Source organism: uncultured Jatrophihabitans sp. (genome assembly GCF_964251945.1).
Taxonomy (GTDB): Bacteria; Actinomycetota; Actinomycetes; order Mycobacteriales; family Jatrophihabitantaceae; genus Jatrophihabitans.
On record NZ_CAXULP010000002.1, the window covers coordinates 57,672 to 519,044 of the forward strand.

At 71.4% G+C, this 461,373-nt stretch carries 409 protein-coding genes, 3 tRNA genes, 5 pseudogenes and 1 riboswitch (2 of these 418 running past the window's edge); of the genes and pseudogenes, 176 read left to right on the forward strand and 241 right to left on the reverse strand.

Translation table 11 applies throughout. The annotated features are described in order from the left end of the window. On the forward strand, positions 1-752 hold the 3' portion of the coding sequence (locus ACFFBG_RS05260; RefSeq protein WP_375476376.1) for an SDR family NAD(P)-dependent oxidoreductase. 10 nt of this gene lie to the left of the window's left edge; the window shows 752 of its 762 coding nt (coding positions 11-762); its start codon lies off the left edge, out of view; its stop codon occupies positions 750-752. Positions 753-784: 32 nt separating this feature from the next. On the opposite strand, the gene ACFFBG_RS05265 is transcribed toward ACFFBG_RS05260, so the two are convergent. Next, complete coding sequence (locus tag ACFFBG_RS05265; protein ID WP_375476378.1) at positions 785-1,849, reverse strand: enoyl-CoA hydratase/isomerase family protein; 1,065 nt, start codon at positions 1,847-1,849, stop codon at positions 785-787. Between ACFFBG_RS05265 and ACFFBG_RS05270 the strand changes: the two genes are divergently transcribed. Continuing rightward, a complete protein-coding gene (locus ACFFBG_RS05270) occupies positions 1,775-2,929 on the forward strand; it encodes an acyl-CoA dehydrogenase family protein (protein ID WP_375476380.1) in 1,155 nt (384 codons plus the stop codon). The genes ACFFBG_RS05265 and ACFFBG_RS05270 overlap by 75 nt on opposite strands. Next, positions 2,926-3,939 (forward strand): phosphotransferase family protein, encoded by a 1,014-nt coding sequence (locus tag ACFFBG_RS05275; protein ID WP_375476382.1) that lies wholly within the window; start codon positions 2,926-2,928, stop codon positions 3,937-3,939. The genes ACFFBG_RS05270 and ACFFBG_RS05275 overlap by 4 nt, the downstream gene beginning before the upstream one ends. A 12-nt stretch (positions 3,940-3,951) precedes the next feature. On the opposite strand, the gene ACFFBG_RS05280 is transcribed toward ACFFBG_RS05275, so the two are convergent. From ACFFBG_RS05280 to ACFFBG_RS05305, 6 genes are all read right to left on the reverse strand, one after another. Then, positions 3,952-4,809, reverse strand: a complete 858-nt coding sequence (locus tag ACFFBG_RS05280; RefSeq protein WP_375476384.1) for an SMP-30/gluconolactonase/LRE family protein — start codon at positions 4,807-4,809, stop codon at positions 3,952-3,954. Between the two features lie 7 nt (positions 4,810-4,816). Then, positions 4,817-6,049 carry an acetyl-CoA hydrolase/transferase family protein gene (locus tag ACFFBG_RS05285; RefSeq protein ID WP_375476386.1) on the reverse strand — a complete coding sequence of 411 codons (1,233 nt, stop codon included), beginning with the start codon at positions 6,047-6,049 and terminating at the stop codon, positions 4,817-4,819. Between the two features lie 12 nt (positions 6,050-6,061). Then, positions 6,062-7,585: an AMP-binding protein gene (locus ACFFBG_RS05290; protein ID WP_375476388.1), complete on the reverse strand. Its 1,524-nt coding sequence runs from the start codon at positions 7,583-7,585 to the stop codon at positions 6,062-6,064. A gap of 59 nt (positions 7,586-7,644) precedes the next feature. Beyond that, a complete protein-coding gene (locus ACFFBG_RS05295) occupies positions 7,645-8,721 on the reverse strand; it encodes an LLM class flavin-dependent oxidoreductase (protein ID WP_375476390.1) in 1,077 nt (358 codons plus the stop codon). A 92-nt stretch (positions 8,722-8,813) separates the two neighbouring features. Continuing rightward, positions 8,814-9,704, reverse strand: coding sequence for an LLM class F420-dependent oxidoreductase (locus tag ACFFBG_RS05300; RefSeq protein WP_375476392.1), 891 nt, complete (start codon positions 9,702-9,704; stop codon positions 8,814-8,816). Positions 9,705-10,064: 360 nt separating this feature from the next. Continuing rightward, positions 10,065-10,352: a hypothetical protein gene (locus ACFFBG_RS05305; protein ID WP_375476394.1), complete on the reverse strand. Its 288-nt coding sequence runs from the start codon at positions 10,350-10,352 to the stop codon at positions 10,065-10,067. Here ACFFBG_RS05305 and ACFFBG_RS05310 point away from each other — a divergent pair. Continuing rightward, positions 10,324-10,731 carry a type II toxin-antitoxin system VapC family toxin gene (locus ACFFBG_RS05310; RefSeq protein WP_375476396.1) on the forward strand — a complete coding sequence of 136 codons (408 nt, stop codon included), beginning with the start codon at positions 10,324-10,326 and terminating at the stop codon, positions 10,729-10,731. The genes ACFFBG_RS05305 and ACFFBG_RS05310 overlap by 29 nt on opposite strands. 47 nt (positions 10,732-10,778) lie before the next feature. On the opposite strand, the gene mftF is transcribed toward ACFFBG_RS05310, so the two are convergent. The 6 genes from mftF to mftA are packed head-to-tail and all read right to left on the reverse strand — an operon-like array spanning position 10,779 to position 16,083. Continuing rightward, positions 10,779-12,293 carry a mycofactocin biosynthesis glycosyltransferase MftF gene (mftF, locus tag ACFFBG_RS05315; protein WP_375476398.1) on the reverse strand — a complete coding sequence of 505 codons (1,515 nt, stop codon included), beginning with the start codon at positions 12,291-12,293 and terminating at the stop codon, positions 10,779-10,781. After that, complete coding sequence (gene mftE / locus ACFFBG_RS05320; protein ID WP_375476400.1) at positions 12,290-13,072, reverse strand: mycofactocin biosynthesis peptidyl-dipeptidase MftE; 783 nt, start codon at positions 13,070-13,072, stop codon at positions 12,290-12,292. Before mftE ends, mftF begins: the two co-directional genes overlap by 4 nt. A gap of 17 nt (positions 13,073-13,089) precedes the next feature. Then, on the reverse strand, positions 13,090-14,394 hold the full coding sequence (mftD, locus tag ACFFBG_RS05325; RefSeq protein ID WP_375476402.1) for a pre-mycofactocin synthase MftD: 1,305 nt from the start codon (positions 14,392-14,394) through the stop codon (positions 13,090-13,092). Next, a complete protein-coding gene (gene mftC, locus ACFFBG_RS05330) occupies positions 14,394-15,650 on the reverse strand; it encodes a mycofactocin radical SAM maturase (protein WP_375476404.1) in 1,257 nt (418 codons plus the stop codon). The genes mftD and mftC overlap by 1 nt, the downstream gene beginning before the upstream one ends. Continuing rightward, on the reverse strand, positions 15,647-15,964 hold the full coding sequence (gene mftB / locus ACFFBG_RS05335; protein ID WP_375476406.1) for a mycofactocin biosynthesis chaperone MftB: 318 nt from the start codon (positions 15,962-15,964) through the stop codon (positions 15,647-15,649). The genes mftC and mftB overlap by 4 nt, the downstream gene beginning before the upstream one ends. Then, entirely contained in the window at positions 15,949-16,083 is a 135-nt protein-coding gene (mftA, locus tag ACFFBG_RS05340; RefSeq protein WP_375476408.1) for a mycofactocin precursor MftA, read from the reverse strand. Before mftA ends, mftB begins: the two co-directional genes overlap by 16 nt. A 144-nt stretch (positions 16,084-16,227) precedes the next feature. Between mftA and mftR the strand changes: the two genes are divergently transcribed. After that, on the forward strand, positions 16,228-16,851 hold the full coding sequence (mftR, locus tag ACFFBG_RS05345) for a mycofactocin system transcriptional regulator (RefSeq protein ID WP_375476410.1): 624 nt from the start codon (positions 16,228-16,230) through the stop codon (positions 16,849-16,851). Positions 16,852-16,891: 40 nt separating this feature from the next. On the opposite strand, the gene icmF is transcribed toward mftR, so the two are convergent. Continuing rightward, a complete protein-coding gene (gene icmF / locus ACFFBG_RS05350) occupies positions 16,892-20,158 on the reverse strand; it encodes a fused isobutyryl-CoA mutase/GTPase IcmF (protein ID WP_375476412.1) in 3,267 nt (1,088 codons plus the stop codon). Between the two features lie 92 nt (positions 20,159-20,250). On the opposite strand from icmF, the gene ACFFBG_RS05355 reads away from it, so the two are divergent. Both ACFFBG_RS05355 and ACFFBG_RS05360 read left to right on the forward strand, forming a co-directional pair. Continuing rightward, the gene (locus tag ACFFBG_RS05355; RefSeq protein WP_375477210.1) at positions 20,251-21,000 is read left to right on the forward strand and encodes a helical backbone metal receptor; all 750 of its coding nucleotides are present in this window, start codon (positions 20,251-20,253) and stop codon (positions 20,998-21,000) included. Positions 21,001-21,095: 95 nt separating this feature from the next. After that, on the forward strand, positions 21,096-21,524 hold the full coding sequence (locus ACFFBG_RS05360; protein ID WP_375476414.1) for a GNAT family N-acetyltransferase: 429 nt from the start codon (positions 21,096-21,098) through the stop codon (positions 21,522-21,524). A gap of 104 nt (positions 21,525-21,628) precedes the next feature. Here ACFFBG_RS05360 and ACFFBG_RS05365 read toward each other — a convergent pair whose 3' ends face one another. The 4 genes from ACFFBG_RS05365 to ACFFBG_RS05380 all read right to left on the reverse strand — a co-directional run bounded on the left by ACFFBG_RS05365 (position 21,629) and on the right by ACFFBG_RS05380 (position 26,578). Further along, positions 21,629-23,455, reverse strand: coding sequence for a response regulator (locus ACFFBG_RS05365; RefSeq protein WP_375476416.1), 1,827 nt, complete (start codon positions 23,453-23,455; stop codon positions 21,629-21,631). A 111-nt stretch (positions 23,456-23,566) separates the two neighbouring features. Next, positions 23,567-24,520 carry an LLM class F420-dependent oxidoreductase gene (locus ACFFBG_RS05370; RefSeq protein WP_375476418.1) on the reverse strand — a complete coding sequence of 318 codons (954 nt, stop codon included), beginning with the start codon at positions 24,518-24,520 and terminating at the stop codon, positions 23,567-23,569. Positions 24,521-24,644: 124 nt separating this feature from the next. Then, on the reverse strand, positions 24,645-26,201 hold the full coding sequence (locus ACFFBG_RS05375) for a TROVE domain-containing protein (RefSeq protein WP_375476420.1): 1,557 nt from the start codon (positions 26,199-26,201) through the stop codon (positions 24,645-24,647). Positions 26,202-26,516: 315 nt separating this feature from the next. Then, positions 26,517-26,578 (reverse strand) — tRNA-Ser (locus tag ACFFBG_RS05380). A gap of 326 nt (positions 26,579-26,904) precedes the next feature. Between ACFFBG_RS05380 and ACFFBG_RS05385 the strand changes: the two genes are divergently transcribed. Further along, positions 26,905-29,418: a DEAD/DEAH box helicase gene (locus ACFFBG_RS05385; protein ID WP_375476422.1), complete on the forward strand. Its 2,514-nt coding sequence runs from the start codon at positions 26,905-26,907 to the stop codon at positions 29,416-29,418. A gap of 300 nt (positions 29,419-29,718) precedes the next feature. On the opposite strand, the gene ACFFBG_RS05390 is transcribed toward ACFFBG_RS05385, so the two are convergent. From ACFFBG_RS05390 to ACFFBG_RS05445, 12 genes are all read right to left on the reverse strand, one after another. After that, positions 29,719-30,516 carry a class I SAM-dependent methyltransferase gene (locus ACFFBG_RS05390; protein ID WP_375476424.1) on the reverse strand — a complete coding sequence of 266 codons (798 nt, stop codon included), beginning with the start codon at positions 30,514-30,516 and terminating at the stop codon, positions 29,719-29,721. Then, on the reverse strand, positions 30,513-32,180 hold the full coding sequence (locus ACFFBG_RS05395) for a methyltransferase domain-containing protein (RefSeq protein WP_375476426.1): 1,668 nt from the start codon (positions 32,178-32,180) through the stop codon (positions 30,513-30,515). Before ACFFBG_RS05395 ends, ACFFBG_RS05390 begins: the two co-directional genes overlap by 4 nt. A 10-nt stretch (positions 32,181-32,190) precedes the next feature. Next, a complete protein-coding gene (locus ACFFBG_RS05400) occupies positions 32,191-32,742 on the reverse strand; it encodes an NADPH-dependent FMN reductase (RefSeq protein ID WP_375476428.1) in 552 nt (183 codons plus the stop codon). Between the two features lie 49 nt (positions 32,743-32,791). Beyond that, complete coding sequence (locus ACFFBG_RS05405) at positions 32,792-33,922, reverse strand: LLM class flavin-dependent oxidoreductase (RefSeq protein ID WP_375476430.1); 1,131 nt, start codon at positions 33,920-33,922, stop codon at positions 32,792-32,794. After that, entirely contained in the window at positions 33,919-35,028 is a 1,110-nt protein-coding gene (locus ACFFBG_RS05410) for an LLM class flavin-dependent oxidoreductase (RefSeq protein WP_375476432.1), read from the reverse strand. Before ACFFBG_RS05410 ends, ACFFBG_RS05405 begins: the two co-directional genes overlap by 4 nt. Next, complete coding sequence (locus tag ACFFBG_RS05415; RefSeq protein WP_375476434.1) at positions 35,025-36,428, reverse strand: NtaA/DmoA family FMN-dependent monooxygenase; 1,404 nt, start codon at positions 36,426-36,428, stop codon at positions 35,025-35,027. Before ACFFBG_RS05415 ends, ACFFBG_RS05410 begins: the two co-directional genes overlap by 4 nt. Positions 36,429-36,712: 284 nt before the next feature. After that, a complete protein-coding gene (locus ACFFBG_RS05420) occupies positions 36,713-37,990 on the reverse strand; it encodes a hypothetical protein (protein WP_375476436.1) in 1,278 nt (425 codons plus the stop codon). A gap of 49 nt (positions 37,991-38,039) precedes the next feature. Next, complete coding sequence (locus tag ACFFBG_RS05425) at positions 38,040-39,344, reverse strand: M20/M25/M40 family metallo-hydrolase (protein WP_375476438.1); 1,305 nt, start codon at positions 39,342-39,344, stop codon at positions 38,040-38,042. A 32-nt stretch (positions 39,345-39,376) separates the two neighbouring features. Next, positions 39,377-40,105, reverse strand: coding sequence for a GNAT family N-acetyltransferase (locus ACFFBG_RS05430; protein ID WP_375476440.1), 729 nt, complete (start codon positions 40,103-40,105; stop codon positions 39,377-39,379). 57 nt (positions 40,106-40,162) lie between these two features. After that, on the reverse strand, positions 40,163-41,548 hold the full coding sequence (locus tag ACFFBG_RS05435; protein WP_375476442.1) for an aminotransferase class V-fold PLP-dependent enzyme: 1,386 nt from the start codon (positions 41,546-41,548) through the stop codon (positions 40,163-40,165). 36 nt (positions 41,549-41,584) lie between these two features. Continuing rightward, positions 41,585-41,698: riboswitch (SAM riboswitch) on the reverse strand. A 13-nt stretch (positions 41,699-41,711) separates the two neighbouring features. Then, entirely contained in the window at positions 41,712-43,034 is a 1,323-nt protein-coding gene (locus ACFFBG_RS05440) for an LLM class flavin-dependent oxidoreductase (RefSeq protein ID WP_375476444.1), read from the reverse strand. Continuing rightward, positions 43,028-44,023, reverse strand: coding sequence for an LLM class flavin-dependent oxidoreductase (locus tag ACFFBG_RS05445; protein ID WP_375476446.1), 996 nt, complete (start codon positions 44,021-44,023; stop codon positions 43,028-43,030). Before ACFFBG_RS05445 ends, ACFFBG_RS05440 begins: the two co-directional genes overlap by 7 nt. Before the next feature lie 36 nt (positions 44,024-44,059). Here ACFFBG_RS05445 and ACFFBG_RS05450 point away from each other — a divergent pair, with 36 nt between their 5' ends. Continuing rightward, a complete protein-coding gene (locus tag ACFFBG_RS05450) occupies positions 44,060-44,731 on the forward strand; it encodes a nitroreductase family protein (protein ID WP_375476448.1) in 672 nt (223 codons plus the stop codon). Positions 44,732-44,745: 14 nt separating this feature from the next. On the opposite strand, the gene ACFFBG_RS05455 is transcribed toward ACFFBG_RS05450, so the two are convergent. From ACFFBG_RS05455 to ACFFBG_RS05510, 12 genes are all read right to left on the reverse strand, one after another. Next, positions 44,746-45,249: a ubiquinol-cytochrome c reductase iron-sulfur subunit gene (locus ACFFBG_RS05455; protein ID WP_375476449.1), complete on the reverse strand. Its 504-nt coding sequence runs from the start codon at positions 45,247-45,249 to the stop codon at positions 44,746-44,748. Continuing rightward, positions 45,246-46,649: a PLP-dependent cysteine synthase family protein gene (locus ACFFBG_RS05460; protein WP_375476451.1), complete on the reverse strand. Its 1,404-nt coding sequence runs from the start codon at positions 46,647-46,649 to the stop codon at positions 45,246-45,248. The genes ACFFBG_RS05455 and ACFFBG_RS05460 overlap by 4 nt, the downstream gene beginning before the upstream one ends. A gap of 44 nt (positions 46,650-46,693) precedes the next feature. After that, positions 46,694-48,403: a copper resistance CopC/CopD family protein gene (locus tag ACFFBG_RS05465; protein ID WP_375476453.1), complete on the reverse strand. Its 1,710-nt coding sequence runs from the start codon at positions 48,401-48,403 to the stop codon at positions 46,694-46,696. Further along, positions 48,400-49,110 carry a YcnI family protein gene (locus ACFFBG_RS05470; RefSeq protein ID WP_375476455.1) on the reverse strand — a complete coding sequence of 237 codons (711 nt, stop codon included), beginning with the start codon at positions 49,108-49,110 and terminating at the stop codon, positions 48,400-48,402. Before ACFFBG_RS05470 ends, ACFFBG_RS05465 begins: the two co-directional genes overlap by 4 nt. A gap of 32 nt (positions 49,111-49,142) precedes the next feature. Then, the gene (locus tag ACFFBG_RS05475) at positions 49,143-49,937 is read right to left on the reverse strand and encodes an ABC transporter ATP-binding protein (protein ID WP_375476457.1); all 795 of its coding nucleotides are present in this window, start codon (positions 49,935-49,937) and stop codon (positions 49,143-49,145) included. After that, entirely contained in the window at positions 49,931-51,040 is a 1,110-nt protein-coding gene (locus tag ACFFBG_RS05480; protein WP_375476459.1) for an ABC transporter permease, read from the reverse strand. Before ACFFBG_RS05480 ends, ACFFBG_RS05475 begins: the two co-directional genes overlap by 7 nt. A gap of 7 nt (positions 51,041-51,047) precedes the next feature. Then, positions 51,048-52,202: an ABC transporter substrate-binding protein gene (locus ACFFBG_RS05485; RefSeq protein ID WP_375476461.1), complete on the reverse strand. Its 1,155-nt coding sequence runs from the start codon at positions 52,200-52,202 to the stop codon at positions 51,048-51,050. A 164-nt stretch (positions 52,203-52,366) separates the two neighbouring features. Beyond that, complete coding sequence (locus ACFFBG_RS05490; protein WP_375476463.1) at positions 52,367-53,095, reverse strand: GNAT family N-acetyltransferase; 729 nt, start codon at positions 53,093-53,095, stop codon at positions 52,367-52,369. 3 nt (positions 53,096-53,098) lie between these two features. Continuing rightward, positions 53,099-53,743, reverse strand: coding sequence for a serine O-acetyltransferase (gene cysE, locus ACFFBG_RS05495; RefSeq protein ID WP_375476465.1), 645 nt, complete (start codon positions 53,741-53,743; stop codon positions 53,099-53,101). Further along, positions 53,743-54,708 carry a PLP-dependent cysteine synthase family protein gene (locus ACFFBG_RS05500; RefSeq protein ID WP_375476467.1) on the reverse strand — a complete coding sequence of 322 codons (966 nt, stop codon included), beginning with the start codon at positions 54,706-54,708 and terminating at the stop codon, positions 53,743-53,745. The genes cysE and ACFFBG_RS05500 overlap by 1 nt, the downstream gene beginning before the upstream one ends. A 137-nt stretch (positions 54,709-54,845) precedes the next feature. After that, complete coding sequence (locus ACFFBG_RS05505) at positions 54,846-54,968, reverse strand: putative leader peptide (protein ID WP_375476469.1); 123 nt, start codon at positions 54,966-54,968, stop codon at positions 54,846-54,848. 229 nt (positions 54,969-55,197) lie between these two features. Further along, on the reverse strand, positions 55,198-56,412 hold the full coding sequence (locus ACFFBG_RS05510; RefSeq protein WP_375476471.1) for an LLM class flavin-dependent oxidoreductase: 1,215 nt from the start codon (positions 56,410-56,412) through the stop codon (positions 55,198-55,200). Between the two features lie 168 nt (positions 56,413-56,580). On the opposite strand from ACFFBG_RS05510, the gene ACFFBG_RS05515 reads away from it, so the two are divergent. Continuing rightward, entirely contained in the window at positions 56,581-57,750 is a 1,170-nt protein-coding gene (locus ACFFBG_RS05515) for an LLM class flavin-dependent oxidoreductase (protein WP_375476473.1), read from the forward strand. A 24-nt stretch (positions 57,751-57,774) separates the two neighbouring features. Here the strand turns inward: ACFFBG_RS05515 and ACFFBG_RS05520 are convergent, their stop codons facing one another. From ACFFBG_RS05520 to ACFFBG_RS05530, 3 genes are all read right to left on the reverse strand, one after another. Next, entirely contained in the window at positions 57,775-58,449 is a 675-nt protein-coding gene (locus ACFFBG_RS05520; protein ID WP_375476475.1) for a 4a-hydroxytetrahydrobiopterin dehydratase, read from the reverse strand. Positions 58,450-58,798: 349 nt separating this feature from the next. Then, the gene (locus ACFFBG_RS05525) at positions 58,799-59,194 is read right to left on the reverse strand and encodes a PIN domain nuclease (RefSeq protein ID WP_375476477.1); all 396 of its coding nucleotides are present in this window, start codon (positions 59,192-59,194) and stop codon (positions 58,799-58,801) included. Continuing rightward, a complete protein-coding gene (locus ACFFBG_RS05530; protein WP_375476478.1) occupies positions 59,191-59,448 on the reverse strand; it encodes a CopG family transcriptional regulator in 258 nt (85 codons plus the stop codon). The genes ACFFBG_RS05525 and ACFFBG_RS05530 overlap by 4 nt, the downstream gene beginning before the upstream one ends. Positions 59,449-59,577: 129 nt before the next feature. On the opposite strand from ACFFBG_RS05530, the pseudogene ACFFBG_RS05535 reads away from it, so the two are divergent. Together ACFFBG_RS05535 and mftG are read left to right on the forward strand one after the other, a co-directional pair. After that, positions 59,578-60,009, forward strand: a pseudogene (locus ACFFBG_RS05535) (DUF664 domain-containing protein); the annotation flags it as partial. Between the two features lie 159 nt (positions 60,010-60,168). Then, complete coding sequence (gene mftG / locus ACFFBG_RS05540) at positions 60,169-61,689, forward strand: mycofactocin system GMC family oxidoreductase MftG (protein WP_375476480.1); 1,521 nt, start codon at positions 60,169-60,171, stop codon at positions 61,687-61,689. 115 nt (positions 61,690-61,804) lie between these two features. On the opposite strand, the gene ACFFBG_RS05545 is transcribed toward mftG, so the two are convergent. Continuing rightward, positions 61,805-62,011: a hypothetical protein gene (locus ACFFBG_RS05545; RefSeq protein WP_375476482.1), complete on the reverse strand. Its 207-nt coding sequence runs from the start codon at positions 62,009-62,011 to the stop codon at positions 61,805-61,807. 236 nt (positions 62,012-62,247) lie between these two features. Here ACFFBG_RS05545 and ACFFBG_RS05550 point away from each other — a divergent pair, with 236 nt between their 5' ends. Together ACFFBG_RS05550 and ACFFBG_RS05555 are read left to right on the forward strand one after the other, a co-directional pair. Beyond that, positions 62,248-62,514, forward strand: coding sequence for a type II toxin-antitoxin system Phd/YefM family antitoxin (locus ACFFBG_RS05550; protein ID WP_375476484.1), 267 nt, complete (start codon positions 62,248-62,250; stop codon positions 62,512-62,514). After that, positions 62,511-62,909: a type II toxin-antitoxin system VapC family toxin gene (locus tag ACFFBG_RS05555; protein ID WP_375476486.1), complete on the forward strand. Its 399-nt coding sequence runs from the start codon at positions 62,511-62,513 to the stop codon at positions 62,907-62,909. The genes ACFFBG_RS05550 and ACFFBG_RS05555 overlap by 4 nt, the downstream gene beginning before the upstream one ends. A 19-nt stretch (positions 62,910-62,928) precedes the next feature. On the opposite strand, the gene ACFFBG_RS05560 is transcribed toward ACFFBG_RS05555, so the two are convergent. Next, on the reverse strand, positions 62,929-63,309 hold the full coding sequence (locus tag ACFFBG_RS05560) for a PIN domain-containing protein (protein WP_375476488.1): 381 nt from the start codon (positions 63,307-63,309) through the stop codon (positions 62,929-62,931). Next, entirely contained in the window at positions 63,306-63,557 is a 252-nt protein-coding gene (locus ACFFBG_RS05565) for a type II toxin-antitoxin system prevent-host-death family antitoxin (protein WP_375476490.1), read from the reverse strand. Before ACFFBG_RS05565 ends, ACFFBG_RS05560 begins: the two co-directional genes overlap by 4 nt. 132 nt (positions 63,558-63,689) lie before the next feature. On the opposite strand from ACFFBG_RS05565, the gene ACFFBG_RS05570 reads away from it, so the two are divergent. Both ACFFBG_RS05570 and ACFFBG_RS05575 read left to right on the forward strand, forming a co-directional pair. Then, positions 63,690-64,718 (forward strand): hypothetical protein, encoded by a 1,029-nt coding sequence (locus ACFFBG_RS05570; RefSeq protein WP_375476492.1) that lies wholly within the window; start codon positions 63,690-63,692, stop codon positions 64,716-64,718. Beyond that, entirely contained in the window at positions 64,708-66,030 is a 1,323-nt protein-coding gene (locus ACFFBG_RS05575; RefSeq protein ID WP_375476494.1) for a phosphotransferase family protein, read from the forward strand. Before ACFFBG_RS05570 ends, ACFFBG_RS05575 begins: the two co-directional genes overlap by 11 nt. A 97-nt stretch (positions 66,031-66,127) precedes the next feature. On the opposite strand, the gene ACFFBG_RS05580 is transcribed toward ACFFBG_RS05575, so the two are convergent. The 4 genes from ACFFBG_RS05580 to ACFFBG_RS05595 all read right to left on the reverse strand — a co-directional run bounded on the left by ACFFBG_RS05580 (position 66,128) and on the right by ACFFBG_RS05595 (position 70,221). After that, positions 66,128-66,886, reverse strand: a complete 759-nt coding sequence (locus ACFFBG_RS05580; RefSeq protein ID WP_375476496.1) for an SDR family NAD(P)-dependent oxidoreductase — start codon at positions 66,884-66,886, stop codon at positions 66,128-66,130. A 3-nt stretch (positions 66,887-66,889) separates the two neighbouring features. Further along, positions 66,890-68,068: a thiolase family protein gene (locus tag ACFFBG_RS05585; protein ID WP_375476498.1), complete on the reverse strand. Its 1,179-nt coding sequence runs from the start codon at positions 68,066-68,068 to the stop codon at positions 66,890-66,892. Between the two features lie 48 nt (positions 68,069-68,116). Further along, a complete protein-coding gene (locus tag ACFFBG_RS05590) occupies positions 68,117-69,358 on the reverse strand; it encodes a CaiB/BaiF CoA transferase family protein (protein ID WP_375476500.1) in 1,242 nt (413 codons plus the stop codon). 83 nt (positions 69,359-69,441) lie between these two features. Continuing rightward, the gene (locus tag ACFFBG_RS05595; protein ID WP_375476502.1) at positions 69,442-70,221 is read right to left on the reverse strand and encodes a TetR/AcrR family transcriptional regulator; all 780 of its coding nucleotides are present in this window, start codon (positions 70,219-70,221) and stop codon (positions 69,442-69,444) included. A 119-nt stretch (positions 70,222-70,340) separates the two neighbouring features. Here ACFFBG_RS05595 and ACFFBG_RS05600 point away from each other — a divergent pair, with 119 nt between their 5' ends. Further along, positions 70,341-71,876 (forward strand): AMP-binding protein, encoded by a 1,536-nt coding sequence (locus ACFFBG_RS05600; protein ID WP_375476504.1) that lies wholly within the window; start codon positions 70,341-70,343, stop codon positions 71,874-71,876. Further along, complete coding sequence (locus tag ACFFBG_RS05605; RefSeq protein ID WP_375476506.1) at positions 71,873-72,727, forward strand: alpha/beta fold hydrolase; 855 nt, start codon at positions 71,873-71,875, stop codon at positions 72,725-72,727. Before ACFFBG_RS05600 ends, ACFFBG_RS05605 begins: the two co-directional genes overlap by 4 nt. Positions 72,728-72,776: 49 nt before the next feature. Here the strand turns inward: ACFFBG_RS05605 and ACFFBG_RS05610 are convergent, their stop codons facing one another. Genes ACFFBG_RS05610 through ACFFBG_RS05620 form a run of 3 tightly spaced genes read right to left on the reverse strand, consistent with a single transcriptional unit; the run spans position 72,777 to position 75,783 of the window. Next, positions 72,777-73,439, reverse strand: coding sequence for an NAD(P)-dependent oxidoreductase (locus tag ACFFBG_RS05610; RefSeq protein WP_375476508.1), 663 nt, complete (start codon positions 73,437-73,439; stop codon positions 72,777-72,779). Beyond that, complete coding sequence (locus tag ACFFBG_RS05615; RefSeq protein ID WP_375476510.1) at positions 73,436-74,638, reverse strand: acyl-CoA dehydrogenase family protein; 1,203 nt, start codon at positions 74,636-74,638, stop codon at positions 73,436-73,438. The genes ACFFBG_RS05610 and ACFFBG_RS05615 overlap by 4 nt, the downstream gene beginning before the upstream one ends. Further along, the gene (locus ACFFBG_RS05620; RefSeq protein ID WP_375476512.1) at positions 74,635-75,783 is read right to left on the reverse strand and encodes an acyl-CoA dehydrogenase family protein; all 1,149 of its coding nucleotides are present in this window, start codon (positions 75,781-75,783) and stop codon (positions 74,635-74,637) included. The genes ACFFBG_RS05615 and ACFFBG_RS05620 overlap by 4 nt, the downstream gene beginning before the upstream one ends. A gap of 82 nt (positions 75,784-75,865) precedes the next feature. On the opposite strand from ACFFBG_RS05620, the gene ACFFBG_RS05625 reads away from it, so the two are divergent. Both ACFFBG_RS05625 and ACFFBG_RS05630 read left to right on the forward strand, forming a co-directional pair. Then, positions 75,866-76,639: an SDR family NAD(P)-dependent oxidoreductase gene (locus ACFFBG_RS05625; RefSeq protein ID WP_375476514.1), complete on the forward strand. Its 774-nt coding sequence runs from the start codon at positions 75,866-75,868 to the stop codon at positions 76,637-76,639. Then, positions 76,636-78,975 (forward strand): pyruvate dehydrogenase, encoded by a 2,340-nt coding sequence (locus ACFFBG_RS05630; RefSeq protein ID WP_375476516.1) that lies wholly within the window; start codon positions 76,636-76,638, stop codon positions 78,973-78,975. Before ACFFBG_RS05625 ends, ACFFBG_RS05630 begins: the two co-directional genes overlap by 4 nt. 38 nt (positions 78,976-79,013) lie before the next feature. Here ACFFBG_RS05630 and ACFFBG_RS05635 read toward each other — a convergent pair whose 3' ends face one another. The 4 genes from ACFFBG_RS05635 to ACFFBG_RS05650 are packed head-to-tail and all read right to left on the reverse strand — an operon-like array spanning position 79,014 to position 82,955. Next, positions 79,014-79,202 (reverse strand): ferredoxin, encoded by a 189-nt coding sequence (locus tag ACFFBG_RS05635; RefSeq protein ID WP_375476518.1) that lies wholly within the window; start codon positions 79,200-79,202, stop codon positions 79,014-79,016. Next, a complete protein-coding gene (locus ACFFBG_RS05640) occupies positions 79,199-80,050 on the reverse strand; it encodes an SDR family NAD(P)-dependent oxidoreductase (protein ID WP_375476520.1) in 852 nt (283 codons plus the stop codon). Before ACFFBG_RS05640 ends, ACFFBG_RS05635 begins: the two co-directional genes overlap by 4 nt. Continuing rightward, positions 80,047-81,597, reverse strand: a complete 1,551-nt coding sequence (locus ACFFBG_RS05645) for an AMP-binding protein (protein ID WP_375476521.1) — start codon at positions 81,595-81,597, stop codon at positions 80,047-80,049. Before ACFFBG_RS05645 ends, ACFFBG_RS05640 begins: the two co-directional genes overlap by 4 nt. Continuing rightward, positions 81,594-82,955, reverse strand: a complete 1,362-nt coding sequence (locus ACFFBG_RS05650) for a cytochrome P450 (protein ID WP_375476523.1) — start codon at positions 82,953-82,955, stop codon at positions 81,594-81,596. The genes ACFFBG_RS05645 and ACFFBG_RS05650 overlap by 4 nt, the downstream gene beginning before the upstream one ends. 134 nt (positions 82,956-83,089) lie before the next feature. On the opposite strand from ACFFBG_RS05650, the gene ACFFBG_RS05655 reads away from it, so the two are divergent. Both ACFFBG_RS05655 and ACFFBG_RS05660 read left to right on the forward strand, forming a co-directional pair. Next, positions 83,090-83,587, forward strand: coding sequence for a nuclear transport factor 2 family protein (locus tag ACFFBG_RS05655; protein ID WP_375476525.1), 498 nt, complete (start codon positions 83,090-83,092; stop codon positions 83,585-83,587). Next, positions 83,572-84,738 carry a CaiB/BaiF CoA transferase family protein gene (locus ACFFBG_RS05660; RefSeq protein WP_375476527.1) on the forward strand — a complete coding sequence of 389 codons (1,167 nt, stop codon included), beginning with the start codon at positions 83,572-83,574 and terminating at the stop codon, positions 84,736-84,738. Before ACFFBG_RS05655 ends, ACFFBG_RS05660 begins: the two co-directional genes overlap by 16 nt. Positions 84,739-84,793: 55 nt before the next feature. Here ACFFBG_RS05660 and ACFFBG_RS05665 read toward each other — a convergent pair whose 3' ends face one another. After that, on the reverse strand, positions 84,794-86,731 hold the full coding sequence (locus ACFFBG_RS05665) for an FAD-dependent oxidoreductase (RefSeq protein ID WP_375476529.1): 1,938 nt from the start codon (positions 86,729-86,731) through the stop codon (positions 84,794-84,796). Continuing rightward, complete coding sequence (locus ACFFBG_RS05670; protein WP_375476531.1) at positions 86,728-87,630, reverse strand: TIGR03620 family F420-dependent LLM class oxidoreductase; 903 nt, start codon at positions 87,628-87,630, stop codon at positions 86,728-86,730. Before ACFFBG_RS05670 ends, ACFFBG_RS05665 begins: the two co-directional genes overlap by 4 nt. A gap of 82 nt (positions 87,631-87,712) precedes the next feature. Between ACFFBG_RS05670 and ACFFBG_RS05675 the strand changes: the two genes are divergently transcribed. Next, positions 87,713-89,113: an aldehyde dehydrogenase family protein gene (locus ACFFBG_RS05675; RefSeq protein WP_375476533.1), complete on the forward strand. Its 1,401-nt coding sequence runs from the start codon at positions 87,713-87,715 to the stop codon at positions 89,111-89,113. 3 nt (positions 89,114-89,116) lie between these two features. Then, the gene (locus tag ACFFBG_RS05680; RefSeq protein WP_375476535.1) at positions 89,117-89,575 is read left to right on the forward strand and encodes an SRPBCC family protein; all 459 of its coding nucleotides are present in this window, start codon (positions 89,117-89,119) and stop codon (positions 89,573-89,575) included. Here the strand turns inward: ACFFBG_RS05680 and ACFFBG_RS05685 are convergent. The 8 genes from ACFFBG_RS05685 to ACFFBG_RS05720 form a co-directional block, all read right to left on the reverse strand. Continuing rightward, positions 89,549-90,727, reverse strand: coding sequence for a cytochrome P450 (locus ACFFBG_RS05685; protein WP_375476537.1), 1,179 nt, complete (start codon positions 90,725-90,727; stop codon positions 89,549-89,551). The genes ACFFBG_RS05680 and ACFFBG_RS05685 overlap by 27 nt on opposite strands. Beyond that, positions 90,727-91,941 carry a cytochrome P450 gene (locus ACFFBG_RS05690; protein ID WP_375476539.1) on the reverse strand — a complete coding sequence of 405 codons (1,215 nt, stop codon included), beginning with the start codon at positions 91,939-91,941 and terminating at the stop codon, positions 90,727-90,729. The genes ACFFBG_RS05685 and ACFFBG_RS05690 overlap by 1 nt, the downstream gene beginning before the upstream one ends. A 47-nt stretch (positions 91,942-91,988) precedes the next feature. Then, positions 91,989-93,101 (reverse strand): NDMA-dependent alcohol dehydrogenase, encoded by a 1,113-nt coding sequence (locus ACFFBG_RS05695; RefSeq protein ID WP_375476541.1) that lies wholly within the window; start codon positions 93,099-93,101, stop codon positions 91,989-91,991. 74 nt (positions 93,102-93,175) lie between these two features. Next, a complete protein-coding gene (locus ACFFBG_RS05700) occupies positions 93,176-93,766 on the reverse strand; it encodes a nuclear transport factor 2 family protein (RefSeq protein WP_375476543.1) in 591 nt (196 codons plus the stop codon). After that, positions 93,763-94,863: a TIGR03617 family F420-dependent LLM class oxidoreductase gene (locus ACFFBG_RS05705; protein WP_375476545.1), complete on the reverse strand. Its 1,101-nt coding sequence runs from the start codon at positions 94,861-94,863 to the stop codon at positions 93,763-93,765. The genes ACFFBG_RS05700 and ACFFBG_RS05705 overlap by 4 nt, the downstream gene beginning before the upstream one ends. Next, positions 94,863-96,893 carry an FAD-dependent oxidoreductase gene (locus ACFFBG_RS05710; RefSeq protein WP_375476547.1) on the reverse strand — a complete coding sequence of 677 codons (2,031 nt, stop codon included), beginning with the start codon at positions 96,891-96,893 and terminating at the stop codon, positions 94,863-94,865. The genes ACFFBG_RS05705 and ACFFBG_RS05710 overlap by 1 nt, the downstream gene beginning before the upstream one ends. Further along, positions 96,890-97,633, reverse strand: coding sequence for an enoyl-CoA hydratase-related protein (locus ACFFBG_RS05715; protein WP_375476549.1), 744 nt, complete (start codon positions 97,631-97,633; stop codon positions 96,890-96,892). Before ACFFBG_RS05715 ends, ACFFBG_RS05710 begins: the two co-directional genes overlap by 4 nt. A 55-nt stretch (positions 97,634-97,688) precedes the next feature. Further along, positions 97,689-99,269, reverse strand: a complete 1,581-nt coding sequence (locus tag ACFFBG_RS05720) for a phosphotransferase (RefSeq protein ID WP_375476551.1) — start codon at positions 99,267-99,269, stop codon at positions 97,689-97,691. A 112-nt stretch (positions 99,270-99,381) separates the two neighbouring features. On the opposite strand from ACFFBG_RS05720, the gene ACFFBG_RS05725 reads away from it, so the two are divergent. After that, positions 99,382-100,554: an NAD(P)/FAD-dependent oxidoreductase gene (locus tag ACFFBG_RS05725; protein ID WP_375476553.1), complete on the forward strand. Its 1,173-nt coding sequence runs from the start codon at positions 99,382-99,384 to the stop codon at positions 100,552-100,554. 7 nt (positions 100,555-100,561) lie between these two features. On the opposite strand, the gene ACFFBG_RS05730 is transcribed toward ACFFBG_RS05725, so the two are convergent. After that, on the reverse strand, positions 100,562-101,206 hold the full coding sequence (locus ACFFBG_RS05730) for a 3,4-dihydroxy-2-butanone-4-phosphate synthase (protein ID WP_375476555.1): 645 nt from the start codon (positions 101,204-101,206) through the stop codon (positions 100,562-100,564). Positions 101,207-101,366: 160 nt separating this feature from the next. Here ACFFBG_RS05730 and ACFFBG_RS05735 point away from each other — a divergent pair, with 160 nt between their 5' ends. The 3 genes from ACFFBG_RS05735 (at position 101,367) to ACFFBG_RS05745 (ending at position 105,557) form a co-directional block, all read left to right on the forward strand. Beyond that, entirely contained in the window at positions 101,367-104,057 is a 2,691-nt protein-coding gene (locus ACFFBG_RS05735) for an ATP-binding cassette domain-containing protein (RefSeq protein ID WP_375476557.1), read from the forward strand. After that, positions 104,041-104,862, forward strand: a complete 822-nt coding sequence (locus ACFFBG_RS05740) for an ABC transporter ATP-binding protein (RefSeq protein WP_375476559.1) — start codon at positions 104,041-104,043, stop codon at positions 104,860-104,862. The genes ACFFBG_RS05735 and ACFFBG_RS05740 overlap by 17 nt, the downstream gene beginning before the upstream one ends. 83 nt (positions 104,863-104,945) lie before the next feature. Then, the gene (locus ACFFBG_RS05745) at positions 104,946-105,557 is read left to right on the forward strand and encodes a VOC family protein (protein WP_375476561.1); all 612 of its coding nucleotides are present in this window, start codon (positions 104,946-104,948) and stop codon (positions 105,555-105,557) included. A gap of 140 nt (positions 105,558-105,697) precedes the next feature. Here ACFFBG_RS05745 and ACFFBG_RS05750 read toward each other — a convergent pair whose 3' ends face one another. After that, a complete protein-coding gene (locus ACFFBG_RS05750) occupies positions 105,698-106,732 on the reverse strand; it encodes an LLM class flavin-dependent oxidoreductase (RefSeq protein ID WP_375476563.1) in 1,035 nt (344 codons plus the stop codon). 123 nt (positions 106,733-106,855) lie between these two features. Between ACFFBG_RS05750 and ACFFBG_RS05755 the strand changes: the two genes are divergently transcribed. Together ACFFBG_RS05755 and ACFFBG_RS05760 are read left to right on the forward strand one after the other, a co-directional pair. Further along, on the forward strand, positions 106,856-107,632 hold the full coding sequence (locus tag ACFFBG_RS05755) for an enoyl-CoA hydratase-related protein (protein ID WP_375476565.1): 777 nt from the start codon (positions 106,856-106,858) through the stop codon (positions 107,630-107,632). A 37-nt stretch (positions 107,633-107,669) separates the two neighbouring features. Beyond that, a complete protein-coding gene (locus ACFFBG_RS05760) occupies positions 107,670-108,842 on the forward strand; it encodes an alpha/beta hydrolase family protein (RefSeq protein WP_375476567.1) in 1,173 nt (390 codons plus the stop codon). Positions 108,843-109,013: 171 nt separating this feature from the next. On the opposite strand, the gene ACFFBG_RS05765 is transcribed toward ACFFBG_RS05760, so the two are convergent. After that, on the reverse strand, positions 109,014-110,291 hold the full coding sequence (locus ACFFBG_RS05765) for an ABC transporter substrate-binding protein (RefSeq protein ID WP_375476569.1): 1,278 nt from the start codon (positions 110,289-110,291) through the stop codon (positions 109,014-109,016). 212 nt (positions 110,292-110,503) lie between these two features. On the opposite strand from ACFFBG_RS05765, the gene ACFFBG_RS05770 reads away from it, so the two are divergent. The 6 genes from ACFFBG_RS05770 (at position 110,504) to ACFFBG_RS05795 (ending at position 114,699) form a co-directional block, all read left to right on the forward strand. After that, complete coding sequence (locus ACFFBG_RS05770) at positions 110,504-111,259, forward strand: hypothetical protein (protein WP_375476571.1); 756 nt, start codon at positions 110,504-110,506, stop codon at positions 111,257-111,259. A gap of 1 nt (position 111,260) precedes the next feature. After that, positions 111,261-111,884: a cytochrome c oxidase subunit 3 gene (locus tag ACFFBG_RS05775; RefSeq protein WP_375476573.1), complete on the forward strand. Its 624-nt coding sequence runs from the start codon at positions 111,261-111,263 to the stop codon at positions 111,882-111,884. After that, positions 111,881-112,186 carry a cytochrome C oxidase subunit IV family protein gene (locus ACFFBG_RS05780; protein ID WP_375476575.1) on the forward strand — a complete coding sequence of 102 codons (306 nt, stop codon included), beginning with the start codon at positions 111,881-111,883 and terminating at the stop codon, positions 112,184-112,186. The genes ACFFBG_RS05775 and ACFFBG_RS05780 overlap by 4 nt, the downstream gene beginning before the upstream one ends. Before the next feature lie 226 nt (positions 112,187-112,412). After that, positions 112,413-113,132 carry a GAF and ANTAR domain-containing protein gene (locus ACFFBG_RS05785; RefSeq protein ID WP_375476577.1) on the forward strand — a complete coding sequence of 240 codons (720 nt, stop codon included), beginning with the start codon at positions 112,413-112,415 and terminating at the stop codon, positions 113,130-113,132. Positions 113,133-113,182: 50 nt separating this feature from the next. Next, entirely contained in the window at positions 113,183-113,968 is a 786-nt protein-coding gene (locus ACFFBG_RS05790) for a GAF domain-containing protein (RefSeq protein ID WP_375476579.1), read from the forward strand. Beyond that, entirely contained in the window at positions 113,965-114,699 is a 735-nt protein-coding gene (locus tag ACFFBG_RS05795; protein ID WP_375476581.1) for an ANTAR domain-containing protein, read from the forward strand. Before ACFFBG_RS05790 ends, ACFFBG_RS05795 begins: the two co-directional genes overlap by 4 nt. 55 nt (positions 114,700-114,754) lie before the next feature. Here ACFFBG_RS05795 and ACFFBG_RS05800 read toward each other — a convergent pair whose 3' ends face one another. Then, positions 114,755-117,019: an EAL domain-containing protein gene (locus tag ACFFBG_RS05800; protein ID WP_375476583.1), complete on the reverse strand. Its 2,265-nt coding sequence runs from the start codon at positions 117,017-117,019 to the stop codon at positions 114,755-114,757. Positions 117,020-117,113: 94 nt separating this feature from the next. Here ACFFBG_RS05800 and ACFFBG_RS05805 point away from each other — a divergent pair, with 94 nt between their 5' ends. Next, entirely contained in the window at positions 117,114-118,259 is a 1,146-nt protein-coding gene (locus ACFFBG_RS05805; RefSeq protein ID WP_375476585.1) for a cytochrome P450, read from the forward strand. 19 nt (positions 118,260-118,278) lie between these two features. Here ACFFBG_RS05805 and ACFFBG_RS05810 read toward each other — a convergent pair whose 3' ends face one another. Continuing rightward, positions 118,279-118,587, reverse strand: coding sequence for a hypothetical protein (locus ACFFBG_RS05810; protein WP_375476587.1), 309 nt, complete (start codon positions 118,585-118,587; stop codon positions 118,279-118,281). Positions 118,588-118,920: 333 nt separating this feature from the next. On the opposite strand from ACFFBG_RS05810, the gene ACFFBG_RS05815 reads away from it, so the two are divergent. The 7 genes from ACFFBG_RS05815 to ACFFBG_RS05845 all read left to right on the forward strand — a co-directional run bounded on the left by ACFFBG_RS05815 (position 118,921) and on the right by ACFFBG_RS05845 (position 124,999). Beyond that, a complete protein-coding gene (locus ACFFBG_RS05815; RefSeq protein ID WP_375476589.1) occupies positions 118,921-120,453 on the forward strand; it encodes an endonuclease/exonuclease/phosphatase family protein in 1,533 nt (510 codons plus the stop codon). 83 nt (positions 120,454-120,536) lie between these two features. Next, on the forward strand, positions 120,537-121,457 hold the full coding sequence (rfbA, locus tag ACFFBG_RS05820) for a glucose-1-phosphate thymidylyltransferase RfbA (protein WP_375476591.1): 921 nt from the start codon (positions 120,537-120,539) through the stop codon (positions 121,455-121,457). Next, entirely contained in the window at positions 121,454-122,014 is a 561-nt protein-coding gene (locus tag ACFFBG_RS05825; protein WP_375476593.1) for a dTDP-4-dehydrorhamnose 3,5-epimerase family protein, read from the forward strand. The genes rfbA and ACFFBG_RS05825 overlap by 4 nt, the downstream gene beginning before the upstream one ends. After that, a complete protein-coding gene (rfbB, locus tag ACFFBG_RS05830) occupies positions 122,014-123,009 on the forward strand; it encodes a dTDP-glucose 4,6-dehydratase (RefSeq protein ID WP_375476595.1) in 996 nt (331 codons plus the stop codon). The genes ACFFBG_RS05825 and rfbB overlap by 1 nt, the downstream gene beginning before the upstream one ends. After that, the gene (gene rfbD / locus ACFFBG_RS05835) at positions 123,006-123,881 is read left to right on the forward strand and encodes a dTDP-4-dehydrorhamnose reductase (RefSeq protein WP_375476597.1); all 876 of its coding nucleotides are present in this window, start codon (positions 123,006-123,008) and stop codon (positions 123,879-123,881) included. The genes rfbB and rfbD overlap by 4 nt, the downstream gene beginning before the upstream one ends. A gap of 85 nt (positions 123,882-123,966) precedes the next feature. After that, on the forward strand, positions 123,967-124,476 hold the full coding sequence (locus tag ACFFBG_RS05840; protein WP_375476599.1) for a hypothetical protein: 510 nt from the start codon (positions 123,967-123,969) through the stop codon (positions 124,474-124,476). 157 nt (positions 124,477-124,633) lie between these two features. Further along, on the forward strand, positions 124,634-124,999 hold the full coding sequence (locus ACFFBG_RS05845) for a hypothetical protein (protein WP_375476600.1): 366 nt from the start codon (positions 124,634-124,636) through the stop codon (positions 124,997-124,999). Between the two features lie 122 nt (positions 125,000-125,121). On the opposite strand, the gene ACFFBG_RS05850 is transcribed toward ACFFBG_RS05845, so the two are convergent. The 6 genes from ACFFBG_RS05850 to ACFFBG_RS05875 form a co-directional block, all read right to left on the reverse strand. After that, complete coding sequence (locus tag ACFFBG_RS05850) at positions 125,122-126,459, reverse strand: DUF222 domain-containing protein (RefSeq protein WP_375476602.1); 1,338 nt, start codon at positions 126,457-126,459, stop codon at positions 125,122-125,124. A gap of 297 nt (positions 126,460-126,756) precedes the next feature. Next, positions 126,757-128,664 (reverse strand): glycosyltransferase, encoded by a 1,908-nt coding sequence (locus ACFFBG_RS05855; RefSeq protein ID WP_375476604.1) that lies wholly within the window; start codon positions 128,662-128,664, stop codon positions 126,757-126,759. A 110-nt stretch (positions 128,665-128,774) separates the two neighbouring features. Continuing rightward, a complete protein-coding gene (locus ACFFBG_RS05860) occupies positions 128,775-129,506 on the reverse strand; it encodes a class I SAM-dependent methyltransferase (RefSeq protein WP_375476606.1) in 732 nt (243 codons plus the stop codon). A 78-nt stretch (positions 129,507-129,584) separates the two neighbouring features. Continuing rightward, complete coding sequence (locus tag ACFFBG_RS05865; protein ID WP_375476608.1) at positions 129,585-131,579, reverse strand: glycosyltransferase family 2 protein; 1,995 nt, start codon at positions 131,577-131,579, stop codon at positions 129,585-129,587. Between the two features lies 1 nt (position 131,580). Next, the gene (locus ACFFBG_RS05870) at positions 131,581-133,434 is read right to left on the reverse strand and encodes a CDP-glycerol glycerophosphotransferase family protein (RefSeq protein ID WP_375476610.1); all 1,854 of its coding nucleotides are present in this window, start codon (positions 133,432-133,434) and stop codon (positions 131,581-131,583) included. Then, the gene (locus ACFFBG_RS05875; RefSeq protein ID WP_375476612.1) at positions 133,431-134,885 is read right to left on the reverse strand and encodes an SDR family NAD(P)-dependent oxidoreductase; all 1,455 of its coding nucleotides are present in this window, start codon (positions 134,883-134,885) and stop codon (positions 133,431-133,433) included. Before ACFFBG_RS05875 ends, ACFFBG_RS05870 begins: the two co-directional genes overlap by 4 nt. A gap of 319 nt (positions 134,886-135,204) precedes the next feature. On the opposite strand from ACFFBG_RS05875, the gene ACFFBG_RS05880 reads away from it, so the two are divergent. Beyond that, positions 135,205-137,148 carry a hypothetical protein gene (locus ACFFBG_RS05880; RefSeq protein ID WP_375476614.1) on the forward strand — a complete coding sequence of 648 codons (1,944 nt, stop codon included), beginning with the start codon at positions 135,205-135,207 and terminating at the stop codon, positions 137,146-137,148. Positions 137,149-137,178: 30 nt separating this feature from the next. Here ACFFBG_RS05880 and ACFFBG_RS05885 read toward each other — a convergent pair whose 3' ends face one another. Continuing rightward, positions 137,179-137,625, reverse strand: coding sequence for an SRPBCC family protein (locus ACFFBG_RS05885; RefSeq protein WP_375476616.1), 447 nt, complete (start codon positions 137,623-137,625; stop codon positions 137,179-137,181). Between the two features lie 54 nt (positions 137,626-137,679). Then, positions 137,680-138,408, reverse strand: a complete 729-nt coding sequence (locus ACFFBG_RS05890; RefSeq protein WP_375476618.1) for an alpha/beta hydrolase — start codon at positions 138,406-138,408, stop codon at positions 137,680-137,682. A 237-nt stretch (positions 138,409-138,645) separates the two neighbouring features. Here ACFFBG_RS05890 and ACFFBG_RS05895 point away from each other — a divergent pair, with 237 nt between their 5' ends. Then, positions 138,646-140,331 (forward strand): PQQ-binding-like beta-propeller repeat protein, encoded by a 1,686-nt coding sequence (locus ACFFBG_RS05895; protein WP_375476620.1) that lies wholly within the window; start codon positions 138,646-138,648, stop codon positions 140,329-140,331. A gap of 19 nt (positions 140,332-140,350) precedes the next feature. On the opposite strand, the gene ACFFBG_RS05900 is transcribed toward ACFFBG_RS05895, so the two are convergent. Then, the gene (locus ACFFBG_RS05900) at positions 140,351-140,926 is read right to left on the reverse strand and encodes a hypothetical protein (RefSeq protein ID WP_375476622.1); all 576 of its coding nucleotides are present in this window, start codon (positions 140,924-140,926) and stop codon (positions 140,351-140,353) included. A 210-nt stretch (positions 140,927-141,136) separates the two neighbouring features. Here ACFFBG_RS05900 and ACFFBG_RS05905 point away from each other — a divergent pair, with 210 nt between their 5' ends. Next, positions 141,137-142,057, forward strand: coding sequence for an alpha/beta fold hydrolase (locus tag ACFFBG_RS05905; protein ID WP_375476624.1), 921 nt, complete (start codon positions 141,137-141,139; stop codon positions 142,055-142,057). On the opposite strand, the gene ACFFBG_RS05910 is transcribed toward ACFFBG_RS05905, so the two are convergent. Then, positions 142,020-143,078, reverse strand: a complete 1,059-nt coding sequence (locus tag ACFFBG_RS05910) for a homocysteine S-methyltransferase family protein (RefSeq protein WP_375476626.1) — start codon at positions 143,076-143,078, stop codon at positions 142,020-142,022. The two genes, ACFFBG_RS05905 and ACFFBG_RS05910, sit on opposite strands and share 38 nt — an antisense overlap. Continuing rightward, on the reverse strand, positions 143,075-144,310 hold the full coding sequence (locus ACFFBG_RS05915) for an NAD(P)/FAD-dependent oxidoreductase (protein ID WP_375476628.1): 1,236 nt from the start codon (positions 144,308-144,310) through the stop codon (positions 143,075-143,077). The genes ACFFBG_RS05910 and ACFFBG_RS05915 overlap by 4 nt, the downstream gene beginning before the upstream one ends. 95 nt (positions 144,311-144,405) lie before the next feature. On the opposite strand from ACFFBG_RS05915, the gene ACFFBG_RS05920 reads away from it, so the two are divergent. From ACFFBG_RS05920 to ACFFBG_RS05945, 6 genes are all read left to right on the forward strand, one after another. Beyond that, positions 144,406-145,446 carry a LacI family DNA-binding transcriptional regulator gene (locus tag ACFFBG_RS05920; protein ID WP_375476630.1) on the forward strand — a complete coding sequence of 347 codons (1,041 nt, stop codon included), beginning with the start codon at positions 144,406-144,408 and terminating at the stop codon, positions 145,444-145,446. A gap of 84 nt (positions 145,447-145,530) precedes the next feature. Then, positions 145,531-146,577 carry an NAD(P)-dependent alcohol dehydrogenase gene (locus ACFFBG_RS05925; RefSeq protein WP_375476632.1) on the forward strand — a complete coding sequence of 349 codons (1,047 nt, stop codon included), beginning with the start codon at positions 145,531-145,533 and terminating at the stop codon, positions 146,575-146,577. Positions 146,578-146,580: 3 nt separating this feature from the next. Further along, entirely contained in the window at positions 146,581-147,990 is a 1,410-nt protein-coding gene (locus ACFFBG_RS05930) for an NAD(P)/FAD-dependent oxidoreductase (protein WP_375476634.1), read from the forward strand. Continuing rightward, entirely contained in the window at positions 147,987-148,460 is a 474-nt protein-coding gene (locus ACFFBG_RS05935) for an SRPBCC family protein (protein WP_375476636.1), read from the forward strand. The genes ACFFBG_RS05930 and ACFFBG_RS05935 overlap by 4 nt, the downstream gene beginning before the upstream one ends. Positions 148,461-148,468: 8 nt before the next feature. Next, positions 148,469-149,188, forward strand: coding sequence for an HAD family hydrolase (locus ACFFBG_RS05940; protein ID WP_375476638.1), 720 nt, complete (start codon positions 148,469-148,471; stop codon positions 149,186-149,188). Positions 149,189-149,218: 30 nt separating this feature from the next. Then, positions 149,219-151,594, forward strand: coding sequence for a glycoside hydrolase family 65 protein (locus ACFFBG_RS05945; RefSeq protein ID WP_375476640.1), 2,376 nt, complete (start codon positions 149,219-149,221; stop codon positions 151,592-151,594). A gap of 24 nt (positions 151,595-151,618) precedes the next feature. Here ACFFBG_RS05945 and ACFFBG_RS05950 read toward each other — a convergent pair whose 3' ends face one another. Beyond that, positions 151,619-152,149 (reverse strand): TetR/AcrR family transcriptional regulator, encoded by a 531-nt coding sequence (locus tag ACFFBG_RS05950; RefSeq protein ID WP_375476642.1) that lies wholly within the window; start codon positions 152,147-152,149, stop codon positions 151,619-151,621. 285 nt (positions 152,150-152,434) lie between these two features. After that, positions 152,435-152,785, reverse strand: a complete 351-nt coding sequence (locus ACFFBG_RS05955) for an Lsr2 family protein (RefSeq protein WP_375476644.1) — start codon at positions 152,783-152,785, stop codon at positions 152,435-152,437. A gap of 188 nt (positions 152,786-152,973) precedes the next feature. Here ACFFBG_RS05955 and ACFFBG_RS05960 point away from each other — a divergent pair, with 188 nt between their 5' ends. Both ACFFBG_RS05960 and ACFFBG_RS05965 read left to right on the forward strand, forming a co-directional pair. Further along, entirely contained in the window at positions 152,974-153,963 is a 990-nt protein-coding gene (locus tag ACFFBG_RS05960) for an ABC transporter ATP-binding protein (protein ID WP_375476646.1), read from the forward strand. After that, positions 153,960-154,478: pseudogene (locus ACFFBG_RS05965) on the forward strand (ABC transporter permease); the annotation flags it as partial. The gene ACFFBG_RS05960 and the pseudogene ACFFBG_RS05965, both read left to right, overlap by 4 nt. A gap of 299 nt (positions 154,479-154,777) precedes the next feature. Here the strand turns inward: ACFFBG_RS05965 and ACFFBG_RS05970 are convergent. Next, positions 154,778-156,715, reverse strand: coding sequence for a putative nucleotidyltransferase substrate binding domain-containing protein (locus ACFFBG_RS05970; protein WP_375476648.1), 1,938 nt, complete (start codon positions 156,713-156,715; stop codon positions 154,778-154,780). Positions 156,716-156,832: 117 nt separating this feature from the next. On the opposite strand from ACFFBG_RS05970, the gene ACFFBG_RS05975 reads away from it, so the two are divergent. Beyond that, positions 156,833-158,410 carry an amino acid permease gene (locus ACFFBG_RS05975; RefSeq protein ID WP_375476650.1) on the forward strand — a complete coding sequence of 526 codons (1,578 nt, stop codon included), beginning with the start codon at positions 156,833-156,835 and terminating at the stop codon, positions 158,408-158,410. Here the strand turns inward: ACFFBG_RS05975 and ACFFBG_RS05980 are convergent. Further along, positions 158,400-159,275, reverse strand: coding sequence for a metallophosphoesterase (locus tag ACFFBG_RS05980; protein WP_375476652.1), 876 nt, complete (start codon positions 159,273-159,275; stop codon positions 158,400-158,402). The genes ACFFBG_RS05975 and ACFFBG_RS05980 overlap by 11 nt on opposite strands. Before the next feature lie 212 nt (positions 159,276-159,487). Here ACFFBG_RS05980 and ACFFBG_RS05985 point away from each other — a divergent pair, with 212 nt between their 5' ends. The 3 genes from ACFFBG_RS05985 (at position 159,488) to ACFFBG_RS05995 (ending at position 164,674) form a co-directional block, all read left to right on the forward strand. Next, positions 159,488-163,327, forward strand: coding sequence for a multifunctional oxoglutarate decarboxylase/oxoglutarate dehydrogenase thiamine pyrophosphate-binding subunit/dihydrolipoyllysine-residue succinyltransferase subunit (locus ACFFBG_RS05985; protein ID WP_375476654.1), 3,840 nt, complete (start codon positions 159,488-159,490; stop codon positions 163,325-163,327). A gap of 115 nt (positions 163,328-163,442) precedes the next feature. After that, the gene (locus ACFFBG_RS05990) at positions 163,443-164,432 is read left to right on the forward strand and encodes a Gfo/Idh/MocA family protein (RefSeq protein ID WP_375476656.1); all 990 of its coding nucleotides are present in this window, start codon (positions 163,443-163,445) and stop codon (positions 164,430-164,432) included. A gap of 68 nt (positions 164,433-164,500) precedes the next feature. Next, entirely contained in the window at positions 164,501-164,674 is a 174-nt protein-coding gene (locus ACFFBG_RS05995; RefSeq protein ID WP_375476658.1) for a DUF6104 family protein, read from the forward strand. 92 nt (positions 164,675-164,766) lie between these two features. Here ACFFBG_RS05995 and ACFFBG_RS06000 read toward each other — a convergent pair whose 3' ends face one another. From ACFFBG_RS06000 to ACFFBG_RS06010, 3 genes are all read right to left on the reverse strand, one after another. Beyond that, complete coding sequence (locus ACFFBG_RS06000) at positions 164,767-165,765, reverse strand: SMP-30/gluconolactonase/LRE family protein (RefSeq protein WP_375476660.1); 999 nt, start codon at positions 165,763-165,765, stop codon at positions 164,767-164,769. Next, complete coding sequence (locus ACFFBG_RS06005) at positions 165,762-166,982, reverse strand: NADP-dependent malic enzyme (protein WP_375476662.1); 1,221 nt, start codon at positions 166,980-166,982, stop codon at positions 165,762-165,764. Before ACFFBG_RS06005 ends, ACFFBG_RS06000 begins: the two co-directional genes overlap by 4 nt. 112 nt (positions 166,983-167,094) lie before the next feature. After that, on the reverse strand, positions 167,095-167,409 hold the full coding sequence (locus ACFFBG_RS06010; RefSeq protein ID WP_375476664.1) for a S24 family peptidase: 315 nt from the start codon (positions 167,407-167,409) through the stop codon (positions 167,095-167,097). Between the two features lie 101 nt (positions 167,410-167,510). Between ACFFBG_RS06010 and sodN the strand changes: the two genes are divergently transcribed. Genes sodN through ACFFBG_RS06030 form a run of 4 tightly spaced genes read left to right on the forward strand, consistent with a single transcriptional unit; the run spans position 167,511 to position 169,778 of the window. Continuing rightward, a complete protein-coding gene (gene sodN, locus ACFFBG_RS06015) occupies positions 167,511-167,906 on the forward strand; it encodes a superoxide dismutase, Ni (protein WP_375476666.1) in 396 nt (131 codons plus the stop codon). A 12-nt stretch (positions 167,907-167,918) separates the two neighbouring features. Then, positions 167,919-168,563 carry a histidine phosphatase family protein gene (locus ACFFBG_RS06020; RefSeq protein WP_375476668.1) on the forward strand — a complete coding sequence of 215 codons (645 nt, stop codon included), beginning with the start codon at positions 167,919-167,921 and terminating at the stop codon, positions 168,561-168,563. Between the two features lie 7 nt (positions 168,564-168,570). Beyond that, positions 168,571-168,975, forward strand: a complete 405-nt coding sequence (locus ACFFBG_RS06025; RefSeq protein ID WP_375476670.1) for an ATP-binding protein — start codon at positions 168,571-168,573, stop codon at positions 168,973-168,975. After that, positions 168,972-169,778 carry a SigB/SigF/SigG family RNA polymerase sigma factor gene (locus ACFFBG_RS06030; RefSeq protein WP_375476672.1) on the forward strand — a complete coding sequence of 269 codons (807 nt, stop codon included), beginning with the start codon at positions 168,972-168,974 and terminating at the stop codon, positions 169,776-169,778. The genes ACFFBG_RS06025 and ACFFBG_RS06030 overlap by 4 nt, the downstream gene beginning before the upstream one ends. 24 nt (positions 169,779-169,802) lie before the next feature. Here ACFFBG_RS06030 and ACFFBG_RS06035 read toward each other — a convergent pair whose 3' ends face one another. After that, a complete protein-coding gene (locus ACFFBG_RS06035; RefSeq protein WP_375476673.1) occupies positions 169,803-170,216 on the reverse strand; it encodes a hypothetical protein in 414 nt (137 codons plus the stop codon). A 76-nt stretch (positions 170,217-170,292) separates the two neighbouring features. On the opposite strand from ACFFBG_RS06035, the gene ACFFBG_RS06040 reads away from it, so the two are divergent. After that, positions 170,293-171,231, forward strand: coding sequence for a diacylglycerol/lipid kinase family protein (locus ACFFBG_RS06040; protein WP_375476675.1), 939 nt, complete (start codon positions 170,293-170,295; stop codon positions 171,229-171,231). 230 nt (positions 171,232-171,461) lie between these two features. Then, on the forward strand, positions 171,462-171,713 hold the full coding sequence (locus tag ACFFBG_RS06045; RefSeq protein ID WP_375476677.1) for a WhiB family transcriptional regulator: 252 nt from the start codon (positions 171,462-171,464) through the stop codon (positions 171,711-171,713). A 96-nt stretch (positions 171,714-171,809) separates the two neighbouring features. Here ACFFBG_RS06045 and ACFFBG_RS06050 read toward each other — a convergent pair whose 3' ends face one another. Then, complete coding sequence (locus tag ACFFBG_RS06050; RefSeq protein ID WP_375476679.1) at positions 171,810-173,327, reverse strand: sensor histidine kinase; 1,518 nt, start codon at positions 173,325-173,327, stop codon at positions 171,810-171,812. A 68-nt stretch (positions 173,328-173,395) separates the two neighbouring features. Between ACFFBG_RS06050 and ACFFBG_RS06055 the strand changes: the two genes are divergently transcribed. Both ACFFBG_RS06055 and ACFFBG_RS06060 read left to right on the forward strand, forming a co-directional pair. Beyond that, positions 173,396-173,860, forward strand: a complete 465-nt coding sequence (locus tag ACFFBG_RS06055; RefSeq protein ID WP_375476681.1) for a tRNA (cytidine(34)-2'-O)-methyltransferase — start codon at positions 173,396-173,398, stop codon at positions 173,858-173,860. 67 nt (positions 173,861-173,927) lie between these two features. Beyond that, positions 173,928-174,827: a D-alanyl-D-alanine carboxypeptidase family protein gene (locus ACFFBG_RS06060; protein ID WP_375476683.1), complete on the forward strand. Its 900-nt coding sequence runs from the start codon at positions 173,928-173,930 to the stop codon at positions 174,825-174,827. Positions 174,828-174,854: 27 nt separating this feature from the next. Here the strand turns inward: ACFFBG_RS06060 and rsrA are convergent, their stop codons facing one another. Beyond that, complete coding sequence (rsrA, locus tag ACFFBG_RS06065; RefSeq protein ID WP_375476685.1) at positions 174,855-175,145, reverse strand: mycothiol system anti-sigma-R factor; 291 nt, start codon at positions 175,143-175,145, stop codon at positions 174,855-174,857. After that, positions 175,142-175,861 carry a sigma-70 family RNA polymerase sigma factor gene (locus ACFFBG_RS06070; RefSeq protein ID WP_375476687.1) on the reverse strand — a complete coding sequence of 240 codons (720 nt, stop codon included), beginning with the start codon at positions 175,859-175,861 and terminating at the stop codon, positions 175,142-175,144. Before ACFFBG_RS06070 ends, rsrA begins: the two co-directional genes overlap by 4 nt. Positions 175,862-175,955: 94 nt before the next feature. On the opposite strand from ACFFBG_RS06070, the gene ybaK reads away from it, so the two are divergent. Then, positions 175,956-176,432 (forward strand): Cys-tRNA(Pro) deacylase, encoded by a 477-nt coding sequence (gene ybaK / locus ACFFBG_RS06075; protein ID WP_375476689.1) that lies wholly within the window; start codon positions 175,956-175,958, stop codon positions 176,430-176,432. A 120-nt stretch (positions 176,433-176,552) separates the two neighbouring features. On the opposite strand, the gene ACFFBG_RS06080 is transcribed toward ybaK, so the two are convergent. Next, entirely contained in the window at positions 176,553-178,292 is a 1,740-nt protein-coding gene (locus ACFFBG_RS06080; protein ID WP_375476691.1) for an AMP-binding protein, read from the reverse strand. Between the two features lie 21 nt (positions 178,293-178,313). After that, positions 178,314-179,582, reverse strand: coding sequence for a nucleoside/nucleotide kinase family protein (locus ACFFBG_RS06085; RefSeq protein ID WP_375476693.1), 1,269 nt, complete (start codon positions 179,580-179,582; stop codon positions 178,314-178,316). 77 nt (positions 179,583-179,659) lie between these two features. On the opposite strand from ACFFBG_RS06085, the gene ACFFBG_RS06090 reads away from it, so the two are divergent. The 4 genes from ACFFBG_RS06090 to ACFFBG_RS06105 are packed head-to-tail and all read left to right on the forward strand — an operon-like array spanning position 179,660 to position 183,621. Next, complete coding sequence (locus ACFFBG_RS06090; RefSeq protein ID WP_375476695.1) at positions 179,660-180,433, forward strand: SOS response-associated peptidase; 774 nt, start codon at positions 179,660-179,662, stop codon at positions 180,431-180,433. A gap of 39 nt (positions 180,434-180,472) precedes the next feature. Next, positions 180,473-181,741: a 3-phosphoshikimate 1-carboxyvinyltransferase gene (aroA, locus tag ACFFBG_RS06095; protein ID WP_375476697.1), complete on the forward strand. Its 1,269-nt coding sequence runs from the start codon at positions 180,473-180,475 to the stop codon at positions 181,739-181,741. 12 nt (positions 181,742-181,753) lie between these two features. Beyond that, positions 181,754-182,743, forward strand: a complete 990-nt coding sequence (rsgA, locus tag ACFFBG_RS06100; RefSeq protein WP_375476699.1) for a ribosome small subunit-dependent GTPase A — start codon at positions 181,754-181,756, stop codon at positions 182,741-182,743. 26 nt (positions 182,744-182,769) lie between these two features. Continuing rightward, complete coding sequence (locus ACFFBG_RS06105; protein ID WP_375476701.1) at positions 182,770-183,621, forward strand: MOSC domain-containing protein; 852 nt, start codon at positions 182,770-182,772, stop codon at positions 183,619-183,621. Positions 183,622-183,662: 41 nt separating this feature from the next. Here ACFFBG_RS06105 and ACFFBG_RS06110 read toward each other — a convergent pair whose 3' ends face one another. Beyond that, positions 183,663-184,781, reverse strand: a complete 1,119-nt coding sequence (locus tag ACFFBG_RS06110; RefSeq protein ID WP_375477212.1) for an aminotransferase class I/II-fold pyridoxal phosphate-dependent enzyme — start codon at positions 184,779-184,781, stop codon at positions 183,663-183,665. Positions 184,782-184,846: 65 nt separating this feature from the next. Between ACFFBG_RS06110 and hisN the strand changes: the two genes are divergently transcribed. Then, entirely contained in the window at positions 184,847-185,635 is a 789-nt protein-coding gene (gene hisN / locus ACFFBG_RS06115; RefSeq protein ID WP_375476703.1) for a histidinol-phosphatase, read from the forward strand. Between the two features lie 9 nt (positions 185,636-185,644). Here the strand turns inward: hisN and ACFFBG_RS06120 are convergent, their stop codons facing one another. Then, positions 185,645-186,172, reverse strand: coding sequence for a YbaK/EbsC family protein (locus tag ACFFBG_RS06120; RefSeq protein WP_375476705.1), 528 nt, complete (start codon positions 186,170-186,172; stop codon positions 185,645-185,647). Between the two features lie 24 nt (positions 186,173-186,196). Between ACFFBG_RS06120 and ACFFBG_RS06125 the strand changes: the two genes are divergently transcribed. Both ACFFBG_RS06125 and ACFFBG_RS06130 read left to right on the forward strand, forming a co-directional pair. Further along, entirely contained in the window at positions 186,197-186,628 is a 432-nt protein-coding gene (locus ACFFBG_RS06125) for a CoA-binding protein (protein ID WP_375476707.1), read from the forward strand. 33 nt (positions 186,629-186,661) lie between these two features. Next, the gene (locus tag ACFFBG_RS06130; RefSeq protein ID WP_375476709.1) at positions 186,662-187,072 is read left to right on the forward strand and encodes a PPOX class F420-dependent oxidoreductase; all 411 of its coding nucleotides are present in this window, start codon (positions 186,662-186,664) and stop codon (positions 187,070-187,072) included. Positions 187,073-187,115: 43 nt separating this feature from the next. Here the strand turns inward: ACFFBG_RS06130 and ACFFBG_RS06135 are convergent, their stop codons facing one another. The 5 genes from ACFFBG_RS06135 to modA form a co-directional block, all read right to left on the reverse strand. Beyond that, positions 187,116-187,334 carry a hypothetical protein gene (locus tag ACFFBG_RS06135; RefSeq protein WP_375476711.1) on the reverse strand — a complete coding sequence of 73 codons (219 nt, stop codon included), beginning with the start codon at positions 187,332-187,334 and terminating at the stop codon, positions 187,116-187,118. Positions 187,335-187,430: 96 nt separating this feature from the next. Continuing rightward, positions 187,431-187,673 (reverse strand): MoaD/ThiS family protein, encoded by a 243-nt coding sequence (locus tag ACFFBG_RS06140; protein ID WP_375476713.1) that lies wholly within the window; start codon positions 187,671-187,673, stop codon positions 187,431-187,433. A 4-nt stretch (positions 187,674-187,677) separates the two neighbouring features. Then, a complete protein-coding gene (locus ACFFBG_RS06145; protein ID WP_375476715.1) occupies positions 187,678-188,793 on the reverse strand; it encodes a sulfate/molybdate ABC transporter ATP-binding protein in 1,116 nt (371 codons plus the stop codon). Further along, the gene (gene modB / locus ACFFBG_RS06150) at positions 188,790-189,647 is read right to left on the reverse strand and encodes a molybdate ABC transporter permease subunit (RefSeq protein WP_375476717.1); all 858 of its coding nucleotides are present in this window, start codon (positions 189,645-189,647) and stop codon (positions 188,790-188,792) included. Before modB ends, ACFFBG_RS06145 begins: the two co-directional genes overlap by 4 nt. After that, entirely contained in the window at positions 189,644-190,462 is an 819-nt protein-coding gene (gene modA, locus ACFFBG_RS06155; protein ID WP_375476719.1) for a molybdate ABC transporter substrate-binding protein, read from the reverse strand. The genes modB and modA overlap by 4 nt, the downstream gene beginning before the upstream one ends. A 190-nt stretch (positions 190,463-190,652) precedes the next feature. On the opposite strand from modA, the gene ACFFBG_RS06160 reads away from it, so the two are divergent. The 4 genes from ACFFBG_RS06160 (at position 190,653) to ACFFBG_RS06175 (ending at position 200,415) form a co-directional block, all read left to right on the forward strand. Further along, positions 190,653-190,726: transfer RNA gene (locus ACFFBG_RS06160), tRNA-Met, on the forward strand. Positions 190,727-191,159: 433 nt separating this feature from the next. Beyond that, entirely contained in the window at positions 191,160-191,651 is a 492-nt protein-coding gene (locus ACFFBG_RS06165; RefSeq protein WP_375476721.1) for a hypothetical protein, read from the forward strand. Positions 191,652-191,884: 233 nt separating this feature from the next. Next, a complete protein-coding gene (locus tag ACFFBG_RS06170; RefSeq protein WP_375476723.1) occupies positions 191,885-200,215 on the forward strand; it encodes a hypothetical protein in 8,331 nt (2,776 codons plus the stop codon). Between the two features lie 26 nt (positions 200,216-200,241). After that, positions 200,242-200,415, forward strand: coding sequence for a hypothetical protein (locus ACFFBG_RS06175; protein ID WP_375476725.1), 174 nt, complete (start codon positions 200,242-200,244; stop codon positions 200,413-200,415). Between the two features lie 53 nt (positions 200,416-200,468). On the opposite strand, the gene ACFFBG_RS06180 is transcribed toward ACFFBG_RS06175, so the two are convergent. Next, positions 200,469-203,633, reverse strand: a complete 3,165-nt coding sequence (locus ACFFBG_RS06180; protein ID WP_375476727.1) for a BTAD domain-containing putative transcriptional regulator — start codon at positions 203,631-203,633, stop codon at positions 200,469-200,471. Positions 203,634-203,839: 206 nt separating this feature from the next. Here ACFFBG_RS06180 and ACFFBG_RS06185 point away from each other — a divergent pair, with 206 nt between their 5' ends. From ACFFBG_RS06185 to ACFFBG_RS06195, 3 genes are read left to right on the forward strand one after another with little or no spacing between them, the layout of a single operon-like run. Continuing rightward, complete coding sequence (locus tag ACFFBG_RS06185; protein ID WP_375476729.1) at positions 203,840-204,385, forward strand: hypothetical protein; 546 nt, start codon at positions 203,840-203,842, stop codon at positions 204,383-204,385. Between the two features lie 56 nt (positions 204,386-204,441). Next, entirely contained in the window at positions 204,442-205,956 is a 1,515-nt protein-coding gene (gene glpK, locus ACFFBG_RS06190) for a glycerol kinase GlpK (protein WP_375476731.1), read from the forward strand. Positions 205,957-206,004: 48 nt separating this feature from the next. Next, positions 206,005-207,693, forward strand: a complete 1,689-nt coding sequence (locus ACFFBG_RS06195; RefSeq protein ID WP_375476733.1) for a glycerol-3-phosphate dehydrogenase/oxidase — start codon at positions 206,005-206,007, stop codon at positions 207,691-207,693. Between the two features lie 61 nt (positions 207,694-207,754). Here ACFFBG_RS06195 and ACFFBG_RS06200 read toward each other — a convergent pair whose 3' ends face one another. Then, a complete protein-coding gene (locus tag ACFFBG_RS06200) occupies positions 207,755-208,552 on the reverse strand; it encodes a hypothetical protein (protein WP_375476735.1) in 798 nt (265 codons plus the stop codon). A gap of 217 nt (positions 208,553-208,769) precedes the next feature. Further along, positions 208,770-211,721: a UPF0182 family protein gene (locus ACFFBG_RS06205; RefSeq protein WP_375477214.1), complete on the reverse strand. Its 2,952-nt coding sequence runs from the start codon at positions 211,719-211,721 to the stop codon at positions 208,770-208,772. A gap of 105 nt (positions 211,722-211,826) precedes the next feature. Here ACFFBG_RS06205 and ACFFBG_RS06210 point away from each other — a divergent pair, with 105 nt between their 5' ends. Then, a complete protein-coding gene (locus tag ACFFBG_RS06210; RefSeq protein WP_375476737.1) occupies positions 211,827-212,366 on the forward strand; it encodes a PPA1309 family protein in 540 nt (179 codons plus the stop codon). A gap of 21 nt (positions 212,367-212,387) precedes the next feature. Here ACFFBG_RS06210 and ACFFBG_RS06215 read toward each other — a convergent pair whose 3' ends face one another. Both ACFFBG_RS06215 and ACFFBG_RS06220 read right to left on the reverse strand, forming a co-directional pair. Then, complete coding sequence (locus ACFFBG_RS06215) at positions 212,388-213,494, reverse strand: PDZ domain-containing protein (RefSeq protein ID WP_375476739.1); 1,107 nt, start codon at positions 213,492-213,494, stop codon at positions 212,388-212,390. 75 nt (positions 213,495-213,569) lie between these two features. Further along, positions 213,570-213,761: a hypothetical protein gene (locus ACFFBG_RS06220; protein WP_375476741.1), complete on the reverse strand. Its 192-nt coding sequence runs from the start codon at positions 213,759-213,761 to the stop codon at positions 213,570-213,572. A gap of 104 nt (positions 213,762-213,865) precedes the next feature. Here ACFFBG_RS06220 and ACFFBG_RS06225 point away from each other — a divergent pair, with 104 nt between their 5' ends. Continuing rightward, complete coding sequence (locus tag ACFFBG_RS06225) at positions 213,866-215,185, forward strand: zinc-dependent metalloprotease (RefSeq protein ID WP_375476743.1); 1,320 nt, start codon at positions 213,866-213,868, stop codon at positions 215,183-215,185. A gap of 3 nt (positions 215,186-215,188) precedes the next feature. Here the strand turns inward: ACFFBG_RS06225 and ACFFBG_RS06230 are convergent, their stop codons facing one another. Further along, positions 215,189-215,824 carry a M48 family metallopeptidase gene (locus tag ACFFBG_RS06230; protein WP_375476745.1) on the reverse strand — a complete coding sequence of 212 codons (636 nt, stop codon included), beginning with the start codon at positions 215,822-215,824 and terminating at the stop codon, positions 215,189-215,191. A 216-nt stretch (positions 215,825-216,040) separates the two neighbouring features. On the opposite strand from ACFFBG_RS06230, the gene ACFFBG_RS06235 reads away from it, so the two are divergent. The 4 genes from ACFFBG_RS06235 to ACFFBG_RS06250 all read left to right on the forward strand — a co-directional run bounded on the left by ACFFBG_RS06235 (position 216,041) and on the right by ACFFBG_RS06250 (position 220,336). Continuing rightward, entirely contained in the window at positions 216,041-217,306 is a 1,266-nt protein-coding gene (locus ACFFBG_RS06235; protein WP_375476747.1) for a TOMM precursor leader peptide-binding protein, read from the forward strand. Positions 217,307-217,344: 38 nt separating this feature from the next. Further along, positions 217,345-218,718, forward strand: coding sequence for an ABC1 kinase family protein (locus ACFFBG_RS06240; RefSeq protein ID WP_375476749.1), 1,374 nt, complete (start codon positions 217,345-217,347; stop codon positions 218,716-218,718). 61 nt (positions 218,719-218,779) lie between these two features. After that, positions 218,780-220,063, forward strand: a complete 1,284-nt coding sequence (locus ACFFBG_RS06245) for a hydroxyacid-oxoacid transhydrogenase (protein WP_375476751.1) — start codon at positions 218,780-218,782, stop codon at positions 220,061-220,063. 87 nt (positions 220,064-220,150) lie between these two features. Further along, positions 220,151-220,336, forward strand: coding sequence for a hypothetical protein (locus ACFFBG_RS06250; protein ID WP_375476753.1), 186 nt, complete (start codon positions 220,151-220,153; stop codon positions 220,334-220,336). A gap of 147 nt (positions 220,337-220,483) precedes the next feature. Here the strand turns inward: ACFFBG_RS06250 and ACFFBG_RS06255 are convergent, their stop codons facing one another. The 3 genes from ACFFBG_RS06255 to ACFFBG_RS06265 all read right to left on the reverse strand — a co-directional run bounded on the left by ACFFBG_RS06255 (position 220,484) and on the right by ACFFBG_RS06265 (position 221,544). Then, the gene (locus ACFFBG_RS06255) at positions 220,484-220,663 is read right to left on the reverse strand and encodes a hypothetical protein (protein ID WP_375476755.1); all 180 of its coding nucleotides are present in this window, start codon (positions 220,661-220,663) and stop codon (positions 220,484-220,486) included. 74 nt (positions 220,664-220,737) lie between these two features. Next, complete coding sequence (locus ACFFBG_RS06260) at positions 220,738-221,010, reverse strand: WhiB family transcriptional regulator (RefSeq protein ID WP_375477216.1); 273 nt, start codon at positions 221,008-221,010, stop codon at positions 220,738-220,740. 222 nt (positions 221,011-221,232) lie between these two features. Next, positions 221,233-221,544, reverse strand: a complete 312-nt coding sequence (locus ACFFBG_RS06265) for a hypothetical protein (RefSeq protein ID WP_375476757.1) — start codon at positions 221,542-221,544, stop codon at positions 221,233-221,235. A 194-nt stretch (positions 221,545-221,738) separates the two neighbouring features. Here ACFFBG_RS06265 and ACFFBG_RS06270 point away from each other — a divergent pair, with 194 nt between their 5' ends. Beyond that, positions 221,739-223,262, forward strand: coding sequence for an MFS transporter (locus ACFFBG_RS06270; protein ID WP_375476759.1), 1,524 nt, complete (start codon positions 221,739-221,741; stop codon positions 223,260-223,262). Here the strand turns inward: ACFFBG_RS06270 and ACFFBG_RS06275 are convergent. Continuing rightward, entirely contained in the window at positions 223,255-225,276 is a 2,022-nt protein-coding gene (locus tag ACFFBG_RS06275; protein ID WP_375477218.1) for an ATP-dependent helicase, read from the reverse strand. The two genes, ACFFBG_RS06270 and ACFFBG_RS06275, sit on opposite strands and share 8 nt — an antisense overlap. Positions 225,277-225,431: 155 nt before the next feature. On the opposite strand from ACFFBG_RS06275, the gene ACFFBG_RS06280 reads away from it, so the two are divergent. The 4 genes from ACFFBG_RS06280 to ACFFBG_RS06295 all read left to right on the forward strand — a co-directional run bounded on the left by ACFFBG_RS06280 (position 225,432) and on the right by ACFFBG_RS06295 (position 230,744). After that, positions 225,432-225,665: a mycoredoxin gene (locus tag ACFFBG_RS06280; protein WP_375476761.1), complete on the forward strand. Its 234-nt coding sequence runs from the start codon at positions 225,432-225,434 to the stop codon at positions 225,663-225,665. A gap of 145 nt (positions 225,666-225,810) precedes the next feature. Continuing rightward, positions 225,811-226,347: a uridine kinase gene (locus ACFFBG_RS06285; protein ID WP_375476763.1), complete on the forward strand. Its 537-nt coding sequence runs from the start codon at positions 225,811-225,813 to the stop codon at positions 226,345-226,347. A 132-nt stretch (positions 226,348-226,479) separates the two neighbouring features. After that, positions 226,480-226,908, forward strand: coding sequence for a MarR family winged helix-turn-helix transcriptional regulator (locus ACFFBG_RS06290; RefSeq protein ID WP_375476765.1), 429 nt, complete (start codon positions 226,480-226,482; stop codon positions 226,906-226,908). Continuing rightward, on the forward strand, positions 226,905-230,744 hold the full coding sequence (locus tag ACFFBG_RS06295; RefSeq protein ID WP_375476767.1) for an ABC transporter ATP-binding protein: 3,840 nt from the start codon (positions 226,905-226,907) through the stop codon (positions 230,742-230,744). The genes ACFFBG_RS06290 and ACFFBG_RS06295 overlap by 4 nt, the downstream gene beginning before the upstream one ends. A gap of 223 nt (positions 230,745-230,967) precedes the next feature. Here the strand turns inward: ACFFBG_RS06295 and ACFFBG_RS06300 are convergent, their stop codons facing one another. Beyond that, entirely contained in the window at positions 230,968-231,138 is a 171-nt protein-coding gene (locus ACFFBG_RS06300) for a histidine phosphatase family protein (RefSeq protein ID WP_375476769.1), read from the reverse strand. A 91-nt stretch (positions 231,139-231,229) separates the two neighbouring features. On the opposite strand from ACFFBG_RS06300, the gene ACFFBG_RS06305 reads away from it, so the two are divergent. Further along, positions 231,230-232,519, forward strand: coding sequence for a DUF222 domain-containing protein (locus ACFFBG_RS06305; RefSeq protein WP_375476771.1), 1,290 nt, complete (start codon positions 231,230-231,232; stop codon positions 232,517-232,519). Between the two features lie 65 nt (positions 232,520-232,584). Here ACFFBG_RS06305 and nudC read toward each other — a convergent pair whose 3' ends face one another. Genes nudC through ACFFBG_RS06325 form a run of 4 tightly spaced genes read right to left on the reverse strand, consistent with a single transcriptional unit; the run spans position 232,585 to position 237,640 of the window. Further along, a complete protein-coding gene (nudC, locus tag ACFFBG_RS06310; protein WP_375476773.1) occupies positions 232,585-233,577 on the reverse strand; it encodes an NAD(+) diphosphatase in 993 nt (330 codons plus the stop codon). Beyond that, positions 233,574-234,899 (reverse strand): M16 family metallopeptidase, encoded by a 1,326-nt coding sequence (locus ACFFBG_RS06315; RefSeq protein ID WP_375476775.1) that lies wholly within the window; start codon positions 234,897-234,899, stop codon positions 233,574-233,576. The genes nudC and ACFFBG_RS06315 overlap by 4 nt, the downstream gene beginning before the upstream one ends. Then, positions 234,896-236,203 carry a M16 family metallopeptidase gene (locus ACFFBG_RS06320; protein WP_375476777.1) on the reverse strand — a complete coding sequence of 436 codons (1,308 nt, stop codon included), beginning with the start codon at positions 236,201-236,203 and terminating at the stop codon, positions 234,896-234,898. The genes ACFFBG_RS06315 and ACFFBG_RS06320 overlap by 4 nt, the downstream gene beginning before the upstream one ends. A gap of 33 nt (positions 236,204-236,236) precedes the next feature. Beyond that, positions 236,237-237,640, reverse strand: a complete 1,404-nt coding sequence (locus tag ACFFBG_RS06325; protein WP_375476779.1) for a dipeptidase — start codon at positions 237,638-237,640, stop codon at positions 236,237-236,239. Positions 237,641-237,693: 53 nt separating this feature from the next. On the opposite strand from ACFFBG_RS06325, the gene ACFFBG_RS06330 reads away from it, so the two are divergent. After that, positions 237,694-238,875, forward strand: coding sequence for an FAD-dependent oxidoreductase (locus tag ACFFBG_RS06330; RefSeq protein ID WP_375476781.1), 1,182 nt, complete (start codon positions 237,694-237,696; stop codon positions 238,873-238,875). A 117-nt stretch (positions 238,876-238,992) separates the two neighbouring features. Here ACFFBG_RS06330 and ACFFBG_RS06335 read toward each other — a convergent pair whose 3' ends face one another. The 3 genes from ACFFBG_RS06335 to ACFFBG_RS06345 form a co-directional block, all read right to left on the reverse strand. Next, a complete protein-coding gene (locus tag ACFFBG_RS06335) occupies positions 238,993-239,523 on the reverse strand; it encodes a hypothetical protein (RefSeq protein ID WP_375476783.1) in 531 nt (176 codons plus the stop codon). Positions 239,524-239,652: 129 nt separating this feature from the next. Next, positions 239,653-242,931: a UvrD-helicase domain-containing protein gene (locus tag ACFFBG_RS06340; RefSeq protein ID WP_375476784.1), complete on the reverse strand. Its 3,279-nt coding sequence runs from the start codon at positions 242,929-242,931 to the stop codon at positions 239,653-239,655. A 44-nt stretch (positions 242,932-242,975) separates the two neighbouring features. Beyond that, positions 242,976-246,059 carry an ATP-dependent helicase gene (locus ACFFBG_RS06345; protein ID WP_375476786.1) on the reverse strand — a complete coding sequence of 1,028 codons (3,084 nt, stop codon included), beginning with the start codon at positions 246,057-246,059 and terminating at the stop codon, positions 242,976-242,978. A 107-nt stretch (positions 246,060-246,166) separates the two neighbouring features. Here ACFFBG_RS06345 and ACFFBG_RS06350 point away from each other — a divergent pair, with 107 nt between their 5' ends. Continuing rightward, positions 246,167-246,631: a hypothetical protein gene (locus ACFFBG_RS06350; RefSeq protein ID WP_375476788.1), complete on the forward strand. Its 465-nt coding sequence runs from the start codon at positions 246,167-246,169 to the stop codon at positions 246,629-246,631. Positions 246,632-246,692: 61 nt separating this feature from the next. Next, a complete protein-coding gene (locus ACFFBG_RS06355) occupies positions 246,693-247,415 on the forward strand; it encodes a DUF429 domain-containing protein (RefSeq protein WP_375476790.1) in 723 nt (240 codons plus the stop codon). A 12-nt stretch (positions 247,416-247,427) separates the two neighbouring features. On the opposite strand, the gene ACFFBG_RS06360 is transcribed toward ACFFBG_RS06355, so the two are convergent. The 6 genes from ACFFBG_RS06360 to ACFFBG_RS06385 form a co-directional block, all read right to left on the reverse strand. Next, positions 247,428-247,733 carry an MGMT family protein gene (locus tag ACFFBG_RS06360; protein WP_375476793.1) on the reverse strand — a complete coding sequence of 102 codons (306 nt, stop codon included), beginning with the start codon at positions 247,731-247,733 and terminating at the stop codon, positions 247,428-247,430. Positions 247,734-247,743: 10 nt separating this feature from the next. Beyond that, the gene (locus tag ACFFBG_RS06365; RefSeq protein ID WP_375476795.1) at positions 247,744-248,328 is read right to left on the reverse strand and encodes a TIGR03086 family metal-binding protein; all 585 of its coding nucleotides are present in this window, start codon (positions 248,326-248,328) and stop codon (positions 247,744-247,746) included. Between the two features lie 25 nt (positions 248,329-248,353). Next, entirely contained in the window at positions 248,354-249,514 is a 1,161-nt protein-coding gene (gene moeZ, locus ACFFBG_RS06370; protein WP_375476797.1) for an adenylyltransferase/sulfurtransferase MoeZ, read from the reverse strand. 87 nt (positions 249,515-249,601) lie between these two features. Continuing rightward, positions 249,602-250,570: a DUF3152 domain-containing protein gene (locus tag ACFFBG_RS06375; RefSeq protein ID WP_375476799.1), complete on the reverse strand. Its 969-nt coding sequence runs from the start codon at positions 250,568-250,570 to the stop codon at positions 249,602-249,604. Positions 250,571-250,736: 166 nt separating this feature from the next. Further along, on the reverse strand, positions 250,737-251,708 hold the full coding sequence (locus ACFFBG_RS06380) for an alpha/beta fold hydrolase (protein ID WP_375476801.1): 972 nt from the start codon (positions 251,706-251,708) through the stop codon (positions 250,737-250,739). Positions 251,709-251,750: 42 nt separating this feature from the next. Beyond that, entirely contained in the window at positions 251,751-252,827 is a 1,077-nt protein-coding gene (locus ACFFBG_RS06385; RefSeq protein WP_375476803.1) for a Ku protein, read from the reverse strand. Between the two features lie 77 nt (positions 252,828-252,904). Here ACFFBG_RS06385 and ligD (ACFFBG_RS06390) point away from each other — a divergent pair, with 77 nt between their 5' ends. The 4 genes from ligD (ACFFBG_RS06390) to ACFFBG_RS06405 all read left to right on the forward strand — a co-directional run bounded on the left by ligD (ACFFBG_RS06390) (position 252,905) and on the right by ACFFBG_RS06405 (position 255,799). Beyond that, positions 252,905-253,822, forward strand: coding sequence for a non-homologous end-joining DNA ligase (gene ligD, locus ACFFBG_RS06390; protein ID WP_375477220.1), 918 nt, complete (start codon positions 252,905-252,907; stop codon positions 253,820-253,822). 11 nt (positions 253,823-253,833) lie between these two features. Next, positions 253,834-254,778 (forward strand): non-homologous end-joining DNA ligase, encoded by a 945-nt coding sequence (gene ligD, locus ACFFBG_RS06395; protein WP_375476805.1) that lies wholly within the window; start codon positions 253,834-253,836, stop codon positions 254,776-254,778. 42 nt (positions 254,779-254,820) lie between these two features. Next, a complete protein-coding gene (locus tag ACFFBG_RS06400; protein WP_375476807.1) occupies positions 254,821-255,450 on the forward strand; it encodes a TetR/AcrR family transcriptional regulator in 630 nt (209 codons plus the stop codon). 121 nt (positions 255,451-255,571) lie between these two features. Continuing rightward, the gene (locus ACFFBG_RS06405; protein WP_375476809.1) at positions 255,572-255,799 is read left to right on the forward strand and encodes a DUF3107 domain-containing protein; all 228 of its coding nucleotides are present in this window, start codon (positions 255,572-255,574) and stop codon (positions 255,797-255,799) included. Positions 255,800-255,825: 26 nt separating this feature from the next. Here the strand turns inward: ACFFBG_RS06405 and ACFFBG_RS06410 are convergent, their stop codons facing one another. After that, entirely contained in the window at positions 255,826-256,470 is a 645-nt protein-coding gene (locus tag ACFFBG_RS06410) for a ferritin-like fold-containing protein (protein ID WP_375476811.1), read from the reverse strand. A 295-nt stretch (positions 256,471-256,765) separates the two neighbouring features. Here ACFFBG_RS06410 and ACFFBG_RS06415 point away from each other — a divergent pair, with 295 nt between their 5' ends. From ACFFBG_RS06415 to ACFFBG_RS06430, 4 genes are read left to right on the forward strand one after another with little or no spacing between them, the layout of a single operon-like run. Beyond that, positions 256,766-258,529, forward strand: coding sequence for a DEAD/DEAH box helicase (locus ACFFBG_RS06415; RefSeq protein ID WP_375477222.1), 1,764 nt, complete (start codon positions 256,766-256,768; stop codon positions 258,527-258,529). A 59-nt stretch (positions 258,530-258,588) separates the two neighbouring features. After that, the gene (locus tag ACFFBG_RS06420; protein ID WP_375476813.1) at positions 258,589-259,860 is read left to right on the forward strand and encodes a PQQ-binding-like beta-propeller repeat protein; all 1,272 of its coding nucleotides are present in this window, start codon (positions 258,589-258,591) and stop codon (positions 259,858-259,860) included. Positions 259,861-259,867: 7 nt separating this feature from the next. Next, a complete protein-coding gene (locus ACFFBG_RS06425) occupies positions 259,868-260,686 on the forward strand; it encodes an alpha/beta fold hydrolase (protein ID WP_375476815.1) in 819 nt (272 codons plus the stop codon). 18 nt (positions 260,687-260,704) lie between these two features. Further along, complete coding sequence (locus ACFFBG_RS06430) at positions 260,705-261,490, forward strand: oxygenase MpaB family protein (RefSeq protein ID WP_375476817.1); 786 nt, start codon at positions 260,705-260,707, stop codon at positions 261,488-261,490. A 12-nt stretch (positions 261,491-261,502) separates the two neighbouring features. Here ACFFBG_RS06430 and ACFFBG_RS06435 read toward each other — a convergent pair whose 3' ends face one another. From ACFFBG_RS06435 to ACFFBG_RS06450, 4 genes are all read right to left on the reverse strand, one after another. Next, a complete protein-coding gene (locus tag ACFFBG_RS06435; RefSeq protein ID WP_375477224.1) occupies positions 261,503-262,348 on the reverse strand; it encodes a RecB family exonuclease in 846 nt (281 codons plus the stop codon). A gap of 130 nt (positions 262,349-262,478) precedes the next feature. Further along, positions 262,479-263,330 (reverse strand): PHP domain-containing protein, encoded by an 852-nt coding sequence (locus ACFFBG_RS06440; protein ID WP_375476819.1) that lies wholly within the window; start codon positions 263,328-263,330, stop codon positions 262,479-262,481. Positions 263,331-263,341: 11 nt separating this feature from the next. Beyond that, positions 263,342-264,103: a PH domain-containing protein gene (locus ACFFBG_RS06445; protein ID WP_375476821.1), complete on the reverse strand. Its 762-nt coding sequence runs from the start codon at positions 264,101-264,103 to the stop codon at positions 263,342-263,344. Further along, complete coding sequence (locus ACFFBG_RS06450) at positions 264,084-264,239, reverse strand: hypothetical protein (RefSeq protein WP_375476823.1); 156 nt, start codon at positions 264,237-264,239, stop codon at positions 264,084-264,086. The genes ACFFBG_RS06445 and ACFFBG_RS06450 overlap by 20 nt, the downstream gene beginning before the upstream one ends. Before the next feature lie 124 nt (positions 264,240-264,363). Here ACFFBG_RS06450 and ACFFBG_RS06455 point away from each other — a divergent pair, with 124 nt between their 5' ends. Beyond that, positions 264,364-264,771, forward strand: a complete 408-nt coding sequence (locus ACFFBG_RS06455) for an NUDIX hydrolase (RefSeq protein WP_375476825.1) — start codon at positions 264,364-264,366, stop codon at positions 264,769-264,771. Between the two features lie 57 nt (positions 264,772-264,828). Here the strand turns inward: ACFFBG_RS06455 and ACFFBG_RS06460 are convergent. From ACFFBG_RS06460 to ACFFBG_RS06470, 3 genes and pseudogenes are all read right to left on the reverse strand, one after another. After that, positions 264,829-265,338, reverse strand: a pseudogene (locus tag ACFFBG_RS06460) (MaoC family dehydratase); the annotation flags it as partial. 124 nt (positions 265,339-265,462) lie between these two features. Continuing rightward, a complete protein-coding gene (locus ACFFBG_RS06465; RefSeq protein ID WP_375476827.1) occupies positions 265,463-266,032 on the reverse strand; it encodes a suppressor of fused domain protein in 570 nt (189 codons plus the stop codon). A 43-nt stretch (positions 266,033-266,075) separates the two neighbouring features. Further along, the gene (locus ACFFBG_RS06470; RefSeq protein ID WP_375476829.1) at positions 266,076-266,366 is read right to left on the reverse strand and encodes a WXG100 family type VII secretion target; all 291 of its coding nucleotides are present in this window, start codon (positions 266,364-266,366) and stop codon (positions 266,076-266,078) included. Positions 266,367-266,548: 182 nt separating this feature from the next. Between ACFFBG_RS06470 and ACFFBG_RS06475 the strand changes: the two genes are divergently transcribed. Continuing rightward, positions 266,549-270,733 (forward strand): FtsK/SpoIIIE domain-containing protein, encoded by a 4,185-nt coding sequence (locus tag ACFFBG_RS06475; protein WP_375476831.1) that lies wholly within the window; start codon positions 266,549-266,551, stop codon positions 270,731-270,733. 83 nt (positions 270,734-270,816) lie between these two features. On the opposite strand, the gene pruA is transcribed toward ACFFBG_RS06475, so the two are convergent. The 5 genes from pruA to ACFFBG_RS06500 form a co-directional block, all read right to left on the reverse strand. Further along, complete coding sequence (pruA, locus tag ACFFBG_RS06480) at positions 270,817-272,454, reverse strand: L-glutamate gamma-semialdehyde dehydrogenase (protein WP_375476833.1); 1,638 nt, start codon at positions 272,452-272,454, stop codon at positions 270,817-270,819. Positions 272,455-272,527: 73 nt separating this feature from the next. Beyond that, positions 272,528-273,025: a DUF6912 family protein gene (locus ACFFBG_RS06485; RefSeq protein ID WP_375476835.1), complete on the reverse strand. Its 498-nt coding sequence runs from the start codon at positions 273,023-273,025 to the stop codon at positions 272,528-272,530. Beyond that, the gene (locus tag ACFFBG_RS06490; protein WP_375476837.1) at positions 273,022-274,602 is read right to left on the reverse strand and encodes a wax ester/triacylglycerol synthase family O-acyltransferase; all 1,581 of its coding nucleotides are present in this window, start codon (positions 274,600-274,602) and stop codon (positions 273,022-273,024) included. The genes ACFFBG_RS06485 and ACFFBG_RS06490 overlap by 4 nt, the downstream gene beginning before the upstream one ends. A gap of 141 nt (positions 274,603-274,743) precedes the next feature. Then, positions 274,744-276,090 carry a CpaE family protein gene (locus ACFFBG_RS06495; RefSeq protein WP_375476839.1) on the reverse strand — a complete coding sequence of 449 codons (1,347 nt, stop codon included), beginning with the start codon at positions 276,088-276,090 and terminating at the stop codon, positions 274,744-274,746. Beyond that, positions 276,087-276,842 (reverse strand): SAF domain-containing protein, encoded by a 756-nt coding sequence (locus ACFFBG_RS06500; RefSeq protein ID WP_375476841.1) that lies wholly within the window; start codon positions 276,840-276,842, stop codon positions 276,087-276,089. The genes ACFFBG_RS06495 and ACFFBG_RS06500 overlap by 4 nt, the downstream gene beginning before the upstream one ends. 132 nt (positions 276,843-276,974) lie before the next feature. Between ACFFBG_RS06500 and ACFFBG_RS06505 the strand changes: the two genes are divergently transcribed. Beyond that, positions 276,975-277,220, forward strand: a complete 246-nt coding sequence (locus ACFFBG_RS06505) for a helix-turn-helix domain-containing protein (RefSeq protein WP_375476843.1) — start codon at positions 276,975-276,977, stop codon at positions 277,218-277,220. Here ACFFBG_RS06505 and ACFFBG_RS06510 read toward each other — a convergent pair. Next, the gene (locus ACFFBG_RS06510) at positions 277,212-277,808 is read right to left on the reverse strand and encodes a hypothetical protein (protein ID WP_375476845.1); all 597 of its coding nucleotides are present in this window, start codon (positions 277,806-277,808) and stop codon (positions 277,212-277,214) included. The genes ACFFBG_RS06505 and ACFFBG_RS06510 overlap by 9 nt on opposite strands. Before the next feature lie 230 nt (positions 277,809-278,038). Here ACFFBG_RS06510 and ACFFBG_RS06515 point away from each other — a divergent pair, with 230 nt between their 5' ends. Further along, positions 278,039-278,929 (forward strand): LysM peptidoglycan-binding domain-containing protein, encoded by an 891-nt coding sequence (locus ACFFBG_RS06515; protein ID WP_375476847.1) that lies wholly within the window; start codon positions 278,039-278,041, stop codon positions 278,927-278,929. Positions 278,930-279,065: 136 nt separating this feature from the next. Next, positions 279,066-279,581, forward strand: coding sequence for an Rv3235 family protein (locus ACFFBG_RS06520; protein ID WP_375476849.1), 516 nt, complete (start codon positions 279,066-279,068; stop codon positions 279,579-279,581). 74 nt (positions 279,582-279,655) lie between these two features. Here the strand turns inward: ACFFBG_RS06520 and secA are convergent, their stop codons facing one another. After that, positions 279,656-282,556, reverse strand: coding sequence for a preprotein translocase subunit SecA (gene secA / locus ACFFBG_RS06525; protein WP_375476852.1), 2,901 nt, complete (start codon positions 282,554-282,556; stop codon positions 279,656-279,658). A gap of 90 nt (positions 282,557-282,646) precedes the next feature. Between secA and ACFFBG_RS06530 the strand changes: the two genes are divergently transcribed. After that, entirely contained in the window at positions 282,647-283,795 is a 1,149-nt protein-coding gene (locus tag ACFFBG_RS06530) for a GNAT family N-acetyltransferase (protein WP_375476854.1), read from the forward strand. Here the strand turns inward: ACFFBG_RS06530 and hpf are convergent. From hpf to ACFFBG_RS06570, 8 genes and pseudogenes are all read right to left on the reverse strand, one after another. Then, a complete protein-coding gene (gene hpf / locus ACFFBG_RS06535) occupies positions 283,771-284,442 on the reverse strand; it encodes a ribosome hibernation-promoting factor, HPF/YfiA family (RefSeq protein WP_375476856.1) in 672 nt (223 codons plus the stop codon). The two genes, ACFFBG_RS06530 and hpf, sit on opposite strands and share 25 nt — an antisense overlap. 103 nt (positions 284,443-284,545) lie before the next feature. After that, positions 284,546-285,295 (reverse strand): ComF family protein, encoded by a 750-nt coding sequence (locus tag ACFFBG_RS06540; protein WP_375476858.1) that lies wholly within the window; start codon positions 285,293-285,295, stop codon positions 284,546-284,548. A 113-nt stretch (positions 285,296-285,408) separates the two neighbouring features. Next, positions 285,409-287,169 carry an LpqB family beta-propeller domain-containing protein gene (locus ACFFBG_RS06545; RefSeq protein WP_375476860.1) on the reverse strand — a complete coding sequence of 587 codons (1,761 nt, stop codon included), beginning with the start codon at positions 287,167-287,169 and terminating at the stop codon, positions 285,409-285,411. Further along, positions 287,166-288,794, reverse strand: a complete 1,629-nt coding sequence (gene mtrB / locus ACFFBG_RS06550; protein WP_375476862.1) for an MtrAB system histidine kinase MtrB — start codon at positions 288,792-288,794, stop codon at positions 287,166-287,168. The genes ACFFBG_RS06545 and mtrB overlap by 4 nt, the downstream gene beginning before the upstream one ends. 67 nt (positions 288,795-288,861) lie before the next feature. Continuing rightward, entirely contained in the window at positions 288,862-289,551 is a 690-nt protein-coding gene (gene mtrA / locus ACFFBG_RS06555) for an MtrAB system response regulator MtrA (RefSeq protein WP_375476864.1), read from the reverse strand. Between the two features lie 72 nt (positions 289,552-289,623). Continuing rightward, positions 289,624-290,424 (reverse strand): class I SAM-dependent methyltransferase, encoded by an 801-nt coding sequence (locus ACFFBG_RS06560; protein WP_375476866.1) that lies wholly within the window; start codon positions 290,422-290,424, stop codon positions 289,624-289,626. A gap of 117 nt (positions 290,425-290,541) precedes the next feature. After that, positions 290,542-292,011 carry an adenosylhomocysteinase gene (ahcY, locus tag ACFFBG_RS06565; RefSeq protein ID WP_375477226.1) on the reverse strand — a complete coding sequence of 490 codons (1,470 nt, stop codon included), beginning with the start codon at positions 292,009-292,011 and terminating at the stop codon, positions 290,542-290,544. A 273-nt stretch (positions 292,012-292,284) separates the two neighbouring features. Then, positions 292,285-292,473, reverse strand: a pseudogene (locus ACFFBG_RS06570) (MerR family transcriptional regulator); the annotation flags it as partial. A gap of 115 nt (positions 292,474-292,588) precedes the next feature. On the opposite strand from ACFFBG_RS06570, the gene ACFFBG_RS06575 reads away from it, so the two are divergent. The 3 genes from ACFFBG_RS06575 (at position 292,589) to ACFFBG_RS06585 (ending at position 296,738) form a co-directional block, all read left to right on the forward strand. Then, entirely contained in the window at positions 292,589-294,655 is a 2,067-nt protein-coding gene (locus tag ACFFBG_RS06575) for a putative bifunctional diguanylate cyclase/phosphodiesterase (protein WP_375476868.1), read from the forward strand. 101 nt (positions 294,656-294,756) lie between these two features. After that, the gene (locus tag ACFFBG_RS06580; protein WP_375476870.1) at positions 294,757-295,272 is read left to right on the forward strand and encodes a SigE family RNA polymerase sigma factor; all 516 of its coding nucleotides are present in this window, start codon (positions 294,757-294,759) and stop codon (positions 295,270-295,272) included. Then, positions 295,269-296,738, forward strand: coding sequence for a serpin family protein (locus ACFFBG_RS06585; RefSeq protein ID WP_375476872.1), 1,470 nt, complete (start codon positions 295,269-295,271; stop codon positions 296,736-296,738). Before ACFFBG_RS06580 ends, ACFFBG_RS06585 begins: the two co-directional genes overlap by 4 nt. A gap of 9 nt (positions 296,739-296,747) precedes the next feature. On the opposite strand, the gene manA is transcribed toward ACFFBG_RS06585, so the two are convergent. The 6 genes from manA to ACFFBG_RS06615 form a co-directional block, all read right to left on the reverse strand. After that, complete coding sequence (manA, locus tag ACFFBG_RS06590) at positions 296,748-297,917, reverse strand: mannose-6-phosphate isomerase, class I (protein ID WP_375476874.1); 1,170 nt, start codon at positions 297,915-297,917, stop codon at positions 296,748-296,750. After that, a complete protein-coding gene (locus tag ACFFBG_RS06595; protein WP_375476876.1) occupies positions 297,914-298,828 on the reverse strand; it encodes a cation diffusion facilitator family transporter in 915 nt (304 codons plus the stop codon). The genes manA and ACFFBG_RS06595 overlap by 4 nt, the downstream gene beginning before the upstream one ends. A gap of 100 nt (positions 298,829-298,928) precedes the next feature. Then, the gene (locus tag ACFFBG_RS06600) at positions 298,929-300,077 is read right to left on the reverse strand and encodes a hypothetical protein (protein WP_375476878.1); all 1,149 of its coding nucleotides are present in this window, start codon (positions 300,075-300,077) and stop codon (positions 298,929-298,931) included. Then, positions 300,078-300,302 (reverse strand): Trm112 family protein, encoded by a 225-nt coding sequence (locus tag ACFFBG_RS06605; protein WP_375476880.1) that lies wholly within the window; start codon positions 300,300-300,302, stop codon positions 300,078-300,080. 56 nt (positions 300,303-300,358) lie between these two features. Continuing rightward, on the reverse strand, positions 300,359-301,726 hold the full coding sequence (locus ACFFBG_RS06610) for a phosphomannomutase/phosphoglucomutase (RefSeq protein WP_375476882.1): 1,368 nt from the start codon (positions 301,724-301,726) through the stop codon (positions 300,359-300,361). Between the two features lie 116 nt (positions 301,727-301,842). Next, entirely contained in the window at positions 301,843-302,202 is a 360-nt protein-coding gene (locus ACFFBG_RS06615) for a DUF3499 domain-containing protein (protein ID WP_375476884.1), read from the reverse strand. Positions 302,203-302,343: 141 nt separating this feature from the next. On the opposite strand from ACFFBG_RS06615, the gene ACFFBG_RS06620 reads away from it, so the two are divergent. From ACFFBG_RS06620 to ACFFBG_RS06630, 3 genes are all read left to right on the forward strand, one after another. Then, positions 302,344-302,601, forward strand: a complete 258-nt coding sequence (locus tag ACFFBG_RS06620; protein WP_375476886.1) for a hypothetical protein — start codon at positions 302,344-302,346, stop codon at positions 302,599-302,601. Then, positions 302,598-303,455, forward strand: a complete 858-nt coding sequence (locus ACFFBG_RS06625) for a hypothetical protein (protein ID WP_375476888.1) — start codon at positions 302,598-302,600, stop codon at positions 303,453-303,455. Before ACFFBG_RS06620 ends, ACFFBG_RS06625 begins: the two co-directional genes overlap by 4 nt. Positions 303,456-303,520: 65 nt before the next feature. Further along, complete coding sequence (locus ACFFBG_RS06630; protein ID WP_375476890.1) at positions 303,521-303,982, forward strand: metallopeptidase family protein; 462 nt, start codon at positions 303,521-303,523, stop codon at positions 303,980-303,982. Here ACFFBG_RS06630 and ACFFBG_RS06635 read toward each other — a convergent pair. Continuing rightward, a complete protein-coding gene (locus ACFFBG_RS06635) occupies positions 303,979-304,281 on the reverse strand; it encodes a WhiB family transcriptional regulator (protein ID WP_375476892.1) in 303 nt (100 codons plus the stop codon). The two genes, ACFFBG_RS06630 and ACFFBG_RS06635, sit on opposite strands and share 4 nt — an antisense overlap. A gap of 138 nt (positions 304,282-304,419) precedes the next feature. Further along, positions 304,420-305,337, reverse strand: coding sequence for a LysR family transcriptional regulator (locus ACFFBG_RS06640; RefSeq protein WP_375476894.1), 918 nt, complete (start codon positions 305,335-305,337; stop codon positions 304,420-304,422). Positions 305,338-305,392: 55 nt separating this feature from the next. Between ACFFBG_RS06640 and ACFFBG_RS06645 the strand changes: the two genes are divergently transcribed. Continuing rightward, positions 305,393-306,934: an aldehyde dehydrogenase family protein gene (locus tag ACFFBG_RS06645; protein ID WP_375476896.1), complete on the forward strand. Its 1,542-nt coding sequence runs from the start codon at positions 305,393-305,395 to the stop codon at positions 306,932-306,934. Positions 306,935-307,099: 165 nt separating this feature from the next. Here ACFFBG_RS06645 and ACFFBG_RS06650 read toward each other — a convergent pair whose 3' ends face one another. The 9 genes from ACFFBG_RS06650 to ACFFBG_RS06690 all read right to left on the reverse strand — a co-directional run bounded on the left by ACFFBG_RS06650 (position 307,100) and on the right by ACFFBG_RS06690 (position 317,271). After that, on the reverse strand, positions 307,100-307,273 hold the full coding sequence (locus ACFFBG_RS06650) for a CsbD family protein (RefSeq protein WP_375476898.1): 174 nt from the start codon (positions 307,271-307,273) through the stop codon (positions 307,100-307,102). Between the two features lie 88 nt (positions 307,274-307,361). Then, complete coding sequence (locus tag ACFFBG_RS06655; RefSeq protein ID WP_375476900.1) at positions 307,362-308,213, reverse strand: transglutaminase domain-containing protein; 852 nt, start codon at positions 308,211-308,213, stop codon at positions 307,362-307,364. Positions 308,214-308,226: 13 nt separating this feature from the next. Next, on the reverse strand, positions 308,227-309,156 hold the full coding sequence (locus tag ACFFBG_RS06660; RefSeq protein WP_375476902.1) for an alpha-E domain-containing protein: 930 nt from the start codon (positions 309,154-309,156) through the stop codon (positions 308,227-308,229). After that, the gene (locus ACFFBG_RS06665) at positions 309,156-310,724 is read right to left on the reverse strand and encodes a circularly permuted type 2 ATP-grasp protein (RefSeq protein ID WP_375476904.1); all 1,569 of its coding nucleotides are present in this window, start codon (positions 310,722-310,724) and stop codon (positions 309,156-309,158) included. Before ACFFBG_RS06665 ends, ACFFBG_RS06660 begins: the two co-directional genes overlap by 1 nt. A 35-nt stretch (positions 310,725-310,759) precedes the next feature. Then, on the reverse strand, positions 310,760-311,851 hold the full coding sequence (locus ACFFBG_RS06670) for an aminotransferase class I/II-fold pyridoxal phosphate-dependent enzyme (RefSeq protein ID WP_375476906.1): 1,092 nt from the start codon (positions 311,849-311,851) through the stop codon (positions 310,760-310,762). Continuing rightward, positions 311,848-314,769 (reverse strand): FAD-binding and (Fe-S)-binding domain-containing protein, encoded by a 2,922-nt coding sequence (locus ACFFBG_RS06675; protein ID WP_375476908.1) that lies wholly within the window; start codon positions 314,767-314,769, stop codon positions 311,848-311,850. The genes ACFFBG_RS06670 and ACFFBG_RS06675 overlap by 4 nt, the downstream gene beginning before the upstream one ends. Before the next feature lie 115 nt (positions 314,770-314,884). Continuing rightward, complete coding sequence (locus ACFFBG_RS06680; RefSeq protein WP_375476910.1) at positions 314,885-315,631, reverse strand: amino acid ABC transporter ATP-binding protein; 747 nt, start codon at positions 315,629-315,631, stop codon at positions 314,885-314,887. A 13-nt stretch (positions 315,632-315,644) separates the two neighbouring features. After that, positions 315,645-316,391: an amino acid ABC transporter permease gene (locus tag ACFFBG_RS06685; protein WP_375476913.1), complete on the reverse strand. Its 747-nt coding sequence runs from the start codon at positions 316,389-316,391 to the stop codon at positions 315,645-315,647. A 103-nt stretch (positions 316,392-316,494) separates the two neighbouring features. Beyond that, positions 316,495-317,271, reverse strand: a complete 777-nt coding sequence (locus ACFFBG_RS06690) for an ABC transporter substrate-binding protein (protein ID WP_375477228.1) — start codon at positions 317,269-317,271, stop codon at positions 316,495-316,497. Here ACFFBG_RS06690 and ACFFBG_RS06695 point away from each other — a divergent pair. Beyond that, the gene (locus tag ACFFBG_RS06695) at positions 317,198-317,425 is read left to right on the forward strand and encodes a hypothetical protein (RefSeq protein ID WP_375477250.1); all 228 of its coding nucleotides are present in this window, start codon (positions 317,198-317,200) and stop codon (positions 317,423-317,425) included. The two genes, ACFFBG_RS06690 and ACFFBG_RS06695, sit on opposite strands and share 74 nt — an antisense overlap. 171 nt (positions 317,426-317,596) lie before the next feature. On the opposite strand, the gene ACFFBG_RS06700 is transcribed toward ACFFBG_RS06695, so the two are convergent. Together ACFFBG_RS06700 and glgC are read right to left on the reverse strand one after the other, a co-directional pair. Next, a complete protein-coding gene (locus tag ACFFBG_RS06700; protein ID WP_375476915.1) occupies positions 317,597-318,766 on the reverse strand; it encodes an NAD(P)/FAD-dependent oxidoreductase in 1,170 nt (389 codons plus the stop codon). Positions 318,767-318,786: 20 nt separating this feature from the next. After that, positions 318,787-320,007 (reverse strand): glucose-1-phosphate adenylyltransferase, encoded by a 1,221-nt coding sequence (gene glgC / locus ACFFBG_RS06705; RefSeq protein ID WP_375476917.1) that lies wholly within the window; start codon positions 320,005-320,007, stop codon positions 318,787-318,789. 55 nt (positions 320,008-320,062) lie between these two features. On the opposite strand from glgC, the gene glgA reads away from it, so the two are divergent. Beyond that, positions 320,063-321,223 carry a glycogen synthase gene (glgA, locus tag ACFFBG_RS06710; protein WP_375476919.1) on the forward strand — a complete coding sequence of 387 codons (1,161 nt, stop codon included), beginning with the start codon at positions 320,063-320,065 and terminating at the stop codon, positions 321,221-321,223. A 149-nt stretch (positions 321,224-321,372) separates the two neighbouring features. Then, a complete protein-coding gene (locus ACFFBG_RS06715; RefSeq protein WP_375476921.1) occupies positions 321,373-322,050 on the forward strand; it encodes a GPP34 family phosphoprotein in 678 nt (225 codons plus the stop codon). 109 nt (positions 322,051-322,159) lie between these two features. Here the strand turns inward: ACFFBG_RS06715 and ACFFBG_RS06720 are convergent, their stop codons facing one another. The 3 genes from ACFFBG_RS06720 to ACFFBG_RS06730 form a co-directional block, all read right to left on the reverse strand. Beyond that, on the reverse strand, positions 322,160-322,789 hold the full coding sequence (locus tag ACFFBG_RS06720; protein ID WP_375476923.1) for a peptidyl-tRNA hydrolase: 630 nt from the start codon (positions 322,787-322,789) through the stop codon (positions 322,160-322,162). Positions 322,790-322,808: 19 nt separating this feature from the next. After that, positions 322,809-324,089, reverse strand: a complete 1,281-nt coding sequence (locus ACFFBG_RS06725; protein WP_375476925.1) for a M17 family metallopeptidase — start codon at positions 324,087-324,089, stop codon at positions 322,809-322,811. A 93-nt stretch (positions 324,090-324,182) separates the two neighbouring features. Next, positions 324,183-324,350: a DUF3117 domain-containing protein gene (locus ACFFBG_RS06730; protein ID WP_375476927.1), complete on the reverse strand. Its 168-nt coding sequence runs from the start codon at positions 324,348-324,350 to the stop codon at positions 324,183-324,185. 198 nt (positions 324,351-324,548) lie between these two features. Between ACFFBG_RS06730 and ACFFBG_RS06735 the strand changes: the two genes are divergently transcribed. Then, positions 324,549-325,337 (forward strand): enoyl-CoA hydratase-related protein, encoded by a 789-nt coding sequence (locus tag ACFFBG_RS06735; RefSeq protein WP_375476929.1) that lies wholly within the window; start codon positions 324,549-324,551, stop codon positions 325,335-325,337. Positions 325,338-325,417: 80 nt separating this feature from the next. On the opposite strand, the gene ACFFBG_RS06740 is transcribed toward ACFFBG_RS06735, so the two are convergent. The 3 genes from ACFFBG_RS06740 to ACFFBG_RS06750 form a co-directional block, all read right to left on the reverse strand. Beyond that, positions 325,418-325,972: a DNA-3-methyladenine glycosylase I gene (locus ACFFBG_RS06740; protein ID WP_375476931.1), complete on the reverse strand. Its 555-nt coding sequence runs from the start codon at positions 325,970-325,972 to the stop codon at positions 325,418-325,420. Further along, positions 325,959-326,387: a DivIVA domain-containing protein gene (locus ACFFBG_RS06745; protein WP_375476933.1), complete on the reverse strand. Its 429-nt coding sequence runs from the start codon at positions 326,385-326,387 to the stop codon at positions 325,959-325,961. The genes ACFFBG_RS06740 and ACFFBG_RS06745 overlap by 14 nt, the downstream gene beginning before the upstream one ends. Positions 326,388-326,454: 67 nt before the next feature. After that, complete coding sequence (locus ACFFBG_RS06750) at positions 326,455-326,871, reverse strand: PPOX class F420-dependent oxidoreductase (RefSeq protein WP_375477230.1); 417 nt, start codon at positions 326,869-326,871, stop codon at positions 326,455-326,457. Positions 326,872-326,925: 54 nt separating this feature from the next. On the opposite strand from ACFFBG_RS06750, the gene ACFFBG_RS06755 reads away from it, so the two are divergent. After that, a complete protein-coding gene (locus ACFFBG_RS06755; protein ID WP_375476935.1) occupies positions 326,926-327,651 on the forward strand; it encodes an enoyl-CoA hydratase/isomerase family protein in 726 nt (241 codons plus the stop codon). 5 nt (positions 327,652-327,656) lie between these two features. Here the strand turns inward: ACFFBG_RS06755 and ACFFBG_RS06760 are convergent, their stop codons facing one another. From ACFFBG_RS06760 to ACFFBG_RS06770, 3 genes are all read right to left on the reverse strand, one after another. After that, entirely contained in the window at positions 327,657-328,190 is a 534-nt protein-coding gene (locus ACFFBG_RS06760) for a TIGR00730 family Rossman fold protein (protein WP_375476937.1), read from the reverse strand. A 25-nt stretch (positions 328,191-328,215) separates the two neighbouring features. Then, positions 328,216-328,998 (reverse strand): TIGR00730 family Rossman fold protein, encoded by a 783-nt coding sequence (locus ACFFBG_RS06765; RefSeq protein ID WP_375476939.1) that lies wholly within the window; start codon positions 328,996-328,998, stop codon positions 328,216-328,218. A gap of 102 nt (positions 328,999-329,100) precedes the next feature. Further along, positions 329,101-329,442 carry an S-adenosylmethionine decarboxylase gene (locus tag ACFFBG_RS06770; RefSeq protein ID WP_375476941.1) on the reverse strand — a complete coding sequence of 114 codons (342 nt, stop codon included), beginning with the start codon at positions 329,440-329,442 and terminating at the stop codon, positions 329,101-329,103. Positions 329,443-329,711: 269 nt separating this feature from the next. Between ACFFBG_RS06770 and ACFFBG_RS06775 the strand changes: the two genes are divergently transcribed. After that, complete coding sequence (locus ACFFBG_RS06775; RefSeq protein WP_375476943.1) at positions 329,712-331,868, forward strand: putative bifunctional diguanylate cyclase/phosphodiesterase; 2,157 nt, start codon at positions 329,712-329,714, stop codon at positions 331,866-331,868. A 2-nt stretch (positions 331,869-331,870) separates the two neighbouring features. On the opposite strand, the gene ACFFBG_RS06780 is transcribed toward ACFFBG_RS06775, so the two are convergent. After that, the gene (locus tag ACFFBG_RS06780; protein WP_375476945.1) at positions 331,871-332,581 is read right to left on the reverse strand and encodes a hypothetical protein; all 711 of its coding nucleotides are present in this window, start codon (positions 332,579-332,581) and stop codon (positions 331,871-331,873) included. Between the two features lie 94 nt (positions 332,582-332,675). Next, positions 332,676-333,740 (reverse strand): succinyl-diaminopimelate desuccinylase, encoded by a 1,065-nt coding sequence (gene dapE, locus ACFFBG_RS06785; protein WP_375476947.1) that lies wholly within the window; start codon positions 333,738-333,740, stop codon positions 332,676-332,678. A gap of 49 nt (positions 333,741-333,789) precedes the next feature. Here dapE and dapD point away from each other — a divergent pair, with 49 nt between their 5' ends. Together dapD and ACFFBG_RS06795 are read left to right on the forward strand one after the other, a co-directional pair. After that, on the forward strand, positions 333,790-334,740 hold the full coding sequence (gene dapD / locus ACFFBG_RS06790) for a 2,3,4,5-tetrahydropyridine-2,6-dicarboxylate N-succinyltransferase (RefSeq protein WP_375476949.1): 951 nt from the start codon (positions 333,790-333,792) through the stop codon (positions 334,738-334,740). A gap of 44 nt (positions 334,741-334,784) precedes the next feature. Then, positions 334,785-335,603, forward strand: coding sequence for a hypothetical protein (locus ACFFBG_RS06795; RefSeq protein WP_375476951.1), 819 nt, complete (start codon positions 334,785-334,787; stop codon positions 335,601-335,603). Positions 335,604-335,621: 18 nt separating this feature from the next. Here ACFFBG_RS06795 and fdxA read toward each other — a convergent pair whose 3' ends face one another. Beyond that, positions 335,622-335,948: a ferredoxin gene (gene fdxA / locus ACFFBG_RS06800; protein ID WP_375476953.1), complete on the reverse strand. Its 327-nt coding sequence runs from the start codon at positions 335,946-335,948 to the stop codon at positions 335,622-335,624. A gap of 96 nt (positions 335,949-336,044) precedes the next feature. Between fdxA and ACFFBG_RS06805 the strand changes: the two genes are divergently transcribed. Then, entirely contained in the window at positions 336,045-337,049 is a 1,005-nt protein-coding gene (locus ACFFBG_RS06805) for a GNAT family N-acetyltransferase (protein WP_375476956.1), read from the forward strand. Here the strand turns inward: ACFFBG_RS06805 and ACFFBG_RS06810 are convergent. The 10 genes from ACFFBG_RS06810 to typA all read right to left on the reverse strand — a co-directional run bounded on the left by ACFFBG_RS06810 (position 337,016) and on the right by typA (position 348,880). After that, positions 337,016-337,471, reverse strand: a complete 456-nt coding sequence (locus tag ACFFBG_RS06810) for a hypothetical protein (protein WP_375476957.1) — start codon at positions 337,469-337,471, stop codon at positions 337,016-337,018. The genes ACFFBG_RS06805 and ACFFBG_RS06810 overlap by 34 nt on opposite strands. A 7-nt stretch (positions 337,472-337,478) precedes the next feature. Next, positions 337,479-338,369, reverse strand: coding sequence for an N-acetyl-1-D-myo-inositol-2-amino-2-deoxy-alpha-D-glucopyranoside deacetylase (gene mshB, locus ACFFBG_RS06815; protein ID WP_375476959.1), 891 nt, complete (start codon positions 338,367-338,369; stop codon positions 337,479-337,481). A gap of 32 nt (positions 338,370-338,401) precedes the next feature. Further along, positions 338,402-339,574 (reverse strand): ABC transporter ATP-binding protein, encoded by a 1,173-nt coding sequence (locus tag ACFFBG_RS06820; protein ID WP_375476961.1) that lies wholly within the window; start codon positions 339,572-339,574, stop codon positions 338,402-338,404. A 79-nt stretch (positions 339,575-339,653) separates the two neighbouring features. Further along, positions 339,654-340,739 (reverse strand): ABC transporter ATP-binding protein, encoded by a 1,086-nt coding sequence (locus tag ACFFBG_RS06825; RefSeq protein WP_375476964.1) that lies wholly within the window; start codon positions 340,737-340,739, stop codon positions 339,654-339,656. 10 nt (positions 340,740-340,749) lie between these two features. Beyond that, complete coding sequence (locus tag ACFFBG_RS06830; protein WP_375476966.1) at positions 340,750-341,772, reverse strand: ABC transporter permease; 1,023 nt, start codon at positions 341,770-341,772, stop codon at positions 340,750-340,752. A 120-nt stretch (positions 341,773-341,892) separates the two neighbouring features. Next, entirely contained in the window at positions 341,893-343,692 is a 1,800-nt protein-coding gene (locus ACFFBG_RS06835) for an ABC transporter substrate-binding protein (RefSeq protein WP_375476968.1), read from the reverse strand. A 68-nt stretch (positions 343,693-343,760) separates the two neighbouring features. Next, entirely contained in the window at positions 343,761-344,762 is a 1,002-nt protein-coding gene (locus ACFFBG_RS06840; RefSeq protein ID WP_375476970.1) for an ABC transporter permease, read from the reverse strand. A 291-nt stretch (positions 344,763-345,053) separates the two neighbouring features. Then, entirely contained in the window at positions 345,054-345,809 is a 756-nt protein-coding gene (locus ACFFBG_RS06845; RefSeq protein WP_375476972.1) for a nitrilase-related carbon-nitrogen hydrolase, read from the reverse strand. Beyond that, positions 345,806-346,972, reverse strand: coding sequence for a pyridoxal phosphate-dependent aminotransferase (locus ACFFBG_RS06850; RefSeq protein ID WP_375476974.1), 1,167 nt, complete (start codon positions 346,970-346,972; stop codon positions 345,806-345,808). Before ACFFBG_RS06850 ends, ACFFBG_RS06845 begins: the two co-directional genes overlap by 4 nt. 36 nt (positions 346,973-347,008) lie before the next feature. Continuing rightward, on the reverse strand, positions 347,009-348,880 hold the full coding sequence (typA, locus tag ACFFBG_RS06855; protein WP_375476976.1) for a translational GTPase TypA: 1,872 nt from the start codon (positions 348,878-348,880) through the stop codon (positions 347,009-347,011). Between the two features lie 300 nt (positions 348,881-349,180). On the opposite strand from typA, the gene ACFFBG_RS06860 reads away from it, so the two are divergent. After that, positions 349,181-351,499, forward strand: a complete 2,319-nt coding sequence (locus ACFFBG_RS06860; protein WP_375476978.1) for a LamG domain-containing protein — start codon at positions 349,181-349,183, stop codon at positions 351,497-351,499. Positions 351,500-351,613: 114 nt separating this feature from the next. Then, the gene (locus tag ACFFBG_RS06865) at positions 351,614-352,507 is read left to right on the forward strand and encodes a class I SAM-dependent methyltransferase (RefSeq protein WP_375476980.1); all 894 of its coding nucleotides are present in this window, start codon (positions 351,614-351,616) and stop codon (positions 352,505-352,507) included. Between the two features lie 41 nt (positions 352,508-352,548). On the opposite strand, the gene ACFFBG_RS06870 is transcribed toward ACFFBG_RS06865, so the two are convergent. Further along, a complete protein-coding gene (locus ACFFBG_RS06870; protein ID WP_375476982.1) occupies positions 352,549-352,896 on the reverse strand; it encodes a hypothetical protein in 348 nt (115 codons plus the stop codon). Between the two features lie 381 nt (positions 352,897-353,277). Between ACFFBG_RS06870 and ACFFBG_RS06875 the strand changes: the two genes are divergently transcribed. After that, complete coding sequence (locus tag ACFFBG_RS06875) at positions 353,278-354,651, forward strand: recombinase family protein (protein WP_375476984.1); 1,374 nt, start codon at positions 353,278-353,280, stop codon at positions 354,649-354,651. A gap of 45 nt (positions 354,652-354,696) precedes the next feature. Here ACFFBG_RS06875 and ACFFBG_RS06880 read toward each other — a convergent pair whose 3' ends face one another. Further along, complete coding sequence (locus ACFFBG_RS06880) at positions 354,697-355,374, reverse strand: recombinase family protein (RefSeq protein ID WP_375476986.1); 678 nt, start codon at positions 355,372-355,374, stop codon at positions 354,697-354,699. Positions 355,375-355,469: 95 nt separating this feature from the next. On the opposite strand from ACFFBG_RS06880, the gene ACFFBG_RS06885 reads away from it, so the two are divergent. From ACFFBG_RS06885 to ACFFBG_RS06920, 8 genes are all read left to right on the forward strand, one after another. Beyond that, entirely contained in the window at positions 355,470-355,760 is a 291-nt protein-coding gene (locus tag ACFFBG_RS06885; protein WP_375476988.1) for a hypothetical protein, read from the forward strand. Continuing rightward, the gene (locus ACFFBG_RS06890) at positions 355,757-356,020 is read left to right on the forward strand and encodes a hypothetical protein (protein ID WP_375476990.1); all 264 of its coding nucleotides are present in this window, start codon (positions 355,757-355,759) and stop codon (positions 356,018-356,020) included. Before ACFFBG_RS06885 ends, ACFFBG_RS06890 begins: the two co-directional genes overlap by 4 nt. After that, entirely contained in the window at positions 356,017-356,484 is a 468-nt protein-coding gene (locus ACFFBG_RS06895) for a hypothetical protein (protein ID WP_375476992.1), read from the forward strand. Before ACFFBG_RS06890 ends, ACFFBG_RS06895 begins: the two co-directional genes overlap by 4 nt. 13 nt (positions 356,485-356,497) lie before the next feature. Then, positions 356,498-356,833 carry a hypothetical protein gene (locus ACFFBG_RS06900; protein WP_375476994.1) on the forward strand — a complete coding sequence of 112 codons (336 nt, stop codon included), beginning with the start codon at positions 356,498-356,500 and terminating at the stop codon, positions 356,831-356,833. Beyond that, complete coding sequence (locus tag ACFFBG_RS06905) at positions 356,830-357,381, forward strand: hypothetical protein (RefSeq protein ID WP_375476996.1); 552 nt, start codon at positions 356,830-356,832, stop codon at positions 357,379-357,381. Before ACFFBG_RS06900 ends, ACFFBG_RS06905 begins: the two co-directional genes overlap by 4 nt. Then, positions 357,378-357,884, forward strand: coding sequence for a hypothetical protein (locus ACFFBG_RS06910; protein ID WP_375476998.1), 507 nt, complete (start codon positions 357,378-357,380; stop codon positions 357,882-357,884). The genes ACFFBG_RS06905 and ACFFBG_RS06910 overlap by 4 nt, the downstream gene beginning before the upstream one ends. A 5-nt stretch (positions 357,885-357,889) precedes the next feature. After that, entirely contained in the window at positions 357,890-358,360 is a 471-nt protein-coding gene (locus ACFFBG_RS06915; protein WP_375477000.1) for a hypothetical protein, read from the forward strand. A 317-nt stretch (positions 358,361-358,677) separates the two neighbouring features. Then, entirely contained in the window at positions 358,678-358,878 is a 201-nt protein-coding gene (locus tag ACFFBG_RS06920) for a hypothetical protein (RefSeq protein ID WP_375477002.1), read from the forward strand. Between the two features lie 176 nt (positions 358,879-359,054). Here the strand turns inward: ACFFBG_RS06920 and ychF are convergent, their stop codons facing one another. Further along, positions 359,055-360,134 (reverse strand): redox-regulated ATPase YchF, encoded by a 1,080-nt coding sequence (gene ychF / locus ACFFBG_RS06925; RefSeq protein WP_375477004.1) that lies wholly within the window; start codon positions 360,132-360,134, stop codon positions 359,055-359,057. 162 nt (positions 360,135-360,296) lie between these two features. Here ychF and ACFFBG_RS06930 point away from each other — a divergent pair, with 162 nt between their 5' ends. Both ACFFBG_RS06930 and ACFFBG_RS06935 read left to right on the forward strand, forming a co-directional pair. After that, positions 360,297-361,709: a DNA recombination protein RmuC gene (locus tag ACFFBG_RS06930; protein ID WP_375477006.1), complete on the forward strand. Its 1,413-nt coding sequence runs from the start codon at positions 360,297-360,299 to the stop codon at positions 361,707-361,709. 139 nt (positions 361,710-361,848) lie between these two features. Further along, entirely contained in the window at positions 361,849-362,604 is a 756-nt protein-coding gene (locus ACFFBG_RS06935) for a DUF6542 domain-containing protein (protein WP_375477008.1), read from the forward strand. Here the strand turns inward: ACFFBG_RS06935 and ACFFBG_RS06940 are convergent. Next, positions 362,591-363,577: a 4-hydroxy-3-methylbut-2-enyl diphosphate reductase gene (locus tag ACFFBG_RS06940; RefSeq protein ID WP_375477010.1), complete on the reverse strand. Its 987-nt coding sequence runs from the start codon at positions 363,575-363,577 to the stop codon at positions 362,591-362,593. The two genes, ACFFBG_RS06935 and ACFFBG_RS06940, sit on opposite strands and share 14 nt — an antisense overlap. Positions 363,578-363,620: 43 nt before the next feature. Between ACFFBG_RS06940 and ACFFBG_RS06945 the strand changes: the two genes are divergently transcribed. The 5 genes from ACFFBG_RS06945 (at position 363,621) to ACFFBG_RS06965 (ending at position 368,630) form a co-directional block, all read left to right on the forward strand. Next, on the forward strand, positions 363,621-364,322 hold the full coding sequence (locus tag ACFFBG_RS06945; RefSeq protein WP_375477012.1) for a hypothetical protein: 702 nt from the start codon (positions 363,621-363,623) through the stop codon (positions 364,320-364,322). Between the two features lie 3 nt (positions 364,323-364,325). Beyond that, entirely contained in the window at positions 364,326-365,519 is a 1,194-nt protein-coding gene (xseA, locus tag ACFFBG_RS06950; RefSeq protein WP_375477014.1) for an exodeoxyribonuclease VII large subunit, read from the forward strand. A 47-nt stretch (positions 365,520-365,566) separates the two neighbouring features. Next, entirely contained in the window at positions 365,567-365,779 is a 213-nt protein-coding gene (locus ACFFBG_RS06955) for an exodeoxyribonuclease VII small subunit (RefSeq protein ID WP_375477016.1), read from the forward strand. Positions 365,780-366,117: 338 nt separating this feature from the next. After that, positions 366,118-367,086: a class II fructose-bisphosphatase gene (gene glpX / locus ACFFBG_RS06960; protein ID WP_375477232.1), complete on the forward strand. Its 969-nt coding sequence runs from the start codon at positions 366,118-366,120 to the stop codon at positions 367,084-367,086. A 149-nt stretch (positions 367,087-367,235) separates the two neighbouring features. Further along, on the forward strand, positions 367,236-368,630 hold the full coding sequence (locus ACFFBG_RS06965; RefSeq protein ID WP_375477018.1) for a class II fumarate hydratase: 1,395 nt from the start codon (positions 367,236-367,238) through the stop codon (positions 368,628-368,630). A gap of 68 nt (positions 368,631-368,698) precedes the next feature. On the opposite strand, the gene ACFFBG_RS06970 is transcribed toward ACFFBG_RS06965, so the two are convergent. After that, positions 368,699-369,118, reverse strand: a complete 420-nt coding sequence (locus tag ACFFBG_RS06970; RefSeq protein WP_375477020.1) for a VOC family protein — start codon at positions 369,116-369,118, stop codon at positions 368,699-368,701. Between the two features lie 39 nt (positions 369,119-369,157). Here ACFFBG_RS06970 and ACFFBG_RS06975 point away from each other — a divergent pair, with 39 nt between their 5' ends. Continuing rightward, positions 369,158-369,571 carry a VOC family protein gene (locus tag ACFFBG_RS06975; RefSeq protein ID WP_375477022.1) on the forward strand — a complete coding sequence of 138 codons (414 nt, stop codon included), beginning with the start codon at positions 369,158-369,160 and terminating at the stop codon, positions 369,569-369,571. A 4-nt stretch (positions 369,572-369,575) separates the two neighbouring features. Here the strand turns inward: ACFFBG_RS06975 and dinB are convergent, their stop codons facing one another. The 4 genes from dinB to ACFFBG_RS06995 form a co-directional block, all read right to left on the reverse strand. Further along, complete coding sequence (dinB, locus tag ACFFBG_RS06980; RefSeq protein WP_375477024.1) at positions 369,576-370,760, reverse strand: DNA polymerase IV; 1,185 nt, start codon at positions 370,758-370,760, stop codon at positions 369,576-369,578. A gap of 61 nt (positions 370,761-370,821) precedes the next feature. Next, complete coding sequence (locus tag ACFFBG_RS06985; RefSeq protein ID WP_375477026.1) at positions 370,822-372,213, reverse strand: PhoH family protein; 1,392 nt, start codon at positions 372,211-372,213, stop codon at positions 370,822-370,824. Between the two features lie 238 nt (positions 372,214-372,451). Then, entirely contained in the window at positions 372,452-373,270 is an 819-nt protein-coding gene (locus ACFFBG_RS06990; RefSeq protein WP_375477029.1) for a sulfurtransferase, read from the reverse strand. Continuing rightward, complete coding sequence (locus ACFFBG_RS06995) at positions 373,267-374,034, reverse strand: isoprenyl transferase (protein WP_375477031.1); 768 nt, start codon at positions 374,032-374,034, stop codon at positions 373,267-373,269. The genes ACFFBG_RS06990 and ACFFBG_RS06995 overlap by 4 nt, the downstream gene beginning before the upstream one ends. Before the next feature lie 167 nt (positions 374,035-374,201). On the opposite strand from ACFFBG_RS06995, the gene ACFFBG_RS07000 reads away from it, so the two are divergent. Together ACFFBG_RS07000 and ACFFBG_RS07005 are read left to right on the forward strand one after the other, a co-directional pair. After that, positions 374,202-374,858 carry a hemolysin III family protein gene (locus ACFFBG_RS07000; protein WP_375477234.1) on the forward strand — a complete coding sequence of 219 codons (657 nt, stop codon included), beginning with the start codon at positions 374,202-374,204 and terminating at the stop codon, positions 374,856-374,858. Positions 374,859-374,945: 87 nt separating this feature from the next. Beyond that, positions 374,946-375,581, forward strand: coding sequence for a hypothetical protein (locus ACFFBG_RS07005; protein WP_375477033.1), 636 nt, complete (start codon positions 374,946-374,948; stop codon positions 375,579-375,581). A gap of 32 nt (positions 375,582-375,613) precedes the next feature. Here the strand turns inward: ACFFBG_RS07005 and ACFFBG_RS07010 are convergent, their stop codons facing one another. The 3 genes from ACFFBG_RS07010 to ACFFBG_RS07020 all read right to left on the reverse strand — a co-directional run bounded on the left by ACFFBG_RS07010 (position 375,614) and on the right by ACFFBG_RS07020 (position 382,490). After that, positions 375,614-377,617, reverse strand: a complete 2,004-nt coding sequence (locus ACFFBG_RS07010) for a thioredoxin domain-containing protein (protein ID WP_375477034.1) — start codon at positions 377,615-377,617, stop codon at positions 375,614-375,616. Between the two features lie 1,430 nt (positions 377,618-379,047). Next, a complete protein-coding gene (locus tag ACFFBG_RS07015; protein WP_375477036.1) occupies positions 379,048-381,834 on the reverse strand; it encodes a glycoside hydrolase family 30 beta sandwich domain-containing protein in 2,787 nt (928 codons plus the stop codon). Positions 381,835-382,031: 197 nt separating this feature from the next. Further along, the gene (locus ACFFBG_RS07020; protein ID WP_375477038.1) at positions 382,032-382,490 is read right to left on the reverse strand and encodes a hypothetical protein; all 459 of its coding nucleotides are present in this window, start codon (positions 382,488-382,490) and stop codon (positions 382,032-382,034) included. 267 nt (positions 382,491-382,757) lie between these two features. On the opposite strand from ACFFBG_RS07020, the gene ACFFBG_RS07025 reads away from it, so the two are divergent. Next, a complete protein-coding gene (locus tag ACFFBG_RS07025) occupies positions 382,758-383,537 on the forward strand; it encodes an ATP cone domain-containing protein (RefSeq protein WP_375477040.1) in 780 nt (259 codons plus the stop codon). 417 nt (positions 383,538-383,954) lie between these two features. On the opposite strand, the gene ACFFBG_RS07030 is transcribed toward ACFFBG_RS07025, so the two are convergent. The 9 genes and pseudogenes from ACFFBG_RS07030 to ACFFBG_RS07070 form a co-directional block, all read right to left on the reverse strand. Next, positions 383,955-384,227 carry a hypothetical protein gene (locus ACFFBG_RS07030; protein WP_375477043.1) on the reverse strand — a complete coding sequence of 91 codons (273 nt, stop codon included), beginning with the start codon at positions 384,225-384,227 and terminating at the stop codon, positions 383,955-383,957. Then, positions 384,224-384,730, reverse strand: a complete 507-nt coding sequence (locus tag ACFFBG_RS07035; protein ID WP_375477045.1) for a hypothetical protein — start codon at positions 384,728-384,730, stop codon at positions 384,224-384,226. Before ACFFBG_RS07035 ends, ACFFBG_RS07030 begins: the two co-directional genes overlap by 4 nt. 93 nt (positions 384,731-384,823) lie before the next feature. After that, positions 384,824-385,960: a DUF4062 domain-containing protein gene (locus ACFFBG_RS07040; RefSeq protein WP_375477046.1), complete on the reverse strand. Its 1,137-nt coding sequence runs from the start codon at positions 385,958-385,960 to the stop codon at positions 384,824-384,826. Positions 385,961-386,673: 713 nt separating this feature from the next. Further along, positions 386,674-386,841 (reverse strand): annotated as a pseudogene (locus tag ACFFBG_RS07045) (DUF255 domain-containing protein); the annotation flags it as partial. A 132-nt stretch (positions 386,842-386,973) separates the two neighbouring features. After that, entirely contained in the window at positions 386,974-387,378 is a 405-nt protein-coding gene (locus ACFFBG_RS07050) for a VOC family protein (protein WP_375477049.1), read from the reverse strand. Next, on the reverse strand, positions 387,375-388,784 hold the full coding sequence (locus ACFFBG_RS07055) for a lyase family protein (protein ID WP_375477051.1): 1,410 nt from the start codon (positions 388,782-388,784) through the stop codon (positions 387,375-387,377). Before ACFFBG_RS07055 ends, ACFFBG_RS07050 begins: the two co-directional genes overlap by 4 nt. An 11-nt stretch (positions 388,785-388,795) precedes the next feature. Continuing rightward, on the reverse strand, positions 388,796-390,286 hold the full coding sequence (locus ACFFBG_RS07060) for an NAD-dependent succinate-semialdehyde dehydrogenase (protein ID WP_375477053.1): 1,491 nt from the start codon (positions 390,284-390,286) through the stop codon (positions 388,796-388,798). Between the two features lie 54 nt (positions 390,287-390,340). Beyond that, positions 390,341-391,033 carry a type 1 glutamine amidotransferase domain-containing protein gene (locus ACFFBG_RS07065; RefSeq protein ID WP_375477055.1) on the reverse strand — a complete coding sequence of 231 codons (693 nt, stop codon included), beginning with the start codon at positions 391,031-391,033 and terminating at the stop codon, positions 390,341-390,343. Positions 391,034-391,078: 45 nt separating this feature from the next. Continuing rightward, positions 391,079-391,957, reverse strand: a complete 879-nt coding sequence (locus tag ACFFBG_RS07070) for an SDR family NAD(P)-dependent oxidoreductase (RefSeq protein WP_375477057.1) — start codon at positions 391,955-391,957, stop codon at positions 391,079-391,081. A 193-nt stretch (positions 391,958-392,150) separates the two neighbouring features. On the opposite strand from ACFFBG_RS07070, the gene ACFFBG_RS07075 reads away from it, so the two are divergent. The 3 genes from ACFFBG_RS07075 (at position 392,151) to ACFFBG_RS07085 (ending at position 397,325) form a co-directional block, all read left to right on the forward strand. Further along, positions 392,151-393,026, forward strand: coding sequence for a helix-turn-helix transcriptional regulator (locus ACFFBG_RS07075; protein WP_375477059.1), 876 nt, complete (start codon positions 392,151-392,153; stop codon positions 393,024-393,026). Positions 393,027-393,158: 132 nt separating this feature from the next. Continuing rightward, positions 393,159-396,065 carry a S8 family serine peptidase gene (locus ACFFBG_RS07080; RefSeq protein ID WP_375477061.1) on the forward strand — a complete coding sequence of 969 codons (2,907 nt, stop codon included), beginning with the start codon at positions 393,159-393,161 and terminating at the stop codon, positions 396,063-396,065. 63 nt (positions 396,066-396,128) lie between these two features. Then, positions 396,129-397,325, forward strand: coding sequence for a saccharopine dehydrogenase family protein (locus ACFFBG_RS07085; protein ID WP_375477064.1), 1,197 nt, complete (start codon positions 396,129-396,131; stop codon positions 397,323-397,325). Positions 397,326-397,342: 17 nt separating this feature from the next. Here the strand turns inward: ACFFBG_RS07085 and ACFFBG_RS07090 are convergent, their stop codons facing one another. Beyond that, the gene (locus ACFFBG_RS07090; RefSeq protein ID WP_375477066.1) at positions 397,343-398,581 is read right to left on the reverse strand and encodes a hypothetical protein; all 1,239 of its coding nucleotides are present in this window, start codon (positions 398,579-398,581) and stop codon (positions 397,343-397,345) included. 90 nt (positions 398,582-398,671) lie between these two features. On the opposite strand from ACFFBG_RS07090, the gene ACFFBG_RS07095 reads away from it, so the two are divergent. Together ACFFBG_RS07095 and arfB are read left to right on the forward strand one after the other, a co-directional pair. Next, positions 398,672-400,186 carry an aminopeptidase P family protein gene (locus ACFFBG_RS07095; protein ID WP_375477068.1) on the forward strand — a complete coding sequence of 505 codons (1,515 nt, stop codon included), beginning with the start codon at positions 398,672-398,674 and terminating at the stop codon, positions 400,184-400,186. Between the two features lie 60 nt (positions 400,187-400,246). Beyond that, a complete protein-coding gene (gene arfB / locus ACFFBG_RS07100) occupies positions 400,247-400,693 on the forward strand; it encodes an alternative ribosome rescue aminoacyl-tRNA hydrolase ArfB (protein ID WP_375477070.1) in 447 nt (148 codons plus the stop codon). A gap of 43 nt (positions 400,694-400,736) precedes the next feature. Here the strand turns inward: arfB and ACFFBG_RS07105 are convergent, their stop codons facing one another. The 4 genes from ACFFBG_RS07105 to mca all read right to left on the reverse strand — a co-directional run bounded on the left by ACFFBG_RS07105 (position 400,737) and on the right by mca (position 407,939). Continuing rightward, complete coding sequence (locus tag ACFFBG_RS07105; protein WP_375477072.1) at positions 400,737-401,876, reverse strand: DNA glycosylase AlkZ-like family protein; 1,140 nt, start codon at positions 401,874-401,876, stop codon at positions 400,737-400,739. A 207-nt stretch (positions 401,877-402,083) separates the two neighbouring features. After that, entirely contained in the window at positions 402,084-406,205 is a 4,122-nt protein-coding gene (locus ACFFBG_RS07110; RefSeq protein WP_375477074.1) for a beta strand repeat-containing protein, read from the reverse strand. 527 nt (positions 406,206-406,732) lie between these two features. Continuing rightward, positions 406,733-407,062, reverse strand: coding sequence for a hypothetical protein (locus ACFFBG_RS07115; RefSeq protein WP_375477076.1), 330 nt, complete (start codon positions 407,060-407,062; stop codon positions 406,733-406,735). Between the two features lie 7 nt (positions 407,063-407,069). Further along, entirely contained in the window at positions 407,070-407,939 is an 870-nt protein-coding gene (mca, locus tag ACFFBG_RS07120) for a mycothiol conjugate amidase Mca (RefSeq protein ID WP_375477236.1), read from the reverse strand. A 132-nt stretch (positions 407,940-408,071) separates the two neighbouring features. On the opposite strand from mca, the gene greA reads away from it, so the two are divergent. Both greA and ACFFBG_RS07130 read left to right on the forward strand, forming a co-directional pair. Beyond that, positions 408,072-408,569: a transcription elongation factor GreA gene (gene greA, locus ACFFBG_RS07125; RefSeq protein ID WP_375477078.1), complete on the forward strand. Its 498-nt coding sequence runs from the start codon at positions 408,072-408,074 to the stop codon at positions 408,567-408,569. Between the two features lie 67 nt (positions 408,570-408,636). Then, on the forward strand, positions 408,637-410,070 hold the full coding sequence (locus ACFFBG_RS07130) for a sigma 54-interacting transcriptional regulator (RefSeq protein WP_375477080.1): 1,434 nt from the start codon (positions 408,637-408,639) through the stop codon (positions 410,068-410,070). A gap of 101 nt (positions 410,071-410,171) precedes the next feature. On the opposite strand, the gene ACFFBG_RS07135 is transcribed toward ACFFBG_RS07130, so the two are convergent. After that, positions 410,172-410,855 (reverse strand): MOSC domain-containing protein, encoded by a 684-nt coding sequence (locus tag ACFFBG_RS07135; RefSeq protein WP_375477082.1) that lies wholly within the window; start codon positions 410,853-410,855, stop codon positions 410,172-410,174. Positions 410,856-411,105: 250 nt separating this feature from the next. Here ACFFBG_RS07135 and ACFFBG_RS07140 point away from each other — a divergent pair, with 250 nt between their 5' ends. The 5 genes from ACFFBG_RS07140 to ACFFBG_RS07160 all read left to right on the forward strand — a co-directional run bounded on the left by ACFFBG_RS07140 (position 411,106) and on the right by ACFFBG_RS07160 (position 415,426). Further along, positions 411,106-413,055, forward strand: coding sequence for a VWA domain-containing protein (locus ACFFBG_RS07140; RefSeq protein WP_375477084.1), 1,950 nt, complete (start codon positions 411,106-411,108; stop codon positions 413,053-413,055). A gap of 38 nt (positions 413,056-413,093) precedes the next feature. Then, entirely contained in the window at positions 413,094-413,459 is a 366-nt protein-coding gene (locus ACFFBG_RS07145) for an SET domain-containing protein-lysine N-methyltransferase (protein WP_375477086.1), read from the forward strand. Between the two features lie 10 nt (positions 413,460-413,469). Then, positions 413,470-413,979, forward strand: a complete 510-nt coding sequence (locus tag ACFFBG_RS07150) for a hypothetical protein (RefSeq protein WP_375477088.1) — start codon at positions 413,470-413,472, stop codon at positions 413,977-413,979. Between the two features lie 69 nt (positions 413,980-414,048). Next, a complete protein-coding gene (locus tag ACFFBG_RS07155; RefSeq protein ID WP_375477090.1) occupies positions 414,049-414,537 on the forward strand; it encodes a SigE family RNA polymerase sigma factor in 489 nt (162 codons plus the stop codon). A 61-nt stretch (positions 414,538-414,598) separates the two neighbouring features. Further along, positions 414,599-415,426 carry a hypothetical protein gene (locus ACFFBG_RS07160; protein ID WP_375477092.1) on the forward strand — a complete coding sequence of 276 codons (828 nt, stop codon included), beginning with the start codon at positions 414,599-414,601 and terminating at the stop codon, positions 415,424-415,426. Positions 415,427-415,505: 79 nt separating this feature from the next. Here ACFFBG_RS07160 and ACFFBG_RS07165 read toward each other — a convergent pair whose 3' ends face one another. Then, positions 415,506-418,070 (reverse strand): GNAT family N-acetyltransferase, encoded by a 2,565-nt coding sequence (locus ACFFBG_RS07165; RefSeq protein WP_375477094.1) that lies wholly within the window; start codon positions 418,068-418,070, stop codon positions 415,506-415,508. Then, on the reverse strand, positions 418,063-419,235 hold the full coding sequence (locus tag ACFFBG_RS07170) for an acetoin utilization protein AcuC (protein ID WP_375477095.1): 1,173 nt from the start codon (positions 419,233-419,235) through the stop codon (positions 418,063-418,065). The genes ACFFBG_RS07165 and ACFFBG_RS07170 overlap by 8 nt, the downstream gene beginning before the upstream one ends. Positions 419,236-419,272: 37 nt before the next feature. On the opposite strand from ACFFBG_RS07170, the gene ACFFBG_RS07175 reads away from it, so the two are divergent. Next, positions 419,273-419,854, forward strand: a complete 582-nt coding sequence (locus tag ACFFBG_RS07175) for a GNAT family N-acetyltransferase (protein WP_375477097.1) — start codon at positions 419,273-419,275, stop codon at positions 419,852-419,854. Here the strand turns inward: ACFFBG_RS07175 and ACFFBG_RS07180 are convergent. Together ACFFBG_RS07180 and ACFFBG_RS07185 are read right to left on the reverse strand one after the other, a co-directional pair. Next, positions 419,840-420,976 carry a cystathionine gamma-synthase gene (locus ACFFBG_RS07180; RefSeq protein ID WP_375477099.1) on the reverse strand — a complete coding sequence of 379 codons (1,137 nt, stop codon included), beginning with the start codon at positions 420,974-420,976 and terminating at the stop codon, positions 419,840-419,842. The two genes, ACFFBG_RS07175 and ACFFBG_RS07180, sit on opposite strands and share 15 nt — an antisense overlap. Before the next feature lie 32 nt (positions 420,977-421,008). Continuing rightward, entirely contained in the window at positions 421,009-422,370 is a 1,362-nt protein-coding gene (locus ACFFBG_RS07185) for a cystathionine beta-synthase (protein WP_375477101.1), read from the reverse strand. 76 nt (positions 422,371-422,446) lie between these two features. On the opposite strand from ACFFBG_RS07185, the gene ACFFBG_RS07190 reads away from it, so the two are divergent. Then, positions 422,447-423,493 carry an SGNH/GDSL hydrolase family protein gene (locus tag ACFFBG_RS07190; protein WP_375477103.1) on the forward strand — a complete coding sequence of 349 codons (1,047 nt, stop codon included), beginning with the start codon at positions 422,447-422,449 and terminating at the stop codon, positions 423,491-423,493. 95 nt (positions 423,494-423,588) lie between these two features. After that, on the forward strand, positions 423,589-424,809 hold the full coding sequence (locus ACFFBG_RS07195; RefSeq protein WP_375477105.1) for an acetyl-CoA C-acetyltransferase: 1,221 nt from the start codon (positions 423,589-423,591) through the stop codon (positions 424,807-424,809). A gap of 274 nt (positions 424,810-425,083) precedes the next feature. Here the strand turns inward: ACFFBG_RS07195 and ACFFBG_RS07200 are convergent, their stop codons facing one another. Further along, the gene (locus ACFFBG_RS07200; protein ID WP_375477107.1) at positions 425,084-425,866 is read right to left on the reverse strand and encodes a Bax inhibitor-1/YccA family protein; all 783 of its coding nucleotides are present in this window, start codon (positions 425,864-425,866) and stop codon (positions 425,084-425,086) included. 206 nt (positions 425,867-426,072) lie between these two features. On the opposite strand from ACFFBG_RS07200, the gene ACFFBG_RS07205 reads away from it, so the two are divergent. Together ACFFBG_RS07205 and ACFFBG_RS07210 are read left to right on the forward strand one after the other, a co-directional pair. Beyond that, complete coding sequence (locus ACFFBG_RS07205) at positions 426,073-427,380, forward strand: acyl-CoA dehydrogenase family protein (protein WP_375477109.1); 1,308 nt, start codon at positions 426,073-426,075, stop codon at positions 427,378-427,380. Positions 427,381-427,441: 61 nt separating this feature from the next. Beyond that, a complete protein-coding gene (locus tag ACFFBG_RS07210; protein WP_375477111.1) occupies positions 427,442-428,653 on the forward strand; it encodes an acyl-CoA dehydrogenase family protein in 1,212 nt (403 codons plus the stop codon). Between the two features lie 109 nt (positions 428,654-428,762). Here the strand turns inward: ACFFBG_RS07210 and lon are convergent, their stop codons facing one another. Further along, on the reverse strand, positions 428,763-431,105 hold the full coding sequence (gene lon, locus ACFFBG_RS07215; RefSeq protein WP_375477113.1) for an endopeptidase La: 2,343 nt from the start codon (positions 431,103-431,105) through the stop codon (positions 428,763-428,765). 115 nt (positions 431,106-431,220) lie between these two features. Here lon and ACFFBG_RS07220 point away from each other — a divergent pair, with 115 nt between their 5' ends. Next, entirely contained in the window at positions 431,221-431,961 is a 741-nt protein-coding gene (locus ACFFBG_RS07220; protein ID WP_375477238.1) for an AAA family ATPase, read from the forward strand. Positions 431,962-431,996: 35 nt separating this feature from the next. Here ACFFBG_RS07220 and ACFFBG_RS07225 read toward each other — a convergent pair whose 3' ends face one another. Together ACFFBG_RS07225 and ACFFBG_RS07230 are read right to left on the reverse strand one after the other, a co-directional pair. Beyond that, a complete protein-coding gene (locus ACFFBG_RS07225; protein WP_375477115.1) occupies positions 431,997-432,800 on the reverse strand; it encodes an LLM class flavin-dependent oxidoreductase in 804 nt (267 codons plus the stop codon). 25 nt (positions 432,801-432,825) lie between these two features. Then, a complete protein-coding gene (locus ACFFBG_RS07230; RefSeq protein ID WP_375477117.1) occupies positions 432,826-433,818 on the reverse strand; it encodes a pirin family protein in 993 nt (330 codons plus the stop codon). Between the two features lie 122 nt (positions 433,819-433,940). Here ACFFBG_RS07230 and ACFFBG_RS07235 point away from each other — a divergent pair, with 122 nt between their 5' ends. Continuing rightward, the gene (locus ACFFBG_RS07235; RefSeq protein WP_375477119.1) at positions 433,941-434,348 is read left to right on the forward strand and encodes a nitroreductase family deazaflavin-dependent oxidoreductase; all 408 of its coding nucleotides are present in this window, start codon (positions 433,941-433,943) and stop codon (positions 434,346-434,348) included. Positions 434,349-434,437: 89 nt separating this feature from the next. Here the strand turns inward: ACFFBG_RS07235 and ACFFBG_RS07240 are convergent. Further along, positions 434,438-434,510: transfer RNA gene (locus ACFFBG_RS07240), tRNA-Leu, on the reverse strand. A gap of 75 nt (positions 434,511-434,585) precedes the next feature. Here ACFFBG_RS07240 and ACFFBG_RS07245 point away from each other — a divergent pair. Next, positions 434,586-434,969 carry an acyl-CoA thioesterase gene (locus tag ACFFBG_RS07245; protein WP_375477121.1) on the forward strand — a complete coding sequence of 128 codons (384 nt, stop codon included), beginning with the start codon at positions 434,586-434,588 and terminating at the stop codon, positions 434,967-434,969. Here ACFFBG_RS07245 and ACFFBG_RS07250 read toward each other — a convergent pair. Then, a complete protein-coding gene (locus ACFFBG_RS07250; protein WP_375477240.1) occupies positions 434,963-435,802 on the reverse strand; it encodes a uracil-DNA glycosylase in 840 nt (279 codons plus the stop codon). The genes ACFFBG_RS07245 and ACFFBG_RS07250 overlap by 7 nt on opposite strands. 156 nt (positions 435,803-435,958) lie before the next feature. Here ACFFBG_RS07250 and ACFFBG_RS07255 point away from each other — a divergent pair, with 156 nt between their 5' ends. Continuing rightward, complete coding sequence (locus ACFFBG_RS07255) at positions 435,959-436,297, forward strand: DUF4235 domain-containing protein (protein WP_375477123.1); 339 nt, start codon at positions 435,959-435,961, stop codon at positions 436,295-436,297. Between the two features lie 45 nt (positions 436,298-436,342). On the opposite strand, the gene ACFFBG_RS07260 is transcribed toward ACFFBG_RS07255, so the two are convergent. The 6 genes from ACFFBG_RS07260 to ACFFBG_RS07285 form a co-directional block, all read right to left on the reverse strand. Beyond that, positions 436,343-437,302, reverse strand: coding sequence for an exopolyphosphatase (locus ACFFBG_RS07260; RefSeq protein ID WP_375477125.1), 960 nt, complete (start codon positions 437,300-437,302; stop codon positions 436,343-436,345). Continuing rightward, positions 437,299-437,859: a DUF501 domain-containing protein gene (locus tag ACFFBG_RS07265; protein WP_375477127.1), complete on the reverse strand. Its 561-nt coding sequence runs from the start codon at positions 437,857-437,859 to the stop codon at positions 437,299-437,301. The genes ACFFBG_RS07260 and ACFFBG_RS07265 overlap by 4 nt, the downstream gene beginning before the upstream one ends. A 34-nt stretch (positions 437,860-437,893) precedes the next feature. Next, positions 437,894-438,295 (reverse strand): septum formation initiator family protein, encoded by a 402-nt coding sequence (locus tag ACFFBG_RS07270; RefSeq protein WP_375477129.1) that lies wholly within the window; start codon positions 438,293-438,295, stop codon positions 437,894-437,896. Between the two features lie 2 nt (positions 438,296-438,297). Further along, positions 438,298-439,599, reverse strand: coding sequence for a phosphopyruvate hydratase (gene eno, locus ACFFBG_RS07275; RefSeq protein WP_375477131.1), 1,302 nt, complete (start codon positions 439,597-439,599; stop codon positions 438,298-438,300). A 105-nt stretch (positions 439,600-439,704) separates the two neighbouring features. Continuing rightward, entirely contained in the window at positions 439,705-441,009 is a 1,305-nt protein-coding gene (locus ACFFBG_RS07280) for a diguanylate cyclase (RefSeq protein ID WP_375477133.1), read from the reverse strand. An 894-nt stretch (positions 441,010-441,903) separates the two neighbouring features. Then, positions 441,904-443,202, reverse strand: coding sequence for an MFS transporter (locus ACFFBG_RS07285; RefSeq protein WP_375477135.1), 1,299 nt, complete (start codon positions 443,200-443,202; stop codon positions 441,904-441,906). A 202-nt stretch (positions 443,203-443,404) separates the two neighbouring features. Here ACFFBG_RS07285 and ACFFBG_RS07290 point away from each other — a divergent pair, with 202 nt between their 5' ends. After that, positions 443,405-444,634, forward strand: coding sequence for an EAL domain-containing protein (locus tag ACFFBG_RS07290; protein ID WP_375477137.1), 1,230 nt, complete (start codon positions 443,405-443,407; stop codon positions 444,632-444,634). A gap of 99 nt (positions 444,635-444,733) precedes the next feature. Here the strand turns inward: ACFFBG_RS07290 and ACFFBG_RS07295 are convergent, their stop codons facing one another. The 3 genes from ACFFBG_RS07295 to mfd are packed head-to-tail and all read right to left on the reverse strand — an operon-like array spanning position 444,734 to position 449,603. Next, positions 444,734-445,411, reverse strand: coding sequence for a MazG family protein (locus ACFFBG_RS07295; RefSeq protein WP_375477139.1), 678 nt, complete (start codon positions 445,409-445,411; stop codon positions 444,734-444,736). Between the two features lies 1 nt (position 445,412). After that, a complete protein-coding gene (locus ACFFBG_RS07300; protein ID WP_375477141.1) occupies positions 445,413-446,015 on the reverse strand; it encodes a hypothetical protein in 603 nt (200 codons plus the stop codon). A 42-nt stretch (positions 446,016-446,057) separates the two neighbouring features. Beyond that, the gene (mfd, locus tag ACFFBG_RS07305) at positions 446,058-449,603 is read right to left on the reverse strand and encodes a transcription-repair coupling factor (protein ID WP_375477143.1); all 3,546 of its coding nucleotides are present in this window, start codon (positions 449,601-449,603) and stop codon (positions 446,058-446,060) included. Between the two features lie 203 nt (positions 449,604-449,806). Between mfd and ACFFBG_RS07310 the strand changes: the two genes are divergently transcribed. Then, positions 449,807-450,931 (forward strand): glycosyltransferase family 4 protein, encoded by a 1,125-nt coding sequence (locus ACFFBG_RS07310; RefSeq protein WP_375477145.1) that lies wholly within the window; start codon positions 449,807-449,809, stop codon positions 450,929-450,931. 13 nt (positions 450,932-450,944) lie between these two features. Here ACFFBG_RS07310 and ACFFBG_RS07315 read toward each other — a convergent pair whose 3' ends face one another. Then, a complete protein-coding gene (locus tag ACFFBG_RS07315) occupies positions 450,945-451,952 on the reverse strand; it encodes a glycosyltransferase (protein WP_375477147.1) in 1,008 nt (335 codons plus the stop codon). A gap of 200 nt (positions 451,953-452,152) precedes the next feature. On the opposite strand from ACFFBG_RS07315, the gene ACFFBG_RS07320 reads away from it, so the two are divergent. From ACFFBG_RS07320 to ACFFBG_RS07335, 4 genes are all read left to right on the forward strand, one after another. Further along, complete coding sequence (locus ACFFBG_RS07320; RefSeq protein WP_375477149.1) at positions 452,153-453,454, forward strand: hypothetical protein; 1,302 nt, start codon at positions 452,153-452,155, stop codon at positions 453,452-453,454. Positions 453,455-453,627: 173 nt separating this feature from the next. Next, entirely contained in the window at positions 453,628-455,079 is a 1,452-nt protein-coding gene (locus tag ACFFBG_RS07325; RefSeq protein WP_375477151.1) for a P-loop NTPase, read from the forward strand. Between the two features lie 380 nt (positions 455,080-455,459). Further along, complete coding sequence (locus ACFFBG_RS07330) at positions 455,460-458,036, forward strand: right-handed parallel beta-helix repeat-containing protein (protein ID WP_375477153.1); 2,577 nt, start codon at positions 455,460-455,462, stop codon at positions 458,034-458,036. Positions 458,037-458,210: 174 nt separating this feature from the next. Continuing rightward, positions 458,211-458,648, forward strand: coding sequence for an adenylyltransferase/cytidyltransferase family protein (locus ACFFBG_RS07335; RefSeq protein ID WP_375477155.1), 438 nt, complete (start codon positions 458,211-458,213; stop codon positions 458,646-458,648). Positions 458,649-458,682: 34 nt separating this feature from the next. Here ACFFBG_RS07335 and ACFFBG_RS07340 read toward each other — a convergent pair whose 3' ends face one another. Then, positions 458,683-461,373: the 3' portion of a DUF4012 domain-containing protein gene (locus tag ACFFBG_RS07340; RefSeq protein ID WP_375477156.1), read on the reverse strand. 600 nt of this gene lie beyond the right edge of the window; the window shows 2,691 of its 3,291 coding nt (coding positions 601-3,291); its start codon lies beyond the right edge, outside the window — the gene reads right to left on this strand; its stop codon occupies positions 458,683-458,685.

Genomic DNA, 461,373 nt, shown 5'->3' on the forward strand with positions numbered 1-461,373 from the left:
TGCAGTTGTTCCGACTGGACGACAAAGTCGTCATCGTCACCGGCGCGACCTCGGGTCTAGGTGTCGGCTTCGCGGCCGCTGTCGCGGCGGTCGGCGGCACGGTGATGCTCGCCGGCCGTCGTGCCGACCGGCTCGACGAGGTGGCCGCGAAGCTGCGTACCGACGGCGCGACGGTGAGTCGCAGGCCCACCGACGTCGCAGACCCGCAGGCATGCCAGGATCTCGTCGACGCGACGCTCGCCGAGTTCGGTCGGGTCGACGGGCTGGTCAACAACGCCGGCGTCGGCGAGACGATGCCGGCGTCGCGGGCCACGCCCGCGCACGTGCGCGGCATCATCGACGTCAACCTCCTCGGTGTCTTCTGGATGGCGCAGGCCTGCGGCAAGGTGATGGGACCGGGCTCGGCGATCGTCAATGTCTCGAGCGTCCTAGGCATGATCGCCCCGCGGTTCCCGCAGGCGGCCTACGCCGCGAGCAAGGCCGGCGTCATCGGGCTCACTCGCGACCTCGCGCAGCAGTGGTCCGGCCGGAAGGGCATCCGCGTCAACGCGCTTTGTCCCGGCTATTTCCACAGTGAGATGACGGCGACCGGCGTCGAGGAGCTGGCGGCGAACGTGGTGCGCAACAGCATGCTGGCGCGATTCGGCACCCAGGCCGAACTCGACCCCGCGCTGCTCTACCTGCTGAGCCCGGCATCGGCCTACACCACGGGCACCACGCTCGTGGTCGACGGCGGCATGGCTGCGCTCTGACGATGACGACGGGGCAGGCTCGGCCGGCGCCATCAGCGGTTCGCGTACTGCGGCGGGCGCTTCTCCAGGAACGAACGCGCTGCCTCCTGTTGATCCTCGGTCATCGCCGAGAGCACCTGCTGACGGTTCTCGAACTCGATGGACGCGCGCAGCGACGGCATCTGCAGGCCGACCGCCATGCCCTGCTTGCTCAGCAGGGTCGAGAGCGGGGGGTGCTGCTTGATCTGCCCAGCAATGCCGAGGGCCCGTTCGATCAGCTGGTCGGCGGGCACGACATCGGTGACCAGCCCGATGCGCAGTGCTTCCGGTGCGTCGAACCTCCGCGCGGTGAGCATCAATTCGTGCGCACGACCGACTCCGACGATGCGCGGCAACAGCCACGACGCACCGAGGTCGCACGCGGTGAAGCCGGCACGCAGGAACGCTGCCGAGAACACCGCGCCCGCGGCCGCGATGCGGATGTCGCACGCCAACGTGTACGACAGTCCGGCGCCTGCGCACGGGCCGTTGATCGCGGCGACCACCGGTACCGGCAACTCGTGCAGGCGGACCAGCGAATCGGTGATCTGGGACTGCCGGGAGATCAGCCCGCGGGTGAGACCCTGCTCGGACAACCGCTCGTCGTCGCCGTACCCGGTCAGATCGAAGCCGGCACAGAACGCGCGGCCGGCGCCGGTGAGAATCACCGCACGCGTGTCGACGCGCCTGTCGACCTCGTCGAGCACCGCCAACAGGTCCTGCACCGCTTCGAGGTTCAGTGCATTCAGCGACGCAGGACGGGCGAAGGTGATCTGCAGGACGCCCTCACCCGGACTGCTCAACTCGACACCGGTCATTCGGGTCCACGTCCTTTCGCGGGTGCGAATTTCAGTCAACGCACTAGTTGACAACATCCCACATTCCACAAAAGCTGTCGATGGCCGAGCCGAACCCCCGGCCCCGGTGCGACGATCACGGAGGACGCGATGGACTTCGCCCTGAGCCCGCGCGCGCAGCAATTGCGCGACACGCTTGAAGCGTTCATGACCGAGCTGGTGTATCCGGCCGAGACGACCTACCGCGAGCAACTGCGCGCCGCCGACGATCCCCACGCGCACCCGCCCGTGCTCGAGGAACTCAAGGTGCAGGCCAAGGCGCGCGGCCTGTGGAACCTGTTCCTGCCGCACCGGACGCAATGGACCGAGGGGTTGTCCAACCTCGATTACGCGCCCCTGTGCGAGATCCTCGGCCGCTCGCTGATCGCGCCGGAGGCGCTCAACTGCTCCGCGCCGGACACCGGCAACATGGAGCTGCTCACCATGTTCGGCAGCGACGAGCACAAGAGGCAGTGGCTCAAGCCGCTGCTGGACGGCGAAATCCGCTCGGCCTTCTTGATGACCGAGCCCGCCGTTGCCAGCTCGGACGCGACGACCATCCAGACCAGCATCGAGCGTGACGGCGACGAGTGGGTGCTCAACGGCCGTAAGTGGTTCATCTCCGGCGCGGCCAACTCCCGCTGCGCCATCGGCATCGTGATGGGCAAGACCGACGTCGACGCCGCACCCCATCGGCAGCAGTCGATGGTGCTCGTCCCGATGGACCACCCGAACCTCCGGGTGATCCGCGACCTGACCGTCTTCGGCTACAACGACCGGGAAGGGCACTGCGAGGTGGTCCTTGACGACGTTCGCGTGCCGGCCGCCAATCTGCTCGGCGAGATCGGTGGCGGCTTCGCGATGTCGCAAGCCCGCCTGGGCCCGGGTCGCATCCATCACTGCATGCGTTCGATCGGAGCTGCCGAACGGGCACTCGAACTGTTGTGCGTGCGCGCCCTCGACCGGGTCGCGTTCGGCGGACCATTGGCCGACAAGGGCGTCGTGCAGGAGACGATTGCGAACTGCCGCGTCGAGATCGATCAGGCGCGGCTGCTCACCCTGCACGCCGCGTGGCTGATGGACGCAGTCGGCAACAAGCAGGCACGTGGAGCCATTTCGGCGATCAAGATCGCGGTGCCGTCAATGGCCGCGCGGGTGATCGACCGCGCCATGCAGGTGCACGGCGGCGCCGGGCTCTCCCAAGATTTTCCGCTCGCCGAGGCCTACGCGCTGCAGCGCTACCTGCGCCTGGCCGACGGACCCGACGAGGTGCACCGCGGGGTCGTCGCCAAACTCGAGCTGCGCAGGTACCGCGACCGATGAGCGCCGACCAGCTGCCGCCGTCGCTGGTGACCTGGCTGAGTGAGCGTCTCGGCGCCGCCGGACCATTCACCCTCACGCCGATCAGCGGCGGCCACTCGAACGAGACGGGTCTGCTCACCTCGCCCGATGGTCGATGGATCGTCAGACGTCCGCCGGCAATGGCCATCTCGGCCACTGCGAACAACCTCGCCCGCGAGCACCGCGTCATGTCGGCGCTGGCCCGCACCGCAGTTCCCGTTCCGCGGACACTGGCCTTCGCCGAGTCCGGCGAGGTCGACGCACGGTCGTGCCTGGTGATGTCGGTGGCCGAGGGCTATCCGCTTACCGACACCTGGCCCACCGATTGGCCGCAGAACGTGTCCATCGGCGATGCCGGTTTTGCGGCTGTCGGCGCGCTCGCCACCCTGCACGCTGTAGACGTCGATGCCGTCGGGCTCACCGACTTCGGCCGGCCGGGGAACTATCTCGAGCGGCAGGTGGCGCGCTGGCGCGGGCAGTACGAGCAGAACGCGGTCCGCAAGCTCCCGCGCTTCGAGGCGCTTGGCGCGTGGCTGGCCGCAAACCGCCCGGAGGAGTCTGCCGCGGCGATCCTGCACGGCGACTTCCACCTGGACAACTGCCTGATCGTTGCCGGCACACCACCGCGGGTGTCGGCGATCATCGATTGGGAACTCGCCACGATCGGCGATCCACTCGTCGACCTCGGGCTGCTCCTCGCCTTCTGGGGGCCTGATCGCGCGATGCCCGTCGCAATGCCGAAGGTGCAGGCGCTGACCCGGGCGCCGAAGGCCCCTAGCCGCCGCTCGCTGGCCGACCGCTACACCGAGCTCACCGGTCGCCCGACTGACGCCCTGGCCTGGTTCATGGTGCTGGCGCTGTTCAAGCTCGCCGCGATCGTGGAGGGCGCGTATGCGCGCGCGGTGCGCGGACTAGACGACGACCCGTGGGCGCGCTCGCTCGGCGAGGACGTCCCACGCCTGCTGGCGGACGCGGCACGGTTTGCCACCTGACCGGTCCGGCGCTCAGGCGGGCCGCACACGTGCATAGGGCGCGGGCAGACCGAGTGTGGGGGCAACGGTGCTGAACACCGTCCCGCCGTCCGGGTTGGGATGCGCGTCCATGTCGCCGGTGAGGACGTAGAGCACGTCGAGGTTGGCGCCGCCGAACGCAAGCGTGGTGGTCAGTGCGTGCGGCGAGGCGATCTCGGCCGTTCTGGCGCCTGCCGCGTCCCATCCAACGACGCACCCGGCACCGGCCATCGCCACCCACACCGATCCATCCGCCGCGACCGCGAGCCCGTCTGGCAGCGCGTCGTACTCAGAGGTGTCGACGAACAACTCGCGCGACGCGGCGATGTCCGCGGCTTTGTCGGCCAGTGCGAACTTCCAGACCAGCTTGCGTCCGGAGTCCACGGAGTACAGCAGCGCGTCCGACGGGTCGGCATGCACGCCGTTCGCGATCTGCAGGTCCTCCGTGAGCACCGAGACCGTCCCGTCGACGTCGATGAGATAGAAGCGCCCAGCGTCACGCACGTCCGTCCGCGGCATAGCGCCGCAGAAAAGGCGACCGCGGGCATCAGCGCCGAGATCGTTGAAAAACGACTCATCCTCCTTGGTCTCGAGCAGGGTCACCGTGCGATCGCCGTCCTTGATGCAGACGTTGCGGCCGCTGACGACGAATCCGCCGTCGGCGTGGGCGACGAGGCCGCCGACCGCCTTGCGATGCTCGATGATGGTCTCGGGCTCGGACGCGCCGGGCGCCAGGCGAAAAACGCCGCCCTTCGTCATGTCGGAGAACACCAGGCCGTGCTCGGGGTACCAGCGGGCAGCCTCAGTGAGACCGTAGCCGCCCGCGATCGCCTCGAGCTGGTGCGCTGCCACGGCCGACTCAGAACCCCAGCTCGGCGGCGGCCTTGCGCAGCGCCGCACGCTGCTCGGGCGCGGCGACGGCGATGATGCGGCCTGCCCGCTCGCCGGCCGACCGGCCACGCAGCTCGGCGGCACCGTGCTCGGTGACGACGACATCGACATCACTGCCGAGCGCGGTCACAGTCTCGACCTTTGCGACGATCCGCGAGCGGCCCGTCCGCGTGGCAGCGGGCAGCGCGACCACCGAACGTCCACCGCAGCCACGCACCGAAGCCCTCAAGAAGTCCACCCCGCCGCCGATCGCGCCGACGTACCGGCCACCGGCGGTCTCGCTGTTGACCCGGCCGAACAGGTCCACCTCGAGCGCGGAGTTCAGGCACAGGAAGTTCGACAACGCCCCGATCCGGCCGGGGTCGTGCGTGTGCTCGATCGCCATGATGCGCAGGTCGCCTGCCCGTGCGGCAAGGGCGACGCCGTGCGCGGAACCGAGGACCGAACCCGCGACCGACAATCCAGTGTCGATCTCCTTGGCCGCGTTGGTGATGACACCGTCCCGCATCATCTCCAGCATCGTGTCGCCGACCATCCCCGCATGCACCCCGAGGTCGCGACGCCCCTGCGCGGCCTCAAGCACGGCTTCGCCGAGCTTGCCGATGCCGACCTGCAGACATGTGCCGTCGCGGATGTAGCCGGCGACGAGGGCTGCGATAGCGCGGTCCGACTCGGCCGGCACGGCGCGGCGGTACTCCGGAAGTGGACGGTCGGTGCGGAGCGACCAGCCGACCCGGTCGATGTGCACCCGCGTGTCGCCGGCGATGACCGGAACATTGTCGTTGATCTCGGCGAGAACGACGCGGGCGCACGACAGCGCCGACCAGATGTAGTCGGACGTAACCCCGAGGCTGCAGTACCCGTCGGCGTCGGGCGGGCTGAGCAGGATCATCGCGACGTCGGTCCGCAGCGGCCCTTCGGTGAGCAGCCAGGGAAGGTGCGACATGTGGCAGGGCACAAGCTCCATCCGCCCGTCGCCGATCATGGCGCTGTTCGGCGGCATGCCGACCGACGTCACGAGACGCACGTTCGACGGCACCCTGGTGAACGCGTCGGTGACACTCATCCCGACGAACAACGTGACGTCCTCGAGCCTGCCTGCACCCCTCAGGAACTCCGCGACCAGGGCCGTGGGCTCGCCGAGCACCTGTTCGACGGCGATGACATCACCGGGCTCGACGTGGTCCAGCACATCAGACATTGGGCGCCGGCCTCAGCGCAGCAGCTTGCGGTTCACCTTGCCGGTGGGCGTCATAGGCAACTCGTCGACGAACTGCACCACGCGCGGCTTCTTGTAGGAGGCGAGCCGGTCGCCGACGTAGCGGGCGATGTCGTCCTCGCTCAAATCAGTGCCGGGCTTGCGCACGACGACGGCCTTGACGACCTCGCCCCACTGTTCGTCCGGAACTCCGACCACGACGACCTCGGCGATGTCGGTGTGGTCGGCGAGGCATCGCTCGATCTCGCTCGGGAAGATATTCTCTCCGCCGGAGATGATCATGCTCTTTATCCGGTCGATGATGTAGAAGAAGCCCTCTTCGTCCCAGGTCGCGCCGTCACCGGTGTGGATCCACCCGTCGCGCATCAGTTCGGCGGTCTCCTCCGGCTTGTTCCAATAGCGCAACATATTGTTCGGGCCGCGGTGGCACAGCTCGCCCATCGTCTGCCCGTCGCGCGGTACGGGCTTGCCAGAGTCCGGGTCGAGGACAGCCAGGGTCGAGAGCAAGGTCGAGTTGCCGCACGAGCGCAGCAACTCCGGCTTCTCGCCGCGGAATGCCCGACGGTGGGCCTCGGCGCCGAGGTAGGTGCCCGGACCGAACTCGGTCATCCCCCAGGCCTGCATCAGATCGGACCCGAACAGCTCGCTCGCCTTGCGGATCGTGTCTGCCCCCATGGGGGCCCCGCCGTACTCGACGATGCGCACGGTCGAGGGTGCGTCACCGCCGCGCTCCATCTCCGCGACCATTCGCGGCAGCATGGCCCCAATGGCCATGAAGCCGGTGACGTTCTCCTGCCGGATCAGCTCGAGCATCCCGTCGGTCTGGAAGTTTGAGACCACGACAGGACGTCCACGCAGCAGATAGGCGAAAGCCATGTAGCCGACGACGTGGAACAGCTGACCTAGCATCAGGTAGACGTCGTTCTCGGCCACGCGGGTGCCGGCCTGGTAGTCGATGGTGCATGCGCCGTAGCTGTATTGCGAGTGCACGGCGCTCTTGGGGATGCCACTCGTCCCGCCGGTGGAGATGGCGACGTAGGGGGCGAACAACAGCGAGGCAGGGTCCGGCAGTGTCGCCAGGATGTCGGCCGCGCGTGGTCGAATCCGATTCAACAGATCGTCGTACTCGGTGTCCTTGCCTGTCGCGCACTCGATCCAGGTGACATCGACGCGGGTGCGGATCTGATCGACCACCGAGGCGAAGTCGGACTCGTAGAACACGACCGACGGAGCGGCGTCGAGCAGCGCTTCCGCCACCTGGTCGGCACTGAAGCGCCAGTTCAGCGGAAACAGCAGAACCCCGGTCCGCGCACAGGCGAGGTAGAGCTCCACGAGCTCGATCGAGTTGCGCGACAGCGCCGCGACGCGGCCGCCCTGCTCGACACCGAGCACGTCGGACAGGGCGCCGGCCAGTAGGTTGACACGCTCGCTCAGTTGCCCGAAGGTCCGGGCAACCCCTGCGATCGGGTCGATCAACGCCGGCTGGGTCGAGTTCCGCGCGGCGAACATGTCGGGCATTCCCGCAATGTTGATCATTCAAGGCCCCTTGCACACGAGACGGACGCAGCGTCGCACGATCAGCTGAACGCCGGCAGAACTTCCTTTCCGAACAGGCGGATGGCGTCCATCGTGTGCTCGTGCGCCATGTCCTTGTACTGCACGAACAACAGCAACCGGTCGACGCCGATCTCCTGGTACTTCTTCGCCAGCTGGATGCAGCGCTCGGGGTCGCCCACGAGGATCATTTCCTTGCGCTCCAGATAGTCGTAGGTGAAGCGGTCGTAGTCCACCCCGACGAAACGCTCGTAGTAGTCGTAGGAGCTGCCTTCCTTCAGCTCCGGAATGAGCGAAGTCAGCAATTCGATCTGGTCGTGCTGGTAACGCATGACACCGGCCTCGGCCCGCTCGCGGGCCAGCTCGTTGGTGTCCGCGCAGTGCGCCATGACGAACACGGCGGTCTGGTCGTTGGCGTAGGCGCCGATCGGGTTGGCGGTCTTGATCCGCTCGCGGTACTTGGCGAGTCGGCTTGCCACCTCGTTGAAGTCGAGAGCCAGCGTGAACGACAGCAGGCCGAGGCCGAGGGCTCCGGCGAGCTCGTGGGATTCTGGGCTGGTACACGACATCCACAGCGGCGGGTGTGGCTGCTGCAGCGGCTTGGGCACCATCGTTCGCGGTGGCTGCTTGAAGTACTTGCCGTCGTGCTCGACGATCGGGTCCTGCCAAGCCTTGAGGATCAGCTCCAGCGACTCGTGCCACATCTCACGCGTCTCGGCCGGGTCGATGCCGAAGCCGCCCAACTCGGCCGCGGTCGCCGAGCGACCGGTGCCGAATTCCAGACGGCCCTGCGACAGCAGGTCTAGCGTCGCCGCCTGCTCCGCCGCGCGGATCGGGTGGTTGTAGGGATAAGGGAGCAGGCGCACGCCGTGCCCGATACGCATCCTCGTCGTGTTCGCAGCCGCCCAGGCGAGGAGGACCTCCGGCGCCGAGGCGTGCGAAAACGACTCCAGGAAGTGGTGCTCCACGGAAAACAGGGTGGTGAAGCCGACCTCCTCCGCGAGCTTGATCTGCTCGAACATCTGGAGGAAGTGCGTCGACTCGTCCTCCCGGGAGACTCCAAACGGCATCTGCCACTCATAGAGCAGTCCGAATTCCATGCACACTCCCGAGGTTTCAGATGTTGCGGACCCAAAGCCTGCACGGTCTCGGACGGCCTGTCAACTAGTGCGTTGATCAGTATGCGTGCAAGTCAACGATTGCGTTGACGCTGCATGAGGTCCGCAACCTGATCGAGCGCGGTCAGCACTTCGGTCGAGGCAGCGGAGGGCGCTTCGAACGCGACCTCGGTCGCTCCGGCTCGCTCGAACGCATCCACCTTTTCGCGGCTTGCCCCCATCCCCACGAAGGGGACGATCTGCAGGCTCGCTGAGTCGCGGCCGGCGTCTTCGCACTGCCGGCGAAGACGGGTGATCGAATCGGCCAGCCCGCGTCCACCCAACGGGATCCAGCCCTGCGCGTAGTCGACGACGTGCTCGAACACTGTCGGCGTGGCGGCGCCGCCGATCAGGACCGGCAGTGGCCGCTGGACCGGCTTGGGCCAGGACCATGAGGGTGCGAATCGCACGAACTCGCCGTCGAGTGAGGCGACGTCCCGTTCCCAGAGCTGCTGCATCGCGCGCACGTGTTCCCGCGTGCGCCGTCGCCGCGTCTTCGGGTCGACCGCATGGTCGGCGACTTCGGCCTCGTTCCAGCCGAACCCGACACCGACCGCGAGCCGGCCACCGCTCTGCTGGTCGATAGTCGCCAGCGCCTTGGCAGTGACGATCGGGTCACGCTGCGCCGGAAGCATGACTCCGGTGCCCACCCGGATGCGGTCGGTGACCGCAGCAGCCATCGCCAGTCCAACCAGTGGGTCGATCGTGCGCTTGTAACGCTCCGGCAACTCCCCGCCGAGCGGGTAGGCGTTGACCCGCTCGACAGGCATATGGGTGTGGTCAGGCAGCCACAGCCCGTCTAGCCCGCGTTCCTCCACCGCCTGAGCGAACTCGGCGACGGTGATTGACTGGTCGGTGGCGACCAGGGTGACGCTGAACCTCATTGCGCAACGCTTCTCATCGTCCGACCCGAACGCCAGCGTCAACGGCGAGCTTCGTGACAAGTCGGCCGATCGCGGGACTTCCAGACGCAAATTTCGATCTGTGGATCACCGGTCTGGCGGACTGATCCCGGCCGGCGCCATCGTGCAGTGGCGCGTGGAACTGGGCCAACGAGGCTGCGCAGCAATAGCCGACACTAAACCGGCCCTCCTACAACCTGCGCGCAGTCCGCGCTTCACCCATTCAGGTCATGCTAGAGGTGGCCCCGCAAGTGGTCAACGTGTTCGTTGATGCTACGCGTCCGACGCTTCGGCAGACGAGAGAGGGCGTTCGGGTAGTCGGACTACCGGATTGGCCGGAGGGTGTCGACACCGAGAGGCCGCGGGGCAGGCCGAGGCGAAGGTTCACGATGCCAAGGCCAAGCCATCGATGCCGTTGACGAGCCAACCGAGGCGTGCGGCCGGGCTTTGCCAGCTGATCGGCCAGTTCTCGATTGGTTCGAGCGGCACGCGCTCGACAGTTGAGGACGCCAACGCGATCACCCGGCCTGGCGTGCTCTGGCCGCCCTGATCGCCGACTTCACCACGCTCCACGACCGGCTGTAGAGCCTGCTCCACCTCATCGACGCCGACACCAACGCGGCGGTTGGCTAGAGTCCCCGCCATGGCCCGGTACGTGATCGACGCGACCACTCTTGTCCATCTGGTGGCAACCGACATTCATGTCGATTCCGGGCATCAACTCGTGGGGCCGAACTCCTTGCGTTCCCAGGCCTTGTCTCTGCTTCTCGGCGCTGTGCGCCGCGGTGAACTTTCCGAAGCTGAGGCGCTCGCGCAGCACGAGCGTCACACCGAGCTGAAGATCCGCCTGCTTGGTGATCGGGTGTCGCGTCGTACCGCATGGAACTTCGCGCTCGAGCACGGATGGGACACCCTCGACGAAGCGGAGTACCTGGCTCTGACCAAGCTGCAGGCGGACGCGTTGATCACGATCGATCCCGACCTGAAGCTGAAGGCCAAAGACGTCGTGCCGCTGGCCCAGCTCGATGCGCTCACCGCCGGGCACGCTTGAGCAACCCACGCAGAAGGTCCTCGACCTAGTCGACGGCGCCGTTCCCGTCACCAGCCCACGCCGACGACGCCCGTCCCGGGCTGCCCGGCCGGGACCGCGCAGTGTGCCGTGGCGCGCGCCGCCCGATGTCTCGAGGCGGGTTGCGGAAGCAGGGCGCGTGCGCTTCGGGCCTGCGCGGCGCCGGCCCAGAGTCCGGCGCCATAGGCGATGTCGTCGAGTCGACGAGCCGCGGCAAAGGCGGGCAGCGACATCGGCGGCCGCAGCCGGCGGTGCCGCACCAGCGCGTCAGCTGCGGCCGCGATCGCCGCGGCGCGCCTTACCCGAGTCGACCGAAACATGAGCGCGGCCGTAAGCGGCCACCAGTGCCGCAGCACCAGCGCCGAGCCCTGCGCGAGCGCGGCGCCGACACCGCGGCCGGTGAGCGACACGCCCAGCGCGACAGGGTGCTCCACCCGGCGCAACCTGCGGGCGGAACGCCCGACCGCGATCGCCAGGCAGCCGGCCGCCGGGACGAGCGCGCGCCGTCGCTGGGCTGCCAGGGCCAGCAGCACGCCGGCGGCCCACGGCGTCAAGACGGCCGGCGCGGCGCCGCCCGGATGCCGGCGGGCGAGCGCCGCGGCACTGGTCCCGTAGTCGAACTTGCGGCCGAGCCAACCGGCGAGCTGGACGCGATGCTCATGACGGACGCATGCCTGCGGCTCGTACCGCACCCGCCAGCCGCGCTCGGCCAGGCGCCAGACGAGGTCGACGTCCTCGCCGACGCGCAGCGCCTCGTCGAACCCGCCGTCGAGCGCGGCAGCCCGCGCGACGAGACATGCGCTCGACACCCAGCCGATCGGCGACTGTGGCCGCACCAAGCCGCGACGAGCGCCGAGATCGAGCGAGGAACACGCGCTCTCGTACCGGGAGATCCAGTTGGGCTGCGCGGAGTCGAGGCCGAGGACCCGCGGCGCCACGGCGGCGACCCGCGGATCGGCGAACACTCGCAGCAGCGACCGCGCGACGGCCGGATCGGCCACGACGTCGGAGTCGAGGAACGCGACGAACGGCGTGTCGACCACGGCCAGCCCGGCGTTACGCGCGGCCGCCGGACCCCGGTTGTCGGGCAGCGCCACGAGCCGGGCGCCGTGGGCGCGGACCACCCGCGAGACGTCGGCGGGCCGCTGCGACGCGTCGTCGACCACGACCACCGCGCTGGCCGATCCCAGCGCGGCCAGCAGCCGGTCGAGCTGCTGGCTGCGGTCGCGCACCGGAATCACGTAGGTCAGCCGGTCGGCGGCGACCTCGGGCAGGCTCGCCAGCACCGGGTGCGCGAGACCGGCCCCGACGAGACGGTCGGCGAGCGAGGCTGTCTGCGCGTCCATGACCCGGACGGCGCCGTGTCGGACGAGCTGGCGTGCCGCCCGGCTGAGGAAGAGCGCGCGCACGGGAGCGCCGCCGACCAGGCATCGGCCGCCGTCGATCACCCGCGTCGCGGGGTCCAGCGCCGCGACGAATCCGTCGGGCAGGCGGTGAGGGGCCGGCCCGGCCGTCGTCGCGCTGCGGTTCGGATCGGCGTTCACGACCTGACCGGCGGGCGCAGGCAGCCCCGCTCGTCGACGTCGGCCGCCGAGATCCGCGCCGCGACGTCGGCGACGACGTCGGCGAGCAAGCGGGCGCCCTCGGCCGCGGACGCCCCGCGCGGATCGCCGAGGACGCCGTTCGGCGACACGCCGCGCACTCCGCGCTGCAGGAGAGCAGGCATCAGCTCGGCAAGCGGCGTGGTCTCGCCTGGCTCGGCGAGCGCGGCCTGGACCTCCTGCGGCCGCAGGCACATCATCAGCGACGTCTCCGCGCGCCCGGCGTGCGCGTCGCCGCCGCGAACCGCGCACGGCGCCCACGCGACAGCGTGGCGCTCCGAACGCAACCGGGCCACGACGTCGACCAAGGTCGGCACGTTGCCGCCGTGCCCGTTCACCAGCACGATGCGCGCAGCCCAGTCCGCTGCCGAGCGGACGAGTTCGACGAGCAGCAGCGCGAGCGCATCGCGGCCGATGGAGATCGTGCCGGGAAAACCCGCGTGTTCACCGCTGGAGCCGAACGCGACGACGGGCGCCACCACCATCGGCGCGCCGAACCGTGTGGCCACGCGCTCGGCGACGGCCTGCGCTACAACGCTGTCGGTGGCCAGCGGCAGATGCGGGCCGTGCTGTTCCACCGAGCCGAGCGGGACCAGCAGCGTCGGTGCGACCGGAACGGCGCGCGACGTCGCTGCGCCGAGGTCGCCTGCGAAGGCGTCGGCTACGCCGGCGTGCGTCGGACCCCCGGCGCCGGAGCAGCTGCGACCTGCGGTGGCCGACACGTCAGCGGAACCTCGAATCAGCCGATCGGGTCCTTGACGCGCGGCGTCGTCACGCTCGTCGAGGGCGGCGGGGCCACGGCCGAGGACGCCACGGACGAGGACGCCACGGACGAGGACGCCACGGACGAGGACGCCACGGCCGAGGGCGCCACGCCAAGGGCGCGGGTGAAACCGTCCGGGATCACCAGATCGTCGGCGCACAGCTCGCGCGCAGCCGAGTGGCCGGTGCCCAGCACGGCGGAGTCCAGCCCGCCACGCAGGATGTCCAGCACGTTCTCGACGCCGGCCTGGCCGTTCGCCGCCAATCCCCACAGGTACGCGCGACCGATCAGCACGGCGCGCGCGCCGAGCGCGAGCGCCTTGGCGACATCGCCGCCACGCCGCACCCCGCCGTCGAGCACGACCTCGACCTGGTCGCCCACCGCTGCGGCGATCGCCGGCAACAGGCGAATCGTCGCGGGAGTGGTGTCGAGGTTGTTGCCGCCGTGGTTCGACACCGAGATGCCGTCGACGCCGGCATCCACCGCTCGCTTCGCGTCGTCGACCCGGCTCACGCCCTTCAGAAGGAACGGCCCGCCCCACTCCGCCCGCAGCCACTCGACGTCGGCCCAGGTGGGCGGCGGCGTCTGCATCCACTCGTAATAGGCGCCGAAGAACGTCGGCGCGTCGCCGCCAGGCGGCGCGAGATTCGGCGCGCGAAGGTCGGGGATGCTGTTCGTCTTGGCGAACTGCCACAGCCACCGCGGGTGGGGCAGCACGTTCGGCGCGAATCGCAGCATCGTCTTGAGGTCGACCTTCTCCGGGATCGCCGGGCTGCCCCAGTCGCGGCCGTTCGAGAACGACCAGTCCAGCGTGGCGATCAGCGCCTTCGCCCCGGCCGCCCGCGCGCGATCCAGCCGCTGGGCGATCGTGTCTCGGCTGCCGCTCCAGTACACCTGGAAGAACGTGTTCGGGTTGGCCGCCAGGACGTCCTCGACAGGCTTGCTCGCGAACGAGCTCAGCCCCATGATCGTGCCTCGGCTCGCCGCGGCTCGGGCGACCGCGACCTCGCCCTCGGGATGCACCGCCTGAACGCCGGTCGGCGAGATCACGATCGGGATCGACAGCGGGACGCCGAGCAGTGTCGTCGAGAGGTCGCGGTCGCCGTGATGGCCCGCGACGCGCGGCGCGAAGCCGAGCTCGGAGAACGCGCCGACGTTGTCGTCGATCGTCAGCCCGCGCTCGGAACCTGCGACCAGCGCTCCATACACGGTGCTCGGCAGCCGCTTCTTCGCCCGTCGCTGCGCTTCCGCGACCGTCTCGAACCATGCGTTCCTGGGCATCACGCGCGCTCGAATCCGGTGAGCGGGCCCTCGGCGCACGCGCCCACCGGCGGCGCGGCGAGGTCGGCGCGCCGCGTCAACGTGAGCGGCGTCGGCCTCGGCGCGCGCGCAACGCGATGGGAGTGGTCGAGCGATGGTTTCGGGGTGGCCGTGCCCTCCCCGCGCTGCGCCAGCAGCTGCTCGCCGTAGCCCTGGACGCATTCGGGGTCGGGCCCGTCCAGCGGCAGGCCGGTGAAGAACTTGGCCGCCATGCACCCGCCCTTGCAGCTGTCGTAGAACTGGCAGCCGGAGCATGCTCCGCCGGACTGCGGGCTGCGCAGCTCGGCGAACAGCGTCGACTCGCGCCATACCTTGGCGAATCCTCCGGCGTCCCGGACGCTGCCGGCGAGGAAATCGTCGTGAATCGCGAAGGGGCAGGCGTAGACGTCCCCGACCGGATCGATCAGGCACACCACGCGGCCCGCGCCGCACAGGTTGAGCCCGGGCAGCGCCGCGCCGTAGGCGGAAAGGTGGAAGAACGAATCGCCGGTCAGGACGTCGTCACCGTGGCCGACCAGCCAGTCGTATAGCTCGCGCTGTTGGCCGGCGAGCGGATGCAGGTCGTCCCACACATCGGCGCCCCGGCCCGACGGACGCAGCCGGGTCAATCGCAGCTGCGCGCCGTGCTCGTCGGCGAGCGCCTTGAACGCGTCCAGCTGGCCGATGTTGTGCCGGGTGCAGACGACCGACAGCTTGAAGCCGCGCATGCCCGCGTCGGACAGATTGCGCATGGCCCGCACCGCCGTGTCGTACGACCCGGCGCCGCGCAACGCGTCGTTGACCTCGGCGGTCGCGCCGTCGAGCGAGACCTGGACGTCGACATAGGAATTGGCGGCCAGCGCCTTGGCGACGTCCGGCGTGATTCGCACGCCGTTCGTCGAGAACTTCACGCCGACGTGGTGATCGGTGGCGTAGGCGAGCAGCTCCCAGAAATCTTGGCGCACCGTCGGCTCGCCGCCGCCGATGTTCACGTAGAAGACCTGCATCCGTTCGAGCTCGTCGATCACGGCCTTGGCCTCGGCGGTGCTGAGCTCACGAGGGTCGCGGCGGCCGGAGCTCGACAGGCAGTGCGCACACGACAGGTTGCAGGCGTAGGTGAGCTCCCAGGTGAGGCAGATCGGCGAGTCGAGGCCGTACTCGAACAGGTCGACGAGGCGCCCACCCGTCGGGCGCCGCGCCGGGTCGCGCAGCACGGTCCGGGTGTCGAGCGAGGTCATGTGAGCCTTTCGACGAGCATCGAGGAGTCCGCGAGCGTGCCGAGGGCGGCGCCGTAGAGCGGCAGCTGGGCTGCGCCGAGCCCGGCCGCGGCGCACGCGGCGCGCGCGCTGCCGTGCTCGGCGAGCGAGGTGACGACGCCGAGCAGCGCCCGGTCCTTGAGGAACGACAGCTTGCGCGTGCCGAAGTGGTAGAGCAGCGCGCCGAACGGCTCCGGGCGGACGGAGACCTGCGGGTGCAGGTCCCACGGGCGGTCCAGGTCGAATGCGGCGGCCGCCGAGCCGGCGGACACGGCGTCGCTCAGTAGACGCCGCACATGCCGTCTATCGACACCTCTTCGACCAGCGTTTCCGCGTCGACCAATTCGGCGCCGTCGTCGTCGACCTCGCCGGCGACGGTGGCGGACGTGTTGTCAGAGGGGGTGTGAACGGTCACGGGATTTGCCTTCCGGACGCGGGCCGCGCAGCTGACCTACGCTCGCCCCGAGGTGCCGAACTATATTGGCACCGAGTGCCGTATGGGAAGGGGGCGGAGCACACGACTGCGAACACTGCCCACGGCTCGGCCGCCGAGTCGCCCGTGAGCTCGGCCGCCGAGTCGTCCGCCACTGCGTCGCGAGCCGCGGGTCGAGCCCGCTCCACGACGCCGTCGCAGCTGAGCCACGTCGCCCTCGAGCTGTTCTTCGAGCACGGCTTCGCGGCCACCACCATCGACGACATCGCGGCGGCAGCCGGCATCGGCCGGCGGACGTTGTTCCGGTACTTCCCCTCGAAGAACGACCTGCCGTGGGGCGACTTCGACGCGTTGCTCGACACCATGCGCGCGACGCTGGCCGCCGCGCCGCGGTCGACGCCGGCGGCGCAGGCCGTGCGCGACGCCGTGCTGGACTTCAACCGGGTGCCCGAGGAAGAGCTGCCCTACCACCGTGCACGCATGCGTCTGCTGCTCGGCGAGCCGGCCCTGGTCGCGCATTCGACGCTGCGCTACCAGGCATGGCGCGAGGTGATCGCGGAGTTCGCCGCCACCCGACTGGGCGTGCCGACCGACAGCCTGCTCCCGCGGGCGATGAGCCGGATCTGCCTCGCCCTGTCGATCTCGGCCTACGAAGAGTGGCTGGCGCGCGACGACGCACGCCTCGACGGCCTGCTGAGCGAGGCGTTCGAACTGCTCGGCGGCCTGTTCGCCGACGACGCGCCCGATTGACGGCGACCCGGGGGTCGCAGCGCGTCCTCGTCTGCCATCGTCAGACGTTGCGGCGGTACTGGCCGCCGACTTCGAAGAACGCGTCGGTGATCTGGCCGAGCGAGCACACCCGAGCCGCGTCCATGAGCTCGGCGAAGACGTTCTCACCGGCCATGACCGCGTCCCGCAGGCGGGTCAGCGCGAGCTGCGCGTCGTCGCGATGCCGGTCCTGGAAGTCGGCGAGCCGACGCAGCTGCGACTGCTTCTCGTCCTCGGTTCCGCGGGCGAGCGCGAGATCGCCCACGCTGTCGTCGGACTCAGGCCCGCGAAAGGTGTTGACGCCGATGATCGGCAGGCTGCCGTCGTGTTTGCGGTGCTCATACAGCATGGACTCGTCCTGGATCTTGCCCCGCTGGTAGCCGGTCTCCATGGCGCCCAGCACGCCGCCGCGGGCGGTGATCCGGTCGAATTCGACCAGCACCGCTTCCTCGACGAGATCGGTCAGCTCGTCGACGATGTAGCTGCCCTGCAGCGGATTCTCGTTCATCGCCAGCCCCCACTCGCGGTTGATGATGAGCTGGATGGCCAGCGCGCGCCGGACCGACTCGGCCGACGGCGTGGTCACCGCCTCGTCGTAGGCGTTGGTGTGCAGGCTGTTGCAGTTGTCGTAGAGGGCGTTGAGCGCCTGCAGGGTCGTGCGGATGTCGTTGAACGACATCTCCTGCGCGTGCAGCGACCGTCCTGACGTCTGCACGTGGTACTTCAACTTCTGCGACCGCTCCTTGGCGCCGTAGCGGTCGCGCATGGCGACCGCCCAGATGCGACGAGCGACGCGGCCGAGCACGGTGTACTCGGCGTCCATGCCGTTGCTGAAGAAGAACGACAGGTTGGGCGCGAAGTCGTCGATGCCCATGCCGCGGGCGAGGTAGGACTCGACGTAGGTGAAACCGTTCGCGAGCGTGAACGCCAGCTGGCTGATCGGGTTCGCCCCGGCCTCGGCGATGTGGTAGCCGGAGATCGACACCGAGTAGAAGTTGCGGACCTGGTGGTCGATGAACCACTCGGCGATGTCGGCCATCATCCGCAACGAGAATTCGGTGGAGAAGATGCAGGTGTTCTGCCCCTGGTCCTCTTTCAGGATGTCGGCCTGCACGGTTCCGCGGACCGACGAGAGCACCCGGGCGCGGACCTCAGCAGCCTCCTCCGCGGTCGGCGGCCGACCCTCGCGCTCGGCGAAGACGTCCAGCTGCTGGTCGATCGCGGCGTTCAGGAAGAACGCCAGGATCGTGGGCGCCGGTCCGTTGATGGTCATGGAGACCGACGTGTTCGGCGCGCACAGGTCGAATCCGGCGTAGAGCGCCTTCATGTCCTCGAGCGTCGCGATGGACACGCCGGACGTGCCGACCTTCCCATAGATGTCAGGCCGCTCGCCGGGGTCGCGGCCGTAGAGCGTCACGGAGTCGAAGGCGGTCGACAGCCGGTTGGCCGGCTGCCCTTCGGAGAGCAGATGGAACCGTCGGTTGGTGCGAAAGGCGTCGCCCTCGCCGGCGAACATCCGCGCCGGGTCCTCGCCGTCGCGTTTGAACGGGAAAACGCCTGCGGTGAAGGGAAAGCGCCCCGGCAGGTTCTCCGCGCGCAGGAACCGGACGAGTTCGCCGGCGTCGGTCGTGCGCGGCAACGCGACCCGCGACACGGCGTTGCCGGACAGCGTGGTGCGCCGCAGCGGCGTGCGCACCTCGCGGTCGCCGACGTGGGCGACCTGCTCCTCGCCGGAGTAACTCTCGACGACGGCCGGCCACTCGCGCAACGCGGCGAGTGTCCACCGGTCCATCTGCTCCTCGGCCGCGGCCGCCGCGGCCGCCAACAGCCGGCGGGTCGTCGCCAACTCGCTCGCAGGGATGGCGTCCGACCCCTGAGCGGCGAGCGCTTCCTCGGCCAACCCCGGCAACGCCGAGCGGCGCGCCAACTCAACCTGCGTCTGCGTCGAGCGGTGGTAGTCGCGCACCGCGCCCGAGATCTCCGACAGGTACCGCACCCGCTCGGGCGGCAGCGCGGCGTGCGCGGTCGTCGAGGCGCGGCCGGCGACCGGCGCCAGCAACGGCTCCTGCACGGGCAGACCCTGCTGCGCCAGCTGATCACGTAGGTGCTGGTAGAGCGCGGTGACGCCGTCGTCGTTGAAGCTGGCGGCGGACGTGCCGAACACCGGCATGTCCTCCCACGACAGGCCGAACGCCGCTTTGTTGCGCACCAGCTGACGGGCGACGTCGCGCCGCGCGTCCTCGGACCCGCGACGCTCGAACTTGTTGATCGCCACGACGTCGGCGAAGTCGAGCATGTCGATCTTCTCCAACTGCGAGGCGGCGCCGAACTCGGCCGTCATCACATACAGCGACAGGTCGACGACATCGGTGACGGCCGAGTCGCCCTGGCCGATGCCCGGCGTCTCGACGATCACGAGGTCGTACCCCGCCGCCTTGCACGCGGCGATCATGGTCGGCAGGTAGGCCGGCACCTCGGCCGAGCTGCCGCGGGTGGCGAGCGAGCGGAAGTAGACGCGGTCGTCGGTCAGGCAGTTCATCCGGATCCGGTCGCCGAGCAGCGCTCCCCCGCCACGGCGGCGCGAAGGGTCGATCGCGAGCACGGCCGTGCGCAGCTTGTCGTGCTGATCCAGGCGCAGGCGGTGGATGAGCTCGTCCGTCAACGACGACTTGCCCGCGCCGCCGGTGCCGGTGATGCCCAGCACCACCGCGGACGACGCGGAAGCCTGCTCCACGAGCTGAGCTCGTGCCGCCGGGTCCAACCCGTCGGTCTCGACGGCGGTGAGCGTGCGCGCCAGTTCGGCGAGGTCGCCAGACGCGAGCGCGTCCTGATCGAGCTCCAGCGCCGGCCGGACGACGTCGCTTTCCCGAATGATGGTGTTGACCATGGCGGGCAGCCCGAGCCGCTGCCCGTCCTGCGGCGAGAACAGCCGCGCCACCCCAATGCCGTGCAGATAGTCGATCTCGCTCGGCACGATGGTGCCGCCGCCCCCGCCGTAGACGCGGATGTGGCCGGCGCCCCGCGAGGCGAGCGTGCGGACCAGATACTCGAAGAACTCGACGTGGCCGCCCTGATACGAGCTGATCGCGACCGCGTCGACGTCCTCCTGGATCGCCGCCAGCGCCACCTCGTCGACGGCCCGGTTGTGCCCGAGATGGATGACCTCCGCGCCCTGGGACTGCAGGATTCGGCGCATGATGTTGATCGCCGCGTCGTGCCCGTCGAACAACGCCGCGGCGGTCAGCACCCGGATCGGCCGCGAGGGCACATGCAGGGCGGCGTCAGGCACGTTGAACCTCCGGAAGAGATTTACTAGGACGTCCTACTATCTTGACGCACGCGTCGGGGAAGGAATAAACCGTGGTCCACGTGACTGACGACATGGGCGTCGAGATGGACCTCCCGGACGACGTGCGGCGCGTCGTCTCACTGGTGCCTTCGCTATCCGAGAGCATCGCGGTCAGTATCCCCGACCTGCTGGTCGGCGCGACCGACTGGTGCACCCACCCAGCCGACCTCGACGTCGCTCGCGTGCGCGGCACCAAGAACCCCGACCTCGACGCCATTCGCGAGCTGCGACCCGACCTCGTCGTGGCCAACAAGGAGGAGAACCGCGAGCTCGACGTCCGCCGGCTGCGCGCAGCAGGCGTCCTCGTCTGGGTCACCGACATCCAAAGCGTCGAGCAGGCGCTGCGCTCGCTGCGGCGCCTGTTCACCGAGGCGTTGCGTTCGGACGTCCCGGATTGGCTGGTCCAGGGCGATGCGGTGTGGGCCGCTCCGCCGCATTCCGCCCGGCTGCGTGTGGTCATTCCGATCTGGCGGGACCCGTGGATGGTCGTCGGCCCGCGCACGTTCACCGGCGACCTGGCGGCTCGACTTGGCCTCGAGAACGTCGTCGCCGACTCCCCCGAGCGCTACCCGCACACCACCGTAGAGGAGATCGTGTCCCTGCGGCCGGACGTGGTGCTGTTGCCCGACGAGCCCTATGTGTTCAGCCCCGAAGACGGCCCCGAGGCCTTCCCAGAACTGCGCTGCGCCCTGGTCGAGGGCCGCGCGCTGACCTGGTACGGGCCCTCCCTCGCGACCGCGGTCGACACCGTGCGCGCTGCGCTCGGGTTGGCTACCGGTTAGCGGGTCGTCAAAGTCTCTGCATGACCGTCGGTTTGGCACCGCCTGTTTCGCACCTGGGCTGACAAGCGCGCCATCCGCCTGGCACGCTGAGCGTCATGGCCGAGTACGAGGTGGACGCAGACCCGGAACGCATCGACTTGGACGTCGTGTGGTCCTACTTACACGACGAGGCGTACTGGGGTCGCGGGCGCAGCCGGGCCGACGTCGGGAAACAGGTCAAGGGCGCGTGGCGGGTCGTGGGCGCCTACACCGACGACGGCGCACAGGTCGGGTTTGCGCGAGCGGTGTCCGACGGCGTCGCGTTCGCCTATCTTGCCGACGTGTTTGTGTTGAAGAACCATCGCCGCAGCGGCCTCGGCCGGCGGATCGTGCACACGATGATCGACGACGGGCCCGGGGCCGACTTTCGGTGGCTGCTGCACACCGGCGACGCGACCTTCCTCTACGCGAGCTTCGGCTTCCGGCCGACGGACCGGACAGTGCTCGAGCGGCCTGCCGGTCGGCCCAGCCCCGTCGAGCCCTGAGCCGACGGCCGGGCGGACGGCCAGCACACCCTCATCGTATTTCTGCGACGGTCGGGAGCTGTGCCGCACCAGCCGCCTGGTGTTCTCCAGACCCCGGTGATCCGTTAGAGCTCCTGGCCGGCGAGGACGTCGTCGATCACCGCGGCAAGGTCCATCGAGTGTCCCTTTTCGACATAGCGCGCAGCGCCGGCGGCGAGGACCTTGGCGGCCATCGTGTCGCTGTCGAACCCGGACAAGGCGATGACCTGGACGCCCTCGACGGCCTCGCGGATCAGGGGCAGCGCTTCCAGGCCGTCCATCCTCGGCATGGCCAGATCGAGCAGCACGACGTGCGGCTGCAGGTCGGTCGCTCGCTGCACCGCCTCGAGACCGTCGGCCGCCTCGCCCACGACCTCGAAGTCAGGCGACAGCTCGAGCTGCATACGGAGCAGCTCGCGGATGTCGGCGTAGTCGTCCACGATCAGCAGCCGACACGGACCGGCGCTGCGTCGATGCTCGCGCTTGGGCGGCGACAAGTCAGGCCTCGGCACAGGCGCGCCGTCGAGCGTCGACGCAGCCGTGCGCATCAGGTCGCCGGGCCGCAGTTCCTTCCCGCCGAGCGGGGCGAGCCAGTCGTTCATGATCTTTCGGGCGGCGGACAGCGTGCGTTCAAGGTAGCTGGCCGACCCCTCGACGTCGCCCTGGTCCATCGAGTACATCGCCGCGGTGAGTCCCTGCACGACGTTGTCGTTGATCTCGAGAGCCTGCCGCCTGCGAGCTTCGGCCTCGCGCAGCGTGGCCGCGAGCGCCTCGTTGGCCAGCCGTGGCGTCGCGTCACGCAGAAAGACCGCGACCAGGCCTTCGTCCTCGACCTGGCCGAACGCCGACGTCATGACGTCCAACTGCAGGTCCCGGCCGTCGAGACCCGTAGCGCTCGTGTGGTCGTCAGGCGTGGGCCACGCCAGCAGCTCGGTGATGTCGTGGCCGACCACGTCGCCGCCGAGCAGCCGGGCGGCCCGCGTGTTGGTCTGGACGACACGGCCGCGTGAGTCGACGACCAGGATCGCATCGGGCGCCGATTCGACCAGTCCGCGGAACCGGTCGGCGAGATGTTCGCGCGCGCGCTCGGCGGCCACCGAGTCGGTGATGTCGATGCACGTTCCCCGCATGCGCACCGGGGTCCCAGTCTCGTCCTGGATGACCTGGCCGTTCGAGGACAGGTACCGGACTTCGCCATCCGGACGGACGATGCGCTCGATCATCTGGTACGGCTCGCCGCTGGCATAAGCCTGCTGGTGGACGCCGGTGATCCGTTCACGGTCGTCCGGGTGGATGAACGACAGGAACCGTTCGTAGCTCGCGTTGAACGACTGCGGCTCGTGCCCGTAGATCCGGTACAACTGGTCGGACCACTGGTTGACGTCCGTTGCGATATGCCAGTCGTAGTCGCCCATGTTCGCCAGCTGCTGCGCACTGTTGACGCGCGTCGTGAGGTCGGCCAACTGCTCGGCGCTCACCAGCCGCGCCAGGCCGCCATCGATCAGGTCGAGCGCGGTGTCGACGTGGCGAGCGTCGGGACTCGGCGCTGTGGCCCACGTCAGCACTATCGCCTGACCATCGCCCGGAAGCCGGCGAAGAGCGACTGTCGTGACGCCCGACGCCGTCCAAGCCGGGGGCACGGTCGCCCAGGTCAGCGCCCCGCGCACAGCAGTCGGAAGTTGCTCGCCGACCCCGGTCGGGTCGAGCGCATATCCCGCTGCTGCGGCGGTGTCGTAGGCGTCTGCCTTGCGGCGCACGACCAACACGCTGTCGGCCCCGCATACCGATCGGAGGATCGGCAGCGCCGTCTCGAACAGGCTGTCCTCGGCCGTCGCGGTCGAACAGATCCGGGCCAGCTCGACAAGCTGGTCCGCCGCGGATACGTCCACGATGCCGCCCTTCGATGCAGCCACCCGGAGCGCTGGTGAAGGTCATCTTAGGTGCACAGCTCCCGCTCGCCCGAGCGACGAACTGCCTTGTCCGGACGAACGTGCGCCATCGGGCCTCGACGCCGTCCGGCCGGATCAGCTGGTGAACAGCGGCGCGAGGGTCTCGCCAAGCAACGCGACGCGTCCTTCGATGTGCCCGTTGGGCGGGGCGTTGACGGTGACGCCGTCGATCCCCGTGTCGCGCAGCCGCGCGAACTTTTCGGCCACCTCGTCAGGGCTGCCGACGATCGCCGTGTCACGTCGACTCGCGCCCTGTGGCTGGCGGACCAGGTAAGCCTCGAATTCGGCGACTGCCTCTTCGTGCGTCGGCGCGATGCACGCGCTCGTCTGGTACGAGACGGTGATCTCGGACCGGTCGCGACCAAGGTCGGCGCAGTGGCCGGCGAGCGCCTCGAACTTGCGCGGGATCTCCGGCACGCCGCAGATCAGGTTGGACTCGTCGGCGTACTGCGCGACCAGCCGCAGCGTCTTGCGCTCGCCGCCGCCGCCGATCAGCACCGGGATGCGGCCGAGCGGAGCGGGGTGGTTCATCGCGTCATGCACCTGATACCACTTGCCCGACAGCGTGACCTGCTCGCCGCGCAGCATCGGCAGAATGATCTGCAGCGCCTCTTCGAGCTTCTCGAAGCGGTCGGTGAACGTGCCGAACTCGAAGCCGAGCGAGTGGTGCTCGAGTTCGAACCAGCCCGCGCCGATGCCGAGCTGGGCGCGCCCGCCGGACACGTGGTCAAGCGCGGTGACGGTCTTCGCCAGCAGGGTCGGGTGTCGGTAGGTGTTGCCCGTGACGAGTGAGGAGAGACGGATCCGAGACGTGTGCTGGGCCAGGGCGGACAGCAGCGTGTAGCACTCGATCATCTCCTGATCGGGTGTGCCGAGTCCGGCCAACTGATAGAAGTGGTCCATCAGCAACACCGTGTCGAAGCCGGACTCCTCTGCCTCGACCGCCTGCTGGCACACCGTGGCGAACAGCCGTTCCGGGGCGACTCCGGGATAGGTGAAGTTCGGGATCTGGTAGCCGAGACGCGTCACACGCACAAGCTACGCCGGAGAAGCGATCACGGCCGTCGGTGATCAAAGCGCAGTGGCGGGCGGGCTGCTCGGCACGCAGGCGCTGAGTGGTCCCGGCCACGCCGATGGTGGCCGGGACCAGCGCTCAGAACGGCCAATGGCCGTCCCGCCCCGCCTCGAGCAGCGGGATCATCGCGAACCCCGCGTCGGTGAGCCCGCCGAAGACGTGCCGCAGCGCGCCGCCGGACGGCCCGTGCCCGTGCCGGTAACCGGCGAGGTTCCAGGTGTAGACCGGAACGTCCGCCGGCGCCGCCCCGGTCGGGTCCGAGCCACGCCCGAACCAGGCCTGCTCGTCGGTGACGATCACGACCCGGTTGTGCCCGCGGTAGTGCCGGCGCACCGCCTCGGCGGTGTTCGTGCCGCCGAGGTTGCCGAACCGGTCGAGCACGCGCAGCACCGCCTCGCCCGGGCGGAACCGCACCGGCGCGCTGCCGGTGCCGAACTCGACGAGGTCCGCCGCGGCCGCGCGCACCGCCAGAGCGGCGCCGAACATCGCGGCGGCGTCCGCCCCGGTCAGCTGCGAGCGCTGCGACATCGGGGCGAACATCGAGCCGGACCGGTCGACGAGCACCAGCGTGCGCCCCGCCAGACGAGGCACGTTCGCCAGCGACGCGGACAGCGCCCGCTCCAGCGCCGCCGCCCAGCGCAGCGACGGCGCCGCCCGGTACGCCGACAGGAATCGCATCGGCAGCTGACGCGACGCGGCCACTTCGGCCGGATCCGCCAACCGCGCCGCGACCTGCTCGGCGACGTGGTCCGGCACGCCGGCGTCATCGAAGTTGCGCAGGTTGCGCAGCAGCGCCAGGTAGCCCATCGACGGGATCACCGCCTGCCACGCGGACGCGTCCAGCGGACCCTGCAGCCACCCGGCGAGCGATTCCCACGTCATGCCGGCCGCGGCCAGCCGATTCGGCTCGGCCAGCACCGCCCGCCGATCCGGCACCGGCAGCGCCATGAGCTCGGCGCGCGCCGAGACCATCGCCAGCTCTGCCGGCGCCCCCTCAACCCGACCGTGCCGACGGTCGAGGGCGTGCCGGAACAGCGCGCCCTGCCACGCCGCGACGGGGCTCGGGTGCGTCAGCTCGAGCACGTCGGCGAACCGCACCGACCGCTGCGGGGAGTCCCACTTCAGCAGCGACCGCTCGGTGTAGAGCCGCACCGCGGCGTCCGCGACACCGCGCTTGACCGGCTTCGGCACCGCCCGCCCCTTCGTCGCGAGCCAGTAGGCGAGCAGCTCACCGGGCTCGTCGGCGCGTTGCAGCGCCGAGGCGATCACCGCGCGGTTGCCGCCGGCGACACCAGCCGCCAGTCGCGCGGCGACGTACTCGACCGCCGCGACCAGCGACGCCGAACGCAGGTTCGCGCCGACGCGCAGCCAGCCGATCAGCCGAGCCGTCCACTCCGGCTCGGCCACCGCCAGCTCGCGCACCAGCGATGCGAATCGCGCGTCCCGATCCGCGGCGTTCTCATAGAACGCGTCCTCGCCGACCATGTTGGCGACCGCGAGCAGGAAGAGCTCGCTCTTCGCGTCGCGGGCGTACCCCGCTGCACCCTCGTACGTGCGCCCAGAAGCAGACGCCTCGGCGCGGATCGGGCTCCGCGCGCTAACGCGGGCCAGCCCCGTTCGGTTGAACTTGCTCATTGCTCCTCCTCTCGTTTCGGTTGACGTGCCGACCCCTGCCGCCCAAGAACCCTGCCGCCCGAGAACCACGGCGGCGACGGGGTTGCGGACTCGAACCGCTGGATCCCGAAGTAGCCGTCGCCTGCGCACCGGGCGGCGGGCAAGTCGAGGGGCCTGCCGAGGACTGGTGACGACGACGGCCTGAATTCAGTTGCGATGAAGTAGCCGTCGCCTGCGCACCGGCAGGACGTGTTGTGGTGGCGGGTGGGCCGAGATCAAAGTCGGCGAAAGGCACCGGGTGCGCTCTGCCAGCTGAGCTACGTCACGAACTTGCGTCCGCGACGGCCGGACTCGAACCGGCGACCTCATCCATCAGAAGGAAGTAACTCTCGCCTGCGCACCGGCCCACCACAATGGTGACCACTCGCCGGACTGAGCCGCAGGCTGCGCCTACGCTCTGGACCGCCCGAAGCCGAGCCCGGATTTAAGTCGTTGCAACTCGGCTTCGACGTCGAGCAGCGACCCGCGCGTGCAGCAATGCTGCCCGGCTCGTTGTCTGCTGCCCATGCTGCTCACCGTCCGGCTCATTCGACGATCACTGCTGTGACCGGAAGCGAACGGTACGCGGGCAGCGCAGTCGAGGCGATCCATTTATCGCCGCAGCCGAAGACAGCCGCCTCGCGACATCGTCCTCTCGCGAGGCGGTACGGCACAGTGGTCAGCGATGACCACTCTCGCGAATGCCTGGGCGGGAGCGTCGCCCGACGCCGACACGCTGTACTCGTCCTTCTCTCACTGGGTCGACGAGCAGGGCATCACGCTGTACCCGGCGCAGGACGAGGCGATCCTCGAGCTGGTCACCGGCACGAACGTCGTCCTCGCCACGCCGACCGGCTCCGGCAAATCCCTCGTCGCGATCGCCGCGCATTACTTCGCGACGGCGGCAGGCGTCCGCTCGGTCTACACGGCGCCGATCAAGGCGCTGGTCAGTGAGAAGTTCTTCGCCCTGTGCGCGATCTTCGGCGCGGACAACGTCGGCATGGTCACCGGCGACACGTCGGTCAACGGCGACGCGCCGATCCTGTGCTGCACCGCGGAGATCCTGGCGAACATCGCGCTGCGCACCGGCGCCGCGAGCGATCTCGGCGTCGTGGTCATGGACGAGTTCCACTTCTACGCCGACCCCGACCGGGGCTGGGCCTGGCAGGTGCCGCTGCTCGAACTGACAGGTGCGCAGTTCCTGCTGATGTCAGCGACGCTCGGCGACACCCGAGAGCTCGCCGCCGACCTCGCGCATCGCACCGGCCGGCCGACCGTCACCGTCGCCAGCGCGGAACGCCCGGTGCCGCTGCACTACTACTACACGCTCACCCCGCTGCACGAGACGATCACCGACTTGCTCGCCGGCGGCCAGGCGCCGATATACGTCGTCCATTTCACCCAAGCGGCGGCGCTCGAGCACGCGCAGTCGCTCACCAGCGTCAACGTCGCGTCGCGCGCCGAACGCGACGTCATCGCCGAGGCGATCGGCGCGTTCCGCTTTACCGCCGGCTTCGGCACGGTGCTGTCCCGGCTGGTGCGGCACGGCATCGGCGTGCACCACGCCGGCATGCTGCCGAAGTACCGGCGGCTCGTCGAACAGCTCGCGCAGGCCGGACTGCTGAAGGTCATCTGCGGCACCGACACCCTCGGCGTGGGCATCAACGTACCTATACGTACGGTTGTGTTCGCCGCGCTGAGCAAGTACGACGGCATGCGGCAGCGGCAATTGCAGGCGCGCGAGTTCCACCAGATCGCCGGACGCGCCGGCCGCGCCGGCTTCGACACGGCTGGGACGGTCGTCGTGCAGGCGCCGGACCACGAGGTCGAGAACGCCCGACTGCTGGCCCGGGCCGGCGACGACGAGAAGAAGAAGCGCCGCATCGTCCGCAAGAAGCCGCCCGAGGGTTTCGTGTCCTGGGGTCGGAACACCCTCGACCGGTTGCAGACTGCCGCGCCCGAGGCGCTGGTGCCGCAGTTCGCGTTGACGCCGGCGATGGTGCTCAACGTGATCGCCCGCCCCGGCGACGCGTTCACGGCGATGCGGAATCTGATCCTCAACAACCACAGCACGTTCGCCGCCAAGCGCGCGCAGGCTCGCGCCGCGATACGGGCCTATCGGGCGCTGCTCGCCGCCGGCGTGATCGAACGGCTCGACGTCCCCGACGCGACTGGGCGCGTGGTTCGGCTCACCGCCGACCTGCCGTTGAACTTCGCGCTGAACCAGCCGCTGTCGACGTTCGCGCTCGCCGCGCTCGACCTGCTCGACCGCGAATCTAACGCCTATGCGCTTGACGTCGTGTCGGTCTTCGAGGCGACCCTCGAGGACCCGCGGCAGATCCTGCGGGCGCAGCAGTTCCAGGCGCGGGGCGAGGCGGTCGCCGCGATGAAGGCCGACGGCGTCGAGTACGACGAGCGGATGGAGCTGCTCGACGACGTCACGCATCCGCGGCCGCTGGCCGACCTGCTCGGCGCCGCGTTCGCGATCTACCGGCAGAGCCATCCGTGGCTCTCGGAGGATCAGCTCGCCGCGAAGTCGGTCGTGCGCGACATGTGGGAGCGGGCGATGACGTTCACCGAGTACGTGTCGTTCTATGGTCTGGTCCGCAGCGAGGGGCTGGTGCTGCGCTACCTGTCCGACGCATACCGCGCGCTGCGGGCCTCCGTCCCCGACGCCGCCCGCACCGAGGCGCTCGACGACATCACCGAGTGGCTCGGCGCGCTCGTGCGGCAGGTCGACTCGAGCCTGCTGGACGAGTGGGAACAACTCACCGCCGGCGGCTCGACCGACGGCGTCGACTCCGCGACGAGCGTCGCGGCGCCGGCGTCGCTGACCGAGAACGTCCGCACGTTCACCGTGCTCGTCCGCAACTCGATGTTCCGGCGAGTGGAGCTCGCGGCCCTGCGCCGCTACGGCGACCTCGGCGACCTCGACGCGGCCGCCGGCTGGACCGCGGACCGCTGGCGGGAGGCGATCGAGGCCTACGACGCCGAGTACGACCGGCTGCCCGCCGACGCCGACGCACGCAACCCGGCGCTGCTGCATGTCGAGCGCACGCCGACCGAATGGCTGGTCCGGCAGGTCTTCGACGATCCCGAGCGCGACCACGACTGGGGCATCAGCGCGAGCATCGACCTCGCCGCCAGTGACGAGGCCGGCGAACCGGTCGTCGCCGTCACCGCCGTCGGCCCGCTGTAGTCGATTCGCGCGGGCGCCACGGCCAGACCTGACGCCGCGTGTCATTTTCGTGGCCTGGGCCCGCTGGTTGAGCAAGAAACCGCTGAAGTAGTCGGTGAGCGAGTCGACCACGGACGAGGTTCGCAGGCTGAGCTCCGCGACCGTCTCGCCGAGCTCGCGCGCACCCCGCTCGTCGAACGCATCGACGGCATCCTTTATCTCCAGCAGCGAGTCGTGGACGAGGCTGCCCATCTCGCGTTTCGGCCGCGCTCCGACCGTTGGGCACGGGTGGCGCAATCCTTCGGCGACGGCCTGACAAGCTCAGCGGCGGGCGATCACCCGGTAGAGGACGGGGTCTTCCGTGCCGTACGGCGACAGCCCGCTGCCTTCGTGTTCGAACAGGACGGTGAAGCCGTAGTCCGCCGCCAACGTCCGGCCGAACTCCGGGCCGTCCTGATACCGGCGGTAGTGCTGGTCGTAGGTCTTGGGACGGGTCTGGTCGGCGGTCGTCCGAAACTCCGCGGCGAAGTGGTCGCCGGGGCGGGCCAGCGCGGCGATCGCGGACATCAGCGTCGCCTGGACGGCCGCCGGGATCGAGTGCAGGAAGAAGCGCGCGTAGAACAACGCGGGCTCGTCCGGTCTCAGCGCCTCGGCCAGCACCGAACGCAGCTGGTCCGGGTCGCCGACGTCGCACTGGCGGAAGGCGACCGCGTCGCCCAGGCCCACCGTGGCGGCGTGCCGACTGGCGTGCGCGATGCCGACGTGCGACCGGTCGACGCCGACGACGGTGCGCCCGTCGCGGCCGAAGGCGAAGCTGTCCCGCCCGTCGCCGCAGCCCAGGTCGATCACGCGGCGGGGCAGGTCCGCGCGTTCGGACACCGCGGCCTGGAAGCTCGAACCGGGGGCGCGCGAATGGTGGGCGTAGTAGTTGGCCCAGTAGATCTCCTCCACCAGGCCGCTCGGCAGCTCGTCGAGCCCGTCGGCAGACAGCCGCACTCCGGCGCCGGCGGTCGTGGCGTCCGCGGCGCGGACTGACACGACGCCGTCCGAGACGCGCACGTCGAAGCCGCTGTTGATCAGCGCGAACGCGGTGTCGCGCAACTGCTCGGCGGCGCTCACGGGGCCACCGCCTCTGCCGCGCGGCGGGCGATGACCTGATGGGTTGCCTTCGAAGCGGGGAAGTCGGTGCTCTCGGCACGCAGCACGGTGAAGCCGCGCGCCGTCAACTCCCGCTCCAGCTCGGCGCCGTCGACAGGTCGGCGGTGCCGCAGGGGCGATTTTTCCGGCGCCGTCGTGCGCGAGGCGAACGCGATCATGTCGGCATCCGCGGCGAGGTCGAAGAGGGTGTCGAGCAGCGCGGCAGCGGTGTCGTCGTGCAGCGAGTCCAGCAGCTGCCGGCCGTAGAACAGCACCGCTTCGCCGCCGCCCCGGGCGGCCGTGATTTCGGCGCGCAGCGCGGCGGTGTCGTCGAAGTCCAGCACGCGAAAGCGAACCCCGCCGGCGCCAGGACGCGATTCGGCGCGCCGGATCGCGGTCGCCGCGGCATCGAGCCCGACGACGGCATGACCGGCCGCCGCGAACGCAACGCTGTCCCGACCGTCTCCGCAGCCGAGATCCAGCACCACGCGGGGCAGGCCCGGCTCCTGCAGGCACCACCGCGCGAACGGAGAGGTCTGCCCGAGCTCGGCACGGGCGTGCAGATCCGCCCAGTTGACCGCCGTGTTGAGCTTGGCGGGCACCCGAGCCGACGGCTCGCGCTTGGTGCGGTCGCGGGCCCAGCTGAACCCGGGGTCGGGGGTGCGCCAGCCGGGACCGTACATCGCCGCGACCATCACCTCGGGCTCGCTCGGCACCAGCGCCCGCGCCCCCGCGAAGTCGATCTCATGAGCTCCCGTCCAGTGCTCGCGCCGGTAGTCGGTGATCCCGGCGACGCCCCACGAGAAGCGCAGCACGCCCTCGTCGTCGAAGAACGTGTGGAACAGGTCGATGTGCGCGCCGTCGGCGGCCAGATCGTAGATGTGCAGGGTGACGACCCTGCACTCGACGCGGAATCCGCGCTCGACGAGCGCCAGGCCGATCTCGGCGAGCTCGCGGCCGGCGTCCGCGCCGGCGGGATGCTTGGAGATGTAGCCGGCGTCCAGATCCGTGTCGTGGCCGATGAAGCCGCCGTCGCGCACGGCGCCGAGCAGCGAGCCGTAGATGAGGAACGCGTCGTAGCCGGCGATGTCGTGCAGCGCCTCGCGCACCCGCGAGTACAGGCCGAGCACCCCCTGCTGCCACTCGACGTCGAGGTGCTTCGGCTTCTGCAGGATGCCGTCGGAGCTGAAGATCTCGCCCCGGGCGAGCCGACGGCGCAACTGCCAGGTGGGCAGGCGGCCGTGCTGGGCCGGCCGGTGGACCGTGCCGTCGCCGGCGAACGGCAGCGCCGCGCCGTCGTATCGCACGGTCAGCCGATCGGTGCGGCGGGCGAAGCGCAGCAGCGGCCTGATCTTGAACCGGAACTCGTGCGTTCCCGGTTCCCCGGTCGTCGGGATGAGCGGCAACCGAACGATCTCGGTGCTGTTCAGGTACACCGCGACCTCGCCCGCCGGCGCGCCCGGAGGCACCGTCACCGTGCCGACAAGCCGCGCGCCGTCGACGACCTCGGCGACGCCGAGCGGACTGGCCGGCAGCGGACGGCGCAAGGGGTCGAGGAGCCGCGACGTGGCGGTGGACGCGTCCCGCTGGGCACGCCTCACCACCCGCTGGGCGACCCGCACCACCCGCTGGGCGACCCTCACCACCGCGGGGCCATCATCTCCGACTGAGGTGCGACGTCAAAGTCGCACCTGCCAGGTCCCCAGCGGCGAGCAGGGCGGGCGGCAGCTGGGCGCGGGCCAGCTCCAGCCACGCGTCCAGCGCCGCGGAGTCGGCCCAGTCCGTCTCGGCCTCCGCGTCGAGCAGGAACAGCCCGCGGGTGGGGCTGCTGGCCCCGAGTTCGGCGAGCACCGGCTTGAGGAACGCCTCGGGCGCGAGCGAGTGGCGCCAATCGCCGCCCAACATCAGCGCGACGGCGGTGACCCGCGACAGCGAACCAGCCGCGAACCGGTCCAGGAACAGCTTCAACAAGCCGGTGTAGGTGGCCTTGTAGGTGGGGCTGGCGACGACCAGCAAGTCCACCGCCTGGACGTCGGCCACCGCCTGCGCCACGACGGGGTCTTTCCAGTCGAGCAGCGCGGGGCCGAAGTCGGCCAGGTCGATCGCGAGGTCGGGCGGGCTGCCGGTCAGCCGCTCGGCCACGCGCTCGGCGGCGCGGAAGGTCCGCGACAGCGGCTTCGGGTTGCCAACCAGGATCGCGACGGTCATGCCGTGCATCTTGCTCCGTGGCTTCCGGAGTGCTGCGGCGAGGTCGCGGTCATCGTCGAGCCCACTCGTCCGCCAGCAGCTGATAGGAGCGCACCCGGTCGGCGTGGTCATGCGTGATGGTGGTCACGAGCAGCTCGTCGGCTTCGGTGGCGTCGCGGAGTCGTTCGAGGTGATCGGCGACCTGGCGCGGGGAGCCGACGAATTGGGTCTCGACCCGGTCGGCCACGAGCGCCCGGTCGGCGTCGCTCCACACGTGCCGCCGGGCTTCGTCCGGCGTGGGGAACTGGATCGCGCCCGCGGCGCTGCGGATGCTGCGCACCCACAGCCCGTACCCGGTGGCCAACTCGCGCGCGGCCGCCTCGGTCTCGGCGACCACGACGTCGGCGGAGACGCTCAGGTGCGGGCGGTCCAGATCGGTCGAGGGCCGAAAGGCGGCGCGATAGCCCTGCGCGGCCTCGAGGACGGTCGCCGGGCTGACGTGATAGTTCGCCGCGAACCGGAGGCCGTTCTCGCCGGCGACCTCGGCGCTTTCGCCGCCGCTGCTGCCCAAGATCCAGATCTGCAGCTGCGCGCCCTCACCCGGCACGACATGCGCCTGCTCGCCGTCGGCCGAGCGGTACTCGCCGGCGATCAACGCGAGGACGTCGGCGACCTGCTCGGTGTAGTCCTGCGATTCGGCGCCGGGCAGCTGCAGCAACGTCTTCTGCATCGCGAATCGCGGCGACTTCAGCAGATGCGCGACGGAGAACCGCGGCGGGATGCGCAGCCCGTTCGCCGTCCGGCCGTCCACGACCGCGGACCCGCCGCCCACCAGCGCGGGCTCCTTCGGCTCCTTCGGCCGGCCGCCGGAGCGGCCCAGCCCGAGATCGAACCGGCCCGGGTGCATCGCGTCGAGCAGCCCGAACTCCTCCACCGTCGACAGCGCGGTGCGGTGGCCCATCTGCACCGCGCCGGAGCCGAGGCGGATCGTCGAAGTGGCGGCTGCGGTGAGCGCCAGCACCACCGCGGGCGAGGTGCCCGCGACGCCGGGATTGAGGTGGTGCTCGGCGAACCAGTAGCGGGCGTAGCCCAGCCGCTCGGTCTGCTGGGCGAGGTCGATGCTGTTGCGCAGCGCCTGCGACGCGCTCGAGCCCGACGAGATCGGGACCAGGTCCAGCACCGCCAACGGAGTACGACTCATGATCGGCTGTCCTTCTCGGTGGAGCTCGACACGGCGGCGTCGTCGTCGGCCAGCGGCGCCGGCCCCCACGCCCACGGCGGGTCGGGAATGTCGCGGCGCAACGTCGGGGCGATGTCGGACTGGAACAGCTCCAGACTGGCCCGGTGCTGGGCGGCCGACAGGCCGCTGGCGTCAGCGTGCAGATGCAGCACCGAATGGCCGAACTGCTCGTGGTAACGGTGCACCTTCTCGATCACCTGAGCGGGGCTGCCGATCAACGCCGAGCTGCGCTCCACGAAGTCCTCCAGGGTGGGGAAAACCGGTTCCAGGCCGAGCCGTCGCTGGAAGGCCAGGTGGCCGTCGAACACCGGCCGGTAGGCGTTGACGGCGTCCTGGGAGTTGCGCTCGGCGTAGTAACCGGCCGAGCCCGCGCCGACAACAGCCAGAGCCGGGTCGTGCCCGTAGTGGGCCCAACGTTCGCGGTAGTGACGGATCAGCTCGGCGTACGGCTCGATCGGGTTGGTGACGTTGGCCGAGAACAACGGGTCGCCGTAGCGGGCGGCGAGATCGACGGACTCCTTGCTGGTCGCCGAGCCGTGCCAGACCCGGATCGGACGCTGGTACGGCTGCGGCCACACCTCGGCGTCGAGCAGCGGCGGCCGGAACTTGGTGTCGTAGCTGATCTTGTTGTCGTTCCACAACTCCCGGAACACCTCATAGGACTCGGCGTTGCGGTCCCACTGATCGTCGGGGGTGACGTTGAACAACTCCCGCTGGGCGGTGCCGTTGCCCTTGCCGATGATCAGCTCGAGCCGGCCGCCGGCCAGATGGTCGAGCGTCGCATAGTCCTCGAAGGCGCGGACCGGGTCCAGCAGGCTCAACGTGGTGACGGCCGTGAACAGGCGGATCCGCGAGGTGAGCGCGGCGATGTGGCTGAGCACGACCGTCGGCGAGGAGGAGATGAACGGCCGCTCGTGCCGCTCGCCCACCCCGAACCCGTCGAAGCCCAGCTCCTCCGACAGCGTCGCGTTGTCGAGCACCTCCCGGAACCGCTCGTGGGTGGACTTCTGCCGGCCGGTCACCGGGTCCGGGGCGTGCACGATCAGCGTGATGGTCAGGAACCTCATGACGCCACCCGCACGCCCGTGGCGTCGGTCGCGGTGGAGTGCGCCGCGGGCGCCGGCAGCGGGTCGAGGCCCAGATGCTCACGCAAGGTCGAGCCCGCGTAGTCGGCGCGGAACACGCCTCGTTCCTGCAGGAGCGGCACGACCTGGTCGACGAACGGGGCCAGCCCGTCCGGGGTGATGTGCGGGACGAGGATGAAGCCGTCGCTGGCATCCTCCTGCACCAGGTGGTTGATCGACTCGGCCACCGTGGCTGGCGCGCCGATGAAGGACTGGCGGCCGGTGACCTGAGCGACCACCTCACGGGCCGAGAGACCTCCGGCCTCGGCCTTCGCCCGCCATTCGTTTGCCAACGCGACGGGGTCCTTGGCGAACATCCGGGCGCTCGCCCGGCCCTGAGAGATCAGCGTGTCGCTCACCACCGGGTCGAAGCCGGGCAGCGGCCCGTCGACGTCGAAGTCGGTCAGTTCGGTGTTCCAGAGCTGTTCGAGCAACTTGGTCGCCGTCTGCGGCGACACCTGTGCCAGGCGCACCTCGCGGGCCAGCTCGACGGCGTCCTCGTCGGTGTCGCCGAGCACGAAAGTGGCGGCCGGCAGGACGAGCAGCTGGTCCCGGGAGCGGCCGAACTTCGCCAGCCGGCCCTTGACGTCGGCGTAGAAGGCCTGACCCTCTACCAGGGTGGAATGCCGGGCGAAGATCGCGTCGGCGCTGGCGGCGGCGAAGTCGCGGCCTTCGTCGGAGTCGCCCGCCTGGAAGATGACCGGCCGGCCCTGCGGGCTGCGCGGGACGTTGAAGCTGCCGGCGATGTCGAAGAACGCGTCGTGGTGCTCGAACGACCCAGGTCGCGGGTCGGCGAGGAACTGCCCGGTGTCCTTGTCGGCGACGATCTCATCGCCGCGCCACGAGTCGAACAGCTCCCAGGTCGTGCGCAGGAACGTCCGGGCCCGCTCGTAGCGGTCGGCCTGGGCGAGGTAGCCGCCGCGGCGGAAGTTCTCGCCGGTGAACGCGTCCCAGCTCGTCACGACGTTCCAGGCGGCCCGTCCGGCAGACAGGTGATCGAGCGAGGCGAACTGGCGCGCCACCTCGTACGGCTCGTTGAACGTCGAGTTGATGGTGCCGGTCAGGCCGAGCTTGTCGGTGACGGCGGCCAGCGCGGCGAGCACCGTGAACGTGTCCGGCCGGCCGACCACGTCGAGGTCGTAGATCAGCCCGTTCTGCTCGCGCAGCCGCAGCCCCTCGGCCAGGAACAGGAAGTCGAACTTGCCGCGTTCGGCGGTCTGCGCGAAGCGCCGGAACGACTCGAACTCGATGTGGCTGCCCGCGGCCGGATCGCTCCACACGGTGGTGTTGTTGACGCCGGGAAAGTGCGCGGCGAGGTGGATCTGCTTGATCGGCTTGCTCATCGGTGATCGTCCTTAGTCCGGGCCGTGGGTCAGGCGGCGAGCTGGTACGGCGCCGAGGCCTGGAGCGTAGCCACGACCGGCGGCCGCCGCGGCGGCCGCGGCGTGATCGACGGGCCTTTCACCCAGCCTCGAGGGCCACGGACCCGTGGACGCGGCTCGAGGTTTCCGGCACGGCAGACATCGCTGTCGCTGACGCTCATAACTGGCCGAAGTTTAGCTTGCAATCTCATATCCTGTCCATGTCTATAGGCGCGGTCGACAAGCGCGGACCTCCGGTGCGCAGCTCAGTGCCACGTCGCCTGATGGTCGCGGTGCGTGGCGAGGTAGGCGCCGGGCGCGAAGTGGCGGTCGTAGAAGTCGGTGTCGATGTGCTGGGCTTGCAGGTAGTTGAGGATTTGGACGGTCGGCACGGTGCCGGGCAGCTTGCCGAAGGTGTCGTCGATGTAGCGGACCTGCTCGGTGAGCAGGCGACGGAAGCGCTCGTCGTAGGGGGCGGCCGAGCCGCGCACCCGCGGGGTGTCCTGCCACGGGCCGGACGTCGCGGGGTCGAACGGGCCGCCAGGGCCGAACTTGCGTTGGGCGAACTTCTCCACCGCGTCCGCGGCGTCGCGCACGTGCGGCCGCGACAAGGTCTCGAAGACGCCGGGCAGACCGGTGGGGTTCGGCAGCGGCCAGCGGTCGTCGGTCTGCACGTGGAAGCCCAGGCCGGGCACGTCTGCGTCACCAGAGGCGCCGAGGATCGACAGCCGGTCGATGCCGTCGAAGGTCCACCCGCCGAGACCGAGCGCGCCGAGCAGCAGGTGCCCGTTGTAGACACCGGTGATCAGCTCGGCGCTGGCTTCGGCCAGCGTGTACTGCTCGACGAAGGACAGCGGGAACGGCTCGCCGGCGTGCCGCAACGACGAGTCGTCGGCACCCGGAACCGGACGGTCGTTGACGTCGTCGTGGATGCCGTAGCCGTTCTGCAGGAAGAACGCCAGGTTGGCGATCAGGTGCTGGGCGAGGTCGGCGACCGGGATGACCAGCAGCGACCCGGGATGGTTCGCGATCCAGGTGTTGTGGCCCTCGAGGTACGGCTCCTCGCGCGGCAGCCAGATCCGGTCGTCCGAGAGCTTGCGGTAGCGGGAGACGGTGGCGCTCAGCCACGCGTCGATGTCGTCGGCCGCGCCGTCGTCGGGAGTCGCGTCGCGGCTGGACAGGAAGTAGGTGCCCGAGTCGTCGGTGAAGAAGAAGTCGGTGGTGTGAAACCCGGCGGCCGACGGGAAGGTCCGCCCGGCGGCCGTGCCCGGGTAGTTCGGCAGCGCCGGCGCGTAACCGGGGTGGTGGGAGATGCCGAAATGCCAGCCCGTCACGCCGGTCACGGTGGCCAGCACGAGCGCGCGCTCCAGTTCGCTGAGCGGCTGCGCCGGCTTGCTGCTGGTGTAGGCGAGCTCGCCGGTCGAGATGCGGCCGCCGACCGGGAAGCGCCGCGACCGGCGGCCGGTGATGGCCCCCAGAAGCGGGAAGCGCACCAGCTCCTCGATGGCCGCGCGCTCCTGATCGGTGATCGGCAGGCTGCTCATGCGCCCGCCTCCCGGTCTGTCGTCATCGTGACCTCCTCGTCGGCGACCATCAGCAGTCGAGAAGCAACCGGAATAACACCCGGACGCCGAACTCGAGAGCGGCCACGGGCACGCGTTCGTCGACGCCGTGGAACAGGGCGGTGAAATCCAGCTCGGGGGTCAGCCGCAGCGGGGCGAACCCGAAGTTGCGGATGCCCAGCCGGGCGAACGACTTCGCATCCGTGCCGGCCGAAAGCATGTAGGGCAGCAGTCGCGCGCCCGGGTCCTCGGCGGCGATCGCGGCCGTCATGGCATCGACCAGCGCGCCGTCGAAGGTGGTCTGCACCGGCGGCAGGCTGTCCCAGTCCATCTCGACGTCCGGCCCGAGGATCCGCGCGAGGTCGGCCTCGAACTGGGCCTCGCGGCCGGGCAGCATCCGCCCGTCGACACTGGCGGTGGCGGTGGACGGGACGACGTTCGCCTTGTAGCCGGCCTGAAACATGGTGACGTTCGCGGTGTCCCGCAGGGTCGCGCCGATCATGCGGGAGAGATTGCCGAGGCGGGCGACGGCCTCCTCGGGTCGGCGCTCGTCGAAGGGCACGCCGGTCAGCTCGCCGACGCCGTGCAGGAACTCGCGCACCGGAGCGCTGAGCACGAGCGGGAACTCGTGCTGTTCGAGGCGGGCGATCGCGAGCGCGAGCTTGGCGACCGGGTTGTCGGTGTGCAGCATCGAGCCGTGCCCGGCGGTGCCCTGCACCTTCAGCCGCAGCCACATGACGCCCTTCTCGGCCGTCTCGACCAGGTAGGCGCGCACGCCGTCGGCGAGCGTGACCGAGAAGCCGCCGACCTCGCTGATCGCCTCGGTGGCCCCGTCGAACAGTTCCGGGCGGTGGTCGACGAGCCAGCGGGCGCCGAGGAAGCCGCCGGCCTCCTCGTCCGAGACGAAGGCGAAGATGAGATCTCGAGCCGGGGTGATGCCGGCTCGCTTGAACGCTCGCGCCACGGCCAGCGTCATGGCGACCATGTGCTTCATGTCGACCGCGCCGCGGCCCCACACGTAGCCGTCGCGCACCTCGCCGGAGAACGGGTGCACCGTCCAGTCCGCGGCGTCGGCCGGGACGACATCGAGGTGACCGTGCACCAGCAGGGCGCCTCGTGCGGGGTCGGCGCCGGGCAGCCGGGCGACGACGTTGCCGCGGCCGGGCGCGCCCGACTCGACGTAGGACACCTCGTAACCGACGTCGGCGAGCTGCTCGGCGACGTACTCGGCGGCGACGCGCTCGCGGCCGGGCGCCTGTCGATCACCGGTGTTGGTCGTGTCGATGGCGATCAGCGCGCTGGCCAGGGCCACGACCTCGGCCACGGCTTTGTCCACGGCTCCGTCCACCGGCGTCCGTCCCGGCGACGTCATTCGGGCACCCGGGTGGCCGCGAAGGTGACCCGGCGGCGCAGTCTGAAGCCGAGCGACTCGTAGAGCCGGATCGCGTTCGTGTTGCTGGCGGCCGCGTGCATGAAGGGGGTCTCGCCGCGGGCCCGAATGCCGAGCGCGACGGCGAGCACGAGCCGGGTGGCCAGTCCGCGCCCGCGGTGCGCGACGTCGGTGCAGACGGCGCTGATCTCGGTCCAGCCAGGCGGGTGCAGGCGTTCGCCGGCCATCGCCACCAGCTCGCCGTGGTCGCGGATGCCGAGATAGGCGCCGAGCTCGATGGTGCGCGGATGGAAGGGGCCCGGCCTGGTGCGTTCGACCAGCGCGAGCATCTCGGGCACGTCGGCGGCGGTGAGGCGCACCGCCTCAGGGTCCGGGGCGACGGCCACCCCGTCGTCGACGAGTTGGACGCCGGGCAGGTCGAGCACGGTCTCCCACCCGGCCGGCGCCGGCGCCGTGACGCCCGCCAACGGCACGAGGCCGCCGGGGCCGGTCAGGGCGGCGATGTCGGCCCAGTCCTGCTCGGTGGGCGCCGCCGGCAAGGCGACGAACGGCGAGACGTCGGCCGGGTAGCGCAGCACGTTCCCGCGGCGCTCCGCCAGGTGCGCGTGCGGGCCGGTGAGCGCGGCGTACGCGGGGTTGTCCAGCGGGTGTGACGCCGACGACGCCGAGCTGCCGCCTCGTTCTTCGGTGTCGGATCCAGTCGTCATCGATCCTCGCTCAGCTCGACATCCGTCATCGGCCCGTTCAGCACTTGTCCATCTTGCCTACAGAGCTTGTGACAAGTGGCACGGCCCTGCCGTCGGCAGCGCCTCGGCGGCGGCCCACGCCGGCAGCGGACGAGGATCGGGCGTCGGCAGGTAGTCGCCCTCACGCGAGGCGTAGCTCCAGCGCGGCCCGGTCCGCCGCAGTGCCGTCAGCGCCGCGGTCAGCCGGTCGACGTCCTCGCGCCGGCTGCCCAGGCCGAGGCTCGCGCGCACCGCGGCGCCGGCCGGGTGCAGCCGGTCCAGCAGCGGGTGGGCGCAGAATCGGCCGTCGCGCACGCCGATGCCGTGCTCGGCCGACAGGTACTGGGCCACGAGTTCGGCTGGCACGTCGTCGACCACGAAGGTGACCACGCCGATGCGCTCCGCCTCGGGCCAGAGTCGCAGCGGCCGGACCCCGTCGACGCCCGCGAGCCCCTCGTCGAGGCGCGCGAGCAGCGCGCTTTCGTGGTCGGCCACGGCCTGCTCGGGCAGCTCGGCCACGGCGCGGCAGGCGGCGGCCAGCGCGACCGCGCCCACCACGTTGGGGGTCCCGGCCTCGTGCCGGGCCGGGCAGTCGGCCCAACTGGTCGCGTCCAGCCGCACCCGGCGCACCGCTCCCCCGCCGGCGAGGTACGGCGGCGCGACGTCGAGCCAGTCGCGCCGGCCCACGAGCACGCCGGCGCCGAACGGCGCGTAGAGCTTGTGGCCGGAGAACGCGAGATAGTCGATGCCGGTGGCGGCCACGTCGACCCGCCGATGCGGCACGAGCTGGGCCCCGTCGACCGCGATGCGGGCGCCGTGCCGATGGGCCACCTCGGCCAGTCGACGCAGCGGCAGGCACTCGCCGGTGACATTGGACGCGCCGGTGACGGCGAGCAGCGCGGCCGGTTCGCGGGCGAGCTCATCCTCGACGGCGGCGACGATGTCGGCCAGCTCGGACCGGGCGCTGACGATCCGGCCGCCGCGCGCCCGCCAGGGCAGCAGGTTGGCGTGGTGCTCGATGTCCAGATGGACCACCGGCCCCGGCGCGGCGGTCGCCAACAGGTTGAGCGCGTCGGTGGTGTTGCGAGTGACGATCACGACGTCGTCGGCACGCGCCCCGACGAAACGGGCGATCTCGGCCCGCGCGGCCTCGTAGGCGGCGGTGCTCACCGCGGACGCGTAGCCGGCCCCGCGGTGCACGCTGGAGTAGAGCGGCAGCAGCGCGCTGACCCGGTCGGCGACCGAGCGCAGCGCGGGCGCGCTCGCCGCGTAGTCGAGATTGACGTACCGCGCGTGGCCGCCGGTGACCAGCGGCGCCTGCAGATCGGCGCCGACGACGTCAGCGAGCGGACTCACGCCGACATCGGCGAGCGGGCTGGCGCCGACGTCGGTTCGCGGGTCGGCGGCGATGGAGAGAACGGTCATGACGGCTCCGGCGTGCTCGGGGACCCGAGCGACGCGGGTCCGCGCTTGCCCTGCCCGGATTCGGGTGGGCCGCGTCTTCACCCGGGGCACCCCACCGCGGAGGAGGGTTGCCGGCCAGCAAACCGGGGCTTGACGCTGGCGCTCGTGACGCGGCACGAGAATATCAGGCCGGCACGGCTCGATCGGTGCGATACGCCACCGGCGGACGCAGTCCCAGGTTCTGCCGCAGGGTGGCGCCGGGGTACTCATCCGGGTAGACGCCCCGCTCCTGCAGCGCCGGGACGAGCCGGTCGACGACCTCGTCGAACCCGGTCGGCACCGAGTTGGGCACCAGGTTCAGCCCGTCGATCGCGCCGGCGCGGACGTAATGGGCGAGTTCGTCGGCGACCGACGCCGGCGTGCCGACGAACTCGATGCCGCGGTTGAGGTGAGCCACCAGCTGCCGGATCGTGAACCCGCGCTCGGCGCTGAGCGTGCGCCACGCCGCCGCCGTGCGCAGCGGTTGATCACGGCTGTTCACCACGCCGTGCGTCTTGGTCTGCTCCGGGTCGACCGGGTCGAGGTCGGGCAACGGCCCGTCGACGTCGTACGCCGACAGGTCGCAGCCCCAGACGCTCTCGAGCACGGCGAGGACGCGCCGCGGCGTCCAGACGCGGCGGCCGAACCAGGCGGCCCTCTCCTCCGCCTCCGCCGCCGTGTCGCCGAGCGTGATCCGGGCGGCCGGGATGATTCGGATGTCATCGCGCGGCCGCCCGGCCGCCTCGACCCGGTCAGCGATGTCGTCGGCGAATGCCAGCGCGGCGTCGAAGTCGAGGTAGCGGGAGAAGATCGCCTCGGCGTGCCGCGCGGCGAAATCGCGCCCCTCGCCCGACTCGCCGGCCTGGAACAGCACGGGCTGGCCCTGCGCGCTGCGCCCGACCGACGGCCGCGCCCGCACGTCGTAGAACTCGCCGTGCGCGTCGACCGTTTCCTGCTCCCACAGGCGCTGCGCGATGCGCAGGTGCTCGAGCGCGTGCCGGTAACGCTGCGAGTGATCCAGGTACGCGCCGCGCCGGAAGTTCTCACCGGTCCACGCGTTGTCGGTGGTGACCACGTTCCAGCCGACCCGCCCGCGGCTCAACGCCTCGACGGTGGCGATGCGACGGGCCAGGTCCACCGGATCGCTGTAGGTGGTGTTCAGGGTCGCGACGAACCCGATGCGTTCGGTGACCGCCGCCAGATGGGCGAACAGCACGAGCTGATCGGGACGGCCGGTGACCGCGGTGTCGGTGATCTTGCCGAGATGTTCGCGCAACCGCTGGCTGTCGCCGAGGAAGATCGCGGTGAACAGTCCGCGCTCGGCCGCCTGCGCGAGCCGCACGAAGCCGTCGAACTCGTAGTAGGCCTCGGGCCGGTCCATGTCGTCCCACACGTAGTTCGGGCCGAACGGGAAGAAGCCGTTCAGGTGCAGCTGGGCATCGGGCCGGCGGTAGTCGATGGTCACCACCGGGCCTCCTCGCGCGGCTCGGCGAGATCGCGGTCGGTGGCGTAGCGGTTCGCGGGACGGGACAGGCCGAGCTGGTCGCGCAGCGTCTGTCCGGCTCGAGGCGGTGCGAGCAGCCCGTCGTCGACCAGCGCCGGGATGAGGGCGCCGAGATCGCGCAGCAGCTCGGTTGCCGCGTCGCGCTCGTCGCCCGGGTGCAGCAGAACCCCGTCGACGTGCCTGCTCGATCGACGCAGCAGCACGAGCAGGTCGGCGCCGGGAGCGGTGCGGATCTCGGCGAACACCCGGTGCGCGCCGGCGGTTCGCGCCTGATTGGCGGCGGTGGCCAGGTCGGCGGGGGTCGTGGCGTCGACGGGCGTGGTTGCGTCGACGAGGGTGACGTCGGCGCCGGTGAGCGTGTCGGCTGCGCGGGCCAGGACGACGACCTGGCCCTGCACCGGGCGCGGCATCAGGGCGGGCCCTCGGACGGCGAAGAACTCGTTGCGCACGTCCACGTAGTGCAGCCGGTCGCTGTCGAGGAATCGCCCGCTGGCGGAGTCGGCGATCAGCGCGCCGTCTTCCCAGGAGTCCCAGAGGCGGCGAGCGGCGTCGACGACGGCGTCGGCCTCGCGCACCGCCTGGTCGGCGGCGGGCGGCGACGCCGAGTAGGCGGCGGCCCGGGCCGGCGAGGCGTCCACCGTCACCACCCAGCCGGCGCGGCCGGAGCTGCCCCAGTCGAGGCTGGCGAACCGGTTCGACAGGTGGTACGGCTCGGCGTGCGTGGCGCTGGCGGTGGCGAGCAGGCCGATCTCGCGCGTGCGGGCGCTCGCGTACGACGCGGCCTCGATCGGGTCGAGCAGGACGGGCGTCGTCGAAACGCCGGGCGCGCCGAGGGGGTCGTCGAAGAGCACGAAGTTGAGCCCGCTGCGTTCGGCGGCCTGCACGTGAGCGGTGATCGCATCCGGGTCGGCGGCGGGCAGCGCCACCCCGAGCAGCAGTCGTGATCCGTCCATGTCTTCCTAGTTTGCCTGTAGGTATTGTCTGGCGCTATGCCGTTGCCGTCGACCGGACCGTCGGACCCCGACCGGTTGTCCGTCCTCGAGGCCCTGCATTCGACCCCGGCCCGGCGGTACCTGTCGGCGCGGCCGATTGCGGACGACGTGCTGTGGTCGATCCTCGACGCCGCCGTGCGCGGCCCGTCCGGCGGCAACCGCCAGGCGTGGGGCTGGGTCGTCGTCACCGACCCGACGGTCAAGGGCCGCATCGCGGCCTGGTACCGAGAGGGCTGGCAGCGCGCCTATGGCGTGCGGCGGGCGGAGCTGCAGAACGCGCCGGCCCGGGACGTCGGGCTCGGCGCAGCGGCGTATCGGGCCACCGAGCACCTGGCCGAGCATCTCCACGAGGCGCCCGTCTGGGTGATTCCGGTGCTGCGCGACGCCGCCGGCTCCACGGACCCTCGTCTCGGCGCCTCGATCTACGGCGCGGTGCAGCAATTGCAGCTGGCCGCCCGCGCGTACGGCATCGGCAGCACCCTGACCTCGTTCCACGTCAGCCACGAGGAGGCGGTGCGTGAGCTGCTCGGGCTGCCCGAGAGCGCGTTGACGATGGCGCTGATCCCGCTCGGCTACCCGGCCCGCGGGCGGTGGGCCCAGCCCAAGCGACAGCCGCTCGAGCAGGTCGTTCACTGGGACCGGTGGGACGCGCACCGCCCCCGCGACTGATCGCCGCGACCGGCTCACTCGCCCACCGAGCCGCCACCGGAGCTGCTGGTGTCGGCGCTGTCCTCGTGCGCGTGCAGCGTCAGGACCTCGCCGTGCACCGTGAACGGCCAGGCTCGCAGCGGCCGGGTCGCCGGGCCGGCGAGCACCCGGCCGGTGGCCGCGTCGAAGCGTGACCCGTGGCACGGGCAGTCCAATTCGACGCCCTTGCCGGGCGCCACCGTGCAGCCCTGGTGGGTGCAGATGGCGGTGTGCGCGGCGTACGTGGTGCTGGTCGGCCGAGCCACCGCGACCGGATAGATCACGTCCACGTGCACGACGATCGAGCCGCCCACCGGGATCGAACTGATCGGCACCGCCAGCGGCCCCTTGGCTGCCGCCGATCGCGTGCCGCCGTCGGCTGCCGCCGATTGCGTGCCGCTTGCGGGCTTCGTGCCCCCTGCGCCGCCGCCCCCGCCGCAGGCGGTGAGCAGGCCGCACGCGCAGGCCCCGACGAGCGCGCTGCGCCGGGTGACGCTCATCGCGCGACCTCCGCGGCCCCGGCGGCCGCCGGTTCGAGATTGACCGCGGCCCAGGTCAGCGTCGCGACCACCCGGCCGCCGTCGAGCACGAGGGCGACTTCGCCGTCGGCCGGGTCCCAACCGGTCACGGCGGGGTCGGCGAGCCCGATCCCGGTGCCGAGCCGCGGCCCCGCCGGCTGCACCGATCCGGCCACCGTCGCGGCGACGCGCAGCCGAGCCGGCGTCGTCCAGCCGACGACGTCGGAGGGGTGCGGCGCCAGGACACGGTGCTCGCGCCGATGCACCACAAGGACCACGACGTCGTCGCCGACGTCCTCGGCGGCCAGCCGCCGCACCGCGGCGGCGAGCGGCTCGTCCCGTTCGACCAACCGCGCCGCGGCCGCACGCTCGCCGACGGTGGGCGCGTCGAAATCCGTCGCCGACCCGGTGAACCCGGTGCTCACCAGCCATCTGTCGTTGAAGTAGGTCGACAGATACGTCCGGCCGGAGTCGGGCAGCAGCACGACCACCGTGTCGTCCTCGGTGAGGTCCGTCGCTGTCTCCAGGGCGGCCACGATCGCCACCCCGGACGACCCGCCGGCGAGGATCCCGTCGGTGCGGGCGAGCCGGCGAACCGCGTCGATCGCGCGCTGGTCGTCGACGGCGACGTAGTCGTCGATGACCTCGAGGTCGAGCGCCTTCGGCCATTCGTCCACGGTGGCCTCGGGATGCACGAAGTGACCGGCGCCCTCGATGTACTTCTGGCTGCCGTCGCCGCCGACGTAGGACGAGGTGATCGGGTCGGCGCCGATGACCCGCACGCGGCCGTCGCTGACCTCCTTGAGATAGCGCCCGGCGCCCGAGATCGTGCCGCCGGTGCCGACCGTGGCGACGAAGTGGGTGACCCGGCCGTCGGTGTCCTGCCAGATCTCGGGGCCGGTGCTCGTGTAGTGCGCCTCCGCGTTGCCCGGGTTGTCGTACTGCGAGGCCAGCCAGGCGCCTGGCGTCTCGGTCACGAAACGCTCGGCCTGCGAGCGCAAGCTGTCCGGGTGGTACTTGGGCACGAAGGTGTCGACCAGCCGTAGCTCGGTTCCGTACGCGGCGATTTGCGAGCGCTTCTCCTGCGCGATCATCGAGCTGGTGAAGATCACCGACCGGTACCCCAGATGCGCGGCGATCAGCGCGAACCCGATACCGGTGTTGCCGCTGGTCACCTCGACGACGGTGCCGCCGGGGCGCAGCGAACCGTCGGCCTCGGCCCGACGCAGCATCGACAGCGCGGCGCGGTCCTTCACGCTGCCACCGGGGTTCTGCCACTCCGGCTTGACGTAGACCCGCGGCCGCAGCCCCTCGGCGGCTCGGGTGAGGCGCACCAGCGGAGTGCCGCCGACCCAGTCGAGCACGGATTCGTACCTCGCCATGTGATCTCCTCGTCCGACCGGCGCTCGACGACCGCGCGCACCGCTCACAGAACCTGGTAGTCGAAGTCGTCGGCGTACTGCTCGGTCGGGCCGGTGACGACCGTGAGCGTGCCAGTCCAGGTGCCCGCGCCGGGCACGTTGACCGACGGGCTCACGAAGGTCACCGAGTCGGCCCGGCCCGCGTCGATCGCGCCGGGCAGGCGGTAGGGGAAGCTGACCGGCAGCGCCTGCACCGAACCACCCCGCTGCCCGATGTCGAGCTGGATCGACTGGGGCAGCGGCGCCGAATCGGCCGTGGCCGCCGCGGTGATCCGGAAGCTCTCCGGCCCGCGCCGCGCCGGCGCCACCCGGATCGTGACCTCGTACGGGCCGATCGCGGCGTGCATGACGCGCGCCGGCGCGTAGGCCGTTTCGGCCGGGACCACCGAGGACAACACGCCAGAGACGATCACGATCACCGCGCCGACGCCGGCCTCGGCCCGCACCCGGGTGCGCAGGCGGGCGGTCTGCCCGGGCTCGGCGCCGGCCGCGTCGCCGCGCGTGTCGGCCAACGCGAGCTGGCGCCGGATCCAGCGGTTGCCGAACAGGCCCAGCAGCAGCGCGCCTGCCACGAGCGCCACCTTGACGATCAGGATGAAGCCGTAGGTCGTGTCGACGAGGGCGCCGGGGTAGCGCACCTGGACCAGCGCCTGGAGCACTCCGCTGAGCACGAGCAGGGCGACGCTGACAGCGGCGTACCGCGACCACGACGGCAGGCGGCGCAGCCGGTGCTCGGGCACCCGTCGACGCAGGAACAGCCAGCCGAGCACGGCCAGGCCGCCGAGCCAGGCCACCACCGCCGACACGTGGACCAGCGTCGAGACGAAACGCCACCAGGCGCCGGTGCCGCCGTGGCCGTTGTGGACGACGCTGCCGAGCACCGCGAGGGCGAGCAGCGCGTCGAGGGTTCCCCAGGCTGCCAGCCGCCAGCCCCCGCGGGCGACGACGCGCAGCGGCGCCAGCGCCGCGAGCGCGACCACGAGCAGGCCGAGACGCACGAAGACCGCCGCGGAGTAGTCGGAGCCCGCGAAGGCGCGCAGGCCGCTCCAGGTGGCCCCGCCGGGCACGGCGGAGGCGTCCCAGAGGTACTGCGCCACGATCTGGGCGAGCGAGGCGAGGATCGCGAGCACGGCCCCGGCTCGGGCGACGCGCCACAGGGTGCGGCGCTCGCCGGCGTCGGCGCCCAGCACGAGCGCGGCCGGCACGAGGCCCAGCGCGATGATCAGGCCCAGGTAGAGCAGTCCCTTGACGAACCCCACGACGAGTTCCAGCCCGCTGCTCGGCTGCTTCGGGGCCGGCCCGGAGATCGCGATGGCCGGCACGCCGTAGCCGAACTGGAGCGACCCGCCCACCGGATGGGTGTCCGCGGAGATCACCGACCAGCTCGCGATGTAGGAGCCCTTCGGCAGGCCGACCCGGACGCCGATGACGAGCGTGCGCCGGCCGTCGACCAAGCGCACCGAGCCGTTGTCGACGCTCTTGCCGGCCGAGTCGATCACGCTGCCGGAGTGCGTCGCCGAGGGCAGCGTGACCGCCTCGTCGAAGGTCACCCGGATCTGGGTCGGCGCCGTCTTCACCTCGGCGCCGTTGGAGGGCGTGGTGGCGACGACGTACGCGTGCGCCGACGCGGGCGCTGCAGCGACGACCGACCAGGTCAACGCGACTAGGAAGACGCCGAGCGCGACGAGCCCCCGTCGCCCCGACGGCCCGCTCACACTCCCGCGTGCGTCAGGTCCGCACCGCTTCGGGGCGCCGGGGCCGGCCGGCGCCGGGATCGGCTGAAGGCCGCGCCGCCGACGGCGCCCGCGAGCAGCGCCAGCACGATGCCGGCCACGCCCAGCCCGATGGCCGTGCCGTCATCCGACTCGCCGGACGAGGTCGCCGCGGCGGCGGCCGGCGTGACGACGACGCTCGGCGCCGGGTGCTCGGGCTCGGCCGTGCCCTGCGCCTGCTGGACCCAGTTGACGTTCGTCCCGTCGGAGTAGTGCTGCTCGGCCGGCAGGTACAGCGTGCCGGTGGTCGGCAGGGGCCCGACCGACAGCGCGAACGTGCCGAACTGCTCCGGCTTGATTCCGCCGCTCGTCGCCGTCCAAACCACCTTGGTGACGGCCGAGGAAATGGTGTTGCCGTCGTCGTCCTTCAACGGCTTGGCCAGTTTGCTGGTGTATGTCTGCACCGCCCAACCGGGCGTCGCCTCGGTTTGCACCGAGGTGAACGGGTCACGGATCGGCAGATTGACGGTGAGCCCGATGGTGCTCGCCGTGTCGGACTCGGAGGGCACCTTGAAGGTCAGGGTGGCTTCGGCGCCCGGGGCCGTCGTGTTCGACGACACGGTCACGTGGGCGCTGGCCGGCCCGGCCAGCGCGAACGCGAGCGCGGCGGCCGAGAGCGCGACGACGATGGTCTTGATGATCTTTGGCATGAGGATGTTCCGATTTGTTGGGGATGAGATGGTCAGTGGACGTCTTCGAGCTCGTCGGGCGGCGTGGTGGCCTCCTCGTCGAGCAGGGCCAGGATCCGCGCACGCAGCTGGACGAACTCCGGCGACGACTGGTCGCGCGGGCGGGCGAGGCCGATCTCGACCACCTCGCGGATCCGCGCCGGACGCGGTGACAGCACAACCAGCCGATCTGCCAGGACGAGCGCCTCGGTGACATCGTGGGTGATGAGCACGGCGGTGAAGCCGCGCTCCTGCCACAGGCGCAACAGCTCCCCCTGCAGCACCCGACGGGTGAGGGAGTCGAGCTTGCCCAGCGGCTCGTCGAGCAGCAGCACCGGCGGGTCGTTCACCAGCGCCCGGGCGAGGGCGGCGCGCTGGGCCATGCCGCCGGACAGCTGGGCGGGCCACGCGTCGGCGAAGTCGGTCAGCCCGACCAGCTCCAGCGCCTCGTCGATGCGCTGCTTCGACCGGTTCGCCACGCCCCGCGCCTGCGGGCCGATCGCCACGTTGCCGCGCACGGTCCGCCACGGCAGCAGGGTCGGGTCCTGGAACACGAGCGAGCGGCTCGGGTCCGGCGACTTGACCACCTTGCCGTCGACCGACACCGACCCGAACAGCGGCTGGTCGAGCCCGGCGAGCAGCCGGATCAACGTCGACTTGCCCGAGCCGCTCGGCCCGACGAGCGCCACGAGCTCGCCCGGGGCGACCGAGAGCGACACGTTGTCGAGCACCGGCAGGTCGTCGCCGCCGCTGCGAAACGCCTGGGTCACGTTGCGGATCTCGATGGCCGCTCCGGCCGTCCTCACCATCGGGTCAGCTCCTTCTCCCAGCGCAACACCCAGGTGCGCAGCCGGAACAGCAGCGTCAGCAGCACTCCACACACGCCTACCAGCACGACGATGCCGGCGTACATCGCCGGGAAGTCGCCCCAACCCTTCTGCCAGTTCAGGTACCAGCCGAGGCCGGAGTTGACGCCGAAGTTCTCAGCCACCGTCAGGCTCACGAACGACGACCCGAGCGCCATGAACGCGCCGGTGAAGATGCTCGGCAGCGCGGCCGGCAGGCTGACCCGGAGCACGAGAAACCAGCTCTTCGCCCCGAGCGTCTGGGCGACGTCGAAGTACGAGCGCGGCACGCTCACGATGCCGGCGCGGGTCAGCACGGTGATCGGGAACCAGACGCTGACCGCGATGAGGAACACCGCGCCGGCGTACGTGCTCGGGAACAGCACGAAGATGATCGGCACCCAGGCCAGCGTCGGCACCGGGCCGAGGAACATCAGGATCGGGTGCACCCAGTAGTTCGCCGCCTGCCACCAACCGATGGCCAGCCCGGTCACCAATCCGGCCAGCAGGCCGACGGCGAAGCCGGCCGCGAGCAGCTGGAGTGAGTTGCCCAGGCTCTCGGCCAGGATCCCCTTGTAGGTCCAGAGCCGGCTGAAGATCTCCTGCGGCGCGGTGAAGTACGGCGTCTCGAGCACGTCGGTCTTGGCCGTCGAGATCTCCCAGAACAGCGCCCACACGCCCGCGCCCAGCAGCCACGCTGCGCCGTGCGACACGCGCCGGGCCGCCCGGGCGCCGACGCGCCCGGGCACGGCGGTCAGGCCCCAGAGCACCACCCAGATCGCGGCCACGACCACGCCGACGACCGCGGTGAAGGTGGTGGTGCTGCGAACGGCGGTGAGGTCGCGCAGCGGCAATCGGCTGCTGTCGCTCACCGTTTTGGTGATGACGGCGAAGGCGATCCAGCTCAGGATGCCGGCGCCGACGAGGATCGGGTCGACCCGCACTGGGTGGGTGACCTTGTTCAGGGCGGCGTGGATGCGTGCCGGCCCCTGAACGGTCGTCTCGCCGAACCGGGTCGTCCCGGCCTCGGTGGAGGCCGGGACGACGGGGGTGGTGGTGATCGTCATGCTGTTCCTAGAAGTTGAGACCGAGATTGACGAAGACCTCTGAGGCCAGCGCCTTGGGGTCGGTCTTCTTTGGCAGGAAGCCGGTGTTGATGAACTTCGCGATCCCTGGCTCCAGCACCTTTTGCAGGTTCTTGGGCGAGGGGTCGAAGGTGAGGGTCTTGAGCACCGGGAGGATGTTCTCCGGGGTGTCCGGGATGAACTTCTTCACCGACTCGAGCCGAGCGGTCGCCTCGAGATTCGCCCCCGCCCACCGCGAGCCCTCGGCCCACGCGGTCACCAACTTGGCCGCGGTCACCGGGTCCTGGCTCACGAAGGTGTCGTTCAGGGCCACCGCGCAGCACGGGTAGGACGCGTTGCGGCTGATGTTGCGGTTGTTGTCGATCTCCTTCGCCCAGCCGTCCTTGACGCCCTGGATGATCGGCAGGAAGCCGCCGGCCGTGGCGATGGCGTCGACCTTCTTGTCCTTGAGCGCCTTGGGCAGCAGGTCCTGCTCGATCACCACCCACTCGACCTGCTTGGCCGCCGGGCTGGAGTTGATGCCCGCGTCGAGCAGGTCGAGGGAGAAGAAGTTGGTCGCCGAGCCCTGCAGGTCGCTGACGCCGATCCGCTTGCCCTTGAGGGAGGCGACGGTGGGCACCGAGCCGTCGTTGCGCACGTAGAGGTCGAGGCAGCCGTGGTGCAGGCCGCCGGACAACTTCACCGGGGTGCCGTTGTAGATCGGGCCGAGGAAGTTGAAGAAGATGCCGTTGGTGGCGACGTACTTGCCCGAGCCGACCGCAGCGGTGACGTCCTCGTCGTTGCCAGTCTTTTTCAGCACGACATTGAGGCCCGCCTTCTTGAAGAAGCCCTTTTCGTAGGCCACGATCAGCGGCGCCTCGCACACGCCCGTGGGAGTGGTGATCGCGAGCTCGCGATCGGCCCACGACTTGGTGACCGTGAGGCCGGCGGCCTTGGTGCTGTCCTTGTCGTCGCTGCTGAGGAACGCCCAGCTGCCCAGCCCGGCCGCCGCGGCGACGCCAGCGCCGACGGCGCCGAGGGTCAGCAGGCGGCGGCGGGAGACGCCGGTGGTCGCGTCGAGGTCGACGTTGGCGTCGACCGGCGCGGGCTGGTTCGCCGGTGTCGCGCCGCTGTCGTGCGGCTCCGGCGGGATGTTGTTGCTCATGGCTCGTGCGTCCTGTCTGTGTCTTCTGTGGTGGCTGCCTCATGGGCAGATGCGGCCTGCTGCGCGCCGAATCGTAAAGAGCGCGGCGCTATTTATCTAGTATTTCTATCATCTCGATAGATATTGTGAGATTTAGCCTTTACCGTTCGCCGTCACCTCGCCGCTCAGGCCCCGGGCGCGAGCAACTGGGCGAACACCGTCTCGCGGCGGAGCCGAAAGCCGAGCTCGTCGTAGAGCCGGATGGCGTTGGTGTTCGTGGCCGCTGCGTGCAGGAACGCTTCCTCGCCGCGGTTGCGGATGTTGTGCACGACCGCCCGCACCAGCCGACTCGCCAGTCCCCGACCGCGGTACCCGACATCGGTGCACACCGCGCTGACCTCAGTCCAGCCCGGTGGGTGGACCCGCTCGCCGGCCATCGCGATCAGCCGGCCCCGATGACGGATGCCGAGATAGGTCCCCATCTGGATGGTGCGCGGGCGCCACGGCCCGGGCCGGGTGCGCTCGATCAGCTCGACGATCTGCGGCACGTCCGCGGGGCCCAGCACCGACGCTTCGTCGTCCGGCGCATCGTCGACCCCCTCTGCCGCCATCTGCACCGCGTGCCCGACCTTGACGACGATCCAGTCCGCGGGCGGCTCGACCGGCGCGCCGGTGAGCACCACCTCGGCGCCCGGGCCGGCGAGGCGGGCAAGATCGCGCCACGCCTGCTCGTCCCGTTCGTCGGACAGGGCGCTGTAGCGCGCGAACTCGGAACGGTAGCGGCGTGCCCTGCCGTGCACCTCGGCCAGCCGCTCGTGCGCCCCGCGCAGGGCGTGCCAGGCGGCGTTGTCGAGCACCGAGACGTCCGGACGGCCGGCGGGCGGCCCGGGCTCGATCGCAAGTGGTTGGTTCATGAGCTATGGCAATCTCGTCGGCCAGCGCAGGCCGTTCGGCTCGTCCCGAACGTGTATGGCGCCGGGGACGGGCAGGTGCGGCACGCCGATCCGCTGCGTCCGGTACGGCCCGCGCGGGTCGGCTGGGACCCCGGTGACGGTGGCCCCGGCCGCGATGTCTTTGGTGACCACCGAGTTCGCGCCGATGCGGGCGTCGTTCCCGATCGTCACCGGGCCGAGCACCTTCGCGCCGGCGCCGATCACCACCCGGTCGCCCACGGTCGGGTGCCGCTTGCCGGGACGCAGCGAGGTGCCGCCCAGCGTGACGCCGTGGTAGAGCAGCACGTCGTCGCCGACCACCGCCGTCTCGCCGATGACCACCCCCATCCCGTGGTCGATGAAGCACCGGCGGCCGATGACAGCCGCTGGATGGATCTCGATGCCGGTGCGGCGACGGGCGGCCTGCGACAACAGTCGCGCGGTCGTGCGCCGGCCCCGCTTCCAGAGCCAGCTCGCCCACCGGTGCTGCCACAGCGCATGGACGCCGGGATAGGACAGTGCGACCACCGCCACCGAGGTGGCGGCCGGGTCGCGCTGCAGCGCCGTCCGGACGTCCTCGCGGGCGAGTTCGAGCCAACCGGGGCGATCGAGCGGTTGCTCACCGCCCATCAGCCGACCGGTTCTTCGAAGATTCCCGCCGACAGGTAGCGCTCAGCCGAGTCGCAGATGATCGCCACGATCGTCTTGCCCTCGTTCTCCGGGCGGCGGGCCAGCTGCGTGGCGACGAAGATGTTCGCCCCGGCTGAAGTTCCCGCAAGCAGACCCTCCTCGCGCGCCAACGCCCGCGACGTCGCAAACGCGTCGGGCGTCTCCAGGGCGATGAACTCGTCGGCGATGGACTGGTCGAAGTTGTCGGGAATCTGCTGCGGCTCGGCTTCGGTGATCTTGTGCACCCCGTCGATCTCTTTGGGATAGGGGTTCTCCTCGGTCGGGACCGATCCGAGCCCGGGCTCCGCCACCACGACGCGCAGCTCAGGTTTGCGCTCTTTCAGGTAGCGACCCGCGCCGGACAAAGTGCCGCCGGTGCCGACGCCGCCCACCAGGATGTCCACGGCGCCGCTGGTCGCATTCCAGATCTCGGGGCCGGTCGTGTCGTAGTGGTAGCGCGGGTTCGCCGGATTGCCGAGCTGGTCGGTGAAGTAGGCCTCGGGGTGCTCCTTCTGAGCGCGTTCGCGCAGCAGCACCAGCGCGTCCGGGTCGAGGAAGAAGGTGTTCGGGACCTCGACGATCGTGGACCCGAAGGCGCGCAGCAGCGCGACCTTGTCCGGGCTGATGTTGTCGCCGGCGTAGAAGATCGACTCGTAGCCACGGGCCGCGGCGATCGCGGCGAGGGCGATACCGGTGTTGCCGCTGGTGAGGTCGACGATGGTGCCGCCGGGCGCGAGGGCGCCGCGCTCCTCGGCGTCTCGAATCATGGCCCAGGCGATGCGGTCCTTGACCGAGCCGACCGGGTTCTGAAGTTCCAACTTCGCGAGCAAGCGCGCGCCGAGGCGTCGGTTCGCCCCGTAACGGCGAAGCTCGAGAAGCGGGGTGTCGCCGATGAGCTCGGTCAGATCGGACACGAGGACTGACACAGGACTACTCCTTCAAGACGAGCGCGATGGGACTGGAAAAGGTGGACTGCAAGCGCCCGCCGCCCGAGCAGCGCTGGGCTACTCCCCGCGCTGCCTCAGCGTGGTCGGCGAATGCGGCGAGACCGCCGGAATCGTGACTAGGCGCGCGGGCGACAGAGCGCGCCGCTGACGCGCTGCAGGTCGATGTGCCGCCGGCACACGAGCGCGACCGTCGACGGGCGTCCCGAGGCGGCGATGACGCGGCTGATGTTCAACTGCACTTTCGCCCCCTTCAACCGACGGTCATCCGTCCGGGTTCGTCGTCGAGACCCTGACCAGCCGGGAGTCTAGGCGCCAAATCGGCATGGTGTCTATGCCTATAGTCGTACTAGGCAAAGATCACGCCAACCTGACGCGTCGGGTCAGGCCGAATGAAGTCGGTTGATCACGAGTGGTCCGCGCCAGCAGCTGGCTGCCCGGTCAGGCGGCCCGCCCGGTCCAGGCGGCTCGTCAGGCGGCGGCGTAGCGGTTGGCCGGCCGCGGCAGGCCGAGGACACCGCGCAGCGTGCCAGCGTCGCCGCCGGTGGGATATGCGGTGCGGAACAGCCCGCGGCGCTGCAGCTCGGGAACCAACGCACGGGTGATCTGGGCGAGGTCGTGCGGCAGGGCGCCCGGCCGGAGCCGGAAGCCGGTCAGCCCGGCCGCGTGCCAATCGGCCAGCAGATCGGCCAGCTGGGCCGGCGAACCGGTGAAGATCTCCGCGTCGCTGACGTAGGGCTCGCCGGCCGCCTCGTCCAGGCGCTCGCGTCGGCCGCGAGCTGCCTGCTCGTTCTCATCGAGAAAGACCACGAGGTCCCCGAACACATGCACGGTGTCTGCCGCACGGCCGGCGGCCTGCTGCTCGGCGCGGATCTGCGCCAGGATGTCAGCGGCCTGGGCGGCGTCGTGCGGCGTGATGAAGCCGACGTCCGCAGAGCGGCCGATGAGCCGGTATGGCACCGCGGCGTGGCCCAGGGCGCCCACGACCGGCTGGCCCTGCGGCGGTCGCGGCGTGATCGACGGGCCTTTGACGGAGAACCAGCGCCCGTCGAAGTCGATGTAGTGCAGCTTGTTTCGGTCGACGAACCGTCCGGTCGCGATGTCGCGGATCTCGGCGTCGTCCTCCCAGCTGTCCCACAGTCGACGAAGCACCTCGACGTAGTCCGCCGCCTCGTCGAAGTGGTCGACGATCCACTGCTGCGCCGCCGGGTCGTCGAGCCGCTCGAGGCTCAGTCGCGGCTGCTCGCGGCGGCCGAAATGGGCGGCGGCGTCCGTGCGGGCCGCGACCTGCACCCGGACGCCGGCGCGTCCGCCGCTGACGTAGTCGAGGGTGGCGATGGCCTTCGACAGGTGGAACGGCTCGGTGTGCGTGACGACCGCGGTCGGCAGGAACCCGATGTGCCGGGTGGTGGGCGCGACCCGCGCGGCGACGAGCACGGCGTCCAGCCGGCCGCGGACCCGGTCGGTGCGCTCATCGGGCTCGAATAGATCGTCGGACTGCAGGTTCAGGCCGTCCTCGATCGTGACGAAGTCCAGCAGGCCGCGCTCGGCCTCGTGGACGAGGTCAGTCCAATACGCGGCGGTGAACAGCTCGCTCGGACGTGCGTCGGGCTCGCGCCACGCGGCGGGGTGCCAGCCCGCCCCTTCCAATGCGACGGAGAGGTGCAGGGGGGTCGAGTCGGTCACGTAGAGCTCCGTGGTCGGGATGGTCCGACAGCTCGGAATGAAGTTCCGAACTATGTCGCTAGACAATACTGGGTAACGCAGACCCGATAGCGCAGACCCGATAGCGCAGACCCGGTAGCGCATGGCGCGGCGGCGCGAAGAGATTGACGGCGAAAGGATCGGTGGGGCGTGATCGCAGCGGGCCGGCCACGGTTCCACTGGTTCCTGCCGACCGGTGGTGACGGTCGAAGCCTGGCCTCGGGAGTGCACGGGTTGGGCATCGGCGGCGGCCCAGCCGGCGCAGGCGGCACGTCCGGGACAGGCAGCACGTCCGGGACAGGCAGCACCGCCGGGACAGCCGGGACAGGCGGCACCGCCGCGGCCCGACCCGCGTCGCTGGCCTACCTGACGCAGCTGGCTCAGGCCGCCGACTCGCTCGGCTACGACGCGGTGCTCACCCCGACCGGAGCGCATTGCGCAGACGCCTGGATCGTGACCGCAGCCCTGATCGCGGCGACGAAGCGGCTCAAGTTTCTAGTCGCCTTCCGGCCAGGGCTGGTCGCGCCGGCGCTCGCCGCGCACATGGCGGCGACCTTCCAGCAGCTGTCGGAGGGTCGATTGCTGCTCAACGTCGTCACCGGCAGCAGCGGCGCCGAACAGCGCGGCTACGGCGACCGCGCCGATCACGACGTCCGCTACGCCCGCGCCGAGGAGTTCCTGCAGGTCGTCCGGCAGTCCTGGACCGGCCAGCAATTCGATCACCACGGCACGTTCTACGACCTCGAGGGCGCGCAACTGCGCCAACCGCCCGCGCCGACGCCCGAGGTCTACCTGGGCGGCTCGTCCGACGCGGCGCTGCCGGTCGCCGCGCGGCAGGCCGACTGCTATCTGACGTGGGGTGAGCCGCCGGCGATGGTCGCGGACAAGATCGAACGGGTGAACGAGCTCGCCGCCGCCGAGGGTCGGCGCATGCGCTTCGGGCTGCGAGTGCACGTGCTCAGCCGCGACACCGAGGCGCGGGCATGGGCCGACGCCGAGCGGCTCATTGCCGGCCTCGACGACGCGGCCATCGCCGCCGGCCAGCGTCGCCTGCGCGCGCTGGAGTCGGTCGGCCAGCAGCGGATGAACACGCTGCACGGCGGATCTCGCGACGGGTTGGTCGTCGCCCCGAACCTGTGGGCGGGCATCGGGCTCGTGCGCGGTGGCGCCGGCACCGCGCTGGTCGGCAGCCATGACCAGGTCGCCGAGCGGATCGCCGACTACCAGGCCGTCGGCATCGAGGAATTCATCCTCTCCGGCTACCCGCACCTCGAAGAGGCGTACGCCTTCGCCGAGGGCGTGCGTCCCCTGCTGCGCTGAACGGGCCCGTCCGCCCGCCCTGGCTCACCGCCCGGCGGGTGTGCAGATGCAGGAGCGGTTGCCGTCGGCGTCCTCGACCACCCAGTACGACGGCGCCGTCGCGTCGCTGACCAGCCGTCCCCCGGCGTCGAGCACCGCCTGCAGCCGCCGCTCGGCATCGTCGTGCGGCACCCACACGTCGAAGTGCCAGCGCTGCTCGAACTGCTGCTCGGGAAGCGCCACATCCTCGTCGGTCTCCTGCGGGTTCTGCCACCAGACGGTCGGCACTTGCCCACTGGCGTCGACGGGTTCACCGCGGACGACTTCTGCGCCGAACAGGGCCGCGTAGAACGGCGCCAGATGTTCGCCCACGGCGGTGTCGAGTCCGAGTTCCAGCTGGGTCAGGCCCGCGACGTCGGCCTCGACCCCGAGTTCCGCGGCGTGGCCGCTGATCTGTTGTGCGAGTTCGACGTCCCGACTCGTGATGCCGTGCACGTCGTGGCTCGACAGCGTCACGATCACGTCGGTGTAGGTGAGCGTGACGTCGGGATGGTGGTTGGCGACCTCAGCGGCGGCGCCGATCTTGTTCACCAACGCCAACCCGGTGGCGAAGTCACCGGTGTGGAACCGGGCCTTGATCCGGCCGAGGATCTGTCGCCACTCGTCGATGCCGGCCTCGCGCACCTGCACCGCGGTCAGTGTCTGCTGCTGGTCGGTCATGACGCTCGATTCGGGACGGATACCGGCTGATGTGCGGCCATGGTAGAGCCGCTTCGGAACACATCGCCCCCGCCGTCGTTGAAGCAGGCCGACTGCTTGCCCAAGGGAGCTTCGCCTAGACCCTTACGACTCACCGAGCGACTGGCCGAGCGCGGGTTGGCCATCGCCGCATACGTCCTCTGCCTCCTCATCGGCATCGGCGGCGCCAACTCCTGACAGCGCTCGTGCTGCGCAAGGGCCGCGACCGCCGTGTCGCGCGGACCACCCGAACACTGCTGGTCGCCCTGCCGGTCGCGACGAGGGTCGATGTTGATCTCTGATTTCGACCACAAGGTGCGGGAAGGCCGACCTAGGAACGAATCAGCTGCAGGCTGGAATCGATGCGTGCGATGTCGTCGGGATCGCTGGTGACCACGGCGTGACGGCGCTCCCGGGCGCACATCGCGACGTGCACATCCACTATGTCGTCATGTCCGCTGGCCGCACACATCGATCCCACGGTGCGTGCCACGTTCAGCGTCATGATCGCGATGTCGACGTCGGATGACTTGACCAAGCGCGCGAGGCGGACTTGCCGCGGGCCGCGCCACGCCTGCGCGATGACGCCGATGGGAATGCAGATTGTCCCGCCGCGCCGCCGCACCTCGTCCAGCCGGGCGACCATCACGATCGCCTTGCTGGGCTGATCCAGTGCCAGCAGCGCGCCGGCGTCGAGCGTGAGTCCCGTGGTCGAAGCGGCGCTCACCCGAGCATCCGGGTACCTCGCCCTGGGTCGGTGCCAAGACCAGCCTCGTCCAATTCGGCCGAGACCCGTCGGCTCATCTCCGCAGGAACGGGGGTTTCAGCCCGCCAGGCTGCCAGAATTTCATCCAGGCTCTCTCGCTCCTCGTAGTCGGCGAGTGCCGTAGCCACATACGAGCTGACTTGTCCCTCGCCGCCCGCAGCCTGCTTGATCCTGTCGACCAGGTCGTCCGGAAGACTCACCGTGACGCGCTTCATACGATCATCATATCGCCGCGACGACGCTCAAGGATCGCGCGAACCTACTCGAACTCGTCGTCCTCGATCGCCCGACGGGGCCAGCGTTGATCCGCGGTGACCACATGCCCAAGACAGCAAAGACTTGCTCACCTCCTGGGCCTGGTCAAGCACATGGCAACCTGGGAAGCCAGGTACCTCGGCGAGATCTTCAACCGGCCGTTCCCCGAGCCTCCCACGGTGGCAAGACTCCGACGGCAGCGATCTGTGGGTGATCGAAGACGAGAGCCGCGAGCAGATCGTCAGCTTCTACCGTCGCGCCTGGGAGCATGCAGACGCCACGATCCCACCCGGCACGCCGGACATGCGGACATCCTGCGCGAACAGCTCGGCGGACACACCGGTGTCGTGGCCGGGCAGCACGAGCAGATCGACATCGCTGCCCGCGAGCTTCACGTCGCGAAGATCGAGGCGGCAGCACGAGCGGCGGCTCCGACCGGCGCTGACGTCAATTCTCGTGGCCCGCGGGCCGACGCACGCTGGTTGGCGGGCCGACGCACACTGATCGCGGCGCGACGCTGACCTACGCTCGCCCTGAGACGCCGACTGACATCGGCACCAAGTGCCGGCTGGAAAAGGGAGCGGGGCGCCACGACTGCGAACGCCGCCCCTGACTCGGCCGCCGGGTCGCGGGCCTCCGGGTCGCGGGCCGGGCTCGCGGCCGCGACCGACGGCTTCGACGTGATCGTCGTCGGCGCGGGCACGGCAGGCTGCGCGCTCGCCGCGCGGCTGAGCGAGGATGCGGACCGCCGGGTGCTGCTCGTCGAGGCGGGACCGGCGCCTGCTTCGTCCGCCGGGTTCGCGCCGGAGCTGCTCGACGCCAGCGGAGTGCGCGCCGCGGCGTCGAACAGCGGGTACACCTGGTCGTATCCGGCGCACCTGACAGACCGCCATCCGCACGTCATCACCAGAGGCCGGGTCCTCGGCGGGTCGTCGACGGTCAACGGCGGCTACTTCGTGCGCGCGACCCGCGCCGACTTCGCCGCCTGGTCCGCCGACGGCCGCGACGCGTGGAGCCACGACAGCGTGCTCCCGCTGCTGTGCGCGCTCGAGCACGACCTCGACTACGGCCGGACCGCGCTGCACGGCGACGCCGGCCCGATTCCGGTGCGCCGACCCACGCTCGACAGCCCGTCGGCGGCGGCCTTCGCGGCCGCCGCCGACGAGCTGGGCATCCCGACCGAGCCGGACAAGAACGGCGACGCCGCACGGCCCGGCTTCGGCCCGGTGCCGGTCAACGCGCTCGACGGGGTGCGCTGGAACACCGGGCTGGCCTACCTGCTTCCCGCGCTCGCCCGGCCCAACCTCGACGTGCTCGCGGACAGCGCAGCCCGACGAGTCGTCGTCGAGCGCGGCCGAGCCGTCGGCGTCGAGGTCGCGACCGGCGGCCGGGTCACCGTGTGGCGGGGCGCCGAGATTGTGCTCTGCGCCGGCGCGATCGGCTCGGCCCACCTGCTGCTGCTGTCCGGCGTCGGGCCCGCCGCGGACCTCACGCGCGTCGACGTGCCGGTCGTCCTCGACGCGCCGGGCGTCGGCGCCCGCTTCGACGACCACCCGCAGGTCGTCCTCGAGTGGTTGCCCAAAGCGCCGCAGGCGCCGCCACCCGGCCAGTGGCTGGCGGGCGCGGTCAACCTCGACGAGCTGCCCGGCGGCAGCCTCGAGATACTGCAGTCGAGCGCGCCGATGAGCACCGTCGTCACCGGCGTCGCCGCCCCGCCGCTCGCGCCGCTGCCGCTGCTCGTGTCCGTCCAGCAGCGGGCGCCGCGCGGCGTCGTCCGGCTCGTCTCGGCCGACGCGAGCACGCCGCCGGCAGTCGAGCATCACTACCTCGGCGACGGGCCTGCGCGCCAGGCTCTGCGCGCGGTGGTGCGCCTGGCCGCCGACCTGCTGCAGACCCGCGCCTGGTCGGCGGTCTCGGCCGGCGTGGTGAACCTCGACCGCGAGGTCGTTCGCGACGACGCCGCGCTCGACGCATGGATTCACGCGCGTCTGGGGACCTCAGCGCACACCTGCGGAACCGCGCCATTCGGCTACGCCGCGGACCCCGGCGCGGTGGTCGACCAACACGGGCGAGTGCACGGCGTCGACGCCCTGCGGGTCGCGGACACCTCGATCCTGCCCACCGCGCCGACCCGCGGCCCCGCGGCCACCGCGGTGCTCATCGGGGAACTGATCGCGGCCGCCATGCGGCGCGGGACCTGAGCGGCGAGAGCGGAATCAGCCGGCAACCGCCGGTCACTACGGTGCCAACCCGCCGCCGCTGCCGATCGGCGACCGGCGACCGGCGACGCCCGCGCCGACGGTCACCCTGATGCCGCTACCTGAACCGTTCCGCGGTGAGGTGTGGGACGTCGACTTCGGCGAGTTCGGGATGCATTTCGGCGGTCGTGACGAGCATCAACCCGCTCAACGCTCGGCTCGGCCACGTCGCGCTGATACCAGTGACGGGAACCCCGAGCAGCTCCGGGTTGGCGGGATCGCCAATGAGCGCGTCAACAACTGCCGATGACTCAATGACGATCACGAGGCTTCGCGCGTCGTGCGGATCTCGGCCACCGTCCCGGCGAGGGTCGGACCGCCGGCGCGGTTGCGCCGCAAGAGCCGCTCGACGATCTCTGCGTTCTGCTATGACACCTTGAGCCGGCGGGCGGGCCCCGCCACAGGCAATTGATCATGGCGATCGCAGTGCTGACAGCATGTCGACGTGTGTCCGCGACGTACGCCGGCGGTAAGTAGCATTCAAGGTGCTACTCTTGGTTTGTGGAACGAATCGGCGTTCGAGAGCTGCGGCAGCACGCCAGCCGATACCTGGATCGCGTCAGGGCGGGCGAGACAGTTGAGGTCACAGATCGCGGCCGACTGGTCGCGTTACTGGTCCCACCCGATCCAGCCCAAAGTGCGCGCGACCAGCTCATCGCGCAGGGGCGGCTCAAACCAGCGGCTGGTCCAATGGCCTTGCCGACCCGGACCCGCCCACGAGAGAACACGAGCGCCGTTCTCGATGAACTGCGCTCCGAAGACTCGTGAACTACTTCGATTCTTCCGCACTGCTCAAGCTTCTGTTCGAAGAACACGAGAGCGGGCAGCTCGCGCACTGGGTGGCCGAGCGGTCGACAATTCCCTCGGTCAGCAGCGAGCTGGTGAAGATCGAAGTGGTCCGGGCAGCGCGGCGCCTTGACCCGCAGGTCCTGCCAGCAGCTCGACGGCTGGTCGCCCAACTCGACCTGATCCCCATGGCGTCGGACCTGATCGAGTCGGCCGCGGACGTCGGCAGCGATCTTCTGCGCAGCTTGGACGCCATTCACCTCGCAAGTGCCCTGTCACTGGGATCGGCTCTCACGGCGTTCGTCGCCTACGACACACGACTTACCGCCGCCGCGCAGCACGCCAACCTACCCATCGCCCAGCCGGGAACAGGCTGACCCAGGGCGAAATTGAGCGTTACACCTGGACGATGTCGACGAGGTGTTCGATGCCGACGAAATCGGCGGCGTTGCGCGTATAGAGACGTGCAGCGTGGGCGTGGGCGGTCGCCGCGATCAGTAGATCCATGACGCGCGAGCGCGGTTGACGACCAGCTGTGACAACGGCGGCTGCCAGCTGTCCGTAGCTGGTCGCGACGGCGTCGTCGACCGGCAGCGCCATGAATCGCCGTTGGAACTCCGACAGCCGCCGCAGCCGCTCGGCGCGCACTGTGGCGTCGGTGGTGACGAGGACACCGAAGTGCAGCTCGGCCAGCGCGGCCGCGCTGATCGCGAGCTCACCCTCGAGGGGTGGGACGTCGTTTGCGATCAGCACGCTGGTATCGAGGATTGCCCTCACGGCCGCGGTGCCCACGGGTCGGCGACAGACCCGTCGATGAGGTCCCGGTCGTGGTCCCAGGTGGGATCAGGACGCCCGGTGAATGCGCTGGCGATGTCGCTCCAACTCTGCCAGCGCTTCTGAAACGCCGGGACCAGGCGCGCGGCCAACCGGCCGGACACGGTGATCTCGATTTCCTCGCCGCCCTCAACGCGTCGCACCAGCTCAGATGCGCACTGGCGCAGTTCGCGCAACCCCACGGTGCTCACCTTGCCAAGATAGCACCTGTGCTACTTCGCGTCTGGCGCTCGCAAAACGCGGTAGTCCCAGGCGTCAAGCTATTCTTCGCCTTGACTAACCTAACGACGTTTGATTAGGTGGCAGAGACTCCGGAGGAAACTGTGACGACACGCGACGTGCAAACCTTTCCCGCCTCAGACGAGGTGCCGCACGAGCCCGACGACCATCCGCTGTGGCAGGAGAGCGTGTTCCTCACCTGGGCCGATGTCGACCAGGGCGTGTACGGCTTCCACCGCATCGGCCAAGAGGTGCACGCCGACGACGGGCAGGGCGGCCAGGGCATGGTGACGTCCTGGAACGGCATCACGACTCGCGAGGGCCTGCGCTTCCGCCGCTACCTGTTCGATCCGATCCGCGTCGAGGACCGGCGCCCGAGCGGCTTCTCCGCCGGCCCGGACATCGCCTTCGAGCACGACGGCGAGCACACCACCTGGACGATCGAGGACCCCGACTGCTCGATGAGCCTGCGGGCTGCCGATTACACGCCGCGCTTCGACCTGTTCCGCGCCGGCGGCTCGGTGGCCGAGAACTTCGCCGCCGGCCACCTCGAGGTCGGCTCGGCGATCACCGGATCCGTGCGCATCGGCGACCGGCACATCGACGTGGACGGCCTGGCCTATCGCGACCACAGCTGGGGCAAACGCGACCGAAGCACGATGCTGAGCCACCGCTGGGTCGCCGGCACCGTGGGCCCCGAGCTCACCTTCAACGCGACCGCGTGGCACGGCACCGACGGATCGCTGCGCACGTACGGCATCGTCTGCCGCGAGGGCGAGATCTCCTACGCCACCGACGTCGACATCGTCGTGTACATGGAGATCGACGCGGTCAGCCACCGCGGCGGAGTCCTGCGGATGACGCTCGACGACGGCGACACCATCGAGATCGCCGCCCGGCACATCGACGGCTTCCTCACCAAGCACCACAACACCGGGTGCGTGGACGCGCTGTGCGACGTCGAGTGGCAGGGCCGTCGCGGGTTCTGCGACCTCGAGGTGTCGACCAACCCGCGCGCCGGCACCGCGCCGATCATGGGGCTCGTCCGGGCGACCGACCAGAACGGCCTGTCCCAGCGGCCGTGGGTGTACGACAAGGGCGATTCCGCGACGGGCGTGCCGCATGTCCGCTGACCCCGGGCCGCCGGCCGACGAGGTCTTCCACCAGACCCGATATCTCGACGTGGCGTTGCGCGCGTTGGACGAGATCTTCGCGTCCGCGGCGCCGGACGAGCGGCAGGCCCAGCGCTACCAGTCGGTGCGCCGCACCCTTGTCCGCTTCGCCGTCGACCGCGGCCCCGAGCCGGGTCGCGACGAGCTCGGCGTGACCTGGCCGCATCCGCCAGCGGCGCAGCTGTCGGACCCGGAGCTGGCGGCGGCCGCAGCCGACGAGGCGGCGCTGCTGGACGCGGCGATCGGTCGCGCCGACGCTCGGCTAGCCGCGCCCGTCGGCTCGAGCGGCGCGGCGACCAACGCCGCGCTCGACGCCCCGACGATCGAGAAGGCCTTGCGCCGGGCTGGTTTCCCTGACGCGCAAGTGCGCGCCGCGCAGCTCGTCTTCGGCGGCAGGTCGAAGGAGACCGTGCTGCTCGAGGCCGACGCGACCGGGCTGCCGCGCGAGCTGGTGCTGCGCCGGGATCTCGCGATGAGCTCGCTCGGCACGACGGTGACCGACGAGTACCCGCTGCTGCAGCTGCTGCATCACGCGGGCGTGCGGGTGCCGGAGCCCTACCTGCTGGTCGACGACCCGGAGCTGCTCGGCGCGCCGTTCCTGCTGCTCGAGCGCCGCACGGGCACAGCCGGCGGCGGCATCCTCGGCACGACGTCCACTCCGGCGCGGCTGCGCGCCACGGCCCGGGCGCTGGCGTCGGTGCACGGCGTGCCGGCAGAGGACGCCCGCGCCGCGATGGGCGGCGGCGCCGGCTCGAATGGCGACGGGCTGCGCCGCGAACTCGACGGCCTCTACGGCGAATGGCGCCGGCTCAACCGCGGCGACTCGCTGACCGTCGAGGCCGCGTTCCGCTGGCTGCGCGCGCACGTGCCCGACGACGCCGGCCGCCAGGTGCTGGTGCACGCCGACTTCAGCTTCCACAACCTGCTCTTCGACGGCGCCGAGCTCACCGCGATCCTCGACTGGGAGCTCGCGCACGTCGGCGACCCGGCCGAGGACTTCTGCTACCTGCGCTCGACCGCCGAGGCGACCGTCGGCTGGCCGGCCTTTCTGGCCGACTACCGCGACGCGGGCGGCGGCGACGTCCCGCTGCCGAGCGTCCGGTTCTTCGAGTTGCGCGCGACCGTCCGGCTGATCGTGCAGCTGCTGCGCAGCCGAGACCATTTCGAGCACGGCCGCATCGACGATCCGATCAAGGCCGACGGCTCGATGTACTGGCTGCCCCGGGTCGCGCAGCGGCTGGCACGCGAGGTCGCCGAGGCGCTCGCCGGCTGAGCGCAGTCGGCCCGCCGGCTGAGCGCAGTCGGCCGGCTGACCGGCAGCCGACCCGCCGGCGCGTCACCGAGCTGACCCGTTTGGCCGCCGCTTGCTGTCAGCGCGGCGCCATCCTGATGGCGCCGTCGATGCGGATGACCTCGCCGTTGAGCATGCCGTTGGCGACGATGTGCGCGACCAGCGCGGCGAACTCGGCCGGATCCCCCAGCCGTTTCGGGTGCGGGATCTGTCGGGCCAGCGAGTCCTGCGCCGCCTGCGGCAACGACGCGAGCAGCGGCGTGCCGAAGGCGCCGGGCGCGATCGTCACCACTCGGATCAGGTGGTCGGCGAGCTCGCGGGCGACCGGGAGCGTCATCCCGGCAATGCCCGCCTTGGACGCGCTGTAGGCCGCCTGGCCGACCTGGCCGTCGTATGCGGCGACCGAGGCCGTGTTGACGATCACGCCGCGGTCGCCGTCGACCGGCTCGTTAGCGCGCATCGCCTCGGCTGCCAGCCGAAGCACGTTGAAGGTGCCGACGAGGTTGACGGCGACGACGGCGCCGAACTGGTCCAGCGGGTGGACGCCCTGCTTGCCGAGCACCTTGCGCGGTGTGCCGACCCCGGCGCAATTCACCGCCACCCGCAGGGGCGCGAGCGAGGCGGCCGCCTCGACGGCGCGCTGGACATCCGCCTCGGCGGTCACGTCGCCGCCGCTGAAGGCCAGCTCGGCCGGCAGCGGCGAACGCGGCCCGCCCGCCGGCCCGGGCAGATCCAGCACAACGACCCGGGCGCCCTGCGCGGCCAGCCGGACGGCGGTTGCGAGTCCGAGGCCGGACGCGCCGCCCGCGACGACCGCGGCGGAGCCGCTGACGTCCATGCGCTAGAGCCGCTCGATGATCGTCGCGTTGGCCATGCCGCCGCCCTCGCACATGGTCTGCAGTCCGTAGCGGCCGCCGGTCGCCTCGAGCACTCCCAGCAGCGTGGTGAGCAATCGCGCGCCGGAAGCGCCCAGCGCGTGGCCGAGCGCGATGGCGCCCCCGCGCGGGTTCAGCCGCGCCGGATCGGCGGCGAGGTCGTTGAGCCAGGCGAGAGGCACCGGCGCGAACGCCTCGTTGACCTCGTAGGCGGCGATGTCGTCGATGGACAGCCCGGTGCGCTCGAGCGCCTTGCGGGTAGCCGGGATGATGCCGGTCAGCATGAGCACCGGGTCGTCGCCGGTGACGGCGAAGGAGTGGAAGCGGGCCCTGGGCGCGAGCCCGAACCGGGTCAGCGCCCGCTCGCTCATGATCAGCACCGCGGACGCGCCGTCGGTCAGCGGCGAGGAGTTCCCGGCGGTGATCGACCACTCGATCTCGGCGAACCGGTCGCCGGCCGGATCGCCGACGAAGGCGGGCGCGAGCCGGCCCAGGCCGTCCACCGTCGTCGTGGGCCGAATGGTCTCATCCGCGCGGTGCTCAGTGTCGCCGACCGGCACGGGCACGATCTCCGCGTCGAAGTCGCCGGCCGCCGCGGCGGCTGCGGCGCGCGCGTGCGACTGCGCGGCGAACGTGTCGAGCGCCTCGCGGTCCAGCTTCCAGCGTGCCGAGATGATCTCCGCCGAGATGCCCTGGGTGACGAGGCCGTCCGGATAGCGCGCGGCGAGCTTGGCGCCGTAGACGTCCTTGCCCTGCATCGCCGAGAACATCGGCGCGCGGCTCATCGACTCGACGCCGCAGGCGATCACGACGTCGTAGTAGCCGGCCAGCACGCCCTGCGCGGCGAACGCGGCCGCCTGCTGACTCGACCCGCACTGCCGGTCGACGGTGGTCGCCGGCACCGTCTCGGGGAACCCCGCGGCGAACACGGCGTTGCGGGCGATGTTGACCGACTGCTCGCCGGCCTGGGTGACGCAGCCGGCGATCACGTCGTCGATCGCGGCCGGGTCGATTCCGGTCCGCTGCACGAGGCTCTCGAGCACGGTCGCGAGCAGGTCGACCGGGTGCACGCCGCTGAGCGCGCCGCCGGGTTTGCCGCGGCCCGAGCCGGTGCGGACGGCGTCGACGATGAAGGCGTCAGGCATGTGCTGCTCCTCGAGGGGTGAGCCGGACGCGACGCGCCGGCGATCGGGTCAGGCGGCGCCTCGCGCGGCGGCGACGCTGTCGCCGGCGCCGGCGCCGGCACTGTCCGCAGTGTCGTCGGCGGCCCGCTCGCCGAGCAGTTCGGCATTGTGCTCGCCGAGCAGCGGCGCGCCGCGGCGCAGCGCGCCCGGGCTGTCGCTGAGCTTGGGCACGATGCCGGGCATCGGCAGCGTCTCGCCGTCGAGGGCCGGCTCAGGGACGTCGACGACCATCTCGCGGGCGGCGTAATGGGGGTCGTCGACGATGTCGCGGGCGGTGTAGATGCGCCCGGCCGGCACGCCGGCGTCGGCAAGTCGCGCCAGCAGCACGTCCGCGGAGAAGGCGGCGGTCCACTCGGCGATCTCGGCGTCCAGCCTCGCCTGGTGGCGGCCGCGGCCGAGATGCGTCGCGTAATCGGCGCCGGGGGCGATCCACTCGGGCCGGCCCGCGGCGCCGGCGAGCCGACCGAAGACCGAGTCCTGGTTGGCGCCGATGACGACCCAGTCGCCGTCCGCGGTCGGATACACGTTGGACGGCGCGACACCCGGCAACGTCGAGCCGGTCGGCTGCCGGACGGTGCCCAGCTTCACGTACTCGGCGACCGTCGACTCCATGTACATCCACATCGCCTCGTAGAGCGCCACATCGACGACCTGGCCGCGCCCCGTGCCACCGGGCCGGTCTCGTCGATACAGCGCGAGCAGCGCTCCGACGAACCCCTGCGTCCCGGCGAGCGCGTCGCCCAGCGACACCCCGACCCGCACCGGGGGGCGCCCTGGTTCGCCGGACAGCTGGCGAAACCCGCTCATCGCCTCGGCCACCGAGCCGAAGCCGGCGCGGTCGCGGTAGGGGCCGTCCTGGCCGAAGCCGGTGATCCGCACGAGAATCAGGCCGGGGTTGACCGCCGACAGCCGGGCCCAGCCGAGGTTCCACCGCTCGAGGGTGCCCGGCCGGAAGTTCTCGACGACGACGTCGGCGGTGCGGGCCAACTCGAGCGCGGCCCGCTGGCCCGCGGCGGTCCGCAGGTCGAGGGTGACCGACTTCTTGCCGCGCCCGATGATCGACCAGTAGAGGCCGACGCCTTTGTACAGCCCGCCCCACTCGCGCATCGGGTCGCCGGCCGGCGGCTCGACCTTGATCACCTCGGCGCCATGGTCGGCGAACAGGTGCCCGCAGAACGGGCCGCCGATGATGTGCCCTAGCTCGAGGACGCGCAGACCCGCCAGGCTGGCGGTCGGCGTGGATGTGGACACATCCGCGAACTTTAGCGAACAGTGTTTGGTTAGTCGACCGCCACGCGCTGTGTCGTGTCACGCACGACAGCTCGTCATGACGCTCAGGCCGAGCGTGCGACCTTGGCGCGACCGGCGGACCGCGGCGCGGCTTTCGCAGGCTTGGCCGGCTTGGCCGCTCTCGCCGCCGCACGCGGCTGGGCCTTCGCCGCCGCGCTCCGGCCGCTCGCCGCCGCGCTCCCGCCGCTCGCGGCACGCGGTTTCGCCGCGCGACGTGGCTTCTTCGCGGCGACCGCCGCGGCGACGGACTCGACGATGGCGACGCTGACGACGTCGTACATCTCATCGAAGGTCAGCGACTGCTGCGCCACCGCGCGGCTGAGCACCGAGGAGTCGTCGGCGCTTTCGACCGGCGTGTCATCGCCGCGGGTCTGGTGGATGGCCGCGCCGATCGCGAACGTCTCCAACGCGTCCAGCAGTGGAACGACCGCGCCGATCGGCACGCCTTCGTCGACAAGCCGGGCCGCGGAGGACTCCATCATCAGGTTGCCCATGCCCAGCTCGCTGCGCCGGACGATCACCGGCACGAGCTCGGGATGCTGGCGCACGGCCGCGGCCAGCAGGTGCGCGTTGCGCGGCAGCCACACGTGCCAGCTCTCGTCGGTGGTCTCGGGCGTGCGGACCTTGGCCAGCGCCAGCTCGGCCGCCTTCACGACGATCTCTTCCTTGTTCGCGAAGTGGTGGTAGAGCGACGCGCCGTTGACCCCGAGCCGGTCGGCCAGGCGGCGGATGCTGAGCGCGTCCAGCCCTTCGTCGTCGATGATCTCGAGCGCGGCCTCGACCGCTGTGCGCCGGGAGATCAGCGGAACTTTGGGACGCGCCATGTCGCAGCCTTCCACGGGGAACCGAACACCGATGGTAGCGAACGGTGTTTGCCCAACTAACCATATGGCGTTAGATTATTGCCGGAGATCGGGCTCGCAAACCTGGCGAAGGAGCGTCTGTGGGGGTAACCGTCGACTGGGTCGCGGCGAACAGCCGTCGCTATCCGCACGCGCCCGCGCTGGACGACGCGGACACCGGGCGCGCGCTCACCTGGGCGCAGCTCGAGGACGAGGTGGCCCGCACGGCGAGCACCCTGGTCGACCTCGATGTCGAGGCCGGCGACCGGATCGCGCTGCTCGCCGACAACGACATCCGCTTCTTCGTGCTGCAATTCGCCGCGATGCGCGTCCGCGCGGTGCTGGTCCCGTTGAACTGGCGGCTCAGCCAGTCCGAGCTCGAGATCACCGCCAAGGACTCCACGCCGGCGCTGGTGGTGCACGACGATCCCCACGCCGAACGCGCCGTCGCGCTGGCCGAGCATGTCGCTGCCCGCGCGCTCGGCTGGACGGCCGCCTACGACGGCGAGTACGACCAGCGCGTCGCCGCGGCGGCGGCCCTCGCCGACCCGGCGCTGCGCACGCTCGACGATCCGACCCACATTCTGTACACCTCGGGCACCACCGGGGTGCCGAAAGGCGCGCTGGTGACGGCGCAGACGCTGACCTGGCACCTGTTCAACATCGCCGACACCGACCAGGTGCGCGGGCCCGGCGACCGGCTGCTGCTGCCGCTTCCCCTGTTCCACGCCGGCGGCCTGAACACGCTGGCGAACCCGATCCTGGCCAAGGGCGGGCGGGTGTCGGTGACGACCCGCTTCGACCCCGCGCACTGCCTTCGGCTGCTCGCCGACGCCGAACTCGGGTACTCGCACTTCGGCGCGGTGCCGACGATGTACCAGATGATGAGCGACCTGCCCGCGTTCGCAACCGCGCGCTTCGACCACATCCGGCATCTGCAGGTCGCGGGCGGCATCGCCTCGCTGCAGCTGCTCGAGCTCTGGGCCGAGCACGGCGCGGAGTTGCAGGTCCACTACGGCGGCACCGAGATGGGTCCGGCGATCACCGCGATGCCGCGCGAACACGTCCGGGCCAAGTCCGGCTCGTGCGGGTACCCGGTGCCGTTGACCCGGGTCCGCCTCGTCGGCGCCGACGGCCGCGAGGCGGCCATCGGCGAAGTGGGCGAGGTGTGGATCCAGGGTCCGAGCGTCACACCCGGCTACCACGACAATCCCGCAGCCACCGAAGCGGCGTTCGCAGACGGCTGGTTCCGCACGGGCGACGCCGCGCGCGCCGACGAGGACGGCTTCCTCTACCTGGTGGACCGGCTGAAGGACATGTACAAGTCCGGCGGGGAGAACGTCTTCCCCGCCGAGGTCGAGCGGATGCTGCTCGAGCACCCGGCCATCGCGGAGGTCACGGTCGTCGGCGTTCCGGACGACAAGTGGGGCGAGACCGGCGTGGCGGTCGTCGTCGCCCGCCCCGGCGCCGCCGTCGGGCTGGCGGAGGTCACGGCGTTCTGCGAGGGGCGGCTCGCGCGCTACAAACTCCCGCGGCGGGTCGTGCAGGTCGCCGAGCTGCCGCGCAACGCGACCGGCAAGGTCGCCAAGGCAGACCTGCGCAGCCGATTGGTCGCCGGCGACCTGGACGGCGGGTGAGCGAACTCGCGGCCGCTCGCCAGCTGCGGTTCGCCGGCGCCGACGGCGGCACGCTGGTCGCCGACGCGGTCGGGCACGGCCCACCGGTCGTGCTGCTGCACGGCGGCGGCCAGACCCGGCGATCGTGGCGGCGCACGGCGGCCGAGCTGGCGGCCGCCGGCCACACCGCGGTGTCGGTCGACCTGCGCGGGCACGGGGACAGCGACTGGGCCGCCGACGGCCGCTACGGGGTAGACAACAACGTCCGCGACCTGCGCGCCGTGCTCGACCAGCTCGACCAGCGGCCCGCGCTCGTCGGCGCGTCGATGGGCGGGATCGCCGCTCTCATGCTGCTGGGCGGCGAGCCGGACGGCGGCCTCGCTCTCGCGTCAGCCCTCGTGTTGGTCGACGTCACGCCGCGTCTGGAGGAGAAGGGCCTGGAGCGCATCCGCGGCTTCATGCAGTCGGCGCCGGACGGCTTCGCCTCGATGGACGAGGCCGCGGACGCGGTGGCGTCCTACTTGCCCGGCCGGCCCCGGCCGCGCACCACGCAGGGGTTGGCGCACAACCTGCGGCGGCAGGCGGACGGTCGTTGGCACTGGCACTGGGACCCGCGGCTGCTCGAGCAGCTGCCCGACAACGACGAGGCGCGGCATCGGATGCTCGTCGCGCACGCGCGGCAGGTGCGGGCGCCGACGCTGCTCGTGCACGGCGGGCGCAGCGACGTCGTGAGCGCGGCGGGCGTGCGCGAGCTGCGCGAGCTGATGCCACACGCGGTGGTGGCCGAGATCGGCGACGCCAGGCACATGGTCGCCGGCGATGACAACGACGCGTTCACCGCGCAGATCGTCGACTTCCTCGCCTCGCGCTGACGCCTGAACTCACTCGGGGACTGCGGCCTGGACGGCCGGCGCAGGGAGGTCAGTAGCCGACCGCGAACCGGCGGCGCAGATGCGCGGCGGACTCGACCTCGTCGGCGACGGCCACGGCGAGATCCGCGGCCGAGATCGTCGACCGGCCCTCGCCGTCGACGACCAACAGATCGTCCGCGACCCGGTACCGGCCGGTGCGTGGGCCGTCCGGCACGATCACCGCTGGCGGCGACACCACGGTCCACGCCAGCTCGGCCGGCGCGTGATCGCGCAGTTCGTGCAACGCCGCGCGGAAGCCCCGGGACTCCGCGGCGGCCACAGCGGGAAAGTCCGGGCTGTCGACGAAGTCGGTCCCGTCGTCGAGCAGCAGGCTGCCGGCGCCACCGAGGCTGATCCAGCGCACCCCGGCCTGCTCCGCGGCCGCGGCCAGCGCGCGGGTCAGCGCGACCGGCGAGCGGTCGCGCTGCTGCTCGTCGCGCAGCGCGACCGAGCTGACGAGCACGGTGCGGCCGAGCAGCGCCGCGACGACCGCCTCGACGGCGAACGCATCGCCGGCGACGACCGCGGCCGCGGGGTGCTCGGCACGGATCGCCGCGGGGTCGCGGACGAAGGACAAGACGTCGTGGCCGCGCCGGAGCAGCTCGGCCAGCACGTGCCGGCCGAGGCGGCCGCTGGCGCCCACGAGCAGCACCCGTTGAGCCGCCGCCGTCACGACTTGGGCGCCTTCGCCCAGGGCACGTCCTTGTCCACGCGCGGCTCCGGCGGCAACCCCAACACCCGCTCGCCGAGCACGTTGCGCAGGATCTCCGAGGTGCCGCCCTCGATCGAGTTCGCGAGCGAGCGCAGATAGTCATAGCGCAGGTCGCCGCTGCCGCCGTGCACCGCGGCGTGCTCCGGGCGCGTCTCGGCGTAGCCGTCGAACAGCAGCGCGGCCGGGCCGAGGAACTCCGTCGTCAGGTCGTACACGGCCTTGTTCAGCTCCGCCATCTGCACCTTGGCGATCGACCCCTCGGGTCCCGGTGTTCCCCGCCGCGCCGCCTGCACCGCGCGCTGATTGGTGAGGCGGGCCGCCTCGGATCGCGTCCAGAGCCGCATCAGCCGGTCGAGGTCGCCCGGATCCAGCCGGCCGGCGTCGGCGGCCGCGCGGTAGGCCGCCACCGCCTGCCCGATCGGCCCGGCGCCGCGCTCGGCGGCGCGGCCGCCCAGCGACACGCGCTCGTTCATCAAGGTCGTGGTCGCGACCCGCCAGCCCGCGCCGAGCTCGCCGAGGATGGCGTCGTCGGGCACGAACACGTCGTCGAGGTAGACCTCGTTGAACTCGGCCTCGCCGGTGAGCTGGCGCAACGGGCGCACCTCGACTCCCGGCGAGCCCATGTCGAGGACGAAGTAGGTGAGGCCGCGGTGCTTCGGCTGGTCGGGGTCGGTGCGGGCGAGCAGCAGACCCCAGCGGGCGACGTGCGCCAGCGTCGTCCACACCTTCTGGCCGGTCACCGCCCAGCCGCCCTCGACGCGCACGGCGCGGGTGGACAGGCCGGCGAGGTCGGACCCGGCGCCGGGCTCGGAGAACAGCTGGCACCAGATGTCCGCGCCGGTGAACAGCGGGCGCAGCAGCAGGTCTTTCTGCGGCTCGCTGCCGTACGCGTGGACGGTCGGCGCAGCCATGCCGAGGCCGATGACGTTGCGCGCGGTCCAGTCCGGGCAGCCCGCGTCGGCGAAAACCTGCTCGACGACGGGCTGGGCCGCCGGCGACAGGTTGCGCCCGCCGCGGCCTTCGTCGAAGTGGACGAACGCGAGCCCGGCGTCGAAGCGCAGGCCGCGCAGCTCGGCGTCCGGGGTGGTGGCGACCGGATGCCGCGCAAGCAGCTCGCGCGCCGCCGCGACGGCGGCGGTCTCTGTCGACACGGCGGTCATCGGCCGCCGCCGGCGATGCCGAGCAGCTCGGCGGCCCGCCGGCGGTGCTCGATCGGCCGGCCCAGCAACAGCTGCGAGGACTTCGCCCGCTTGAGGTAGAGGTGCGCGCTGTGCTCCCAGGTGAACCCGACGCCGCCGTGGATTTGGATGTTCGCCGTAGCGGCCGCGAGCGCGACGTCGCCGACGAAGCCGGCCGTCAACGCGGCCTCGAGCGGCGCGCGGGAGGGATCGTCCTCGATCGCGGACAGGGCGTTGCGCACGAGCGACCGCGCGAGCTCGAGGTCGACGAGCATGTCCGCGCACCGGTGCTTGACGGCCTGAAAGCTGCCGATGCGCCGGCCGAACTGCACCCGCTCGCGCGCGTAGTCCACGGCGTCGGCCAGCACCCGCGACGCGCCGCCGAGCTGTTCTGCGGCGAGCAGGACGGTCGCGATGTGCAACGCGGTGTCGAGCTCGCCGGCCACCCCGCGGGCCGCTCCCCCGGCGGCTCCGTCCGCCGCTCCGTCCGCTGCTCCGTCCGTCACGACGTCCACGGCGCACGAGTCGAACGAGATCGCGCTCAGCCGGCGGGTGGCGTCCAGCGCGGACAGCGCCTCGATGTGGACGCCGTCGCCGTTCGCGGGCACGGCGCAGAGCGCGACCGCCCCCTTGTCGTCGCGCGCCGCGACGAGCAGCAGCTGCGCCTCCGACCCGTCGACGACCACGTCCGCAATGCCGGTGAGCCGGCCGTCGCGAAGGCGCAACGCGGTCTGCGACGGACGGGCGCCGGTCCAGGCGAGGGCGACCCGCAGCCCGTCGTCGGCGATGCGGGTCAGCACCGCACCGGCGGCCGAGCCGCCCACCGCGGCGAGCGCGGGGGTCGCCAGGCCGAGCGTGCCGAAGAACGGCGCGCACACCAGCGCGCGGCCCAGCTCCTCGAACACCATGCCGAGCAGCGGCAGGCCGGCGCCGGGGCCGGCCGAGCACGCGGCGACGACCATCGACTGCAGGCCGAGCTCCGCGGTGGCGCGGCGCCACAGCTCGTCGTCCGAGCCGGCCGGCGTCTCGAGGAGCTGGCGCAGCCGGGCCTCGGACGCCGCCTTCCCGAGGAACGCGCGCAGGTGGGCGCGCAGCTCCTCGAGATCTCCGTCGTCGGTGCCGCTCACGATCGGTCCCCTCGCCTCGGCTGTGTGTGTCGACGGCCTCGCATGGGTCGACCCGAAGAACCATATGGTGTTTGATTTAGGGATGGAAGAGCACAGCGCGGATCTTGAGCAACGGATCGCCGTCGTCACAGGCGCGAGCCGGGGAATCGGCGCGGCGATCGCCGAGCGGCTCGCCACGGACGGCTGCCACGTCGTGCTCTGCGCGCGCAGCAAGGACGTCCTCGACGACGCGGCCGCTCGGCTGCGGGAGCGCGGGCTGGCGGCGAGCGCGTTGGCCTGCGACCTCGCCGACCGCGAGTCGGTGCTCGGCCTGGTGCGGTCCGTCCGCGACCGTTTCGGCCGGGTCGACGTGCTGGTGAACAACGCCGGCGTGCTGCCGAAGGCGGAGCTCGCGGTGCAGGTGACGCCGGAGGCGTGGGACGCCGTGCTCGACGTCAACCTCACCGCGCCGTTCCTCCTCGCCGCCGGCCTGCGCCCGCTCATGCCGGCCGGCTCGGTGGTGGTGACCGTGACCAGCACCGCCGCCTACTACCCGTCGAAGGGCCTGGTCGCCTACAACGTCAGCAAGGCCGCGCTGGTGATGCTCACCCGGGTGCTGGCGCTCGAGTGGGCGCGCGACGGCATCCGGGTCGTCGGCATCGCACCAGGCAAGATCGACACCGAGATGATGGCGCCGATCTCGGCGTGGGCCGCCAGTCGCGGCATGGCGCTGAACCCGCAGAACCGAATGGGCGAGGCCGACGAGGTCGGCGCGCTCGTCTCCTTCGTCGTGAGCGACTCGGCGCGCTACCTCACCGGGGTCACGGTGCCGCTCGACGGCGGCGAGCTGCTCGCGTACGGCGGAGGCGGCGGATGACCACGGCCGGCGGCGGCGTGGCGCACGGCACGCCGGCGACGACGTTGCGCGAGATCGAGCGGCGGGTTCTCTGGCTCGCGGCGCGCATGGTCGACGCGGCCAACCACGACCGGCCCAACGCCGACGGCGTGAAGGTGGGCGGCCACCAGGCGTCGTCGGCGTCGATGGTCTCGATCATGACCACCCTCTGGTTCGAGCATCTGCGCGGCGGCGACCGGGTCAGCGTCAAGCCGCACGCCTCGCCGGTGCTGCACGCGATCAACTACCTGCTCGGCGGGCTGCCGCGCGACTACCTCGTCCGGTTGCGCGAGTTCGGCGGTTTGCAGGCCTACCCGTCGCGGACGAAGGACCCGGACCGCGTCGACTTCTCCACCGGCTCGGTCGGGCTCGGCGCGACGGCGCCGCTGTTCGCCGCGGCGACCCGGCGCTACGTCGACGCGCATTTCGGCCCGCGGCCGGACTCGCGCTTCGTCGCGCTGCTCGGCGACGCCGAGCTGGACGAGGGCAACATCTGGGAGGCGCTGCTCGACCCGGCGGCGGCCGGGCTCGGCAACGTCATGTGGGTCGTCGACCTGAACCGGCAGAGCCTCGACCGCGTGGTGCCCGGCATGAAGGTCAGCGCGCTGGCCTCGGCGTTCGGCGACGCCGGTTGGCACGTCGTGACGGCGAAGTACGGCGCCACGCTGCGCAGCTACTTCAACCGCCCAGGTGGCGACGAGCTGCGCGAGTGGATCGACGCGATGCCCAACCACGAGTACCAGGCGCTGTTCGGCACGAGCCCCGGCGAGCTGCGCACGCTGGTCGAGAAACAGGGCACCGCCGTCGAGGGGGTGGTGGCGGACGTGCCCGACGACCAGCTCATCCACGTCCTGGGCGACCTCGGCGGCCACGACCACGAGTCGCTGCTGCGCAGCTACCGCGCGGCCGACGCGGTGACCGATCGGCCGTCGGTCGTGTTCGCCTACACCGTCAAGGGCTTCGGGCTGCCGATCGCCGGCGACCCGCTGAACCACTCGGCGCTGCTCACCCCGGCGCAGATCGACGAGCTGCGCGCGCGGCTGGCGGCCCCCGAGGACGAGTGGGCGGCCTTCGCGCCGGAGTCGCCCGCGGGCCTCGCATGCGCCGAAGTGGCCGAACGGCTGCACGTCGCTCCCGTCGCGCCGAGGCCGGTCGCCGCGGTGCCGGCGGACACCGGCGGCGCCCCCCGCGCCGGTCAGCGGCTGTCCACCCAGGAGGCCTTCGGCCGCACGCTCACCGCACTCGCGCGGACGCCGGCCGGCCAGCGCATCGTGACCGTGTCGCCAGACGTGTCGGTGTCGACGAATCTCGGCGGCTGGATCAACAAGGTGGGCGTCTTCACGCCGCACGAGCTGCCCGACCCGGCGGCCGAAGGCGGCACGCTGCGCTGGCACCAGTCGCCGGCCGGCCGGCACATCGAGCTGGGCATCAGCGAGATGAACTTCTTCTCCTACCTCGCCCAGCTCGGCCTCGCCGATCAGCTGTCCGGGGAGCTGCTGCTGCCGATCGGCACTGTCTACGACCCATTCGTCTGCCGCGGCCTCGACGCGTTCGTCTACGGCGCCTACACCGGCGCGCGCTTCGTCGTCGCCGGCACGCCGAGCGGCGTGTCGCTGGCCGCGGAGGGCGGCGCGCACCAGTCGGCGATCACCGCCTCGATCGGGCTCGAGCTGCCCAACGTCGTGCTCGCCGAACCCGCCTACGCCACCGCGCTCGACTGGCTGTTGTGCGACGCGCTCGGCGCCATCGCAGCCCGCGACCCGGACGCCGAGTCGCTTTATCTTCGGCTCTCGACCCGTCCCCTCGACCAGGCGCCGTTCGCCGCCGCGCTCGAGCGCTGCGGCGCGCGGCGGCTGCGCGCCGATGTGCTCGCCGGCGGGTACCGGTTGGTCGACCCGCCGCCCGGCTCGGCGCCGCGCGTGCAGCTGGTCGGCGCCGGCGCGGTGCTGGACGGGCTGGTCGAGGCGGCCGCGCAGCTGTCTGCAGAAGGCGTCGACGCGCTCGTGGTCGACGTGACATCGCTCGACCTGCTCTACCGCGGTTGGGCGGCCGCCCGCCGCCGGCCGCTCGGCGACCTTCGGCTGCCGGCCGGCCGCGCGCACGTGCACGCGTTGCTCGAACGCGGGACGCCGATCGTCACCGTGCACGACGCGGCGTCGCACGCGATGGCCTGGCTGGGCTCGGTGCACGGCGCCACCGTGGTGCCGCTCGGCGTCGACGCGTTCGGCCAGTCGGGCAGTGTGCGCGACCTGCACCGGCACTTCGAGCTGGACGCCGACGCGATCGTCAACGCCGCGCTGGTCGCCCTCGCTCCCTGACGTCCCGCGGCGGACTGGGAACGGACTTCAGCCGTGCCTCAGCCGTAGCTGATGGCCTGCTCCGGGCAGCTGCCGACGGCCTTGCGCGCGTCGTCGGCGAACTCCGGCCCGGGCTCGGCGATCAGCACCACGCCGTTCCCGTCGTCGTCGACGTCGAACAGCTCCATGGAGACCAGCACGCAGCGGCCGTGGCCCTGGCAGCGCTCGGGATCGATGGACAGCTTCATCGGGACTCCTCGATGACGACGGGCGGGACGGCGGGCGGGGCGACGGGCGCAGCAACGGGCGGGGAGAGAGCGGGCACGTAGGCGGACAGCCCGCCGTCGACGACGAGCGTCTGCGCGGTCACGAACGACGACTCGTCGGACGCGAGATACAGGACGGCCGCGGCGACGTCCTCGACGACGCCGAGCCGCGGGATCAGGTGCGCCGCCTCGAGGCGCGCGACGTACTCCGCGCCGGCCGTCTCCCGAAGTCCCGGCGTGCCGATGATGCCCGGCGCGATCGCGTTGCAGCGGACGCCGTGGCTGCCGTAACCGGTCGCGACGACGCGGACGAGTTGCTCGAGGCCGCCCTTGGCGGTCGAGTAGGCGGTGCGCAGCGACGTGCCCACGCGACCCTTGATCGACGAGGTCACGACGATCGAGCCGCCGCCCGCCGCGAGCATGCCGGGCAGCACGGCCCGGCAGCCGAGCACGTTGCCGCGCAGCACCACGGCGAGCACGGTGTCCCACACGCCGAGGTCGAGGCCGAGCACGTCGAGGTCGCGGCTCATCAGCGCACCTGACGTCGGCCCGGCGTTGCCGTGCAGCACGGTGACCGGGCCGAAGGCCGCAGCGCCGGCCGCCACCACCTCGGCCCAGGCGGACTCGTCGGTGACGTCGAGCCGGTGGGCCTTCGCCGCTCCGCCGGCGGCGACGATCGACGCCGCGACGGAGTCTGCGCCCGGGCCGTCCAGGTCCGTGACGAGCACCGCGGCGCCGGCCTCGGCGAGCGCGCGGGCCGAGGCCGCGCCGATGCCCGACGCGGCGCCGGTCACCAGCGCCACCTTCCCGTCTAGTCGGCCGACGGTCATGACGATCTCCTCGAGTAGAGCTCCGTGAGCCGGGTCCGCGACACCTTGCCGGTGACGTTGTGCGCGAGCTCGTCGACGACGACCATCGCCGCGGGCAGCTTGTAGCGGGCCACCCGGCCGGCGCCGAACGCCCGCAGCGCCTCCAGCGTCGGAGCGCGGCCCGGCGCCGGCACCACCACGGCCAGCCCGACCTCGCCCCAGGTGTCGTCCGGGACGCCGATCACGGCGATCTCCGCGACGTCGGGGCATCCCTGCAAAGCCGCCTCGACCTCGGCGGGGTGGACGTTCTCGCCGCCCGACTTGTACATCTGCGTGCAGCGACCGGCGTAGTAGTAGAACCCGTCGTCGTCACGCCACCCGACGTCGCCGGTGTGGAACCAGCCGTCGTCGTCGCGGCTTTCGCCGGCTGGCCGCTGCCAGTAGCCGCGGGTGATGCTGGGACCGCGCAGGACGATCTCGCCGGTGCGGCCGGGCGCGACGTCGGCGCCGGTCACGAGGTCGACCAGGCGCACGTCGGTGTGGACGGCCGGGCGGCCGGACGAGCCCGCCAGGGCCTTGGCGACAGCGCCTTCGCCCTCGCCGACGTCGAGGACGAGGGCGCACGGGCCCATCTCGGTGCCGCCGTATTGCGGCTGCATCGCCGCTCCGCGGTCGAGCCACGCCTGCAGCAGGTCGGGCGGGGCCACGGCGCCGGCCACGACCGCGCAGCGCAGCCGACTGAGGTCGGCGTCGGCGAAGGCCGGCAGCGCGGCCATCGCTGCGTACATCATCGGGATCAGCGAGAGGTGCGTCACGGGCGGCTCGCTGGTCAGCACGCTGCCCAGCATCGCCGCCGGATCGATCCGCCGCATGATGGTGACGCGCCCGCCGTAGTGCAGGACCGGCATCGCGACGGTCAGCAGGCCGCCTGCGTGGAAGAGCGGCAGCGGGTCGAGCAGGTGCGCGGACGGCGTGAGGGCCGAGGTGTGCGACAGGTTGGTCGCCTGCCACAGCAAGGTGCCGTGGCTGGACAGGGCGCCCTTCGGCCGGCCGGTGGTGCCCGACGTGTACAGCAGATGGGTGTGCTCGTCGAGCGGGGCCGGGCGGGGCTGCGTCTCGTCGACGACGCCGCACAGCGCCTCGTAGTCGTGTCCCGCCCCGGCGTCGTCGTCGGCCCAGGACAGCGTCGACGTCGACGCCTTCGCGGCGAGCTCGAGCGCGACCTCCCGCCAGACGCCGTCGTGCACGATCAGCGCCGGCGCCGCGTCCTGCACCAGGTCGTGCAGCTCGACGACCGCGAGGCGCCAGTTCAGCGGCGCGAACACCGCGCCGAGCCGCATGCACGCGAACTGCAGCTCGAACACCCGCGGATCGTTCTCGCTGATCAGGACGACCCGGTCGCCCGGCGCGACGCCGAACCGGTCGGCCAGCACGGTGGCGGCGCGGCCGACGCGCAGGTCGAGCTCCCGCCAGGTGCAGGCGCGGCCGGTGTCGGCATCGGCGAGCGCGATCGCCGTTGGCCGGCGCGTGGCGTGCAGCCGGGGCAGGTCGAGGGCGGGCGCGCTCACGATCGCACTGCCTCGAGCTCGTCCACCCCGTCCATCCCGGGCACGCCGCCTGCCGTGCCGGCTGCGCCGGCCGGCGACTCGGCGCGCGCGAGTTCCGCGGCGGCGAGCAGCTCGCGCTCACCGCGCGCCGGGGGCGCGTCGCCCGAGGGCGCCGAGCCGAGCCGGGGGCCGGGCGTGAACGTGGCGGGCATGGCCTGGAAGCCGGCGACCAGCGGGATGACCGGGTAGGCCACGACCGCGGACTCGTCGACGTGCAGATCCGGCATCCGCGCGAGGACCTGCTCGATCAGCACCGCCATCTCGCGGGGTGCCAGGAAGGCGCCAAGGCAGCGGTGCACGCCGGCCCCGAACGACAGGTGTCGGTTGCCGTCGCGGGCGAAGTCGACGCGATCGGGATCGGGGAACTCCGCCGGGTCGTTGTTCGCCGAGCCCAGGGCGAGGTACACCCGCTCGCCGGGCGCGAGCACCGTGTCGCCGACCGCCATGGGCTCGACGACCGTCCGGGCGAGACCGGTGCCCGGCGTGAAGTAGCGCAGGAACTCCTCCACCGCCGCGGGGATCAGCGCCGGGTCGTCGCGCAGCTGCTGACGCGCGCTCGGGTTCGCCGACAGGTAGCGCAGGCTGTGGGCGATGAGCGACGTCGAGGTGTCGATGCCGCCGTTGAGCAGCATGAAGACCATCTCGACGACGGTGTCGGCAGGCAACCGGGCGCCGTCGATCTCCGCGGCGATCAGCGCGTCGACCGGGGTCTCGATTTCGGGCGGTTCGAGGCGGCGGCGCTCGACGATGTCGCGCAGGTCCTCGAGCAGCCAGGCGAGCTGCCGGGCTGAGCCCTTCTGCCGGTACGCCGCCTCGTGCAGCACCCGCGCGTACCGCTGCCAGTTCTCCAGCGGGAGCCCGAGCAGATCCAGCGTGACGAGCGTGGGCAGCGGGTTGGCGAGGTCGTCGACGATGTCCATCCGGCCGCTCTCGACGACCCGGTCGATACACCAGCAGACGAGCTCGCGCAGGTGCGGCTCGCTCGCCTCGGTCGCCCGCGCCGAGAACCACGGCATGAGCAGCTTGCGAAAGGCCGTGCCCTGCGGCGGATCCATCTCCATCATGCCCATCCGGAACGGGTTGGTCGGGATGGTCACCCCGCCGCTGACCGGCCCGGGCACACCGTCGAGCTCGAGATCGCGACCGCAGGCCAGCGCGCGCGGACTGAGCAGGGCGCGGCGCACGTCCGCGTAGCGCGTGAGCACCGCGTATCCGCCGTGCGCGGGCGTTCGGACGACCGGGGAACCGGCCCGCAGCTCGGCGTATTCGGCGCGCCACCCGGCGGCGAACTGCTCGCTGTGGTGGTCGAACGCCGACATCGCTGCTCCTCGCTGAACGACCGCAAGCCAGCGATAACCTACCATCGTTTGATTATTTGCCAACAGCCGTCTGCTCCGCAGCTATTTACCAACTGGTGTTTGGTTACTCTGCCGCACAGTGTTAGGTTTCCCCGGTGGACGACACGGCCGGAGTGCGACGGACGTTGCACGCCTACTGCTCGCTGCTCGACGCGCGCCGCATCGACGACCTCGTCAGCACCGTCTACGCCCCGGACGCCGTGGACGACCGGCGCCGCGGCGAACCGCGGCGCGGCCGAGCGGCGATCAAGGACTACTTCGAGCGAGCGCTCGGCACGATTTCGGCGACCGTGCACCTGCTCAGCAACGTAGACGTCGAGATCGACGGCGATCGCGCCCGAGCGACCAGCCGCGTGCTCGCCCTGCATTGGAACACCCCGACGGCGCCCGGCGCGGCGCCGAGCGACTTCGTGCTCGTCGCCAGCTACGACGACTCGCTCGTGCGCACCGCCGACGGCTGGCAGATCGCGCGGCGCGAGGTCGACGCGCTCGGGCCGGCGGGCCTCGCGTTCGGGGCGCTGCCTGCAATCTTCGCCGGGTTCGGCGGGCGCACGACGCCGGCGGAAGGAGCGGACGCATGGGCACGCGCCTGACCGACAGCCCGCTGCGCGGGACCGACGGACCCCTGCGCGGAATCCGGGTGCTCGACGTCAGCTCTCTAGGCCCCGGGCCGTTCTGCTCGATGCTGCTCGCCGACCACGGCGCGGACGTGGTGTGCGTCGAGCGGCCGCAACGCGAGTCCTTCGACCCGTCGATGTACTTCTCGCGGGGAAAGCGCTCGATCGTCGTGGACCTGCGGGCGCCCGGCGGGTCCGACGTGATACGCCGGCTCGCCGGCGAAGCCGACGTGTTCCTCGAGGGGTACCGGCCCGGCGCCATGGAACGCCGCGGGCTGGGCCCGGACATCCTGCTCGGCGACAACCCGCGGCTGGTGTACACGCGGCTGACCGGGTACGGCCAGACCGGGCCGTACGCGCACCGCGCCGGCCACGACATCAACTACATCGCCACCGCGGGCGTGCTGTCGGCGGTCGGCACCGACACGCCCGTGCCGCCGCTGAACATGCTGGGCGACTTCGCGAGCGGATCCTTCAACGCGCTCCTCGGCATCGTCCTCGCGCTGCTCGACCGCGAGCGGACCGGACGGGGTCAGGTGATCGACGCGGCGATGGTCGACGGCGCCGCCCTGCTGCTGACCGCGCAGCTCGCCGAGTTCTCGATGGGCCGTTGGGCCGGTCGCGGCACGAGCGTGCTCAGCGGCGCGGCGCCGTACTACGGGGCCTACCAGTGCTCGGACGGCGCGTGGTTCGCGGTCGGCGCGATCGAGCAGCGCTTCTACGTGCAGATGGTCGCGGCGCTCGGCCTCGACCCGGCGGCGCTGCCGGACCGCGACGACGAGCGGACCTGGCCGCGGCTGCGCGAGATCTTCGCGGCGGCGTTCGCGGTGGAGCCGCGGCTGCATTGGGAGAAGAAGTTCGCCGACGTCGACGGGTGCGGCTCGGCGGTGCTCGAGCTGGACGAGCTGGCCGACGACCCGCACCTCAGCGCGCGCGGAACGGTGCTGGCGACCGACGACGACGGGCTGCAGGCGGGCGTCGCGCCGCGGTTGTCGAACTCGACCGGCGAACTGGGCGCGGTCGTGGACGTCGCCGGACGGGACACGGAGCAGGTGCTCGCCGAGAACGGCTTCTCCGCCGCCGAGATCGCGGACCTGACCGCCCGGGCGGTCGTCCGCGCCGGCTGATCTTCTTCGACGGCACGTCGGCGGACGACAGTTGATCTTCAGCGGACAGCGCCCGTCAGATGCGCAGAGCCGCCTCGTGACCGTCCTTGAACGCCTGCATCGCCTGCCGCGGCGCCAGCGCGTCGCCCACCACGTGGTACTCGATGCCCAGCCGCTCGAGCGGCGCGACGAGCTCGAGCCGCGCGTCGGGCGACCGGACCACGACCACGGCGTCGGCCGCGAGCGTCGCCAGCTCGGCGCCCTCGGACGTGACGACGACGACGGCCTTGTCCTCGACGGCGCCGATCATCGCCCGGGTGAGCACGCCGGCGGTCTTGCCGTGCAGCGTCTCGGGCAGCTGAACGCGGTGCAGCTGCCCGCCGTGCGGCATCGCGATCTCGAACGGCGTCACGTAGACGACGCGGTGCCCGCGGCCGGCCAGCGCCTCGGCGGTCAGCGCCCCCTCGTTGGCGCCCACGAGGTCGTAGACGACGACGTCGGCGCCGAGATCGGCGGGCGGCGGGGCGGCCAGCGCGTCGACCGGGTCGTACACCGCCGGGCCGGCCGACGGCACGGGCGGCAGGCCCGCGCGCGGATCCGCGCGGCCGCCGGTGGCGAGCACGACGGCGTCCGGCGCCGCGGCGCGCAGGTAGTCCTCGGTCACCGTCGTCCGCACCCGCTCGACGCCGAGCGCGACCAGCGCGGCGGCCACGTGCTCGACGCTGGCGACCAACGCCGCGGCCCGGGTCGCGGCCGCCCAGCGCAGCCGGCCGCCGACGGCACCGTCGGCGTCGGCCAACACGACGCGGTGGCCGCGGCGCGCCGCGACCTCGGCGGCCTTCAAGCCCGCCGGGCCGCCGCCGACCACGAGCACCCGGCGGGCGACGTCGGCGGCGACGACGGCGACCTCTGCCTCGCGCAGCACCTCCGGGTTGTGGAAGCAGCTGATCTCGGCGAATCCGGCCAGCTTGCGGTTCACGCACACGTTCGCGCCGACGCACGGCCGAATGAGCTCGGTGCGGCCGGCGCGCACTTTCGCCACGAGGTCGGGGTCGGCGATGTGCGCCCGGGTCATCGCGACGAGGTCGCACGCGCCCGAGCGAAGCGTCGCCTCGGCGACGCCGGGGCTCGCGATCCGGCCGACGCCGATCACCGGGACCCGGACGTCCGCGGCCTCGCGCAGCCGCTGCACCGCCGGGATGTTCGGCGCTTCGGACCACCGGTAGTCGGGAATGGCTCGGGCGTAGCTGGGACCGCCGTCGCCGATCGTGGTGTTCAGGACGTCCACGTGGCCGTCGGCGAGGATGGCGCGCAGGTAGCCGACCCCGCGCGCGAAGCCCATGCCGCCGTCGTCCGGGTCACGCAGGTCGTTCGTGGTGGTGCGGTAGCCGACGATGCCGTCCGGGCCGATCTCCTCGCGCGCGGCGGCCAGCACCCGGCGGGCGAACAGCGTGCGGTCGGCGCCCCAGCGGTCGGTTCGGCGATTGAAGCCCGGTGTCAGCGACTGCTGGATCAGGTAGCCGTGGCCGCCGTGCACCTCGACGCCGTCGAAGCCCGCGTCGGCGGCGAGGCGGGCAGTCCGGCGATAGGCGCCGATCAGCTCTTCGACCTCGTCGTCGGTCATCTCGTGCGACGTCTCCCCCGCCGCCGACTGCACCGGGCTGAACGACCACAGCGGCGGCCGATGCACATCGGACTCGGACCGGCCGAAGGCGCCCAGGTGCGCCAGCTGCAGCACGATCGCGGCGCCCTCGCCGCGGACGGCGGCGGCCAGCGCGGCATGCCGGTCGAGCACCTCGGGCGAGTGCTGGACGTCGGCGGCGAAGAACGGCGGCTGGGTGATGATCAAGCCGGCCCCGCCGGCCGCCCGTCGGCGCAGGTACTCGAGGTAGCCGCCGCCGTGTCCCCCTGGCGCGCGGAACGCCTCGCTCGCGCCGTGCGAGGTGATCACCACGCGGTTGCGCACCTCGCGTCGGCCGATCGCGATCGGCGACAGGAGCAGCGGGAACGTCACCGCGCGGCCGGCGCGGCTGAGGCGACGTCCGAGGCGGCGGCGCGGGCCAGCTGCGGCGCCAAGGTCCGGTAGTCGGCCAGGCCCAGCCCGTCCGGCGCGCCGACGACCTGCACCGCGAGGTGGTCCGCGCCAGCCGCCCAGTGCCGAGCGGCCCGCGACGCGACTTCCTCCGCCGATCCCCACAGGACGAGGTCGTCCACCAGCCGATCGCTGCCGCCGCCTGCGAGGTCGGCCTCGGTGTAGCCGTGCCGCAACCACACCCGGAAGTAGTTCGGCAGGGCCAGGTACATGCGCAGGTAGTCGCGCGCCTTCGCCCGCGCCGAAGCCGGGTCCTCGTCCACGACGACCGCCTGCTCGACGGCCACCAGGCCGCCCGGCAGCGCGTCGCGCAGCTGCGCCGTCATCTCCGGCGTCACCAGGTAGGGATGGGTGCCGAGCGACGCGCGAGCGGCGAGGCGCAGCATCCGCGGGCTCAGCGCCGCGAGCACGCGACGCGACGCGGGCGCCGCCGAACGCGCGTCGAGCTCCCCCAGATAGTCGGTGATCGCCGCCAACGGCCGCGCGTACCGGCCGGGCGCGCCCTTGTCCACCAACGCCGCGTGGCTGACGCCGAGACCGAGCAGGAACCTGCCGGGCGCCTGCGCCTCGAGGCGGGCGAAGCCGGCGGCGGTCTGATCCACCGTGGTCGCCCAGATGCTGGTGATCCCGGTCGCGACGACGGCCGACCCGGTCGCGGCCAGCAGCGCGCCGGCGATGTCGAACCCGCGAGTCCCGGCGCCGGCGGGCGTCCAGAGCGTCCGGTAGCCAGCCTGTTCGAGCTCGGCCGCGGCTGCGCGCACGGCCGGGTCGTCGGTCCGGCGCAGGTGCGGGGACCACGCCCCCAGCCGGCCGAGATCCATGCTTGGTAATCTAACGACGTACGGTTAGTGTGGCAAGACCGGTTCGGTCGCGCCGCGCGGCCGTCGAGTCCAGGAGGCCCCCTTGCTCACCATGACCATCGACGGCAAGGCCGCTGAGACGGTGGCGGCGTTCGACGTCGTGAACCCGGCCACCGGCGAGGTGGCCGACACCGCGCCCGAGTGCACGGCAGACCAGCTCGACGCCGCCATGACCTCCGCCCAGCGGGCGCAGCGCGAATGGCGCACGGACGCGGCGGCGCGCAGCAGCGCGATGCTCGCGCTCGCCGAGGCGATCACCACGCACGCCGACGAGCTCTCCACCCTGTTGCAGCTCGAGACCGGCAAGCCGACCGGGGTGGCCGCGGTCGAGCCAGGCATCTGCGCGGCCTGGCTGCAGTACTACGCGTCACTGGAATTGTCGCGCGAGGTGCTGCAGGACGACGACACGGCGCTGATCGAGCTGGTCCACCGGCCGCACGGAGTCGTCGCGGCCATCACGCCGTGGAACTTCCCGATCGCTCTCGGCATGTGGAAGATCGCCCCCGCGCTGCGGGCAGGCAACGCCGTGGTGATCAAGCCCTCGCCGTTCACGCCGCTCGCCGTGTTGCGGTTGGGGCAGATCATGGGCGACGTGCTGCCGCCCGGCGTCGTCAACACCGTCACCGGCGGCGACGAGCTGGGCGCGGCGATGGTCGCCCACCCGGTCCCGCGGAAGGTGAGCTTCACCGGCTCGATCGCGGGCGGGAAGAAGGTCGCGCTGTCGGCGGCGGCCGATCTCAAGCGCGTCACCCTCGAACTCGGCGGCAACGACGCGGCGATCATCCTCGACGACGCGGATGTCGCGTCGACGGTGGCCAGGTTGCTGCCGGCGGCGTTCTTCAACAGCGGCCAGGCGTGCGCGTTGCCCAAGCGGATCTTCGCGCCGGCCAACCGGTACGAGGAGTTCGTCGACGCCTTCGCCGCGGCGGCGAACGGCATGCAGGTCGGCGACCCGATCGCCGAGACGACGCACCTCGGCCCGCTGTCCACCAAGCCGCAATTCGAGCGCGTCGGCGAGCTGGTCGACGAGGCGATCGCCGGCGGCGCGCGGGTCGCGGCGGGCGGGCATCGCGTCGATCGCGCGGGGTACTTCTTCGAGCCGACGGTGCTCGCCGACATCGCCGACAGCGCCCGCATCGTCGAGGAGGAGCAGTTCGGCCTCGCCTTGCCGATCCTGCGCTACGACTCGGTCGACGAGGCCGTCCGCCGGGCGAACGACACCGAATACGGGCTGTGCGGGTCGGTCTGGTCCAGCGACGCGGACCGCGCCACGACGGTCGTCGAGCAGCTGGAAGTCGGCACCGCGTACGTCAACACCCACGCCGTCCTGCCGCCGAACGTGCAGTTCGGCGGCGCCAAGGCGAGCGGGCTGGGAGTCGAGAACGGGGTGCCGGGCCTGCTGTCCTTCACCGAGGCGCAGGTCGTCCATCGGGCCCGGGTCTGACCCGTGGCCGGGGTCGTGGTGAGCGCTCTGTTGCCCTGCCCGATCGAGGTCGCGTGGGCGAAGATGGGCGACTTCACCGGATGGCACACCTGGCTCGGGCGCATCCGCGAGACCGCGATGGACGCCGGCCATGAACAGGGCCCGGTCGGCGGGATCCGCACGCTGACCCTCGCCGACGGCAGCACCGTGCGCGAACGGCTCGTCGAGAAGGACGAGGTCCGGCACAGCTTCGCCTACGTCTTCGACGGCCCGCACCCCTTCCCGGTGCGCGCGTACACCGGCCGGGTGCGGATGGACCCGGTCACGACGACCGGCGAGACCTTCGTGCACTGGTCCGGCGAGTTCGACGCCGACGCCGACGCCGAGTCGAAGGCGGCGCACGTCTTCGCCTCGATCTACACCTCGTTCCTCGCCGGCCTGGCCGAGGCGCTCGGCTCAGCGCCGGTCGAACTGCAGGTGTAGCGACTCCGGGCTGTTGAGCGGCACGCCCATCTGCCGCGGGATGTCCGTGCCCGGCTTGACCCGGAAGTTCGTGGCCACCCGCAGCAGCTCCTCGAACGCGATCGCGAGCTGGATCCGGGCGAAGTTGAGCCCGAGACACCGGTGCACGCCCAAGCCGAAGGCGGCGTGCGGGTTGCCCGTCCGGTCGAGGTCCAGCTCGTGCGCGTGCTCGAAGCGCTCCTCGTCGCGATTCGCCGAGAAGAAGTGCGGCACGACCCGGTCGCCGGCCTTCAGCTCGACACCGCCGAGCACGGTGTCCTGCGTGACGGTGCGCGCCATGAACGACACGGTCGGCTCGTAGCGCAGGAACTCGTCGAGCTCCCCGCGCCACCAGTCCGGCTGCACCAGCCGCGCCTCGATGTCCGGCCGGGCGGCGAGGTGATAGGCGATGTTGACGAGCATGCCGCGCGTCGTGTCCAGGCCGCCGAGGAACAGGGTGGTGATGATCCCCAGGCGCTGCTCGGGGGTTAGCGGCGCGCCGTCGATCTCGGCGGTGACGATCGCGGCGAGCACGTCCTCGCGGCCGGCGGCGTTCGCCTCGGCCTCGGCCATCGCCTCCATGGCGATCATCGCGACAGCGCCGAACGTCTCCGGCGTGCTCTCGACGGCGGTCCGCTTCACCGCCGCCACGCCGCGGTCGACGAGGTCCTGGTCGTCGGTGACCAGGACGATGCGGGCCAGCGACCCGGCGCTGAACGGGATCGCGAACTCGCTGACCGCCTCGAACTCGCCGCGGTCGATGAACTTCGCGATCGCGTCCTGCGCGATCTTGCGCATGTCGGCCTCGTAGCGCATGAGGAACGAGCGCGAGAAGTACGGGTTGAGCAGCTGGCGGAACCCGCGGTGCTCGGGCGGGTCGGCGTCCAGCGGGATCAGCCGCACCGGCAACGCGCCCTTCACCGCCGGGTTGGCGGAGGAGTAAGTCTCCGGATGCTCGCAGACCGTGCGCACGTCGGCGTACTTGGTGACCAGGTAGTAGCCGCCGTCGGACTCGGTGTGCAGCACCGGGCAGCGGGTGCGCGCCTCGGCCAGCGCGTCGACGAAGTTCTCCCGCTGATCCGGATCGAACACGTCGAGGTGCTCGAGGATCTCGTCGACCGTCTTCGCGGCCATCACCGCTCTCCCGCGTCCGCGGCGGCGCGCGGGGTGAACCGCACCGGCAGCGACCGAAGCCCGTGCTGGTTCGTCCCGCCGCCCCACACCGGCTCGCCGTCGAGTTCGACGTCCGGGATCTTGTCGAGCACGTAGTCGAGCGTCAGCCGCAGCTCGAGCTTCGCCAGCGGCTCGCCGACGCAGCGGTGCCGGCCGCTGCCGAAGGTGAGGTGCTGGTTGCTGGCGCGGCCGATGTCGAAACGCTCCGGGTCCGGGAACCGGTCGGGGTCGCGGTTGGCCGCGCCGTACACCAGCATCACCTTCTCGCCGGGGCACATGGCCGTGCCGCGCACCTCGGTGTCGGTGGCGATCGTGCGGCCCATGTTCCACACCGGCGGATGCAGCCGCAGCGTCTCGTCGATCATCGCGTCGGTCAGCGACCGGTCGGCCAGCAAGCGCTCCTTGAGGCCCGGCTCGCTGATCAGGCGGTATGTCATCGTCGCCATGCCATTGACCGTGGTCTCGTGCCCGGCCACCACCATCAGCTGCACCATGCCGAGGAACTCGGCGGCCGTGATCGGCTCCTCGTCGGCCGGGAGCTCGGCGTTGACCAGCTCCCCCAGCACGTCGGTCGCGGGCGCGCCGCGCCGCCGGGTGATCTGCTCCTCGAGGTAGGCCTCGAGCTCGCGGGCGCGCTGCCGGGCGAGTTCCGGCTTGCCGGTCGCGGCGAGGAAGTTGGCCGCCAGCTCGCGGATCCGGCGCCAGTCGGCGTCGAGCATGCCGAGGATGAGCGAGATGGCGAGCACCGGCACCGGGTGGGCGACGTCGGTGACGAGGTCCGCCCGGCCGGCGGGCAGCACCGGCGCGAACGCGTCGTCGATGATCTTCTCGATTCCCGGCACCCACCGCTGCAGCGCGCGTTCGGTGAAGTAGGGCAGCAGCAGCTTGCGGAACTTGGTGTGTCGCGGCGGGTCGAGCTCGGCCGGGATGACCTTCATCGACGCGCCGGTCGGCGGCACCATGATGCCCTGCGTGGTGGTGAAGTGCTGCCAGTCGCCGGCGGCTTTCACGACGTCGTCGTACTTGCTCAGCGCCCAGAAGCCGCCGAAGGACGGACTCCACGCCACCGGGCACTGGTCGCGCATCTGGTTCAACGTGTCGAACAGGTGGGTGAACAGCGCGGGGTCGGTGTTGTCGAGCGGGAAGGTCTCGGGTCGCTCGTCGAGTTCGGTCATGGCTGCCTCTTTCGGCTGCGGGTGGCGATCGGGTGGTCAGTCGAAGGTCAGTCGAAGGTCAACATGCCGCGCATGATGCGGCCGCTGAGCAGGTCGTCGTATCCCTCGTTCACCTGCTCGAGCGGGTAGGTCTTGGTGACGAGCTCGTCCAGCTTGAGCAGGCCGTGCTTGTAGAGGCTGAGCAGCCGCGGGATGTCGCTGAACGGGTTGCAACCGCCGAACACGTTGCCCACGATCTCCTTCTGCGACAGGATCAGATCGACCAGCACGATGTCGGCGCTGAGCACGGTCGGGCTTGCCACCGAGGTCAGGCACGCGCGGCCGCCCTTGCGGGTGAGCAGCATCAGCGGCATCAGCATGTCGCCGGTCATCAGGCTCGCGGTCATGATCGTCTTGTCGGCCATCACGCCCCGGGTCAGCTCGGTGACCAGCGGCATCGCCTCCTCCATCGAGGCGACCGCGTGCGTCGCGCCGAGCACCTTCGCCTGGTCTCGGCGGAACTCGAAGGGGTCGACCGCGACGATGGTCTCGGCGCCGGCGATCCGAGCGCCCTGCACGGCGCTCGACCCAACTCCGCCGGTGCCGACGACCACGACCGTGTCGCCCGGCTTGACCTGCGCGCGGTTCACCGCGGCGCCGAAGCCGGTCGTGACGCCACAGCCGACCAGCGAGGCGATCTCGAGCGGGATGTCGTCGTCGATCTTCACGCACGAGTCTTCGTGCACGACGGTGTACGGCGCGAACGTGCCGAGCATCGACAGCGTCCGCAGGCCTTGGCCGCGCGCGTGCACCCGGGCGATCTGGTCGGTGATCGGCAGGCCCTCCATGATGATCGCGCCGTGGTCGCAGAGCATCGACAGGCCCTGCGCGCACCAGCGGCAGTGGCCGCAGGCGGGCATGAAGGCCATGACGACGTGGTCGCCCTCCTTCAGCCGGCGCACGCCGGGCCCGACGGCCTCGACCACGCCGGCGCCCTCGTGTCCGCCGATGATCGGCAGGCCTGTGGGCAGGTCGCCCTTCTTGCCGTGGTCGTCGGAATGACACAGTCCCGAGGACGCGAGCTTGACGCGGACCTCGCCGAAGTGGGGGTCGTCGAGCTCGGTCTCTTCGACCGACCACGGCTGCCCGACCTCCCACAGGATCGCTGCCTTCGACTTCATGAGTCCTCCTGCTGCGTGAATTCGCGCCGACGGTGTGACTGCCTGCACAAGTTAGCAAACGTTGTTAGGTTTATTCAATGCGTCCGCGGCGCGGCGTCTCGTCCGCGATGAGCGCGGCGCGAGGCGTCCGAATCAACCAGCCGGTACACCGCGTCGCCGCGATCGCGGCGGCCCTGCACGTACTCCTCGCGGCGGGGGAACTGCGCGCCGTGCAGCACCGTCGACCAGTCGTGCGCGACCGTCCGCTCGGCGATGCGCCACTGTCCCGAGCGCCGCTCGAAACGGTCGAGGTAGCGACCGCCGAAGACCTCGATCCGCTCGCCGCTCTCGGCGTCTGGGTCGGCTTTGCGGTGGTAGGCGACGAATGACGTCTCGACGCCGGCGACATCGCCGTCGAACTCGATCAGCACGTTCGGCAGGGTGTGCTGGGTCGAGATCGACGTCTCGCGCATGACGCCGACGACCCACTCGGCGAAGTCCCCCGCCGAGCCGAGGAACTTGCCGTGGTCGTCGACCGCGTCCGGGTGGTACGCCGAGCGGATCAGCTCCGCGTCGAGCCGGTCGGCGCCGCGGCAGTAGCGCAGCAGCACGTCGTGGATCTCGGCGCGGTCGGCCAACTCGCGCAGCACGCGTTCGTCGAGGGCCCGCATGCCGGCGGTCGTCACGCGCGCGCCTCGGCCCGCGCTTCGGTGTGCATCTCGGTGCGCATCTCGGTGTGCAGCTCGGTTTGCTGGGCGGCGTGCAGCCCGGCGTGCACCGCACGCCAATCGGCGTCCGACACCCCGCCGGGCGCGACGAGGCACACCCGGTCGACCATGCCCAGCCAGCGCTCGCGCAACTGGGCGCCGACCTCGGCGGGCGGGCCGACCAGCACGAACGCCTGCAGCACCTCGTCGGACACCAGCGAGTCGAGCTCGTCCCACCGCCCGTCGCGCACGAGCGCCGCCAACCGCGGCTGCAGGTCGTCCCAGCCGTGCGCTGCGAGCACGCCGGCGTAGGCCGGGGTCGAGGCGTAGAACGCCACCTGGCGGCGAGCTGCCTGCGCGGCCGCGTCGATCGCGCGCCCGTCCGGCCCGGTGGCGACCAGCTGGGCGCCGGCCACGGTGATCTCGGCGCGCCCGCGGCCGGACGCGGCGAGCCCGTCGCGGACGGTCGCCTCGATGACCTCGCGGTAGTACAGCGGGCTGGCGAACGCGTGCACGAACACGCCGTCGCCGACCTCGCTGCCGACGCGCACGAGCCGCGGCCCGACGCCGGCGATCAGCACCTTCGGCCGGCCGAAGTCATGCGCGGGCGGCCGGAACATCGGCGGCATCAGGGTGTGCTGGTAGAACGGCCCGTTGTGCTCGAGCGGGCCGCCGCCGTTCCAGGCGTCCCAGATCGCGTGCAACGCCTGGACGAAGTCGGCCATCCGCGCGGCGGGCTGCGACCACGGCATGCCGAAGCGCCGGGTGACGTGGGCGCGCACCTGGGTGCCGAGGCCGAGCACGAACCGTCCGCGCGAGGCCCGCTGCAGCTCGTGCGCGGTCATCGCGACCGTCATGGGCGTGCGGGCGAACGCGATCGCCACCGACGTGCCGAGCTCGACCCGCGCGGTGGCGAGCGCCGCCGGCGCCAAGGGCAGGAAGGGGTCGTTGCCGATCTCGCTGAGCCACAGCCCGCCGGCGCCGTCGTCTTCTGCGCGGCGCGCGACCTCGCCGACCTCGGCGAGCCCGACGCCGTCGAGGGTGCGGTCCAATGTCAGCTGTCCGGGCGCGGTCATCAGATCGCGCTGCCGGTCTGGCCGTAGCGCACGGCCGGCCGCGCCCAGCCCGGTTCGAGCGACCGGATCGCCAGGTTGCCCTCGAAGGTCGCGGCTTCGAGCAGGCGGGGCCCGACGGCGTCGCCGGCGGCGCGCACGTCGAATCCGGCCGTCCGCAGGTCCTCGTACAGCTGCGATTGCGGCAGGTTGCCCGACAGCGCGACGAGTGTGTCGCACTCCAGGACGGTGGTCTGGCGCCGGCCGTCGAGCGCGGCGACGTGCACGCCGGCGCCGTCGACGGCGGTGATCACCGACCGGGGGTGGAACTCATAGGCGCCGTCGAACAGGATGCGCGCGTTGGCCGCGCCCACCATGTCCCAACGCATCTCCAGCGAGGCGCCGATGAGGGAGAACCGGCTGACATGCCGCACCGCGCAGCCGCGCGCGACGAGGAACTCGAGCACGTCGAGCGACTCGTAATGGCCGGCGTCGTCGAGCACCACCACCGACCGGCCGACCGCCGCGCCGCCGAGGACGTCCCACGACGTCAGCACCGAGTCCGCGGGCCAGCCGGCCGGGCCGGCCCACGGCCGCAGCGTCTGGAAGCCGTCGCGGCGCGGCACGCTGCCGGTCGCCACGACGACCGCGTCCGGACGCAGGTCGGCCAGCGACTCGAGCGTCGCGGCCGCGCCCAGCCGGACGTCGACCCCGTGGTCGTCGAGCAGCGCGTCGTAGTAGCGCAGCAGCCGGCTGAGGTCGGCGCGGTGCGGCGACGCCGGCGCGAACCGCAGCTGACCGCCGAGCCGGTCGCCGGCCTCGACGAGGGTGACCTGATGGCCGGCCAGCACGCCCGCGCGCGCCGCCTCGACGCCGCACGGGCCGCCGCCGACGACGACCACGTGCCGCGGGCGCGCCGAGCGCAACGAGTCGTCGCCGAAGCGCACCTCTCGGCCGGCGGTCGCGCTCACCGTGCAGGAGACCCGGCCGCGGGTGTTCAGGCCGCCGGCGCACGCCTGGTTGCACGCGATGCAGGGCCGGACGAGGCGCTCGTCCCCCCGCGCAGACTTCACCACGAGATCCGGATCGGCGATGGTCGCGCGCAGCATGCCGACCAGGTCCGCATCCCCGGCCGCGAGCGCCGTCTCGGCGTCGGCCAGCGTCGCGAACCGGCCGGTCACGATGGTCGGCACCTCGATCCCCCTGGCGATGTCGGCGTTGACCTTCAGCTGGTATCCAGGCGGCTCGTGCAGGCCGCCCATCAGCTGATCGCGGCCGTAGTGGCTGCCGAGGGAGAGGTTGACGAAGTCGACCAGGCCGCGCTCGACGAGGCCGGCCGCCACCAGCGAGATCTCCGGCCCGCTCGTCTGATGGGGCGCGGCGTCCGCGGACAGCCGCACGCCGACGATGTAGTCGGCGCCCACCCGGGCCCGCACCGCGGCGAGCACCTCGTGCAGCAGCCGGGTGCGGTTCTCGAACGGCCCGCCGTACTCGTCGTCGCGGTGATTGGTCGCCTGGGAGAGGAAGGCGCTGAACAGGTAGCCGTGCCCGGCGTGGATCTCGACGCCGTCCATGCCGCCGGCACGGGCGCGCGCCGCCGCGACGGCGAATCCCTCGACGACCTCCTCGATCATCCAGCGGGTCATCGGGCGGGCCGTCATGCCCAGCCCCGGGTCGGGAACCGCCGAGGCGCTCCAGGGCGCCGAGCCGTCCACGGGGATGTTGGTCGGGCCGCCGTGCATCAGCTGCTGGAACATCGCCATGCCCTCGGCGTGCACCGCGTCGGTGAGCCGGGCGATCCCCTCGACGACGTCGGGCCGGGTGTTGTCGATGAACCCCGGCGAGCTCCAGTGGACGCCGCCCGGGTCGCTGTAGCCGAGCGCGACCCCGCCGCGGGCGCGGGCGACGTGCCAGGCGATCGACTCCTCAGTCATCATCCCGGCCGCCGTCAGGCCGCTGCCCTGCGACGGGCGCACGACGCGGTTGCGCAGCGACAAACCCTTGATCGCGAACGGCGACAGCACCCGCGCGTAGCGCACCTCAGTGTCGATCATCCGACGCGCTCGCCCTGTCGCGCGGTCAGCTGTTGCATGATCATTCCGTCCTCCTCGAGCCGGTCGCGGGTGGCGGCGCGCAGGTCTTCGCGCAGCAGCCGGCGGGTGTGTGCCAGAGCCTCGGCGGGCGCGGCCAGCAGGGCGTCGCAGGCGACGTCGAGGGCGGCGTCCAGCTCGTCCTGACCGCCGTCCACCACGGCGCTGAGCAGCCCCCAGGCCGCCGCCTGGTCGGCGTCGATCGGGGCGCCCAGCAGGGCGAGCGCCGAGGCGCGCGCGCGGCCGATCACGCGTGGCAGCAGCAGGGTGGCCGCCGCCTCGGGCACGAGGCCGAGCCCGACGAACGGCAGCGCGAACCGGCTCGCCCGGGTGGCGTAGACGAGGTCGGCGTGCAGCAGGACCGTCGTGCCGATGCCGATGGCGGGGCCGTCGACGCCGACGACGAGCACCTGCGGCAACGCGGCCAGGGCGTCGAGGAAGCGGCGCGGCGGCGACTGCGGGCCCAGGGCTTCCGCGGGAAGGGAGCTCAGCTCGGCGCGGTCGTTGCCGGCGGTGAAGCTGCCGCCAGAGCCGGTGAGGACGACGACGCGGACGGCGCCATCGGCGCCGATCTCGGTCAGCCGGTCGGCGAGCACCGCGTACATCGCGGTCGTGATCGCATTGCGCTTCTCCGGCCGGGTCAGCCGGATCGTCGCCCGGCCGCCCTCGACGGCGCAGGCGACGTGCTCTGCCCCGCTACTCATGCGGGGTCCACGCGGAATCGCGCAGCGCTCTTTGCGGAGCGATTTCGTGGGGTGCTCACGTCGCTGGCTCAAAGGTCGGCTCGAACGTCGGCAGGGTCGCCCGGCCCGTCGGGCCCGCTGGGCTCGCCGACGCCGCTGCCGGGCTCGCGGCGCCCCACACCTCGGCGTGCTGCAGCGGGGTCAGCGCGTCGAGGCGGCGCCGGGCGTCGCGGGACAGCACGACGAGCAGGTCCGCCCATCGCGCGCTGCTCACGGGCGCCGCCGCGAGCTCGTCGCACAGCCCGGCGAGCGCGGCCGGCCGGCTGGGCCACGAACGGCCCAGCCGTCGGCGGCAGTCGGCGAGCAGGTCCCGGTCGATCGCCGGGGCGAGCGCGACGGCCCGCGCGACGGCGCTGGCCAACGCGGGCCACGGTTGCGCGGCGACGTCCTGCCGCTCGCTCGACCCGGCGGCGTCCGCGACCCACGCGTCGAGCAGCTCGGCCGCCGGCAGCAAGCCCGATTCCGACGGTTCCGGCGCAGCGGCGATGTCGGGTTCGATCCCTTCGACCTCGCAGAGCGCCTCGGCCGCCACGCACCGGGCCAGCGCGTCCTGCCACAGCCGGACGACGGACTCCGGCTGCGACGGCCGCGGACGCTGCACGTTCGCGACCATCGCCAGCGACAGCACCGCGGCGGCGAGCACGGTGTAGTAGCCGACCGCCGGTCGGTCGATCGGCCGGCCGGTCTCCGTCTCGTAGCTGGCGATGAGCAGTCCGTAGGTCCCGGTCGGATACAACGCCTCGCGAAAACGCGCGTTGCCGAGGTCGGACGCCGGGTCGCCCAAGACGGTCAGCTCCCAATCGAGCAGCGCGGTGACCCGGCCGTCCTGCACGAGGAAGTTGGCCACGCCGGCGTCGCCGTGCAACAGCCGGCAGCGCTCGAGGCTCGAGGATTCCGGGACGGCGTGATGCAGCCAGCTCGCGAGCGCGTCCAGCAGCGGTTCCGGGTGCCGCAGCCGCGATCGCGCGGTCGCGGCGTCGGCCTCGGCCGCAGCCAGCCAGCCGCCGAGCACCATGTCCCGCGCGGTCGCCGGCCGGTCGACGGCCGGGCCGAGCGGCAGGTCGGCCGGGCGCAGGGCGTGCAGGGTGGCCAGCTGCGCCGCGTACTCGACGACGGCCGTCCGCCGCTGGGCCGCCGGCGCGAGGTGCAGTTGCGCGGATCCCGGCCGCCGCTCGAGCAGCAGCAGGCCGGCTGCGTCGTCGTGGCCGCCGACCGCCGGCACGCGCACGGCGCTGCCGGCGAGCGCCTGCAAACCGGCGGCCTCCCGGGCCGCGCCGAAACGGGTGAGCAGTTGCGACCGGGCCGCGACGGCCGCCGGGACGCGACGACCCTTGAGCAGCCACCGATCGACTGCCTGCTGACCCGGTCGGGCCGCAGCGCCCGCAGCGCCCGCAGCGCCCGCAGCGCCCGACGCCGACGGCGCGGACGGGGCGGACGGGGCGGGCTCGGTGTCCACCTCCCACGCCTGGCGCGCGCGGGTGAAGCGGCGCGACGCGGTCACCGGCCGGCCGACCGAGCGTTCGACCCAGCGGCGCAGGTCGTCCGGCAACGCGTCGGCGGCCGGCGGCGCGTGCAGCGGCGGACTACAGGTGACCACGGGTCGCTCCCGTCGAGCGCGTCGGACGCGTCGGACGCCTACCCGACAACGTTTGGTTATCGGCATACTCGCACGCCTTGCCAGGCTCACCAAACGTTGTTTGGATACTGGTGTGCGCGCAGACGTGGTCGTGGTCGGCGGCGGCCTCGCCGGCATCCGCACCTGCGTGGCGCTCCGCGCGGCCGGCTTCGGCGGATCGATCACCCTGGTGAGCGACGAGGCGCGACCGCCCTACGACCGTCCGCCGCTGTCCAAGGCCGCGTTGCGCGGCGAGATCGACAGCGCGCTCCCGCACGACCTCGCCGCGCTCGGCGTCGGACTGGCGCTGAGCACCCGCGCCGTCGGGCTGGCGACCGATCGCCAGATGCTGCTGACCGACGCCGGCCCGATCGGCTACGGGGCGCTCGTCGTCGCGACCGGCGCGGCGCCTGTCCGGCTGCCCGGTCAGGGGGCGCAGCTCACGTTGCGCAACCACGAGGACGCCGTGGCGCTGCGCGGGCACTTCGAACGCGGGGCCGAGGTGGTCGTGGCCGGCGCCGGCTGGCTCGGCGCCGAGGTGGCCACCGCAGCGCTCGGCCACGGCTGCGTCGTGCACTGCGTCGAAGCGGCGGAGACGCCGCTCGGCGCGGCGCTGGGCGCCGAGCCGGCCCGGGAACTGGCGAGGTGGTGGCGCGATGTCGACCTGCGCACCGGCCGGCTCGTGCGCAGCGTGAACGACGGCGCGGTCGAGCTGGACGACGGCACAACGCTGCCCGCAGACGTCGTCGTCTCGGCCGTCGGAGTGCGCCCGTGCGTCGAGTGGCTGCGCGAATCCGGGCTGGAGCTGGATGGCGGTGTGCTCGTCGGGCCGGATCTGCGGGCCAGCGTCGACGGCGTCTTCGCGGTCGGCGACGCGGCGCGGCGCTGGTCCCCGCGCTGGCAGCGGCGGCTGCCGGGCGGCCACTGGGACGACGCGGCGGAGGCGCCGGAGGTGGTGGCCGCCGGCATCGTCGACCCGGCCGGCGGGCGCCGCTACGACCCGGTGCCGTATTTCTGGAGCGACCAGTTCGGCCACAAGCTGCAGCTGGTCGGCGTGCGGGATCCCCGCGACGTCGCAGTCGCCCGGCGCGAGGCCGACGGCAGCCTGCGTGGGATGGGCTGGCTGGGCGTCGACGGAACGCTGCGGGCGTACCTCGCGCTCGACCGGCCGCGCGACTTGACGCACGCCCGGCTGGCCATCTCCGCCGGCGCGCGGCCGGCGCCGGGCCGACTCGCTGACGTCGCGGTGCCGGTCCGGGCGGCCTGACCCAGGCTCAGGACGCAAGACCTGCCGCGGGCGGCAGCGACTCCGCGCCGAACCTGCGGGCCCATCGGCCCACGGCCGATGTGGTGGTCACCGGGAGGCTCAGCTGCCTGGCGAGCGAGATCGCGTCCGCCGCGCTCGCCAGGCCGCCGGAGTCGAGCACGACGTGGGCCAGGACGACGGCCGGCGGCAGCCCCGCGAGCCCGCAACAGCGCACGGCGGCCTGAGCGGACGCAGCGTCGCCGAACAGCTGCGCGCCGGGGTCCGGCATCCGCAGCGGCACGACGTGGCCGGGCCGGTTCAGGTCCGCGGGCGTCGTGTCGGGATCGGCGAGCAACCGTGCGGTGTGCGCGCGATCGTGTGCCGAGATGCCGGTGGTCACCCCGTCGGCCGCGTCCACCGCAACGGCCGGCGTCGGCCGGGCGTGCGCCGACACGTCGTCGGCGAGCGGCGGCAGGACGAGTTCGGCGCAGCGTCGCGCCGGCAGCGCCACCTGCACGAACCCGCTGCTGTGGCGCACCAGCGCGGCCATCGCCGTCGGCTCGACGAGCGCGGCCGCCACGACGAGCAGCGGCGCGCCCCGCCGGGACGCGCCGGCGTCGTCCAGCAGGACGGCCAGCGAACCCGCGCCGAAGCGCTCATAGAAGTCGTCCACAGCGTCCTCCTGATAGTTTCTCGACAATTATCCTAACACTGTTTGGTTTTGCCAAGACAGCCGCGGATGGCTTGACCTGGATACCTATCGTCGTTAGGTTTTGATGGTCCAGGTCACACCTGGTGGTCCGTCCGCGTGATCGGGAGAGTGGAGCGGCTCGATGGAGTTCTTGAGGTACGCGCTGCTCGGCATCGGCACCGGCGCCGTCTACGCCTTGCTCGCCCAGGGCGTCGTGCTCGTCTACCGCGGGTCCGGGCTGCTCAACTTCGCCCAGGGCGCGATGGCGATGGTCGGGGCCTACGCGTACTACGAGATCGCCGGAAAGCACGGCGGCTCGCCCTACCTGGGGCTCGTCGTCGCGCTCGTGGTCTGCGCGGCGCTCGGCGCGGCGATCCATCTGGTGGTCCTGCGGCCGATGCGCCGCTCGTCCTCCCTGTCCCGGGTGATCGCCACATTGGGCATCGTCTCGGTGCTGCAGTCGAGCGCGTTCCTCGTCTTCGGCCACGACCCGCTGCAGGTGCCCAACCTGCTGCCGTCGCGCCCGGTGCACATCACCGATTCACTGGTGATCGGCGAGAACTACATCTGGATCTTCGCCATCGGCGCGGTGCTCACCGCGCTCATGTGGTCGGTGTACCGGCACACGGCGTTCGGCCGGGCCACGACGGCCGTCGCCGAGAACGAGATCTCAGCCGCGGCGCTCGGCCACTCGCCGGACGTGATCGCGTCGGTCAACTGGGCGGTGGGCTCCGCGCTGGCCGGTCTCGCCGGCGTCCTGATCGCGCCGATCATCTTCCTCGAGCCGACCAGCTTGGTCCTGCTCGTGATCCCGGCGATGACCGCGGCCCTCGTCGGCCAGTTCTCCTCCTTCCCCGTCACCTTCGGCGTGGCGCTCCTGCTCGGCATCGCGAGTTCGGAGATCCAGCGCTACGTCAGCCAACCCGGCTGGGCGAACGCCGCCCCGTTCATCGTGGTCGTCCTGTTGCTGGCGGCGCGCGGCAGCAGCCTGCCGCTGCGCAGTTTCGTGCTGGATCGGCTGCCCGCGGCGGGCTCCGGACGGGTGCGGCCCGTGCCGCTGCTCGTCGGCGTCGTGGCCGTGATGTGGTTGCTCGCGATCAGCAGTCCCGACTGGGCCGTCGCCGCGACGACAACGGCGGCCGTCGCGATCATCGCGCTGTCCATCGTGGTGATCACCGGCTACACCGGCCAGTTGTCTCTAGCGCAGTCGATCATCGCCGGCGTGGCCGCCCTGGTCGCGGCCAAGTTCGCGCCGCACATGCCGTTCCTCCTCGCCCTGCTGCTCGCGGCGCTCGTCACGGGCGCGATCGGCGCGGCGTTCTCGCTGAGCGCGCTGCGGGTGCGCGGGACGACACTGGCGATCGCGACCCTGGGCCTGGGCGGCGCGGTGTCCTCGGTGCTGCTCCTGAACCCGAGCTACACCGGCGGCATCGCCGGCATTACGGTGCCCGTCCCGTCGCTGTTCGGCTGGGACATCGACCCGCTCGCGCACGGCAACCGCTACGCGATGGTCACCTTCGGCGCGCTCGTGCTGCTCGCGACGGCGACCGCGAACCTGCGCCGCGGGGTCACCGGTCGGCGGCTGCTCGCGGTGCGCTCGAACGAGCGGGCCGCCGCCGCGCTGGGCGTGAGCAACGGCTACGTGAAGATGTACGCCTTCACGGTCGGCGCCGTCATCGCGGCGGTCGGCGGAATCCTCATCGCCTTCCAGCAGTCGTCCGTCGAGGTGTCGCAGACGCCGACGTTCACCGTGTTCTCCGGCATCTTCCTCGTGTCCGTGGTCGTGGCCGGCGGCGTCGGCAGCGTCGGCGGCGCGCTCATCGGCGCGTTGCTGGTGTCCGGCGGGCTGGTCAGCCAGCTGCTCAACGGCTGGAGCAGCGTCAACGACTACCTGCCGCTGATCGGCGGCGTCACGTTGGTGCTCGTGCTGATCTTCGGCCCGGACGGCTTGTTCGAGACGAACCGCCGGTTGCTCGTCGCCGCCTTGTCGGGCGTGACCGCGCGATTCGCCCGGTCCGGCGCCGCACGCGTCGCGCCGGGCGACGGTGGCCGGTCGGCGCCCGTGCGCGTCACGCCGCTCGGCCTGCAGGTCGAGGACATGTCGGTCAGCTTCGGCGGAGTGCAGGCCGTGCGCGGCGTTTCCCTGACCGTCCGACCGGGCGAGATCCACGGACTGATCGGACCCAACGGCGCCGGCAAGACGACTTTGGTCGACGCGATCACCGGCTTCGTCCGCGCGAGCGGCTCGTGCCGGGTCGGCGACCGCGAGCTCTCCCGAGCATCAGCCCGGCGGCGCGCGCAGGCCGGGATGGCTCGCTCGTTCCAGTCGCTCGAGCTCTTCAGCGACCTCACCGTCGCCGAGAACGTCGCCGTCGCGACCGAGGGCAGCCAGTGGTGGCGCTGGCTCACCGACCTCGTCTGGCCGGGCCGGTTGCGCCTGACGCCGGTGGCCACCGAGGCGCTGCGCCAGTTCAACCTGCTCGGGCACGTCGACGCGAAGCCCGGCTCGATCTCCTTCGGACAGCGCAAGACGGTCGCCATCGCCCGCTCGGTCGCCGCCGCGCCGTCGGTGTTGCTGCTGGACGAGCCGGCGGCCGGCTTGGACGACCGCGAGGCCGACGAGCTCGCCGAGCTGATCCGGCACCTCGCGAAGAACTGGGGCATCGCCATCCTGCTGATCGAGCACAAGATCGACATGATCATGTCCCTCAGCGACCGCGTGACGGTGCTCGACCGCGGCGCAGTCCTCACCAGCGGCGCCCCGGATGAGGTTCGGACGCATCCAGAAGTGCTCGACGCCTACCTCGGAGTCGCTCATGACCTCGCACATTGACCAGGCCGTCCCAGCGGTGGCCGGCACGCCGGACGTGACGCGTCGAGCCGCCCCGCGGCACGCGCCGCCGGTCGAGGACGCCGGCCCGTCCGCGACCGGCGAGGCGCACGTCCTCGAACTGCACGAGCTGTCGGCCGGCTACGGCGACCTCGCCGCGGTCAAGGGCGTGACGATGCACGTGGCCCGCGGTGAGGTGGTTGCGCTGTTCGGCGCGAACGGCGCGGGCAAGACCACGACCTTGCTCGCCGCCGCGGGCGTGCTGCCGCGGATGTCCGGCAGCGTGCGCTGGCTGGGCGAGCACACCCGGCGACCGCTGCACCGACTGGCGCGGAGCGGGCTGGCGTTCGTCCCCGAGGAGCGGTCGATCACCACCAAGCTCTCGGTGGCCGACAATCTGCGTCTCGGCCGTGGCGGCGTCGCGGGCGCGTTGGCGCACTTCCCGGAGCTCGAGCCGCTGCTCGATCGCCGCGCCGGGCTGCTGTCCGGCGGCGAGCAGCAGATGCTGACGGTCGGCCGGGCGCTGGCCAGCCGACCGCGCGCCCTGCTGGTCGACGAGTTGTCGCTGGGACTCGCGCCGCTCGTGGTGGAGCGGCTCCTGGCGGCCGTGCGCACAGCAGCCGATCGCGACGGCGTGGCGGTGATGCTCGTCGAGCAGCAGGCGCGCCGGGCACTGTCCGTCCTCGATCGCTGGTACCTGCTGAGCAACGGCCGGCTGACCGCCGAGGGCGCCGCCGCGCAGGGCGCCGAGGCGCTCGAGGCGGCCTACCTGGCGAACGTCGGCAACGCCGCGCCGGCTGACGGCTGACGGCTGACGGCTGAGCGCGGCTGGCTTGAACCCCAGCCGCACAAACCATACAGTGTTGGGTATTAGCCCGAGAGGAGCTCGACATGGCGTTCCACCACGTTGCGGTCGCAGTCAAGGACGCGGATCGCGCGCACAAGTTCTACATCGAGGCCATGGGCTTCGAGCTGGTCAAGATCGTGAAGCGGCAGACGCCTGAGGGCGGCTGGACGAAGCACATCTTCTACGACACCGGCAACGGCGAGCTGTTCGCGATCTGGGACCTGCGTGGCCTGGCCGGCGAGGTGCTCGAGGACGCTGACTGGCGCGGCGGCCTGTCCACCGGCGCCGGCCTGCCCTACTGGATCAATCACATCGCGTTCGACTGCTTCGACATTGGTGGCCTCGAGGCCGCGAAGCAGCGCTGGCTCGACCACGGGTATCACGTGACCGAGGTGAAGCACGAATTCATCCACTCGATCTACACCCGCGACCCCGACGGCACGCTCGTCGAGTTCACCTACGACACGCAGCCGCTGAGCGAGGCGGACATCGACGAGGCGCTGGAGCTGCTGGTCGACAACACTCCGGCGACCGAGCCCGACTACGAGGGCACCCTGCACCGCTCGCCGCACTACGCGGCTCGCAAGGCCGCAGAGGCGGCCGAGCGCGAAGCCGACAACGGCCAGGTGGACGAGCACGCCGCGTCGGCCTTCTGAGCCGGCCTGCCGACCACGGCCTACTGGGCACGGCCCGCTGACCACGGTCTGCTGGCACGGCCTACTGGGCACGGTCTGTTAGGCGCCCCGGCAGCGCCTGCGCCTTGCAGGCGCTGCCGCGTTCGACATCACCCCAGGCGTCACCGCAGCTGCGGGACGACCTCCGCGCCGAACAGCTCCACCATGTCGCGGTACTCCCCCGCCGGCTGGCCGCCCATGTCGAAGTAGAGCAGGTTGACGTCGCTGTCCAGCACGCCGGCCATCTCATTCAGCCGGTCGGCCACCTCGGCGGGGCTGCCGACGATCGCCGGCCCGTTCTTCGTGAGCCAGTCGAAGTCGAACGGCTTGCGGATGAACGCCGGCGGGTCGGGATTGACCCGCGTGATGATCTTGACCATCAGGTCGAAGTAGGCGCGATAGCGCGGTTCCCACCGAGCGCGCGCCTCTTGGCTCGTGCGCGCGACGTTGACGTGCCAGCACGCGCCGACCTCGGGCTGCCGGCCGTGCTCGTAGGCCGCCCACCGGCGCTTGTAGTCCTGAGCGACCGGCGCGAACGCGGCCGGGTTGCCGAATGCGGACGGCAGCATCAGGTCGAGGCCGAGGCGAGCGGCGAGCTCGCTGGTGGATTCCGACGCGCCGCCGCCGATCCAGATGCGGGGCGCGGGATCGGGGTGCGGCTCGAGCCGGAACTGCTCGATCGGGGCGCGGAACTTGCCGCTCCAGTTGACCTCGGGCTGGGTCCAGAGCTGTTGCAGCAGCTCGACGTTCTCGCTGAACAGCGCGTGCGAGTCTTCCGGGTCCTGTCCGAACAGGTTGTAGGTGGTCGTGAAGAAGTTGCCGCGGCCGACGACCACCTCGGCGCGGCCCTGCGAGAGCGCCTGCACCGTGGCGTAGTCCTCGGCCACCCGGACCGGGTCGAGGTTGGCGGCCAGGGTCACCGACGTGCTCAGTCGCAGCTGGCGGGTGCGTTGGGAGATCGCGGCGAGGATCACCGGCGGCGCCGAGTAGACGTATTCCATTCCGTGGTGCTCGCCGACGTGCACACCGTGGAACCCGGCTTCGTCGGCGACGGCTGCGGCGTCGATCACCGACTGGTGCCGCTCGGCGACGGTCTCCACCGTGCCGGTCACCGGGTCGGCGAGCAGATCGCCGAGCGTCATCAGGCTTACCCGCATGAGATCACGAACCTTTCATCAGTCGAGTTGCGAGCCAGCCTAACACTGTTTGGTTATTTCGGACGCCCTCGTTTACGCTGCATTTGGTGTCGGCGAGCGCCGTCGGGCCCGAGCGAGGTGGTCATGCAGATTTCAGCGGAACTCGACGACGCCGGCGTCTACACCGTGACGATCGAGGCGCCGCCGGTCAACGCGTTCTCGATCGCGCTCCTCGCCGAGCTGACCGCCGTCCTCGGCGACGTGCCGGACGACGCGCGAGTCGTGCTGCTGCGGTCGGTCGGCCGCGGCTTCTGCGGCGGCGGCGACGTGAAGGAAGTGCAGCGCCTCGAGGCGTTCGAGGGCATTCTCGGCCAAGCTCGGCGGGGGTTGGACGCGTGCGTCGCAGTCGAGCAGTGTCCGGTGCCGGTCGTCGCGGCCGTGCACGGCTACTGCATCGGCATCGGCGTGCTCGTCGTCGGCGTGTGCGACATCGTGCTGGCCGCGGAGGGCACGACGTTCGTGCTCGCCGAGGCCGACAACGGCGCGGCGAGCGGCGTCGTGCAGGCCCTCGGCCTGCTGCCGGAGAAGCGGATGCGCTCGGCGATGTTCACCTGCGAGCCGTTCTTCCCCGACGAGCTGCAGGCCTACGGGTCGGTGCACCGCGTCACGAGTCCCGAGGCGCTGCCCGCCGCGGCACGCGAGACGGCGCTGACCGTGGCCGCCAAGTCGCCCCGGGTCGTCCGGGCGCTCAAGCAGTCGATGAACCGGAACCTGGGCCGCGACCTGATCGCGCGCTACCGCGCCGAGCTCAGCTACACCTACGAGTTGAACATGACCGGCGACGCCCGGGCGGCGCGCGGCACGTTCGTCGACGGCGCGCGCGGCAGCTATGCGCCGGCCGGCCACGACGAGGCGCCGTGACCTTCTCCAGCTAAACCAAACATTGTATGGTAAGGCCATGCCCTCCTACACGCGCACGCCCTACCTGGTTGTCACCCGCGAGGCGGCGAAACGCAAGGACGTCTACGGCTCCGTCGACGACCACGTCGTCCGGCAGGCGCAGCTGCTGCGCGGCGCGGACGACTCCGACACCGTCTTCGTGGCCATGCACCCCATCGGCGCGCCGGGGTACCTGCCCGCGTTCTCGCAACTGGCCCGCTTCGGCGCGCACGTGATCGCCTGCGGCACCCGGTACACGACCGGTGACGCCGGGCTCCAGATGGAGAACGCGCTGCTCGATCTCGCAGCATGCGTGCGAGACGCCAAGGAGCGGCTCGGCTATCGCAAGGTGGTGCTCGTCGGCTGGAGCGGCGGCGGGTCGCTGCTGGCGGGATATCAGGCCGAGGCCGAGAAGAAGACCATCACGCGGACCGCCGCCGGCGAGGAGTCGGCCCTCGCCGACGCCGAGTTCCTCAGCGCGGACGCGGTCGTCCTGATGGCCGCGCACCGCAGCCGGCATCGACTGCTCACCGATTTCCTCGACCCGTCGATCCTGGACGAGGACCGGCCGGACGAGCGCGATCCCGAGCTCGACATCTACGACGCGGGCAACCCGAACAGGCCGCCCTACGACGACGCCTTCGTGCGGCGCTACCGGGCCGCGCAGGCCGCGCGCAACCAGCGCATCACCGACCGGGCCGTCGCGCGCCTCGCCGGAATGCAGGCGGCCGGGCGTGCCGACGACGAATGGTGCTTCGTCGTGCACGGCACGATGGCCGATCTGCGCTGGGTCGATCCGACGATCGACCCGAACGACCGCCGGCCCGGCTGGTCCTATCTCGGCGACCCGCGCATCGCGAACAACGCCTCGTCAGGTCTCGCCCGGTTCTGCACGACTCGCGGCTGGCTGTCGCAGTGGAGCCTGGCGCACGCGCAGGTCGACGCCGTCGACGCGGCGACGCGCATCACCGTGCCGGCTCTGGTGATCGTGAACAGCGCCGACGACGCCTGTCCGCCACAGCACATGAGCGACTACTTCGAGGCGCTGGCGACGCCCGATCGGACGTTCCACGAGATCGTCGGCGCGAACCATTACTTCAGCGGCGGCGGCGAGCAACGGGCGCACCTGGACGAGGCGGCGACCACCGTGCTCGGCTGGGCTGCGCAGCGCGGCCTGCACGCCGGAAGCTGACCGGCTGGCGGCCGCCCGCGCGCCTGCTCCCGGCGGACCGTCGGCTCCGTCACGCCAGCAACGTCACGCCAGCAACGTCACGCCCTGAGCGTCGCGCCGCGAACGCGCGAATCGGCCCGCAGCTGCTGTGCAGCTGCGGGCCGACGCGTTGGTGCGGATGGCGCGTGTCGCTCAGGTGCTCGGGAAGGCCGGTTGGAAGCCCTTGCCGTCGGACTTCACCTCGCCGTTGTCGACGGTGCCGTCCTGGACCGTCGGGTTGAAGATCCGGCTGAAGCCCTTGACCGGCGAGGTCTTGCCGGCCACCGCGTACGGGGCCACCGTGCCGACGTCGACCGGCGTGGACAGCCCGGTGAACGCGGCCAGGATGCCGGCCGCGTCGGTGCTCTTCGCCGTTGCCGCGACCTTGGCGAACAGCGTCGCCGCCGACCAGGCGATGAGCGTGGTCTCGTCGATGACCGCCGACGGCTGGTACTTCTTCATGTCGGCGAGGAACTTGGCGACGCCGGCGTTGGCGGTGTCGGTCACGAACGCCACCTGACTGGTGAGCAGGATGCCGTTCGCGGCGCTGCCCAGCGCCTTGAGGATCGCCGGCGCGAACAGCGCGGTGATCGAGGAGATCTTGCCCTTGTAGCCGGACTGCGTGAGCGCTCCGACGAACTTCGGGACAGTCGCCGGGGCGGGGCACAGCACGATGCCCTCCGCGCCAGATGACACCACCTTGCCAGCCGCAGTGGTCAGCGTCGGGTCGGCGGTGGGGTCCGCGGTGATCGTCGACACCGGGGTGACGCCATAGGCCTTGAGCGCCTGCGCGACGAGGCCGCCGAAGAACTGCGAGCCGGGGTTCGTGTCGTCGACGATGGCGATCTTCTTGACGCCCTCGTCGATGAGGTGCTTGGCGGCGCCGAAGACCCAGCCCGGAATGCCGCTGGAGATCGGGAACGCGACCGGGCTGTTCAGCTCAGCCGGCGAGAGGCCCTGTCCGCCCACGTCTGCGATCTTGGCCGCGGCCATCGCCGCGTACTCCTTGCCGGACGGGTCGGCCAGCACCGAGGGAGACACGAACGCGCTGACCTTCTGCGCGATGAGCGAGCGCGTGCAGGACAGCTCCTTGTTCGCGTCGTAGTTGCTGTCGCAGAAGTCAAGCGCCAGCTTGTGGCCGGCCACGCCGCCCGAGGCGTTGATGGACCCGATCGCGGCCGTCAGGCCGGCCTTCAGCTGCGGCGTGCTGTACACGGGATTGCTCAGCGAGGCGAAGCTGCCGATCGTGATCGTCGATCCGGCCGCCGGCGTGCCGCCGCCGCCGGCGGCGCTGGTGGACGACGTGTCCGCCGTGGAGCTGGAGCTGGGGCTTGTGTTGCTGGTGCCGCTGCTGCTGCACGCGGTGAGCGTGAGCGCGGCGCCTGCGATGATCGCGAGCGCGGCGCGCCCTCGGAACTGGGACGAGAACATCTGGACTCCTTCTACCGGGACGGCATCGGCCTGCGGGGCGTTGCTCCGGCGTAACCTAATGACGTTTGGTAAATCAGGCAAGCGTTGTCGCAATGTCGTTACCGAATCCGTCGTACGCATTGCGGAACAAAACCAAACTCTGTTAGATAGCGCCAACCGAGTTCCCGCGTGAACCGACCGACTGCTCGACGGCGAGAGGACGGTGTTGGCTGATGAACGCCACGACCCAGCGGCTGTGCGCCTGGTGCGGCATCGCGTTCATGGTCATGCTGCTGATCGGCGTGGTGGTCGCCGGCTTCCTGCCGCCGCCCTCGCCCGGGCTGAGCGCGAACGCCATCGCCAATCTGTTCGCCGAGCACCGCACCCGAATCCGGATCGGCCTGATCGTGATGATCTTCGGCTGTGCGCTGCTCTTCCCGTACTCGGTGGCGATCGCCGTCCAGCTGCGGCGGGTTGAAGGCGAGTTCTCGCCGATGGCCTGGACGGAGCTGCTGGCCGGCGGTTGCTCGACGCTGCTGTTCCTCGTCCCGCAGCTGATCCTGCAGACCGCGACGTTCCGCGACTACTCGCCGCAGATCGTGCAGGTGCTCGACGACCTCGGCTGGATCGCCATCGTCTCGGCCGTCAGCTTCGCGCTCATCCAGAACCTCGCCATCGCCATCGCGGTGCTGCGCGATCATCGGGCCCAGCCGATCTACCCGCGCTGGGTCGGCTACCTGAACATCTGGGCGGCGATCATCTTCTGCGGCGGCACGGTCGCGGTGTTCTTCAAGAGCGGGCCGTTCGCATGGCGTGGGCTGTTCGCGTGGTGGCTGCCGCTGTCGGTGTTCGGCCTGTGGTTCTTGGTCATGGTGGTGACGACCGTGCAAGCCATCAACCGGCAGGAGGTCGAGCACGCCGCGGAGCACGGCGGGGCGGCCGTCGCAGCGCCGGTCGAGTCGGCCGCGCTCACGCCCACCGTCCGCTGACTTGACCGAGCTGGCCGCCACGGCCGAGCCACCCGGCGCAGACGCGCGGAGGACGCGCGCCGCCGCGTCAGCTGGCGACCGCCTGCCCGGCGAAGAGGGCACCTGGGTGCTCATCTTCGGCGACCTCGTCGTGTTCGCTTTCGTCTTCGGCGCGTACCTGGCGCAGCGGCTGGGGCACCGGTCGGTGTTCCTCGTCGGCCAACAACTGTTGGACCGCAATCTCGCGTTCGGCAACACCCTCTTGCTGCTGACCGGCTCGGTCCTGGTCGTGCGCGGACTGCGGGCCGTTCGCGCGGGGCGCCCAGACCGGTCGAGCTGGTGTTTCGCCGGCGCGCTCGCCTGCGGACTCGGCTTCGTGGCGGTGAAGGTGGTCGAGTACCACCACCTCGTGTCGACCGGGCACGGCCCGAGCAGCTCGACGTTCTTCACCTACTACTTCGTGCTGACCGGATTGCACCTGTTCCATGTCGTCGTGGGACTGGCCGCGCTGACCTTCCTCGTGGTCGCGTCCCGACGCCCGACGACGCCTCGGCGAAGGGCCTACCTGGAAAGCGCAGCCTGCTTCTGGCACCTGGTGGATCTGTTGTGGATCGTGCTGTTCCCGCTGCTCTACCTCCTGCGATGAACAGCGCCCGACGGGTCGGCGCGATCCTGCGTCGCCCGGACCGCGCCGGCGTCGTGTACGCGCTGCTGGTCGGACTGACCTGCGTGGCCTGGCTTGCCGGCGGCGTGGAGGCTGGACTCGGCAGCGGCGGCGGCCGCCGGGTGATCGGGGTCGGCATCCTGCTGATCGCCGTCGGTAAAGCACGGCTGGTGGGCCGGCACTTCATGGAGATCCAGACCGCGCCCGCCTGGCTGCGATGGGCGTTCGACGGCTACTGCGTCGCGCTGCTGGTCCTCCTCTGCGTGCTCTTCCTCGTCGGCTGACCGCCCCCGGGCCGGTGTAGGTTCGACCATGAGCCTGCGGCCCGCGCCGCCTGCTCGCGACGGCGTCCGCTCGCTCAACACAGCAGCGACGGACGGGAAGGCGGCTTCGGCCGCCGAGCGTCGGGCCCAGACCTCGCCCGACCCGCCCTTCCCCTGGCCGCTGCTGCGCCATATAGCCCGGGCACCACGACGACGGGCGGGAGACGCAGTGCCTCCGACCTCGCCTGTGCCCGCCGAACCCCGCTGGCAGCTGCTGCTGCGCCGCGTCTGCGAGCGCGCCGTGGTCGAGTTGCCGGTCGAGCAGGCGTCGATCGCGATCGTCAGCGGCGCTGCCGAATGGATGTCCGGCGCCTCGACCAGCGACTCGGCCGCGCGCCTCGAGGAGTACGCGTTCACTGTCGGCGAAGGCCCCTGCTTCGACGCGATCCGCGACCACGACACCGTCACGGTCGCCGACCTGACCCGGGCCGACGCCGCGGGGCGGTGGCCCGTCTGGGTCCAAGCCGCGCACGACGCGGGCGTCCGCGGCGCCACCGCCGTTCCGATCGAAGCCGGCGCCATCACCGCCGGCGTCCTGAGCCTCTACAGCGCGTCGGTGTGGCGGCCGACGGCCGAACAATTCCCGATCACCCGGCGGCTGGTCGACACGGCGTTGCTCGTGCTGCTGGACATGGCGGCCGTCGTCGGCGGCGGGGTCGACGGCGTCGGCGGGCTCGACCTCGGCAGCGGGGCCGGCAACGCGGCGCAGATCGATCACGAGCTGGCGGTGCTGCTGCGCTCGGACGTCCATCAGGCGGCGGGCATGGTCATGGCCCAGGCGAACGTGCCCATCGACCACGCGCTCGTGCGGCTGCGCGCACACGCGTTCACGTCCGGACGGCGGCTGGTCGACGTCGCCGCCGACGTGATCGGCCGTCGGTTGCGCTTCGATGACGACCGGGTTTAGGCACAATGACACGAGCGGGCCGAACAGTGGCCCAGGAAGGTGCGGCGCACATGAGCGACCCCGACCGGCCGCAAGGGCCCGAACGCACCCACCGCGAGCAGTCGATGGCGCAGACATTCGTGCAGCTTGCGGACACCCTCGTCGGCGAGTTCGACATCAGCGATCTGTTCGACCGCTTGACGACCGCCTGCGTCGACCTGCTCGACGCCGCCAGCGCCGGCCTCATGCTCGCCGACCGGCACGGCAGGCTGCAGCTGATGGCGTCCTCCAACGCCGCGATGCGCATCTTGGAGCTGTACGAGGTCTCGAACGACGAGGGCCCTTGCATGGACGCGTACGCCAGGCACGAGCGGATCTCGGTCGACCTGCGCGACGCGCCGGCGCGCGGGCGCTGGCCGAGGTTCACGATCCGCGCGCTCGAAATGGGGTTCACCGGGGTGCAGGCGCTGCCGATGCGCTTGCGGGACAACACGATCGGCGCCCTCAACGTCTTCCACACCGGCGAAACCCGCTTCGACGAACACGACATCGCGATCGCGCAGGCCCTCGCCGACGTCGCCACCATCGCGATCCTGCAGCACCGGGCGCTCGGCAGCAGCGAGGCGCTGGCCGAGCAGCTGCAGACCGCGCTGAACGAGCGGATCGTCATCGAGCAGGTGAAGGGTCTGCTCGCCGAGCGGGGTCAGCTCGACATCGACGTGGCGTTCGAGCTGCTCCGCGACTTCTGCCGCAGCTCGCGCTTGCCGCTCACCCGCACCGCCCGCGAGCTGCTGACCGGCCAGCGCGATCCCGACGACGTCCTGGCGACCCGCTGGCCACCTACCCCCACGCCATGACAGAGAACAACGGCAGCCGGCTGGCCGAGCTTTTCACCCGAGTGGGCCGCGAGCTCGCCGCGCAGCACTCGATCGAGGAGGTGCTCGCGATGATCACAGCGCGCGCTCTCGAGGTCATTCCTGCCGCCGAGCACGCTGCGATCAGCCGCGGCCACGACGGCGCCTTCGAAACGGTCGCGCCCACCAGCGACCTGCCGCTGCAAGTGGACCAGATCCAGTACGACCTCGGGTCCGGGCCGTGCGTGGACGCCATTCTGGACAACACCTGCTTTCGCGTGGGCGATCTCGCCACGGATCCGTCCTGGCCTGAGTTTGGCCCGCAGGCGGCGGCGGATTACGGCATCCGCAGCATGCTGTCAGTGCGCCTATTCGTCGAGGCAGAGGGCCAGCTGACCGGGTTGAACCTCTACGCCGGTGCCGTCGACGCCTTCGACGACTCGGATGAGACGACCGCCGTGCTGCTCGCGACCCACGGCGCGCTCGCGGTCACCGCTGGGCGCCGGCAGGACAAGATCGACAATCTGGAGCGGGCGTTGCTCTCCAGCCGCCGCATCGGCATCGCCATCGGCATCCTGATGGCCACCCACAAGATCACCGCTGACCAGGCCTTCGACCTGCTGCGCATCGTCAGCCAAAACAAGCATCGCAAGCTGGTCGACGTCGCCGAGAGCGTCGTCGAGACCGGCGCGATCGAGTTGCCACGGGTGCCCGAGACGCGCGGACGCCGCTGAGCTCAGCCCGGCGCGCACGCGCAGGTCATGCGCGGCGTCCAGTGGGGCCGGGCGGTCACGCGACGCCGACGCCGATGCCAACGCCGGCGCCGGCGCCGTCGGCAGACAGGACCATGAGCTCGGCGAGCGCTGTCGGCCGGCCGAGCAGGTAGCCCTGCGCGGCGTCGCATCCGGCGGCGAGCGCGGCGTCCAGCCCGGACCGCGTCTCGACGCCTTCGGCGACCACGAACGCGCCGAACCGGCGTGCGAGCTCGGCAACCGCCGCCAGCGTCGCCGCGCCGGCGCCGTCCGCGGCCGCTGCGACAAGCGTGCGGTCGATCTTGACGATGTCCGGGCGCAACGCTCGCAGCCGGCCGAGGTCGGCGAAGCGCGCGCCGAAGTCGTCCACCGCGATGCGTACGCCCAGCTCGCGCAGGCCGGCGATCGTCGACGCCCCTGCCCGGTCATGCGCGGCCAGTCCGTCCTCGCGCAGTTCGACGACGAGCCGGTCCGCGGCGAACTCGAGCCGGTCGAGCAGCCGCGTCAGCCGGCGCGGGAAGGACTCGTCGATCAAGGTGGCTCCGCTGACGTTGACCGCGAGCGTGCGCCCGTCGCCCCAGGACGCGGCCGCCACCACCGATTTCGCGATCACGACATCGTCGAGCGCCGCCGCCAAGCCGAGCGCGGCCGCGGCGGGCAAGAAGGCGGCCGGCGCGACGGCGGCGCCGCGGAAACACCAGCGGGCCAGCGCCTCGACGCCGTGCTGCCGGCCGTCGGCGAGCTGAATCGGCTGCACCGCGACATCGATGCGGTCGGCGGCGATGTCCGCGTCGAGCGCCGAGCGCAGATCGAGCTCGCCGCCGGACTCGCCGAGGTCGGCGGAGTACAGCGACATCCGCGACTTGCCGCCGCGCTTGGCGTCGTACATGGCGAGGTCAGCCCAGCGGAGCATGTCCGCCGCGTCAGCGGGCTGGTCCGCAGGCTGCAACACCGCCACGCCGACGCTGGCGCTGACCGGGATCAGCCGCCGGCCCACCTGGACCGGCAGCGCGAGCGCGGACATCAGCCGGTCGGTGGCCATCTCGCTGTCGGCCCCCTGCTCCGGCAACACCGCGTCCTCCAGCAGGACCGCGAACTCGTCTCCGCCGAGGCGGGCGAGCGTGTCGCTGGAGCGGATGGCGGCACGCAGCCGCTCGCTGACTTGGACGAGCAACTCGTCCCCGGCCGGATGCCCGAGGGAGTCGTTGACGGTCTTGAAGTCGTCGAGGTCGATGAGCACAAGCCGCAGCGCGCGCCGGTCGCGGCTGTGCCGGTCTAGCGCGTGCTGCAACCGATCGGCGAACAGCGCGCGGTTGCCGAGGCCGGTGAGCGAATCGTGCAGCGCCTGGTGAGTGACCCGCGACATCAACACGCGGTTGTCGAGCAGCACGATCACCTGCCGGGCGATCAGCAGCCACACGGTGACCGTCGCCGTCACCAGCATCACCGAATCGTGCGGACTGTCGTGCAGGCGCAGCGCGGCGGCCAGCACGCCCACGCCGGCCGGCAGGTAGGGCAGCAGCAGCGCCGCGCGCGGGGTTTCGGCGAGTTGCCTCTCGTCGTGCACGGCGTCGGCGTCGGTCGTCGTGGCGGCGGCGACGACGAGGAATCCCGCGACCCAGCACGCGTCGATGAGGTTGCCGGTCTGGTAGCTGCCGGTCGCGCTCAGGTAGGCGAAACCGCTGTCGGCGACGGCGAAGCCGCTGAGCCCCACGCCGACCCAGACGAGGGCGGTCCGGCCGCCGGCGCGGGCGTAGCTGAGCACGATGACGACGACGGCCAGCAGCGCGAGGTCGCCCGCCGGATAGGCGAGCGAGACGATCGTGGCGAGATCGCTGCCGCCGCCGCGGTACACCTGACCGAACGCGGTCGCCCAGCTGATGGCGAACAGCGAGATCACGACGAGCACCACGTCCAACACGATGCGCGTCTTCGCCCGGCCGGCGAACGCGCGCGACGGGCGCACCATCAATCCGGCGGCGGTGCAGGCCGGGAAGAGCAGGAAGCCCACGTCGGCCAGCGACGGGAACGGGCTCTCGACCTGGCGCACGAGCTCGTACCAGGACCAGATCGTCTCGCCGATCGCCCAGCAGCCGGCGCCGGCGCCGATCAACGCCCAGGACAGCCGCAGCCGGCCCGCGCCAGCCCGCGCGCGGCGGAACCCGGCGATCGCCGCGACGGCCGCGGTGGCCAGCTGCGTCAGGTCGTCGACCGCGCGGGTCGTGAACGCGCCGCCGGGTTGCAAGCGAAGGTCCGCGACGAACGCGGCCACGACGAGGACGACGCACAGCCAAGGCGCCATCCGGCGAGTCATACCGGTGCTATCGGCAGCTATCCGGCCCACTTCAGCGACGGGCCGGATCAGTGCAATCGCGGCGGCCGCTTACGGTGGCCCGGTGCCGGAACCCAGCGTCGAGCAGCTCTGCGCGCCGGACGTGCACGTGCTGCTCGCGGACCTGCGCGCGCGGCGCCCGGTGTGCTGGCTGCCGGCCGTCCGGGCGTGGCTGGTCACCCGGCACGACCTGGCGGTCGAGGTCATGCGCGACCCGGCTGCCTACACCGTGGACGATCCGCGCTTCTCGACCGCGCGGGTGATCGGTCCGAGCATGCTGTCCGTCGACGGCGTGGCCCACCGCAGCCATCGGACGCCGTTCGTCGGCCCGTTCCGGCCGCGGCAGGTGCACGACCGGTACGGCGCGCTGATCGAGCGGCTGGCCCTCGACCTGGTCAGGCGGATGCGGGCCGGTGACCGGCGGGCCGCCGACGTGCGCACCCAATTCGCCGGGCCGCTGTCGGTGACGGTGCTGGCCGCCGTCCTCGGCGTACGCGACGTGGACGCCGCCACTGTGCTCGGCTGGTACGGCCGGCTCGTCGACGCGGTGCAGGCGATCAGCGCGGGCGCCCCGGCGCCGCCGGAGGCTGCCTGGGCCGCGATGGCCGAGCTCGGCGAGCACCTTCGGTCCGGGCTGCGCGACCCCGGCGAGTCGGTGCTGCGCGACGCCGCCGCCACGCTGGACGAGGCCGCCATCGTGGGCAACGCGGCGGTGATGATGTTCGGCGGGATCGAGACCACGGAAGGCATGCTCACGAACGCGTTGGCGCAGATCCTCGCCCGGCCGGGCGAGGCCGCGCGGCTCGCGGGCGACGGGCAGGCGGTGCCTGCGGCGGTCGAGGAGTCGTTACGGTTGGAGCCGGCAGCCGGCGCGGTCGACCGGTATGCGACACGGGACGTCTCGCTGGGCGGCGCGTTGATCGCCGCGGGCGACCTCGTCCGCGTCTCGTTGACCGCGGCGAACCGCGACCCGGCGGTGTTCGAGCACCCCGACGACTACGACCCGAGCCGGCCGAACCTGCGAGCCCAGCTCGCGTTCGCGACCGGACCGCACGTGTTCATCGCGATGGACCTCGCACGACTGGAGACGGTGATCGCGCTGCGCGTGCTGCTAGCCGAGCTGCCCGGGCTGCGGCTGCGCGCGCCGGCGCCCGCCCGCGGATTGATCTTCCGCAAGCCAGCGGCGGTGGAGGTCGCGTGGGCGAGCTGACGTTCTACGCCGGCCCGACTCACCCGCCGGGCGCGGCGCCGGACGCGCCGGCGGCCGAGTGCAGATCGCCGACGATCGAAGTGAGCTGCGAGGTGAACGAGGCGGCGTGCGCGCCGAGGCTGTCGAGCACGACGACCAGGTAGCTCGAGCCGCCGACGAACAGCAACGCGAACAGCAGCGCGATCGCTGCCGGCCAGCCGAGCAGCCGGCGTCGCTGACGCGCACACGGCGCCCATACGTCGTCGAGTGCTGTCGCGTCACTTGTCGCTGCCGCCGGCGCCGGCTCGGGCAGGACCGCGGCGCGGGCAGGCGCTTCGAGGATGTCCATGCCGAGCTCTTCTCGCCGACCGTCGGATCGCGTTCGCGACCGTCACCGACTTGATCGGCCAACCCGCGCGTCAGTTGAGCCGCGCCCGCCATGGCTTCAGCGCGTGGCGAGCAGGGCCCGCTCCAGCTCGCAGACGCATGGGCGGATTGTGCCGAGCCGCCTGTCAGTGGTCAGTTAGACCCGTCAGTGGTCGCGCCGCAGCGACCACTGACCGTGTCAAGTGACCACTGTCGGACGGGCATCCCGGCACGGACCGACCGGGAACGGCCGCGACGCAATAACCTAGGCGCCGCCGTGACCGCGCGGCCGATGTCGACTGGAGGGCTCCGCCGCATGCCGCACCGTCCGCGAGCCGGCACTGCTGTCGCCGGGCTCGCCCTGTTCGCCGCCGCCGCCGCAGTCGGCTTCGGCGTGGTGCCGGCGCCGGCGGCGGACGCCGCGACACCGCGACCGGCAGTGCCCCACGTCGTCAAGGTCGTCGCGATCAGCAGCAGCGCGTTCACCGTGCGAGTGGGCGAGACGGCTCACGCCACGTCGTTCCGCGTCTACGTCGCGCGCACGAAGCGCGGCTTGCATGTCGCCAGGATCCGGCACGCGCGGCATTCGGCGAGCCAGCGCTCCCGGCTCGTGACGATCCGCCGGCTGCGCTACCGCGCGACGCCGTACTACTACCGGGTCGAGGCGGTCAACGGAAAGCGCCACCGCTGGGACACCACCATCCACGCGGTGCGGCTGCGCCCGCCGACACCGGCCGGCCTGCGCGCGACGGCCGGACACGCCGGCACGTACCTGACCTGGCGCGCCGAGCCGGCGACGGGTTGGCAGATCACCCGGTCGACGCGGCGGAACTTCTCCGCCGGTCGGCGCACCTACCGCATCCGCGGCGCGAACCCGTCGTTCACGCCGTACGGGCTGGTGAAGGGACGGACGTACTGGTTCCGCGTGCAGGCGATGAACGGATCGACGAAGTCGGCGCCGGCCGCGGCCGTCCACGCCACGCCGCGCACCGCGCTGCAGTCGATCCGGATCGCGACCTACAACGTGCTCGAGGCGAACACCGCGGGAGCGCTCGAGAGCGGCGTCGCGCTCGCGGCCTGGCCCGCGCGCCGCGCCGGTGTCGTCGCGTCGATCCGCAAGTCGGGGGCGGCTGTCGTCGCGGTGCAGGAGGCGGCGGCCTGGATCGGCTCGCCGACGGGCTTCGGCGGCACCCGGCAGATCGACGATCTGCGCCGCGCGCTGGGCGGCGACTGGTCGCTGGCGACCACCGAGACCCCGCCGACGACGCACGGATTCCGGCGCACCGCCGATTACGTCCTGTACCGATCGAGGGTGTACCAGCCGGCGGCGGCCGGCGGCCACTGGTCGCTCGGCGACCAGCGCTGGGCTGCGTATCAGCTGCTGCGCAACCGCGCGACCGGGGCACGGGTCATCGCCGTGTCGCCGCACCTGCTGGCCGGCGCGGGCGCGCGTTACGACACGCTGCGCCAGCGCGAGGCGACGCGGCTGCTGGCGTTCGGCGCCGCCTACGCCCGCTCCACCGGCGCGCCGATTGTGTACGCCGGAGACTTCAACTCGACGGTGAACCGCAATCACGTCTTCGACGGCCCGGGCATCGTCATGCGCGCCGCGCACGTCGCGGACAGCGCGGACGCCGCCCAGCACATGACGAACGGCCAATACAACAGCGCCAACCTGAACATGCGCAGGCCGCCCACGGTCGGGCAGAGCATCGACCACATCTACGCGCCGCCCGGCGTGGCCGTCGTGTCGCGAACCGTGGTCGTCAAGCTGGTTCACGGCAGGTTCGTCGGCGCGATCCCGTCCGACCACAACCTCGTCGAAGCCCGGTTGGCATTTCCGTACTGACCGCGACCTGCTGACCGCGACCGCACTGACCGCGACCGCACTGACCGCGACCGGAAGTCGCAGCATCGTTAGGCTCTGACGCCATGAAGGGCATCGTGCTGGCCGGCGGGACGGGTTCGCGGCTGCATCCGGTGACGCTCGCGGTGAGCAAGCAGCTGCTGCCCGTCTATGACAAGCCGATGATCTACTACCCGTTGTCGGTGCTGATGCTGGCCGGCATCCGGGAGATCCTGGTGATCACGACGCCGCACGAGCACGACCAGTTCGAGCGGTTGCTCGGCGACGGCAGCCAGTGGGGCACGCAGCTCAGCTACGCGGTGCAGCCGTCGCCGGACGGGTTGGCGCAGGCGTTCCTGATCGGCGAGCGCTTCCTGGCCGGCGACAGCGCGGCGCTGGTGCTCGGCGACAACATCTTCTACGGCCACGGCTTCGGCGGCGCGCTGCGCGCGGCCGTCGGCCAGGTCGAGACGCACGGCGGCTGCGTGCTGTTCGGCTATCGGGTCAGCGATCCGGAGCGGTACGGCATCGCGGTGGTCGACGATGACGGCCGGATCGTCGATCTGGAGGAGAAGCCGGCGCACCCCCGCTCGAACCTCGCGGTGACCGGTCTGTACCTGTACGACGCGGGGGTGGTCGAGCACGCGAAGCGGCTGCGGCCCTCAGCGCGCGGCGAGCTGGAGATCACCGATCTGAACCGGGTGTACGTCGAGTCCGGGCCGACGAAGCTGGTCGACCTCGGCCGCGGCGCCGCGTGGCTGGACACCGGCACGCAGGACTCGATGCTCGAGGCGGCGCAATTCGTGCAGGTGCTGCAGCACCGGCAGGGCATCACGATCGCCTGCCTGGAAGAAGTCGCGATGCGCTGCGGCTTCATCACCCCGGAACAGGCCGTCGGGGCCGCCGACCGGATGGGCAAATCGAGCTACGCCGCGTACCTGCGGCGCGTCGCCGCCGAGTTCGTCGCCGAATCCGCGGCCGCGGGCGCCGCCGGAAGCCGAGCGTGAGCGTCGAGATCGTCCCGATGTCGGTTGAGCAGACCGACATCGACGGCCTCTTGCGGATCACCACCAAGGCGGTCACGGACGAGCGCGGCACGGTGCGCGAGTTCTTTCGGACGAGCGGGTTCGCCGAGGCAGGCGTGCCGGTGCCCGAGCGGTGGGCCCAGCTGAACCTGACCTGGACGAAGCGCGGCGGTCTGCGCGGCATGCACGGCGAGGCGACCGACAAGCTCGTCGGCGTCGCGGCGGGCGAGGCGCTCGGCGCCTATCTCGACGCTCGGCCCGATTCCCCCACCCGCGGAGCGGTGGTGACCGTGCCGTTGACCGTCGGGACGCAGGTGTTCGTGCCGGCCGGCGTGTGCAACGGCTTCCAGGCGGTGTCCGACGGCGGCTGCCAGTACCTGTACTGCTTCGGCGTCGAGTGGCAGCCCGGGATGTCCGGCGTGGCCGTCACGCCGCTCGACCCGGCGCTCGGCATTGCCTGGCCGGTGCCGATCGACACCGCCGACCCGGCGCAGATCTCGGCGAAGGACGCCGCCGCGCCGCGCTTCGAGCAGCTGTGATGCGCGTCCTCGTCACCGGCGGCGCCGGCTTCATCGGCGCCAACTTCGTCCACCACACCGTCGCCCACCGGCCGGATGCGCGGGTGACGGTGCTCGACGCGCTGACCTACGCCGCCAGCGAGCAGAGCCTGGCGCCGGTGCGCGAGAGCATTGATCTCGTCGTCGGCGACATCGCCGACCCCGACGCCGTCGACCGGCTGGTCGGCAAGAGCGACCTGGTCGTGCACTTCGCCGCCGAGTCGCACAACGACAACTCGCTGCGCGACCCGTCGCCGTTCGTCCGGACAAACCTCGTGGGGACGTTCACCCTTCTCGAGGCGGTGCGCCGGCACGGCGTGCGCTTCCACCACATCTCGACCGACGAGGTCTACGGCGACCTCGAGCTCGACGACCCGGCGAAGTTCACGCCGACGACGCCCTACAACCCCTCCAGCCCGTACAGCTCGACGAAGGCCGGCTCGGATCTGCTGGTCCGCGCCTGGGTGCGCAGCTTCGGCGTGCAGGCGACCATCTCCAACTGCTCGAACAACTACGGCCCGTACCAGCACATCGAGAAGTTCATCCCGCGCCAGATCACCAACGTGCTCGCCGGCCTGCGGCCCAAGCTCTACGGCGCGGGCGCGAACGTCCGCGACTGGATCCACGTCGACGACCACAACGCCGCAGTGTGGACGATCATCGACCGCGGTCAGCTCGGCGAGACCTACCTCATCGGCGCGGACGGCGAGCGCGACAACAAGGACGTGCTGCAGCTCCTCCTCGAGCTGCTGGGCAAGCCGGCGGACTGGTTCGACCACGTCACCGACCGCGCCGGACACGACCTGCGCTACGCGATCGACGCCAGCAAGCTGCGCGACGAGCTCGGCTGGCAGCCGCGCTACCGCGATCTGCGCAGCGGGCTCGAGCAGACGATCCGCTGGTATCGCGACAACCGCGAGTGGTGGGAACCGGCGAAGGCGGCGACCGAGTCGCGCTACGCCGAGTCCGGCCAATGAGCACCTGGCTGGTGACTGGCGCCAACGGCCAACTCGGCACGCATGCGTTGCCGCTGCTCGCCGCCGCGGGGATCGACGTCGTCGCCACCACCCGCGCCGAGCTCGACCTGGGCGACCCTGAGCAGGTCGAGGCGATGATCGCCGAGCATCGGCCGGACGTCGTGCTCAACGCCGCCGCCTACACCGCCGTCGACGCCGCGGAGGACGACGAGGCCGGCGCCGACCGGATCAACCGCGCTGGGCCGGCCGCGGTCGCCGAGGCGCTGGCCCGGCACGGCGGGCGGCTGCTGCACGTCTCCACCGACTACGTCTTCGCCGGCGACGCGAGCGAGCCCTACGAGGTGGACGCGCCGGTCGGCCCCACCGGTGCGTACGGCCGGACCAAGCTGGCCGGCGAGCAGGCGGTGGCGCGGGCGCTGCCCGACCGACACCACGTCGTGCGCACCGCGTGGGTCTACGGCGGCCCGACTGCCAATTTTGTGGACACGATGACTCGACTCGAACGCGAACGCGAGACGCTCACGGTGGTCAATGACCAAATCGGCTCGCCGACCTGGGTGGCCGACCTCGCCGGGGCGCTCGTCGAGCTCGGTCGCGGCGACGTGCCGGCCGGCACGCTGCACTACGTCAACGCCGGCCAGGCGTCCTGGTTCGAACTCGCGCGTGCGGTGTTCCGGCTGATCGGCGCCGATCCCGAGCGCGTCCAGCCGGTGGACAGCGCGGCGTTCCCGCGGCCGGCGAAACGGCCGGGGTGGTCGGTGCTGTCCACCCGCGCGTGGGTCGCCGCTGGCCTGACCGCGCCACGACCCTGGCAGGACGCGTTGGCCGAGGCGCTCGCCGGCCGCCGGGCCGCGACCGCGGGTGGCCGCTGAGCGAACGTGCTGGGCGCTGCGCGCCTTCGCCGGGCGCTAGGCTCGCACCCGCCCCGCCTGTCCCAGCCGCCGCGAGGAGATCCGCATGGGCAACTCGATGCCGCCGCCCGCGTCGTTCGACCTGGTCGACAGCGTCGCGCGGTTACGCGGAGCGGACGTCGAGATCCTGCTGGCCGAACCGAAGAGCGAGATCGCCGGCTCGTCGGTCGAAGTCTCATTGGGTCGCGGCACCCGGACGGTGCGCGCGGACGGCGAACTCGTCGAGGACGACGGCGGCCGTCGGCTGATCGTGCGCGCCCGGCGCGCGGAACTCGACGACGGCATCTGGACGCTGACCCTCGAGCACGGGGCGGCCGAGCGCCAGCAGTTGGCAGCCCGCCTGCTCGTGCAGGGCGACCGGCCGCTCGTGCTGCTCTGGGGCGCGAAAGCCACGCACAGCCTCCCCCCGCCGGCTACGGCCGGGCAGGCGGCTCGGCGCAAGGCCGCAGTCGCAGGCGAACGCGTGCTCGAGCAGGCGCTGTCTCTGCTGCCCCCCGAGCGCACCGCCCGGCTGCGGGTCGCGGCGCGCGACGCCGCCAGCCGCCTGCTGCGCTGATCGCGGTCTTCGTCAGCAAACGGAGCGACGCGATCCGCGCGGGTGTGGACGGTAGCCTCCCGCAATGAGGGCGGTATCGGTCGAACCTGATCCTCGGCTGTCGATCTTCGCCGGCACGGCGGTTGGGTGGCGGTACGCGGCGCAAGTTCCAGCGCCGGTGTCGGCCGATGCGCTGGTTTGGGCGCGCGCGACTTTCGAGGGCTCGCCCTTCTCGATGCGCGTGTTCCTGGTCATCGGCTGGACGGCGCTCATCCTGGAAGGCGGGCCCAGATCCGACGCGACGCACATTCTCGGCTGGCCGATCGCCCAAGCCACACCAGAGATGACCGCTCTCCAGCGGCGGTCGCGGCTTGGCATACACGCGACACTTCTCTTCGCAACGCAGCCGGACGCCGTCACGTTCTCCAGCGCGATGGTCTTCACGCACCGTCCCGGCCGGGTCGTCTGGGCCGTTGTCGCGCCAATCCACCGCTGGGCAGTGCGGATCGCGCTGAGCCACGCTTCAACCGTCGTCGCACGATAGCGACCCGCACGATTGGACACGGTGTCTCGCGTGGCAGATGACGGACCGAAACCATCGAGCGCCGACCATGTCAAGACGGTCTTCTGTGACAGGCGATGGCAGGTTCGAACGCGCGAGACAGTTCAGGGTTTGTCGTGGAGGGTGTTGCGGACGGGTGTCTGGTTTGGATCGATCCAGGGTGGCGGGATCCACCACATCCGGCCGTTGATCATGCGGGTGGTCCAGCCTTGACGGACGCGTTCGCGGTGGTCGTAGCCGCAGACCAGTCCGCCGTCGTCGACGCTGGTCTGGCCGGTGATCGCGTAGTCGGTCGCGTGGTGCGCTTCGCACCAGCCCGGCGGGGCGGGGCAGCCGGGGAACGTGCACCCGAGATCGCGGGCGGCGAGCGCGCGGCGTTGCCGGCGGGTGAAGATCCGATGCTCCCCACTGAGGGCGGTGACGGCGAGCATGTCGTCCAGCGCGACGGTCACGACGGTGGCGTCGCCGCCGGCCTGCCGGATCGCCTCCCTCGCGGTGAGCACCCCGCCGTGCCCGGCCTGCGCGCAGCCGACCCCCGTCAGCCACGCCCGCTGGTCGATGGTGATCAACACCGTGGTCGACACCCCGCCCGCGTCCGGCAGCTGCCCAGCCCTGATCAGCAGCTTCAACCCGTCCAGCAGCGCGTCGTGGCGCCGCTGCCCGCCCGACCGCAGGTCGCGAACGCCGTCTGACGCTGGTTTCGGGGCAGCGAGGGAGTCGAACACCGTCAACAGCACCTCGGTCAACTCCGGGTTCAGCTCCGCGGCGACCCGCGACGACCCGTCCGGCCGGCAGAACACAGCAATCCCGCGACGCTGCTCGCGGCGCTCGTCGGCCTCCGGCGGCGCGCAGTCCTGCTCCACTGTGACCAGCGCGTGCCGCGCCGCCTTCCCCACCACTTCCGGCCCGCACGCCGCGGCCAGGTTTAGCAGGGCGTCCCGGATCCCGTCCGCCGCCTCGACCGTGACGTGTCCGGGCAGCTGGTCGAGCGCCTTGACGATGATCCGCGACTGCTCGACCGACACCACCCCCACGGCCTGCCCGGCCGCCACCTCCGGATGCACCGGCGGCAGGACCTCCCCCAGCAGCGAGACGCGCGGCCCCAGGTTCCGCGCCGCGCTCACCCGGGCGTGCGCCTCCCGCCGCGAGACCCGCAACGTCTCGACCAGCAGGGTCTGCGGATCCCGATAGCCCTTCGCCTGCGCCACCCCGCGGCGCTCCAACTGCGTCACCACCCGGTGGTCCAACGCGGCCAGCCGCCGGCGCAACCGCTCCGCCTCGCGCAGGCCGTCAAGGATGTCGGCGTCGCTGGATACGGACAGATCCGCGCCCAACAGCGTGTCGAGCTCGGCGTGCATCGCCGCCAGCGACGCGGCCGGCGAGCCTGCCTGCGGCAGCACAGAACCGTCCCCGGCCGGACGATCCTCGAGGTCCAGACTCACGTGTTCTATATTAGTCGAACATCGCGGGGAGTCAAGCGATCAGGCAGCCGGAATCCCCTACGTAGTAGGAACTTCCGCATTGTGTCGCCTTCGAGCGCTGGGCCGACGAGCACAGACCGGACCGTGCCCGGGACAGCGAACGGGACCCCGAGTCCCATGACATCGGGACATCGAGGCTGTCACCGTTTCGTCAGCCCAGCACAGAGCTGCACCGACAGCGCGTTCGGCTGGTTCGGCTTTCTGCTTCGCTGCCTCCGTTCTGAGGCGACGAGGTGATCCGGCCGTCAGCGCCGCGCGTCACTTCCTCGTCTGCGCCGCCGCCTGCGATGCGGCGCGCAACCGCGCCGTCCCGGCCGCCACAACCAGGACGAGGCCGGTGTCGCCGACGCGGCCTTCGAGCTCGACGCGGACCGGGTGTTCGCCGTCGCGCAACGCGGCGCTGAACTCGAGCACCGCGTCGCCGCGCTCGAGCACTGCGTCGCCGCCCTCAAGCACTGCGCGCCTCCCGGTCGCGGTCAACGTCAACGGCGCTGTGGCGCCGCCGCCCAGAACAGCGGTTCCGGCCAACCGCGAGTCACCCGCGCAGTGGACGTCCGGCATCGGCAGCCGCACGTCCACCGCGGTCAGACCGCTGCCGGCGGCGCGCGCCGCCACGCTCGCCGAGACAACCGGCGGCCGCGCCGAGCCGGTCACGCTGCGCACCGACGAGGAGACGTCGAGGCTGTACAGCCCCGCCTTATTGACGTAGCCGACGGCGGTGCTGCCGGCCAGCAGGCCGACCCGGGTCACGCCGCCGCGCAACGGTCGATGCACGGCGAAGCCGAGCGCCTCGAAGCGGGCCGCGAAGTCCCAGACGGGGTCGGTCAGGCCGTGCTCCGCGGCGAACGCCACCGGGTCGAACCGCGCCACGACCGAGCCAGTCAGCGTGCCGGTCAGCGCGCCGTCGCCGGCACGCTCGACGACGCACCGCACGGCGCCGTTGCCGGTCAGCCGCCAGGTCGAGCGCGACGAGCGGCCCTTCACGCTCGCGGTGAAGGCTGCCCGCTCGACGTCGTCGGTGACGTCGAGCGCATGTGCGGGAAGCACGTCGGCAAGCTCCTGCGGGACGACGCGCAGCCAGCGGTCCCCGACCCGACGCAGCCGCAGGGGCTCGCCAGCGCCGGTGGTCAGCGTCGCGCTGATCGTCAGCACCAGCGCCGAGCCGACCCACTCGACGGCGTCGAGGGTCGGCGTCGCGAAGACGCCGTCGTCGAGCTCGGCGAGCAGGCGCTGCAGGCCGAGGTCCCCGTGCCGCACGAGCGCCAACCTCGCCCGGTCCGCGGCGGGCAGCCCCGGATCGAGGGCCGGCGGCATGTGCCGCTCGACGAGTTCGCGGGCGTGGCGGTAGCCGGTCTCGACATACTCCAACGGCTGGGGCAGGCACTTGGGGCCGAGCATCCCCAGGACCCGTGCTCGCACGTGGTGGGTGAGCAGCGGCTGCCGGCCGGGGCGCCCGGCCAGCTCGCGGTCGATGAACGCCAGCAGCCGATCGAGGTTCGACCAGAACTCCTCGGCGCTGCGGTCGAACGTCGCCGACGTGTTCGCCGGACCTTCGACCCAGTGGTAGAAGGCGCGCGAGGACAGGATGGCGATCCGGGCGCCGCGCGCGAACGCGGTGGTGTTGAAGTAGATGTCCTCCCACAGCACCCGCTTGCCCTCCGGGAAGCGCAGCTGGTGGCGCAGCACGAACTCGCGGCGGTACAGCTTGTGCGGAGTCATCGGGTCGAGCGGGTTGCGCTCGCGGGGCCCGACGAGCGGAATGTCGGCGGCGAACGAATCCCACCCCCACGACCAGCCGTTGGTGCGGACCTCCTTCGCGTTCACGACGTCGGCGGCGTGCGCGTGCCCGAACTCGTAGGCCGCCGCGAGCCCGCCGGCGACCAGCTCGTCGTCGTGGTCCATGAACAGCAGGTACTCGCCGCGGGCGATCTCGATGCCGACGTTGCGCGGGCGGCTCGCCCAACCGGAATTCTCGATCGAGCGAACGACGACGTTCGCCCGGGCGCGCGCGATCTCGGCCAGCCGATCCCGGGTGTCGTCGGTCGACCCGTCGTCCACGAAGACGATCTCGACGTCCCGCGCGGCCATCGGCTGCGCCGCGATCGAGTCGACGAGCTTCGTCAATGCGGCCGGCTCGGAGTTGTAGGTCGCGACGATGACGCTCACCTTCGGCGGGCGCCCCGGCCGGCGCGTCGCCGCGTCGCGCAGCTTTCCACCGATTACGGGCAGCAGCTGGCCCGGTACGACGCGTCGGGACGCCGAGCGCGCCGACATGGTCAGCCGACGACGTCGGCGAACGCCGCGCGCACCGCGGCGCGATCAACACCGCGGCGACGGCGGCGCAGCATCGGCAGTTGACGCCAGCCGGGGCTGGCCAGCAACCGTTCGGGGTCGAGCGCCCGCGTCCTGCGCAGCACCTCGTCGGGCACGCGTTGCGGGTCCGGCTCGAGCGCGACGTCGAGCCACGCGTCGTACTGCGGCAGCACGCCGCCGCGGGACGCATCGGGAGCGAGCACGACGACCAAGCCGGTCGGCGTGGTGTCCACCTCGAGCACGATCAGCTCGGGGCAGAAGTCACGCAGCGCCTGCGCCGCCTTGTAGATGTCACCGGTCCACGGGCCGGTGTGCCGGTGCCGGGCGGCCTCGTCGATCGAGCGCGGCAGCATGTCGTCGAACACGACGACGCTCGTCGCGGCGGTAAACCGCTCGAGCGCGAGGTAGTCGCGCAGCGCGTATTCGGCGAGATGCATGCCGTCGATGAACGCGAGGTCGATCACCGTGGTCGGCAAGTGCGCGAGCGGCCGCGCGCGGGCGAAGAACTCATCGCTGGTCGTGCGGGCCAACTGCATGTCGCCGAGCAGCTCGCGCCTGATGGAGAAGTCCGGGTCGATCCCGATGCTCGGCACCCGGGACAGCGTCAAGCTCTCGCCGTAGTGCACGCCGGTTTCGACGTACGTTCGCGGCCGGGTCAGCTCATGCATCGCCTGCAGGAACTCGTGGCGTCTCAACCGGTCATCCTTCATTCGCGCGGGGCCGACCGGTCTCATCCTGCCTGCCGGCGTCGTGGCGTGTCACCCGGCGCCCGATCACCGTTCGCGCCAACGTCGCGCGACGCTCCGGGCGCGACGGCGCGCGCGGCCGGCGATGCGTCGGGCCCGGCCGAGCACCCCGCGCCGCTGCGACGCGTTCGCTCTCCGTGCCGCCTGCTCCGACCGCAGGCGCGGCGAACGGCGGCGGCCGACGACGAGCACCGTCGCCGTGCGCCAGCTGACCGTCCCGCGCGGCAGCTGCAGCTCCGCGGTGACCCGCCATGCGCCAGGCGCGAGGTCCGGCGCCTGCGCGGCCAGCGTCGCGACGCCCGCTTCGGCCGCGCGCCACCCGGCCGCGAGCACGACCGCCGACGACGAGGACGACGACGAGGCGGGCGTGAGACGCAGCGCGACCGCCGGCCGCGCGTCCGCGTCCAGCGCGAGGTCCAAATCGACGACGAGCGCGGCCGAACCGCCTGCCGACCGCTCGAGCCGACACCTGCCTGGGCGCTTGGCGAGCTCTGCGGTCTTGGCGTCGATATTCAGACTCAGCTTCTCCGCGCCCGCCGTCCAGTACGCGACGATCGGGACGCCCGACAGCACCGCCGGTCGGCAGCCGGCGAGTGCCGGCTCGAGGCGCTCGACGGCGAGCCGGTTCTGCTTCGACCAGCCGGTCTGCGACACCGTGACGTAGAGGTCCCACACGCCCGGAGTGAGCAGCCGGCCGCCGCCGAGCGTGCGCGGGTCGACGACCCCGACGGCATGAAAGCTCAGCCACGCCGCGTCGCCGTCGGTGTGCGTCGTGCGCGTCGACTCGGTCGGGATCTTCCATTCCTCGCTGTCGGCGCGCCGGCGGATCACGAGGTCCGCCCGCGCGGCCCTGACGGCGGCAGTGCAGTCGAGGGCGTCCTCGGCCGGCCCGTGCTCGAGCGCCGGCGTCGTCAACAGCATCCGGTCGCCGTCGACTCGGTAGGTCCACGGCCGCGCCTCGGGTCCGTTCACCAGCAGCGCGTCGACGGTCACCGTCAGCCGGCCCCGATCGTCCCAGCGGAGGTCCGCCAGCGTGCTGTGGCAGCGGACGCCCACCTGGTGCCGGACGTAGCGAGTCAGGTCCGCGAACCGGTTCGCGCGCAGCTGCTCGGACCGCACCTGCTGCGGCGCCGACAGTCCGCGGTCGACGTGCGGCGGAATGCAAGCGAGCGCGATCGCCCGCGCCTCGTCGAACACCGACCGCTGATGGTCGGGCTCCTCCTTCAGGAAGGGGGCGCCGTCGAGACGGCCGAGCAGCTCTTGACGCAGCGGCCGGCGCAGGCAGCGGTCGCGCAGGGCGCCCGGCTCGGTCTCGGCGAGGATCAGCTCGACGACTTCTCGGGCGTATCGGTAGTAGAACGGCGGGTCGATCCGCTGCAGCCCCGCGTTGCCGATGTCCGGCCGGCCGATGTGGAAGTAGCAGTGATAGTCGGCGAGCAGCGAGATCCGCCGTGCGCGGAAGTACGCCGCGATCACGAACATGTGATCCTCGAGCCGGCGCCGCCCCTCGGGAAAGCGCAGCTCGTGCTCGGCGAGAAACGCCGCGCGATACAGCTTGTGCGGGGTGAGCGAATCCATCAGCGGGGTGTCCGACAACGTCACCGCGGGACGGTTCGCGGTGAACATCGCCTTGGCCACGCCCCGGTGGTGGCCGGCGTAGCGGCCGATCAGGATGTCCGACTCGTGCGCCTCGGCGTAGTCGAGCATCCGCTGCAGCGCCTCGACGCCGAACCAGTCGTCGTGGTCGGCGAAGAAGACGTACCGGCCGCGCGCGAGGTCGATGCCGACATTGCGCGGGCGGCCGGGCCAACCGCTGTTCGGTTCGCGCACCACCGTGAAGTGGCCGTGCTCGGCGGCCAGCGCGTCCAGTCGATCCGGCGTGGAGTCGGTCGACCCGTCGTCGACGAAGATGACCTCGAACTCCTCGGTCGACATCGTCTGGCGCAGCAGCGAGTCGATCAACGGCTCGATGTGCGGGCCGGTGTTGTAGACAGCGATGACGACGCTGACCCGAACGGCCATGTCAGATCTGGACCGGGTCGGTGGCCAGCGTTTCGGCCTCGGCGCCGGGCGCCGCGTCGTCGATCGCGCCGCGCCCGGCAACCGGCTCGTCGATGTCGGCGCCGCCGTGCCCGTGCAGGCCGGCCCGCGCCGGCTGGCGTTCCGCACGAGCGGCCAAGCTGTCGACGGCGTCGCGGAACAGCGACATCGGGTCGAGGCTCGGATCGCCGAGCAGGAAGGTGCGCACCTCGGCGCGGCGCGCGCTCAGCTCGTCGCGTCCGCGCGCTTTCGCCAGCCCTTCGGCGAGCCCCTCGCCGGTCGGCCCGATCAGGTACGCGGCGCCGGCCGACGGGTTGAGGTCGCGAAAGACGTCGTCCGGCTCGCCGGCGAGGTTGCTGACGAAGTACGGCTTGCCCGAACGCAGGTAGTCCGACACGACGCTCGACACGTCGCTGACCAGGGCGTCCGACTCGTTGAACAGCTCGTAGAGCGCCCTGGCGTTGTCGAGCACCGCGAGGTGTCGGTCGCCGGCGGCGTGCACCGCCGCGACGATCCGCGTGCTCGCCTGCTTCGCCGCGGGGTTCACCGTGCCGGTCAGCGGGTGCGGCTTGTACAGCACCCGCACGCCCGGCGTCGCGAGCAACGTCGCGACGATCAGCTCGCCGAGTGAGATCAGCGACGTCTGGTACGGGTCGTCGGTCCAGCCCTCCCAGGTCGGCGCGTAGAGCACGGTGAACGGCGCCCCGGGCGGCCGCGGCTCGGCGTCGGCGATCGCGTCGAGCTGCGGCCGGCCGACCAGCACGATCTCGTCCTCGCGCACGCCCACCTGCGCCCGGACGTAGCGCTGCCGGCCGGCCTCACCGGCCACCCACACCTCGTCGTACACCTTCGTCGCCGGGTTGAAGCTCGCCGTCTTGTCGCTGTCACCGTGGCCGATGAACGCGCTCTTGAGCCCGGGCTCGCGCAGCAGGTGGATGTTGCGCCCGACGTTGGCGACGTACAGCCCGACGCGCGCGCTCGGCATCTCGAAATTCATCACGTCGACGGTGAAGGGCAGGCAGAGGATCGGCAGCGACGTCGGCGCGAGGTCGGCCAGATAGCGCCGTTCGCGCAGCAGCACGAGCACCGGCCGGCCGAGCCGCTCCATCGTCTCGAACCACATGTTGACCTGGTAGACCGACGTCGCGCCGCCGGAGAAGTACAGCACCACAAGCGGCGCGAGATCGAGCACCGCCTGCTGTGCCGACGCGAGTCGCGCCTCGTCGTCAGGCAGCCGACGCAGCGCGAGCGCCTGCCTCACCAGCGCAAGCGGCGCCAGGGCGGCCAGCGCCGCCATCGCGACCGCCGCCGGCGCGAGGGGTCGGTAGCTGCCGCCCGCGAACACCCAGCCGAGCGCCGCGACGAGCGTGAGGTCGGTGGCCAGCAGCAGCGTGGCGCCCGCCGTGAGCAGCCACTCGGGCGGCGCCGGCGGCAGGCCGTCGGCGAGCACCGGCAGGTTGACCGTCTCGAGCCGTCGCCACCGCCGGCTGCGCACGAAGGACCGGACGGCGTTGAAGACGCCGAGCAGCCCATGCTGCGCGAGCACAGCGGCCACCACGACGCCGAGCGCGGTCGAGGACATCGCCCCGGCCCGGTAGAGCAGCACGACCACGAGCAGCTGTCGAAGGAACACCCGCCACACCAGGCCCGCGCTCGCCGTGCCGAGCAGCCGGAGCAGCCGGTCGCCTCGCGCCGGGTAGAGCGCCAGCTCGAGCAGCCACAGCGCAAGCAGCGCGCAGAACACGACGCCTGGCGAGCCGACCACCGCGCCGCCGAACTCCACGCCGTAGAGCGCCAGCAGCAACGCGACGAGCGCGGGGACGCCGACCCGCCTCACAGCGGGTCGACGGCGGGGCCGGCTACCGCCTCGGCGACCAGCTCGGGCACAGCCGCGGTCCGCGGCGCCTCGCGGCGGACGTCGATCACCTGCCCGGTCATGTCGGAGGCGAGGACGTCGAGGACCGTCGAGGCCACCGTCTCGCTGTCCAGCAGCGTGCCCTCAGGCTCTTCGCCGAAAGCCTGCACGCGCATCGGCGTGCGGGTGCGCTCGGGATTGACGACGTTGACGTGAATGCCGCCGTCAGACCATTCGTCGGCCAGCGCCTGGGCGAGGTTGACCACAGCCGCCTTTGTCGAGGAGTACAGCGAGTAGTTGGCCCGTCCGCGGGTGTAGGAGCTTGAGGTGAAAAGCACCAGGTGTCCCCGGGTCGCCCGCAGGTACCGCTCGGCGGCCCGGGCGACCGTGACCGCGCCGACGAAGTTGACGTTGACCTGGGCGAGCACCTGCTCGTCGGTCATCTGCGCCAGCGGGCCGGTGGCCAGCTGCGCGGCGCTGACCACGACGGCGTCGATGCCGCCGGATTCCCGCGTGGCGTGCGCGAGGGCGGCGTGGACGGTGTCCGGCTGCTCGACGTACGTGCCGGTGGTCGACCGGCTGAAGGAGTGCACCCGGCAACCGGCTTTCTCGGCGAGCCGCACCACGTCGCGGCCGATGCCGTAGCTGCCGCCGAACACCACGATCGCCTTATGCCGCAGCACATCGCCGTCCAAGCTGTCGTCGCGCCGCTCGGCGACGTGCGAGCCGAGCTGGAACAGCTTGTCCACCAGAAACAGGTCGATCGGGTAGGTGACTTTCATGTTCTGCTCGTCGCCGGCCACCACGTAGATCGGCACGTCAGGCAGATAGCGGAGCACCACACCGCAGTCGTCAGTGGCCCGGAAATCCGGATCGGCCAGCGCTTCCTCATACGCCCGCCGAATCGTCGACAGCCGAAAGCCCTGCGGGGTCTGGCCCCGCCGCAATCGGCTGCGGTCGGGGATGTCGTCGATGCAGCCGTGCTCGTCGACCCGGACGATCGTGTCCGCCGAGGCGATGGCGACATCCACCGCCTCATACGTCTCGAGCGCCGCCACGCAATCGCGCACGACGCCGGCCGGCAGCAGCGGCCGCACCGCGTCGTGGAACAGGACGTTGACCTCGTCCTCGCCCAACGCGGCGAGCGCGGCGCGCGTCGTGTCATTGCGGTCGACGCCGCCGGCCAGCACCCGGCTCACCTTCTGCAGGCCCGGCTTGCCGAGCAGGATGGCCTCGGCGTCGGCGACGAAGTCCGACGCCATCATCACGATGATCTCGTCGATCTCCGGGCACTCGTTCAACGTCTCGACGGTGTGCTCGATAACCGTGCGGCCGGCGACCTTCAGCAGCTGCTTCGGGATGTCGAGGCCGACCCGCGAGCCGGTGCCGCCGGCGAGGACGACCGCGATCGTGCGGAGCCGCGCGACGCTCATCTTCGGCTCACTCCGCCGCGCCGGCTGCCAGCCTGCACATCGACCGCGAACCGGACTTGTGTACGGTCGTCTGCGGCACATTCACAGCCGGTATCGAGTCGAGTTGCACGAGCTAATGGTGCCTTATCGACGGCGTGGGCGCGCACGCCGCGGTGGGCGCACAGCCTGATCCACGTGCTGCCGGGCAGACCAGCGCGCCGGAGGCAGGGATGGCAGCGCCCAAGGCGTATCCAACGTCAGCCCCGACGTCGGCCCCGACGTCAGCCCGTCGACGGCTTTCGACGAGCTGATGCCGTCCGACGCCGGGCGCCGTCGCGTCTTGACCATCGAGCTGGTGCCCCCGGTCGGCACCCGGCGCGCCGCCGTGCTCGGACTCCTCGCCGGCGCGCTGGCCTACCTCGCGGTGCTCATCTGCGCCGCGGCGCGCACCCCGGTCGGCGTGGCGATCGCCATGGCGGCCGTCGCCGTCGTCGAGATCGCCGTGCACGCCCGCGCGCCGATCGTGCCGTGGGCGTTGGCCCGGGTCGGGCTGGGGCCGGTGGCCCGCACGCTGGCCCGGGGCGCGTTGATCGCGCTGCTCGCCGCCCGCCTGCACTTCGGCGCCCCGACGGCGTTGGTGGTGGCGCTCACCGCCGCCTTCGGGCTGCTTGCCGGCGGCATGCACGCCATCACCGCCGGCCTTGCCCAACTGGTCGGCTACCTGCGCAAGCCGCCGATCATGTCCCGCGGGTTGGCCCTCGACGTCGGGCGGGTGCCGCCGGCGCCGCCGACCGCGTTGCTGCAGCCCGGCGGCCTGCCGGCGACCGTCGAGGTCCTGGCGGCGGTCGGCTTCGCGTTCGCCAAGCACCGGGCGGCGGTGCCGATCACCGGCCTGGGCATCGCGCTGGTCATCCCGATCGCGGTCGCTGCGTGGCTGGCGGTCGCCGCGCTGCGGTTGCGCCGGCGCGACGTGCGGGGCGCGGTGACGCGCGCCGTGCAGCGACGCCTGGCCGAGCTGCAGCCGGAGATCGTCGCCTACTTCGGCAACGGCCCGGAGTGGCAGTACCAGCTCGAAATGTGGCTGCGGACCTTCGAGCAGCTCGATCAGCGGATGGTCGCGCTCGTCCGGGACACCGACGTGCTGCGCCAGCTGGCGCCAACCACCGTGCCGATCGTGTGCATCCCCGGCGGCACGACGCTGATGGCGTTGGAGCTGCCCACCGTCCGGGCGGCGCTGTATGTCGGAAACACCGGGAACAACATCCACCTGCTCCGCCGGCCCGGCATCACGAGTGTGTTCATCGGCCACGGCGACAGCGACAAGGCGGCGAGCTCGAACCCATACAGCCGGGTCTACACCGAGATCTGGGTCGCCGGCCCGGCCGGCCGCCGGCGCTACCTCGAAGCCGGCGTCGACATTCCCGCCCGGTCGTTCGTCGAAGTCGGCCGCCCCCAGCTCGCCGACCTGCCGCGCGTGCCGGACCCGACGCCGTCCCTGACCGTGCTGTACGCGCCGACGTGGGAGGGCTGGGGCGAGGATCCCGACCACAGCTCGCTGCCGCTGATCGGCCCGGCGCTGATCGAGCAGCTGCTCGCCCGCCCCGGCGTGCGGGTGATGTACCGCCCGCACCCGCGCACCGGGCACCGCGACCGGGAGACCCAGCTGGCCCACCGTCGGGTGCTCGAGCTGTTGCGCGCAGCCGGCGCCGACGAGAAGCGCACCGCCGCGCTCGGTCCCCGGCCGGATGGCGCCATCGCGACCGGCCGCGGCGACGTGCTGGCCGACGTCGTGCTGGCCGACGGGGCGCAGGGCGACGGGGCGCAGGGCAACGGGGCGCCGCCGTCGATCGCGGAGCACGACGCGGCGCTGCGCGACTGGACGGCCGCGTACTGGCGCGCGCACCCCGGGCACCGGATCCTCACCGCGCCCGCGCCCGACCTTTACGCCTGCTTCGCGGCAGCCGACGCGCTGATCGCGGACATTTCGAGCGTGGCGTCGGACTTCTTGGCGGCCAACCGGCCCTATGCGGTGCTGAACGTCACCGACCTGCCGGCGGCCGAGTTTCGCGAGCGCTCGTCCTCGGCGGCCGGCGGATTCGTCCTCGACGCGGGTTTCGGCGAGCTCGACGGACTGTTGGCAGCGGCCGCGGGCGGCCCGGACCCGACAGCGAACGCACGCGCGCAGGCCCGCCGCCACCTGCTCGGCCCTCGGACCGACGACCCGGCGCAGACCTTCCGGGCGCAGGTCGACCGGCTCTGCGCCAACCCGTCCCGGCCGGACTGAGCGGCGCCGCGCAGCCGCCCGCGCGAGCGCTCACTCGCTCGGCTGGCTGCGCCGTTCGCACAGCGCGGCGAATCGCGCGAGCGACTCGGTGTTGCGCCGCACCAGCACCGCCTCGGCAACTGGGTTGTGCAGCCACTTGCCCGGGCCGGCGGACGGCTTCTCGTACATGACGACGTCGCAGCCGCCGTCCGCAGCGGTCAGCTCGATCCGGATCGCCGCCTCGCCGAACGGCCGGCCGCGTGCGATCAGCGAGAGGCTGCGGCCAGGGTCGACTGCGGTCACCTCGGTCTCGTCGCGGGTCAGCAGCGGCCACGCGCCGGCGGCGTGGTAGAGCTTGCTGCCGACCGCTGGCCAGGCGGCGTCGACCGCGCGCATGTGTGACGTGCCGACCACCCAGTTGGTGTAGCGCCAGCCGTCGGCCAACACATCGAACACCGCCTCCGTCGGCGCGTCGACGTGCACCGTGTTCCTCGCCATCGCGCTCTCCCATCAGTCGTGCGGTCAGTCGGGTGCGGATCAGCCGTCGTGCGGTCAGATCGCGTACTCGCCGGGCTCGTCGCGCGCGGCGAGCGCGAGTCGGTCCAACCGGCCGCGGTAACCCGAGCGCGCCCGGCCGACGTGGTCCACGTCGAGCGTGGCGTGCACGAATCGCGCGGCGAGCAGGTCGAAGGCAGGCATCCGACGCAGCATGGTGTGCTCGCCGCGCTCGATCGCGACATAGCTGACCGCCGCGCCCGCACGCCGCGCTCGCGCGGCGAGGTCGTGCGACGCGGCGCTGCTGGTCACGCGGTCTCGCGTGCCGTGGGCGATGAGCGTGGCCCGGCCGCGCAGCTGCGCCACCGGCTCCGAACCGCCGAGCCACGGCGCCAGCGCGACAACGCTGGCCACGCCGTCGTGACCCGCGGCGCCGAGCGCCACCGAACCGCCGAGCGAGTGGCCGACGAGCGAGACCGGAAGGCCGGGATAGCGCGTACGCAGCTGATCCAACGCCCACTCGACGTTCGCCAACGGCCGGACGCCCACGCCGCGGGTGGCGTTGAGCAGCCGGAGCACCGCGAGTGTGCCATGGCCCGCGTGCGCGATCCGCCGGGCGATCGGCACCATCCGCAGGACCGACAACTGGGCTGCGCTGACCGGGGTCGTGCCGCGCCCGCCACCGCCGTGCAGCACGAGCACGACGCCGGCCGGCGAATCCGGGGTCGCGCTGTCGATCAAGCGCGGCGCCGGCGCCGGGTCGGTCTCGGAAGGCGCGGTCGTCATGCGAAGGACGTCCCCAAACCGGACGAACCGTTATCGAGCCGCTCAATGGACAGCGCTGGCAGCGCCCGGAACATCGGCGCCGGTGGAACTCATGGAGCTCTTATGACCGGCCAGCCTGCTCTTGCCAACGCCAGGCCCGTAGCCCATGCTCGGCCGACCCAGAAACGGGATTGTTCCCTGCACAGCTCAGATTTGGGCCGATGTGCCCTATTTGCGCCCACCCGTCAGGAGCACCTCGTGATCGCTCGTCTGCTCGCCCCTGTTGTCGCTGCAGCCCTAGCCGTCGGCGTGGCCACCGCGGCGCCCGCGTTCGCAGCCGCACCGACACTCACGTCGTTCACGCCCACCTCGGGCGCCGCCGGGACGTCGGTGACGTTGACCGGAACGGGCTTCACCGCGCCCTCGACCGTGAAGTTCGCCGGGGTGTCGTCCTCGAAGGTCACGGTGACGTCGTCGACCAAGATCGTTGCCACGGTGCCGGCCACTGCGGCCAGCGGTCGAATCGCGGTGACCACGGCGGGTGGCACCGCCACGAGCAGCGCGTCGTTCACGGTCCTCCCGGGCGCGGTCCTCTCGAGCACGAGCGGGCGCCCCGCCACGGTGACGACGCTGACGCTCTCCGGGTTCGGCGCCCGCCAAGCGGTCGACGTGTACTTCGACTCCACCGAGGTGCGACTCGCCGTGGCCAACGCGTCCGGTGTTCTCACGGCGGCGATCACTATCCCGGCGTCGGCAACGCCCGGCACGCACTGGATCACCGCCGTCGGCCGGGGTGCGAGCGCGCCGGCGGCGCAGGCCTCGTTCCTGGTGCGCACCAACTGGACGATGTCGAGCTTCGACGTGACCCGATCGGGATCGAACCCGTTCGAGAACGTCCTCACCCCGACCACCGTCGCCAAGGTCACCACGCTGTTCCGCAGCCCGCACATCGGGTCCGCGCAGTCCACGCCCGCAGTGGTCAATGGCGTGGTGTACGCGACGTTCGGCGACGGCTCGATCCGCGCCTTCACTGCCGCCACCGGCGCCCAACGGTGGAGCAGGACGACCGGTGGCTCAACGATGTTCAGTTCGCCCACGGTCTCCGGCTCCACGCTGTACGTGGGTTCGTCGGACGACAAGGTCTATGCGCTGAACGCCACGACCGGCGCCATCTTGTGGACCGCCGCCACCGGCGACGTCGTCTACGGCGCGGTGGCGGTCGTCGGCAGCACCGTCTATGTCGGCAGCTACGACAAGAAGGTGTACGCATTGAACGCCGCCACCGGCGCCGTCCGCTGGTCCTACACCACCGGCTCGGCGGTCTTCGCCTCGCCGACCGTCGTAGGCGGCGTGGTCTACGTCGGCTCCTTCGACAACAACATCTACGCGCTGAACGCCAGCACGGGCGCCTTGATCTGGTCACACGCGATGGCGGGTCTGGTGCTCGCCTCCGCCGTCGTGGTCGACGACCTCGTGTACGTCGCGAGCGAGGGAAAGGACGTCAGCGCGCTGCAGGTCGACGACGGCAGCGTGCGCTGGAGCGTCACCGTCTCCGGGGTCGTCGACGGCACGCCCGCCTACGACGCCGGGCTGCTGTTCGTCGCCGACACCGCCGGGATCGTGCGCGCCCTGGACGCGACCACCGGGGTCCTTCGGTGGACGTCGTCACCGTCAGGCGGGGCCACGCTCCGCGCGCCCGTCACGGTCGCCGGGGGTGTCGTGTATGTCGAGAGCAACGCCACATACGCCCTGCGCGAGTCCGACGGGGCCCCCCTTCGGTCGCTGCCGGCCGGCTCGGCCTACGGCGGCGCAGCCGTCGCCGACGGCGCGATCACCATCGGTGACAACGTCGGCGGCAAACTCGTGCGATACACGCTGCCAGCCACCGCCACCGCCGCGGGACGGCCGTCTCCGGCCGCCCTCCACCCGACGTTCACGCGGTGACCGACCACCAGCCGTCAGCTCAGCGCGCCGAGCCGAACGCCCGGACGGCCTCGGGCCGGGTCAGCATGAAGATCACCACGAGGTCGAGGGCCACGCCGACGATGCTGGTGTAGCTGCCTCGGACCGTTGACACCAACCCCAACGCCGCGCCGATGCCGCACAGGACGATCGCGGTCATCCGCGCCCATTCCTTCAGCCGCCGCAGCGCGACGCCGACCCAGATCTCGACCCCGCCGATGGCCAGGAGAACGAGGCCGATCAGCACGAAGATGGCGCCGACGCTGCCGAGCGCGACGAGCAGCAGGCCGCCGAGAATGCTGAAGCCGCCGCTGATGAACAACAACACCGAGGCCGTCGTCACCGAGGAAGGAACCGCGGGCTTGCCGGGGTAATAGCCAGGCTGCGGATATCCGTAGGGGTACCCCTGCGGCGGCGGCCCCTGCGGGTAAGCCCCTTGCGGATATCCCCCTTGCGGGTAAGCCCCCTGCGGGTACCCGCCCTGCGGGTACCCGCCCTGCGGATATCCGCCTTGCGGCGGCAGGTCGGGTGAGCCCTGTGGGTCCGGCGGGTTGTACGTCATCGGGGGCCTCTCCATGCGCGCTGCACCCAAGCGCTCGCTCGGTGCACTGACGATAACCCGGTGGCGCCGGTCCGGAAGCTGCTATCCGACCGCCCGCGTCCCGCCCGCAAGTTGTCCTCGCTTCGGCGGGCTATGGGCCGAGGAGGCGCGGACAAGTTTCGAAGCGGCAGCTGATCGGCGGCGGAGGCTACGGCGGGCGCACCGACAGTCGTAGGGTGCCGGGTCATGCGACAGATCAGCCTTCCGGACGGCCGTTCGCTCGACGTCGTCGTCGATGGCGACTCCGGCCCGGCGGTCTTCTTCCACCACGGCAGCCCGGCTGCGGCCGAGAGCTTCCCGCCGCTCGTCGCCGCGGCTCGGGACGCCGGCCTGCGCTGGGTGTCCGCGACCAGGCCCGGCTACGGCGCCTCGACCAGGCGGCCGGGCCGCTCGGTCGCCGACAACTGCGCCGACGTCGAGGCGGTGTTGAACGAGCTCGGCGTGCAGTCCTTCATCGCGATGGGGTGGTCCGGCGGCGGCCCGCACGCGCTCGCCTGCGGCGCGCTGCTGGCGCCGCGCTGCGTTGGCGTGGTGACCCTCGGCGGGGTCGCGCCGTGGGACGTCGCGCAACGCGAGGGCTTCGACTGGCTCGCGGGCATGGGGCCGGAGAACCACGAGGAGTTCGGCGCCGCGCTGCGTGGCGAAGCCGACCTGCGCGGCTTCCTCGACCCGCTGCTGCCGGGACTTCAGCAGATCGAAGGCCCGGCGCTCGCCGAGGCCCTCGGCGGCCTCGTCGACGACGTCGATCGGGCGGCGCTGACCGGCGAATTCGCCGACAACCTCGCCGCAGCCTTCCGCGAAGCCGTGCGCCTCGGAGTCGACGGCTGGGTGGACGACGACCTCGCGTTCGCGCGCGACTGGGGCTTCGAGCTGTCCGCCGTCCACGCGCCAGTGTCGCTATGGCAAGGCGCCGACGACCGGATGGTCCCGTACGCGCACGGATCGTTCCTCGTCGATCGGTTGCCGAACGTGCGGGCGCACCTGCTGCCCGGCGAAGGCCACGTGTCCATCCCGCTCAGCAGGCTGGCCGACATCTACGCCGATGTCCGCGACTTTCTCGGCGCAGCAGCTACGACGCCGCGGACCAGTCGCCCATCTGCCGGCTGACCGCCTCGCTCGGCCCGGCGCCCAGCACCGGGTGCAGCTCAAGCGCCGGGGAGTATCGGCTCGCCGGCGTGTCCCGGCCCAGCGCCTCGGCCATTGCCCGGACGTAATGCGGGGCGCCGCCGCAACACACGCCGACGTAGCCGACGCCGAGCTCGGCCGCGGCCCGGGCGAAGTCGGCCATCTCGAACCGGGTCAGCGCGTGACCCTCGAGCTGGATCGGGAATAGCCGCCGGCCGTCCGCGCCGACGAGCGACTCGAAGCTCGGCACCGCGTCGTCGGTGCGGTAGGGCACCGGCTGCGCGGCGATCGGGATGTCGACCGCGGCGCGGATCTTCTCGAGCAGCGGCAGCATCGTCGCCGGTCCGCGCGAGCAGTTGAGCCCGACGATCGCGGCGCCATGGTCGGCGAGGATCCGACACGCCTCGACGTAGTCGTAGCCGTCGTAGGTCGAGGTCGGCCCGACGCTCGCGAGCGTGACCATCGCCGGCAACCCCAGCTCGGCGCACACCTCGACGCCGATCAGCGCCTCGCCGAGGAAGTCGTTGGTCTCGCTGATCACGAAATCGACGCCCTCCTCGACCGCCCAACCGAGTTGCTCGCGATACTGCTCGCGCACCACCTCGCCGGAGCGCACCGGATCCGCCGGGTCGTAGCACCACGTGTTGCAGATGTTGCCGGCGACCAGCGCGCCCTCGTCGGCCGTGCCGCCCTCGGCCGCGATCTCGTTCGCAATCCGTACGGCCTGCCGGTTCATCTCCTCGAGGTCACCCGCACGGCCGACGTCGCGCAGCTTCTCGCGGTGCGCGTAGTAGGTGAGCGCGACCATGACGTCCGCCCCGGCGCGCAAGAACTCGCGGTGCAGCTGCCGCAGCGCGTCCGGCGCGTCGAGGATGACCTCCGGCACGTACGGGCCGGCCTTGACGTAGCCGCGGCGTTCGAGCTCGAAGACATAGCCTTCCGCGCCGACGAGCGGGCCGTCGGCGAGGCGCTCGGCGAACGTGCGGGGCGATGGACGACTCATCGGACGGCCTCCACGGCGGATGCGACGGATCGAGCGGATCGTGCGGGTTCCAAGCGGGCGGCGATGAACCGGCCGGGATCGAAGCGGCGGATGTCGTAGACGGTGCCGCCCTGCAGCGCGAGCTGGAACAGCACCCGGCCGACCCACGGCGCGTACTTGTAGCCGGTCCCCCGCCAGCCGACGCCCACCTGCACGTTGGGCAGGCCCGGCACCGGTCCCAGCACGAAGTCGTCGTCGGCCACCAGGTCGTAGTCGCAGCCGTCGACGTCCCGCACGTCCTCGACCGAGGCGCCGGCGTCGGCCAGACCGGGCATGCACTGGGCGACGAAGTCGGCGATGTCGCGCACGCCGGTGCGATCGCGCGGGATGTCCGGCGGGTTGTAGTAGCCGATCTTCACCGCGTCGACCACCCCGTCGACGATCGGGTGCACGTACACGCCGGTGTCCAGGTAGGCGACCACCGGCATGACGTCCGAGGTGAACTCCGCGCGCCGCTCGGCTGCCGGCGTGAAGTACTTGGCCTCGCTGGGCCGGTCCTTGGTGATCGGCACCCGCAGCTCGCAGCCGGGCAGCAACGCAAGCAGGTCGTTCGTGCCGTGGCCGGCGGCGATGACCAGCGAGCGGGTGACGAAGTCGCCGACGTCGGCGCGCACCCGAATCAGGCCGCCGTCGATTCCCGTCTCGATCGCGATGGTATCGACGTGCTCGCGCACCGAGGCCTTCGCCTGCTCCAGCGCGTGCAGCAGCGCGCCGGTCACCGCGCGCAGGTCGACCAGACCTGCGCTCTCGTCGAGGTGGCCGACGTCCGCGTCCAGATAGGGGTAGCGCTCGGCGAGCGCCTCGCGGCTCAGCGTCTGCGGCGCGAGGCCGATGCCGGCGAGGACGTCGGCGCTCAACTGGCCGTAGGTCGAGGCCAGGTCGGGGGTGACAGCGCTGCTCGCGATGTTCAGGCAGCCGCAGCGCACCAGGGCGCGCACGCCGGTCTCGCGTTCGAAGCCGCGCCACAGCGTCTGCGCCTCGTCGGCCAGCCGCGCGTACTCGGCGTCGAGATAGTCCTTGCGGTACGAGCGGGTCCGGCCGAACGACGCCGTGCGCGGATCGCCGATCTCGCCGCGCTCGAGCACCGCGACCCGGCTGCCGCCGGCCGACGCGTGGTAGGCCGTGAACAGCCCCATGACGCCGCCCCCGAGGACGAGCAGGTCAAGCGGGTCGAGTGGTTGGTCGGACGGCACGCGCGCTCCTTCGCATTTGGTGAAGCGCTTCACTTTATCGCTTCACCTGTGTGCGCGCGGCTACAGCGGCGTGTCCGTCCGGTTACGATCACGCCGTGCGACAGCGCTCGAACCGGATCACGTTGCGCGATGTCGCCAGCGAGTCCGGCCTGTCGACCGCCGCCGTCTCCTACGCCCTGCGCGGCCTGCACGTCCCGCTGGAGACCCAGCAGCGGGTGCGCGACGTCGCCGACCGGCTCGGCTACCAGGTCGACCCGATCGCCCGAGCGCTCGCCTCCGGTCGCACCGGTTACGTCGGGGTGCTCTGCGGCTCGCTGCAGGACAGCTGGCAGCAGGACGTCGCCGCGGCGCTCGGCCGCGAGCTGCTGGAGACCGGCCGGCACGCGTTGATCGTGGACGCGTCCAATCGCCCCGAGCTCGAGCGAGAGCTCGCCGGCCAGCTGCTCGACCAGCGCGTCGACGCGTTGATCGCGCTGTGGGTAGACACCCGTGCGGCGCACTGGCCGGCGATCGCCAAGCGCGTTCCGCTCGTGTCGATCGGGGACAGCGTCCCTGGCGCCGCCACCGCCGCCGAGCTCGTCTTCGACAACGACGCCGGTGTCGGCGCCGCGCTCGGCCGCCTCGCCGACGACGGCCACCGGCACGTCGCCGTGCTGACCCCGGCCTCGCGCAACGCGCCGGACCATCCTGCCGAGATCGCCTTGCGCCGGGTGTCCGCCGAGCTCGGCGTGCGGGTGGACCTGCACCTCACGCCGTACGAGGTGGACGCGGCCGAGCAGGTGGCGATCGAGGTGCTCGCGGGCCCAACGCCGCCGACCGCGTTCTTCTGCCTCGCGGACTCGATGGCCTTCGGCGTGTACGCGGCCGCCGGCAAGCTGGGCCTGGGAATTCCCGGCGAGCTGTCCGTGCTCGGCTACGACGACCACCCGGTGTCCCGGCTGCTCAGCCCGCCGCTCTCGACCTTCAGCTGGCCGGTCGAGCCGCTTGTCGCGCACGCGGTGGAGCGCACGGTCCGCGCCATCGACGAAGGCCGGCGGTCGCGGCGCAAGGTGCTCGAGCCCGCCGCGGTGTTTCGCGACTCGATCGGCCCGGCCCGCGTGGCCGGCGCCACCCGTCGGCGACGCGGGCGGATCTGACGTGGCGCCCGCCGCCCAACGCCGCTCTGCTCGCCCGCCGAGCGGCCGGTTCACCGCGCGGTGTCGCAGGGTAGGAATGCCCTTATGACTTCTGCAATCGCCTACGCCACTCCCTCCGCGAAGGCGCCGTTCGAGAAGACCACCATCGAGCGCCGCGAACTCGGCCCGAAAGACGTGCTGATCAAGATCGCGTTCGCCGGGATCTGCCACTCCGACATCCACACCGGCCGCAACGAGTGGGGCGAGGCGCACTTCCCGCTGGTCCCCGGACACGAGATCGCCGGCGTCGTCGAAGAAGTCGGCGGCGACGTCAGCAAGTTCGCGGTGGGCGATCGCGCCGGCGTCGGCTGCATGGTGGACTCGTGCCGCGAGTGCGAGAACTGCCTGGCCGGCGAGGAGCAGTACTGCTTGCGCGGCAACGTCGGCACCTACAACGCGAAGGGGAAGGACGGCCGCTGGACCGACGGCGGCTACAGCTCGCACATCGTCGTGGACGAGGACTTCGTCCTGCACATCCCGGACGGCATCGAACTCGACGTCGCCGCCCCCCTGCTCTGCGCGGGCATCACGCTGTACTCCCCGCTCAAGCACTGGCAGGCAGGGCCCGGCAAGAAGGTGGCGATCATCGGCCTCGGCGGGCTCGGCCACATGGGCGTCAAGATCGCCCACGCGATGGGCGCCGAGGTGAGCGTGCTGTCGCAGACGCTGGGCAAGAAGGCCGACGGCGAGAAGTTCGGCGCCGACCACTACTACGCCACCAGCGACGACGCGACCTTCAAGGAACTCAAGGGCGAGTTCGATCTGATCGTCAACACCGTCTCGGCCTCGTTGCCGATGGCGAAGTACCTGTCGCTGCTGCGCCGCGACGGCACCCTGGTCAGCGTCGGCGCGCCTGCCGAGCCGCTCGAGGTGCCGGCGTTCGCCCTGATCATGGGCCGCCGCAGCTGGGCCGGCTCCGCCATCGGCGGAATCCGCGAGACCCAGGAGATGCTCGACTTCTGCGCCGAGCACGGCATCGGCGCAGAGATCGAGAAGATCGGCGCCGACCAGATCGACGAGGCGTGGGACCGGGTCGTCGACAGCGACGTCCGCTACCGCTTCGTCATCGACACCGCCACGTTCGCGTCCTGACCGATGACGAGCGCCATCGACCGACAGCACGTCGTCATCATCGGCTCGGGCTTCGGTGGCCTGTTCGCGGCGAAGAAGCTCAAGCGGGCGAACGTCGACGTCACGTTGATCAGCCGGACGACCCACCACCTGTTCCAGCCACTGCTGTACCAGGTGGCGACCGGGATTCTGTCCGAGGGCGAGATAGCGCCGGCCACCCGCGAGATCCTCAGGCGCAACAAGGACGTCCGAGTGCTGCTCGGCGAGGTCACCGACATTGACCTCACCGCGCACACCGTCACCTCGGTCGCCGGCGGCGAGGCGAGGACGACGAGTTACGACTCGCTGATCGTCGCCGCGGGCGCCACGACGTCCTACTTCGGCAACGACGACTTCGCGACCTACGCCCCCGGGCTGAAGTCCATCGACGACGCGCTGGAGATCCGTGGCCGGGTGCTGTCGGCCTATGAGTACGCCGAGTTGGAGCAGGACGAGAAGCTCCGCGACGAGTGGCTGACGTTCGCGGTCGTCGGCGCCGGCGCCACCGGCGTCGAGATGGCCGGGCAGATCTCCGAGTTGTCCCGCCGCACCTTGAAGAACGACTACCGCTCGATCGACCCGAGACGCGCACGCATCGTGCTCATCGACGCGCTGGACGAGGTGCTGGGCGCGTTCGGCACGAAGCTGTCCGCCGGCGCGGCCAGCCAGCTGGAGAAGCTCGGCGTCGAGGTGTGGCTCGTCGAGAAGGTCGTCGACGTGGACGATCGCGGCCTCACCGTCGAGGACAAGAGCGGCGTGCGCACCCGCATCCCCACCCGGACCATCGTGTGGGCGGCCGGCGTCAAGGCGTCGTCGCTGACGAAGACGTTGAGCGAGCAGACCGGCGCTCCGGTAGACCGCTCGGGCCGGATCTCGGTCGAAGACGACTGCACGCTGCCCGGGCACCCCGAGGTGTTCGTCGTCGGCGACATGATGTCGCTCAAGGGCTATCCGGGCGTCGCGCAGGTGGCGATGCAGCAGGGCGCCTACGCGGCCGGGCAGATCAAGCGTCGGCTGCGCGGCAAGGCGGACGCCGGCCCGTTCAGCTATTTCGACAAGGGCAGCATGGCGACGATCTCGCGGTTCAAAGCCGTGGCGAGCATCGGCCCGCTGCGCTTCGGCGGTTTCATCGCGTGGTTGCTGTGGTTGGCGATCCACGTGCTGTATCTGGTGGGCTTCAAGAACCGAGTGACGACGGTGTTGCATTGGGCGGTGTCGTTCCTGGGCCGAGGGCGCGCCCAGCGCACCACCACCAACCAGCAACTGCTCGCCCGCGATGCCTTGCGCAAGCTCGGCACGCCCGATCTCGCGCCGGCGGCCGACGTCGAGTCGAAGCCCGAGCCCGAGTCCGAGTCCGAGTCCGAGTCCGAGCCGAAGGCGGCGCGGTCCGCATGACGAAGTTCCAGAACACCGTCAAGAGCGACGCCGACATCAGCGCTTCCCGCGAAGAGGTATGGAAGGCGCTCACTGATCCGGATCTGCTGCCGAAGCTGACACCGCTGCTGCGCGACATCCACGCCGACGGCGAGATCTGGTGCTGGCAGATGATGCGCATCGCCGCTCTCGGTGTTTCGGTGAGCCCGAACTTCACCGAGAAGATGACCTTCGCCGACGGCACCCGGATCGAGTACACGCACACCCCGCCTGACGGCGCGCGCGAGCGGGCCGGGGCGGAGGGCCGCTACGAGCTCTCCGACATCGAAGGCGGGACGCACCTGTCGGTCGAGTTGACCCTGTGCGTAGACCTGCCGCTGCCGAAGGCAGCCAAGCCCGCGGTGCAGCGCGTCATGAAGGCGACGATGGATCGCACCGGCGACCGGTTCAGCAAGAACCTGCTCGACCACCTGAACGCCCACGAGCTGTAGGCGTCGGCATGCTAGGGCTTCCAGACATGATCCACGCGTGCCTGTTCGACCTCGACGGCGTGCTCACCGACACCGCGTCTGTGCACCGAGCGGCGTGGGCGGCGGCCTTCGACCCGGTGCTCGCCGACCACGGACAGGGCGAGTTCACCGAGCAGGACTACGACGACTACGTCGATGGCAAGCCGCGCCTCGACGGCGTGCGGGACTTCCTGACGTCACGCGGCATCGACCTGCCCGAAGGCAATGACGACGACAAGGCGGACGCGCAGACCGTGCACGGCGTCGGGCGGCGCAAGAACGAGGACGTCCTACAGCGCATCAAGCGCGACGGCGTCCGGGTCTTTCCGGGGTCGCGACGCTACCTCGAGGCGGCGGTCGAAGCCGGGCTGCGCCGCGTGGTCGTCTCGTCCAGCGCGAACACCGCCGACGTGCTCGAGGTGACCGGGCTGGCGCAGTTCATCGAGGACCGGGTCGACGGAGTGACGATCGCGCAGACCGGAATGCCCGGCAAGCCGGCGCCGGACTCGTTCCTGGCCGGCGCCGAGCGGGCCGGCGTCGCCGCCAGCCGCGCCTGCGTGTTCGAGGACGCCACCGCGGGCGTGCAGGCGGGCCGCAGCGGCGGTTTCGGCTTCGTGGTCGGCGTCAACCGGCTCGACGACGCGCACCGGCAGGCGCTTCTTGCCCACGGCGCCGACATCGTGGTCGACGACCTGGCAGACCTGCTATGAGGGCAGACCTGCTATGAGGGCAGACCTCTGGTGACGGGCACGCCGGTCGGGGCCGAGCGGTTCCCGCCGCATCCGTGGAAGATCCGCGAGGTCGGCCTCGACCAGGCCATGCTCGCGCAGAGCGAGTCGCTCTTCGCGCTGTCCAACGGACACATCGGCGTGCGCGGGAACCTCGACGAGGGCGACCCGAACGGCTTGCCGGGCACGTACTTGAACTCCTTCTACGAGACCCGCCCCCTGCCCTATGCCGAGGCCGGCTACGGATATCCCGAGTCCGGGCAGTCCGTGCTCAACGTGACCAACGGCAAGCTGATCCGGTTGCTGGTCGACGACGAGCCGCTCGACCTGCGCTATGGCCAGGTGCTCGAGCACGAGCGGGTGCTCGACCTGCGCACCGGCCGCCTGTCGCGCGACCTGGTGTGGCAGTCCCCCGCCGGCACCAAGGTGCGGCTGCACACTGAGCGTCTGGTGTCCCTTCGCCGCCGCTCGCTGCTCGCCATCCGCTACCGCGTCGAGCCGGTGGACGTGTCCCTGCGCGTCGTCGCGCAGTCCGAGCTGGTGGCCAACGAGGCGACGCCGACGCAGAGCGGCGACCCCCGGGTCGCCGCGGCCATCGACCACGCGCTGGAAAGCGTGCTCTACGACGCCCACGACGAGCGCGCGACGCTCGTCCACCGCACCCGGTCCAGCCGGTTGACGATGGCGGCCGCGATGAGCCACCACGTCGAAGCGCCGGACGACCGCTGCACCCGCGAACTCGCCATCGAGGCCGACTGGGCGCGCATGACGGTGTCGACCGATCTGGCCGTCGGCCAGCGCCTGCAGCTCGACAAGTTCGTCACCTATGGCTGGTCGAGTCAGCGATCGGTGCCGGCGCTGCGCGACCAGGTGTCAGCCGGCTTGACCAGCTCTCTGGACGCCGGGTGGGAGACGGTGAGCGACGAGCAGGCGGCCGACTTCGCGCACTTCTGGGCGGGCGCGGACGTCGAGATCGACGGTCCGGCCGAGATCCAGCAGGCGGTGCGCTTCGGGCTGTTCCACTCCTACCAGGCGGCCGCGCGGGCCGAGCAGCGCGCGATCCCAGCCAAGGGGCTAACCGGTCCGGGCTACGACGGCCATGCGTTCTGGGACACCGAGATGTTCGTGCTGCCGCTGCTGTCGGCCACCGCGCCGGAGGCTGCCGGCGACGCGCTGCGGTGGCGGGCGTCGACGCTCGATCTCGCCCGCGAGCGCGCGGAGACGCTGCGTCTGGCCGGCGCGGCGTTCCCGTGGCGCACGATCCGCGGTCAGGAGTGCTCGGCCTATTGGCCGGCCGGCACCGCGGCGTTCCACGTCAACGCCGACATCGCGGCGGCGGCCGCGCGGCATGTCTGGTGGACCGGGGACGACGCGTTCAGCCGGGACGTCGCGCTGCCGCTGCTCGTCGAGACCGCGCGCTTGTGGATCGCGCTCGGCTATCGCGGCGACGACGACGAGTTCCACATCGACGGTGTCACGGGGCCGGACGAGTACAGCGCGATGGCCTACGACAACACCTACACCAACCTGATGGCGGCGCAGAACCTGCGCTCGGCGATCGAACACGTCGAACGATGGAGCGCCGACGCCGAGCGGTTGCACGTCGGTCCGGACGAGCCTGCCGCGTGGGCGTGGGCGGCGGACCACATCTCGATGCCGTACAGCTCGACGCATCAGGTGCACGAGCAGTCCCGTGGGTTCGTCAGCCACGAGGTGTGGGATTTCGCGAAGTCCGCCGAGCAGGATGAGTATCCGCTGCTGCTGAACGTGCCGTACTTCGACCTCTACCGCTCGCAGGTCGTCAAGCAGGCCGATCTCCTGCTGGCGATGCACTGGGCGGGCGAGGCGTTCACCCCGCAGGACAAGGCGCGCGCCGTCGCCTATTACGAGCCGCTCACCGTCCGGGACTCCTCGTTGTCCGCGTGCACGCAAGCGGTGCTCGCCGCTGAGGTCGGCCATCTCCAGCTCGCCGAGGACTACCTAGCCGAGGCGGCGCTGATGGATCTGCGCGACACCGAGCACAACTCGCGCGACGGCCTGCACATCGCCTCATTGGCCGGCGCTTGGATCGCGGTGGTCGGCGGCTTCGGCGGGATGCGCGATCGCGGCGACCGGATCGTCTTCCGACCGCAGTTGCCGCCCGGTTGGCGCCGCCTGCGCTTCTGCGTGCGCCTGCGCGGCCAGCGGCTCGCCGTCGCCATCACGGCCGACAAAGCGACCTACACGGTCGACGGCGACGTGCCGATCGAGATTGCGCATTGCAGCCGCGACAAGGTCGACGAGCTGGTCGTCAAGCCGGGCAAACCGGTGACCCGGCGGTGGGCGGCGGTCCAGCCCATGACGCCGCAGCCGAGGCAGCCGCCCGCGCGATCGCCGTTCGGCCGCTGAGCTTCGAGCCGGGCGGCCGCTTGGTCAATCCAGCAGACCGGTGAATTCGGCGAGCATCGCCCGCAGCCGCCGGCGGTCCACGTCCTGCTCGCGCTGCTGGGCGCCGACGACCAGGTTGAGCGCCATCCGGCCGAGCAACCGGGCGCGAGCTCCGTCGACGCCGAGCGCGGCCACCGCGGCCCCGAGGTGCCGCTCGCGCAGCCGGTCGACGCGGGCCACGACTTCGGCCACGTCCGGCCGGCTGGCCCCCCACGCTCGGATCGCGGCCTCGGTCGCATGCGGCAAGGCGATGGCGGACTCGATCAGCGCGGCGAGACGCAGCGCGGCGTCAGGCTGCACTTGCGCGCTGCTCACCAACTTGTCGCTGTGCTCGTCGGACCAGTAACCGAGCAGCTGGTCCACGAAACCCGACAGACTGCCGAAGTGGTGGTAGAAGGATCCCTTGGTGACCGACAGCCGATCGCACAGCGCCGAGATCGTCATGGCTTCCACACCCTGCTCGCCGAGCAGCACCAGCGCCTCGCGGAAATAGTCCGCGGCGTGCAACCGCTCCACGCGACCTCCTCCGGTCAGCGAACGAATTGCTGGTCATCGTGTCACGCGCCGGCCGCACGATGCGACTGGGGCGCGGGCCGCGCCGGCGCTTCGTGTCGCGCCGGCGCCCGGCGCCGCGCGGCCACTGCACGGTTGCTTATGTGCGAACCGTGAATCGGAGGTGCAAAGCGCAAGTGTGCAGAACACAACGACGCCGCCGCGAGCCGAGTTACTCGACAAAGCGGCGGCGTCGACACCGGAGCGCGGAGCGCAGAAGATCAGGCGGCCCGGCGCAAAGCGCGTGGACTACTGCGCGTCGTAGGCCTCGATCACATTTCCCGGGATCCGCCCGCGGTCGGACACCTCGTACCCGTTGCTTTTCGCCCACTCGCGAATCTGCGGCAAGTCAACGCGGCTACGCGCTGGCGAGGCGGAACTGCGGGCGCGGCTGGTCGCGCCGGGTTTGCGGCCGTTGGCGCGAACTCGGCGGCCGTGGTCGACGTAAGGCTTGATCACCTTGCCGAATGCGCTCACGTTCTTCTTCGACAGATCGATCTCGTAGTTGGTTCCGTTGAACGTGAAACTCACGGTCTGATCTGCCTTGCCGCCGTCGATGTCGTCAGTCAACTCGACTACCTGAGTTACTTTTCTAGCCACCGGTCAGAGCCTTTCGATGGGGTTTTTGTGTCGGACGATTATTACAGTAGCGCAAACTCGCGGCAATGCCGTGAGGGGTTATCGGCGTTCTTCGGTGTCGCGTCATAGCCGGCGGTCGCTATTGGTCGGTGCGGCATCCCATAGGGTGTGCGCATGCCCGACCCGATGACGACCGCGAAAGGCGGGCGATGACCCCGCCAGCCGCGCCGGATCCGCAGGCCCCAGCGCAAAGCCTGACCGGTCGGATAACCGTGGATCGATTGACGAAGATGTTTCGCGGAAACGTGCGCGCTGTCGACGACTTGAGCTTCACCGTCGAACCGGGGTCGGTCACCGGCTTTCTCGGCCCGAACGGGGCCGGCAAGACCACGACGCTGCGAATAGTGCTCGGGCTCGTGCGCGCGACATCGGGCACGGCCACGGTCGGCGGCCGACCGTACCGCGAGTTACGGAACCCGTCGTCGGTCGTGGGCGCAGCGCTCGAGTCTTCGAGCTTCCACCCCGCTCGGACGGCGCGCAATCACCTGCGGGTGATGTGCACCGTCGCCGGGCTGCCCATCCGCCGCGCCGACGAGATGCTCGACCTCGTCGGCCTGGGGCCCGCGCGCAACCGCAAGGTGCGCGGGTACTCGCTCGGCATGCGGCAGCGGCTCGGGCTGGCCGCGGCGCTCCTCGGCGACCCGCGCGTCCTCGTGCTCGACGAGCCGGCGAACGGCTTGGATCCAGACGGCATCCGATGGCTGCGCGGCCTGCTTCGTTATCTGGCCGACGAAGGCCGGACCGTACTGGTGTCGAGCCATCAGCTCAACGAGGTGCAGGAGATCGCCGATCGCGTCGTCATCCTCGATCGGGGCCGGCTCGTCCGCGCCGGCGCCATCGACGAGCTGACCGCCGGCTCCGATTGGGTGCTCGTGCGCACCCCGGCCGCCGACCAGCTGCAATCGACGCTGACCGACGTCGGCGTTGGCGGCGCTGTCGGCGTTGGCGGCGCTGTCAGACTCGAGCGGCTGGACGCCGCGACGCTGCGGGTGCACGGTGTGCCTGCGGCGCAGATCGGCCACCTGGCGTTCCGGGCCGGCGTCGAGCTGCATGAGCTGAGCGCGCACCGCTCCACCTTGGAGGAGCTCTTCTTCGCGCTGACCAGCGCCAGCGGGCCACGGGGCGGGGGGCCGCAGTGATCCGGCTGATCCGCGGCGAACTCGTCAAGTTGCGCACCACCCAGGTGTGGTTCTGGCTGCTGCTTGCCACCGTCGCGGTGGCGGTGCTGCTCGTCGTCGCCGGCATCGCGTCGCACGATGGCGTGCGCGACGCCGGCGACGTCCCCAGCCTGTTCGCGACCTCGGCGCAGGCCGACCTCATCGTGTTCGTGCTCGGCGTGCTCGGCGTGACGACCGAGTTCCGTTATCAGACGATCACGCCGACGGTGCTGCAGACGCCGTCGCGCTGGGCCGTGGTCGGCGCGAAGATGATCACATACGCGATCGTCGGGGTGCTCTACGCGCTGGTGTCGGTGCTTCTGCAGATCGCGGTCGCCGTGCCCTGGCTGTCCGCCAAGGGCATTCACGTCGACTTCGGCGCCCCCGGCGTCTGGCACGCGCTGCTCGGGGTCATCGCCGTGGTGGCGCTGTTCGGGGTCATCGGCCTCGGCGTGGGCGCGCTGCTGCGCAACCAGATCGTCGCCGTGGTCGTCGGCATCCTGTTCCTGGCAGTCGTCGAGAACATCCTGTTGGCCATCCCGGTCGTGCGCAACGCGTGGCCCTTCATGCCCGGCGGCGCAGCCGCCGGCATCCTCCGAACCCGAGCCGACGACGCCGTCGTCAAACGGCGTCCACGAGCTGTCCGCGGGCGCCGGCGTGCTGGTTCTCGCGCTCTGGGCGATCGTCCCCGCGGTGCTCGGCGCCGCGTTCAGCTTGAACCGCGACATCACGTAGCCCTTCCAGCGGGCCAAGTTTCGCGCCTGCGGGCACGCTCGCCTCGGAGGCGTCGACAGGATCAGTCGGCCGCGGGCGCGGTCCAGTCCTGCGGCGGCAGGAAGTTCGACACGTTGTCCATGCGCTTCTGCACCGCCGCGACCTCGCGGACCGCTTGCGCCACGACGCTGCGGTCGATCGGCGACAACCGGGACATCGTCACGACGTCCGACGGTCGGTTGCCCTTCTCGTGCGCCAGCAATTGGTAGCGCAGCCGGAGCCGCTGCAGCACCACGAACACCTCGGTCAGCGTGCCGGCGGCGTCGTCGGGCAGCATCTCCGAACCCGCCGCCGCCCGCAGCCGATCGACGGTGGGCAGCTCGGCCGCCCCGACGCTGAGGGCCGCCCACCGGGCGATGTTCACGATCGGCACCAGCCCATGCGCTTTCACGTCGAAGGTGCCGCCGCGCCGCGACAGCACGTCGCGCACCGACCGCACCTTGGCCCGCTGCGACAGCGACTCCTCGAGCAGCAAGCGCATCGTGCCGGGGTGCCGGCGCAGGCCGGTGAACACCTTGCTCACCGCCGGCAGGCCCGGATCGCCGTGGATCGGCCGGCCGTCGACGAGCAGCGACGTCATGATCGCGCCCTTGCCCGCGACCGGGTCGGCCAACCAGTCGCGCGCCGCGTCCCGCCATTGCGTGTTGGTTCGGGAGAACGCCGACCGCGCGGCCGTCGCGCCGTGCGCGTCGACGCTGATGCCGGCCCGCTCGAGCACCGCGTTCACCTCGCCGAACGCCGCGCGGTACCGCGGAAGCACGTCGTCGTCCAGCGCTGGGTCGAAGGCCACCGCCGAGTCGACGTCGGAGCTCAAGACGGCCTCTCGGCGGCCGTTGCTGCCGAGGGATAGCCAGGTGAAGCGATCGGCGTCGAGGTCGGGGTGGTGCGCGAAAGTGAGTTCCAGCGCGCGGCGGATCATCGCGTCGACGGTCGCTGAGTACACCGCGATCACCTTGTTGGTCGCAAGACCGCGGGCGAGCAGGTCGTCGAGCATCGCCGGCACCCGGTGGGCACGGTCGACGAGGTCGTCCTCCGTGGCGGCGCGAGTCAGCTGCTGACGCAGGGCCACGCCCGCGGTGGACGTCGACACCACGAAGTCGGTGGGTGCGACGGCGCCGCGCAGCTCACCGCCGCGGTCGAGCACGAGCAGGAACTCGGCACGCTGGTCGATCAGGGTGATCAGCGCCTCGGCAGCCGACTCGCCGACTCGCACGGTGCGGGCGGGACCGTCGACGATTTGCCCGACGGGCGTGTCCGAACTGCGCGCGGCGACGACGATCTCCTTGCGTAGCAGGGCATCGGTGACCAGTCCGAAGCCTCCGTCGGCCAGCCGGACCGCGGCGTACGGCACGTCGCGTTCGGTCATCAGCCGCGCGACCTCGCCCGCCGCGGTGTCCGGCGGCACGACGATCGGTTCGTTGACGATCAGCTCGTCCACCACGCCGTATGACGGGTACGCGGTGCTCGGTGTCGCCGCCGGGGCGCCGGACAGCTGCTCGGCGAGGAACCGCACGCCGGAGGTCGACGTGAACGCCGGGCCGACCACCGATGCCGGCAGGCTTGCGACGCGGGCGCCGCTCCCGCCGCCGTCGCTGTCACTTCCGCTCGCGCTGTCGTCGCCGTCGTCGCTGTCGTCGCTGTCGCCCGCGGCAATCGCGCGCGGACCTACCGAGCGCTGGGTGAGCATCGCGGAGAAGCCGAACACTCCGCCGGGCCCGAGGGTCTCGTCCGGGCCGTCCGGCGCGGACTCGACGCTGCCCCACAGCTCCACGGCGCCGTCGAGCACGACGTAGAGCTCGCGGGTCGGCTCGGTGAACGCATCGACGATCTGCGCCTTGGGGCTGTAGGTGCGGATGCGCGCGGCCGCAGCCACCTCGCGCAGCGCCGCGGCATCGAGGGCGTCGAACGGCGGGTGGTCGGCGAGTAGTCGGGCTAGCTCGTCGATGTCGGGTGCGGACATGTTTTTATCGTGCCACCTACGGGTATCTGCGGAAATCATCCCGAAATGCGGGGTGGGCATCCTTTCGCGAACTGCCAGCGAATCCACAGCCGCGATCGTCGTGAAACGAGGAAGCGCATGAGCGAGCAGTCCGAGCAGTCCGGTCAATCAGAGCAGTCCAGTCAATCAGACAACGGGCTCGACGCGGAGCAGGTCGGGTACAAGCAGTCGCTCGGCCGCCGCCAGGTGCAGATGATCGCCATCGGCGGCGCGATCGGCACCGGGCTGTTCCTCGGCTCGGCGAAGAACCTGAATTCCACCGGGCCGGCCCTGGTGATCAGCTACGCAATCGTGGGCGTCATCGCCTATCTGCTGATGCGCGCGCTCGGCGAACTGGTGCTGCACCGGGCCACCTCGGGCGCGTTCGTCTCCTACATGCGCGAGTTCTTCGGCGAGCGCGGCGCGTTCGTGACCGGTTGGATGTACTGGCTCAACTGGGCGCTCACCGGCATCACCGAGCTTTCCGCGGTGGCGCTCTACGTGCAGTCGAAAGCCGAGAGCATGCCCAAGTGGGCGACCGTCCTCATCGCGCTGGCGGTGGTCCTGGTGATCAACCTGCTGTCGGCGAAGGCGTTCGGCGAATTCGAGTTCTGGGCCGCGATCCTCAAGGTCGGCGCGATCGTGATCTTCTTGATCGTCGGCCTGGTCTTCGTCATCGGCGGCATCCACCTCGGCGCGCACAAGGCCGGCTTCAGCAACCTGTGGAGCAACAAGGGCGGGTTCTGGCCGACCACCGGCGCGTTCCACTGGTACGGGCCGCTGCTCGTCATGTCCAGCGTCATCTTCGCCTTCGCCGCGATCGAGATGGTCGGCATCGCGGCCGGCGAGATGAAGGACTCGCGCAAGGAGGTGCCGCGGGCCATCAACGCCGTGGTCTTCCGGATCGGCGTCTTCTACGTCGGGTCGATCCTGCTGCTCGTGTGCCTGCTGCCGACCACGTCGTACTCGGCCAACCCGGCCAAGCCGACGAACAGCCCGTTCGTGACCGTGTTCCAGCAGATGGGCCTCGGCTGGATGGGCGATGTCATCCTCGGCGTGCTGATCGTCGCCGCGTTGTCGTCGCTGAACTCCGGCCTGTACTCCACCGGCCGCGTGCTGCGCAGCCTTGGCGTCTCGAAGCAGGCGCCCCAGTTCACGCTCAAGATGAGCGAGTCCGGAGTCCCGTGGGCCGGCATCGTGCTGACCTCCGGCGTCTACGTGCTCGGCGCGATCCTCAACGCGGTCGACCCGGACGCCTTCACGACCGCGCTCGAGGCGGCGTCGGTCTGCGTGGCGTTCACGTGGGCCACGATCTTCGCCTGCCAGCTGCGCCTGCGCTCGCTCGTCAAGCGCGGCGTGATCAAGAAGAGCCCGTTCCAGATGCCGGGTTATCCCTACACGAGCTGGGTCGGGCTCGGCTTCCTGGCCGTCGTGATGGTCATGCTGGCGATCTCTGGCTGGCAGGAGTCGCCGAAGTTCTGGGACAAGACCGACTTCCTGGTCGTCGTCCTCGGCATCCCGATCATCGCGGTGCTGCTGGGGCTCGGCTGGTTGGCCGTCCGGAAGAATGTCGTGGCGAACACCGGGGACAAGCTCAAGGCCGTCTGGTCGAACGACGGGCCGACCTACCCGAAGGACGAGGCGCCCGACCTCGACGCCGCTTCCGTCACCGACTGACCCGCGGCTCCAGGATGCGCGCGTCCGCCAGCACGAGCGCGCGCCAGGGCCGGTGCGCGCGCCGGCCGTGACCCGGGTCGACGCCGACGATGCGCGCGCCCCCCTGCGGCAGCACCACGGTCTCGTGCGCAGCCTGCTCGTCGACGCTCACCAGGGCTGCGACGTCACGGGCTGCCCGCAGCTCGCGGCGCCGCCGGTCGGCGATCGCGCTGTGGCCGTGCACCTGGCCGAACGGCGCGCGTTGCGGCTCGGCCAGCCAGCTGGGCACAAGCTCGGTCGCCGCCGCGGCCCACACCGGCCCGGCGGCGAGGTTCGCGCCCGTCGCGGCGCCGCGCGGGGACAGCATGTGGCCCGGCGCGAACAGCACATCGCCGTGGGCGTCGGGGAACGAGTTCAGCGCGCGGGCCGCGTCGACGGCGGAGCTCGGCGCGTCCAGCGCAGCACGCCAGTAGCCCGCGGTCAGGCCGGCGTGGGTGACGAGCAGCTGCTCGCCGGCGACGTCGATCGCCGCGGCCACGACCATCCGATGCTCGGCCCACCATGCGCGCAGGATGTCGATCGCGCCGTCGCCTATGCGCTCGGGCCAGTCGAACACCGGCGGCCGCAGGTACTGCGCCTCGTGATTGCCCACCAGCTGCACCCACTGCGCCGGCTGCTCGCCGAGGTAGGCGTCGACGAGCGCGACCACGCCGTCGGAATCGGGACCGCGGTGCACCAGGTCGCCGACCTGCACGACCGTCAGGTCTGCCGGCAGCCGGCCCGAATCGGGGTCTGCGCCGAGCCGGCGCAGCTCGGCCGTCAGCTCGTCGCGGTGGCCGCCGACGTCGCCGATGACGGCGACGCGCCCGCCCGCAGTTGCTGTCACCCCGCCAGGCTGCCACTGCCGCCGGGCGCATGACCTGCTGGCGTCGGACGCGTTGGCCCACGACGACACCCACGGTGTCGGCCAGGCAGCTGCTCGCGGACCGGTCTGCTGCCACACATCGGGGCCGGCGACGCTGCCTCGACCGCACGCACGGCGTAGTGTCGAGGTTTGGCATTGCGGGCAAGAAACTCCCCGAGGACGGTCTGGCGACAGTGGCGACGACGGAGCAGCCGACGAGCACCGAATCCACAACGGCGATCGGCGACTTCGGCGCCAACGAGTGGCTCGTCGAAGACATGTACGAGCGCTACCTCGCCGACCCGGCCAGCGTGGACGAGGCGTGGCACGACTTCTTCGCCGACTACCAGGGCAGCGGCCGCACCGCCGGCCGCCAGCAGGCGCCTGCCGGCAACGGCGCTCGCCCGCCAGACGAGGCCGCCGCCGCCTCCGGGCCGTCGGCTGCGACACCGCCGGCCCAGCCGGTCGCCGAGGGTCCGCCCAGCGCGCCGCCTGCCAGTGCGACGTCGAACCCACCGGCGGCCCTGGCAGACCCCGCGGCCCCAGCAGCGCCGGCAGCCCCGGCAGCCCGGCCCGCGCAGGCCGACCCCAAGGGAACCGAACCCACGGCGGCGCGGCCCAGTCCCGGGCCATCCGGCTCTGCTAACGGCTCCGGCTCGGCCAACGGCGCCGCCAACGGCCCGGCACCCCAGGCCGAGAACGTCACCGCCGCGACGACGACCACCCTGCGCGGCGCGGCCGCCCGGGTCGTGGCGAACATGGAGTCCTCGCTGCACGTCCCGACCGCCACGAGCGTGCGCGCGGTGCCGGCCAAGCTGCTGTTCGACAACCGCGTCGTCATCAACAACCACCTGCGTCGGGCCCGCGGCGGCAAGATCAGCTTCACGCACGTCATCGGCTACGCCGTGGTCAAGGCGCTCATCGCCCATCCGGAGATGAACAACGCCTTCGGCGAGGTCGGCGGCAAGCCCGCGATCCTGACGCCTGAGCACGTGAACCTCGGCATCGCCATCGACCTGGAGGGCAAGAACGGCGCCCGTTCGCTCGTCGTCGCCTCGATCAAGAAGGCGCAGCAGCTCGACTTCGCGGCGTTCTGGAACGCCTATGAAGACATCATCCGCCGCGCGCGGGCCGGCAAGCTGACCACCGAGGACTTCGCCGGCACCACCGTCAGCCTCACCAACCCAGGCACCATCGGCACCAACCACTCCGTGCCCCGGCTGATGCAGGGCCAGGGCACGATCGTCGGCGTCGGGGCGATGGAGTATCCGGCCGAGTTCAGCGGGATGAATCCCGATCAGCTCGTCGACCGGGCGATCAGCAAGATCATGACGCTGACCTCCACCTACGACCACCGCATCATCCAGGGCGCGCAGTCGGGCGAGTTCCTGCGCGAGCTGCACGAGATGCTGCTGGCCGACTCGTTCTGGGACGAGGTCTTCGCGGCCCTGCGGATCCCGTACGAGCCGGTGCGCTGGCGGGTCGACCGGGACACCTCGCACGAGGGGCAGATCGGCAAGAACGCCAGAGTCGTCGAGCTGATCAACTCCTATCGCACCAACGGCCACCTGATGGCCGACACCGACCCGCTCGAGTACACCGTGCACACCCATCCCGACCTCGACATCACCCGGCACGGCCTCACGCTGTGGGACCTCGACCGCGAGTTCCCGGTCGGCGGGTTTGCCGGCGAGCGGCTGATGACGCTGCGCGACCTGCTCGGCGTCCTGCGCGACGCGTACTGCCGCCGCGTCGGGGTCGAGTACATGCACATCACCGACCCCGAGCAGCGGCAGTGGCTGCAGGACCGGATCGAGGTCAAGCAGGCCGCGCCGACCCGCGACGAACAGCTGCACATCCTCGGCCGGCTGAACGCCGCCGAGGCGTTCGAGACGTTCCTGCAGACGAAGTACGTCGGGCAAAAGCGGTTCTCCTTGGAAGGCGCCGAGGCGGTCATCGCCCTGATGGACGCGGTGTTGACCGAGGCGGCCGGCCAGCACCTCGACGAGGTCGTCATCGGCATGCCGCACCGCGGCCGGCTGAACGTGCTCGCCAACATCGTCGGCAAGCCCTACGCCAAGATCTTCAACGAGTTCGAGGGCAACATCGACCCGGGCACCGCGCAGGGTTCCGGCGACGTCAAGTACCACCTCGGCGCCGACGGCTCGTTCACCTCGCCGGACGGCGACGAGATCGCGGTCTCGCTGACCGCGAACCCGTCCCATCTGGAGGCCGTCGATCCGGTGCTCGAGGGCATCGTGCGCGCGAAGCAGGACCTGCTGGACAAGGGCGACGGCGGATACACCGTGCTGCCGCTCATGCTGCACGGCGACGCCGCGTTCGCCGGCCAGGGGGTGGTCGCCGAGACGCTGAACCTGTCCCAGCTGCGCGGCTATCGCACCGGCGGCACGGTGCACGTCATCGTCAACAACCAGGTCGGCTTCACGACCTCGCCGTCGTCCTCGCGCTCGTCGCTGTACTCCACCGACATCGCGCGGATGATCGCCGCGCCGATCTTCCATGTGAACGGCGACGACCCCGAGGCGTGCGTGCGGGTCGCGAAGCTCGCAGTCGAGTACCGCCGCGAGTTCCGCAAGGACGTCGTGATCGACATGGTCTGCTACCGGCGCCGCGGCCACAACGAGGCCGACAACCCCTCGTTCACCCAGCCGCTGATGTACGACATCATCGACGCCAAGCGCAGCGTGCGAAAGCTGTACACCGAGGCGCTGGTCGGCCGCGGCGACATCACGCTCGAAGACGCCGAGCGCGCGCTCAAGGACTTCCAAGCGAAGCTTGAGAAGGTGTTCGTCGAGACCCGCAACGCGAGCGACAAGTCCGCCCCGGAACCGGACATCGAGCGCGAGACCCCGTCTCAGCGGGTCACTACCGCGGTGCCGCTCGACGTCATCAAGCGCATCGGCGACGCCTACGCGAACCCGCCCGAGGGCTTCACGCTGCATCCCCGGCTCAAGCCGCAGATCGACCGGCGCGTCGCGATGGCGAGTTCCGGCAAGGTCGACTGGGCGACCGCCGAGCTGTTCGCGTTCGGCGCGCTGGTGTTGGAGGGCCGCGCGGTGCGGCTGTCCGGCCAGGACTCGCGGCGCGGCACCTTCACCCAGCGGCACGCGGTGCTCATCGACCGGCACACCGGCGCGGAGTACACGCCGCTGCGCGAGCTGTCGAAGGACCAGGCGCCGTTCTTCACCTACGACTCGCTGCTCAGCGAGTTCGCGGCAATGGGCTTCGAGTACGGCTACTCGGTCGTGCGCGAGGACGCCTTGGTCTGCTGGGAGGCCCAGTTCGGCGACTTCGCCGACGGCGCCCAGACGATCATCGACGAGTTCATCTCCTCCGGCGAAGCCAAGTGGGGCCAGCGCTCGGCGCTCACCCTGCTGCTGCCGCACGGGTACGAGGGCCAGGGCCCGGACCACTCCTCCGGGCGCCCCGAGCGCTTCCTGCAGCTGGCCGCGGAGAACAACATGACGATCGCCATGTGCTCCTCGCCGGCGAACTACTTCCACCTGCTGCGCCGGCAGGGCCTGTCGCCGGTGCGCCGGCCGCTGATCGCGTTCACGCCGAAGTCGCTGCTGCGGCTCAAGGCGGCGGTCAGCGAGCTCGACGACTTCACCGAGGGCACCTTCGCCCCGGTGCTCGGCGACGCGACGACCGAGCCCGGGTCGGTGCGCAGGCTGCTGCTGTGCGCCGGCAAGGTCTATTACGACCTGGCCGCGGAACGTGATCGTGCTGGGCGCAACGACGTCGCCATCGCCCGCGTCGAGCAGCTCTACCCGCTGCCGGCCGACGAGCTGCGCGCCGAGCTCGGCCGCTATCCCGACGCCGAGGTGGTATGGGTGCAGGAGGAGCCGGCGAACCAGGGCGCGTGGCCGTTCATGGCGTTGAACCTGCCGGAGGTCCTCGCCGGCCGGCCGCTGTTGCGCGCGCTGCGCAAGCCGTCGGCCTCGCCCGCGGTCGGCTCGGTCGCCGTGCACGAGGCGCAGCAGCGCGAGGTCGTCGCCACCGCCTTCGCCTGAGGCCGGACGCGCCGACGGTCCGACATTCAGGCGCGTCAGTGGTGCGAAATCGGTTCGGTGGCGCGAGAGGTCGCACCACCGAGCCCGTAACGCGCCACTCATCGAAAGGACGAGTGTGAACACGATCCGCTGGGGCGTGCTCGGCGCCGGTGGCATCGCCGCGACGGTTGGGGCGGACATCGCCGCGACGCCGGGCAACGTCCTGCACGCGGTCGCCGCCCGCGACGCCGGGCGGGCGGCCGCGTTCGCCGCGGCGCACGGCGTAGCGCGGTCCTACGGCTCGTACGCCGAACTCGTCGCCGACCCGGACGTGGACGTCGTCTATGTCGCCACCACGCACGCGCAGCACCACGAGCACGCGCTGCTGGCGATCGAGGCCGGCAAGCCGCTGCTCGTCGAGAAGGCGTTCACGCTCAACGCCCGGCAGGCGCGCGAGGTCGTGGCGGCCGCCCGTGCTCGCAGCGTCTTCTGCATGGAGGCGATGTGGGCGCGGTTCAATCCGCTCATCCGGCAGGCGGTGTCGATCGTCGAGGCAGGACGGATCGGCGACCTCGTCGGCGTCCGCGCGGACCTGTCGAAGAAGTTCGACTACGACCCGGCGCACCGGCTGTTCGACCTCGCCGCTGGCGGCGGGGCGCTGCTCGACCTCGGCGTGTACCCGGCCACGATCGCCTGGTTGTTCGCCGGCCGACCAGACACCGTCCAGGCCGTCGGGTCGCTGGCGCCGACCGGTTCGGACCTCACCGCCGCGCTGCAGTGGGGCTATCGAGACGGGCGGGTCGCGCAGGTCTACTGCAGCGCCGCTGGCGACAGCCCGTTCGCCGCGCTGGTCACCGGCACGCAAGGGTGGCTCAGCCTCGAGCCGAGAGTGCACCGGCCGACCCGGCTGCTGATCGCCGACAGCACCGGCCAGCAGAGCGTGGCCGCCGAGCCGCAGGCAGGCAACGGGTACCGGCTCGAGGTCGCCGAAGTCGCGAGGTGCCTGCGCGCCGGCGAGCTGGAGAGCCCGCTGGCGGCGCTGGACGAGACGGTGGGAATCCTCGACGTGCTCGACGACGCGCGCGCCCAGCTCGGCGTGCGCTATCCGGCCGACGACCCGCGATGATCTCGGCCGAACCATGCGTTTTCGCGGGGTCCGGCCGAAATCATCATCGTCAGGGACAGGGAGGACGGATGTACTTCACCGACCGCGGGATCGAAGAGCTGGTTGCCCGGCGCGGCGAGGAGCAGGTGGGCGTCGAATGGCTGGCCGACCGGCTGCAGGCCTTCGTCGACACGCACCCCGAGTTCGAGACCGCCGTCGACCGGCTCGCCACCTGGCTCGCCCGCGCGGACGACGACGACTGAGCTGGACCCCGAAGCAAGTTGTCCTCGCTTCGCGGTGTCCCGCGCCGACGAAGCAAGGACAAGTCGCGGGATCGGCGGCCGCGTGCCGGCAGCTACCGCGGCACGGTGGTCACGGCGATCGCCGGCTCGTGCAGCGCGCCGAGGTACAGGGCGCCGTCGTGCTCGAGCACGCTGGTGACGAAGGCGTAGTCGCCGTCGTCGCGGCGCAGCTCCTGCACGATCTCGCCGTCGAGCGCGACGCCGAGCACGTACGCCGTCCGCGCCGGTGCCGGCCGGAGCCGGTCCGGCAGCAGCCAGACGAGCTGCCGAACCAGCCCGGGCAGAGAAAGCAGGCGGTCGAGCAGCGCGTTGCGGGCCGACGGCAGCGACACCCACACCAGCCCGTCGCTGCCGAGGGCCATGTTGTCCGGCGAGCCCGGCAGGTTGTCGATCAGCGTGTCCGCCGTCCCGGCGTTGGGGCCGGTCAGCCAGTAGCGCGTGACGCAGAACGCGCCGGTCTGCGCGACGAGCACGCAGGAGCGGTCCGGCGCGAGCACCACGCCGTTGGCGAACTGCAGACCGTCCAACAGCGTCTCGACGGCGCCGGACGGATCGCGCCGGAACAGCCGGCCGGTGCCGGAGTGCTCGAGGATGTCGCCGAGGTAGTGCTCGAGGTCGAAGCGCCGGGTGGACGCGCTGAAGTAGATCGTGCCGTCCTCGTCAGCGACCACGTTGCTGGCGAAGTTGAGCGGCACGCCGTCGACCGACCCGACCAGCACCTCGACGTGCGACCCGTCGGCCGGAACCCGGAGCAGCCCGCGAACGCTGTCGCAGACGAGCACCGACCCGTCCTCGCAGGCGTGCAGGCCGAGCGGTCGGCCGCCGGTGTTCGCCAGCGTCTCGACCGCCCCGGTCGCCGGGTCCACGCGCAGGATGCTGCCGTCGGCGACTCCGGTCAGCAGCCGCCCGTCGGCCGCGACGACGACGTCCTCCGGGCCAGCCGCGGGCAGCGCGAGCAGGCGCAGCGGCGGCAGCGGCGTGCCGCCGCGGCGAGGCGCGCGCGGCGGGCGCCAGCGGCGCGGACGCAGCAGCCGCGGGTTGAGCCCGCTCACCGCGCCGCGGCGGCGTCAGCGGCGGCATCGGCGCCGTCCACGGCAACGTCCACGGCAACGTCCACGACGCCGTCGCGGACGGCCTGCTCGGCGACGGCCGCAGCCACCGCTGGGGCCACCCGCGGATCGAACGGCGACGGCACGACGCAGTCCGGCTCAAGCGCGTCGGCGACAACTTCGCTGATCGCCGCGGCGGCGGCGAGCTTCATGTTCTCGGTGATCGAGCGCGCTCCCGCGTCGAACGCGCCGGCGAAGACGCCGGGGAACGCGAGGACGTTGTTGATCTGGTTGGGGTAATCGCTGCGTCCGGTGGCGACGATGGCGGCGTGCCGATGCGCGACGGCCGGATCGACCTCGGGGTTCGGGTTGGCGAGCGCGAACACGATGGACTGCGCGGCCATCGAGCGCACGGCGTCCTCGCCGACGGCGCCCGCGCTGAGGCCGAGGAACACGTCGGCGCCGGCCAGGGCGTCGGCGAGCGAGCCGGTGAGCCCGGCCCGGTTGGTGGTCGCGGCGAGGCCCGCCTTCACCGCGGTCAGGTCCGGCCGGCCGGGGTGGATGACCCCCTTGGAGTCGGCCACGGCGATGTCCCCGACGCCCGCGGCGAGCAGGATCTTGGTGCAGGCCACCCCGGCCGCGCCGGCGCCGGACACCACCACCCGCAGGTCCGCGAGCGCACGTCCGGTGACGCGTGCCGCGTTGCGCAGCGCGGCGAGCACGACGATCGCGGTGCCGTGCTGATCGTCGTGGAACACCGGAATCGTCAGCTTTTCACGCAGCCGGGCCTCGACCTCGAAGCAGCGCGGCGCGGAGATGTCCTCGAGGTTGATCCCGCCGAAGGACGGCGCGATGTGCTCGACCGTCGACACGATCTCGTCCGGGTCGGTGGTGTCCAGCACGATCGGGACGGCGTTGAGCCCGGCGAACTCGCGAAACAGCGCCGCCTTGCCCTCCATCACCGGCAGCGCGGCGGCCGGACCGATGCTGCCCAGCCCGAGCACCGCGGTGCCGTCGCTGACGACGGCGACCAGCCGGGACCGCCACGTGTAACCGCGCGCGAGGGACTCGTCGGCGGCGATGGCCGAGCAGACCTCGGCGACCCCCGGCGTGTAGGCGATCGACAGCGACGCCCGGTCGGTGAGCGGCAGCAGGCTGCGCACCTCGAGTTTGCCGCCCTCGTGGGCGCGGAAGACCGGGCTGTCCGGGTCGAACCCCACAACTGCCCCAATCGCCTCGGCTGCGTCGCCGCTCAGGTTACGGCGCGGCCGCCTCCAGGTGCCAGGGCGCCAGCCGCCAGCCGCCAGCCGCAACTCCGGGTCGGCGCGATGATCAGCGCAGCCGGCGGGGCCGGCCGGGGCGCAGCCGCAGCACCACTTTGCCGAGCACGTCGGCGACGCCGTGCGTCTCGCTGTCGCCGCCCGTGAACCCGTTGTCCGACGTCACCCACCATCCGCCGTCGCGCTCGTGCGCGGCGCGCTTGAGCACCAACAGGTCCGGCAGCGAGCGGTAGCGCGCGAGCACGAGGTCGCCCGCGCGGATCCGCGCGCCGTGCCGCACCAGCACCTCGTCGCCGGAGCGCAGCGTCGGGGTCATCGACGGCCCGGACACCTCGATCCGTTGCCACGGCAGCAGGGCGGCGGGCATGTGAGGTGCGGACCCTTCCGTCGCAGCCGGACCGCGGGAGTAAGGTCAAATCGGCTCGCCGCAAGGACGAATGCCCGCCAGCCCCCAGGAGGTCAAACGATATGCGCTTGTTCCGTCAGTCCACCGTCGCCCACGCGCACTGCGACCTGCCGTGCGGCGTCTACGACCCCGCGCAGGCCCGCATCGAGGCCGAGTCGGTCAAGGCCATTTGCGAGAAGTACCAGGAGAACGACGACCCGGTGTTCCGCACCCGCGCGCTGCTCATCAAGGAGCAGCGCGCCGAGCTCGTCAAGCACCACCTGTGGGTGCTGTGGACCGACTACTTCAAGCCGCCGCACTTCGAGAAGTACCCGAATCTGCATGAGCTGTTCAACAAGGCCACCAAGCAGGCCGGCGCGGCCGGCGGCAAGGGCAAGGTCGACCCGGCCGAGGCCCAGACGCTGCTCGACCAGATCGCCGAGATCGACAAGATCTTCTGGGAGACCAAGGCCGCCTGATCGGGCGACGCGATGACCTCGGTGAAGGCCGGCTCTGGCGAGCCGGCCTTCGTCGCGCCGGAGCTCGCCGATGGCGCGCAGATCTGGCTCCTGCGGCACGGCGAGACCGAGTGGAGCGCAAGCGGCCAGCACACGAGCACGACGGACCTGCCGCTCACCGACGCCGGCGAGCGGCAGGCCCGCGGGTTGCGCGAGCTCATCGGCGACCTGTCGCCCGCGCTGGTGCTGTCCAGCCCGCGCGAACGCGCGGTGGCGACCGCCAGGCTCGCTGGCCTGCGGGTCGACGAGACGACCGAAGACCTCGCCGAGTGGAATTACGGCGCCTACGAGGGCCGCACGACCTCCCACATCCGCGACGACGTCCCCGACTGGTCGATCTGGACGCACGGCGTGCCGGCGGGCGAGACCGCCGAGCAGGTCGCCGCGCGGGCCGACCGGGTGCTGACCCGCGCGGCCGCCGCGGCGCCGGACGGTCCGGTGGTCCTGGTCGGGCACGGGCACTTCAGTCGGGTGCTCGGCGCGCGGTGGATCGGGCTGCCGGTCGCCGGGGGCGCCAACCTGTTGCTGAGCACGGCCGCAACCGCCATCCTGAGCGCGCAGTACGGGCAGCCTGTCCTCGACCGGTGGAACCTCCCGAATCCGACCGCAGAAAGCTGAGTGGAACATGACTAGCCCGGAGAAGAACGGGCTCGAGCCCGACAGGGTCGAGCTGCGCGTGCCGGCGGACGTCGCGTACGTGTCGACGCTGCGGCTCGCCGCGGCAAGCCTCGCCACCCGCTGCGGACTGACGATCGACGACATCGAGGATCTGCGGCTGGCCGTGGACGAGGCCTGCGCGCTGCTGCTGCCGCACGCGACCGACGACACCACCCTCGACGCGCGGTTCGTGCTCGGCGACGGCAATCTCGCCGTCGAGTCCTCGGTGCAGAGCGTGGACACCGCCCAGCCAGACCGCGAGGGCTTCGCCTGGACGGTGCTCGGCGCGCTGGCCAGCAGCGTGGACGTCGCGCAGTCCGGCGACCGGCTCACCATCACCGTCACAAAGAAGCGGGAGGCCGCGGCCCGGTGAGCAGCCCGCACAGCCAGGGCGACGACCGCGCCCGGGCCGGGAACCTGCTCGCCAAGCTGCACTCCCTGCCGGCAGACAGCGAAAGCCGCAAGAGCTTGCGAGACCAGCTGGTCGAGTTGCACATGCCCCTTGTCGTGTACCTCGCCCGCCGCTTCTCCGGCCGCAACGAGCCGATGAACGACCTCGTGCAGGTGGGCGCGATCGGCTTGATCAAGGCCATCGACCGCTTCGACCCCGAACGCCAGCTGGAGTTCTCGACGTACGCGACGCCGACGATCCTCGGTGAGATCAAGCGGCATTTCCGCGACACCGGCTGGCTGATTCACGTCCCGCGTCGCGCGCAGGAGCTGCAGACGACGTTGAACGCCGCGCGGGCCGACCTCAGCCAGGAGCTCGGGCGCGCGCCGACGGTGCCGGAGCTCGCGCAGCGCATCGAGCTGGACGAGGAGACCGTGCTCGAGGCCCTCGACGCCGCGCGCGCGTATTCCGGCGTGCCTTTGGACGTGTTGGCCGCGCCCGGCGAGAGCGTGCCCGAGCACCCGATGCTCGGCATCCTGGATGAGGGATTCGAGCAGGTCGAGCAGCGCGCGGTGCTGCGCGAGGTGATCCAGAAGCTGCCGGAGTCCGAGCGCGAGATCCTGCTGCTGCGCTTCATCGCGAACAAGACGCAGACCGAGATCGCCGCGATCGTCGGGGTGTCGCAGATGCAGGTGTCGCGGCTGGTGGCGCGCGGGTTGAAGCGGCTGCGGGAGAGCCTCGGCGCGCCCGAGCCCGAGGTCGAGCAGCGCCGGCGCCGCAGTTGATCGAACGCCAGTCGCGTCGTGCGATTAGCGGGTCAGGTCGCGGTCGAGCACCGCGCGGACCGGCGGCGTGAACAGCAGGTAGAGCACGCTGAGCGCCGCGACGAGGATCGGTCCGCCGTACTCCACCCGGTGCGCTTGGAAGGCCAGGCTGTAGGAGACCGGCAGCGCCAGGATCTGCAGCACGACCACCGGCGTGCGCGCGGCCGACGACATCCGCGCCAAGCCGCGGGCGGCGAACGCGAGCACCACCGCGCCGCCGACCGCCAGCGCGGCGCCGAACAGCGCGCGGCCAACGCTCGCCGGCTCGCCGGTCGCCGTCTTCGCGACCAGCACGCCGGCGGCGGCGAGCAGCGCCAGCACTTCAAGGGCGACGATCACGCACGCCGCGCGCAACGGCCGCGGCGGCGGCCCGGCGGAGCCCACGTCGTCCGGATCCACGGCGCCTAGCCTAACGACGCGCGCGGATCCGCCCGTCCGGCCGCGTTGCTGACCAGGGCCCGTACCCTTTCGCTCCGTGCGCATCCTCGTGGTCGTCAACCCGCGCGCCACGGCGATGAGCCCGCGCGAACGCGACGTCCTCTCCCACGCGCTCGGCAGCGCGGCTGAGCTGGAGGTTGTCGAGACGGCCAACCGGGGGCACGCCGCCGCGCTGGCCTGCCGGGCGATGCGCGCCGACGCTGACGTGGTGGTCGCCCTCGGCGGGGACGGCACAGTGAACGAGGTCATCAACGGCCTGCTGACCGACGGCGTGCACGCCCGGGTGCCCGCGCTCGGCATCGTCCCGGCGGGGTCGACCAACGTGTTCGTCCGCGCGCTCGGCCTGGCGAACGACCCGATCGAGGCGACCGGCCAACTGCTGGAAGGCCTGCGCACCGGCGCCCGCCGGACCGTCAGCCTCGGTCTGGCCGACGACCGGTACTTCTGCTTCGGCGCGGGCCTGGGCTTCGACGCCGCGATCGTGCACGGCGTCGAGCGCAAGCGCCGCCAGGGCAAGCGCTCCACCCACACGCTGTACGCGCGGGTCGGCGTGCGCGAATTCCTGCGCAGCGACCGCCGGCACCCGAAGCTGCGCGTCGAGCTGCCCGACGGCGAACGCCTTGAGGACATCCATTTCACGATCGTCACCAACGCCGATCCGTGGACCTACGTCGGCAACCGGCCGCTGCACCCGACGCCGGACGTGTCGTTGGAAACCGGCCTGGCGGTGTACGCCCGCCGCCGGATGAGCACTGTCGGCATGTTGTGGAGCATGGCGCGGATGTCCGGCTCGAACCCGCGGGTCGGGACGCGCGGGGCGCGGGTCGAGCACGACGTCGACCAGCTCACCGTGCTGGCCGACGAGCCGATGCCGTTTCAGCTCGACGGAGACGCCCTGGACAGCCGGGCCAAGGTCGTCTTCCGGTCAGCGCCCAAGGCGATCCGGGTCGTCGTGCCGCCGAGTTTGCTGGTCTAAGTACGAGGGATCGTGCCACGAGGTACGCCCATGCACTCGACCGATCTGCCGATGCCGCGTAGCGTCGACGCGAGTCGTCGCCTGCCGGCCGCCAAAAAAGAGCGCCAAATCCCGGTGACATGCCTTGCAGTGCGGGCAGAACCTTGAAGCATGCCGCTGCTCGTGAAAGGATTCACAAGCGCAGGGCGGCGTATCGAGCCGGCCGGTAGCCGAGTAAGGAGATCATTCGAATGGACTGGCGGCACCGCGCAATTTGCCGTGACGAGGACCCCGAGCTGTTCTTCCCGATCGGGAACACCGGCCCGGCCCTACTGCAGATCGAGCAGGCGAAGGCTGTGTGCCGGCGCTGCCCGGTGCTGCAGGAGTGCCTGACCTGGGCGCTGGAATCCGGCCAGGACGCCGGCGTCTGGGGCGGTCTGTCCGAGGACGAGCGTCGCGCGCTCAAGCGCCGCAACGCGCGAGCCCGGGCCCGACTGAGCTGACTTAGAGATCGAGCTCGAGCTCGATCTCACCGGCGCCGTCGATTGCCGACGGCGCCGGTTTTGTGTCCATAGCGCCCGGGGCCAACGCAGCCGCGGCTAACCGCGACCGCGCCGCCCGACCGACATCGACACGATCGCCGCGGTCCCGCCGGCGCCCCCGACGCCGTCGTCGCGTCGCCAGTGCACCGTCCCGTCGAGTTCCGCCGAGACCAGCGTGTTCACGATCTGCAGGCCGAGCCGATCCGAGCGGCTCGCGTCGAACTCGGCCGGCAGGCCGACGCCGTCGTCACGGATCGTCACGGTCAACAGCCCTCGATCGCGGGTCGCTTCGACGACGACGGCCCCGGACCGGTCGTCCGGGAAGGCGTGCTCGACCGCGTTCTGCACGAGCTCGGTGAGCACCAGCACCAGCGTGGTCGCGAGCTCCGCCGGGATCTCGCCGAAGCTGCCGGCCCGGCTCACCGACACCCGGTCGGCGGAGCCCATCACGTCGCTCAGCATCACCAGCAGCCGGTCGACGACCTCGTCGTACTCGACCGACTCGTCCACCGACACCGACAGCGTCTCGTGCACCAGCGCGATCGACTGCACTCGCCGCATCGACTCCTCCAACGCCGCGCGAGCGACGGGCACCGAGACGCGGCGGGCCTGCAGCCGCAGCAGCGCGGCAACCGTCTGCAGGTTGTTCTTCACCCGATGGTGAATTTCGCGGATCGTCGCGTCCTTGCTCAGGATCTGCCGGTCCCGGCGACGCAGCTCGGTGACGTCCTGCATCAGCAGCAGCGCACCGAGCGTCTCGCCTCGCGGACGCAGCGGCAGCGCGCGGAAGAGGATCACCGCACCGCCACCCTCGATCTCGACGCTGGCAGGATGCCCGCCGTCGATCGCATCGGCGACCGCGCCGGCGAGGTCGCTCGCGTCGAAGGGGTCGTCGACGACGGTGCTCGTCAGACCGTCGATTGGCTCGGACAGCACCGGGCCGGTGACTCCGAGGCGGTTGAACGCCGAGAGCGCGTTGGGGCTGGCGTAGATGATCGTGCCGTCCGGCTCGAGCCGGACGAGGCCATCGCCTACGCGCGGGCCGGCCCCTTCCTCCGGCGGCGACTCCGCCGCGGGGAACGTGCCGTCGGCCACCATCGCGGCGAGGTCGGCGGCGCTTTGCAGGTAGACGAGCTCGAGCTGGCTGGGCGTGCGGATGCTCGCGAGGTTGGCGTCGCGGCCGACCACGGCTATCACGTCCTCGCCGCAGCGCACCGGGATCGCCTCGCGCCGGATCGGCAGGTCGCCGTCCCAGTCGGGATCGACCTCGCGAAAGATCCGCGTCTCCAGGTAGGCCACCCGAAGCGGCGCGATCCGGCCGCCGCGCAGCACCACGCCGACCTGGTCGTGCTGGTAGGCCGTCGGCCCGGTGGTCGGCCGGCACTGGGCCACGCAGAGGAACGCGGGCACGCTGCCGGCCTCCGCTGCGGGCAACGCGACCGGGACCCAGAGCAGCAGATCGGCGAACGCGAGGTCGGACAGCAGCTGCCATTCCCCGACCAGCCGCGCGATGTGGTCGGCCTGCTCGGAGGTGAGCGCGGTGCGGGTGGCGAGCGTGTCGGTCAGCGCGGACATCGGTTGCGAGCCTGCCAGGTCGGCCGGCACGGTAGTCGCCCGGGGATGCCGACACTACATTGGCGGCGATGTTCTCCCTCGTCTTCTTCGAGCCGCGGATTCCCTCGAACACCGGCAACGCGATACGCCTCGTCGCGGTGACCGGCGCCCACCTGCACCTCGTCGAACCGCTGGGCTTCACCCTGGCCGACGCCAAGCTGCGCCGCGCCGGGCTGGACTACCACGACCTCGCGACCGTCACCGTGCATCCCGATCTCGATCGGCTCTGGACCGCGCTCTCCCCTGCGGCTCGGGTGTTCGCGTTCACCGCCTCGGCGACGACCTCCTACGCCGACATCGCCTATCGGGCCGGCGACGCCCTGCTGTTCGGGCCGGAGCCGTCCGGTCTGCCCGAGCAGGTGCTGGCGGACCCACACGTCACGCAGCGGGTGCGCATCCCGATGCTGGCCGGTCGGCGATCGCTCAACCTCGCCAACGCCGCCGCGATCGGCGCCTACGAGGCGTGGCGGCAGATCGGCTTCACCGGCGTCTGAGGCCGTACCTCGCGGTATGGAAGTCGGCAAGCCGTATGCTGCCCCGACCCGACGAGCAGGAGTGGCAATGGCCCGGCGAGCTTTGGCGACGGCCGCGACGGCCGCGACGGCCGCGGCGGCCGCAGCGGCCGCGGCCCTTGGCATGCTCGTGGTCGCCGCGCCTGCCGCTGCCAGCGCGTCGGTCCCCTCGATCTGGCCGGCGCACGGGCAAGCCGCCTACGTCCTCGGCGGCGGCCACCTGCGCACGAGCCCCGGCCAGCACGCCGTCCCCATCGCGAGCGTCGCGAAGGTGATGACGGCCTATCTCGTGCTGCGCGCGCATCCGATCGCCGCCGGGCGCAGCGGTTTCGTGCTGACGATCCGCGCTCGCGATGTGCGCGACCTGCGCCGGCGGACGGCGCGCGGCGAGTCCGTGGTCGTGGTGCGCGCCGGCGAGCGGCTGACCGAGCGACAGGCGCTGGCCGCGCTGTTGCTGCCGTCGGCGAACAACGTCGCGATCCTGCTGGCTAGACGGGTGTCCGGGACGGTGTCGGCGTTCGTGCGGGCGATGAACCGCGCTGCCCGCGCGTTGCGGATGCGGCACACGGTCTACACCGATCCCAGCGGCTTCGACCCAGCCACTCGATCGACGGCCGCCGATCAGCTGCGGCTGGCGCAGGCCGCGCTGCGCGACCGGTTCTTCCGGGTCATGGTCAGCCGTCGGCAGGCGCGGATCCCCGTCGTCGGCCGCGTGCGCAACCGCGACACGTTGTTGCACCACGACGGGTTCGTCGGCGTGAAGACCGGGTCGATGTCGGCGTCCGGCGGCTGCTTCGTGTTCCGCTCGCACCGCATCGTCGCCGGCCGGCGGGTCGACCTCGTCGGCGTCGTGCTCGGCCAGCGCGGCGGCGACCTCGTCCAGGCCGGATTGCGGGCGGCGAAACGGCTCGTCGACCGGGTGGCGCCGCGCCGCGGTTCGAACTCCTGACGTTCGCACTGCCGGCCGCTGCGTTGGCTACTCGGCGCGGTACTCCAGGTGGGCGGATTCGACCGTCACCTCGGTGATCCTGACTTTGATCCGCTCGTGCAGGCTCGCCGGGGCGCGATCGCCGCCGCAGCAGCGCGCGATCAGCGAGCGAACGTCCTGCTCCAGGCCGAACTGCGCCAGGCACGGCGTGCAGCTGTCCAGGTGTTGGCGGATGCGGTTGCGCAGCCGCGGGTCGGTCTCGTCGTCCAGGTAGAGGTAGACGTCGCGAAGCACGTCGTCGCAGTCGATCCCGCCGGGGCCGAAGCCCATCCCGCTCATTCCGCCGCTCCCGAGCGGATCAGGCCGCGGTCCCTCGCGTAGTCGGCGAGCAGGTGCTGCAGCTGCTTGCGGCCGCGGTGCAGGCGCGACATCACCGTGCCGATGGGCGTGCCCATGATCTCGGCGATCTCCTTGTACGCGAACCCCTCGACGTCGGCGAGGTACACAGCAAGCCGGAAGTCCTCGGGCAGCGCCTGCAGCGCGTCCTTCACATCGGAGTCGGGCAGGTGGTCCAACGCCTCGGTCTCCGCCGAGCGCAGACCGGTCGAGGTGTGCGACTCGGCGCGCGCGAGCTGCCAATCCTCGACGTCCTCGTTGCCGGCCTCCTGGGGCTGGCGCTGTTTCTTGCGATAGTTGTTGATGAAGGTGTTCGTCAGGATGCGGTACAACCACGCCTTGAGGTTGGTTCCCTCGGTGAACTGGTGGAACGCGGCGAACGCCTTGACGTACGTCTCCTGGACGAGGTCCTCGGCGTCTGCGGGATTGCGCGTCATGCGCATCGCGGCGGCGTACAGCTGGTCGACAAACGGCAGTGCGTCGCGCTCGAACCGCGCCCGGCGCGCCTCGACCGTCTCCTCTGCCACCGTGCTCCCTTCGGCGGTCTCGACGGACCCCGGTTGCGAGGGTAGCGCGCGGGCGACGAGTGGCCGGATGGCGTCGACAACGCCGCGACGGCGTCCGCTCGTCGGCGCTGGTGCAGATATCGCAACCGTCATCAGGTCAGCTCTTCCTCGGTCGGCGTGTGTCTAGGAGCAAAACGACGCGCGGCCGCGGGACATTCCGTTTCTGCCGCCCGTTACCGTTTCGGAGATGGCCACCGGGACGCCTGCCACCGCGCAGCTCACCCGCGCCGAGATCACCTACACGCTGCACCCGTACGAGCACGACCCGCGGGCCCAGTCCTACGGCGAGGAAGCCGCCGCCGCGCTCGGCGTCGAGCCGGCGCGGCTGTTCAAGACGCTGATCGCGAGCGTCGACGGAAGGCTCGCGTGCGGCGTCGTGCCGGTCGCGGCGCGGCTCGACCTCAAGGCGTTCGCCGCCGCGCTCGGCGGCAAGCGGGCCGAACTCGCCGAACCCGCGGCCGCCGCCCGCGCCACCGGATACGTCGTCGGCGGCATCTCGCCGATCGGGCAGAAGTCGCGGCTGCGGGTCGTCGTCGACGAGTCGGCGGCGCGGTTCGCGACGGTCTTCGTGTCCGCGGGCAAGCGCGGCCTGCAAGTCGAGCTGGCGCCGGCGGACCTGCTCCGCGCGGCCGGCGCGACCACCGCCCCGATCGCCGCCGCCTGAGGCGCAGCGGCCGTCGCCTGGCAGTGGCCACCGTTCGCAACGCGTCATGCTGTCGCGGCGTCATGACGCGCGCAGAGCATGACAGCGCGCGCCACCGTCAGCGTGGGTCAGCAACAGGAATCAGCCGAAGTCCTCTTCGCGGTACTCGCCCTCGACGCGCGCGCCGGCGTGGTCGGCCTCCGCGGCGCGCAACTCGACTCGGCGGATCTTGCCGCTGATCGTCTTCGGCAGCTCGGCGAACTGCAGCCGGCGGATCCGCTTGTACGGGGCGAGGCGGTCGCGGCAGAACGCGAGGATGTCGCCGGCCAGCTCGCTGCTCGGCGCCCGGCCCGCGGCCAGCACGACGAACGCCTTCGGCACAGCCAGCCGCAACTCGTCGGGCGCCGGGACGACCGCCGCCTCGGCCACGGCCGGATGCTCGATCAGGACGCTCTCCAGCTCAAACGGGCTGATCCGGTAGTCGCTGGCCTTGAACACGTCGTCGGCGCGGCCGACGTAGGTGAGATAGCCGTCCGCGTCGCGGCTCGCGACGTCGCCGGTGTGGTATCTGCCGCCGGCGAACGCCTCCGCGTTGCGCTCGGCGTCGCCCCGATAGCCGGTCAACAGGCCGACGGGCCGCTCCGGCTCGAGCACGACGCAGATCTCGCCCTCGGCGGCGACCTCGTCGCTGACCGGGTCGACGAGCTCGATTCCGAAGCCGGGCATCGGCCGGCCCATCGAGCCGACCTTGACCGGCTGGCCCGGCGAGTTGCCCACCTGCAGCGCGGATTCGGTCTGCCCGAATCCGTCGCGGATGGTGATGCCCCAGGCGCGGCGCACCGACTCGATCACTTCGGGGTTGAGCGGCTCGCCCGCGCCGACGACCTCGCGCAGCGAGAGGTCGTCCGTCCACGCGGCGAGGTCCTGCTGGATGAGCATCCGCCAGACGGTCGGCGGCGCGCAGAACGTCGTCACCTTCGCGTCGCGCAGCACGTCGAGCATCGCCGCGGCGTCGAAGCGGTCGTAGTTGTACAGGCAGATCGTCGCGCCGGCCAGCCACGGCGCGAACACGCACGACCACGCGTGCTTCGCCCAACCCGGGCTGGACACGTTCAGGTGGACGTCGCCAGGCCGCAGCCCGATCCAGTACATCGTCGACAGATGCCCGATGGGGTAGCTGACGTGCGTGTGCTCGACCAGCTTGGGCAGCGCGGTCGTGCCCGACGTGAAGTAGAGCAGCAGCGGGTCGTCGGCGTCGGTCGGCCCGTCCGGGCTGAACGGGCCAAGGCTGGTCAGGCTGTCCGCGTAACGCAGCCAGCCGTCGACCGGCTCGCCGACGGCGACGCGCAGGTAGGCGCCGGGCACCCCGGCGAACCGCGGCGCCACTTCGCTGCGGGCGATCACCGCGCCGACGTCGCCGCGCTCGACCCGGTCGCGCAGATCGGCCTCGGCCAGCAGCGTGGTGGCGGGGATCAGGACGGCGCCCAGCTTGATCGCAGCCAGCGTGGTCTCCCACAGCTCGACCTGGTTGCCGAGCAGCACGAGCAGCCGCATGCCGCGTGCGACGCCGTGGGCGCGCAGCCAGCCGGCGAGCTGGTCCGAGCGAGCTGACAGCTCGGCGAAGGTGTAGCTCGCCTGCGAGCCGTCGCTCTCGATCAGGCGCAACGCGGTCGCGTGCGGGTGCTCGGCGGTGAGCACGCCGTCGAACCAGTCGGTAGCGAAGTTGAACTGCTCGGGGCGCGGCCACTCGAATCCCACGTACGCCGTGTCGTAGTCGTCGCGGTGCTCGAGCAGGAAGTCGCGTGCGGCGCGCAGCGTGGTCACCTCTCGACCCTGGCACGCGGGACGGCGGCCGTCACGCGGGGGTCGCGCGTGGGTCATGCGCGGGTCATGGGCGGGTCGTCAAAGGTCGACGACGAGGTCGGCGCCGGCCATTGTCGCGTCGACCAACTCGGCGTTCGGGTCGTCGGTGCGCGCGACCCAATCGCGCGCCGCGCGTGGCGACTTGCCGAACTCGATGTGGCGGGCGATCAACCGCTCGCGGCGCCGCGCCCGGTCGACGCGGCAGAACCAGACTTCGGCGAACTGCGCCCGCACGTCCGGCCAGGGCGGGTCAGACAGCAGGAGGTAGTTGCCCTCGCTGACGACGACCCGCGCCTCGAGCGGAATCGGCAGGCTCTGCGCGATCGGCTGCTCGAGCACCCGTTCGAACGCCGGCGCCCACACCGCCTCGCCGGCGCGGACGCGGCGCAGCAGCGCGGCGTAACCGCCCGCGTCGAACGTCTCCGGCGCTCCCTTGCGGTCGCGCAGCCCGAGACGATCGAGCGCGACGTCGGCCAGGTGGAAGCCGTCCATCGGCACCTGCACGACGGCCCCGCTAGCGCCCGCGCCGGCATCCGGTTCGGCGAACCGCGCCACCAGCGCCTGCGCGAGCGTCGTCTTCCCGGCGCCGGGCGGTCCGGTGAGGCCGATCAGCACCCGCGGCTCGTCGCTCGACGCGCGCAACCGCAGCACGCGTTCGACGAGCGGATCAAGCGTCGCGTCCGCAACGAACGGCGTCACCCTCGGGAGAAGCCGGTCGATGAAGGCGACCGCCGCCGCGGCGACCGCCGTGGGATCGCGCTTGAGCGAGTGGTCGGCGCCCGGCACGACGACGACCTCGCGGTCCTCGGCATCCGGCGGCATGCCGAACGGGTCGCGCTCGCCCTGCACGACCAGCACCGGGACGCCGGCGCCCGCCAGCTCGGTCAGCCGCGAGTTCGCCGGCCTGCCCGGTGGGTGCAGCGGGAACGCGAGCGCCAGCACGCCGACGGCGCCCGACGCGAGCGCCGTGCGACACGCGACCCGCGCGCCGTTCGAGCGCCCGCCCACGATCAGCGGCGCCGGGCCGAGGCCACGCCGACGACGGATGGCCGCCACCACCTCGAGCCAGGCCGCGTCCTGTTTCTCCGGCGCAGTGGGCGACGCGCGACCGGCCACGCGGTAGGGCTGCAGCACCCGCGCCACCGCGACGCCGCCGCGCAGCGCCGCCGCGCGGATCGCAAGCAGGTCCGGCGTGTCCACACCGCCGCCCGCGCCATGCGTGAGCACCAGCAGCGCACGCGGCACCCCGCGCGGCCGATCGAGCTCGACCACCGCGGCGCCGGCTGCGGTGGAAAGGTCGAGTCGCACGCTTCCACCTTGCCAGGGGCCGGCCGAGATCATCGCTCGGTGGCGACGCGCCAAGCGCCGACGGCAGAATGCAGCGCATGTGCGGTCGTTACGTGAACGCCGTCGCGAGCGGCGATCTGGTGGACGAGTTCGACGTCGACGAAGTCCTCGGCGAGGACGTCCCACCATCGTGGAACATCGCGCCGACCGACCCGGTGCGCGCCGTGCTCGACCGTCACGCGAAAGACGCTGCGGAGCGGACGGCCGCGACGAGCGCGACGAGCGCGACGAGCCGACAGCTGCGCACGCTGCGCTGGGGCCTCGTGCCGAGCTGGTCGAAGAGTCATAGCGGCGGCGCGAAGATGATCAACGCGCGCAGCGAGACCGTCGCGCAGAAGCCCGCGTTCAAAGCGGCCGCGGCACGGCGCAGATGCTTGCTGCCCGCCCAGGGTTATTACGAGTGGCAACGGGTCGAAGGCGGCAAGATCCCGTTCTTCCTGCACGAGCCGGACGGCGCGGTACTGGCGATGGCCGGCCTCTACGAGATCTGGCGCGACGACAGCCTGCCCGCTGACGACCCGCAGCGCTTCCTCTGGACGTGCACCGTCATCACCCGGCCGGCGACCGACACGCTCGGCGAGATCCACGACCGCTGCCCGGTGCTGGTGCCCGCCGAACTGCGCGCGCAATGGCTCGACTGCACCGGCGACGATGCTGCGATCGCGCAGCGGCTGCTCGCTGAGCTGCCCGAGCCGATCCTCGAACCCCGCCTTGTCTCGAAGGCGGTGGGCAGCGTGCGCAACAACGGTCCGCAGCTCATCGAGCCGGTCGACCCGCAGCCCGTCGCGCAACAGTTGACGATCGACGTCTGATCTCGCGCCGGCGTCGCCCAGTTGCGGCACACTGGGCGCATGCAGCCCTGGGCAGCTCCGCGCGCGAGCGCGCCGGTGCGCGCCACCGTCGAGCTGCCCGGCTCTAAGTCGCTCACCAACCGGCTGCTGCTGCTCGCCGCGCTGGCCGACAGCCCGTCCCGCGTGGTCCGGCCGCTGCGCGCCCGCGACACCGACCTGATGGCCGACGCGCTGCGTGTGCTCGGGGCCCGAATCGTCGATGACGGCCCCGACCTCGCGATCACGCCCGCGCGCCAGCTCCGTGCCGGGAACGTGGACACCGGCCTCGCCGGGACGGTGATGCGCTTCGTGCCGCCGATCGCCGCGCTGGCTGACGGTCCGGTCACCTTCGACGGCGACGAATACGCGCGCGAACGGCCGATGACGACCATGGTCGACGGGCTGCGGCAGGCCGGCGTCGAGGTGGACGACGGCGGCACGGGCCGCCTGCCGTTCACGATCCACGGCCGCGGCGCCGTGCCCGGCGGCCTGGTGCAGATCGACGCGTCGGCGTCGTCGCAATTCGTGTCGGGGCTGCTGCTGGCCGGCGCGCGCTACGACAAGGGCATCGAGGTGATCCACACCGGCGCCGACCGGGTGCCCAGCCAGCCGCACGTCGACATGACCCTCGCCGTGCTGCGCGCCGCCGGGGTAGACGCGACCGCTCCCGAGCCGGGCGTCTGGCGCGTCGCGCCGGGACCGATCGCGGGCGGCAGCCGAGTCGTCGAGCCCGACCTGTCCAACGCGGCGCCATTCCTCGCCGCGGCGCTGGTCACCGGCGGGACCGTCCGCGTCCCCGGCTGGCCGGCGCGCACGACCCAGCCGGGCGACGAGCTGCGCCCACTGCTGGCGGCCATGGGCGCCGACGTGCGGCTGACCGCGAACCGGCTGACCGTCGCCGGCCGCGGCGTCATCCGCGGCATCGACGTCGACCTGCGCGACGTGTCCGAGCTCGCCACGGTGATCGCCGTGCTCGCCGCGCTCGCCGAGTCGCCGTCGCAGCTGCGCGGACTCGGCCACATGCGCGGGCACGAGACCGACCGGCTGGCCGCGCTGTTCGCCGAGCTCACCGCGCTCGGCGGCGACGTGGTCGAGCACCCGGACGCGTTGACGATCACCCCGGCGCCGCTGCACGGCGGCCGCTGGCGCGCGTACGCCGACCACCGGATGGCCACGGCCGGCGCTGTGCTGGGCTTGGCGGTCGACGGCGTGCAGATCGACGACATCGGCGCGACGACGAAGACCTTGCCGGACTTCCCCGGCATGTGGTCGACGATGCTGGCCGGCTGAGACGCGTCTGCTTTGGCCGGCGGCAATCGCGCTCGCGAACGCGGGTACGACGAAGACGACGTCCGCTCGCGTGCCAACCCGCGGGGCACCCGCCCACGCTCGAAGCAGCGGCCCGCGCATGCGGATGCTCTCGACGGCACCGTTTTCGCCGTCGACCGCGGCCGCTACAGCGTTCTCGTCGACGGCATCGAGGTGACGGCGATGCGGGCTCGCGAGCTGGGCCGGGCCTCGATGGTCGTCGGCGACCGGGTCGGCGTCGTCGGCGACATGTCCGGCGAGCCGGACGCGCTAGCGCGCATCGTCCGGCTCGACGAGCGCGACACCGTGCTGCGCCGCACCGCCGACGACAACGACCCGCACGAGCGAGTGATCGTCGCCAACGCCGACCAGCTGGTGATCGTGTCGGCGCTGGCCGACCCGGGGCCGTCGTACGGCCTGATCGACCGGTGCATCGTGGCGGCGCTGGCTGCGGGCATCGAGCCGCTGCTGTGCTTGACGAAGTCGGACCTCGCGAGCCCCGACCCGGTGATCGAGCGCTACTCGCCGCTCTCCGTGCCGGCTGTCGTCACTCATCGCGGCGGCCCGTTGGACGAGCTGCGCGGCCACCTCGCCGAGTCGGTGTCGGTGCTCGTCGGCCACTCCGGCGTCGGCAAGTCGACGTTGATCAACGCGCTGGTGCCGTCGGCGGACCGCGCGACGGGTGTGGTCAGCGCCATCGGCAAGGGCCGGCACACCTCGTCCTCCGTGGTCGCGCTGCGGCTGCCGGACCTCGACGGCTGGGTGATCGACACGCCTGGCGTGCGGTCGTTCGGGTTGGCGCACGTGACGGCGGACGACCTGCTCTGGGCGTTCCCCGATCTGGAGGACGGCGCGACGCAATGCCTGTCGGGCTGCGAGCACGTCGCCGGCGCGCCGGGGTGCCATCTCGACGCCTGGGTGGCGCAAGGCCACTCGACAGCGCAGCGGCTGGCGGCGTTCCGCCAGCTGCTGGTCAGCCGCTGATCAGGCGCGGCTCGTAGACTTCGCTGGTGCCGCTCACGTTGACCTCGCTGACCCGGTTCCCGGTGAAGTCCTGCCGTGGCGAGGCGCTGAGCGCGGCCAGCATCGAGCCGTGGGGAATCGCCGGCGACCGGCGCTGGATGGCCGTCGACGCCGACGGCGACCAGCTGACCGCGCGCGAGCACCCGCGGCTGCTGTTGGTCCGGCCGACGCTGCGGCCCGATGGCGGGCTCGAGCTGTCCTCGGCCGGCCTGCCTGATCTCAGCGTCGACGTGCCGAGCGACGGACGCTCGACGCCGGTGCGGGTGTGGGGCACGCAGGTGGCCGCGGCCTCAGCCTCGGACGCGGCGCACGCGTGGTTCAGCCAGGTCATCGGCGAGCCGGCCCGACTCGTCTACTTCGACGACCCGACTCGCCGGCGGCCGAACCCGCGCTTCGCCCGGCCGGACGACTCGGTCAGCTTCGCCGACGGCTACCCGCTGCTGATCGCGACGACGGCCTCGCTGCGCGCGCTCAACGACCTCATCCTGGCTGGTCCGCTGGCCGATCAAGGGCCGTTGCCGATGGTGCGGTTCCGGCCGAACGTGGTCGTCGACGGCAGCGAGCCGTGGGCCGAGGACGGCTGGCGGCGGGTGCGGATCGGAGCGGCGACGTTCCGCGCCGTCAAGGGCTGCGACCGATGCGTGATGACGACGATCGACCCGGACACCGCCGCGAAGGGCAAGGAGCCGATCGCCACTCTCGCGCGGCACCGCCGGTGGGACGGCAAGACCTGGTTCGGCATGAACCTGCTGCCCGACACGCCAGGGGCGGTGATCGGGGTCGGCGACGAGGTGGAGATCGTCGAGTCGGTCGCCGCCCCGGACGGTCCGCCGCGCTGACCCGGCTTGAGTGGCGGCCAGCCGCTGGCGGCCGGCTCGCGTCAGCCGCGAGTCGGCTGCTTCGCAATCCACTCGCCGAGCAGGTCGACGCCATGGGCGATGTCGGCGCGCGCGCCGGCGAACGACAGCCGGACGTGCTTTCCGCCGGTCACCGGATCGAAGTCGACGCCCGGCGCGATCGCCACCCCGGTCTCGGCCAGCAGCCGCGCGCACCAGGACAGCGAGTCGTCGGTCCACCGCGAGACGTCGGCGTAGACGTAGAAGCCGCCGTCCGGCGGCGCGAACCGGTCGAGCCCGATCTCGGGCAGCCGGTCGAGCAGCAGCGCGCGATTCTCGGCGTAGCGCGCGACGTTCGCGTCCAGCTCGTCGTAGGCGCCGAACGCCGCCACCGCCGCGAGCTGGGACAGCGCCGGCGGGCAGATCGTGAAGTTCCCAGCGAGGCGGTCCACCGAGTCGCGCAGCTCGTCGGGCATCAGCAGCCAGCCGATTCGCCAGCCGGTCATCGAGAAGTACTTGCTGAAGGAGTTGACGACGATCGGCTCGCCGCTCAGGGCCCGCGCGCTGACTGCCGGCTCGTCGTAGGTGATGCCGTGGTAGATCTCGTCGCTGATCAACCGCACACCGCGCTCGGCGCACCACGCCACCACGCCGGCGAGCTCAGCCGGCGCGATCATCGTGCCGGTGGGGTTTGCCGGCGACGCGACCACGAGCCCGGCCGGCGGCTCGTCCAGCGCCGCCAGCTGCTCGAGCGTCGGCTGGAAACGGGTGGCCGGTCCGCAGTCCAGTTCGAGCACGCGGCAGCCGAGCGCGGTGAGCATGTTGCGATACGCCGGGTAGCCCGGTCGTGCCATGACCACGGTGTCGCCGGCGTCGAAGGCGGCGAGGAACGCGTACAGGAATCCGCCGGAGGAGCCAGTCGTCACCGCGACGTCGCGGGGGTCCACATCGATCCCGACGCGCTCGCGGTAGTGCCCGGCGATCGCCTCGCGCAGCGGTGGGATGCCGAGCGCGTTGGTGTAGCCGATTCGGTCGGCGTCCAGGGCGGCGTGCGCGGCGGCGCGGACCGGGATCGGCGCGGGCGTGGCCGGTTGGCCCGCGGACAGGTCGAGCACGAACTGCCCGGCGCGCTTGCGCGCCACCACCGCGTCGATGACGTGCATGACGTGGAACGGCGGGACGACGCCGCGCTCGGAGATCAGCACAGCAGCGACGGTAGCCTCTGCGCGTGCCGGATTACGCCGCCGACCTGGCGCTCGCGTTGCGGCTGGCGGACGTCGCGGATCCGATCAGCAGCGCCCGGTTCGGTGCCGCCGACCTGGTGGTCGAGACGAAACCCGACCTCACTCCGGTGAGCGACGCCGACCGCGCAGTCGAGACCGCGTTGCGCGATGTCCTGGGCGCCGAGCGGCCGGCCGACGCGGTGTCCGGCGAGGAGTTCGGCTCGACCGGTTCGGGACCGCGCAGGTGGGTGCTCGACCCGATCGACGGCACCAAGAGCTTTGTCCGCGGCGTGCCGATCTGGGCCACGTTGATCGGGCTGCTCGATGACGACGAGCCGGTGGTGGGCGTGGTGTCGGCTCCGGCGCTGGGCCGGCGGTGGTGGGCGGCACGCGGCGCCGGGGCCTGGACAGCCGCGCTCGGCCAGTCGCCGCGGCGATTGGCGGTTTCTCGCGTCGCGCGCCTCGCGGACGCGAGCTTCGGTTACTCGTCGATCGGCGGCTGGGACGCCCTGGGCCTGCGCGCAGCATTCCTCGAGGTATGCGACACCGTCTGGCGTACTCGAGGGTATGGAGACTTCTGGTCGTACATGCTTGTCGCCGAAGGGGCGATCGACCTGGCTGCCGAGCCCGAGTTGTCGCTGTGGGACATGGCGGCGCTCGCGCCGGTCGTCACCGAAGCGGGCGGCCGGTTCACCGGCCTCGACGGCGTTCCCGGCGTGCGTCAGGGAAACGCGGCGGCGAGCAACGGCCTGCTGCATAAGGCGTTCCTCGCCGCGCTGCACGCCCGGCCCTGAGCCAGCCGGTCAGGAAGCAAGGCCGTCGACGACCTCCGCGCTCGGCAGCTCGGCGAGCAACGCGCCCGGCACGGCCAACTTCGAGCGGCGCAGTCCGCTGCCCACCACGACGGTCGCGCGTTCGACGACGGCCCGATCGACCAACAGCGGCCAAGACGCCGGCAAACCGATCGGGCCGATGCCGCCGTATTCCATGCCGGTCAGCGCCACCGCGTCGTCCATCGCCGCGAATGACGCCTTACGGGAGTCCAGTCGTTTGCGCACCACGCCGTTGACGTCGGCGCGGGTCGTCGCCAGCACCAGGCAGGCGGCGAAGCGGACTATCTCGCCGCGCTTGCCGGCGATGATCACGCAGTTCGCGGAGTCGGCGAGCTCGACGTCGTAATGAGCGCAGAATTCGGCCGTGTCGGCGAGCGCTGCGTCGATCGGCGCCGCGAGCACCGTCCCGGCATTCCAGTCCGACAGCGCCGCCGCCACCGGCGTGGCGACCAGCGACGGCGCCGCTGGCTGCCAGTCGAGTTTCCCGGGTCCAGTCACGGATCCGACCGTAGTGTGAGCTGTATGAGCGCTTCCACCGACGTCGACGCGACCGTCGAGCAGCTGCTGCGCGACTACGACACCATCACGGTTGTGGGCGCCAGCGAGGCGCCGGCCAAGCCGGCGCATTACGTGCCCGAGCACATGCAATCCCGCGGCTGGCGGATCGTCCCGGTGAATCCGCGCGGCGGGACGATCCTCGGCGAGCGAGCCTACGAGTCGCTGGCCGACGTGCCCGGCCCGGTCGGATTGGTGCAGGTGTTCCGGCGGTCGGAGCAGACGCCGGACGTCGCCCGCGAGGCAGTGGCCGCGGGCGCCACCGCGCTGTGGCTGCAGCTTGGCATCGCCAGCGCAGAGGCACGCCAGATCGCTCAAGAGGCCGGCCTGCGCTACGTCGAGGACCGCTGCATGCTCGTCGAGCAGCGCCGAACCGGGCTGCGCGCCCCGGCGCGTTGACGGCACGCACTTCGGCTCGGGAGAGGACCGGCGATGGACATCGGCGAGGCGCGCGCGTTCCTGCGGGAGAACTCCCAAGCGGTCATGGCGACGTTTCGGCGTGACGGCCGGCCGGCCATGTCGCCGGTCGCGGTCGCCGTCGACGACGCCGGCCGGGTCATCGTCAGCACCCGCCAGACGGCGATGAAGGTCAAGCACCTGCGACGTGACCCGCGAGTGGCCGTCACCGCCTTCACGGACCGGTTCTACGGCCCGTGGGCGCAGGTCGAGGGCACGGCGGAGATCGTCACGCTGCCCGCCGCGATGGAGCTGCTCGTCGACTATTACCGCCGGCTGCGCGGCGAGCATCCGGACTGGGCCGAGTACCGAGCCGCGATGGAGCGCGATCAGCGGGTGATCGTGCGCTTCGAGATCGACCGCGCCGGGCCAGCCGTCTCCGGCTGACCGTCTCCGGCTGACGGATGGTGGCCGGCCGACTTGCGCCGGCTCAGCCGGCGACGCGCTCCGGCGGATGGGCGCGCAGCCACTCGTGCCGGCGCCAGCCACGCGGCGAGCGCGGCCAGCGCGCGCCACTGTCGGCAGACCAGAAGGACTTCGCCGCCGTCGCGACCGGCCGCTCGAACTGGTCGGCCACGTCGTCGATCGCGTCCGGCCGGCAGACCTGCCGGACCCAGCCGTCGTTGGTCACATAGTCAGAATCTGACATTTCGCCACCTCCTCGCGGCAGACGGGGGCATCTTCCGCGCAGTGCCAGCATCCAGCCCCGGCGTTTCGCGAGGGTTACCGTTCGTCGCCCGGTGTGCTAACAACCGCCGGCGAACGGTGGCAGGACGTCGACCTCGGCGCCATCGACGAGCGGCGTCGCGTCGTCGGACCGGCGGCCGTCGACCAGGAACGACGCCGCCGCGCTGAGCGCGGCGAGGGCCGGCCGGCCGGCGAGCACCGCGCGCAATTCGCCGATGCTCGAGGCGTCGACGGCCTCGCGCTCGACACCGGCGGCCCGCTTGGCCCCGGCCCAGTAGCGGACGGTGATCCGGGCGGCCACCCGTTCAGCCTGCCACGGGCGCGGGGTAGGCGGTCACGTCCGTCGTCTTCGCCGACAGCCACACCCGCCGGCCGGGTGCGAGGTCGAGCTCGGCGACCGTCGCGGCCGTGACGTCGACGGTCGCGTCCGGCGGCCCGTGCATGCTCAGCCGGATCCGGTCGCCGAGCGGCGCCAGCCCGGCGACAGTCGCCGGCCAAGTGTTGGCTCCTGCCGCACCGCCTTGTCGTTGCCGCAGCACGCGTCCCAGCCGTTGAGCGCTGAGCGCCGAGGGCGCCTCGGCGTGCACGGTGATCGTCGACGGCCGCAGCGTGGCGAGCACCGCGCCCTCTGGCGCCTCGCTCGCGACCAGTTCGCCGCCACCGTCGAGCGACACCACGCCGCGTGCGCATCGACCCGGATACAGGTTCAGACCGACCAATCGCGCGACGTACGGCGTCAACGGGCGCGTCGTGATGTCGGCGGGCGAGCCGGCCTGCGCCACCCGCCCGCGTTCGAGCACGACGATCCGCCGCGCGAGCAGCAACGCCTCGATCGGATCGTGGGTGACAAGCAGCGTCGACCCGCCGAACGCCCCGAGATGCGCGCGCAGCTCTCCCTGCACCTCGGCGCGAGTCTGCACGTCAAGGGCCGCGAGCGGCTCGTCGAGCAGCAGCGTGCGCGGTCGCGCGGCGAGCGCCCGGGCGAGCGCCACCCGTTGCGCCTGGCCGCCGGACAGCTGCGCCGGCCGTCGCCCCGCGAGGTCGTCGAGCCCGAGCCGCGCCAGCCACTCCCGCGCCGACGCGCGGGCGGCCGCGCGCGACGCGCCCCGCGAGCGCGGGCCGAACGCGACGTTGTCGATCACCCGCAGGTGCGGGAACAGCCGGTGGTTCTGGAACACCACGCCGACCCGACGGCCTTGCGGCGGCGTCAAGATCCGGGCGGCGCGTTCGTCCACCACGTCGCCGGCGAGTCGCAGCACGCCCTCGTCCAGCGCCTGCAGGCCGGCGACGACTCGAAGCACCGTCGACTTCCCCGCGCCGTTCGGCCCGAGCACCGCGACCACCTCGCCATCACCCGCGTCGAGCTCGATGGCCAGCTCGAACTCACCGCGGCGAACTCTCCCGCGCAGCTCGAGACTCATGACGCCGCCGGGGCCCGCAGCCAGCGGTCGCGCAGCGAGATCAGCACGATCAACGCGACGGCCAGCAAAGGGAGCGCGAGCGCGGGCGCGTCTGCCGAGTTGGTCGCGTAGACGGTCAGCACGGCCGTCGGCACGGTTTGCGATGTGCCCACCGTGTTCCCGCCGAACAGCAGCGTCGCGCCGAACTCGCCGAGCGCGCGCGCCCAGCACAGGACGGCGCCGACGACGATCGCCGGCGCGACGAGCGGCAGCGTCACGCGCAACAGCACCCGGGTTCGCGAGGCGCCGAGCGTCGCCGCGGCCTCCTCGACGCCGCGGTCGGCGATCCGGAAGGCGCCCTCCACGGTGAGCACGAGGAACGGCATCGACACGAACGTCTGCGCCACGACGATGGCCGCGTAGGTGAACGGCAGATCGGATCCGTCGGTCAGCGCGCGGATCGCGCTGCCGAGCAGGCCGAAGTGTCCGAACGCGGCGAACAGCGCGAGGCCGCCCATCACCGGCGGGAGCACGAGCGGCACGATGACCAGCGCGCGCACCAGCCCCATCCCCGGCAGCCGGACGCGCGCGATCACCCAGGCGAGCGGCACGCCGATCACCAGCGAGATCGCGGTGGCCTCGAGCGAGGATTCGATCGACAGCCGCAGCGCCGTCCAGATGTGCTGCCCGCGGTAGATCCGGCCAAGCGAGCCCCACGGCATGCGCACGAGCAGCGCGACCGTGGGCAGCAGCAGGAACGCGACGCCGATCAGCGCCGGCGGCACGACGAGCAGCGGCGTGCCGAGCCCGGCGGCACGCCGCGCGCGGGTCCGGCGGCCGGTCACGGACGCGCGCCGCGCGCCGCGCGAAATCACGGCGCCTTGAAACCGTCCGCGGTCAGCACGCTGCGGCCCGCTGGCGACAGCACGTAGGCGACGAAGGCTTTGGCAAGGGCCGGTTGCTTGGCGTGCGTCAGCGCCGCGATCGGGTATTCGGTGCTCGCATTGAGGGAGTCCGGGACCTTGATGCCCTTCACTTTGGCGCCCGCGGCGAGCACGTCCGTGACGTACACGCAGCCCGCATAGGCCTCGCCTGACTCCACGGTCGCGAGCGTGGTCTTCACGTCCGGCAGTGACGCCTTGGGTTTCACGGCGATCTTCGCCTTCTTGAACACCTGGGCCGCGACCGCGCCGCACGGGACGCTGGGCTCGCACAATGCCACCTTGACCGACGGCTTGGCGAGGTCTTGCAGCGAGGTCACGTGGCCCGGGTTGCTCGGCGGCACGGCGATCTCGAGGCTGTTGGAGACGAAGTTGACCGGATCGGTCGCGAAGCCGCCACTGACCACCGTGGCCATGGTCTTGGGCGACGCCGAGGCGAACACGTCGACCGGCGCGGCCTGGGCGATCGCGGTGGCGAGATCGGAGCTGCCGCCGAACTTCAGCGAGACCTTCGCGCCCTGGTGCGCCTTCTCGAACTGCGTGGCGATCGTCGTGAACGCGCCGGTGAGCGAGGCCGCGGCGTAGACGTTCAGCGTGGTGGGGCTGGCCGACTGGGACGGACTGGATTGGGACGAGTTCGGCTGGGACGACGAGCTGGACTGGGTCGTGCCGGAGCCGCCTGAGCTCGAGCAGCCGGCCAGCGTGGCGCCAGCGGTCGCCAGCGCGATCAACGAGACGAGCAATTTCACGACAGTCCTCCGAGCCGAGCGCGGCATCCGGGTTGGGCCGCTGCGCAGCGATGCTAGCCCAGGCTGACGCGGCTGCGGCAGTCGCCGCAATTTGCAGCCGCACATGCGGCCGTGCGGCTGGCGACGGCCTCGGCCGGCCGCTTACCGGTTTGGAGCCGCTGCCGGCGCGCAGGTAAGGTGTTCTCACCGACGCGGGGTGGAGCAGCTCGGTAGCTCGCTGGGCTCATAACCCAGAGGTCGTAGGTTCAAATCCTACCCCCGCTACAACGACGAAGGCCCCGGACTCCGGGGCCTTCGTTCATTCCTGATGGTGCGGTGTTCGTTGTCCTTCGGGTAGTCGCGGATGGTCCGTACCTTGTCGGCTCCCGGCGGTCGGCAGGGTATGCAGGTACTTGCCGGTCGTGGGGATGCTACTGGCGGGATTGGCACCTCAAGTTGCACGAATACGACCGTCGCGACCGACGAACAACGTCCTGGTCGGGACGCTAAGGTTTAGTCTCTTGACGATGAGCCGGGTGGATTAATGCGCAAGCGAGTCGTAAGCGCGCTGATTGCGTTCTTGGCTCTGGTCGCGACCAGCTGTTCGGCCACCGGTTCGGGTTCGGCTTCGGCCACCGGCTCGGGTTCGGCTTCGGGTTCGAGCGGGCCGCGGACCGCTACTCGGCTCCGAACCGGTCTTCCGTTGGCGCGGTACCTCATGCCGGTGCCACGCGGCCAGTCTCCGACGCGCGGCGACCCGTGGGCGGACAGCGAGAACCCCGACGCCACCGCGTACACTCGCGAATTTCACAATCCGGATCAATATCGATTCGTCCTCAACTTTCTGCACCGACGCCAGGTTCAGCAGATCAGTCACCGGGAATGGCACAACGGCCACACCTGGGCCGACTGCATCTTGCTGCGGTTCGCCGACAGCAACGACGCCACAGGCGAAGCCGACGGCTTCATTTCTTTGAACACCGACGGTGACACGTCGGCCCGTCGGCAGATCCCTGACTTGACGGGCGACGGCGAGCCGGTCGGCTTCGCATTCCCGAAGCCCGACCGCGACGGCTACTTCGACGCCTTCGGAGTTACCCGGCAGGGCTCGATCGTGGTCGAACTACATGTCGGGTCCACCCGCGGCACCGACCGCGCTGATCTGCAGAATTGGCTCGCCGAGCAGACGAAGTTGTTGCCGACGTTCTAGGCGAGCGCTGAGGTACTAGACCGCGCCGCGCTGCTTGTCACCCCGTTCGACCGGCCAGTTGATCACTGGGACCGGCCGAACGGGGTGACAAGCAGTCGGCATTCTCCGCATCTCGCGGCCGTTCCAGTGCCATGACAGGTGGCGCGCAAGCCGCTTGCAAGGTTGCTGCAAGCGGCCGCCGGCATCTTCTGCTCGGCAGCAAGTCCGCCGCCGTCAGCCAAGGAGAGTCCGCCATGCACGTCCTCGTCCGACACCTCAGCCGACTGCTCACCCTCCTGCGGCGCGTCGGTTATGTCCGTCTCGGCCTGCTCGCCTTCGGTGCGGCGTATGCGCTCGCCGCTGTCGTCACCGGTGGCGCCTCGTCGTCGTCGGCGTCCGCGCATCTCACGTTCACCAGCGAGGTGACGACGTTGCGCGCACCGGCGGTCGCGACGGTCGCATACGGACCGGCTGCGCCTGTGCGGCTGCGGATTCAGCTGGACGCCTGCCGCGCCCCGGCGGTGCTTGACCGCGGGCGGCATGCCCGCATCGAATGGACGATCACGGGCCAATCGCTGCCCGTGGCCGTGCACAGCACGCAGCACTGCCGCCTGGCTCAAGTCGTGCCGACGTCCGGGCGGTACGTGGTGACCGCGCATCTGGTGGGGACCCACGTGAGCGTGACGAAATCCGTCGACGTGATCGAGTCGCACGTCCAAGCGTTGCGGGACGGCCTGAACAGCTTCCTCGGCACGCTCGACTCGATCAAGGCCGCCAACGACCTGGCCAAGAAGACCCCGTTCGGCGGATCGACAGCCATCGACAGCGCCTACACGACCCTGTTCGGCTGGACGAGCGGCGTGCAATCCAAGATCACCGCGCTGAGCAATGCGCCGGGGCAGACCATCGCGGCCCTCGACACCAAGCTCGACGACATCAACGGCGACGGCGACACGACGAATGACGTCACAGGCGTCGCCGGGCTGAAGGTCGACCTCGACGTCGACATCACCCCGCACGCAGTGGCCACCGCCTACGACGCCACGGTCAAGCTCAAGGTCACCGTCGACAAGTCCGGGCCGCTGGCGTTCCTCGCCGACCACCTGAGCATCCAGGGCCAGGACATCTCCGACGGGCTCGCGTTCAGCGCGCAGACCGTGCTGCACATCGACCCGTCCGCGCCGAACGCGTTCACCATCAAGACTCCGACCGCGCCGATCGGCCAGGTCGCACTGCACGCCGCGGGTAGCTTCGACGGCGCGAAGAACCCGCTCGCGTTCAACGTCGGGCTGCTCAAGGTCGCGGCCACCGGCACGGTCGACGCCAACGTCGGCGTCGCGTTGACCCTGGTGGACGCCAACCACGACGGCGTCATCGATCCGACCGAGCTCGCCGACCCGGCCCACCTGTTCACCACGGCCTGCACCTCGACTGGAGCGCACGCCAACCTCGACGTCAAGGGCGCCCTGGCCGGCCTGGGCGGCAAGAACGGCTTCGCAGTCGGGCACATCGGCCTCGCCGACAAGACGTTGTGCGACGGCATTTCGGCGCCGGACGTCCAGCTGGCCGACCTCGACCAGTTCCGCAACCTGACGCTGGGCGACCTGATCAACGGGCTCGCGCAGGTCACGCAGGCGATCCAGACCGCGCAGACCGCAGACGACCTTAAGCTGCCCTTCCTCAAAGAGCCGCTGAGCAAGCTCGTCTCTGTCAATCAGGACCTCGTGAAATTCTTCGTCGACAACGGGCTCACCGACCCGGCCAACCCGCTCGCCAAGATCACGCTCGACAACGCCAAAGCGCAGGCGATCGATTCGCTGCAGACCTTGGCCCCGAAGCTCGCCAGCGCGCTCGGCCTGCCGACCGACGCGCTGAAGATGCGCTACGACAACGGCCGCATCCTCTTCACGATCACCAAGTCCAGCGATCCGGCTGCCGCACCGAAGACCGCGTCGGTCGACTTCGGCGACACGCTCAAGGGCACCGGAATCACCGGCTTCACCGGTGCCGCGACCGCCAGCGTCGCGCCGCAATACTCGCTCGACCTCGGCTTCGGCTTCGATCTCAAACCCGGCACCGCACTCGCCAACCGGTTCTTCCTAACCAACGGCGGCACCACGGCCAAGCCCAGCATCTTCACCGCTGACGCACCCGTCACCGCCGATCTCAACCTGAAGGCAACGCTCTCCGTGCTGGGCGTCACGCTCACCACCCGCGACGCGCAGCACCCCGGCGCCGTGTCGCTGCTGGCGCGCAAGACGACGGGCGTGCCCATGCTCGCGGTCCGTCTCGTCGACCCGAACAACGACGGCCGCGTGACGCTGACCGAGCTGTCGAACACCGTCACCGGCAAAGCCCTGCCGTTCGCCGCCGCCATCAACGCACAGGTGCCGAGCACCGTGCTGCATGCGATGGCCGAAATCGTCGGCAATCCGATCGGCTCCGGCGCGATCACGGTGGCGTGGCCGGACGTCAGCGACCTGAACGCTCTGAAGGTCACCGAGGACAGCGCGTTCACCAACGTCGCCCTGCCGTTCGCGTTCGACCCATCCGACCCCAAGGCGCTGGTGAGCAACATCCTCGGCGTCACCCGGCAGACGATCACCCGCATCCGCGGCGCGATCGCCGCCAATGACACCACCACCGAGACGCCACTGCCACTGATCGGCAAGAGCGTCGCCGACCTCGACCCCGTGCTGCTCAAGGTGCAGAACTCGCTGGACGACCTGATTTCCACCAACGACGCCCTCACCCTGCCGGCCCTGCAGGCCAAGGTGAACCAGGTGCTCTCGACCGCCCTGGGGGTCCCGTCCACCTCGCCGGCAGCCAACCTGCTTGCCCTGAGCTACACGCCGCGCAACGGAACCACTCACGCGTCGATCAAGGCGACGTTGAAGCTGGGTGCGTGCACGCCGGCCCGCAAGACCGTGTTCGGCACGTCCTGCACCGTGTCGACCCCGGCCCTGAGCACGCCGTTCAACCTCCAGCTCGGCAAGAGTTCTACCGTCGGCGGCGTCGCCGGCATCGGGACGCAGGGCGACCTCACCGTCGACTTCGACGCTCGCGCCACGCTCACCTTCGGCGTGGTGCTGCCCGACGTCGACCCCGGCGCCAATGCCGGCGATCTGCCGCGCGTGACGGGCACTCCCAGCCTGTTCATCCAGGACGACTCCGGATTCGAGGTCGGCGTCGGCGCGAAGCTCGACGGCATGCTGACCGCGGCTCTCGGGCCGGTGCAGGTGAGCATCGGCAACAGCGCCAACCACGCTGTCGCCGCGCTCGCTGCGCGATTCGCGGTCAAGGCCCCGCACCCCACCGGCAAGCGGATCACCATCCCGACCTCGAGCGCCGACAGCCAGGACCTCACAGACTTCCTCGACTCGCTGCTGCCGCACGACGGCGTGACCGTCCACGAGACCACCAGTTCGCTGAAAGCTTCGTGCTCAACCGGCGTCACCGCCGACGCGTGCGCTGTGCTGCCCGTCTACGTCGGGTCGACCAGCCTGGGCTCGATCCGGTTCACGGCTGCTGACCTGCTCGACCCGGACAGCTGGACGATCGATGCCAGTGAGGTCGAGGAGAAGCTTTCGCACCAGAGCATCCGATTCGCCTTGATCTACGAGGGCGTGCAGACCCTGGCCGAGCAGCTGCAGAACGGACTGTCCAGCCTGCCGGCCGGCACCAAGATCCCGCTGCTCGGCAGCGACGTCACCGCCGGCGCCGACGTCATCGGCAAGTTCCGCACCGACGTGCTGCCGAGCGTCAAGAAGGTCGCCGACCAGCTCGACAGCGCCGTCACCACAGGTGGCGCGCAGGCGAAGGCCATCAGCCTGCTCAACAGCATCCCGATCCTGAACGGAAAGGTGCAGATCGTGATGACCTGCGTCGACGACCAGGACGCCATCGGGCCGTGCACCGGCAGCGAGACGTTGGACCACCTGCAGAGCTTCGAGGTGCACGTCCCGCTGAGCGCGCAGATCAAGGGCAGCGCCCCGCCGTTCGACATCGGCTTCCCCGGCCTGCGACTGTCCAGCGAAGGCAATCTGACCGGCGCGGCCGGACTGACCATGAACCTGGGCTTCGGCGTCGACCGCACCCTCGGCTTCTACATCCCGACGTCCTCCGGCACCCAGCAGCTGGCCGTCACCGCGAGCGCCTCGCTGCCGCGCGTCGACGGCAAGCCCGACCTGACCGGCGAGCTTGCCTTCGTGCCCATCGCCATCGAGGACGCGCACGCCGCCGGGAACACCGATCCCGACGTCAGCGTGTCCGCCGGGATCGCGCTGAAGTCCCAGCGCACCGACGGCAGGCTGACGCTGCAAGACCTCGGCAGCGCCGACATCGAGCCGTCGATCATCGCCAAACCCGATGTCGACCTGAACGTCACAACGGTCAAGCCGACCGTGGCCCCGTCCGGGCTGCCGACGTTCCACACCGAGCTGAAGATCGACGGATCGCTGACGGTCGACGCCGCCGGGCGCCTGACGAACACCCTCGGCATCCACTTCCAGCACGTCAGCGTCGACGCGGGCAGCCTGGTCACCGACTTCATCAAGCCGGCCGCGCGAACGCTGCACGACTTCACCCGGCCGCTGGAGAAGCCGATCGCGAAGCTGCGCGAGAAGGTTCCGGGCCTGGCGGACGCGGCGCACATCGCCGGCAAGCACGAATACACCTGGCTCGAGTTGTTGCAGGAGGCCGACAAGGCCGCGAACGGCGGCAAGTCGTCCGACGGGCTTGACTTCATCACGCATGTGATCAAGCTGGTCGACCTCGTTCAGGCCGTCGACAACAACTCCGCGCCAAGCGGGACGATCGACATCGGGTCCTTCGACGTGTCCGCGACGGTGGCCGACAGCCCGGTGCCGCAGAACGACGCGGCAGCGTTGATCTCCTCGTCCACCCTGAGCACCACCAACGTGCTCGCCGACGTGCCCGCGTTCGACGGGTCGAGCGCGCTCGACGATGCGCAGGACGACGGCGGGCTCAGCTTCCCGGCGCTCGACCACCCGGCGTCGCTGTTCCAGATGCTGCTCGGCAAAGACGTGCCGCTCGTCTACTTCGACGCCGGCAAGCTCAGCGTCGGCGGCAGCGCGCAGTTCGCGTACCCGATCGGTCCGGCACAGCTCTACATCGGCGGCTCCTTCGGCGTCACCGGGCACTTCGCAGCCGGCTTCGACACCTACGGCCTGCGCAAGGGCTTCGAGGCGTTGACCGATCCGAACTCCTCCGGCGTCGCGAAGGGCTTCAACGTCGCGGCGGGCCTGCTCCAGGGCCTGTACGTCGACGACCTCAACCAGCAGGGTGTGGACGTCCCGGAGATCACCGTCACCGGCCAGCTGACGGTCGGCGCCTCGCTCGGCATCCCCGGCTTCTCGGTCGGCGCCGAGGGCGGCATCGCCGCGCACGTCGACTTCAACCTGCACACCGACGACACCCAGGATCACAAGCTGCGCTACCCCGACTTCATCAAGCAATTCCAGACGAACCCCAACCCGCTGTGTCTGTTCGACGTGTCAGCGCAGGTCGACGCCTTCGTCCGCGTCGTGATCGACACGCCGGTGGGCAAGTCCTATTACCCGATCGTCAGCGGAACGCCGTGGAAGGAGCCGGACCTCACCGCCTTCTGCCGAACCAAGGTCGACCCGGCCCACCCCAACCTGCTGGCCACGCTCGGCAAGGACGGCACGCTGACCCTCAAGGCCGACGACGGCGACCAGGACATCGAGGCCACCCAGCTCGCCAAGGGCAAGGTCGAGTTGCTCGGCGACGGCGCGGACGAGACCTATGACGGTGTGCAGAAGATCGTCGCCGACCTCAAGGGCGGCAACGACATCGTCACAGTGCACCAGGGGACGGACGAGCACGACGCGCTGCCCGTCCAGCTGTGCGGCGGCGCCGGCAACGACCGGCTGACGGCCGACACCGGCCCGGCCGCGTTGTACGGCGACGGCGGCGGCAAGGGCTGCGGCACGGTCACGTCGGCAAGCTCCGGCAGCGACGTACTGCAGTCAGGCAGCTACGCCGACACCCTGGACGGCGGTGCCGGCGACGACTCGCTCGACGCCGGCGACGGGTCCGACACGCTGACCGGCCAAGCAGGCGACGACGTGCTGCGCGGTGGCGGCGGCAACGACGCCGTCGACGGCGGGGCCGGCAACGACACCGTCGACTACTCCGACCACACCGACGCGGTCACCGTCGACATCGCCCACACGAGCGGGTCGACCGGTGAGGCGGACACCACCACCACTGTCGAGAACGTCTACGGCAGCAGCGCCGCGGACAACATCAAGCTCCCCGACACCGGCACGATGCGCGTCGACGCCGGAGCCGGCAACGACCACGTCATCGCCGGCAAGAGCACGGCGCTGATCTTTGGCGGCGACGGCGACGACACTGTCGACGGCGGCGCGGGCAAGGCGCAGATCGTCGGCGGCGACGGCGACGACACCGTGGTCGACGGCAGCGGTGCGCAGAGCTTCCTCGGCCAGGGCGGGCGGGACACCGTGGACTACAGCAAGTCGACGAAGGCGGTCACGGTGACACTCGACGGCACCGCCAACGACGGCCCCGCCGGAAGCGCCACCGACAACGTCAACGACGCCGACGTGCTGATCGGCAGCGCCTACGACGATCACCTCACCGGCGGCAACGGAGCCGAAGAGCTGCGCGGCGGCAACGGCAAGGACCATCTCGAGGGCGGCCCAGGGAACGACACCCTGCTGGGCGGCAACGGCATCGACCGACTCGAGGGCGGGTCCGGCGACGACGTCGTCAACGGCGGGGCGGACAACGACAGCCTCGTCGGGGACGCCGGCGGCGACATCCTGACCGGCGGCGCAGGCGGCGACACGGCCGACTACTCCGACCGTGCCGAGGCTTTGACGATCACCAAGGACGGCGTCGCCAACGACGGCAGCGCTTCGGTGGACCGATCCGCGGACAACGTCGGGTTGGACGTCGAGACGATCGTCGGCGGCAGCGGCGCAGACAAGATCACCGGGTACAGCGGCGCAGACACGCTGAGCGGCGGCGACGGCGCCGATCAGCTGGACGGCGCCGGCGGCTCGGACCGGATCGAGGGTGGCGCGGGCGCGGATGTGATCAGCGATCTGACGTACAACCAGCGCTACACCGGCGCGGTCGACACCGGCAACGACACCCTCATCGGCGGCCCGGGCAAGGACGACATCCTTGGCAACGGCGGCGCCGACACGTTCGAGGGTGACGCCGACGCCGACACGATCACCGGCGGCAACGGTCCGGACAAGATCACCGGCGGCGGCGGCGACGACCAGATCTACGGCGGCGACAGCGCCGACATCATCGACGGGGGCGAGGGCGACGACATCATCCGCGGCGGTGGCGGCGACGACATCATCCACGGTGGGCAGGGCTCCGCGGCCCACCCGACAAGCGGCGGCGGCGGTGTAATCCGAGGCGGCACCGGCAACGACACCATCTACGCCGAGTCCGACGGCGGCTCGATCTACACCGGCGACAACTCCGGCCCAGATGGCAGCGAGCTCGACGCCGGCCCGAACACCGTGTACGGCAGCGACGCTGTCGACATCGTGCGAGGTTCGGACGGGCCCGACACGCTGCGCCTGGCCGGCGGCGGCGACACCGTCTACGGCGGAAAGGGTGACGACGTCATCGATCTCGGCGACGGGAAGAACTACGCCTACGGCGAGGACGGCAAGGACACCGTCACCGGCGGGTCAGGCGTCGATGTCGTCCAGGGTGGCGCCGGTGACGACACGCTCTACGGTGGCGGCGACTCCGACGACCTGCAGGGCGGGGCCGACAACGACAAGATCTACGGCCAGGCCGGCAACGACTCCAACCTGGACGGCGGTGCGGGCGACGACTTCATCGAGGGCGGCGCCGGCGCCGACTACCTCGAGCCGGGGACCGGGTTCGACACGGCCAGCTGGGCCGATCACACCGAATCCGTCGTCGTCACCGACAACGGATTCGCCGACGACGGCGGGCCGAGCGACTCACGCAATCCCGGTGGGACGTCCGGTCAGGACTTCCTGCGGCCCGGCTTCGATCGCATCGTCGGTGGTTCGGGCGCCGACCGCCTCACGTTCAGTTCGTCCAGCATCACCAGCCGGATCGAGCTCGACGGCGGAGCGGGCGCAGACACCCTCACGGTGGGGTCGGCCGTCACCGCGCCGGCGACCCTCGACGGCGGGCTGGGCAACGACATCGAGACCGGCGGCGCAGGCGCCGACACGTTCGTGCAGGGCAGCGCTCCGAACGGCGCGGACGACCTGCACGGCGGCGCCGGGACCGACACTGTCGACTACTCGGCCCGCCCGGCCAGGACGGTCGTCGTCAGTCGAGACGACAAGGCAAACGACGGGGCGTCCGGGGAACGAGACAACGTGCACGCCGATGTCGAGAACGCACTCGGTGTCACCCGCGGGATAGTGGGGACGCCGGCCGACTCGGGCGCCGGCGGGACGGGGCCGGTGGGCGCATCGCCGGCCGAGTCCCCGTCGCCGGCCGCGGCCCCGTCGCCGGCTCCGACGTCGTCGCCGGCTCCGACGTCGTCATCCTCGGCGCAGAAGTGATAGCCCGCCACGGGAAGGGAGATCCCATGTCGCACGTGCCCAGCGAGGCGGACGCCGGCGCCGACATCGCTCGAGCTGCCGGCAATGCGCCGCTCACGCCGGCGCAAGTAATCGCAATCGCTCTCGGCACCGCCGAGCCCGTCGAGCCGACGCCGCCGCGCGCGGTCGACAATCCCGCAGACATCGATCCGCACACGTGACTCGCCGGATGGTTCGCTGTCCAGCTGATGAGCGGTAGGACACGGTGAAGGAGTTAGGCTTCCCGCCTCCGTACGACGCTCGCCGAGACGCCCGTGCTCGTGAGCCCCGCGAGACGACGGAGCGGGCCCGGCGGGAAGAGCCGGTTGCCCGTCGCTTCGGCCTCGGCCGAAGCCTGCTCGTGTAGCAGCCGGGCCCGCTCAGGGCGGCCGGCGCGCAGATGCGCGTCGGCCGCCAACAGGCGTAGGAAGGGCCGCATCACGACCGCCGCCGGGCCTTCCACCGCGCCCATAGCTTCGTCGAGGTGTTCCTCGCTCGCATCGGGAGCAGCCCAGGCGGCCACGATCCGAAGGTAGGCAAGCACCGACAGGTTGCCGGTCGCAGCCGCGATCTCCACAGCGCGGGCCGCGTGCGGAAGCGCATCGGCGGGCCGGTCCCGCACAGCGAAGTAGAGGGCCAACAGGCCCTCGACGTTGCCGCTGATCGAAGGCACCGGACTGGCAGCCAGCTCGCGAGTCCTGGCGAGGTCGGCCGCGACGGCCGGGTCCGTGTCCGGATCGGCGCGACCGACCATCGCGAACGCGAACAAGCGCCAGCCGTAGGTCGCCTCGAACGGCGTGAGCATCACGTTCGACCAGGGCTCGGTGTCGAACTGTTCCATGACGGTCACGGTCCGGGTGCACGCGGTGATCGTCTCCTCGAAGCGGCCCTGCTGGACCAGGGTGAGCGCATCCGCGAGATACGCCGCTGCCTCGAGCACCGGGTCGTCCGTGGCCTCGGCGGTCACTCGCATCTCCTGCACGATGGCCGCGGTCGAGGGAAAGTTCGCGGCCCCGAGCGTCGTCGATGCCGCAGAGTTCAGGATCGCCACGAGGTCGCGGCCCCGGGCCGATCGTCGCGCGAGTTCCAGCGCCCGCTGCCGATGGCCGGCCGTGGCCGGATAGTCAGGTCTGCAGAAGTAGTCATACAGCGAGCACAACCGGACTCTGGTCGACAGCTCGCGAGATTCCGCGTTCGGGCCGTCGATACGGGTGGCGTAGTCCAGCGCCTGCAGGAGAAGGGTTTCCACCTCCGGGTAGTTGGCCTGCCGAGCAGCCGCGTCGGCGACCGCCAGGCACAATCCCGCCGCCTCGTCGAGATTCTCGCTCCCACCGGCCTGGGCGAGATGGTGAATCAGCCGGTCCGCGTGCCGGGTTACCCCGACCCCTGACCCAGCCCGCAAGACCTCGGCGATCTGCGCGTGCAACCGACGCCGGCGAGCCGGTCCGGTGTCCTCGAACAGGGCCTGCTGGACGATCGCGTGCGTGAATCGGTGCTGGCCGACCGCTCCGGCCTCGGAACAGAGGAAACCCGCCTCCGTCGCGTGATCGACGGCCTCATCGACGTCGTCTAGGCCCGCGCCGCTCACCTCGTGAAGCAGGTCGAGGTCGAACGTGCGACCGACGACCGCCGCCGAGCGCAGCACACCGAGATGCGCCTCGCCCAACTGATGAAGGCGGCGCAACACGACTTCGCGGACACTGTCCGGCACCCCGGCGGACACCTGGTGGGTGCTTCCCGATCCGCCGTCCCGACCGGCCGGGTCTGCGACGAGCAGCTGGACGATCTCGCCGACGAAGAACGGATTTCCCTCAGTGCGATCCACGAGTGCCTGGGCGGTCGCGTCGTCGAGGTGCGCCCCGATGCGGTCGGCGACGTGGAGCCGGACCGCGTCCGCGTGCAGTCCAGTCAGTGCGATGCGTTCGCTGCGCCCCGTGCGGGCCAGCGCGGCGAGCAGCTCTCGGCCCGGGGTGGCGGCGTCCTCGCTCGGCGAACGCACCGACAGCAGCACCGCGAGCCCAGTGCCGGCGACGTGCGTCACGAGGTACTCCGCGAGCCGCCTGCTTGCTGGATCGGCCCAGTGCATGTCTTCCAGGACGAGCAGCAGGCGCTGCTCGGCGCCGACGGTCTCGAAAAACGACGTGACCGAGTCGAAGAGCCGAACCTGACTCTCCTCCAGCGACTCGGGGTCGGCGGGAGGAGACACCGGCCAGTTCGTCGCGCCCAGTTCCGGCAGGATGCTGCGCACGGCGGCGCCGCGTCCGGTCACGGCGTTGGCGAGGATGTCCCGGGAGACGGCCGCGGCGACGGCGCGGAGCACCTGCAGCCACGGCCACAGGGTCGGCGCTCCGTCGTGCTGCCAGCAGCGGCCCCATGCGACGACAACGCCCTCGCGGGCAGCCAGAGCGGAGCTCTCCTCCAGCAGTCGGCTCTTGCCGATGCCCGCCTCGCCGACGATTGCGGTGGCGACTGAGTCGCCGGACTTCCAGGCCCGGCGCAGGACCTCCTGCAGTCGCTCGAGTTCGCCCTCTCGACCGACCATCCGCAGCGAAGCGGCGAACTCGGACTGAGAGGCCGGCGCAGGAACCTGCCGGGCACGTCTGACGCCAGGCTCTGCCGCGGGGGCGTTCAGCGACGAGTCCTGCCGGAGGATGCGCGCGTGCAGGTCGCGCAGGTCGGGGCTCGGATCCATGCCGAGCTCTTCGGCCAGCGTGCGCCTGAGGAGATCGAACTGTCGCAGCGCCTCGGCCTGGCGACCGCCGCGATACAGCGTGAGCATGAGCGCGCCGTGCAGGGTCTCCCGAAGCGGGTCGACCGCCAGCATGGCCTCGATCTGCTCCACGTACACGTGCCGCCCGAGCTCGAGGTCGCAGTCGATCGCGAGCTCTTGCGCAGCGGTGTGCAAGCTCTGCAGACGCGTGGACTCGGTCTCGGCAAACCGTGCTGTGATGTCGGCGTAGGGCCGGCCTCGCCACAGGGCCAGCGCCTCGTCGATGCGATCGCGGGCCGCTGCGGCGTCGACCGGACGAAGTCGCCGTGCGTCGTCGAGAAGCCGCTCGAACACCACCGCGTCGACGGACTGCGGTTGCACCGCGAGCAAATAGCCTGGCGCCTGGGTCAGTAACGGGGCCATCGTCTGATTGCCGTCTTGGTCGACGGTGCGCAAGGCGGCGCGCAGCCGCGAAACATAGCTGTGCACCGCCGCGGCCGGGTTGTCGGGAGGTTCGTCGTCCCACACCCGAGCCACCACCACATCAAGGGGCACGACGTGACCCACATCGACGAGCAGCGCGGCGAGTGTTGTGCGCCGCCGTCCGGGTCCCAGCTCGGCCGCTCGGCCAGCGGCTCGCGCACGCAACGGCCCCAGCACCGAGAACTCGATCCCCGTCACGTCGTGCATGCCTTTCGCTCAGTCACGCTGATCGGGTGTCCATCATCCTTGCTGGGGGACGTCCTGGCCATTCCCGCCGACGCACATCGGGCTGCGCCGCCGCCCGCCGCGGAGGCCCCCAGCCCGGGGACCGGAAGAGGTGATCGACACGGCCGGGTCGACCCGGGAGGATCGACGTCGCGTCCATCCCCGTCGGCTGGCGCAGGGAGGCAGGGGTGTTCGCGTCGATCAGCCCGACCGACCACGAGCGCGAGGTCGCGCGGCCCGGCGACGAGCTCGTGGCGCCAGCCGATGTCGTCATGGACCGCGCGTTCACCCTCGACGCCCAGCCCGACGAGGTGTGGCCGTGGCTCGTCCAGCTCGGCAAGAGCCGGGCCGGCTGGTACCTCCCCCGCGCTGTCGAAGCGCTGCTCCCGGCGAGCCGGCGCGCGACGCGCGCGATCGACCCGAGATGGCAGCAGCTGCAGGTGGGCGACGTCGTGCCTGACTACGGCGGCAAGAACGCCACCTTCGAAGTAGCCCGGCTCACCAGGCCGGAGTCGATCGTCTACACGTCCACGCGAGGTCGGGTGTCGATGAGCTGGGCGATCACCCTCGAACCGCGCGCGCCGAGCCGCACCCGCGTCGCGCTGCGCTTGCGGCTGGCGCCCGTCCGCCACCAGCGCGTCGCCGACGTCGCGGGCGGGTTCTTCGACGCGGCCACCATCGCCGGGATGGCCGCCGGCCTGCGCGAGCGCGTCGCCGCGGCCGACGCCCGCTGATCCGCAGCGACCGGTCCGAGAACTGCACGCAGATCTGGCACGGGAAGAGGTGACACGTGGCCGATTTCGTCGGGGCCATCGACCAGGGCACGACCAGCACTCGCTTCATGATCTTCGACCACGCGGGCAACGAGCGCGGCCGGCACCAGCTCGAACACGAGCAGATCATGCCGCGCGCCGGCTGGCTGGAGCACGATCCGACCGAGATCTGGGAACGCGCCAGCACCGTGCTGCAGACCGCGATCAACCGCGCCGGGCTGGCCCCGAGCGACTTCGCCGCGCTCGGCATCACCAATCAGCGCGAGACTGCCGTCGTGTGGGACCGGCGCACCGGGCGACCGCTGCACAATGCGATCGTCTGGCAGGACACCCGCACCGACCGGATCGCGTCCGCCCTCGAGCGAGACGGCCGCGGCGACGTCATTCGCGGCAAGTCCGGCCTGCCGCCGGCCACCTACTTCTCCGCGCCGAAGGTGCAGTGGATCCTCGACAACGTCGACGGCGCCCGCGCGGCGGCCGAGCGCGGCGACGCGATCTTCGGCACCACCGACACCTGGCTGCTGTGGAACTTGACCGGCGGCCCGGACGGCGGCGTGCACGTCACCGACGTCACCAACGCGAGCCGCACGATGCTGATGAGCCTGCAGACGCTCGACTGGGACGACGAGCTGCTGGCCATCTTCGGCATACCGCGAGGTATGCTTCCGGCAATCCGTCCGTCGTCGGACCCGGCCGGCTACGGTGAGGTCCGTTTGCCGGCCGTGGCACGCGGCCTGCGGCTCACCGCCGACTTGGGCGACCAGCAGGCAGCCACGGTCGGGCAGGTCTGCTTCGACGTGGGCGAGGCGAAGAACACCTACGGCACCGGCAACTTCCTGCTCCTGAACACCGGCGCCGAACTCGTCCGCAGCGAGCACGGACTGCTGACGACGATCTGTTACCAGTTCGGCGACGCCGCTCCGGTCTACGCGCTCGAGGGGTCGATCGCGGTGACCGGAGCGGCGGTGCAGTGGCTGCGCGACCAGCTCGGCATCATCTCCGGCGCGGCCGAGGTCGAGTCGCTGGCCCGCCAGGTGCCCGACAACGGCGGCGTCTACTTCGTCCCGGCCTTCTCCGGGCTGTTCGCGCCCTACTGGCGCAGCGACGCGCGCGGCGCGATCGTCGGGCTGTCCCGCTACAACACGAACGCCCATCTGGCTCGGGCGACCCTCGAGGCGATCTGCTACCAGACCCGCGACGTCGTCGACTCGATGGCGAAGGACTCCGGTGTCCGGCTCGAAGCGCTCAAGGTGGACGGCGGGGTCACGGCGAACGACCTGTGCATGCAATTGCAGGCCGACATCCTCGGCGTCCCGGTCAGCCGGCCGGCCGTGGCCGAGACGACCGCGCTCGGCGCGGCCTACGCGGCCGGGCTCGCGGTCGGCTTCTGGCGCGACACCGACGAGCTGCGCGCCAACTGGAACGAGGCACAGCACTGGACGCCACAATGGTCGCAGCGGCAGCGAGCCGAGGGGTACGCCGGCTGGCAGAAGGCGGTCGGGCGCACCCTGGACTGGGTCGACACCGGCTGACCGACCGGTCGCCCGGCCACCCGTGGCACGAGTGAAAGGGCGCACCAGGTGATCACCGTCCCGCTGTCCCCGGCGGCACGTGCCGACGCGCTGCAGGCGCTGCGCGGCGCCGAGCTGGACGTGCTCGTGATCGGCGGCGGCGTGGTTGGCGCCGGCGCGGCTCTGGACGCGGTGACCCGCGGGCTCGCCGTCGGCCTGGTCGAGGCGCGCGACTGGGCCAGCGGGACGTCCTCGCGCTCGTCCAAGCTGATCCACGGCGGTCTGCGCTATCTCGAGATGCTCGACTTCGAGCTGGTCCGCGAGGCGCTGCACGAGCGCGCCCTGCTCGCGACGACGCTCGCGCCGCACCTCGTCCGCCCGGTGCAGTTCCTCTACCCGTTGACGCACCGCGGATGGGAGCGGCCATACGTCGGCGCCGGCGTGCTGCTCTACGACACGATGGGCACCGCCCTCGGCGCCGCGCGCGGGCTGCCGCGCCACCGCCACCTGACCCGCAAGCGGGCGTTGCGCGAGGCGCCGTGCCTGAAGCCGGACTCGCTCACCGGCGCCATCGCCTACTGGGACGCGCAGGTCGACGACGCGCGGCACACGATGACCGTCGTGCGCACCGCCGCCTCCTACGGCGCGCACGTCGCCAACCAGGCCCAGGCCGTCGGGTTCCTGCGCGAAGGCGAGCGGGTCACCGGCGCAGAGATCGTCGATCTCGTCACGGGCGAGCGGTTCGCCGTCCGCGCGCGTCAGGTGATCAACGCGACCGGCGTGTGGACCGACGAGACGCAGCGGATGGCCGAGACCCGCGGCCAGTTCCACGTGCGCGCGTCGAAGGGCGTGCACCTCGTCGTGCCACGCGACCGGCTGCAGTCGAGCACCGGGATCATCCTGCGCACCGAGAAGAGCGTGCTGTTCGTCATCCCGTGGGGCCGGCACTGGATCATCGGCACGACCGACACCGACTGGAACCTCGACCTAGCGCATCCGGCCGCCAGCGCCGCGGACATCGACTACCTCCTCGAGCAGGTGAACTCGGTGCTCGCCTCGCCGCTGAGCCGGGCGGATGTGCAGGGGGTGTACGCCGGACTTCGGCCGCTGCTGTCCGGGGAAAGCGAGTCGACGTCCAAGCTGTCCCGCGAGCACGTCGTCGGGCATCCGGTGCCCGGTCTGGTGGTCGTCGCCGGCGGCAAGTACACGACCTACCGGGTGATGGCCAGAGACGTGGTGGACGAGGCGGCGCGCGGGCTGGACGCGCGGGTCCCGGAGTCGATCAGCGACCGCGTCCTGCTCGCCGGGGCCGACGGCTACCCGGCCCTGCGCAACCAGCGCGCGGCGCTGGCCGCGCGCGCCGGGCTGCACGTGGCGCGCATAGATCATCTGCTCGGCCGCTACGGCTCGCTGGTCGACGAGGTGCTCGACGTCGTCGTCGCGAACCCCGCTCTCGCCGAGCCGTTGCCCGGCTGCGACGACTATTTGCAGGCCGAGGTCGTGTACGCGGTGACCCACGAGGGCGCCCGGCACGTCGACGACGTGCTCGCCCGGCGCACCCGGGCGTCGATCGAGGCGTGGGACCGCGGCGTGGCCGCGGCGCCGGTCGTCGCGAGGTTGATGGCGCCGCTGCTCGGCTGGGACGACGCGCAGACCCGGCAGGCGAGCGAGTTCTATCTGGCGCGGGTCGCGGCGGAGCTGGAGTCGCAGCAGCAACCGGACGACGTGTCAGCCAATGCCGCCCGGACCTGGACGTGACCACCGCAGCGTTCGTGCGCGAGACGGAACTCTCCGACGCGACAGTGGCCTAGCCGCAGCCTCAGTGCGTGCGGCGACGGCGGCCGAGCAGCTGCAGCAGGTAACCGAGCGCGAGCGCGCCGACCCCGGCCGCGGTCCCGCCGACAGCGTCGAAGCCGGTCGCGGACAGCCCAGCGCTGCCTGATCCGGCCGTGCTGGCCGACTCGCCGGCGACGCCCAGCGGACTCGAGCTCGAGGCGCCAGATTGGGCGTGTTGGGAAGCTGACGCGCCGAGCACGCCGGACGAGCCGGTCGAGATCGAGGTCTCGGTGCCGCCGCTGCCGCCGGTGGTCGACGCGCTTGTGCCGCCGGTCGAGGTGCTCGTGCCGCCCGTGGACGTGCTCGTGCTGCCCGTGGACGTGCTCGTGCTGCCCGTGGAGGTGCTCGTCGCGCCGCTCGAGGTGCTGGCGGTGCCGGTGTTGCTCGGGTAGTCGCTGTTGCTGCTCGGGTAGCCCCCGCTCGTCGTCGAGGACGAGCTTCCGCTGCTCGGGTAGTCGCCGTTCCCGGTCGACGCCGCGCTGCTGGTCGGGTAGTCCCCGTTGCCGCTAGCCGCCGTCGCCGCGTGCCGTTGCGGGGTCGCGCTCGCGTTCGAGGGCAACACCAGCGAACAGAAGGCGAGGGCGCCGGCGGACACCGAGACCACCGCCGCCCACAGCACTCGCGTGGCCGGCCCGGACAGCGCGGTGGGCGCGTGGGCGCTGGTGCGGGCGTGCCGCCCGGCGACGCCGCTGCGCCGGCGGGCGAGCCGGTAGGACCGGAGCCAGCCGACCACGCCCACCGCCAGGACGAGCGCGAGAAAAGCGACGACGCTGTTCACCATCGAATGGACTCCCCGACTTCGCGACCGGTGGTCAGCGTGCCTTTCGCTGACCGCTGCCGGCGTTTCACACTTCTATTGGGGATCACAATGTCCGGCGTTGGGAGCTTAATCAAATCGGCACGCCGCGATCAAGGGGTCTGCCGGGGTCCTCAGGCGCGCTGCGTTCACCGCCGCCACACGCCCGCTCAGCGTGCGCAGAGGTGATCACGCGCGCGCCTCACTTGGTCGGGGTGCGCGCCTTCAACAGCTGTTGGACGATTTTCAACTCGTTCGCCTGCGCCTGCGCGATGCGGGTCGGGTCGTGCGAGTCGTAGGCGGAGTTGAGCTGCTGGTTCGCGGTCGCGAGCTGGGACAGCAGGGTGTTGACCGACGTCGGCCCCCCGGTCGTCGGCGTTGTCGGCGACGACGTCGGCGCCGTGCTCGAGCTCGAGACGGGGGGCGCGGACGACGTCGGCGCCGCGGTCGGAGTCCCAGTGCCGGTGCCGGTGGACGTCGAGCCGAGCGTCGACAGCGACGACCCCGCCACGGCGCCGCTGCGGATCTCGCCGAGCGCCTTGTCGAGGGTGTCGCTGTACCCGATCTTGTCGCCGTAGCGGACCAGCACGCGCTGCAGTGTCGGGAACGCCGACGAGCTGCCGGTCGACTCGACATAGAGCGGCTCGACATACAGGAACGCGTTGCCGACCGGCAGCGTCAGCAGGTTTCCGTGCAGAACGGTCGACTGTCCCGCGTCGAGCTGGGTGATGTCCTTGCTGATCGTCGCCTCGCTCTTCAAGTCGTTGGCCACCTGGCCCGGCCCGTTGTAGTTCGACTTGCCCGGCACCTGCAGCACCGTGAGCTTGCCGTAGTCCGGCGAGGACGGGTCGCTGTTCGCCGAGATATAGGCGGCGAGGTTGTTGCCGCTGTTGACCAGCATCGGCGTGGTCAGCTGGAACTGCGGGGTGTTGCTGGAGCTGCCCGGCGGGCTGGCGAGCACGTAGTAGGACGGCTGGTCGCCCGCGCCCGGGCTGAACGGGTCCACCGGCACCGCCCATTTGCCCGCGGCATTGTATGAGTCGACGGGGTTGCTGATGTGGTACTGCGCGAGCAGCGCGCGCTGCACGTCGAAAAGGTCCTGCGGATAGCGCACGTGCGCCTTGATCTGCGCTGGCATGTCCTTTTCCGGCTTGACCAGCCCGGGGAAGATCTTCTTCCAGGCGTTGAGCACCGGGTCCTTCGTGTCCCAATCGTAGAGCTTGATCGTGCCGTCGTAGGCGTCGACAGTCGCCTTGACCGAGTTGCGGATGTAGTTGATCTGCGTGTCGGACTGGTCTTGGCGCAGCGTGGTGCCGGTGAGGTCGGACAGCGATTGCCGCTCGGAGTACGGGAAGTTCGCCATCGTGGTGTAGCCGTCGAGCATCCAGACGATGTGGTGGGTCTTCGAGTCCACGATGGGATAGGGGTCGCCGTCGACGGTCAGGAACGGCGCCACCCGCTGCAGCATGGTTTTCGGGTTGCGATTGAAGATGATCTTCGCGCCCGGCGCGCTGACCGCGTCGTTCAGGATGAAGTTCGTCTCCTTGTATTTCAACGCGAACGCGAGCTTGGTGAAGGGGTTGCTCAGCGACACGCCCCCCTTGCCGGTGTACGTGACCTTGGCGCCGTTGTTCGCGTCGAATTCCCGATGCGCGCCCTTCGCGCCGACGATCGAGTAGTCGTTCATCAGCTGGCCGTAGTAGACGTCCGGCTGCGTGTTGTCGAGCGGACCCACCGGCGGGATGTCGCTTTCGGTGTAGTCAGCGCCGTTCGTGACGTCCTGGTCGGCCTGGGCGGCGACGAAGCCATAGCCGTGCGTGTAGACGGTGTGCTGGTTGATCCAGTTGTCCTGCGAGCCGCTCAGGTTGCTGCCGGTCGCCTGCTCGCGCACTGCGACGACGTAGTCGTGCTGGACGCTCTTGCCGGTCGCGTCGGGTATCGAGTAGCGGTCGACGTCCAGCTTGCTCGAGAACGCATAGGGCAGGCCGATCTTCTGCGAGTTCGAGACGGTCGGGCTGATGACATTGGGGTCCAGGATGCGGATGTTGTCGACCGTGGTGTTCGTGACCGTGATCGCCGAGGGCTGCGGAGAGGTGTTCGCCTGGTAGGTCACGTAATCGACCGAACCGCCGTTCTTGCCGTTGTCGGTGACGATTCCATAAGCCTGCCGCGTCGCCAGGATGTTCTTCTCGATGTACGGGCGTTCCTTGTCGCTCGCGTTCGGGTTGACCGTCAGGTGCTGGACGATCGCCGGGTAGATGCCGCCGATCAGGATGCTGAGCACCAGCAGCACCACGAAGCCGATGCCCGGCAGCAGCGCGCTGCGCAGCCACAGGCTGGCCAGCACGCCGATCGCGAGCACGACCGCGATCCAGAACAGGATCGTCTTGGCCGGCAGGGCCGAGTGCACGTCGGTGTAGTTCGCGCCGGTGAACTTCGAGCGCTGCGAGAACACCAAGCCGTACCGGTCGAGCCAATAGGCGACTGCCTTCAGCGCCATGAACACGAAGACGAGCACGGTGAGGTGCCGGCGCGCGGACAGCGTGACCTTCGGGCCGGGCGTCTGCAGCCGGATCGCGCCGGCGAGGTAGTGGATGCCGATCGAGATCAGCAGCGACACGATGATCGCGGTGAAGCCGAAGCTGAGCATCGCGCGGTAGGCGTTGTAGTCGAAGGCGTAGAAGGAGATGTCGCGGTGGAACTGCGGGTCCTTCATGCCGAACGAGCCGCCGTTGAGCCAGAGCAGCCAGGTCTGCCAGTCGCCCTGCGCGGAGGCGCCCTCGGACAGCAGGATCAGCACGCCGACGACGGCGAGCAGGAGCTTGCGCCGCGGCTCGACCATGGCCACGTAATGCTGCAGGTTCTGCTGTTCCGGCGACATCGGCCGAAACGGCGGCCGCAGCCGGTACGCGAGCAGCATGTTGCCGCAAATGATCAACACCATCAGGACGCCGAAGATGAAGAACAGCGCCACCCGGGTCCACAAGACGGTGCTGTAGACGTTGCGATGGCCCAACTGGCTGTACCAGAGGAAGTTCACGTAGACGCCGGCGAACTTCACCAGCAGGATCAGCAGCACAACGATGATCGCCACGACCGACAGCACGATCTTGGCGCGGCGCGACAGGATCACCGACGGGATCGACGGCCGCATCGACACAGGGAACTCCTCGACCATCTGTAGGCAGTGGCGCTAACGCGCAGTCAACGTACCTAACCGGCCTGCGGTTCCGCCGAGAACGTGCGTGAGGATGGTGCGATGCTCGTGGACCCCAAGCGCGTGGACACGGTGCTTGTGGATGCGGTGGCCGAGATCGAGGCGCACGTCCACGCCGGCGGGTGGGACAGACCGCCGGCGCTGTTCGCGCTGGTGCGCGCGGGCCGGTTCGCCGCGGACGAGCCGCAGACGGCCGCCCGGCTGGGCATCGACCGGCTGGCCGAGGACGAGCTGACCCCGGTCGAGCAGGGCGAGCTGCCCGATCAACCGCTCGACGAGCTGCTCGCCGGGATCGCCTGGCCGGACTCGGTGGCCGGCTGCGCGCTCAGCCAGGAGATCGTGGTGCTGCCGCCGGATGCCGACGCTCGAGTCGAGGACTTGCAGGCGGCCGCGGGGCATCCGCAGCGGCGCGAGGCCCGGCTGGTCGTCGGCGTGCTGCGTGCCGGCGAGAGCGCGGCGCTGCTCCGCCTGCGCGGGGTCGGCGTAGAAGGGCACCAGGGGGACGACGGGGAGGACGACGTGCTCACTGGTCCCGACCTCGCGCCGAATCTCGTCGCGGCCTTGCACGCGACGTTCGGCTGAGTTCGGGTCAGCCGAGCGAGCTCAGCAGCTCGGCACCGGCTGCTTGCGCTGGATCGCGAGCAGGTCGTCGACCGCCTGGGTCAGCGTGCTGACCTTGACGACCTTCAGCCCGGCCGGAATGGCGCCGCGCACGTCCGAGCAGTTGCCGGCAGGCGCCAGGAAGACCGTCGCGCCCTTGCGTTTCGCAGCGATCATCTTGAGCTGGATGCCGCCGATCGGCTCGACCGCGCCGGCGGCGGTGATCTCGCCGGTGCCGGCGATGAATTGCCCGGCAGTGAGGTCGTAGCTGCGCCCGGAGCGGTCGCGGCCGATCTTGTCGATGATGCCGAGGGCGAACATCAGCCCGGCGGACGGGCCGCCGATCTCGTTGCCGAGACCCAGTTTGATCGTGAACGGCGCCAGGCAGCTCGTGGTGACCACGACGCCCAGCGACGCCCCCTTGCGCGACTTCGACGGCGGCCCGAGCCGCACGGTGACGGTCGTCGGCGTGCCCTGCCGGTTCACCTCGACCGGGACCCGCGTGCCCGGTCGCTGGGTGGACAGCACGGTCCTCAGCCGAGCTTCGGTGTTGGCCGGCTGGTTCGCGACGGCGGCGAACAGGTCGCCCGGGCGCAAGATGCCGTGGGAGGCCCCGGCGGCGCTCACCGAGAGGATGCCGAAGCCGCGCGGATAGCCGAGCAGGCATAGCGCGGCGGAGGTCGCGTTGTCCTGCGAGCCGCTGAACTCCTGGGTGTTCTGCGCGTCGGTCTGCTGCTGGCTCTGGCCCGGCGGATAGACCGCCGAGCGCGGCACGACGACCTCGTCCGATGCGAGCCACCCGGACAGCGCCTGAAAGGCGGTGATCGACTGGGTGGTGACCCCGACCGTGGTCAGATTCAGGTGGCCGGTGGTCTTCGCAGTCGCCAGGCCGTCGATGGTGATGACCGGCTGGTGGTAGCAGGACGACAACGTGTTGCACGTCGGTCCGGGGCTGAGCACGACGTAGGGCACCGGCATGGTGAGCGCGAGCACGAACAGCACCAGGAAGAGCACGCCCGCGACGATGAGGGTGCGCACGCGCCTGCTCAGCCGCGCGAAGGCCCGCCCACCAGGCACCTTCTCGATCGACGCGAGCGACAGGCGAGGCACGCCCGGCAGCCTAACCGGCGGCTAACAGCGGCGCTGGCGGCGCAGTGTCAGGCGCGGAGCATCAGTCGCGCAGTGTCAGTCGCGCGGGGCGTACGGGCCGCGGTCTTTGGACCGCGCGGTCTGCGCCAGCGCGTCGAGGTAGTCGGCATGGGCGCGCATCGCCTCGTCGGTGTTCGGCGTCCGCTTCGGCCGCGCGCACAACCACGAGCCGACCGCAGCCAGGGCCGTCAGCGCCGCGGGCACAGCAAGCCACAGCATCCACGCCACAACCGGTGACGCTACCGACGTCGCGGTGTTCGCCGTCGGCGCAACGCTGCACGGGCGGCGGGAACGACCGGCGCCGCCGGTTCGTCGCTACTACCGTGGACAACATGACGAACCTGCCGTTCGGCTTCGGGACGGGCGACGGCGAGCCGCCCAAGGACCCGCAGGAGTTCGCCGCGCAGATGGGCGGGTTCTTCGGCGAGCTGCAGAAGCTGCTGTCCTGGACCGGCGGCCCGGTCAACTGGGACCTCGCCAAGCAGCTCGCCGTCCAGACGCTTGGCGACAGCACGGCGATCGTCTCCCCGGCCGACCGGGCGGCGACAGCGGACGCGCTGCGGCTGGCCGACCTGTGGCTTGACGACGTCACCGACCTGCCGTCGGGCGTCAAGACGACCGAGTCGTGGACCCGGCGCGAGTGGCTGGACAAGACGATCCCGGTGTGGACGCAGCTGTGCGAGCCGGTGGCCGCGCGGGTCGTCTCGGCGATGTCCGCGGCCATCCCGGCCGAGCAGCTGCAGGCGCTCGGCGCCGGCAATCCGCTCGCCGGCATCATGAACCAGGTCAGCGGCCTGATGTTCGGCGCGCAGGTCGGCCAGGGTCTTGGCGGGCTTGCTCAGGAGGTCGTCTCCGCGACTGACATCGGCATCCCGCTCGGCCCCACCGGGCTTGCCGCGTTGCTGCCGGAGAACGTCGCCGCGTTCAGCGACGGGCTGGCCCGCCCCGCCGACGAGGTCCGGCTCTACCTCGCGTTGCGCGAGGCCGCGCACCAGCGGTTGTTCTCGCATGTGCCCTGGCTGCGGCAGCGGCTGCTCGACACCGTCGAGGCCTATTCGCGCGGCATCTCCCTCGACATGTCGGCGATCGAGTCGGCGATGTCAGGAGTCGACCCGATGAATCCGGAAAGCGTCCAGGAGGCGCTGTCCGGCGGCCTGTTCGCGCCGCAGCAGACACCGGAGCAGCAGGCGGCGCTACGGCGGTTGGAGACGCTGCTCGCGCTCGTAGAAGGCTGGGTGGACGCTGTCGTCGCCGCGGCTGCGGGCGACCGGATGCCGGGGGCCGAGGCGCTGCGCGAGGCCTCGCGTCGGCGGCGCGCCACCGGCGGCCCGGCCGAGCAGACCTTCGCGACGCTGGTCGGGTTGGAGCTGCGGCCGCGACGGCTGCGCGAGGCCGCGGCGCTGTGGTGGAGCGTGACCGAGAAGCGCGGCGTGAGCGGCCGCGACGAGATCTGGGCACACCCGGACCTACTGCCGAGCGCAGAGGATCTCGACGATCCGCTCGGATACGGCGAGAAGGTCGGCCAGTTCGACGCGCCGGACGACCTCAGCGAGCTGGACGTCGACGAGCCCAGCCCGACCGACCGCCCCAGCCCGACCAACGAAAGGGGCCCGACCGACGAACGGGGCCCCGCTGACGACGAGGCCAGCTGAGGCTCAGCCGGCGAGTTCGTCCGCCAGTTCGTCCGCCACGTCGTCCGTCACGTCGTCAGCGAGGTCGTCGGCGATCGCCAGGTTCGCGGCGGCGCTGACCCCGTCCAGATAGCCGCGTGCCCGCTCGGTGCGCGGGTAGCGCTGGACAAGCTGCCAGAACCGCGGTCCGTGCCCGGGCTCGAGCAGGTGCGCCAGCTCATGCACGAGCACGTAGTCGCGCACCCACGGCGGCATCTCCTGCAAGCGCCGAGACAGCCGGATCGCGCCGGTCGCGGGCGTGCACGACGCCCACCGGGTGCGCATCGCGGGAACCCACCGCACGCTGGACGGCTGCGCCCGGCCGTCGAGGTAGCGACCGGACAGCTCGCGGGCGCGGGCCGCGAGTTCGCTGTCGCCGACCTGCCGCGGCGGGGCGACGCCCACTCGGGCGACCATGCGCTCGACCCACTCCGCTTCCTCAGCGGCGCTGAACCAGCTGGGGATCAGCACGATGATCCGCTCGCCTTCCCGGTATGCCGAGACCGTGCGGCGGCGGCGCGCACTGCGCCGCACCTCCACATCGGCCCGCGCGCCGCGCGCCGACCGCGCGCTGACCCCGGCGTCGACCCCGGCGCCGCCTGCGGCCGATTTCCCGCTCATGGCGGCCACCGTAGCCAGCACGTCCGACACAGCGGGCACGGCACGCCCGATCGACGCGCCCGTCCACAACCGGCCGCGACTGTCCACACGGTTGTCCACAGGTGTGGACATTCACTCGAGGGTTACCTAGGCGACACGTCCAGTGTCTTCGCCAGTCGCCGTGCACCGCTGTGGACAAGCGCCGAACGCGAGCGGCCGGTGTGCCACGGTGGCGCCGTGACCCCGTCCAACCACCCGTCCGACCGCGCGTCTGATGCCGAGCCCGACCGCCAACCCGACCGCGAGGTCGAGACGGCCAGCGCGCCGCGCGCACGCGACGCGGGAACGAGTGGCGGCTTCGACACCGATCTGACGCTCGGGCCGGCGACCCGGCTGCTGTGGCGCTCGCCGGACTGCGTCCATCTCGAGGTCGGCGATCGAGCGGTCGTCGTCGAGGGGCTGCCGGCGCCGGTGCTGCGGGCGGTGGCCGCCAGCCTGCCGCCGCCGAGGTCTCGTGCCGTCGCGACCCGAAGCGGCGCGCCGGCCCCAGCGGCCCAGCGTGCCGGCGACCCCCGCGACCCGCGAAACCCCGCCGACTCGGTCAACTCGGGAGACTCGGGAGACTCGGCGCCTCCCGCGGTTCGAGACACGCTGCGCGCGCTGGCCGAGGCGGGCTTTCTGTGGCGTCGGCCGGGCGGTCCGGATGATCGCCGATTGTCACCGCCCGGCCCGCGACTCGCGCCGGAGCTCACCTCGCTCGCCGGCCGCCACGGCCCCGCTGCGGCTGATGTCCTCGCCGCCCGGCAGACCGCTCGGGTCGTGGTGCACGGCGCCAGCCGGCTCGCCGCCCAGCTCGGCGCCGTGCTGGCGTCGGCCGGCGTCGGCCGCGTCCACTGCTCCGGCGGCGGCGACGTGCGGCTGCACTGCGCCGCGCCCGGCGGCGTCACGCCGGGCGACGAAGGCCGGCCGCTGCAGCAGGCCGCCGAGCACGCCCTGCGCCGGGCGGCGCCCGAAGTCGACACCGGACCGCCCGACCCGGACGAGCCCGCGGACCTCACCGTGCTCGCTCTGGACGAGCCCGTCTCCGACGATCGCCGCCTGGCATTGCACGCTCTGGACGCGCCGTACCTCGTCGTCCGGCTGGGCGCCGACTCCGGCGTGATCGGCCCGCTGGTGCTGCCGGGTCTGACCAGCTGCCTGCGGTGCGCGGACCTGCACCGTCAGGACCGCGACCCGGCGTGGGCGGCGCTGTCGGTGCAGCTGACCATCGGCCGCCGGCACGGCCCGGCGTCGTCAGTGGCGGTGGCCACCCTCGTCGCCGGCGCGGCGGCCGTGCAGGCCCTCGCCTTCCTCGACGGCGAGCAGCCGGCGGCCGTCAACGCGACGCTGGAAGTGCAACTGCCCGACTGGCGGCTGCGCCGGCGCAGCTGGCCGATGCACCCCGAATGCGACTGTGCCCAGCTCCCCCAGTCGCCGACCGGCCGCGCTGCGGGGCAGCGCTGACGGCGCGGCGCGTCGCCGCGGACGGGCACAATGGCCAGGTGAGCGAAAGCGAGCGGTCCCGCGCGAACCGGCGCGATCTCGGCGACGCGATCCCGCAGCGACGCGGGGCGCGCACCGCCCGACTCGCCTCGTTGCCGCTCGGCGTCGCCGGGCGCGCCACGCTCGGCCTCGGCCGCCGGATGACCGGTCGGTCGGCGGCGGATGTGCAAGCCGAGCTGCAGGCCAAGACCGCGGAGCAGCTGTTCACGGTGCTGGGCAGCCTCAAGGGCGGCGCGATGAAGCTCGGCCAGGCGCTGTCGGTGTTCGAGGCGGCGCTGCCGGAGGAGAGCGCCGCGCCCTACCGGGAGGCGCTGACCAAGCTGCAGGAGGCCGCGCCGCCGATGTCGGCGCCGGCGGTGCGCCGGGTGCTCGACGAGCAGTTCGGCCGGCGCTGGCCCGACCGTTTCCAGCAGTTCGACGAGATCCCGGCCGCCGCCGCCAGCATCGGCCAGGTGCACCACGCCGTGTGGTCCGACGGCCGCGAGGTCGCCGTCAAGCTGCAGTACCCGGGCGCGGGCGCCGCGCTGCTGGCCGACCTCAGCCAGCTGACTCGCTTCGCCCGGTTGTTCTCCCGCTTCTCCCCCGGCCTCGACGTCAAGCCGCTGCTCGCCGAGATCCGGGAGCGCGTGCTCGAGGAGCTGGACTACACGCAAGAGGCCGACGCCCAGCGTGCGTTCGCCGCCGGCTTCGCAGACGACCCGGACATCGCGGCGCCGCGGGTCGTCGCGAGCGCGCCGAAAGCGATCGTGACGGAGTGGATGACCGGCACGCCGCTGTCGAAGGTCATCGCGACCGGCACGCAGGACGAACGCGACCGCGCGGGCTCGCTGCTCGCGCTGCTGCACTACTCCGCGCCGGCGAAGTGCGAGCTGCTGCACGCGGATCCGCACCCAGGCAATTTCCGGATGCTCGCCGACGGCCGGCTGGGGGTCCTCGACTTCGGGGCCGTCGCCCGGCTGCCTGGCGGATACCCGGAGTCGCTGGGCCGGCTCACCCGCTTGGCGGTCGAAGGCGATCAGAACGGGGCGATGGCGAGGCTGCGCGAACTCGGCTTCATCCGCCCAGGCATCGCCATCGACCCGGCCGACGTGTTCGACTTCCTGGGGCCGATGGTCGAGCCGCTGCGGGAGCCGACCTTCACCTTCAGTCGGCAGTGGATGCGCGAGCAAGCCGCGCGCATCGTCGACCCCCGGCGCGACGAGGCGAAGGTCGCCCGCCAGCTGAACCTGCCGCCGTCCTACATGCTCATCCACCGGGTGACGCTCGGGACGGTCGGCGTGCTGTGCCAACTCGAGGCGACGGCGCCGTTCCGCTCGCTGGCCGAGACATGGCAACCTGGATTCGCCACCACGCCGGACGGAGCGAGCGAATGACCGAGCTTGCGAGGTCATCAATGTGGCCAGCACGCCGTCATCGCCCGACGAAGGAGGGCGAATGACCCAGGCCGCCCCCCGCGAATCGGTGTTCACCTATGGCGCGCCGACCTTGAAGTTCGGCGACGGCGCGGCCGACGAGATCGGCTACGACCTTTCCCAGCTCGGCAGCATCCGCGCGCTGGTGGTCACCGACCCCGGGGTGGGCGCCACCGGCCTGCCGCACCGGGTGGCGGAGCAGATGGGCCGGTTCGGCGTCGAGGCGGCGGTCTATGACGGCGTGCGCATCGAACCCACTGACGCGAGCATGCAGGCCGCCATCGACTGGGCGCGCGCGAACGGGCCGTGGGACGCGTTCGTCGCGGTCGGCGGCGGCTCGAGCATCGACACCGCGAAGGCGGTCAACCTGCTGCTCACCAACCCGGGCGAGCTGCTGGACTACGTGAACGCGCCAGTCGGCGGCGGCAAGGACCCGGTGCACGCGCTGCACCCGCTCGTCGCGGTGCCCACCACCACCGGGACGGGCTCGGAGAGCACGACCATCTGCGTGCTCGACGTGCTGGCCCAACGGGTCAAGAGCGGCATCAGCCACGCCCGGCTGCGGCCCACCCTCGCCGTCGTCGACCCGCTGCTGACCATCAGCCAACCGGCCGGGGTCACCGCCTCGGCCGGCATGGACATCCTGTGTCACGCGCTGGAGAGCTACACGGCGAAGCCGTACACGGCCGGAGCGCGTAAGCAACCCGAGCAGCGGGTGCCCTACTGCGGGTCGAACCCGATCTCGGACATGTGGTCCGAGCGGGCGCTCGGCCTGCTCGCGACCAGCTTCCGGCGCGCGGTGCAGCACGGCGACGACCTCGACGCACGGCGCGACATGGCGCTCGCGGCGACCTTCGCCGGCCTCGGGTTCGGCAACGCCGGCGTGCACATCCCGCACGCGAACGCCTACCCCATCGCCGGCCAGGTGCGCGACTTCCGGCCGGCCGGCTACCCGGCCGACGAGGCGATGGTGCCGCACGGCATGGCGGTCTCGCTGACGGCCCCGGAGGCGTTCCGATTCACCTACGACGCCGCCCCCGAACGGCACCTGCGCGCCGCGCGGCTGCTCGCGCCGGACGCCGAATCGCCGTCGGAGGGGTCGGCGTTCCTGCCGGACGTGCTGACGCGGCTCATGCGCGACATCGACATCCCTGGCGGCATCGGCGCCGTCGGCTTCGACAAAGCCGACGTCGACGACCTCGTCGACGGCGCGCTCAAGCAACAGCGCTTGCTCGCGACCGCGCCGCGCGAGGTGACCGCGGACGACCTGGGTGGGATCTTCGAACGTTCGATGGCGCTGTACTGATCAACGGCCGATGGTGACCAGCGGCTGACGCGCCGCTGGCCGGCAGGTTGCCGACTCGCGTCGGGACGCCGTGCTGCAATGGGGTGCGTGAGCTGTGAATGCGCGCTGTGCGGGCGGCAGGCCGACGCCGATCACGACGGCGATCCGCCGGTGCGGTGGACGGCCGACATCGTCGAATCCAGCGACGGTCCGCGGACCCGCTGGGTGTGCACAGCCTGCACCAGGCAGTACGTCCGCTCGATCGAGGCCAAGCTCGACCAAGCCTGGTGGTGACGCCCTGTCTCGCCGCATGAAGATCAAGATTCTGCGCCGGGACTCGGACGCCAGAGACGACGGAAGCGGCCGTCGCAGCATCTGCTGCGACGGCCGCTTCGGTGAGCGGTGCGGGCGGGTGCCCGGCCGTCCTGCCAGCGGCCGGGACTAATGCGCGCTCAGCACCTCCAGCCGCCGGGCATGCCGCGCCTCGGCGGCGCGGGCCCGCAGCGACACGCGGTGCCAACGGCGCCGCGCGGCCAGCGAACTGGCCAGATGCGCCTCGTGGGCGCGTCGATGCTCCTCGAGCATTCGCTCGCGAGCCAGGGCTTCATACATTGTGTACATCTCGATGCTCCTTGGATTTGGCAGCGCGTTTCGGGCTGCCGATCGATTCATAGATTGAGTTGTCGATTGAGTGCTCATGCGGCGACCACGGTCTGGTCGTCCTTGCGCGGGCGGCCGCGCGGGCGCTTGCGCGCGACGATGGCGCCGCGCTCGAAGATCTCGCCGCCCCACACCCCCCAAGGCTCCCGACGCTCGAGAGCGCCGGACAGGCAGGCCAGCCGCGCCGGGCAGTCCCGGCAGAGCGCCTTGGCCCGGTCGAGGTCGGCGGGGTTGTCGGCGAACCAGAGCTCGGCGTCTTCCACCCGGCAGGGCAGATCGTCCGGGCACTGCTTCGAGAGCGGGTCCAGCGGCTCGAACCCGAACGGCTCGCTCGGGGACTCGAGCACCGCCTCGTCGGTCGCGAATTGGGTCAACACGTCGGGTCACCTCCCTAGTGGTGTCGTGCTGGTCTGTGGACGGTCGTGCTGGTGGAGCTGTCTGCCCCGGCCCGGAAAGAGGCCGGAAAAAACAAGAAGGCCGCGGTTCCCAAGTGGGAGCCGCGGCCTCGAGGAGCCTGACGCTGACGGATGTCAGCGCAGTCTTCCTCGAGGTGGTGCGGCCCGCTTGGCGGCGCCGTAGGCGAGGCGTCCAGCCGAGCTGACCAGCTCGGCCGACGCGCCGCGAACGACGCTCGTCGTGGCAGCGATGGAGTTGACATCGATGGAGTTGACAGTGAAGAAAGTGGCGTCCGAGTTGGACGGCACGGCCGGCGTCACGTGCCGATCCGCACGCGCCGCGCGCCACGCGTCGCTCATGGGCGCGTGGAACACCGAGCACTGCGTGAAGGACAGTTGTGCCGATGCGGATTCGGCCGAGGCGGCCGGAATGAGGATGGAATCCATCGCGGGGCCACCCCTTTCTGCATTCGTCGCGTGCGGGACCGCACGGGCTCGGTGTCGTGTAGTCGCAGGCTATCGGCCGCGCGGAAAGCGCCGCAACTTATTTTTGCAAGCGCAATCTGTAGACGCGTCTGAGCCAGTCGGTCCGCGCCGCGAAGTCAGTCGCGGAGTAGAAAGCGCACGACGGAAGGGACCGCGTGATCGTTTCGCGCTCGAACGCCCGCAGCGCCGCGTTGGGCGCCGTGCTCTCGGTGCTGTTCCTGACCTTCCTCGACACGACGATCGTCAGCGTCGCGCTCGGGAATCTGGCCGGCGACGTCTCGGCCGGCGTCATCCCGCTGCAGTGGGTGATCAACGCGTACGCGCTGGCGTTCGCCGCTCTGATGCTCACCGGCGGCTCGCTCGCCGACCGGTTCGGGCGCAAGCGCCTGATGCTCGTCGGCATCGCCGTCTTCTGCGTCGGCTCGTTGATGTGCGCGCTCGCGTCCGGCGTCGCGCTGGTGATCGCCGGCCGAGCGGTGATGGGCGTGGGCGCGGCGGCGGCCGAGCCGGGCACGCTGTCAGTGATCCGCCAGCTGTATCCCCACCGCGCGCAGCGCGCGCGGGCGCTGGGCGCGTGGTCGGCGGTGTCCGGCCTCGCCCTGGCCCTCGGTCCGGTGCTCGGCGGGCTGCTGGTCGACGCCGGGGGCTGGCGCTCGATCTTCTGGTTCAACCTCGCCGCCGGCTCGGTGCTCGCGGTGTGGGTCTTCGCCGTCGTGCCGGAGAGCGCGGACCGGGCCGCCGGCCGGCTCGACGCCGCCGGCCTCGTGCTCGGCGCCGCGGGCGTCGGCTGCGTGGTGTTCGCCGCGATCTCCGGCGAATACCAGGGCTACGGCGCGGCCTGGGTCGTCGCGCTGTTCGTCGTCGGCGGCGGGTGCCTGCTCGCGTTCGTCCCGGTGGAGCGACGGGTGCAACGGCCGATGCTCGATCCGACGTATTTCCGCGAGCCGATCGTTCGCGCCGCGCTGTTCGCGGCCTTCGCGGTCTACTTCGGTGTCTTCGCGCTCTTCTTCCTCACCGCGCTCTATCTCGACATCGGCCAGCAGTACTCGGGTGCGCGGCTGGCGGCGATGTTCGCGCCGATGGCGGCGGCGATCGTTGTCGGCGGGGTGGCCGCCGGCCGCTGGGTGGCCCGCAGCGGGTCGCGGCCGCCGATGGCGATCGGCTGCGGGATCGCGGCGCTCGGCATGCTGCTCGCCCGCGCCGAACTCGGCGCGCAGCAGCGGTTGGACTTCGCGCTGTTGTCGCTCGCGCTCGCACTAGCCGGACTCGGCTTCGGCGTGACGGTGGTGCCGCTGACGTCCGCGGTGCTGTCGCACGTGCCGGCCCGGCACTCCGGCATCGCGGCGTCGGCCACGAACACCGCGCGGCAACTCGGCGCGGTCGTCGGCGTGGCGGCGCTCGGCGCGATCGTCAACGCGCACCTGACCGCGACCGTCAATCGCGAGTTCACCGGCACGCTGCTGGGGCCGTCCCGCAAGCCGGTGCTCAAGATCCTCGAGACCGGCGGATCCGGCGTCGGCTTCTCCCTCGACCAGATCCCGCAGGTCTTCGTCATCGCGTTCGTCGACGGCGTGCGGGTCGCGCTCGTCGTCGCGACCGTGCTGGTGCTGCTCGCCGGCCTCGCCGCGGCCTTGGTCCGCGAGCCGGCTGACGCCGAGCTGGCGCCCGAGGTCAGCTGACCTCTACCGGCGCGATCTCTGCGGGGTCCGCGCCGCCGAGCACCTGCAGCAGCGGATCGGCGTACCGAGCGAGCTTGGTCGGCCCGACCCCGCCGATCTGCGCCAGGCCGTCGCGGCTCGTCGGCCGGGCGTCGGCGATCGCCACCAGCGTCGCGTCGCTGAAGACGACGTAGGGCGGCACGCTCTGCGCCTCGGCCTGCGCTCTGCGCCAGACGCGCAGCTTGCCGAACAGCTCCGCGTCGGCCGCCTCGGCGGCTTTAGGCTTGGTCTTCGCGCGCGGCGCGGCGGCGCGGGCACCCGCCGGGCGCAACCCCTCGAGGAACCGGCTGGGCCGGCGGCCGCGGCGCTGGCCCGGGCTGCGCGCAAGCGCCCACGACAGCGCCAGCCGCTCGCGGGCCCGGGTGATGCCGACGTAGAGCAGCCGGCGCTCCTCGGCGACCTGCGCCGGCGTAGTGGCGTGCTGGATCGGCAGGGTGGTGTCCGTCAGCCCGACGAGGAACACCGCGTCCCATTCCAGGCCCTTCGCCGAATGCAGCGACGCGAGCGTCACGCCTTGCACTGTCGGCGCGTGCTGGGCGTTGGCGCGCTGGTCGAGTTCGACGACGAGCTGCGGCAGGTGCGCGTCCGGGTTCGCGGCGACGAGGTCGTCGGCGAGCGGCACTAGCGCGGCCAGCGACTCCCACCGCTCGCGGGCCGCGCCGCCGGGCGGGGCGTTGCCCGGGTACCAAGCGAGGCTGGACAGCACACCGCGCACCGCGTCGGCCAGCGGGACGTCCGCGTCGGGGCTCCCAGCGCCGGCCCGGGCGGCGCCGCGCAGCAGCAGCCGCGCCTCGCGGATCTCCGGCCGGTCGAAGAACCGCTCGCCGCCGCGCAGCACGTACGGCACCCCCGCCTGCGACAGCGCGGACTCATAGACCTCGGACTGCGCGTTCACTCGGAACAGCACCGCGATCTCCGCTGCCGGGACGCCCTCGGCGATCAACTCGGTGCACGACGCGGCGACCTGCGCCGCCTCGGCTGGCTCGTCGTCGAACTCTGCGAACGTCGGCGCCCGCCCGGGCGGCCGCTGGCCGACGAGGGTGACCCCGGAGTCGCCGCCGCCGACGAGGGAGTTGGCGAGCGCGACCACCTGCGGCGTCGAGCGGTAGTCGCGGTGCAGCCGCACGACAACGGCCTGCGGGAAACGCCGGCGGAAGCCGAGCAGGTGCTCTGGCGTGGCGCCGGCGAAGGAGTAGATCGTCTGGTTGGCGTCGCCCACGACGCAGAGGTCGTCGCGGTCGCCGAGCCACGCGTCGAGCAGCCGCTGCTGCAGCGGCGAGACGTCCTGGTACTCGTCGACGACGAAGTGCCGGTAGCGGCTGCGGACCTCTTCCGCGACGTCGGCCATCTCCTCCATCGCCCCGGACATGATGAGCAGCAGGTCGGCGAAGTCGAGCTGGCCGCTGCGCCGCTTGGCCTGCTCGTACTCGGCGTAGACCTTGGCGACGGTGTCCGGCGTGGTCGAGGTCTCGCGGCCGGCCGCGCGAGCCCGTTGCGCGTAGGTGTCGGGCGTGGCCAGCACGGCCTTCGCCCAGTCGATCTCGGCCGCGAGGTCGCGCAGCTCGGCGCGGTCGACCCGCATCCGCATGCGGGCGGCGGCGTTGCCGACCATCCGGATCGGGTTGTCCAGCACGTCGGGCAGCGCGCCGCCGAGGATGCGCGGCGCGAAGTACTGCAGCTGGCGCAGCGCGGCGGCGTGGAACGTGCGGGCCTGGACGTTGCCGGCGCCGAGCGCGCGCAGCCGCCCGCGCAGCTCGCCAGCCGCGCGGGCGGTGAAGGTGACCGCCAGGATCTGCTCGGGCTGCACCGCGCCGCTGCGTGCCGCATAGGCGATGCGATGCGTGATCGCGCGCGTCTTGCCCGTGCCCGCGCCGGCGAGGATGCACACCGGCCCGCGCACCGCCTCGGCGGCGGCGCGCTGCTCGGGATCCAGGCCCGCGAGCACCCGGTCGGCGAGCGCGTGGTCGGCGAGCATGCGGTCGGGCGCCGCGCCCGATCCCGGGTCGGCGCTCGAGTCGGCTGGCTGCACGTCGGCCGATCCTGCCAGCGCGCTCCGACAGGTCCGGCGGCGGAATGCCCGCCCGCCGACGCGGCGTTGCGCAAGACATCAACTCGAGAGGACTGTCGACGATGCTGACGATGTACACGACCTCGTGGTGCGGCTTCTGCGCACGGCTGAAATCCGGCCTGCAGCGCGAGGGCATCGACTACGCCGAGGTGGACATCGAGCAGACCCCGGACGCCGCGGACCTCGTCATGGCCGTCAACGGCGGCAACCGGACCGTCCCGACGCTCGTGTTCCCGGACGGCACGGCGCTGACCAACCCGAGCGTGGCGCAGGTCAAGGCCAAACTCGCCGCGTGACCGAGCTTGCGAGGTCACGAAATCGCTCCGCGCAGAACGCTGCACGATCTCGCCGGGACCCCGACTGAGCGCGGGCTGGCGGCCGATCTCGGCCGACCGGCTGGCTGGCGAGCTCGCGCGTTGGCTGGCGGCGACGCCCGGCGTCGTGCGCGTCGCGCTGGACGGGCCGCCCGCGGCCGAGCCGGACGTGTTGGCCGCTGCGCTGCTCGAGCCGCTGCGCGCGCTGAGCCGGCCCGCGGTGCACGTGCGCGCCGCCTCGTTCTGGCACGACGCGTCGCTGCGGCTCGAGCACGGCCGCGAGGACGTCGAAAGCTACCTGTCCTGGCTGGACGCCGAGTCGCTGCGTCGGGAGGTGCTCGTGGCGGCCGTCGAGTCCGGCCATTACCTGCCGAGCCTGCGCGATCCGGTCAGCAACCGGTCAACCCGCGCGTCGACACAGGCGTTGTCGCCGGACTCGGTCGTGCTGGTCAGCGGCGCGCTGCTGCTCGGCCGAGGCCTGCCCTTCGACCGCGTGGTGGAGCTTCAGCTGTCGACGGCCGCGCTGCTGCGGCGGACCGCGCGGGCTGAGCGATGGACGCTGCCGGCCTTCGAGTCCTACGCCGAGACCGTCCGGCCGGCCGAGCTCGCCGACGTGGTGATCCGCCCGGAGCAGCGCACGCCCGCGGTCTGCGGCCTGCCCTGATCATCGGGTGGTTCGCTTCTCGTGGTTCCGTGACGTCGAAATTCGCGCCGATTTCGAGCACCACGAAACCAGGAGAAGGGCCGCCGGCACAGTAGTTCGAACGGCGAACGAACCAGCGTACTGTCGAGGCACGTGAGCAGAACCGACGCGGTGCGTGCGCTCGTGCGCATGACCCGAGTGCTGGAACGCGACTGCGGCGACCTCGGCCTCGCCCACTACCGGGTGCTGGCCGCGGTCGCGGATGGCGCCGAGCGCGCTTCGCGGGTCGCGCGTCGGCTCGCCCTTGGCAAGCCGACGATCAGCGCCAGCGTGGACGCGCTCGTCCGGCGCGGGCTGCTCGTCCGCGGTGATGTCGCCGAAGACGCGCGGGCGAGCGCGCTGCGCCTGACCGCGGACGGCGCCCGCGCGCTGGCCGAGATCGAGCTGGCGATGGGCGCGCGGCTGGCGGCCGTGCTCGCGCACACGGCCGACCCGGCGCGCGTCCGCGCGGCGCTCGCCGAGCTCGGGCCCGCGCTGGACGCTTACGCGACCGTGGTCGCGGCCGAGCGGGTGCGCGGATGACGGCGACAGACGGCGCCACGACGGACGGCGCGAAGGCGACGCAAGCCATTCAGGCCGCGCAGCTGGGCTGGGTCCGCCGGCTGTGGCAGCAGGTGCTGCGACACCGGCGCAACGTGCTCATCGCCGTCGGGGCAGCAGTGCTCGGCAGCGCCGCGCAGACGCTCGTCCCGCTGATCGCGCGGCAGATCGTCGACTCGGTGATCATCGCGCGCACCGCCGCGCTGTGGCCGTGGCTGGTGTTGCTGTTCGCCGCCGCGGCGCTGTCTTTCTTCTTCGCCTATCTGCGCCGCTACCACGGCGGCCAAGTCGGCTTGGGCGTCCAGCTCGACCTGCGCAACGCCGTGCACGACCACCTGCAGCGGATGGACCAGGCGCGGCTCGCCACGATGCCGACCGGCCAGCTCGTCTCCCGGTCCAATTCGGACTCGGCCCTGGTGCAGGGCTTGCTCAACTTCCTGCCACTGATGACCGGCAACGTGCTGATGATGGTGCTGGCGTTGATCGTAATGTTCGTGCTGTCGCCGCTGCTGGCGCTGCTCGCGCTCGTCGTTGTGCCGGCGCTGTTCGCGGTGTCCTATCGGATGCGCCGCCGCGTCTTCCCGGCCACCTGGGACGGTCAGCAGCGCGAGGGCGACGTCGCGCAGATCGTCGACGAGGGCGTCACCGGCGTCCGCGTCGTCAAGGCCTTCGGCCAGGAGCAGCGCGAAGTGCGCCGGCTCGTCGCCGCCGCGCAACGCCTCTATGGTTCCCGGCTGCGCGCGACCCGACTGCAGGCGCGTTATCAGCCGCTGCTGGAGTCGATCCCGACGGTCGCGCAGGTCGCGATCTTGGTCTTCGGCGGCCTGCTGGCGTTGCGTGGCAGCATCTCGATCGGCACGTTTCTCGCGTTCTCCACCTACGTCGGGCAGTTCGCGGCGCCGGCCCGGCAGCTGGCCGGCGTGCTGACCGTCGGCCAGCAGGCCCGCGCGGGTGTCGAGCGGATCTTCGGCCTGCTCGACCTCGAACCGGCGATCGCCGACCGCCCGGACGCCGTCGAGCTGCCCGACATCCGCGGCGAGATCGTCTTCGACGACGTGCGCTTCGGCTACGCCGCCGATCGCCCGGTGCTCGACGGGCTGACGTTGCGGATCGCGGCCGGCGAGCGGGTCGCCGTCGTCGGCACCAGCGGCAGCGGCAAGTCCACGCTCGCGTCGCTGGTGTCCCGCTTCCACGATCCGGACGCCGGCCGGGTGCTCGTCGACGGGCACGACCTGCGCGACGTCACGCTGCGCTCGCTGCGCCGCCGGGTCGGCGTGGCGTTCGAGGACAGTTTTCTGTTCTCCGACACGATCCGCGCGAACATCGCCTACGGCCGGCCGGCCGCGTCCGAGTCGGAGATCGAGTCCGCCGCCCGCGCCGCGCAGGCGCACGGGTTCGTGCTCGACCTGCCGGCCGGCTACGACACCGTCGTGGGCGAACGCGGGCTGACGCTGTCCGGGGGTCAGCGGCAGCGCGTCGCGCTCGCCCGGGCGATCCTCGCCGACCCGCGCGTGCTCGTCCTCGACGACGCCACCAGCGCGGTGGACGCCCGCACCGAGCAGGCCATCCACGACGGGCTGCGCGAGGTGCTGGCCGAGCGCACCACGCTGCTGATCGCCCATCGGGTCTCGACGCTGCATCTCGCCGACCGCGTCGTCGTGTTGGACGCCGGACGGGTCGCCGATCAGGGCACGCACGACGAGTTGAGCGAGCGCAGCGCGCTGTACCGCTCGCTGCTGTCCGGCCTGGCGACCGAGCCGGTGCGCCAGGCCGGCGACCGGATCGAGGAGCTCGTCCGGCTGACCGCCGACGGCGGCACCGGCGTCACCGCGTCGGCGTGGCAGTCGACCGGCGGCGGCAGTTCACAGGCCGGCAACGGCCGAGCAGCAGCGGCGGTCGCGGCCGGCCTCGGGGCCGGGCTGGGCGGCGGTGGCGGACGCGGCGGTGGCGGACGCGGCGGCGGGGCGCACAGCATGCTGGCCGGGCTGCCGCCCACCCCGGAGCTGCTCGCGCAGGTCGACGCCCTGCCGCCCGTGCGCGACGAGGCCTCGATCGACTTGCCGGCCGAAAGCGCGCACTCGCCGCACTTCACCCTGGTCGGCTTGCTGCGCCAGTTCCGCCGGCCGCTGGCGCTGGGGCTGCTGCTCGTCGTGATCGACGCGCTCGCCGGCATCGCCGGGCCCTACCTGGTCAAGACCGGTGTCGACAGCGGCGTGAACGCGGGGTCGCGCGCCGTGCTGTTCGGGGCGGCCGGGATCTTCCTCGTCGTCACCCTCGTCGATCTGGTCGATCAGATCGCCTCGACGTTCGTCACCGGCCGGACCGCCGAGCGGATCATGCTGTCGCTGCGGATCCGCATCTGGGCGCAGCTGCAGCGGCTGTCGCTGGACTACTACGAGCGTGAGATGGCCGGCCGGATCATGACCCGGATGACCACCGACGTCGACCAGTTCGAGTCGCTCGTCGAGAACGGGCTGCTGTCCGCGCTGGTCGCGTTCGTGACGTTCCTCGGCGTTGGCGTCGCGTTGCTGGTGCTGGACTTGCCGCTCGGGTTGGTGACCTTGAGCGTCGTCATCCCGCTGGCATTCGCGACGGTATGGTTCCGGCGCCGCGCGTCGAGGCTGTACGACCTGTCCCGCGAGCGCATCGCGGTCGTGAACGCCGACTTCCAGGAGAGCCTGTCCGGCGTGCGCGAGTCGCAGGCGTTCGTGCACGAGGCGGCGACGATGCGCCGCTTCCACGATCTCGGCATGTCCTATCTGCGCTCGCGGGTCGCCGCGCAGCGGTTGGTGGCGACCTACTTCCCGTTCGTGCAATTCCTCGCCGCGGCGGCCGACGCGCTGGTCCTCGGCGTCGGCGCGGTGCTGATCCACGACGGCTCGCTGACGGTGGGCGAGCTGATCGCGTTCCTGCTCTACATCGACCTGTTCTTCTCGCCGATCCAACAGCTGTCACAGGTGTTCGACTCGTGGCAGCAGACCCGAGTGTCGGTCAACCGCATCGCCGACCTGATGGCGCTCAACCCCTTGACGCCAGACCCCGCCGACCCGGTGCCGCTGCCCGTGTCGCGCGGCTCGGTGGCGCTGTCCGGCGTGCGCTTCTCCTACCCGTCGGTGATCGGCGGCGAAGCGCTTCGCGGCGTCGACCTGGCCGTCGCGCCCGGCGAGACCGTCGCCATCGTCGGCGAGACCGGCGCCGGCAAGTCGACGATCCTGAAGCTGCTGGCCCGCTTCTACGACCCGGTCGCCGGAGTCGTGTCGCTCGACGGCCACGATCTGCGGAGCCTGAGCCTGCACGAATTCCGCAGCCACCTCGGCTACGTGCCGCAGGAGGCGTTCCTGTTCACCGGCAGCGTGCGCGACAACATCGCCTACGGCCGGCCGGAGGCGACGGACGCCGACCTCGAGGCGGCCGCGCGATCAGTTGGCGCGCACGATGTCATCGCGACGCTGCCGAACGGCTACCTGTCCGAGCTGAGCGAGCGCGGTGGCTCGTTGAGTTCCGGCCAGCGGCAGTTGATCGCGCTCGCCCGCGCGCAGCTTGCCGACCCGGCGCTGCTGCTGCTGGACGAGGCGACATCCAATCTCGATCTCGCGACCGAGTCGAAGGTGACCGCCGCGATGCAGTCGGTGGCGCGGGACCGCACCACCATCGTCATCGCGCACCGGCTGCAGACAGCGCGCGGCGCGGACCGGATCGTGCTGCTCGACGCCGGCCGGGTGGCCGAGGCGGGCAGCCACGGCGAACTGCTCGCATTGGACGGCGGCTACGCCCGGATGTGGCGCGCTTTCGAGACGGTGGGCGCCACCCCCGCGTGAGCCGCCACTATCGCCAGTAGCACCCGCGTCCCGACTGGGGACGCTGGCGACGCTCGCCAGGCGATGTGCACCAGCACGACTGCGCCCGTGCCGGCGCGGGCCGCGCGTGATGCCTCGTGCGGCGCTAGCGGTAGCCGACCATCCCGCCGGTCGGCACATCGGCTTTGCCGGTGAGGGACTGAACGACCACGCCGTGGCAGACCACGACCGCGAGCCGAACTCGTCAACGCTGCGCTTGATCGCCGACGTTCGATAGCTGGGCGGCAGCGCGAGGCGCCTCACCGAGACCTTGAGCGGTGAGCGCAACGAGATCGTTGATTCCGTCCGGCAGCCGCCGGGCGTTCATCGCCTGCCAGTCCGCCTCACCGTGTCGGACGAGGTGGACGCTTCCCATTCAGCCGAGGCTATGCACGCCGAGAAGTTCCTACTTCGAGATGCCGGTGAGCGAGCCGAAAGTGTCGGACCCGGTTTCTACAATCGACCCTATGAACGATAACCGCGCCGGGCTGCTCGAGGCAGACATGCTTGAGGCAGACGTGCGCGGCCTCACCCATGACGAGCGGCTGGACGCACTCGCCGCCGTGGAGCGAGCCAAGGCAACCCTCGACGCGCGGGCTCAGGTGCTGTTGCACGCGCTCGCCCGCGAGGGCGACGCGGAACAGCGAAGCCGCGAGTGGGTGCGCGAAGAAGTCGCCGCGGTGCTGCGCCTAGCGCCGGTCACGGCATCGCGCCGCCTGCACGACGCGACGCGCTTGGTCGACCTGCTGCCCGCGACACTGGCCATGCTGGCCGCCGGTACGACCACACTGCTGCACGCTCGAACGCTCAGCGACGCGGTCGCAGACCTCGACCCCGCCGCCGTCGCCGCGGTCGAGGAACGGGTGCTGCCGCGGGCCGCGACGCAGACGGCGGGCGAGTTCCGCCGCACCGTGCAGCGGGCCGCTCTGGCAGCCGACCCGAAGGGCGCTGACGGAAGGCACGCAGACGCGCTCGAGAAGCGCCGCGTCGAGCTGTATCCCGAAGACCACGGGATGGCCAGCGTCGTCGCCTACCTGCGCGCCGACGACGCCGAACGCCTCTACACCGCGGCCGACGCGGCAGCCGCGGCCGCGAGGGCCGCCGACCCGCACGACGAGCGCACCGCCGACCAGCGCCGGGTCGACGCGCTCGCTGACCTCGCCACAGCAGCCCTGCACGCCACTCCCGTGCGCTGGCAGGGCCGCAAGCCCGCCGTGCGGGTGTCGGTCGCTTTGTCGACGCTGCTCGGCCTCGACAACCAACCCGGCGAACTGGCTGACTACGGCCCGATCTGCCCAGCTCTCGCGCGGGCGATCGCCGCCGACCCGAGCGGCACATGGACCCGGCTGATCACCGACCCCGCCGGCCGGCTGCTCGACTACGGGCAGACCACCTACCGGGCGCCCGCGCCGCTGCGCGAGCACATCATGGCGGAGTCGGAGACCTGCACCTTCCCGGGCTGCCGGCGCAACACCCGGCGCAGCGACCTCGACCATCTCGTGCCCTGGGCCGCCGGCGGCCGTACCAGCCCCGAGAACTTGCACCCGCCCTGCGAACGACATCACATGCTCAGGCACGAGGGCAGCTGGCGCGTGCGGCGAGACAACACCGGCAGCGATGATCACCTGCCCGGCACGATGATCTGGACGACGCCCACCGGCCGAGCGTTCACCCGCCCGCCGCACACCTACCCCGTCGACCACACGCTCGCCATGGATCCACCAGCCGCGGCCGACCCAGATCCGCCGCCGTTCTGATCAGATCAGCTGAACTGGTCAGCCGCTGAACCGCTCAGCTGGCGAACCGCTCAGCCGGTCAGCGCCTACGCCTCGCCGGCGAGCCAGCGGTCGATCAGAAACCGCGAGATCGAGAAACGCGGCGGGATAGCGCTCAAGCGCCCGCCGGAATCGACGGGCGTGTCCGGCTGCGTCTCAGCGTCGGTCCAGTCCGCGGCGGCGCGGACCTCGTCGCGGGTGAACCAGGACGCCTCGGCCATCTCCACCGGGTCGAGCGTGATCGACGAGCCGCCCGCGAGTCGGGCGGTGAAGCCGATCATCAGCGACGCCGGGAACGGCCACGGCTGGGACGCCACGTAGCGCACGTCGCGGATCTCGACGCCTACCTCTTCGAACACCTCCCGGGCGACGGCGGACTCCAACGACTCGCCTGGCTCGACGAAGCCCGCGAGCGTGGAGAACCGACCCGGCGCCCACTGCGGTCCGCGGCCGAGCAACGCGCGCTCGCCGCCAGCCCCGCCCTCGACCCCGCCGCCCTCTCCGCCGTCGACTCCGCCGCCCTCTCCGCCGTCGACTCCGCCGTCAGCCCCGCCGTGCTCTCCGCCGTCGACGATCAGCATGATCACCGCCGGGTCGGTGCGCGGGAAGTGCACGCTGCCCTCGCGAGTGCAGGTGCGCGTCCAGCCCGCCTGCGACTCGACGGTCGACGCCCCGCAGCGCGGGCAGAAGCCGTGCCGCTGATGCCACTGCTCGAGCGCGATCGCGCTGGCGATCAGACTCGCCTCGAGATCGTCGGCTCGCGCGCCGAATTCGCGCAGCGTCTGCCACCCGTCCAATTCCACGGCGGTGACGGTGAAGTAGGGGACGCCGCGGGCGAGGCCGAGGAAGCGTCGTGGTCCGTCCGGCGCGTCGTGCGCGCCGCGAAAGACGATCCGCCCGTCCGCGACCGGCGCCGACGACCGCGCGCTGATCACGACGATCCGCGCGTCCTGCCACGCGGCCGCCAGCCAATCTTCATCACCACGGCGTGACGCCGCGCGGTCGAACTGCGCCTGCGCGAGCGCCGGGCCGTCGGTCACCGCTCGACGGGGCCGAGCGCGGCGAGCGGAGCGGCGATCGTCGCCGCATCGCCGACCACGACCGAGGTGAACGCGGTGGGCGCGAAGAACCGCGCAGCCGCCGCGCTGACCTCGTCCACGGTCGTGGCAAGCAGCCGTTTCGGCTGCCCGGCGATCCAGTCCAGGCCGAGGTCGAACGCGGCGAGCGCCGACAGCGTGGACGCCAGTCCGGCCTGCGTGGCCGTCGACAGCGCCAGCGTGCCGATCGCGTACTGCCGCACCGACTCCACTTCGGCCTCGGTCACCGGCAGCGTCGCGATCCGGCCGAGCTCGTAGTGGGTCTCGAGCAGCGCCGGCGCGGTGACCTCCGTGGCCACCTCGACGTCGAGCGCCAGCGTCGAGCCGAGGGTGTGGTGGTCGACGCGGCTGTGCGGGCCGTACGTGTAGCCCTTGTCCTCGCGGATGTTCTCCGTCCACCGCGAGGAGAAGTAGCCGCCGAAGATCAGGTTCGCAAGCTGCAGGGCGGGGAAGCCGGGGTCGGAGCGCGGCACGGCCGGCGCGCCGTAGCGCACCGACGTCTGCACCGAACCCGGCCGGTCCAGCACCAGCAGCGGACCGCCGGGCGACGCCGGCAGCGCGGGCACCCGCCGGGCGGCCGGCGAGCCGGTCCAGTCCGCGAGCGCGGCGCCGGCCTGCTCGACGAGCCGCGCGGTCGGCAGGTCGCCGACAAGCACGAGGGTCGCGCCGGCGGGGCGCACCAGGTCGCGGTGCGTGGCGTGCAACTGGGCCTGGGTCACCGCGGCGACCGCGTCGCCGTCCGGAAGATCGAGTGAGTACGGGTGCGCGCCCCACATCCGGCGCGCCAGCGCCTCGCTGGCGACGACGCCTGGCCGGGCCCGCGCCATTCCGAGCCTCTCGACGAGCCGCGCGCGCTCGGTCGCGACCTCCGGGCGGGCATAGGCCGGCTCGACGAGTAATGCGGCGACGAGGTCGAGCAGCGCGCGCAAGTTCGTGGCGAGCACGTTGCCAGAGACGGCGAGGCGATCCGCGTCGACGCTGACCGAGATATCGCCGCCCAGCGCCTGGACAGCGGCGGCGAGACCCGCGCGGTCGTAGCCGCCGGCGCCGGTGGGCAGCGCCTCGGCGAGCAGGTTCGCGCGGGCAGGGTGGGCCGCTTTCGCCGACAGGAACGGCACGCGCAGACGCGCCTCGACGAGCGGCACGCCGGGCTTGCGGACGGCGACGACGGTGAGGCCGCTGTCGAGCGCGACGGTCTCGCTGCGCAGTTTCTTCGGCGCCTTCGGCGCGGTGAGCGCCGGGACGGCGGCGAGAGGCGCGCTCATTTCGCCCCCTCCGCGATCAGCTCGAGCACGGCTCGTCGATCCGGTCGCAGCGCGCCAGCCGCCGCTCGGACGTCGTCCTCGCGCACCGCGGCGAGCCGGCCGGGCAGCTCGGCGATCAGCTCAGCGCGCCCGTGCACCAGCTGGAACTTCGCGAGCTCGAGCGTGCGGGAGATGACGGCGTCGAGGTCGCGCAGCAGCACGCTGACGAGCCGGGTGCGGACGCGATCGAGCTCGCCGGGCTCCAATCCGACGCCGGCGACGCGCTCGAGTTCCTCGTCGACCGCGCGCAGCAGCGCGTCGAGCGAGCCGGCGTCCGGGTAGTGGGCGGTGATGGTGAACGTAGTGGGATCCCGCTCGTCGAAGGGGTCGCCGAACTCGCCGATGTAGGCGCCGATGTCGGTGACCAGGTGGTCACGCTGGACCAGGCGGCGCTGCAGGCGCGAGGCGTCGCCGTCGGTCAGCACCTCGGCGAGCAGGATGTTCGCCAGCAGCGCGTCGAAGTCGCCGACCGGGTCGGGAACGCGGTAGCCGACGGCGACGGCCGGGATCGGCGCGTGCGCGTCGGTGTGGGTGTCGCGCCGCTCGGCGGACAGCGCCGGCTCGGCGAAGCTCGGCCGCGTCGGCGCCGTGCGCTTCGTGATGTCGCCGAAATGCTTCTCGATCATCGCGATCGTGTCATCGACGTCCAGATCGCCGGCGACGGCGAGCACGGCGTTGGCCGGGGCGTAGTAACGGCGGAAGAAGTCCTTCGCGTCGTCGGTCGTCGCGCTCTCGAGGTCCTCGAACCCGCCATAGCCGTTGTGCGAGTTGGCGAACGTGTCGAACATGACGGCCGGCAGGTAGATCCACGGGAACCCGCCATAGGGGCGGTTCAGCACGTTCACCCGAATCTCGTTCTTCACGACGTCGAGCTGGTTGGCCAGGTTCTCCTCGGTGATCCGCGGGCTGCGCATGCGGTCGGCCTCGAGGAACAGCCCGCGCTCGAGGGCGTTCGACGGCAGGGCCTCGAAGTAGTTGGTGTAGTCGAAGTGGGTGCTGCCGTTGAAGGTGCCGCCGCTGGACTGCACGTACCGGAAGTGCTCGAGCTTCTCCAGGGTCGCCGAGCCCTGGAACATCAGGTGCTCGAACAGGTGCGCGAACCCGGTGCGCCCCTCTGGCTCGGAGCGGATGCCGACGTCGTAGAGCACGGCGACGCCGACCACCGGCGCGCTCGGGTCGGGCGCGAGCACGACGCGCAGCCCGTTGCCCAGCGTGTGATGGGTGATGTCGAAGGACGGGGCAGGAAGTTTGGCAGCGCGCGGCACCTGACCCACCCTAAGCCAGGCCGCGGAACGCGCTTACCCGCGCAGTCCGCGCGCGCTGACCCGTGCCAGCCCGGACCAGAGCAGCGCGGCCGCCTCGGCGCCCTTGAACAGCATCGACAGCGTGACTTTCTCGTTCGGCGCGTGGATCTGATCGTCCGGCAGCCCGACGCCGAGAAACACCAGGGGCGCGCCGACCGCGTGTTGTAGGCCGGCCTCCGGCCCGCTGCCGCCCTCGCGGGTGGGCAGCACCTGCGCGCCGTCGAAGGCGGCGCTGATCGCGTCGGTGAGCGCGCGGTACGCAGGGGTGTCGATCGGGACGAGGCACGCGCGGACGCCGTCGCCCTCCCAGTCGACGCTCGTGGCGATCCCGTCCGGCGTGTGCGCGGCGACGAACTGCTCGACCGCATTGATGATCTTGGCGGGGTCCTGGTCGGCGACGAGCCGGAAGGACACCTTGGCAAACGCGTCGCTCGGGATGATCGTCTTCGTGCCGGCGCCCTGATATCCGCCGCCGAGGCCGTTCACCTCGGCGGTCGGCCGCGCGCCCAGCCGCTCCAGCGTCGTGAAGCCGGCTTCGCCGCTCAGCGCGCGAGACTGCGCCACCTGCAGGAACTGCGCGTCGTCGACCGGCACCTTCGCGAACAGCTCGCGCTCGACGTCGGTCAGCTCGACGACGTCGTCGTAGAAGCCGGGCACCTGCACCCGGCCGTCCGCGTCGTGCAGAGCGGCGACCAGCTCCGCGACCGCGGTGGCGGGGTTGGGCACGGCGCCGCCGAACACTCCGGAGTGCAGGTCGAGATCCGGGCCGTGCAGGTTGATTGTCGCGGACACCATGCCGCGCATGCCGGTGACGGTGCTCGGCACATCGGCCGCGACCATCCCGGTGTCGGTGACGACGACGATGTCGCAGCCGAGGCGCTCGCGGTGGGTCGCGAGTAGCTGCTCGAAGTGCGGCGAACCGGATTCCTCTTCGCCTTCGATGAGGTATCGCAGGTGGACTGCGGGGCTCGTGCGGCCGGTGGCGGCCAAGTGCGCGCGCACGCCGAGCAGGTGGAACAGCAACTGGCCCTTGTCGTCGGAGGCGCCGCGCGCGCGGAGCACGTCGCCGTCGATCGTCGGGTCGAACGGGTCGGTGTGCCACAGCTCGAGCGGGTCGACCGGCTGGACGTCGTGGTGGCCGTAGACGAGGACGGTCGGCGCGTCGTCGTCGGCGCTGCGCCACTCGGCGAAGACGGCCGGCAGCCACGGGCCGTCGTCCCAGACCTCGACGGTCGGGAAGCCGGTGCGGCGCGCGGCGTCGGCGAACCACTCCGCGCTGCGGCGCACGTCGTCGTGCCGGTCGGGCTGGGCGCTGATGCCGGGGATGCGTAACCATGCGTCGAGATCGGCGAGCAGGTCGTCGCGATGGTCGGCGACGAAGTCGCGTTCGGTCGTCATCGCGCCGACGATAGCCGCGCCGGCGATAGCCGGGCCGGCGATAGCGTTGCGCGATGGCCGCCGAGGATCCCGTGGTGATCGTCGGCGCCGGGCTGATGGGCTCGGCCGCGGCGTGGGCACTGACCCGCCGTGGCGTGCCAGTCGTGGTGCTGGAGCAATTCGCGCTCGGCCATCGGCACGGCAGCTCGCACGGCAGCGCGCGCATCGTGCGGCGCGCGTACGGCGACCCGCTGTACGTGTCGCTGACCGGCCGGGCGTTCGAGCTGTGGCGTGAGCTGGAGGCGGCATTCGGCGCGCCGGTGCTGCGGATGCTCGGCGGCCTCGACTTCGGCGCCGGCCGGCGGGTGCCTGCGGTGGCTGCGCTGCTCGCCGACGCCGGCGTGCCGCACGAGGTGCTGCCGGCCGCCGAGGCGGAGAGCCGGTGGCCGGGAATGCTCTTCAGCGGCGACGTCGTGTTCCACGCGCAGGCGGGAACCGTCGACGCCGGCGCGGCTGTCGCGGCCTTCTTGCGGCTGGCCGAGTCGGCCGGCGCGACGGTGCGCGACTCGACGTCGGTCGCGGCGGCGCGGCCGGGCGGGGTCGTGCTCGCCGACGGCTCGACGCTGACGGCCCGGGCCGTCGTGCTTGCCGCGGGCGGGTGGCTGCCCCGGCTGGTCGCCGGCGGCGCCGTTGCTGACGGGCTCGGCGATGGGCTCGCGCTGCCGCCGCTTACGGTCACCGAGCAATCGGTGTTCCACTTCCCGCGCCGCGACCCGGCCGCGCCGCCCTGGCCGAGCGTCATCCACGAGGACGGCCGCGCCGCGTTCTACCACCTCGCCGGCGGCCGAGACGGCGGCGCGGGCGACGACCGCAAGGTCGGCCTGCACGACGCGGGCCCGGCGGTCGAGGCGGCGGCGCGCGCTGTCGCCGCGGACGGCGCGCGGTCGGCGGCGGTGAACGAGGCGGCGCGCGCGGCCGTCGTCGACTACGTGCGCGAGTGGCTGCCCGGGCTCGTGCCCGAACCCCGCGGCGAGGCCACCTGCCTCTACGTCACCACGCCTTCCGAGGAGTTTCTGCTCGACCGCGTCAACGGCCTGGTGCTGTGCTCGCCGTGCTCCGGGCACGGGGCGAAGTTCGCGCCGCTCATCGGCGAGTACGTCGCCGACCTCGTGACCGGCGCCGACACCGCCGGGATGCCCGGGCGATTCCGGCTGGCCGCGCATCGCGCCGGCCGGGCCGCGCACGTCTCGCTCTAGCTGTCGCGCCGAACCATCGGCCAAGTGGATCGCATTTGCCGGTGAGACGGACGCCTTCCCATAGGTCCCAACGCCGCTGGCGCAGGAAGAGGTGATCGTTGCGCGCTTTGCACGGGATCAGCTCGACGGCAGAGAGGACGGGATGTGGCAGACCTTCGTGAGGTAGCTGTCGATCGTGGTCGTCGCCTTGGTGAACGCCGGCGACTCGAGCGACGTCAGCGCAGTCGGGTTGATCTTCCGGAAGTCAAAGTTCGCCGACTTGAGGACCTTGAAGAGCTTCTGCTCTGCAGTGACCAGGGTGTTGACAGCGGGTCGGATCGCCGAGGGCGCCTGCGCGGCGAAGACCGGCAACTGCGACATCGCCGTCTCCTCCAACTTCTTCAGCTGAGCAGGGCTGGAGCCGGTGTAGGCGGTCGCAGCTTTGGCGCTGTTGGCCTTCTCCGCACGCGCGAGGCCGCAGAACGAGCCGCCGCCGCCGATCGCGACCGCGGTGGTGTCGCCAGTGGTCGGCGCGGTTGAACTCGACGCGGACGTGTTGGCCGCCGAGCCGCTCGACGTCGGAGCCGAGCCCGAGCCGCCGCTTGAGCCGCTCGAGCCGCCGGAGCCGCTGCTGCTGCAGCCGGCGAGCAGGACAGCTGCCGCGATCATCAACGCGGCAGCGCGGGAAGGCGGGCGGCGGGTGGGCTGGCGGTCATCTGATCTCCGACTGGCGCGGACGAAAGCTGGCGGTCAGCCTAGGCGGGCTGACTTCGCGATCAAGATTCAGGCAGCGTTCTCTCAGCTGCGCTGCGCGCTGCCCGCGATCAGCGTCCGCAGGCCCTCGGCGTCGAGCAGCGCCGCCGGCTCGACCGTCTCGCCGCTGCGGACGTAGTGGAAGGCCGCGCGGACGCGGCGCAGCTCGGCGTCCGGGACGCCGGCAAGCCGCGCCCACGCCAGCCGGTAGGCGGCGAGTTGCACCGCCGCCGCCGAGGCCGCCGCGCCGGTCGGCTTGCGGCCGGTCTTCCAATCGACGACGAGCCACCCGTCCCCGTCGCGGAAGACGGCGTCCATGCGGCCGCGCACGACCCGGTCGCCGACGCTCGTCTCGAACGGCACCTCGACCTCGTCCGGCACGCGCTGCGCCCACTCGCTGCGCTCGAACGCCTCGCGCAGCTCGACGAAGTCGGCGTCGTCGGCGCCCTCGTCGGCGGCGCCCGGCAGCTCGTCGACGTCGAGCAGCGTCTGCTTCTGCCACCGCTGCTCGAGCCAGGTGTGGAAGGCGGTGCCGCGCCGCGCCCACGGCGCCGGCGGGCGCGGCAGCGGACGGCGCAGGCTGCGGGCCAGCTCGTCCGGATCTCGGTGCAACTCCACGAGCTGGGACACCGACAGCTGGCGCGGCAACTCGACCGGCACGACCGCGCCGCGGGTCAGCCGGTCCCGTTCGGCCAGCAGCACGTCGACGTCGTGCCGCCACTGCGCAATGCGCTCGGCGACCTGCGGGTCACGCGAGCGCACCAGCGGAGCCGGCATGCCCGGCAACGCGTCCGAGCCTGCGTCGCGCACCAGCGCCGCGGCGCGTTCCACCGCCGCGCGCCGATCGGCGCCGGACGCCGAGCGCAGCGGGTCGATCGGCCAGCTCGCCGAGCGCACCTCGGTCATGCAGGGGTTGGCCGCGCCCGGCTCGGGCTCGAACCAGTGCTCGGGTGTCACCGCGCGGCTGGCGGTGTCCTCGGACGGGGCGGCGAGCGCGTCGCGGATGTCGGCGAGGAACGGCGACGGCGTCCGCGGGTCTTTGGTCGTGTCCCACGCGTAGCCGCTCGCCAGCAGCGTCGAGCGCGCCCGGGTGAGCGCCACGTACCCGAGCCGGCGCTCCTCTTCGGCATGCCGCTCCTTCACGGCCGTGTCGTGCTCTTTCAGCAGGTCGGCGATCTCCTTGCGCGACGTCGCCGACGAGACGTCGAGCTGGGGCAGCCCGGCGTGGTCGCCGCGCAACGGGCCGGGCAGCTCGTGCCGCGCCCGCGCCCAGTTCACGCCCTTCGGCTCGCCGGGGAAGATGCCGCTCGCCAGTCCGGGCACGGCGACCACGTCCCATTCCAAGCCCTTCGCCCCGTGCACGGTGAGCAGCTGCACCCGCTCCGCGGCGACGACCGAGTCGCCTGCTTCGAGGCCGTTCTCCTCGTCCTCGGCCGCCTCGAGATAGCCCAGGAAAGCGCGCAGGCTGTCGTCGCCCGCCTCGGCGGCGAACTCGGCCGCGACGTCGAGGAAGCGGTCGAGGTGCACGCGGCCGACCTGCGCGCGGTCCGGTCGGGCGGCGACCTCGATGTCGACGCCGATCGTGTGCTCGACCTCGGCCACCAGCTCGGCCAGCGGCGCGCCGAGCCGACGCCGCAGCCGCCGCAGCTCGCCCGCCAGCCGGGACATCCGCGCGTGGCCCGCCGCCGAATACCGCTGCGCCGGCCCTAAATCGTCCAACGCCTCGACCAGGCTCGCCGCCTCCGGCTCGTCGGCGTCCGCAGCCGACGACGCGGCTGGCGGGAGATCCGGGTCGCGCACCAGCCAACGGGCCCGGTCGCGCAGCACGGCGAGATCGCGCGGGCCGACCCGCCAGCGCGCGCCCGTCAGCAGCCGCATCAGCGCCGCGCTCGGCTTGTGGTCGCCGAGCACCCGCAACGTCGCGACGACGTCGACGACCTCTGGGGTGGTCAGCAATCCGCCCAGCCCGACGATCTCGACGGGCAGGCCGGCGTCGCGCAACGCGTCGGCCAACGCCGGCAGCTGCGCGCGCCGGCGCACCAGCACGGCGGCGGTGCGCGCTCCGGCGGGCAGCGCCGCCCACGCCCGCGCGACGTGCTCAGCGACCCACGCCGCCTCGTCGTCGGCGGTCTCGACGAACGCGCACGCGACGGTGCCAGCGCCGCAGCCATCGTGCGGCCGCAGCGGCACGGCGACGCGGTTCGCGCGCAGCGGCGCCGCGACGGCGTTGGCGACCCGCAAGATCGCCCGATCGTTGCGGAAGCTCGTCGCCAGCGGGTGCACCGTCGCGGGACGGCCGTCCGCCTGCGGGAACGTGACGTCGAAGGCGCCCATGTTGCCCGCGCTCGCCCCGCGCCACCCGTAGATCGACTGGAAGGGGTCGCCAACCGCGGTGACGGGGTGGCCGGCGCCGAACAGCCCGCGCAGCAGGACGATCTGGGCGTGGCCGGTGTCCTGGTACTCGTCGAGCAGCACCGCGCGATATCGCGCCCGCTCCTGCGCTCGCACCTGCGGCAACTGCGCCAGCCCGGCGGCCAGCCGCATCTGGTCGCCGAAGTCGACGGCGGTCAGCGCGGCTTTGGCCCGCTGGTACTCGCGCACCAGCGGGACGAGGGCCTTGCGCTGCCGCAGCGCCTCGATGTACTCGCCGGCGCCGGTCGGGATCTCGCTGCGCACTCGAGGACCGAGCGGCAGGGTGAAGAAGTGCTCGAGCGCGTCGGCGCACCAGCGTTCCACCGCGTCCGGGTCGGCCAGGTGGTCGGCGAGTTGGCCGGCCATCGCGATCACCCAGTGCACCAGCGAGCTGATCGCCCTGAACTCCGGCAGCGGCTCGCGCCACTGCCGCACCACGGTGTCCGAGAGCTGCCACAGCACGGCCGAGGACAGCAGGCGCGCGTCAGGTTCGGCGCCGAGGCGCAGGCCCTGCTCGCCGACCAGCCGGCCGGCGTAGGCGGCGTAGGTGAGCACGGTCGGCTCGGTGGCCAGCAACTGCGCCAGGTGCTCGACGTCGTCGGGCCGGTCGTGCTCGACGACCCGGCGCCACTGCGCCAGCCGGCGCCGGACGCGCTGGCCCAACTCGGCGGCCGCCTTGCGGGTGAACGTCAGGCCGAGCACCTCGTCCGGCGCGACCCTGCGGTTGGCGACCAGCCACACGACGCGCGCGGCCATCGTCTCGGTCTTGCCTGAGCCGGCCCCGGCCACGACCGCGGCCGGCGCCAGGTCCGACTCGATGACGGCCGCCTGCTCGTCCGTCGGCTTCGGCTGGCCGAGCAGCCCGGCGAGCTCGACGGCGGTGATCGCCCCGGCGGTCCCGTTTGCGGTCACGTCTGAGGTCCCGTGTGCGGTCGCGTTCGCGGTCACGTTGAGGGTCACTGCGGCACCTGCCGGCCCTGCACCTGAATCGGGCAGCACGCCCGGACGTCGCACACCTGGCACCGGCTGTTCTGGGCCGCGGTGAACTCCGACCCGCGCATCCGCCGCGCCACGTGCTCGACCGCCTGGCGCGCCCAATCCGGATCGTCGGCCTGGGCGAGCGGCAGTTGCCACTGCTCCGGCTTGCCGCCGGCGCCGAGCTGGACCAGCACCGCGCCGCCCGGCTCGGCGCCGGCGTCAGGGAACGCGCCTTCGGCGATGGCGAGCTGATAGGCGCCGAGCTGCGGGTGCATCGCCATCTCGTCGGCCTTCGGCTTGCTCTTGCCCGTCTTGAAGTCGACGACGACCAGCCGGCCCTCGCCGTCACGCTCGAGCCGGTCCACCTGCCCGGCGAGCACCGCATCGCCGATGGCCACCTCGAAGTCCTGCTCGACCGCGACCCGCCGCAGCTGGCCGCGGCTGTCACCGAGCCAAGCGACCAGCCGCCCGAGCATCGCCGAGGCGCGGGCCCGCTCATTGTCGGCGAACCAGCTCGCGCCGAAATCGAGGGTGTTCCACAGCTGCTGCAACCGCCGCTCGAACTCGGCGAGCGGCTGGTCGTCCGGCGCCTCGGCGGCCAACGCGTGCACCAGCGTGCCGAGGTTGGCGGCGACGGCTTGATCCTCTTGCACGCCCAGATCGCGCATGACCTGGCGCAGCTCGCAGGACAGGAACGACTCCAGCCGCGACGGGCTGACCCGGACCGGGCGGCTCGGCTCGGCCGTCCCCGCGTCAGTGCTGAGCGCGGCGAGCCCCCACCAGTCCGCGGGGTCAGCGCCGGGCACGCCCGCGCCGGCGAGCCGGGCCAGCTCGCCGGCCGCGGCCCGCCGCTCGGGCTCGCTCACGTCGACGCCGTCGGAGCAGACGACGGCGCGCAGGTGCGCGACGAGCCCGGGCAGGTGCACGTTGCGGTCGAGGCGGATGAGCGGGCGTTCGCCCTCGATCGGGTCCAATTCGTCGAGCAGCCGCGAGGGCTGGTCCTCCTCCCCCGACACCGCCGTCACGACGAGGTGCGAACGGGCCCGGGTCGCGGCGACGTAGAACAGCCGGCGCTCCTCGGCCAGCTGCGGAGCGACGGAGGCGCGCGCGACGGGGTCGAGGCCGCGCACTGCGTCGAGCAGCTCCTCGGTGCCAAGCAGCGTGCCGCGCCGGCGCAGGTCCGGCCAGACGCCCTCTTGGACGTTCGCCACGCAGACGAGGTCCCACTCGAGCCCCTTGGCCGCGTGCGCCGTCAGGATCGAGACCGCCTCGGGCTGGGCGGACGCGCCTGCCGAGGTCTCGCCGGGGATCTGCTGGGCGCGCAGGTGCTCGAGGAAGACCTCGGGCCGCGCCCCCGGCAGGCGGTCGGTGAACCGGGCGACCTCGTCGAACAACTGCACGACCGCGTCCAGGTCGCGGTCCGCGGCCGCGCCGACCACACCGCCGCCGCGACTCGCGCGCTCCCAGCGGCGGCCCAGGCCGGCCGCGTCCCACACCGCCCACAGGACGTCCTCGGTGCTGGGGCTCTCGACCGCGGCGGCCGTGCCGGCGGCGAGCACGGCGGCCACGCGCTGGACCGGCCGGCGCAGCCGCTCGGGCAGGCCGCCGGCCGCCGGCGAATCGCGCACCGCCGCAGCGAGAGTGGCGTCTGTTTCTGGGAAGGAGCGGCGCAGCTCGCGGCGCAGCCGGCGCAGGTACATCGCGTCGCCGCCGCCCAGCGGCCCGGTGAGCAGCGCCTCGGCGACGTCCTCCGCGAGCTCGCCGGGGTCGAGGACGCAGCCGAGCACCGTCAGCAGCAGCCGGACGGCCGGCTGCTCCGCGAGCGGGATGTCCTCGCCGCGCACGGACACCGGGACGCCGGCCGTCGTCATCGCCCGGCGCAGCGTGCCGAGCGTCTGCGCCGTCGAGCGGACGAGCACCGCCATGTCCGACCACGGCCGGCCGTCGAGGTGGGCGGCGCGCAGCACCCCCGCGATGTGCGCGGCCTCCTCCGCCGCGGACCGGAACACCGCGACGTCGAGCTCGCCGGGCGGCAACCCCGGCGCGGGCGTCAGCGCGCGATGCTCGCCGCGGCCGGGGAGCCGGGTCGCGACCCGCCGAGTCGCGGCGACGAGCGTGGCCCCGGATCGGCGGCAGGTGCGCAGCGCGACGACCGGCACCGGCCGGCCGTCGCCGAAGCGCTCGTCCACCTCGCGGATCGCCGACTCGTCCGCGCCGCGAAAGGCGTAGATCGACTGGTCCGGATCGCCGACCAGCACCAGCTCGTCGGCTCCGCCGGCGAGCAGGGCGAGCAGCTCGGCCTGGGCGGGATCGCTGTCCTGGTACTCGTCGACGAAGACGCGCCGACGGCGTTCGCGCTCGGCGGCGAGCAGCTCGGGATCGTCGCGCAGCACGTTCAGCGCGCCCTGGATGAGCTCGGCGGGGTCGTGGCCGCCCGGGTCGCGCAGGACCGTCACGCCGTCGTACTCGGCCAGGAACCGGCCGGCCGCGACCCAGTCGGCGCGCCCGCGCGAGCGGCCGATCGCCTGCAAAGACGGCCCGTCGAGGCCGCGCTCAACCGCGCGCATGAGCAGGTCGCGCAGGGCGTCGGCGAAGCCGAGCGTCCGCAGCGCCGGCCGCAGCTCGACCGGCCAGCGTTCGGCGTCGCCGGAGTCGAGCAGCTCGCGGATGACCACGTCCTGCTCGGCGGCGGCCAACAGGCGCGGCGTGGGCCGGCCATCGCGCAACGCCGCCATGCGCAGCACGCCGAACGCGTAGGAGTGCAGCGTGCGGGCGACCGGCTCGCGGACGGTGCCGGCGAGCCGGGCCGCCACCCGGTCGCGCAGCTCGCCGGCGGCGCGGCGGCTGAAGGTGAGCATCAGCATCTGCTCGATCGGCACGCCGCGGGCGACGCGCTCGACCACCGCCTCGACGAGCGTCGTGGTCTTGCCGGTGCCCGGGCCGGCGAGCACGAGCAGCCGGCCGCCTTCGCGGTCGACCACGGCGCGCTGGGCGTCGTCGAGCACGGGCGCCGCCGCGGCAGGGCGGGGCGCGCGCACGAGGCGGTAGGCGGGCTCGGTCACGCCGTCGATCCCATCACGCGACGCCGACAGTTTCGCCGGCGACGCCCTGGGTCGCCGGCAAGACGCAGGTCTGGACCAAGCCTTCCACCGGCGCAAGGATGAGCACTGTGAGCGATCAAGACGAGGCCGTTGATCACCGCCAACTCGGCATCACGCTGTTCAACAGCACGTGGCGCTTGATCGAGCAGGACGACCGCAGCCGCGCAGACGACGACCGGCTCGCGCACATGGCGCACGCGTCTCGCTATCACTGGGGCGAGGTGGGCGCGCCGGCCAACCTGGCCCGCGGGGAGTGGCTGTGCTCGCGGGTGTACGCGCTGCTGGGGCGCGCCGAGCCGTCCCGCCACCATGCCGAACGAGCGCTTGCGATCTGCGTCGACAACGAGCTGGTCGATTGGGATCTCGCCTTTTGCCACGAGGCGCTGGCCCGCGCCGCGGCGGTCGCCGACGACTTGGCCCGCGCCCGCGTCGAGATCGAGCGGGCGCTCGCCGTCGAGATCGCCGAGGATGAGGACCGCGCCCTGCTGCTCGGCGACCTCGCGACGGTGCCCGGCGTCGATGTCTTCTGGTGACGGTGGTCTGGTGAGCACGGTCCTCTGGTGAGCACGGTGTTCTGGTGAGCACGGTCGGCTGGTGAGCACGGTCGTCGGGATCGATCTGGCGGCGTCGCCGGCGACGACCGCGGTCGCGGTGCTCGACGGGCAGCGGGTCGAGCTGGTGGAGGTCGGCGCGGACGACGAGCGGATCGTCGCGCTGTCCGCTGACACCCGCAAGATCGGGATCGACTGCCCGTTGGGCTGGCCGCGCGAGTTCGTGCGCTTCGTCGACGCGCACTCGCTCGGCCGGCCGGTCGCCCCGGCGGGGACGATCGCCGGGCGCGTGCCGCTCGCGTATCGCGTGACCGACCGGTGGGTGGCCGCGCACCGGCCCCCGCTGCGGCCGCTCAGCGTGTCCGCCGACCGCATCGCGCACGCGGCGTTTCGGTGCGCCGGGCTGCTGGCGCAGTGGGGCGCGACCGATCGCAGCGGCGCCGGGCTCGTGGTGGAGGTGTACCCCGCCGGCTCGCTGCACGCCTGGGGGCTGCCCTATCGCGGCTACAAGGGGACGACCGGTCGGGCTGTCCGCGATCGGCTGGTGGACGTGCTCGGCGGCGTCGTCGACCTCGGCGCGCACGAGGTGCTGTGCCGCAGGTCGGACCACGCCCTGGACGCGGTGCTCAGCGCGCTGTCCGCGCGCTCCGTACTCCTGGGTATGTCACTCGGCCCGCCGGAAGATCTACTCGACGACGCTCGGCTCGAGGGCTGGATCACGCTGCCCGCCGGCCGGCTCGAGGAGTTGGCGTCGAACTCGACCTGACGTCGAGCATCGTCACCCGACAGTGCCGCCGTCCCACCGGCAGGCGGCGAGATCGACACGCTGGCCGCGGAACCGCACGCCTTCAGCGAGCAGCCGCTGGCGTTGTTCGGTGTACAGGTGCTCGGCGAGCGATCCGTCAGCACGCAGGACCCGGTGCCACGGAACGGACCCGTCGTCCATGGCGAGCACCCGGCCGACCGTGCGCGCGGACCTGGCCCCGACGAACTCGGCCACATCGCCGTAGGTCAGCACGCGGCCGGCGGGGATTGTCTCGATGCAGCCGAGGATCCGATGCGCGATGCCCGGCTCCTCGCTCAATGAAATCAGGTCAGCGCGGGTCGCGGCCGGTGAGCGCCACCAGCTTGTCGATCGTCGGCGCGTCGTCCGGCACGTCCACCGGCTCGTCGAACATGTCGGTCGAGGAGAGATCGCCCAACTGCTGGGCGATGGCGTAGGCGTCGGCGACGACGTCGTCGGGCAGCGCGTCGTCGTAGCCGATGGCCTGGCCGAGATCCCAGCCGTGCACCACGAGATCGAGCGTCATTTCGGCGATGTAGTCGCGCACCGGGGTTTCCCCGCGCGAGAGGGCGACGACCCGGTCGAGCGCGCCGTCGGCGGCGAACGCGTCGGCCGACTCCACCGCGGCTTCGTCCCACTCTTCGGCGAGGTTGCCGCCCACGCCGCCGTCGACCGGCAACGACCGCGAGCCGGCCACGATCTGCGCTGCCGTGTGCACGTCCTTGCCGTGCAGCAACGGCCCGGCGAAGCGGTGCTCCTCGATCAGATGCCCGACGAGGTCAGCGACGGTCCACTCCGGATCCGGCGTGTCACCGTGCCACTGGTCTTCCTCGACGGCGTGGACGCGCTCGGTGAACACGTGCTGGGCGGCGAGGAACAGCTCAAGGGTCTCCATGTTCTTGTCGTACCCGAACGGCCGATCAGTAGACGGGCAGCGACGGATCGACCTGGTTCACCCACGCGGTGACGCCGCCCTGCACGTGCACCGCGTCGCGGAAGCCGGCGTTCTTCACCGCGGCGAGCGTCTCCGCAGAGCGCACCCCGGACTTGCAGTACATGACGATCTGCTTGTCTTGCGGCAGGCCCGCGAGCGCGTCGCCGCGCAGGATCTCGTCCTTCGGGATCAGCGTGGCCCCGGGGATGCGGACGATCTCCCACTCGGCGGGCTCGCGGACGTCGACGAGGTACGTCGGCTTGTCGGAGTCCAGCAGCTCCTTCAGCTCCTGCGCGGTGATGGTCGAGCCGGCGGCGGCCTGCTGCGCCTCTTCGGACACGACGCCGCAGAACACCTCGTAGTCGATCAGCTCGGTGATCTTCGGGGTGGCCGGGTCCTTGCGGATCTTGACCTCGTGCCAGCTCAGCTCGAGCGCGTCGAACACGAGCAGCCGGCCCAGCAGCGTCTCGCCGATGCCGGTGATCAGCTTGATCGCCTCGTTCACCATCATCGAGCCGATCGCCGCGCACAACACGCCGAGCACGCCGCCCTCGGCGCAGGACGGCACCATGCCGGGCGGCGGCGGGTCGGGGTAGAGGTCGCGGTAATTCGGGCCGTGCTCGTCCCAGAAGACGCTGACCTGGCCGTCGAAGCGGTAGATCGAACCCCAGACGTAGGGCTTGCCGAGCAGCACGCAGGCGTCGTTGACCAGATAGCGGGTGGCGAAGTTGTCGGTGCCGTCGACGATCAGGTCGTAGCCGGCGAAGATGTCGAGGACGTTGTCGTTGTCGAGGCGCGTCTCGTGCACGTTGACGGTGATCAACGGGTTGATCTCGCGCACCGTGTCACGCGCGGACTCGGCCTTCGACCGGCCGATGTCGCTCTGGCCGTGGATGATCTGGCGCTGCAAATTGGACTCGTCGACGGTGTCGAACTCGACGATGCCGAGGGTGCCGACGCCGGCCGCGGCCAGGTACATCAGCGCCGGCGAGCCGAGGCCGCCCGCGCCGACGCAGAGCACCTTCGCGTTCTTCAGTCGTTTCTGCCCGGCCATCGCGACGTCGGGGATGATCAGGTGGCGGCTGTAGCGGCGGACCTCGTCAATCGTTAACGACTCGGCCGGTTCCACGAGCGGCGGCAGGGACACGACACTTCTCTCGTCGGTAGGGGGCTGAACTCCTGGCCTCAACCTACTTGCGCGCCGAGGAATTCCGGAACACGCCGGCGCCGCTCGCTAGTCGCCGAGGCCGTACTCGTCGTTGGCGGGGGTGTCCGGCTGCTCGGCGCCGGGAGCGCCCTTCACGTTCGGCGGGTACGGCCAGGGGTTCGCCTGGCACATCGTGCCCGTCGCCGCTGAACGCAACCCGAACGTCTGCTGCATCATCACCGGCGCCAACCCGCCGGGCAGGCACTGGTGCGCGTGCTCGTGGCCCAGCGCGTGGCCGTCCTCGTGATTGATCATGTAGATGCGGTATGCGTCAAGATCGCCGACATAGGCCGTCGAGCCGCGCACCCACCGCGCGTCGTTGAGCACCACGCGGTTCACCGGCGAGGCGCCGCCGGCCGGGGCGTAGCACGACGTCTCGACCGGGAGGGCGTATCCGCACAGCGCGCGCACCGTCTTCGCCGAGGTGAGCGTCACCCGGAAGTCGACCGGACCCGAATCGACGCGCTCCAGCGAGACGCCGTGGCCGGACCAGCTGCGCTTGTCCGACAGCACCGCGACAACCTCTTTGGCGAACGCGGCGGAGTTGATGTCGTCGACGCCGTCCTCGACCTGGATCTCGTAGCGGTGCAGGGGCCCAGCGCCCACGACCGGAGTCGTGCCCCGCAGCGTGTGGAAGGTGCCCTTGCCGGCAAAGGGGTAGGCCGCTCCGGGCGGCAGCGCGGCGGCCTTCGCGACCTTCTGCACCACGTTCGGGCCCGTCTGGTCGTCCTTGAGCGGGATGCTGCCGGACGCGGTCGGCGGGGCCGTCGGACCGGACGTCACGACGGGGCGGTGCGCGCTGGTCGTGGTGCGCGGAGTCGGGCTGTGCACGCCGCGGACCAGCGCGGCGACGGTGATCACGAGCAGGACCGGAAGCGCGTACGCCCGCCAGCCGTAGCGGCGCGCGAACGAGCGCCAAGAGGAGCCCGCGGTGCGCCTGGGCGGCGGCCCGTAAACGGCAGCGGCGTTGCGCATGCCGGCCCGCGCGTGCTGCACGTCCGCCGGCTCGGCGGCGCGATGTGGTGGTCCGGCGTGCCGAGGTCGGGCATGCGGTGGTTGAGGGTGCGACGAACGCCGGGCGGACGGCCGCTCGTCCAGTGCCGACACGCGTCCAGGTTCCCACACGCGGCGCCGAACTCCGGGATCTGCGCGTAGGCGCCGGTCAACCCGTCGAGGAGGCCTCGTCGACCAGCGCGAGCATCATCCGCGCGGTCGCCACCGGGTCTTCCATCATCGCGGTGTGTCCGATGTCCTCGAGGACGGCCAGCCTGGAGTCGGGTATCGCGGCGGCGACATAGGCGGCGAGGTCGGGCGCGACGAGCTTGTCGGCGTCGCCCCAGACGACCAGTGTCGGCGCGGTGATCTTGCGCATCGTCGTCCAGCCGGACCGGCCGCGCAGGAACTGCGACCGCACCAGCCCGCGCATCGAGCGCAGCATCGCCGTGTCGGCCCACGGCATGTCCATTCGCGCCCGGGCCTCCTCGAACGCCTCTTCCATGCGGGCCTTGGGATAGCGCTTGCGGTCGGCGAAGCACAGCCGGATCGTGCCCGCCACCCGTGCCTCGACCGCGTACTTCTTCGTGAATTGCTTCAGCACCAGCTCGCCGAGCACCGGCAGCACCATCAGCGCCACGCGCGGGTCGTTCTTCAGCGGGTAGATCCGCAGGCGGTTGTCCGGCACCGCCGGGGAGACGAGGGTGAGCGTGCGCACGAGATCCGGACGGCGAGCAGCCACCAGCAGGCTGATCGCGCCGCCCATCGAGTTCCCGACCAAGTGGACGGGACCGCGCCCGGACTGCTCCAGATAGGCGATCACGATGCGCGCGTGCGCGGCCGGGCGATAGTCCTTCGCCGGCCCGGAGCGGCCGTGCCCGGGGAGGTCGATCGCCTCGACCGCCAAGCGGTGGCGCAGCACCGCGGCGAAGTCGGTCCAGTTGTGCGCAGAGCCGCCGAGCCCGTGCACGAACAGCGCCGGCTCGGCGTCGGGCGCGTCGGTCGGCGTGGTGCGCACGTTCAGCCGGATGCCGTTGACGGTGACGTCCTCGCCGGGCCAGATGTGCGAGTCCTCCAGCGGCGCCAGCTCGGCGTCGGAGTACTTCGCCTCGGGCGCGGTCCGGGAAGGCGGTTTCGGCACCGCGTCAGCTTACTGGCCGGTAGCGTCGGCGGACGTCTCGAATCACGCGCTGCGCCGGGCCGCCTTCTTCGCCGGCGCCGACTTGCTCGCGCGCTTCGTCGCCGCCTTCTTGACCGGGGTCTTCGCGGCCGCCTTCTTGACCGCGGTCTTCGCAGCCGCCTTCTTGACCGGGGTCTTCGCAGCCGCCTTCTTGCCTGGCGCCGCGCTCTTCTTTGTCGCCGCCTTCTTCGCCGCCGGCGCGCTCTTCTTCGCGGGCGACTTCTTGGCCGCCGCGCTCTTGGCCGCTGGAGCGGCGTCGGCGGACCCGCTTGTCCTGCCATCGGCGGCAGCCTCGGCAGCGCCGCGGCCCTTCTTCGCCGCGTCGACCGACGCGCGCAACGCCGACATCAGATCGACGACGTTGGCGGCGGTGGGCTGCACCTCGCCGGGCTCGACGACCTCGCGGCCCTCGGCCTTCGCCTCGATCACCTGCTCCAGCGCCGCGCGGTAGCCGTCGGAGTACTCGTCGGGATCGAAGTCGCCGGTCATGCTCTCGACGAGCGAGCGCGCCATCTGCGCCTCTTGCGGGCGGAGCTCGACGTCGTCGTCGAGAAAGCCGAAGTCCGGCGTGCGCACCTCGTCCGGCCAGATCATCGTGTCCAGCACGATGACGCCCTCGCGCACGCGCAGCGTGGCGAGCTGCTCGCGGTTGCGGATGGCGACCTTGACGAGGCCGGCGGTCCCGCTGTCCTCGAGCGCCTCGCGGAGCAGGACGTAGGGCTTGACCGCGTTCTTCTCCGGCTCGAGAAAATAACTCTTGTTGAAGTAGATGGGGTCGATCTGCTCGAGCGGCACGAACTGCAGGACGTCGACGACCCGCACGCTCGGCAGCGGCAGGTCGGCGAAATCGTCGTCGTCGAGCACCACCGTCTCGCCGCTCGGCAGCTGGTAGCCCTTGGCGATGTCGGCGTACGCGACCTCCTCGCCGTCGCTCTCGGCGACCCGCTTGTAGCGGATCCGGGCGCCGTCGCTGCGGCGCACCTGGTTGAAGCTGATGCTCTTCTCCTCGGTGGCCGCGTACAGCTTGACGCCGATGCTGACCAGGCCGAAGGAGACGCTGCCCTTCCAGATCGAGCGCACGAGCATCGCCTCCGTTGCCTACGTTTCGTACGGGCCCACTGAGTATGGACAGCCCTAAGTTTGGACGGGTGAAGCCGATGCTCGCCACCGCAGTGAGCACATTGCCTGCCGGAGCCGGCTGGGCGTACGAGTTCAAGTGGGACGGCGTGCGCGCGCTGATGGACGTCTCCGACCGCTCGATGCGCCTGCACAGCCGCGCCGGCAACGACGTGACCGCCGGGTATCCGGAGCTCCGCGACCAGGCGGTCGGGGTGGGCGACGCCCTGCTGGACGGCGAGATCGTGGCCTTCGAGGACGGCCGCCCCTCCTTCGGCCGGCTGCAGACCCGCATGCACCTGCGCGACCCCAACGACGTCGCCCGCGCCGCCGTGGACACGCCGGTGACCTTCGTCGTGTTCGACCTGCTGCGCCGCTTCGGACTCGACCTCACCGCCCGTCCCTACACCGAGCGGCGCGCCACCCTCGAGCGGTTCTGCGCCGAACACGAGGGCTGGACGGTCTCGCCGTCGTTCGACGACGGCCCGGCCACCGAAGAGGTCGCGCGCCTGCATGGCCTCGAAGGCGTCGTCGCGAAGCGGCTGGCCGCGCCCTATCGCGCCGGCGTGCGCACCGAAGACTGGCGCAAGCTGCGATTCACCCGGTCAGGCGACTTCGTGGTCATCGGCTGGGAAGCCGCCGCCGAGCGACCGGGCACCTTGAGCTCCCTCGTGCTGGGCATGGCGACCGACGACGGACTGGCGTTCGCCGGCCGGGTGGGCAGCGGGCTCGCCGGCCGGGTCGCGGCGCGGGTGCAGCAGCTGCTCGCCGAGCGGCCGGATCCGCCCGTGCCGGGCGTGCCGTCGCCGCTGGCCGGGCGGCGGCTGCGTTGGGTCGAGCCGGCGGTCGTCGTCGAAGTGGAGTTCACTGCGTGGACCGGCGACGGCCGGCTGCGCCAGCCGGTGTTTCGCGGCCTGCGCCCGGACAAGCAGGTCGAGGAGGCCAGAGGCGATGGCTGACGGCGCTGTCAATGGCTGACTCGGCGAAAGTGACGGTGGACGTCGACGGCCGACACCTGTCGCTGTCCAACCTCGGCAAGGTGCTCTACCCGGACACCGGCTTCACGAAGGGCGAGGTGATCGACTATTACAGCCGCATCGCGCCCATCCTGCTGACGCATCTGGCGGACCGGCCGTTGACGGTGAAGCGCTACCCGAACGGCGTCCACCAGCACTTCTTCTACGAGAAGAACGCGCCGCGCGGCGCGCCAGATTGGGTGCGCACCGTCAACCTGCCGGTCCCGGGCTCGACCAAGAACCGAGACACGATCGACTACGTGGTGGTCGAAGAGCTGCCGACGCTCGTGTGGCTGGCGAACCTCGCCGCGCTGGAGCTGCACGTGCCGCAGTGGCGCATCCCGCGCCGCGCCCGCTCGCCGCGCACCGACATCGTCGTCTTCGACCTCGATCCCGGGCCGCCGGCGACCATCGAGCAGTGCTGCCAGGTCGCGCTGCGGCTGCGCGATCAGCTGCAGGACGACGGGCTGGCCGCGTTCGCCAAGACGTCGGGTTCGAAGGGCATGCAGGTCAGCGCGCCGGTGTCGGTGGCCGATCCGGGCCTGCCTTCGCAGTACGCGCACGCGATCGCCCGGCGGCTCGAGCGCGAGCTCCCCGACCTCGTGGTCTCGCGGATGACCAAGGCGCTGCGGCCCGGGAAGGTGCTGGTCGACTGGAGCCAGAACAACCCGGCGAAGACGACCGTCGCGCCGTACTCGCTGCGGGCGAAGGACACGCCCACCGTCTCAACGCCGGTGACCTGGGCCGAGGTCGAACAAGCGGTCGAGCAGGGCCGCGAGCTGGCGTTCACCGCCGAGCAGGTGCTGGCCCGGGTGGCCGAGCACGGCGACCTGTTCGGCGGCGTCTTGGACGACGGGGCGCGGACTCGGGTGAGCGCGGCCATGACGGCCGACAGGTAGGCTCCGTTCGTCCCGCTTTGTCAACCCGCGACAGGAGCAGACGTGACGCAGGCCGTCGGCGCCGAGCTCGGCCGAGGTGGCCGGCTGCCCCGTTCGGCCCGTCGCAAGCAGCTGCTCGCCGCCGCGCAAGAGGTGTTCGTCGCGAACGGCTACCACGCCGCCGCGATGGACGACATCGCCGAGCGCGCCGGGGTGTCGAAACCCGTGCTGTACCAGCACTTTCCGGGGAAACGCGAGCTCTATCTGGCATTGCTCGACACCCAGGCCGAGGCGCTCGCCGAGGCGGTCGTGGCGGCGCTCGCCGGCACCGACGACAACGAGCAGCGCATCCACGCCGTGTTGTCCGCGTACTTCGCCTTCGTCGACCGCGACGACCACGACGGCGCGTTTCGCTTGATCTTCGAAAGCGACCTCGTGAACGACCCCGAGGTGCGGCAGAAGGTCGAGTCGGTGACCCGCAAGACGATGGCCGCAGTGGCCAACACGGTCGCCGGCGACACCGGCCTCGGCCGCGCCGAGGCCGAGCTGCTGGCTACCGCGCTCACCGGCGCCGCGCAGGTCGCCGCGCGATGGTGGCTGGCCAGCGGCCGCCCGCTGACGCAGGACGACGCGGTGCATCTGCTCGAGTCGCTGATGTGGCGAGGGATCTCGAACTTCCCGCGGCACGTCTAGCCCGCGTTCGCTGAGGGCGCACGGGCTGCGGCGCCAGCTCGCCCCGCGCTCGGCTAGCGTGGACCGTCCCGGCCAGCATCAGCGGCACGGGCCGCAATTCGCATCAGCAGGAGGTTTCGGCGTGGAGGTCAAGATCGGCGTGCTGCACACGGCCCGCGAGATCGTGCTGGACAGCCCGCTGACGCCCGAGGACGTCGAGCAGGCGGTCGCTGCCGCGGTGAAGAGCGTGGACGGCCAACTCGTGCTCGTCGACGACCGCGGCCGCAAGGTGATCGTGCCGGGCAACCTCATCGCCTACGTCGACATCGCGCAGGCCGACACCCGCCGGGTGGGCTTCGCCGCTCCGTAAGCCCGCCTGGCTGGCGGTTGTCGCGCTCAGGACGCGAGCCCGAGCGCGACCATCCGCTCCGCGTGCCGATCGGTGATCCGGGTGATCAACGCGGCGATGCCTGTCAGATCGCCCGCCCCCTCGACGAGCAGCGTCGTCAGCGAGTCGCGGTCGGCGAGGACGTGCTGGGTCTGGCTGATCGCCTCCCCCACCAGCCGCCGCGCCCATAGGGCGAGTCGGCCGGCGATCTCCGGCGCGGCTGCGATCGCCGCCTCCACCTCGCGCACGGCGAACTCAGCGCGCCCGGTGTCCTCGAGCACCTCGCGCATCAGCGCGCCGGTGTCCGGGTCGACGAAGGCCGCGACCTCGCGGTAGAAGTCGGCCGCCATGCCGTCGCCGACGTAGGCCTTGACCACGCTCTCCAGCCATGTCGAGGGCTCCGTCAGCGCGTGATAGCTCTCGAGCGCCGCCACGAACGGCGCCATCGCGACCTCGGCCGGAGTGCCGAGCTTTTCGAGTCGCTCGGCGATCCGCGCGTAGTGGCCGAACTCGATCGCGGCCATCGCCGACATCTGCGCCCGGCCGGCCAACGTCGGCGCGAGACCGGCGTCGTCGGCGAGGTGGTCGAACGCGCTGAGCTCGCCATAGGCGAGCGCGCCCAGCAGGTCGACGACGGCTTCCGGGGGCGGCACCTGCGCAGGTTATCCGGCACGGCGGGTACGCTTATCGCGTACGCACCACGAATTTGCGCGTTGACCGCAGTGCGCCTCCCTCCTCTCCAGGTCGCAGGCGCCACCGTTGGAATCCACGGTCGGCGCACCTGCTCTCGCGAGGAACGCATTGACCGACGACGCCATCACCCCTGCTCTTGACCCCTCTTCCGCGGCTTCCGCCGGCGCGGTGTCGACACCCGAGCCGGGGCCGGGAGACATCTCGCCCGACGACATCGCGGCCGTCCCGCCCGCCGAGGCCGACCACCGCACCGACCTGCCCACGCCGACCCCTGAAGCCGCCGAACTCGCCGCGCGGGCGCCCGTCCGCGAGGACAGTCCCGCGTTCAGCGAGTTCGACATCAAGCCGGAGATCGTCGACGCGCTCGCCGACGTCGGCATCGTCCGCACGTTCGCGATCCAAGAACTCACGCTGCCGATCGCGCTCGCCGGCAACGACCTGATCGGCCAGGCGCGCACCGGCACCGGCAAGACGCTCGGCTTCGGCGTGCCGTTGCTCAACCGGCTCACGCTGCCCGGCGGCGCCGGCGCGCGGCCGCAGGCGCTGGTGGTCGCCCCGACCCGGGAACTCGCCGTGCAGGTCGCAGCCGACCTCGCCAGCGCCGGCAAGCGCCTCGGCGCGCGGGTGCTGACCATCTACGGCGGCCGGGCTTACGAGCCGCAGATCGACGCGCTGCAGAAGGGCGTCGACGTCGCGGTCGGCACCCCGGGGCGGCTGCTCGACCTCGCGCAGCAGGGCCACCTGAAGCTGTCCGACGCGCGCATCCTGGTGCTCGACGAGGCCGACGAGATGCTCGACCTCGGGTTCCTGCCGGACATCGAGAAGCTGCTCACGATGGTGCCCGCCGCACGCCAGACGATGCTCTTCTCGGCCACCATGCCCGGCCCCATCGTCGCGTTGGCCCGGCAGTTCCTGATCCAGCCCATCCAGATCCGCGCCGAGCAGGACACCGGGACCCCCAACACGTCGCACATCGATCAGTTCGCCTATCGCGCGCACGCGATGGACAAGGTCGAGCTGCTCACCCGCGTGCTGCAGGCCCGCAATCGCAGCCTGGCGCTGATCTTCACCCGCACGAAGCGGACCGCCGCCAAGGTTGCCGACGAGCTCGAGAACCGCGGCTTCGCCGCCGCCGCCATCCACGGCGACCTCGGCCAGGGCGCTCGCGAGCAGGCGCTGCGCGCCTTCCGCTCCGGCAAGGTCGACGTGCTCGTCGCGACGGATGTCGCCGCCCGCGGCCTGGACGTCGACGGCATCTCGCACGTCGTCAACTACCAGGCGCCCGAGGACGGCATGACCTACGTGCACCGGATCGGCCGGACCGCGCGCGCCGGCGCGAAGGGCACCGCCGTCACGTTCGTCGACTGGGACGAGATGCCGCGGTGGAAGCTGATCTGCGACGAGCTGGGCCTGCCGTTCCACGAGCCGGTCGAGACGTATTCCAGCTCGGCGCACGTCTACCTCGAACTCGACATACCGGAAGGTACGAAAGGCACGCTGCCGCGCGCCGAGCGCACCCGCGCGGGCCTGGACGCCGAGACGATCGAAAACCTCGGCGGCCGCGACCGCACGCCGCCCGGCCGACGGCCGACCGGCCCGCGCGGCCGCGCCGACCGCGACTCCCGCCCCGACCGCGACTCTCGGCCCGACCGCGACTCTCGGCCCGACCGGCCAGAACGGTCGGAGCGGCCAGATCGGTCGGAGCGGTCGGAGCGCCCCGCACGCGAGCGACCGGCCCGGACGCGCACGCGCACGCGCAGCGGCCAGCCGCTCGACTCGGCCGCCGACCCGACGGGCGAGCCGAAGTCGGCGAGCTCCGGCGCGAACGGCTCGCCGGCCGCCGCCATGGCCGCCGCCGCGGACGGCGCGGACACCTCCGCTCCGGTTGCCGCGCCCCGGCGCAGCCGCCGTCGGCGCGGCGGCCGAGGCCGTGGCGGTTCCGCTGCGAACACGGGCGCCGGCTTGGTTGACCGCGACACCGTCGGCGGATCCGCCGACGACACCGCGTCCGCGAGCTGAACCACGCGCTGCTGGCAGCCATTGACCCGGCCGGCGGCGTGATGAGCCAGGATGACGGGGTGAGCGACTCGTCGGCCGCACGCGAGCGGTACCTGTCGCAGCTACGTCCCGCGCGCATCCGCTACGCGGTCGTGGTCGGCGTGATCGTCATCGGGCTGGTTGTCTGGGTGGTGGTCGCCTACGCGCGCGGCGAGGCGGCGCACGCGACGCTGCGCACGGTTTCCCAGGCGCCCGCCGCGCTGGCGCTGACCGACGCGTCGACGACCCAGCGGCTGGCGTGGCGCACCGGCGACCAGCCGGCGATCGGCTCGCCGCAGTATCAGGGCACCGTCGTCACCTTCGACGCGCACACCGTCCGCGGCCGGGACGCGCGCAGTGGCCGGCAGACGTGGTCCTACACGCGCACCGACCGCACCGTGTGCACCGCGGCGCAGATCGGCGGCACCACAATCGCCGTCTACGAGCTTGCCGGCAACTGCGACGAGGTCAGCTCCTTCGCCTCGGGGACCGGCCGGCGCGGCTGGACACGCACGCTCGACAAGGACGGCATGCCGCTGAACGGGCGCCCGGCGTTCCAGGCCACGCCGTTCACGTTCATGGTCACGTCGAAGTCGGTGATCTACGCGATCGATCCGGGCAGCGGCTACGACAAGTGGACCTACACCCGCTACGGCTGCGTGATCAGGGCCGCGATGCTCGGCACGTCGGGCGCGTTGATCAGCCAGGACTGCGCGAAACCGCGCTGCGCCGGCGTCAAGTTCTGCGGCCGGGGCGTGCAGCTGCTGCTGCGCGACGCCAACCTCGGCAACGGCGACAGCGGCAAGCCCAACGCCGACCAGATCAAGTGGAACGATCTGGGCGACGACAACGTCCCGGTCAGCGCCGACGTCGTCGTCGCGGCGATCGACCCGACGTCGCGGCAGCTCGTCCGCTATCTGATCGCGTCCGGCCGGCCGGGCGCGCCGGTCACCCTGAGCCCGGCGCCCGCCTCGATCGGCCCGGTCGAGGCGACCGGCACGGTCGACGCCGACATCGTCTGGGTGGGCGGCGTCGCCTACGCCCTCGGCGCGGCGAAATCCCAGCCGCTGTGGGCGCGCGCGACCGCGTCTCCGCCTGGCATCGTCGCCACCGACGGGGACACCATCCCGCAGCGCGCCGCCACGCGGATCGTCGCCGCCTCGGCACAGGGCGCGACGGTGCTCGACGGCGGGACCGGCCGGGTGCTGCACGCCTACCCGCTGCCGGCGGCGCCCGCGGGGGTCGCGGGCGGCTATCCGTTGGGCAGCGGATTCCTGGTGTTCGGACCGGGCGGCACGGCGGCCTACCGGTGAGCTGCCGGTGATCTACTCCGCGGCAGGGGCGCGCCGGGTCGCCTTCGACGTCGACGGCCGACAGCTGGCCGCGTTGCACGCGGGCGACGGCCCGGCCGTCCTGCTGGTGCCCGGGTTCACCGGCAGCAAGGAGGACTTCGCGCCGATCCTCGCCCCACTGGCCGACGCCGGCTTCGCCGTCACGGCCATCGACCAGCCGGGCCAGTTCGAGTCGCCCGGGCCGCCGGACCGGGCCGAATACACCCCGGACCGGCTCGCCCGTGCGGTCCTCGCAGTGACCGCGGCGCTGCCCGGCCCGGTGCGGCTGCTCGGACACTCCTTCGGCGGCCTCGTCGCCCGGGCGGCGGTCATCGCGTCCGCGTCGTCGTTCGACTCCCTCGTCCTGCTGTCCTCCGGGCCGGCCGATCTCGGCGGCGCCCGGCGGGTGCGGATGAGCGAGCTCGAGCCGGTCCTCGCGACCGGCGGGCTATCCGGCGTGTACGCCGCGATGCAGGCCGCGGCGGCCGAGGAACCGGGGTTCGCGCCGCCGCCCCCGGAGGTCGAACGCTTTCTCGAACGCCGCTTCCTGCACGGGTCGCCGCAGATGCTGCAGGGAATGGCGGACGCGCTGCGCGCCGAGCCGGATCGCGTCGAGGAGCTCGCCGCGACCGGCGTGCGCACGTTGGTCGTGCACGGCGTGGACGACGACGCGTGGCCGCCGGCCGACCAGCAGGACATGGCCCGCCGCTTGGGCGCGCGATATGAGGTGGTCTCCGACGCCGCGCACTCGGCGGCCGAGGAGAACCCGGCAGACTTGGTTGCGGTCCTGGTCGATTTCTGGCGTTGAGCGTGTGACGCTGGAGGAGTGACTGACGACCTCGGCTACTTCGGCCCCCGCAGCATCACCTGGCGCATTCATCGCGAGCCGGTGTCGATGGTCGGCGGGCTGCGGGCGCTGCTGCTGCAGGCGCTGCACCCCGGCGCGATGGAGCTGCTGTACGAGCGCTCGAACTTCCACGACGACATCTGGCTGCGGCTGGAATCGACCGTCAACTACGTCGGCACCGTCTCCTTCAGCCCGCGGCGCGATGTCGACGCCGCCGCCGCCCGGGTGCGCGCGGTGCACGCCGCTCTCGGCATCGACGACCCGGAGCACCTGGCGTGGGTGCACCTGTGCCTCGTCGACTCGTTCCTGACGGCAGCGCGGGCGTCGGGCATGCATCTCACGCGGGCGGACGCCGACGGCTACGTCGCCGAGCAGGCCCTGGCCGCCGAGTTCGTCGGCGTGCCGGCCGACCGCGTGCCGACGACCGTCGCCGACGTGGCCGACGGCATCGCGGCGCTGCGCTCGACGCTGCGCGCCATCCCGCAGGCGAAGGAGGCGGCGCGCACCGTGGTGGCGCCGCCGATGACGCTGCCCGCGCGCTACCAGGTGCCGGCGCGGATCGGCTGGACGACCGCGTCGGCGCTGGCGCTCGGCCTGCTGCCGAGGTGGGCGCTGCGGATGTACGGCTGGCCGGCGTTGCCCGGCCGCTCGGTGGCGACCGCGGCGGCGCTGCGGACGCTGCGCGCAGCCACCCGGACTCTGCCCGCGCAGTACCGCGAAGGGCCGCTCTACCGCGACGCCAAGCAACGCGCCGAAGCCGGCTGAATCGGCTCGCGCTCAGCCCACAGCCGGGTCCGCAGCACCCGGGTCCGCGATATCCGGGTCCGCCAGCCCGGCCCACGCGTCGAGCGGACGGGAGACCGTCTGCCCGGCCGGGCAGTGCCGGCGGAAGTCGCACCACGAGCAGCCCGGGCCGGGGGCGGCGGGGAACACCTCGTCGGCGTCCGCCCCGGCGGCCAGCGTGTCCGTCGCCGCGACGATGTCCTCGGCGACGCTCTCCGCCCGCGTGACGTGCCGCTGCAGGCTCTGCGGGGTGTGGTCGGCTGAGACGACGCTGCCGCTGGGCAGGTGGTGCAGCTCGACGCGCACACAGTCGCGACGCAGAGTGCGCTGGGCGCCGAGCGCGTAGAGGGCGAGCGCCTGCGACCCGCGGGCGTCGTCCTCGGTGAGCGGGCGGCGGCCGGTCTTGTAGTCGACGACGACCAGTTCGCCGTCGCGGTCGTCGATGCGGTCGACGCGGCCGGAGACCGCAAGCCGGTCCGTGCGGGTGGCGACAGTGCGCTCGACGCCGACCGGCTCGGCGTCCGGGTCAAGATCGTCGAGATAGCGGCGGACCCACCCGGCAGCGCGGTGGAGCGCCCGGGCGGACTGCGCGTCGTCGCGGAAGCCCAGTTGCTGCCAGTTGCGCTCGAGCAGCCGCACGCCCTCGTCCGACGTCCGCGCGGAGCGGGGCAGCAGCCACCACCGGTGCAGCGCGACGTGCGTCGCCGCGCCGACCGTGTTGTGCGCCCACGGCTGGCCGCGCGCCGGCGCCGGCCGGTCGAGGTAGGTGAAGCGGTAACGCCGCGGGCAGTCGAAGGCGGCCAATCGGGACGGCGTGCACGCGAACAGTCGCCTCGGCATCGCCGCGAGGGTCAGCTGGCCGGTCGGCTCCGCTGGCGCCAGCTGGCCGGTCCGCTCCGCTGGCGTCAGCCCGCCGATCGGCGCTGCGGTGCTCGTCATCAGGCCACGGTAGGCGGCGGCGCCGACAAGATCAGTCAGCGACAGGCACGAGAGCCGCGGGCAGTTCCAGCAACCGCGCGAAGGCGTCCGGGTCGGTGGTGCACGCGGCGATCGGCGTGCGTTTGTTCGTCCCGTGGTAGTCCGACGAGCCGGTCGGGATCAGGTCGAGGTCGCGGGCGAGCCGTGCGGCGTCGGCCCGGTCGTCGGGGTCTTGGTCCGGGTGGTCGACCTCGAGGCCGACCAGCCCCGCGGCGGCCATCTGCGCCACGACCTCGTCGGACACGACCGGGCCGCGCCGGCGCGCGAGCGGATGCGCGAACACCGGCAGGCCGCCGGCGCCGCAGATCAGCCGGATCGCGTCGAAGACGTCGGAGTCCGCCTTGCGGACGTAATAAGGCTGGCGCGAGGACAGCAGCTCGCGGAACGCGGCGTCGACGTCGGGCACGACGCCGGCCTCGACGAGCGCCCGGCCGAGGTGCGGGCGACCGATCGGCGCGCCGTTCGCGAGCGCGCTGACCTGTGCCCAGCTGATCGGGTAGCCGGCCGCCTCGAGGTTGTCGGCCATCTGCCGGCCGCGAATGAGCCGGCCGTCGCGCAGCCGGGCCCATTCGGCCTGCAACTCGTCGTTCGCCGGGTCGGCGAAGTAGCCGAGCAGGTGCAGGCTGATTCGCCGTTCGCCGCGATAGACGCAGGACATCTCGATGCCGGGCACCACGGTGAGCCCGGCAGGTCGGTTCGCGAACGCCTCGGCCCAGCCGGCCGTCGTGTCGTGATCGGTGATCGCCACGACGTCGAGGCCGGCGGCGGCGGCGGCGCGCATCAGCTGCGCCGGCGAGTCGGTGCCGTCCGAAGCCGAACTGTGCGTGTGGAGGTCGATGCGCATCGCCGCCCAGCCTAGGCAGTGCGGCGGCGTCCTCTGCGGGGCAGACGTTCGGGCAGCACGGGCAGCGGCTGCGTGACGAAATCCTGCTCCGGGACGTCGACGTCCGGCGGCGTGTGGCGAATGGCGTGTGGGCCGGGCGGGCGGCCGCCGCCGGGTCGGCTCTCGCCGCCGCCTCCTCGGGAAGGCTCACCGCCGCGCATCGCTTCGTCGTAGCCACGCGGGTCGTCGTCGGGATCAGGCGGGATGCGCGGCGCTGCGCCTGGAACCGGCGGGCTGCCGGGCGGCGGATCGCCGAAGACGAGCCAGCGCAGCGTCTCGTAGAAGTGCTGCGGGTCGGCGATCCGCCTCAGCGTGTGCGTGTCCTCGTCGGTGCCGGGCGCCGCGAGCTCGATCGTGGCGTAGTTGAGCCATTTCCCCGGCACCGTCTGCACGACCCAGACACCGGAGATCCGGTCCAGGCGGATCGACGACTCAGACCAGTCGGTTTCGGCCACGCCCTGCTTGCGGATGATCCGCTTGCTGGTCAAGGTGATGTACTCGCCTTGCCAGATGTGCCAGCGCAGCAGCGCAAAGAGGACGACGGCGACCAGCAACACCAACACCCACGGGTTTGGCGCTCCGATCGCCAACACCAGCAGAACCGCGAAGAAGATCAACGTCACCTTGTGCGGGCGGTAGAACATGTGCACCCAGTGCGGGTGCGTGTGCGCGCGGATCGGCTGGTCGCTGGGCAGCAGTCCGCGGGCGTCGTGATCAGGACGCGAGCTTGTCAACGAAGCGCCCGATGCCGTGGGTGACGTTCACCGCCGCATGCCAGCTGTGCCAGTAGATGCTCGAGGCGGCGTCAGGGTAGGCGCCGATGAAGAAGATCACGAAGACGACGACGAGCACGATGGCGATCTTGACCATCGGCGGGCACCCCCTGACGTCGGACATCATCGTGTGGCGCGCCTAGACGGCACGTCCGGAAACGTTCATACCGCACGGCGGCCGCGGTTCCGGGGTGCCGCGCCGGTCGCGATGAGGAGGCGACATGCACAACCCGAATACCCTGCCGTGCGCGGGCGGCATCGTGTTCGACGCCGATGGCCGGCTGCTGGTCATCCGTCGGGGCCGGGAGCCGGGCCTCGGCCGCTGGTCGGTCCCCGGCGGGCGCTGTCGCGTCGGCGAATCGGCCGAGGACGCGTGCCTGCGCGAGCTGCGCGAGGAGACCGGCCTGGCCGTCGCGGTCGAACGGCTCGCCGGCACTGTCGAGCGGGACGCGCCGGACGGCGGCCTCTACCGCATCGACGACTTCTTCTGCCGGGTCGTGGGCGGGACGCTGCGCGCCGGCGACGACGCCGCCGACGCGGCGTGGGTCGGGCGGGCGGAGCTCATGGCGCTGCCGCTGGTGCCCGGCCTCGTCGACGCGCTGGCCGAGTGGGACGCGCTGCCACGCTGACCGGGCGAGCTGGCCACGGGGCGTGTTTGGCTGACGGCGAGTTTGGCAGACCGGCAGTCAGCGGCCGGTCGGCGCAGGCCGTCCAGGCTGCTCGCCGCCCCGCGCGTCGATGTACTCCTTCGTCGGCACCATCACCTTGCGCCGGAAGATGCACACGAGCGTGCCGTCCTGCTTGTAGCCGATCGTCTCGACGTGTACGACGCCCCGGTCGGACTTCGACTTCGACGGCGTCTTGTCCAGCACCGTCGTCTCGCCGTAGATGGTGTCGCCGTGGAAGGTCGGGGCGACGTGGCGCAGCGACTCGATCTCTAAATTGGCGATCGCCTTGCCGCTGACATCCGGAACGGACATGCCGAGCAGCAGCGAATAGATGTAGTTGCCGACAACCACGTTCCGGCCGAAGTCAGTGGTCTTCTCGGCGTAGTTGACGTCGAGGTGCAGCGGATGGTGGTTCATCGTGAGCAGGCAGAACAAGTGGTCGTCGTACTCGGTCACGGTCTTGCCGGGCCAGTGCTTGTAGACCGCGCCGACTTCGAACTCCTCGTAGTACCGACCGAACTGCACAGCGTTTCCCCTCTGTCGTGGCCGTGTCGACGACGCCGCCGCCTTCCCGCATCCTGCCGCGCCGGCCTGGCCGCCGGTTCATCGAGGCGCCGGTCAATCGAGGCGGCCGGTCAATCGAGGCGGCCGGTCAATCGAGGCGCGCGGCCGGGCGACCCAGATCGTGCAGGTCGACGCCTTGGTCGACCCAGCGCGCACGCAGCGCCGTCGTCCCGCGCACCCGGCACCAGGCGAGTTCGGTCGAGGTCGCCGGCGAGAGGTCGAAGACGTCGACCGGGCCGTCCGGGGCCACGACGGGCGCGAGCAGCGACTCGGCGACGACCACGCCGGTGCACCGCGAGCCGGGCGCGAGCGGCTCGCCGATGTCGACGCTCATGTCCGGTCGATAGACGACGCCCTCGACGGCCGGCGCGGCGGCGAGCACAGCCAGCCGACGCCAGACGTCGGCGCCGGCGCCCGCGCGCACCTGCAGCATCAGTTCTGCGCGGGGGCCGTGGGCGGCGACCACCAACTCGTTGACGCTGGTCATCGGCAGCCGGGACATCCCGAGCGTCACGTACGCCCGCTCGTCCGGGACCGGCTCGAACCGCAGCACCTCGATGGGATCCACGCCGAGGAACGACACCGACGCCCGAGCGGGCTGCTGCCCGAAGTGGCTCACCAGCGCGGCCTCGACCGCGGCGAGTTGGTCGGCGAGCACGCGGCCACGTTAGAAGAAAGCGCTGGCGGCCCGCGCGGCGCGCTCACCGGAACGTGGCCGCCACCTGCTGCTCGGTCTCGGCGTAGGCGTATCCGGCGCGGACTAGCAAGGCCGCGATGCCGTCGAGCGCGTCGGCCAGCCCGCGGGCGTGCTGGTCGAACTGCTCGTAGAGCGCGGTGAACTGGGACGCGGCAGCGCCGTTCCAGTCCGCGCCGAACAGCGGCGACAACTGCGCCTTCAGCTGCTGGTGCTGGCCGCGCACGTCGGCGCAGACGCGATGTGTGGCGCCGCCTAGCGCTTCCAGCTGCGCGGGCGTGACTTTGAGACTCGACACGACAACCCCCATTTGACCGGCGGCCTTCGAGCAGACCGCGTTGGCGACGGACGCTACGAGCACCGGCCGGCGCCCCGCTTGCCCAAGCCGCCGCCTGTGGACAACTCGTGCCCGTGACGAAGTTGTCCACAGCCGGTCGCGATCGGGCGCGGGGGGTCGCCGTCGCGCTGCACACTGCCGACGTGCGCACCGACATCACCGTCCACCGCGACGGCATCGCCCACGACCTCGCTGTCGAGTCGCCGGCGCCGATCGCGGCGGCCGAGGTGTGGGCTGAACTCGCCGCGGCGGCGGGGCTCTGCGCCGCCGAACTCCTGTGGCACGGCGACGCGCCGCTCCCGGCCGCCGCCAGGTTCGGCTGCGACGTGCGCAGCGGCGCGGTCCTGAGCGCGGACGGACCCGTGCTTGCCGCCGTGCCGAGCGTGTTGGCGTTGCGCCAGATCGGAGGCCCAGGCGCCGGCCGGGTCGTGGCGCTGGGTCGCGGGCCGTTGCTGCTCGGCCGTGGCGGCGAATGCGACCTGGTCGTCGACGATCTCGACGTGTCGCGCCGACATGTCCGTCTCGAACTGTCCGCGACCTGCGCGGCAGTCCTCGATCTCGGATCGACGAACGGGACCTTCGTCGACGGGCGGCAGGTCGGCCGCGCTCCCACCCCACTCGCGATCGGGCAGTCGGTCCGCATCGGGGACTGCACGTTCGCGCTGTGCCGTCCGCGGGAGGCGCCTGCGGTCGTGCTGCCCGCCGACGACGGCTCGCTGCGGCTGCGCCGGCCGCCGCGCACGTCGCGGCCCACCCCGGATCCGGTGGTCGAGATGCCGGCGCGAGCGAGCACGGCTCGGCCGCGTGGTGTGCAGTGGACGGCCGCGCTGCTCCCGGCTGCGGCCGGCGGCGGCATCGCCTGGGCGACACACTCGCCGCAATTTCTGCTGTTCGCCCTCCTCTCCCCGGTGCTCTTGCTGTCGACGTCCATCGGCGACCGGTTGCACTGGCGGCGCTCCGCTCGGCGGTCCGCGACCGCTGCACGGCACGCCCGCACGGGCGCGCAACGCGCCATCGCGACCGCGCTCGGCGCTGAGGCGGTGCGCCGTCACGACACGCACCAGGACCCGGCCGGGGTCGCCCGCCTGCCCGAGCTGCCGACAAGCCGACTGTGGGAACGCCGTTCTGCAGACGACGACTTCGGCGTTGTCCGCGTCGGCACGGCCGCAGTCCCGTCGACCACCAGGGTTCGCGAAACCGCCGCCGAACGCCCCGCCGGCCTGCTGCACGGCGTGCCCGTGACGGCCGACCTGCGGGACGGGCCGCTCGGCGTCGCCGGTCCGCCCGACGTCCTCGACCGCACTGCGCGCTGGTTGGCAGGCCAGATTGCGACCGCGCACTCGCCGGCGCGCCTGCAACTGGCGCTCGTCGTCGGGCCCTCGGAAGCGGCGGCGTGGCGCTGGTCCCGCTGGTGCCCGCACCTCACCCGGCGGCCCGCGGACAACGAGGCGGCCTGGCGGGCGCTCGGCGACGACCTGGCCGCGTTGATCGAGGCGCGTTCCGGCGTCCGTCGCGCGCCGGGGCGGTGGGACGGGCCGTGGCTCGTGCTGGTGGTGGACCGGGTCGCCGGCGAGACGGCGACGGCGCCGCTCGGCGCGCTGCTCGTCGACGCGGCGCAGGTGGGCGTGACCGCCATCTTCCTCGACCAGGACGAATCAGCCCTGCCGGCTGCCTGCCGCACGGTGCTGCGGGTCGACGGGGTGACCGGCACCCGGGCGCGCCTCAGCCGCTCTGCGGACGGCCCGGTCGAGGACGTCGTGCTCGACCAGGTGGACGCGGGCTGGGCCGAGCGGCTCGGCCGTGCGCTGGCCCCATTCGCCGACGCGGACGACGCAGGCGGCACGGCACTGCCGGCCGCGTGCGGCCTGCTGGACGTCCTCGGCGTCCCCGCGGTCGAGGCAGCGTCCGTGCTGGCCCGGTGGGCCCGGGCCGACGGCGGCGCGTGCGCCGAGATCGGTCTGTCGGCGGAAGGTCCGCTGACGTTGGACCTCGTGTCCGACGGGCCGCACCTGTTGGTCGCGGGCACGACGGGCGCCGGCAAGTCCGAGCTGCTGCAGACGCTGGTCGCAGGGTTGGCGCTCAATCATCCGCCAGAGGCGCTGAACGTCGTGCTGATCGATTACAAGGGCGGCGCCGCGTTCGCCGAATGCGCCGCGCTGCCGCATTGCGCCGGTCTCGTCACCGATCTGGACGGCTACCTCACCGAGCGCGCGCTCAGCTCGATGCGCAGCGAGTTGCGCAGGCGCGAGCGCCTCTTCGCGGCGGCCGGAGCTGCCGACCTCGCCGGCTACCGCGCCGCCGGCGGCGCCGACGTGCCGCGGCTGGTGCTCGTCGTCGACGAGTTCGCGGCCCTCGCCGAGGAGCTGCCGGACTTCGTGCGCGGTTTGATCGCCGTCGCCCAGCGCGGCCGCTCGCTCGGGGTGCACCTCGTGCTCGCGACGCAGCGGCCGGGCGCCGCGGTGTCTGCGGAGATCCGGGCGAACACCAGCGCGCGGATCGCGCTGCGCGTCACCGGCGCGGCCGAGTCGAACGACGTGATCGACGCCCCGGACGCGGCCGGCATCGACCGCGCCACCCCGGGTCGCGGGTACCTGCGCGTCGGTTCGGCGCTGACCTGCTTCCAGGCCGCGCACCCGGGCGCCGCAGACCGCGGGCCGCACCGCGTCGCCGTCGCGCAGCTCGACGAGTGGCGTCGGCCGTTGGACGCGGACGGCGCGGCGCCGCGGACGACGCAGCTTCACCGAATCGTCGCCGCGGCGCGAGACGCAGCCGCGGCCAGCGGCCGGGGCGCCGCGAGTGCGCCGTGGCTGGCGCCGCTGCCGGCCCGCCTGTCCCGGGCCGCGCTGACAGCCGTGCCGAGTGCCGATCGGCTGGACGACGTCGGGGCCGCGACCCGCGTGCCAGTTGGCGTGGTCGACCTCCCCGAGCGGCAGCGGCAAGAGCAGCTCGCGTTGGACCTCGCCGTCCCAACGGCGGTCCTCGCGCTCGGCGCGGGCCGGTCCGGGCGCACCGGCCTGCTCACCTCACTCGCTCTGGGCGCGACGCACTCGCTGGGACCGGACGAGCTGGCCCTGCATGTCGTCGACGGCGCAGGCGCACTTGCCGATCTAGTGGCCGCCCTGCCGCACGTGCGCACCGTGCTGCGCCCCGCGGACGCCGCGCTCGCCCCCCGGCTGTTCCGCCTGCTCGCAGCGCGAGACGACGAGGACGGCGGCGCCCACCGCCGCACACTGCTCCTCGTCGACGGCTGGGACGCCGTGCTCGGCGCGCTCGCCGACGTGGACGCGCTGGACTGCGCCGACGCGTTGGCCGCGGCGCTGCGGTCCCGCTCGCAGTCGCGGTTGACCGCGGCGATCACCGGCGAGCGCGGCGTCCTCAGCCCGCGCCTGACCGCGCTGGCCGATCTCACGCTCGCCTTTCGCCTCGCCGACCGCGCGGACTATGCGGTTGCCGGGCTCCCGTCCCGGCACGTGCCCGCCCACCTCCCGCCGGGCCGGGCCGTGCGGGTGAGCGACGGCGCGGTGGTGCAGATCGCGCACGCAGGCGAGACCTGCGATGCCGACGGCACGCGGCGCGCGGTCGAGGCGGTGGCCGAACGCTGGCGCGACGTTCCGATCCCGGCGGACGGTGTGCGGCTGCGGCCGCTGCCGACCTCGATTCGGCTGAACGCTGTGCCGGCAAACGCTGTGCCGGCAAACGCTGTGCCGCGCGTGCCAGGCGACTTTGTGCTCGGCGTCGGCGGGGACTCGGCGCGCGCTGTCCGCTTCGACCTGTTCGCCGGCGATCGTCGGCTGGTCGTCGCGGGTCCGCCGCGCTCGGGGCGCAGCACCGCGGTTCGCTCACTGCTCGGGCAGGCGCTCGACGCCGGCGTCGCGGTGGTCGTCGCCGCGCCCGCGCGGTCCCCGCTTTCGGCGTTCGCGCGCGAGCGGGACGTGCTCGTGCTTGGCCCGGACCTCGCCGCCGACGCGGCCCCCGAGATCGGCTCGACGACGTTGTTGCTGGTGGACGACTGCGAGGCGTTCGCCGACACCGCGGCTGAGCAGCTGCTGATGTCGTGGGCCGCGGCGGGCGACGGTCTAGCCGTCGTCCTCGCCGGCCGTTCCGACGATCTGGCCACGGCCTATCGCGGCCTGGGGGCGTTGGTGCGGCGCAGCAACTGCGGACTTCTGCTGCGGCCCGGGCCCATCGACGGCGAGATCCTCGGCGTCCGGCTGCCCCGCCGGGCGGCGCTCGGGCCGCCCGGCCGGGGAGTGCTCGTGCCGGATCCGCGGTGGGGGCGCGAGTATGCCGACGGCGCGCCGCTCGAGGTGCAGGTGGCGTCGCCATGAGCGCTCGGCGGCTCGGGTGGTGGGGCGTCGAGGCGCGACCACGCCGGGCGCGGGAGTCGGCCGCCCTCGCCCACCTGCTGGAGTCAGGCGCCCTCGCCCATGTGCGGGTGGCGATGGTCGGTGGCGGGCACGAACGTCTCCTTGATCGCCCGCGGCGAGACCCAGCGGGTCAGATTCCACACCGATCCTGCCTTGTCGTTGGTGCCGGACGCTCGGCCGCCGCCGAACGGCTGCTGGCCGACGACGGCGCCGGTCGGCTTGTCGTTGACGTAGAAGTTGCCCGCCGCGAACCGCAACGCCGACTGCGCGCGCGCGATCACCTGCTGGTCGCGGGCGAACACAGCGCCGGTCAACGCGTACGACGCGACGCTCTCGAGCTGGCTCAGCGTGTCCTCCCAGTCGGCGTCGTCGTAGACGTGCACCGCGAGCACCGGCCCGAAGTACTCGTCGCGGAAGACCCCGTGGCCCGGGTCGGTCGACTGCACTACGGTCGGCCGGACGAAGTAACCCGTCGAGTCGTCCGCCTTGCCGCCGGCAAGCACCGTCGCCGACGGCGCGGCGTGCAGGCTGTCGAGCACGCCGCCGAGCCGGTCGTAGGCCCGCCGGTCGATGACTGCGCCGCCGAAGTTCGAGAAGTCGGCGACGTCGCCGTAAGTCAGCGATTCGGTGACGGCGATCAGCTCATCCTTGACTCCGCCAGCCCACAGGGACCGCGGCACGTAAGCGCGAGACGCCGCCGAGCACTTCTGTCCCTGGTACTCGAACGCGCCGCGGACAAGCCCGGTCACGAGCGCCGCCGGGTCGGCGCTGGGGTGCGCGGCGACGAAGTCCTTGCCGCCGGTCTCGCCCACGAGGCGGGGGTAGGCGGCATAGCTGCCGATGCGCGCGCCGACCGCGCCCCACAGGTGCTGGAACGTGGCCGTCGAGCCGGTGAAGTGGATGCCGGCGAGCGCGCGGTGGCCGAGCGCCGCCGTGCTCACCGCCGAGCCGTTGCCGGTCACCATGTTGATCACGCCGGCGGGCAGCCCGGCGGCCTCGAACAGCTCCATCGTGTGGTGCGCCGCCAGCTGCTGCGTCGGCGAGGGCTTCCACACCACGACGTTGCCGAGCAGGGCCGGCGCGGACGGCAGGTTCCCGGCGATCGCGGTGAAATTGAACGGCGTGATCGCGAGCACGAATCCCTCAAGCGGGCGGTAGTCCATGCGGTTCCACGTTCCCGGCCCGTTGGCCGGCTGCTCTTCGATGAGCTGCCGCGCGAAATGGACGTTGTAACGCAGAAAGTCGGCGAGTTCGCATGCCGCGTCGATCTCCGCCTGCTGCACCGACTTCGACTGGCCGAGCATCGTCGCGGCGTTCAGTCGATCCCGCCAGCTGCTGGTGAGCAGCTCGGCGGCGCGCAGGAAGATGGCCGCCCGCTCGTCGAACGCCAGCTCGCGCCACGCCGGCGCGGCGGCGAGCGCCGCGCCCACTGCGGCGTCCACGTCGTCCTCGGTCGCCTCCGCGGTCTCGCCCAGCACCAACTCGTGACGGTGCGGCGCGACCACCCGGATGCGCTGGCCGCCGGCCATCCGGCGGACCCCGGCGACGGCCATCGTCAGCTCGACCCGCTGGCTCGCGAGCCGCTCGATCTCGGCCGCCAGCGTCGCCGCCTCCGAACTTCCCGGCAGATAGGCCCGGACCGGCTCGTTGGCCGGGACCGGCGGGGCGGTGATGGCGTCCATCCATCGATCGTGCCACGGCGCCAGCCCTGTCCAGCGCGCGCGCAGCCTCGCCCGGGGCCTGCCTGCAGCCCGCTCAGAGCGTTTCGAGCAGCGCTGAAATCTCCTGATTGGCGTACCACGACAGCTCGAAGCCCTCCGCGTCGTCCACGGCTTCCTGGGAGCCGGGATCGCCAAGATCAGCCGCGATCACCGCCTCTGCGGCGGCCGCGACCACGGGCTCCGCGTCGGCGTCGTCGACGTGCACCGCCTGCACGGACGTCAGCGGGACCGGCGCACGAAGCTCGACGACGCCTCGGTCGAGGTCGTCGCGGACGTCGACCGCTGCGTCGTCGACTTCGACCGCCGCGACGACCCGCCGGCGGGCGGCGGAGTGGTCGGCGTCAATCAGCCGCAACGAGCTGCGCGCCGCCTCGACCATCGCCGCGTACTCCATCGATTCGAGGTCGTCGTCGACGTACCACTCGCGCAGCCCCGGCGTGACTGCGAATGCCGTCAGCGGGGCCGGGCCGAGGAAGCCGCTGTCGAGCAGGTCGCGCAGCGCAGTCGTGGTCGCCGGCACGTAGACCCTCACGATGGTTCGACCGGCCGCGACCGAATCGAGCCCGGCCGCCGATCCCGCGGGCCGCGTCGCCGAGCGCGAACCTCGGCCGGCTGGCTCGCGGCCTGCGAGGCGGCATGGGACGCCGAGCGCGTCGGCACGGCGGCGGCGCTCGGCCCAGGCCGGATTTGCACCGCGGCGCTCAGCTCGGCCAGCGACTCCTCGATCAGCCCGGCCAGCAGCCCGGCGTCAGGCATCGAGTTCCGGTCGCCGTTGACGCCGTAGTAGACGCCGCCGTCATAGGACGCCACTGCGATCGACACCGCCTGACCTGGTCCGAGCGGCACGATCGGGAACGTCTCGCGCATCCGCGCGCCCGCGGCGAACAACGGGAACTGCGGGCCCGGCACATTGGTGATCACCAGGCTGAACAGCCGGCGGGTGAGCTCGGTGGACGCGCGCGTGGCCATCGCCAACATCGTGGGCGGGGCGAACCCGGTGAGATCGGTCAGCCTGTCCGCGCTGATGGCGCGGCCGGTCGCCTTGTGCGTGGCCATGGCGTAGCGCAGCTGCGCCAGCCGCAGGATCGGGTCGGGCTCGCCGACCGGCAGGTCGATCAGCAACGGCCGGATCACGCCTGAGCGGCTCGAGCTGCCGCCGAAACGAGGCTCGAGCGTCCCGGCTAGATCGGGGTCGTCGAGCACGCCGACCGGGACGAGCGCGCGAACCGACGTTGCAGCCCGAAGCGGCATCCCGCGAGACAGCAACCAGCCGCGCAACGCGCCGGCGACCGTCGCCAGCACCACGTCGTTGACGGTGCCGCCGAAGGCGGCGCGGACCTGCCGGTAGTCCGCAAGGTCGCTCCGGGCGATCGCGAGGCGACGTTGCTCGCTGAGCTGCGCGTGCAGCGGCGAGTCGGCCGGCCGGCGGAGCGCGGCGGTCGCGACAGTCATGAGCCCGCCGGCAAGCGCGCTTGCTCGTGCGGCGCTCTTGCCGAGGTCGCGACCCGCTGCTCGAGCGGCGTCGGTGAGCTCGATCGGCCGGCGCACGATGCCCCGGGCTGCCTCGGCGAGCAGCTGCAACGAGCTGGGCTCAGGCGCCGGCATCCAGATCGGCTCGACGGTCCGCCGCGGCGTCGGCGCGGCGTCGAGGATCACTTGCGCCAAGTCGATGCCGTCGCGCTCGCCGACGACCGCCGCGTGCGTCTTCGTGACGATCGCGAGCCGGCCCCCGGTCAACCCCTCCACCAGATACGTCTCCCACAGCGGGCGGGACCGATCGAGCAGCCGGGACTGGATGCGCGCGCAGAACTCCAGCAGCTGCGCGTCCTCGCCCGGCCGAGGCAACGCCGAACGCCGGACGTGGTAGGTGATGTCGAAGTCCGGATCGTCGATCCACACGGGGTTGGCGAGATGCCCGGGCACCATGCGGACCTTCTGCCGGTATCGCGGCGCCAGGGAGATCCGTTCCTCGATCAACCGCACCAGCCGGTCGTAGTCGAAACCAGCGGGCGGCGGCTCCAGGATCGCCAGCGCGCCGACATGCTGCGGGGCGGTGCGACCTTCGCGGTGCAGGAAGGCGACGTCCGCCGACGTCATTCGCTCGCTCATCGCTTGCTCACCGCTCGCGCGTCCCCGTCGAAGCCGTCGCCGTCGAAGCCGTCGCCATCGAAGCTGTCACCGCCACGAGGGCAATTCTCCCCGACCGCCGTCGACGCGACCACGGCAACCCGGCCGAACCAGCCACAGCGGTCACCGGCCGCGCCGGCGGCGTTGTCGCCGGCCGGCCGGCGCCGGCGCGCCGACCAGGGCCGCGGCGAGCTCGGCGAGCGCTTGGCGCAGCGGGCTGGCCGGCGCGCACTCGCCCAGCAGCCGGCCGCTGGCAAGCGCCGCGTCCAGCGCGCGGCCATCAGCCGGCAACAACGCCGCCGGCGTGCGCCCGGCGAAGCGCTGCAACGCGGCGCCGAGCTCGCTCGCCGGATCGCCCGGCACCGCCCCGGCCCGCACCCGGTTCAGCACGACCCACACCGGTGCCGCGACCTCGGCGTCGCCCAACTCGGCGAGCGCGCGGACGAGACGCTGCATCCCGATCGGATCAGCCGACCCGACTGCGACGATGAGGTCGGCGTCGTCGAGCACGGCGAGCGTGGCGCCGTTGCGGCGCGGCGCGAGCGTGTCGAAGGACAACTCCTCATCGGTCTCCAGGCAGAAGCCGCAGTCCACGACGGTGTAGTCAGCCAGCCCGCGCGCCGCGGCAAGCACCGAGCCGACTGCCGTCGGCCGCAGTTCGGGCCAGCGCGACGCCAGCGGGATGCCGGTGAGCACCCGCAGCTGCGGGCCGAGCTGCCAGCACAGCCCGGCGAGCGCGGCGGCGTCCAAGCGTGCCGAACCCGCTCGCCGGCAGGCGGCCGCCAGGCCGGGCGACTCGTCCAGCAGGCCGAGCACCGCGGCGATCGCGCCGCCGTAGACATCGGCGTCGACGAGCAGCGCGTTCGACCGCAGCCGGGCGATCTCGTCGGCGAGCGACACCGCGACCGTCGTGCGGCCAGGAGCGCCGGTCGGGCCCCACACCGCGATCACCGAACCACGTCGGGTCGTCGTCTCGTCGGCGGCCACCGGCGGGCCGGCGCCCGGCGGGATCGCCATAGACGTCGAGGGATCGGCGTAAGCGCGAGCCGCCGACGAGACACCGGGGCCGTCCGCGCGGCCCGCACCGTCCCCGCCGGCCGCCGACGTCAGCGACCGCACCGCCTCCGCGACCACCGCCGCGACGACGGAAGGCTCGGCGTCGTCCGGCACGACGTGGGCCACCCCTGCGGCGCGCAGCCGGTCTTGCGCGATCTGGTCGTCGCGACGCACGACGCCGATCGGCGTGACGCCCGCGGCGACGAGCCGGCCCACGGCGTCTGCGTCGAGTCGGCGCAGGTCCGCGGCGAGCAGTGCGGCGCGGCCTTGACCAGCGGCGGCGACCGCCAGCACGTCGACGACGTCGACACAGCGGCGGACGATCTCGATCGGGAAGGCGCCGCGCTCGAACGCGGCGACCCAGCGCTGTTCCCACTCCGCGCCGTCGGCCGCGGAGAGGACCGGCAGCTTCATCGGCTCGGCGACGCCGACGCGCAGGCGGCGATATCCGCAGCTGACGCGCCGTCGGCCGCAGCACCGGTCGGCGTGGTTGAACGCGGCGGGCTCGCGGGCGTCGGCGTCGCGGCCGTCGGCGTCGCGGCCGTCGCCGGGCCGACCAGCACCCCGGCGCGCAGCTGGACCTGGTCGATCGCGAGCGCCTGGGCGACCCGGTCGGCCGCCGCCGGGTCGACGCTGATGACGACGTCCTGACCGCCGCCGCTGCTGAACGAGCCGGTGTCCGCATGCACGGACTGCACCGCCACGTCGCGCAGCAGAACCGTCGATTCGCACGACGGCGCGGCGAACCAGAGCTCGATGCGCTGGCCCGCGCGCAAGTCCGGCGCGGCGCCATCGGCGAGCGGCACCGTGACGGTCGTCTGCGCGGTGGGATGCGCGAGCGCGGCTGCCGGCACCAATTCGCCCTTCGTCACCGGCCGGTCGAGGCGCTTGCCGACCACGGCGTCGGGATCGGTCAGGTAGACGCCGCGGCCGTGATCGGGCAGCTGCACCTGCGCGACGCGCACGTCGCCCGCGGACAGCACAGCGCCCGCCGCGAGGTCATGCGTGGCGGCGACGACGCCGTAGGTGCGGCTGGCCCCGGAGATGAGCCGCGCGCCGAGCAGCACGGCGGCGAGCACGAGCGCAACGCCGAGCACCAGGCGGACGTCGAGCCAGCTCGGCGTGGCGACGCGTCGCGGCCGCGGCGACGGCGGTGTGTCGGCCACGCAGACATGGTGCCGGACGCACGCGCCCGCTGCGACCCGGCCGCCGGCCTGTGGATGACGTACTGAGCGCCGCGACACCTGCCACACTCGTGGCCGAGCCGCCCGTGCATCCGGAAAGGACGCTTTCGCGCCATGGCCGCCGAGCCGCGATTCCTCACCCTCGATGACGTCGCCGACGTGTTGAACATCTCGGTGTCGCAGGCTTACGCGTTGGTCCGCAACCGCGAATTGGCGGCCATCAAGATCGGTGGCCGCGGGCAGTGGCGCGTTGAGCGCGACCGCCTCGAGGATTACATCGCCCGGATGTATGACCAGACGCGCGAGTTCATCGCCGCCCACCCGTTCGTCGATCCGGAGACGGCCAAGCCTTCAGAGTGAGCGCTGGACGGCGGCCAATGCCGAGAGCGGCACCAGCGCCACCTCGCGCACCTCTCGGCGGCGCCGGGCCTCGCCGGGGGCGTGCGCCGCGACCTCGACGAAGTCCGCGCCGACCCGGTCGAGCGTGGCGTCGAGGACCGCGTTCTCCCCGGCCGCGGCCGCCAGGTGCAGGCGCACGGCCGCCCGGTCGCGGGCCAGGCCGCGCAGCGCGTGCCGCAGGGTCAACCGGGACTCGACCACGCTGCCGAAGTCAGCCGGCGTCGAGAGCCGGCTCAGTCCGCGCACCGCGACGACGTGCTGCGTCGCGACGAGCACCTCTCGACCGGCGTCCTCCTCGAGGAGCAGCCAGTCTGAACCGGTCCGGCGAACCGTGCCGCGAATTGCGAGGCCGCTGGGACCGCCGGCGGCGAGCGACAGGCGCAGCGATGTCCCGATGGCCGCGCGGAGTCGGTCGTGAACGGTCAGCCGGCCGACCTCGCCGCGCGTGCGGGTCTCCACCTCGGCCGCCCGCTCAGCACGAGCCAGCTCGTCTGCCTGCGCCTCGAGGTCGGCGAACAGGTCGGCCCACCGTGCGGCTGGGTCGGTCACCGCCTCACCCTGGCCGACCTCGCGGCCAGGTGGCAACCGGCGGGCGGGGTCACGCCGCTTGGCACTGCGTTCGACCGGCCAGTGGATCGCCGTAGCCGGTCTCTTGCCGTACCAAGCGAGGCCCGGTCAGCCTCCGCCAGCGGTTGTCCACAATCAAGACCAGTCGGATTGACTGTCCGTGAACGAACGCGTAGACAAGCAAACGTAAGCAAATGGAAAGGTCTGCTCGCGTGCGCGCTCGGTTCCGAACTACTGGCTGCCTGCTGGTCGACGCTGCGGTGCTGTCCGCGCTCTGGCCGAAGTGGACGGCGCTCGCGCACGGCATCGCAGCGCCGCACGATTGGGTCACGCGCGTGGGCGCCGACCGCGCGCTGACCTCGCTGGCCGGAGCCGCGCTGTGGCTGGTCGCCGCCTGGCTCGGCCTCGGGCTGCTCGCTGCAGGCGGCGCGCGACTGCCCGGCCTCGGCGGCCGCGCGGCCCGGGTGTTGTGCTGCGTCACCTTGCCCGCCGTGCTGCGGCGGGTGCTCGTCGGCTCTGCCGGACTCGGCATCGCGCTCGCCCCGGCCGCGGCGCTCGCGGCCCCGCCCGGCACGCCTGGCCCCGCGCCGTCGCCGGCCGCAGCGCCGAGCTGGCCGCTGCGTCCCGCGTCGACGCACACGCTAGGCCCGCCGTCCTGGCCGACGCGCGCCGCGAACTCCGCCCACGCGTCGCGGCCCGGGCCGACACCGGTGCCGACGCCGACACCGACACCGACACCGACACCGGTGTCGACGCCGGCGCCGACGCCGACACCGACAACCGGACGCACATCGGCGCGGACGCCACACCTCGGTCACCCGGCGACGCCACACCCCGGTCCGACGGCGCCGGCGTCGGCGTCGGCACGGCCTGGTCGACCGGCGGTGACGGTGCAGCCGGGCGATTCGCTGTGGCTGATCGCGCAGCGCCGACTCGGCCGGTCCGCCACCCCGGCGCGCACGGCTGTGGCGTGGCCGCGCTGGTACGCCGCCAACCGTGCCGTCATCGGCGACGACCCGGACCTCGTCCTTCCCGGGCAGGCGTTGCGAGCGCCGGCCTCGGCGGTCCCGGGGCCGCCCACCACTCAGGAGCCGTCCTCATGACCGCGCTTCCCGTTGCCACCCGCCACTGCGCACCTGTACCCCGGACAGGCGCATGGAAAGAGCCGCGCCTGCCCGGGGACCCCGCAGTTCCTCGGGCCGCGGGCGACCCTGCGATGCTCGCGAAGGACGGCTCCTCGTGACTGCAGCGCTGCGCGCCACCTCTCCTGGCCGCGTCGTCGTGCGCCCGGCGCCGCGCCGCGAGCCGCCATTTGACGACGAGATCCTCGACCACGGCCGCAATCCCGGGCCGTTGGATTGTCGGCTGCCCTTCGCGCTTGCCGAGGCGCCTGCGCCATGGGCGCTGCGCCCAGCTCGCGCGCACGGCATGCCAGAACCCGACCAGTGGGTCCGGCGGCTGCTCGTGGGGATGATCGAGACGGCCGCAGGACGCCGGCCCGCGCACCAGCTGGCCGGCCTGCTCAGCCCGTCGATCGTGCGGTCGTTCGGCGCGGACCTCGACCGGGCTCTCGCCGCCGGCCGCCGGCACTGGCTGCATCGGGCGAGCGTGCGGTCGGTCCGCGTGTGCGAGCCGGCGGACGGGGTCGCCGAGCTGTCGGCCACCGTGGCGGTCGGCAATCGGGTGCGCGCTGTCGCGATTCGCGTGGAGACCCAGCACGGCCGCTGGCGGTGCACCCGGCTGCAGCTGGGCTGAGGTCGGCCGGGGCCCGCCGGCTCGGCCGGTCAGCCGGACCTGCCAACTCGGCCAGGTCAGCCAGGTCGGCCGGGTCAGCGCTTGCGCTTGTTCCGGTTGTTCGACGACTTGTTGCCGCGGCTGCCGCGGTTGGGGTTGCTGCGGTTCGGCGACCGCTTGGCGCCGTTGGCGGCCGGCTTGCCGTCCGCGCCGGTGGTGACGGCTGGCGAGTCCGAGCCGAGCGCGGGCGCGCTGTAAGTCAGCCCGGAGTCGCCGCCCGAGCGGTCCAGGCCCTTGGCTCGGATGTGCGGGGCGCCGGCGGACTCGTGTTGCTCCTGCGCCGCCTCCAGCAACGCCAGGTCGAGCTTCGGCTCGCCGCCGAACGCCTCGGCGAGCGCGGCGTTGTCCGGCTCGTCGACCGCGTCGCCGGCGGCCGCCCGGCCGGCGCCGCCGGCCGCGAGCGCACCCGCCGCGCTGTTGGACCCGCCGTCGGCATCGTCTGGCTCGACCTCGACCTCGAGGTTGAACAGAAAGCCGACGGATTCCTCCTTGATGCCGTCCATCATCGCGGCGAACATGTCGAAGCCCTCGCGCTGGTACTCGACCAGCGGGTCGCGCTGCGCCATCGCACGCAGCCCGATGCCCTCTTGCAGGTAGTCCATCTCGTACAGGTGCTCGCGCCACTTGCGGTCGAGCACCGACAGGAGCACGCGCCGCTCAAGCTCGCGCAGGACCTCCGCGCCGAGGTCTTCCTCGCGTTGGTCGTAGCCCGCCTGGGCGTCCGCGACGAGCTCCTCGACGAGGTATTCGCGGGTCAGGTCGGACTTCTCGCCGCCGGCCTGCTCGATCGCATCGTCGAGCGTCAGCGAGATCGGGTAGAGCGTCTTCAGCGCCGTCCAGAGCTGCTCGAGCTCCCACTCCTCGGGGTAGCCCGACGCGGTCGCGCCCTCGACGTAGCTGGTGACGACATCGGTGATCATCGGCCGGATCTGGTCGCTGAGATCGGCGCCCTCGAGCACCTGCCGACGCTCGCCATAGACGACGGTGCGCTGCTTGTTCAGCACCTCGTCGTACTTGAGGACGTTCTTGCGGATCTCGAAGTTCTGCTGCTCCATCTGCGTCTGCGCCGACTGGATCGCTTTCGAGACCATCTTCGCCTCGATCGGGACGTCTTCTGGCAGCCGCAGCATGTTCATCATCGCCGCGACCCGCTCGCCGTTGAAGCGGACCATCAGGTCGTCGCCAAGCGAGAGGTAGAACCGCGACTCGCCCGGGTCGCCCTGCCGGCCGGCGCGCCCGCGCAGCTGGTTGTCGATGCGCCGCGACTCGTGCCGCTCGGTGCCGAGCACGTACAGGCCGCCGAGCTCGACGACCTCGTCATGCTCCTTCTCGGTCTCCGCCTGCGAGTGCTCCAACGTCTCGGCCCACGCGGCCTCGTAATCCTCGGGCGTCTCGTCCGGGCTCAGGCCCTTCTCGCGCAGCGCGAGGTCGGCGGCGAACTCGGGGTTGCCGCCGAGCATGATGTCGGTGCCGCGGCCGGCCATGTTCGTGGCGATCGTGACGGCGCCCTTGCGGCCGGCGTTGGCGATGATCGCGGCCTCCCGCGCGTGCTGCTTGGCGTTGAGCACCTCGTGCGGGATGCCCTTGCGCAGCAGCAGCGACGCCAGCCGCTCGGACTTCGCGACGCTGGCCGTGCCGACCAGCACCGGCTGGCCCTTGTCATGCCGCTCGGCGATGTCGTCGACGACCGCGGCGAACTTCGCGTCCTCGGTCTTGTAGATGAAGTCGGTCTCGTCGAGGCGGATCATCGGCTGGTTCGTCGGGATCGGGACGACGCCGAGCTTGTACGTCTGGTGCAGCTCGTTCGCCTCGGTCTGCGCGGTGCCGGTCATCCCGGCGAGCTTGTCGTAGAGCCGGAAGTAGTTCTGCAGCGTGATGGTGGCGAGGGTCTGGTTCTCCTGCTGGATCTGCACGCCTTCCTTGGCCTCGATGGCCTGGTGCATGCCCTCGTTGTAGCGGCGGCCCTGCAGGACCCGGCCGGTGAACTCGTCGACGATGAGCACCTCGCCGGTGTTGACGATGTAGTCCCGGTCGCGCTTGAACAGCTCCTTGGCCTTCAGCGAGTTGTTCAGGTAGCCGACGAGCGGCGTGTTGGCGGCCTCGTACAGGTTCTCGATGCCGAGCTGGTCCTCGACGAACGCGACGCCCTCTTCGGTGACCGCGACGGTGCGCTTGCCCTCTTCGACCTCGTAGTGCTCGTCCTTCTTCATCCGCGGCGCGAGACGCGCGAACTCGAGGTACCAGCGCTGGTTCTCCTCCGCCGGGCCGCTGATGATGAGCGGCGTGCGGGCCTCGTCGATCAGGATCGAGTCGACCTCGTCCACGACGGCGAAGTTGTGCCCGCGCTGCACGAGGTCCTCCAACGACCACGCCATGTTGTCGCGCAGGTAGTCGAAGCCGAACTCGTTGTTCGTGCCGTAGGTGATGTCGCAGGCGTAGGAAGCCTGACGCTTCTCCGGTGGCAGGTCGTTGAGGATCTTGCCGACGGTCAGGCCGAGGAACCGGTGGACTCGGCCCATCCAGTCGGCGTCGCGGCTGGCGAGGTAGTCGTTGGTCGTGACGACGTGCACGCCCTGGCCGGCCAGCGCGTTCAAGTAGACCGGCAACGTGGAGACGAGCGTCTTGCCCTCGCCGGTCTTCATCTCGGCGACGTTGCCGAGGTGCAGGGCGGTGCCGCCCATCAGCTGGACCTTGTAGTGGAACTGCCCGAGGGTGCGCCGGGCCGCCTCGCGCACGACGGCGAACGCCTCCGGCAGCAGGTCGTCGAGGGTCTCGCCGTCGTCGAGCCGCTCGCGGAACGTGTCGGTCAGCTCGCGCAGCTCGGCGTCGGTGAGCTCGACGTAGTCGTCCTCGAGGGTCTCGATGTGATCGGCGATCGCGGACAGCCGACGGACCTGCTTCTGCTCGCCGGCGCGCAGCATCTTGGCTAGAACCACGGGTGCCATCGTACGGGCCGCGAGCGGCGGGCACCTGCCTACCGACGGCTCGTGCCGCGCCGGATGCCGTTTCTGGCAGGCTGGCGCGCCGTGGGGCGCTACCGGGAGGTCGAACTGGACGACCTCGAGCTCACCGGCGAGCGGCTGCTGCTGCGCCGCTGGCAGCCGGGCGACGCAGGGCGGGTGCAAGCGATCATGCGCGACCCGTCGATGACCGATTACCTGGCCCTGCCGAGCCCGTACACCGCGCAGGACGCCCGCGAATTCGTCACCGAGTTCGGCCACGAGGGGCGCGGCGCGGGCACCGGACTGGGCAGCGCGGTCGTCGAACGGGGCGCCGGCCGGCTCGTGGGCGCGTGCGTGCTGCGGCTGAGCGGCGACCCCGAGATCGGGTTCTGGATCGCGCCGGACGCCCGCGGGCTGCGCTATGCCCGCGAGGCGACGGCCGTGCTTGCGCAGTTTGCGTTCGAGCGCCTCGCCCTGCCGCGGGTGCGACTCGTCTGCGACGTGCGCAATGTGGCCTCGGCCCGCTCGGCGATGGGCGCCGGATTCCGCTTCGAAGGCGTCGGCCGGCACGGCGTCCTGGGCGGCGGGCGCAACGGCGTGCCGGTCCGCCACGCCGACCTGGCCCGGTTCGCGCGGCTCGCGAGCGACCCGCCGGGGCCGGTGGCGCCGGCGTTCGCGCCACTGCCCGACGGCGGGCTGAGCGACGGGGTGCTGCGGCTGCGGCCGTTGCGGCCCGAGGACGCGCCGGCGTATCTGGCGGCCGAGGACGCCGAGGCGACCCGCTGGGGGTTCACCGGTGAGGCGATGTCGGCGGACGACGCGAAGACGGTGACGCGCCGCGCCGGGCTCGACTGGCTGACCGGCCCGGCCGCCCGGTTCGCGCTCGAGGACATCGAATCGGGCCGCTTCGCCGGGGAGCTGATGGTGCGCCGCAGCGGGCCGCCGCAGGTCGGCGGGATCGGCTACACCGTGCACCCGGACTTCCGCGGCCGCGGCTACACCGCCCGCGCCCTTCGCCTGCTCGCGCCTTGGGCGTTCGAGCAAGCCGGATTCGCCCGGCTCGAACTCGGCGCGAAGGCGGGCAACATCGCCTCGCAGAAGGCGGCGCTGGCCGGCGGGTTCGCGCACGAGGCGGTCCGACGGGGGCGGCTGCGCGATCCGGACGGCACGTTCAGCGACGAGATCTGTTTCGCCCGGTTCGCCGGCGGTCAGGTCATCCGGATGAGCCCGTAGTCGTAGGCGTGCCTGCGGTACACGACGCACGGCCGGCCGCTGTCCAACTCGTTGAACAGGTAGAAGTCGTGCCCGATCAGCTCCATCTCGAACAGCGCTTGGTCGACGGTCATCGGCGTCGCCGGATGTTCCTTCTCGCGCACCACGCGGCCCGGACCCGCGTCGGCGCCGTCCACGCCGCCCGCTCCGTCCACGCCGCCCGCTCCGTCCACACCGCCGGCGCCGTCGACGCCGCCGGCGCCGATGCCATCAGGGTCGTCGAGCAGCAGATCGGGAAGCTCCGCGGCGACCTGCGCGAGGGAGGGCGGGGTGCGCCGGCCGTGGTGGATTCGCCGGCGGTCCGCGGCCTGCCGAAAGCGCCGCTCCAGCCGGTCGGCGGCGAGGTCAAGCGCCTTGTAGAAGTCTTCGGCGCAGGCCTCTGCGCGGACGACCGGCCCGCGGGTGCGGCAGGTGATCTCGACGTGCTGGCAGCTGCCGTTCTGTCGTGGGTTCTTCTCGTGCTGCAGCTCGACATCCGTTCGGATGATCTTGTGGTCGTACCGTTCGAGCTTGCCGAGCTTCTCGGCGACGTGCTGGCGATAATGCTCGGGCACGACGACGTTGCGACCTCGAACGACGATCTCTTTGCTGCCCACGACAGTGTCCATGCGACCTCTGCGATGCTCGGGGCGCCGGCGGCAGACACGCGCACGATCGGTGGTACGTCGGCGTGCGCGGGGGCCGGTCAGCGCCATATCGGTCAGGTCGTTGTCACGCTAGACCGGTTGCCTGGGCGGTGCCAATGGCCGATTCATCGGCTCGCTGTGCCCGACGGTCCAACTGCGTCGCCGCGACAACGGCCGCGCCGAGCACGTCCCAGCCGGCCGCTCGCAGGGCGCGGTCGGCCTCGCGCAGGGTCGCGCCAGTCGTCACGATGTCGTCGACCACCACCGCGGACCAGCCCGGCGGCGCGCAGCGGGCGGTCATCGCGCCGGCGAGGTTCGCCGCCCGGTCTGCGGCCGGCAGACCGGCTGAGTCGAGCACCGGGCGGTCCAATGCCAGCGCGGCGGCGACGCGCAGCCCCCGTTCGCGAGCCGCGAGCCCCGCCAGCCGCTGGACGTGGTCGCCGCCGCGCGCCGCCGCGACCGAGCGGGCGGATGGCACCGGCGCCAGGGCGATGCGGGACACGCCCTTCGGCGCGCCGGCGCCGTCGAAGCGGTCGACACTCTCGAAGCCGTCGACAAGCGCCGCGACGCTGCGCGCGAGCAGCCGGGCGAGCTCCGGCGCCAGATCACGACGGCCCCGCTCCTTGTAGCGCAACAGCGCCGCGCGCACCCCGTCGGCGTATTGCCCGGCCGCAAAGGTCGGCAGCCCGAGCACGTCGGCGCGCAGCACGCCGGCCGGCCGGCAGAGCGCGCACAGCGCGGCGCCCGGCGCCCCGCAGCCCACGCAACGCCCGGGCAGCACCAGGTCGACCAACGCGCCGAACACGGCGACCGGGCGAGTGCGCAGACCGAACATCTGTCGATCGTGCGCTGCCGAGGCCGCTCGCACAGCCGTGTCGAGCCAACTGTGGATGACGGCCGCGATCGGCCCGCCTCCTGTGGACGACGCCCTCGGCCGTCGCTCAGCTGCTAGGTGAGGTAGACGGGCGCGGTGCCCGGCGTTTGCCCCGTGCCGCCCGGCGACTGCCAGATGCCCGACTCCTGCACCCAGACGAACCCGTCGGCCGACACCCACGCCGGAGCCGCGGTGGTGATCGACAGCGTGTCCGGCGCGGCCGGCAGCCCGCCGATGCCGAGGTTCTGCCAGTGGGCGCCGTCCACGCCGGTCTCGAACACCTCGGGCTCGTGGGAGCTCTTGAGGTAGCCGATCGCGAACAGCTTCAGCGAGTCGCTCCAGGCGACGTCTTGGACCACGACTCCCTCCGGGCTGATCGGCTGTTGCAACGCCTCCACCTGCGGTTGCTTGGCCGAGCGGACGACCGTGCCGATGTAGAGCCGCGACGCCCCGTTCGAGCCGGCGAACACCATCGCGATGCGCGAGCCGTCCGGGCTGAAGCGCAGCGCGACCACCCGGCCACCGGCGGCTGACGGAATGGACACGCTGCTCACCTGCGCCGTCTTGCCGTTGGTGACCACGCGGAACACCTGCGAGCCGGCGCCGACCCACACCTCGGAGGTGTCGGCGACGGGCACGCCCGGCGCCCACGTCGGCCGGGAAAGCAGGCCCGTCACCGACGTCGGCCGCGCCACGCCGCCCTCCGTGGCGATCACGAGCCGCTGGGCCGCGCCACTGCCCTGCACCCCGGCGACCGTCAGGCGGCCGGTGCCGCCGGGCCGGGTGACCGCTATCGAGCCGAACGGCAGCGAGCCGTTGCCGAGCGCGCCAGGCAACGGTTTGCCGCTGTCGGCATAGATCCGGCCGTTGCGCAGGTAGTAGACCGCCTCGGCCGCGGGCGGGGGGCCGAGCGCGCTCGGGAACGTTCCGACGGTGAATTGGGCGCCACGCCCCGCGGGAATGGACACCGCCGTGCCGCCGTCGGTGATTGAGAGTTCCGCGCCGTGCAGCGTGTCGCCGAGCGTGTAGGCCAACTGCGCCGCCAACCGGTCGCGCGCCTGGCCGCCGAGCTCGCTGCTCCCGGCGACCTGCACGCGCACGGTGGACGTCCCGGACGCGGTCAGCCGCTTCGCCTGTTCCGGCAGCGTGTCGGTGGCGACGGCGCCGCTCGCGAGATCCTGTCGCGGCCCGGCGGCGAGCTGCGCCAGCAGCCAGCTCGTGAGCGTGCGCTCGTCGGTCTCGGCCGTGTAGCGGACGTCGGGCACCAGGTAGCGATGGATCGCGTCCCAGAAGTACAGCGGGTGCTGGTGGTAATAGGCGGTGAATTGCGCGTCGGTGAGCAGCAGCCCGTTGGCCGGCTGGTCGATGCGGTATTGGCCGTTCACGAGGGCGATGCCGTACTTGAACGTCGCGACTTGGCCGCCGGCGCCCACCCCGTTCAACGTCGGCGTGTAGACCCCCTGCGCGCTGAGCGTGCCGACGATGCGCCCGGTCACCGGCACCGAGTGCGACGTCGCGCTGTACGTGCCGTAGGACAGGTCGCTGACGATCGTCGCGCCGGAGTAGGACCAGCGGTTGCGCGCGCCGCTGGTCAGGAAGGCCTCGCTGGACTTCTGTGTGGACGGGTCGACCGTCTCCGCGGCCAGGAAACCGATCACGATGTCCCGCGGTTGGGCGTTGCGCGGCGGGACGATCGGCGGGTTGACGACGCCGCCGAGCCCGACCGTCTGGATCGTCTGCGGCGTCGACGTGGCCGGCACGCCGCTGCACCCGGCGAGCAACATCGCCACTGCCGCGGGCAGCAGCACGGCGACGCGCCGGCGGCCGGAGCTCATCGCAGGTCCTCTTCGAATTGGTCCTCGCCGACCTCGTCCGGGTCGAGCGGCAGCGGCGAGTGGACGAGGGTGTGGCCGGCGTGTCGGGGCAGCGTCAACCGGAACTGCGCGCCTCGGCCGCGCTCACCCCACGCCTGCAGCCAGCCGTCGTGCAATCGGGCGTCCTCCAGCGAGATCGCCAGCCCCAGGCCGGTGCTGCCGGTCAGCCGGCTGCGCGACTGGTCGCCGCGCCAGAACCGGTTGAACACCAGCCCCGCCTCGCCAGGACGCAGCCCGACGCCGCGGTCGCGCACCGTCACCGCGACCACGTTGTCGTCGTAGCCGATCGTGATCACCACCGGGTTGCCCTCGCCGTGGTCGAGGGCGTTGCCGACCAGGTTGCGCAAGATCCGCTCCACCCGCCGCACGTCCATGTCCACCGGCACGGGCTCGAGCGGCGCGTCGACGACTATCTCGCTGCCGTGCCGGTCCGCGAGCACGCGGCTGGCCGCGACGACGGTGGAGACGACACCGCCGATGTCGGCGGCCTCGGCGTCCAGCCGGGCGGCCCCGGCGTCGTAGCGGGAGATCTCCAACAGGTCGCCCAGCAGCGACTCGAAGCGGTCCAGCTCGTCGTGGAGCAGCTCTGCGGCGCGGGCCAGCTCCGGCGGGAAGTCCGCACGCGCGCCGTGCAAGAACTCCGCAGCCATCCGCACTGTCGTCAACGGCGTCCGCAACTCGTGCGAGACGTCGCTGGTGAACCGCCGCTGCAAGCGGGACAGCTCCTCGAGCCGGCGGATCTGGCGCTGCAGGCTGCCGGCCATGTCGTTGAACGCCTCGCCGAGGCGGGCGATGTCGTCCGAGCCGCGGGTGTTCATCCGCTTCGACAGGTCGCCGGCGGACAGCTGGCCCGCGGTTTCGGCGGCGATGCGCAGCGGCCGCACCACTTGGCGGGTGACCAGCAGCGCGATCGCCAACACCAGCAGCACGAGCGCCAGCGCGGAGACGAGCACGGTGCGCTGCACCAGGGCGATCGTCTGCTCCTCGTCCTGTAGCGGGAACAGGTAGTACAGCTCGAAGGTGCCGGTGCCGGCCTGCACCGGCTCGCCGACGATCAGGCCCTTCACCAGCCGCCGAGTCGTGCCCTGCGGCACCGGGGCGTATTGCATCGCGAGGTCGCCGAGCTGGACCTTCGAGCGCAACGCCGGGGGGATCGTCGTCGCGTGGCTGCGGTTCTCGCAGTCGGTGTTCGAGCTCGACACCAGATAGATGCTGAACACGCCGACGCTGGTGCCGCCGGCGGTGAGGTCTTCCGAGATCTGCTGCTGGGCGTCGCAGACCTCCTCGAAAACGCCGGCGTCCACCGAGACGAGCACGTCGCGCGCCGTGGTCAGCCCGACGCGGGCCTGGTTGATCGCCGCGTCGCGCTTGGCGTTGAGGACGCCGTGCGAGACCTTGTCGACCAGGAACAGTCCGGTGACCAGCACCACCAAGCCCGCGACAACGACCGTCGTCGCGCCGATCCGCAGGGCGAGCGAGCGGCGCCAGGTCCGCAGGCCGCGGTGGACGACGGCCAAGCCGGCCTGCGCCGCCCCTCGTGCGCCATGGCGCAGCAGTTGGCCAGAACGCCCGCCGCCCGCGGTCACGGTCTCTGCCTCGGGGTCCCCGCGGAAACGTGCAGCGTTCTGTGCGGAGCGTTTTCGTGGGGTGATCTCATGGTGGGCCGGCCTTGTAGCCGACGCCGCGGACCGTCAGGACGACCTCTGGGCGCTCGGGGTCGCGCTCGACCTTGGCGCGCAGCCGCTGAACGTGCACATTGACCAGCCGGGTGTCAGCTGCGTGCCGGTAGCCCCAAACCTGCTCGAGCAGCACCTCGCGGGTGAACACCTGCCGTGGCTTGCGGGCGAGCGCCACGAGCAGGTCGAACTCGAGCGGCGTGAGCGCGACCGGCGAGGCGCCGCGGGTGACCTGGTGCGCCTGGACGTCGATGACGATCGGCGAGTCGGGCGGCCCTATCGTCAGGGCCTCGCTGACGACGTCCTCGTGCTGCCGCAGCCGCGCGCGCATCCGCGCCACCAGCTCCTTCGGCTTGAACGGCTTGACCACGTAGTCGTCTGCGCCGGACTCCAGCCCGAGCACGACGTCGACGGTGTCGGTCTTGGCGGTGAGCATGATGATCGGCGTGCCGCTCTCGGCCCGGATCGCGCGGCACACGTCGAGCCCGGACATGCCGGGCAGCATCAGGTCGAGCAGCACAATGTCCGGCTTGGTGTCGTGAAACGCCTGCAGCGCCCGCGAGCCGTCAGACACGAACGACGGCTCGAACTGATCGGTGCGCAGGACGATGCCGAGCATCTCGGCGAGCGCGGCGTCGTCGTCGACCACCAACACGCGAGGTTTCACGCTGCCATCGTGGCATCTTTCGCAGGTTGTGGGGCAGCGCCGTCCCTGCGCGAGGACAGGCCGGCAGGCTGCTCAGTACGACCGCGTGCCGGTCTTGCGATGGGTCGGGCGGCTGAGCGCGCCCTTGTCGAAGACGATGATGCTGTCATAGACGTGCATGCCGCGGATCGTCTTGGTGTAGCCGTCCACGTCGAACCGGTCGCGCTCGCGCGAGTGCCAGGCGTGTTGCTGATCGATCAGATTCTTGGCGAACTCGATGAACGTGCCTGGGCGTTGGTATCCGCCGCCGTAGTTGTCCCAGTAGCTCGTGTGCAGGTCCTCCATCAACAGCACCCCGCCCGGGCTGATGTAGGGCCACAGTTCTTCGAACGTCGCGATCTGCTGGCCCGCCGTGTGGCCGCCGTCCTCGATCAGCACGTCGATGTGCCCCAGCCGGCGCCCGATGCTCTGCAGGAAGTCACGGTCTTCCTGATCGCCGATCACGACGTCGATGCGTTCCTCGGTGAACTGCCGGCAGCGCTCGTTGATGTCGACGCCGAGGATCTGCGCGCGGCGTCCGAAGTAGTGCTTCCACATCTGCAGCGATCCGCCTTGGGAGACGCCGAACTCCAACACGTTCACCCGCTTGTGCCGGAACGGCGCGAAGTGCCTGTCATAGATGTCGAAGTAGTGCACCCACTTGTGGATGAGCCGGCCCTGGTTGGCGTCGAAGTAGGCCTCAAGCGGATTGCCGCCGGGCTCGCGCCGAGCCAGCAGCGCGTCGCGCCGGGTGAGCAGGGCGTCGCGCCGGGTGAGCAGGGCGTCGCGCCGGGCGCGCAGCGCGCGCACTTTGGCCGAGAGGGGTTTGGTCTTGGCCTTGACGCCACCGGTCAACGTGCCGCTCCAGAACGAAGGGTGCAATGGGTGGGCGAGCCTACAGCTCGCTGAGTCCCACCCGAACCCGCGAGGTCCCCGTCCGGCAAGCCGGACGGGGACCTCGGGCGGGTGCGATCAGTAGCGATAGTGGTCGGACTTGTACGGCCCCGCGACGTCGACGCCGATGTACTCGGCCTGCCCCTTGGTCAGCGTCGTCAGCTTCGCCCCGACCGCGTCGAGGTGCAGCCGGGCGACCTTCTCGTCCAGGTGTTTCGGCAGCGTCGTGACGGTCGGCTTGCCGTCCACGATGTAGTTGTCGGGGTTCTTGTGAATCTCGATCTGGGCGATCGTCTGGTTGGCGAACGAGGCGCTCATGACGAAGCTCGGGTGGCCGGTGGCGTTGCCGAGGTTCAGCAGCCGCCCCTCCGAGAGAACGATGATCGAGTGGCCGTCCGCGAACGTCCACTCGTGCACCTGCGGCTTGACCTCGACCTTGTGCACGCCGGGCGTCTTGGCCAGGCCGGCCATGTCGATCTCGTTGTCGAAGTGGCCGATGTTGCCGACGATCGCCTGGTGCTTCATCTTGGCCATGTCGTCGGCCATGATGATGTCCTTGTTGCCGGTGGTGGTGACGAAGATGTCGGCCTTGCCGACGACGTCCTCGAGGGTGGCGACCTCGATGCCGTCCATGGCCGCCTGCAGCGCGCAGATCGGGTCGATCTCGGTGACGACCACGCGGGCGCCCTGGCCGCGCAGCGCGTCGACACAGCCCTTGCCGACGTCGCCGTAGCCGAGGACGACCGCGAGCTTGCCGCCGATCATGACGTCGGTGCCGCGGTTGATGCCGTCGATGAGCGAGTGCCGGCAGCCGTACTTGTTGTCGAACTTGCTCTTGGTGACCGAGTCGTTCACGTTGATCGCCGGGAAGAGCAGCGTGCCGGCGCGCTCGAACTCGTAGAGCCGGTGGACGCCGGTGGTGGTCTCCTCGGTGACGCCGATGATGTTGGCGCCCATCCGGGTGTACTTGCCGGGCTGCTCGGTGATCGAGCGGCGCAGCAGGTCCAGGATCACCGTGTACTCCTCGGAGTCGGTGTCCTCGGCCTGGGGGACGACGCCGCCGGCCTCGTACTCAGTGCCCATGTGGATGAGCAGCGTGGCGTCGCCGCCGTCGTCGACGATCGAGTCCGGGCCCGAGCCGTCGGGCCAGGTGAGCATCTGCTCGGTGCACCACCAGTACTCCTCCAGCGATTCGCCCTTCCACGCGAACACCGGGACGCCCTGCGGGTTTTCCGGCGTCCCGTTCGGGCCGACGACGATCGCCGCGGCCGCGTGGTCCTGGGTGGAGAAGATGTTGCAGCTGACCCAGCGCACGTCGGCGCCGAGCGCGGCAAGCGTCTCGATCAGCACAGCTGTCTGCACGGTCATGTGCAGCGAGCCGGCGACCTTCTTGCCCTTCAGCGGCTGCGTCGGGCCGAATTCCCGGCGCAGCGCCATCAGGCCCGGCATCTCGTGCTCGGCCAGCTGGATCTCCTTGCGGCCGAACGCGGCGAGGGCGAGGTCCTTGACCTTGAAGTCGTGGACGCTGCCGGCTGAGTCCGGGGTCAACGTGATAGTCACAGGTTCTCCTTCGATGGGTGGGTGGTCGTGCGTCAGCGGGGTTGCCGTGCTGGTGCGCGGGCTGCTGGTGTGCGGGCTGGTGGTGTGCGAGCTGGTGTGCGGGGTGGGGCCCCCGGTCGGCGCGCCGCCTTCCGCGGCAAGCCGGCGGTAGATGCCCGCCTGCGGCGGCGCGGCAGCCCGGTGCATCGGCCCGAACCACTCGTCGACGGCCCGGGCGAGCTGTGGATCGGTCCGCATCCGCAACTCGAAGGCGATCTCGGTGATCCCGATGTCGTGGGTGTCGATCAGCTCGCGCAGTCGTTGCAGCCGCTCGATGTGCCGGGGGCCGTAGAGCCGGTGGCCGCCGGGGGTGCGGAACGCCGCGACCAGGCCGGCTTGCTCGAGATAGCGGAGCATGCGCTGGGACCAGCCGGTGGCGTCGGCTGCCTGGTTCATGCTGAGCGACTGCATCGCGGGCAAACCTACCACAGTCGTGTCAATTTTCTTGTGATTACACAGAGTGGCAACCGGGCATAAAATTACTGTTAGGTTCGATGGCGAACTTTGTGACCGTGAGGCCCCGCGAATGAGCCGTGCACCGAGTTTCACCCTGCGTCGCCTGACGGTGTCCAGCGTCTTCTGGTACGTCTCGGTGCTGCTCGGCTGGCCGTTGCTCGCCGTCGCGCTGGTCGAGATGTGCACGACCTCGCGGATCGCCTTGGCGCCGGCGTTCGGCATGACGGCCGCGCTCGCGGTCCTGCTGGAGCTGCGGCCACTGGTGCAGGGCCGCGGCCACGACCCGAACGGCGTGGTGATGTCGACGGCGTTCATCTTCGCGCTGATGTCCGTCTGGGGCCCGTGGCCGGCGATCGTCATGGTCGGGATCGGCTCGCTCGCCTCAGACCTGCGCGCGCGAAAGCAGTGGTGGAAGGTCCTGTTCAACCCGGCGCAGTACGCGATCTCCGCCGCCGCAGCCCACCTCGTGCTGACGCTGTCCGCGGAACACCATCCGACGTTGTCCCAGCCGAGCGAGCGCTTCGACCTTCCCTCGCTGGGCTGGCTGGCCGCGGCGTGGGTCGTCTACTTCGTCGTCAACGACGCGCTCGTGTCCGGCGTTTTGGCCTGGGACGGCGGGTTCGTCGGCAACTTCTTCGACGACTTCTGGCACACCGCGCTGATGACGCTCGCGGTGCTGGCGATGTCGCCGCTCGTGCTGATCGTCGGCGTCTCCGAATGGCAGCTGATGCCGCTGCTGCTCATCCCGCTGCTCCTGCTCTACAGCACCGCGCAGGTGGCGCTCGCTCGCGAGCACGAGGCCGGCCACGACGCGCTGACCGGCCTGCCGAACCGGTCGACGCTGAAGTTCGCCGTGGACGAGGCCTTCGCCGCCCACGTCCGCGACAACAGCTCGTTCGCGCTCATGCTGATCGACCTCAACGACTTCAAGCGGGTGAACGACACCCTGGGCCACCAGGTCGGCGACCTGCTGCTCGTCCAACTGGCCGACCGCCTGCGGAGCGCGATCCGCCCCGGCGACGTGGTCGGGCGTCTGGGCGGCGACGAGTTCGCCGTGCTGGTGCACGAGGTCGACGAGATCGAGGCGCGTGTGGTCGCCGAGCGCATCCGCGCGTCGATCTCGGACTCGGTCGCGATCGACACGCTGACGTTGGAGGTCAGCCTCTCGCTGGGCATCGCGATGTGCCCGGCGCACGGCGTCGACGGCACGACGCTGCTGCGGCGTGCCGACGTCGCGATGTACCTGGCGAAGGAGCGGCGCAGCGCCGTCGAGATCTACTCCCCCGAGCGGGACGAGAACTCCGCCGATCAGCTCGCGCTGCTGGGCGAGTTGCGGCAGGCGCTGCTGGCGGATGAGATCCAGCTTCATTACCAGCCGAAGGTCGCCGCCGCGGACGGCCGGCCGCTCGGGGTCGAGGCGCTCGTGCGCTGGCAGCACCCCGCCCGCGGCTTCCTTCCGCCCGAGCAGTTCATCCCGCTGGCCGAGCGCTCCGGGGTGATGTCGCTGCTGACCGCGAAGATCATCGAGCTCGCGCTCGGCCAGGCGGCGACCTGGCGCGACCAGGGCCTCGACCTGCCTGTGGCGGTGAACATCTCGCCCGCCGATCTCGTCGGCGCCGCGCTGCCGGACCTCGTCGCCGGGCACCTGCGTCGCCTCGGCCTCGCGCCGGCTGCCCTGTCACTGGAGATCACCGAGCGGATGGCCACCAGCCAGCTGGACGAGGCCACCAGGACGCTGACCGCGCTGCGCGACATGGGTGTGCGAATCAGCCTGGACGACTTCGGCACCGGCTACTCGTCGCTGGCGCGGCTGAGCTCGCTGCCGGTCGACGAGATCAAGATCGACCGGACGTTCGTGGCCGCCATGGCGCAGAGCGACACGGCCGTGCGCATTGTCCGCGCATTGATCGACCTCGCGCATGCGCTGGACTTCCCGGCGATCGCCGAGGGCGTCGAGACCGCGGAGCAGTGGCGGGTGCTGCGGATGCTGGGCTGCGACAGCATTCAGGGGTGGCAGGTCGCGGGGCCGATGCCAGCGGCCAGCGTCACCGACTGGCTTGTGGCGCGGCAGTCCGACGCGCTCCCGCGGCCGTTGCCGCAGGACGAGCCGAGCGGCCTGTCCGCGTCCGTCGGCTGACTCCGTTCTTTTTCGGCTGACTTCGGCACTCGCCCTCGCTCGAATTCGGCTCTGGTGCAACCTGCGCGCCCGCGGGAGCGTGTCTCGTGCGGGAGGCGTTGATGGACGGTGCGGGCCCGGCGACGGACGCAGAGGCGTTCGACGCGTTCTACGCGCGCACCCGCGACCGGCTGGCCGTGCAGGTAGCAGCGCTCACCGGCGACCCGGTCGAGGCGCTCGACCACGTCCAGGAGGCGTTCATCCGCGCGTGGGGGCGCTGGTCGCGAGTCGGCCGGCTCGACGACCCTGAGGGTTGGGTGCGCAGGGTCGCCCACAACCTCGCGGTGAGCCGCTGGCGGCGTGCCCGGCGGACCGTCCTCGGCGATCGTCCCGACGGCGCGGTGCCGGGATGGGACGACGACCAGGGCGCCGTACTGGCCGCTCTCGCGCACTTGCCGCGGCCAGAACGCGAGGCGATCGTGCTGCATCACCTCGTCGGGCTGAGCGTTGCGGAGATCGCGGCCGAACTTCGCGCGCCGAGCGGCACGGTGAAGTCCTGGCTCGCCCGCGGCCGCGCGCGATTGGCGACTCACCTGAACGCCGTCGGCGAAGATCGCACCGAGGAGATGACGCAGTGACCGAGGAACCCGATCCGCACGACGCAGCGGCCGAGGACGACGCGCGGGGTCCGGGCGTCGAGGCGAGGCTGCGCATGCTCGATCGGCGCCCGCCGACCGGTAGCGGCTGGCAGCCGGGAGACGTCGTCCGCGCCACGGCGCGGCGCCGACGCAACCGACGCGCGCTGGGCGCGGCGGCACTCGTCGTCGCTCTCGCGGCAGGCGGAACGGCGATCGAACTGCGCGGGGGAAGCCCGGCGCCGGTGCCGTTGGCCGCGCCGCCTCGTGGCGTGCACGTCGCGGCTCGACTCGACGGCGCGCAGCAGCTGGTCGCCGACTCGACGCCGCTCGTGCAGCCCGACGCGGCCGCGGTCGGGCCGGTGGTCGCCGCCGAGCAGCGGCTGACCCTCGCGCTGCTCCACAAGCTCGGCTCGAGCGGCAACACCTCGGTCTCGCCGCTGAGCCTGTATGTCACGCTCGGCATGCTGCAGAACGGGGCGCGCGGCGAGACGGCGGCGCAGATCGCCGCGGCGCTGCAGGCGACCGGGCTCAGCACGGCGCTGCAGAACGCCGGGCTGTCGGCGCTGTCGGCCGAGCTGGCAGGCGCCGCGAAGCAAGCCGCGATCACCTTCTCCTCCGCCAACAGCCTGTGGCAGCAGAACGGCTTCCCGGTGCGCCCGCAGTTCTTGCAGATGTTGGCTGCCTACTACTCGACGGGGGTGTGGCAGACGGACTTCGCCGGCCACAACGCCCAGGCCGTCGCGGCCCTGAACCGATGGACCAGCGAGCACACCCACGGCAAGATCACCAAGCTGTTCGACTCGCTTGACCCGTCGACCGTGCTCGTCCTCGCCAATGCGCTGTACTTCCACGCGAAGTGGGCGACGCCGTTCGACGCCGGCGAGACGACGCCGATGACCTTCACAACCGGCAGCGGCCGGCGCGTCACCGCGAAGTTCATGACCGGCGACCAGACGTTTCCGACGGCGGTCACCGGCGCCTACCAGGCGGTTCAGCTGCCGTACCAGGGCGGACGGTATGCAGCATTGGCGGTTATGCCTACCCATGAGTCGCTGACGTCTTTCACGGCTGGCCTGTCCGCCTCGGCCCTGCAGACGATCGGCGCGTCGCTGAAGAACGGCGGCGCGGTTGTCTCGCTGCCCCGCTTCACGACCACTTCGACGATTCCGCTCAACGCCCCGCTCAAAGCTCTGGGCATGCGGAAGGCCTTCGACAGCGGGTCCGCCGACCTCTCCGGGCTGAGCGCTGAGCCGACCTACGTCGACCAAGTGCTGCAACGGGTCTACCTGTCAGTCGGCGAGAAGGGCACGACTGCGGCAGCGGCGACGGGGATCGCCGTCAGCGCGTCTGCCGGGCGGGCGGGCCCTGTCGTCGCTCTCGACCACCCGTTCCTGTTCCTGGTCCGGGACACGAAGACCGGGGCGATCCTGTTCGCGTCCGAGATCCAGGATCCGACGGCGTCGTGAGCCGCCGGCTCAGCCGACGGCGGCGATGAACGCCTTGCCGTTGCCCGCGAGGGTCACCCGCGTGTCGGCCGACACGAACGCCGCGCGACCGCTCGCCAGCGCCAACCGGTCGACGGTGATCTGACCCGATCCGCAGAGCACGACGCACGGGCCGGAGTCGTGCAACGCCATCGGCTCGCCCGTCTCGAGGTCGAGCGTGGAAAGCAGGAAGTCTCGCGCCGGCGTCGGATACGCGCCGCCGACCGCGGCCACCCGCGGATCGTCGAGTTCGGCGAAGTCGGCGACCGCGAGCACCTCGGGCACGTCGATGTGCTTGGCCGTCAGCCCGCAGCGCAGCACGTTGTCGCTGTTGGCCATGATCTCGACGCCGACGCCGCGCAGGTAGGCGTGCACGTTGCCGGCGCCGAGGAAGATCGCCTCACCCGGCTCGAGCGCGACGTAGTTCAAAAGCAGGGCGAGCACGACGCCGATGTCGCCGGGGAGGTCGTGCGCGGCGAGGCCCGCTGCCCGCAGCGCGCCGGCCCGCACGTCGGCGTCGTCGACCGGCGGGTGCGCGGCCGCCTCGACGACGTCCCCACGCTCGGCGACCGCAGCGGCCAACGCGGCCGGATCCTGATGTTCGAGCAGGCCGGTGAAAGCGGCCCGCAGGGAGTCCGGCCCGCGCAGCAGGTCGACGAGGAAGCTGAGCTCAGGAACCGCCAGCTCGTCGAGCAGCGCCGCGCTGCGCTCCGGCGCGCGGAAGCCGCACAGCGCCTCGAACCGGCTCAGCGCGCAGATCAGCTCCGGCTTGTGGTTGGCGTCGCGGTAGTTGCGCCAGGCCGCGTCGCGGGCCACCCCGGCGGCGTCCTCGCGGGCAAAGCCAGCGCGCGCCTGCGGCAGCGACGGGTGCACCTGGATCGACAACGCCTTCTCCGCCGCGAGGATCTTGACCAGGTACGGCAGCCGGCCGTCGAACTCCGCGGCCACCTCATCGCCCAACGCCGCGCGCGGGTCGTCGGCGATCAGCGCGTCCAGCGTGCGTCCGTCAAGGGCCAACCCGGACGGGTCGTCGGGATGCGCGCCGAACCACAACTCCGCGATCGGCCGACCGTCGGGCGGCACGCCGAGCAGCTGCTGGATCGCCGACGTGGAGCCCCAGTCATAACGGCGGGCGACGCCGTCGAGCAACGCCACCGTCACGGAGCGCTCCGGTCGAGGTCGGGCTCGAGGTAGATCACCCGCGCCGCGGGCACCGCGGCCCGCACCCGGTCCTCCGCGGCGTCGATCGCGCGGGCCACCTCGGGCAGCGACGCGCCGGGCGGCATCGCGACCTTCGCGCCGACCAACAGCTCGTCCGGCCCGAGGTGCATCGTGCGCAGGTGGACGATCCGCTCGACGCCCGCGCCGAGCAAGCCGGCCTCGATCGCGTCGAGCACCGCGGGCGCGGCGGCTTCGCCCACCAGCAAGCTCTTCGTCTCGACGACCAGCACGATGGCGACCGTCACGAGCAGGACGCCGATCGCGCAGGTGCCGATGCCGTCCCACACCGGCTGGTGCGTCAGCGCGGACAGGCCCACACCGGCGAGCGCGAGCACCAGACCGGTCAGCGCGGCGACGTCCTCGAGCAGCACGACCGGCAGCTCGGGGTTCTTCGCGTGCCGGATGAAGCCGAGCCATGTGTCGCTGCCCTTGTGGTGGCGCGATTCGGCTATCGCGGTGCGCAGCGAGAAGCCCTCGAGGCCGACTGCGACGACCAGCACGATCACCGCCACGATCGGGTCGTCGAGGTGGTGCGGATGGCGGATCTTCTCGACGCCCTCGTACAACGCGAACAACCCGCCGGCCGAGAACAGCATCAGCGCCACCAGGAAGCCGTACACGTACCGCTCGCGTCCATACCCGAACGGATGTTCCGGCGTGGCGCGTCGCCTCGCCGAGCGGCCGCCGACGAGCAGCAGACCCTGGTTGCCAGAGTCGACCACCGAGTGCACGCCCTCAGCCAGCATCGACGAGGACCCGGTGATCGCGAACGCGACGAACTTGATCACCGCGATGCCGACGTTCGCGCCGAGCGCCGCGAAGATCGCCTTCGAGCCGCCGCCCGCGCTCACCGCCAACCTCCGCGTTGAGTGGCGCGATATCGGTTGAGTGGCGCGATACTCCGGGCCACTGAGCGGATAACGCGCCACTCAACGGTCTGGCAGCGAGGCATCAATGGTCCCGCTCGGCCGGGCCGCGGGACCCGGGGTCGAGGCCGAGACCCAACGCCAGGTAGGCCGCGGCAAACTCGCCGAACGCGGCCGCCGCGGCGAAGCGGGCGAGCGGGTCGCCGCTGGGCACCTGCACGCTCGACGACCGCAGCCCGAGGTTGCCGGCCAGCTCGTGCAGCGCCTTCGCCGCACGTCGAGCCGCAACCTCGTCCAATTGGATCTGCGCGTCCGAGCGCTCGCCGAGCAGCATGTCCTCAGCCGTGCCGTCGTCGCCGACGACCAGCAGCCGCGCTCGAACGGACGCGACATCGTCGATGCGGTCGCGGAAGAAATCCTCGCCGGCCGGCGCGCCCGCGCCGCGCAGCAACGCGCCGGCGCGGCCGACGCCGTCGGGCAGCGACACGGACACCGACGACGCGCCGGCGAACTGCTGCAGCGCGTCAGAGATGGCGCGGGCGGCCACGCCGGCCAGCGCGCCGGCGCCGGCGATCAGCGGTGTCGCGCCGGCGAACTCCACGGCCAACGCCTTCGCCGGGTTGACGAACGCGTCCCCGTCCGGACGGCAGATCTCGGCCTGCGCGTCCAGCGCGTTCGCCACTTCGATCAGCAGCCCAGCCGGGATCTGGTTCACGCCGAACACGTCCAACGCCTGCAGCAGCGGGGTCAGCACCGCCCAGCGCGCTGCTCGTGGATTGAGGTCGCGGGGCAGCTCGTGCACGGGCGTGCGGCCGGCGGCGTGCGCCACCGGGCTGCCGGCCGGCGCGACGACCGCCATCGCCAGCCCACGCGCGGCGCCCTGGGCGGTCAGCTCGGCGAGTCGAGGATGCCGGCCGTCCACCGAGCCGATCAGCAGCGCGTCGGCCGGTCCGGCCCAGCGCGGCAGTTCCACGCCGTGCCACGTGATGGCCGGGGTTCGGGTGCAGCTGATCCGGGTGATCAATCGAGATCCGGAGGACGGCGCGGAGTCCGTCGCGACGAGCATGGCGCGCGGCAACTCCATGCCGCGCAGCTGCTCGATGCCGAAGTCCCCGGCCGTCTCGACCGCCCGCCGGACCTGCGCGCCCGCCGTCGCCAGCGCCCAGAGCAAGCCCTGCTCGTCGTGTTGCGCCAGGCGCGCCGGGTCGTCGAGCAGCGCCTCGTCGATCGGCATTCAGCCCGCGTCGCCGGTTGCGGGTTCGGCTGCGACGCCGATCCCGTTCGGTCCAGGCGTGGCGTCGTCGAGCAGCAGCACCGGGATGCCGTCGTCGATGGGGTAGGTCGTCGCGCAGAACGCGCAGACGAGCACCGGCTTGCCGTCGCGGGTGTCTTCGCGCAACGCGGCGTGGTCGTCGCTCGGGCAGGCGAGCAGGTCGAGCAGTTCGGCGTCGAGCGCCATGACAGGCTCCTTCTTGGCGAAACGCAACGGCGGGAACGAACTGAGCTCGCGCGAGGTCAGTCGCGGATGGCGGCCAGCGCCCGATCGCGCACGGCGGCCATCGCGTCCTGCGTCGGACCCTCGACGTTCAGCCGCAGCAGGGGCTCGGTGTTGGACGGGCGGATGTTGAACCACGATCCGTCCGGCAGCTCGATGGTGAGGCCGTCCAGCTCGTCGACATCCTTGGCGTCGTCGGCGAACGCCTTGCGGACTGCGGTCATCCGGCCGGCCTGGTCGTCGACGGTCGAGTTGATCTCCCCGGACGCGACGTAGCGGCTGAACTCGGCCGTCAGGTCGGCGAGCGTGCCGGGCTGCTCGCCGAGCGCGGCCAGCACGTGCATGGCCGCCAGCATGCCGGTGTCGGCGAACCAGAAGTCCTTGAAGTAGTAGTGGGCCGAGTGCTCGCCGCCGAACACCGCGTCCTCGCGGGCCATCTGCGCCTTGATGAACGAGTGGCCGACCCGGGTGCGGATGGGCCGCCCGCCGTGCTCGCGGACGATCTCCGGCACCGCGTGCGAGGTGATCAGGTTGTGGATGATCGCGCTGCCCGGCGCCTTCGCGAGCTCGCGGGTGGCCACCAGCGCGGTGATCGCGCTCGGCGAGACGGCGTCGCCGGCGGCGTCCACCACGAAGCAGCGGTCGGCGTCCCCGTCGAACGCGACGCCGAGGTCGGCGCCTTCCTCGACGACCTTGCGCTGCAGGTCGACGATGTTCGCCGGCTCGAGCGGGTTGGCCTCGTGGTTGGGGAACGAGCCGTCGAGCTCGAAGAACAGCGGCACGATGTCCAGCGGGAGGGCGGGGAGCACGCTGTCGCCGAGCACGGCGGGCACGGTGTAGCCGCCCATGCCGTTGCCGGCGTCCACGACGATCTTCAACGGCCGGATGCCGGCGAGGTCGACCAAGCCGCGCAGGTACTCGGCGTACGGCGTCAGCAGGTCGACCTGCTCGACGTCGCCAGGCGCGGCCGCGCCCGACAGCCCGGCGTCCAGATACTCGCCGGCCCGGTCGCGGATCTCGGTCAGCCCGGTGTCCTGGCCGATCGCGACGGCCCGGGCACGGCACATCTTGATGCCGTTGTACTTCGCGGGATTGTGGCTGGCGGTGAACATCGCGCCCGGGAGGTCGAGATGGCCGCTGGCGAAGTACAGCATGTCGGTCGAGGAGAGCCCCGCCTCGACCACCGACGCCCCGCGGTGCATCGCGCCTTCGGCAAAGGCACGGGCGAGTCCGGGGCCGGTCTCGCGCATGTCATGGGCGGTCACGATCCGCTGCGCGCCGGTGACGTCGACAAACGCCGCGCCGATCGCGCGGGCGATTGACTCGTCCAGTTGGTCCGGGACGACGCCCCGGACGTCATACGCCTTGACGAGCCCCGAGAGATCCACGCCCAGAGCCTACCGACGTTCCCCCGCAAGTTGTCCTCGCCAGCCAGTGCCCTGGCCCGACGAAGCGAGGACAAGTTGCGAAAAGAGGGGGCGGACGCCGCGCGGTGGGGTGCGGTTCAGCCGGGCGAGGCGGGCGGCACGACGCGCAAGTGGCCGCGCCGGCCGGTGCGCAGCTCTCCCTCGCCGCGCGGTGCGGGATCGGTGCGGGCGGCCTCGCGAACCGCGTCGGCCAGCGCCTCGAGGTCGTCCGCGTGCGGGATCGGCGTCGGGAACTCCCCGACATGCCGAACGAACTCCCAACCGCGCGGAACGGTCATCCGCACCGCGTGCTCCTCGCACAGGTCGTAGGAGTGCGGTTCGGCGAAACTGGCCAGCGGCCCGACGACCGCGGTGAGGTCGGCATAGGCGTAGGTCAAGGTCGCCACCGCGACCCGGCCGCAGCCCGTCCTGGTGCATTTGCGCTGGGCCAACCTCACAGTGCGCGACTGTATCGCCAGGCGGCGGCCGGGACCCGTTTTGCCGGATCGGCGCGTAAACGTGTCGCCGACTGCGATTTCGTTGTACGGTTTTGCGCGATATACCACTGCGCGCAGGGTTTGGGTCCACCGGGAGGGCTGATGTCCGACGACCTGTCTGTGCCGTCGGCTCCGTCCGCGGCGGCGGGCTCTGCTGAGCTCGCCCAGCTGACCGCGCTGCTGGGCGGCCCGCCCCCGAACAGCGTCGGCGCGCTGGCGCCCGAGTCGCTGCGCAGCCTGATCGAGCGGATCGAGTCCGGCCGGCGGCACCACGCCGCTGCGGCCGACCGGGCGACCGAGCAGGGCCTGCGCAGCATGCCGCTGCCCATGCGCGCCGTCGTCAAGCGGACCCTGTCGTGACCGCCGGCTCGGTTTTGCGCACCGAAACCTTCGCGGCCGCTGCCGCGACCCGCGCGCTGCCCCGCAGCCCGCAACTCGTCCGCCTGGCGCGGCTGATGGCGACTACGCCCGGGCGGCTGGACGTGCTCGCCGGCCTGCCGGAAGACGACCTGCGAACGCTGCACGATCAGGTCAGCGAGTACTACTTTGCGGCCGGCCGCGACCATTTCGCCCGGGTGGCCGGCCTGTCCAACCTGCTTCCGGCAACCCTCGTCGGCCGGCTGGCGGAGCGGTTCCTGCCGCCCCACCTCGGCGCGCGCGCAGCCGAGCAGCTGGAGCCGGCGAAGGCGCGCGATCTCGTCCACCGGGTGTCGCTGCGGTATCTGGCCGACCTCGCGCTCGCCCTCGACCCGTCCCGAGCGGGCGCTGTCATCGCCGCGCTGCCGCCGGCCCGGGTCGCCGAGGTCGCCCGCGAGCTGTTCGGCCGAGGCGAGCACGCGGCGGCCGCCGAGCTGGCGGCCTCGGTCTCAGGCGCAGGCATGCGCGCCGCACTGGGCGTCGCTCGCGGCCGCGATCTGCTCGCCGTGCTGCCGCTGCTGTGCCACGACGCCCGCGCCGAGGCGGCGCTCGACCGGGTCAGCGCCGGCCAACTCGCGGAAGCGGCGCGCGAGGCCGCCGGCACGTCGAATTGGGCCGCGGTGAACTGTCTGGCCGACCGGCTGCCCGCGCTCGGCCGCCGCCGTCTGTCGATCGCCCTCGTCGAGGTCGGTGACGACGTCTATGCCGCGTTCGCCGCTGCGGCGGCGCGCGGCGACCTGGAACCCGCCGCCCAGGATGTCGTCGACGCTGCCGCCGCGAGTCGGCCCAGCCGCTGAGCCGGCAACGGTCCAGCCCGGTCAGCGCTGACGAGCGGGCAGCGGCCCTGCGTAGGGTTGGCGACGTGCGCAGCGAGAGCCGGCAGACCCGCCGCTTCGCCGCGCCGTCGCCCCGCAGACGCGACCGGCGTGGGCGCGGCGTGCGGGGGCACCTTGCGCCGGTCGGCGTGCCGCTGCGCCGAACCCGCGGCGAGCAGTTCGACGACCTTGTGATGGACGCCGTCGAGGAGGTCGAGGAGCACTGGGCCGCCGAGCTCGCCGGGCTGGAGTTCGCGGTGGAGGACGTGCCGCCCAGCGGGACAGAGGCCCAATTCGACCCGGCGGTGGTGGTCGATCGCGGGGTGCCCCTCGGCCGGCTGTTCCGCGACGGCCTGCCGGAGATCGCCCAGCCGGTCGCGGTGGTCTACCGCCGGCCGATCGAGGCCCGCGCGGTGGATCCGGAGGACCGGGCAGATCTGGTGTTCATGGTGGTCGTCGATCTGGCCGCCGAGTTCCTCGGCAAGGACGTCGACGAACTCGACCCCTAGCCGGCGCGGCGCTTGAGCCGGCGGCGCTCCCGCTCGGACATCCCGCCCCAGATGCCGAAGCGCTCGTCGTGCTCAAGCGCGTACTCCAGGCACTCGGCACGCACTTCGCAGCCGGTGCAGATGCGCTTGGCCTCGCGAGTCGAGCCGCCCTTCTCCGGAAAGAACGCCTCCGGATCGGTCTGCGAGCACAGCGCGCGCTCCTGCCAGCTGGCTTCCTCGGGCAGGCCGAAGATCTCGGCCAGCTCGGCGGAGCCCAACGAAGCGTCGAGCGTGCCGTCGACGGCGCTCAGATCCGGCATGGCGGCCTCCCCCAGTGATGTGCGGACACTGCCGCTAAATGACATGGTTCAAATTACACGCGTGTCGTTCCAATCCGTCAAGGCGGTAGACGTGCTATCCCGGCTCGGCGAGTCGCGTGTCGCGGATGCGCCGAGTCGTCAGCTCGACACAGCGGCGCCCAGCGCGGCCAGCACCGTCGCCACCGCCGGACGCTGCGCCGCGCTCGCCCGCGCCACGGCGAGCAATCGCCTGCGCAGCACCGGTTCGCGCAACGTGCGGACGGCGACTGGCGCTGAATCGGCGGCGACAGCGCGGCGCGGCAGCACGGCGACCCCGTGTCCGTCGGCGACCGCGCGGACGAGCAACAGCATGTCGTCGGTCTGCCAGCGCACCCGCGGCTCGAACCCCGCCGTGCGGCAGGCCGCCCGCACCGCGCGGCCGCAGGCGGCGGCTGCGGGCGGCATCACCCACTCGGCGTCGGCCAGGCTCGCGAGCGTCGGTCGGCGCCGGCGCGCCCCGGCTGGCAGCACCAGCACCAGCGGCTCGACGGCGAGCTCGCGGACGGTCGCGGCGTCCGGCACCGCGAGCGGGACGTAGTCGTATTCGTCGACGATCGCGATGTCGACGTCGCCGGCGAGCAACAGTCCGATCCCCTGCTCCGGCTCGGTGGCGACGACCGACAGCGCCAGTCCCGGCTCGTCGACGCGCAGCGCGCAGACCGCCGAGGACACGAACGTCGCGGCCGCGCTCGCCACGGCGGCCAGCCGGACCGGGCCCGCCACCGAACCGGCCAACCGATCAAGGTCCGCGCGAGCCGCGGCCAGCACGTCGAGCACCTGCTCCGCGCGGGCGGCCAGGGCATGCCCGGCGCCGGTCAGCTCGACGCCGCGCGGCGAGCGGTCCACCAGCGACGTCGCGGTCTCCCGCTCGAGCGCGGCGAGCTGCTGGGAGACAGCCGACGGCGTGATCCCCACCGCGCGGGCGGCCCCGGCGATCGAGCCGCGCAGGCCGATCTCGCGCAGCAGCCGCAGCCGCGCGACGTCGAGCAGCTCTGCCGAGTCGCCTGGGGTGGCCATAAGCACAACTTACGGCATAGGCTGAGGTGACATCAGCATCTCGAAGGAGCACGCCATGCCGTTGCCTGCGCACGCCGACCTCGCCGCCGAGACGGCGGCGATCCTGCGGCGCCTGGGCGTCCAAGCTCTGCACGAGCCGGGTGAACTGGACGGCCCGGGCGAGCTCAGCGCGCGCAGCCCCATCACCGGCGGCGAGCTGGGCCGGCTGGCGGCGCACACGCCGGCGCAGGTGGCCGACGCGGTCGGCCGGGCTGCCGACGCCTTCCGCCAGTGGCGCACGACGCCTGCCCCGGTGCGCGGAGCGTTCGTCCGCGAACTCGGCGAGCTGCTGCGCGCGCACAAGGACGACTTGGGCGCGCTCGTCTCGATCGAAGCGGGCAAGATCCGCTCCGAGGGCCTCGGCGAGGTTCAGGAGATGATCGACATCTGCGATCTCGCGGTGGGGTTGTCGCGTCAGCTGTTCGGCCGCACGATCGCCTCAGAGCGACCCGGCCACCGGATGATGGAGCAGTGGCATCCGCTCGGCGTGGTGGGCGTCGTCAGCGCGTTCAACTTCCCGGTCGCGGTGTGGTCGTGGAACGCGGCGCTCGCGTTCGTCTGCGGCGATCCGGTGGTGTGGAAGCCGTCGGAGAAGACGCTGCTCACCGCCCTCGCCTGCCAGGCGCTCGCCGAGCAGGCCGCGCTTCGGGTCGGCGCGCCGGCCGGGTTGTCCCAGGTCGTGCTCGGCGGCGCCGAAGTAGGCGAGGCGCTGGTCGGCGACCCGCGCGTCGCCCTGCTGAGCGCGACCGGGTCGACCCGGATGGGCCGTGCCGTCGCGCCGCGAGTCGCCGCCCGCTTCGGCCGCGTGCTGCTCGAACTCGGCGGCAACAACGCCGCCGTGGTGACGCCGTCGGCGGACCTGGACCTCACCGTGCGCGGCATCGTGTTCTCCGCCGCCGGCACGGCCGGCCAGCGGTGCACGTCGCTGCGGCGGGTGATCGCGCACTCGTCGATCGTCGACGAGCTCGTGGCCCGGATTGCGGCGGCGTACGCGACGCTGCCGATCGGCTCGCCGCTCGACAGCGCGACGCTCGTCGGCCCGCTTGTCGACGAGGCCGCCTACGCCGGGTACGTCGACGCGCTCGCCAAGGCGCAGGCCAACGGCGGCGAACTCGTCGTGGGGGGCGCCCGGGTGCTCGCCGACGACGCGCCCGGCGCCTACTACGTGCAGCCGGCCGTGGTGCGGATGCCGACCCAGTCGGAGATCGTGCAGGCCGAGACGTTCGCGCCGATCCTGTACGTGCTGAGCTACGACGACTTCGATGATGCGCTGGCGATGCACAACGACGTGCCGCAGGGGCTGTCCTCGTCGATCTTCACGACGAGCATGCGCGAGGCGGAGCGCTTCCTCGCTGCCGACGGCTCCGACTGCGGCATCGCCAACGTCAACATCGGGCCGTCCGGCGCGGAGATCGGCGGTGCGTTCGGCGGCGAGAAGGAGACCGGCGGCGGCCGGGAGTCCGGCTCGGACGCCTGGAAGTCCTACATGCGCCGCGCGACCAACACCGTCAACTATTCGACGGAGTTGCCGCTGGCGCAGGGCGTCGAGTTCGGCTGAACTGCCGCTGACAGTGGTCATTTGCGCGGGTCAGTGGTCACCTACGGGCGACCACTGACGTCCCAAGTGACCACTGTCAGTGGGACGGAGTCGCGTGAGCACAGCACAACGAAGCGGCCCCGGGCAGATGCCCGGGGCCGCTTCGCGCAGTCAGTGCAGCGTCGGTCAGTGCCCGAACGCGTCCTTGACCTTCTCGCCGGCGTCCTTGAGGTCGGACTTGGCCTGGTCGTTACGGCCCTCGGCTTCGGTCGACTTGTCGCCGGTGGCGCGGCCAACCGCTTCCTTGGCCTTGCCGCCCGCGTCCTCGATGGTGTTCTTGAGCTTGTCCGTGGCGCTCATAATTTCCGCCCTCTCCTGTTGCGTGCGAACTATCCTTGCCTCCAAGGCGTACCCGGCGGCAGGCGGCGCCAAACCTGGACAAAGCGCGTCACGCCAGCCGAGTCAGCTCCACGGTCACGCGCATGACTGTCTCGCTCTGCTGACCCGCGACGATGCCCTTGATCGGCGGGACGTCGCCGTAGTCGCGGCCGGTGCCCACCATCACGTGCCGCTCGCCGACCGCGCTGGCGTTCGTCGGGTCGTAGGCGGCCCACTCCCCCAGCCACCACTCGACCCAGGCGTGGCTCTCGCCGAGGGCGCTGTCGCCTATTTGCGGCTCGCCGCCGGGGTACAGATAGCCGGACACGTACCGAGCGGGCAACCCGACGTGCCGCAACGCGCCGACCACCAGATGCGTGTAGTCCTGGCAGACGCCGCGGCCGGCCGCCCACGCCTGCACGGCGGTGGTGCGCACCTCGGTGACGCCGGGCAGATAGGTCAGCGCGTCATGCACGGCGCCCGCGATCAGCCGCGCGGCCTGCGCCGGGGGGTTGTCGGCGGCGATCTGCTCGGCGAGGGCGGCGAGTGCGGCCGGCGGCTCGGTGACCGGCGTCTGGGTCAGGTACTCGATGAGCTCGTCGTGCACGGTCGCATTCCGGACGTCGGGCCAGGCGAGATCGCTGGCCACGTCCGGCCGGCGAGTGGCGTCGATCTCGACGAGGCTGGTGGCGCGGATGTCGAGGTGCCGGTGCGGGCCGCTGACCTCGAAGACCCGCACTTCGGTGCCCCAGTAGTCGGTGTAACGGTAGTTCCAGGTGACCGGGTCGATCGCGATGCTGGATTCGAGCCGCATCTGCCACGCGGTCTGCAACGGCGTGACCCGCGCCTCGTTCATCGACGCCGCGACGCTGCGGTCGTAGTCGTAGCGCGACGTGTGCTGGACGCGATACCGCGCGGTCATCGGCATCCCACTCTCATGACGCAATCCACGAGGTCACGACGCCCTGCGGGAAGTAGCGCTGCGCGATGGCGTCGCTCGCCACCGAGCACGCGCTCTGCACGCGCTCCATCACCTGGTAGACGTCCTCGAGCAGCTCGGCCGGCGGCGCGAACTCCAGCTCCGAGCGGATCATCCCGAGCACCCGCTGCGCCTGCAGCGCCCGGCCGCGCTCGGCCGAGCCATGCCGGATCGCGAGGTCGTCGAGGCAGCGCTCGGCGACGACCAAGGCGCTCATCAACGATCGTGGGAACAGCGGGTCGAGCAGCAGGAACTCCGCCGAGCGCCGCTCGTCGACCGCGCCGCGGGCGCTGCGCAGGAACGCCTGGTACGCGCCGCAGCTCTGCAGCAGCGTCACCCACGACGGCCCGGCGTCGCCGGCCAGCGCGCGCGCCGCGGCCAGCCGCGCGGTCATGTCCGCCCGCTCGATGCTGCGGCCGAGGACGAGGAAGTGGAACGCCTCGTCGCGCGAGAGGGTGCTGTCCGCCGTGCCCGTGAAGGCCGCCGCGCGCTCGCGCACCCACTTCAGAAACGCGTGCGGGTACGCGCGGTGGTCGAGCCGGTTCGCCTCGTGCCAGGTGACGTTGACGCTCTCCCACAGCTCGGACGACACGACTTCCCGGCAGCGGCGGGCGTTGTCGCGTGCCGAGCTCAGCGAGCCCAGCACCGACGCCGGCGTCGTGGGATCCCACACGAGCGCCTCGAGGACCTCGTCCCGCCGCACGGCCTCGGTCTCGGCCTCCGCGTGGCCCATCGCCGCAAGCAGCGACGCGCAGACGACGTCCTCGGCCGCCCACGGGTCGTCGAGCAACAGGGTCAGGTGCACGTCGACCATCCGGCTCGTCGCCTCGGACCGTTCCACGTAGCGCCCGATCCAGTAGAGCGACTCCGCGATCCGCGACAACATCAGCGAGCCTGCTGCTGCTGTTGCTGCTGTTGGCGCACCTCGACATCGGCGGCAGACTCGACGGCCGGCATCGGCCCGTGCGCCGAGGGCGCCGCGCGCTCGGGACGCCGGCCGGCCACGGCGCTCCGCTCGCCGGCGAGCACCCAGGTGTCCTTCGACCCGCCGCCCTGGCTGGAGTTGACCACCAGCGAGCCGGCCGGCAGCGCGACGCGGGTCAGGCCGCCGGGCAGCACCCACACGTCGTCGCCGTCATTGACCGCGAACGGCCGCAGGTCGACGTGCCGCGGCGCGATCGCGTCGTCGATCAGCGTCGGCACCGTCGACAGCTGCACCACCGGCTGCGCGATCCAGCCGCGCGGCTCGGCGACGAGCCGCTGGCGCATCGCCGCCAGCTCGACGCTCGAGGCCTGCGGCCCGATCATCAGGCCCTTGCCGCCGGCGCCGTCCACGGGTTTGACGACCAGCTCGTCGAGCCGGTCGAGGACTTCTTCCAGCGCGCCTTCATCTTCCAGCCGCCAGGTGTCGACGTTCGGCAGCACCGGCTCTTCGCCGAGGTAGTACCGCACGAGGTCGGGCAGGTAGGTGTAGATCAACTTGTCGTCGGCCACGCCGTTGCCGACGGCGTTGGCGATCGTGACATTGCCGGCGCGCGCCGCGGTCAGCAGACCGGGACAGCCGAGCATCGAGTCGGACCGGAACTGGACCGGGTCGAGGTACTCGTCGTCGACTCGGCGGTAGATGACGTCGACCCGCCGCTCGCCGAACGTGTCGCGCATGCGCACCACGCCGCCGGAGCACACCAGGTCGCGGCCCTCGACCAACTCGACGCCCATGGCGCGGGCCAGCCAGGCGTGCTCGAAGTAGGCGCTGTTGTAGACGCCCGGCGTCAGCACGACGACGTTCGGGTCGGCGCTGGCCGAGCTGCCGGGCGGCGCCGCGGCGCGCAACGCGGCCAGCAGCCGCTGCGGGTAGTGCGACACCGGCCGCAGCCGCAGCCGGCCGAGCACGTCGGCCCACTGCTGGCGCATCGCGGTGCGGTTGGCGAGCACGTAGCTGACGCCGGACGGCACCCGCACGTTGTCCTCGAGCACCCGGAACCGGCCCTGCTCGTCGCGGATCAGGTCGATGCCGGCGACGTGCACCCGCACCCCGTTGGGCGGCTCGATGCCGTGCGCGGCGCGGTGGAAGTGCTTCGAGGACGTGATCACGCTGCGCGGCACCACGCCGTCGGACACCACGCGGCAGGCGCCGTACACATCGGCGAGGAACGCCTCGAGCGCGCGCACCCGCTGCCGGACGCCGGACTCGATTTCGTGCCAGCTCTCGTCGTCGATGACGCGCGGGACGATGTCCAGCGGGAACGGCCGTTCCTCGCCGCCGATGTCGAAGGTCACGCCCTGGTTCAGGTAGGCGCGGGCGAGGGCGTCTACGCCGGCGCGCAGCTCACCGGTGCCGCTGCGCTGCATCGACTCGTGCAGCAGCCGGTAGGGGGCGCGGGCGCTGCCGTCGACCGCGATCATCTCGTCCCAGGCGGCGCCGAGCGGGTAACCGTCGAACAGGTCGGCCATCGACGGCATGCTAGGGCGCTCCTGTGTCTGCCGCATTACGCGCCGGCGCGAGCCTCCGCGAGCGCGATCCGGTCGTCGGGTTGGACGGCCGCGACTCGAAAGTATCCTGCGCTGTGCGCGCCGTAGAACTCGCCCGGGGACACCACGATCCCGATCTGCTCGGCGAGCCGGCGCGCCGCCTGCCACGCGTCGCCGCCGGGCGCCTCGACCCACAGGTAGAACGCGCCGTCCGGCATGGGCGCGAGGTAGCCCAGCTCGCCGAGCAGCCGGCTGAGCCGCTGCACCCGCAGCAGGTAGCGCGAGCGCTGCTCGTCGACGTGCGCGTCGTCGCCGAGCGCGACGATCGCGGCGGCCTGCACCGGCCCCGCCGCCATCAGCCCCGCGTGTTTTCGCACCTCGCGCAGGTAGTGGACGAGTTCGGCGTCGCCGGCGTAGAAGCCGATCCGCGCGCCGGCGAAGTTGTCCCGCTTGGACAGCGAGTGCAGCGCCAGCACTCCGTGCGTGCCAGTGCGCAGGATGGTGTCCGGCGCGCCGCTCCAGGTGAACTCGGCGTAGCACTCGTCGGAGATGACCGGCACGCCGCGCTCGCGTCCCCAGTCAGCGGCGTGCTCGAGGTCCTCGATCCGGCCGGTCGGGTTGGCCGGCGAGTTCACCCACAGGCAGAGCGCGCGGCGCGCGTCGTCCGCGCTGATGTCGGCGACGCTGAAATAGGGCACCGCGCGGCTGGCGGCGAGCGTCGCGCCCATCGCGTAGGTCGGGTAGCTGATCGCCGGGTAGAGCACGGTGTCGCGCGACGGGTCGCGCAGCCGCAGGTACTGCGGCAGCGACGCGACGAACTCCTTGGTGCCCACGCATGCGGCGATCTCGCGACCTGGATCGACGCTCGCGCCGAGCCGGCGGGCGAGCCACCCGGCGGCGGCCGCGCGGAAGGCCGTCGTGCCGATCGAGGGCGGGTACCCGCGACTCGACTCGTCGGCGCACAACGCGGCCCGGACCGCGGGGGGCGTCGGGTCGCACGGCGTGCCGATGGACAGGTCGACGGCGCCGCCCTCGTGCCGGTTCGCGATCGCGATTATCTCCTCGAGCCGCTCGTACGGGTACGGCGGCGGCACAAACCCCGCGCTCATCCTTGGCTCCCCGGCGGCTCCGCTGCCGGCGTGTCGGGCCGCAGCGGGGCCAAGTGGTCGGCGAGCAGTTGGGCCAGATGGACGCTGTGCGCCTGACCTAACTGCTCGATCTGGGTGCGGCAGGAGAAGCCGTCGGCGAGCACGACGGCGTCCGGCGGCGCGGCGCGCAAGGCGGGCAGCAGCGCGGTCTCGGCGACCGCCTGCGACACCTCGAAGTGGCCCTTCTCGACGCCGAAGTTGCCGGCCAGCCCGCAGCAGCCGCCGACCGCCGTCACGTGCGCGCCGGCGTCGGCGAGCAACGCCGCGTCGGTCTCCCAGCCGAGCACCGAGTGGTGGTGGCAGTGCGGCTGCGCGACGGCCCGGACGTCGTCCAGACGTGGCGGCGTCCAGCCCGCGCGGCCGGTGAGCAGCTCGGCGAGCGTGCGGGTCGAGCGGGCGACGGCGTGGGCGCGCGGGTCGTCGGGCAGCAGCTCGAGCGCGTCCTGGCGCAGCACCGCGGTGCACGACGGCTCGAGGCCGACGATCGGCGCGTCCCTCGCCGAGTCCCCCGCGGCGGTCGCGGCAGCGGTCGTCGCGGCCGTCAATTCGCCGAGGGTGTGGCGCAGTTGCTTGCGGGCGCCGTCGAGCTGGCCGGTGGAGATCCAGGTCAGCCCGCAGCAGACCGGCTCGTCGGTGATCCGCACCGCGTAGCCCGCGGCTTCGAGCACCGTCACCGCCGCCCTGCCCACCTCCGGGGTGAAGTGGTCGGTGAACGTGTCCACGAACAGCACCACCGGGTCGCCGGCGGCCGGCGCCGACCGCTCGGCGAACCAGCGACGGAACGTCTGCGGCGCGTACTGGGGCAGCGGCCGGCGGGCGTCGATGCCGCCGGCGCTCTTGATCAGCGGCGCCAGCGCGCGGCTGCGCAACGCGAGGTTGACCAGACGCGGCGCGCGGGCGGCGAGTTTCGACCAGCGCGGCAGCCAGCCGAGGGAGTAGTGGGCCGGCGGCCGGAGCCGTCGGCGGTAGCGCTGGTGCAGCACCTCGGCCTTGTAGGTGGCCATGTCGACACCGGCGGGGCAGTCCGACGAGCAGCCCTTGCAGGACAGGCACAAGTCGAGCGCCTCGGCAAGCTCCGGCGCGCGGTAGCCCTTCACCAGCGAGCCGTTCGCGAGCTCCTGCAGCACCCGCGCCCGGCCGCGGGTGGAGTCCTTCTCATCCCGCGTCGCGAGGTAGGACGGGCACATCACGCCGCCGCCGACGGTGGTGTCCGCGCGGCATTTGCCGATGCCGACGCAGCGGTGCACCGCGGTGGAGAGGTCGCCGCCGTCGAGCGGATACGCGAAGCCCAGATGCTTGCGCAGCGGCTTGGCGAACGGCACCCGCAGGTCGGCGTCGAGCGACGCGGGTTCGGCGATCACGCCTGGGTTCAGCAGGTTTCCCGGGTCGAACACGCGCTTGATCTCGACGAATGTGTCGAGCGCGGCGGCGGAATACATGAACCGCAACAGCTCGCCGCGCGCGCGGCCGTCGCCGTGCTCGCCGGACATCGAGCCGCCGTGCCGGCCGGCCAGGGCGGCGGCGTCCAGCAGGAACCTCCGGAAGCGGGCCGGGGCGTCGGTCAGCGGGAAGTCGATCCGCGCGTGCACGCACCCGTCGCCGAAGTGGCCGTAGGACAGGCCGTCGACGCGGTGCTCGCGCAGCAGCGCCTCGAACTCGCGCAGGTAGCCGCCGAGCTGCGCGGGCGGGACGGCGGCGTCCTCCCAGCCGGGCCAGGCCGGGTCGCCGCCGGGTGTGCGGCCGCCGAGCCCCGCCCCGTCCTCGCGGATGCGCCACAACGCGCGGGCGACCGGGCCGACGACGACGGTCGAGTCGAGGCAGCTCGCGTCGGCGACGAGCTTCTCCGCCGCGGAGACCGCTTCGGCCTCGGTGCCGCCGGCGATCTCGACGAACAACCAGCCGCCGCCGCGGGGCAGCGGCGGCACGGCGGCCGGCCCGCGCCGGCTGCGCACGACGTCGACGAGCCGGGCGTCCATGCCCTCGAGCGCGACGAGATCGTGCTGCAGCAGCGCGGGGACGGCGTCGGCCGCGCTGGGCATGTCCGGGTAGCCGAGCACGGCGAGCGCGACGGCCGGCGGCGACTCGACGAGCCGCACCCGCGCGCGGAGCAGAACGGCGAGCGTGCCCTCGCTGCCGACGAGGAACTTCGCGAGGTCGGCGCCGTTCTCCGGCAGCAGGTGCTCGAGGCTGTAGCCGGACACCTGCCGGCGGAAGCGGCCGAACTCGGTTCGGATCGTGGCGAGCCGCCGCTGCACCAGCGCGTCGAGGTCGCGCAGCAGCTGCGATTCCGAGCCCGCGGACGCCAGCGCCGCGGACGCCAGCGCCGCGGACCGGTCGCGCGGGCCGGCGGTGAGCCGCGTGCCGTCCGCGGTGAGCACGTCGAGGGAGACGACGTTGTCGGCGGTCCGCCCGTACTTCAGCGCGCGGGCGCCACACGCGTTGTTGCCGAGCGAGCCGCCGATGGTGGCGCGCGCGTGGGTGGACGGGTCGGGCCCGTAGCGCAGCCCGTGCGGCGCCGCCGCCAGCGTGATCGAATCGAGGATCGCGCCCGGCTCGGCGACGGCGGTGCGCGACGGCACGTCGATCTCGAGCACCCGGTTCAGGTGCCGCGAGAAGTCGAGCACCAGCCCGGAACCGACGGCGTTGCCGGCGATCGAGGTGCCCGCCCCCCGCGCGGTCAGCGGGACCTCGAAGCGGCGCGCGATCGCGAGCGCGGCCTCGACCTCCTCGACGTGCCGGGGGAACGCGACGGCAGTCGGGACGAGGCGGTAGTTGGACGCGTCGGACGAGTACTCCGCGCGGCGCCGGGTGCCGGCGTCGGCCTCGACGCCGGCCGAGCCGAGCGCCGCGGCCAGCTCACGCGGCTCGACGGTGGTCACGCCGTCATTGTTCCGCACCGCTCCGCGCTGCCGACGAGTTGTCCGCGCGTCGTCGGGCTCGGCGCCGACTTGGCGAGGACAACTCGGCTGGACGAGGCGGCGCGGCTCGGTTGGGTCAGAGGCGGCCGGCGTCGATGATCCGACGCAGGAACTGCCTGGTTCGCGGCTCGACCGGATCGCGCAGCACTTGCTCCGGCGGGCCTTCCTCCAGCACCCGGCCGCTGTCGAGGAAGCAGACGCGATCGGCGACGTCGCGCGCGAAGCCCATCTCGTGCGTGGCCAGCAGCATCGTCATGCCGTCTGCGCGCAGGTCGCGGATCAGGGCGAGCACCTCGCCGACCAGCTCGGGGTCCAGCGCGCTGGTCACCTCGTCGAACAGCATCAGCCGCGGCTTGTTCGCCAGCGCCCGGGCGATCGCGACCCGCTGCTGCTGACCGCCGGACAGCTCGTCCGGACGGGCGGACGCGCGGTTCCGAAGGCCGACGCGGTCGAGCAGCTCGAGCGCCTCGGCCTCGGCCTGCTCGCGGCCGATCTTGTGCACCCGTCGTGGCGCGAGGGTGATGTTGTCGAGCACCCGCAGATGGGGGAACAGGTTGTAGGCCTGGAAGACGATGCCGATGCGGGTGCGCACCCGGTCGGCGTCCACCCGCGGGTCGGCGATGTCCTCGCCGTCGAGCTCGATCACGCCGTCGTCGACGACTTCGAGCAGATCGATGCAGCGCAGCAGCGTGGACTTGCCGGAGCCCGACGCGCCGATCAGCGCGGTGCAGGTGTGCTCCTGCGCGGTCAGGTTCAGGTCGTCGAGGACGACGGCCGGGCCGAACGCCTTGCGCAGCCCGCGCACGGCGAGCACGTCGGTCACCGGAGCACGTCCGTCACAGGATCACGCCCGCGTTGATCCAGCCATGCCGGCGGGCAATCCAGTCGGTGAAGCGGGTCAGGGGCACGGTCAGCGCAAGGAAGATCAACCCGGCGAACACTAGGTGCACGAATTTGAAGTCCTGCGACTGCTGGTTCTCGGCGGTCAACACGACCTCGATCACCCCGAGGGTCGACACCAGCGCGGTGTCCTTTTGCAGGCTGACGAAGTCGTTCAACAACGGCGGCAGCACCCGCCGCACCGCCTGCGGGAACACAACATGCCGCATGGTCTGGGCGTAGCTGAGGCCCAGCGCCCGGGCGCTGGCCCGCTGACTCGGATGAACCGACTCAATGCCGGCGCGGAACACCTCGGCGACATAGGCGGTGTAGGTGAGCACCAGGGCGATGATGCAGAGCACGAAGGGGCTGCTCGGCGCGCCGCTGAGGCGTAGCGACGGGATGCCGAAGCCGACGAGCAGCAGCACGAGCAGCAGCGGCAGCCCGCGGAACAGGTCGACGTAGAACGCCGAGAGGAAGCGCAGCGGGAAGAACGCAGGGCCGGGCAGCGTGCGCAAGATCGCGATGAATGCCGCCAGGACGAGCACGAAGACCTCGCTGATCAGCATGATCTGCACGTTCACCCACAGGCCGCGCAGCAACGCCGGCAGGTCGCGCCAGCCTTGGGACAGCGCGAAGAACGACTGCTGCGTGCGCGTCCAGCCCGAGCTGCGGCCGACGACGACCACCACCGCCGCGATCACCACCGCCGACGCGACCAGGGCGATCAGCCAGGACCGGCGGGTGCGGGCGCCGGTAGGCGTCGCGCTGCTGTTGCAGCTTCGACGGCTGCCAGTCCGGCACCGGCTACTTCAGCTCAGGGGCGCCGGCGGTGTTCGTCAGCCACTTCGTGCGCAGCTGCTCCAGCGTGCCGTCGGCGCGCAGCGCGTCGACGGCCTTGCTGACGCACGAGGTCAGCGAGCTGCCGTGGTCGAGCACCAGGCCGAACTGCTCCGGCGTGCCGGTGCTCGGCAGCTGCCCGACGATCGTCGACTTCTCCACCTGCGCCGCCGTCACATAGAGGCCGGTAGGCAGGTCGACGACGAGACCGTCGATCGAGCCGTTCTTCAGCGCCTGCACGGCGAGGTCGTTGGTCGGGTACTCGCGCGGCGAGGTGCCGGGCTTGATCTCGCCGGTGATGGCGTCCAGGCTCGTCGTGCCCTTCTGGGCGCCGAGCCGGGCGCCCTTGAGCTGGGCGATGGTCGTGGCCTTCGCGTACTTGTTCGACTTGAGGGTGACGACGGACTGCGCGACGTCGTAGTAGCCGGCGGAGAAGTCGACGGCCTTCGCCCGCTGCGGGGTGATCGACACCTCGTTGATGTCGAAGTCGAAGTTCTTCGGGGTTGGCGCGATGACGCTGTTGAAGGCCGCCACGACCCACTTCACCTTGTCGGCCGGGTAGCCGAGCTGCTTGGCGACCGCGAACGCGACCGCGGACTCGTAGCCCTTTCCGTTGCTCGGCTTGTCGTTGACGAACCACGGCTCGTAGGCCGGCGAGTCGGTGGCGACGGTGAGCACCCCGGACGTGTGCGTCTTCAAGGTGGCGGGCGTGCACGCGGCGGCGGCCGTGCTCGTCGTCGACACGGCGGGAGACGAACCGGCGCCGGCCGGGGCCGACGGGCTGGACGAGGTCGACGAGGTCGACGAGCCGGGCGAGCCGCCGTCGCTCGAGGACGCGCACGCGGCGAGACCGAGCGTGGCCACGCCGGCGAGCAGGGCGGCGGCGAACACCACCTGAGGACGACGAGGCATGGCAGGCTCACTTTCGAACGACGCGCGGATGGTGGTCGACAAGACTAGTAATCCTATCGGCGAGCCAGTGTTGCCCTCGCGCCACCCGCTCTCGACAACTTGTCCCCGCTTCGTCGTGCCCGAGGCCGAGCGGGCGAGGACAACGTGCGTTGGATTGTCAGGACGTGGCCCAGGCCGGCGGCGCGGCGCCGTCCAGGGCCAAGGCCACGGCGGCGCGCGCGGCGACCGGCCCGACGAGATTGCCGGTGCCGTTGTAGCCGCCGACCGCCACGACGCCGTCGTCGACCATCGTGCACAGCGGGCGGGCATCCAGCGTGAACCCGACCGACGCGGCCCAACGATGCTCGACGGCCGGCAGCGCGCCGGTTGCCTCTCCCGCCATTCGCGCGGCGACCGCCTCGATCCAGCGCTGCACCTGGCCGGTCGGCTCGGCGTCCGCGCTCCACTCGTCCGCCGCGAACAGATCGCGGCCGCCGCCGACGAACAGCCGGCCGTCCGGCCGCTGCTGCGCGTAGTCGTAGCCGTGGCGGCTGTAGACCGGGCAGGGCAACCGCGCTTCGGCGAGGGGAGCGGTCGACAGCATCTGCAACCGCGCCGTGCGAACCCGTCCGCGCAGTTGCGGCAGCAGCACGTCGAGCCGGCCGTCCACGGCGACGATCACGGCATTCGCCCGCAGCACCCCGCGGTCGGTGCGCACCAGCCCGGCGCGCACGTCGAGGACGCGGGTCTGCTCGTGCAGCCGCGCGCGCCCGGCCAGCCGCCGCGCCAGCTCGACGGCCCGCACCGCGGGATTGACCGCCGCGTCGTCGGGCAGGAACAGACCTTCGCCCAGCGGTCCGGCGTAGGACTCGACGGCGATGTCGTGCTCGCGCAACGCGTCAGCCAGCGCGGCGCAGTCCGCCAGCTCGGCGACGCGCTGCGCGGCCTCGGCGTCCGAGGTCGGCGCGCCCGGCAGCCCGGCCAGCCGGATGGAACCGACCTGGCGCATCACTGCTGGGCCGAGCACGTCGGCCAGCCCGCGCAGCTCCGCGAGCGTCGCCCGGTACAGCTGCAACGCCGGCTCGGCGCCCCAAGCGGCGATCGCGTCGTGCAGGAACAGCGCCGGGCCGGCGATCAGAAAACCGCCGTTGCGCCCGGCGGCGCCGGCGGCGACCCGTCCGGCGTCGACGCCGACCACCGCGACCCCCCGGTCGGCGAGCGCCTCGACCGCCGCCAGGCCCGAGGCGCCCAACCCGACCACGCAGGCGTCCGCGACGACGTCGCCGGACAGCGGCGGCAACCCGGGCCAGCCGGCGACCACCTCGTCGTCGTCCCAGCCGACCGACACGTCCTATCCCACCGACACGGCTACGGCAGCGCGACCTGGCTCTTGCCGAGCACGACGACCCCGCCGTCAGACACGTGGTAGCGCTGCCGGTCCAGGTCGGCGTCAAGGCCGATGTGCGCGCCCTCGGGCACCACCACGTCCTTGTCGAGGATCGCCCGGCGCACCACCGCCCCGCGGCCGACCCGGACGCCCGGCATCAACACCGAGCCCTCGACGTATGCGCCGGCGCCAAGCCGCACGTCGGGGGCGAGCACGCTGTGCCGCACCGTCGCGCCGGCGACGATGGTGCCCGCCCCGACCATCGACTCCTGTGCGAGGCCGCCCTCGACGAACTTCGCCGGCGGCAGCTGCGGGTGAGCGGTGTAGATCGGCCACTGCTGGTTGTAGAGGTTGAAGATCGGGTGCACGGCGACGAGATCCATGTGCGCGTCGTAGTAGGCGTCGAGCGTCCCGACGTCTCGCCAGTAGCCGCGGTCGCGGTCCTCGGCGCCGGGCACGTCGTTGTCGGCGAAGTCGTACACGTAGGCCGAGCCGCGCTTCACCATCATCGGCATGATGTTGGTGCCCATGTCGTGCACGGACTGCTCGTCGTCGGCGTCCTCTTTCAACGCCTCGAGCAGCGCCTCGGTGGTGAACACGTAATTGCCCATTGACGCGTAGCTCTCGTCCGGGCTGTCCGGCAGTCCGGGCGGCTCGGCCGGCTTCTCCAGGAAGTCGATGATCCGGTGATCTGGATCTGCGTCGATGACGCCGAATGCCGACGCTTCGGCGCGCGGCACCCGGATGCCCGCGACGGTCGCGCCGGCGCCCGACTCGATGTGTTGGGTGACCATCTGCCGGGGGTCCATCCGGTACACGTGATCGGCGCCGAAAACGATGATGTACTCGGGCTTGTCGTCGTAGATCAGGTTGGCCGACTGCAGGATCGCGTCGGCGCTGCCGGTGTACCAGCGCGGGCCGAGCCGCTGCTGCGCGGGCACCGGCGTGACGAAGTTGCCCAACATCGAGGACAACCGCCAGGTCTGGGTGATGTGCCGGTCGAGCGAGTGCGACTTGTACTGCGTCAGGACGCAGATGCGCAGGTAGCCGGCGTTGACCAGGTTCGACAGCACGAAGTCAATCAGCCGGTAGGCGCCGCCGAAGGGCACCGCGGGCTTGGCCCGGTCGGCCGTCAGCGGCCACAGCCGCTTTCCCTCGCCGCCGGCGAGGACCATTGCGAGCACGCGCGGCTCCCTGGCCATGCTTCCCACCCTAGATCGTGGATGTGACGACCGCGACACGCACTACGTTCGACGCATGCGGGTCGCAGTCCTGACCAGGGAGTACCCACCCGAGGTGTACGGCGGCGCCGGCGTGCACGTCGAATTTCTGGTCCGCGAGCTGCGCAAGCTGATCGACGTCGAGGTGCACTGCTTCGGCGCGGCCCGGGCGGAGGCCGGCGTGCACGCCTACAGCGTGCCGGCGAGGCTCGCCGAGGCGAACGCGGCGCTGCGCACCCTGGGGGTGGATCTCGAGATCGCCGCGGCGCTCGCCGGGGCGGACGTGCTGCACTCGCACACCTGGTACGCCAACCTGGCCGGCGTGCTCGGCAGCCAGCTGCACGGGTCGAAGCACGTGTTGACGGCCCATTCCCTGGAGCCGCAGCGGCCGTGGAAGGCCGAGCAGCTCGGCGGCGGGTACCAGGTGTCGTCGTGGGCGGAGCGGCAGGCCTACGAGACCGCCGACGCGATCGTGGCGGTGTCCTACGGCATGCGGGCCGACGTGCTGGGCGCGTATCCCTTCGTCGACCCGGCGCGGGTGCACGTGATTCACAACGGCATCGACACCACGCTGTACGCGCCCGCGCGCGACGGCGACGCGCTGGCCCGGCACGGCGTCGACCCGGACCGGCCGTCGGCGGTCTTCGTCGGCCGGATCACCCGGCAGAAGGGGCTCGCCCACTTGCTGCGCGCCGCGGAGCTGTTCGACCCCGACGTGCAGCTCGTGCTGTGCGCGGGCGCGCCGGACACCGCGGAGATCGCGGCGCAGACCCAGGCGGCGGTGGAGCGGCTGTCCGGGCTGCGCTCAGGCGTGGTCTGGCTGCGCGACATGCTGCCCCGCGAGGACCTCGCGCAGCTGCTCACCCACGCCACCGTGTTCGTGTGCCCCTCGGTGTACGAGCCGCTCGGCATCGTCAACCTCGAGGCGATGGCCTGCGAGACGGCGGTGGTCGCCAGCGCCGTCGGGGGCATCCCCGAGGTCGTCGCCGACGGGCTCACCGGCCTGCTCGTGCCGTACTACGCGGTATCTGCCGAGGAGTACGAAGCCGGACTCGCGACCGCGGTCAACGAGCTGTGCGCCGACCCGGCGCGCGCGGCGACGATGGGCCGCGCCGGCCGCGAGCGCGCCACGCACGAGTTCGGCTGGGACGCGATCGCGCACCGCACCGTCGAGCTCTACGAATCCTTGCTGCGCTGATCCGTGACCCGCCGCGCCGCGGCGCAAGTCAAGTTGTCCTCGCTTGGGCGGCCCCTGCGCCGACGAAGCGAGGACAAGTCGCGCAGAGGCGGCTGACTCCACGAGTCCATGGGCCGGGATTCTGCCCACTCGCCGGGTACACCGTGACGATGCTGCTCGTTCACGATCTGATGCTGCTCCTGCTCGACGATGAGTCCGGCCGCCAGCGGCCGGTTGCCGCGCTCACCGAACTGCTCGGTGGCGCGCTGCTCGTCGAGCTCGCCGCCGCGGGAGTCGTCGGCGTCGCCGCGAAGAGCGAGCCGGGCGATATCAAGGAGGGCCGACTGGTGCTGCGTCCTGGCGTTCCCGTCCTGGCCGGTCTGCTCGAAGAGGCGGCCCGCATTGTCGGCGAGTACGTCGGTAAGAAGCCCGATCGCGCGCTGCGTTCGCTGGGGAAGGGCTTGCGCGAGCGGGTCACGGCCGACCTGGTCGAGGCAGGCATCCTTGCGGAGCAGGAACACAAGACGCTCGGCCTGTTCCGTTCGACCCGGCACCCGGCGGTGTCCACGACCTACGAGGACGACCTACGAGCCCGGCTCGCCGCGGTGCTCGAGGGACAGGCCGGTCCGGAGGAGAAGACCGGACCCCTGATCGCCCTCCTGCACGCGTCCGGCCAGCTCCCGAAGATCATCCCGGTGCACGACAAGAAGCAGGCCAAAGCCATCGCGACGAAGATCAGCGAGGGCAACTGGGCCGCGGCGTCGGTGCGGCGCGCGGTGCAGGCCGGCCAGACCGCTGCAATAGTGGCCACCACCTTCGCCGCCACGGCCGCGGCCATCAACAATTAGTTGGCCGCGGCCGTCATTGGGTGGCGGCGGGAAGCTGACACGCCCGACATCGCGCCCAGCTGAACCGCATCCCGGGCGTGTCGCGCGCCGTCTCATAGGCACGTCCGGTTCAGGGCCGCACGAAGAGAGCGGTGGCGGTGCCGGGCGCGACCTCGGTGAAGCCGCCGTCCTCGACCACCGGCGCGCCGGCGCGGACCGCGGCCGCCCACTGGTCGGCGGACGCGTCGCGCACCGCCAAGCCGAAGGCGGCCGCCTGCCAGCGCTCGCGCGCCGCGCTCGGCAACGACCGCCAGCCAAGTTGCGCTGCATGCGCGGCCTGCGCCATCGCCTTGCCGGCCGTCATCTGCACATGCGGCGAGAGCAGCACCAGCGGCACGCCGGGCGCGACGGCCGGTGGCGGCGCCGGGTCGACGAGGTTGGTGCCGCCGACCTGCAGCCGGGCGAGTTCAGGCGGCCAGGCGTCGATCGGCACCGGCGGGTAGACCCGCAGTCGCGCGTCGCCGTGCGCGACATCGAGGCCGTCGACGGACAGTGCCCGTCGCCAGTCGGCGCCACGGGCCCGACGCACCACCTTGCGGATGCGCTGGCCGTCCCATTCGCGAGTCGCCGGCGCCCAATCCGGCCGGTCCGCGGACAGCAGCAGCAGCACGGCCCGCGCGGCCGCCTCGAGCGCGTCGGTGCGTGCCGGCGGGGCGGCGCGCTCGATGCGCACGACGAACGGCAGGACGAGCTCGCTCACGGCACCGTCCGCACCGTCTTCATCCCAGCGACTGAACGAACCGGTGCAGCAGGCGGACGCCGAATCCGGTGGCGCCGCGCGAGACGGCGCCGTCGTCCTTGGCCGCCCGGGCCGGCCCGGCAATGTCGAGATGCGCCCACGCGACGTCGCCGGCGAACGGCCGCAGGAACAGCGCCGCGGTGATCGCGCCGGGACTGCCCGGCGCGTTGTTGGCGTCCGCGACCGATGAGTCGAGCAGGCCCGCGTACTCCGCCGGCATCGGCATCCGCCACAGCGGCTCGTCGGCCTCCTCGGCCGCGGCGAGCAGCGCGCGGGCCAGCTCGTCCGAGGTCGCGAAGAGCCCGGCGATCCGCAGGCCGAGCGCGGTCTTCATGGCGCCGGTCAGCGTCGCGATGTCGATCAGGTGCGTGGGCCGCAACCGGGCTGCCGCATAGGCGAGCGCGTCGGCGAGCACGATCCGACCCTCTGCGTCGGTGTTCGCGATCTCGCTGGTGCGGCCGCCGACGTGCCGGACGACGTCGCCGGGCCGGTAGGAGGAGCCGGACAGCGCGTTCTCGGCCGCCGGCACCAGTGCCGTCACCCGCACGGGCAGCCGGTGCTCGGCGACGAGCCGCAGCGCGCCGAGCACCGCGGCGCCGCCGGCCATGTCGGTGTGCATCGTGTTCATGCCGGTGCCGGTCTTGCGGTTCAGGCCGCCGGTGTCGAACGTGATGCCCTTGCCGACGAGCACGACGTGCACGCCGCGTTGCGCGCGCCGCGGCCGCCAGCTCGCCTCGATCAGCCGCGGCGGCGAGGCTGAGCCGCCGCCGACCGCAAGCACGCCGCCGAAGCCGTGCGCGCGCAACCAGTCGACGTCGCGCGTCTGCACGTCGACGCCGAGCGGCGTGAGCGTTCGTTGGGCCTCGGCGGCCAACCAGGCGGGGTTCTTCTCCCCTGATCGGACGTTGGCGAGTTCGCGCGCCCAGACGGTCGCCTGGGCGGCCGCGACACCGGCTGCGACGGCGCGCCGGTTGGCCGAATCGTCGGGCGGCCCGGTGACGTCGATCTCGTCGGCGCCGCCGCGCGGGCGGCTGGCGCGGTCGAAGCGATAACAGCCGAGGACGAGCCCTTCGGCGAAGGCGGCGAGGCGTTCGGCCGCCAGGCCGTCCCCGTCGACCTCGGCGCGCCCGGCCGGCAGTCCGCGGGCCAGCGTGCCGGCTCGCCGTCGGAGTTGAGTCAGATCGTGCGGGAGATCCGACTCGTCCGGGCGCTCGCCGGTCGGGGTTCTCTTTGCTGGTCCGGCCAGCCGGACGTCAACCACGCCTCACCGCCTCCTTCGTCGTTCCGGGCCGGGGTGCGGACAGCACTCGGCCCCGGACCCGACGGTGATCGGTGTCCGGGGCCGAGAGAGGTCCTAGGCGACGACGGACTTCAACGCGTCGCCGAGAGCGTTTGCCTCGTCTGCGTTCAGCTCGACGACGAGCCGGCCGCCGCCCTCGAGGGGCACGCGCATCACGATGCCGCGGCCCTCCTTCGTGACCTCGAGCGGGCCGTCGCCCGTCCGCGGCTTCATGGCCGCCATGCTTACCTCCTAGGTGAGCGCCGCTCACGTGTTGACAAACGCTGTACGACAAGCCAGCCCGGTGCGAGCGTGATCGCCGACACCGGGCAAGGTCATTCTCCCGCATGCCGGGCGCATACCCCAAGTCAGGGCCCGACGCGCGCCCTGCCGGTAGCGTTCGGCGACGACGGTCGCAGACGTTCGGCGGAAGGCGCGGGCATGACGGACGAGTTGCTGGTCGAGCGGGCAGACGGCGTCGCGACGCTGGTCATGAACCGGCCCGCGTCGATGAACTCGCTGTCCGTCGCGCTCAAAGAGGCCTTGCTGGCGGCGGTGCACGACGTATCCGCGGACCCGGCCGTGCGCGCGGTGGTGCTCGCCGGCACCGGCCGCGGCTTCTGCGTCGGGCAGGACCTGCGCGAGCACCTGGCGACGCTCGAGGGGAGCGATCCGACGCCGCTGTCGACGGTGACCGAGCACCTCAACCCGCTCGTCCTGAAGCTCGCGCACATGCCGAAGCCGGTGATCGCCGCCGTCAACGGCATGGCCGCCGGCGCGGGCGCCGGGCTCAGCTTCGCCTGCGACTTCCGGATCGCGGCGAAGTCGGCAGGCTTCCTGATCGCTTTCGCGAATGTGGGCCTGACGCTGGACAGCGGGGTCTCGTGGACGCTGCCGAGGTTGGTCGGCGGGGCCCGGGCGACGGCGCTGAGCCTGCTCGCGGAGCCGATCACAGCCGACGCCGCGCTGGAGATGGGCCTGGTGAACGCGGTGGTCGAGCCCGACCGGGTGTTGCCGGCCGCGCAGGAGCTGGCGACGAGACTCGCGGCCGGTCCGACGACGGCGTATGCGGCGATCAAGCAGTCGCTGGCGTTCGCGGCGTCGTCGGACCTCGAGGCGTCGCTCGGCGTCGAGGCGGAGTTGCAGGCCGCGATGGGGCGCACCGAGGATCACGCGGCGGCCACCGCCGCGTTCGTCGCGAAGCAGAAGCCCGTCTACGTCGGCCGCTGAAGCCCCGGTCCACTGACAGTGGTCATTTACGCCGTCAGTGGTCGCTTATAGCTGACCACTGAGGCCGCAAATGACCACTGTCACACGGCGCGCCAGCAGGTGGCGACGTGGTCGTCGACCATGCCGGTCGCCTGCATGAGCGCGTAGGCCGTCGTCGGGCCGACAAACCGGAAGCCGCGCCGCTTCAGCTCCTTGGCCAGCGCTGTCGACTCGGGGCTGACGGCGCGGACGTCGGCGATCGTCTGCGGCCGCGCGTGCTCGGCGGGCGCGAACGACCACAGCAGGTCGTCCAGGCCCTCGGGAACTGACTCGCCGACGACACGGGCGTTGGCGATCGTCGCCTCGATCTTGGCCCGGTTGCGGACGATCCCGGAGTCGGCCAGCAATCGTTGGACATCAGCGTCCGCGAACCGGGCCACCGACGCCACGTCGAAGCCGGCGAACGCCGCTCGAAACGCCGGCCGCTTGCGCAGGATGATCAGCCAGGAGAGCCCGGACTGGAACGCCTCGAGCGACATCCGCTCGAACAGCGCCTGTTCGCCGTGCAGCGCCCGGCCCCACTCGTCGTCGTGGTAGGCGACGTATTCGGGCGCGGACGTCGCCCATCCGCACCTCGACCGGTCAGCGACGGTCATCCGGCTCGATCTCGGGCGCAGCGTAGGACACCGGCCGCTGTCCCGTGGACGGCCGCGGGCGGTAGTACGACCCGGCATACGGCGCGCTCGGCGACACTGGCGGGCGGAACCCGTCGCCGGCGGCGCGCTGGGCACGGAGCCGGGCGATCTCCTCGTCCCGCACGCGCAGCTCGTCGGCGAGCCGGTCGAGCAGCAGGTCGGCCTCGGCGAACCGGTACCCGCGCAGGGCCACCGGCAGCCGCACCTCCTCGACGTCCTCGGCCGCGAGCCGTCTGCTCTCCGGCAGATCCCACGGCGGCTCGTCGCGAAGCACAGGCGCGATCTGCTCGCCGGCGGGCAGGAAGCGCGTCGCGATCGCGAACAGCGCGCCGGCGAGCACCAGCGCCAGCAGGCCGCAGAGCACGAGTTGCACCACGCGGTGATCGTGCCACGTGCGCCCGTCGCGGCGGCTGAGCAGCTACGGGCTGGTCAGCTCGCCGGGCTCAGTCGGCGACGGCCGCCATGGCCACGATCCGGTCGGGCACGATGCGCACCAGCAGCTCGCCCGGCACCGCGTTGCGGCGGCCGAACTCCTCCGCCTTGTCCGCGCCCATGTACCGCTCCCCCATCGCGATCGACCAGGGCAGCATGGCCGCGACGTCATCGCTGAGCTCGACCCGCCCGGTGACGGTCACGAACGCGTAGGGCGGACGGCCGTCGTCCACGGTGAGCACGGCTTGGCCGGTCCTGCGCAGGTTGCGGCCCTTGACCGTGTCCCCGCCGGTCATGAACAACACGTCGTCGCCGTCCAGGACGAACCACACCGGGACGGCGTGCGGCCGGCCGTCCGCGCGCACCGTCGACAGGATCCCGGTGCGCGTCCCGCCGAGCAGGAAGGCTCCACGCTCGTCGGCAGTCATCGTTGTCGCCACGGCCACAGCGTAGGCCGGCCGGCCTGTGGTGGACTGCTCGCCGTGAGCAGCTCAGGGGTGCAGTCCGAGCGTCTCGACGACGGGATCGCGGTGATCCGCCTGGACCGCCCGGCCAAGCGAAACGCGCTGGACACGGCAACACTCGGCACGCTGAACGACACCCTCGACGAGCTGGCCGCGGACGACGCGCTGCACGCGCTCGTGCTGTCGACCACGAGCACTCGCGCGTTCTGCGCGGGCGCGGACGTCGGCGAGATGCTCGACTACGCAGGAGGCGTCGCGCGGATGGCGGCGTTCACCCGGATGTACGCCGCGATCGACGCGTTCCCGGTGCCGGTGATCGCGGTGTGCGTCGGCAACTGCGTCGGCGCCGGGGCGGAGATCGTGGCCGGCGCCGATCTGCGGGTCGGCGGCGACAACCTCACGCTGGCCTGGGCCGGCGCCCGGCTCGGCGTGCCGGTCGGGCCGGCCCGGCTCGCGCCGCTGATCGGCGTGTCGCGGGCGAAAGAGCTCGTCTACACCGGCCGAGTGGTCGGCCAGGCGGAGGCCGCAGCGCTCGGGCTGCTGCACCGCACGGCCGCCGCCGACGACGCCGAGCGGGTCGCCCTCGAACTCGCCGCAGAGCTCGCCGCTCAGTCGCCGGCCGGGCTTCGGGTGCTCAAGCAGATGTTTCGCGACCTCGACCGCACTGCCGAGCGGGTCGCCTACGAGAACGAGCAGCTGCTGCGCTTCCAGCAACACGGCGCCGGCCTGCCGCGCGGCAGCTGACGCCGTCACAAGACGAGCGCCGCGAACGCGTCGTCCACCGTCGTCGTGCGGCGCAACGAGTCCAGCGCAGGCGCCCGGACGAAGCCACGCCCGCCCAGCGCCGTCAGGTAGTCCCACAGCGGCGTGTAGAAGCCATCGGGATCGAGCACGACAACCGGCTTCGCGTGCATCCCGAGCGTGCGGGCCGTCCAGATCTCGAACAGCTCCTCCATCGTGCCGAGGCCGCCGGGCAGCGCGAGGAAGGCGTCCGACCGCTCGTCCATCAGCCGCTTCCGCTCCCGCATCGTCTCGACGACGATCAGCTCGTCCGCCTCGACGTCGGCCACCTCGTAGGCCATCAGGTGGCGCGGGATGACGCCGACGGTGTGCGCCCCGCCGGCCCGGGCTGCGCGCGCCACCGCGCCCATCATCGACACCCGCCCGCCGCCGGAAACAAGCCCGTGCCCGTCGCGGGCGAGCCGCGCGCCCACATCGGCGGCCAGCTCGACGTAGGACGCGGGGATCGTCTCCGACGACGCGCAGTACACGCAGACGTTCACGCGGCAACCATTCGCCGAGCAGCGGTCACTGACCGTCCTTGGTCTGCCGCATCGACTCGACGATCCGCGCGACGACCTCGTCGACGTCGTCGGTGACATGCACAAGATCCAGGTCGAGCTCGTTGATCTTGCCGCCCGCCAACACCGCGGACCGCAGCCAATCCACGAGCCCGGCCCAGTAGTCGGTGCCGTAGAGGATGACCGGGAACCGGGTGACCTTGCGGGTTTGCACGAGCGTCAACGCCTCGAACATCTCATCCAGCGTGCCGAACCCGCCGGGCATGATCACGAAGGCCTGGGCGTACTTCACGAACATGGTCTTGCGCGCGAAGAAGTACCGGAAGTTGATCCCGACGTCGACCCAGTCGTTGAGCCGCTGTTCGAAGGGCAGCTCGATGCCGAGGCCCACCGACGTGCCGCCGGCCTCGGACGCGCCGCGGTTCGCGGCTTCCATGATCCCGGGCCCGCCGCCGGTGATCACCGCGTAGCCGGCCTGCGCGAGCTTCGCGCCGAGCTCGCGCGCCGCCGCGTACTCGGGCGAGTCCGGCGAGGTGCGAGCGGACCCGAACACGGCCACCGCCGCGGACAGCTCGGCGAGCAGGCCGAAGCCTTCGACGAACTCGCTCTGGATGCGCAGCACCCGCCACGGGTCGGTGTGCACCCAGGCAGAGGAGCCGCGCGAGTCCAGCAGCCGCTGGTCGGTGGTGCCGCTGCCGATCTGCGCGCCGCGCAACTCGATCGGGCCGCGGTGGTGGACTGCTCCGCCGCGCGGCCGGTCACCGCCTGGCGAGCCCGGTTCCTGCGTCACCCGGCCGAGCGTACGAGAGCCCGCCGCGCCGTTTCGGCCGGCGCCACAAGAAGCGACCGGGCCGGCCGAGCAGCCGGCCCAGCAGTCGGCCGCGCAGCCGGCCTAAAAGCCGTGATGCGTGATCTGCTCGGCTTCGAAGTAGTCCGCGGTGAACTCCGCCGCGGCCACCGGGTCGAAGATCTTGCAGGTGTAGATGTCGACGGAGAAGAATAGCCGCGGCTCGTCCCAGGCGTAGAAGTGCGCGCCGGAGGTCTCCCAGTGGATCCAACCGGCCCAGCCGTACTTTGGGGACTGGTGAGTCACCGGATCGATGAGGGTCACCATGTCGAGCACCTTCGACAGCCGGGTGAGGTAGTCGACGATCTCGTGCGCCTCGATCGGGCGGCGCGGAACTCCTTCGACGACAAGTCGTTGGCGGTAGATGTCGGGGGCGAGGTCATGCATGGGAGAGCCTTTCGCCGTTGATTCGACGGGCGTGACGCGTCTACGGGGGCTTTGCTTTCTCGGGGGGCATTTGGAAGGCTCCCCCGGAACAGATGGGGATAACGGACCGTTCGGCCTTGACTTCCGGTTGAACTTCAGGGTTGCGCTCAAGTCAACCGGAGCGCTGCCGATGGACCCGTGTGGCTCCAACCCGGCACACGATGCTTCGCGCGCGCTCGCGCGTGCTGCGAGTGGGGCCCTGGGCGATGCTCGTAGTCGGTCCGTGCTGCATGCTGTTCGTCTCGCGGTTCGCGCCAGGATTCGCGCAGGCGCTGATCACCGGCTCGCTCGCGATCTTTTTCGCGCTGCTGCTCGTGCGTCTCGGCTGCGCCGCCGCCGAGCAACCGAGCCGCCGCAAGGCGCTGATCACGCTGATCGTGGCGGTCCTGCTGTGGGCCGCGGCGTCGGCGATGCTGAACGGCGGCCAACCGGACCTGACCCAGTTCCCCGGCCGCGGCGAGTGGCTGTTCCTCGCCGCCTACGCCGGCATGGCCGCGTTCCTCGTGCTCGACGCGTCGAAACGGCTTGCGTCCAGCGGCGCCTCCGGGCTAGAGACCGTCATCATCTGCTGCGGCGCGGCATGTCTCGCCGGCGGATCGTTCGTGACTCCGCTGGCCCACCGCCTCGACAGCGACGGCCTCGGCCTGCTGCTCGCGGTCCTTTACCCGCTGCTCGACGTCGTGCTGCTGCTGGTGGTCATCGCGCAGATGTCGTTGCGCACCAGAGGAGGCGCTCGGGAGTCGGGGACGCTCATCGCCGGCTTCGCCCTGCTGGCGGGCGCCGACTCCACCTTCCTCATCCACATCTCCGGCAGCACCTACGATTACAGCACCGTCAGCATCGTGCTCTGGGGCCTCGCGTTCGCGCTGATCGTCGGCCACGCGTGCCGTACCCCCAACCTGGCGGCCGCGCCGCCGAGTGAACGGGGCATCACGACGACGATCGTCGCGGGCGGTCTCGCTGCCACCGTCTTCCTCGCGTTCGAACCCGCGGGCACCGTGCGGACCTACCTTCTCGTTCCGGCCGTGCTGACCCTCGCGGCTGCCGGCAGCCGACTCGCGATGGCGCTCGGCGCGGCGAACCGGGCGGCCGAGGCGATCGCGCTGTCGCGCAGCGACGACTTGACATCGCTGCCGAACCGGCGGGCGATGCTGCACCAACTCGGCCAGCACATCGCCGACCGTGCGCCGCTCGGCCTGATGATCCTCGACCTCGACGGCTTCAAGGACGTCAACGACACCCTCGGCCACGCGGCCGGCGACACCGTCCTCCGCGAGATCGCCCGGCGCATGCGCGAAGTCCTGCCGACCCCCGTGCTGCTCGCCCGCCTCGGCGGCGACGAGTTCGCGATCGTGGTGGTCAGCGACGACGAGATCGAGCTGATGGAGACCGCGCACCTCGTCTTGGCCGCAGTGCGCGCGCCGCTGCAGATCGACGGGATATCGCTGTCGGCAGACGCGTCGGTCGGCATCACCGTGCGCACTGACGACGACGTGCACAGCAGCGAACTGCTGCGCCGCGCGGATGTCGCGATGTATCACGCCAAGGAGCAGCGCGTCGGCGCGCTGCTGTACGACCCGGACACCGACGACTTCTCGCGCGACCGGCTGCGGCTAGGCGAGGAGCTGCGCCGCGCGATCGACGAGCATCAGCTGGTGCTCTGGTACCAGCCGCAGCTCGACGCGGCGACGGCCGACCTGTGCGGCCTCGAAGCACTGGTGCGCTGGCAGCATCCGTCCCGCGGCATGGTGAATCCGGCGCTGTTCCTGCCGGCGGCGCGGCGCAACGGCCTCATGCAGGCGCTGTCGGAAGAGGTCGCCCGGCTCGCGGTGGCCGATATCCAGCGGTGGGCCCAGCGCGGCCTACGGCCCCGGGTCGCGCTGAACTGCGCGCCGCCGGAGCTGATGAGCGGCGCCTTCGTCGCGCGGCTGCACGAGATGGTCCGCGCGGCTGACATCGACCCGCGGCGGATCACGATCGAGGTCACCGAAGACTCCTTCCTGGCCGAGCCGGGGCGTGCGCGGGCCATCCTGACTGGGGTCCGCGAGCTCGGTTTCCAGGTTGCCATCGACGACTACGGCACTGGGTTCTCCTCGCTGTCCTACCTGCGCGACCTGCCGATCCAGGAATTGAAGCTCGATCAATCGTTCGTGTCGGCGCTGTCAACCGATCCGCGCAGCAAGATGATCGTCGCGTCGACGATCCAGATGTCGAAGGCGCTCGAGTTGCGGTTCGTCGCGGAAGGCGTCGAGGACGCGCGAACCGCCGCGGAACTCGTCGCGATGGGCGCGGACGTGCTGCAGGGCTACCACTTCAGCCGGCCGATACCGGCCGAGCAGGTCGAGAGTTGGACCAAGACCCGCGTCGCGACCGGCCTGTTCGCGTGAGGTCAGGCCGGCGCAGACGCGGGCAGCGCGGCGGGCTCGGGCACGGCGCCGCCGAGGCGGAACGCGGAGCGCGGCGGGACGCTGATGCCGTCCAGCCCGGATCCCTCGCCGAGCAGCCGGAACGCGTCCGGATCGACCGCCCGCTGCCGATCGGCCATCGCAGCGACATTGGCCCAGAGCGGGAACGTCTTCGGTGACCCGAGGTAGGGGCCGGCCGGCGCGCCTGGCAACACGTTGGTCACCACGTTGAGCAAGCTGAGCAGCCGGCGCGCCCGCTCGTCCATCATCATGACGATCCAACCGACGTTGTTGAGCGTCGTCGCCTGGAACAGTCCGTGGTACAGCGCCGCCGCCAGCAGCCCGGGCTTCGCGGCCTTCCTTCGGACGGCGATCGTCGCGACGTCCCAGGTCTGCTCGAGTCGCAGACCCGCGGCGCGCGCCGATCGAGTCCCGTCGATCTCCCACGGCGGACGGGACAGGTCGTCGAGCGTCTTGAGGCCGGGGCCACCCGGCAGGATGAAGCGGCACATGGCCGCCGCTTCGCCGCCCGGCTCAGTGATCGCCAGGAACACCGAGTTCGGATCGTAGGGCCCGTACTCCAGCAGCCACTGGGCCTCGGTGTTGCCGTAGACGGCCGAGAAGACGTCCGCCTCGCATCGGCGCGCAGCAGCGCAGACGTCTGGCGATGGATCGAAGTGCATCGTGAACTGCATGCGGCAAGCCCCCGTCTCCGCCCGGCCGGCGGCGAACGGGAAAGCCCTACCCACGGCTGGTCGTCGCCAAGCGGACACAAGGTCCCGACCACTCTCATCTCAGGAAGCGGAGCAACGCGTCCTCGGCGGCCCGCACCTCGCGGACCGACACGTGCTCCTCCGGCTTGTGCGCGAGGTTCGGGTCGCCCGGGCCGAAGTTCACCGCGGGCACGCCCAGCCCGCCGAAGCGAGACACGTCCGTCCAGCCGAGCTTCGCGCGCGGCTGCCCGCCCACGGCCGCGACGAACCGGCCGGCGATCTCGGTGTCCAGCCCCGGCCGCGCGGCGGGGGCAGAGTCGGTGAGCTCCAGCTCGAACCCGGCGAACACCTCGCGGACATGGTCGAGCGCCTCGTCCTCGCGACGGTCTGGCGCGAAGCGGTAGTTCACCGTCACCGTGCAAACGTCTGGCACGACATTGCCGGCGACCCCGCCGCTGATCGCCACCGCGTTCAGCCCCTCGCGGTAGGTCAGCCCGTCGACATCGACCGTGCGTGGCGTGTAAGACGCCAACCGGTCCAGCACCGGGGCGGCCGCGTGGATCGCGTTCGCGCCGAGCCATGACCGCGCGCTGTGCGCCCGGACCCCGCGCAGCCGGACGACCACCCGCAGCGTGCCCTGGCAGCCGCCCTCGACCACCCCGCCCGTCGGCTCGAGCAGCACGGCGAGGTCGGCCTGCAGGAATGCTGGGCGGGTGCGCGCGATCCGGCCAAGCCCGTTGCGCGCGGCCTCGACCTCTTCGCCGTCATAGCAGATCCATGTCAGGTCGAGCGTTGGCCGAACTGCGCCGGCGCCGACCAGCCCAGCGACCCGCAGCAGCACCGCCAGACCCGATTTCATGTCGACGGTCCCGCAACCGTGCAGTACGTCGCCGTCGAGCCGGGAGGGGACGTTGGCCGCGATCGGCACGGTGTCGAGGTGGCCGGCGAGCACCACCCGCGTGGCGGCGCCGGTGTCGGTACGGGCCAGCACGACGTTTCCGTCGCGCTCGACCTGCAGCGCGGGCAGCGGTCGCAGGGCGTCCTCGACCAGTCCGGCGAGCTCGTCCTCCGTGCCGGACACCGACGGCACGTCCACCAGCGCAGCGGTCAGCGCGGCGGCGTCCACCGTCAGATCCAGCACGAGTGCGAGGCTACAAGCCCAGCCCTGTCCCGTTGTCTACGCTGGCGCCGTGACCGAACGCGCGGCCTGGGGCTACGGACTGACGACCACCGTGACGACCGGCGCCGCGGCCGGCCGGGTGCTCGACACCTGGTACCCCGCGCCGGCGCTGGGCGCGTTCCCCCGCACGGCCGCCGCCCCGCACGAGCTTGCCGCGCTGACCGGCAGCCAGGAGAGCGCCACCGATCGCGGCGTCCGACTCGACGTCAGCGTCTGCGAGATCGACCTGGACGCGGCGCCGGTCGACGCGCCGGACGTCTACCTGCGCCTGCACCTGCTCTCGCATCGACTCGTCCGCCCGCGCGAGCTCAACCTCGACGGGATATTCGGACTGTTGCCGAACATCGCGTGGACCACCGTCGGCCCCTGCGCGGTGGAGGACTTCGAGCGCACCAGGCTCGCGTTGCGTCGCAAGGGCCCGGTGCAGGTGCTCGGTGTCGACAAGTTCCCGCGGATGACCGATTACGTGCTGCCCGCCGGCGTGCGGATCGCCGACGCCGACCGCGTCCGCCTCGGCGCGCACCTCGCCGAAGGCACGACGGTCATGCACGAAGGCTTCGTCAACTACAACGCCGGCACGCTCGGCGCCTCGATGGTGGAGGGGCGGATCTCGGCCGGCGTAGTCGTCGGCGACGGCTCGGACGTCGGCGGCGGCGCGTCGATCATGGGCACGCTGTCCGGCGGCGGCAAGGAGCAGATCTCCATCGGCCGGCGCTGCCTGCTCGGCGCCAACGCCGGCATCGGCATCTCGCTCGGCGACGACTGCGTCGTCGAGGCGGGCACGTACATCACCGCCGGGTCGAAGCTGACCCTGCCGGACGGCTCGGTGGTGAAGGCGGCCACGCTGTCCGGCCAGCCCGGCCTGCAGTTCTGGCGCAACAGCGTGACGGGCGCGCTCGAGGCGCGGCCGCGACCAGGCACCGGGATCACGCTGAACGACGTGCTGCACGCGAACGCCTGACCGTGCCGCGCCGCTCTACGCGCCTTATCCGCACCCTCGTCGTGGTGGCCGTGCTGGCCGTCGGGGTGACGTTCGGGCTGCGCGCGCTGCTGACCACGGCGAAGAAGCACTTCGTCGCCGACTCCTGCACAGTGGGCGGCTACACCGTCGATCCGGACCAGGCGTCGGTGGCCGCCACGATGGTCGGCGCGGTGACCAGCTACCGCCGCACGCTGCCCGAACGCGCGAGCGTCCTGGCGCTTGCCGCGGCGCTGCAGGAGAGCAAGCTGACCAATCTGGCGCCCGGCGACGGCGACCGCGACTCAGTCGGCGTGCTGCAGCAGCGGCCGTCGCAAGGGTGGGGAAAGGTCGCCGGCGAGCCGGACACGATCGCCGCGCGCACCGCACGGCTCACCGACGTCGCCGAGGCGACGCGGGAGTTCCTGGCCGCCCTGGTCAAGATCTCCGGCTGGCAGACCATGCCGCTAGCCCAGGCCGTGCAGGCCGTGCAGATCTCCGCCGACGGCAGCGCCTATGCCCAGCACGAGCCCGAGGCGCAGGCGCTCGCCGACGCGCTGCAGGGCAAGGTGGCCGCCGGCATCACCTGCGCGTTCGCCGCGCCGACCGAAGTCGCGCTGCCGCGCGTGGTGGCCGCCCAGGCTCGGCAGCAGCTGGGCATCGACACTCCCGCGCCGGCCGGCGACACGGTGCGGGTGCCGGGCGCGCACTGGCAGACGGTCGCGTGGTTCGTGGCCAACGCCGATCGGCTCGGCATCGAGCAGGTGTCCTACGCGGGGCGGACGTGGACTCGCCCGGCCGGCTGGCGCAAGGACGCGAAAGCCGCCGCCGCAGCGGTGGTCGCGACGATGTACCGCAAGAAGTGATGCGTCAGCCTCGTTGAATCAGTCGGCTTCGGCCTGCGGCGGCAGGTCGCTGATCCACTTCGGGTCGTGGTCGGTCTTGCCGACCTTCGACGCGCCGCCCGGCGAGCCGAGCTCGTCGAAGAAGTCGACGTTCGCCTGGGTGTAATCGCTCCACTGCGCCGGGAGGTCGTCCTCGTAGAAGATCGCCTCGACGGGGCACACCGGCTCGCAGGCGCCGCAGTCGACGCACTCGTCTGGGTGGATGTAGAGCATCCGCCCGCCCTCGTAGATGCAGTCCACGGGGCATTCCTCGATGCAGGCCTTGTCGAGGACGTCCACGCACGGTTCCGCGATCACGTAGGTCACTGCTTGTCCCCTCGCTACCTTGGTTTTTTGCGGGCCCGTTGGTTCTGCAGCCCGTTCGTGCTCGGCCCGCACGGACGTCGCCTTAGTATGCCGTGCGTGCTGGAGCCTAGCTGGCAGGGTCGCCGGGTCAGCGTGCGCCGCGTTGTCGAGCGCCGTGCGGACGGCCGCCTGCTGCAGGGCGACCTCGTGGGCGAGCTCGTCGCGCTGGACGAGGTGAGCGCCACGGTGTCGACGGCCCGCGGCCAGGTCGAGACGCCGCTCGCGCTGATCACCGCGGCGCGGCTCGTCCCGCCGTCCACCGCGGAGGAGCTGGCGCTCGAGCGCAGCGCCGCCCTGCTGCTGCAGCCTGCGCACGTCGAGCAGCTCAGCGGCTGGCTGCTGCGCGCCGACGCCGGGTTCACCGCGCGGGCCAACTCCGCCCTGCCAGTCGGCCAGCTGACGCTGCCGTTGGACGAGGCGCTCGCGCAGGCGCGGCGGTGGTACGCCGAGCGCGGGCTGCCGCTGCAGTTCCAGGTGCCGGTCGAGTCGCGCCGGTTGCTCGACGCCGAGCTGGGCGAGCGCGGCTGGCCGGCGAGTGGCGGCGTGGACGTGCTCGTCGCGCCGCTGCACAGGCTCGCGGTGGTGGACAGCGCGTCCGTGGAGCTGGCCGACGAGCCGGACGACGGCTGGCTGGCGCTCTACCGCGGCGGCGCAGGGCTCGGCGCGGCGCAGCGGGCGCTGCTGACCCGCCCGGCGCAGGAGCCCGAAATTTGGCCCAGGGCGGCACGACACGCCGAGCAGCGGGGCGCCACGGGGCCAGGGCCGACGGTGTTCGCGGCGGTCCGCGAGCACGGCGAGGTGATCGCCACGGCGCGTGGCCGGGTGTCCGGCGACTGGGTGGGCGTGATGGCCGTGGAGGTCGCGCCGGCTGCTCGGCGGCGAGGGCTGGCCGGCGCGGTGATGCGTCGGCTGGCCGGCTGGGCCGTCGAGCGCGGGGCGACGCGCGGCTACGTCCAGGTGAGCATCGACAACGCCACTGGGCTTGCGCTGTACGAGCGGCTCGGTTTCTGGCGGCATCACAGCTACCACTACCGCCTGGACCCGGGGGTCCCAGCTCGTTGAGGCGGCGGAGGCGCGGAGGTGACGACGCCGATCACGCCGGCCAGGCCGCCGCCGAGCAGCAGGCCGTAGGAGACCCACTGCAGGCTGCCGCCGGGCAGCAGGACATCGCCTTCCGGCCGGGTGATCACACTGAGCCCGAGCACCACCACCAGCCACAGCAGGAAGGGCGCGATCGCGGCCGCCGCGCTCGGCACCAGGCCGCGCGCCAGCCGGGGCAGCACGAAGTTCGTCAACACCGCGAGCAGCACCGCCACCGGGATGATCACCGAGCCGGCGTAGAGCGGCACCAGCAACAGCTCGAGCAGGCCGGCCAGCGCACCCGCCGCGCACAGCAGCACGACGCCGAGCCAGTCGAGCCCGGTCGCTGCGGACGCCGCCGGCGGCGCCGCGGGCGCCCTCGGCGGCGTCACGGCGTCGTCCACGGCGGCGTCACGGTGTCGTCCCGGCGAACAGGTCCGTCTCCCGGCCGTCGGCGTCGCGGGGGCCGCCGAGCCGGCCGCGGATCAGGCGGAAGTGCTCGACCCCGACAGCTTCCCGGCCGAGCATGTTCGACAGCGCGAAAAACGGCCCGTCCACCGCGATCTGGGTGCGGTGCGCGCGCAGGGCCGCGAGCTTCGCCTCGGCGAACTCCACGCCGTCGACCACGGTCGTGATCACGTCGTCCTCGACACCGAACGGGAGGTCGTCGACGCTCGCGACGCCGAACGGCAGGTCAGCCGCGCCGACCGCCTCGAATCCCCGGCGCAGCAGGGACTTCGGCGTCGCCGTCCAGTAGAACTTCTCGACCTGCCAAGGCGTGCCGGCGCCGTACGCCGGGTCAGCGGCGCGCTCGGCCGCCGCTGTGGCGACCCGGTGGGCCATGATGTGATCCGGATGGCCGTAGTCGCCGTTGTCGTCGTAGGTGATCATCACCTGCGGGCGGACCTCGCGGACCACCTCGACGGCCGCGGCGACGGCGGCGTCGAAGACCGCAGGCTCGGCGTCGGCCCGCCAGAACGCCCGCGCATGCGCGTTGGCCGGCGTCCCCATCATCCCGCTGTCCCGGAACCGGCCGGCGCCGCCGAGGAAGCGGTGGTCGACCACGCCGAGCGCGGCCATCGCCGCGGTCAGCTCGCCGATCCGGTAGCCGCCGAGCTGGTCGGCCTGCGCCGCCTCGAGCTGGGCGAGCTCCGGCTCGAGGATCTCGCCCTCCTCGCCGAGCGTGCACGTCAGCAGCGTGACCTGCGCGCCGGCCGCGGCGTAGCTCGCCATCGTCGCGCCGGAGGTGATCGTCTCGTCGTCCGGGTGCGCGTGAACCAGCAGCAGTCGACGGTCGGTCACCGGTGCCAACGTAGCCGGTGCGGCCCGCGCGGTCAGGACTTGTCGAGCGACGTCGGCGCCGCGGGCGCGACCGGCGCCGAAACGGCGGCGGCCGCGCCGGCCTCGGCAGCGGTGATCAGGTCGGTGCGGGCCTCGGCGAAGTGGCAGGACACCAGGTGGTTCGCCGCGTTGAGCTCAAGTCGCGGCGCGACGTCGCGGCACTGCTGGCGCTGGTCGTCGGACAGCTGCTCGCGGTACTTCGGGCAGCGGGTGTGGAACACGCAGCCGCTCGGCGGGTTGACCGGGCTGGGCAGGTCGCCGCTGAGCAGGATGCGCTCGCGCCGGGACTCCTGGCGCGGGTCCGGCAGCGGCACCGCGGACATCAGCGCCTGGGTGTAGGGGTGCATCGGCGCCTCGTACAGGTCGTCGCGGTCGGCGACCTCCATGATCTTGCCGAGGTACATGACCACGACCCGGTCGGAAATGTGCCGCACGACCGAAAGGTCGTGGGCGATGAAGACGTAGGCGATGCCGTACTCGTCCTGCAGGTCCTCGAGCAGGTTGACGACCTGAGCCTGGATCGAGACGTCGAGCGCCGACACCGGCTCGTCGCAGACGATCAGCTTCGGGCGCAGCGCGATCGCCCGGGCGATGCCGATGCGCTGGCGCTGGCCGCCGGAGAACTCGTGCGGATAGCGGTTGTAGTGCTCGGGATTGAGCCCGACGCGCGCCATGACGTCCTGCACGGCCTTCTTGACGCCGCCCTGCGGATCGACGCCCTGGATCCGGAACGGGGCGCCGATGATCGCGCCGACCGGATGCCGCGGGTTCAACGAGCCGATCGGATCTTGAAACACCATCTGGAACTGCCGGCGCAACCGGCGCAGCTCGGACGAGCCGGCCTTCGTGATGTTGCGGCCCTCGATCTCGATCGAGCCGCCGGTCGGCTCGAGCAGGCGCAGCATCGCCCGGCCGGCCGTCGACTTGCCGCAGCCGGACTCGCCGACCAGGCCCACCGTCTTGCCCGCCGGCACGTCGAGGCTGATGCCGTCGACGGCCTTGACCGCGCCGGCGTTGCGGAACGGCACCCGCGACTTGATCGGGAAGTGCTTCTGCAGGTTGGTGACGCGCAGCAGCGGCGTTTCCTCGGCGGCATGCTTGGAGCCGCCGGCGCCGTCGGCGCTGTCGGCGGACTGTCCATCGGCGGATAGGGCGCTGGCGGTCATGAGGCGAGGTCCTTCGCGAGCATCGCAGGGCCGCCCACGGCCCGAGGAGCGCAGCGGAGGGCCCCGCCGGGAAGCAGAGTCATGGTGAGTTCTCCTCCGCGGCCGACGCCCGGTCTGCGCGCAGCTGGTCGAGCTGATTCTGGTCCACCAGGAAGCAGCGGCTGGTGTGGCCGACGTCGGCCACGAACAGGTCCGGCTTCTCTTTGGCGCAGCGGCCGTCGTGTCCGACGACCTCGCGGAACCCGCACCGTGGGTGGAAGGCGCAGCCGGACGGCAGGTTGATCAGCGACGGCGGGCTGCCCGGAATCGGGTCGAGCCGCTCGGCCTTCACCCGGTCCATCCGCGGCATCGAGTTGAGCAGCCCCCACGTGTAGGGATGCGCCGCCTCGAAGAACACCTTCTCCGCCGAGCCGACTTCGATCGCGCGGCCGCCGTACATCACCTGCATGTCGTCGGCCATGTCCGCGACGACGCCGAGGTCGTGGGTGATCATGATGATCGCGGTGCCGAACTCGCGCTGCAGATCTTTCATCAGCTCGAGGATCTGCGCCTGCACGGTGACGTCGAGCGCGGTCGTCGGCTCGTCCGCGATGAGCAGTTGCGGGTCGTTGATCAGCGCCATCGCGATCATCGCGCGCTGTCGCATGCCGCCGGAGAACTCGTGCGGGTACTGGTCGACACGACGCGAGGCGTTCGGGATGCCGACTCGGTCGAGCATGTCGATCACCCGTTTGCGGGTGTCCCTCTTGCTCTCCTTGACGTGCACCTGACGGCCTTCGCCGATCTGGTCGCCGATGGAGAAGTAGGGGTGCAGCGCCGAGAGCGGGTCCTGGAAGATCATGGCCATCTTGCGGCCGCGCTGCTTGCGCACCGTCTCGTTGCTCGCGGTTAACAGCTCGGTGCCGTCGAGCCAGACCTCACCGCTCACCTGCGCCCGGGTGCCGCGGTGCAAGCCCATGACGGCCTGCACGGTCACCGACTTTCCGGAGCCGGACTCGCCGACGATGGCGAGGGTCTTGCCCTGCTCCACCCCGAAGCTGACGCCGTCGACGGCCTTGACGACGCCGTCCTCGGTTGGGAAGTAGACCTGCAGGTCGCGCACGTCGAGGAAGCGCTGCGGCCCCTGATCCTGGGTCACGGCCGGGTCGGACTGGACTGCGGTCATCTCCCCCGCCTCAGTACTTGACTCGTGGGTCGACGACTGCGTACAACACGTCGACCACCAGGTTCGCGACGATGACGAACGCCGCGGACAGCAAGACGATGACCACGGTAGTCGGCAGATCGAACTGAATCGCCGAGCTCACCGCGGCCTGGCCGATGCCTTGGAAGTTGAACACGGTCTCGGTGATCGGCGCGCCGGCGAGCAGCGCGCCGAGATCCAGGCCGGAGAACGTCAGGATCGGCGTCAGCGCCGCGCGGAACGTGTGCTTGAAGATGATCCGCTTGCCCTTGAGGCCCTTGGCGCGGGCCGTGCGCAAGTAGTCCTCGCTCATCGTCTCGAGCATGTACGTGCGGGTCAGCCGGATATAGGCCGCCGCGTAGACGAGCGCGAGCGTGAGACACGGCAGGAAGAGGTTGTAGAGATAGGGCCCGATTCCGGCAGAGATGCCGTGGTAGGTGGGCACGGACAACCAATTGAATTGGAAGACGACCACCTGGAGCAGCAGCAGCGAGATGAAGAACGTCGGGAACGAGTAGAAGACGAGCGCGCCGGACACGATCGCCCGGTCGATGAACTTGCCGCGTCTCAGCGCGGCGACGATACCCAGCAGCACGCCGCTGACGATCCAGAGGATGAACGCGCCGACGGTCAGCGCGAGCGTCACCGGCAGCCGTGGTTTGAGATAGGACCAGATCAGCGAGCCGCCGCCGTTGTTGATCTGCGGCGAATAACCGAGGCAGGGCGCCGCGCAGTCGGTGATCAGCTCAGGGTGCTTCTTGGCGAGCTCGGCGTCCGCCGGGAACGTCCGCTCGTGGAACAGGCCGCCGACGAACGCGCCGTACTGCTCGTAGAGCGGCTTGTCCAACCCGAGGATCTGGCGGTTCGTCGCGATGCCGGCGGCGGTGCAGTTCTTGCCGCAGGTGAGCCGGGCCGGGTCGGTCGGGGTCGCGTAGAAGAGCGCGAACACGGTGATGCTCATGACGATCAGCAGCAAGATCGCGCCGATCAGGCGTCGAATGATGTAGAGGATCATCGTGGTCGCGCCACCAGCTCGGCGCTACCCCTTTCCCGACGGAGGTCGTTGGGTGACTCTCGGGCGGGAGCGGGTGAAACCCGCCCCCGCCCGAGAGTGTCGTTCGCGGTCAGCGACCGCTTACAGCGCGCCCAGCTGCCCGAGGTCCGGGTAGCCGTTGGTCGAGGCGGACTCGACGTAGTTGCCGACCTTGGACCCGTGCAGCCGCGGGAACTTGATGACGTCCAGCGGGATGTAGGCGACCTGCTTGGCGAGGTACTCGTCCAGGCTGGCCCAGATGGCGTTACGAGCAGTCGCATCCGCCGTGGCGTACGCCTTGTCGATCTGGGCATTGACGTAATCGCTCTTGTAGAGCCCGTAGTCGCTGCCGTTGGACGCGCTGCTCAGGTTGACCCGGCTGTCGAACAGCGGCGGGATCACCGTCGACGCGCTCGGCCAGTCAGCACCCCAGCCGGCCCAGGTGATGTCGTACTTCGACGCGTTCGCAGGATTCTGGACGATGTCGTAGTACGTGTTCGTCAGACCCTGCAGCGTCACCTTGAAGCCGGCCTTGTTCCACGCCGCGGCGAGGACGGAGGCCTGCTTGTCCGACGTCGGTGTGCCGCCGGAATAGGTGAAGTGGATCGGGTAGGGGATCTTGACGCCGGCCTGCTGGAGCAGCTTCTTCGCTGCTGCCGGGTCGCCCGAGTCAGGTGTGCCGGGGAACGCGGCGAACTTCTTGTAGCCGCCCGCCGCGCCCAGCTGCGGGTTGACCAGACCGGTTGCCGGGTCGGCGACCTCCGCGCCGCCCTCGGCGAGGATCCATGCGTTGCGGTCGGTGGAGACGGCCAGCGCCTGCCGGATCAGCGGGTTCTTCAGCCGGGTGAAGTTCGGTGTCAGGTAGTCGTTGAACGGGCTGACCGGGTCGGTGAACCGGGACTTCTGCGCCGAGACGCGGGCCAGGTAGGCCGGCGGCGCGGTGCGGTCGGTCACCAGGTACTGGTCCGGGCCCTGGTCGGCGAGCAGGCGGTCGAACACCGTCTCGGTCTGCAGGCCCTCGATGAAGACGAACTTGTCCGGCAGCGCGCGCCGGATCGTCGCGTCGTCGGTCTTCGGGTCGTAGTTCGGGTTGCGCACGAACGTGCCGCCCTTGCCGGCCGTCCAGGTGCCCTGCAACTCGTAGGGGCCGTCGGAGAAGCACTGGTAGTTGGACTTCGCGCCCTTGTCCTGCGACTTCTTGAACGGCGCGAACGCCGGCAGCGTGACGGTGTAGTTGAAGTCCGGCACGGACTTCTTCAGATTGAAGGTGATCGTCTGCCCGCTGCAGGTGACCGCCTTGTCGTAGTAGGCGCCGCCGACGTTGGTGTACGGGCCGTGATAAGCCGTGGCGAAGGTCTTGTCGTTCGGGGTCGCCGGGATGTTCAAGAACTGCAACGCGTACGAGGGGCCGCCGGTGATGATGTCCTGGGCGAAGGTGCGCGAGACGCCGTACTTCACGTCTGCGCAGGTGACCGGCGAGCCGTCCTGCCACTTGACGCCGGTCTTCAGCGTGAACTTCCACGTCTTGTTGTCGTTCGACGCGGTGCCGGTGTCGGTTGCCAGGTCGGGGTGGACCTGGTTGCTCGACGCGCCGGCGCCGGTGCCGTACTGCTCCAGCGTGCGGTTCCACAGCCGCGACTCGTTCGCGATGTCCCGGCCGATGTACACCCGTTGCGGGTCCCAGTGCTCGACGTCGCGGACACCGTTCGTGTAGTAGATGGTGCCGCCCTTCTTGCTGGTCGTCGGGCCGCCGCCGGTCTTGCCGGTGCTGCTGGAACTGCTCGTGCCGCCGGAGCTCTTGGAGGTGCCGCCACCGCCGCTGCTGGAGCACGCGGCGAGCGCGATGGCTGCGAGGGCAGTCCCCGCGCAGACGCTCGCCAATCGGGTCCGCTTACTGGTCATTCGTGTCCTCTTCCTCATACGCCACCGAGTGGTGGTGCAGTGCTGCGGAACGGGTGTCCCGCAGAGTCCTAGCGCGACGACTTGGGGTCCAAGGCGTCCCGAAGTCCGTCGCCAAAAAGGTTGAACGCAAGCACGATCAGCACGAGCACCACGCCCGGCGCGAAGAAGAAGAACGGGTCGGCGTCGTAGTAGGACACCGAGTCGTTCAGGATGTTGCCGAGGCTGGGTGTCGGCGCCTGCAGGCCAACGCCCAGGTAGGACAGCGCCGCCTCCGCCGAGATGTTCAGCGGCAGGGTGAGCGAGGCGTAGATGATGATCGGCGCCCAGAGGTTCGGCAGCAGCTCGCGGAACCAGATCCGCCGGCGGCTCGCGCCCAGGCTGCGCGCCGCCTCGACGAACTCGCGATTGCGCAGCGAGAGCACCTGGCCGCGCACGATGCGCGCGAGATACGGCCAGCCGAAGAAACCCAGCACGATGATGAGATAGGCGGCGTCGGTGCTGGTGCCCGAGCCGAAGATCGTCGCCAGCCGGTTCTTCAGCACCGACGACAGCGCGAGCAGCATCAGCAGTTGCGGGAAAGACAGCACGAGGTCCATGAACCGGCTGATCCAGTAGTCGGTCGCGCCGCCCGCGTAACCGGACACGATGCCTGCGATCGTGCCGAGCACGACGCTGATCACCGTCGCGGCCGTCGCGATGAGCAGCGAGAACGACACGCCGAGCGCGATCCGCGACAGCACATCGCGGCCGGTGCCGGGCTCGACGCCGAGCAGGTGCGAGCCGGAGATCCCGCCGAATCCGGTGCGGGGGAGCCCGAAGGAGTTCAGCACGGCCGTGCTCGGGCTGTACGGGTCGAACAGCCCTGCGCTCTCCAAAAACGGCGCGGCGATCGCGAGCAGCACGGCCAGCAGGATGATGATGCCGGCGATGAGCGAGACCTTGTCCCGCTTGAGCCGCACCCAGGCGAGCTGGGTCGGGGACCGGCCGGCGAAGCCCTTTTCGCCCGTCGGCTCGTCGAGCGCGCTGACCGAGGAAACCTCGGCCTCGAACTCGCTCACCGGGACAGTCATCTAGGGCCTGCGCTCCCTTCGCTGCGACGGGTGCGTCGCGTGCGTCTTTGCGCGCCGTCCCGCGAGGTTATGCCTCGCCGAACGCCGCACGGACCGATCGATGCCGGTCGACACCGAGTCGTGACCGCAAATTCGGTTGAACGGTTCACTACGATTTGCCGGGGCTACTTTAACAACTGGGTAGGCATTGCACAGACCACTGGACAAAGTTTGCCGAACTGTGATCCGCGCCGAAATGTCGTGCTGCTGTCGGCTGCCCGCCTCGGCGGGTGCGCCGATCACTGAGCGTGTTCAGCGTCGGTCCGCGATGAACGGAAAGCGGGCGCGAACGTCACGCACCGTGTCCGCGGACACCTCGGCGAGCAACACCGACGGCTGGTCGCCGCCCTCGGCCAGCGCCCGGCCCATCGGGTCGAGGATCGCCGACGCGCCGGTGTGCGGCGTGTCGCCGGCCGGTCCCACGCGGTTGACGCCCACCACGTAGGCCTGGTTCTCGATCGCCCGGGCCCGCAGCAGCGCGCTCCAGTGCGCCTCCCGCGGGGTCGGCCAGTTGGCCGGCACGACGTAGAGGTCGGTGTGCGGCGCGAGCGGCCAGAACTCGTCGGCGAAGCGCAGGTCGTAGCAGACGAACACGCTGGTTCGCAGCCCGAAGACGTCGACGGTGAGCGGCTTGTCCCCGGCCGCATAGCGCTCGTGCTCGCCGGCGTAGCTGAACGGGTGGATCTTCGCGTAGCGCTCGACCGTGCCGTCCGGCCAGGCGACCACGGCGTTGTTGCGGAAGCGGCCGTCGGCCCCGCGCTGGGCGATCGAGGCGATCACGACCGCCTCGTGCTCGGCGGCCCGGGCCAGCAGGAACTGCTCGTTCGGTCCGCCCTCGTCCTCGGCGAGCCGGTCCGGGCGCATCGTGAAGCCCGTCGCAAACATCTCGCTGAGCACGATCAGCCGCGCGCCGGCCTCGGCCGCCTGCGCGATCATCGGCGTGACGAGCGCGCGGGTCGCGGTCGCGTCCGCCCAGACGATGTCGTGCTGGATCGCCGCCACCTTCATGACGTTCTCCTTTCGACCTTCCCGAGCCGGTTCAACGCCTCGTCCAGGACCGCCGGCCGCTTGCAGAACGCGAACCGGACGTGGCCGTCGCCGGCGGGCGAGTCGTGGAAGACGCTGCTCGGGATCGCGACGACGCCGGCTCGGTGCGGCAGCTCGCGGCAGAAGTCGGCGGCGTCGGCGCCTGCGCCAAGGTCCACCGTCGCGAAGTAGGTCGCCTGCGGCACGACGACGTCGTAGCCGAGCTCGGCGAGGCCGGCGCACAGCCGGTCGCGCTGGGCCTGCAGCGCCGGGGCGGGGGCGAGTTCGGCGGCCCGCGGCAGCACCGCCGCGATCGCCGGCTGGAACGGCGCGCCGTTGACGTAGGTGAGGAACTGCTTGACCGTGCGGACCGCGGCCAGCAGGGCGGGCGGCGCGCACACCCAGCCGATCTTCCAGCCGGTGACGCTGAACGTCTTGCCCGCGCTGCTGATCGTGACCGTGCGCTCGCGCATGCCGGGCAGGGTGGCGATCGGCGTGTGCGCCCGCCCGTCGAACAGCAGATGCTCATAGACCTCGTCGGACACCACGGTCAGGTCGTGCCGCACGGCGACGTCGGCCAGCGCGGCCAGCACGTCGGCACCGAGCATCGCGCCGGTCGGGTTATGCGGCGTGTTGAGCACCAGGACCTTCGTGTCCGGCCCGACCGCGGCCTCGACTTCCGCGGGGTCGAGCAGCCAACCTGGGCCGTCGCGGCGCAGCGTGACGACCCGCCGCCGCGCGCCGGCCAGCGCGACGCACGCGGCATACGAGTCGTAGTACGGCTCGACGAGCAGCACCTCGTCACCCGGGCCGGCCAGCGCCATCAGCGCCGCGGCGATCGCCTCGGTGGCGCCGGCGGTGACGAGCACCTCGCGGTCCGGGTCGTAGTCCAGGCCGTAACACGCCCGCTGATGGTCGCTGATCGCCTCGCGCAGTGCGGGGATGCCTGGGCCGGGCGGGTACTGGTTGACACCGTCGCGGATGGCCTGCGCGGCGGCCGCGAGCAATTCGGCTGGGCCGTCGGTGTCCGGGAAGCCCTGCCCGAGGTTGACGCTGTCGGTCGCGACCGCCAGCGCGGACATCTCCGCGAAGATCGTCGTGCCGAAGCCGCGCATCCGCTCGACCAGAGGCTGCTGGGCAGGCACGACTGCGAGCCTAACCAGCCGCCGGACGGCTTGTCCTCAGCGCTTGTTGCGCGAGCGGGACTTCTCCCGATCCTGCGCCGACAGGGCGACCTTGCGGATGCGGACCGTCGCCGGGGTGACCTCGACGCACTCGTCGTCGCGGCAGAACTCCAGCGCCTGCTCGAGCGACAGCACGCGGTGCGGGATGAGCGGCACGAGCACGTCGCCCGAGGACTGGCGCATGTTCGTCAGCTTCTTCTCCTTGGTGGGGTTGACGTCCATGTCGTCGGCGCGCGAGTTCTCGCCGACGATCATCCCCTCGTACACGTCGGTGCCCGGGCCGACGAACATCGTGCCGCGCTCCTGCAGGTTGGCCAGCGCGAAGCCGGTTGTCATGCCACGCCGGTCGGCGACCAACGAGCCGCTCGGGCGGGTGCGGATGTCGCCCGCCCACGGCTCATAGCCCTCGTGGATGTGGTGCAGCAGGCCGGTCCCCCTCGTCTCGGTCAGGAACTCGGTGCGGAAGCCGATCAGACCGCGGGCCGGGACGATGTACTCCATCCGGATCCACCCGGTGCCGTGGTCGACCATCTGCTCGAGGCGACCCTTGCGCAGCGCCAGCAGTTGGATCACGACGCCCTGGTAGTCGGCCGGGGTGTCGATGGTCATCCGCTCCATCGGCTCGTGCACCTTGCCGTCGACGAGACGGGTGACGACCTGCGGCTTGCCGACGGTGATCTCAAAGCCCTCGCGCCGCATGATCTCGACCAGGATCGCGAGCTGCAGCTCGCCGCGGCCCTGGACCTCCCAGGTGTCCGGCCGCTCGGTGGGCAGCACCCGGATCGAGACGTTGCCGACCAGCTCGGCGTCGAGCCGGTTGATGACCTGGCGAGCGGTCAGCTTGCTGCCCGATCCGCCGGCGAGGGGCGAGGTGTTGATGCCGATCGTCATCGAGATGGACGGCTCGTCGATGGTGATGACCGGCAGCGGATGCGGGTCGTCGACGTCGGCGAGCGTCTCGCCGATCGTGATCTCCGGGATGCCGGCGATCGCGATGATGTCGCCGGGGCCGGCCGACTCCGCCGGGAAACGCTCCAGCGCCCGCGTGATCAACAGTTCGGTGATCTTGACGCGTTCGACCGTGCCGTTCGCGCGGCACCAGGCCGCCTGCTGGCCCTTGCGGATCGTGCCGTTGTGCACCCGGCACAACGCGAGCCGGCCGAGATAGGGCGAGGCGTCGAGGTTGGTGACGTGCGCCTGCAGCGGCATCGCGTCGTCGTAGGACGGCGCGGGGATGGACTCGAGGATCGTCTCGAACAGCGGCGCGAGGTTCTCCTCTTCCGGCATCGCGCCGTCGTCGGGCCGCTTCAACGACGCGCGGCCGGCCTTGGCCGAGGCGTAGACGATCGGAAACTCGATCTGCTCCTCGTTGGCGTCGAGGTCCAGAAACAGCTCGTAAGCCTCGTCGACCACCTCGGCGATGCGCGCGTCGGGACGGTCGACCTTGTTGATCACCAGCACCACCGGCATGCCGGCCTCGAGCGCCTTGCGCAGCACGAAGCGGGTCTGCGGCAGCGGGCCCTCGGAGGCGTCGACGAGCAGCAGCACGCCGTCAACCATCGACAGGCCGCGCTCGACCTCGCCGCCGAAGTCCGCGTGCCCGGGGGTGTCGATGATGTTGATGATGACGTGCCGGCCGGCCGGCGTGACGTGGTCGACCGCGGTGTTCTTCGCGAGAATGGTGATGCCCTTCTCGCGCTCGAGGTCGTTGGAGTCCATCACCCGCTCGTTGACGTCGCCGGTGTCGGCCTGGTGGGCGGTGAACGCGCCGGACTGCCACAGCATCGCGTCGACGAGGGTGGTCTTGCCGTGGTCGACGTGCGCCACGATCGCGACGTTGCGAAGATCGTCGCGGGTCTGGAGAGCCATGAAAGTCCTGTCTGCGTAGCGAACCGCCCAGTCTACGGGCTCGGGCTCGCCTCGGCTGCGGGGTCGCGGTCCTGCCAGGTGCACACGCAGACCTGCTGTGAGGTTGGTCGAAATCACGCCCTCGAGCGGCGTCCTAACCGCCATCTGACGTAGAGTCCAGCAAGCGGAACGGCACAACCCGGTCGAAACCGCTGGCTCGCCGGCCAGATCGGGGTGGTCCGGCCCAGGCGGACCGCTAAAGCGCGTCAGTCCCGGGGGGAACCCATGCGCCCTGCACGTCTCACCGCCCGTCGTGGCCTCATGGCCCTCTCGGCGGCGGCCCTGACGGTCGGTGTCGCCGCCGTGGTCACCGCCGACGCGTCAGCGGCGGGCGCCGCGGTCAGCCCGATCGCCTCCCGGCCGAGCGGCGCGGTCACCGCGGACGCGCTGCCCACCGTCCAGATCGACGGCGTGGCGTGGGCGCAGGTGATCGTCGGCAACACCGTCTACGTCGGCGGCAGCTTCGCCAACGCACGGCCGGCCGGCGCAGCGGCCGGGACGAGCCTGACGGCGCGCGCGAACCTGCTGTCCTACACGTTGTCGACGGGTGTGCTCAACACGTCGTTCGCCCCCTCGCTCAACGCCGCCGTGCGAGCGGTTGCCGCGTCACCCGACGGCTCGCGCATCTACGTCGGTGGCGCGTTCACCACTGCCAACGGCGTCACCCGTTCTCGCATCGCGGCCTACAGCACGTCCACCGGCGCCCTCATCACCACTTTCGCGCCGGCGGTGGGCACCCAGGTCAACTCCATCGTCGCGACCAACACGACGGTGTACATCGGCGGCCAGTTCAGCGCAGTGGGGGGTGTGACGCGCAAACACGTCGCGGCGCTCAACGCGTCGAACGGCGCGTTGACGGCGTGGAATCCCAATGCCGACGGCAACGTGAACGCGATGGTGCTCACACCGGATGGCAGCCGGGTGATCCTCGGCGGCGCGTTCGAGCATGTCGGCGGGCAGGCTGAGTACGGCCTGGCCGCGGTCAACGCCACGACCGGGGCGGTCGGCTCGTGGGCGGCCAACCAGTCGGTGCGCGACGCCGGCGCGAACGCCGCGATCGAGAGTCTGCGCACCGACGGCACGTCGATCTTCGGCACCGGCTACAACTACAACAGCGACGACGGCAACCTCGAGGGCGCGTTCTCCGCCAACCCGACCACCGGCGCCCTGAACTGGGTGGAGAGCTGCCACGGCGACACCTACGACAGCTACCCCAGCCCGTCGGCCGGCGTCGTGTACGTGGTGAGCCACTCGCACTTTTGCGGTGATCTCGGCGGCTTCGGCCAGACCGACACGCCGTGGGTCGAGCACCGCTCGCTCGCCTTCACCATCAAGGCAACCGGCACGCTGCAGCACGACTACTTCGGCGGCCACTACAAGGACTGGTACGGCACCGCGAGCCCGTCGCTGGTGGGCAACTGGCTGCCTGACCCGTTGACCGGCACCTACACCGGGCAGGGCCAAGCCGCGTGGACGATCACCGGCAACTCCCAGTACGTCATCGAGGGCGGCGAGTTCCCGGTCGTCAACGGCGCCGCCCAGCAGGGTCTGGTCCGGTTCGCGATCCCGTCGATCGCGCCGAAGAAGCAGGGCCCGCGGGTGTACAGCACCGCCTTCTCACCGAACCTGTCCGCGCGCTCGACGAGTTCGGTGCGGGTGGCGTGGGAGTCCGACTGGGACCGCGACGACGCGTCGCTGACCTATAACGTCTACCGCAACGGCGGCACGAGCCCGGTGTACACGAAGACCGCGAGCTCGCTGTACTGGCAGCGGCCGATGCTGGGCTTCACCGACACCGGGCTGACCCCTGGCGCCAAGTACAACTACCAGGTCACGGCCACCGACCCGGACGGCAACATCGCCCACGGCGGGACGGTCTCCATCACCCTGCCGACGACCGCGCCGACCACGACCGCGTATGCCACCCAGGTGATAGCCGACGGCGCGAAACCCTACTGGCCGTTGGACGAGGCGAGCGGGACCTCGTTCAACGACCGCAACGGCTACAACGACGCGCTCGTCACCGGAACTGTGACGCGAGGCGTCACCGGGCCGGTCACGGGGACCAAGGCGACCACGTTCAACGGCACGAGCGGCGCCGGCTACCAGGAGCAGACCTCGGCGACCGGCCCCAACACCTTCAGCCTGGAGGCGTGGTTCAAGACCACGTCCACGAAGGGTGGCGAGGTCGTCGGCTTCGGCAGCGCGCAGACCGGCCTGTCGCAGACGAACGACCGCGCGGTCTACCTGGACAACACCGGGCACGTCTACTTCGACGTGCAGAAGAATGCCGTCCACTCGACCGCGGCATACAACAACGGCGCGTGGCACCAGGTCGTCGCGACGGTGTCGTCAGCGGGCACGGTGCTCTATGTCGACGGCGCGAAGGTCGCGAGCCTGGCGGGCGCGACGAACGGCCAGACGCTCTACCCCGGTTACTGGCGCGTCGGCGGGGACAACCTCGCCGGGCTCAGTGCCGCGCCGACCAGCAATTACCTGGCGGGCAGCATCGGCCAGGTGTCGGTCTACCCGACGGCTCTGACCGCGGCGCAGATCACGAAGCACTACAGCCTGCGCTGATCGAACGGCCCATGCGGCCCATGCGGCCAGTCGCCGAGTTGCACCTGCACGTCGAGGGCGATCATGGCCGAGCGAGTCGCTCAGCAGTCCAGCGCGCCGGCATATGCTCCACCGATGTCCAAGGTGAAGCAGGTTTTGGGTCGGGCGAAGGTGAACGCGGTCAAACTCGCCGCGGCGGCCAAGATGCCGCCCGTCGAAATGGTCGGTCACTACTACTCCCCGCTCACGAATCCGGCCGACGCCGAGCGGGCGATCACCTGGGCGTCGTCGACAAAGATTCCGGTCGGCGTGAACATCGACCTGGCCGCCACAGCTGCGCTTGCTGCAGAACTCGCGCCGCTCTGGTCCGATCTCGACGTCAGTACCGGGCGCTACCACCGTTCCCTCATGTTCGAGGCGATCGACGCGGCGATCTACCAATCGATGCTGCGGCATTTCCGGCCGGCCCGTGTCCTCGAAGTCGGCTCCGGATACTCGACAGCGGTCGCGCTGGACACCATCGAACGATTCGCGCTCGACACGCGGATCGAGTGCATCGAGCCGAATCCAGAGAGGCTGTTGCAGCTCCTCCGCGAAGACGACGATGTCCCTCTCCGCCAGTCGTTCGTCCAAGACGTCCCGCTCGACGTGTTCGACAGCCTGTCCGCCGGTGACTTCCTGTTCATCGATTCGACCCACGTGGCGAAGGCCGGCTCTGACGTCGTCTGGACGACGCTGCGCGTGCTGCCCCGCCTGAAACCTGGGGTCATCGTTCATATTCACGACATGTTTTGGCCGCTGGAGTATCAGGCCCGTTGGTTGCGCGGGCGTCGCGATTGGAACGAGATCTACCTCATTCACGCTTTTCTTTCGGGAAATCCGAGCTGGCGAGTGCTCCTATTCAACGACCAGGTGCTGCTTGACCGCCCGGACCTCGCCAGCAAGTATTTTCCGGACATGCCGGGACATCGCCCCGGCGGCCTATGGCTCGAACGGCTGCCCGATAAGACATCAGCGCCGCAGCAATAAAGTCGCTCAATCCGCACGACGCAACCGCGCTTGAAATCGCGCTAGGGCGCGCACTTGATCTCGTGCCCGTCGCTGCCGACGGGGCCCTTGGCCGCGGTCGCGCCGATGGGCTCGACGGAGGGCGGTGCGACACGTGGCTGCGCGCCCGACATGGCCGTCAAGTCGACGACCACGCGGGGGCGCTTGCCGTCAGTCCCGTGGCGCACCTGAATGCCGTTCGGTCCGGCCGGCACGGAGATGGCGGTCTCGAACGGCGCCGCACGCGTTGACGACAGAAACGTCAAGGCGTGCGTTGTCAGGTAGAACCTCGCCTCGGTCACGCGCTCGGTGTCGTCGCGAAGGACGAAGGTTGTCGGCACGATGGCGCCGTCGAGCTTCGACAGCAGCACGGTGGTGCCGCTCGCGACGACGTCCGCGCCAATCCTGAGCGGGTCGACACCGGCGTGCTCGGCACTGTCGACGGGGCGGTCGTCGCGGAAGACGTATGGCGCGCGGCCGGGCCGGTGCCCCGGCGATCAACGTCAACGCCGCCATAACCGCTGCGGGCCGCCGCATCCTCGACGACCACCGGCCCCTCATCCCGCGGCTCCGATCCACGCGATCTCGGTCACGAGACACATCATCCGGGCAGATCGTCGCGGTGGCGACCAGCGGCCATGTCAACCCACGCCTGAGCTGGCTCACCGGACTCGACAAAGCCCAGTCTGCTGATTCGCAGGAGGATCAGACGTTGAAGCGGAACTCGACCTGATTACGTTATCGTGCAACGTATGTCCCTGGCCCCATCTGCACGTCCGACGCGCTGCGCGATCTACCTTCGACAGAGCCTCGATCTGGCGGGCGATCGGCTCGCGGTCACCCGTCAGCGGGAGGACTGTCAGAAGATCGCGCAGCAGCGCGGCTGGACCGTTGTCGCCGAGTACGTCGACAACTCGATCAGCGCGTCCGATAAGCGCATGGATCGGCCCGGCTACAACGATCTGGTCCAGGCGTTCAGCGCGGGCGAGTTCGATGCGCTCGTCTGCTACGACCTCGATCGGCTGACGCGTCAGCCGCGTCAACTGGAAGATTGGATCGACGCCGCCCAGGAGCGAGGTCTGCTGCTCGTGACAGCCAATGGCGAAGCCGACCTCTCGACCGACGGCGGCCGTCTGTTCGCTCGCATTAAGGCGTCAGTTGCCCGGGCGGAGGTCGAGCGAAAGTCTGCGCGTCAGAAGCGTGCCGCGCTCCAGCGCGCCGAGGAGGGTCGTCCTCCCAGCGGTGTGCGGCTGACGGGCTACTCGATCGACGGCAAGATCGTCAAGAACGAGGCCGACTTGGTCCGCTCGATCTTCCACCGCTTCCTCACGGGTGACTCACTGAAGGGCATCGCGGCGTGGCTCAACGCATCAGGCCAGCCCACTCGCAACGGACACGCGTGGAATCCGTCGACACTGCGCAGCATGCTGGTCAATCCTCGATATGCCGGGCTTGCGATCTACTGCGGAGAATCGACCGGCAGGCAAGGGTCGTGGCCCGCCCTCGTCGACGAGACCACCTACGCCCTCGTTCGCGACAAGATCACCGACCCGCGGCGACGCACTCAAGTCGGCACTGATCGCAAACATCTTGGCTCAGGTCTGTTCCTGTGCGGCGTATGCGACCGGCCGGTGCGCTCTCACAGCGGCGGCCGGTATCGCTGTCCCGCTGGCGGGCACGTCACGCGACTGTCGTCGTCCATCGATGCCTTCATCCTCGCCGTACTGCGTGGACGTCTCGCTCAGCCCGACCTCGCAGACGTGTTGCACCGTCCCGACAGTCCTGCCGCGCAGCGTCACGCTGAAGAGGTCACGCGCTTGCGCGATCGACTCGCGGCGATCGAAGGCGATTACGACGGTGGCCTAATCGACGGTCGTCGCTACAAGATCGCAACCGACAAGATCCGGGCCGAGCTCGCGAACGTCGAGCGCAAGCGGATTCGCTCGCTCGCGGGCGTCGGCGCAGGAGCAACCCTCAGCGCACCCGATCCGGTGGCCGCCTTCGACGCCTCACCGCTGGGCGCTCAGCGAACGGTCCTCGATGCGCTCATGACCGTGCGTCTGCTGTCTGCGGCTCGTGGCCACAAGTTCGCGCCGGAGACGGTTGTCATTGAATGGTCGAGCTAGGGTCGCGGACCCGGCAGCGTTGATCTTCAGTGTCGCAAAGGCGCACTACTGGGCGCGGATGAGGATCTGTCGGACAGTGCTCGCGTACCACGCGCCGATCTTGCCGGTTGCGGTGGGCACATTCCGCTTGTTCAGCTCGTCGGCGATCTTGCGTAGCGACCAGCCCTCATCGGCCATGCCGACGATCAGACGCTCTGTGCGCGTCGACAGCTTGGACGTCGGTCCGGGAGAACCATTCGGCCAGCCTTCCCGCTTTCGCTGCGTCATGACCTCTCGCGTTCGCTGGCTGATGATCTTTCGTTCGTACTGCGCGACCGAGGCGAGCACGTTGGCCATGAGGTCGCCCGCCGGCGTACTCGTGTCGACGCCCAGATCGAGTGCGACGAGCTGCCATCGCTTTCGCTTCGCCCGATCCATAAGCTGCGCGAAATCCGCCACACTGCGGCTGAGCCGATCGACACGCTGGGCGAGCAACACATCCGCCTCGCCGCGATCGAGCCGATCAAGCGCCAACGTGAGCTGAGGACGCTTCGCGATGGTCGCGCCCGACAATCCCTCGTCGGCGACGATCTCGACGTCCCAACCACGGCGCTCAGCCTCAGCCAAGAGCGTCGCGGTCTGCGTCGCGAGGGACGCGCCCTCGTCAACCTGATCGGCCGTGCTCACGCGGATGTAGAGAAGCGCGAGCTTGCTCTGACGTCGTGTCTTCGTTCGGGATGCCATGACTCACTGTACATAGTTCGTTCGAACTATGTACACAGCGACACGCGTGCAAACGTGGGAGTTCTCACCGCGGCCCGATCGAAACGTGGACGGGTGTGCTGAGTATCGAGCAGGTGCGAGCGACCACGCCTGACGCCGTCCAGCGCCTACCGCGCTCGGGCAAGTCGGCGTCGGCTGGCAACGCCTCGCCCCGCGTCCGTCATCTGCGCTCCCAGGTGGCAGCCGCGGCCCGTCACGGTGGTGATGCGACCGATGCCAAGCGCGAGCTGGTCATGACCACTCTGGAGGCGTACGTCCGTCGCGTCGTTGAGAGTGCACCGCCGTTGACGGACGCGCAGCGCGAGCGAATCGCAACGCTGCTGAGGCCACCCGAGGTCGAGACATGAGAACGGCGGGCGCTGCCGACACCCGCCGTCTCGTGACCCGAACCGCATCCCATGCTTTCGCAGCCGGATCGAGTCTGGCACAGCCCGGCGACAAGAAGCGGGCCGAGTGGTGCGGCGGCGTCGATGAATGCCGCGAGTCGACGCGCATGGCCGAGCATCCCGAGACACGTCTGCCGATGCCGTGCCCGATCTGCGGAGATCCGTGGAGCCCGAAGTATCGGCTGGTGCGGCCCGAGCCCACGCTGTTCGAGGTGCCATGACCTGGCTCAAGCTGTCCGACGACTTCGCTGACGATCTTGCGCGTGGGCACGTGTCCGATCGCGCGTTTCGCACCCACGTCGAGGGACTGCTGTGGACGATGCGACGCGAGACCGACGGTCTCATCGACGCGCAGGATGTACGGCGCTTCGCCGAGGCGACCGATCCCGATGCGGCGATCGTCGAGCTAGTCAGTCTTGGCCACTGGCAAGCGCTCGCAGACGGGTCGTGGCAGATCGTCCATCACATGAATCATCAGCCGGACGCGGCCACGATCGAGAAGCGCAGGAACGCCAACGCCGAACGTCAGAAGCTGTATCGCAAGAACAACTCGAGCAGTCCGGCGAAGCCATCCAAGTCACAGGACTGCAAGCGGTGCGAGGGCGGCGGGTGGGTGCTCGCCGTTGACGGCAGCGACTACGAGCGCGACGCCGACGACAACACGATCAAGTGCTATCACCGATGAGAAGGACCGGCCGATGAGTAACACCCCACGTAACGCCGTTAGTAGCGGCGTTACGAGCGACGTGACCCGGGACGGGTCGGGAAGAGAAAAGCGCAGTGCCAGAACTGGATGGAGTTACCGCGAGCTGTTTGACCTCGTAGACCGTCAAGAGCGTCGCGCGGCGTCTGTGCGTCTCGCCGTACTGATCGCGGCCGGCGTGTCCATCGGCGAGGCTGAGGCGGTCGCTGACGGACGAAACGACCTGAACGCGTCTGATGATGCGCAACCGCAGCCCGCGCCCGTCAGCTTGTCGTTGGGCGAGATCATCCTGGCGCTCGCCGGCGTCTCGCCGAACGGGGCCGGTCGATGAACGATGAGGACGCCGATCTGTGGGGCGTGGCGACAGCTGCCGTCCTCGAGGTCGCCGACGACGCCGAGGACGGCGACGACCTGATGAAGCTTTGCGTCACCGCGATTGGCCGCGTGGCGCCCGGCCTCACCGACGAGGCGGAGGCGCGTGCGCTCACGTTCATCGAGCGCATCGCGAAGGCGTGGCAAGGCAGCGCGCCGACCATGCGCGAGGCCATCGGCTTCGCAGCCGTCCCGGACACAGTGCGTCAGCCCATGAGAGTCGCCGAAATCCTGTGGGCTGGCGAGATGGCGGACACGTGCGAGCACAGACCGCGTCCCGAGGACGGCCATCCTGTGTGGACGGTCGCATGGCGCGAATCCACGACGGTCGTCTGCGACCGCGAGACGTGCCGCGGGTTGATCCTCAGGAACGCGCCGACGTGGTGCTACGGCTGCGGTGTCGACAGGCCCGACAATCCCTCGTCGGCGACGGTCGTCCAGTTCGGACTGCTGCGTTATGTCACCCCGCTCTGCGCGGCATGCATCATCGAAGGAGACTCGGTATGACCAGACGACGCGATCCCGCCAGCATTCCCACCCCCGAGATCATGGCTCGCCTCGATCGTGTCCGTCCGGGCTGGCACAATCTGCCGGCGGATTCGCCCGAGATCGAGCGCGCCGTCGCCGACGTCATCGGACTGGCTTATCTGGCCGCGCCGGACGTCGATCAAACAGGCCTCCCGCGCAGTCGATACGCCGGCTGGGCGGGCCACGCCAGCCCGCCCGACGTCGAGCAGTACCGACGCAGCTTGCAGGCCACGCGAGACCACGACCACGGGCTGGCGCTGGACGAGGACGAGCGTCGCGAGCAGAAGAAACGCGAGGAGGCCGAACACGCGATCGCGCACCAGCGTTGGCTGGACGCCCAAGCCGCCGAGCAGTTCGAGGAGCTGCGTGCTGCCGCCGAGCGGAACGCAGACCGCAAGATGCCGCTGTCAGACGTCGCCGAACAGACGATCGAGCAGTCGAGTGGACACCATCGACTATTCCGCGGCCGCGGAAGGGACTGACAGTGATGCGAAGCAAGCGAACACCCACCGCTGTCGAGGTGACCCGCCGTCGCGCCCAAGCGACCGAACTGCGGGCCGCCGGTCTCACGTACGACCGCATCGCCCAACGACTGCTCGAAGAATCGGACACGCCAGCCAGCTATGACCGGGCTGCCGCCTGGCGTGACGTAGAAGCCACGCTCGCGGAGATGATCCGCGAGCCCGCCGAGTCGCTCGTGGCAATGGAGTCCGATCGCCTCGACCGGCTACAGGTCGGGGTGTGGACGCGAGCGATCCGGGGCGATCTCGACGCCATCGGAGCGGTCCTACGGATCATGGATCGGCGAGCCCGTCTGCACGGCTTCGACAAGGCGCAGGCGCAGCCGATCATGGCCGCTATCTCGATTGTCGACACAGCGGATCAAGCCGAACTCCAACGAGAAACGCTCGCCGCGATTGACGCGCTGCTGCCGCACGCCGCCCAGCTTCCACTTTGACGGTTCCGGAGACCAACACATGGGAGACCAACAACCGCCCCGGTTGACGCTTCATGTCACCAACCCATTCGCGCCCACCTTGTCGGGCGACGACTGGGTGCGCGGCATAGCGTGGATCATCGAGACGCTCGCCGATCGCAGACCCGCCGTGCCTCGATCTGAGCTACTGGCGGCGGCACAGTTGATCCGCTACGGGAAGGCGACGACTGCGGCAGGCGATCCCGAACTGCTCGTAGCGGTCGACCGACTGTGCGCCACGCTGGCCCGTCCCAGACGAGGGAAATAACGCCGTGCTCGAGCGGACAGTGCGAAGAGACTTGATCGTCCGCACCGCAGAAAGAATCCGCCTGCGATTGAGCGATCTCGACCTCGATCCGATGAGCGACACCGAGTTGGCCCACTGGCGCGGCATGCTCATTGCGCTGGAGCACGCCTTGGGACAGCCGCCAAGTCTGGACGACGGCGAGGCGGCCGCGCTGCTCGCGCAGCTGACGATTCGGGAGGAGAACCACGCATGACGCGACAACGACCGAGCGCTGAGGCCACCGCTGAGGCGGCCGATCTGCTGCGCGCTGTGCTCGACAGTCTCCCGCCCGAGGGAACGCGCAGCGACGCGGTGACGCGACACATGATCGCCGGGGCTGTCATCGCGCTCGACGCGACCGTCGCACCAGATCGGAAAGCCGATCGATCCTCATGACGTTTTGCTGAAGCGGAACTCGACGACATCGCCGTCGGCCATCACGTAGTCCTTGCCTTCGATGCGCACCTTGCCGCGCGAACGGGCCTCGGCCGTCGAGCCGGCGTCGACCAGTTCGCCGTAAGAGACGACCTCGGCCTTGATGAAGCCTCGCTCGAAATCGGTGTGGATCACGCCGGCCGCCTGCGGGGCGGTGGCGCCGGCCTTGATCGTCCAGGCGCGCGATTCCTTCGGCCCGGCCGTCAGAAACGTCTGCAGCCCGAGCGTGGCGAAGCCGACCCGAGCGAGCTGGTCGATGCCGGACTCCTCCTGGCCCATGGACTGCAACAGCTCGAGCGCCTCGTCGTCGGACAGCTCCATCAGCTCGGACTCGGTCTTCGCGTCAAGGAAGATCGCTTCGGCCGGCGCCACCAGCGCGCGCAGGTCGTCGGTGAACGCGGTGTTCGCGATCTCGTCGGGATCGACGTTGAAGACGTAGATGACCGGCTTGGCGGTCATCAGCTGCAATTCCCGCAACGGACCACCCGCCAGCCCGGCGGCGAAGACGGTGACACCTCGCTGGAGCGCCTCGCGGGCCTCCTCGGCGGTCGCGACGATTGCCTGGCGGTCCTTGTGCAACCTCGCTTCCTTCTGCAGCCGGGGCAGAGCGTTCTCGACTGTCTGCAGATCGGCGAGGATTAATTCAGTCTCGATGGTTTCGATGTCGTCGGCCGGGCTGACCTTGCCGTCGACGTGCACCACGTTGGGGTCGTCGAAGGCGCGGATGACCTGGCAGATCGCGTCGGCCTCGCGGATGTTGGCCAGGAACTTATTGCCGAGGCCCTCACCGGTGCTTGCGCCGCGCACGATGCCGGCGATGTCCACGAACGACACCGTGGCCGGCACGACCTTGGCGGAGCGGAACAGCTCGGCGAGCACGGCCAGCCGCTTGTCCGGCACGCCGACGACGCCGACGTTGGGGTCGATCGTCGCGAACGGGTAGTTGGCGGCGAGCACGTCGTTCTTGGTCAACGCGTTGAACAGCGTCGACTTGCCGACGTTGGGCAGCCCGACAATGCCGATGGTGAGACTCACAGGCCGCCAGTCTACGGACGCCACGGCCGCGGTCCCGCCGCCGTCATGCTCCCCTTCGCCGTCATGCTCTCCGCACGCCATGACGACCCGTGAGCATGACGGGTGGGGGCGTCGGCGCGTCGCTCGCCGAAACTGTCGGACCGCGGTGTGAGCATCGAACACATGAACACCACCGTCCTGCTCGTCGCGGTACTCGGCCTCGCCGCCGGCCTCGTGATCGGGCTGCTGCTGGGTCGCGCTCGAGCCGATATGACGGGCCGGGCGGCGCTGGGCGCGGCTGCCGCCGAGTCGCGCGACGCGCGCGAACAACTGGCCCGGGTGAGCGCCACGCTCGCCGCGGAACGCGCCGCCGCCGAGGTGGCCGCACACGAGCGCGGCCAGGCGCAGGCCGCGGCCGAGGCGCGGCTGCGCGAGGCGTTCACCGCCCTCGCCGGCGACGCGCTGCAACGCAACAACGAGGCCTTTGCCGCGCTCGCCGAAGCGCGGCTGTCGACCGTCAAGGCGAACGCCGACGGCGAGCTCGCGCAGCGTCAGCAGGCGATCGAGGGCCTGGTGGGTCCGATGCGCGAGTCGTTGGATCGGGTGCAGCACCAGCTGCAGGCGGTCGAGAAGGAACGCGCCGGCTCCTACTCCGCGCTGTTGAGCCAGGTGGCCATGATGCGCACGACGTCGGAACAACTGCAGCGCGACACCACCTCGCTGGTCACCGCCCTACGCGCGCCGCAGGTGCGCGGCCGTTGGGGCGAGATGCAGCTGGAACGCGCGGTCGAGGCGGCCGGCATGACCGAGCACATCGACTACGTCACGCAGGCGACCGCGGCCGGCCCGGACGGCAAGGTGCGTCCCGACCTCGTGGTGCGCCTGGTCGGTGGCAAGAACGTGGTGGTCGACTCGAAGGTCGCCTTCAGCGGTTATCTGGAGGCGATGGAAGCCAAGGATGAGGCCACCCGCAACGCGCGTCTCAAGGCCCACGCCCGGCACCTTCGCGACCACATCGACCAGCTCGGCGCGAAGTCCTACTACGAGCACTTCGCCCCCTCGCCGGAGTTCGTCGTCTGCTTCGTGCCCGCCGACGCGTTTCTCGACGCGGCGCTGCGCGAGGAACCTGCGCTGCTCGAGCGGGCCTTCGAGCGCAACGTGGTGGTGGCTACACCGTCGACGTTGGTCGCGCTGCTGCGCACGGTGTCCTATACCTGGCGGCAGGAGGCGCTCGCCGCGAACGCCGCCGAGGTGCACAAGCTCGGCCGCGAGCTCTACCAGCGGTTGTCCACGATGGGCGGGCACATCGACAAGCTCGGCCGCTCGCTGAACAACGCGGTCGGCGACTACAACAAGACGGTGTCGTCGCTGGAAAGCCGGGTGCTCGTCACCGCGCGCAAGATGGTCGAGCTCAAGGTCGTCGAGCCCGGCGAGCAGGTGGCGGTGCCCGCGCAGGTCACCGAGAACGCGCGATCCACCCAAGCGCCCGAGCTGACCGAGCAGCGGGTGGTCGCACTGCCGAAGGCGCGGGTGCCGATCGGGCAGGGCGAACTGCTGGCAGGCAGCGAGGTGAGCGAGCGCCGCGCGACGTCCTGACCCCCGCCTCATCCGCTGACGCGGGTGCGGCGCAGTGCGACGCGGCGCGGTGTGGGTCGCGCGCGTCGGCGGTGGGGTCTCAGCCGGGCCGGGTACGTTGACGACAGGCGGTCGTCCGTCCGCTCGTTTGGAGCCTGCCGTGACCCACCCCGCCGATCCGTCGGCCGACGACGGCTGGGGTCCGTCCACAAGCGTGCGCTTCGGCGCCGACGACGGCCACCAGCGAAGCGGCGGTCAGGACAGTGGCGACGGCTGGTCGCCGGCCGGCCCGGCGCCGGATCGCCAGCGCAGCTCAACGAGCCGGGCCGATCGACGCATCGAACGGCAGATCGAGAGCCTGCGGCCGGCTCGGGACCGCGCCACGCCCAACCCGCGTCACGCGCCCGACCCGCGTCACGCGCCCGACCCGCGTCACGCGCCCGACCCGCGATACGCGCCCGACCCGAGACATGCGCCGCAGCCCAACGGCAGGCCAGCAGCCGAGTGGCAAGCACAGCAGCCTGCGGTGGCCGACTACGCCAAGCCACCCGAGCGAGGGCTGCCTTGGTGGGCGGCGCTGGTGATGCTCGTCGTGCTGGCGGCAATCGGCGGCGTCATCGACACCATTGGCTCGATCTCCGTCCGCGGCGGCTTCAACATCGGCATCGTCGTGGCGTCCGTAATCGCAGTCGTGATCGTGAAGCGGTCGCACATGTTCCCGATCGTGATCGCGCCGCCGATCGTCTACTCGGTCGGCGCGCTGTTCCAGCTCTACCTGCGCTCGAGCGGACTGCACGACAAGAAAGTCGTCTTCGACGCCGCCGCGAACTACCTCGTGTACGGCTTCCCGGCGATCGCCGCCGCGACGGCCGCCGTGCTGATCATCGCCGGCCTCCGGATGATCACCCGGAAGTAGCCGCTCGCGAGACCCGCAGGTCGCGCCGGAGCTCCTGCGGCAGCGCGAACGTCAGCCGCTCTTCGACGTGGGTGACCTCGTCGGTGGCGTCGTACCCCCGATCGGCGAGCCAGGCCAGCACCTCGGTGACCAGCACCTCGGGCACCGAGGCGCCGGACGAGAGGCCGACCGTGCGCACCCCGGCCAGCCAGCCTTCCTCGATCGCCGCGGCGTTCTCCACGAGATGCGCCTGCGGCGCGCCCGCGGCCAGCGCCACCTCTACCATTCGCACCGAATTCGAGGAGTTCGACGAGCCGACCACGAGCAGCAGGTCGACCTGCGGCGCGATGATCTTGACCGCCGCCTGGCGATTCTGGGTGGCGTAGCAGATGTCGTCTGACGGCGGCGACTGCAGCGCGGGGAACTTGCGCTTGAGCGCGTCGACGGTCTCCATCGTCTCGTCCACCGAAAGCGTCGTCTGCGATAGCCACACGACGTGCTCGGGGTTGCGGACCTCGATGCCGGCCACTGCCTCCGGCCCGTCGACGAGCGTGATGTTCGCCGGCGCCTCGCCGCTCGTGCCCACGACCTCTTCGTGACCTTCGTGGCCGATCAGCAGGATGTCGAAGTCCTCGTTGGCGAAACGCCGCGCCTCGTGGTGCACCTTGGTGACCAGCGGGCACGTCGCGTCGATGGCGCGCAGGTTGCGCGCGGCGGCCTGCTCGTGAACCTCGGGGGCGACGCCGTGGGCCGAGAAGACCACGATCGAGCCCTCGGGGACCTCGTCGTTCTCCTCGACGAAAATCGCGCCGCGCGCTTCCAGCGAACGGACGACGTGCAGGTTGTGCACGATCTGCTTCCGGACGTACACCGGTGCGCCGTAGTGCTCGATCGCCTGCTCGACCGTCTGCACCGCGCGGTCGACGCCTGCGCAATACCCTCGCGGACGGGCGAGCAAGACCCGCTTGGGCGCGTCCTGAGGCGTCGGTGACATAGCTGCGATGGTACGTGCGCCCGATTTGCGGCAGGCTGGGGTGATGCAGCTTCCCGGACCCGTCCGCGCCGCCGTCGGCCTCGTCGCGACGGCCGCCGACGAGGCGCGACACCTGCCGGACCGGGCGATCGAGCTGCCGATGCTCGCCGTCAGCACCGCGCTGCAGGTCTCGTTGCGCCTGCAGCAGCGCTACGCGCGGTTCACCGCCCGGGGTGACGCGATTCTCAACGGCCGACGCGGCAGCGAGGAGCCGCCGGACTGGGCGACCTTCGACGAGCCGGTGGCCGGCGCGGACTTGCGCGACCCCGACCGGGGCGACTCCGTCGCGCGCTCGACGGCGCGGACGGCAGCGAACGCCGGCGCGCTGCTCGAAGGGGTCTTCGGCGTCGACACCCCCGACAACGGCGCCGTCGACGCCGGGGCACCCCCCAAGTCGGCGGTGCGTAAGCGGCCCGCGAAGGCGCCGGCGAAAGATTCGACACCGACAGAGTCGAAGCCGAAGGGTCCGGCGTCGAAAGCCGACCCGGCGCCGCCACGCCCCGACCGCAGCAGCGCCGCCGACCGCAGCAGCGCCGCCAGCCGGAGTAGCGCTGCGCGAACGGCGGCCAAGAAGTCGACCAAGACGGTCAGCAAACCGCGGCATGCTCCGCCGTCGCGGTTCGACGCAGTCAACGACGACGCGGTCAATGACTCCGTCAACGACGACGCAGTCAACGACGCGACTCACGACGACGGCGACGCCTGACTCGTGGCCCGGTTGGAGACCTCGCCGGAGTCGCCGGTGCCCGTCCGCGTCGTCGCGCTGCGGATCGGCGAGTGGATCTCCCGGTTGGGCGAGATCTGGGTTGACGGACAGGTCGCCCAGCTGACCCGCCGGCCGGGGATGTCGACGCAGTTCCTCGTGTTGCGCGATCCCGATGCCAACATCTCGCTGTCCGTGACATGCCCGCGCTCGGTGCTGCCCGAGTCGGTCGCCGAGGGCAGCCGGCTCGTGCTGCGGGCCCGCCCGGACTTCTATCTCGAGCGCGGAACGCTGAGCCTGCGGGCGACCGAGGTGCGGCAGGTCGGCCTCGGCGAGCTGCTTGCCCGCCTCGAGGCACTGCGCACGCTGCTTGCCGCCGAGGGCCTGTTCGCCGCCGAGCGGAAGCGGGCGCTGCCGTTCCTGCCGCGCCGGATCGGCCTGATCACCGGTCGCGCCAGCGCCGCCGAGCGCGACATCGTCGAAAACACCCGCCGTCGAGCGCCGGGGGCGCGGTTCGAGCTTGCGAACGTCGCCATGCAGGGCGCATCGGCGGTGAATGAGGTCGTCGACGCGCTGGCCCGCCTGGACGCCGACCCGGCCGTCGACGTCATCGTCATCGCCCGCGGTGGCGGCAGCGTCGAGGATCTGCTGCCGTTCAGCAACGAGTCGCTGGTGCGCGCCGTGGCTGCCGCGTGCACGCCGGTGGTCAGCGCGATCGGACACGAGACAGACCGGCCGCTGCTCGACCTGGTCGCTGACCTGGCCGCGTCCACGCCGACCGACGCCGCCAAGCGGATCGTGCCCGACCTCGCCGCCGAACTGCGCGGCGTCGAGGAGCTGCGCGGCCGTGCGCGGTCGTGCGTGCGCACCCGGCTGAGCCGCGAGCGCGAACTCATGGCCGGGCTCCCCGAGCGGCTGCGGCGCACCGTGCGCGGCCGGCTGGACAGCGAATTGGACGACACCCAGCGCGCCCGCGCCCGCGCCCGCCGTCGGTTCGCCGCCCTGGTCGAGGCCGCGGACGCTGACCTCGCCCACACGCGAGCGCGGGTGCGCTCGCTCTCCCCGCAGGCGACCCTCGACCGCGGCTACGCCGTCGTCCGGCTGCCGGACGGCACGGTCGTGCGTGCGCCCGCGCAGGCGGTCGGGCCGCTGCGGGTGCGCGTGGCCGGGGGCGAGTTCGACGCTGCCGCCACCGGCTGAGCCCGGCGTGCGGCAACGGGTCGACGCGGCATTAGGGTCGACGGATCATGCCGGACGACCCGCCCTACGAGGAGGCCCGCGCCGAGTTGCGCGACATCGTCGGCAAGCTCGAGTCCGGCGGCCAGTCCCTCGAGGAGTCGCTCGCGCTGTGGGAGCGCGGCGAGCTGCTGGCCGACGTCTGCCAACGCTGGCTCGACGGCGCGAGCGTGCGACTCGACCAGGCGATCGCCGACCACGACGACGACAACAACCCCTCCTGAGGGACCCGCTTTCGCCGAATCAAGACTGGCTCAGCCTCGCTGTCACTCACTGTCAAGTCGAGGTGCAGGCAGTTCTTCACCGGTTTTGGGCTCGGGAACGATTTGGAACCAGATCGCGGGCCCGACGCCGTCCGGGGTCGATGAGGCGAAGGCAGGCGTCCACGCCCGGCAACAGGGGCGCTCGGTCTCGGCGACTCCAAGCGGAAACCTCGGTCTGCCAAGATGTAGCCCTTGCGTGCCGAGAGGAGCCCGCCTTGTCCGACGGACCCGTCCCCGACACCGGCAGTTCGAACGTCCCGCCCGCGCTTGCCGTCGCCGGCCAGGCGCCGGACCGCAACCTGGCGCTGGAGCTGGTGCGGGTCACCGAGGCCGCCGCGATGGCGGCCGGCCGCTGGGTCGGCCGCGGCGACAAGATCGGCGGGGACGGCGCGGCCGTCGACGCCATGCGAGCGCTGATCGGCACCGTGTCGATGCGCGGCATCGTCGTGATCGGCGAGGGCGAGAAGGACGAAGCGCCGATGCTCTACAACGGCGAGGAGGTCGGCGACGGCACCGGTCCGCTCTGCGACGTCGCCGTCGACCCGGTCGACGGCACCACGCTGATGAGCAAGGGCATGCCGAACTCGATCGCCGTGATCGCGGTGTCCGAACGTGGCTCGATGTTCGACCCGTCAGCGGTGTTCTACATGGACAAGATCGCCGCCGGCGTGGACGCGGCGCAGGCGATCGACATCACCGCGCCGGTCGCGGAGAACATCGCGCGGGTCGCGAAGGCCAAGCACGGCCACAACGAAGATGTCACCGTCTGCATCCTCGACCGGCCGCGGCACCAGCAGCTGGTCGAGGACGTCCGCGCCGCCGGAGCGCGGATCCGGTTCATCAGCGACGGCGACGTCGCCGGGGCGATCGCGGCCGCCCGTCCGGGCACCGGCGTCGACCTGCTGCTCGGCATCGGCGGCACGCCGGAGGGCATCATCGCCGCGGCCGCGCTGCGCTGCATGGGGGGCGCCATGCAGGCGCGGTTGTGGCCGCGCGACGACGACGAGCGGCAGAAGGCGCTCGACGCCGGCCATGACCTCGACCGCGTGCTGTTCACCGAGGACCTCGTCAGCGGCGACGACATCTTCTTCTGCGCCACCGGAGTCACCGACGGCGACCTCGTGCGTGGCGTCAAGTACTACGCCGACTCGGTGCAGACGGAGTCGATCGTGATGCGCTCGAAGTCCGGCACGATCCGGATCGTCGACTCGCTGCACCAGCTCGGCAAGCTGCGGGCATACTCCGCCGTGGACTTCGACCGGCACTGACCACCGGAGTTCGGCCAGCAGGGGGTACGGCCAGCAGGGGTACGGCCAGCAGGGGTACGGGCAGCAGCAGCTGAATCGGGACTCGGTCCCGGCCGCGCCGGCGTCCTCACTACGCTGAAGGCGTCGTCGGACCGAGGAGAGCGAACCCCGTGAGCGCTGCGCAGGAGTACCGCGTCGAGAAGGATTCGATGGGCGAGGTTCAGGTGCCGGTCGAAGCCAAGTGGCGGGCGCAGACGCAGCGGGCCGTCGAGAACTTTCCGATCTCCGGCCGGCCGATCGAGCGCGAGCTGATCGCCGCGCTCGCCGCGATCAAGGGCGCGTCCGCGGCCGTCCGGGGCAGCGAGGGCAGGCTCGACACCGCCAAAGCCGACGCGATCGCCGCCGCAGCCGCCGAGGTGGTCCGCGGAGATTGGGACGCCGAGTTCCCGATCGACGTCTTCCAGACCGGCTCCGGCACGTCGTCGAACATGAACGCCAACGAGGTGCTGGCCTCGCTCGCCAGCGACCGGCTCGGCGCGCCCGTCCACCCGAACGACGACGTCAACGACCCGTTCTCCTCCAACGATCAGTTCCCGGCGGCCATCCACATCGCGGCGACCCGGGCGATCACCGCCGAGCTGATCCCGGCGCTCAACCATCTCGAAGCAGCGCTCGCGGAGCGCGCGCGGGCGTTCGCGACGGTCGTCAAATCCGGCCGCACCCACTTGATGGACGCGACGCCGGTGACCCTCGGCCAGGAATTCGGCGGGTATGCGGCCGCGGTGCGCTACGGCGTGGAGCGGTTGCAGGGCGTGCTGCCGCGGGTGGGCGAACTGCCGCTCGGCGGGACGGCCGTCGGCACCGGCATCAACGCGCCGGCCGGCCTCGCCGCGACCGTCATCGCCCGGCTCGCCGACGACCTCGGCCTGCCGCTCACCGAGGCGCGTGACCACTTCGAGGCGCAGGGTTCGCGCGACGCGCTGGTGGAGGCGAGCGGCGTGCTGCGCACCATCGCCGTGGGGTTGAACAAGATCTCCAACGACATCCGCTGGATGGGCTCGGGCCCGCGCACCGGGCTCACCGAGATCTTCCTGCCGGATCTGCAGCCGGGCTCGTCGATCATGCCCGGCAAGGTGAACCCGGTGCTCGCCGAGGCGGTCTGCCAGGTCGTCGCGCAGGTGGTCGGCAACGACGCGGCCGTGGCGTGGGGCGGCGCGGCCGGCAACTTCGAGCTGAACGTCATGTTGCCGGTGATCGCGCGCAACCTGCTGGAGTCGATCCGGCTGCTTGCCAACGTGTCGCGGGTGTTCGCCGACCGCTGCGTGTCCGGGATCGAGGCGAACGAGGAGCGCTGCCGCGAGTTCGCGGAATCCTCGCCGTCCATCGTCACTCCGCTCAACCACTACGTGGGCTACGACGAGGCCGCGAAGATCGCCAAGCAGTCGCTCGCCGAGCGCAAGACGATCCGCCAGGTGGTGGTCGAGCGCGGCCACGTGCCAGGCAAGATCACCGAAGACCAGCTCGACAAGGTCCTCGACGTCCTCTCCATGACCACACCGAACTGACCCCCCGCAAGTTGTCCTCGCTTGCTCGGCCTGCACGCCGACGAAGCGAGGACACGTCGAGTGGAGAGTCAGTCGAGCGGGGTGATGTGGAAACGGCCGGTCGGGTCGCCGGTCCGCTCGGCCGCCGAGCGCTCGACGCAGAAGTCGTTGCCCTCGGGATCGGCCAGCCACACCCAACCCGGCCCCTCCGCCGTCCGGTGGTCCTCGACGAGCGTCGCCCCGAGCAGCAGCAGCCGCTCGACCTCCTCGTCGCGCGTCCGGTCGGTCGGCTGCAGATCGAGGTGCAGTCGGTTCTTCACGGTCCGCGGCTCCGGCACCGGGATGAACAGCATCGACGGACCGCGGCCGTCGTTGGGAAAGCCCGCCGCCACGAGCACCTCTGGGTCGTCGTCGGCGAACACATGCCAGCCGAGCACCTGCGCCCAGAACCCGGCGAGCGCGCGGGCGTCGGCGCAGTCCACGGTGATGTTGCGGTACCGGCTCGTCATGCTCGGGAACGGTAGCCGCAGGTGGTGCAGGATGGCGGCGTGGACTGGAAGCTCGAGGTCATCGTGGTGCCGGTGTCCGACGTCGACCGGTCGCTGGCTTTCTACGCCGGCCAGCTCGGCTTCGCACTCGATGTCGACCACCGCGACGGCGACTTCCGCGTCGTTCAGGTGACGCCGCCGGGCTCGGCCTGCTCGATCAGCTTCGGCCCGACGCTCAACCCGTCCCCGCCCGGCACGCTCGGCGGGCTGCAGCTGACGGTCGGCGACATCGAGCAGGCGCACGCGCTGCTCATCGAGCGCGGCGTCGACAACAGCGGCGTGCAGCACTTCGTCCACGGCGCGCCGCAACCTGGCCCGCACCCCGAGCGCGCGCCGTTCGGCTCGTTCATCTTCTTCGCCGATCCGGACGGCAACCGCTGGGCGGTCCAAGAGGGTGCGCGCGCGGCAACCTGACTCCTCAGTCGGGCAGCAGCGGCATCTCCAACCCGGCGTCGCGGCCGAGCAACGCGGCGCGCTGGACGGCCGCCCGGCCGAAGCGGTCGCGGATGCCGTCGAGCGCCGGGTCGAGCAACCCGCCTTCGCGCCGGCCGAAGGGCAGTTCGAGCTGCAGCACGTCGGCGTCGTCCAGGTTGCTGAGCGAGATGCCGACCAGGGTGAGCCCCTGCGCGTGAATCAGCGGCTGGACACCTGCCAGCAGCGCCCGGCCGGCGGCCAGGATCTCCGCGGTGTCCTGGGACGCGCGCGGCAGCGTGTGCGAACGGGTGGCGCGGGTGAAGTCGCCGAACCGCAGCCGCAGCACGACCGTCCGGCAGCGCCGGTCGGCATGGCGCAACCGGCCGCACACCCGCTCCACGAGGCCGACCAACGCGAGGTCGATGTCGCCGGGCTGGTGCGCGCGGCGGCTGCCCAGCGCACGCTGCGCGCCGATCGAGCGGCGCCGGCGGCCGACAGTCACCGGCCGCGGGTCGCGGTTGTGCGCGAGCGCGTGCAGGTGCCGCCCGACCCCGGGGCCGAGCATCGCCACCAGCGCCGCTGGCTCGAGTTGCGCCACCTCGCCGACGGCGAAGATCCCGCGCTCGTGCAGCTTCGCGGCGGTCTTCGCGCCGACGCCCCACAGCCGCTCGACGGGCAACGGATGCAGGAACCAGAGCTCGCCTTCGGGCGGGACGTAGAGCAGGCCGTCCGGCTTGGCGACTCCGCTGGCGACCTTGGCGAGGAACTTCGTGCGCGCGACGCCGACGGTGATCGCGAGACCGGCCCGCTCGCGGACGGCGGCGCGCAGCCGCACCGCGATCTCCACCGGCGTGCCGCGCACGCGCCCCAGCCCGCCGACGTCGAGAAACGCCTCGTCGATCGAGATGCCCTCGACGAGCGGCGTGGTGTCGGCGAACACCTCGAAGACCGCCTTGCTGGCGGCCGTGTAGGCCTCGAAACGCGGCGGCACCACGAGCGCTTCCGGGCAGAGTTCGCGTGCTTGCCGCCCGCCCATCGCCGACCGCACCCCGAACGCCTTCGCCTCATAGCTCGCCGCCAGCACCACGCCGCCGCCGACGATGACCGGCCGCCCGCGCAGCGCAGGATCGTCGCGCTGCTCGACGGAGGCGTAGAACGAGTCCAGGTCCGCATGCAGGATCACGAACATATGTTCGTATATGTGGGCCACTGGAGCAACCCCGGCATGCGCCGTGGCGGCCGGCTGCCAGTTAGAGCGGCAGGTCCTCGAGCATCTCGGTCACCAGCGCGGCGATCGGCGATCGCTCCGAGCGGCACAGCGTGACGTGGGCGAACAGCGGGTGCCCGCGCAGCGCCTCGATCACCGCCGCCACACCGTCGTGCCGGCCGACGCGCAGGTTGTCCCGCTGCGCGACGTCGTGCGTCAGCACCACCCGCGAGCCGGCGCCGATGCGCGACAGCACCGTCAGCAGGACGTTGCGCTCAAGCGACTGCGCCTCGTCCACGATCACGAACGAGTCGTGCAGCGAGCGGCCGCGGATGTGGGTCAGCGGCAGCACCTCGAGCAGGCAGCGGTCCAGCACCTCGTCCATGATCTCCGCGGACACGAGCGCGCCGAGGGTGTCGAACACCGCCTGCGCCCACGGCGCCATCTTCTCGTTCTCGCTGCCCGGCAGGTAGCCGAGCTCTTGGCCGCCGACCGCGTAGAGCGGCCGGAAGACGACCACCCGCTTGTGCGCGCGGCGCTCCAGCACCGCCTCGAGCCCGGCGCAGAGCGCGAGCGCGGACTTGCCGGTGCCGGCGCGCCCGCCCAGGGAGACGATGCCGATCTCCGGGTCGAGCAGCAGGTCGAGCGCGATGCGCTGCTCGGCGGAGCGTCCGCGCAGCCCGAACGCCTCGCGGTCGCCGCGGACAAGGCGCACCTGCTTGTCCGGCGTCACGCGGGCGAGCGCCGATCCCTTCACCGAGTGCAGCACCAGGCCGGTGTGGCACGACGAGTCGGCGACGGCGGCGAAGTCCGACGCGTCGGCGAGCTCGATCGGCGCGCCGTCATAGAGCGCGTCCACAGTCGCCGCGGACACGTCCAGCTCGGTCATGCCCGTCCAGCCGATCGAGTCGGCCACCGGGTGCATGCGGTATTCATCGGCGGGCAGGCCGACGCTCGCAGCCTTGACCCGCAGCGGCATGTCCTTCGTGACCAGCGTGACGGCCCTGCCCTCGGCGGAAAGGTTCAGCGCGACGGCGAGGATGCGCGAGTCGTTCGTGTCGATGCGAAAGCCCGCCGGCAGCCGGGACATGTCGGAGTGGTTGAGCTCGACGTGCAGCGTCCCGCCCGCCTCGCCGATCGGCACGGGCGCGTCGAGCCGGCCATGGGTGATGCGCAGCTCGTCGAGCACCCGCAGCGTCTGCCGGGCGAACCAGCCGAGCTCGGGGTGGTGCCGCTTGCCTTCCAGCTCGCTGATCACGACGAGCGGCAGGACGACCTCGTGCTCGGCGAACCGGCCCAGCGCTCCCGGATCGGAGAGCAGGACGGACGTGTCGAGGACGAAGGTGCGCAGGCCAGCTGCGCCCTGCTGGTCGGATGCGGGCTGGTCGGATGCGGGCTGGTCCGAGGCGGACGGATCGAGGCGGGCGGCAGTCACGTGACGCTCCTGACGGGGAGTCGGCGCATGGGCGCGCAGGCGCTCGTCGCGCAGTGGGGTTTCGACGCGGCCCCCGAACGACATGTGGCTCCGGGAGCCGAGCCGGCCCCCTCGCTGGTGCTCGCCACCGGTCAGGGACCTCCGTCAGCAGTCCGGGTTGGCCGGCCGCTGCACCGAACGCTACGTCTGCTCCCGTCGGGCCTTCCGCAGGCGCGCCAAACAGGTGGTTACGCGACGGTTAAACCTCGGTCGGCCGCGCGGGGTCGGCGCCCCACTGCGACCACGAACCCGGGTACAGCGCCGTGCTGCCGGCTGCTCCGTCGAGACCGGCCACCTGCATGGCCAACAAGTCGTGGCAGGCGGTCACCCCGGACCCGCAGTACGCGATCGCCGGGCGGTCGGCAGCGGCGGCGAACCGCGCGCGCAGGCTCGCCGCGGGCAGGAAGCGGCCGTCCGGGCCGAGGTTGTCGCCCCACCACGCGCTGAGCGCGCCGGGGATGTGCCCGGGACGCGGATCGACGCCGTCCTGCCCCGCCCGGTACCGGTCGCTCGTGCGCGCGTCGAAGACGACGGCGTGCTCTGCGGCCGCGACCTGCTCGGCACTCACGAACCGGCCGACCGGCCACGGCCGTGGCGCGCGTTCGACGGGCAGGGCGGCGACCGGCTCGGCGCTCAGCGCGCCGGGCCACGCCGCCAGCCCGCCGTCGAGCACCGCCACCGGCTCGTCCAGCACGTGCAGCAGCCACCAGAGCCGGGCGGCGACCGAGCCGCCGGCGTCGTCGTAGCAGACGACGCGGTCTCCGGCGGCGACGCCGATCCTGCCGAGCGCGGCGGCGAACCGCTCGGGGGTCGGCAGCGGATGCCGCCCGTCGGCGGGGGACGCGGGCCTGGACAGGTCTGCGTCGAGATCGAGCCGCACCGCGCCGGGGATGTGCCCGGCCGCGTACGCGTCCTGGCCGGAACGGCCGTCGAGGTACCAGCGCACGTCGATCACGTGCACGTCGGCCTGGTTGTGCTCGAGCCAGGCGGCGTCGACGAGCGGGCCGAACGCCGTCATTCGCCGAACCGGCGCTGCCGGGTGCCGAAGTCGCGCAGCGCGCGCAGGAAGTCGATCTTGCGGAAGTCCGGCCACAGGGCGTCGCAGAAGTAGAACTCCGAGTGCACCGACTGCCAGAGCAGGAAACCGCCGAGCCGCTGCTCCCCTGACGTCCGGATCACGAGGTCGGGGTCAGGCTGCCCCTTCGTGTACAGGTGCTCGGCGATGTGGTCGACGTCGATGATCTCGGCGAGCTCCTCGAGCGTGCTGCCCTCGGCAGCGTGTTCCTGCAGCAGCGACCGCACCGCGTCGGCGATCTCGCGGCGGCCTCCGTAGCCGACGGCGACGTTCACGGTGAGGCCGGGGCGATCCGCCGTCCGCTCCTCGGCCGCCTTGAGCGCGCGCGCCGTCTCGTCGGGCAGCAGGTCGAGCGCGCCGACGGCGTTCACCCGCCAGGGGTTGCCCGGCGCAGACAGCTCGGCGGCCACCCCGGCGATGATCTGCAGCAGCGACTCGAGCTCTTCCGGCGGCCGCCGCAGGTTGTCGGTGGACAGCAGCCACACCGTGACGTGACCCACGCCGGCTTCGCCGCACCAGTCGAGCAGGTTGGCGATGTGCCGGGCGCCCACCACATGGCCATGGCTGACGTCGTCGAAACCCGCCGCCCGGGCCCACCGCCGGTTGCCGTCGATCATGATCGCGACGTGCCGCGGCGTCGGCAGGCCGTCGAGATGGGTGCGCAGACGCCGCTCGTAGAGCGCGTAGATCGCCGAGCGCAGGCCCACGGGGGCACTCCCATTCGCTTGCCGTCGACTGAGCACCGTATCGCTGTCGACGACCGGGTGCGCGCGTGCCGCAGCGACCTACGCGCACAGCCCCCGCCAACGTACGGCGCCGTAGCGTTCGAGCCGTGACGTTTCAAGCCTCGACGCCGCCGACCGCCACCACCCAGCTGGCAACCGCCGTCGCGGAACTGAAGCCGCGGCTGCGCGGCTGGCTGCACGCTTATGCGGCGGTCATCTCCATCGCCACCGGCATCACGCTGATCGCTGTGGCGGCCGCCTTGCGCGGCGCGCCGGCAGCGGCCACGACGACGATCTACGCGCTGACGATCACCGGGCTGTTCGGGACCTCCGCGCTCTATCACCGCGTCAACTGGAAGCCGCGCGCGCACGCGGTGATGAAGCGCCTCGACCACTCGATGATCTTCGTGTTCATCGCGGGCACCTACACGCCGATCGCGGTGCTGACGCTCTCGCACACGGCGCGGATCGCCGTGCTGGTCGGCGTGTGGTCCGGCGCGCTGCTCGGCGTCGGGCTGCAGACGCTGTGGCGCGGCGCGCCCCGCTGGCTGTCCGCGCCCTGTTACATCGCGCTCGGCTGGGTCGCCGCGTTCGTCATGCCCGACCTGTTGCGCAACGGCGGGGTCGCGGCGTTCACGCTGATTCTGGTCGGCGGCGTCGTCTACACCGTCGGCGCCGTCGTCTACGCCCTCAAGCGGCCGAACCCCTACCCGGGCGTCTTCGGCTTCCACGAGGTCTTCCACCTCTGCACACTCATCGCGGCCGTCTGCCACTACGTGGCCGTCTGGCTGATCGTCCTCGCCTAGCCGCGCAGCGTGCTGCCGCACGGAATAGACGACTGTTTCTGTTGTTGTGTAATCATGTAAGCACAACAACAAGGTAAGGAGCACGACATGAGAAGCGAACGCTTCCAAGAAGACACCGAACGCCGCCAGCGAGGCGGCCATCCCGGACGGCGCGGCCACGGCGGCCCGCACGGCGGCGGGCGCGGATTCCGCGGCGCCGGCGGCTGGCAGCAGGCCGACCTCCCGCCCGCGGACGATGCGGCCGCCTGGTTCGCCGGACGGCTGCCGCAAGACTGGTTCGTCGGCAGCCCGACAGTCTCGGTCGACCGCGACGAGATCCTCGTCGTCGGCAAGCTGCCGGCGCCTGAAGGTGACGACAGCGGCGACACCGCCGCTGCGGCCCAGGGGCGGATCAGCCGCTTCCGCGAGGAGTCCCGCGACGCGCGGATCCGCATCGCGGCCGAGGCGGAGGCCCGCTACGGCCGCAAGGTCGCGTGGGGCGCCTCGATCGGCGACACCACGGCCCTGTTCAGCCATGTCGCCGTGCCGACGATGACGCGCCTGCGCCACGACGAGCGGCGCGTGCTGGACACCCTGGTGGACGCGGGCGTGGCGCGCTCGCGCTCGGACGCGCTGGCCTGGTGCGTGCGCCTGGTCGGCGAGCACACCGACGAGTGGCTCACGGGGCTGCGCGAGGCGATGACCGCCGTCGACAAGCTCCGGGCCACCGGGCCGGAGCTGTAACCCGCCTGCCCGCCACGCGCGGGGACGGGCGCTTACCGGGACGCGAGGGAGCGGGCGAGCTCGTCGACGTCGCTCACCGGCAGGTCGCAGACCATGCCCCGGCAGACGTAGGCGGCCGGCGCGTCGCGCACCAGCGGCCGATCGGCGAGCAGGGGCACGCCCGGCGAGTCCGACTCGCCCGACACGACGACGGCGCCTGGCGGCCGAAGTCGCCAGGCCGTGGCCGTCAACGGTCCGCCGCCGAGCTCGCCCAGCTCGCCGACCTCACCGACCACGGCGACCTGCACCGGCCCGGCGAGCAATCCCTCGGCGACAGCCAGCAGCTGCCCGAAGAACCGCGGCTGCTCGATCGGCAACGCGCCGGCCGAGCGCACCGCATTCTCCGCAGCCACACGGTGCCGCGTCGAGCCGGTTAGGGCGGAGTGCGCGAGCAGCGCCGCGGCCAGCGCGCTCGCGCCGGACGGCGTCGCGTTGTCCGTCGGGTCCCGGGGACGGCGAACCAGCTGCTCGGCGTCGTCGGCGGTGTCGAAGAAGCCGCCGTCGGCGTCGGGCCCGTCGGCGAAGCGGTCCAGCGCGGTGGCGAGCAGCTCCGCGGCCGAGTCGAGCCAGCGCGGTTCGGCGGTCGCCTGGTGCAGCGCAAGCAGCGCCTCGGCGAGGTCGCCGTAGTCCTCCGCGACGCCGGCGGCCGAGCCGACCGCGCCGTCCCGTGAGGTGCGCCGCAGCCGGCCGTCCACCTGATGCAGCTCGAGCAGCAGAGTCGCGCAGTCGACCGCCGCGGCCAGGTACTCCGGCACACCGAGCACCACGGCCGCTTCCGTCAGCGCGGCGATCGCCAGCCCGTTCCAGGCGGTGACGACCTTGTCGTCGCGGCCGGGCTGCGGGCGCAGCGACCGCGCCGCAAACAGCCGGGTCCGGAGATCGGACCATACCGAATGGTCTGGCGGGTCTTCGAGGAGTTGCAACGTGGAGGCGCCGTGCTCGAATGTGCAGTCGGCGGTGACGTTGAAAAGTCGCGCCGCCTCTTCGGAGTCGTCGCCGAGCACCCCGGTCAGCTGAGCGGGCGTCCACACGTAAGTCAGGCCTTCGACGCCGTCGGTGTCCGCGTCCAACGCCGAGGCAAAGCCACCCTCGGCGGTGCGCAGATCGCGCAACAAGAAGTCCGCCGTCTCCCGCGCGATCCGCGCGGCGAACGGCGAGCCGGTGAGCCGGTGCCAATGGACATAAGCACGAAGCAACAACGCGTTGTCATAGAGCATCTTCTCGAAGTGCGGCACCACCCAGGCCGCGTCGACGGAGTACCTGGCGAAGCCGCCGGCGAGCTGGTCGTACATCCCGCCCCGCGCCATCGCCTCGAAGGTCCGCTCGCACATGGCGAGCGGGGCCGGGTCGCCGGTGCGCTCGTGCTGGCGCAGCAGAAACTCCAACACCATCGACGGCGGGAACTTCGGCGCGCGGCCGAAGCCCGCGTTCCGCTGGTCGAACACCGCGGCAAGCCCGCGAGCCGCGTTGTCGAGCTCGACCGCGCCTGGCAGTGACGCTGCGGCTGATCTCGGCGCCTCCATCTCGGCGAGCGCGGACACGATTCGCTGCCCGGCCTGCAGAACCTCGTCGTGGTCCTCGCGCCAGGCGACGGCCACCGAACGCAGCAGCCCGACGAACTGCTGCGGCGGGAAGTACGTGCCCGCGTAGAACGGCTCGCCCGAGACCGTCAATAGGCAGGTCATCGGCCAACCGCCGTGGCCGGTGAGCGCGGTCGTCGCGGTCATGTAGACGGCGTCGATGTCCGGGCGCTCCTCGCGGTCGACCTTAATGTTGACGAAGTGCTCGTTCATCAATGCGGCGATGTCCGGGTTCTCGAAGGACTCGTGCGCCATGACGTGGCACCAGTGGCAGGCCGCGTAGCCGACGCTCAACAGGATCGGGACGTCGCGGCGACGCGCCTCGGCCAGCGCCTCGTCCGACCATTCCCACCAATGCACCGGATTCTGGGCGTGTTGCTGCAGGTACGGGCTCATCGAGCTGCTCAAACGGTTCATCACGACCATGTTCTCAGCCCGCCTCGTTATACACGAAAGTGATCTACGAATTGTCGTGTCACTGGCTGCGTGGCCTGCCGTGTATCACCGTGCTCACCGCGCCGTTTTCGGGGCTGTCCAGGGCCTCGGCCTGCGACTGGCCGCCAGTGGCACTGGCGGGCACCTTGTCAGCCAGCACGGGGACTCGCATAACGGGTTAACGCCGCCGACCCGAACTAGCCGGGATGTTCGCGCGATTGAACCGTCGATCTCGCGCGTGATCAGCTAATCGAACCACCGCGGGGATCGAACTGTATGCCGCGACGTGGAACAGCGCGGACGGGTCCGCGCGACGATCGCCCGGCGACACAGCTCGACCGACCGATCTTCCTTCGCCCGGACGGGCCGCTGATGGATCGGCACTGCGCCAGTCGCATCGTGCGCCGCGTCGGAGTTGACAAACCCATCGGCCCGCACACACCTACGCCACGCCTTCATTACCGCCGCCCCCGATGCCGGCGTCCCGCTGCGGGATGTGCAGGAAGCCGCCTTACTCGCGGAACCGCGTACGACTATGTCGCTACGACCGGGCGCCGGTCTCGCTCGATCGATACGGGACCTACACCGTCGCCGCCTACCTAGTCGACGCCGCCCGGTAGAGGTACGACCGATCGGCGGCGCACCCTACTCGCTTGCGCTGCGTGGCGATCCGCGTAATGCGCACATAGGCCTCGATATGGTGGATCACGGCAATTGAGGTGCCCACGCAGATCGGTTCTAAGGACACCAGTCGGTCGTCGAGCTCGAGCATCCCCTGAGCTCAGTGATTCATTCACACGCGAATGGTTATGCAGGCAGTGCCCCAGGTTCCGTAGTGGTAATCAAAAACTCGGCCACAAACACCGTTGCCGGAAGACACCCAACGTTGAATGTAGAAGAAGTACCCGCTAGCGCACCCAGTCACCTGCCCGTGATACCAGTTCTGAGTCCACGCATCAACAGTGTCGCACCAGGAACCATTCGCGGGCGGCAGGACCGATATGCCGACGACGTACTGGGTGTGGTTCGAGTAGTTCTTCGCGCCGGTCTGAACGACAACTGCAGCGCCATCACCAACTGAGGTAACCCAGGAGTCAGCCGCCGCAGGCGCTGCCTGAACTGCGGTCGCAACTAACAGAACGGCCAACGTTGCAAACACAACGCGAAAGATGTTGGCGTACCTCTTCTTCCGGGCAGGGCACGCACTGCTGCGCTCGAGTACTTGCATTGGTGATCCTTTCGCGAGTGGCGAAGTGGGAAGTACTGGATTCAGAGCGGTTACTCGTTGCACTCGGAATGGCACCCTCCTGTCAGACTCCGAACAATTGGACGCTCGATAATGCGCCCTTCTTGGCAACCGAATCTGCGATGCAAAACGGACCCGATTGTCATGTGTCGCGATCCTTTGACACCTATACACATGTGGCCCAGACACCGTTGTCGTCGGGTAGCTGATTTAGTTCCCAAGCGGTGAGGACATCGGGTCCAGTCGCGCCGTGAGACTTAAGGCAGTTGTAGACGGCGCTCGACGGAGTCCAGTTCCGGTGACCATCGGACGTAACGAGCCACGCAGTCTTCTGCGTGCTCGTGTCGCCTTCCCACTGGACGATGTGTCCGACGTAGCGGCTCGGCGGCCCTTCGCTGGTCCATACGTAGTTCCCGGCCGAGTCGTAGAGGGCGAGCTTCCCGTCGTCGCCGACGACCAGCCACACCCCGCCGGACCCGACGGTATCGCTGGCCCACACGGAGCTGCCGCCGGAATACTCGACGACGTTGCCGTCGGTCTGAAGGACGAGGTCGTCGCCACCGTGTCCGGTGCTCCACAGCGTCTGCCCGGTGTGGTTGGTCAGGGTCAGGTTGCTGCCGGCGAGCTTGAGGGTGGTGCCGCCGGGCGACCGGGCGTAGAGGCCGGTCTGGAGCATGCTGTTGACGCCGATCCGGTCCGTGCCGCACACGGCCCACACGTTGGTTAGATCGGGCATCTGGTCGAGTTCCCAGGAGGTGAGCACGTCGGGCCCCTTGCCACCGCTGGCCTTGATGCAGTTGTAGGTGGCCATGTCGTGGATCCACCGGCGGTGGCCGTCGGGGCCGACGAGCCACGAGGTCTTCTGCGTGTTGGGGTCGCCGTCCCATTGCACGATGTGGTCGACGTAGTTGCCTGGGGTGCCTTCGCTGGTCCACACGTAGTGCCCGCTCGAGTCGTAGAGCGCGAGCTTGCCCGCGTTCGTGAGGACGAGCCATTGGGCGCCGGATCCGGCGGTGCCGCTCGCCCAGACGGGCGGCCCGCCGGCGTATTCGACGAGGTTGCCGTCGTCTTGCAGGATCAGGTCTTCTCCGCCGCGCCCGGTCGACCACCTCGCGGCGCCGCTGGACGTGGTGAGGGTGAGGTTGGCGCCGGTGAGCCGCAACGTGTACTGCCCGTTGCCGGAGCGTAGGTAGAAGTTGGTCTGAAGCATGCTGTTGGCGCCGATGCGATCGGCGCCGCACACGGCCCACACGCCGGTCAGGTCCGGCATCGTGTCGAGCGTCTCGGATGGCAGGACGTTCGGGGTAGGGGCGCCCTGGGCGCGCAGGCAGTTGAACGTGGCGGTGTCGTGAATCCAGCGGCGGTGTCCGTCGGGCCCGACGAGCCACGAGGTCTTCGGGCTGCTGGTGTCGCCGTCCCACTGGACGATGTGGCCGCGATAGTCGGTGCTGTTGGCGCTGTTGAGTACGACGAGGACGATCGTGCCGTCGGTGTTGCGAAACGCGACGGTCTGCAGTGAGCCGACACCAAGGTCGGTCGAGTCGATGCGGACCGCGTCCTTCGCGACGAAGCGGGAGAACTGCGACCAGTAGTAATAGTCCTCTGACGGCGCCCACGCCCCCGTCGCACGGTCGATGCCGATCATGCCGCGGCACGTCGCGCAGCCGCCGACATGCGGTTGACCGTCCGTTCCCTGCGCCAGCGACCAGTACAGCGACCCCTTCGCGCCGTACCGGATCGGGCCGAGCAGATCGTACCGGACCTCGTTGACGAGGTTGACCGCCGCGTTGTTGCTGTTTACGAACCCCGAGCATTCGGTCATGTACACCGAAATCCCGGTCATCTGCGTGCTGTACGCCGTCGGGTTGCCGTCCCGGTTGTAGCAGTGGTACCCCACCGCGGAGATAGCGCCCCCGGAGCCGGCGATGACCTGCTGCGGGAAGGTGGTCGGGGCGGCGCCCGGCGCCGCGCCCTCGTCGTACCAGTTGTGGTCCCACGCGAGCAGGCGGGTGCCGCCGCCGACCGCGGCGGAGACGTAGCGGGCGAGCGAGGCCTCCTGGTCGGCCGTCAAGTTCATGGTCGGGTAGTCGGGCGCGCAATGCTGCGGCTCGTTTTGTAACGACAGCAAGTCGACGGGCACGCCGGCGGCCTGGTAGGCGGTGATGAACCTCGCTAGGTACTGCGCGTACACCTGGTAGTCGCTCGTAACCAGCGTGTTCCCGAGCCCGCCACAGCTGCCGTAGAAGGAGTCCCCGACCTTCATCCACGCGGGCGCGCTCCACGGCGAGGCGAGCACCGTCGTCCCCGGGGACAGTTGGCGTGCCGTCCGCAGCAACGGCAGGATATTGGTCTGGTCGTGCGCGATGCTGAACTTGCTCAACGACATGTCCGGTAGCGGCGAGTCGTCGTAACTCTGGTACGGCGTCGCCACCAGGTCCGACGCCCCCACCGGGACGCGCACGAAGTTCAAGCGGGCGCCCGATGCCCCGAACAGCGACGACATGATCGCGTCACGGCTCGGCGAGGTGTTGATTAGGGTCGCCGCCGAGTCGGTCATAGCGCCGCCGAAGCCGGTCATCGTCTGGAACGTCCTACCGGTGTCGACGCCTAGGTGCGCCGACCCGGCCGGGCTGGTCGACGACACTGGAACTGGGGGCTGTGGGGTGAGGCGCTGGTCGAGGATCGTGCCGCTGGTGCTGGTCAGCCACTCATTCACGCTCGACGCACCTGGCGTCCACATGTACGTGGCCACCGAACTGGCCGGCAGCGTGCTGTTGAACTGGACACCGCCGCCGGAGACGTGGAACGTGCGACCAGCGACCTGGGAGGCGACGAGCTGCGCGGACTTGTCGATGTCCCGGTGACGGGCCGGAGCGTTCACGACGACGAGCGCGGTCAGCGCGGTGCCGGTCGCGAGTGCGAAGCGTGCGGCGCGTGCGGTCGAGTTGCCCATCGTGTTCTCCGTCTGTCGATGGTCGCTCCCTGGAGGGGGCGGCGGTCATGTCGTCCCGCGTGGTCCCGACGGCGACGAAGGCGCGTTCGCATTGCTGCGCGTGTCGAACAGGGACGGTGCCGAGGGAGGGGTTTGGACTGTCCCTCGGTGCCGTCGTCGACGGATGAGTCGATCCGAGCCCGTTGTTTTCGCGGATGTCACACGCGGATCGTGATGCAGGCGACGCCGCGCCAGTGGGCCCAGTAGCTGTGTCCAGGCCATGACTGCTGGATGTAGTACCACCGCCAGTAGGACGCGCAGACGCCGCTGCCGGATGGGACCGAGCTGTTGACGTAGAACCACTGGCCGCCGCAGCCGTTCGTGCGGTAGTAGTAGACGTTTCCTGCCCACGCCTCGACGGGGTCTCCGGCATCGCAGTATCCGGGGTCGTAAGCGTCGGTCATGTAGATCCATCCGACATACTGGGTGTGGTTGCTGTAATTCTTGTTTCCGGTGTAGACCGTGATGTGGATGCCGTTGCCGCCGGCGCCGTTGACGGTGTCGGCGGAGGCGGGGGTGGCGAACACGGCGAGCAGGGCCAGGAACAGCATGCTGATGACGGTCGTGCTGATGATCCGGAATCCGGTGTGGCGACTCCTCGCCTGGGTTGCGTTCATGGTGGTCTCTCCTTAGCTGCTCTGGGTTTGGGGGCGGACCCCGTCTTGCGGCCTAAGAACAAGGTAAGGACATGTAGCCGGAGGGCAAGGTTTGGCGGCTATAGATCCATATATGCGACACGCGGCGACATATACGCCAAACACCAGTCACATCTTGGTATCGATGCATATCTGTGCGAACCTCGCATCGTGGATTGCCCCAACCCTGACTGCCCGGCGCCGGGGACGAAGCAGCAGGTCACCCAAACGAAGCCGACACTTCGCGGCGTGGAGCGCAAGCGTCTGTGCCCGGCGTGCCGGTCGACGTACTCGACGCTGGAAACGCTGGATCGCCAGACGATGACGGTTGTCAAGGCGGACACTCGCCAGGTGCCGTTCGACGAGAACCGAATTTTCCAGAGCGTCAATCAGGCGACCGACAATTGGCATTCGCCCGATCAGGTGCGTGCGCTAGTCCGCGCTGTGACCGACCAGCTGTTTGGGTCCGCGGGCGCGGTCTCGGTGCGGTCCGCCGAGATCGGCGAGGCGGTGGCGGCTCACTTGAAGATCCTCAACCCGGTCTCGCATATCCGCTTCGCACTCGCGTTCGTCGGCAGGCTCGACCACCGGGGCGACGGCATGCAGGACGCCCGCGCGTTTCGTAGGTGGATGCTTCGCGAATATCCCCATCTCGAACGCCTGTCGCCGGCCGCCGGTCTGTCATCGGTGTACAAGATCCGGTCCGGATCCCGGCAGCGGTTCGATCGCGAGAAGCTGAAGTCCTCGGCGTTGATCGCCTACAAGGGTCGGGGTGCCGCCCAAGAGGTCGATCGGCTAGCGTCTGATGCCACGAACGCCGTGATGCGCTCGCTCGGCGGCCAGCCGCTTGTGACGACGGGGCAGATCGCCGCAGAGATGATGCGGTACCTGCGCTCGCGCGACGACATCGCCTACCTTCGCTACGCGAGCGCCGCGAAACAGTTCAGCACGGAGAACGACTACGACGCGGAAGCGATCTCGCTCGCGAATGAAAGGCGCGAGTACGCAACGCGCACTAGAGCGAGGTAGTTAGCGCGTGTGATTGGTATCCAGCTCTACCTCGGCGTCATCAATGCCAACGTCGACGGCTGAGGCGACGAGCTGGAATTCGGCGGCCCCGCGAGATTCGGGCGTTACAGCAGGGGATCCGCGTCCGGCGACTTTGTCTGCGGCCGGAGGGGCTGAGATCGCGCATATCGCTGACATCGTGTCGCTCTTCAACCGCCAGAGGTGGCGCGAGATTCGGCAATCGGGAGCATGGCCCGCCGCGAACCAAAGGCCCGACGGCGCGGACCGTTCGTCGCGAGTGTCGGCAACCGGGGCGGCACGTCGAGACTCGGCGGTACCGTCTGACGTCACAGGCGTGTCGCGACACCCGCCCGCCTTCGATGCTAGATCTGCGCCGTCAACTCGGTAGTTGCGCCGCACGACCTTCCGGCGCCATTGCTACGCCTCACCAGCAACCAGGTATGCAACTTGATCGATCAGCCGGTCCTTCGCCGCCGCGGCTGCCTGCTCGAATGTCGGTAGCGGGTCGGTCTCGAACACTGTGCGGTTGGCGAGCACCAGCCGCCCCTTCCATTGATCCGGATCAACCGCGGCGCACACCACCTGAATCGAAAAGCGGAGCTGGTAACTGGGGTCATGGTTGAACGTGGCACCCGGCTTGATCTCTGTGCCGCCGATGAAGCGTCGCGAACTGAACCCAGGTGTCATCATCGTGCAGGCGTTTCGCGTTTCGTGACGAGGCCACGACGGAGCAACTCGATCGCCACGGGAATATTGGATCGTGCGGCGCGCGTCTGCGGCAGTTCGAGGACCGCGCCGTCGGTGAGCGTTGCACTAATCGACCCCAGTGTCGGGTCCAGCTCGCCGAATTGTCCGGGGGTCCAGTCGATGTCGTCTCCGGCCAACGCGAGTTGCGTGACGTCACTGAACGGCCGGATGGTGACAAGGGTGGTGGCTTGTCCCGAGCTGGTGCGCTGGCGTGGGTCGATCTGATGCGATCGGCATTCGATGATCAGCTCGTCCATGAGGACGATGATGCACGCGTCCACCATCCCAGGTTCGTCTGGGAACTGTACGTCCACGTACCTCGCGTCCGCAGCATTGGCGAGCGCCGCCAGCCGGTACGGAATGTGGACGGGGAGCGACGTAAGCGCGCCGCTCTCGCGCAACCGCCTCGCCCACGCCTCGGCCTGGTCTCGATCCGGCAATGTCATAGCGATCATCATGCGACGACCCATCAAGGTCTGATGTCAGCGGATGGCTCGTGGTACTCCTACATGCTTCCTGGGGCCACGCCGGCGTCGGTTCTACCTCCTGCGTCGAGTCGCCTCGATCAAGGCATGTGCGAGAGGACGCGCCGCCTCGACGGCGCCGGTGCCGAGCGCGGCGATGCTCACGAGCTCGTCTGGCGGTAGGTGCAGCGGTTCTTGGCTTGTTGACAGGAATGTCGCCTGCGAGCGCGGCAGCTCCGTGACGCGGCCCGACGACAGCATCGAGATGTTGTCAATGCCGACTGCGATCGCAACCGCCTCTCGGTCGATGAGGTTGAGGGACCCGACCATGCGAAGCAAGTCGGCGAGCTGAACACTCAGGTCATCGGGGTCGACCACGGAACCCATCGTGTCGGCGGGAAGCGAACCCCAGATCGAGACCTGACCATCTCCGGCTACGCGCAGTCCCGTTACGCCGGTCGGATAGACCCGCTGCAGACCAGCACGACCCGAAGGCGGAGCCGCCGGTATCGCGATCAGCAGCGACCCGTCCTCGGATTGATTGACGTGGACAGGCTGAGCATCGTCGACCAAGCCTGCTGAACGCACCCGCGCGGCCAGCACGGGCGCCAACTCACCCGTCTGCCTGGCTGAGCGGGGTTGAGCTGGCTGGCCGAGCACGTGCAACTCAAGCTGGGCTTGCAGTGACGACGCGTAGCGCGAGTTGGCCTGCGGGTCGAAGTCGCGACGCCAACCCGGTGTGACTGGCCCGTTCAGCGGCGACCATGTGAGCGGCCGCGGGGCCTTCTCTAGTTCCCGGATGGCGGCCGCGACCTTGGTCAGCAGATCGGCAGTCGATGTGAACGAGTTGTAGAAAACTCCGGATATGTAGTTCGAGATGGATCGGTAGAACTCTCGCTGGTCGTCGTCCATCTCGACGCCGTCCTTGAGGAAGACCAGCCTCGGTATGCCCGTTTGCTGCGCAGTGACCCATTCGTCGTGGGTCGGGGATTGGCCCGTGTCCTCAAACCGGTGGCCGTAGTGGGGGCCGATCAGCAACACATACGCGTCAGCGGCCTTGACCCCGTCCACGCACGCTTGCCGTGACGGCACGGACCGAGTCGTGAAGTCTTCGAACGCGAGCGGCGTATGTCCGAGCGCAGTGATCAGCCCCGGAAGCGCGTCGCGTTCCTCGTCCAGACCGCGTCGGACACTGCTGATGAAGACCTGCATAGCTCAATCATCCTCGATGGGGGTGACACTTCCGGCGGTACCGGACGTATCGGCGTAGTAGTAGCTCGCCGTTGCCCGGATCGGGTCGGCGGGGCAACCGAACGCTTATGTTTCGTAGGCGCTGCAGAATAGTGCGGTGGCTGGGGACTCGATCCGATCCGCCCCCTGGAGAAGGCGTTCGACCGCTTGCGGCTGGCGTTTGGTGCCCCTGCTCGTTCGGTTGCTGGATATCGTCGCGCGTGTGACGGATCCGCGAGACGGTGTTGATGAACAAGGCCGAAACAAGGTTGGCCGGACGGTGAGCGTTCGGGGCAAGCAGCCTGGGCTTGTGTTGGAGTGGGGGGCGAAACGTCGGCACGCCGTCGAAGTACGTCTATGCCGCGGTGATCATGTTTCCGGATGGCGAGATTGCGCTGTGGGACTGCACGCAGACACGTTTCTCGACTAGCCGTCGCCAGCCACGCGGCGCTCTGGCTCGGCACACTCTGCGCTCGCCCGCATGCGCGACACTCGCCGACTCTTGCGCGCGGCCCGTGTCGCTAACCCTGTGCCAGATCGGTTCGCGGCGTCCGCAGTGATACACGAGAGTAATACACGAGACCCCGGAAACGGTGTCCAACGGCGATCTTCAGCGTCCTAACGCGTCACATACAGGCCAATGATTCCCGGGCCTCCGAGCACGCAGGCCCCGTCTTCTGGGAGGCGACCGCCTCGTTGCACCAGTGGCAGGCCGCGTAGCCGACGCTCAACAGGATCGGGACGTCGCGGCGACGCGCCTCGGCCAGCGCCTCGTCCGACCATTCCCACCAGTCGACAGGATTGTCCTTGTGCTGCTGCAGATAGGGGCTGGTCGAGGCCGCGAGCCGGTTCACCTGCTCCATGATCCCCGCCGTCCTGGGACGGCGCAGCAGGGTCTCGTGATACACGAGACCGAAGGGGATGCCGACGATTTCGCCGCGGCGGCTGAGCAGACATCAGGCGCTGAGGACGGCGAGGAGAGGTCACGCCCAGCGCTATGCGAAATGCTGCACGATGCAGAACTCGTGCCCCTCCGGATCGCGCATGACCAAAACGACGCCCTCGTCGTAATCGTGTCGTTCACCGGACCACGTGCCGCCGAGTTCCTTGACCTGTCGCTGTCCGGCGTCGATATCGTCGACTTGAATATCGAGATGAATTCGGACCTTGGTGGTCTTTGCCTCGGGCACCCGCTGAAAGGTCAGGCGCGGCTGCTGGCCGTGCCGAGACCCCACCGTGGCCCAGTCCGGGCCGTCGTGCTCGCTGGTGATCGGCGTGTTCAGCAGGGAACTCCAGAAAGATGCCAGGCGGGTGGGCTCGCGGCAGTCAATGGTGATGCCAGTGAGCCGGTTCGCCATGCCCTCGAGATTGCCACGATCGGCGTTGATCGCGGAGTTCAACGGGTGGTGGCGAGATCTTCGATCGGCGTGACTTGGCCGACAAGGGCGGGTGTGGCGCGCCAGAGCTCGACCGACCGAGTCGCGATGGCGTGCGCCTCGCCGAGATAGTCCTCGACGGCCATGGCGGACCCGGACGTCAGATGGGCGATGGAGTTGTCTTCGGCGACTTCCGCGATCGTGTCGGCCAGCGTCCGCCCGGTGCCGCGGGCGCGTTCGGCCGCTTCGTAGACGAGGTCGTGCGCCCGCTCCCGGCCGAGGGCCTGCGCCAGGCCGATCATGTGGGCTTCGGCCATCACCAATCCGCCGTCTAGTGCGAGGTTCGCGCGCATCCGTGCCGGGTCGACCCGCAGGCCCTCGAGGATCGTGCGGGTCTGGCGTAATGCGGTGCCTGCCAGGACGCCCAGCTGGGGGATCACATGCCATTCGATCTGCCACTCCCCTGCCGCGCGTTCGTGTCCTGCCTCCTGCATGCGCAACAGGGAGGACGTGAGCGAACCGGCGGCGCCGGCGGCGCCGATGACGATCTCGGAGGCGATCGGGTTGACCTTCTGCGGCATCGTGGAGGACGCGCCGCGGTGGCTCTCGAACGGCTCGAACACCTCGGCGACTTCGGTCCGCGACAGGTCGACGATGTTTCGGGCGAACTTGGCGCACGCCGCGGTCATGGTGGCGCACAACCAGCCGTATTCGGCGACGCCGTCGCGATCGACGTGCCACGGCATTCCTGAGTCTCGCAACTCGAGCAGGCGGGCCGTGCTGGCCCGTATCGCGCTCGCACTGGGTCCGAGCGCCGCCGCCGTGCCGCCGGCCCCGAACAGCGAGACGCAGGCGATGCGCGGCGCGGCCTGCGCCAGCCGTTCACGGTGGCGGGCGAGCTGCGCCAGCAGGGTTCCCAGGGTGGCGCCGAAGGTGGTGGGCACCGCCTGCTGCGCGTGGGTTCGCGCGGCCATGACGGTGTCGGCGTGCTCTTCGACCCGTGCCGCGAGCGCGTCGCCGACAGCGCCCAACTGCCGGTCGAGCGCCGCCAGCGAGCGGATGAGCTGCAGCGCCAACCCGGTGTCCATGATGTCCTGGGTGGTGGCGCCGTAATGCACCCTTCCGTCGGGGCCCGAAGGCAGCGCGGCGGCCACCTGGCGTACCAGCCCCAGAACGGGGTAGCCGACGACGCGGGCGGTGCTCCACAGCGCCGCGGTGTCGATGCTCTCGGCGCGGGCGGCTTTGACGATGGCGTCGGCGTCGTCGCGGGACAGCACCCCGTGCTCTGATTGGGCGAGCGCGAGCGCGCGTTCGGCCGCCAACCAGCTCTCGACAGCGCTGTCCTCGCCGAAGATCTCCGCCTGGTCGTCGTCACCGGCCAAGCGGGTCAACAGCGAGAACGGCGAACCGTGGGCGAGTGCGGCAGGCACGGCGACGCTCCTCAGCTCTCAACAGTCTCGAGCGGCGGGGTCGCCTGGATCGCGATGTAGCGCTCCTCGAGGTATTCGTTGATGCCGCTGCGCCCGCCCTCGCGGCCGACGCCGGATTGCTTGACTCCGCCGAAGGGCGCGCTGGCGTCCGAGACGTATCCCCGGTTGAGCCCGACCATGCCGGTTTCGAGTCGCTCGCTCATCCACAGGGCCCGGTCGAGATCGCGGGTGTAGAGGTAGCTGACCAGCCCGAATTCGGTGTCATTGGCCACGGCCAGCGCTTCCTCGTCAGAGGAGAACGTCTGAATGGCCGCGACGGGTCCGAAGATCTCCTCGCGCGCGATGCGGGCGTCGGCCGGCACGTCGGACAGGACCGTGGGCGGATAGAAGTAGCCCGGCCCCTGGGGTGTCTCGCCGCCGATACGCACGCGCGCGCCGGCCGCGACGCCCTCGTCGACGAGCTGCGCCACCCGCGAGCGCTGCCGGCTGTCGATGAGCGGGCCGAGGTCGGTGTCCGGATCGGTTCCGTCGCCCAACCGCAGGCCGGTCATCCGTTCGACGAGCTTGTCGGTGAACTCCTCGGCAACGCTGCGATGGACGTGGAATCGGTTGGCGGCGATGCACGCTTCGCCGATGTTGCGCAGCTTCGCGGTCGCGGCGCCGTCGACGGCACGCTCGAGGTCGGCGTCGTGGCACACGATGAACGGGGCGTTGCCGCCGAGTTCCATCGAGGTCCGCAGCACATTCTGCGCGGCCTGCGCGAGCAGCAGCCGGCCCACAGCGGTGGACCCGGTGAAGGAGATCTTGCGCAGCCGTTCATCACCCAGCAGGTGCTCCGACAGCGCGGACGCCTCACTGGTGGGCACAACGTTGAGGACCCCGTCCGGCAAGCCCGCTTCGGCCAGGACGGCGGCCAGCGCGTTGGTCGTCAACGGCGTCTGGGCAGCAGGTTTGAGCACCATCGTGCACCCCGCGGCGATGGCGGGGCCGATCTTTCGGGCCGGCATCGACAAGGGCGCGTTCCACGGGGTGATGAACAGGCAGGGACCCACCGGTTGCCGCATCACCAGGACGCGGGCCGTGCCGTCCTCGCTGACCTTCCAGCTGCCGTCGATCCGGACGGCTTCCTCGCCGAACCAGCGCAGGTAGTTGGCTGCATAGGCCACTTCGCCGCGGGATTCCGCGAGCGACTTGCCCATCTCGAGGGTGATCAACAACGCGAACTGCTCGGTTCGCTCGGTGAGCAGGTCGTAGGCGCGCCGCAAGATCTCCCCGCGTTGGCGAGGCGGAACTGACGCCCAGTGGCGTTGCGCCGCGCATGCCGCGTCGAGGGCCAGCGTCCCGTCGTCGATGGTCGCGTCCGCTACCTCGGCCAACTGGGCCCCGGTCGCCGGGTTCTCGACGCTCAGCCGCCGGCCGTGCGCCGCGGCCCGCCATCGACCGCCGATGAACAGGCCCGTGTCGACGGCACTGACGACGTCGCTTGGGTCAAGACTTGCCATGTCAGCTTCTCTCCATTGGCCCTTGCGGCCGGGCGCCGGGCGGGTGAGTCTGCGTCAGCTCAGGGCGGCCACGATGGCCTCAGCCATCGGGCCGCTGGACGCGGGGTTCTGGCCCGTGAACAGGTTGCCGTCACGCTCAATGTGCGCCTGGTACGCGGCGCCGTCAGTCAGCATCGCGCCCCGCTGGCGCAGCCGGCTCGCAAGCAGCCATGGCGCGAGCTCAGCGGTGCCGAACAGCTGCTCCTCCTCGTCGGTGAAGGCGGCCATCCGACGTCCGGCGAAACGCCAACTGCCGTCCGGCTCGACAGCGCTGAGCAAACCCGCCGGCCCGTGGCATACCGCGCCGATCACCGCGCCTCGGGTGTCGGCGTCGACGAGCACCCGGCCGAGGTTGGCGTCCTGGTGCAGATCGACGACCGGACCGTGCCCGCCCGGCAGCACCACCGCGTCGTACGTGCCGAGCTCCACGTCCTCGAGCGCGAGCAGCGGACCGTGCTTGCGAAGCGCGTTCTCGGCGTGCTCGACCCAGCGGCCGCATTCCGGGCCAGCCACCTGCGGGTCGGCGCTGTGCTGATCCAGCGGCTGGAGAACACCGCCCGGCGAGGCGAAATCGACGTCGAAGCCGGCGGCGACGAACCGTTCGTAGGGCGCCGCGACCTCCTCGGCCCAATATCCGGTCGGATACCGCGAACCGTCCGTGCGGGTCCACGTGTCAGCCGCGGACATCACGATCAGAACTCTGCGCACGTTCACGCCTTCCTGTAGGAGGGGCAGCCGGTCAGACAAGCCGGCTCAGGCCGAAACGCCCTCAGCGAGCGTGGCGTGGTCGGTGCGGGCCGCCGTGTCCCGGGCGTCGTCGAGGTTCGCCTGCAGGGCTTCGACCTTCGCGGTCGCATAGGCGTGCGAATCGGAGCCCAGGATCAGCCGCAGCGGGCCGCCGCCGTCGACCACCTTCGCCACGATCCGCTCGGCGCCCTTGACCGGGTCGCCCAGCTGACTGCCCTGCAGCTCGAGGTGGCTCTGCACCATTTCTCGGATCGCGGGGTACCCGTCGGAGGTGGCCGCCGGCAGACCCAGGGAGTCGGTCGTCAGGAAGTCCGTGCGGAAGTAGCCCGGCTCGACGATCGTGACCTCGACGCCGAAGTCGGCCACCTCGCCGGCGAGCGCCTCGCTGATGCCTTCGACGGCGAACTTGCCCGCGCAGTACAGCGCCCACCCCGGCACGGCCGTCAGGCCCAACACCGAGGACACGGTGACGATGTGGCCGCTGCGCTGATTCCGCAGCACGGGCAGCGCCGCGCGCAGCACGTTCCAGACACCGACGACCTGGACGTCGAGCATGTCGCGCACCTCGTCCACGCTGGTCTCCTCGACCGCGGCGAGGAAGCCGTAGCCGGCGTTGTTGACGACCACGTCGAGGGCGCCGAAGCGGGCGGTGGTCTGCTCGACCGCGCCGGCGACAGCCGCGGCGTCGCGCAGGTCCACCTCGAGAGCGAGCAGCTTCGCGGTGTCCACGCGGCCGGCGAGCGCGCTGGCGAGCCGCTCGACGGAGCGGGTGGTGGCGGCGAGGTTGTCGCCGCGCTCAAGCACCTGAACGGCGAGCTCGAGTCCGAGGCCGCGCGACGTGCCGGTCACGAACCACGTTGCGGGGCGGTCGTCGGGAATGCTCATGATCATTTCCTTTGCTCTTCGGGCCGCAATGACGCGCGGCCGCTTCGTGCGGAGGTCGTCTGCCTGCGTCATCAACTCTCGCCGCCACCCGCGGGCCATGGGCGGCCATCTCGCGCCCTGTGAGACCACGGACCCGCGCGCCTAGGACTCAGCGGCCCACCCAGGAGTCCGCGTTGCCGCGCACAATGATCTGGTGGCCGACCCGAACCGCGAACTCGCCGACTTCTTGCGCCGAGCGCGCAGCCAGCAGGACCCGCAGCGGGCCGGACTGCCGGCCGACGCGCGGGTCCGCAGGGTGCCCGGGCTGCGCCGCGAGGAGGTCGCGCTGCTGGCCGGTGTGTCGACGGACTACTACGCGCGCCTCGAGCAAGGCCGTCGCATCGTCCCGTCGCCTGCTGTGATCGACGCGCTCGTCCGCGCGCTCGATCTCGGGTCCGCCGGTCGCGCCCATCTCGAAGATCTCATCGGCATCGGCACGTCTGCGTCCGTTCACCGCCAGGCCCACGGTGTGCAACGAGTGCGGCCCGGGTTGAACCAGCTTCTCGACAGCCTCGACGGTGTGCCCGCACTCGTCCTGGGCAGGCGCAGTGACGTCCTGGCGGCAAATCGACTAGCTCGCGCTCTGTTCGCCGACTTCGAGCGGATGAAACCCGCCGATCGGAACTACGCGCGCTGGATCTTTCTGGATGCCGACGCACGGTCGCTGTTCGTGGACTGGGAGCAGCAGGCGCGAGCAGCCGTCGAAAGCCTCCGACTCGACCTCGGCGGCGACCCGGGCGACCGGTCCACGACCGCGCTCGTCGCCGACCTACGAGCGCAGAGCCCCGAGTTCGACCAGTGGTGGAACGAACACCGCGTCTACCAACGCACCTACGGAGCGAAACGCCTGCGCCACCCCGTGGTCGGCGACCTGACCGTCGACTACGAGACGCTCACCCTGCCCGGCGACAACGACACCACTATTTTCGCCTACAGCACAGAACCCAATTCGCCGTCACGCCGCGCGCTGAACCTGCTCGCCAGCTGGGCGCTGACGCCCGACCACTCACCGCGCACTCCGCATCGCTGACGCGCAACGCAAGAGGCGCCGGGCCGGCGGGCTGCCCCGGCCAACCGGGGGTGATCTTGGCGGTACCCACTGTCCCAGGTGTAAGTTTCCGCCGCGGCGGGGGCCGTACAACGCGTCGCGGGGGTAACGGACATGGGGCATGCCGTTCGGACGGCCGGCGTGCTCGCCACCGCCGCGGCGGTGTGCGCCGGCGCGATCGCGCTGTCGACCCCGGCCGCTGCCGATTCGCCCGGCAAGCCTGCCTCGGCCGGCGAGCCCGCACCGGCCAAACCAACGACGAGCGCGCGGGCATCCATCGCGACCCGGGTCCTCATCGTCCACCTGCGCGGCGGCACCCGAACGCCGCTGCGGGCCGCGCTCGAGCGCGCGGACCGGCAGCCGGGTGTGACGGTGCGTCGCCGGCTGGCCGGTGACGCCTTCTCTGTCGAAGTGCCCGCCGGCAAGGCGCGCTCGGCCGCCGCGGCGCTGGCGAGCCTGCCTGGCGTCGGCGCCGTCGAGCGGCCGGTCATCCGCACGTTTGTCGCAAACCCGACGAACGACCCCAGCTACCCGAAGGAATCGGCGTACCTCGCCGCCGTCGCGGCGCCGGCCGCGTGGGCGCGGCAGCGCGGCTCAGCCTCGGTGCGAATCGCGATCGTCGACAGCGGCGTCGACGCGACGCATCCCGACCTGGCGAACAAGATCTCCGGCCGGTACAACGCGGACGCGCCGGGCCAGCCGGTCACCGACGCTGTCGGGCACGGAACCTTTGTCGCGGGCGTGGCAGCGGCGCAGACCGACAACGGCGTCGGGATCGCCGGCGCGGGGTACAACACCGACCTGCTCGCCGTGAAGATCGCGGCCGCGGACGGCTCCATCCCGATCGACGACGAGGTCGCCGGCATCCGCTGGGCGGTCGACCACGGCGCGAAGATCGTGAACTTGAGCATCGCAGGCCCGGACGCCAGCTCGAGCGAACGGTCCGCGATCGAGTACGCGATAAGCAAGGGCGTGCTCGTCGTCGCCGCCGCGGGCAACGAGAACTCCACCGTGAAGCAGTACCCCGCCGCCTACCCGGGGGTCGTCGCGGTGGGCGCCACGGACACCGCGACCCGACGCCGCGCGTCGTTCTCGAGCCGTGGCTCGTGGGTCACGCTCGCCGCGCCGGGCGTGGGCATCTACTCGACGACGCCGCTCGCGGGCAGCGACTTCTTCCCAGCGCGCGCTGGCTATTCGAGCGCCAGCGGCACGTCGTTCTCGGCGCCGATCGTCGCGGGCGAGGCAGCGCTGCTCAAGGCGCAGAGCCCGGGTGCGACCGTCGCCCAACTGCGGCACGCGCTCACCGCGTCGGCGCACGGCTACCGGTCGCAGGGGCTGGGCGCCGGCCAGGTCGATTTCGCCCGCGCCCTCGACCACCTGCCGCCGACCAGCACCCCCGCGGCGATCACGGTGCGAGGTGACGCCGACATCGTGCGGCTGTCGGCGTCCTCCCCCGCGGCGAAGGTCGCCTTCGAGGTGAGCGGCGGACGCAGGCTTGCGCCCGTGACCGTCCGGGACGGCGTCGCAAGTGTCGGCTTCCGGTCGTGGGGTTACGCCAACGGCCGGCACGCCGTCACCGCGGTCGACTGCTCGCCGGGCGGCGAGTGCGGAGCGCGCGCCGCTACCACGTCGCTGACACTCGCCAATTCGGCGCCGACGATCACCTCGCCGCGCGCCGGCAGCCGGGTGACCGGTCTGTTTACCGTGGCCGCCGCGCGATCCGGCGGGGGCGCCGTGCGAGTGCTCGTCGACGGCCGCAGCGCCGGCTTCGATGCGACCGCGCCGTACCGGTTCTTGATCGACGCCAACTCGTTGCGCGACGGCCGGCACACGCTGCAGACGGTGCTGTGCTCGCCGAACGGCTCGATGTGCGCCGGGCCGCGCTCGAGCGTCGAGCCGGTGAGGTCGGCCGCGCTGCGGTTCAAGATCCGCTCCGCTTCGCGGCGCCGGTTCAGCCCCAACGGGGATGGCGTGCGCGACACGACGACCCTGACCTACAGCCTGCGCCGCCGCGCGGCGATGGTGTTCGAGGTCCGCACGCCGACGGGTTTGGTTGTCCGCCACTTGCGGCTCGGCAAGAAGTCGGCCGGCCGGCACACCATCACCTGGGCCGGGCGAAACCAACGCGGGCGGGTGCTGCCCGACGGGCGGTATTTCCTCGGCCTGCGAGCCGCTCGCGGCAACCTGGCCGGGTATGCGCAGACGCGCGTCGTGATCGACACCGTCGCCCCGGAACTCAAGCGGCCGAACACCAAGACCAAGCTTTTCTACCCGGCTCGCGACGGCTACCGGGACCGGTTCTCCGCGCACGTGACGGTCGGCGCCGGTCTGCTGCGGCTCGTCCTGCGAGACGTCGACGGGCGGGTCGTGCGCAGCATCGATCGCCGGGTCGCAGCCGGCCGGCGCACCATCAGCTGGAACGGCCGCGGCGCGTACGGGCAGGTGGCGCCGGGCCGCTACACCTGGCAGTTCGTGATCACCGACTCGGCCGGGAACAGCCGCTCGACGGCGAGGCGCGACGTGCGGGTGTCCGGCAAGCGGCTGCGCACCCGGATCGTCTACGTGACGCATCGCGGCGCCACATTTCGCGGCGCCGGCGGCACGGCCCGGTGCACGTCGGCGCACCGGTCGACATCGCCGCTCGCCCACAGCCTCGTGCTCGTGAACAGGTGCGCGACGGACGACTATGACCTTGCGTTCGCCGATTATGGCTTCAGACTCCCGAAGGCCATCCGGTACTCGCGGTTGAAGCTCGAGGTCTACGGCTCGTCGCGGCGCCGGCCGTCGGAGTTGACGTCCGTGATCGACCGCAACGACGGGAACATCGAAGTCCCCGGGTACCTGCTCGTGCGCAAAGCGGGGGCGACCTGGCACACCCTGCAGGGCGTCCGGGCAGCCGGCCATGTCACCGCTTCTCGACGCGTGTTCCTGTCCATCTATCTCGACAGCAGCTCGCGCGGGTCGAACGACTTCGCCATCGGCAGGGTGCGGCTGCGGCTGACGATGCGGGTGCTCGGCTAGCCCTTCGTCGGCAGCCCTTCTCGTCGCCGCGCCGACCTGCCGCGTCCGGGCTACGGTGGCGTCATGCCCGCGCGCGACTCCCGGCCGTATGACATCACGCTGCTCGGCGCCACCGGCTTCGCCGGCCGGCTGACCGCGCAGCACCTCGCCCGCTGTGCGCCGGCCGACGCCCGGTGGGCGCTCGCCGGCAGGTCCGCGGACAAGCTGGCCGCGGTCCGCGACGGTCTGGCGGCCGACGATCCGCGCTTCGCCGACATCGAGCTCAGCCAGGCCGACATCACCGACCAGTCGTCGCTGCGGCGGCTGGCCGAGCAGACCCGGGTGCTGATCACGACGGTCGGCCCGTACGTCCTCTACGGCAACGCTGTCGTCGCGGCGTGCGCCGCCGCGGGCACCGACTACCTCGACCTCACCGGCGAGCCCGAATTCGTCGACACCACCTACGTCCGCCAGCACGAGACCGCGCAGGCCACCGGCGCCCGGCTCGTGCACGCCGCCGGGTTCGACTCGATCCCGCACGACCTCGGCGCGCTGTTCACGGTGACGCAGTTGCCGTCGGACGTGCCGCTCACCGTCGCGGGCTACCTGCAGGCCTCGGCCTCGTTCTCCGGCGGCACCTTCCACTCGGCGGTGACGGCGTTCTCCCGGCCGCGGCAGAACATGGCCGCGCGGCGCGCCCGGCGCCAGTTGGAGGCCGGGAGCGCCATGAGCGCCGGCCGCGGCGAGCGCGACGTCCGCGCCGTTCTCGGCCACCCGCACCACAGCCCAGTCGGCGGCGGCTGGGCGGTCCCGCTGCCCACCATCGACCCGCAGATCGTGATCCGCTCGGCGCGCGCGCTGCCGCGCTACGGCCCGTCCTTCCGGTACTCGCACTTCGCCGCCGTGCCGAACCTGGCGGTAGCCGCGGGCGGCGCCCTCGGGGTGGCGGCGCTGTTCGGCGCAGCGCAGATCCCGCCGGCCCGGCGCCTCGTGCTGCGCCGGCTCGAACCCGGCGACGGACCGTCCGCGGAGCGGCGGGCGAAGAGCTGGTTCACCGTGACGTTCGTCGGCGCCGGCGGTGGCGAGCAGGTGATCACTCGCGTGTCCGGCGGCGATCCCGGCTATGACGAGACGGCGAAGATGCTGGCCGAGTCGGCGTTGTGCCTCGCCTTCGACGACCTCCCCGAGACCTCCGGCCAGGTGACCACCGCGGTCGCCATGGGCGACGCCCTGATCGACCGGCTGCGCAAGGCGGGCATGGGCTTCGACGTCATCGGCTGAGCCTGGCCTTGGGCCGTTCAGCCCTGCTCGTGCGGGGACTGCAGGTCCTCGTCGTCCGGCGGGCGCGGGAACGCTGTCGCGCCGTGCCGCTGCTGCGGTTGCTGCTGCGGCGGCGTCCCCTGGGCCGGCATCGCCTGGGTCGGCTCGGGCTCCGGCTCGGCGGCGTGTTCGCCCACGGTCGGTTCCGGCTCGGCGGCGTGTTCGCCCACGGTCGGTTCCGGCTCGGCGGCGTGTTCGCCCACGGTCGGTTCCGGCTCGGCCGACCGCTCAACGGGCGACTGCTCGACAGGTGGCTGCGACTGCGGCTCGGCGGCGGCCGGCGGCCCAGCTGCGTGCATCTGCTCCTCGTTAGGCGCCGGGTCAGGCACCGGCAGGACGGTCGTCGGCTGGTCCGGGCCACGCTCCGCAGCACCGGCCGGCGCTGCTTTCGTCTGCGGCCCGGACGACGAGTCGTACGCGACGTCCTGCTTGCTCGTCGAGGGCAGCCGGCTGGTGTGTTGCGCGTCCTGTCCCCACGGGGGCGGGTTCGGCGGCGGCTGCTCGGCCGCCCAGCCGCCGGCTGGCCAACCGGCGGAGGGAGGAGGCGGCGGCGAGTTCCACTCGCCCTGGCCGGCCGTGAAGATCGACTCGGCCGGGCCGTCCGCCGGCCCCTCCGCGGCAGCCGGCGCGCAGCGCGTCGCAATCGCCACGATCGACGCGACGATAGCCACGACCAGCCCCAGCGCGAGGCCGGCAAGGATCGTCCGCGTGCCCGGCGCCACCGGCCCGAACAGCGTCCGGTCGGCGAGGTGCCGCCCGACCGATCCGCCGGGGTCGACGATCAGCGCGCACACGTAACCGCCCAGCAGCGTCGCGACCGCGACCGCCAGCCACGCGCCGAAGAACGCGCGGCCCCACGTGACCGCTCCGCGGACGACCGCAAACACCAGCAGCAGCGACATCACGATCGTCGTGCCGATCAGCGCCAGCTCGCCGGCCCAGATGTGCTGGTGGTCGCCGGAGAGCGGCGTAAAGCGCCAGCGGTAGGTCAGCAGCGACTCCCAGCCGCCGCGGACGGCGCCGGTGTGGCTCGCCGCCGTGTTCGCGATGTGCTTGGCGACCACCTGGTTCAGCCCCGCCCCGATGACGACGACCTCCACCACCAGAACCGTCAACAACACCAATCCGGTGCGGGCCTGCTTGGGCGGCGTCGAACCGGCGCCGGCGCCGGCGGCGGTGGCGTGTCGCGCGCGTTCCTGCTCCTCGACTGGCTGCATGCAGGACAAGGTAAGCCAGGCCGGCGGAGGACTCGGGGAAGCCGCGCGGTGACGGCAGCCAGCCGTGTGCGGCGGCAATAGACTTCTCGCATGAGTGAGCAGGACCCGAACCCGGACGACGTGGCGGCCGCTGAGCCGCTGGCCGAGGAACCCGACAGCGCCGCCACGGCGCACGACATTCCGATGGCCGCCCACCTGCGCGAGGCGATCTCGAAGGACTGGGATCCGGCGCCGCCGATGCCGCATCCCGCCCCGGCCGGCATCGGGCCGTACACCGCACGCCGGCGAGCCGCGCTGTCCGCGCTGTTCCCGGATCGGCTGATCGTCATCGCCTCCGGTCAGCTCACGACCCGCGCGAACGACACCGAATACGCGTTCCGCGCGGCGAGCGCTTTCACCTGGTTGACCGGCGAGACGGCCGACAGCGCCGTGCTCGTGCTGGCGCCTAGCGGCGGCGGCCACACCGCCACGCTCTACCTCGCCGAGTACGCCCAGCCGGGCGAGCCGCGTTACTTCACCGACCGCAGCCACGCCGCGGTCTGGGTGGGCAACGTGCCGAGCGTCGCGGACACCGAGGCGGTGCTCGAGCTCGCCGCCCGCCCGCTCGCTGCGTTGCCGGACGACCTGCGGCGACACGACGGCGCCCGCGCGCTCGCGCTGCGCGGCGTGGACCCGGCGGTCGACGCGCTGCTGCCCGGCGCCGAGGACGACGGCTTGACGCAGGCGATCGACGAACTGCGGCTGACCAAGGACGAGTGGGAGCTCGGCCGGCTGCGCTTCGCCTGCGAGGCGACCGCGCGCGGGTTCGCCGACGTCGCGCGCGAGCTGCCGAACGTCGTCGGCCGCGGCGACGTGCGCGGCGAGCGCTGGCTCGAGGGGACGTTCTGGCGGCGCGCCCGGCTCGAGGGCAACGAGGTCGGCTACACCTCGATCCTCGGCGCCGGCGCGCACGCGACCACGCTGCACTGGTGGCGCAACCACGGCGTCGTCCAGCCGGGGACGCTGTTGCTCGCCGACATGGGCGTCGAGACCGATGAGCTGTACACCGCCGACGTCACGCGCACGATGCCGGTCGACGGCACGTGGACGGCGCCACAGCTGCAGGTGTACCGCGCGGTGCAGGAAGCGCAGGCCGCCGGCATCGCCGAGGTCAAGGCCGGCGCGGACTTCACCGCGGCGCATAAGGCCGCAATGTGGGTGCTGGCCGACCACCTGCACTCGTGGGGCATCCTGCCCGTGACCGCCGAGGTGTCCTGCGCCGACGACCCCGAGCGACCCGGCGCCGGCCTGCACCGGCGCTACACCCTGCACAGCACGTCGCACATGCTCGGCATCGACGTGCACGACTGCGCACGGGCCCGCAAGGAGGCCTACACCGAAGGGACGCTCGCGGCGGGCTATGTGCTCACCGTCGAGCCCGGCCTGTACTTCCAGCCCAACGACCTGTCGGCGCCGGCGGAGCTGCGCGGCATCGGCGTGCGCATCGAGGACGACATCGTCGTGACCGACGGCGCGGCGGAGAACCTGTCGGCCCTGCTGCCGCGCGACCCCGACGAGATCACCGAGTGGATGCGGGATGCGCAGGCCGCGCCCGCCGTCCCATGAGCTGATCTTGGGCAACCTGCGGGGCTATGACCCGGCAGGTTGCACGAGATCGGCGCGCGGATGAGCGAGGATCTCGCGCTCGCGCCCCGACGCGGGCTGCCGGGCGGGCTCGTGATCCCGGATACCGAGTTGGTCGAGCGGTTCAGCCGGTCGTCCGGCCCGGGCGGCCAGTCGGTCAACACCACCGACAGCCGGGTCGAGCTGTCCTGGAACGTCGCCGCGTCGTCGGCGCTCACCGATGAGCAGCGCGCGCGGCTCGGCGCCGCGCTCGGCGATCGGCTCGTGGACGGGACGATCACCATCGCCGCGTCCGAGCAGCGCTCGCAGTTCCAGAACCGGCAGGCCGCCCGCGCTCGGCTGGCGCACCTGATCGCGGCCGGTCTGGAGCCGCCGGCCGCGCCGCGCCGGGCCACCCGGCCGTCGCGCGCGGCGAAGGCGCGGCGGATGGACGCCAAACGGCGCCGCGGCGGCATCAAGGCGAATCGCCAGCGCCCGCCCCTCGAGTGAGCCCGCCTCCGATCCGAGGCCAACGCTCGAGCCGCGCTCGCGCTCAGTCTTTGCGGCGCACCGCGACGTCGGTCGCGCCGCGCACCTCGGCAACGCGCTGCGCCTCGTTCTCGAGCAGCGACCACGTCGACGGCGCGAGCGGCGCGAAGGCCTCGACGGTCACCGTCAGCTTGGGTCCGGACGATTTCGTCCGCCACACCCCGACGACCTCGCCGTCGACGAAGACCGCGCCCGGCCGGCCGAGCACGGGCCACAACGTCTTGTGCACCGTCTTGTCCGGCACGATGAGGTCGCGGTCGCGCGCCTGCAGGTACGGGTCGAACGGCCCGAGCAGGCGGACTAGCTCGGGCGCCGGCGCGTCGCGCAGCGCCGCCAGCCGGCCGGCGGGCAGGAACGCCGTCCGTCCGTCGACCGACACCTGTGCCAGGTCGTCCGGCCACGCTCGCGCGACGTCCGCCCGCCGCGCCTCGAGGTAGCCGGCGAACTCGCCGACCGTCGCTGGTCCGAGCAGCGCGAGGTAGCGAAGCGCTAGCTCGGTCAGCGCGGCGAGGTCGGCTTCGGCCGGGGCCGCGGCGCCGGCGCGCGGCCGCAGCACCGGCGGCGACGTGCCCGGCGCCATCTCCAGACCCGCTGCGAGAAACGCGGCGCGCATGGCCGAGTCCGAGATGTGCGAGGTCTTGCAGGCGCGGCACTCGCGCAGCATCGGCTTCGGCAGCCGCTTGCTCACCTCGGCGCTCGCGTCGCCCTTCGACATGGGCGCGCGCACCACCTCGCGCATCGTGTCGCGGGCGGCGGCGAACTGGTCGAGCGCAGAGATCCCCGATCTGCGGATGCTCGGCCCGGACTCGTTCAGCCGGCCGGCGGCGTCCGGCTCCGACAGCGGCCAGAGCGCCCCGGTCAACGCGTCGAGGTCACGCCGCCGGTGCACGTGCGGAGCGCCACGCAGGGACCAGGCGAGCGCCAGCCGGTGTCCGGGGCCGATCGCCGTCTTGCCCGGTCCGAGGGGCGCCGTCTCCGGCAGCCGAGCGGCGAACGCCAGGGCGGCCGGCTGGCCCATCGCCTCCTGGACGCCGATGTCCAGCACAGCCAGCCCGCTCACCGTCGTGCCGTCCCGATGCAGGCCCTGCGCCGCGACGCGATAGGCGAGCGCCTGTCCGCGGGACACCGCGATCGCGCCGGTCACTAGAACTCGTCGTCCAGCCGCAGGGTGTACGTCATGGCGTCGGCAGCGTAACTGTCGCTGCCCCGCGAGCCAGCCCGCTCGGCAACTACGCCGCCGGCAGGCGTGAGTGCGAACCTGCCGGGCAACCAACCCCGACAGGTCATCGTCCACGACTTCCCGGACAGGGAACTGGAAAGGATCGCCCAGCCGGATTGGCACTCGATGTCGTTATGCCGAATCGTCCTGTTCGCGGCGCCGTCCGCCCACTACGAGGAACAGCGCACCGAGTGAGGCGGCGAAGGCGGCCCAGATGATCAGCTGAAGTATCGGTGTGCCGGTGCCGGCCAGCGTTCCGTCGGACGATCCGTTGGACGACGTCGCGGTGGCGAAGATCTTCACCGGCATCCGGATTTCATGGACCGCGCCGGCGGGATCGACGCCCGAGGCGACGAGGTTATGCGAGCCAGCCGCGAGTGTGGTGGGTACGGTGACCAATTTGGTGAAGTTGCCATGTGCGTCCGCGGTGACGCTGCCGAGCACGATGGGTGTGCTGTAGATGATGATGGTTGCCGTCGAGTATGCCGCGAACCCGGTGCCGATGACCTTGACTCGTTGGCCGGGATCGACCTTGGTCAGCACACCGTCGGTGGTGGTGAGCGTGGTCGGCGCGCTCAGCGGCGCGGTCGCGGGAATCGCCGGATCTGCCGCCACAACCTCGCTGGAGTCGGCTGATGACGTTGAATCACCGGCTGGGCTGTGTGCGACGACGGTGTAGGTGTACGTGGTTCCGGCGGTTGCGCCGATGAGGCATGAGGTGTCGTCGATGGACGTGGTGGTGCAGGTTGCCGGGCCGGGGTGGGCGTAGACGGTGTATCCGGTCACCGTTGCGGTGCTCGATTTCGTCCAGCTGATCGTTGCCGAGGAGATCCCTGCGACCGCGGTCGGAGTGGCGAGGGTCGCGGGAAGCGTCGTCACCTCGGCACTTGTCGAAGCCGCACCGGTACCAACGGCGTTCCGGGCCCGCAGTACGAGGTGGTAAGTGGTGCCCGCCGCGAGGCCGTCAATCGAGGCGTGCAGTTCTGGTGCGGTGCCGGCGACTGTGATTGGCAGCCAGGTTGTGCCGCCGTCGGTGGAGACCTGGTAGCTGGTGATCGGCGAGCCGCCGTTGTTCGGGCTGCTGAATGTCACGGCGACTGTTGTCGCGGCCGCGGTGGTGGTGACGTCGCTGGGTGCGCCGGGGGTGGTCTTGGGGGTTACGGCGTTGCTGCTGCTCGATTCTGCCGAATCGCCGGCGGTGTTGCGGGCGTGGACGGTGAAGGTGTAGCTGACGCCGTTGGTCAGGCCGGTGATCGTGCACGGCGAGGCGGTGCACGTTGCCGTCCGCGAACCGGGGGTGGCAGTGACGGTGTAGGAGGTGACGGCCGCACCGCCGGTAGCGGTGGGGGCGGTGAAGGACACCGTGGCCCGCCCGGCGCCGCCGACGGCGGTAACGCCGGTTGGTGCCCCCGGTGTGGTGGTAGGCGTGGCGATGACTGGTTCAGACGCGGTTCCCGCGCCGACGGCGTTGACCGCCCGCACCTTGATCGAGTAGTTCGTACCGTTGGTCAGGTTGCTGATCGTGGCTGTCAAGGTGGCGGTGCCGCTCGTGGTCAGCGGTCCCCAGGTTGCTCCACCGTCGAGGCTGACTTCGTAGCTGGTGACGGCGGCGCCACCCGTCGATTCGGGCGCGGTGAACGACAGGCCGATCGAACCGTTATGGCTCGTTGCAGTAAGCGCGCGGGGTGCGTCCGGCACAGTGGCCGGCGTGATCGCCGCCGAGGCAGCCGAGGCCACGGAGTTGCCGGTGGTGTTCGTGGCACGCACCGTGAAGGTGTATGCGGTGCCGTTGGTCAGACCCGTGACGCTGCACGGCGAGGACACGCAGGTTGCGGTGAGACCGCCGGGGCTGGACGTGGCCGTATAACCGGTGATCGCTGAGCCGCCGTCGTTGACCGGCGGGGTGAAGCTGACCTCGGCCGAACCGTCACCACGCACGGCACTCACGCCGGTCGGGGCGCCGGGCACCGCAGCGGCGGTCACCGAGCTCGAGGCGGCGGACGCCGCGGAATCGCCGACGGTGTTCGTCGCGATCACGGTGAAGGTGTAGGTGGTGCCGTTGGTCAGACCGGTCACGGTGCACGGGCTGGTCGTGCAGGTGGCGGTGTGACCGCCGGGGCTCGACGTGGCGGTGTAGCCGGTGATGGGCGTGCCGCCGTTGTCGGACGGAGCCGTGAACGCGACGCTGGCCTGGCTGTCACCGGGTGTTGCGGTCACCGCAGTCGGCGCTCCGGGAACCGACAGCGGTGTCACAGCGCTCGTCGCGGACGACTCAGCTGAGTTTCCGATGGCGTTGGTGGCGTGGACGGTGAAGGTGTAGGCGGTGCCGTTGGTCAGACCGGTCACCGTGCACGGGCTGCTCACGCAGGTGCCGATGTGACCACCCGGGCTCGACGTAACGGTGTAGCCGGTGATGGCGGATCCGCCGGTGCTCGACGGCGCGGTGAACGACACCTGCGCCTGACCCGCGCTCGCGGTGGCGCTGGCACCCGTCGGCGCACCGGGGACCATGGCCGGCACGACCGCGGACGTCGCGGTCGACTCCGAGGAGTCGCCAACGCTGTTGGTGGCATGCACGGTGAAGGTGTAGGAGGTGCCGTTGGTCAACCCGTGCACGACGCACGGACTGCTCACGCAGGTTCCGGTGAACCCGCCCGGTGTGGAGGTGGCGGTGTAGCCGGTGATCGCCGTACCGCCGGTGTTGGTCGGCGCCGTGAAGGAAATGGTGGCCTGGCCGTTGCCCGGCGAAGCGCTGACCGCTGTTGGCGTTCCCGGTGCAGACAGCGGCGTCACCGCTGCCGTTGCCGTCGACTCGGCTGAGTCGCCGATCGCGTTGGTGGCATGCACGGTGAAGGTGTAGGCGGTGCCGTTGGTCAAGCCGGTCACGGTGCACGGCGAGGAAACGCAGGTGCCGGTGTGGCCGCCGGGGCTGGAGGTGGCGGTGTATCCGGTGATCGTCGAGCCGCCGTCGCTGGCTGGTGCCGTGAACGAGACACTCGCCTGACCGTTGGACGCCGTGGCCGACGCACCAGTCGGAGCGCCCGGAACCAACGCCGGCGTCACCGCGCTCGAGGCCGAGGATTCGGCGGAGTCACCGTGGATATTGGTGGCGTGCACGGTGAACGTGTACGCGACGCCGTTTGTCAAACCGTGGACCACGCAGGGACTACTCGTGCACGTTGCGGTGATGCTGCCCGGTGACGAGGTCGCCGTGTAGCCGGTAATAGTGGAGCCACCGTCACTGGCCGGAGCAGTGAACGACACAGTGGCCTGCGTGTTCCCGGGGGTCGCTGTGACGCCTGTCGGCGCGCCCGGATCGGTGACACCATTGAAGGTAAGAGTGACCGAACCTGTTACTCCATCGGCGTTGTACGGTCCGCCGGTACCAGTCGCGATGCCTATCGAGGGTGACGAGACCGCGCTGGACAGGTAGGACGAACCACCGCCACCGCCACCATAAGCAGTTGCGCCCGATCCTTGATCTTGTCCCGTGCCACCGCCACCACCGCCACCGTAGCCGGATCCGCCCTGACCGCCGCCGCTGCCGTAAAAGTCGCCGCCATCACCACCGGCAGCCACCGTGGCGGTGGTCGGATCATCGTTCGCGCCGTCACTTCCGTGATGCAAGCGGCCATAGCCCCCCGCACCGCCGGTCGATGCGGAAGCCCCCTGCCCGGGGGCTCCTATCGTTGACGCCACCACCTCGCCCTCGTGGTAACTGTCATTCGTCGTTCCGTCAGCACCCGCGTCGCCGCCATTGCCGTAATAGGACGAGCCGCCACCGCCTCCGGCGATGGCGAGCTTGCTGAGCAGGGCGTGGCTTGAATCCAACGCGAACATCGCCGAAGCGCCGCCACCGCCGACCGTGGGGTTCGTGGTTCCGCCGGTGCCGCCGGAACCGACGATCACCTTCACGTACGCCGTGCCGTTGGGAAGGGTGGCCGTGCCGCTGACGTGCCCGCCATCGCCGCCGGTTGCATACGTGGTACTCCCCACGTAGCTGCCACCGCCACCGCCGCCGACGGCATGGAGGTCGATGCTGGTCGTCCCGGTTGGCACCGCAAAGGTGTAAGTACCTGCCGACGTGCACGTCACCGTACTAAGCACAGTCGGAGTCGAACCGTCCGTACACGGCAAGGTGGTTGCCGACGCCGGAGCGGCACCGACGAGGCTGAGCGCAGTAATCAGCGCCGCGCTGGACGCTCCCGCAATACCTCGACGAATACGGGACGGCACAACCGGGCGAATCGCCATAGAAACGAAATCCTTTACGCCTGTGGCCCGGCCCACGCCGTGCTTACTCGCCGTACCGTTCGGCCGGTCGACAAGGAACTTGAGAAAACTTGATCAGATTTCTTTGGCTGCCCGCGGCAGGCGCCGGTAACCACCGCCGACGACAATCGTCGCGTGATTTACCGCTGGCGTGCTGGTGCTGACCCCGGCGGACGTCGTGCGCACGCTGGTTTGCAGGCCGGCACCCGTCCCCGACGGCCGTCATGCTGCACGGCCGCGCAACGCGGGTCTACCGGGAAACGGCCCAGGTCAGGCTGTCCAAGGACGGGGTGGCGCTGCTGTTCCTGCTTGGTCGGATCGCCGCCAGGCGGGCAAGGTTGACGCTGTCCGAGCCGGACGCCGAGGGCCGGGTGCGGGCCAGCGTGCCAATCGAGTCGGGGCGCACGCTGACATTTCCTTATGCAGCTCGGCGGGTCAGGTCGAGGTGCACAAGCCAGCCGCGCTGAGCGAGCGGATCGCTGCGACGGCGCAGCGTAACGCGCGGCCCGCTACGCCCGGGGCGCCGCGCCGTCGGCCGGCCGAGCGGTCTCGTCCAGCTGAGCGTCGCATTCGGCCTCGGCGGTCTCGAGCGGTGCGATTTCGGCCGTCGCGGTCTCGGGCGGCGCGATCTCGTTCGCCGGAAGCTCGGTCGACTTCGCGTCGCTCGAACCGGCGGCCGTCGGGAAGTCCTCGCGGACCGTCTTCAGATGCTTCGACATCGATTTGAACAGGAAGTAGCAGGCGATGCACAGGATCAAGATGATCGCCAGCCCGATCGGCCCGGACTTCGCCGCCTCGCCTGTCTTCCCGAGCGTCCGCGCGAGCACCGTCATCGTCACGACCCCATCATGACGCCGCCACGTGCTCGCGCACACCGGCGAACAGGTCGTCCTCGGGCACCGGCGAGTCGACGAGCGAGCGGGTGAGCTCGTAGTCCTCGGTCGGCCAGACGGCGCGTTGGACGTCGAGCGGGATCTTGAAGAACCAGCCGTTCGGGTCCACCTGGGTGGCGTGTGCGAGCAGCGCGGCGTCGCGACGCTCAAACCAGTCGCCGGCCGGCACCCGCGTGGTGATCTGCGGCGGCCGGCGCTTGGTCATCCAGTCCTCGCGGCGGGTGAACCACTCTTCGAACGGCGATTCCAGGCCCCGCTCGAGCAGCGCCTCGTGCAGCGCCTTCGACTTCGCCAGCGAGAAGCCGACGTCGTAATAGAGCTTGAGCGCCTGCCACGGCTCGCCGGCGTCCGGGAACTGGTCCGGGTCAGCCGCGGCGTCGAACGCGGCGACGGAGATCTCGTGGCAGCGGATGTGATCGGGATGCGGGTAGCCGCCGAGTTCGTCGTAGGTGGTGATCACGTGCGGGCGCTGCTCGCGGATCTCGCGCACCAGGCGCTCGACCGCGACGTCGAGCGGTTCGAGGGCGAAACATCCTTCGGGCAACGGGGGCGGCGGATCGCCCTCAGGAAGTCCGGAGTCGACGAAGCCGAGCCAGTGCTGGCGGACCCCGAGGACTTCGCGGGCGCGGGTCATCTCCGCGCGGCGGATCTCGGAGATGTTGTCCTCGATGTCTTTGCGGCCTTCGAGCGCCGGGTTCAGGATGCTCCCGCGCTCGCCGCCGGTGCAGGTCACGACCAGCACGTCGACGCCTTCGTCGACATAGCGGGCCATGGTCGCCGCGCCCTTGCTCGACTCATCGTCGGGATGCGCGTGCACGGCCATCAGCCGCAACTGCTCGGTGGTCACCCGGCCATTGTCCCTGACCGGCCCCGCGAGGTTTGAAGTTGCCGAGCCCGGCATGTCCGGTGTTACGTTCGCTTATTGCTTCTGTCCGTTCAACCCCGGAGTTCTGCCGTGCCCGCGACCGAGGAAACACCTGCCACCTGGCTCACCCAGGATGCCTATGACCGCCTGTCGAGGGAACTCGAGGAGCTCATCGCCAACCGTCCGGTGATGGCCAAAGAGATCAACGACCGGCGCGAAGAGGGCGATCTGCGCGAGAACGGCGGCTACCAGGCGGCGCGCGAGGAGCAGGGCAAGCAGGAGGGCCGCATCGTGCAGCTGCAGACGCTGCTGCGGTCGGCGAAGGTCGGCGAGGCGCCAGTCAGCGATGGAGTCGCCGGGCCCGGCATGGTCGTCACGGTCCGCTTCGCCGGGGACGAGGACGAGGAGACGTTCCTGATCGGCTCGCGCGAAGAGGCCGAGACGGCCGGCGTCGAGGTGTACTCCGCGGCGTCGCCGCTGGGCAAGGCGCTGACCGGCGCCAACGAAGGCGACACCGTCGAGTACGAGACGCCGACCGGCAAGATCATGAAGGTCGCGCTGGTCACCGCCAAGCCGTTCGTCGGCTGAGCTTTTCCGCTCGCGCGCCGGTCGCCGTCCGTGGCGCGGCTTGCCCGCGGGTCGTAGCGTCGACGAGGTGACATCACCGGCAATCGCCACCCTCGGCGAACTGCGCGCCACAGGACACGTCCACCGCTCGGTCAAGACCGAGATCCGCGACAACCTGATCGCCCGGCTCGCCGCCGGCGAGCCGTCGCTGCCCGGCATCGTCGGCTTCGACGACACGGTCGTCCCCGAGGTCGAGCGGGCGTTGCTGGCCGGGCACGACCTGGTGCTGCTCGGCGAGCGCGGGCAGGGCAAGACCCGGTTGATCCGCACGTTGCTCGGCCTGCTCGACGAGTGGACGCCGGTCGTGGCCGGTTGCGAGATCAACGACCATCCGTACGCCCCGGTCTGCACGCGCTGCCTGTCGCTGCTGGCCACCGAGGGCGACCTGGTGGCGATCGCCTGGAAGCACCGCACCGACCGGTTCGGTGAGAAGCTCGCGACACCGGACACCAGCGTCGGCGACCTGATCGGCGACATCGACCCGATCAAGGTCGCGCAGGGCCGCGTGCTGGGCGACCCGGAGACCGTCCACTACGGCCTGGTGCCCCGCACCAACCGCGGCATCTTCGCGATCAACGAGCTGCCCGACCTCGCCGAGCGGATCCAGGTCGCGCTGCTCAACGTGCTCGAAGAACGCGACATCCAGGTGCGCGGCTATCAGTTGCGATTGCCGCTCGACCTGCTCGTCGTCGCGAGCGCGAACCCTGAGGACTACACGAACCGCGGACGGATCATCACGCCGCTCAAGGACCGTTTCGGCGCCGAAGTCCGGACCCACTACCCGCTTGAGCTCACCGACGAGCTGTCCCTCATCGCGCAGGAGGCTGCGGTGCTGTGGGACGACACCGAGCGCAACGCCTTTGCGGCGCCACTCGTGCCGTCCCACCTGCTGGAGGTGATCGGCCGGTTCGCCCGCGCCGTGCGCGACGCGCCGCAGGTGGACCAGCGCTCGGGCGTCTCGGCCCGCTTCGCGATCGGCGCGGTCGAGACGGTCGCCGCGGCCGCGGTGCGCCGGGCCGCCCGCACCGGTGAACCAGCCGCCGTCGCGCGGGTGTGCGACCTGCCGACGATCGTGCCGGCCTCCCGCGGCAAGGTGGAGTTCGACGACGCGGACGAGGGCCGCGAGTTCGAGGTGCTCGACCACCTGCTGCGCCGCGCCATCGTCGAGACCTATCGATCGCGGCTCGCCGGACTTGATCTGCGGCCGCTGCAAGACCGCTTCGACGGCGGCTTGACGGTGACGACGGGCGACGCGGTGCCGGCGCAGGAGTTGCTGACGCAGCTCGGGCCGGTGCCGGTGTTGTCGGCGCTGCTCGACCGGCTCGAGCCGGACGGGGTGGGCGAGGGCTCGACCGCGGTCGGCGTCGCCGCGTCGGTCCTCGAGTTCGCGCTCGAGGGGCTCTACCTCAACCGTCGGCTGGCCAAGGACTCCGACGGCGCGCGCACCGTCTACGGCGCCTGACCAGCCTCCCCAACTTGTCAATGCGGGGACGTCGGGCGACATCATGTCACCGTCGTCCGCGCGGTCGTGTCGCAGCTTCCACGCTACTGCCGCGACTTCCGCTACGACGTCCAGGCGTTGGCTTGCGCCGCGATGTCGGCGGGCAGGTCTTCGCCCGCTGCGAGAAGCATCGGCAGCAACTGCGGCTCGCCGAGCAGCGCTCGGTGGGCGAGGCTGACGGTGACATCGTGCGACGGCCGATGGAGCACCCCGATGGGGTCGCCGCCGCAGATCTGCCCAGGGTTGAGCACTCGGAAATACGCGCCGGACCGCGCGTCCGCGGCGAATGTCTTCAGCCAACCCGGCTCGCCGATCCACCCGCGGAAAGTCGCACACGGCACCCGCGGCGCGGTCACCTGCAGCTGAACGCTCCGCCCGATCTGCCAGACCTCGCCGATCCGCGAGTCATTCGGGTCGATGCCGACGGTGGTGAGGTTCTCACCGAAGGCGCCGTTGGCGAGCGGACGGCCGAGCCGCCGCTCCCACCGGTCGAGGTCCTCGCGGGCGAAGGCGTACACAGCCTGCTCATCGCCGCCGTGATGTCTGGTGTCGCCGATGTGGTCGCCCACGAGCCCGCTGCCGAGACCACCGCGCTTCGGGCCGGGCCGGCGCACCTCGACCGAGCGTTGGACCGGCCGCTTGCCGATCCCGGTGCTGCGCGTCCGCTTGTACGGATTCGGCTCCGCGACGCCGATATTGACCGAGAGCACGTGCGGCGCGGAGTCGCATGCAGATGGGACGGTCATGGGACCAGTCTTCCGCCACTGACACGCACGGCTCCACCGCGCATTGCGCAGGCTGTCCGCTCAGCCCACCTCCACCGGCGGTGATGGGAGAATAGGCCCGGAGGCGGCATGCTGGTCGTCCTACCCGCACCATGATCGGGACTTGCGTCGCGGCGTTCGTCCGCACCTCGCGGCGCCAGTCACGCGCATCCGGGCCGGTCGGTGACTACCGTTGCTCTGGACGGCGGCGGCGACGTTTGCGGAGGCAGCCATGGCAGTGCGTTACGGGGCCTGGCAGGGCGGTCCGGATCCGCTCGAGCCGCCGTACGACATCCGCGACGCGCTGGACGAGGTCGGCGACGACGTGCTCGCCGGCATGTCCCCCCGGGCGGCGCTGAACCGGCTGCTTCGCCGCGGCACGACCGGCCGGGACGGGCTGGACGCATTGCGCCGCCGTGCCCGCGAGCGCAGCCGCGACCTGCGCCGCCAGGGCCGCCTCGACGGCACGCTGGACCAGGTCCGCGAGCTGCTGGACACGGCGTTGGAGGAGGAGCGGCGGGCGCTGTTCCCGATCCCAGACGACGCCGCGCGGATGGCCGAGGCCGAGCTCGACGCGCTGCCCAACGACACCGCGCGCGCCGTCCGCGAGCTCGCCGACTACCAGTGGCGCTCGCCGGAGGCCCGGCAGGCGTACGAGCAGATCCAGGAGCTGCTGCGCAGCGAGGTGCTGGACGCGCAGTTCGCCGGCATGAAGGACGCGCTGCAGAACGCGACGCCAGAGGACCTCGAGCGCATCCGGCAGATGATGCAATCGCTCAACGACATGCTCGACGCGGACGCCCGGGGCGAGCACTCGCAGGAGCAGTTCGACGAGTTCATGCAGCGATACGGCGACTTCTTTCCGGAGCAGCCAAAGGATCTCGACGAGCTGATCGACGCCCTCGCCCGGCGGGCCGCGGCCGCGCAGCAACTCATGGACTCGCTCACCCCCGAGCAGCGGGCCGAGCTCGGCAACCTGATGTCCAATGCCCTTGGCCAGGCAGGCCTCGCCGACGAGATGTCCCGACTGCAGCAGGGATTGCGCTCGGCGCGACCCGATCTGCGGTGGGGCGGCCGGCAACGCATGGACGGCGAGCAGGGAATGGGCTACGCCGCCGCGACCGGCGCCCTGGCCGAGCTCGCCGACCTGGACCAGCTCGACGAGCTGCTCGGCCAGGACTACCCCGGCGCGAGCCTCGACGACATCGACGAGGAGCTCATCGAACGGGCGCTCGGCCGCGCTGCGGTGGAGGACATGGCGCAGCTGCGGCGCATCGAGCGCGAGCTGCGCGAGCAGGGCTACGTCCAGCGCGGCGGCGACGGGCTGCGGCTCACGCCCCGCGCGCTGAGGCGGCTCGGCGCCACGGCGCTGCGGCGCGTGTTCGCGCTCATCGAGTCCGGCGGCCGCGGCGGCCACGACGTGCGCAACGCCGGCGCCGCGGGCGAGATCACCGGCGCGAGCCGCGAATGGCGCTTCGGCGACGAGCAGCCCCTGGACGTCGTGCGCACCGTGCGCAACGCAGTCCAGCGCGGCCGCGGCGGCCGGGTCGAGCTGTCCGCGGAGGACTTCGAGGTGGTCGAGACCGAGCGGCGATCATCGGCCGCGATCGCGTTGCTGGTCGACATGTCCTACTCGATGGAGCTGCGCGGCACGTGGGGCGAGGCGAAGACGACCGCGCTCGCGCTGCACTCGCTGGTGACGACGCGCTACCCGCAGGACGCGATCGAGATCATCGGCTTCAGCGACTACGCCCGGGTGATGTCGCCGGGCGCGCTCGTCGACCACGACTGGGATCGCGTGCAGGGCACGAACCTGCAGCACGGGCTGATGCTGGCCCGTCGGCACCTGGACAAGCACCGCGGCGCGGAGCCGGTGATCCTGGTGATCACCGACGGCGAGCCCACCGCGCATCTGGCCGCCGACGGGTTCGCCGACTTCGCCTGGCCGCCAACCCGGGAGACGATCGCCGCGACGCTCGCCGAGGTCGAGCGGTGCACCCGGCGCGGCGCGACGATCAATGTCTTCATGCTCGATGACGACCCTCGGCTGGTGAGCTTCATGCAGGATCTCGGCCGTCGCAACGGGGGCCGGGTGTTCCAGCCGAAGCGCGGCTCGCTCGGCGAGTTCGTGGTCGCCGACTACCTGTCCAGCCGCCGCGGGAAGCGGCGCGCCGCGAGCTGATGGACGATTGGCACCCGTCAGCGGCACCCGGGCGTTCGATGATCGCCGGCGTCGGCATGGTCGCCGCCGCGCCGATCCCGGCCAGTTCGGTGGTGGTTCGATTCGTCGAACCGGTCGTTGCGCCAGCGGGGTTCGGCGGGCTGAACCACAGCTGCGACCCCACCTTGGGCTGGACGGACGATCGCACGCTCGTCGCCCTCGATGACATACCTGCGGGTACGGAGCTCACCGCGGACTACTCGACCGCGATCGCCGATCCGGATTACCTGCTGTGGTGCCACTGCGGCACGTACCGCTGTCGGCAGGTGATCGAAGGCGGCGACTGGCGCATACCGCAGTTGCAGCAGCGTTATGCCGGCCACTGGCATCCTGCGGTGCAGACGTTGATCGAGCAGGCCGGATAGCCTCGCGATCGTGCTGAAACTGCTGCTGGCTCTGCATCTGGTGTTCGCCGTCTTCGCGATCGGCCCGCTCGCGCACGCCGCCACGACTGCGGCGCGCGGGATCCGGCACGGCGACGGCGCGGCGACGAAGTCGTCGGCGCGGGTGCTGCGCATCTACGCCTATGTGTCGGTGTTGGTCGTCGGCGCCGGTTTCGCGCTCATGTCCCAGAAGCGGCCGTCAATTGGCTTCATCAGCTACTCCGGCGTCCCTCGCAGCGGCGTGGACTACGTCGGTGGTGGCCACAGCGACCGGCTGGCCGAGTTCAGCGACACCTGGATCTGGCTGTCGCTGCTGCTGTGGTTGCTCGCCGTCGGCATCGTCCTGGCGCTGCTCGTCCCGACGCTGGACCGGGCGACCAAGCAGATCGAGGCGCAGGACTCGGTGATCGCCTTGACTGGGCGGGTTGGCGCTGCGGGTGGCGTCGTGGCGTTGCTGTTCGCCGCGATCGTCGTGCTGATGGTCTACAAGCCCGGCGGCTGACGATGATCGGCGTCCAGGTGAAACTTCCCGACGGCGCCGACTCGTCCCACTAACGAGGGGGTTCGGCAAATGCGCGACGAAGCCGGGTTTCGCTCGTTCGTCGAGGCGAACGGCGCGACGCTGCTGCACGCCGCGCGCCTGCTGACCGGCGACCGGCACCGCGGCGAGGATCTCGTGCAGACGACATTGACCAAGCTCTATCTGAAGTGGGACGGCATCGACGCGCCGCTCGCCTACGCCCGCCGCGCGCTCGTCACCGCGCACGTCGATTCCACGCGGCGCAAGTGGTGGGGCGAACGGCCGGTGGCGACGCTCCCTGATGTGCCTGCTGAGGGCGACTTCCCGGCCTCCGACGCTCGGGACGAGCTCCGCCGGCTGCTCGCCAGCCTGGCCGCGCGCGATCGCGCGGTCGTCGTGCTCCGCTACTACTGCGACCTGTCCGAGCAGGACACCGCAGCGGCCCTCGGCATGCCGCTCGGCACAGTGAAGAGCAGCTGCGCCCGTGCCCTCGCGCGATTGCGCGTTGACGCCGCCAGCGCGGCAGGAGGTGCCCGATGAGCGCGGGTCAGCGAGCGAAACAATGGTGCACCGCAGGCGAAGCAAGTCACCGAGCGCAGCGATGAGCCCGACCGAGGAGGAGCTGCGCTCCGCCTTGCGTGCTGGCGAGGGCGACGGCGTGGACGCGGATCGTCTGATCAGCAACGCGACGGCGCATCGGCGCCAACGTCGCGTCCGGCTGCTGTCCGGCGCGGCCGCGGCTGTCGTCGTGGCCGCCGGCGCCACCAGCCTCGCGCTGTGGCAGTCCGCGGGCAGCTCGACCAACCGGCACGCCGCCGGAGACGGGCCGAATCCGTCCAGCGCATTGACGTCGCCGAGCCCGCCGACGGCGCGAGCAGGCAGCCCAGGGCGACCGGCCTGCCCGGCGGCCGAACCGAGCACCGCGCGCGCTGGGGCGGCGCAGCCGACGACCGGGCCGCTGTTCGGGGCGCCGGTGACGAGCGTGGTCGTCTGCGCCTACGGCGCCCTCGTGCCGCAGCCCGGCTCGCCGGCGACCTCGACGCCTCAGACTCGGCTCGTGCTGACCGGGGCCGCCGCTCACCTGCTGGTCGACAGCCTCGAGCATGCCGCGTCGATCCGGCCGCAGACGATGTGCCCGATGCTGCGCAGCGTCAACGCGCGTTCGCTCGCGATCTACGGCGTCCAAACCGACGGTTCGACGCTGACGCCGGTCACCGCGTTGATCGGGGCGCCCGCGTGCCAGACGCCGGTCACCAACGGGATCGCGGTCCGCTACGACTGGACCCCGCCCAAACAGCTGGTGCCGACTCTCGACAAGCTCCTGCCGAACCGTGGCGCCACCCCGCCGACGCGGACGTTCCCCACGGCCACGCTGCCCACCGCGACTCAGCCCACCGCGACGGCGCACGGCTCGCCCATCCACTCCTGACAACTCATCGATGATCTCGGCTGGACCGTGCGAAAACGCAGGGTCCAGCCGAGATCATCAACAAAAGAAGTTCAGCAGGTCAGAAGCCGGACAGCCGGCGCGGGCCGGTGTCCGGCCGGGCGTTGGGCGCGCCCAGCCGGATCTGCGCCGCGGTCACCGTCGCGCCCGCGCGCGCCGCGCTGATCGACAGCGTCGCCGCCATCATCTCCGGCAGCGCGTCGGCCAGCGCGGACAGCCGCAGCGCGAGGTCGGCGAGCGCGGCGCGGTCGGTCGGCTCGCGCCCGCCGTATCCGTTCAGCAGCGGGGCCGCCCGCGGCGCGCCGATCAGCTCGACGGCGTCCGCGTCCGTCAGCGGCACCGCGGCGTATGCGCGGTCGCCGAGCAGATCGGTGGCCACCCCGCTCAGCCCGAACGACACCAGCGCCCCGAACGACCGGTCGTCGTGCGCGGACATCGTCACCTCGACGCCGCGCTCGCCCTCCGCACTCGGCCCCGTGGCGGCGGCCCCATCGGCCTGTCGCGCCGCCGCGGGGCCAACTCCGAGGGTGATCCCAGCCGAAGCCAGCAGCGTGCGCGCCTCGTCCTCGTCGAGCTCGCGGCCGGCCGGGACGCCGGCGAGGACCCGGCGGGCGAACACCCGCGCCTCGCCCACCTCCATGCCGTCGAGGGCCGGCACGACGCCCGGCGCCCGTCGCCGCCAGGTGGCATACCTACAGGTACGGGCCAGCGCCCGGACCGCCCGTTCGGGTGACGGGTAGGACGGAATCGAGCCGGGCGCCGGCGACGTGTCGCCGACCGCCGCGAGCCCGCCGGGCACGCCCTCGAAGCCCAAGAACGTCGACAGCACCGGCTTGTCGCCCTCGGCCGCGACCGTGCGCACCGCCACGGCGACCTGTTCCGACGAGCCGCGCTGCAACGGCGGCACGAACACCACCACGACCACGTCCACCTCGTCGTCCGCGAGCGCCGTGCGCAGCGCGGTCTCGAAGACGTCCGACGCCGCGTCCACGCCGACGTCGTCCAACCTGGCCAGCAGCAACCCCTCTTCGGCGAGGGCGTTCGTCACCAGCACGCCGAGCGCGGTCGAGTTGCCCACGACGGCGATCCGGGAGCCGCGCGGCAGCGGCTGAGACGTCAGCAGCAGCGCGACGTCGAACAGGTCGCCGACGGTGTCCACCCGGATCACCCCGGACGCTTCGAACAGCGCGCGCAGGCTCACTTCGGGTACGTCGACGGTGGTGTGCGCCAGGCCGGCGACGACCGGGCCGGCGCCCGCTTTGACTGCCACGATCGGCTTCGTCCGGCCGAGCCGACGGGCCAGCCGGGCGAACTTGCGCGGGTTGCCGAAACTCTCCAGGTACATCAGCACGACATCGGTGGCCGGATCGGTCTCCCAGTACTGCAGCAGGTCGTTGCCCGAGACGTCGGCGCGGTTCCCCGCCGACACGAACGTCGACACGCCGAGCCCGCGGCGCGCCGCCTCGCCGAGCACCGCGACGCCGAGCGCGCCCGATTGGCAGAAGAACCCGGCCCGGCCGGTCAGCGGCGGCAGCGGCGCGAGCGAGGCGTTCAGCCGCACCACTGGGTCGGTGTTGACGATGCCCAAGCAGTTGGGCCCGACGACCCGCATGCCGCGCACCCGGGCCGCGCCCACGAGCTCGCTCTGCGCCTTGCGGCCGGCCTCGCGCTCGCCTGCCGTGCCCCGCTCGCCGAAGTCGCCGGAGATCACGACCAGCCCGTGCACGCCTCGCTCGGCGCACTGGCCGACGACCTCCGGCACGGCGGCCGCGGGCACCGCGATCACCGCGAGGTCGATGTCGTCCGGAACATCCAATACCGAAGGGTATGCACGCACGCCGCCGACGTGCCGGGCCTCAGCGTTCACCGGGTACAGCGGCCCGTCGAGGCCCATCCGCAGCAGGTTGGCGAATACCGCGTGCCCGATCTTGCCGGCGTCGTTGCTCGCCCCGACTACTGCGACCGACTTCGGGTGCAGCAGCCGGGCGATCGAGCGCGCCTCGGCCCGCTGCTCGCGTTCGCGCATCACCGCCTCGGTCACCGTCGTTTCGCCGACGTCGAACTCGAGCGTCACCTCGCCGTACTCCAGGTGCCGAGTCGTCTCGTAGCCCGCATCTCGAAACACGCGGATCATGGCGGAGTTCTCGGCGAGGACCACGGCGACGAACCGGTGGACGCCGCTCTCGCGCGCCGCGGCGGCCAGATGCTCGAGCAGCACTGAGCCGATCCCGCGACCCTGATGCGCGTCGGCGACCACGAACGCCACCTCGGCGTCGTCGCCGCCAGGCGTGCGCTCGTACCGGCCGATTGCGATGATCTCCCCGGCCAGTTCAACGGCGAACGCGACGCGGTGGTGGTGGTCGACGTTGGTGAACCGCCACAGGTCCTTTTCCGGGATCCGGGGATAGGCGGAGAAGTAGCGCAGGTAGCGGGTGCGCTGGGACAGCCCGGCGTGGAAACGCACCACCGCCGCCGCGTCCGTGGGCCGGATCGGCCGCAGGTGCACGATCCCGCCGTCGGCGGCCACGACGTCGGCCTCCCAATGCCGCGGCGGCTCGGGCGGCGGCTCGGGCGGCGGCTCGGGCGGCGGCTCGGGCGGCCCCGCCTCGGGGCTCTCGCTAGTCACGCGGATCGTCCGGATCGAGGCCGAGCAGCGGGAACGCCGCGCGCCGGGTGGCGCCGATGGCGCCGTCCAGCCAGCCGTCGCCGCCCGGCAGCCAGGGCGTCACCTCGGGCACCGGCCGCTCCCCCATCCGCTCCGGCAGCGCGCCCTGCACGCCGCGCGAACGCAGGTGTGCGACCCAGCCCGGCGGCACGGCGGTGTCGGCCGGCACGCCGCGCCCGGTCGCCTCGGCGAGCAGATGCGTCCAGGTGCGCGGCACGCAGCGGATCAGCCCGTACCCGCCGCCGCCCAGAACTAGCCACTTGCCGTCGGCGACCTCGTGCGCGAGGGCGTGCATCTCGGCGATGGCGGCCCGCTGGCCGTCGACGGTCAGCTCGAGGTTCGCGAGCGGATCCTCATGATGGGTGTCGCAGCCACACTGGCTCACGAGCACGTCCGGCCGGAACGCCCGCACCGCGCCCGGCACGACCGCGCGAAAGGCGCGCAGCCAGCCGACGTCGTCGGTGCCCGGCGGCAGCGCGACGTTCACCGAGGTGCCCTCGGCCGCGCCGTTGCCGAGTTCGGACGGCAGGCCGGTGCCTGGGAACAGCGTGCGCGGGTCCTGATGCAGGCTGATGGTGAGCACCCGCGGGTCGTCGTAGAACGCGGCCTGCACGCCGTCGCCGTGGTGCACGTCGATGTCGACGTACGCGACGCGCGCCGCGCCCTCGGCCAGCAGCGTGCGAATGGCGAGCACGGCGTCGTTGAACACGCAGAAGCCGGCGGCGCGGCCGCGCATCGCGTGGTGCAGGCCGCCGGCGATGTTCACCGCGTGCGCCACTTCGCCGCGCCACATCCGCAGCGCTGCCTGCGCAGAGCCGCCGGCGATCAGCGCCGCCGCGTCGTACATGCCGGCGAACACCGGGTCGTCGACGGTGCCGAGCCCGTAGCCGGTGAACGTCGGGTCCGTGCTCGCGGCGCGGACGGCGGCCAGGTAACCGGCGTCGTGGACGGTCAACAGCTGCTGCTCCTCCGCCGGCCGTGGCGAAATCAGCTCGACGCGGTCGAGCACGCCCAGCTCGCGCGCGAGGCGGATGGTGAGATCCAGCCGCACCGGGTTCAGCGGGTGGTCGCCGAAGTCGTAGGCGAGGTAGGCCTCGTCCCAGATCGCGCCCACCGAGCAGTCCACACCTCGACGCTACCTATCCCGGCGCTACTTTGAGCTGATGCTGAGCCCGGGCTACCCGATCCAGACGGATCGGCTGCTGCTGCGTCCGCTCGATCCCGCCACGGACGTCGACGCGGTGCACGACTACGCGTCCCGACCCGAGGTGTGCCGCTACATCCCACGCGGCCCGCGCAGCCGCGAGCAAGTGGTGGAGTGGATGACCCGCGACGCCGCGCGCTCGACCCTCGACGGCGAGGGCCAGGCGCTCAACCTGGCGGTGCTGCTGCGCGACGGCGGCACGCTGGTCGGCGACGTGCTGCTCTTCTACCGCAGCGCGGAGCACCGGCTCGGCGAGATCGGCTACGTCTTCAACCCCGACCACGGCGGCTGCGGTTACGCCACGGAGGCGGGGAGAGCACTGCTCTCGCTCGGTTTCGACGGCTTAGGCCTGCACCGCGTCATCGCGCGCATTGACGCGCGCAACGACCCCTCGGCCGCCGTGCTGCGGCGGCTCGGCATGCGGCAGGAAGCCGTCCTCGTGGAGAACGAGTGGTTCAAGGGCGAGTGGGCAACGGAGATCGACTTCGCGATCCTCGAATCCGAGTGGCGCGCGCTGGGCGAAGGATTACGCGAGGGCTGAGGCGAGGTCGGCCAACAGGTCCTCGACGTTCTCGATGCCGACCGACAGCCGCACGAGGTCGTTCGGCACCTCCAGCGGCGAGCCGGCGACGCTGGCGTGCGTCATCCGCCCGGGGTGCTCGATCAGCGACTCGACGCCGCCGAGCGACTCGCCGAGGGTGAAGACCGACACCAGGCCGCACAGCTTGAGCGCCGTCTCCTCGCCGCCGCGCAGACGGACGGACACCATGCCGCCGAAGCCGCTCATCTGGCGCGCCGCGATCTCGTGGCCCGGGTGCTCCGGCAAACCTGGGTACAGCACCTGGGACACCGCCGGGTGCGCGACCAGGAATTCGACGATCCTCTCGGCGTTCGCGCAGTGCCGGTCCATCCGCACGCCGAGCGTCTTGATGCCGCGCAGCACCAGCCACGCGTCGAACGGCCCGGCCACCGCGCCCATCGCGTTCTGGTGGAATCCGAGCTGCTCGCCCAGCTCGGCGTCGGCCGCGATCAACGCGCCGCCCACTACGTCCGAGTGGCCGCCGAGGTACTTCGTCGTCGAGTGGACGACCACGTCCGCGCCGAGCGCGATGGGCTGTTGCAGGTAGGGCGAGGCGAAGGTGTTGTCCACGACCAGCAGCGCGTCGGCCGCGTGCGCGATCGTGGCCAGCCCGGCGATGTCGGCGATGGCGAGCAGCGGGTTCGTCGGCGTCTCGCACCAGACCACCCGAGTGCTCGGCCGGATCGCCGCGCGGACCGCGTCGAGGTCGCCGAGCGGGACGGCGGTGTACTCCAGGCCCCAGTCCGCGAGCACCCGGGCGACCAGGCGGTACGTGCCGCCGTACGCGTCGCCGGGCAGGATCACGTGATCGCCGGGCCGGCAGACGGCGCGCAGCAGGGTGTCCTCGGCGGCCAGCCCGCTGGCGAACGCAAGCCCGCGAGCGCCGTGTTCGAGCGCGGCGAGCGCCTCCTCGAGCGCGGTGCGGGTGGGATTGGCGCTGCGGCTGTACTCATACCCGCCGCGCAGGCCGCCGACGCCGTCCTGCTTGTACGTCGACGTCTGGTAGATCGGGACGGCCACCGAGCCCGTCGTCGGGTCCGGCTCCTGCCCCGCATGGATGGCCAACGTGTCGAACCCGGTCACGGGTTCGACGCTACTTGACCCCGACCCCCGGCTCAGGCGGACGCCAGGTGGCCGAGCAGGTCCTGGCGGGTCAGCACGCCGGCGGGCTTGCCGTCCACGTGCACGAGCAGCGCGTCGGCCGAGCCGAGCGCGGCCACCGCCGCGCTCACCGGCTCGCCGGAGCCGATGATCGGCAGCGGCTCGGACATGTGCGGCTCGAGGGCATCGGCCAGCGAGGCGGAACCGGCGAACAGCGCCTCGAGCAGCGCCCGCTCGGACACCGACCCGACGACCTCGCCCGCGGTCACCGGCGGCTCGGCGCGCACCACCGGCATCTGCGAGACCCCGTACTCGCGCAGGATGTCGATCGCCTCGCGCACCGTCTCGTTCGGGTGGCCGTGCACCAGCGACGGAGTGTCCCCCGATTTCGAGCGCAGCACGTCGGCGACGGAGATCTGGCCGGCCGAGCCGACGAAGCCGTAGTCCGCCATCCAGCCGTCGTTGAAGATCTTGGACAGGTAGCCCCGGCCGCCGTCGGGCAGCAGCACGACGATCACGTCGTCCGGGCCGCCGGTCGCCGCCACCTCCAACGCCGCGACCACGGCCATCCCGCACGATCCGCCGACGAGCATCCCCTCCTCGCGGGCGAGCCGGCGGGTCATCTGGAAGGACGCCGCGTCGGACACCGCCACGATCTCGTCGCAGATTGTCCGGTCGTAGGTCTCCGGCCAGAAGTCCTCGCCGACCCCTTCGACGAGGTACGGCCGGCCGGTGCCGCCGCTGTAGACCGAGCCCTCCGGGTCGGCGCCGACGATCCGCACCGGGCCCTGCTCCTTGAGGTACCGCCCGGTGCCGCTGACCGTGCCGCCGGTGCCGACGCCGGCGACGAAGTGCGTGATCCGGCCTTCGGTCTGCGCCCAGATCTCCGGGCCGGTCGTCTCGTAGTGCGAGCGCGGGTTGTTGACGTTCGCGTACTGGTTGGGCTTCCAGCCGCCCGGGCGTTCCCGGGCGAGCCGGTCGGAGACGGAGTAGTACGAGCGCGGGTCCTCGGGGGCCACCGCGGTCGGGCAGACGACGACCTCGGCGCCGTAGGCCCGCAGGGTGTCGACCTTGTCCTTGCTCACCTTGTCCGGGCAGACGAACACGCAGTGGTAACCGCGCTGTTGGGCGACGATGGCGAGCCCGACTCCGGTGTTGCCCGACGTCGGCTCGACGATCGTCCCGCCCGGCGCCAGCTCGCCGGACTGTTCCGCGGCGTCGATCATCCGCACGGCGATCCGGTCCTTCACCGAGCCGCCGGGGTTGAAGTACTCGATCTTGGCCAGCACGGTCGGAGCGAGGCCGGCGGTGACCCGGCTCAGCCGCACCAGCGGGGTGTTGCCGATCAGGTCGACGAGGGAGTCGCTATAACGCATGGCCTCAGCGTCCCACGCAGTTCGCCCGACCAAGGCGTGACCGGCGACGGCGGGCGGCCGCGATAATCTCCGGAGAGTGACCCGCCGCCGCCTGCAACGCACCGTCCTGCTGGCCGGCAGCGGTCTGGGCGGCTTGGCGGTGACCGGCGTCGCCGGCTTCCTGGGGGTCATCTGGGGCGAGGTGAAGCTCGCCGAGCGGCGTATCCCGAAGGCGTACGACGACGCGCCGCCCTCGCACAACACCGTCTGGGCGGCCGCCGGGGTGAGCCGCGTCCGCCCGCCGATCCGAATCGCGATGCTCGGCGACTCCACCGCGGCCGGTTACGGCGTGCACCGCGACCTGGACACGCCGGGCGCGCAGATCGCCATCGGCATCTCCGAGGCCGCCCGGCGGCCGGTGCACCTGTCGAATATCGCGGTGGTCGGCGCGGAGTCCGCCGACCTCGCCGTGCAGGTCGAGGCGCTGCGAGCAGCCCGGGGCGACCGCCCGGAGCTGGTCATCATGATGATCGGCGCCAACGACGTCACCGGCGGGATGAAGCCGGCCGACTGCGTGCCCTACCTGGCCGACGCGGTCGACGGCCTGCGCGAGCTGGGCGCCGAGGTCGTCGTCGGCACCTGTCCCGACCTCGGCACGCTGCGGCCGCTCGCCCAACCGCTGCGCTCCTACGCCCGGCGGCTCTCGCGCAACCTCGCCCGCGCGCAGACGGTCGCCGTCGTCGGGGCCGGCGGACGGACGGTGTCGCTCGGCGACCTGCTCGGCCCGCTGTTCACCACGAACCCGGAGTACTTCGCCGAGGACCAGTTCCACCCGTCCGCGGCCGGCTACTTCGAGGCCGCGCAGGCGGTGCTGCCATCCTGCCTGGACGCGCTCGGGCTGCGCACGCGGGCCCGCTCGGCCAGCGCCTTCACGACGCGACGCGTCAAGCCGGTCGAGAGGGCCGCCGCCCAGGCGGTGGCCCGGCCGGGCGCCGAGGTCGTGGCCGCCGAGCGGTTCGGCCGCGCCGAGGGCCGCCGCGGGCCGTTCGCCCAGCTGCGTCGCCGGCGTCCCCGGCGTCCGGCGCTCGCGTCGCCTGAGCAGGCCGTGCCGCTGCCGACGATCGACGGGGCGCACCTGCCCTGACCTCGCCCATCGCCCGGTGGCACCATCGACGACATCGCTGTCGGATCATCGCTGCCGCCGTCGCTCAGCCGCCGGCACCGTCGCCAGGAGCACTCATGCCCGAAGCCGTCATCGTCTCCGCCGCCCGATCGCCGATCGGCCGCGCCGGCAAGGGCTCGCTGGTGTCGATGCGACCGGACGACCTGGCGGCCCAGATGGTGCGCGCGGCGCTGGACAAAGTCCCGCAGCTCGACCCGCGCGACATCAACGACCTGATGATGGGCTGCGGATCGCCGGCCGGCGAGTCCGGCTTCAACATCGCCCGCGCGGTGGCGGTGCAGCTCGGCTACGACTTCATGCCCGGGACGACCGTCCACCGCTACTGCTCGTCCTCGCTGCAGACCACCCGGATGGCGTTTCACGCCATCAAAGCCGGCGAAGGCGACGCGTTCGTGTCCGCCGGCGTCGAAACCGTCTCGCGGTACGCGAACGGCAGCGCCGACGGCTGGCCCAACACGCACAACGAGATCTACGCCGAAGCCGAGCAACGCACCGCGAAGACCGCGGCGTCCGGCGCCGCCCAATGGCACGACCCGCGCGCGGACGGCCTGACGCCCGACGTCTACATCGCCATGGGTCAGACGGCGGAAAACCTGGCGCTGAGCAAGGACGTCAGCCGCGAGGACATGGACCACTTCGGCGTGCGCTCGCAGAACCTCGCCGAGCAGGCGATCGCGAACGGCTTCTGGGCGAAGGACATCACCCCGGTGACGCTGGCCGACGGGACGCTCGTGAGCCGCGACGACGGCCCGCGAGCCGGGGTCACCTACGAGGCCGTGGCGGCGCTCAAGCCGGTGTTCCGACCGGACGGCCGGGTGACCGCGGGCAACTGCTGCGCACTCAACGACGGCGCGGCTGCCCTGGTGATCCTCAGCGACACGAAGGCCCGCGAGCTCGGCCTGATCCCGCTCGCCCGCATCGTGTCGACGGGCGTCACCGGCCTCTCGCCGGAGATCATGGGCTACGGGCCGGTCGAGGCCACCAGGCAGGCGCTCAAGCACGCCGGCATGACGATCGACGACATCGACCTGGTCGAGATCAACGAGGCGTTCGCGGCGCAGGTCATCCCGTCCTACCGGGATCTCGGCGTCGATCCGGACCGGCTGAACGTCAACGGCGGGGCGATCGCAGTCGGGCATCCGTTCGGCATGACCGGCGCGCGGATCACCACGACGCTCATCAACTCCCTCCAGCACCACGACAAGCAGTTCGGCCTGGAGACGATGTGCGTGGGCGGCGGGCAGGGCATGGCGCTGATCGTGGAACGGCTCTCCTGACCGCATTCGCGACCCTGGCAACGACCTGAGCCGAATGGCAATATTTCGGGCCATTCGGACGTATCCGCCGGGCGGGATGACTCGTTGCACCAGGTACAGGCCCGTCCGGGCGCGAGCGGTACCGGAAGGGAACGTCCGGCCGGACCTGTGACACTTTCCGCCGGCGCGAGCACAGCCGAAACGCCGGCCGCCGCGCGCCGCGGACAGCCGAAAGGGCCGGACCCGTTGGGGGGTCCGGCCCTTTGCTCGCTACGTCAGCGTCTGGCGGTGGACGTCATCGGCGGGAGTAGCCGAGCAGCCGCAGGATCTCGATGTAGAGCCAGATCAGCGTCACCGTGATGCCGAAGCTGGCGTACCAGGCGAACTTCTGCGGCGCGCCACGGCGGATGCCCTGCTCGACCATGTCGAAGTCGAGCACCAGGTTCATCGCGGCCAGCCCGATGCACACCAGGCTGAAGACGATCGCGAGCGGACCGCCGGTGCGCAGGCCCAGCCCGCCCGGCGTGAACAAGTACGCGATCAGGTTGACGATCATGAGCCCGAAGACGCCGATGGTCGCGCCCACGATGATGCGGGTGAACTTGGGCGTCACCCGGATCGCGCCGATCTTGTACACGAACAGCATGCCGGCCGCGACCAGCACGGTGCCGGTGACGGCCTGGATGACGATGCCGTGCCAACGCTGCTCGAACACGTGGCTGATCGCGCCGAGCAGGACGCCCTCGAACACCGAGTAGATCAGCGCGGTGGCGGCGCTGACGCGCATGGTGAACGACATGAACAAGCCGAGCCCGAGGCCCGCCATCGCCGAGATGATCACCACTGGCAGGTAGAGCCGGTCCGGCAATGCGACCCAGGCGATCGCGCCGGCCGCGAGGACCGTCGCGAGCATGGCGCCGGTGCGCAGGACGACGTCGTCCAGCGTCAGGTAGCGCTCGTTCGGGCGCGGGCCGGTGTACGCCGGCTTGTCGAACATCCCCTGCAGCTGGGTGGCCGACGGCGGCTGGTTGTTTCCGCCTGCGGCCCGGCCGAAGTTGTTGAGAACGGGGTTGGGCACGGTGGCCGACCTCCCTGGACGATTCGAGTGTTCTGCATCGATGAACGCCTTGGGCGACGCATCCGTTCCGGGATGCGGCACGGCGCCCGCGCCACTGACAATTGCGCCTCGGCCGCCGCCGAGTAGATTTACCTGAAACTAGCTGTACCACTGACTTCATCTCGGGAGTGCGAATGTCTGGCCGCAACCGGCGAGGACGCGACGCGATGGGACTCGGCCTGGCCGCGCTGAACCGGCTGGCCGGGATCGCCGCGATCGACCGGCTCAAGCTGCGCGGGCCGATCGAACGCGCGGTCTTCGAGACCAGCAAGGCGGGCTTTCGCGGGGTCGGCGCGGCGAACCGCACCTTCGCCGCGGCGCAACGTCGGAACAGGGCCGAGCGGCCGGCCAATGCGCCGGGCCGCGATCTGTTCGACCTCACCCCGAGCGATGAGCAGCAGATGATCGTCGAGGCGACCCGCGAATTCGCCGCCGAGCAGCTGCGGCCGTTGGCCGCCGAGGCCGACAACTCCTGCGAGCCGCCGCCGGAGATCCTGAAACGCTCGGTCGCCGAGCTGGGCGTCACCCTCGTCGGCGTGCCGGAGGCGTTGGGCGGTCTGGGCGCGGAGCGCTCGGCCACCACCGGCGTGCTCGTCGCCGAGGCGCTCGCGCACGGCGACATGGGGCTCGCGGTCGCCTGCCTCGCGCCGGCCGCGGTCAGCAACGCGCTGGTCCTGTGGGGCAACGAGGAGCAGCAGAGCACCTACCTGCCGTCGTTCGTCGGCGACGACGTCCCCGCCGCGGCGCTGGCAGTCACCGAGCCGCGGCCGCTGTTCGACCCGTTCGCGCTGCAGACCACCGCGCGCAGGCGGGGCGACGGCTTCGTGCTCGACGGCGTCAAGTCGCTGGTCCCGCGGGCGGCGGTCGCGGAGCTTTTCGTGGTCGCCGCCGACCTCGAGGGGTCGCCCGCGCTGTTCCTGGTCGAGTCCGGCACGTCCGGCGTGCTGATCGAGAGCGAGCCCGCGATGGGCTTGCGCGCGGCGGCGACCGGGCGGCTCGTGCTGACCGACGTCGCGCTGCCGTCCAGCGCCCTGCTCGGCGACGCGGGCCAGCACGAGCCGTCCGATGTGTACGCCGAGTGCATCCGGTTGTCCCGGATCGGCTGGGCGGCGCTGGCCTGCGGCACCGGAAAGGCCGTGCTCGACTACGTCATCCCCTACGTCAACGATCGCGTCGCCTTCGGCGAGCCGATCAGCCACCGCCAGGCCGTCGCGTTCATGGTTGCCGACATCGCGATCGAACTCGAGGGCGCGCGGCTCGCCACCTTGCGCGCGGCGGCCCGCGCCGAGCAGGGCAAGTCGTACGCGCGCGAGTCCGCCATCGCGCGCAAGCTGACCGCTGAATACGGCATGCAGATCGGCAGCAAAGGCGTGCAGCTGCTGGGCGGGCACGGGTTCGTCAAGGAGCATCCGGTTGAGCGCTGGTACCGCGACCTGCGCGCTGCCGGCGTCATGGAAGGCGTGGTGTTGGTCTGACCACGCCACGAAATCGCTCCGCACAAGACGCTCCACGATTCCGAAGGGACCCCGGACAAACATGAGCATCAATCTGGAGACGCCGAAGAAGTTCGGCATGCTCGTGAACCAGGCGCACCAGGTGTCGACGGAGATCTTCCGGCCCATCTCGCGCAAGTACGACCGCGCCGAGCACGAGTACCCGAAGGAACTCGACATGCTTGCCTCGCTCATCGACGGCATGAACGCCTCGGGCGAGACGAACACCGGCGCCGGCGGCGTGCGGCGCGAGACCGGCTCCGCCGACCGCGGCAACCGCAATGGCACCAACATGTCCAGCGTGCTGTCGATCATCGAGGCGTGTTGGGGCGACGTCGCGATGGTGCTGTCCATGCCCCGGCAGGGGCTCGGCAACGCCGCGATCGCCTCGGTCGCGAACGACGAGCAGCTCGAGCGCTTCAACGGCGTGTGGGCATCGATGGCGATCACCGAGCCGAGCTTCGGCTCGGACTCCTCAGCCGTGAAGACGACCGCCGTGCGCGACGGCGACCACTACGTCATCAACGGCGAGAAGATCTACGTGACAGCCGGCGGCCGGTGCGATGCCGTGGTTGTCTGGGCCTCGCTCGACCGGTCGCTGGGCCGGGCCGCGATCAAGTCCTTCGTAGTCGAGAAGGGCACGCCCGGCATGGTCGTCGAACGGCTCGAGCACAAGCTCGGCATCCGCGCGTCGGACACCGCGACGATCACCTTCACCGACTGCCGGGTGCCTGCGGAGAACCTGCTCGGCTCGCCGGAGATCGAGGCCGACCAGGGCTTCGCCGGCGTCATGCAGACCTTCGACAACACCCGTCCCCTGGTGGCCGGGATGGCCGTCGGCTGCGCACGGGCGGCGTTGGACGAGACCGAGGACCTGCTCAAGCGCGCCGGGGTGGAGATCGACTACGACCGGCCGGCGCTCTCGCAGCACGCGGCCGCCGCGACGTACCTGCAGCTCGAGGCCGACTGGGAGGCCGCGTACCTGCTGACGCTGCAGGCGACGTGGCTGGCCGACAACAACAAGCCGAACTCGCTGCAGGCCTCGATGGCCAAGGCCAAGGCCGGCCGCGTCGGCACCGAGATCACGCTGCGCTGCGTGGAGCTCGCCGGCACGCTCGGCTACAGCGAGGACTCGCTGCTGGAGAAGTGGGCGCGCGACTCGAAGATTCTGGACATCTTCGAGGGCACCCAGCAGATCCAGCAGCTGATCATCGCCCGCCGGCTGCTCAACAAGTCCTCCGCCCAGCTCAAGTAGGTACCGGCGCCCGTCAGTGGTCAGTTGCGCGCGTCAGTGGTCGCTCCGAGCTGACCACTGAGCCCTCAAAACTGACCACTGACAAAGGAACCTGAGCGGGTCGGGCCGATCAGGCGGCGATCGTCGCTGCGGATCCTGACGCGACCGCCTCGAGCGCGACGGCCAGGATCTCTGCGACGTCGCCGACCGGGCGCACGTCCAGCTCCGCCAGCACCTCAGCCGGGACGTCGTCCAGGTCCGGCTCGTTGCGCAGCGGGATGAAAATCGTCTTCAGCCCGGCCCGCTGTGCCGCGAGCAGCTTCTGCTTCACCCCGCCGATCGGCAGCACGCGTCCGTTCAGCGTCACCTCGCCGGTCATGCCGACGTCCGAGCGCACCGGCCGTCCGGTCGCGAGCGACGCCAGCGCGGTCACCATCGTGACGCCTGCGGACGGTCCGTCCTTCGGCACCGCGCCGGCCGGCACGTGCAGGTGGACAGCGCGGTCGAAGGCCGTCGGGTCGACGCCGTGCTCGGCGCCGTGCGAACGCAGATAGCTCAGCGCGATGTGCGCGGACTCCTTCATCACGTCACCGAGCTGCCCAGTCAGGGTCAGCCGTGGCTCGGAACCGGTCGTCGCGGCTGTGGACGCGGCCTCGATGAACAGCACGTCGCCGCCTGCCCCCGTCACCGCCAGCCCGGTGGCCACGCCGGGCACCGCCGTCCGCTCCGCCGACTCCGGCAGGAACCGCGGCCGGCCGAGGAACTCCGTGAGGTTGTCCTCGTCCACCGCGACGTTCGTGACGTCGTCGGCGGCGAGCCTGGTCGCGACCTTGCGCAGCACGCGGGCGATCGCCCGCTCGAGCTGGCGCACGCCGGCCTCGCGGGTGTGCTCGCCGGCGATCCGACGCAACGCGCCCTCGCTGACCGAGACCTCCGCCGGCTCGAGCGCGGCTCGCGACAGCTGCCTGGGCAGCAGATGCGTGCGGGCGATCGAGACCTTGTCGTCCTCGGTGTAGCCGTCGAGCGTCACGACCTCCATGCGGTCGTACAGCGCCGCCGGGATCGTGTCGGCGACGTTCGCGGTCGCCAGGAACAGCACGTCCGAGAGGTCGAGGTCGACCTCGAGGTAGTGGTCGCGGAACGTGTGGTTCTGCGCGGGGTCCAGCACCTCGAGCAGCGCGGCGGCCGGGTCGCCGCGATAGTCGGAGCCGATCTTGTCGATCTCGTCCAGCAGCACCACCGGGTTCATCGAGCCGGCCTCGGTGATGGCGCGGACGATCCGGCCGGGCAGCGCGCCGACGTACGTGCGCCGGTGCCCGCGGATCTCGGCCTCGTCGCGCACGCCGCCGAGGGCGACGCGGACGAATTTGCGCCCGAGAGCGCGGGCGACCGACTCGCCGAGCGAGGTCTTGCCGACGCCAGGCGGGCCGACGAGCGCGAGCACCGCGCCGGAGCCGCGGCCGCCGATGATCTCCAGCCCGCGAGACGATCGACGGGCGCGCACGGCGAGGTACTCGATGATGCGGTCCTTCACGTCGTCAAGGCCGTGGTGATCGGCGTCGAGGATGTCCCGCGCGCCGGCGAGGTCGGTGTTGTCGGTGGTCCGCTCGGACCACGGCAGGTCGAGCACGGTGTCCAGCCAGGTGCGGATCCAGCCGGATTCCGGGCTTTGCTCGCTGGCCCGCTCGAGCTTGCCGACCTCGCGCAGCGCGGCCTCGCGCACATTGTCCGGCAGGTCGGCGGACTCGACGCGGGCCCGGTAGTCCTCGGACCCCTCGGGTTCCCCTTCGCCCAGTTCCTTGCGGATGGCGGCGAGCTGCTCGCGCAGCAGGAACTCGCGCTGCCGCTTGTCCATACCTTCGCGTACGTCGTCGCGGATCTTCTCGGTGACCTCGAGCTCGGCGAGGTGCTCGCGTGCCCAGCCGGAGACGCGTTCGAGCCGGATGGCGACGTCCGGCGTCTCGAGCAGCTCGCGCTTCTGCTCGTCGGTGAGGTACGGCGCGTAGCCGGCCATGTCGGCGAGCTCGGAGGGGTCGGTCAGCTTCTGCACGCTGTCGACGACCTGCCACGCGTTGCGCCGTTGCAGGATCGCCACGACCAGCTGCTTGTACTCATCTGCCGCGGCGCGCACCTCATCGGTGACCGGCGCGTCCTCGACGATCTCGGCCTCGACCCACAGCGCCGCGCCGGGGCCGGCGACGCCGGAGCCGATCCGGGCTCGGCGGCCGGCGCGCAGCACGGCCGCGGCGGCGCCACCGGGCAACCGGCCGACCTGCTCGATCGTGGCGAGCACGCCGTAAACCGGGTAACGGTCGGCGAGCCGCGGAGCGAGCAGCAACTCGCCGTCGGAACCGGCGCGCGCGGCGTCGATCACCGCGCGGGCGTCGCCGTCGAGCTCGACCGGCACGACCATGCCGGGCAACACCACGAGGTCGGGGACGGACAGGATCGGCAGGGTCAACGGTTCGGACATGAACAGCCTCGATTCTTGAGTCTTGTCTGCTCAACCCGGGCGTCGGCACGGCTGTTCCGACCGGCGTCCGCCCACAGCGAACGCCGCCGTCTGCCAGGCTGGCGAGGTGTTCGAGCTGCCCGTCACCGCGGTGCGCTTCGACCGACAAGCCGCGGTCGGCATCACGCCCGAACACTGGCCCGGCACGATCGCGGCCGTCCGGCAGCTGATGTCGGACGGCCTCACGCTCGACCGGGTGACCGTGCTGGTCGGCGAGAACGGGTCGGGCAAGTCGACGCTCGTCGAGGCGATCGCCCAGGCATACGGGCTCGCACCCGAAGGCGGCTCGACCGGGGCCAGGCACAGCACCCGGGAGTCCGAGTCGCCGCTGCACCGCGCCCTCGTGCTCCGCCGCGGCATCGGCGCGTCGCGCTGGGGATTCTTCCTGCGCGCCGAGACGATGCACGGCTTCTTCACCTACCGCGAGCGCAACCCGTCTGGCGCGCTGTTGAGCGACGACGCCATCGTGGCCGAGCAATTCCACGAGATGTCGCACGGCGAGTCGTTCCTGGAGATCCTCGCCGACCGCTTCGACGACGCCGGGCTATACGTGCTCGACGAGCCGGAGTCCGCGTTGTCGTTCGCCGGCTGCCTCGCGCTCGTCGGCCTGCTGCACCGCATCGGCCAAAGCCCGGCGCGGCAGGCGATCGTCGCCACGCACTCGCCGATCGTGGCCGCCGTCCCCGGCGCGACGATCCTTGAGGTGGGCGAGTGGGGTCTGCGCCGGGTCGCGTGGGAGGACCTCGAGCTGGTGCAGAACTGGCGCGACTTCCTCGGCGATCCGTCGATCTTCCTGCGGCAGGTCCTCGACGACTGAGCGGGTACGGACGACTGAGCGGGTACGTATGTGTCTCAGCCGCGCAGCAGCGGACGCACCTGCTCCCCGAGCAGCCTCGCGAAGTCGGTCAGCGGCCGCGAGGCGTCGCCGACGGCCAGCACCGCCACCGCCGTGGCGCCGGCGGCCGCCAGCGCGTCGACGGCCGCGGCGATCTGCGACGCAGGCATGTCGCCCTCGACGGTGAGGAACGAGACGACCTCGACCGGCCCGGACAGGTCGCCGGCGGCCCGGCCCCGCGCCACGTGCCCGAGGGTTGCCGGCAGGGCTTCGGCGCTCGCCTCACCGGTGAGGATGACGCCGTCGCCGAGCCGGCCGGCGAGCTCGAGCGTCTTGGGCCCCACCGCGCCGATGAGCAGCGGCGGGACCTCGACCGGCGGCCACGCGAGCCGGACATCGTCCAGCGAGACGTACCGCCCGGCCGTCGTCACCGCCGCGCCGGCGAGCAGCGCCCGCAAGGCGACGGCATGCTCCTCGAGCAACGTCATCGGCGACGCCGCCCGGACGCCGGCCTGCCCCATCCAGTCGAGCACCCCGTGGCCGATGCCGGGCCGCAGCCGTCCCGGGAACATCCGCGCCAGCGTCGCGAGCTCCATCGCGGTCAGCGCCACGTTGCGCAGCGGCGCCGGCAGCAGCCCGATGCCCACCGCGATCCGGGTCGTGGCGGCGAGCGCGGCGCCGGCCGGGCCGACGCCGCTCTCGGCGAAGCAGTCCTCCCACAGCCAGAGCTCGTCGACGCCCGCGTCGTCGGCAGCCCGGGCGACGTCGAGCAGCTCTTCGGGCGGGCGGCTGGGCGGGAAGATCACACCGAGGGCTGCCATGCGCGCCAGTATGTCGCGCTCGGGGCTACCGCCGCGGGTCGCGGCTGCCGCGGTAGACGTGCGGCATGATCGCGTCCGGCGGGATCACGCCGAGGCGCCCCTGCTGGTAGTCCTCGAGCGTCTGGACGAGCTCTGCACGGGTGTTCATGACGAACGGGCCGTACTGGACCATCGGCTCGCCGATCGGTTCGCCGCCGAGCAGCAGCACCTCCAGCGAGCTCGTCCGGCTGTCCTGCCTCGCCTCGGCCGCGACGGTGATTCGGTCCCCTGCGCCGAACACCGCCAGTTGGCCGGCGCGGATCGGCTCGCCCTTCGCCCCGACCGTCCCGGCGCCGGCGAAGACGTAGGCCAGCGCGTTATAGCTCGGCTGCCACGGCAAGGACAGTCGCGCGCCCGGCGCGATCGACGCGTGCAGCATCGTGATCGGCGAGTGCGTCGAGCCCGGGCCCACGTGGCCGTCGACCTCGCCGGCGATCACCCGCAGCAGCGCGCCGCCGTCGGCACTGGCCAACAGCAGCAGGTCCTTCGCGTCGACCGGCTGGTAGGCGGGCGTGGTGAACTTCTTCGCGGCCGGCAGGTTCACCCACAACTGGAAGCCGTTGAACAGACCGCCTTGCTCGACGAGTCGCTCCGGCGGGGTCTCGATGTGCAGCAGGCCGGCGCCCGCGGTCATCCACTGCGTGGACCCTTCGTGGATGACGCCGCCGCCGCCGTGGGTGTCCTGGTGGATGAACTCGCCGTCGATCAGATACGTGACGGTCTCGAAGCCGCGGTGCGGGTGCCAGTTGGTGCCCTTGGGCTCGCCGGCGGCGTAGTCCACCTCGCCCATGTGGTCCATCATGATGAACGGGTCGAGGTGCTGGTAATCGATGCCGGCCATCGTGCGGCGGACCGGGAAGCCTTCGCCCTCGAAGCCCTGGGGGCCGGTCGAGATGCCCAGCACGGGCCGCTCGGTGTCGCCGAGACCCGCGTCGGCGACGCGGGGCAGAACCAAGGTGTCCGCGGTGACGGCAGCCATCGGAGTCCTCCTAGAAGTGATTGCATCTGCAACTGTTGGCGGAACGCGTGCCGCCGGGAGGGTATTCCGGTAGAACCGACCACAGCACCCGATCACCCACCCGAGGGAGAGGACGACACGCGATGCCGCTGTACGGCAAGGAGCATGTCGAGCGCTACCAGGAAACCGACGGCCGCGAGGGCTACGACTGGGAAAAGGGAACGACGATCCTCTTGCTCTACACGAAGGGCCGCAAGTCCGGGCAAGAGCGCGTGCACCCGCTCATCTTCCGCGAGTGGGAGGGCGACTACCTGATCGTGGCGTCGAAGGGCGGCGCTCCGGAGCCGCCGGAGTGGTTCCTGAACCTCGAGCAAACCCCCGACGTCGAGGTGCAGATCAAGGGCGACCGGTTCGCCGCCAAGGCGCGCACGGCCTCGCCGAGCGAGAAGCCGTCTCGCTGGCAGGCGATGGTCGACGTGTGGCCGGACTACTCCGAGTACCAGAAGAAGACCGATCGCAACATCCCGGTGGTCATCCTCGAGCGCGCCTAGCGCCTCGGCCACGCTTCTCCTGGTTCCGTGTCGCTCGTTTCGGGCCCGGTTTCGGACCGCACGGAACCAGGAGAACGAAAGTCAGGTCGTGCCCCCGGTCGGACTCGAACCGACACTGGAACCCTTTTAAGGGGTCTGCCTCTGCCATTGGGCTACGGGGGCGTGGGCCCATTCTCGCCGAACCGCGGTGCGCGCCTGTCGCCGACGCGGAGCGCGACCCGGTGCCAGACTGCGCGGGTGAGCACGTGGTCCGCGCCGGTGCGCTACGCCGAGGTCGACCAGCAGGGCATCGTGTTCAACGCCCACTACCTGCTGTGGTGTGACGAGGCGTTGGCGGCCTGGTGCGCCGAGCTCAATCTGCAACGCTTCGCCGAGTCGGTTCGGCTGGTGACCTCGACGTTGACCTGGTCGGGGCCGGCGCGATGGGGCGACGTCGTCGAAGTGGACGCCGCGTGCACCCGGGTCGGCACGACCAGCGTCGGGTTGCGCTTCGACGTCCGGGCCGGCGGCCGGCCCTGCTGTCGAGTCGAGACGACCTACGTCTACGCGGACGCGGCGGGCGAGAAGCAACCGATCCCGCCGGACCTCCGCGAGCGCCTACTGAGCCCGCCCGCCTACTGATCCGGCCCGCCGACCAGGCCGGCGAGCTCCGCCGCGCGGGCGAGCACGCCGTCCAGCATCGGCTCGGTGAGGCGGCCGGTGAACGTGTTCTGCTGGCTGACGTGGTAGCAGCCGAGCACCGTCCGGCCCGCGACCTCCACCTCGACGCCGTGGCCGAACACCGGCACGCGGGGCGGCAGCTCGACGCCGGCTGCACGCAGCGCCGGCCACAGCGCGGCCCAGCCGAACCCGCCCAGCACCACGACCGCGCGCAGCTGCGGCCACACGAGCTCCAGCTCACGAGCGAGCCAGGGGCGGCAGGCGTCCCGCTCTGCCGGCGTCGGCTTGTTCGCCGGCGGCGCGCAGCGCACTGGCGCGGTGATCCGCGCACCGCGCAGTTCGAGCCCGTCGTCGAGCACGGTCGAGGTCGGTTGGCTGGCGAGCCCGACGCGATGCAACGCGGCGTAGAGCCAGTCGCCGCTTCGATCGCCGGTGAACATCCGGCCCGTGCGGTTGGCGCCGTGGGCTGCCGGCGCCAGGCCGAGCACGAGCACCCGCGGCGTCCGGGCGCCGAACGACGGCACGGGGCGACCCCAGTACTGCTGATCGGCGAAGGCGCGCCGCCGCTCACGGGCGACCTGCTCGCGCCAGGCGACCAGCCGCGGGCAGGCGATGCAGACGCTCACCCGCGCCTGCAGCTGCGGCTCGCTCGCCGCGCCCGCTAGCGCCTCGACGTCCGCGGGTGTCCGGGCGACCGGCGTGCCCGGCCGCGCCGGGTCGCCCGGCCATACGCCGACGGGCGCGGCCCCCCAAGTTCCGGTCGCACCGCCGCCGGTCGCGCCGCCGCCGGTCACGCCGCCCCCCGTCGCGTCGCCCCCCGTCGCGTCGCCGCCTGTCACGCCGTTGGCCCCGCCATGCCGCTAGCTTCGCAGGGTGAGCCCGGCACGCGGCTGGGTAGGTAAGCCGGCAGGCACCACCCGAGAGCAGGCACCACCCGAGAGGAGTGCGCGATGGCGGCAGGCGCGAAGATCGGCATCAAGGTGATCAGCATCGTCATCGGCATCCCGGTCGGCATCGCGACGCGCAAGATCGTCGAAAAGGCGTGGGAGACGGCGCGGCCGGAAGCTCCGCCGCGCAAGCCCACTGACGCCGACGTGCACTGGTCTGACGCCGTCGCGTGGGGCGCGCTCTCGGCCGTCGGGATCGTCGTGGCCGATCTGCTGACGCGGCGCAGCGCGGAGGCCGCCTATTCCGCGATCACCGGCAATGCCGCTCCGCCGCCGAAGCCGTCCAAGGGGTCGAAGAAGCTGCAGCAGGCGGCGGAGAAGTCGCCGGCGACCAACGAGTGATCACCGCAGGCCCCATCACCGCAGGCGCGGTCACCGAAAGCCCAATCACCGAAAGCTGAGCGCGAGCCCGTCCAGGATGTCGTGCTCGCTGACGATCACCTCGGACACGCCGATCTCGTCGACCAAGGTCCGCAGCACCAGCGCGCCTGCGCCGATCACGTCCACTCTGCCCGGATGCATGACAGCCAACGCGGCCCGCTGCTGCCGGGTCATGCCGAGCAGCCGCTCGGTCACGGCGCGCACCTGACCGGCGGCCACGACCGAACCGTTGATGACGTCCGGGTCATAGGCGCCAAGTCCCAACGCGATGGCGGCGACTGTGGTGACCGTGCCCGCGACGCCGACGAACGGCACGTCGGCGTCAAGCGGCACGTCCGCTCGCGCGCGCTCGAGCGCCGACCGCACGTCGCGCTCCGCTGCGGCGATCTGCGCGCCGGTCGGCGGGTCGTCGGCGAGATGCCGTTCGGTCAGCCGCACGCAGCCGACGTCCATGCTGTGCGCGCGCAGCGCGGCGAGGTCGCGCAGCTCGCCGCGCACGAGCTCGGTCGAGCCGCCGCCGATGTCGGTGACCAGCAGCGGGCCGGAAGCCTGCGGCAGCACGCTGGCCGCGCCGGTAAACGACAGCGCGGCCTCCTCCTGACCGGTGATCACTTCGGGCTCGGCGCCCAGTTCCGCGCGCACCATGGCGCGGAACTCGTCGCGGTTGGCGGCGTCGCGGGTGGCGCTCGTCGCCACCATCCGGACGCGCTGCGCGCCGAGGTCGCGGATCTGCGCGGCGTAACCGGCGAGCGCAACGCGGGTCCGTTCGATCGCCTCGGGCGCGAGCCGGCCAGTGCGGTCGACGTCCTGCCCCAGCCGGACGACGCGCATCTCCCGGACGACATCCACGAGCCCGCCGTCGACTCTCCCGCCGTCGACCAAGTCGGCGACGAGCAGCCGGATCGAATTCGTGCCGCAGTCGATGGCCGCGACCCGGTCCGGGTGGCCGGCGGCAGCGCCGCTCACGACCCGGCCCGCCGGTCAGCGTCCTCAGCCGGGAACGCAGCGGCGTCCGCAGCCGGGACCGCAGCGGCGTCGACACACGGTCCCGCGGCCCACCACGGCGGCAGCGCGGCGAGCGCCTCGTCGCCGAGCGGGTTGACACCAGGCCCGACGGCGAGCGAGTGCGCCACCAGCACGTGCAGGCACTTCACCCTGGTCGGCATCCCGCCGGCGCTCACGCCGGCGATCTCGGGCACGTGGCCAAGCTGGTCGCGGCGGGCCAGATAGCTCGCATGCGCGGCCTGGTAGGCGGTGGCCAACGCGTCGTCGCCAGCCAGTCGGACGGTCATCTCGCGCATCAGGCCGCTGGCCTCCAGCCGGCCGACAGCGGCTGCCGCGCGCGGGCAGGTGAGGTAATACAGCGTGGGAAACGGCGTGCCGTCCGGCAGCCGCGGCGAGGTCTCGACGACGTCGGGCAAGCCGCAGCGGCAGCGATGCGCGACTGTGCGGATCGCCCGGGCCGGGCGGCCCAGCTGGCGTCCGACGATCTGTCGGTCGACGTCGGCGAGGGGCTCGGTCACCGGCGCTGTCCTCGCTGCGAGCTCGGCACGGCGGTCAGCCGGCGGCGGCTCGGACGGAGTCCCACAGCCGCGTGTTCCAGGCCGGCCCGACCGCTTTGCGTCCGCCCTGGCCGGCCGTCGTCGCGAGGTTGGATCGCTGACCCTTGTCGACGACGACGTAGACGGTGTCGCCCGGCATCGCGAACTGCAGCCTGGCGCGCGCCTGGCGCTGGATGTAGCCGGGATCGCCCCACCGCAGGCGCTGCTCGGCAAGCGAGCGGAGAGCTGCGCGATCGGCGTGCAACTGCGCGGCGGCGGCCCCGATGTCGCTGCGGCTGCGCAGGAAGCGGTGGACCGGCGGGGCGAGCAGGACCACGAGCAACACCACCAGCGCGCCGAGCACGAGCGCCCGCCCGGTCAGCACCGGCCGGCCGGCTGCGCTGCGGCGTCGGGCCACGCTCAGCCCTGCGCCGGCGTGAACGCGACGGGCAGGTAGCGCGGGAACGCGCCGGCGCCCGCGTAGCGCGCGGCGTCGTCGAGCTCGTCCTCGATACGCAGGAGCTGGTTGTACTTCGCGACGCGCTCGCTGCGCGCCGGGGCGCCGGTCTTGATCTGTCCGCAGTTCACCGCGACCGCGAGGTCGGCGATCGTGGTGTCCTCGGTCTCGCCGGAGCGGTGGCTCATCATGCAGCGGTAGCCGTGCCGGTGGGCGAGGTCGACGGCGTCGAAGGTCTCGGTGAGGGTGCCGATCTGGTTGACCTTGACGAGCAGCGCATTGGCCGCGCCGGCCTCGATGCCGCGGCCGAGGCGTTCGGGGTTGGTGACGAACAGGTCGTCGCCGACCAATTGCACCCGCTCGTCGAGCTCGCCGGTGAGCGCCACCCAGGCGTCCCAGTCGTCCTCGCTGAGCGGGTCCTCGATCGACACGATCGGGTAGCTGTCGACGAGGTCGGTGTAATACGCGATCATCTGATCGGCCGACTTCGCCGCGCCCTCGAACTGGTAGCTGCCATCGGAGTGGAACTCGGTGGCCGCGACGTCGAGGGCGAGCGCGATGTCGACTCCGGGGGTCAACCCGGCTTGGCCGACGGCTTCGACGATGAGGTCGAGCGCAGCGCGGTTGGAGTCGAGGTCGGGCGCGAAACCGCCTTCGTCACCGAGGCCGGTCGACAGCCCGCGGGACTTCAGCACCGCCTTCAACGCGTGATACACCTCAGCGCCGGTGCGCAGCGCCTCGGCGAACGTCGGCGCGCCGATCGGCGCGATCATGAACTCCTGCACGTCGACGTTCGAGTCGGCGTGGGCGCCGCCGTTGAGGATGTTCATCATCGGCACCGGCAGCAGGTACGCGTTCGGGCCGCCGAGGTAGCGGAACAGCGGAAGCTCAGCCGACGACGCGGCCGCTTTGGCCACGGCGAGCGAGACGCCGAGCAGCGCGTTGGCGCCGAACTTGCTCTTGTCCGGCGTCCCGTCGAGATCGCGCAGGGCCTGGTCGAGGATGCGTTGCTCGCTGGCCTCGAGGCCGATCACCTCGGGGGCGATGTCGTCCATGACGGCCGCGACGGCCTTCTCGACGCCCTTGCCGCCGTAGCGGGCGCCGCCGTCACGCAGCTCGACGGCCTCGAACGCGCCGGTCGACGCGCCGCTCGGCACGGCCGCGCGAGACAGCGTGCCGTCGTCGAGCGCGACTTCGACCTCGACCGTGGGGTTGCCGCGCGAATCGAGGATCTCGCGCGCGCCTACGGCGTCGATGCTCGCCACCGGAACTTCCTTTCGACTGGAGAAGCCCGACCTTAGCGGCGCGTTCCGCGCCGCCGACGGTGCCCCGCCGCGGGCCGGCAGGTCGGCGTCGTCGCGCAGAATCGATCAGGCGGTGAGCGCCTGGGTGTCCTCGCCCGCGCCGCGATCGGCCAGCACGACGCGATTACGGCCGCCCGCCTTCGCCTGGTAGAGCGCCGCGTCGGCCGCGACCAGCAGGTCCGGCAGCGCGTCGCCGTCCACCGGCGCGCAAGCGACGCCGATGGAGACCGCGAGGGCGTCGTCCGGCCCGGCGACCGGCGCGTCCACGAGGTTCGACACCCGGACCTCGTTCACCCGGGCACGCAGTCGCTCGGCGATGACGAGGGCGTCCACTTCGCCCGCAGACGGCAGCACGGCGACGAACTCCTCGCCGCCGAACCGACCTACCGTGTCGTACTCGCGCACCTCGCGGGAGAGCACTCGGCCGACGCCACGCAGGACGACGTCGCCAACCATGTGCCCGAAGCGGTCGTTCACGTTCTTGAACCGGTCGATATCGACGATGAGCACGGCCAGCGGAGTGGCCTCGCGTTGGGCCCGGGAGAGTTCGCGGCGTGCCACCTGTTCCCACGCGACGGCGTTGAGCAGGCCGGTCTTGGAGTCCGTGGTGGCCGCCGTCTCGAGTTCGCGGACGAGTGCGCCGCGTTGCAGCGAGATCATCGGCACCAGCACCAGCACGGTCAGCCAGATCTGGTGCAGCGCCGCCATGGCGACGAGGCCGCCGAGGCAGAGCGTGGCGAGTTCGACCAGGTTGTCGTCCCGGCTGGCCAGCAGACTGGCGCCGCGGACGTCCATCAGCAACAGGGCCGCGGTCACGAGCACCCGGTTCACGAGCGTGTGGACGAGGATCGCCGCGAAGATCGGCAGCGAGCCCGCAAGGGCCCATGGCAGCGCCTCCCATGCCCCGACGGCGGCGTGGTAGGCGGCCCCCGCAGCCAGGCAACCGAGGACCGCCGTGGCGGCGTTGAACAGCTTGCGGTTGAACAGCTGGCCGGCCGGGCGTTGCTGGCGAAACCAGACGTAACCGAGGACCGCGCCGAGCAGCAGCACCGCAAGGCCCGCCGGCAGCGCCACCGCGCCGGCGACGCACCACACCGATGTCATGTCGCGCTTCAGATCGGCGCTGAGCCGCAGCTGCAGCCGCGCGGCGCGGCTCGCCGCCTCTTCAAAGGCGACGGCGAGCCCGATCAGCAGCACCAGCTTGTACCAGGCGTGCGCCTGGGGGTGCATCGTCGCGACGGCGAGGGCGGCGCATCCCGCAGCGGCCACGTCAACCATCGCGGTGAAAATCGACAAGCCGGGCGATGAACCGGCGAAGGGCCATGCGAACGGACCGGCGATGCGCCGCAGCGCGCCGAGAGTCCGCATCATGTCTCCTTCTTTGGCAGCCACGATACCTGCCACGCCATGTTCAAAGACAGGGTCGGCGACACTGTCTGTGCCCGGCAGGCCGGCCGCGGCCGTCGTTGTCCGCCCGGCCCATATCCGCCCCCAACCCGTGCCACCTCGAGCACCGTTGGCGCTTGGCGATGCCTGCGGATTCGTCGGCTTTTTGGCTTTTGCCGGTTGCCGAGTTACCGTGCAAGAGCAATAGCCGGTATTTCCCGCACCGCATGTGTTTGAACCCGCAGGCGCGTGGGATAAATGCGTCAGGTCCGCCTCCGGTCGTTTCGTCGCCGTCTCGCCCGGTCCTTTCCCAGTCGCGTTGTCGCGCCGGCACATGACGTGACCACGCCGACGTTAACCCGCTTTTCACATAACGAGAAAGGGGTCGACCATGTCGCAAAACTGGGGAATCTGAGTCCCGGGTCGTCTTGCATCCGCCGCAACCCCTGCCGAAGGGAGCCAGTGATGACCAGCAACTGGGGCATCTGAGCCGACCGACTAACCCCGTCGTGATGTTCGAAAGGAGTTGCAGCACGAACAACCCGGACAGCTGATTGCTAATCGACGGGCAACCGACGCGCGGTCGTCGCGACGTCGGTCCAGGTGACTTATTGCGAGCCGTGCACCGCACTTTTCGCGTGCCGCATTGAGCGAATACCATTCGTTAGCCTGCTGTGAGCGAGTTGCAACGCAGAGCACGCGACCGCAGGTGAAGAATATGTGAGCCAATGTTCACGAGCAGTCATATCAGCTGTGCGCCCCCGAGCCGTGGATCTGCCGCTTGGCCGGGCTCGAGTTGCTGATTGCCGTCACGCGCGGTAGGAACCCATTCGCGCCTTTCGTCGCGTTGACACCTCGTAAGCGCGCGCACGTCCACTCTCAGTCATCGACGCCGCTGGTCGTCGGCCAGCCGGCGTGTCGGTTCGCTCGGCGGGTGATCGATATCGCCAGCACAGCGGTCAGTGCTCCGGTGGCGCCAGCCACCGCGATCGCCGTGCCGGCAGCCATCGCTTGGGCGACGGCGCCGAACAGCGCAAGTCCCACGCCCTGCGCGCCCAGGAGCACCGCGCTCAGCACGCCCACGAAACGCGAACGCAGGTGGTCCGGCACCCCGCGGATCAGGTCCGTCGTGACCTCGATCTGGTAGGCGGCCAACGCGCCGGACACCACCCAGCAGACGAAGGCGACCGGCCACGGCACCCGCCCCAGCGTCACAAGCAGGGGCAGGCCGCACGCAGCCGCCATCACCTGCGACGCGCGAACCCGCAGCCGGGACGGAACCGCGCGCACGACAAGCACCGTGCCGATGGCCGTGCCCAGCGGCACGGCGGCGAACAGCAACCCGATCGAAGCGGTCGAGGCCCCCGCGCGCTCGCCGAACGGCACGGCCAGCCCCTCCGGCACGACAAAGAACCCGGCGAGCGCCAGCAGCGCCACCTGCCCGCGCACCGTGGGGTGCGCCCAGAGCGCGCGGAGCTCTCGCCGCGCGCCTGGCGCGCCGGCCGCGCCCGCCCGGTCAGACCCAACCGCCGCGCCGGCCGCACCCGCCGAGTCAGACCGAGCCGTCGCGTTCGCGCTTGGCCGGAGCGTCGCCACCAGTGCAGCTGAAGCCGCGTAGGTCACGGCGTCAATCAACAAGGCGCCCCTCGGGTGCAGCGCCTCGACGACCCCGCCGCCCACCACGAAGCCCGCTACCTGCGCGAGCTGGCCAGTGACCATTCGCGCGCCGGTGGCCGACCGGAACTGCTCGCCGGTCAACTCCGCGGCGAGGTAACTGACTTGCGCCGCGCTGAACACCGGCCCGATCAAGACCGCGAGGCAGACGAGCACGATGAGCGGCCCGAGTGGAAGGTCGACCGCGGCCATCAGGACGAACAAGCCGGCGCGAATCACGTCGCAGCCGACCAGCACGGTGCGCCGCGCGAACCGGTCGCCCATCCCGCCAAGCAACACACCGCCGAGCACGGCGGGCAGGAAGGTGGCCGCATACGTCAGCGCGGTCGCCACCGCCGACGACGTGCGGTCGAAGACGAGCACGGCGAGGGCGACACGCGCGAGCTGGTCGCCGGCGACGGACTGCGCCTCCGCCGCGTAGAGCACGCGGAAGGCCCGAATACGCAGCAAAGTCTGCAGACCGGGCGTCGGGGATACGGCAACCGCGCCGGCGCTGTCCGCCACGTTCAAGATCTTAACCCGCTCGGGACCGCGCGGTCCGCCCCTTTGTGCCCGGGTCCGCGGTCATGGTTGTCTGAACGCACACAAGTCTGAACGGACACCAGTCTGAACGGACACCAGTCTGAACGGACACAAGTCTGAACGGACACCAGTCTGAACGGACACCAGGGCGGCCGGCCGGCCGCCCTGTTCTCGCGACCGAAGCGTGGTCGCCGACGATTGGGAAAGGCGGCCGGTGGGCGGCTCGTCGCCGGGGACGCCCGCCGACGGCGCGGCGCTTTCGCTGGCCTCTTCGCTGGCGTCTTCGCTGGCAGGCGTCGTGGCGCTGCGCGAGCTGACCGCCGCACTGCGCTCGGCCACCATCGTGTTCGTCTCAGCCGCCGACCCGTCGACCACCACCTTGATCTCCGCGGACGGACCCGCGCTGCCCCTGCTCGAGCGGATCGGCCGGAGCAGGTTGGCCGGCGGAGGGACTGACGAGTTCGAACCGCACATCGCGGTGGTCGAAGTCGGCTCGCCCGACGGAACGCTCGCCGGGTTGGTGGTCGCGGCGACCGCCGACGGCAGGTGGTCCGACGCCGAGCGCGCGCTGCTCCAACACGCCGTCGACCGGCTCGGCGATCCGTCCGGCGCCGGCGCGGACACCACGCCCGCGGAGACGGGGTTCGAAGCAGCGCTGCGAGCCGCGGCCGGCAATGGCGAGCTGACGCTGGTGTACCAGCCGGAGGTCGACCTGCTCAGCCGCCGGATGCTCGCCGTCGAGGCGTTGGTGCGCTGGCAGCATCCGGACTACGGCGAGCTCGGGCCCGAATGGTTCATCTCGGTGGCCGAACGCTCTGACCTCATCCGCATCGTCGGCCATTGGGTGATCGACGAGTCGATCGCGACGCTCGCCTCTTGGAATCGTGAGTTGCCGGGCCATGGCGTGCTGTTGCGCGTGAACGTGTCGCCCGTGCAGATGGCCGGCGAGGACATCGCGGCGCCGATCGCCGCCGCGCTGGCGGCGCACTCCGTGCCCGGCGATCAAGTCTGCATCGAGCTCACCGAGAATGCTCCGCTGTCCGATCCGCACGCGGTCGCCGACTCGTTGCGCCGGCTGCGAGCGTTGGGCGTCACCTCGGCGATCGACGACCTGGCGACCGGGTTCAGCTCGCTCAGCCACCTGCGCGTGCTGCCCGTGGACAGCATCAAGCTGGACCGCAGCCTGGTGTCAGACATCGACGTCGACCCGCGTGCACAGGCGATCGTCACCGCGCTCGTCGGGCTGGGCCTGAACTTCGGCCTCGACGTGATCGCCGAAGGCATCGAGGACGAGGACGAGGCGGCGACGTTGCTCTCGCTCGGCTGCACCCGCGGGCAGGGACACCTGTTCGGCCGAGCCGTGCCGGCCGAACAGATCCTCGATCGGCTCCGCGCGCAGCGCTTCGGCGGCTGAGCGCGCAGCGCTTCGGCGGCTGAGCGCGCAACGCTTCGGCGGCTGAGCGCAGCGCTTCGGCGGCTGAGCGCGCAGCGCTTCGGCGGCTGCGCGGGTAAGTCAATCCGCTTCGCGCTCGGCGGCGAGGACTCCGGCTCGGTAGCGGCCGGCTGTCCGGCGCAGCGCGCCCTCAGGGTCGATCCCCGCCCGCACCGCGTCCTGTACCACCGCGAGCAGTCGGCCGCCGATCTCCGCATCCGCGGCGGCGGCCGCGTCCGGTTGAGTTGGCGCCGCGAGCTGGACGGCCGACCCGGCGGCCCGCTCGTCCACGCCAGCGCGAGTCGCGCGCGCCACCAGCTTGGCGGCGAGCGCCAACGCAGGCTGGTTGAGGGGAATTCCGTCCGTCGCTGAATCCCGCCCCTTCTCGACGGCCTTCTGTCGCTCCCAGGTGTCGTCGAGCTCGGCGGCCGACCCCGCCTTCGCGTCGCCGAAGACGTGCGGATGCCGGCGGACCAGCTTGTCGACGAGATCGCCGGCCACCTCGTCGATGCCGAATGCCTGCGCCGGCGGAAGCTCCTCGCTGATCCGGGCGTGGAACAGCACTTGCAGCAACAGGTCGCCGAGCTCCTCCCGCAGGAGCGCGGCATCGTCGGTCTCGATCGCCTCGAGCACCTCGTAGGTCTCCTCGAGCAGATAGCGGGTCAGCGACCGGGACGTCTGCTCGGCGTCCCACGGGCAACCACCCGGCGAGCGCAGCCGGTCCATCACCTCGACGGCACGCCGAAGCGCGTCGGACAAGTCAGCTGCTGCCGGGCGCGGTGAGCGTCACGAAGGACGGCACGCCGTCGAACTGGTTGGAACTCAGCAGCGAGCGGCCTTTGGGATCCCACTTGCCGTACCGCGGGCTGACGGTGACCGAGACGCTCGCCTTGCGGTAAGCCGTGGCCACGTCCACGCCGTCCGTCTGCAGCGTGGTGAGCTTGCTGAACAGCACCTGGCGGTGGACGAACTCGTCGGCGAAGCTCCGGCTGAAGCCGAGCAGCCGACCCTGCTTCAGGTACGCCGTCGGCGATTGGCCTTTCAGCAACGCGCTCGTCGCGGTCGCGAGCTGCGCCTTGGTCGGCACGCCGGCCGGGGTGTTGGCGAGGGTCTTGTCGTAGAGCTGGATGTCGATGAGGGTCTGCAGCACGATCGTCTTGGGCGCCGCCGGGAAGGTGGCCGAGCCGGATGAGTCGGACACCGTGACCGGCTTGGCGTTCGCCGTCACGTAGTTGTTGAGCGTCGTCTCGCTAATCCGCTTGCCGTCGATCGTGGCCGCGTTGCCCACGTTGCTGCGGCACGCCGTCAAGCCGGACACGGCGAGCAGGACGGCGGCGCCGACGGCCAGCGTGCGGACTCTCACGACGATCGATTCTCCCAGCTGCGGATTGGCCCGCTCAGCATGTCAGATGGCGGCCGGCAGGCCGGTGACGGCCTCGAGCACCGAGGCGCACCAGGACAGCAACGGGATGTCGCGCAACGGCTCGCCGCCGAACTTCACTTCCGCGAACGAGCCGTCCGGCTTCACGACGCCTTTGGGCCGCGGCACCGACATCGTGCCGACGGTCGGCTTGTAGTGCGCGCGGTCGTACAGCCGCTCGAGCCGCAGCTGGGCGGACTCGGCGAGGTCGAGCGGCGAGAACCGGACGAGGTTGCCCTGCGCCGACACCTCGGTGACGCCGTAGCGCCGGCACAGCACCTTGAACCGGGCGACGGCGAGCAGGTTCTCGACCGGCGGCGGGATCGGGCCGTAGCGGTCGACGAGCTCGGCGCGCACCGCGTCCACGTCCGCGTCGGTGGTCGCCGAGGCGAGCGAGCGGTAGGCCTCGAGCCGCAGCCGCTCGCCGGGCAGGTAGTCGACCGGCAGGTTGGCGTCGACCGGCAGGTCGACTTTGATCTCGAACTGCTCCTCCGGCGATTCTCCTCGGAAGTCTGCGACGGCCTCGCCGACCAGCCGGACGTAGAGGTCGAAGCCGACCCCGGCGATGTGTCCTGACTGCTCGCCGCCCAAGAGGTTGCCCGAGCCGCGGATCTCCAAATCCTTCATCGCGACGGCCATGCCGGCGCCCATCTCGGTGTGCTGCGCGATGGTCGCGAGCCGGTCGTAGGCCAGCTCGGTCAGCGGACGCTCGGGCGGGTAGGTGAAGTAGGCGTAGCCGCGCTCGCGGCCGCGGCCGACCCGGCCGCGCAGCTGGTGCAGCTGGCTGATGCCGAAGGTGTCCGCGCGGTCGAGGATCAGGGTGTTGGCGTTCGGGATGTCCAAGCCGGACTCGACGATCGTCGTGGCGACGAGGACGTCGAACTTCTTCTCCCAGAAGCCGAGCATGATCTGCTCGAGCGCGCCCTCGGCCATCTGGCCGTGCGCCACGGCGATGCGCGCCTCGGGCACGATCTCGGCGAGCTTCGCCGCCGCCCGGTTGATCGACTCGACCCGGTTGTGGATGTAGAAGACCTGCCCGTCGCGCAGCAGCTCGCGGCGGACCGCGGCCCCGATCTGCCGCGGGTCGTAGGCGCCGACGAACGTCAGGATCGGGTGCCGCTCCTCCGGCGGGGTGAGGATGGTGGTCATCTCGCGGATCCCGGTCAGCGACATCTCGAGCGTGCGGGGGATCGGCGTCGCCGACATCGTCAGCACGTCGACGGCGGTGCGCAGCCCCTTCAGGTACTCCTTGTGCTCGACGCCGAAGCGCTGCTCCTCATCGACAATGACCAGCCCGAGGTCTTTGAACCGGACGGTCTGCTGCAGCAGGCGATGGGTGCCGATCACGATGTCGACGGAACCGTCGACGATGCCGGTCGAGATCGCGTCGACCTCGCCGGCCGGGGTGAAGCGCGAGAGCTCCTTGATGGTGACGGGGAACTGCGCCATCCGCTCACTGAAGGTCTGCAGGTGCTGGTGCGCGAGCAGCGTCGTCGGCACCAGCACCGCCACCTGCTTGCCGTCCTGCGCGGCCTTGAACGCGGCGCGCACCGCGACCTCGGTCTTGCCGTAGCCGACGTCGCCGCAGATGACCCGGTCCATCGGCAGCGGCTTCTCCATGTCGCCCTTGACCTCGTCGATGGCGGCGAGCTGGTCGGGCGTCTCGACGTAGGCGAACGCGTCCTCCAGCTCGCGTTGCCACGGCGTGTCCGGCCCGAAAGCGTGGCCCCTCGTGGCCATCCGCGCGCTGTAGAGCCGGATCAGCTCGGCGGCGATCTCCTTGACCGCCTTGCGGGCGCGGCCCTTCGTCTTAGCCCAGTCCGCGCCCCCCAGGCGGGACAGCGACGGCGCCTCGCCGCCGACGTACTTGGTGACCTGGTCGAGGGAGTCGGTCGGGACGAACAGCCGGTCGCCGGGCTGCCCGCGCTTGGACGGCGCGTACTCGATGATCAGGTACTCGCGCTCGCCGCCGTTGACGGTTCGGCGCACCATTTCGACGTACTTGCCGACGCCGTGCTGCTCGTGCACCACGTAGTCGCCGGCCTTGAGCTGGATAGGGTCTATCGCGTTGCGCCGCCGCGACGGCATCCGGCTGGTGTCCTTCGTCAGCGAGCCGCGCTGACCCGTGAGATCGGCCTCGGTCAGGAACGCGAGGCCCCGCTGCACGGAGACCAAGCCGCCGCCCAGGCGGCCGGTCGTGACGTCGACGACGCCGGGCTGCACCTCGGCGTCGGCGACGAGCCGGGCCGGGATCTCGGCGGCGGCGAAGCGTTCGACCGCGCGCTGCGCCGAGCCGTGGCCGTCGAAGACGATCGCGACGCGCCATCCGTCGCGGGTCCACTGCTTGAGGTCGGCAAGCGCCGCCTCGGCGTCGCCGCGATAGCCCGGCGCCTGGGTGAAGTCGCTGGCGACGGCGTCCGGGTCGGTCAGCGCGGTGACGCCCCACCACGGCACGCCGAGCTCGCGCGCTTCCGCTTCGACCTCGGCAAGCTCGCGCAGCGACGCGGCGGCCAGGTCGACCGGCGCGGCGCCGCCGCCCGCGGCGACGGCCCAGGACGCGTCGAGGAACTCCTGCGACGTGCGCACGAGGTCGGCCGAGCGGGCGCGCACCCGTTCGGGGTCGCAGACCACGACGTGCGCGCCGGCTGGCAGCTCGCGCAACACCGTGGTCAGCTCGTCGACCAGCACCGGCGCGAGCGCCTCCATGCCCTCGACGGCCTCGCCACGGCTGATCGGGTCCAGCAACTCGCTGAGCTCGGGGTGCTCGGCCAGCAGCGTGGCCGCGCGTTGCTGGACGTCCTGGGTGAGCAGGAGCTCACGGCAGGGCGCCGCCCACAGCCCGTGCGGCGCGACCTCGAGCGAACGCTGGTCAGCGACCTTGAAGTAGCGGATCTCCTCGACTTCGTCGCCCCAGAACTCCACCCGCAGCGGGTGTTCCTCGGTCGGCGGAAAGACGTCGAGAATTCCGCCCCGCACGGCGAAGTCGCCGCGCTTCTCCACCAACTCCGCCCGCGCGTAGCCAGCGCCGACAAGGTCGACGACGATATCGGTGAGCTCCTTGCCGGCGTCGCCGGCGTGCAACTCGACCGGGACGAGCTCGCCCAGGCGCGGCACCTGCGGCTGAAGCAGGGCGCGGACCGGGGCGACGATTACCGACAACGAGCCGGCCGAGGGGTCCGCGGCCGACGGGTGCGCGATACGGCGCAGCACGGCCAGGCGCTGCCCCACGGTGTCCGCGCGAGGCGACAGCCGTTCGTGCGGCAGGGTTTCCCAGCCCGGGTAGAGCGCGACCGAGTCCGGCGGCACGAGGCAGCGCAGCGAGTCGACAAGGTCCTCGGCTTCGCGCGCGCTGCTCGTCACCGCCAGGACCAACCGCCCAGCGCGAGCGACCGTCGCGACCGCGAGCGGCTGCAGGCCGTCTGGCCCGCTGAGCGTCAGGCGGGGGGCGTCGATCGACTCCGCCGCCCGGTGCAGCGCGACGTCGCCCCCGGAGCTGTCGAGAGCAGCGGACAACAGTCCGGACAGGGACACGACAGGAAGACCTTTCAGCGGGCACGGCCCATATGGGGCCGGCGGCGGTGCGCACCCGACAGTAATGACCACCCGACCCGCGCCGCACCCAGAGGTCTGTCCTCGTTCCTTCTCCTGGTTCGGTGCTGTCGCAAATCCTGCGCGATTTCGGACAGCACGAAACCAGGAGAAGCGCACGGGGGTGTCGGTGGCATCCTCGACGCATGACAGCCAGGGCCAGGGCCACGGCCCCGCCGGCTCGGCCCCGTCGCGTCCGCCTTTACGAGCAGGTCCGCACCGCGCACCTCGAACGGGCCCGGCAGCACACCCCGGCCACGCTGCTCTATTCCGCCCGGCGCTACGACTTCGACGATTCGCTCGTCGCCGGGCTTGACGTGGCGCAGGCCGGCACTGCGGCCGCGGCGTTGTTCGTGCTGCGGCACGGCGTGCGCGAGCTGGAGATCAACGAGCCGCTGCAGCGCAGCGGCCTCGCCCGCTCGCTGGTCGTGGCGCTGGCCGTGCGGCTCGGCGGGCTGGTCCGCCGCCAGCCGACCAGGGTGGTCACCTACGCCATCGAGAACCTCGACCCGTGGAGCCGGCAGACGTTGCCCTCGCCGGTGTCGACGCGCACTCGGGCCCGCCGGGCGCTGGACCGCCTGCTCAGCCTGCTCGTCGCCCGCCAAGTCGACCGCATCGCCTACGGCACCGCTGCCGCCCGCGATCTCTACGCGGCGACCCGCGGCCGCCAGTTGCGCGGCGCCGAGTCACGGCTGACACCGGCGATCTCCGCGCCGTGCGACTGTCCGCCGGCCGAGCGCGAGCCGCGGACCGTGCTGTACCTGGGCGCGTTCGAGGAGCGCAAGGGCGTGCGCCGGCTGCTGGCCGCGTGGCCCGAGATCGTCGCGGCTGACCCTCGGGCGCGATTGACGCTCGTCGGCAAGGGCCCGCTGCTCGACGAGGTCGAGCAGTTCGCCGCCCAGGCCGACAGCGTGGAGGTGGTCGTGGACCCGCCGCGGGCGCAGATCCACCGCCTGCTTCGCCGCAGCGCCGTGCTGGTCCTGTTGTCCCAACCCCGGCCGCGGTGGCGTGAGCAGGTCGGCCTGCCGCTCGTGGAGGGTCTCGCGCACGGTTGCCGGATCGTCGCGACGGACGAGACTGGCATCGCCGATTGGCTGCGCAGCCACCGTCACCACGTCGTGCGAGCTGGCGCGGCCGGCGCCGAGATCACAGCCATCGTGACGGCGATCCGGGCCGCCGTGGGAGCCGACCGGTCCGCCGACGACGTGCTCGCCGACCTGCCTGACGAGGACGGTCGCGCCGCCGCCGACCGGTGGCTGTTCGCCGAATGACGTGTGCCACCGATCACGAGCCGCGGCGCAGGCGAACCGCGCGGCGATAGGCCTCGACATGGGCCGTCGCTGAGGCGGCCCAGTCCCGGCGACTCAGATCAGGCTCGCCGCGCGGCGGGTCGGCGCGCACCGCCGCGAGCGCCTTCTCGAGATCGTCCGCGCCGACGACGTCGTCGAACAGGTGGACCCAGTGGGCGCCGACCTCGTCGCGCAGGGCTCGGTTGAGTCCGTTGTCGCGCACCAGCACCGGCCGGCTGAGCGACAGCGCGGTGAGCGCCGCGCCGGAGTTGTGCATTTCGCGGTACGGCAGCGCGACGAACTCTGCGCGGCCGACCTCGTCCACCACGCCCGCGTCGTCGAGGAACTCGAACCTGGTGGAGATCCGCGGGTCGTCCCCGGTCAGCTGGAGCAGCTCCGCGCGGAGCTCCTCGGAGGTGGGCTGGCCGGCGATGCGCAGCGCTCGGACGCCGCTGTCCGGGCCGACGTCGCGAAACGCGCGAATTAGATCGTCGATCGACTTGTAGCGCCGGACGAGGCCGAAGAAGACGACCCGGCCGTCCTCGGCGGCCGGCTGAGGATAGGCGGCGAACCAGTCGCGGTAATGTCCGTGCGGGATCACCAGGAACGCCTGGCCGGGCGGCAGCTGGGTGTGCTCGCTGAGCGCGATGCGCAAGGTGACCGTGCTGTCGGCAAAGCGCAGCAGAAACTTTTCCCGACGCGATATCCCGGCGGGCAATTCGAGATTGTGCACCGTCCGCACAACAGCCACGCGCAATAACCGGATCTTCATCAGCAAAAGGGCGAAGAATAGCTGTCGCGCCGCCTTTTTGAGCGGCGAGCTGCCATCGACGAGAATCTCCGGCCAATGCATGTGAAACACGTCGAAGCCGCCGAGCAGCGCGTGCCGCCAGGTGAACGGCGCGGCGAGCACGTCGTCGCGAGAGCTCAGCTGTTGATGCAGCTGCACGATGTAGGGATTGGTCGTCGGGCGCGGCTGCGGGAAGGATGAGAGCAAGCGCACGGGCCCCATATTGTGGCGTTGTCGCGAGATTGTGGCCTCCCTTGGCTCGCCTGTATGCTACGTCGGTTATCGGCCGCGTTCGCGCTGCAGCGGGGGCTGCGCGGCTGGTCCGCACACGGGCGAGCAGCACCTGCGGAAGCGGACTTGGACCTCAAGTGTCCAGTTCGGCCCGCGGCCGAGACGAGAGCGGGGAATTGCCGATGCGCCACGCCGTGGCCGCGCTTTGGCAATCCGCATGGCTGTCGATGCGGCGCGGTCAGCCGGCAATCCTCCCCGACTGGATTCTCGCCGGCGGCCTCGCCACAGTGACATTCTATGATTACTTCCTCAATCGAATTCACGGTGTGGTGACACCACTCGCGCTCCTGCTGCTGGTCATTTGGTCGAACGCGGTTCTCCAAACTCATGTCGATCGGCGGCGGGCGTATGAACTCATCGCTCTCGGCGCGACGTTCCAGGCGTTCGCCGTGGTGTTCTGCCGCTATTACGCGACCATCAGCAACGGCGGCGCGGCCGCGGCGCTGCAGAAGCTGCTGGTCATCGCCCCGGCGTCTGCCGCGATCGGCTGGATGCTGATCCGCAGCGGTCGAATCCGCCAGTACCTGAGCTGGTACCTCCTGGTCGCGATGTTGACGGTCATCCCGGCCATTGCCGAACGGGGCCTGCATCGCCAGTTGCTGCGAAGCGGCCGCAGCTACGCCCGCGGCGGCGCGGTGCGGGCCCTGGTCGGCACGCCACAGCCGCTCGTGCTCGCGACGTTGTTCGTCGCGATGATCCCGCTTGCCTTCTATCTGTTGGGCCGCTGGCGTTACCTGGGCGGCCTCTGGCTGCTCGCCGGCGTCTTCATGACCGGCAGCAACGGGCCCGAGGGCGTCGGCGTGCTGATCTTTCTCATCTGCGCCGTCCCGTTCATCCCCCGCTATTTCATGCGCACTGCGGTGCCCTTGCTCGTCACGTTGTTCGTCGGAGGCCTCGTCCTGGTGCTCGGCGGCCTGTACTGGTGGAGCCCTCAGGTACGAGGTTCCTCGACGATGGACAAGAGCAACGGCTACCGAGAGGCGCTGTACTGGCTGCTCCCCAGGCTGCTGAACTCGCACCCAGCCGGCTACGGCTTGGCGGGCCTTCCCACCAACACGTGGTTCTTCGGCACGAACGTGAAGATCGTCGATGTGTCGCAAAGCATCGACTCGGAAGTGGTCTACGGCGCGGCGCAGTTCGGCTACTTCGCGGTGGCGGCCTTCGTCGGCATCGCGGTTCTCGCATCCGTCGCCATCGCGCGTCACCAGTCGCTCGGCCTGAGCAACCTGTCGCTCACCCTCTGCGGGCTCTTCACGGCGATGCATGCCTGGAACTCCCTCAGCAGCCTGTGGTTCTTCGGCGTAGGGGCCTGCGCCGCGCTTCTGCTGGGCCGCCAGGTCGGCGAACCGTGGGAGGGCTTGTCCCACGGCAAGATCGCCGCCAGCAGCCGGCCGCTCGCCGACCTCATTCCGGCGACCGGTTGACGAGCATGACGCCCGACAAGGAGTGGGCGGAACGCGAACGAGCAAACCGAGAACAGGAGAATCCGACCAATGACCACCAGCGCCATCGGATGCGCCGCCCCATGGTGAGTGACACCGTGACATCCGCGCCGCCGCCCGCGGCCCATCGGTCGGCTCGACCGGCCAGGCAGGCGTTGATCAGCCGAACTGCCTTCGTGATCGTCTGCGGGCTGGTCGGCCTCCTGGCTGCCGGCATCGATCTCGCGAGCACGCAGAAGACCTACCAGGCCCATGCCCAGATCTTCGCGACCGCGGTCACCGACTCCTCCGCGAATGCCAACATCCTCTACAGCGCGAGCATGTACGCGCAGTCCAGGGTGCAGAGCTACACCACCGTGCCGACCAGCCCGTCCGTCGTGCGCCCGGTCAAGTCCAAGCTGCACCTGTCGCTCAGCACCTCCGCGCTGGCGGGCGAGATCACCGCGAACGCCCCGCTCAACCTGACGTTGCTGAATATCGCGGTTAAGGACTCCTCGCCTGCCCGGGCAGCTCGGATCGCCGACGCGGTGGCGTCTCAGACGATCGTGGTCATCCAGCGTCTGGAGGCAGTGAGCACCACGACCGACGCGTCGACGCTGAAGCTCACGGTGGTGCACCCGCCGAACGCTCCGGCCGCGCCGGTCGCGCCTCGTCCGCTCCTCCTCCTGCTGGTCGGCTTGCTGGCGGGCCTGATCGTCGGCCTGGCCGTCGTCGTCGTCCGTGAGCGCATCCGGCCGCGCGTGCGCTCCGCGGTCGACGTCGAATCCGCGACCGACGCGCCCGTGCTCTGCGAGATCCCCTCGCAGCGGCCCGGCACTGAGCCCGCTGCCTTCATGGACGCCTACCGCCGGCTCGCCGCCTTCGTCGTACACCCTCGAGCAGCGGAACTGGCGGCGATCGGCGGGCGTCACGACCTCGTCAGCGCATCCGGCGACGGCACCGGTTCAGCGCCGCCGCCCACCAGCCGAGTCCTGGCCGTCGTGGGGGCCGGCCACGGCGCCGGCGCGTCATCCGTCGCCGTCAACCTCAGCAAGGCGCTCGCCGAGGCGGGACGGCAGACCTGCCTTGTCGACCTCGATCTACGCAAACCATCCGTCGGCCGGGAGTTCGAGTTGCCGGACCGACCGGGCGGCGCCGCGGTCATCACGGGCAAGACATCGCTGGACGAGGCCCTGGCACGTGTCGGGGACAACCTGGCCGTCCTGCCGGCCGGCGGCCCGACGACCTCGCCGGGGGAACTGCTGTCCTCCCCAGCCCTGCGCGAGGCGATCGAGCAACTGCGGGGCCAGTTCGAGTTCGTCATCATCGACAGCGGCTCGCTCATCGACACCGCCGACGGCCTGCAGGCAGTCCTGCTCGCCGACGAGGTGCTCGTGGTTGTGGCCGCGCGACGGACGAGTCTTGCCGACCTCACCCGCGCGGCCGACGCGGCCGCACGTGTCGGCCGCCCGGCGAGCGGTGTCGTCGCGAACCGAACCGGTCCGACATGGGCCACGACCCGCCGTCTCGGCATGCGCCCGCTGGGCACGTCGCCGACCGGCGAGCCTGCTCCCACGCTCCCGGCCGACGCTCGCAGCACGGAGGATGGCCACGCCGTCATCGCGTGACTGAGCACGACGACGACGCGCCGGCCGACCCGATCGCGCGCCACGTCACACCGGACGCGCCGGGTATTCACGTCCTGTTTGTTGCGCCGACGACCGCCCCGGCCGTTCACTGGAGTTCGGCTCGGCGGCCTCGGCGACCAACGCTGTTTAGCGAACCTGCGATGCGGACACGATGAGAGGGAACTCGCGGGGGGCAATCGCGGGAACGCAGACAAGGACTAATCCTCATGCCCTCCTCCTCAGGCCGTCATTCTGCGCCGCCAGAGCGGCGAATCGGCACCGGCGCTCGCCCGGCTCCCCGGCCTTCGAGGCGCGCCCGCATCTCCGCTCTTGCCCTTCCCGACGGTCGTGGGCTCAGCTCCCGCGCTTCCGGTGCCATTGTGGCGACCATCCTGACTGTCGCGGCAGTGGCGGCGAGCGCCCTTGCGGTGAACTCCGTGTCTGCGGGTACCGATCCCTCCTCGGTGATCGCGCTGGACACCTTCGACAGGCAGGTCTCGAACGGGCTCGGTTCGGCGCCGATCGGCGGCCAGTACGCGTTGGAGGGCGACTCGGCGGCCCACTTCACGGTCACGAACGGCTCGGCTTATGTCAACGGCCTGGCCGTCGGGCGTTCCCGCGGCGCCTACTTGCCGACGACGAGCTCGGCGGACACCCGGGTCGAGGTCGCCGCCGGCGTCCCCACGATGTCCTCCGCCCGGGCCACCCACTTCTACGTCGCCGCTGAGGCGCGCCGCCAGCCGACCGGCCGCGCGTACCGCGCCGAGGTCTCCTTCACCCGCTCCGGCAAGCCGCTGCTCGCGGTGTCGCGGATCGGCGCTCACCGCTCGCAGACTTCGCTCGGCGTCATCCGGCTGAACTGGGTCGCCGGCGTCGGGCAGCCGTTCCACCTGCAGTTGCAGGCCCTCGGCGGCCAGCCAGTGCGGCTCGCGGCACGCGCCTGGCTGGACCGGACCCCGACGCCGGACTGGTCCCTGGTCACGGCGGACAACTCGCCGGAGCAGGTGGAAAGCGCCGGCTCGGTCGGCTTCTGGACCTACCGGTCGACGGGCAGTCGGGTGACCAACTACGCGATCGGCACCTTCCAGGCCTGGTCATACGACGGCGACAACGCGCCGGTGTCCAGTCCGCCGAGCGGGCCGAGCCCGACCAACAGCATGACGACTTCCGAGGCGCCGACGTCGACCTCGAACGCGCCGAGCAGCTCGCCGGTGTCGAGCACGTCCAGCGCCGGCCAGAGCACCTCGGCCGACCCGTCTCCCACCCCGTCCGACCCGTCGACCAGCAGCTCGACCACCGACCCGAATCCGCCGCCCTCGTCCGGCCAGCCCGGCGCCCGGCCGCTTGGCTCGATCGACTACTCGATACCGTCCGGCTCGATCTTCGTCTCGCCGTCCGGGAACGACTCGGCCGCCGGCGCCGAGGGCTCGCCGCTGCGCACCATCGGGGCCGCGGTCAGCAAGGCCTCGTCGGGCAAGACGATCGTGCTGCGCGGCGGCAACTACCACGAAACCGTCACCGTCTCGAAGGCGAACCTGACCATCGAGCCCTACCCGGGCGAGGTCGTGTGGCTCGACGGCAGCGTGCCGGTGTCCGGCTGGACGAGGCAAGGCTCGCGCTGGGTGCACTCCGGCTGGACGACCCAATTCGACCACTCGGCCAGCTTCTCCAAGGGCTCGAACGCCGGCGGATTCGTGAACTCGGCGCATCCGATGGCCGCATGGCCGGACCAGGTCTTCATCGGCGGCACCAAGCTGCAGCAGATGTCGAGCGCCAACTCGGTCGGCTCAGGGGAGTTCGCGGTCGACTACAACGCCCACACGATCACCGTCGGTTCTGACCCGGGCGACAACACCCGCGCAAGCGACCTCCAGCTCGCGATGATGATCACCGCCCCGCATGTCACGGTGCAAGGCATCGGCGTTCGCCGGTACGCGACGTCGCTGTGGCAGATGGGCACGGTGCGGGTGTACGGCACCTCGGACCTCGTTCGCGACATCTTCGTCGAGGACAACGCCACGCAGGGCATCACCTTCTTGCACGCCGGCAACACGGCCGACCACGTCACGTCGTCCGACAACGGCATGGTGGGCATCCACGCGAACGAGGCGGACGACCTCACGGTGACGAACTCGCTGATGTCCGGCAACAACAGCGAACATTTCAACGCCTCGCCGTCCGCGGCCGGCATCAAGGTGACGAAGCTGAAAGGCTTGGTGCTCTCCGGCAACGACATCGAGGACAACGACGCCAACGGCATCTGGCTCGACGCGTCCGTACGCCAGTTCACGATCACCAACAACGTGAGCCGGGGCAATCACAAGGGCGTCGTCGCCGAACTGTCGGCCAACGGCATCATCGCGAACAACATCCTGTCCGGCCGCGAGATCGGGATATGGATCCTCGACACCGGAAACGTGAAGATCTTCAACAACTCCGTGTCGAACACGACCTCGCGGGCAATCGCGCTCGAGCAGGACGAGCGCCGTCAGAACCGGCCGCAGGATGGCTGGATGCGCGACCCGCGGGCGCCTGACCCGGACCCCAGCAACCCGTGGCTGACCCAGAACATCACTATCGCGGACAATCTGCTCGCGTCGATCAAGGGCATCCAGTTCATGGCGATCGACAAGAAGACGCACATCCCGGCCAATTCGATGAACCTGGTCGTCAACGGCAACCTGTTCGCGCCGGCAGGCGGCAGCACCGGCTCGACGATGGCCGGCTGGGGCGCCGGGGACAACCACACCATGACCATCTCTCAGACGGCTGACGCCTTCGACAGCGCGCGCGGCAAGGGTTGGACGAACGCGCAGGGCAGCAACGGCGGCTACTCCGCGCAGTACGAGCTGGCGAGCACTTCGGCTGTTCAATCGCACGCCGTTCCGCTGCCGTCAGACGTGGCCGGCGCGATCGGCCAGCCGGCGGGCACGAAGGCAGTCGGCGCGTTCCTCTAGCGCATCGCTGCACCACGAGAGCCCGGTCACCCCGACCTGGGCTCTCGTGGTGCGCGACCGCCAGAATTGGTCCGCGACGACGGCAAAAACCTGCGTAGATCCTGGTTGCAAACCACCTCCCGGTGGTATTCTTTACATGCAGCTAACATCGCTCGTGATTCGAGGGAGACCGACGTGTCGGAACGCCGTGTCGTCGGCTATGTGCCCGGCGTGTACGACATGTTCCATGTCGGCCACCTCAACATCCTGCGCAACGCACGGCTTTCGTGCGATCACCTCATCGCCGGCGTCGTCACCGACGAGCGCGCGGAGGCGGCCAAGGGCAAGACGCCGGTGATTCCGGCGCTCGAGCGGCTCGAGATCGTGCGCAGCATCCGCTATGTCGACGACGCCGTGATCGAGGACGTGCCCAACAAGCTGCAGATGTGGGAGCGGCTGCGCTTCGACGTCATCGTCAAGGGCGACGACTGGCGCGGCACGCCCAAGGGCGACAAGCTGGAACGCGACTTCGCTGGAGTGGGCGTGCAGGTCGTCTACCTGCCCTACACGATGCACACGTCGAGCACGCTGCTGCGCCAGGTGCTGCACACCCGCATCGCATCCGGCTCCTAACCCACCCGTCCGGTCTCCACCGCCGGGTTCGGTCTCAACCGCGGCAGCGCGCTCCCCTCGTGACCACGCGCAACGGGCGCGCCAGGGGCTGACGCAGGAGCGTGGTCGGCTTCGTTGCCGCCGGCTCGCTCGCCGTGACGCTCACCGTGCGCGCCCGGCCGGCCGGCAGCTCGACCCGCAGCGTCACAGTCACCAGGCCGTTGAGCGTGGAGACCCGGGCTTTGACCGGCTCGCCGTCGAGCAGGACAGAGATGATCTTCGCGCCCCTCGAGACGTAGTACGTGACTTGCAGCCGGTTGTCGCCCGGCCGAGCGCTCGCCCGCGGCGAGTCGCTTCGGGTCGTGACGTACGGCGGCAATCCGCGCTTCGGCGCGGTGTTGTCGAGCCGGATCGTGCCGTCAGAGACGCCGCCTGCGGCGCACGAATTGCGCTCATACGTCATCGTGCGGTCGAGGTAGTAGTCCAACTTGGTGCCAGCGACGTTCACCACGACGAAGCCGCTCGCGGGCGCGGCGCTGCTCGGCAACACGCCGCCGTAGCCGGCCGAGACGATGTCGCTCTGCACCTTCGGATCAGCCGACCAGACGAGGAATCGGTGGTCCTTCGCCCCGTGTGACAGCGCCCGGACGACGCCGGCGCCGTTGAGGTGTCCGCCTACCAGGCGCCGCGAGATCGCCCTCGCGATGTCGACGAGGTAGCTCTTACGCGCGCTCTGGTCGCTGAAGGCCGCGTACTGCTTGCTCTCGGTCAACGACACGACGTTGCGGCCGGTAGCCGTCCCGCCGCCGGGCAGGCGAACCGGGCCGGTCGAGTCCAGCAGGTAACCGAGTGCCGTGGGGTCGATCGCCATCGCGCCGGTGATGCGCTGCCCGGTCTTCGCAAACCACATCGCCGCCCAGATCCGGGCGGCGTCTGGGAAGTGCGGGCTGACGTCGGAGAATTGGTAGGTGTTGGTCGGGTCGAAGTTGCCGAACTGCCGGTTGTACTGCGGGCCGAGGTCGATCGAGGCGTGGGCTCTGCTCAGCTCCCGGTCGCTGCCGAAGTGGCTGAAGCGCAGCACGCCCTTGTCTGCGGTGATGATCGCGAACGCGCCGGGCAGGCCGCCGATGCCGCGCGCCTCCGCCTCGTTCTCGAACGCGACGAAGTACCGCTGCGGGGTCGTGGCCCCCAGCATCGGAACGGCTGTGCGCAGCGCGTGGTCGGCGCCGGCGAGTGAGTTGTGCAATGTGCGCAGGTCGCTCAGCAGCGCCCCGCGCGCATGTTGGATGGGCCCGACCCAGGTCGGCGACGTTCGGGCGATCGCATCGGCGGCAAGCCCGGCCGCCTGCGCCGACGACCCGAGCTGCGGCTGCGCGGCGATCAACGTCGCGAGGTTGATGCCGCCACCTCCCTGACGCGGCGCGTCGATGAGCGTGCGCGCGAGGCGCAAGACGCCGGGCAACACGTCCGCGCCCGTGTGATCAGCCTCCGCAGCGATGACTCGCGCCGTATCGGCCGGCGTGCCCAACACCGGCACCTTCGCCGCAAGCGCCCACGCGGGCCCGGTCGTCAGCTGGTGGGCTCGATGCGCGTGGGCGCCGATGTCGCGCAGCAGCGCCTGGGCCTTGACGTAGTCCCCAGCGATGATCGCGGCGCGCAGCGACGCCGCGTCGTCGTCGACCCGCTGCAGTTGCCGAGCGGCAAGAGCCCCGGTCAGGATCAGCCACCCGAGGCCCAGCAGCACGAGGAACCCGAGGCCGCCGAATGCCGACACCGTGACGCGCCGCCGGCTCCATTGCCATCCCGTCCAGCCAAACCGGCCCGACGCTGTTCGTCGGCCCGCCGGTGGTTCGGCCACTGCCGCCTGCGCCGCGACTGCCTCGGCCGCGACCGCGGCGTCCGCCTGCGCCGCGACCGCGGCGCCCGCCTGCGCCGCAACCGCGACGCCCGCCGCTTGGGTGCCCACCTCTGCGGCGGCGCGCCCCGGGGCGCGCCGCAACTCTCGACGCACATAGCGCAGATTTGCCAACAACTGGCACACCAGCACACCGATCGCCGAGCCGAGCACCGGCCCGGCAGCGCCGTAGATGCGCGCGAAATACAGCGAGAGGCCCAGGTTGACCGGCAGGAAGATGACGATCATGAGCGCCTGGTAGCGCAGTCCACGGGCGTCGGTCATGAACATGCCGAGCGGATACTTCGTGGCCTGGAAGATCATGAGCACGCAGAACGCCGCCAGCAAACCGACTGGCAGGTGAATCGTCCCGCCGGACGCAAACCTGGTGAGCAGCGGCGAGGCGAGCGACAACACGACGCAGACAACCGCGGCGGCCGCCCCGAAGCCGAGGCTGATCGGCACCGGTGACAGCCGGCCCTTGCGGCCCTCTGCCCGTTCCCGCGCGAAGATCGGCCACAGCACGACGCCGGCGGCGTTCACGACCGACCACACCGGCGTGAAGATTTGCGAGGCCAGGTTGTACCGGGCCAGCTGCGCCGCGTCCGACACGTGACTGAGGATCAGCCGGTCGGTCTGCATGGCGATCGGCAGCGCGATCATCTGCACGAGCATCGGCCAGGCGACGGAGAACACGCCCGAGCCGCGCTCGCTGCGCAGCCGCGGCACGGCCCGCACCGCCTTCCCCACGGTCGGGTGGACGAAGTGGGCGGCGATGCGGCAGGACACCAGCGCGAGCACGAAGGTCACCAGGAACGGCAGCGCCGCCACATACGCGCCGCGGCCGGAGCT

Excerpts from the sequence above, each read along its gene's own strand:
- ACFFBG_RS05270 (WP_375476380.1), top strand. The coding sequence starts at position 1,775 with ATGACCGAGCTGGTGTATCCGGCCGAGACGACCTACCGCGAGCAACTG.
- ACFFBG_RS05275 (WP_375476382.1), top strand. The coding sequence starts at position 2,926 with ATGAGCGCCGACCAGCTGCCGCCGTCGCTGGTGACCTGGCTGAGTGAG.
- ACFFBG_RS05285 (WP_375476386.1), bottom strand. The coding sequence starts at position 6,049 with ATGTCTGATGTGCTGGACCACGTCGAGCCCGGTGATGTCATCGCCGTC.
- ACFFBG_RS05290 (WP_375476388.1), bottom strand. The coding sequence starts at position 7,585 with ATGCCCGACATGTTCGCCGCGCGGAACTCGACCCAGCCGGCGTTGATC.
- ACFFBG_RS05295 (WP_375476390.1), bottom strand. The coding sequence starts at position 8,721 with ATGGAATTCGGACTGCTCTATGAGTGGCAGATGCCGTTTGGAGTCTCC.
- ACFFBG_RS05310 (WP_375476396.1), top strand. The coding sequence starts at position 10,324 with ATGGCCCGGTACGTGATCGACGCGACCACTCTTGTCCATCTGGTGGCA.
- mftD (WP_375476402.1), bottom strand. The coding sequence starts at position 14,394 with ATGCCCAGGAACGCATGGTTCGAGACGGTCGCGGAAGCGCAGCGACGG.
- mftC (WP_375476404.1), bottom strand. The coding sequence starts at position 15,650 with ATGACCTCGCTCGACACCCGGACCGTGCTGCGCGACCCGGCGCGGCGC.
- ACFFBG_RS05355 (WP_375477210.1), top strand. The coding sequence starts at position 20,251 with ATGGGCGTCGAGATGGACCTCCCGGACGACGTGCGGCGCGTCGTCTCA.
- ACFFBG_RS05360 (WP_375476414.1), top strand. The coding sequence starts at position 21,096 with ATGGCCGAGTACGAGGTGGACGCAGACCCGGAACGCATCGACTTGGAC.
- ACFFBG_RS05375 (WP_375476420.1), bottom strand. The coding sequence starts at position 26,201 with ATGAGCAAGTTCAACCGAACGGGGCTGGCCCGCGTTAGCGCGCGGAGC.
- ACFFBG_RS05385 (WP_375476422.1), top strand. The coding sequence starts at position 26,905 with ATGACCACTCTCGCGAATGCCTGGGCGGGAGCGTCGCCCGACGCCGAC.
- ACFFBG_RS05400 (WP_375476428.1), bottom strand. The coding sequence starts at position 32,742 with ATGACCGTCGCGATCCTGGTTGGCAACCCGAAGCCGCTGTCGCGGACC.
- ACFFBG_RS05405 (WP_375476430.1), bottom strand. The coding sequence starts at position 33,922 with ATGAGTCGTACTCCGTTGGCGGTGCTGGACCTGGTCCCGATCTCGTCG.
- ACFFBG_RS05410 (WP_375476432.1), bottom strand. The coding sequence starts at position 35,028 with ATGAGGTTCCTGACCATCACGCTGATCGTGCACGCCCCGGACCCGGTG.
- ACFFBG_RS05415 (WP_375476434.1), bottom strand. The coding sequence starts at position 36,428 with ATGAGCAAGCCGATCAAGCAGATCCACCTCGCCGCGCACTTTCCCGGC.
- ACFFBG_RS05420 (WP_375476436.1), bottom strand. The coding sequence starts at position 37,990 with ATGAGCAGCCTGCCGATCACCGATCAGGAGCGCGCGGCCATCGAGGAG.
- ACFFBG_RS05430 (WP_375476440.1), bottom strand. The coding sequence starts at position 40,105 with ATGACGACTGGATCCGACACCGAAGAACGAGGCGGCAGCTCGGCGTCG.
- ACFFBG_RS05435 (WP_375476442.1), bottom strand. The coding sequence starts at position 41,548 with ATGACCGTTCTCTCCATCGCCGCCGACCCGCGAACCGACGTCGGCGCC.
- ACFFBG_RS05445 (WP_375476446.1), bottom strand. The coding sequence starts at position 44,023 with ATGGACGGATCACGACTGCTGCTCGGGGTGGCGCTGCCCGCCGCCGAC.
- ACFFBG_RS05450 (WP_375476448.1), top strand. The coding sequence starts at position 44,060 with ATGCCGTTGCCGTCGACCGGACCGTCGGACCCCGACCGGTTGTCCGTC.
- ACFFBG_RS05455 (WP_375476449.1), bottom strand. The coding sequence starts at position 45,249 with ATGAGCGTCACCCGGCGCAGCGCGCTCGTCGGGGCCTGCGCGTGCGGC.
- ACFFBG_RS05460 (WP_375476451.1), bottom strand. The coding sequence starts at position 46,649 with ATGGCGAGGTACGAATCCGTGCTCGACTGGGTCGGCGGCACTCCGCTG.
- ACFFBG_RS05470 (WP_375476455.1), bottom strand. The coding sequence starts at position 49,110 with ATGCCAAAGATCATCAAGACCATCGTCGTCGCGCTCTCGGCCGCCGCG.
- ACFFBG_RS05475 (WP_375476457.1), bottom strand. The coding sequence starts at position 49,937 with ATGGTGAGGACGGCCGGAGCGGCCATCGAGATCCGCAACGTGACCCAG.
- ACFFBG_RS05480 (WP_375476459.1), bottom strand. The coding sequence starts at position 51,040 with ATGACGATCACCACCACCCCCGTCGTCCCGGCCTCCACCGAGGCCGGG.
- ACFFBG_RS05485 (WP_375476461.1), bottom strand. The coding sequence starts at position 52,202 with ATGAGCAACAACATCCCGCCGGAGCCGCACGACAGCGGCGCGACACCG.
- ACFFBG_RS05490 (WP_375476463.1), bottom strand. The coding sequence starts at position 53,095 with ATGAACCAACCACTTGCGATCGAGCCCGGGCCGCCCGCCGGCCGTCCG.
- cysE (WP_375476465.1), bottom strand. The coding sequence starts at position 53,743 with ATGGGCGGTGAGCAACCGCTCGATCGCCCCGGTTGGCTCGAACTCGCC.
- ACFFBG_RS05520 (WP_375476475.1), bottom strand. The coding sequence starts at position 58,449 with ATGACCGACCAGCAGCAGACACTGACCGCGGTGCAGGTGCGCGAGGCC.
- ACFFBG_RS05530 (WP_375476478.1), bottom strand. The coding sequence starts at position 59,448 with ATGAAGCGCGTCACGGTGAGTCTTCCGGACGACCTGGTCGACAGGATC.
- ACFFBG_RS05575 (WP_375476494.1), top strand. The coding sequence starts at position 64,708 with ATGTCCGCTGACCCCGGGCCGCCGGCCGACGAGGTCTTCCACCAGACC.
- ACFFBG_RS05580 (WP_375476496.1), bottom strand. The coding sequence starts at position 66,886 with ATGGACGTCAGCGGCTCCGCCGCGGTCGTCGCGGGCGGCGCGTCCGGC.
- ACFFBG_RS05585 (WP_375476498.1), bottom strand. The coding sequence starts at position 68,068 with ATGCCTGACGCCTTCATCGTCGACGCCGTCCGCACCGGCTCGGGCCGC.
- ACFFBG_RS05595 (WP_375476502.1), bottom strand. The coding sequence starts at position 70,221 with ATGGCGCGTCCCAAAGTTCCGCTGATCTCCCGGCGCACAGCGGTCGAG.
- ACFFBG_RS05615 (WP_375476510.1), bottom strand. The coding sequence starts at position 74,638 with ATGACCGCCGTGTCGACAGAGACCGCCGCCGTCGCGGCGGCGCGCGAG.
- ACFFBG_RS05625 (WP_375476514.1), top strand. The coding sequence starts at position 75,866 with ATGGAAGAGCACAGCGCGGATCTTGAGCAACGGATCGCCGTCGTCACA.
- ACFFBG_RS05630 (WP_375476516.1), top strand. The coding sequence starts at position 76,636 with ATGACCACGGCCGGCGGCGGCGTGGCGCACGGCACGCCGGCGACGACG.
- ACFFBG_RS05635 (WP_375476518.1), bottom strand. The coding sequence starts at position 79,202 with ATGAAGCTGTCCATCGATCCCGAGCGCTGCCAGGGCCACGGCCGCTGC.
- ACFFBG_RS05640 (WP_375476520.1), bottom strand. The coding sequence starts at position 80,050 with ATGACCGTCGGCCGACTAGACGGGAAGGTGGCGCTGGTGACCGGCGCC.
- ACFFBG_RS05650 (WP_375476523.1), bottom strand. The coding sequence starts at position 82,955 with ATGTCGGCGTTCGACCACCACAGCGAGCAGTTCGCCGCCGGGTGGCGC.
- ACFFBG_RS05660 (WP_375476527.1), top strand. The coding sequence starts at position 83,572 with ATGGGCACGCGCCTGACCGACAGCCCGCTGCGCGGGACCGACGGACCC.
- ACFFBG_RS05670 (WP_375476531.1), bottom strand. The coding sequence starts at position 87,630 with ATGGATCTCGGCCGGCTGGGGGCGTGGTCCCCGCACCTGCGCCGGACC.
- ACFFBG_RS05685 (WP_375476537.1), bottom strand. The coding sequence starts at position 90,727 with ATGGCCGCGAAGACGGTCGACGAGATCCTCGAGCACCTCGACGTGTTC.
- ACFFBG_RS05690 (WP_375476539.1), bottom strand. The coding sequence starts at position 91,941 with ATGACCGAACTCGACGAGCGACCCGAGACCTTCCCGCTCGACAACACC.
- ACFFBG_RS05695 (WP_375476541.1), bottom strand. The coding sequence starts at position 93,101 with ATGAAGTCGAAGGCAGCGATCCTGTGGGAGGTCGGGCAGCCGTGGTCG.
- ACFFBG_RS05705 (WP_375476545.1), bottom strand. The coding sequence starts at position 94,863 with ATGACCGCGCCCGGACAGCTGACATTGGACCGCACCCTCGACGGCGTC.
- ACFFBG_RS05710 (WP_375476547.1), bottom strand. The coding sequence starts at position 96,893 with ATGATCGACACTGAGGTGCGCTACGCGCGGGTGCTGTCGCCGTTCGCG.
- ACFFBG_RS05715 (WP_375476549.1), bottom strand. The coding sequence starts at position 97,633 with ATGAGTAGCGGGGCAGAGCACGTCGCCTGCGCCGTCGAGGGCGGCCGG.
- ACFFBG_RS05735 (WP_375476557.1), top strand. The coding sequence starts at position 101,367 with ATGGAGTTCTTGAGGTACGCGCTGCTCGGCATCGGCACCGGCGCCGTC.
- ACFFBG_RS05740 (WP_375476559.1), top strand. The coding sequence starts at position 104,041 with ATGACCTCGCACATTGACCAGGCCGTCCCAGCGGTGGCCGGCACGCCG.
- ACFFBG_RS05745 (WP_375476561.1), top strand. The coding sequence starts at position 104,946 with ATGGCGTTCCACCACGTTGCGGTCGCAGTCAAGGACGCGGATCGCGCG.
- ACFFBG_RS05750 (WP_375476563.1), bottom strand. The coding sequence starts at position 106,732 with ATGCGGGTAAGCCTGATGACGCTCGGCGATCTGCTCGCCGACCCGGTG.
- ACFFBG_RS05755 (WP_375476565.1), top strand. The coding sequence starts at position 106,856 with ATGCAGATTTCAGCGGAACTCGACGACGCCGGCGTCTACACCGTGACG.
- ACFFBG_RS05760 (WP_375476567.1), top strand. The coding sequence starts at position 107,670 with ATGCCCTCCTACACGCGCACGCCCTACCTGGTTGTCACCCGCGAGGCG.
- ACFFBG_RS05765 (WP_375476569.1), bottom strand. The coding sequence starts at position 110,291 with ATGTTCTCGTCCCAGTTCCGAGGGCGCGCCGCGCTCGCGATCATCGCA.
- ACFFBG_RS05770 (WP_375476571.1), top strand. The coding sequence starts at position 110,504 with ATGAACGCCACGACCCAGCGGCTGTGCGCCTGGTGCGGCATCGCGTTC.
- ACFFBG_RS05780 (WP_375476575.1), top strand. The coding sequence starts at position 111,881 with ATGAACAGCGCCCGACGGGTCGGCGCGATCCTGCGTCGCCCGGACCGC.
- ACFFBG_RS05790 (WP_375476579.1), top strand. The coding sequence starts at position 113,183 with ATGAGCGACCCCGACCGGCCGCAAGGGCCCGAACGCACCCACCGCGAG.
- ACFFBG_RS05795 (WP_375476581.1), top strand. The coding sequence starts at position 113,965 with ATGACAGAGAACAACGGCAGCCGGCTGGCCGAGCTTTTCACCCGAGTG.
- ACFFBG_RS05800 (WP_375476583.1), bottom strand. The coding sequence starts at position 117,019 with ATGGCGCCTTGGCTGTGCGTCGTCCTCGTCGTGGCCGCGTTCGTCGCG.
- ACFFBG_RS05810 (WP_375476587.1), bottom strand. The coding sequence starts at position 118,587 with ATGGACATCCTCGAAGCGCCTGCCCGCGCCGCGGTCCTGCCCGAGCCG.
- ACFFBG_RS05815 (WP_375476589.1), top strand. The coding sequence starts at position 118,921 with ATGCCGCACCGTCCGCGAGCCGGCACTGCTGTCGCCGGGCTCGCCCTG.
- rfbA (WP_375476591.1), top strand. The coding sequence starts at position 120,537 with ATGAAGGGCATCGTGCTGGCCGGCGGGACGGGTTCGCGGCTGCATCCG.
- rfbB (WP_375476595.1), top strand. The coding sequence starts at position 122,014 with ATGCGCGTCCTCGTCACCGGCGGCGCCGGCTTCATCGGCGCCAACTTC.
- rfbD (WP_375476597.1), top strand. The coding sequence starts at position 123,006 with ATGAGCACCTGGCTGGTGACTGGCGCCAACGGCCAACTCGGCACGCAT.
- ACFFBG_RS05840 (WP_375476599.1), top strand. The coding sequence starts at position 123,967 with ATGGGCAACTCGATGCCGCCGCCCGCGTCGTTCGACCTGGTCGACAGC.
- ACFFBG_RS05865 (WP_375476608.1), bottom strand. The coding sequence starts at position 131,579 with ATGGCCGTTCGGGTCAGCGTCGTCATCGCTGTCTACAACACCGGCCCG.
- ACFFBG_RS05875 (WP_375476612.1), bottom strand. The coding sequence starts at position 134,885 with ATGAGCGTCGCGCGGCTCCGCACGATCGCGGTCGTCCTCGCCGGCGGC.
- ACFFBG_RS05885 (WP_375476616.1), bottom strand. The coding sequence starts at position 137,625 with ATGGCGAGGAACACGGTGCACGTCGACGCGCCGACGGAGGCGGTGTTC.
- ACFFBG_RS05890 (WP_375476618.1), bottom strand. The coding sequence starts at position 138,408 with ATGACGACCGCGCCTTCCGAGACCGACCCGGCGCCGGCGCCGCGCTTG.
- ACFFBG_RS05900 (WP_375476622.1), bottom strand. The coding sequence starts at position 140,926 with ATGGAGAGGCCCCCGATGACGTACAACCCGCCGGACCCACAGGGCTCA.
- ACFFBG_RS05905 (WP_375476624.1), top strand. The coding sequence starts at position 141,137 with ATGCGACAGATCAGCCTTCCGGACGGCCGTTCGCTCGACGTCGTCGTC.
- ACFFBG_RS05910 (WP_375476626.1), bottom strand. The coding sequence starts at position 143,078 with ATGAGTCGTCCATCGCCCCGCACGTTCGCCGAGCGCCTCGCCGACGGC.
- ACFFBG_RS05925 (WP_375476632.1), top strand. The coding sequence starts at position 145,531 with ATGACTTCTGCAATCGCCTACGCCACTCCCTCCGCGAAGGCGCCGTTC.
- ACFFBG_RS05930 (WP_375476634.1), top strand. The coding sequence starts at position 146,581 with ATGACGAGCGCCATCGACCGACAGCACGTCGTCATCATCGGCTCGGGC.
- ACFFBG_RS05935 (WP_375476636.1), top strand. The coding sequence starts at position 147,987 with ATGACGAAGTTCCAGAACACCGTCAAGAGCGACGCCGACATCAGCGCT.
- ACFFBG_RS05940 (WP_375476638.1), top strand. The coding sequence starts at position 148,469 with ATGCTAGGGCTTCCAGACATGATCCACGCGTGCCTGTTCGACCTCGAC.
- ACFFBG_RS05960 (WP_375476646.1), top strand. The coding sequence starts at position 152,974 with ATGACCCCGCCAGCCGCGCCGGATCCGCAGGCCCCAGCGCAAAGCCTG.
- ACFFBG_RS05970 (WP_375476648.1), bottom strand. The coding sequence starts at position 156,715 with ATGTCCGCACCCGACATCGACGAGCTAGCCCGACTACTCGCCGACCAC.
- ACFFBG_RS05975 (WP_375476650.1), top strand. The coding sequence starts at position 156,833 with ATGAGCGAGCAGTCCGAGCAGTCCGGTCAATCAGAGCAGTCCAGTCAA.
- ACFFBG_RS05995 (WP_375476658.1), top strand. The coding sequence starts at position 164,501 with ATGTACTTCACCGACCGCGGGATCGAAGAGCTGGTTGCCCGGCGCGGC.
- ACFFBG_RS06010 (WP_375476664.1), bottom strand. The coding sequence starts at position 167,409 with ATGCCCGCCGCCCTGCTGCCGTGGCAACGGATCGAGGTGTCCGGGCCG.
- sodN (WP_375476666.1), top strand. The coding sequence starts at position 167,511 with ATGCGCTTGTTCCGTCAGTCCACCGTCGCCCACGCGCACTGCGACCTG.
- ACFFBG_RS06020 (WP_375476668.1), top strand. The coding sequence starts at position 167,919 with ATGACCTCGGTGAAGGCCGGCTCTGGCGAGCCGGCCTTCGTCGCGCCG.
- ACFFBG_RS06025 (WP_375476670.1), top strand. The coding sequence starts at position 168,571 with ATGACTAGCCCGGAGAAGAACGGGCTCGAGCCCGACAGGGTCGAGCTG.
- ACFFBG_RS06045 (WP_375476677.1), top strand. The coding sequence starts at position 171,462 with ATGGACTGGCGGCACCGCGCAATTTGCCGTGACGAGGACCCCGAGCTG.
- ACFFBG_RS06050 (WP_375476679.1), bottom strand. The coding sequence starts at position 173,327 with ATGTCCGCGCTGACCGACACGCTCGCCACCCGCACCGCGCTCACCTCC.
- ACFFBG_RS06055 (WP_375476681.1), top strand. The coding sequence starts at position 173,396 with ATGTTCTCCCTCGTCTTCTTCGAGCCGCGGATTCCCTCGAACACCGGC.
- ACFFBG_RS06060 (WP_375476683.1), top strand. The coding sequence starts at position 173,928 with ATGGCCCGGCGAGCTTTGGCGACGGCCGCGACGGCCGCGACGGCCGCG.
- rsrA (WP_375476685.1), bottom strand. The coding sequence starts at position 175,145 with ATGAGCGGGATGGGCTTCGGCCCCGGCGGGATCGACTGCGACGACGTG.
- ACFFBG_RS06070 (WP_375476687.1), bottom strand. The coding sequence starts at position 175,861 with ATGACGGTTGCGATATCTGCACCAGCGCCGACGAGCGGACGCCGTCGC.
- ybaK (WP_375476689.1), top strand. The coding sequence starts at position 175,956 with ATGGCCACCGGGACGCCTGCCACCGCGCAGCTCACCCGCGCCGAGATC.
- ACFFBG_RS06080 (WP_375476691.1), bottom strand. The coding sequence starts at position 178,292 with ATGACCCACGCGCGACCCCCGCGTGACGGCCGCCGTCCCGCGTGCCAG.
- ACFFBG_RS06090 (WP_375476695.1), top strand. The coding sequence starts at position 179,660 with ATGTGCGGTCGTTACGTGAACGCCGTCGCGAGCGGCGATCTGGTGGAC.
- aroA (WP_375476697.1), top strand. The coding sequence starts at position 180,473 with ATGCAGCCCTGGGCAGCTCCGCGCGCGAGCGCGCCGGTGCGCGCCACC.
- ACFFBG_RS06110 (WP_375477212.1), bottom strand. The coding sequence starts at position 184,781 with ATGCACGTCATCGACGCGGTGGTGGCGCGCAAGCGCGCCGGGCAGTTC.
- ACFFBG_RS06125 (WP_375476707.1), top strand. The coding sequence starts at position 186,197 with ATGAGCGCTTCCACCGACGTCGACGCGACCGTCGAGCAGCTGCTGCGC.
- ACFFBG_RS06130 (WP_375476709.1), top strand. The coding sequence starts at position 186,662 with ATGGACATCGGCGAGGCGCGCGCGTTCCTGCGGGAGAACTCCCAAGCG.
- ACFFBG_RS06135 (WP_375476711.1), bottom strand. The coding sequence starts at position 187,334 with ATGTCAGATTCTGACTATGTGACCAACGACGGCTGGGTCCGGCAGGTC.
- ACFFBG_RS06145 (WP_375476715.1), bottom strand. The coding sequence starts at position 188,793 with ATGAGTCTCGAGCTGCGCGGGAGAGTTCGCCGCGGTGAGTTCGAGCTG.
- ACFFBG_RS06165 (WP_375476721.1), top strand. The coding sequence starts at position 191,160 with ATGCCGGTGCCACGCGGCCAGTCTCCGACGCGCGGCGACCCGTGGGCG.
- ACFFBG_RS06170 (WP_375476723.1), top strand. The coding sequence starts at position 191,885 with ATGCACGTCCTCGTCCGACACCTCAGCCGACTGCTCACCCTCCTGCGG.
- ACFFBG_RS06175 (WP_375476725.1), top strand. The coding sequence starts at position 200,242 with ATGTCGCACGTGCCCAGCGAGGCGGACGCCGGCGCCGACATCGCTCGA.
- ACFFBG_RS06180 (WP_375476727.1), bottom strand. The coding sequence starts at position 203,633 with ATGCACGACGTGACGGGGATCGAGTTCTCGGTGCTGGGGCCGTTGCGT.
- ACFFBG_RS06200 (WP_375476735.1), bottom strand. The coding sequence starts at position 208,552 with ATGGTGAACAGCGTCGTCGCTTTTCTCGCGCTCGTCCTGGCGGTGGGC.
- ACFFBG_RS06205 (WP_375477214.1), bottom strand. The coding sequence starts at position 211,721 with ATGCGGCCGTCGATCCCGTCGGTGATCCTGTCGCGCCGCGCCAAGATC.
- ACFFBG_RS06210 (WP_375476737.1), top strand. The coding sequence starts at position 211,827 with ATGCTCGTGGACCCCAAGCGCGTGGACACGGTGCTTGTGGATGCGGTG.
- ACFFBG_RS06225 (WP_375476743.1), top strand. The coding sequence starts at position 213,866 with ATGACGAACCTGCCGTTCGGCTTCGGGACGGGCGACGGCGAGCCGCCC.
- ACFFBG_RS06230 (WP_375476745.1), bottom strand. The coding sequence starts at position 215,824 with ATGAGCGGGAAATCGGCCGCAGGCGGCGCCGGGGTCGACGCCGGGGTC.
- ACFFBG_RS06245 (WP_375476751.1), top strand. The coding sequence starts at position 218,780 with ATGACCCAGGCCGCCCCCCGCGAATCGGTGTTCACCTATGGCGCGCCG.
- ACFFBG_RS06255 (WP_375476755.1), bottom strand. The coding sequence starts at position 220,663 with ATGTACACAATGTATGAAGCCCTGGCTCGCGAGCGAATGCTCGAGGAG.
- ACFFBG_RS06265 (WP_375476757.1), bottom strand. The coding sequence starts at position 221,544 with ATGGATTCCATCCTCATTCCGGCCGCCTCGGCCGAATCCGCATCGGCA.
- ACFFBG_RS06275 (WP_375477218.1), bottom strand. The coding sequence starts at position 225,276 with ATGCTCGCCGACCACGCGCTCGCCGACCGGGTGCTCGCGGGCCTGGAT.
- ACFFBG_RS06280 (WP_375476761.1), top strand. The coding sequence starts at position 225,432 with ATGCTGACGATGTACACGACCTCGTGGTGCGGCTTCTGCGCACGGCTG.
- ACFFBG_RS06295 (WP_375476767.1), top strand. The coding sequence starts at position 226,905 with ATGACGGCGACAGACGGCGCCACGACGGACGGCGCGAAGGCGACGCAA.
- ACFFBG_RS06300 (WP_375476769.1), bottom strand. The coding sequence starts at position 231,138 with ATGGGAAGCGTCCACCTCGTCCGACACGGTGAGGCGGACTGGCAGGCG.
- ACFFBG_RS06305 (WP_375476771.1), top strand. The coding sequence starts at position 231,230 with ATGAACGATAACCGCGCCGGGCTGCTCGAGGCAGACATGCTTGAGGCA.
- ACFFBG_RS06315 (WP_375476775.1), bottom strand. The coding sequence starts at position 234,899 with ATGAGCGCGCCTCTCGCCGCCGTCCCGGCGCTCACCGCGCCGAAGGCG.
- ACFFBG_RS06325 (WP_375476779.1), bottom strand. The coding sequence starts at position 237,640 with ATGACGACCGAACGCGACTTCGTCGCCGACCATCGCGACGACCTGCTC.
- ACFFBG_RS06330 (WP_375476781.1), top strand. The coding sequence starts at position 237,694 with ATGGCCGCCGAGGATCCCGTGGTGATCGTCGGCGCCGGGCTGATGGGC.
- ACFFBG_RS06335 (WP_375476783.1), bottom strand. The coding sequence starts at position 239,523 with ATGATCGCGGCAGCTGTCCTGCTCGCCGGCTGCAGCAGCAGCGGCTCC.
- ACFFBG_RS06365 (WP_375476795.1), bottom strand. The coding sequence starts at position 248,328 with ATGGAGACCCTTGAGCTGTTCCTCGCCGCCCAGCACGTGTTCACCGAG.
- ligD (WP_375477220.1), top strand. The coding sequence starts at position 252,905 with ATGCTCGCCACCGCAGTGAGCACATTGCCTGCCGGAGCCGGCTGGGCG.
- ligD (WP_375476805.1), top strand. The coding sequence starts at position 253,834 with ATGGCTGACTCGGCGAAAGTGACGGTGGACGTCGACGGCCGACACCTG.
- ACFFBG_RS06435 (WP_375477224.1), bottom strand. The coding sequence starts at position 262,348 with ATGCCGAGGCGACTGTTCGCGTGCACGCCGTCCCGATTGGCCGCCTTC.
- ACFFBG_RS06440 (WP_375476819.1), bottom strand. The coding sequence starts at position 263,330 with ATGCGCATCGACCTCCACACGCACAGTTCGGCTTCGGACGGCACCGAC.
- ACFFBG_RS06450 (WP_375476823.1), bottom strand. The coding sequence starts at position 264,239 with ATGGTCAAGATCGCCATCGTGCTCGTCGTCGTCTTCGTGATCTTCTTC.
- ACFFBG_RS06455 (WP_375476825.1), top strand. The coding sequence starts at position 264,364 with ATGCACAACCCGAATACCCTGCCGTGCGCGGGCGGCATCGTGTTCGAC.
- pruA (WP_375476833.1), bottom strand. The coding sequence starts at position 272,454 with ATGGACGCCATCACCGCCCCGCCGGTCCCGGCCAACGAGCCGGTCCGG.
- ACFFBG_RS06490 (WP_375476837.1), bottom strand. The coding sequence starts at position 274,602 with ATGAGCGAGCGAATGACGTCGGCGGACGTCGCCTTCCTGCACCGCGAA.
- ACFFBG_RS06495 (WP_375476839.1), bottom strand. The coding sequence starts at position 276,090 with ATGAAGCTGCCGGTCCTCTCCGCGGCCGACGGCGCGGAGTGGGAACAG.
- ACFFBG_RS06505 (WP_375476843.1), top strand. The coding sequence starts at position 276,975 with ATGGCCGCCGAGCCGCGATTCCTCACCCTCGATGACGTCGCCGACGTG.
- hpf (WP_375476856.1), bottom strand. The coding sequence starts at position 284,442 with ATGGACACTGTCGTGGGCAGCAAAGAGATCGTCGTTCGAGGTCGCAAC.
- ACFFBG_RS06540 (WP_375476858.1), bottom strand. The coding sequence starts at position 285,295 with ATGTTCGGTCTGCGCACTCGCCCGGTCGCCGTGTTCGGCGCGTTGGTC.
- ACFFBG_RS06545 (WP_375476860.1), bottom strand. The coding sequence starts at position 287,169 with ATGAGCTCCGGCCGCCGGCGCGTCGCCGTGCTGCTGCCCGCGGCAGTG.
- ACFFBG_RS06575 (WP_375476868.1), top strand. The coding sequence starts at position 292,589 with ATGAGCCGTGCACCGAGTTTCACCCTGCGTCGCCTGACGGTGTCCAGC.
- ACFFBG_RS06580 (WP_375476870.1), top strand. The coding sequence starts at position 294,757 with ATGGACGGTGCGGGCCCGGCGACGGACGCAGAGGCGTTCGACGCGTTC.
- ACFFBG_RS06600 (WP_375476878.1), bottom strand. The coding sequence starts at position 300,077 with ATGCCGATCGACGAGGCGCTGCTCGACGACCCGGCGCGCCTGGCGCAA.
- ACFFBG_RS06605 (WP_375476880.1), bottom strand. The coding sequence starts at position 300,302 with ATGGCGCTCGACGCCGAACTGCTCGACCTGCTCGCCTGCCCGAGCGAC.
- ACFFBG_RS06620 (WP_375476886.1), top strand. The coding sequence starts at position 302,344 with ATGTCCGACGACCTGTCTGTGCCGTCGGCTCCGTCCGCGGCGGCGGGC.
- ACFFBG_RS06635 (WP_375476892.1), bottom strand. The coding sequence starts at position 304,281 with ATGCCGGATCTGAGCGCCGTCGACGGCACGCTCGACGCTTCGTTGGGC.
- ACFFBG_RS06640 (WP_375476894.1), bottom strand. The coding sequence starts at position 305,337 with ATGGCCACCCCAGGCGACTCGGCAGAGCTGCTCGACGTCGCGCGGCTG.
- ACFFBG_RS06645 (WP_375476896.1), top strand. The coding sequence starts at position 305,393 with ATGCCGTTGCCTGCGCACGCCGACCTCGCCGCCGAGACGGCGGCGATC.
- ACFFBG_RS06650 (WP_375476898.1), bottom strand. The coding sequence starts at position 307,273 with ATGAGCGCCACGGACAAGCTCAAGAACACCATCGAGGACGCGGGCGGC.
- ACFFBG_RS06655 (WP_375476900.1), bottom strand. The coding sequence starts at position 308,213 with ATGACCGCGCGGTATCGCGTCCAGCACACGTCGCGCTACGACTACGAC.
- ACFFBG_RS06660 (WP_375476902.1), bottom strand. The coding sequence starts at position 309,156 with ATGTTGTCGCGGATCGCGGAGTCGCTCTACTGGATCGGGCGCTACGTG.
- ACFFBG_RS06665 (WP_375476904.1), bottom strand. The coding sequence starts at position 310,724 with ATGGCCGACCTGTTCGACGGTTACCCGCTCGGCGCCGCCTGGGACGAG.
- ACFFBG_RS06670 (WP_375476906.1), bottom strand. The coding sequence starts at position 311,851 with ATGAGCGCGGGGTTTGTGCCGCCGCCGTACCCGTACGAGCGGCTCGAG.
- glgC (WP_375476917.1), bottom strand. The coding sequence starts at position 320,007 with ATGGCCAGGGAGCCGCGCGTGCTCGCAATGGTCCTCGCCGGCGGCGAG.
- glgA (WP_375476919.1), top strand. The coding sequence starts at position 320,063 with ATGCGGGTCGCAGTCCTGACCAGGGAGTACCCACCCGAGGTGTACGGC.
- ACFFBG_RS06715 (WP_375476921.1), top strand. The coding sequence starts at position 321,373 with ATGCTGCTCGTTCACGATCTGATGCTGCTCCTGCTCGACGATGAGTCC.
- ACFFBG_RS06730 (WP_375476927.1), bottom strand. The coding sequence starts at position 324,350 with ATGGCGGCCATGAAGCCGCGGACGGGCGACGGCCCGCTCGAGGTCACG.
- ACFFBG_RS06735 (WP_375476929.1), top strand. The coding sequence starts at position 324,549 with ATGACGGACGAGTTGCTGGTCGAGCGGGCAGACGGCGTCGCGACGCTG.
- ACFFBG_RS06740 (WP_375476931.1), bottom strand. The coding sequence starts at position 325,972 with ATGACCGTCGCTGACCGGTCGAGGTGCGGATGGGCGACGTCCGCGCCC.
- ACFFBG_RS06750 (WP_375477230.1), bottom strand. The coding sequence starts at position 326,871 with ATGACTGCCGACGAGCGTGGAGCCTTCCTGCTCGGCGGGACGCGCACC.
- ACFFBG_RS06770 (WP_375476941.1), bottom strand. The coding sequence starts at position 329,442 with ATGCATGACCTCGCCCCCGACATCTACCGCCAACGACTTGTCGTCGAA.
- ACFFBG_RS06775 (WP_375476943.1), top strand. The coding sequence starts at position 329,712 with ATGCTGTTCGTCTCGCGGTTCGCGCCAGGATTCGCGCAGGCGCTGATC.
- ACFFBG_RS06780 (WP_375476945.1), bottom strand. The coding sequence starts at position 332,581 with ATGCAGTTCACGATGCACTTCGATCCATCGCCAGACGTCTGCGCTGCT.
- ACFFBG_RS06820 (WP_375476961.1), bottom strand. The coding sequence starts at position 339,574 with ATGACCGCCAGCGCCCTATCCGCCGATGGACAGTCCGCCGACAGCGCC.
- ACFFBG_RS06825 (WP_375476964.1), bottom strand. The coding sequence starts at position 340,739 with ATGACCGCAGTCCAGTCCGACCCGGCCGTGACCCAGGATCAGGGGCCG.
- ACFFBG_RS06830 (WP_375476966.1), bottom strand. The coding sequence starts at position 341,772 with ATGATCCTCTACATCATTCGACGCCTGATCGGCGCGATCTTGCTGCTG.
- ACFFBG_RS06835 (WP_375476968.1), bottom strand. The coding sequence starts at position 343,692 with ATGACCAGTAAGCGGACCCGATTGGCGAGCGTCTGCGCGGGGACTGCC.
- ACFFBG_RS06840 (WP_375476970.1), bottom strand. The coding sequence starts at position 344,762 with ATGACTGTCCCGGTGAGCGAGTTCGAGGCCGAGGTTTCCTCGGTCAGC.
- ACFFBG_RS06845 (WP_375476972.1), bottom strand. The coding sequence starts at position 345,809 with ATGAAGGTGGCGGCGATCCAGCACGACATCGTCTGGGCGGACGCGACC.
- typA (WP_375476976.1), bottom strand. The coding sequence starts at position 348,880 with ATGGCTCTCCAGACCCGCGACGATCTTCGCAACGTCGCGATCGTGGCG.
- ACFFBG_RS06860 (WP_375476978.1), top strand. The coding sequence starts at position 349,181 with ATGGCCCTCTCGGCGGCGGCCCTGACGGTCGGTGTCGCCGCCGTGGTC.
- ACFFBG_RS06865 (WP_375476980.1), top strand. The coding sequence starts at position 351,614 with ATGTCCAAGGTGAAGCAGGTTTTGGGTCGGGCGAAGGTGAACGCGGTC.
- ACFFBG_RS06875 (WP_375476984.1), top strand. The coding sequence starts at position 353,278 with ATGTCCCTGGCCCCATCTGCACGTCCGACGCGCTGCGCGATCTACCTT.
- ACFFBG_RS06880 (WP_375476986.1), bottom strand. The coding sequence starts at position 355,374 with ATGGCATCCCGAACGAAGACACGACGTCAGAGCAAGCTCGCGCTTCTC.
- ACFFBG_RS06890 (WP_375476990.1), top strand. The coding sequence starts at position 355,757 with ATGAGAACGGCGGGCGCTGCCGACACCCGCCGTCTCGTGACCCGAACC.
- ACFFBG_RS06895 (WP_375476992.1), top strand. The coding sequence starts at position 356,017 with ATGACCTGGCTCAAGCTGTCCGACGACTTCGCTGACGATCTTGCGCGT.
- ACFFBG_RS06900 (WP_375476994.1), top strand. The coding sequence starts at position 356,498 with ATGAGTAACACCCCACGTAACGCCGTTAGTAGCGGCGTTACGAGCGAC.
- ACFFBG_RS06905 (WP_375476996.1), top strand. The coding sequence starts at position 356,830 with ATGAACGATGAGGACGCCGATCTGTGGGGCGTGGCGACAGCTGCCGTC.
- ACFFBG_RS06910 (WP_375476998.1), top strand. The coding sequence starts at position 357,378 with ATGACCAGACGACGCGATCCCGCCAGCATTCCCACCCCCGAGATCATG.
- ACFFBG_RS06915 (WP_375477000.1), top strand. The coding sequence starts at position 357,890 with ATGCGAAGCAAGCGAACACCCACCGCTGTCGAGGTGACCCGCCGTCGC.
- ACFFBG_RS06930 (WP_375477006.1), top strand. The coding sequence starts at position 360,297 with ATGAACACCACCGTCCTGCTCGTCGCGGTACTCGGCCTCGCCGCCGGC.
- ACFFBG_RS06940 (WP_375477010.1), bottom strand. The coding sequence starts at position 363,577 with ATGTCACCGACGCCTCAGGACGCGCCCAAGCGGGTCTTGCTCGCCCGT.
- ACFFBG_RS06945 (WP_375477012.1), top strand. The coding sequence starts at position 363,621 with ATGCAGCTTCCCGGACCCGTCCGCGCCGCCGTCGGCCTCGTCGCGACG.
- ACFFBG_RS06955 (WP_375477016.1), top strand. The coding sequence starts at position 365,567 with ATGCCGGACGACCCGCCCTACGAGGAGGCCCGCGCCGAGTTGCGCGAC.
- ACFFBG_RS06970 (WP_375477020.1), bottom strand. The coding sequence starts at position 369,118 with ATGACGAGCCGGTACCGCAACATCACCGTGGACTGCGCCGACGCCCGC.
- dinB (WP_375477024.1), bottom strand. The coding sequence starts at position 370,760 with ATGTTCGTGATCCTGCATGCGGACCTGGACTCGTTCTACGCCTCCGTC.
- ACFFBG_RS06990 (WP_375477029.1), bottom strand. The coding sequence starts at position 373,270 with ATGACGGCGTTCGGCCCGCTCGTCGACGCCGCCTGGCTCGAGCACAAC.
- ACFFBG_RS07005 (WP_375477033.1), top strand. The coding sequence starts at position 374,946 with ATGAGAAGCGAACGCTTCCAAGAAGACACCGAACGCCGCCAGCGAGGC.
- ACFFBG_RS07010 (WP_375477034.1), bottom strand. The coding sequence starts at position 377,617 with ATGAACCGTTTGAGCAGCTCGATGAGCCCGTACCTGCAGCAACACGCC.
- ACFFBG_RS07015 (WP_375477036.1), bottom strand. The coding sequence starts at position 381,834 with ATGGGCAACTCGACCGCACGCGCCGCACGCTTCGCACTCGCGACCGGC.
- ACFFBG_RS07020 (WP_375477038.1), bottom strand. The coding sequence starts at position 382,490 with ATGAACGCAACCCAGGCGAGGAGTCGCCACACCGGATTCCGGATCATC.
- ACFFBG_RS07030 (WP_375477043.1), bottom strand. The coding sequence starts at position 384,227 with ATGATGACACCTGGGTTCAGTTCGCGACGCTTCATCGGCGGCACAGAG.
- ACFFBG_RS07035 (WP_375477045.1), bottom strand. The coding sequence starts at position 384,730 with ATGACATTGCCGGATCGAGACCAGGCCGAGGCGTGGGCGAGGCGGTTG.
- ACFFBG_RS07040 (WP_375477046.1), bottom strand. The coding sequence starts at position 385,960 with ATGCAGGTCTTCATCAGCAGTGTCCGACGCGGTCTGGACGAGGAACGC.
- ACFFBG_RS07060 (WP_375477053.1), bottom strand. The coding sequence starts at position 390,286 with ATGGCAAGTCTTGACCCAAGCGACGTCGTCAGTGCCGTCGACACGGGC.
- ACFFBG_RS07070 (WP_375477057.1), bottom strand. The coding sequence starts at position 391,957 with ATGAGCATTCCCGACGACCGCCCCGCAACGTGGTTCGTGACCGGCACG.
- ACFFBG_RS07080 (WP_375477061.1), top strand. The coding sequence starts at position 393,159 with ATGGGGCATGCCGTTCGGACGGCCGGCGTGCTCGCCACCGCCGCGGCG.
- ACFFBG_RS07085 (WP_375477064.1), top strand. The coding sequence starts at position 396,129 with ATGCCCGCGCGCGACTCCCGGCCGTATGACATCACGCTGCTCGGCGCC.
- ACFFBG_RS07090 (WP_375477066.1), bottom strand. The coding sequence starts at position 398,581 with ATGCAGCCAGTCGAGGAGCAGGAACGCGCGCGACACGCCACCGCCGCC.
- ACFFBG_RS07095 (WP_375477068.1), top strand. The coding sequence starts at position 398,672 with ATGAGTGAGCAGGACCCGAACCCGGACGACGTGGCGGCCGCTGAGCCG.
- arfB (WP_375477070.1), top strand. The coding sequence starts at position 400,247 with ATGAGCGAGGATCTCGCGCTCGCGCCCCGACGCGGGCTGCCGGGCGGG.
- ACFFBG_RS07110 (WP_375477074.1), bottom strand. The coding sequence starts at position 406,205 with ATGGCGATTCGCCCGGTTGTGCCGTCCCGTATTCGTCGAGGTATTGCG.
- mca (WP_375477236.1), bottom strand. The coding sequence starts at position 407,939 with ATGGCCGTGCACGCGCATCCCGACGATGAGTCGAGCAAGGGCGCGGCG.
- ACFFBG_RS07135 (WP_375477082.1), bottom strand. The coding sequence starts at position 410,855 with ATGACCGTCCCATCTGCATGCGACTCCGCGCCGCACGTGCTCTCGGTC.
- ACFFBG_RS07140 (WP_375477084.1), top strand. The coding sequence starts at position 411,106 with ATGGCAGTGCGTTACGGGGCCTGGCAGGGCGGTCCGGATCCGCTCGAG.
- ACFFBG_RS07145 (WP_375477086.1), top strand. The coding sequence starts at position 413,094 with ATGATCGCCGGCGTCGGCATGGTCGCCGCCGCGCCGATCCCGGCCAGT.
- ACFFBG_RS07155 (WP_375477090.1), top strand. The coding sequence starts at position 414,049 with ATGCGCGACGAAGCCGGGTTTCGCTCGTTCGTCGAGGCGAACGGCGCG.
- ACFFBG_RS07160 (WP_375477092.1), top strand. The coding sequence starts at position 414,599 with ATGAGCCCGACCGAGGAGGAGCTGCGCTCCGCCTTGCGTGCTGGCGAG.
- ACFFBG_RS07175 (WP_375477097.1), top strand. The coding sequence starts at position 419,273 with ATGCTGAGCCCGGGCTACCCGATCCAGACGGATCGGCTGCTGCTGCGT.
- ACFFBG_RS07185 (WP_375477101.1), bottom strand. The coding sequence starts at position 422,370 with ATGCGTTATAGCGACTCCCTCGTCGACCTGATCGGCAACACCCCGCTG.
- ACFFBG_RS07195 (WP_375477105.1), top strand. The coding sequence starts at position 423,589 with ATGCCCGAAGCCGTCATCGTCTCCGCCGCCCGATCGCCGATCGGCCGC.
- ACFFBG_RS07205 (WP_375477109.1), top strand. The coding sequence starts at position 426,073 with ATGGGACTCGGCCTGGCCGCGCTGAACCGGCTGGCCGGGATCGCCGCG.
- ACFFBG_RS07210 (WP_375477111.1), top strand. The coding sequence starts at position 427,442 with ATGAGCATCAATCTGGAGACGCCGAAGAAGTTCGGCATGCTCGTGAAC.
- lon (WP_375477113.1), bottom strand. The coding sequence starts at position 431,105 with ATGTCCGAACCGTTGACCCTGCCGATCCTGTCCGTCCCCGACCTCGTG.
- ACFFBG_RS07225 (WP_375477115.1), bottom strand. The coding sequence starts at position 432,800 with ATGGCAGCCCTCGGTGTGATCTTCCCGCCCAGCCGCCCGCCCGAAGAG.
- ACFFBG_RS07230 (WP_375477117.1), bottom strand. The coding sequence starts at position 433,818 with ATGGCTGCCGTCACCGCGGACACCTTGGTTCTGCCCCGCGTCGCCGAC.
- ACFFBG_RS07235 (WP_375477119.1), top strand. The coding sequence starts at position 433,941 with ATGCCGCTGTACGGCAAGGAGCATGTCGAGCGCTACCAGGAAACCGAC.
- ACFFBG_RS07255 (WP_375477123.1), top strand. The coding sequence starts at position 435,959 with ATGGCGGCAGGCGCGAAGATCGGCATCAAGGTGATCAGCATCGTCATC.
- ACFFBG_RS07280 (WP_375477133.1), bottom strand. The coding sequence starts at position 441,009 with ATGATGCGGACTCTCGGCGCGCTGCGGCGCATCGCCGGTCCGTTCGCA.
- ACFFBG_RS07310 (WP_375477145.1), top strand. The coding sequence starts at position 449,807 with ATGACAGCCAGGGCCAGGGCCACGGCCCCGCCGGCTCGGCCCCGTCGC.
- ACFFBG_RS07320 (WP_375477149.1), top strand. The coding sequence starts at position 452,153 with ATGCGCCACGCCGTGGCCGCGCTTTGGCAATCCGCATGGCTGTCGATG.